The 461,373-nt window shown below is 60.3% G+C and carries 418 protein-coding genes, 2 tRNA genes, 2 other RNA genes, 2 CRISPR repeat arrays and 1 riboswitch (2 of these 425 cut by a window edge); of the genes, 209 read left to right on the forward strand and 213 right to left on the reverse strand.

Going from position 1 to position 461,373, the window contains the following annotated elements; translation table 11 throughout:
• The 3 genes from purB to H4I99_RS04215 all read left to right on the forward strand — a co-directional run.
• Positions 1-303, forward strand: partial view of an adenylosuccinate lyase gene (purB, locus tag H4I99_RS04205; RefSeq protein ID WP_163899423.1) — the end only. It extends 999 nt beyond the left edge of the window; only the last 303 of its 1,302 coding nucleotides appear in the window; its start codon lies off the left edge, out of view; the stop codon is at positions 301-303.
• A gap of 143 nt (positions 304-446) precedes the next feature.
• Complete coding sequence (locus H4I99_RS04210) at positions 447-1,001, forward strand: RBBP9/YdeN family alpha/beta hydrolase (protein WP_163899424.1); 555 nt, start codon at positions 447-449, stop codon at positions 999-1,001.
• A 218-nt stretch (positions 1,002-1,219) separates the two neighbouring features.
• Positions 1,220-3,691: a sensor domain-containing protein gene (locus H4I99_RS04215; protein WP_163899426.1), complete on the forward strand. Its 2,472-nt coding sequence runs from the start codon at positions 1,220-1,222 to the stop codon at positions 3,689-3,691.
• Positions 3,692-3,742: 51 nt separating this feature from the next.
• Here the strand turns inward: H4I99_RS04215 and H4I99_RS04220 are convergent, their stop codons facing one another.
• Positions 3,743-4,057, reverse strand: coding sequence for a DUF1476 domain-containing protein (locus tag H4I99_RS04220; protein WP_163899428.1), 315 nt, complete (start codon positions 4,055-4,057; stop codon positions 3,743-3,745).
• 247 nt (positions 4,058-4,304) lie between these two features.
• Here H4I99_RS04220 and purC point away from each other — a divergent pair, with 247 nt between their 5' ends.
• The 5 genes from purC to H4I99_RS04245 all read left to right on the forward strand — a co-directional run bounded on the left by purC (position 4,305) and on the right by H4I99_RS04245 (position 7,400).
• Positions 4,305-5,069: a phosphoribosylaminoimidazolesuccinocarboxamide synthase gene (purC, locus tag H4I99_RS04225; protein ID WP_163899430.1), complete on the forward strand. Its 765-nt coding sequence runs from the start codon at positions 4,305-4,307 to the stop codon at positions 5,067-5,069.
• A gap of 34 nt (positions 5,070-5,103) precedes the next feature.
• Positions 5,104-5,346 (forward strand): phosphoribosylformylglycinamidine synthase subunit PurS, encoded by a 243-nt coding sequence (gene purS, locus H4I99_RS04230; protein ID WP_099058044.1) that lies wholly within the window; start codon positions 5,104-5,106, stop codon positions 5,344-5,346.
• A gap of 268 nt (positions 5,347-5,614) precedes the next feature.
• Positions 5,615-6,286: a phosphoribosylformylglycinamidine synthase subunit PurQ gene (purQ, locus tag H4I99_RS04235; protein WP_163899432.1), complete on the forward strand. Its 672-nt coding sequence runs from the start codon at positions 5,615-5,617 to the stop codon at positions 6,284-6,286.
• Positions 6,287-6,336: 50 nt separating this feature from the next.
• Positions 6,337-6,720 carry a hypothetical protein gene (locus tag H4I99_RS04240; RefSeq protein ID WP_186663227.1) on the forward strand — a complete coding sequence of 128 codons (384 nt, stop codon included), beginning with the start codon at positions 6,337-6,339 and terminating at the stop codon, positions 6,718-6,720.
• Between the two features lie 173 nt (positions 6,721-6,893).
• Positions 6,894-7,400 (forward strand): acyloxyacyl hydrolase, encoded by a 507-nt coding sequence (locus H4I99_RS04245; RefSeq protein WP_244624909.1) that lies wholly within the window; start codon positions 6,894-6,896, stop codon positions 7,398-7,400.
• Positions 7,401-7,461: 61 nt separating this feature from the next.
• Here H4I99_RS04245 and H4I99_RS04250 read toward each other — a convergent pair whose 3' ends face one another.
• Positions 7,462-7,743 carry a DUF1127 domain-containing protein gene (locus tag H4I99_RS04250; protein WP_163899438.1) on the reverse strand — a complete coding sequence of 94 codons (282 nt, stop codon included), beginning with the start codon at positions 7,741-7,743 and terminating at the stop codon, positions 7,462-7,464.
• Positions 7,744-7,824: 81 nt separating this feature from the next.
• Between H4I99_RS04250 and H4I99_RS04255 the strand changes: the two genes are divergently transcribed.
• From H4I99_RS04255 to H4I99_RS04280, 6 genes are all read left to right on the forward strand, one after another.
• Complete coding sequence (locus H4I99_RS04255; protein WP_163905717.1) at positions 7,825-9,243, forward strand: aminotransferase-like domain-containing protein; 1,419 nt, start codon at positions 7,825-7,827, stop codon at positions 9,241-9,243.
• Between the two features lie 149 nt (positions 9,244-9,392).
• A complete protein-coding gene (gene purL, locus H4I99_RS04260) occupies positions 9,393-11,615 on the forward strand; it encodes a phosphoribosylformylglycinamidine synthase subunit PurL (RefSeq protein WP_163899440.1) in 2,223 nt (740 codons plus the stop codon).
• A gap of 32 nt (positions 11,616-11,647) precedes the next feature.
• Positions 11,648-11,881, forward strand: a complete 234-nt coding sequence (locus tag H4I99_RS04265; protein WP_163899442.1) for a BolA/IbaG family iron-sulfur metabolism protein — start codon at positions 11,648-11,650, stop codon at positions 11,879-11,881.
• 19 nt (positions 11,882-11,900) lie between these two features.
• Entirely contained in the window at positions 11,901-12,122 is a 222-nt protein-coding gene (locus H4I99_RS04270) for a hypothetical protein (protein WP_163899443.1), read from the forward strand.
• 108 nt (positions 12,123-12,230) lie between these two features.
• Entirely contained in the window at positions 12,231-12,563 is a 333-nt protein-coding gene (gene grxD, locus H4I99_RS04275) for a Grx4 family monothiol glutaredoxin (RefSeq protein ID WP_099058051.1), read from the forward strand.
• A 141-nt stretch (positions 12,564-12,704) separates the two neighbouring features.
• Complete coding sequence (locus tag H4I99_RS04280) at positions 12,705-13,910, forward strand: multidrug effflux MFS transporter (protein WP_163905719.1); 1,206 nt, start codon at positions 12,705-12,707, stop codon at positions 13,908-13,910.
• 78 nt (positions 13,911-13,988) lie between these two features.
• On the opposite strand, the gene H4I99_RS04285 is transcribed toward H4I99_RS04280, so the two are convergent.
• From H4I99_RS04285 to rpsD, 5 genes are all read right to left on the reverse strand, one after another.
• A complete protein-coding gene (locus H4I99_RS04285) occupies positions 13,989-14,810 on the reverse strand; it encodes an inositol monophosphatase family protein (protein WP_163899445.1) in 822 nt (273 codons plus the stop codon).
• Between the two features lie 28 nt (positions 14,811-14,838).
• Positions 14,839-15,666, reverse strand: coding sequence for an inositol monophosphatase family protein (locus tag H4I99_RS04290; RefSeq protein ID WP_163899447.1), 828 nt, complete (start codon positions 15,664-15,666; stop codon positions 14,839-14,841).
• Positions 15,667-15,714: 48 nt separating this feature from the next.
• A complete protein-coding gene (gene ttcA / locus H4I99_RS04295) occupies positions 15,715-16,602 on the reverse strand; it encodes a tRNA 2-thiocytidine(32) synthetase TtcA (RefSeq protein ID WP_163899449.1) in 888 nt (295 codons plus the stop codon).
• A gap of 61 nt (positions 16,603-16,663) precedes the next feature.
• Complete coding sequence (locus H4I99_RS04300) at positions 16,664-17,590, reverse strand: glutaminase (protein ID WP_163899451.1); 927 nt, start codon at positions 17,588-17,590, stop codon at positions 16,664-16,666.
• Between the two features lie 113 nt (positions 17,591-17,703).
• Positions 17,704-18,321, reverse strand: a complete 618-nt coding sequence (gene rpsD / locus H4I99_RS04305) for a 30S ribosomal protein S4 (protein WP_163899453.1) — start codon at positions 18,319-18,321, stop codon at positions 17,704-17,706.
• A 335-nt stretch (positions 18,322-18,656) separates the two neighbouring features.
• On the opposite strand from rpsD, the gene H4I99_RS04310 reads away from it, so the two are divergent.
• From H4I99_RS04310 to H4I99_RS04320, 3 genes are all read left to right on the forward strand, one after another.
• A complete protein-coding gene (locus H4I99_RS04310; protein ID WP_163899455.1) occupies positions 18,657-19,655 on the forward strand; it encodes a TerC family protein in 999 nt (332 codons plus the stop codon).
• A gap of 154 nt (positions 19,656-19,809) precedes the next feature.
• Entirely contained in the window at positions 19,810-21,048 is a 1,239-nt protein-coding gene (pepT, locus tag H4I99_RS04315; protein WP_163899457.1) for a peptidase T, read from the forward strand.
• A 119-nt stretch (positions 21,049-21,167) separates the two neighbouring features.
• Positions 21,168-21,590 carry a DUF1810 domain-containing protein gene (locus tag H4I99_RS04320; protein WP_163899459.1) on the forward strand — a complete coding sequence of 141 codons (423 nt, stop codon included), beginning with the start codon at positions 21,168-21,170 and terminating at the stop codon, positions 21,588-21,590.
• A 36-nt stretch (positions 21,591-21,626) separates the two neighbouring features.
• On the opposite strand, the gene H4I99_RS04325 is transcribed toward H4I99_RS04320, so the two are convergent.
• From H4I99_RS04325 to H4I99_RS04355, 7 genes are all read right to left on the reverse strand, one after another.
• Positions 21,627-23,150, reverse strand: coding sequence for a helicase HerA domain-containing protein (locus H4I99_RS04325; protein WP_163899461.1), 1,524 nt, complete (start codon positions 23,148-23,150; stop codon positions 21,627-21,629).
• A gap of 177 nt (positions 23,151-23,327) precedes the next feature.
• A complete protein-coding gene (locus tag H4I99_RS04330) occupies positions 23,328-24,620 on the reverse strand; it encodes a hemolysin family protein (protein WP_163905721.1) in 1,293 nt (430 codons plus the stop codon).
• Positions 24,621-24,830: 210 nt separating this feature from the next.
• Positions 24,831-25,067 (reverse strand): DUF1127 domain-containing protein, encoded by a 237-nt coding sequence (locus H4I99_RS04335; RefSeq protein WP_163899463.1) that lies wholly within the window; start codon positions 25,065-25,067, stop codon positions 24,831-24,833.
• A 382-nt stretch (positions 25,068-25,449) separates the two neighbouring features.
• Positions 25,450-26,253, reverse strand: a complete 804-nt coding sequence (gene murI, locus H4I99_RS04340) for a glutamate racemase (protein ID WP_163899465.1) — start codon at positions 26,251-26,253, stop codon at positions 25,450-25,452.
• On the reverse strand, positions 26,234-27,061 hold the full coding sequence (locus H4I99_RS04345) for an RNA methyltransferase (protein WP_163899467.1): 828 nt from the start codon (positions 27,059-27,061) through the stop codon (positions 26,234-26,236). The genes murI and H4I99_RS04345 overlap by 20 nt, the downstream gene beginning before the upstream one ends.
• Positions 27,062-27,136: 75 nt before the next feature.
• Positions 27,137-27,658, reverse strand: a complete 522-nt coding sequence (locus H4I99_RS04350; protein ID WP_163899469.1) for a hypothetical protein — start codon at positions 27,656-27,658, stop codon at positions 27,137-27,139.
• A gap of 75 nt (positions 27,659-27,733) precedes the next feature.
• Positions 27,734-28,255, reverse strand: a complete 522-nt coding sequence (locus tag H4I99_RS04355) for a hypothetical protein (protein WP_163899470.1) — start codon at positions 28,253-28,255, stop codon at positions 27,734-27,736.
• A gap of 223 nt (positions 28,256-28,478) precedes the next feature.
• Between H4I99_RS04355 and H4I99_RS04360 the strand changes: the two genes are divergently transcribed.
• The 3 genes from H4I99_RS04360 to H4I99_RS04370 all read left to right on the forward strand — a co-directional run bounded on the left by H4I99_RS04360 (position 28,479) and on the right by H4I99_RS04370 (position 32,560).
• Entirely contained in the window at positions 28,479-29,693 is a 1,215-nt protein-coding gene (locus H4I99_RS04360; RefSeq protein WP_099058066.1) for an NADP-dependent isocitrate dehydrogenase, read from the forward strand.
• Between the two features lie 209 nt (positions 29,694-29,902).
• A complete protein-coding gene (locus H4I99_RS04365; protein WP_163905723.1) occupies positions 29,903-30,532 on the forward strand; it encodes a glutathione S-transferase family protein in 630 nt (209 codons plus the stop codon).
• Positions 30,533-30,922: 390 nt separating this feature from the next.
• Complete coding sequence (locus H4I99_RS04370; RefSeq protein ID WP_163899472.1) at positions 30,923-32,560, forward strand: SulP family inorganic anion transporter; 1,638 nt, start codon at positions 30,923-30,925, stop codon at positions 32,558-32,560.
• 113 nt (positions 32,561-32,673) lie between these two features.
• Here the strand turns inward: H4I99_RS04370 and alaS are convergent, their stop codons facing one another.
• Both alaS and recA read right to left on the reverse strand, forming a co-directional pair.
• Positions 32,674-35,337 carry an alanine--tRNA ligase gene (gene alaS / locus H4I99_RS04375; RefSeq protein ID WP_163899474.1) on the reverse strand — a complete coding sequence of 888 codons (2,664 nt, stop codon included), beginning with the start codon at positions 35,335-35,337 and terminating at the stop codon, positions 32,674-32,676.
• A 155-nt stretch (positions 35,338-35,492) separates the two neighbouring features.
• Positions 35,493-36,575, reverse strand: coding sequence for a recombinase RecA (recA, locus tag H4I99_RS04380; protein ID WP_099058071.1), 1,083 nt, complete (start codon positions 36,573-36,575; stop codon positions 35,493-35,495).
• A 242-nt stretch (positions 36,576-36,817) separates the two neighbouring features.
• Between recA and H4I99_RS04385 the strand changes: the two genes are divergently transcribed.
• Both H4I99_RS04385 and H4I99_RS04390 read left to right on the forward strand, forming a co-directional pair.
• Positions 36,818-37,762: a carbohydrate kinase family protein gene (locus H4I99_RS04385; RefSeq protein ID WP_163899476.1), complete on the forward strand. Its 945-nt coding sequence runs from the start codon at positions 36,818-36,820 to the stop codon at positions 37,760-37,762.
• A 28-nt stretch (positions 37,763-37,790) separates the two neighbouring features.
• Complete coding sequence (locus tag H4I99_RS04390; protein ID WP_163899478.1) at positions 37,791-38,717, forward strand: pseudouridine-5'-phosphate glycosidase; 927 nt, start codon at positions 37,791-37,793, stop codon at positions 38,715-38,717.
• A gap of 72 nt (positions 38,718-38,789) precedes the next feature.
• Here H4I99_RS04390 and H4I99_RS04395 read toward each other — a convergent pair whose 3' ends face one another.
• Together H4I99_RS04395 and cckA are read right to left on the reverse strand one after the other, a co-directional pair.
• Positions 38,790-39,512, reverse strand: coding sequence for a helix-turn-helix transcriptional regulator (locus tag H4I99_RS04395; RefSeq protein WP_163899479.1), 723 nt, complete (start codon positions 39,510-39,512; stop codon positions 38,790-38,792).
• Positions 39,513-39,651: 139 nt separating this feature from the next.
• Complete coding sequence (gene cckA, locus H4I99_RS04400) at positions 39,652-42,273, reverse strand: cell cycle histidine kinase CckA (RefSeq protein ID WP_163899481.1); 2,622 nt, start codon at positions 42,271-42,273, stop codon at positions 39,652-39,654.
• Between the two features lie 244 nt (positions 42,274-42,517).
• Here cckA and H4I99_RS04405 point away from each other — a divergent pair, with 244 nt between their 5' ends.
• Positions 42,518-43,699 carry a flagellar biosynthetic protein FliO gene (locus H4I99_RS04405; RefSeq protein WP_163899483.1) on the forward strand — a complete coding sequence of 394 codons (1,182 nt, stop codon included), beginning with the start codon at positions 42,518-42,520 and terminating at the stop codon, positions 43,697-43,699.
• 274 nt (positions 43,700-43,973) lie between these two features.
• Here the strand turns inward: H4I99_RS04405 and dksA are convergent, their stop codons facing one another.
• The gene (gene dksA / locus H4I99_RS04410; protein ID WP_163899485.1) at positions 43,974-44,393 is read right to left on the reverse strand and encodes an RNA polymerase-binding protein DksA; all 420 of its coding nucleotides are present in this window, start codon (positions 44,391-44,393) and stop codon (positions 43,974-43,976) included.
• 282 nt (positions 44,394-44,675) lie between these two features.
• On the opposite strand from dksA, the gene H4I99_RS04415 reads away from it, so the two are divergent.
• The 4 genes from H4I99_RS04415 to H4I99_RS04430 all read left to right on the forward strand — a co-directional run bounded on the left by H4I99_RS04415 (position 44,676) and on the right by H4I99_RS04430 (position 48,547).
• Entirely contained in the window at positions 44,676-45,185 is a 510-nt protein-coding gene (locus H4I99_RS04415; protein ID WP_163899487.1) for a SixA phosphatase family protein, read from the forward strand.
• A 94-nt stretch (positions 45,186-45,279) separates the two neighbouring features.
• On the forward strand, positions 45,280-46,755 hold the full coding sequence (locus tag H4I99_RS04420) for a YcjX family GTP-binding protein (RefSeq protein WP_163899489.1): 1,476 nt from the start codon (positions 45,280-45,282) through the stop codon (positions 46,753-46,755).
• Positions 46,752-47,864 carry a YcjF family protein gene (locus H4I99_RS04425; protein ID WP_163899491.1) on the forward strand — a complete coding sequence of 371 codons (1,113 nt, stop codon included), beginning with the start codon at positions 46,752-46,754 and terminating at the stop codon, positions 47,862-47,864. The genes H4I99_RS04420 and H4I99_RS04425 overlap by 4 nt, the downstream gene beginning before the upstream one ends.
• A gap of 134 nt (positions 47,865-47,998) precedes the next feature.
• Complete coding sequence (locus tag H4I99_RS04430) at positions 47,999-48,547, forward strand: hypothetical protein (protein ID WP_163899493.1); 549 nt, start codon at positions 47,999-48,001, stop codon at positions 48,545-48,547.
• 32 nt (positions 48,548-48,579) lie between these two features.
• On the opposite strand, the gene folK is transcribed toward H4I99_RS04430, so the two are convergent.
• From folK to folP, 3 genes are read right to left on the reverse strand one after another with little or no spacing between them, the layout of a single operon-like run.
• Positions 48,580-49,104 carry a 2-amino-4-hydroxy-6-hydroxymethyldihydropteridine diphosphokinase gene (gene folK, locus H4I99_RS04435; protein ID WP_280513858.1) on the reverse strand — a complete coding sequence of 175 codons (525 nt, stop codon included), beginning with the start codon at positions 49,102-49,104 and terminating at the stop codon, positions 48,580-48,582.
• Entirely contained in the window at positions 49,085-49,456 is a 372-nt protein-coding gene (folB, locus tag H4I99_RS04440; RefSeq protein ID WP_163899495.1) for a dihydroneopterin aldolase, read from the reverse strand. Before folB ends, folK begins: the two co-directional genes overlap by 20 nt.
• Positions 49,453-50,322 (reverse strand): dihydropteroate synthase, encoded by an 870-nt coding sequence (folP, locus tag H4I99_RS04445; protein WP_163899497.1) that lies wholly within the window; start codon positions 50,320-50,322, stop codon positions 49,453-49,455. Before folP ends, folB begins: the two co-directional genes overlap by 4 nt.
• Positions 50,323-50,423: 101 nt before the next feature.
• On the opposite strand from folP, the gene H4I99_RS04450 reads away from it, so the two are divergent.
• Positions 50,424-51,050 carry a DUF922 domain-containing Zn-dependent protease gene (locus H4I99_RS04450; protein ID WP_163899499.1) on the forward strand — a complete coding sequence of 209 codons (627 nt, stop codon included), beginning with the start codon at positions 50,424-50,426 and terminating at the stop codon, positions 51,048-51,050.
• A gap of 309 nt (positions 51,051-51,359) precedes the next feature.
• Here the strand turns inward: H4I99_RS04450 and H4I99_RS04455 are convergent, their stop codons facing one another.
• Together H4I99_RS04455 and H4I99_RS04460 are read right to left on the reverse strand one after the other, a co-directional pair.
• Positions 51,360-51,680 (reverse strand): 2Fe-2S iron-sulfur cluster-binding protein, encoded by a 321-nt coding sequence (locus H4I99_RS04455; protein WP_099060042.1) that lies wholly within the window; start codon positions 51,678-51,680, stop codon positions 51,360-51,362.
• Between the two features lie 174 nt (positions 51,681-51,854).
• Positions 51,855-52,226, reverse strand: coding sequence for an Hpt domain-containing protein (locus H4I99_RS04460; protein ID WP_163899502.1), 372 nt, complete (start codon positions 52,224-52,226; stop codon positions 51,855-51,857).
• Positions 52,227-52,708: 482 nt separating this feature from the next.
• Here H4I99_RS04460 and H4I99_RS04465 point away from each other — a divergent pair, with 482 nt between their 5' ends.
• Positions 52,709-58,765 (forward strand): apolipoprotein A-IV repeat region-like domain-containing protein, encoded by a 6,057-nt coding sequence (locus tag H4I99_RS04465; RefSeq protein WP_163899504.1) that lies wholly within the window; start codon positions 52,709-52,711, stop codon positions 58,763-58,765.
• A 234-nt stretch (positions 58,766-58,999) separates the two neighbouring features.
• Positions 59,000-59,617, forward strand: a complete 618-nt coding sequence (locus H4I99_RS04470; protein ID WP_186663229.1) for a hypothetical protein — start codon at positions 59,000-59,002, stop codon at positions 59,615-59,617.
• A 106-nt stretch (positions 59,618-59,723) separates the two neighbouring features.
• Here H4I99_RS04470 and H4I99_RS04475 read toward each other — a convergent pair whose 3' ends face one another.
• The 6 genes from H4I99_RS04475 to H4I99_RS04500 all read right to left on the reverse strand — a co-directional run bounded on the left by H4I99_RS04475 (position 59,724) and on the right by H4I99_RS04500 (position 65,538).
• Positions 59,724-60,341 (reverse strand): ABC-type transport auxiliary lipoprotein family protein, encoded by a 618-nt coding sequence (locus tag H4I99_RS04475; protein WP_425314360.1) that lies wholly within the window; start codon positions 60,339-60,341, stop codon positions 59,724-59,726.
• 35 nt (positions 60,342-60,376) lie between these two features.
• Positions 60,377-61,747: an MlaD family protein gene (locus H4I99_RS04480; protein ID WP_163899508.1), complete on the reverse strand. Its 1,371-nt coding sequence runs from the start codon at positions 61,745-61,747 to the stop codon at positions 60,377-60,379.
• 3 nt (positions 61,748-61,750) lie between these two features.
• On the reverse strand, positions 61,751-62,569 hold the full coding sequence (locus tag H4I99_RS04485) for an ABC transporter ATP-binding protein (protein WP_244624911.1): 819 nt from the start codon (positions 62,567-62,569) through the stop codon (positions 61,751-61,753).
• Positions 62,570-62,579: 10 nt separating this feature from the next.
• Complete coding sequence (locus H4I99_RS04490) at positions 62,580-63,758, reverse strand: ABC transporter permease (RefSeq protein ID WP_163899512.1); 1,179 nt, start codon at positions 63,756-63,758, stop codon at positions 62,580-62,582.
• 154 nt (positions 63,759-63,912) lie between these two features.
• Complete coding sequence (locus tag H4I99_RS04495) at positions 63,913-64,773, reverse strand: UDP-2,3-diacylglucosamine diphosphatase (RefSeq protein ID WP_163899514.1); 861 nt, start codon at positions 64,771-64,773, stop codon at positions 63,913-63,915.
• 168 nt (positions 64,774-64,941) lie between these two features.
• Entirely contained in the window at positions 64,942-65,538 is a 597-nt protein-coding gene (locus H4I99_RS04500; protein WP_163899516.1) for a TetR/AcrR family transcriptional regulator, read from the reverse strand.
• A 374-nt stretch (positions 65,539-65,912) separates the two neighbouring features.
• On the opposite strand from H4I99_RS04500, the gene H4I99_RS04505 reads away from it, so the two are divergent.
• The 5 genes from H4I99_RS04505 (at position 65,913) to H4I99_RS04525 (ending at position 71,539) form a co-directional block, all read left to right on the forward strand.
• Positions 65,913-66,065, forward strand: a complete 153-nt coding sequence (locus tag H4I99_RS04505) for a lipoprotein (protein ID WP_163899517.1) — start codon at positions 65,913-65,915, stop codon at positions 66,063-66,065.
• Positions 66,066-66,340: 275 nt separating this feature from the next.
• Positions 66,341-68,650: an NADP-dependent malic enzyme gene (locus H4I99_RS04510; protein ID WP_163905727.1), complete on the forward strand. Its 2,310-nt coding sequence runs from the start codon at positions 66,341-66,343 to the stop codon at positions 68,648-68,650.
• A gap of 153 nt (positions 68,651-68,803) precedes the next feature.
• Entirely contained in the window at positions 68,804-69,550 is a 747-nt protein-coding gene (locus H4I99_RS24660) for a helix-turn-helix transcriptional regulator (protein WP_163899519.1), read from the forward strand.
• A 131-nt stretch (positions 69,551-69,681) separates the two neighbouring features.
• Entirely contained in the window at positions 69,682-70,323 is a 642-nt protein-coding gene (locus H4I99_RS04520) for an acyl-homoserine-lactone synthase (protein WP_163899521.1), read from the forward strand.
• Between the two features lie 145 nt (positions 70,324-70,468).
• Entirely contained in the window at positions 70,469-71,539 is a 1,071-nt protein-coding gene (locus H4I99_RS04525; protein WP_163899523.1) for a DUF2865 domain-containing protein, read from the forward strand.
• Between the two features lie 64 nt (positions 71,540-71,603).
• On the opposite strand, the gene H4I99_RS04530 is transcribed toward H4I99_RS04525, so the two are convergent.
• The 4 genes from H4I99_RS04530 to H4I99_RS04545 form a co-directional block, all read right to left on the reverse strand.
• Entirely contained in the window at positions 71,604-73,475 is a 1,872-nt protein-coding gene (locus tag H4I99_RS04530; protein ID WP_163899525.1) for a methyl-accepting chemotaxis protein, read from the reverse strand.
• Between the two features lie 165 nt (positions 73,476-73,640).
• Entirely contained in the window at positions 73,641-74,351 is a 711-nt protein-coding gene (bluB, locus tag H4I99_RS04535; RefSeq protein ID WP_163899527.1) for a 5,6-dimethylbenzimidazole synthase, read from the reverse strand.
• A gap of 46 nt (positions 74,352-74,397) precedes the next feature.
• Positions 74,398-74,597, reverse strand: a riboswitch (cobalamin riboswitch).
• Between the two features lie 42 nt (positions 74,598-74,639).
• On the reverse strand, positions 74,640-75,473 hold the full coding sequence (locus H4I99_RS04540; protein ID WP_163899529.1) for a TolB family protein: 834 nt from the start codon (positions 75,471-75,473) through the stop codon (positions 74,640-74,642).
• Between the two features lie 30 nt (positions 75,474-75,503).
• Positions 75,504-77,183, reverse strand: coding sequence for an NAD+ synthase (locus H4I99_RS04545; protein WP_163899531.1), 1,680 nt, complete (start codon positions 77,181-77,183; stop codon positions 75,504-75,506).
• Positions 77,184-77,379: 196 nt separating this feature from the next.
• Between H4I99_RS04545 and H4I99_RS04550 the strand changes: the two genes are divergently transcribed.
• Both H4I99_RS04550 and H4I99_RS04555 read left to right on the forward strand, forming a co-directional pair.
• On the forward strand, positions 77,380-79,311 hold the full coding sequence (locus H4I99_RS04550) for an LTA synthase family protein (RefSeq protein ID WP_425314356.1): 1,932 nt from the start codon (positions 77,380-77,382) through the stop codon (positions 79,309-79,311).
• Positions 79,312-79,667: 356 nt separating this feature from the next.
• On the forward strand, positions 79,668-80,483 hold the full coding sequence (locus H4I99_RS04555; protein ID WP_244624912.1) for a hypothetical protein: 816 nt from the start codon (positions 79,668-79,670) through the stop codon (positions 80,481-80,483).
• On the opposite strand, the gene H4I99_RS04560 is transcribed toward H4I99_RS04555, so the two are convergent.
• Positions 80,411-80,836, reverse strand: a complete 426-nt coding sequence (locus H4I99_RS04560) for a GFA family protein (protein WP_163899533.1) — start codon at positions 80,834-80,836, stop codon at positions 80,411-80,413. The two genes, H4I99_RS04555 and H4I99_RS04560, sit on opposite strands and share 73 nt — an antisense overlap.
• Positions 80,837-81,105: 269 nt before the next feature.
• Between H4I99_RS04560 and H4I99_RS04565 the strand changes: the two genes are divergently transcribed.
• Both H4I99_RS04565 and H4I99_RS04570 read left to right on the forward strand, forming a co-directional pair.
• Complete coding sequence (locus tag H4I99_RS04565; protein ID WP_163899535.1) at positions 81,106-81,528, forward strand: TadE/TadG family type IV pilus assembly protein; 423 nt, start codon at positions 81,106-81,108, stop codon at positions 81,526-81,528.
• Between the two features lies 1 nt (position 81,529).
• Positions 81,530-83,260 carry a pilus assembly protein TadG-related protein gene (locus tag H4I99_RS04570; protein ID WP_163899537.1) on the forward strand — a complete coding sequence of 577 codons (1,731 nt, stop codon included), beginning with the start codon at positions 81,530-81,532 and terminating at the stop codon, positions 83,258-83,260.
• A gap of 63 nt (positions 83,261-83,323) precedes the next feature.
• Here the strand turns inward: H4I99_RS04570 and H4I99_RS04575 are convergent, their stop codons facing one another.
• Complete coding sequence (locus tag H4I99_RS04575; RefSeq protein WP_163899539.1) at positions 83,324-84,700, reverse strand: class II 3-deoxy-7-phosphoheptulonate synthase; 1,377 nt, start codon at positions 84,698-84,700, stop codon at positions 83,324-83,326.
• Positions 84,701-85,009: 309 nt separating this feature from the next.
• On the opposite strand from H4I99_RS04575, the gene H4I99_RS04580 reads away from it, so the two are divergent.
• Positions 85,010-85,897: an alpha/beta hydrolase family protein gene (locus tag H4I99_RS04580; protein ID WP_164490786.1), complete on the forward strand. Its 888-nt coding sequence runs from the start codon at positions 85,010-85,012 to the stop codon at positions 85,895-85,897.
• Positions 85,898-85,945: 48 nt separating this feature from the next.
• Here the strand turns inward: H4I99_RS04580 and gor are convergent, their stop codons facing one another.
• From gor to rpiA, 3 genes are all read right to left on the reverse strand, one after another.
• A complete protein-coding gene (gor, locus tag H4I99_RS04585; protein ID WP_163899542.1) occupies positions 85,946-87,334 on the reverse strand; it encodes a glutathione-disulfide reductase in 1,389 nt (462 codons plus the stop codon).
• Between the two features lie 251 nt (positions 87,335-87,585).
• Complete coding sequence (locus H4I99_RS04590; protein ID WP_163899544.1) at positions 87,586-88,122, reverse strand: DUF2059 domain-containing protein; 537 nt, start codon at positions 88,120-88,122, stop codon at positions 87,586-87,588.
• An 18-nt stretch (positions 88,123-88,140) separates the two neighbouring features.
• Positions 88,141-88,839, reverse strand: a complete 699-nt coding sequence (gene rpiA / locus H4I99_RS04595; protein WP_163899546.1) for a ribose-5-phosphate isomerase RpiA — start codon at positions 88,837-88,839, stop codon at positions 88,141-88,143.
• 159 nt (positions 88,840-88,998) lie between these two features.
• Here rpiA and H4I99_RS04600 point away from each other — a divergent pair, with 159 nt between their 5' ends.
• A complete protein-coding gene (locus tag H4I99_RS04600; RefSeq protein WP_163899548.1) occupies positions 88,999-89,676 on the forward strand; it encodes an HAD family hydrolase in 678 nt (225 codons plus the stop codon).
• Positions 89,677-89,692: 16 nt separating this feature from the next.
• Here the strand turns inward: H4I99_RS04600 and H4I99_RS04605 are convergent, their stop codons facing one another.
• Positions 89,693-91,531: a L,D-transpeptidase family protein gene (locus H4I99_RS04605; RefSeq protein ID WP_163899550.1), complete on the reverse strand. Its 1,839-nt coding sequence runs from the start codon at positions 91,529-91,531 to the stop codon at positions 89,693-89,695.
• A gap of 358 nt (positions 91,532-91,889) precedes the next feature.
• Complete coding sequence (locus H4I99_RS04610) at positions 91,890-92,261, reverse strand: ArsR/SmtB family transcription factor (RefSeq protein WP_163899552.1); 372 nt, start codon at positions 92,259-92,261, stop codon at positions 91,890-91,892.
• Between the two features lie 146 nt (positions 92,262-92,407).
• Between H4I99_RS04610 and fumC the strand changes: the two genes are divergently transcribed.
• The 3 genes from fumC (at position 92,408) to H4I99_RS04625 (ending at position 96,870) form a co-directional block, all read left to right on the forward strand.
• Positions 92,408-93,796, forward strand: coding sequence for a class II fumarate hydratase (gene fumC / locus H4I99_RS04615; RefSeq protein WP_163899554.1), 1,389 nt, complete (start codon positions 92,408-92,410; stop codon positions 93,794-93,796).
• A gap of 170 nt (positions 93,797-93,966) precedes the next feature.
• Entirely contained in the window at positions 93,967-95,574 is a 1,608-nt protein-coding gene (locus H4I99_RS04620) for a fumarate hydratase (RefSeq protein ID WP_163899556.1), read from the forward strand.
• Between the two features lie 225 nt (positions 95,575-95,799).
• Complete coding sequence (locus H4I99_RS04625; RefSeq protein WP_163899558.1) at positions 95,800-96,870, forward strand: GGDEF domain-containing protein; 1,071 nt, start codon at positions 95,800-95,802, stop codon at positions 96,868-96,870.
• Between the two features lie 56 nt (positions 96,871-96,926).
• On the opposite strand, the gene H4I99_RS04630 is transcribed toward H4I99_RS04625, so the two are convergent.
• On the reverse strand, positions 96,927-97,535 hold the full coding sequence (locus H4I99_RS04630; RefSeq protein WP_163899560.1) for a pyridoxamine 5'-phosphate oxidase family protein: 609 nt from the start codon (positions 97,533-97,535) through the stop codon (positions 96,927-96,929).
• Positions 97,536-97,589: 54 nt separating this feature from the next.
• Positions 97,590-98,534: an alpha/beta hydrolase gene (locus H4I99_RS04635; RefSeq protein ID WP_163899562.1), complete on the reverse strand. Its 945-nt coding sequence runs from the start codon at positions 98,532-98,534 to the stop codon at positions 97,590-97,592.
• A gap of 49 nt (positions 98,535-98,583) precedes the next feature.
• On the opposite strand from H4I99_RS04635, the gene H4I99_RS04640 reads away from it, so the two are divergent.
• Positions 98,584-99,051: a MarR family winged helix-turn-helix transcriptional regulator gene (locus H4I99_RS04640; RefSeq protein ID WP_163899563.1), complete on the forward strand. Its 468-nt coding sequence runs from the start codon at positions 98,584-98,586 to the stop codon at positions 99,049-99,051.
• Positions 99,052-99,079: 28 nt separating this feature from the next.
• On the opposite strand, the gene H4I99_RS04645 is transcribed toward H4I99_RS04640, so the two are convergent.
• Positions 99,080-99,442: a gamma-butyrobetaine hydroxylase family protein gene (locus tag H4I99_RS04645; RefSeq protein ID WP_163899566.1), complete on the reverse strand. Its 363-nt coding sequence runs from the start codon at positions 99,440-99,442 to the stop codon at positions 99,080-99,082.
• 224 nt (positions 99,443-99,666) lie between these two features.
• Here H4I99_RS04645 and moaA point away from each other — a divergent pair, with 224 nt between their 5' ends.
• Positions 99,667-100,656 (forward strand): GTP 3',8-cyclase MoaA, encoded by a 990-nt coding sequence (gene moaA / locus H4I99_RS04650; RefSeq protein WP_163899567.1) that lies wholly within the window; start codon positions 99,667-99,669, stop codon positions 100,654-100,656.
• Positions 100,657-100,699: 43 nt separating this feature from the next.
• On the opposite strand, the gene H4I99_RS04655 is transcribed toward moaA, so the two are convergent.
• Positions 100,700-103,267 (reverse strand): methyl-accepting chemotaxis protein, encoded by a 2,568-nt coding sequence (locus tag H4I99_RS04655; protein WP_163899569.1) that lies wholly within the window; start codon positions 103,265-103,267, stop codon positions 100,700-100,702.
• Positions 103,268-103,522: 255 nt separating this feature from the next.
• On the opposite strand from H4I99_RS04655, the gene H4I99_RS04660 reads away from it, so the two are divergent.
• Genes H4I99_RS04660 through mobB form a run of 3 tightly spaced genes read left to right on the forward strand, consistent with a single transcriptional unit; the run spans position 103,523 to position 105,613 of the window.
• Positions 103,523-104,434 (forward strand): DMT family transporter, encoded by a 912-nt coding sequence (locus H4I99_RS04660; protein ID WP_163899571.1) that lies wholly within the window; start codon positions 103,523-103,525, stop codon positions 104,432-104,434.
• A gap of 13 nt (positions 104,435-104,447) precedes the next feature.
• Positions 104,448-105,080, forward strand: a complete 633-nt coding sequence (gene mobA, locus H4I99_RS04665) for a molybdenum cofactor guanylyltransferase MobA (protein ID WP_163899573.1) — start codon at positions 104,448-104,450, stop codon at positions 105,078-105,080.
• Entirely contained in the window at positions 105,077-105,613 is a 537-nt protein-coding gene (mobB, locus tag H4I99_RS04670; RefSeq protein WP_163899575.1) for a molybdopterin-guanine dinucleotide biosynthesis protein B, read from the forward strand. The genes mobA and mobB overlap by 4 nt, the downstream gene beginning before the upstream one ends.
• A 79-nt stretch (positions 105,614-105,692) precedes the next feature.
• Here mobB and H4I99_RS24735 read toward each other — a convergent pair whose 3' ends face one another.
• Positions 105,693-107,030, reverse strand: coding sequence for an OmpA family protein (locus tag H4I99_RS24735; RefSeq protein ID WP_342345155.1), 1,338 nt, complete (start codon positions 107,028-107,030; stop codon positions 105,693-105,695).
• Between the two features lie 93 nt (positions 107,031-107,123).
• On the opposite strand from H4I99_RS24735, the gene H4I99_RS24740 reads away from it, so the two are divergent.
• The 9 genes from H4I99_RS24740 to H4I99_RS04715 all read left to right on the forward strand — a co-directional run bounded on the left by H4I99_RS24740 (position 107,124) and on the right by H4I99_RS04715 (position 115,207).
• A complete protein-coding gene (locus tag H4I99_RS24740; protein WP_342345156.1) occupies positions 107,124-108,155 on the forward strand; it encodes a hypothetical protein in 1,032 nt (343 codons plus the stop codon).
• Positions 108,156-108,408: 253 nt separating this feature from the next.
• The gene (locus H4I99_RS04680) at positions 108,409-109,182 is read left to right on the forward strand and encodes an ABC transporter substrate-binding protein (RefSeq protein ID WP_163899579.1); all 774 of its coding nucleotides are present in this window, start codon (positions 108,409-108,411) and stop codon (positions 109,180-109,182) included.
• 113 nt (positions 109,183-109,295) lie between these two features.
• Positions 109,296-110,099 (forward strand): ABC transporter permease, encoded by an 804-nt coding sequence (locus tag H4I99_RS04685; protein WP_163899581.1) that lies wholly within the window; start codon positions 109,296-109,298, stop codon positions 110,097-110,099.
• Positions 110,096-110,926: an ABC transporter permease gene (locus H4I99_RS04690; protein ID WP_163899583.1), complete on the forward strand. Its 831-nt coding sequence runs from the start codon at positions 110,096-110,098 to the stop codon at positions 110,924-110,926. Before H4I99_RS04685 ends, H4I99_RS04690 begins: the two co-directional genes overlap by 4 nt.
• Positions 110,927-111,153: 227 nt before the next feature.
• A complete protein-coding gene (locus tag H4I99_RS04695) occupies positions 111,154-111,420 on the forward strand; it encodes an usg protein (protein WP_163899585.1) in 267 nt (88 codons plus the stop codon).
• A 106-nt stretch (positions 111,421-111,526) separates the two neighbouring features.
• Positions 111,527-112,342: a class I SAM-dependent methyltransferase gene (locus H4I99_RS04700; protein WP_163899587.1), complete on the forward strand. Its 816-nt coding sequence runs from the start codon at positions 111,527-111,529 to the stop codon at positions 112,340-112,342.
• 243 nt (positions 112,343-112,585) lie between these two features.
• Positions 112,586-113,482, forward strand: coding sequence for a LysR substrate-binding domain-containing protein (locus H4I99_RS04705; RefSeq protein ID WP_163899589.1), 897 nt, complete (start codon positions 112,586-112,588; stop codon positions 113,480-113,482).
• A 163-nt stretch (positions 113,483-113,645) separates the two neighbouring features.
• Positions 113,646-114,518 (forward strand): NAD(P)-dependent oxidoreductase, encoded by an 873-nt coding sequence (locus H4I99_RS04710; protein WP_163899591.1) that lies wholly within the window; start codon positions 113,646-113,648, stop codon positions 114,516-114,518.
• Positions 114,515-115,207 (forward strand): DNA alkylation repair protein, encoded by a 693-nt coding sequence (locus H4I99_RS04715; protein ID WP_163899593.1) that lies wholly within the window; start codon positions 114,515-114,517, stop codon positions 115,205-115,207. The genes H4I99_RS04710 and H4I99_RS04715 overlap by 4 nt, the downstream gene beginning before the upstream one ends.
• Before the next feature lie 21 nt (positions 115,208-115,228).
• On the opposite strand, the gene H4I99_RS04720 is transcribed toward H4I99_RS04715, so the two are convergent.
• The 3 genes from H4I99_RS04720 to H4I99_RS04730 all read right to left on the reverse strand — a co-directional run bounded on the left by H4I99_RS04720 (position 115,229) and on the right by H4I99_RS04730 (position 116,983).
• A complete protein-coding gene (locus H4I99_RS04720) occupies positions 115,229-115,717 on the reverse strand; it encodes an Lrp/AsnC family transcriptional regulator (RefSeq protein ID WP_163899594.1) in 489 nt (162 codons plus the stop codon).
• Between the two features lie 64 nt (positions 115,718-115,781).
• Positions 115,782-116,408 (reverse strand): uracil-DNA glycosylase family protein, encoded by a 627-nt coding sequence (locus H4I99_RS04725; protein WP_163899596.1) that lies wholly within the window; start codon positions 116,406-116,408, stop codon positions 115,782-115,784.
• A gap of 59 nt (positions 116,409-116,467) precedes the next feature.
• On the reverse strand, positions 116,468-116,983 hold the full coding sequence (locus H4I99_RS04730; RefSeq protein WP_163899598.1) for a thermonuclease family protein: 516 nt from the start codon (positions 116,981-116,983) through the stop codon (positions 116,468-116,470).
• Between the two features lie 170 nt (positions 116,984-117,153).
• Between H4I99_RS04730 and H4I99_RS04735 the strand changes: the two genes are divergently transcribed.
• Positions 117,154-118,686, forward strand: coding sequence for a sensor histidine kinase (locus tag H4I99_RS04735; RefSeq protein WP_163905731.1), 1,533 nt, complete (start codon positions 117,154-117,156; stop codon positions 118,684-118,686).
• A 23-nt stretch (positions 118,687-118,709) separates the two neighbouring features.
• Here the strand turns inward: H4I99_RS04735 and H4I99_RS04740 are convergent, their stop codons facing one another.
• Together H4I99_RS04740 and cobT are read right to left on the reverse strand one after the other, a co-directional pair.
• Positions 118,710-119,120, reverse strand: a complete 411-nt coding sequence (locus H4I99_RS04740; RefSeq protein ID WP_163899600.1) for a diacylglycerol kinase — start codon at positions 119,118-119,120, stop codon at positions 118,710-118,712.
• The gene (gene cobT / locus H4I99_RS04745; RefSeq protein ID WP_163899602.1) at positions 119,117-120,133 is read right to left on the reverse strand and encodes a nicotinate-nucleotide--dimethylbenzimidazole phosphoribosyltransferase; all 1,017 of its coding nucleotides are present in this window, start codon (positions 120,131-120,133) and stop codon (positions 119,117-119,119) included. The genes H4I99_RS04740 and cobT overlap by 4 nt, the downstream gene beginning before the upstream one ends.
• Positions 120,134-120,254: 121 nt before the next feature.
• Between cobT and H4I99_RS04750 the strand changes: the two genes are divergently transcribed.
• Genes H4I99_RS04750 through H4I99_RS04760 form a run of 3 tightly spaced genes read left to right on the forward strand, consistent with a single transcriptional unit; the run spans position 120,255 to position 121,991 of the window.
• Positions 120,255-121,037 carry an adenosylcobinamide-GDP ribazoletransferase gene (locus H4I99_RS04750; RefSeq protein ID WP_163899604.1) on the forward strand — a complete coding sequence of 261 codons (783 nt, stop codon included), beginning with the start codon at positions 120,255-120,257 and terminating at the stop codon, positions 121,035-121,037.
• 34 nt (positions 121,038-121,071) lie between these two features.
• Positions 121,072-121,293 carry a DUF1289 domain-containing protein gene (locus H4I99_RS04755; protein ID WP_163905733.1) on the forward strand — a complete coding sequence of 74 codons (222 nt, stop codon included), beginning with the start codon at positions 121,072-121,074 and terminating at the stop codon, positions 121,291-121,293.
• Entirely contained in the window at positions 121,290-121,991 is a 702-nt protein-coding gene (locus H4I99_RS04760) for a retropepsin-like aspartic protease family protein (protein ID WP_163899606.1), read from the forward strand. The genes H4I99_RS04755 and H4I99_RS04760 overlap by 4 nt, the downstream gene beginning before the upstream one ends.
• 18 nt (positions 121,992-122,009) lie before the next feature.
• Here H4I99_RS04760 and H4I99_RS04765 read toward each other — a convergent pair whose 3' ends face one another.
• From H4I99_RS04765 to hmuQ, 6 genes are all read right to left on the reverse strand, one after another.
• A complete protein-coding gene (locus tag H4I99_RS04765) occupies positions 122,010-123,350 on the reverse strand; it encodes a diguanylate cyclase domain-containing protein (protein WP_163899608.1) in 1,341 nt (446 codons plus the stop codon).
• A gap of 104 nt (positions 123,351-123,454) precedes the next feature.
• Positions 123,455-124,276 (reverse strand): response regulator, encoded by an 822-nt coding sequence (locus H4I99_RS04770; RefSeq protein WP_163905735.1) that lies wholly within the window; start codon positions 124,274-124,276, stop codon positions 123,455-123,457.
• A 246-nt stretch (positions 124,277-124,522) separates the two neighbouring features.
• Entirely contained in the window at positions 124,523-124,774 is a 252-nt protein-coding gene (locus H4I99_RS04775) for a hypothetical protein (RefSeq protein WP_244624914.1), read from the reverse strand.
• A gap of 135 nt (positions 124,775-124,909) precedes the next feature.
• Positions 124,910-127,390 (reverse strand): mechanosensitive ion channel family protein, encoded by a 2,481-nt coding sequence (locus H4I99_RS04780; RefSeq protein ID WP_244624916.1) that lies wholly within the window; start codon positions 127,388-127,390, stop codon positions 124,910-124,912.
• 151 nt (positions 127,391-127,541) lie between these two features.
• On the reverse strand, positions 127,542-128,057 hold the full coding sequence (gene hutX / locus H4I99_RS04785; RefSeq protein ID WP_244624938.1) for a heme utilization cystosolic carrier protein HutX: 516 nt from the start codon (positions 128,055-128,057) through the stop codon (positions 127,542-127,544).
• A 7-nt stretch (positions 128,058-128,064) separates the two neighbouring features.
• Positions 128,065-128,409, reverse strand: coding sequence for a heme-degrading protein HmuQ (gene hmuQ, locus H4I99_RS04790; protein WP_163899616.1), 345 nt, complete (start codon positions 128,407-128,409; stop codon positions 128,065-128,067).
• 235 nt (positions 128,410-128,644) lie between these two features.
• On the opposite strand from hmuQ, the gene H4I99_RS04795 reads away from it, so the two are divergent.
• The 3 genes from H4I99_RS04795 to H4I99_RS04805 are packed head-to-tail and all read left to right on the forward strand — an operon-like array spanning position 128,645 to position 131,441.
• Positions 128,645-129,556, forward strand: coding sequence for a heme/hemin ABC transporter substrate-binding protein (locus H4I99_RS04795; protein ID WP_244624917.1), 912 nt, complete (start codon positions 128,645-128,647; stop codon positions 129,554-129,556).
• Between the two features lie 5 nt (positions 129,557-129,561).
• Entirely contained in the window at positions 129,562-130,650 is a 1,089-nt protein-coding gene (locus tag H4I99_RS04800; protein WP_163905739.1) for a FecCD family ABC transporter permease, read from the forward strand.
• Between the two features lie 11 nt (positions 130,651-130,661).
• A complete protein-coding gene (locus H4I99_RS04805) occupies positions 130,662-131,441 on the forward strand; it encodes a heme ABC transporter ATP-binding protein (protein WP_425314361.1) in 780 nt (259 codons plus the stop codon).
• Between the two features lie 256 nt (positions 131,442-131,697).
• Here H4I99_RS04805 and H4I99_RS04810 read toward each other — a convergent pair whose 3' ends face one another.
• From H4I99_RS04810 to H4I99_RS04850, 9 genes are all read right to left on the reverse strand, one after another.
• Entirely contained in the window at positions 131,698-132,033 is a 336-nt protein-coding gene (locus H4I99_RS04810; protein WP_163899620.1) for a hypothetical protein, read from the reverse strand.
• 165 nt (positions 132,034-132,198) lie between these two features.
• Positions 132,199-132,274, reverse strand: a tRNA-Lys gene (locus H4I99_RS04815).
• A gap of 124 nt (positions 132,275-132,398) precedes the next feature.
• A complete protein-coding gene (locus H4I99_RS04820; RefSeq protein WP_163899622.1) occupies positions 132,399-133,316 on the reverse strand; it encodes a PhzF family protein in 918 nt (305 codons plus the stop codon).
• 80 nt (positions 133,317-133,396) lie between these two features.
• Positions 133,397-134,143: an NUDIX hydrolase gene (locus H4I99_RS04825; protein ID WP_163899623.1), complete on the reverse strand. Its 747-nt coding sequence runs from the start codon at positions 134,141-134,143 to the stop codon at positions 133,397-133,399.
• Positions 134,140-135,249, reverse strand: a complete 1,110-nt coding sequence (locus tag H4I99_RS04830; RefSeq protein ID WP_163899625.1) for an endonuclease/exonuclease/phosphatase family protein — start codon at positions 135,247-135,249, stop codon at positions 134,140-134,142. The genes H4I99_RS04825 and H4I99_RS04830 overlap by 4 nt, the downstream gene beginning before the upstream one ends.
• A gap of 147 nt (positions 135,250-135,396) precedes the next feature.
• Positions 135,397-136,386, reverse strand: a complete 990-nt coding sequence (locus H4I99_RS04835; protein WP_163899626.1) for an isopenicillin N synthase family dioxygenase — start codon at positions 136,384-136,386, stop codon at positions 135,397-135,399.
• Positions 136,387-136,452: 66 nt separating this feature from the next.
• Positions 136,453-137,481 (reverse strand): ABC transporter ATP-binding protein, encoded by a 1,029-nt coding sequence (locus H4I99_RS04840; protein ID WP_163899628.1) that lies wholly within the window; start codon positions 137,479-137,481, stop codon positions 136,453-136,455.
• Positions 137,469-139,163, reverse strand: coding sequence for an ABC transporter permease (locus H4I99_RS04845; RefSeq protein ID WP_163899630.1), 1,695 nt, complete (start codon positions 139,161-139,163; stop codon positions 137,469-137,471). The genes H4I99_RS04840 and H4I99_RS04845 overlap by 13 nt, the downstream gene beginning before the upstream one ends.
• Positions 139,164-139,174: 11 nt before the next feature.
• The gene (locus tag H4I99_RS04850; protein WP_163899632.1) at positions 139,175-140,155 is read right to left on the reverse strand and encodes an ABC transporter substrate-binding protein; all 981 of its coding nucleotides are present in this window, start codon (positions 140,153-140,155) and stop codon (positions 139,175-139,177) included.
• Between the two features lie 290 nt (positions 140,156-140,445).
• Here H4I99_RS04850 and H4I99_RS04855 point away from each other — a divergent pair, with 290 nt between their 5' ends.
• Complete coding sequence (locus H4I99_RS04855) at positions 140,446-142,347, forward strand: CASTOR/POLLUX-related putative ion channel (RefSeq protein ID WP_163899634.1); 1,902 nt, start codon at positions 140,446-140,448, stop codon at positions 142,345-142,347.
• A gap of 56 nt (positions 142,348-142,403) precedes the next feature.
• Here the strand turns inward: H4I99_RS04855 and H4I99_RS04860 are convergent, their stop codons facing one another.
• The gene (locus H4I99_RS04860) at positions 142,404-143,627 is read right to left on the reverse strand and encodes an aminotransferase-like domain-containing protein (RefSeq protein ID WP_163899635.1); all 1,224 of its coding nucleotides are present in this window, start codon (positions 143,625-143,627) and stop codon (positions 142,404-142,406) included.
• Between the two features lie 251 nt (positions 143,628-143,878).
• Between H4I99_RS04860 and H4I99_RS04865 the strand changes: the two genes are divergently transcribed.
• Entirely contained in the window at positions 143,879-144,628 is a 750-nt protein-coding gene (locus tag H4I99_RS04865; protein ID WP_163899637.1) for a hypothetical protein, read from the forward strand.
• A 99-nt stretch (positions 144,629-144,727) separates the two neighbouring features.
• Here H4I99_RS04865 and ilvC read toward each other — a convergent pair whose 3' ends face one another.
• Both ilvC and H4I99_RS04875 read right to left on the reverse strand, forming a co-directional pair.
• Positions 144,728-145,747 (reverse strand): ketol-acid reductoisomerase, encoded by a 1,020-nt coding sequence (ilvC, locus tag H4I99_RS04870; RefSeq protein ID WP_163899639.1) that lies wholly within the window; start codon positions 145,745-145,747, stop codon positions 144,728-144,730.
• Positions 145,748-145,819: 72 nt separating this feature from the next.
• Positions 145,820-146,458: a TetR/AcrR family transcriptional regulator gene (locus H4I99_RS04875; RefSeq protein WP_163899641.1), complete on the reverse strand. Its 639-nt coding sequence runs from the start codon at positions 146,456-146,458 to the stop codon at positions 145,820-145,822.
• Between the two features lie 247 nt (positions 146,459-146,705).
• Here H4I99_RS04875 and H4I99_RS04880 point away from each other — a divergent pair, with 247 nt between their 5' ends.
• On the forward strand, positions 146,706-147,098 hold the full coding sequence (locus H4I99_RS04880; RefSeq protein ID WP_163899643.1) for a DUF4087 domain-containing protein: 393 nt from the start codon (positions 146,706-146,708) through the stop codon (positions 147,096-147,098).
• A gap of 47 nt (positions 147,099-147,145) precedes the next feature.
• Here the strand turns inward: H4I99_RS04880 and H4I99_RS04885 are convergent, their stop codons facing one another.
• On the reverse strand, positions 147,146-147,610 hold the full coding sequence (locus H4I99_RS04885; protein WP_163899645.1) for an Lrp/AsnC family transcriptional regulator: 465 nt from the start codon (positions 147,608-147,610) through the stop codon (positions 147,146-147,148).
• Positions 147,611-147,770: 160 nt separating this feature from the next.
• Here H4I99_RS04885 and H4I99_RS04890 point away from each other — a divergent pair, with 160 nt between their 5' ends.
• Complete coding sequence (locus H4I99_RS04890) at positions 147,771-148,463, forward strand: aspartate/glutamate racemase family protein (protein WP_163899647.1); 693 nt, start codon at positions 147,771-147,773, stop codon at positions 148,461-148,463.
• Positions 148,464-148,544: 81 nt separating this feature from the next.
• On the forward strand, positions 148,545-149,474 hold the full coding sequence (locus H4I99_RS04895; protein ID WP_163899649.1) for a bifunctional helix-turn-helix transcriptional regulator/GNAT family N-acetyltransferase: 930 nt from the start codon (positions 148,545-148,547) through the stop codon (positions 149,472-149,474).
• A 9-nt stretch (positions 149,475-149,483) separates the two neighbouring features.
• On the opposite strand, the gene H4I99_RS04900 is transcribed toward H4I99_RS04895, so the two are convergent.
• On the reverse strand, positions 149,484-149,891 hold the full coding sequence (locus H4I99_RS04900) for a winged helix-turn-helix transcriptional regulator (RefSeq protein WP_163899650.1): 408 nt from the start codon (positions 149,889-149,891) through the stop codon (positions 149,484-149,486).
• Between the two features lie 139 nt (positions 149,892-150,030).
• Between H4I99_RS04900 and H4I99_RS04905 the strand changes: the two genes are divergently transcribed.
• Entirely contained in the window at positions 150,031-150,915 is an 885-nt protein-coding gene (locus H4I99_RS04905) for an SDR family oxidoreductase (protein WP_163899652.1), read from the forward strand.
• Between the two features lie 112 nt (positions 150,916-151,027).
• On the opposite strand, the gene H4I99_RS04910 is transcribed toward H4I99_RS04905, so the two are convergent.
• Positions 151,028-151,780: a pyridoxine 5'-phosphate synthase gene (locus tag H4I99_RS04910; protein ID WP_163899654.1), complete on the reverse strand. Its 753-nt coding sequence runs from the start codon at positions 151,778-151,780 to the stop codon at positions 151,028-151,030.
• A gap of 326 nt (positions 151,781-152,106) precedes the next feature.
• Here H4I99_RS04910 and H4I99_RS04915 point away from each other — a divergent pair, with 326 nt between their 5' ends.
• The 3 genes from H4I99_RS04915 (at position 152,107) to H4I99_RS04925 (ending at position 154,868) form a co-directional block, all read left to right on the forward strand.
• On the forward strand, positions 152,107-153,126 hold the full coding sequence (locus H4I99_RS04915; protein ID WP_163899656.1) for a hypothetical protein: 1,020 nt from the start codon (positions 152,107-152,109) through the stop codon (positions 153,124-153,126).
• Positions 153,127-153,445: 319 nt separating this feature from the next.
• Positions 153,446-154,135 carry a MerR family transcriptional regulator gene (locus tag H4I99_RS04920; protein ID WP_163899658.1) on the forward strand — a complete coding sequence of 230 codons (690 nt, stop codon included), beginning with the start codon at positions 153,446-153,448 and terminating at the stop codon, positions 154,133-154,135.
• A gap of 217 nt (positions 154,136-154,352) precedes the next feature.
• The gene (locus H4I99_RS04925) at positions 154,353-154,868 is read left to right on the forward strand and encodes a DUF4405 domain-containing protein (protein WP_163899660.1); all 516 of its coding nucleotides are present in this window, start codon (positions 154,353-154,355) and stop codon (positions 154,866-154,868) included.
• Positions 154,869-154,888: 20 nt separating this feature from the next.
• Here the strand turns inward: H4I99_RS04925 and H4I99_RS04930 are convergent, their stop codons facing one another.
• Positions 154,889-156,016, reverse strand: a complete 1,128-nt coding sequence (locus H4I99_RS04930; protein WP_099058211.1) for an ATP-dependent DNA helicase — start codon at positions 156,014-156,016, stop codon at positions 154,889-154,891.
• A gap of 186 nt (positions 156,017-156,202) precedes the next feature.
• Between H4I99_RS04930 and H4I99_RS04935 the strand changes: the two genes are divergently transcribed.
• The 4 genes from H4I99_RS04935 (at position 156,203) to H4I99_RS04950 (ending at position 158,618) form a co-directional block, all read left to right on the forward strand.
• The gene (locus H4I99_RS04935) at positions 156,203-156,574 is read left to right on the forward strand and encodes a COG4315 family predicted lipoprotein (protein ID WP_163899661.1); all 372 of its coding nucleotides are present in this window, start codon (positions 156,203-156,205) and stop codon (positions 156,572-156,574) included.
• A 73-nt stretch (positions 156,575-156,647) separates the two neighbouring features.
• Positions 156,648-157,127 (forward strand): RNA polymerase sigma factor, encoded by a 480-nt coding sequence (locus H4I99_RS04940; protein ID WP_244624918.1) that lies wholly within the window; start codon positions 156,648-156,650, stop codon positions 157,125-157,127.
• Positions 157,124-157,918, forward strand: a complete 795-nt coding sequence (locus tag H4I99_RS04945) for an anti-sigma factor family protein (protein WP_163899665.1) — start codon at positions 157,124-157,126, stop codon at positions 157,916-157,918. The genes H4I99_RS04940 and H4I99_RS04945 overlap by 4 nt, the downstream gene beginning before the upstream one ends.
• 34 nt (positions 157,919-157,952) lie before the next feature.
• Positions 157,953-158,618 (forward strand): glutathione S-transferase family protein, encoded by a 666-nt coding sequence (locus H4I99_RS04950; protein WP_163899667.1) that lies wholly within the window; start codon positions 157,953-157,955, stop codon positions 158,616-158,618.
• 110 nt (positions 158,619-158,728) lie between these two features.
• Here the strand turns inward: H4I99_RS04950 and H4I99_RS04955 are convergent, their stop codons facing one another.
• From H4I99_RS04955 to H4I99_RS04970, 4 genes are all read right to left on the reverse strand, one after another.
• Positions 158,729-159,103: a nitrile hydratase accessory protein gene (locus tag H4I99_RS04955; RefSeq protein ID WP_163899669.1), complete on the reverse strand. Its 375-nt coding sequence runs from the start codon at positions 159,101-159,103 to the stop codon at positions 158,729-158,731.
• A complete protein-coding gene (gene nthB, locus H4I99_RS04960; protein ID WP_163899671.1) occupies positions 159,090-159,749 on the reverse strand; it encodes a nitrile hydratase subunit beta in 660 nt (219 codons plus the stop codon). The genes H4I99_RS04955 and nthB overlap by 14 nt, the downstream gene beginning before the upstream one ends.
• A complete protein-coding gene (nthA, locus tag H4I99_RS04965; RefSeq protein ID WP_163899673.1) occupies positions 159,746-160,393 on the reverse strand; it encodes a nitrile hydratase subunit alpha in 648 nt (215 codons plus the stop codon). Before nthA ends, nthB begins: the two co-directional genes overlap by 4 nt.
• Before the next feature lie 84 nt (positions 160,394-160,477).
• On the reverse strand, positions 160,478-161,071 hold the full coding sequence (locus H4I99_RS04970; protein WP_186663231.1) for a LysE family translocator: 594 nt from the start codon (positions 161,069-161,071) through the stop codon (positions 160,478-160,480).
• A gap of 203 nt (positions 161,072-161,274) precedes the next feature.
• Here H4I99_RS04970 and H4I99_RS04975 point away from each other — a divergent pair, with 203 nt between their 5' ends.
• Positions 161,275-162,120 carry an aldo/keto reductase gene (locus tag H4I99_RS04975; protein ID WP_163899678.1) on the forward strand — a complete coding sequence of 282 codons (846 nt, stop codon included), beginning with the start codon at positions 161,275-161,277 and terminating at the stop codon, positions 162,118-162,120.
• Positions 162,121-162,396: 276 nt separating this feature from the next.
• Positions 162,397-162,858 (forward strand): metalloregulator ArsR/SmtB family transcription factor, encoded by a 462-nt coding sequence (locus tag H4I99_RS24805; protein WP_425314357.1) that lies wholly within the window; start codon positions 162,397-162,399, stop codon positions 162,856-162,858.
• A gap of 420 nt (positions 162,859-163,278) precedes the next feature.
• Here H4I99_RS24805 and ilvN read toward each other — a convergent pair whose 3' ends face one another.
• From ilvN to H4I99_RS24855, 3 genes are all read right to left on the reverse strand, one after another.
• Positions 163,279-163,851, reverse strand: coding sequence for an acetolactate synthase small subunit (gene ilvN, locus H4I99_RS04985; protein WP_163899682.1), 573 nt, complete (start codon positions 163,849-163,851; stop codon positions 163,279-163,281).
• Positions 163,852-163,875: 24 nt separating this feature from the next.
• Positions 163,876-165,654 (reverse strand): acetolactate synthase 3 large subunit, encoded by a 1,779-nt coding sequence (locus tag H4I99_RS04990; RefSeq protein WP_163899684.1) that lies wholly within the window; start codon positions 165,652-165,654, stop codon positions 163,876-163,878.
• Positions 165,655-165,858: 204 nt separating this feature from the next.
• Positions 165,859-165,960, reverse strand: a complete 102-nt coding sequence (locus H4I99_RS24855) for a 4Fe-4S binding protein (protein ID WP_483310636.1) — start codon at positions 165,958-165,960, stop codon at positions 165,859-165,861.
• 33 nt (positions 165,961-165,993) lie between these two features.
• On the opposite strand from H4I99_RS24855, the gene H4I99_RS04995 reads away from it, so the two are divergent.
• Positions 165,994-168,150: an ATP-binding protein gene (locus H4I99_RS04995; protein ID WP_163899686.1), complete on the forward strand. Its 2,157-nt coding sequence runs from the start codon at positions 165,994-165,996 to the stop codon at positions 168,148-168,150.
• Here the strand turns inward: H4I99_RS04995 and miaA are convergent.
• Entirely contained in the window at positions 168,135-169,058 is a 924-nt protein-coding gene (gene miaA / locus H4I99_RS05000; protein WP_163899688.1) for a tRNA (adenosine(37)-N6)-dimethylallyltransferase MiaA, read from the reverse strand. The genes H4I99_RS04995 and miaA overlap by 16 nt on opposite strands.
• Here miaA and serB point away from each other — a divergent pair.
• A complete protein-coding gene (serB, locus tag H4I99_RS05005; protein WP_163899690.1) occupies positions 169,057-169,947 on the forward strand; it encodes a phosphoserine phosphatase SerB in 891 nt (296 codons plus the stop codon). The genes miaA and serB overlap by 2 nt on opposite strands.
• A gap of 118 nt (positions 169,948-170,065) precedes the next feature.
• Here serB and H4I99_RS05010 read toward each other — a convergent pair whose 3' ends face one another.
• From H4I99_RS05010 to H4I99_RS05035, 6 genes are all read right to left on the reverse strand, one after another.
• Entirely contained in the window at positions 170,066-171,625 is a 1,560-nt protein-coding gene (locus H4I99_RS05010) for a Do family serine endopeptidase (protein WP_163899692.1), read from the reverse strand.
• A gap of 97 nt (positions 171,626-171,722) precedes the next feature.
• Positions 171,723-171,908 carry a DUF2065 domain-containing protein gene (locus H4I99_RS05015; RefSeq protein WP_163899694.1) on the reverse strand — a complete coding sequence of 62 codons (186 nt, stop codon included), beginning with the start codon at positions 171,906-171,908 and terminating at the stop codon, positions 171,723-171,725.
• A gap of 10 nt (positions 171,909-171,918) precedes the next feature.
• Positions 171,919-172,839, reverse strand: a complete 921-nt coding sequence (hflC, locus tag H4I99_RS05020) for a protease modulator HflC (RefSeq protein ID WP_163899696.1) — start codon at positions 172,837-172,839, stop codon at positions 171,919-171,921.
• Positions 172,840-172,841: 2 nt separating this feature from the next.
• On the reverse strand, positions 172,842-173,936 hold the full coding sequence (gene hflK, locus H4I99_RS05025) for an FtsH protease activity modulator HflK (protein WP_163899698.1): 1,095 nt from the start codon (positions 173,934-173,936) through the stop codon (positions 172,842-172,844).
• 149 nt (positions 173,937-174,085) lie between these two features.
• On the reverse strand, positions 174,086-174,610 hold the full coding sequence (locus tag H4I99_RS05030; RefSeq protein WP_163899700.1) for a dihydrofolate reductase: 525 nt from the start codon (positions 174,608-174,610) through the stop codon (positions 174,086-174,088).
• Positions 174,611-174,642: 32 nt separating this feature from the next.
• Positions 174,643-175,437 (reverse strand): thymidylate synthase, encoded by a 795-nt coding sequence (locus tag H4I99_RS05035; RefSeq protein ID WP_163899702.1) that lies wholly within the window; start codon positions 175,435-175,437, stop codon positions 174,643-174,645.
• 188 nt (positions 175,438-175,625) lie between these two features.
• On the opposite strand from H4I99_RS05035, the gene ssrA reads away from it, so the two are divergent.
• The 4 genes from ssrA to H4I99_RS05055 all read left to right on the forward strand — a co-directional run bounded on the left by ssrA (position 175,626) and on the right by H4I99_RS05055 (position 177,217).
• Positions 175,626-175,995: a transfer-messenger RNA gene (gene ssrA / locus H4I99_RS05040) on the forward strand.
• A 152-nt stretch (positions 175,996-176,147) separates the two neighbouring features.
• The gene (locus H4I99_RS05045) at positions 176,148-176,654 is read left to right on the forward strand and encodes an SspB family protein (protein ID WP_099058230.1); all 507 of its coding nucleotides are present in this window, start codon (positions 176,148-176,150) and stop codon (positions 176,652-176,654) included.
• A 58-nt stretch (positions 176,655-176,712) separates the two neighbouring features.
• Entirely contained in the window at positions 176,713-176,904 is a 192-nt protein-coding gene (locus H4I99_RS05050; RefSeq protein WP_163899705.1) for a DUF4169 family protein, read from the forward strand.
• Positions 176,905-176,995: 91 nt separating this feature from the next.
• Positions 176,996-177,217 carry a ribbon-helix-helix domain-containing protein gene (locus H4I99_RS05055; RefSeq protein ID WP_163905741.1) on the forward strand — a complete coding sequence of 74 codons (222 nt, stop codon included), beginning with the start codon at positions 176,996-176,998 and terminating at the stop codon, positions 177,215-177,217.
• A 76-nt stretch (positions 177,218-177,293) separates the two neighbouring features.
• Here H4I99_RS05055 and H4I99_RS05060 read toward each other — a convergent pair whose 3' ends face one another.
• The 5 genes from H4I99_RS05060 to H4I99_RS05080 all read right to left on the reverse strand — a co-directional run bounded on the left by H4I99_RS05060 (position 177,294) and on the right by H4I99_RS05080 (position 187,937).
• Positions 177,294-181,031: an AsmA family protein gene (locus tag H4I99_RS05060; protein ID WP_163899707.1), complete on the reverse strand. Its 3,738-nt coding sequence runs from the start codon at positions 181,029-181,031 to the stop codon at positions 177,294-177,296.
• Between the two features lie 193 nt (positions 181,032-181,224).
• Entirely contained in the window at positions 181,225-182,634 is a 1,410-nt protein-coding gene (locus H4I99_RS05065; protein WP_163899709.1) for an FAD-binding oxidoreductase, read from the reverse strand.
• Between the two features lie 123 nt (positions 182,635-182,757).
• Entirely contained in the window at positions 182,758-183,492 is a 735-nt protein-coding gene (locus tag H4I99_RS05070) for a dienelactone hydrolase family protein (protein WP_163899711.1), read from the reverse strand.
• A 69-nt stretch (positions 183,493-183,561) separates the two neighbouring features.
• Positions 183,562-186,741 carry an efflux RND transporter permease subunit gene (locus H4I99_RS05075; protein WP_163899713.1) on the reverse strand — a complete coding sequence of 1,060 codons (3,180 nt, stop codon included), beginning with the start codon at positions 186,739-186,741 and terminating at the stop codon, positions 183,562-183,564.
• On the reverse strand, positions 186,738-187,937 hold the full coding sequence (locus H4I99_RS05080) for an efflux RND transporter periplasmic adaptor subunit (protein ID WP_163899715.1): 1,200 nt from the start codon (positions 187,935-187,937) through the stop codon (positions 186,738-186,740). Before H4I99_RS05080 ends, H4I99_RS05075 begins: the two co-directional genes overlap by 4 nt.
• Before the next feature lie 294 nt (positions 187,938-188,231).
• Here H4I99_RS05080 and add point away from each other — a divergent pair, with 294 nt between their 5' ends.
• Positions 188,232-189,224, forward strand: coding sequence for an adenosine deaminase (add, locus tag H4I99_RS05085; RefSeq protein ID WP_163899717.1), 993 nt, complete (start codon positions 188,232-188,234; stop codon positions 189,222-189,224).
• A 101-nt stretch (positions 189,225-189,325) separates the two neighbouring features.
• Positions 189,326-191,815, forward strand: a complete 2,490-nt coding sequence (locus tag H4I99_RS05090) for an ATP-dependent helicase (RefSeq protein ID WP_163899718.1) — start codon at positions 189,326-189,328, stop codon at positions 191,813-191,815.
• A gap of 93 nt (positions 191,816-191,908) precedes the next feature.
• Here the strand turns inward: H4I99_RS05090 and H4I99_RS05095 are convergent, their stop codons facing one another.
• On the reverse strand, positions 191,909-192,187 hold the full coding sequence (locus H4I99_RS05095) for a DUF6074 family protein (RefSeq protein WP_163899720.1): 279 nt from the start codon (positions 192,185-192,187) through the stop codon (positions 191,909-191,911).
• A gap of 144 nt (positions 192,188-192,331) precedes the next feature.
• Positions 192,332-194,650 carry a glucose/quinate/shikimate family membrane-bound PQQ-dependent dehydrogenase gene (locus H4I99_RS05100; protein ID WP_163899722.1) on the reverse strand — a complete coding sequence of 773 codons (2,319 nt, stop codon included), beginning with the start codon at positions 194,648-194,650 and terminating at the stop codon, positions 192,332-192,334.
• Between the two features lie 384 nt (positions 194,651-195,034).
• Here H4I99_RS05100 and pncA point away from each other — a divergent pair, with 384 nt between their 5' ends.
• The 4 genes from pncA to H4I99_RS05120 all read left to right on the forward strand — a co-directional run bounded on the left by pncA (position 195,035) and on the right by H4I99_RS05120 (position 198,397).
• Positions 195,035-195,661: a bifunctional nicotinamidase/pyrazinamidase gene (gene pncA / locus H4I99_RS05105; RefSeq protein WP_163899724.1), complete on the forward strand. Its 627-nt coding sequence runs from the start codon at positions 195,035-195,037 to the stop codon at positions 195,659-195,661.
• Positions 195,662-195,746: 85 nt separating this feature from the next.
• Complete coding sequence (gene panC, locus H4I99_RS05110) at positions 195,747-196,619, forward strand: pantoate--beta-alanine ligase (RefSeq protein ID WP_163899727.1); 873 nt, start codon at positions 195,747-195,749, stop codon at positions 196,617-196,619.
• Position 196,620: 1 nt separating this feature from the next.
• Positions 196,621-197,448 (forward strand): 3-methyl-2-oxobutanoate hydroxymethyltransferase, encoded by an 828-nt coding sequence (gene panB / locus H4I99_RS05115; RefSeq protein ID WP_163899729.1) that lies wholly within the window; start codon positions 196,621-196,623, stop codon positions 197,446-197,448.
• 79 nt (positions 197,449-197,527) lie between these two features.
• Complete coding sequence (locus H4I99_RS05120) at positions 197,528-198,397, forward strand: aldose 1-epimerase family protein (RefSeq protein ID WP_163899731.1); 870 nt, start codon at positions 197,528-197,530, stop codon at positions 198,395-198,397.
• A gap of 9 nt (positions 198,398-198,406) precedes the next feature.
• Here H4I99_RS05120 and H4I99_RS05125 read toward each other — a convergent pair whose 3' ends face one another.
• Positions 198,407-198,655 carry a DUF2164 domain-containing protein gene (locus H4I99_RS05125; protein ID WP_163899732.1) on the reverse strand — a complete coding sequence of 83 codons (249 nt, stop codon included), beginning with the start codon at positions 198,653-198,655 and terminating at the stop codon, positions 198,407-198,409.
• Between the two features lie 146 nt (positions 198,656-198,801).
• On the opposite strand from H4I99_RS05125, the gene H4I99_RS05130 reads away from it, so the two are divergent.
• The gene (locus tag H4I99_RS05130; protein WP_163899734.1) at positions 198,802-199,515 is read left to right on the forward strand and encodes an AzlC family ABC transporter permease; all 714 of its coding nucleotides are present in this window, start codon (positions 198,802-198,804) and stop codon (positions 199,513-199,515) included.
• Entirely contained in the window at positions 199,512-199,823 is a 312-nt protein-coding gene (locus H4I99_RS05135) for a branched-chain amino acid transport AzlD family protein (RefSeq protein ID WP_163899736.1), read from the forward strand. The genes H4I99_RS05130 and H4I99_RS05135 overlap by 4 nt, the downstream gene beginning before the upstream one ends.
• Before the next feature lie 27 nt (positions 199,824-199,850).
• Here the strand turns inward: H4I99_RS05135 and H4I99_RS05140 are convergent, their stop codons facing one another.
• Complete coding sequence (locus H4I99_RS05140) at positions 199,851-201,692, reverse strand: aminopeptidase P family protein (protein WP_163899738.1); 1,842 nt, start codon at positions 201,690-201,692, stop codon at positions 199,851-199,853.
• Between the two features lie 287 nt (positions 201,693-201,979).
• Between H4I99_RS05140 and H4I99_RS05145 the strand changes: the two genes are divergently transcribed.
• Positions 201,980-202,153 (forward strand): hypothetical protein, encoded by a 174-nt coding sequence (locus H4I99_RS05145; RefSeq protein WP_163899740.1) that lies wholly within the window; start codon positions 201,980-201,982, stop codon positions 202,151-202,153.
• Positions 202,154-202,359: 206 nt separating this feature from the next.
• Here the strand turns inward: H4I99_RS05145 and H4I99_RS05150 are convergent, their stop codons facing one another.
• The 3 genes from H4I99_RS05150 to H4I99_RS05160 form a co-directional block, all read right to left on the reverse strand.
• Positions 202,360-203,250, reverse strand: coding sequence for a 50S ribosomal protein L11 methyltransferase (locus H4I99_RS05150; protein ID WP_163899742.1), 891 nt, complete (start codon positions 203,248-203,250; stop codon positions 202,360-202,362).
• Between the two features lie 121 nt (positions 203,251-203,371).
• Positions 203,372-203,971 (reverse strand): SCO family protein, encoded by a 600-nt coding sequence (locus H4I99_RS05155; protein ID WP_163899745.1) that lies wholly within the window; start codon positions 203,969-203,971, stop codon positions 203,372-203,374.
• 159 nt (positions 203,972-204,130) lie between these two features.
• Positions 204,131-204,289 (reverse strand): hypothetical protein, encoded by a 159-nt coding sequence (locus H4I99_RS05160; RefSeq protein WP_164490785.1) that lies wholly within the window; start codon positions 204,287-204,289, stop codon positions 204,131-204,133.
• A 197-nt stretch (positions 204,290-204,486) separates the two neighbouring features.
• Between H4I99_RS05160 and H4I99_RS05165 the strand changes: the two genes are divergently transcribed.
• Positions 204,487-205,221, forward strand: coding sequence for a DUF2189 domain-containing protein (locus H4I99_RS05165; protein WP_244624919.1), 735 nt, complete (start codon positions 204,487-204,489; stop codon positions 205,219-205,221).
• Positions 205,222-205,785: 564 nt separating this feature from the next.
• On the forward strand, positions 205,786-206,250 hold the full coding sequence (locus tag H4I99_RS05170) for a chemotaxis protein CheW (RefSeq protein WP_099058254.1): 465 nt from the start codon (positions 205,786-205,788) through the stop codon (positions 206,248-206,250).
• Between the two features lie 489 nt (positions 206,251-206,739).
• Here the strand turns inward: H4I99_RS05170 and H4I99_RS05175 are convergent, their stop codons facing one another.
• Both H4I99_RS05175 and H4I99_RS05180 read right to left on the reverse strand, forming a co-directional pair.
• Complete coding sequence (locus tag H4I99_RS05175) at positions 206,740-207,228, reverse strand: CreA family protein (protein WP_163899749.1); 489 nt, start codon at positions 207,226-207,228, stop codon at positions 206,740-206,742.
• A gap of 49 nt (positions 207,229-207,277) precedes the next feature.
• The gene (locus tag H4I99_RS05180) at positions 207,278-207,889 is read right to left on the reverse strand and encodes a 3'-5' exonuclease (RefSeq protein WP_186663233.1); all 612 of its coding nucleotides are present in this window, start codon (positions 207,887-207,889) and stop codon (positions 207,278-207,280) included.
• Positions 207,890-208,164: 275 nt separating this feature from the next.
• Between H4I99_RS05180 and H4I99_RS05185 the strand changes: the two genes are divergently transcribed.
• On the forward strand, positions 208,165-210,264 hold the full coding sequence (locus H4I99_RS05185; RefSeq protein WP_163899753.1) for a DEAD/DEAH box helicase: 2,100 nt from the start codon (positions 208,165-208,167) through the stop codon (positions 210,262-210,264).
• Between the two features lie 139 nt (positions 210,265-210,403).
• Here H4I99_RS05185 and H4I99_RS05190 read toward each other — a convergent pair whose 3' ends face one another.
• The 12 genes from H4I99_RS05190 to H4I99_RS05245 form a co-directional block, all read right to left on the reverse strand.
• Positions 210,404-211,384 carry an NAD-dependent epimerase/dehydratase family protein gene (locus tag H4I99_RS05190; RefSeq protein ID WP_163899755.1) on the reverse strand — a complete coding sequence of 327 codons (981 nt, stop codon included), beginning with the start codon at positions 211,382-211,384 and terminating at the stop codon, positions 210,404-210,406.
• Between the two features lie 76 nt (positions 211,385-211,460).
• Positions 211,461-212,717: a glycosyltransferase family 4 protein gene (locus H4I99_RS05195; RefSeq protein ID WP_163899757.1), complete on the reverse strand. Its 1,257-nt coding sequence runs from the start codon at positions 212,715-212,717 to the stop codon at positions 211,461-211,463.
• A gap of 192 nt (positions 212,718-212,909) precedes the next feature.
• The gene (gene ligA, locus H4I99_RS05200) at positions 212,910-215,069 is read right to left on the reverse strand and encodes an NAD-dependent DNA ligase LigA (protein WP_163899759.1); all 2,160 of its coding nucleotides are present in this window, start codon (positions 215,067-215,069) and stop codon (positions 212,910-212,912) included.
• 64 nt (positions 215,070-215,133) lie between these two features.
• Positions 215,134-215,952, reverse strand: a complete 819-nt coding sequence (locus tag H4I99_RS05205; RefSeq protein WP_163899761.1) for an endonuclease/exonuclease/phosphatase family protein — start codon at positions 215,950-215,952, stop codon at positions 215,134-215,136.
• A 118-nt stretch (positions 215,953-216,070) separates the two neighbouring features.
• Complete coding sequence (cls, locus tag H4I99_RS05210) at positions 216,071-217,519, reverse strand: cardiolipin synthase (RefSeq protein WP_163899762.1); 1,449 nt, start codon at positions 217,517-217,519, stop codon at positions 216,071-216,073.
• 69 nt (positions 217,520-217,588) lie between these two features.
• Entirely contained in the window at positions 217,589-219,262 is a 1,674-nt protein-coding gene (recN, locus tag H4I99_RS05215) for a DNA repair protein RecN (RefSeq protein WP_163899764.1), read from the reverse strand.
• Between the two features lie 32 nt (positions 219,263-219,294).
• The gene (locus H4I99_RS05220; RefSeq protein WP_425314362.1) at positions 219,295-220,104 is read right to left on the reverse strand and encodes an outer membrane protein assembly factor BamD; all 810 of its coding nucleotides are present in this window, start codon (positions 220,102-220,104) and stop codon (positions 219,295-219,297) included.
• A gap of 327 nt (positions 220,105-220,431) precedes the next feature.
• Positions 220,432-221,385, reverse strand: a complete 954-nt coding sequence (gene lpxC / locus H4I99_RS05225) for a UDP-3-O-acyl-N-acetylglucosamine deacetylase (RefSeq protein WP_163899768.1) — start codon at positions 221,383-221,385, stop codon at positions 220,432-220,434.
• A gap of 268 nt (positions 221,386-221,653) precedes the next feature.
• The gene (ftsZ, locus tag H4I99_RS05230; RefSeq protein WP_163899770.1) at positions 221,654-223,417 is read right to left on the reverse strand and encodes a cell division protein FtsZ; all 1,764 of its coding nucleotides are present in this window, start codon (positions 223,415-223,417) and stop codon (positions 221,654-221,656) included.
• 101 nt (positions 223,418-223,518) lie between these two features.
• A complete protein-coding gene (gene ftsA, locus H4I99_RS05235; RefSeq protein ID WP_163899772.1) occupies positions 223,519-224,850 on the reverse strand; it encodes a cell division protein FtsA in 1,332 nt (443 codons plus the stop codon).
• Positions 224,847-225,779, reverse strand: coding sequence for a cell division protein FtsQ/DivIB (locus tag H4I99_RS05240; protein WP_244624920.1), 933 nt, complete (start codon positions 225,777-225,779; stop codon positions 224,847-224,849). Before H4I99_RS05240 ends, ftsA begins: the two co-directional genes overlap by 4 nt.
• Positions 225,767-226,693 (reverse strand): D-alanine--D-alanine ligase, encoded by a 927-nt coding sequence (locus H4I99_RS05245; protein WP_163899776.1) that lies wholly within the window; start codon positions 226,691-226,693, stop codon positions 225,767-225,769. Before H4I99_RS05245 ends, H4I99_RS05240 begins: the two co-directional genes overlap by 13 nt.
• 427 nt (positions 226,694-227,120) lie before the next feature.
• Between H4I99_RS05245 and H4I99_RS05250 the strand changes: the two genes are divergently transcribed.
• Positions 227,121-228,428, forward strand: a complete 1,308-nt coding sequence (locus H4I99_RS05250; protein WP_163899778.1) for an MFS transporter — start codon at positions 227,121-227,123, stop codon at positions 228,426-228,428.
• Between the two features lie 137 nt (positions 228,429-228,565).
• The gene (locus H4I99_RS05255; protein ID WP_163899779.1) at positions 228,566-229,660 is read left to right on the forward strand and encodes a metallophosphoesterase; all 1,095 of its coding nucleotides are present in this window, start codon (positions 228,566-228,568) and stop codon (positions 229,658-229,660) included.
• A gap of 16 nt (positions 229,661-229,676) precedes the next feature.
• On the opposite strand, the gene murB is transcribed toward H4I99_RS05255, so the two are convergent.
• From murB to H4I99_RS05345, 18 genes are all read right to left on the reverse strand, one after another.
• On the reverse strand, positions 229,677-230,651 hold the full coding sequence (gene murB, locus H4I99_RS05260; protein ID WP_163899781.1) for a UDP-N-acetylmuramate dehydrogenase: 975 nt from the start codon (positions 230,649-230,651) through the stop codon (positions 229,677-229,679).
• Complete coding sequence (murC, locus tag H4I99_RS05265) at positions 230,648-232,069, reverse strand: UDP-N-acetylmuramate--L-alanine ligase (RefSeq protein WP_163899783.1); 1,422 nt, start codon at positions 232,067-232,069, stop codon at positions 230,648-230,650. Before murC ends, murB begins: the two co-directional genes overlap by 4 nt.
• A complete protein-coding gene (murG, locus tag H4I99_RS05270; RefSeq protein WP_163899786.1) occupies positions 232,069-233,187 on the reverse strand; it encodes an undecaprenyldiphospho-muramoylpentapeptide beta-N-acetylglucosaminyltransferase in 1,119 nt (372 codons plus the stop codon). Before murG ends, murC begins: the two co-directional genes overlap by 1 nt.
• Positions 233,188-233,193: 6 nt before the next feature.
• The gene (ftsW, locus tag H4I99_RS05275) at positions 233,194-234,348 is read right to left on the reverse strand and encodes a putative lipid II flippase FtsW (RefSeq protein WP_099058273.1); all 1,155 of its coding nucleotides are present in this window, start codon (positions 234,346-234,348) and stop codon (positions 233,194-233,196) included.
• A gap of 1 nt (position 234,349) precedes the next feature.
• Positions 234,350-235,759: a UDP-N-acetylmuramoyl-L-alanine--D-glutamate ligase gene (gene murD, locus H4I99_RS05280; RefSeq protein WP_163899787.1), complete on the reverse strand. Its 1,410-nt coding sequence runs from the start codon at positions 235,757-235,759 to the stop codon at positions 234,350-234,352.
• 7 nt (positions 235,760-235,766) lie between these two features.
• Positions 235,767-236,867: a phospho-N-acetylmuramoyl-pentapeptide-transferase gene (mraY, locus tag H4I99_RS05285; RefSeq protein WP_163899790.1), complete on the reverse strand. Its 1,101-nt coding sequence runs from the start codon at positions 236,865-236,867 to the stop codon at positions 235,767-235,769.
• A gap of 24 nt (positions 236,868-236,891) precedes the next feature.
• Entirely contained in the window at positions 236,892-238,325 is a 1,434-nt protein-coding gene (locus H4I99_RS05290) for a UDP-N-acetylmuramoylalanyl-D-glutamyl-2,6-diaminopimelate--D-alanyl-D-alanine ligase (protein ID WP_163899792.1), read from the reverse strand.
• Positions 238,322-239,782: a UDP-N-acetylmuramoyl-L-alanyl-D-glutamate--2,6-diaminopimelate ligase gene (locus tag H4I99_RS05295; protein WP_163899794.1), complete on the reverse strand. Its 1,461-nt coding sequence runs from the start codon at positions 239,780-239,782 to the stop codon at positions 238,322-238,324. The genes H4I99_RS05290 and H4I99_RS05295 overlap by 4 nt, the downstream gene beginning before the upstream one ends.
• Before the next feature lie 59 nt (positions 239,783-239,841).
• A complete protein-coding gene (locus H4I99_RS05300; RefSeq protein ID WP_163899796.1) occupies positions 239,842-241,590 on the reverse strand; it encodes a peptidoglycan D,D-transpeptidase FtsI family protein in 1,749 nt (582 codons plus the stop codon).
• Complete coding sequence (gene ftsL, locus H4I99_RS05305; protein WP_163899798.1) at positions 241,590-241,964, reverse strand: cell division protein FtsL; 375 nt, start codon at positions 241,962-241,964, stop codon at positions 241,590-241,592. The genes H4I99_RS05300 and ftsL overlap by 1 nt, the downstream gene beginning before the upstream one ends.
• A 3-nt stretch (positions 241,965-241,967) precedes the next feature.
• Complete coding sequence (rsmH, locus tag H4I99_RS05310) at positions 241,968-242,993, reverse strand: 16S rRNA (cytosine(1402)-N(4))-methyltransferase RsmH (RefSeq protein WP_163899799.1); 1,026 nt, start codon at positions 242,991-242,993, stop codon at positions 241,968-241,970.
• 14 nt (positions 242,994-243,007) lie between these two features.
• Positions 243,008-243,448 (reverse strand): division/cell wall cluster transcriptional repressor MraZ, encoded by a 441-nt coding sequence (gene mraZ, locus H4I99_RS05315; RefSeq protein ID WP_163899801.1) that lies wholly within the window; start codon positions 243,446-243,448, stop codon positions 243,008-243,010.
• 410 nt (positions 243,449-243,858) lie between these two features.
• Positions 243,859-244,253: RNase P RNA component class A (gene rnpB, locus H4I99_RS05320), an RNA gene on the reverse strand.
• Positions 244,254-244,335: 82 nt separating this feature from the next.
• A complete protein-coding gene (locus tag H4I99_RS05325) occupies positions 244,336-245,523 on the reverse strand; it encodes an NAD(P)/FAD-dependent oxidoreductase (RefSeq protein ID WP_163899803.1) in 1,188 nt (395 codons plus the stop codon).
• Between the two features lie 72 nt (positions 245,524-245,595).
• The gene (locus H4I99_RS05330; RefSeq protein ID WP_163899805.1) at positions 245,596-246,783 is read right to left on the reverse strand and encodes an NAD(P)/FAD-dependent oxidoreductase; all 1,188 of its coding nucleotides are present in this window, start codon (positions 246,781-246,783) and stop codon (positions 245,596-245,598) included.
• Between the two features lie 72 nt (positions 246,784-246,855).
• On the reverse strand, positions 246,856-247,389 hold the full coding sequence (locus tag H4I99_RS05335; protein ID WP_163899807.1) for a lytic transglycosylase domain-containing protein: 534 nt from the start codon (positions 247,387-247,389) through the stop codon (positions 246,856-246,858).
• Between the two features lie 268 nt (positions 247,390-247,657).
• Positions 247,658-248,419: an N-acetylmuramoyl-L-alanine amidase gene (locus tag H4I99_RS05340; protein WP_163899808.1), complete on the reverse strand. Its 762-nt coding sequence runs from the start codon at positions 248,417-248,419 to the stop codon at positions 247,658-247,660.
• On the reverse strand, positions 248,416-249,153 hold the full coding sequence (locus H4I99_RS05345; RefSeq protein WP_163899810.1) for a J domain-containing protein: 738 nt from the start codon (positions 249,151-249,153) through the stop codon (positions 248,416-248,418). Before H4I99_RS05345 ends, H4I99_RS05340 begins: the two co-directional genes overlap by 4 nt.
• Positions 249,154-249,515: 362 nt before the next feature.
• Here H4I99_RS05345 and H4I99_RS05350 point away from each other — a divergent pair, with 362 nt between their 5' ends.
• The 3 genes from H4I99_RS05350 (at position 249,516) to H4I99_RS05360 (ending at position 252,479) form a co-directional block, all read left to right on the forward strand.
• Entirely contained in the window at positions 249,516-250,730 is a 1,215-nt protein-coding gene (locus tag H4I99_RS05350; protein ID WP_163899812.1) for a pyrophosphate--fructose-6-phosphate 1-phosphotransferase, read from the forward strand.
• Between the two features lie 47 nt (positions 250,731-250,777).
• Positions 250,778-251,413 carry a LysE family translocator gene (locus tag H4I99_RS05355; RefSeq protein WP_163899814.1) on the forward strand — a complete coding sequence of 212 codons (636 nt, stop codon included), beginning with the start codon at positions 250,778-250,780 and terminating at the stop codon, positions 251,411-251,413.
• A 103-nt stretch (positions 251,414-251,516) separates the two neighbouring features.
• A complete protein-coding gene (locus tag H4I99_RS05360) occupies positions 251,517-252,479 on the forward strand; it encodes a lytic transglycosylase domain-containing protein (RefSeq protein ID WP_163899816.1) in 963 nt (320 codons plus the stop codon).
• A gap of 27 nt (positions 252,480-252,506) precedes the next feature.
• On the opposite strand, the gene H4I99_RS05365 is transcribed toward H4I99_RS05360, so the two are convergent.
• Positions 252,507-253,874 carry a serine hydrolase domain-containing protein gene (locus H4I99_RS05365; protein ID WP_163899818.1) on the reverse strand — a complete coding sequence of 456 codons (1,368 nt, stop codon included), beginning with the start codon at positions 253,872-253,874 and terminating at the stop codon, positions 252,507-252,509.
• A gap of 206 nt (positions 253,875-254,080) precedes the next feature.
• On the opposite strand from H4I99_RS05365, the gene H4I99_RS05370 reads away from it, so the two are divergent.
• The 5 genes from H4I99_RS05370 to H4I99_RS05390 all read left to right on the forward strand — a co-directional run bounded on the left by H4I99_RS05370 (position 254,081) and on the right by H4I99_RS05390 (position 259,270).
• Positions 254,081-255,328, forward strand: coding sequence for a BtaA family protein (locus H4I99_RS05370; RefSeq protein WP_163905743.1), 1,248 nt, complete (start codon positions 254,081-254,083; stop codon positions 255,326-255,328).
• Complete coding sequence (locus tag H4I99_RS05375; RefSeq protein ID WP_163899820.1) at positions 255,328-255,981, forward strand: class I SAM-dependent methyltransferase; 654 nt, start codon at positions 255,328-255,330, stop codon at positions 255,979-255,981. The genes H4I99_RS05370 and H4I99_RS05375 overlap by 1 nt, the downstream gene beginning before the upstream one ends.
• 135 nt (positions 255,982-256,116) lie before the next feature.
• Positions 256,117-256,899, forward strand: coding sequence for a glycoside hydrolase family 25 protein (locus H4I99_RS05380; protein WP_163899822.1), 783 nt, complete (start codon positions 256,117-256,119; stop codon positions 256,897-256,899).
• Positions 256,900-257,041: 142 nt separating this feature from the next.
• Entirely contained in the window at positions 257,042-258,226 is a 1,185-nt protein-coding gene (locus H4I99_RS05385) for a lytic murein transglycosylase (RefSeq protein ID WP_244624921.1), read from the forward strand.
• Positions 258,227-258,340: 114 nt separating this feature from the next.
• A complete protein-coding gene (locus tag H4I99_RS05390; protein ID WP_163899825.1) occupies positions 258,341-259,270 on the forward strand; it encodes a DMT family transporter in 930 nt (309 codons plus the stop codon).
• A gap of 453 nt (positions 259,271-259,723) precedes the next feature.
• Here H4I99_RS05390 and metF read toward each other — a convergent pair whose 3' ends face one another.
• The 4 genes from metF to ettA form a co-directional block, all read right to left on the reverse strand.
• Positions 259,724-260,632, reverse strand: coding sequence for a methylenetetrahydrofolate reductase [NAD(P)H] (gene metF / locus H4I99_RS05395; RefSeq protein ID WP_163899827.1), 909 nt, complete (start codon positions 260,630-260,632; stop codon positions 259,724-259,726).
• Complete coding sequence (locus tag H4I99_RS05400; protein WP_163899829.1) at positions 260,633-261,640, reverse strand: ArsR/SmtB family transcription factor; 1,008 nt, start codon at positions 261,638-261,640, stop codon at positions 260,633-260,635.
• Positions 261,641-261,817: 177 nt separating this feature from the next.
• A complete protein-coding gene (locus H4I99_RS05405; protein WP_163899831.1) occupies positions 261,818-264,097 on the reverse strand; it encodes a methyl-accepting chemotaxis protein in 2,280 nt (759 codons plus the stop codon).
• 422 nt (positions 264,098-264,519) lie between these two features.
• Positions 264,520-266,169, reverse strand: coding sequence for an energy-dependent translational throttle protein EttA (gene ettA, locus H4I99_RS05410; RefSeq protein WP_163899833.1), 1,650 nt, complete (start codon positions 266,167-266,169; stop codon positions 264,520-264,522).
• Positions 266,170-266,657: 488 nt separating this feature from the next.
• On the opposite strand from ettA, the gene H4I99_RS05415 reads away from it, so the two are divergent.
• The 4 genes from H4I99_RS05415 to H4I99_RS05430 all read left to right on the forward strand — a co-directional run bounded on the left by H4I99_RS05415 (position 266,658) and on the right by H4I99_RS05430 (position 271,680).
• Positions 266,658-267,614 carry an alpha/beta fold hydrolase gene (locus H4I99_RS05415; protein ID WP_163899835.1) on the forward strand — a complete coding sequence of 319 codons (957 nt, stop codon included), beginning with the start codon at positions 266,658-266,660 and terminating at the stop codon, positions 267,612-267,614.
• A gap of 246 nt (positions 267,615-267,860) precedes the next feature.
• Positions 267,861-268,817 carry a DMT family transporter gene (locus H4I99_RS05420; RefSeq protein ID WP_163899837.1) on the forward strand — a complete coding sequence of 319 codons (957 nt, stop codon included), beginning with the start codon at positions 267,861-267,863 and terminating at the stop codon, positions 268,815-268,817.
• 11 nt (positions 268,818-268,828) lie between these two features.
• Positions 268,829-270,031, forward strand: coding sequence for a succinate--glutarate CoA-transferase (caiB, locus tag H4I99_RS05425; RefSeq protein WP_163899838.1), 1,203 nt, complete (start codon positions 268,829-268,831; stop codon positions 270,029-270,031).
• Positions 270,028-271,680 (forward strand): thiamine pyrophosphate-binding protein, encoded by a 1,653-nt coding sequence (locus tag H4I99_RS05430; RefSeq protein WP_163899840.1) that lies wholly within the window; start codon positions 270,028-270,030, stop codon positions 271,678-271,680. Before caiB ends, H4I99_RS05430 begins: the two co-directional genes overlap by 4 nt.
• Positions 271,681-271,683: 3 nt before the next feature.
• Here the strand turns inward: H4I99_RS05430 and H4I99_RS05435 are convergent, their stop codons facing one another.
• The gene (locus tag H4I99_RS05435) at positions 271,684-272,583 is read right to left on the reverse strand and encodes a LysR family transcriptional regulator (protein ID WP_163899842.1); all 900 of its coding nucleotides are present in this window, start codon (positions 272,581-272,583) and stop codon (positions 271,684-271,686) included.
• Between the two features lie 103 nt (positions 272,584-272,686).
• Here H4I99_RS05435 and H4I99_RS05440 point away from each other — a divergent pair, with 103 nt between their 5' ends.
• Complete coding sequence (locus tag H4I99_RS05440) at positions 272,687-273,511, forward strand: SDR family oxidoreductase (protein ID WP_163899844.1); 825 nt, start codon at positions 272,687-272,689, stop codon at positions 273,509-273,511.
• 67 nt (positions 273,512-273,578) lie between these two features.
• Here H4I99_RS05440 and H4I99_RS05445 read toward each other — a convergent pair whose 3' ends face one another.
• The 4 genes from H4I99_RS05445 to H4I99_RS05460 form a co-directional block, all read right to left on the reverse strand.
• Positions 273,579-273,920, reverse strand: a complete 342-nt coding sequence (locus H4I99_RS05445) for a RidA family protein (protein WP_163899846.1) — start codon at positions 273,918-273,920, stop codon at positions 273,579-273,581.
• Positions 273,921-273,980: 60 nt separating this feature from the next.
• Complete coding sequence (locus tag H4I99_RS05450) at positions 273,981-274,319, reverse strand: protein tyrosine phosphatase family protein (RefSeq protein WP_163899848.1); 339 nt, start codon at positions 274,317-274,319, stop codon at positions 273,981-273,983.
• Positions 274,320-274,402: 83 nt separating this feature from the next.
• Entirely contained in the window at positions 274,403-275,233 is an 831-nt protein-coding gene (locus H4I99_RS05455; RefSeq protein ID WP_163899850.1) for an aldose 1-epimerase family protein, read from the reverse strand.
• On the reverse strand, positions 275,230-275,634 hold the full coding sequence (locus tag H4I99_RS05460; RefSeq protein WP_244624922.1) for a MarR family winged helix-turn-helix transcriptional regulator: 405 nt from the start codon (positions 275,632-275,634) through the stop codon (positions 275,230-275,232). Before H4I99_RS05460 ends, H4I99_RS05455 begins: the two co-directional genes overlap by 4 nt.
• 247 nt (positions 275,635-275,881) lie before the next feature.
• Between H4I99_RS05460 and H4I99_RS05465 the strand changes: the two genes are divergently transcribed.
• On the forward strand, positions 275,882-277,228 hold the full coding sequence (locus H4I99_RS05465) for a L,D-transpeptidase family protein (protein WP_246225610.1): 1,347 nt from the start codon (positions 275,882-275,884) through the stop codon (positions 277,226-277,228).
• 110 nt (positions 277,229-277,338) lie between these two features.
• On the opposite strand, the gene H4I99_RS05470 is transcribed toward H4I99_RS05465, so the two are convergent.
• From H4I99_RS05470 to H4I99_RS05495, 6 genes are all read right to left on the reverse strand, one after another.
• A complete protein-coding gene (locus H4I99_RS05470; protein ID WP_163899854.1) occupies positions 277,339-278,058 on the reverse strand; it encodes an AAA family ATPase in 720 nt (239 codons plus the stop codon).
• 375 nt (positions 278,059-278,433) lie between these two features.
• On the reverse strand, positions 278,434-279,579 hold the full coding sequence (locus tag H4I99_RS05475; protein ID WP_163899856.1) for an iron-containing alcohol dehydrogenase: 1,146 nt from the start codon (positions 279,577-279,579) through the stop codon (positions 278,434-278,436).
• The gene (locus H4I99_RS05480) at positions 279,576-280,961 is read right to left on the reverse strand and encodes an aldehyde dehydrogenase family protein (RefSeq protein WP_163899857.1); all 1,386 of its coding nucleotides are present in this window, start codon (positions 280,959-280,961) and stop codon (positions 279,576-279,578) included. Before H4I99_RS05480 ends, H4I99_RS05475 begins: the two co-directional genes overlap by 4 nt.
• 281 nt (positions 280,962-281,242) lie before the next feature.
• On the reverse strand, positions 281,243-282,607 hold the full coding sequence (locus H4I99_RS05485; RefSeq protein WP_186663245.1) for a glutamine synthetase family protein: 1,365 nt from the start codon (positions 282,605-282,607) through the stop codon (positions 281,243-281,245).
• A 101-nt stretch (positions 282,608-282,708) separates the two neighbouring features.
• Positions 282,709-284,292 (reverse strand): amino acid permease, encoded by a 1,584-nt coding sequence (locus H4I99_RS05490; RefSeq protein ID WP_163899861.1) that lies wholly within the window; start codon positions 284,290-284,292, stop codon positions 282,709-282,711.
• A 111-nt stretch (positions 284,293-284,403) separates the two neighbouring features.
• Positions 284,404-285,177, reverse strand: a complete 774-nt coding sequence (locus H4I99_RS05495; RefSeq protein WP_163899863.1) for an N-formylglutamate amidohydrolase — start codon at positions 285,175-285,177, stop codon at positions 284,404-284,406.
• Positions 285,178-285,358: 181 nt separating this feature from the next.
• Here H4I99_RS05495 and H4I99_RS05500 point away from each other — a divergent pair, with 181 nt between their 5' ends.
• The 6 genes from H4I99_RS05500 to H4I99_RS05525 all read left to right on the forward strand — a co-directional run bounded on the left by H4I99_RS05500 (position 285,359) and on the right by H4I99_RS05525 (position 291,115).
• Positions 285,359-286,231 carry a MurR/RpiR family transcriptional regulator gene (locus tag H4I99_RS05500; protein WP_163899865.1) on the forward strand — a complete coding sequence of 291 codons (873 nt, stop codon included), beginning with the start codon at positions 285,359-285,361 and terminating at the stop codon, positions 286,229-286,231.
• 165 nt (positions 286,232-286,396) lie between these two features.
• Positions 286,397-287,482, forward strand: a complete 1,086-nt coding sequence (locus H4I99_RS05505) for an ABC transporter substrate-binding protein (protein WP_194362053.1) — start codon at positions 286,397-286,399, stop codon at positions 287,480-287,482.
• 119 nt (positions 287,483-287,601) lie between these two features.
• Positions 287,602-288,492, forward strand: coding sequence for an ABC transporter permease (locus H4I99_RS05510; RefSeq protein WP_163899869.1), 891 nt, complete (start codon positions 287,602-287,604; stop codon positions 288,490-288,492).
• Complete coding sequence (locus H4I99_RS05515) at positions 288,489-289,271, forward strand: ABC transporter permease (protein ID WP_163899871.1); 783 nt, start codon at positions 288,489-288,491, stop codon at positions 289,269-289,271. Before H4I99_RS05510 ends, H4I99_RS05515 begins: the two co-directional genes overlap by 4 nt.
• A 10-nt stretch (positions 289,272-289,281) precedes the next feature.
• A complete protein-coding gene (locus tag H4I99_RS05520) occupies positions 289,282-290,340 on the forward strand; it encodes an ABC transporter ATP-binding protein (protein WP_163899873.1) in 1,059 nt (352 codons plus the stop codon).
• 145 nt (positions 290,341-290,485) lie between these two features.
• Positions 290,486-291,115, forward strand: a complete 630-nt coding sequence (locus tag H4I99_RS05525; protein WP_163899875.1) for a DAK2 domain-containing protein — start codon at positions 290,486-290,488, stop codon at positions 291,113-291,115.
• Positions 291,116-291,219: 104 nt separating this feature from the next.
• Here H4I99_RS05525 and H4I99_RS05530 read toward each other — a convergent pair whose 3' ends face one another.
• Positions 291,220-292,023, reverse strand: a complete 804-nt coding sequence (locus H4I99_RS05530; RefSeq protein WP_163899877.1) for a helix-turn-helix transcriptional regulator — start codon at positions 292,021-292,023, stop codon at positions 291,220-291,222.
• A 200-nt stretch (positions 292,024-292,223) separates the two neighbouring features.
• On the opposite strand from H4I99_RS05530, the gene H4I99_RS05535 reads away from it, so the two are divergent.
• The 5 genes from H4I99_RS05535 to H4I99_RS05555 all read left to right on the forward strand — a co-directional run bounded on the left by H4I99_RS05535 (position 292,224) and on the right by H4I99_RS05555 (position 297,089).
• A complete protein-coding gene (locus tag H4I99_RS05535) occupies positions 292,224-293,318 on the forward strand; it encodes an ABC transporter ATP-binding protein (RefSeq protein ID WP_163899879.1) in 1,095 nt (364 codons plus the stop codon).
• Between the two features lie 46 nt (positions 293,319-293,364).
• Entirely contained in the window at positions 293,365-294,525 is a 1,161-nt protein-coding gene (locus H4I99_RS05540; protein ID WP_163899880.1) for an ABC transporter substrate-binding protein, read from the forward strand.
• 109 nt (positions 294,526-294,634) lie between these two features.
• The gene (locus tag H4I99_RS05545) at positions 294,635-295,498 is read left to right on the forward strand and encodes an ABC transporter permease (protein ID WP_163899882.1); all 864 of its coding nucleotides are present in this window, start codon (positions 294,635-294,637) and stop codon (positions 295,496-295,498) included.
• On the forward strand, positions 295,498-296,322 hold the full coding sequence (locus H4I99_RS05550) for an ABC transporter permease (protein ID WP_163899884.1): 825 nt from the start codon (positions 295,498-295,500) through the stop codon (positions 296,320-296,322). Before H4I99_RS05545 ends, H4I99_RS05550 begins: the two co-directional genes overlap by 1 nt.
• A 5-nt stretch (positions 296,323-296,327) precedes the next feature.
• Complete coding sequence (locus tag H4I99_RS05555) at positions 296,328-297,089, forward strand: SDR family NAD(P)-dependent oxidoreductase (protein ID WP_163899886.1); 762 nt, start codon at positions 296,328-296,330, stop codon at positions 297,087-297,089.
• A 10-nt stretch (positions 297,090-297,099) separates the two neighbouring features.
• Here the strand turns inward: H4I99_RS05555 and H4I99_RS05560 are convergent, their stop codons facing one another.
• Complete coding sequence (locus H4I99_RS05560; RefSeq protein WP_163899888.1) at positions 297,100-298,083, reverse strand: GlxA family transcriptional regulator; 984 nt, start codon at positions 298,081-298,083, stop codon at positions 297,100-297,102.
• Positions 298,084-298,206: 123 nt separating this feature from the next.
• Here H4I99_RS05560 and bcoG point away from each other — a divergent pair, with 123 nt between their 5' ends.
• The 10 genes from bcoG to H4I99_RS05610 all read left to right on the forward strand — a co-directional run bounded on the left by bcoG (position 298,207) and on the right by H4I99_RS05610 (position 311,434).
• The gene (gene bcoG, locus H4I99_RS05565; protein ID WP_163899890.1) at positions 298,207-299,121 is read left to right on the forward strand and encodes a 3-dehydrocarnitine:acetyl-CoA trimethylamine transferase BcoG; all 915 of its coding nucleotides are present in this window, start codon (positions 298,207-298,209) and stop codon (positions 299,119-299,121) included.
• A 38-nt stretch (positions 299,122-299,159) separates the two neighbouring features.
• Positions 299,160-300,647, forward strand: coding sequence for a carnitine 3-dehydrogenase (locus H4I99_RS05570; protein ID WP_163899892.1), 1,488 nt, complete (start codon positions 299,160-299,162; stop codon positions 300,645-300,647).
• A 12-nt stretch (positions 300,648-300,659) separates the two neighbouring features.
• A complete protein-coding gene (locus tag H4I99_RS05575) occupies positions 300,660-301,820 on the forward strand; it encodes an acyl-CoA dehydrogenase family protein (protein WP_163899894.1) in 1,161 nt (386 codons plus the stop codon).
• A gap of 154 nt (positions 301,821-301,974) precedes the next feature.
• Complete coding sequence (locus H4I99_RS05580) at positions 301,975-304,029, forward strand: acetate--CoA ligase family protein (protein ID WP_163899896.1); 2,055 nt, start codon at positions 301,975-301,977, stop codon at positions 304,027-304,029.
• A 4-nt stretch (positions 304,030-304,033) separates the two neighbouring features.
• Positions 304,034-304,816: a carnitinyl-CoA dehydratase gene (locus H4I99_RS05585; RefSeq protein WP_163899898.1), complete on the forward strand. Its 783-nt coding sequence runs from the start codon at positions 304,034-304,036 to the stop codon at positions 304,814-304,816.
• A 120-nt stretch (positions 304,817-304,936) separates the two neighbouring features.
• Positions 304,937-306,526 (forward strand): ABC transporter substrate-binding protein, encoded by a 1,590-nt coding sequence (locus H4I99_RS05590; protein WP_163899900.1) that lies wholly within the window; start codon positions 304,937-304,939, stop codon positions 306,524-306,526.
• 108 nt (positions 306,527-306,634) lie between these two features.
• Complete coding sequence (locus H4I99_RS05595; RefSeq protein WP_163899902.1) at positions 306,635-307,639, forward strand: ABC transporter permease; 1,005 nt, start codon at positions 306,635-306,637, stop codon at positions 307,637-307,639.
• Positions 307,636-308,463 (forward strand): ABC transporter permease, encoded by an 828-nt coding sequence (locus H4I99_RS05600; protein ID WP_163899904.1) that lies wholly within the window; start codon positions 307,636-307,638, stop codon positions 308,461-308,463. The genes H4I99_RS05595 and H4I99_RS05600 overlap by 4 nt, the downstream gene beginning before the upstream one ends.
• Positions 308,456-310,087 (forward strand): ABC transporter ATP-binding protein, encoded by a 1,632-nt coding sequence (locus H4I99_RS05605; RefSeq protein ID WP_163899906.1) that lies wholly within the window; start codon positions 308,456-308,458, stop codon positions 310,085-310,087. Before H4I99_RS05600 ends, H4I99_RS05605 begins: the two co-directional genes overlap by 8 nt.
• A gap of 216 nt (positions 310,088-310,303) precedes the next feature.
• Positions 310,304-311,434: an acyltransferase family protein gene (locus H4I99_RS05610; protein ID WP_163899908.1), complete on the forward strand. Its 1,131-nt coding sequence runs from the start codon at positions 310,304-310,306 to the stop codon at positions 311,432-311,434.
• A gap of 41 nt (positions 311,435-311,475) precedes the next feature.
• On the opposite strand, the gene H4I99_RS05615 is transcribed toward H4I99_RS05610, so the two are convergent.
• Positions 311,476-312,264 carry a helix-turn-helix domain-containing protein gene (locus H4I99_RS05615; protein ID WP_163899910.1) on the reverse strand — a complete coding sequence of 263 codons (789 nt, stop codon included), beginning with the start codon at positions 312,262-312,264 and terminating at the stop codon, positions 311,476-311,478.
• A 136-nt stretch (positions 312,265-312,400) separates the two neighbouring features.
• Between H4I99_RS05615 and H4I99_RS05620 the strand changes: the two genes are divergently transcribed.
• The 4 genes from H4I99_RS05620 to H4I99_RS05635 all read left to right on the forward strand — a co-directional run bounded on the left by H4I99_RS05620 (position 312,401) and on the right by H4I99_RS05635 (position 318,950).
• The gene (locus H4I99_RS05620) at positions 312,401-313,990 is read left to right on the forward strand and encodes an ABC transporter substrate-binding protein (protein ID WP_163899912.1); all 1,590 of its coding nucleotides are present in this window, start codon (positions 312,401-312,403) and stop codon (positions 313,988-313,990) included.
• Between the two features lie 23 nt (positions 313,991-314,013).
• Positions 314,014-316,014 (forward strand): CocE/NonD family hydrolase, encoded by a 2,001-nt coding sequence (locus tag H4I99_RS05625; RefSeq protein WP_163899914.1) that lies wholly within the window; start codon positions 314,014-314,016, stop codon positions 316,012-316,014.
• 59 nt (positions 316,015-316,073) lie between these two features.
• Positions 316,074-317,117: a zinc-dependent alcohol dehydrogenase family protein gene (locus H4I99_RS05630; protein ID WP_163899916.1), complete on the forward strand. Its 1,044-nt coding sequence runs from the start codon at positions 316,074-316,076 to the stop codon at positions 317,115-317,117.
• A 129-nt stretch (positions 317,118-317,246) separates the two neighbouring features.
• Positions 317,247-318,950 carry a methyl-accepting chemotaxis protein gene (locus tag H4I99_RS05635; protein ID WP_163899917.1) on the forward strand — a complete coding sequence of 568 codons (1,704 nt, stop codon included), beginning with the start codon at positions 317,247-317,249 and terminating at the stop codon, positions 318,948-318,950.
• Between the two features lie 6 nt (positions 318,951-318,956).
• Here H4I99_RS05635 and H4I99_RS05640 read toward each other — a convergent pair whose 3' ends face one another.
• Positions 318,957-319,391: an ACT domain-containing protein gene (locus H4I99_RS05640; protein ID WP_163899919.1), complete on the reverse strand. Its 435-nt coding sequence runs from the start codon at positions 319,389-319,391 to the stop codon at positions 318,957-318,959.
• A gap of 125 nt (positions 319,392-319,516) precedes the next feature.
• Here H4I99_RS05640 and H4I99_RS05645 point away from each other — a divergent pair, with 125 nt between their 5' ends.
• On the forward strand, positions 319,517-320,854 hold the full coding sequence (locus H4I99_RS05645; protein WP_163899921.1) for an MFS transporter: 1,338 nt from the start codon (positions 319,517-319,519) through the stop codon (positions 320,852-320,854).
• Positions 320,855-320,856: 2 nt separating this feature from the next.
• On the opposite strand, the gene H4I99_RS05650 is transcribed toward H4I99_RS05645, so the two are convergent.
• A complete protein-coding gene (locus tag H4I99_RS05650; protein WP_163905747.1) occupies positions 320,857-321,756 on the reverse strand; it encodes an alpha/beta hydrolase in 900 nt (299 codons plus the stop codon).
• Positions 321,757-321,916: 160 nt separating this feature from the next.
• On the opposite strand from H4I99_RS05650, the gene H4I99_RS05655 reads away from it, so the two are divergent.
• Positions 321,917-322,786 carry a protein phosphatase 2C domain-containing protein gene (locus tag H4I99_RS05655; RefSeq protein ID WP_163899922.1) on the forward strand — a complete coding sequence of 290 codons (870 nt, stop codon included), beginning with the start codon at positions 321,917-321,919 and terminating at the stop codon, positions 322,784-322,786.
• A 193-nt stretch (positions 322,787-322,979) separates the two neighbouring features.
• Here the strand turns inward: H4I99_RS05655 and metH are convergent, their stop codons facing one another.
• The gene (metH, locus tag H4I99_RS05660; RefSeq protein WP_163899924.1) at positions 322,980-326,747 is read right to left on the reverse strand and encodes a methionine synthase; all 3,768 of its coding nucleotides are present in this window, start codon (positions 326,745-326,747) and stop codon (positions 322,980-322,982) included.
• Positions 326,748-326,939: 192 nt separating this feature from the next.
• Here metH and H4I99_RS05665 point away from each other — a divergent pair, with 192 nt between their 5' ends.
• Positions 326,940-328,196, forward strand: a complete 1,257-nt coding sequence (locus H4I99_RS05665; protein WP_163899926.1) for an AGE family epimerase/isomerase — start codon at positions 326,940-326,942, stop codon at positions 328,194-328,196.
• A gap of 8 nt (positions 328,197-328,204) precedes the next feature.
• Here the strand turns inward: H4I99_RS05665 and H4I99_RS05670 are convergent, their stop codons facing one another.
• The 5 genes from H4I99_RS05670 to H4I99_RS05690 all read right to left on the reverse strand — a co-directional run bounded on the left by H4I99_RS05670 (position 328,205) and on the right by H4I99_RS05690 (position 336,264).
• On the reverse strand, positions 328,205-329,407 hold the full coding sequence (locus tag H4I99_RS05670; protein ID WP_163899928.1) for an efflux RND transporter periplasmic adaptor subunit: 1,203 nt from the start codon (positions 329,405-329,407) through the stop codon (positions 328,205-328,207).
• Between the two features lie 6 nt (positions 329,408-329,413).
• Positions 329,414-331,777: an ABC transporter permease gene (locus tag H4I99_RS05675; RefSeq protein ID WP_186663235.1), complete on the reverse strand. Its 2,364-nt coding sequence runs from the start codon at positions 331,775-331,777 to the stop codon at positions 329,414-329,416.
• 2 nt (positions 331,778-331,779) lie between these two features.
• Entirely contained in the window at positions 331,780-332,487 is a 708-nt protein-coding gene (locus H4I99_RS05680) for an ABC transporter ATP-binding protein (protein WP_163899932.1), read from the reverse strand.
• A 99-nt stretch (positions 332,488-332,586) separates the two neighbouring features.
• Complete coding sequence (locus tag H4I99_RS05685; RefSeq protein WP_163899934.1) at positions 332,587-333,711, reverse strand: zinc-dependent alcohol dehydrogenase family protein; 1,125 nt, start codon at positions 333,709-333,711, stop codon at positions 332,587-332,589.
• Positions 333,712-334,004: 293 nt separating this feature from the next.
• Positions 334,005-334,521: direct repeats of the CRISPR family, unit length 29 nt; unit sequence CGGTTCATCCCCGCGTATGCGGGGAACAC.
• 120 nt (positions 334,522-334,641) lie between these two features.
• Complete coding sequence (locus tag H4I99_RS05690; RefSeq protein ID WP_163899936.1) at positions 334,642-336,264, reverse strand: ABC-F family ATP-binding cassette domain-containing protein; 1,623 nt, start codon at positions 336,262-336,264, stop codon at positions 334,642-334,644.
• 148 nt (positions 336,265-336,412) lie between these two features.
• Between H4I99_RS05690 and H4I99_RS05695 the strand changes: the two genes are divergently transcribed.
• Complete coding sequence (locus H4I99_RS05695) at positions 336,413-337,678, forward strand: metallophosphoesterase family protein (protein ID WP_163899938.1); 1,266 nt, start codon at positions 336,413-336,415, stop codon at positions 337,676-337,678.
• Entirely contained in the window at positions 337,675-341,169 is a 3,495-nt protein-coding gene (locus tag H4I99_RS05700) for an ATP-binding protein (protein ID WP_163899940.1), read from the forward strand. Before H4I99_RS05695 ends, H4I99_RS05700 begins: the two co-directional genes overlap by 4 nt.
• A 536-nt stretch (positions 341,170-341,705) precedes the next feature.
• Here H4I99_RS05700 and cas2e read toward each other — a convergent pair.
• From cas2e to H4I99_RS05760, 12 genes are all read right to left on the reverse strand, one after another.
• Positions 341,706-341,990 carry a type I-E CRISPR-associated endoribonuclease Cas2e gene (cas2e, locus tag H4I99_RS05705; RefSeq protein WP_163899942.1) on the reverse strand — a complete coding sequence of 95 codons (285 nt, stop codon included), beginning with the start codon at positions 341,988-341,990 and terminating at the stop codon, positions 341,706-341,708.
• A complete protein-coding gene (gene cas1e / locus H4I99_RS05710) occupies positions 341,987-342,949 on the reverse strand; it encodes a type I-E CRISPR-associated endonuclease Cas1e (protein WP_186663237.1) in 963 nt (320 codons plus the stop codon). The genes cas2e and cas1e overlap by 4 nt, the downstream gene beginning before the upstream one ends.
• 2 nt (positions 342,950-342,951) lie before the next feature.
• Positions 342,952-343,728: a type I-E CRISPR-associated protein Cas6/Cse3/CasE gene (gene cas6e / locus H4I99_RS05715; RefSeq protein ID WP_163899944.1), complete on the reverse strand. Its 777-nt coding sequence runs from the start codon at positions 343,726-343,728 to the stop codon at positions 342,952-342,954.
• Positions 343,725-344,465, reverse strand: coding sequence for a type I-E CRISPR-associated protein Cas5/CasD (cas5e, locus tag H4I99_RS05720; RefSeq protein ID WP_163899946.1), 741 nt, complete (start codon positions 344,463-344,465; stop codon positions 343,725-343,727). Before cas5e ends, cas6e begins: the two co-directional genes overlap by 4 nt.
• A gap of 5 nt (positions 344,466-344,470) precedes the next feature.
• Positions 344,471-345,535 (reverse strand): type I-E CRISPR-associated protein Cas7/Cse4/CasC, encoded by a 1,065-nt coding sequence (gene cas7e / locus H4I99_RS05725; RefSeq protein ID WP_163899966.1) that lies wholly within the window; start codon positions 345,533-345,535, stop codon positions 344,471-344,473.
• Positions 345,535-346,128, reverse strand: coding sequence for a type I-E CRISPR-associated protein Cse2/CasB (casB, locus tag H4I99_RS05730; protein ID WP_163899968.1), 594 nt, complete (start codon positions 346,126-346,128; stop codon positions 345,535-345,537). The genes cas7e and casB overlap by 1 nt, the downstream gene beginning before the upstream one ends.
• Positions 346,125-347,798 (reverse strand): type I-E CRISPR-associated protein Cse1/CasA, encoded by a 1,674-nt coding sequence (casA, locus tag H4I99_RS05735; RefSeq protein ID WP_163899970.1) that lies wholly within the window; start codon positions 347,796-347,798, stop codon positions 346,125-346,127. The genes casB and casA overlap by 4 nt, the downstream gene beginning before the upstream one ends.
• A 343-nt stretch (positions 347,799-348,141) precedes the next feature.
• Positions 348,142-348,564 carry an arsenate reductase (glutaredoxin) gene (gene arsC / locus H4I99_RS05740; protein WP_163899972.1) on the reverse strand — a complete coding sequence of 141 codons (423 nt, stop codon included), beginning with the start codon at positions 348,562-348,564 and terminating at the stop codon, positions 348,142-348,144.
• Between the two features lie 2 nt (positions 348,565-348,566).
• The gene (locus tag H4I99_RS05745; protein WP_163899974.1) at positions 348,567-349,265 is read right to left on the reverse strand and encodes an aquaporin; all 699 of its coding nucleotides are present in this window, start codon (positions 349,263-349,265) and stop codon (positions 348,567-348,569) included.
• Positions 349,262-349,615: an ArsR/SmtB family transcription factor gene (locus H4I99_RS05750; protein WP_163899976.1), complete on the reverse strand. Its 354-nt coding sequence runs from the start codon at positions 349,613-349,615 to the stop codon at positions 349,262-349,264. Before H4I99_RS05750 ends, H4I99_RS05745 begins: the two co-directional genes overlap by 4 nt.
• A 128-nt stretch (positions 349,616-349,743) precedes the next feature.
• Positions 349,744-350,139: a CRISPR direct-repeat array (repeat unit 29 nt; unit sequence CGGTTCATCCCCGCGTGTGCGGGGAACAC).
• 170 nt (positions 350,140-350,309) lie between these two features.
• Positions 350,310-353,030: a CRISPR-associated helicase Cas3' gene (cas3, locus tag H4I99_RS05755; RefSeq protein WP_163899978.1), complete on the reverse strand. Its 2,721-nt coding sequence runs from the start codon at positions 353,028-353,030 to the stop codon at positions 350,310-350,312.
• A gap of 395 nt (positions 353,031-353,425) precedes the next feature.
• Entirely contained in the window at positions 353,426-354,166 is a 741-nt protein-coding gene (locus H4I99_RS05760) for an SIMPL domain-containing protein (RefSeq protein WP_163899980.1), read from the reverse strand.
• Between the two features lie 157 nt (positions 354,167-354,323).
• Between H4I99_RS05760 and H4I99_RS05765 the strand changes: the two genes are divergently transcribed.
• The 4 genes from H4I99_RS05765 to H4I99_RS05780 all read left to right on the forward strand — a co-directional run bounded on the left by H4I99_RS05765 (position 354,324) and on the right by H4I99_RS05780 (position 357,166).
• A tRNA-Ile gene (locus tag H4I99_RS05765) sits at positions 354,324-354,399 on the forward strand.
• 225 nt (positions 354,400-354,624) lie between these two features.
• Entirely contained in the window at positions 354,625-355,227 is a 603-nt protein-coding gene (locus H4I99_RS05770; RefSeq protein WP_163899982.1) for a KwaA family protein, read from the forward strand.
• Entirely contained in the window at positions 355,227-356,153 is a 927-nt protein-coding gene (locus tag H4I99_RS05775; RefSeq protein ID WP_163899984.1) for a Kiwa anti-phage protein KwaB-like domain-containing protein, read from the forward strand. The genes H4I99_RS05770 and H4I99_RS05775 overlap by 1 nt, the downstream gene beginning before the upstream one ends.
• Positions 356,154-356,344: 191 nt before the next feature.
• Positions 356,345-357,166, forward strand: a complete 822-nt coding sequence (locus H4I99_RS05780) for a metallophosphoesterase (RefSeq protein ID WP_163899986.1) — start codon at positions 356,345-356,347, stop codon at positions 357,164-357,166.
• A 317-nt stretch (positions 357,167-357,483) separates the two neighbouring features.
• Here the strand turns inward: H4I99_RS05780 and H4I99_RS05785 are convergent, their stop codons facing one another.
• Positions 357,484-357,861, reverse strand: coding sequence for a hypothetical protein (locus tag H4I99_RS05785; protein WP_163899988.1), 378 nt, complete (start codon positions 357,859-357,861; stop codon positions 357,484-357,486).
• Between the two features lie 59 nt (positions 357,862-357,920).
• Here H4I99_RS05785 and H4I99_RS24870 point away from each other — a divergent pair, with 59 nt between their 5' ends.
• The 4 genes from H4I99_RS24870 (at position 357,921) to H4I99_RS05805 (ending at position 362,292) form a co-directional block, all read left to right on the forward strand.
• Positions 357,921-359,252, forward strand: a complete 1,332-nt coding sequence (locus H4I99_RS24870) for a DUF8534 domain-containing protein (protein ID WP_521705698.1) — start codon at positions 357,921-357,923, stop codon at positions 359,250-359,252.
• A gap of 258 nt (positions 359,253-359,510) precedes the next feature.
• Positions 359,511-360,107, forward strand: a complete 597-nt coding sequence (locus tag H4I99_RS05795; protein ID WP_163899992.1) for a hypothetical protein — start codon at positions 359,511-359,513, stop codon at positions 360,105-360,107.
• 44 nt (positions 360,108-360,151) lie between these two features.
• On the forward strand, positions 360,152-360,370 hold the full coding sequence (locus H4I99_RS05800; protein ID WP_163899994.1) for a hypothetical protein: 219 nt from the start codon (positions 360,152-360,154) through the stop codon (positions 360,368-360,370).
• A gap of 209 nt (positions 360,371-360,579) precedes the next feature.
• Positions 360,580-362,292 carry an SIR2 family protein gene (locus tag H4I99_RS05805; RefSeq protein ID WP_163899996.1) on the forward strand — a complete coding sequence of 571 codons (1,713 nt, stop codon included), beginning with the start codon at positions 360,580-360,582 and terminating at the stop codon, positions 362,290-362,292.
• A 502-nt stretch (positions 362,293-362,794) separates the two neighbouring features.
• Here H4I99_RS05805 and H4I99_RS05810 read toward each other — a convergent pair.
• Together H4I99_RS05810 and H4I99_RS05815 are read right to left on the reverse strand one after the other, a co-directional pair.
• Positions 362,795-363,145 (reverse strand): hypothetical protein, encoded by a 351-nt coding sequence (locus tag H4I99_RS05810; RefSeq protein WP_163899998.1) that lies wholly within the window; start codon positions 363,143-363,145, stop codon positions 362,795-362,797.
• A 255-nt stretch (positions 363,146-363,400) separates the two neighbouring features.
• Positions 363,401-363,817, reverse strand: coding sequence for a secondary thiamine-phosphate synthase enzyme YjbQ (locus H4I99_RS05815; RefSeq protein ID WP_163905751.1), 417 nt, complete (start codon positions 363,815-363,817; stop codon positions 363,401-363,403).
• Between the two features lie 284 nt (positions 363,818-364,101).
• Here H4I99_RS05815 and H4I99_RS05820 point away from each other — a divergent pair, with 284 nt between their 5' ends.
• Positions 364,102-364,572: a heme-degrading domain-containing protein gene (locus H4I99_RS05820; protein WP_163900000.1), complete on the forward strand. Its 471-nt coding sequence runs from the start codon at positions 364,102-364,104 to the stop codon at positions 364,570-364,572.
• A gap of 13 nt (positions 364,573-364,585) precedes the next feature.
• Here the strand turns inward: H4I99_RS05820 and H4I99_RS05825 are convergent, their stop codons facing one another.
• Positions 364,586-364,933 carry a nuclear transport factor 2 family protein gene (locus tag H4I99_RS05825; protein ID WP_163900002.1) on the reverse strand — a complete coding sequence of 116 codons (348 nt, stop codon included), beginning with the start codon at positions 364,931-364,933 and terminating at the stop codon, positions 364,586-364,588.
• A 69-nt stretch (positions 364,934-365,002) separates the two neighbouring features.
• A complete protein-coding gene (locus tag H4I99_RS05830; protein ID WP_206110881.1) occupies positions 365,003-365,893 on the reverse strand; it encodes a LysR family transcriptional regulator ArgP in 891 nt (296 codons plus the stop codon).
• A gap of 101 nt (positions 365,894-365,994) precedes the next feature.
• Here H4I99_RS05830 and H4I99_RS05835 point away from each other — a divergent pair, with 101 nt between their 5' ends.
• Together H4I99_RS05835 and H4I99_RS05840 are read left to right on the forward strand one after the other, a co-directional pair.
• Entirely contained in the window at positions 365,995-366,609 is a 615-nt protein-coding gene (locus tag H4I99_RS05835; RefSeq protein WP_163900006.1) for a LysE/ArgO family amino acid transporter, read from the forward strand.
• Positions 366,610-366,686: 77 nt separating this feature from the next.
• Positions 366,687-367,835 carry an amidohydrolase gene (locus H4I99_RS05840; protein WP_163900008.1) on the forward strand — a complete coding sequence of 383 codons (1,149 nt, stop codon included), beginning with the start codon at positions 366,687-366,689 and terminating at the stop codon, positions 367,833-367,835.
• A gap of 39 nt (positions 367,836-367,874) precedes the next feature.
• Here the strand turns inward: H4I99_RS05840 and H4I99_RS24745 are convergent, their stop codons facing one another.
• Positions 367,875-368,831, reverse strand: a complete 957-nt coding sequence (locus tag H4I99_RS24745; RefSeq protein ID WP_163900010.1) for a DUF930 domain-containing protein — start codon at positions 368,829-368,831, stop codon at positions 367,875-367,877.
• A gap of 374 nt (positions 368,832-369,205) precedes the next feature.
• Here H4I99_RS24745 and H4I99_RS05850 point away from each other — a divergent pair, with 374 nt between their 5' ends.
• Entirely contained in the window at positions 369,206-369,865 is a 660-nt protein-coding gene (locus H4I99_RS05850) for a peroxiredoxin (protein ID WP_163900012.1), read from the forward strand.
• A gap of 71 nt (positions 369,866-369,936) precedes the next feature.
• Here the strand turns inward: H4I99_RS05850 and rpoD are convergent, their stop codons facing one another.
• From rpoD to H4I99_RS05865, 3 genes are all read right to left on the reverse strand, one after another.
• Positions 369,937-372,003 carry an RNA polymerase sigma factor RpoD gene (gene rpoD / locus H4I99_RS05855; RefSeq protein ID WP_163900014.1) on the reverse strand — a complete coding sequence of 689 codons (2,067 nt, stop codon included), beginning with the start codon at positions 372,001-372,003 and terminating at the stop codon, positions 369,937-369,939.
• A 517-nt stretch (positions 372,004-372,520) separates the two neighbouring features.
• Entirely contained in the window at positions 372,521-374,521 is a 2,001-nt protein-coding gene (dnaG, locus tag H4I99_RS05860; protein ID WP_163905753.1) for a DNA primase, read from the reverse strand.
• Positions 374,522-374,687: 166 nt separating this feature from the next.
• Entirely contained in the window at positions 374,688-375,137 is a 450-nt protein-coding gene (locus H4I99_RS05865; protein ID WP_186663246.1) for a GatB/YqeY domain-containing protein, read from the reverse strand.
• Positions 375,138-375,452: 315 nt separating this feature from the next.
• Here H4I99_RS05865 and carA point away from each other — a divergent pair, with 315 nt between their 5' ends.
• Entirely contained in the window at positions 375,453-376,658 is a 1,206-nt protein-coding gene (gene carA, locus H4I99_RS05870; protein ID WP_163900018.1) for a glutamine-hydrolyzing carbamoyl-phosphate synthase small subunit, read from the forward strand.
• 36 nt (positions 376,659-376,694) lie between these two features.
• Here carA and H4I99_RS05875 read toward each other — a convergent pair whose 3' ends face one another.
• Entirely contained in the window at positions 376,695-378,095 is a 1,401-nt protein-coding gene (locus H4I99_RS05875) for an MATE family efflux transporter (protein ID WP_163900020.1), read from the reverse strand.
• Between the two features lie 117 nt (positions 378,096-378,212).
• On the reverse strand, positions 378,213-379,157 hold the full coding sequence (locus H4I99_RS05880) for a LysR family transcriptional regulator (protein WP_163900022.1): 945 nt from the start codon (positions 379,155-379,157) through the stop codon (positions 378,213-378,215).
• A 124-nt stretch (positions 379,158-379,281) separates the two neighbouring features.
• Between H4I99_RS05880 and H4I99_RS05885 the strand changes: the two genes are divergently transcribed.
• Positions 379,282-380,274, forward strand: a complete 993-nt coding sequence (locus H4I99_RS05885; protein ID WP_163900024.1) for an aldo/keto reductase — start codon at positions 379,282-379,284, stop codon at positions 380,272-380,274.
• 79 nt (positions 380,275-380,353) lie between these two features.
• Here H4I99_RS05885 and ypfJ read toward each other — a convergent pair whose 3' ends face one another.
• From ypfJ to H4I99_RS05900, 3 genes are all read right to left on the reverse strand, one after another.
• Complete coding sequence (gene ypfJ / locus H4I99_RS05890) at positions 380,354-381,283, reverse strand: KPN_02809 family neutral zinc metallopeptidase (RefSeq protein WP_163900026.1); 930 nt, start codon at positions 381,281-381,283, stop codon at positions 380,354-380,356.
• A gap of 131 nt (positions 381,284-381,414) precedes the next feature.
• Positions 381,415-382,470 (reverse strand): phosphatase PAP2 family protein, encoded by a 1,056-nt coding sequence (locus tag H4I99_RS05895; RefSeq protein WP_163900028.1) that lies wholly within the window; start codon positions 382,468-382,470, stop codon positions 381,415-381,417.
• Between the two features lie 187 nt (positions 382,471-382,657).
• On the reverse strand, positions 382,658-383,377 hold the full coding sequence (locus tag H4I99_RS05900) for a DUF1868 domain-containing protein (RefSeq protein WP_425314363.1): 720 nt from the start codon (positions 383,375-383,377) through the stop codon (positions 382,658-382,660).
• Between the two features lie 276 nt (positions 383,378-383,653).
• Between H4I99_RS05900 and carB the strand changes: the two genes are divergently transcribed.
• The 7 genes from carB to H4I99_RS05935 all read left to right on the forward strand — a co-directional run bounded on the left by carB (position 383,654) and on the right by H4I99_RS05935 (position 393,999).
• Entirely contained in the window at positions 383,654-387,136 is a 3,483-nt protein-coding gene (carB, locus tag H4I99_RS05905; protein ID WP_163900031.1) for a carbamoyl-phosphate synthase large subunit, read from the forward strand.
• Between the two features lie 108 nt (positions 387,137-387,244).
• Positions 387,245-388,780: an MFS transporter gene (locus H4I99_RS05910; protein WP_163900033.1), complete on the forward strand. Its 1,536-nt coding sequence runs from the start codon at positions 387,245-387,247 to the stop codon at positions 388,778-388,780.
• Between the two features lie 33 nt (positions 388,781-388,813).
• Entirely contained in the window at positions 388,814-390,112 is a 1,299-nt protein-coding gene (locus H4I99_RS05915; RefSeq protein ID WP_425314358.1) for a T6SS phospholipase effector Tle1-like catalytic domain-containing protein, read from the forward strand.
• A gap of 202 nt (positions 390,113-390,314) precedes the next feature.
• A complete protein-coding gene (greA, locus tag H4I99_RS05920) occupies positions 390,315-390,791 on the forward strand; it encodes a transcription elongation factor GreA (protein WP_163900037.1) in 477 nt (158 codons plus the stop codon).
• A gap of 21 nt (positions 390,792-390,812) precedes the next feature.
• The gene (locus H4I99_RS05925) at positions 390,813-391,877 is read left to right on the forward strand and encodes a glycosyltransferase family 4 protein (RefSeq protein WP_163900041.1); all 1,065 of its coding nucleotides are present in this window, start codon (positions 390,813-390,815) and stop codon (positions 391,875-391,877) included.
• The gene (locus H4I99_RS05930) at positions 391,874-393,103 is read left to right on the forward strand and encodes a capsular polysaccharide export protein, LipB/KpsS family (RefSeq protein WP_163900044.1); all 1,230 of its coding nucleotides are present in this window, start codon (positions 391,874-391,876) and stop codon (positions 393,101-393,103) included. The genes H4I99_RS05925 and H4I99_RS05930 overlap by 4 nt, the downstream gene beginning before the upstream one ends.
• Before the next feature lie 50 nt (positions 393,104-393,153).
• Positions 393,154-393,999 carry a hypothetical protein gene (locus H4I99_RS05935; protein WP_244624924.1) on the forward strand — a complete coding sequence of 282 codons (846 nt, stop codon included), beginning with the start codon at positions 393,154-393,156 and terminating at the stop codon, positions 393,997-393,999.
• On the opposite strand, the gene H4I99_RS05940 is transcribed toward H4I99_RS05935, so the two are convergent.
• A complete protein-coding gene (locus H4I99_RS05940; RefSeq protein WP_099058417.1) occupies positions 393,916-394,383 on the reverse strand; it encodes an Lrp/AsnC family transcriptional regulator in 468 nt (155 codons plus the stop codon). The two genes, H4I99_RS05935 and H4I99_RS05940, sit on opposite strands and share 84 nt — an antisense overlap.
• Positions 394,384-394,612: 229 nt before the next feature.
• On the opposite strand from H4I99_RS05940, the gene trxB reads away from it, so the two are divergent.
• The 4 genes from trxB (at position 394,613) to H4I99_RS05960 (ending at position 398,375) form a co-directional block, all read left to right on the forward strand.
• Positions 394,613-395,587: a thioredoxin-disulfide reductase gene (trxB, locus tag H4I99_RS05945; protein ID WP_163900046.1), complete on the forward strand. Its 975-nt coding sequence runs from the start codon at positions 394,613-394,615 to the stop codon at positions 395,585-395,587.
• A 20-nt stretch (positions 395,588-395,607) separates the two neighbouring features.
• Positions 395,608-396,504 (forward strand): LysR family transcriptional regulator VtlR, encoded by an 897-nt coding sequence (locus H4I99_RS05950; protein WP_163900048.1) that lies wholly within the window; start codon positions 395,608-395,610, stop codon positions 396,502-396,504.
• 394 nt (positions 396,505-396,898) lie between these two features.
• Positions 396,899-397,192 carry an ArsR/SmtB family transcription factor gene (locus H4I99_RS05955; RefSeq protein WP_163900049.1) on the forward strand — a complete coding sequence of 98 codons (294 nt, stop codon included), beginning with the start codon at positions 396,899-396,901 and terminating at the stop codon, positions 397,190-397,192.
• A 73-nt stretch (positions 397,193-397,265) separates the two neighbouring features.
• Positions 397,266-398,375, forward strand: a complete 1,110-nt coding sequence (locus H4I99_RS05960; RefSeq protein WP_163900051.1) for an alkene reductase — start codon at positions 397,266-397,268, stop codon at positions 398,373-398,375.
• Between the two features lie 61 nt (positions 398,376-398,436).
• Here H4I99_RS05960 and H4I99_RS05965 read toward each other — a convergent pair whose 3' ends face one another.
• A complete protein-coding gene (locus H4I99_RS05965; protein ID WP_163900053.1) occupies positions 398,437-398,823 on the reverse strand; it encodes a DUF6220 domain-containing protein in 387 nt (128 codons plus the stop codon).
• A complete protein-coding gene (locus H4I99_RS05970) occupies positions 398,820-399,869 on the reverse strand; it encodes an NAD-dependent epimerase/dehydratase family protein (RefSeq protein WP_163900055.1) in 1,050 nt (349 codons plus the stop codon). The genes H4I99_RS05965 and H4I99_RS05970 overlap by 4 nt, the downstream gene beginning before the upstream one ends.
• Before the next feature lie 93 nt (positions 399,870-399,962).
• Between H4I99_RS05970 and H4I99_RS05975 the strand changes: the two genes are divergently transcribed.
• Positions 399,963-400,853 (forward strand): LysR family transcriptional regulator, encoded by an 891-nt coding sequence (locus H4I99_RS05975; protein ID WP_163900057.1) that lies wholly within the window; start codon positions 399,963-399,965, stop codon positions 400,851-400,853.
• Positions 400,854-400,863: 10 nt separating this feature from the next.
• Positions 400,864-401,340: a bleomycin resistance protein gene (locus H4I99_RS05980; protein WP_163900059.1), complete on the forward strand. Its 477-nt coding sequence runs from the start codon at positions 400,864-400,866 to the stop codon at positions 401,338-401,340.
• 87 nt (positions 401,341-401,427) lie between these two features.
• Here the strand turns inward: H4I99_RS05980 and H4I99_RS05985 are convergent, their stop codons facing one another.
• Positions 401,428-401,691 carry a DUF2188 domain-containing protein gene (locus tag H4I99_RS05985; RefSeq protein ID WP_163900060.1) on the reverse strand — a complete coding sequence of 88 codons (264 nt, stop codon included), beginning with the start codon at positions 401,689-401,691 and terminating at the stop codon, positions 401,428-401,430.
• A gap of 157 nt (positions 401,692-401,848) precedes the next feature.
• Between H4I99_RS05985 and H4I99_RS05990 the strand changes: the two genes are divergently transcribed.
• Both H4I99_RS05990 and H4I99_RS05995 read left to right on the forward strand, forming a co-directional pair.
• Positions 401,849-402,949 (forward strand): calcium:cation antiporter, encoded by a 1,101-nt coding sequence (locus H4I99_RS05990; RefSeq protein WP_425314364.1) that lies wholly within the window; start codon positions 401,849-401,851, stop codon positions 402,947-402,949.
• Between the two features lie 172 nt (positions 402,950-403,121).
• Positions 403,122-404,312, forward strand: coding sequence for an OpgC family protein (locus tag H4I99_RS05995; RefSeq protein ID WP_163900064.1), 1,191 nt, complete (start codon positions 403,122-403,124; stop codon positions 404,310-404,312).
• Between the two features lie 77 nt (positions 404,313-404,389).
• Here H4I99_RS05995 and H4I99_RS06000 read toward each other — a convergent pair whose 3' ends face one another.
• Entirely contained in the window at positions 404,390-405,592 is a 1,203-nt protein-coding gene (locus tag H4I99_RS06000) for a pyridoxal phosphate-dependent aminotransferase (RefSeq protein ID WP_163900066.1), read from the reverse strand.
• A 217-nt stretch (positions 405,593-405,809) separates the two neighbouring features.
• On the opposite strand from H4I99_RS06000, the gene H4I99_RS06005 reads away from it, so the two are divergent.
• The 6 genes from H4I99_RS06005 to H4I99_RS06025 all read left to right on the forward strand — a co-directional run bounded on the left by H4I99_RS06005 (position 405,810) and on the right by H4I99_RS06025 (position 410,620).
• Positions 405,810-406,742, forward strand: a complete 933-nt coding sequence (locus H4I99_RS06005; RefSeq protein WP_163900068.1) for an EAL domain-containing protein — start codon at positions 405,810-405,812, stop codon at positions 406,740-406,742.
• A 150-nt stretch (positions 406,743-406,892) separates the two neighbouring features.
• The gene (locus tag H4I99_RS24665; RefSeq protein WP_280513859.1) at positions 406,893-407,021 is read left to right on the forward strand and encodes a hypothetical protein; all 129 of its coding nucleotides are present in this window, start codon (positions 406,893-406,895) and stop codon (positions 407,019-407,021) included.
• Between the two features lie 152 nt (positions 407,022-407,173).
• Entirely contained in the window at positions 407,174-408,331 is a 1,158-nt protein-coding gene (locus tag H4I99_RS06010) for a PQQ-dependent sugar dehydrogenase (protein WP_163900070.1), read from the forward strand.
• A gap of 103 nt (positions 408,332-408,434) precedes the next feature.
• Complete coding sequence (locus H4I99_RS06015; RefSeq protein WP_163900072.1) at positions 408,435-409,325, forward strand: DMT family transporter; 891 nt, start codon at positions 408,435-408,437, stop codon at positions 409,323-409,325.
• A 457-nt stretch (positions 409,326-409,782) separates the two neighbouring features.
• Positions 409,783-409,998, forward strand: a complete 216-nt coding sequence (locus H4I99_RS06020; protein ID WP_027488319.1) for a cold-shock protein — start codon at positions 409,783-409,785, stop codon at positions 409,996-409,998.
• A 151-nt stretch (positions 409,999-410,149) separates the two neighbouring features.
• On the forward strand, positions 410,150-410,620 hold the full coding sequence (locus H4I99_RS06025; protein WP_163900074.1) for a BA14K family protein: 471 nt from the start codon (positions 410,150-410,152) through the stop codon (positions 410,618-410,620).
• Between the two features lie 98 nt (positions 410,621-410,718).
• Here H4I99_RS06025 and H4I99_RS06030 read toward each other — a convergent pair whose 3' ends face one another.
• Positions 410,719-411,366 (reverse strand): MBL fold metallo-hydrolase, encoded by a 648-nt coding sequence (locus H4I99_RS06030; protein WP_163900076.1) that lies wholly within the window; start codon positions 411,364-411,366, stop codon positions 410,719-410,721.
• Positions 411,367-411,699: 333 nt separating this feature from the next.
• Between H4I99_RS06030 and H4I99_RS06035 the strand changes: the two genes are divergently transcribed.
• The 4 genes from H4I99_RS06035 (at position 411,700) to H4I99_RS06050 (ending at position 415,010) form a co-directional block, all read left to right on the forward strand.
• Positions 411,700-412,167 carry a MarR family winged helix-turn-helix transcriptional regulator gene (locus H4I99_RS06035; RefSeq protein WP_186663247.1) on the forward strand — a complete coding sequence of 156 codons (468 nt, stop codon included), beginning with the start codon at positions 411,700-411,702 and terminating at the stop codon, positions 412,165-412,167.
• Position 412,168: 1 nt separating this feature from the next.
• Complete coding sequence (locus H4I99_RS06040) at positions 412,169-412,870, forward strand: response regulator (RefSeq protein ID WP_163900080.1); 702 nt, start codon at positions 412,169-412,171, stop codon at positions 412,868-412,870.
• A 151-nt stretch (positions 412,871-413,021) separates the two neighbouring features.
• A complete protein-coding gene (locus H4I99_RS06045) occupies positions 413,022-414,401 on the forward strand; it encodes an ATP-binding protein (protein ID WP_163900082.1) in 1,380 nt (459 codons plus the stop codon).
• Between the two features lie 21 nt (positions 414,402-414,422).
• Positions 414,423-415,010, forward strand: coding sequence for a DUF1349 domain-containing protein (locus H4I99_RS06050; RefSeq protein WP_163900084.1), 588 nt, complete (start codon positions 414,423-414,425; stop codon positions 415,008-415,010).
• A gap of 74 nt (positions 415,011-415,084) precedes the next feature.
• On the opposite strand, the gene H4I99_RS06055 is transcribed toward H4I99_RS06050, so the two are convergent.
• The 4 genes from H4I99_RS06055 to H4I99_RS06070 form a co-directional block, all read right to left on the reverse strand.
• On the reverse strand, positions 415,085-415,450 hold the full coding sequence (locus H4I99_RS06055; RefSeq protein ID WP_163900086.1) for a tRNA-binding protein: 366 nt from the start codon (positions 415,448-415,450) through the stop codon (positions 415,085-415,087).
• Positions 415,447-416,250, reverse strand: a complete 804-nt coding sequence (gene proC / locus H4I99_RS06060; protein WP_163905757.1) for a pyrroline-5-carboxylate reductase — start codon at positions 416,248-416,250, stop codon at positions 415,447-415,449. Before proC ends, H4I99_RS06055 begins: the two co-directional genes overlap by 4 nt.
• Before the next feature lie 32 nt (positions 416,251-416,282).
• Complete coding sequence (locus tag H4I99_RS06065; RefSeq protein WP_163900088.1) at positions 416,283-416,783, reverse strand: type III secretion system chaperone family protein; 501 nt, start codon at positions 416,781-416,783, stop codon at positions 416,283-416,285.
• Between the two features lie 467 nt (positions 416,784-417,250).
• Positions 417,251-417,511, reverse strand: a complete 261-nt coding sequence (locus H4I99_RS06070; protein WP_163900090.1) for an accessory factor UbiK family protein — start codon at positions 417,509-417,511, stop codon at positions 417,251-417,253.
• 197 nt (positions 417,512-417,708) lie between these two features.
• Here H4I99_RS06070 and lgt point away from each other — a divergent pair, with 197 nt between their 5' ends.
• The 6 genes from lgt to H4I99_RS06100 all read left to right on the forward strand — a co-directional run bounded on the left by lgt (position 417,709) and on the right by H4I99_RS06100 (position 423,720).
• Positions 417,709-418,542, forward strand: a complete 834-nt coding sequence (gene lgt, locus H4I99_RS06075) for a prolipoprotein diacylglyceryl transferase (protein ID WP_163900092.1) — start codon at positions 417,709-417,711, stop codon at positions 418,540-418,542.
• 24 nt (positions 418,543-418,566) lie between these two features.
• On the forward strand, positions 418,567-419,667 hold the full coding sequence (locus H4I99_RS06080; RefSeq protein ID WP_163900094.1) for a class I SAM-dependent methyltransferase: 1,101 nt from the start codon (positions 418,567-418,569) through the stop codon (positions 419,665-419,667).
• A gap of 120 nt (positions 419,668-419,787) precedes the next feature.
• A complete protein-coding gene (gene pgeF / locus H4I99_RS06085) occupies positions 419,788-420,582 on the forward strand; it encodes a peptidoglycan editing factor PgeF (RefSeq protein ID WP_163900096.1) in 795 nt (264 codons plus the stop codon).
• Position 420,583: 1 nt separating this feature from the next.
• Positions 420,584-421,735 (forward strand): M24 family metallopeptidase, encoded by a 1,152-nt coding sequence (locus H4I99_RS06090; RefSeq protein ID WP_163900098.1) that lies wholly within the window; start codon positions 420,584-420,586, stop codon positions 421,733-421,735.
• Between the two features lie 113 nt (positions 421,736-421,848).
• Positions 421,849-422,670 carry a hypothetical protein gene (locus H4I99_RS06095; protein ID WP_163900100.1) on the forward strand — a complete coding sequence of 274 codons (822 nt, stop codon included), beginning with the start codon at positions 421,849-421,851 and terminating at the stop codon, positions 422,668-422,670.
• Positions 422,671-422,787: 117 nt separating this feature from the next.
• Positions 422,788-423,720 carry a ribose-phosphate pyrophosphokinase gene (locus tag H4I99_RS06100; RefSeq protein ID WP_163900102.1) on the forward strand — a complete coding sequence of 311 codons (933 nt, stop codon included), beginning with the start codon at positions 422,788-422,790 and terminating at the stop codon, positions 423,718-423,720.
• 84 nt (positions 423,721-423,804) lie between these two features.
• Here H4I99_RS06100 and H4I99_RS06105 read toward each other — a convergent pair whose 3' ends face one another.
• The 4 genes from H4I99_RS06105 to H4I99_RS06120 all read right to left on the reverse strand — a co-directional run bounded on the left by H4I99_RS06105 (position 423,805) and on the right by H4I99_RS06120 (position 429,207).
• Positions 423,805-424,191 carry a DUF779 domain-containing protein gene (locus H4I99_RS06105; protein WP_194362043.1) on the reverse strand — a complete coding sequence of 129 codons (387 nt, stop codon included), beginning with the start codon at positions 424,189-424,191 and terminating at the stop codon, positions 423,805-423,807.
• A gap of 208 nt (positions 424,192-424,399) precedes the next feature.
• Positions 424,400-425,914, reverse strand: a complete 1,515-nt coding sequence (gene adh / locus H4I99_RS06110; RefSeq protein WP_163900104.1) for an aldehyde dehydrogenase — start codon at positions 425,912-425,914, stop codon at positions 424,400-424,402.
• 158 nt (positions 425,915-426,072) lie between these two features.
• Complete coding sequence (locus H4I99_RS06115; RefSeq protein WP_163900106.1) at positions 426,073-427,032, reverse strand: helix-turn-helix domain-containing protein; 960 nt, start codon at positions 427,030-427,032, stop codon at positions 426,073-426,075.
• Positions 427,033-427,179: 147 nt separating this feature from the next.
• Positions 427,180-429,207: a putative bifunctional diguanylate cyclase/phosphodiesterase gene (locus H4I99_RS06120; RefSeq protein WP_163900108.1), complete on the reverse strand. Its 2,028-nt coding sequence runs from the start codon at positions 429,205-429,207 to the stop codon at positions 427,180-427,182.
• Between the two features lie 320 nt (positions 429,208-429,527).
• Between H4I99_RS06120 and H4I99_RS06125 the strand changes: the two genes are divergently transcribed.
• From H4I99_RS06125 to pth, 4 genes are all read left to right on the forward strand, one after another.
• Positions 429,528-430,127, forward strand: coding sequence for a 50S ribosomal protein L25/general stress protein Ctc (locus tag H4I99_RS06125; RefSeq protein WP_163900110.1), 600 nt, complete (start codon positions 429,528-429,530; stop codon positions 430,125-430,127).
• A 215-nt stretch (positions 430,128-430,342) separates the two neighbouring features.
• Positions 430,343-432,718: an EAL domain-containing protein gene (locus H4I99_RS06130; RefSeq protein ID WP_163900112.1), complete on the forward strand. Its 2,376-nt coding sequence runs from the start codon at positions 430,343-430,345 to the stop codon at positions 432,716-432,718.
• Between the two features lie 30 nt (positions 432,719-432,748).
• Complete coding sequence (locus tag H4I99_RS06135) at positions 432,749-433,492, forward strand: substrate-binding periplasmic protein (RefSeq protein WP_163900113.1); 744 nt, start codon at positions 432,749-432,751, stop codon at positions 433,490-433,492.
• A 68-nt stretch (positions 433,493-433,560) separates the two neighbouring features.
• Positions 433,561-434,289: an aminoacyl-tRNA hydrolase gene (gene pth / locus H4I99_RS06140; protein WP_163900115.1), complete on the forward strand. Its 729-nt coding sequence runs from the start codon at positions 433,561-433,563 to the stop codon at positions 434,287-434,289.
• A 116-nt stretch (positions 434,290-434,405) separates the two neighbouring features.
• Here the strand turns inward: pth and aqpZ are convergent, their stop codons facing one another.
• Both aqpZ and clpS read right to left on the reverse strand, forming a co-directional pair.
• Positions 434,406-435,092 (reverse strand): aquaporin Z, encoded by a 687-nt coding sequence (gene aqpZ / locus H4I99_RS06145; protein WP_163900117.1) that lies wholly within the window; start codon positions 435,090-435,092, stop codon positions 434,406-434,408.
• Positions 435,093-435,266: 174 nt separating this feature from the next.
• Complete coding sequence (gene clpS / locus H4I99_RS06150) at positions 435,267-435,572, reverse strand: ATP-dependent Clp protease adapter ClpS (RefSeq protein WP_163900119.1); 306 nt, start codon at positions 435,570-435,572, stop codon at positions 435,267-435,269.
• Positions 435,573-435,757: 185 nt separating this feature from the next.
• Between clpS and ychF the strand changes: the two genes are divergently transcribed.
• Entirely contained in the window at positions 435,758-436,861 is a 1,104-nt protein-coding gene (gene ychF, locus H4I99_RS06155) for a redox-regulated ATPase YchF (protein ID WP_163900121.1), read from the forward strand.
• A gap of 41 nt (positions 436,862-436,902) precedes the next feature.
• On the opposite strand, the gene H4I99_RS24670 is transcribed toward ychF, so the two are convergent.
• Positions 436,903-437,031 (reverse strand): hypothetical protein, encoded by a 129-nt coding sequence (locus H4I99_RS24670; protein WP_280513860.1) that lies wholly within the window; start codon positions 437,029-437,031, stop codon positions 436,903-436,905.
• Positions 437,032-437,157: 126 nt separating this feature from the next.
• Here H4I99_RS24670 and H4I99_RS06160 point away from each other — a divergent pair, with 126 nt between their 5' ends.
• The 6 genes from H4I99_RS06160 to H4I99_RS06185 all read left to right on the forward strand — a co-directional run bounded on the left by H4I99_RS06160 (position 437,158) and on the right by H4I99_RS06185 (position 441,154).
• Positions 437,158-438,009 (forward strand): glycosyltransferase family 32 protein, encoded by an 852-nt coding sequence (locus tag H4I99_RS06160; protein ID WP_163900123.1) that lies wholly within the window; start codon positions 437,158-437,160, stop codon positions 438,007-438,009.
• A 211-nt stretch (positions 438,010-438,220) separates the two neighbouring features.
• Complete coding sequence (locus H4I99_RS06165; RefSeq protein WP_163900124.1) at positions 438,221-438,691, forward strand: MaoC family dehydratase; 471 nt, start codon at positions 438,221-438,223, stop codon at positions 438,689-438,691.
• Complete coding sequence (locus H4I99_RS06170; RefSeq protein WP_163900126.1) at positions 438,688-439,155, forward strand: MaoC family dehydratase; 468 nt, start codon at positions 438,688-438,690, stop codon at positions 439,153-439,155. Before H4I99_RS06165 ends, H4I99_RS06170 begins: the two co-directional genes overlap by 4 nt.
• 9 nt (positions 439,156-439,164) lie before the next feature.
• Positions 439,165-439,650: a glutathione peroxidase gene (locus H4I99_RS06175; RefSeq protein ID WP_163900128.1), complete on the forward strand. Its 486-nt coding sequence runs from the start codon at positions 439,165-439,167 to the stop codon at positions 439,648-439,650.
• A gap of 1 nt (position 439,651) precedes the next feature.
• A complete protein-coding gene (locus H4I99_RS06180; RefSeq protein WP_244624926.1) occupies positions 439,652-440,488 on the forward strand; it encodes an AraC family transcriptional regulator in 837 nt (278 codons plus the stop codon).
• A 54-nt stretch (positions 440,489-440,542) separates the two neighbouring features.
• Positions 440,543-441,154 carry a LysE family translocator gene (locus H4I99_RS06185; RefSeq protein ID WP_163900130.1) on the forward strand — a complete coding sequence of 204 codons (612 nt, stop codon included), beginning with the start codon at positions 440,543-440,545 and terminating at the stop codon, positions 441,152-441,154.
• A gap of 27 nt (positions 441,155-441,181) precedes the next feature.
• Here H4I99_RS06185 and H4I99_RS06190 read toward each other — a convergent pair whose 3' ends face one another.
• The 4 genes from H4I99_RS06190 to petA form a co-directional block, all read right to left on the reverse strand.
• Complete coding sequence (locus tag H4I99_RS06190) at positions 441,182-441,724, reverse strand: adenine phosphoribosyltransferase (RefSeq protein ID WP_099058465.1); 543 nt, start codon at positions 441,722-441,724, stop codon at positions 441,182-441,184.
• Between the two features lie 115 nt (positions 441,725-441,839).
• Positions 441,840-442,718 carry a cytochrome c1 gene (locus H4I99_RS06195; RefSeq protein WP_163900132.1) on the reverse strand — a complete coding sequence of 293 codons (879 nt, stop codon included), beginning with the start codon at positions 442,716-442,718 and terminating at the stop codon, positions 441,840-441,842.
• 23 nt (positions 442,719-442,741) lie between these two features.
• Positions 442,742-444,010 carry a cytochrome b gene (locus H4I99_RS06200; protein WP_163900134.1) on the reverse strand — a complete coding sequence of 423 codons (1,269 nt, stop codon included), beginning with the start codon at positions 444,008-444,010 and terminating at the stop codon, positions 442,742-442,744.
• A gap of 15 nt (positions 444,011-444,025) precedes the next feature.
• Positions 444,026-444,604, reverse strand: a complete 579-nt coding sequence (gene petA / locus H4I99_RS06205) for a ubiquinol-cytochrome c reductase iron-sulfur subunit (RefSeq protein ID WP_163900136.1) — start codon at positions 444,602-444,604, stop codon at positions 444,026-444,028.
• A 290-nt stretch (positions 444,605-444,894) separates the two neighbouring features.
• On the opposite strand from petA, the gene H4I99_RS06210 reads away from it, so the two are divergent.
• The gene (locus H4I99_RS06210) at positions 444,895-445,842 is read left to right on the forward strand and encodes an endonuclease/exonuclease/phosphatase family protein (RefSeq protein WP_163900138.1); all 948 of its coding nucleotides are present in this window, start codon (positions 444,895-444,897) and stop codon (positions 445,840-445,842) included.
• A gap of 21 nt (positions 445,843-445,863) precedes the next feature.
• On the opposite strand, the gene H4I99_RS06215 is transcribed toward H4I99_RS06210, so the two are convergent.
• Complete coding sequence (locus H4I99_RS06215) at positions 445,864-447,747, reverse strand: ABC transporter ATP-binding protein (protein ID WP_163900140.1); 1,884 nt, start codon at positions 447,745-447,747, stop codon at positions 445,864-445,866.
• A gap of 318 nt (positions 447,748-448,065) precedes the next feature.
• Between H4I99_RS06215 and H4I99_RS06220 the strand changes: the two genes are divergently transcribed.
• Entirely contained in the window at positions 448,066-449,352 is a 1,287-nt protein-coding gene (locus tag H4I99_RS06220; RefSeq protein WP_246225648.1) for a sugar MFS transporter, read from the forward strand.
• Between the two features lie 71 nt (positions 449,353-449,423).
• Here H4I99_RS06220 and H4I99_RS06225 read toward each other — a convergent pair whose 3' ends face one another.
• The 3 genes from H4I99_RS06225 to H4I99_RS06235 all read right to left on the reverse strand — a co-directional run bounded on the left by H4I99_RS06225 (position 449,424) and on the right by H4I99_RS06235 (position 452,448).
• Complete coding sequence (locus H4I99_RS06225) at positions 449,424-449,846, reverse strand: DMT family transporter (RefSeq protein ID WP_163900142.1); 423 nt, start codon at positions 449,844-449,846, stop codon at positions 449,424-449,426.
• A complete protein-coding gene (locus tag H4I99_RS06230) occupies positions 449,846-450,325 on the reverse strand; it encodes a DMT family transporter (protein WP_163900144.1) in 480 nt (159 codons plus the stop codon). Before H4I99_RS06230 ends, H4I99_RS06225 begins: the two co-directional genes overlap by 1 nt.
• 266 nt (positions 450,326-450,591) lie before the next feature.
• On the reverse strand, positions 450,592-452,448 hold the full coding sequence (locus tag H4I99_RS06235) for an ABC transporter ATP-binding protein (protein WP_163900146.1): 1,857 nt from the start codon (positions 452,446-452,448) through the stop codon (positions 450,592-450,594).
• Between the two features lie 378 nt (positions 452,449-452,826).
• Between H4I99_RS06235 and H4I99_RS06240 the strand changes: the two genes are divergently transcribed.
• A complete protein-coding gene (locus H4I99_RS06240) occupies positions 452,827-453,282 on the forward strand; it encodes a tRNA (cytidine(34)-2'-O)-methyltransferase (protein ID WP_163900147.1) in 456 nt (151 codons plus the stop codon).
• Positions 453,283-453,490: 208 nt separating this feature from the next.
• Positions 453,491-454,912 carry a cell envelope biogenesis protein OmpA gene (locus H4I99_RS06245; protein ID WP_186663241.1) on the forward strand — a complete coding sequence of 474 codons (1,422 nt, stop codon included), beginning with the start codon at positions 453,491-453,493 and terminating at the stop codon, positions 454,910-454,912.
• A 108-nt stretch (positions 454,913-455,020) separates the two neighbouring features.
• On the opposite strand, the gene H4I99_RS06250 is transcribed toward H4I99_RS06245, so the two are convergent.
• Positions 455,021-455,278 (reverse strand): hypothetical protein, encoded by a 258-nt coding sequence (locus tag H4I99_RS06250; RefSeq protein WP_163900149.1) that lies wholly within the window; start codon positions 455,276-455,278, stop codon positions 455,021-455,023.
• A 167-nt stretch (positions 455,279-455,445) separates the two neighbouring features.
• Between H4I99_RS06250 and hemF the strand changes: the two genes are divergently transcribed.
• The 3 genes from hemF to H4I99_RS06265 all read left to right on the forward strand — a co-directional run bounded on the left by hemF (position 455,446) and on the right by H4I99_RS06265 (position 457,141).
• Positions 455,446-456,360, forward strand: a complete 915-nt coding sequence (gene hemF / locus H4I99_RS06255) for an oxygen-dependent coproporphyrinogen oxidase (RefSeq protein WP_163900151.1) — start codon at positions 455,446-455,448, stop codon at positions 456,358-456,360.
• A 178-nt stretch (positions 456,361-456,538) separates the two neighbouring features.
• Positions 456,539-456,811 carry a hypothetical protein gene (locus H4I99_RS06260; protein WP_163900153.1) on the forward strand — a complete coding sequence of 91 codons (273 nt, stop codon included), beginning with the start codon at positions 456,539-456,541 and terminating at the stop codon, positions 456,809-456,811.
• Between the two features lie 144 nt (positions 456,812-456,955).
• Complete coding sequence (locus tag H4I99_RS06265) at positions 456,956-457,141, forward strand: DUF1059 domain-containing protein (RefSeq protein WP_163900155.1); 186 nt, start codon at positions 456,956-456,958, stop codon at positions 457,139-457,141.
• 96 nt (positions 457,142-457,237) lie between these two features.
• On the opposite strand, the gene H4I99_RS06270 is transcribed toward H4I99_RS06265, so the two are convergent.
• From H4I99_RS06270 to H4I99_RS06280, 3 genes are read right to left on the reverse strand one after another with little or no spacing between them, the layout of a single operon-like run.
• Positions 457,238-458,494 (reverse strand): CCA tRNA nucleotidyltransferase, encoded by a 1,257-nt coding sequence (locus tag H4I99_RS06270; RefSeq protein WP_163900157.1) that lies wholly within the window; start codon positions 458,492-458,494, stop codon positions 457,238-457,240.
• Positions 458,491-459,141 (reverse strand): CoA pyrophosphatase, encoded by a 651-nt coding sequence (locus H4I99_RS06275; protein WP_163900159.1) that lies wholly within the window; start codon positions 459,139-459,141, stop codon positions 458,491-458,493. Before H4I99_RS06275 ends, H4I99_RS06270 begins: the two co-directional genes overlap by 4 nt.
• Entirely contained in the window at positions 459,138-459,761 is a 624-nt protein-coding gene (locus H4I99_RS06280; RefSeq protein ID WP_163900161.1) for a DUF1285 domain-containing protein, read from the reverse strand. The genes H4I99_RS06275 and H4I99_RS06280 overlap by 4 nt, the downstream gene beginning before the upstream one ends.
• Before the next feature lie 156 nt (positions 459,762-459,917).
• Here H4I99_RS06280 and H4I99_RS06285 point away from each other — a divergent pair, with 156 nt between their 5' ends.
• Positions 459,918-460,931: an AAA family ATPase gene (locus H4I99_RS06285; protein WP_163900162.1), complete on the forward strand. Its 1,014-nt coding sequence runs from the start codon at positions 459,918-459,920 to the stop codon at positions 460,929-460,931.
• 16 nt (positions 460,932-460,947) lie between these two features.
• A protein-coding gene (locus H4I99_RS06290; protein WP_163900164.1) for a DUF58 domain-containing protein crosses the window boundary here: on the forward strand, positions 460,948-461,373 show its beginning. The gene runs 495 nt beyond the window's last position; only the first 426 of its 921 coding nucleotides appear in the window; it begins with the start codon at positions 460,948-460,950; its stop codon lies beyond the right edge, outside the window.

A 461,373-nucleotide genomic window follows, 5' to 3' on the forward strand; every position in this document is an offset into this window, starting at 1 on the left:
ATCGAGAAGCTGGTGATCTACCCGGAAAACATGCTGAAGAACATGAACAAGTTCCGCGGCCTCGTGATGAGCCAGCGCGTTCTTCTGGCCCTCACCCAGGCTGGCGTCAGCCGCGAGGATGCCTATCGTCTCGTCCAGAGAAACGCGATGAAGGTATGGGAGCAAGGCAAGGATTTCCTTGAGGAATTGCTCGCCGACGAAGAAGTTCGCGCGGCCCTTTCCGAAGAGGAAATCCGCGAGAAGTTCGACCTCGGCTACCACACCAAGCACGTTGACACGATCTTCAAGCGTGTCTTCGGCTGAGACCAGCCCGTTCAACTGCGATCCGGCCCGTGGAGACGCGGGCCGGATTGTTCGTTTTTGGGGATGGACTTTATGACTGGTTTTGTCGCCCGTACCCGGCCAAGCTCCTTGACGAAACCTCGACCAATAAACAGATAAGGCGCATGAAAGCTTCAGACGCAGATATCCTCATCATCCCCGGCTATACCAATTCCGGTCCCGATCACTGGCAAAGCCGGTGGGAGACAAAGCTCTCCACCGCCCGCCGTGTCGAACAGGCAGAGTGGGCAAAGCCCGTGCGCGAGGATTGGGTCGCTCGCGTCGTCGAGGAAGTGAACAAGTCCACACGTCCCGTCGTGCTGGTCGCCCATTCGCTCGGCGTACCCACGGCAATCCATGCCATTCCCCACCTTGGAGACAAGGTGAAGGGTGCGTTTCTCGTCGCTCCTCCAGATGTCGCCAACCCTTCCATCAGGCCGAAACACCTGATGACGTTCGGTCCCTATCCACGCGATCCGCTGCCCTTTCCGGCGATCACCATCGCCAGCCGCAACGATCCATTCGGCACCTACGAACACGCGGACGATATAGCCGGCGCCTGGGGTTCGCTGCTGATCGACGCGGGAGAATCCGGGCACATCAATACGGATTCCGGCCACGGCCCCTGGCCCGAGGGAACTATGGTCTTTGCCCAGTTTCTCAGCCGCCTGCAGGGGTAATTCCGCAGGCGACCGGCCTCGAAGGCCATTAGCACGAAGGGACTGCCATACGCTTGATGCGAGCGGATCGGGTTTAAGCGCTTCTTAATGGAAGGCCGTTAGCCTTGAGCCAACCGAACGTTGTCGATAGGTCGTCCTTGCATCCGGGTTCAAACAAAGTCAGCCTTTCCGGTGCCAGCGGGGTTTCCAACATCCGTGAGCTCCTGGCGGGACTGCCTATGCCCAGCATTGTGCTCGACCCGATCGGCCGCATTCTGGCAACCAATTTTCATTTCGACCGATTGCCTGTCCAGAGAGAAGCGGGCTCGGCTGATTTCCTCATCGGCTATCTGCAGGACGACGATCGGAGCGTCTTTTCCGCCCTCCAGCTTACGTCGCTTTCGTCCAAGGCGGAGACACATCCACTCGAACTGCAGTTTGTCACGGATGATGGATCCCCTCTCTGGATGATGGCGCACGTCAAGGCAATGACCGCGAACACAGTGCCATCCGCCAATCTTCTGGTACAGTTTTGCGATATAACGCAAATCAAGAAGCGCGAACTGGATCTCTCTGACAGGGAAAGCCGCTGGAAGGACGCCCTGGTCAGTTCATCCACCGGCGTATGGGACTACCGGCAGGATCTCGGGACATGGTATTACTCCAATGAATGGCGTGCCATTCGCGGCCTTGCGCCGGACGACCCCTTGCCCCCCACGACCGAAGAGTGGCTGGAGTTCGTGCATCCCGATGATCGCGAGCGCGTAGTTCTTTGTGTGGAACGGCAGAAGGCAGGCGATCCTGACTATATGACTTTCGAATATCGCGAAAGGCATAAGGACGGACACTGGGTCTGGATCGAATGTCGCGGCGCCTGCGTCGATTGGGATGAAGAAGGCGCGCCGCGACGCATCATCGGAACCGACGTCGACATTACCAGCCGCAAGCTGGCTGAGGAAAAGATCGCGCACATGTCGCGGCGGCTGAAGCTTGCTTTGGAAGTCTCACATATCGGCGTGTTCGAAACGGACTTCGATGCCGGCACCTCGGACTGGGACGACGGCATGATGACCCTCTTCGGCATCAAGGGAAGCCAGAGGATGCAGATTGGCGGCATATGGGAGCAGATGCTGCATCCGGAGGACGCCGAACGAGTCTTCAGCAAGGTGGATCATCATGTAGCCAATCTGCTTCCTTTCTCCGATGAGTATCGTGTCACTCTGGAAGACGGCTCGATCCGATATATCCGCTCGCGCACCCTGCCCTTTGTCGACCAGGACGGGCATCGAAAGATGATCGGGGCAAACTGGGACGTGACTGCCGACCTCGCTCTCCACCGCGAACTGGAGCGTGCCAAGACGCTCGCAGAGGCCCGCAACGCTGAACTGGAGGCAGCAAAGGCCCGCATCGAGCACATTGCGATGCACGACTACCTGACCGATCTTCCGAACCGCCGCTATCTCGATGAGAAACTGAACAGCTTCACCGAGGCCGCCAGCACGACGACCGGCGGCCTTGCCGTACTTCACATCGATCTCGACCGCTTCAAGGAAATCAACGACACGCTCGGCCACAGCGCCGGAGACATGATGCTCAAGCATGCAGCGAAAGTGTTGAAGGCAAATACCCGTGTCGGCGATTTCGTCGCCCGCATCGGCGGCGACGAATTCGTCTTCCTCGCGCGTTTCGAGGGCTCCCAACGCGAACTCGCGCAACTAGCCGACCGCATCATATCGGAACTCAGGAAACCGGTATCCTATGATGGCCATGAGTGCCGCTTCGGCGCCAGCATCGGGATTGCCTGCGAACTGGGCCCTGAACTCGATGCGCGGCAGTTGCTGCTAAATGCCGATATCGCTCTTTATCACGCCAAGAACCGAGGCCGTAACCGCCACGAATTCTTCTCCCGCGACAGTCACCGGCACATGGTGGACACCCGAAGGCTTTCCGATGAGATCCTGAGGGCACTGGAGAACGACGAGTTCGTCCCCCACTATCAGTTTCAGTTCAATGCGCGCAGTCTTGCAATTGCCGGCGCCGAGGCTTTGGCACGCTGGAAGCATCCCCGACAAGGCCTGCTGACGCCCGACCGTTTCCTTTCAGTGGCGGAGGAACTCGGCGTAATGCCTCAGATCGATGCGCTCATCCTGGAAAAGGCTCTTGCCGACTTCGAAAAGTGGCGCGCACTCGGCCTGAGCGTGCCGAAAATATCGGTCAACGTTTCGACCCGTCGCCTGCATGACCCGCAGTTGCGGAAAAAACTCGGCACGTTGACCTTCGATCCCGGAACCTTGTCCTTTGAACTGCTGGAATCGATTTTCCTTGATGAATATGACCAACAGGCGATGGAGAACCTCGACCATCTGCGAAAGCTTGGTGTCGACCTCGAGATCGACGACTTCGGCACGGGCCACGCCTCCATCGTCAGCCTGCTCAGACTGAACCCGAAATCACTCAAGATCGACCGGCAACTGGTGCGCGACGTCACACAATCGACCGAACAGCGCAAACTGGTCAGGTCGATCATCGATATCGGGCGATCATTGAATATCGGCGTTACTGCGGAAGGTGTAGAAACGCCGGAACATGTCCGGATACTCGCGGCACTCGGCTGCGACGTGCTGCAGGGCTTCGGGTTGGCCCGCCCTATGGCATTTTCCAAGACCGCAGATTTCATCGCTGGCGAAACGTGGCGTCGCCCGTTCAGTTGAAAGGGCGACGAAATTCTCCGGCGGCCTGAGTGACCGCCCCAACACAGAGGCTTATTCGCCCTGAATTTGAGCGACAGCCTCGGCCAGGAATTCGATCATCTTCGTGCGCAGTTCCTCGTCGGAAACCGTAACCCCGCCGGCAGTCAGATCGCCCTTGAGTTTGCGGATGACGTCGCCATCGCCGGCTTCCTCGAAATCGGCAGCGACGACTTCCTTGGCATAAGCATCGGGATCCGCCTTGCCGAGCAGGCCTGCGGCCCAGAGCCCGATAAGCTTGTTGCGCCGTGCCTCCGCCTTGAAGCGAAGTTCCTCATCGTGTGCGAACTTGTTTTCAAAGGCTTTTTCGCGATCACCCATACCGCTCATGTGTATCTCCCAAAAAGTATCCGTCACCATACGGGGGCTTCGTTTCCCCCATTAATCAAAAGGCTGTAGAAAGTGCAATGCAAACTTGGGACGCATGCTGATTCTCCGAGCCGCGCCTTGGTTTGGACGAAATCCGGGGAGGTAACAACAGCCGCATTGTGAAAAGCGTGGTTTTCCTTTAAGGGACCGCTTCAATAATCGTTCCACAGCGTCCCCAGTGTGACGCCAACAGCAGAGAAAACCAGCCATGAACCGTCGCCGCCGTGTTTACGAAGGCAAGGCCAAGATCCTTTACGAGGGTCCGGAGCCCGGCACGCTGATCCAGTTCTTCAAGGACGATGCCACCGCATTCAACAAGAAGAAGCACGAAGTCATCGACGGAAAAGGCGTTCTCAACAACCGCATTTCCGAATATCTCTTCACCCACCTGAACAAGATCGGCATTCCGACCCACTTCATCCGCCGCATGAACATGCGCGAGCAGCTGATCAAGGAAGTGGAGATGATTCCGCTCGAGGTCGTCGTGCGCAATGTCGCCGCCGGCTCGCTCGCCAAGCGCCTCGGCATCGAGGAAGGCATCGTTCTGCCGCGCTCGATCATCGAATTCTACTATAAGTCCGACGCGCTCGCAGACCCGATGGTCTCGGAAGAGCACATCACCGCATTCGGCTGGGCCAACCCCGCCGAGCTTGACGACATCATGGCGCTCGCCATCCGCGTCAACGACTTCCTGAGCGGCCTCTTCCTCGGCATCGGCATCCAGCTCGTCGACTTCAAGATCGAGTGCGGTCGCCTCTACGAAGGCGACATGATGCGCATCATCCTCGCCGACGAGATCTCGCCCGACAGCTGCCGCCTGTGGGACATCGAGACCAATGAAAAGCTCGACAAGGACCGGTTCCGCCAGGATCTCGGCGGCCTGCTCGAAGCCTATCAGGAAGTGGCCAAGCGCCTCGGCATCATCAATGAAAACGAGCCGCTGCGTGGCACCGGTCCGGTGCTCGTCAAGTAAGCTGCTGATATAAAGTAATCTACGGAGATTGAGAGTGATCAAGGCACGCGTGACCGTAACCCTCAAGAACGGCGTCCTCGACCCGCAGGGCAAGGCGATCGAAGGCGCACTCGGCGCACTCGGTTTCGACGGTGTCGGCCATGTCCGCCAGGGCAAGGTCTTCGACCTCGAGCTTGAAGGTGCAGACAAGGCCAAGGCGGAAGCCGACCTCAAGGCCATGTGCGAGAAACTCCTCGCAAACACGGTCATCGAGAACTATACTATCGCCATTGCCTGAGGGTTGATGAGCGACGGGATGGCCGAGCAATCCCGGAGCCACTGTCCGAGAGCTTTCGCAATCGGACCTTTCGGTATCGAGGAGCGGCCAGTGCGAAATGCAGCAGGAAATAGACAGCCTGCGAAACCACATGCACCTGATGCAAGGCGATCTCAACAATCTGCGGGGAACGATGTCGCAGGTAATGGATCGCCTCGATCGATCGGATAGAGGGTCATCTCGATCAACGAGAACTGGCCGAAGCACAAACAAGGTTTGAGCCACACCCATGAAATCTGCCGTCCTGCAACTCCCCGGCCTCAACCGCGACCGCGACATGATTGCGGCGCTCACCAAGATTTCCGGCAATGCGCCGGTGACGATCTGGCAGACCGAAACCGAACTTCCGGATGTCGATCTCATCGTCATCCCCGGTGGCTTCTCCTATGGCGACTACCTGCGTTGCGGCGCAATCGCAGCCCGCATGCCGGTCATGCAGGCGGTGAAGGCGGCTGCAGAGCGGGGCGTCAAGGTTCTCGGCGTGTGCAACGGCTTCCAGATCCTGCTCGAGGCGGGCCTTCTGCCGGGCGCGCTGATGCGCAACGCCTCGCTGAAGTTCGTATGCCGTGAAATCAAACTCGAGGTCGTCAATGCCGACACCGACTTCACCCGCGCCTACGCCAAGGGTCAGATCATCCGCAGCCCCGTCGCTCATCACGACGGCAACTACTTTGCGGATGCGGAAACCCTGAAGGTCATCGAAGGCAACGGGCAGATCGTGTTCCGTTATGCGGAAGGCACCAATCCGAACGGTTCGATCAACGATATCGCCGGCGTGATGAACGAGAAGGGCAACGTTCTCGGCATGATGCCGCATCCGGAAAACCTGATCGAAGCAGCCCATGGCGGCAATGACGGACGCGGTATCTTCGCATCCGCCCTCGACGTAATCGCTGCTTAACCAGTCGAATGATAGAGAGCGGGCGCCCAATGAACGAAAAGCGATTCAGCATGCGCTCCGCCCTCCTTCTTGCCGTCTTTCCCCTCATTGCCCTCGCCTCCTGCCAGTCGAAGCCACAGCCGTCGGCGTCCCATGGACCGTCCCCGCTCGACATCATGGAAAAGGTGGCGGTCGGCGCCAATCGTTGCTGGATCAAGTCCGGCGATCCGGCCTTCAAGGCTTACGCAATGGCGCCGGAACTCAATTCCTTCTCCGGCAAGCCGCGTATCCTTCTCGTCCGCAAGGGCTCCGGCGACATTCGTCCGCTTCTCGTGGTGCAGGCGGAAGGTCGTCCGGCGCGTCTCGACGCCTTCGGTCCGATGATGGGTGAGCCCGTTTCTTCCCGCATTACCTCCGATGTCAACCGCTGGGCCCGCGGCGGCAAGGACTGCTGACCCGCATTTGCACGCGGCGTTTGACACACGATTCAGAAAACCGTTTCGGCGCGGGGTGCAACCTGTGCTAGCGTTTCGCATTCGCTGCGAAACGACACGGATTTTTTGTCATGATTGTTTGCAGATACCTCGAATGCATCCGCCTTCCGCTTTATTTGGCAGCAAGCATCTCATTGTTTTCCAACGCATCCTTGGCCACGGACTGGTCGGTCAAGGAAATCCGGTGGGGCGCGACCGCCTCCATCCAGGCAAAGAGTACTTTCGAATCAGGCTTCTATCCAACAGTCGTTCTCTATTTCGATCCGCTGGATTCTGCCAACGCAACCACATGGAAGGACAAACTTCTTCGACCGCAGATTCATGCCGGACTATCCGTGAGCACTGCCGGCAATGCCAGTCAAGTCTATGCAGGTTTCAACTGGAAGGTCGATGTTACCGACCGCCTGTTCATCGATCTCGGGTTCGGCGGTACCGTGCACAACGGTGATCTGGATGACGACGGCACCAAAGGCCCCAAGTTGGGCTGCAGCGTGCTTTTCCATGAATATGCCGCAGCCGGTTTCCGCGTGACTGAAAAGGTCGATATCCTTGCGACCATCGATCATTCGTCGAACGCGGACCTTTGCGACGTCAATGACGGCATCAGCCATGCAGGCGTGATGTTTGCCTACAAGTTCTAGGCACGAAGTCCGCCGCTGCTGCGATCAGGCGCCCCAGCAAGACGCGGCATCCCAACCCCGCTCACGGACGAAGCAGCATCCAGGACTTGCGTGCCTCACGCTCTGCCTCGATCCTCGTCACCCCGATATCCTTCAACTGGTCTTCACTCAGTTCGAGAAGCGCAAGTCGCCCGCTGCGCTTCATCCGCCAATGAGAAACGGACTGCAGCAGCTTGGCCCAGCCCCCCTTTGGCGGCGGTGCAGGGGCAAGCATGTCGCCACTGGAGCGAAACAGGGCCTCGCGAGCGTAGCCATCAGGCCACATTGTATCAATTGCATCAATATACCGCACAGAATCAGTCATTTCCTCACCCAACGTATTATTTCTCGATGCAAATTGGGTAACATTGACTCAATGATGGGGACAATATATTGAATTGTCATGATGACAAATTGGCTTCCCGATCTTTCCCAGGGCAAAGGCCCGATCTATGTCCGTCTCGCCGACCAGATCGAAATGTCGATCGCCGGCGGTACGCTTCCCGCGGGAGCCAAGCTTCCGCCGCAACGCAATCTAGCCTTCGATCTCGGCATCACCATCGGCACCGTCAGTCGCGCCTATTCGCTTGTCCATGAACGAGGGTTGGTAACCGGCGAAGTCGGACGCGGCACGTTCGTACGCGATACGCGCGACACGCCTCCCAATGGAGAAGTCGATCCTGTCGCCTCCGCGCTTGTCGGCACACGGTCGATGACAGCACCGCCCGGCAAGATCCGTTTCGACAGCACGGCCGCCCCCGACGTCGGTCAGGGCGCATATCTCCAGAGCCATATCGAGGGGATCCTGCGCGATCACCCGGTCGATATTGCGAGCTATACCCGTAGTTTCCCGGATCACTGGTTTGCCGCCGGCGCCCAGTGGCTCGGCAAGGGCGACTGGGCGCCCGATCCGCAGAACATCGTCCCCACCCTCGGCGCCCATGCCGGCATCATGGCGGTCATCAGCGCAGTGACAGCCCCCGGCGACCGCGTGATATTCGAGCACCTCACCTATTCGCAGGTGAGCCGCGGCGCCGGATTGGCCGGCCGCCGCACGGCGCTGGTCGAAAGCGACGAGAACGGTATCTTGCCGGACGACTTCGACAGGGTCTGCGCCCAGCAGCACCCGAAGGTCGCCTTCGTGATGTCCTCCGCCCAGAACCCTACCCTCGCAGTCATGCCGATCGAGAGACGCAGGGCGCTGGTCGATATCGCCCGCAAGCACAATGTCTGGCTCATTGAGGACGATCTCTACGGTTCCATGTCGTTGCAGCAGCTGCCGCCGCTCGCGGCACTCGCTCCCGACCGGACATTCATGGTCGGCGGCCTGTCGAAATCCGTTGCGGCCGGTGTGCGCGGTGGCTGGGTCGCCTGCCCTCCCCATTTCGCTCAGCGTGTACGCATCGCCCACAAGATGATGACCGGCGGCATTCCCTTCCTGCTGGCAGAACTTTGCGCCCGGCTGGTACTTTCAGGCGATGCGAGAACCATCCGCGCGCTCTGCGCCCAGGAAATAGCAGCGAGAGAGGCACTTGCCCGCGAGTATCTCGACGGCTTCGACTACCGCTCGAGCCCATCCATCCCCTTCCTCTGGCTTGCGCTCCCCGATCCCTGGCTGTCGGTCACCTTCAAGAATGCAGCACTCGCCGAAGGCGTGCTGATCGACGACGAGGACGAGTTCAAGGCCGGCCGTTCCGAAAAGGTCCTGCACCGGGCGCGGATCGGTTTTTCCTCTCCAACGGATCGCGACGAGATCCGCAGCGGTTTTGCCGTCGTGCGGCGGCTGCTTGAAAACGGCGGCGCGGGCTACGACAGTATCGCCTGACCCGTCTCCCCCAGCATCGAAGCGGCTGTTGCCAGCCGCATTTTCCTGTCGCACTGTCGGCTCACATGCGCTAAAGAGGCGCCGAAACGCCGATTTTCCGCAGCAGGCCAGCGCCAGACAGGCCCCCAGGACAAGCCCCAGGACAAGCGATGACGATCTCCAACACGATTGCAATCACTCCCGAACTCGTAGCCGCCCACGGCCTCAAGCCGGACGAATACGAACGGATCCTGCAGCTTATCGGCCGCGAGCCGACATTCACCGAACTCGGCATCTTCTCGGCGATGTGGAACGAGCACTGCTCCTACAAGTCCTCGAAGAAGTGGCTCCGCACGCTGCCCACCAAGGGCGAGCGCGTCATTCAGGGTCCCGGGGAAAACGCCGGTGTCGTCGATATCGATGATGGCGACGTCGTGGTCTTCAAGATGGAGAGCCACAACCACCCGTCGTATATCGAGCCTTACCAGGGTGCGGCGACCGGCGTCGGCGGCATTCTTCGCGACGTCTTCACCATGGGCGCCCGCCCGGTTGCCGCGATGAACGCACTGCGCTTCGGCGCGCCGGATCATCCGAAAACCAGGCACCTCGTGGCTGGCGTCGTTGCTGGCGTCGGTGGCTATGGCAACTCCTTCGGCGTTCCGACTGTTGGCGGCGAAGTCGAGTTCGACGCCCGCTATAACGGGAACATCCTCGTCAACGCCTTTGCGGCCGGCCTTGCCAAGTCCGACGGCATCTTCCTTTCCGAAGCCAAGGGCGTCGGGCTGCCGGTGGTATATCTCGGCGCCAAGACGGGCCGCGATGGCGTCGGCGGCGCGACCATGGCATCGGCGGAATTCGACGAGTCGATCGAGGAGAAGCGCCCGACCGTTCAGGTTGGCGACCCCTTCACCGAAAAGTGCCTTCTGGAAGCCTGCCTCGAGCTGATGGCGACCGGCGCCGTCATCGCCATTCAGGACATGGGCGCGGCAGGCCTCACCTGCTCGGCCGTCGAAATGGGCGCCAAGGGCGACCTAGGCATCGAACTTGAGCTCGACAAGGTACCGGTGCGCGAAGAGCGTATGACCGCCTATGAGATGATGCTGTCGGAGAGCCAGGAGCGCATGCTCATGGTTCTGGAACCCTCAAAGGAAGAGGTCGCCAAGGCGATTTTCGTCAAGTGGGGCCTCGACTTCGCCATCGTCGGCCACACGACCGACGACCTGCGCTTCCGCGTCATCCATCAGGGCGAGGAAGTCGCAAACCTGCCGATCAAGGAGCTCGGCGACCAGGCACCGGAATACGACCGTCCGTGGATCGAGCCGAAGGCCCCGGCCCCGCTCGCTGAAAACGACGTTCCACAGGCCGATGTCGCCGAAGCGCTGGTCAAGCTGGTCGGCTCCGCCAACAACTCCTCGCGCCGGTGGGTCTATGAACAGTACGACACGCTCATCCAGGGTAACTCGCTGCAGCTTCCGGGCGGCGACGCCGGCGTGATCCGCGTCGACACCCACCCGACCAAGGCGCTCGCCTTCTCATCCGACGTCACGCCGCGCTATGTCGAAGCCGATCCGTTCGAAGGCGGCAAGCAGGCTGTCGCCGAATGCTGGCGCAACATCACCGCAACCGGCGCACTGCCGCTTGCCGCCACCGACAACCTGAACTTCGGCAATCCGGAACGCCCTGAAATCATGGGCCAGCTCGTATTTGCCATCAAAGGCATCGGCGAGGCCTGTAAGGCGCTCGATTTCCCGATCGTCTCGGGCAACGTCTCGCTCTACAACGAGACCAACGGTCAGGCGATCCTTCCCACCCCGACCATCGCAGGCGTCGGCCTGATGAAGGACTGGTCGAAGATGGCCCGCATCCGCTTCGCCGCCCAAGGTCAGGCGATCCTGCTCGCCGGCGCTCCGTCGGGCTGGGGCACGCATCTGGGGCAGTCGGTCTATCTCCGCGATATCCACGGCCGCACCGATGGCCCGGCTCCGCATGTCGACCTCGCCCATGAGAAGAAGGTCGGTGAATTCGTTCGCGGCCTTATCGAAGCCGGTCTCGCGACCGCTGTTCACGATTGCTCCTCCGGCGGGCTCGCACTGGCCGTCGCTGAAATGGCGATTGCATCGGGCATCGGCGCGACGATCAACGCGCTCGAAAGTGCCGATCCGATCCCGGTCTTCTATGGTGAGGATCAGGGCCGCTATGTCGTGACCGTTGACGAAAAGAACGTCGATGCAGTTCTGGTCCGGGCCGAAGCAGCGGGTGTTTTCTGCCCTTGGATCGGCCGCACCGGCGGTAACAACGTCGTGCTGGGCAAGGCCCGCGGGGTCGCAATTGAGGAATTGCGCTCGGCCTATGAATCGTGGTTCCCTGACTTCATGAATGGCGAAGTGGCCTGAACGGCCGCTTCCAAAAAGCAGGGAGAACCACAATGGCTATGAAACCGGGCGATATCGAAGACATGATCAGGGCCGGCATTCCCGGTGCCAAGGTAGTGATCCGGGATCTGGCAGGCGATGGCGACCATTACGCTGCCGAAGTCGTTGCGGAAGCCTTCCGCGGCAAGACGCGCGTTCAGCAGCACCAGATGGTCTATGACGCCCTGAAGGGCAACATGGGCGGAGTGCTGCACGCGCTGGCGCTGCAGACCTCCATTCCGGACTGAACGCGGGCGGGGAAGCGATATGGCCGATCTGATCAAGGAAGTGGTGGAGAATGTCGTTCAGGGCGTTCTGAAGGAAATCCTGAAGAAAACCACAAAAAAAGGAGCGACACGCCGAACCAAGCGGCAGACGCGCTCCTCCACCACCGGACGCTTTACCAAGAAGACCACTAGCAAGCCTGCGAAGAAGCAGGTCAGCCGCCGCCGTAGTGCGACCAGCCGCAGCCGGCAGCGCAAGAGCTGATCCCGTTCGTTCGGCGCGCTGATTGCACTGGCAAATGCGGCATGCACTTGCTATCTAGAAGAAACGTTTAAACAGCGGCCCTTGAAACCGCGTGTGAAAGGAAATCCCATGAGCGTTCACGATTTCATCGACAATGAAGTAAAGACCAACGACGTGGTCGTCTTCATGAAGGGCACCCCGCAGTTCCCGCAGTGTGGTTTCTCTGGCCAGGTCGTCCAGATTCTCGACTACCTCGGCGTCGCCTACAAGGGCGTGAACGTGCTGGCAGACAGCGAAATTCGCCAGGGCATCAAGGACTATTCCAACTGGCCGACGATCCCGCAGCTTTACGTCAAGGGTGAGTTCCTCGGCGGCTGCGACATCGTCCGGGAGATGTTCCAGGCCGGCGAGCTGCAGAAACATTTCGAAGACCAGGGCATCGCCGTTCGCGGCGCAGCCTGATCATCACCTGACCCGCATAAAGCGGGAATTCATTTCCGTTTCGATTTGAAAAGGCGTTGCCATCAGCAACGCCTTATCGTTGTTTTTAGGGCACGCATCATGACTAAAACGTTACAGTCCGTCCCCGCCAATCTTAGAGGCATGGGACGAGCGGAATTCATCGCCATGATGGCCTTCCTGATGGCGCTCAATGCTCTTGCCATTGATATCATGCTGCCGGGCCTGCCACAGATAGGCGCTTCACTCAACGTCCAGAACGAAAACCACCACCAATATGTGGTATCCGCCTATCTGATCGGCTTCGGCATCGCCCAGCTCTTCTACGGCCCGATCGCCGACCGTTTCGGCCGTCGTAATCCGATGCTGTTCGGCCTCGGCATCTATGTGCTGTCATCCCTGATGGTGGTGCTGGTGCCGTCTTTCGGCACACTGCTCGCGCTGCGCTTCATCCAGGGCATCGGTTCGGCTGCGACCCGCGTCATTACAATCTCCATCGTGCGCGACGTGTACGGCGGCCGCCAGATGGCGGAAGTCATGTCGCTCATCATGATGGTGTTCATGATCATCCCGGTCGTTGCACCCGGTACCGGTCAGGTCATCATGGTGTTCGGTCACTGGCACTGGATTTTCGTGTTCATGGCCGCTGCGGCGCTCGTCGTCGGCCTGTGGATGTATCTGCGCCTTCCTGAAACACTGCACGCGGACGATGTTCGCCCCTTTACCGCGAAGTCCATCTTCCAGGGCTTCCGGATCGTGCTCACCAATCGTGTCTCGCTCTGTTACACGATCGCCAGTACATTCATCTTCGGCGCACTGTTCGGCTTCATCAACTCGGCACCGCAGATCTATCTAGGCATCTACGGACTGGGAGCGCTATTCCCCGTGGCATTCGCGGGAGTTGCGCTGTTCATGGCGCTTTCCTCCTTCGTCAACGCCCGTCTCGTCGGCCGATTCGGCATGCGGCGCCTTTCGCATGCTTCGCTGCTGGGCTTCATCACCATCAACACCGTCTGGCTGGTGGTGCAGGTGTTGGGACCCCAACCCATGCCCTTCCCGCTGTTCATCGTGTTCTTCGCGCTGGCGATGTTCCAGTTCGGCTGGATCGGCTCGAATTTCAACTCGCTCGCCATGGAGCCGCTCGGCCACGTCGCCGGCACGGCCTCGTCCGTCCTCGGGTTCATGGGCACCGTCGGTGGCTCCCTGATCGGCGCGATCATAGGGCAGTCGTTCAACGGCACAGCGCTGCCGCTGGTGGCCGGCTTCTTCAGCGTTTCGCTGATCGGCCTCGTCTTCGTGCTGATCGCCGAACGCGGCCAGCTGTTCCGGCCGCACAACAAGCCGGTGTAAGAGCCTCCGGGCAGAGAAAAGAAAGGCGCGGGAACCGAATGGCTCCCGCGCCTTTTTCAGTTACATACCCGAAGACTTTCAGACATTGAAGATCTTCTCGCGCAACTCGTTCCAGCTTGCCTCGTCAGAAGCGACGAGAATGCCGCCTTCGAAATCATAGGGACGGTACGCCGTTCGATCGAGCTTGCGTACATAGGCGCCGGCTTCAGCCGAAATCAGCGTGCCAGCCAGATGGTCCCAGGGCATCAGCTTGCGATACTGCAGAAAATGCAGGTGTCCCGCGGCAAAGGCACGATATTCATGCGCCGAGCAGCGATAACTGGTGAAGAGCCGGACATCGGCGAGATTGGCAAGCGTCTGCCGCTTCGCCTCGCGCTCCATATAGGTCACTGCCGCGATGCCGACCATCTGCGAAAGCGGCACGGACGGAGCGACCGCCATCTGCTCCTGCTGACCGTCCGGCCGGCAGAGCCATGCGCCGGAGCCCTTCTCGGCAAGCAGCCAGTCATTGCCCATCGGATCGTAGATCAGCCCGGCAACCGTCTCGCCCTTACGCACGACGGAAAGCATGACGCCGAATAGCGGCAGGCCCGCCGCATAGTTGAAGGTGCCGTCGATGGGATCGACGATCACCGCCAGCTCGGCATCCTCGATCTTGCCGAGCAGGCCGGGATCGGCAGCGACCGCCTCCTCGCCGATGAAGACGGCTTCGGGCATCAAGGCCTCGACACGCGCGCGGATCACCCGCTCCGCGGCCTCATCCGCCTCGGTGACCAGATCGATCGCCTCCGACTTCATCCGCACATCATCCGTGCCGAGATTTCTGAAGCGTGGCAGGATTTCGGTTTCCGCCGCCTCCTGCAGCAGATTGGCGAGTGCGGCGATATCGAGACTTTCCATGACGGTTCCTTCGGGCTTCAGATTCTTGTTATGAGGCGAATATCACTTCGCGCAGGATCATGTCGCGGCAATCCTTGTCGGGAGCGGAAATGATGCCGCCACTCGTGTCTCCCGGCAGATAGGGCGTGCCATCGAACCTGGAGGTCACGCCACCCGCTTCGGCGTGGATCAGCACACCCGCGAGATGGTCCCACGGCATGAGGCTGTGATGGCCGATGAAGTGCACCTTGCCGGTCGCCACCATCCAGTATTCGTAGGCCGAGCAGTTATAGCCGAAAGCCATCTTCGTCTTGGCGAGATTGCCGGCGATCCGGCGCTTTTCCTCATAGGCGAGGTCGTTAACCGAGATCGTTCCAACCATATCCGAAAGCGCAACCGGCCCTGCGACCCGGATCGGGTTACGCCTGCCATCGGCCCCGAGAAAGTGAGTCCCCGCCCCCTTAACCGCAAGGAGAGTATCGCCGAGAACCGATTCATGAATGAGGCCTGCGACGGTCTCGCCCTTACGGACCACGGCGAGGTTCGTGCCGTAGATCGGCAAACCGGCCTGAAAATTGAAAGTTCCGTCGACTGGATCGATGACGAAGGCAAGCTCCGCCTCGCGCAGACGCCCGACGACGCTCCTGTCGCTCTCATAGGCTTCCTCGCCAACGATCAGGGCGTCCGGCCAACGTTCGAGCAACTGTTCGGTGATGAATTTCTCGGCCAGCAGGTCGGCATCGGTAACCAGATCGATCGACGACTTCTTCTCGCTCACCTGACCGTCTTCCAGATGACGGAACCGGGGGCGTATTTCCGCTCCCGCCGCCTCCTTCACGATATCAAGCACAAGATCGAGGTGGGCGTCGTCAAACATGGATATTCTTTCCGGAAACTGTTGGCAGAGGAAAGATCTCCCGCTGCACTACTCGGATGACGACTGCGTGACAGCGAGACCGGAAAAATCGAAGAGCTTCGGGTCGAGAAGGTGCGAGGCGTCCACATGACCGAGTGCACGGAGCATCGCGTCCTTGCGTCCCGGCATCTTTGCCTCGATCCCCGCCAGCATCTCCTTCATCGCATTGCGCTGCAGCCCGTCCTGAGACCCGCAGAGATCGCAGGGAATGATTGGAAATGCCATGGCCTCGGCAAAGCGCGCCATGTCGTCTTCCGCCGCATAGGCAAGCGGCCGCAGCACCATCAGATCACCCTCGTCGTTCAGGAGCTTCGCCGGCATCGTCGAGAGACGACCGCCATGGAAGAAGTTCATGAAGAAGGTCTCGAGGATATCCTCGCGATGATGACCGAGCACCAGCGCGTCGCAGCCCTCCTCGCGGGCGATGCGATAGAGATTGCCGCGCCGGAGACGCGAACAGAGCGAACAATAGGTCCCGCCATGCGGAACCTTCTCCTTCACCACGGAATAGGTGTCCCGATATTCGATGCGATGCGGCACACCGATCGAGGACAGATAGTCCGGCAGGATGTGCTTCGGGAAATTCGGCTGGCCCTGATCGAGATTGCAGGCGATCAGCTCGACCGGCAGCAGACCGCGCCATTTGAGATCGAGCAGGATGGCGAGCAGGCCGTAGGAATCCTTGCCGCCCGAAAGACCGACCAGCCAGCGCTTCTGGCCGTTCAGCATGTCGAAATCCGAAAATGCCTGGCGCACCTGACGAATCAGGCGCTTACGCAGCTTGTTGAAGCTGACGGAACGCGGTGCGGCGGCGAAGACCGGATGGGCGCCCGCCGAAAGATCGTCGTCTTCGACGGCGTCGGCTGCAAAAGTTTCGGCGGATGGCAGGACGTTCATGGGCTGGCTCCGGTGCGCTCATGGCGCTCGTCACTGCAAATGCCTGTTTGGATCGACAAGATCAAGTCCCGAAGACCGACCAGCCGGTGCGCGTGGCAAGCATTTCCAGCGCCACCGAGCCGAGCGCGGAGTTGCCGACCTTGTTCAGCCCCGGCGACCAGACCGCAATTGACGCCTTGCCCGGCGCAATCGCCAGGATGCCGCCCCCGACGCCACTCTTGCCCGGCAGGCCGACATGATAGGCGAAGTCGCCGGAACCATCATAATGGCCGCAGGTTAGCATTAGCGCGTTGATGCGCCGCGCACGCTTCGGCGAGACGACCGAAAAGCCGGTGAGCGGATTGGTTCCACGATTGGCAAGGTAAAGACCGGCATGGGAAAGCTGCACGCAGCTCATCGCCAGCGCGCACTGGTGAAAATAGACGCCAAGCGTGTGCTCGACCGGGTGCTGCAAGTTGCCAAAGCCGCGCATGAAGTTAGCGAGCGCAAAGTTCCGGAAGCCCGTCTCCTGCTCCGAACGTGCCACCTTCTCGTCGATGGTGACGGAATCGTCATCGGCTATGAAACGCATGAACCGCAGGAACTCGCCGATGGCCTCCCGCGGCTTGTGGCCGGCCAGCACCATGTCTGTGATTACGATGGCGCCCGCATTGATGAAGGGATTGCGCGGAATGCCGTGCTCGTGTTCGAGCTGGACGATGGAATTGAACGAAGAGCCCGACGGCTCCCGGCCAACCCGCTTCCACACGGATTCCCCGGCCTTGCCGAGCGCCAGCGTCAGCATGAAGACCTTGGAGATGCTTTGGATCGAGAAGGACGTATCCGCGTCGCCCGCAGTATAGGTGGTGCCGTCCACGGTCGTGATCGCGAGGCCGAACTGCTTCGGATCGACACGCGCCAGTTCCGGAATGTAATCCGCCACCTTGCCCTCGCCGAGCCGGGGCTGAAGGTCGCGTACGATATCGTCAACGACTGCCTGAAGATCCATGGCTTCCTCTCGATGCAAAGCGCGGCGAACGACATATTCAACGGGGAATGCTGCGGCGCAAATAGAAAAAGCCGCCCCGAGGGGCGGCTTTCCACAATCCGCTCTCGCAGAAATTAGCGAGAATAGAATTCGACGACGAGCTGCGGCTCCATGACGACCGCGTACGGTACGTCGGACAGGCCCGGAACGCGAGCGAAGGTAGCAACCATCTTGTTGTGGTCGACTTCGATGTAGTCCGGAACGTCGCGCTCGGCGAGAGAAACCGATTCCAGAACGGAAACGAGCTGCTTGGACTTCTGACGAACTTCGATCACGTCGCCCGGCTTGCAACGGTAGGAACCGATGTTGACGCGAACACCGTTAACCGTGACGTGGCCATGGTTGACGAACTGACGGGCAGCAAAGACCGTCGGTACGAACTTGGCGCGGTACACGATTGCGTCCAGACGCGATTCGAGCAGGCCGATCAGGTTCTCGGAGGTATCGCCCTTGCGACGGTTTGCTTCGTCGTAGGTGGCGCGGAACTGCTTCTCGCGCAGGTCGCCGTAATAACCCTTCAGCTTCTGCTTGGCGCGGAGCTGAACACCGAAGTCGGACAGCTTGCCCTTGCGGCGCTGACCGTGCTGGCCCGGGCCGTATTCGCGACGGTTAACCGGGGACTTCGGACGGCCCCAGATATTTTCGCCCATACGGCGGTCAATTTTATACTTGGATGAAGAGCGCTTGCTCATCGTATTTCCTTCTCAACAAGTTAGGCCGGTTTGTTGCCAAACCGGTCGAGGAAACACGCCCTCCTCTGAACGTCGTTTTGGACGCTCTGACAGGTTTCTCACGTAAGCGTACGGACGAAACCACGGGACATGTCAAAACAAACACCGGGCGTTACGGCCCGGCGTTGGTGGGCTCAATAGCGACGGATCACGGGAAAGTCAACGGCTGGTGCTTGAACTAATTGTGCCGATGACCATTTCGAGGGAACGCAGCACCGGGCCCCTCTGACGCGAGTGCCGGATTCCCGTGATGTCGGAGCTGCTATCACCAACCGTTCCGGCAAAGGAAAGCCTCGATGGATTTTCTTTGGACAGACTTCTTGGGGACCGCCATATGGATGTGGCTCTCCTTCCTGGCCCTTGTCATACTTCTACTCGCCCTCGACCTGGGCGTCCTGCACAAAAAGAACGCCGAGATCGGCATCCGCGAAAGTTTCCTGCTTTCCGCCTTTTACATGTCGCTCGGACTTGCCTTCGGCGGATGGGTCTGGTGGCAATCCGGCCAGCAGGCCGGCCTTGAATATCTGACAGGTTTCGTCGTCGAGAAAAGCCTGGCGATGGACAATATCTTCGTCATCGCCATGATCTTCGGCTATTTCGCCATTCCCCGCGCCTACCAGCACCGGGTTCTGCTCTGGGGAATTCTGGGCGTCATCGTCTTGCGCGGCATCATGATTGCCGCCGGTGCCTCTATCGTCGAGAACTACCACTGGGTTCTGTACCTTTTTGCCGCCTTCCTGATCATCACCGGCATCAAGATGCTGCTTACCGCCGACAAGGAATATGATGTCTCGGGCAATCCGCTGCTGCGGTTCCTGCGCAAACATCTGCCGATCACGGAAAAACTCGAGGGGCACCGCTTTGTCGTCCGGCGGGAAGACGTCTTTTCCGGCAAAATGAAGATCTATTTCACCCCGCTCTTCCTGGCGTTGGTCATGGTCGAACTCGCAGACCTCGTCTTTGCGGTCGATTCCATTCCGGCGGTGTTTGCCATCACCACCGATCCCTTCATCGTCTACACCTCGAACATCTTCGCGATCCTCGGCCTGCGGGCGCTGTATTTCGCGCTGTCGGCGCTCATTCACCGCTTCGCTTATCTGAAGTATGCACTCTCCGTGGTGCTGATCTTCATCGGTTCGAAGATCTTCGTGGCCGACATGCTCGGGCTGGCAAAGATCCCCCCCATGGTCTCGCTCGGCGTGACCCTCGCCATCCTCGGTGCTGGTATCCTCGGATCGCTCTGGGCAACCCGCAACGAGGACAAGGCAGGCGCAAACACGCTGGCTCAGGAATAGCGACCCTCTCGAAACAGGAGGTGCGGCGCAGTCATGCGCCGCTTCCTCGTCTTGGTGCGCCCCCGGCGTTTCGGCCGATCACTTCCGAGCATTCACGACAGCCCTCCGAAGGGCTATAGCTAGACGGTTTCCATATTTTCAATCCGGATAGCTCATGATCGATACCGTCCTTGAACGCTTTCTTCGCTACGTCGTCATTGACACCCAATCTGATCCCGCCTCGTCGGCGCAGCCTTCCACCGAAAAGCAGAAAGATCTCGGCCGCCTGCTGGTCGATGAACTGCTGGCAATCGGCCTTTCGGACGCCCATCTCGACGAACACGGCAATGTCTACGCCACCATTCCGGCCAATGTCGAAAAGCCGGTGCCGGTCATCTGCTTCTGCTCGCATATGGATACGGCACCCGACTTCACCGGCGCCAATGTTCGCCCCCAGATCGTCAGCAACTATCAGGGCGGCGATATAAGGCTGACGGGAGACAAGAGCCAGGTCATCCGTGTTGCCGACCACCCCGAACTGAAACACCAGATCGGCCACGACATCGTCACCACGGACGGCACGACGCTTCTTGGCGCCGACGACAAGGCCGGTGTCGCCGAGATCATGACGGCTGCGCAATACCTCATGGATCATCCCGAGATCCGCCGGGGCAAGATCCGCATCCTCTTCACCACCGACGAGGAAATCGGCCGCGGCGCCGACAAGGTCGATCTTGAGAAACTGGGAGCAGCCTTTGGCTACACGCTGGACGGCAGCACCGTCGGAGAAATCGAAAACGAGACCTTTTCAGCCGATGGCGTCGACATCGTCATCTCCGGCGTCGCCATTCACCCGGGCACCGCCAAGGGCAAGATGGAAAACGCGATCAAGATCGCCAGCGAAATCGTCGCTCGTCTGCCGAAGGACATTGCGCCCGAAACCACCGAGGGCAAGCAGGGCTTCATCCATCCGGTCGATATCAGCGGCTCCATGGAGAAGGCCCACATTTCCCTCATCATCCGCGACTTCGTGGAAGAGGGGCTGAAGACCAAGGAAGCCCTGCTCGAAGACATCACCAGAGAGGTGATGAAGGCCTATCCCGGCTCGACCTTCACTTTCACCATCAAGGAACAGTATCGCAACATGAAGGTCGTCCTCGACCGACATCCGATGGTGGTCGACAATCTGGTGGAGGCGGTACGGCGCATCGGCCTGACGCCGGAACTGCACAGCATCCGCGGCGGTACCGACGGCTCGCGTCTGTCCTTCATAGGCCTGCCCTGCCCCAATATCTTTACCGGTGGCCACGCCTATCACTCGCCGTTGGAATGGGTGAGCCGGCAGGACATGGAGAAATCGGTCGAAACGATCGTCGAACTGGTCAAGGTCTGGGAGGAACGTACGCCGGGCTAGAGCAATTCCAGCGAAGGTGGGGACCGGCTTTGCGTCCGGAATTGCGGAAATGCTCTAATGTCTCCGACACGCTGGAATTCGGGCTGAAACGATCCGGCGCAAAACGGAAAGGAACATATATGAACGATCCTTTCGCTCTGGAGCGCTTCGTGCTGGCGCAAGGCCCGGTTTATGACCATGTGCTCGCCGAACTTCGTAACGGGCGCAAGACGAGCCACTGGATGTGGTTCGTCTTCCCGCAGGTGAACGGGCTTGGTACCAGTCCCATGGCCCAGAAATACGCGATCTCCTCGCTCGAAGAGGCAACGGCCTATCTCGACCACCCGGTTCTGGGGCCGAGACTCTGGGAATGCTGTAATATTCTCATGACGACCGAAGGGCTGAGCGCGGAGGATATCTTCGGTTATCCCGACGTGCTGAAGCTGCGCTCGTCGATGACACTGTTTTCGAAGGCAGCACCCGCACCCAACATCTTCGGTGGCATATTGGAAAAATATTACGGCGGTGAGCCGGACCCGGGAACCCTGCCCCTGATCAGGTGAACCGCATGCCAACCCGCCTGTCAGTCGACAGCATGCCTATTCGGCTGCCGAAGGAACGTCCGCTCCGTCATCGGTGGCATTCGGATCGCCAGGCTGGGTTTCTGCCTGGAGATCGGGGAAGGCAACGATGCGTTTGCCGGCAAAGTCGGTATGGACGACCACCAGCCCCTGCTCCTCGAAATAGCCGAGAAGCCTGCGGGCACGGCGGGCGGAATGCGTTCCATAAGCCTTGGCGATACGCAGATCGGAAGGACAGGCCTCGCCCCGGATCGCTGCCTTCGCCATCAACAGGAACACGCCCTGCAAATCGTCGGAAACGCCGGCGGAAAGCGAAAGCGCTGTCGCCCAGGCTTCGCTGGCTGCCGTTTCCTCGTCTACCCCTGCCCGCGCAATCGCCACCCGACGGCGAAACTCGCCCATCGCCATCGGCGGACCGGGCACGCGGCGCATGCGAGCGCGAACGAGGAACTCCTGATAAAGAACGGAATCAGTGCGATAGGCCGCCTGCGGATCTGCAAGGATTTCCGAGAGAACCGCAGCAAGGCGCTCTTCCCGCTCCTCTTCCGAGATTTCCGGCGTGCTGCCTGCCCTGCTTTCGGTCGCGACCGGCTGGGTCGCTGCCGGGGTCGAACGGGAAAGTTCGGCAAGGATATCGGTGGTCGGGCGCGGCGCGGGCGGCGCACGGCGCACGATCGGACGGGTGAACTCTTCCGGGTCCGGCGTGAAGATCAGATCCTCAACATCCTGCGGCGCATCCGGCAGCGGCATCAGCTTCGGGCTCGACGAACGCGCCGAAGTCTCAACATTGCCGATGACGATCGGCAGCGGACGACGGGACAGCGCCGGGCCGAGTGCTACGAAATTGCCCCGCTTCAGGTCGCGGAACATTTCCGCCTGCCGGCGATCCATGCCCAGCAGATCGGCTGCGCGCGCCATATCGATATCGAGGAAGGTTCGGCCCATCAGGAAGTTGGAGGCCTCCGCGGCCACATTCTTGGCAAGCTTGGCGAGACGCTGCGTGGCGATGACGCCGGCGAGCCCGCGCTTTCGGCCACGACACATCAGGTTGGTCATCGCGCCGAGCGACATCTTGCGAGCATCCTCGGAGACGTCTCCGCCGACGGAAGGCGCAAACATCTGCGCCTCGTCCACCACAACAAGCACCGGGAACCAGTATTCGCGCTCGGCGTCGAACATGCCGTTGAGGAAGGCAGCGGCAGCCCGCATCTGCTGCTCGATATCGAGTCCCTCGAGCGTCAGGACGCAGGAGACACGATGCTGTCGGATGCGGTTGGCGATCCCTGCAAGCTCTGCCTCGGTCCGCTCCCCGTCCACGACGACGTGGCCGTACTTGTCTGAAAGCGTCACGAAATCGCCTTCCGGATCGATGATGACCTGCTGCACCCAGGGGGCAGACTGCTCCAGCAGGCGACGCAGCAAGTGTGACTTGCCCGAGCCGGAATTGCCCTGCACCAAAAGGCGCGTGGCCAAAAGCTCCTCGATATCGAGCTTGGCCGGCTGACCGCCAGACACCGTTCCCATATCGATCCCGACCTGCAATTCCCCAACCTCGAAAAGTGCGAATCCTTAATGCCGCCGAAGCGGCGCATCGGATCATGCCATAACAAAAATGTTGCGGACGCGCGCGTCAGGAAAAAATTAACCCACAGGGGAAATGTGCGCGGACATCCGGCCCGGCGCGCCGCATTCAACGGAACACAGCGCGTTGGGATCGGATCAAATGTCTGGTTCGGATGCAGGCGAGACCAGAAGCTTATCGATGCGGCGACCGTCAAGGTCGATGACCTCGAACTTCCAGCCATCCTTGACGAAGCTCTCGCCCAGCTCAGGAATGCGTTTTAGTTCGGCGATCACAAATCCGGCAACGGTCGTGTAGTCAGGATCGGCTTCTGTCGTCACCCGGATCTTGTCGACGAATTCATCGATCGGCGTCCAGCCGGCCACCAGGAATGAGCCATCGTCGCGGCGAACCAGCGACGGCTCCTCTTCGTCCCCCTCCTGGAACGCGCCGGTAATCGCCTCAAGAATATCTCCGGATGTAACGATACCCTCGAAATGCCCATACTCGTCGTAGACCAGTGCCATGTGGAGCGGCGTCTTGCGCATCGCCTGGATGATATCCATCGCGCTCGCAAGGTCCGACACGATCGGCACTTCGCTGATGATGGTGCGGATATCCAGCGGCGTGTTGCCGGCCGTGATCGCATCGTAAACGTGCTTCACGAACAGGACGCCTATGATCTCGTCCGAATTGCCATTGCGAACCGGAAGACGGGAATGTTGCGTCTTGCGTAGCGTCTCCCGAATTTCCTCAGGCGTGTCCTCGATATCAACCACCTCGACATCGCGGCGCGGCGTCATAAGACCTCGAGCAGTCCGATCCGCCAGGCGCATGACGCCCGAGATCATCGCCTGTTCTTCGGTTTCGATGACGCCTGCGCTCTGCGCTTCCGCAAGCACCGTCTTGATCTCTTCGTCGGTCACCGTACCGGTAGACGCACCGCTCTGACCGAGCAGGCTAAGGACAAGCTTGCCCGAAGCATCAAGCAGCCAAACCAGCGGCGCCGCGACCCGGGAAAGCATCAACATCGTCCCGGCCACCTTCGAGGCAACGCTCTCAGGATTGCGCAACGCGATCTGCTTCGGCACCAATTCACCGACAATCAAAGAAAGATAAGTAATGATAACAACAACGGAGCCGACACCAAGAGCATTGGCGGCGCCATTGGATAATCCCTGTAATTCAAGCCATTCCGACAGACGGGCACCGAGCGTGGCGCCTGAAAAGGCGCCCGACAGAACGCCGACGAGAGTAATGCCAATCTGTACGGTGGACAAAAACCTGCCCGGGTTTTCGGCAAGCCTGATAGCCACTGCCGCGCCCGCATTACCCTGTTCGGAAAGAACCCTCAGGCGAGCAGCCCTTGAGGACACAACAGCCAATTCCGACATAGCAAGAACGCCGTTCAACAGAGTCAGAAAAACGACGATCAAAATTTCCGTTAACAAAACGAGAATCAAAGCTCCTCTACACCGGCTAAGCGTCCGGCAACGAGGAGGATCTCTAGCATAGAAGCTACCGCCTTCCAAACAGGAACCCTGTCGCACCCAAGAATTGACAGCCCTTGAATGGCAGGGGCAGGAGGAGCGGTTAAAGTCACTGGGACCCCTCGGGAAAGATGTGCCCGGCGACCACATTACCGGGCACTTCTTCGGGTTTCAAAACCTTGCACCCCAAGGATTGAGGCTGATCGGCTGCCGCGGGCGCTCAAGCTCCGGGAGGCCGATATCCCGACGCATGTGATTGTTGAGACCATCGACACGGTTCAATGCCCGCCGCTCCCGCCAGACAGTTGCGAGCAAAGCCCGAGCAACCCTCCAGAAGCCGAATTCGCGGCGCAGTTCCCCCACGACTTCCTTGAGGTTGAAATCAACTATGAATTGTATTTCGCGCATGTTTTTTCGTCCCGGCGCATTGCAGCGGCCAGGCCTTTCAAAGCTCGCGACAGATCGACGGGACACGCGAAGACGACAAGCGTCGTCGCGTCAGTCGATCACGTCAAAAAAATAGGATGTGAAAAAGTCCGCCAATCAGGCGCGATGCGCCTGATTCCAGGCGAGATTTTGGCCTGGCATTCGCGGCATGATGGCCCAGTCGGCCCGTCCGCCGTTGAGGCGCATATTCGAAGAACAAATACTCATGCTGCGCCTCCTGTATCTAGATGTGGCAGATAGAGAGACCATGTCACGACATCGTCGGCCAGACAAGAGCACAATTGCGAATTGTATTCACTGCCGTGACGGCGTTGCCAAAATGCAACAAACACCAGTCTCGGCTTCACGACATCGTGAGACCGAATCCCTGCATTAGCCGGCGTGTGGAAAAGTCCGGCTTACCAGAGGTGAAGACCGCAAAATCGAAGCCCTCAGGATGTTCGGCACCGTCGACAAGCGGTACCAGACGACGAGCCTGACGAGCAATCGCCTCGGCCGGATCCAGCCAGTCGACCGGCCATGGAGCAAGCCGGCGGAAAACATTGGCAAGAAACGGATAATGCGTGCAGGCAAGCACAACGATATCCGTCTTCTCACCTTCCTTCTCTACGAAACAGGGAGAGATTTCCGCAAGCACCGCTTCATCGGGTATCGCCTCGCCGCGAATATAGGCCTCGGCCATCCTTGCGAGGTTCTCCGAACCGACGAGTCGGACATGGCACTTTGAGGCGAAGGACTGGATGAGGTCTCGTGTATAGGCGCGCTTGACCGTGCCGGGCGTCGCAAGCACCGAAACGAGGCCGGAGCGTGTCCGTTCGGCGGCCGGCTTGATGGCCGGAACCGTGCCGATGAATCGCATGTCGGGGAAAGCGTGGCGCAGGTCGGTGCCGGCAAGGGTGAAGGCAGTATTGCAGGCGACGACGACTGCCTCCGGATCGTACCGTTCCAGAAGATCGCCAAAAAGCCGTACGATCCGCTCGCGAAGCGGCTGCTCTTCCCACCCGCCATAGGGAAAACCGGCATCGTCGGCGATATAGATGAAGCCGCGTTCCGGCATCAATACCCGCGCCTCGCGCAGCACGGTGAGGCCGCCAATTCCGGAATCAAAAACCAGAACCGGCTTCAGATCATGCCCCGCTGTCGTCATCCCCGTTATCGTCCCCATTGTCCGGCTTACCCGCACCCCGCGGGCTCTTGCGGCTGTAGCGGTCGAATGTGGCGAAAACGCCGCGAAGAACGTGGATTTCCTGCTCGGTGAAAGCGCGACGCGACAGGACCGCCCTCAGGTTTTCCACCATGCGCGGCTTCTTGCCGACCGGCCGGAAATAGCCACGGGCATCCAAGGCTTCCTCAAGCATTTCGAAGAGGCCGATCAGGTGTTCCTTGGTTGCCGGGTTTTGCACCACCGCCTGGAACCGGGTTTCGCCAAGATCCTCCATGCCGGATTTCATCCACTCATAAGACATGAGCAGCACGGCCTGGGCGATATTGAGCGAGGCAAAGGCGGGGTTGACGGGAAAGGTGACGATCTCGTCTGCCAGCGCCACTTCCTCGTTGGTCAACCCCCAGCGCTCGCGCCCGAACAGGATGCCCGTCCGTTCGCCGCCACGAAACTTGCCGCGCAGCGTTTCGGCAGCCGTCACCGGCGAGCGCACCGGCTTGAATCCGTCGCGCTCACGCGCAGTCGTCGCATAGACAAAATTGAGATCGGAAATCGCCTCCTCAAGCGTCTCGAAGACCAGCGTCGCATCGATGACGTGATCCGCCTTGGAAGCGGCGGAGCGGGCCTTTTCGCTCGGCCATCCGTCCCGCGGATTGACGAGACGCAATTCCCACAGCCCGAAATTCGCCATGGCCCGGGCGACCATCCCGATATTCTCGCCAAGCTGCGGCTCCACGAGGATGATTACCGGTCCTTCCGCCAGAAGCGCGCGCTCGCTGTTCGTACCTGCCATTTTTCTGTCCGAGGTTTATAGGTGGCGGCTTCACTGGCACAGGCTGCGGCAAAAATCAAAAACTCATTGCTGCGATCAGGGGCTGGAAAGCCTTTCCAGCGAGGCTTTCAGCGAAAACCAGCTGCCATCAGCCCTTTCCCGTAGGACATCATCGATAACGGAGCGGCGTCCCGCCGCATCGTCCGCAACCAGAATGAACATCAAGCGCCTCTCTGATCCGGAGCCGCCGTCGCAAGGCGGCAGATAAAGCTTCGCCTCGACCATGATCCGCGTGTCGGGCCGGGTCAGATCGGCGACATGGACGTTGCCGATAGGACATCGGTTCACATCACCCGTCATCGGATCTTCCTCGAAGAGGCTGACCTGCCGGCGCATCCGTGCCGCCTTCAAGGCTGTCGTATAGGCAGAAACGAAATCCGCACCAAAATCGTTGAGCAGCTGGATCTCGGTGAAATAGGCCTGATGACCATCCTGTTGATCGAGCGAGTTCGCGACGATCCGGTCGACGTAGGTCCGAACCAGCCCAACGCGGTCATTCGCATTCGCCGGCTGAGCCAGAGCCGGCAGAAAAAACAACAGCAACCACGTCCGTCGCATACGCCTCTCACCTCTCACCAATGCAATCAGTAGCGCAAGAATGATGACCAATGCCACCGGCCGAAACTTGAACCATCACTGGGCGGCAATGGCCTTGAGATCATTCTTGATCGAACTTGAGGAATTACCGTTCTCTACGGGAAAGATGTCGTCGATCACTTGCCGGCCGTTCTCTGTCTGCACATGGAAGATCAGCACCCTGTCTTCCTTGTAGGCAGGGTCGTCACCGAAGCATTGGCGGTTTTTGAAAAGCGCCGTCACCTGCCCGTCGCCATCATCTTCGATACGGATGTTTTCGAAGTTGCAACCATCCTGCCCTCCGGCGATGGGATCATAGTCGAAGGGGCTACCCGTGGTCTCTCCCTCGGGAAGGTCGTAGGCGGGATGCTTCGACGCTTCGTGATACGCCTTGGCGAAATCTGCACTGAACAGCCGCTTCAGACGATCATCGCTGAACACGTCGTCGTCGGAGGCAGTTTCCCCCGCCCAGTTCCCGGCGGCCACGTTGATGACCTCCTTGACCGGCGCCGTCGGGTCGGCGGCAAACGCGGAGCCGGCGGCAAAGACAAGGAGAGCGGCGAAAAGCTTGGATTTCATCGGTGATTTCCCGGCGACGGACAGACACGGCGCAAGATATCTCCGGCCGCGCAAAGCTCAAGCCCACCGGACCACCGGCTAAGGCCAAAGTTGGTATAACTTTGTGAACGAAAAGCCGTTATCCGGGCGGCGCAGCGCTTTGCGTTCCTGATCCGGAATGCTATAGCGCAGCAAGCCTAAACACTGGGACCCTCGTCCCTCCCCCCAATCAGCGAGGATATTCATGAGCAAGATCAAGGTAGCCAACCCGGTCGTCGATCTCGACGGCGATGAGATGACGCGCATCATCTGGCAGTTCATCAAGGACAAGCTGATCCTGCCTTATCTTGACCTGCAGATCGAATACTACGACCTCTCCGTCGAGAACCGCGATGCCACCAACGACCAGGTGACGGTCGACGCGGCCAACGCCATCAAGAAGCACGGCGTCGGCATCAAGTGCGCGACCATCACTCCGGACGAAGCGCGCGTGAAGGAATTCAACCTCAAGGAAATGTGGAAGAGCCCGAACGGCACCATCCGCAACATCCTCGGCGGCGTGATCTTCCGCGAACCGATCATCTGCAAGAACGTTCCGCGCCTGGTTCCCGGCTGGACCAAGCCGATCGTCGTCGGCCGTCACGCCTTCGGCGACCAGTACAAGGCAACCGACTTCAAGTTCCCCGGCAAGGGCACGCTGACCATCAAATTCGTCGGCGAGGACGGCCAGACGATCGAGAAGGAAGTCTACAAGGCTCCCGGCGCCGGCGTGGCTCTCGCCATGTACAACCTCGACGAATCGATCCGCGAATTCGCCCGCGCCTCTATGATGTACGGCCTGATGCGCAAGTGGCCGGTCTACCTGTCGACCAAGAACACCATCCTCAAGGCCTATGACGGCCGCTTCAAGGATATCTTCGAGGAAGTCTACCAGGCCGAATTCAAGGCCAAGTTCGACGAAATCGGCATCACCTACGAACACCGCCTGATCGACGACATGGTCGCCTCGGCGCTCAAGTGGTCCGGCGGTTACATCTGGGCCTGCAAGAACTACGACGGCGACGTCCAGTCCGACACCGTTGCCCAGGGCTTCGGCTCGCTCGGCCTGATGACCTCCGTTCTGCTCACCCCCGATGGCAAGACCGTCGAGGCCGAAGCTGCCCACGGTACGGTTACCCGCCACTACCGCCAGCACCAGAAGGGCCAGGAGACCTCGACCAACTCGATCGCCTCGATCTTCGCCTGGACCCGCGGCCTCGCTCACCGCGCCAAGCTGGACGACAATGCCGATCTCGCGAAGTTCGCCACCACCCTGGAAAAGGTCTGCATCGAGACCGTCGAATCCGGTTTCATGACCAAGGACCTGGCGCTCCTCATCGGTCCCGATCAGCCGTGGCTCTCCACCACCGCCTTCCTCGACAAGATCGACGAAAACCTCCAGAAGGCCATGGCCGCCTGAGGTTTAAGCCCTATCGCTTTTCAATAGGAAACCCGGCCTTGCGCCGGGTTTTTTCGTTGCGGAGCCCAAAATTTCTCTCGGCCGGAAGACTGATAGGTATCCGTCAAATACCGGCCAAATGACCGTGGCAACCTCCTCGACATGGCATCAGGCAAGGTTCGTTGACACGGCAGGAAAACGAACATATCATGAACAAAAAGAGGGGGAGTATCATGAGTGAAATCGTTTTCTATACCAATCCGATGTCGCGCGGACGCATCGTTCGCTGGATGCTGGAAGAGACGGGCGTCCCCTATCGTACTGAGATCCTCCCCTTCGGCCAACCGATGAAGAACGAGGAGTATTGCTCAATCAATCCGATGGGCAAGGTGCCGTCGATCATCCATCGCCAAAAGGTCGTGACGGAGTGCGCGGCCATCTGCGCCTATCTCGCCGACGCTTTTCCCCAGGCGGGTCTTGCCCCGCCCACGATGGATCGAGCCGATTATTACCGCTGGATGTTCTTTGCCGCCGGTCCGCTGGAGGCCGCCGTCTCCAACCGCGCGCTTGGTTTTGTCGTGCCGGAGGAACGCCGCCGCATGATCGGATACGGTTCGTATGAGGATGTGATGGCCACGCTCCAAAGGGCCGTCAGCGGCAACACTTACATCGCCGGCGAGCGCTTCACTGCGGCAGACGTATATGTCGGTTCCCACATCGGGTGGGGGCTACAATTCGGCTCGATCGAAAGACGACCCGCATTCGTCGACTATCTCGAACGTCTGAGCCAGCGCCATGCCTATCAGCGCGCTGCAGAGCTCGACGATGCCGCGATGGCAGCCCTGGAGCAGAGCGCATGATGCCATCACGGTGTGGCTGATCGAAAAGGTTTGCCTTCATATGGCCGCTGCCGTTTTCAGACGAAGGCAAATCTCGGTCAGGAATTCGCTTTGCGCAACTCAATCGCGATCACCTGCCGACCTATTCGCGCGCATGCTTCGTTGATATGGGGTTGAAAGCCTGACCAGCCATCCTTCGCCGGCTCCTTCTTCGTCTTTTCCATCTTTTGATCATGATGACTTCGTGGAATGAGGAAGCACCGACTGTATTTGTAGATCCCGCTTCATATTTGCTGACGTTCGTCAAATACGGAATGCCCACCGATTTGCGATTGAGCGGACTCGGGGTACCAATTGAAATCGCCGGAGACGGCGTGCGTCCTCAATCGTTCTTTGCATCGGCGGGCCATCGTGAACAATGAATTCCAGCCAAAGCTGATCAGCGTCCTTGCCGAAGGCTACAGCCTCGCCCGCCTGAAGGCGGACGCCATTGCGGGTCTGACAGTCGCAATCGTCGCCCTGCCCCTCTCCATGGCGATCGCCATAGCATCCGGCGTTACACCCGACCGGGGGCTGTTTACCGCTATCGTCGGCGGCTTTCTGGTATCCGCACTTGGCGGCAGCCGTCACCAGATCGGCGGACCAGCCGGAGCTTTCATCGTGCTGGTTGCCGCGACCGTAACGGCGCACGGTATCGAAGGCCTGCTGCTGGCAACGGCGATGGCCGGCGTCTTCCTCATGTTGGCCGGCCTGCTACGGCTCGGCGACTATGTGAAATTCATTCCCTACCCAGTAACGGTCGGCTTTACGGCCGGCATTGCGGTCATCATCTTTTCCAGCCAGATAACTGAGCTTCTTGGGCTGACCCTGCCCGCAAGGGAACCAGGGCCGCTCATTGAAAAACTGCCCGTGCTGGCTGAGGCCCTTCCGACTCTCAACCCCGCCGCGGCGGCAGTAGCATTCCTGACGATCGCCACCATTTTGATGCTTCGCCGGTTTCGTCCCTCCTGGCCGGGCCTTCTGATCGCCGTCGGCGTCGCATCCCTCGCAGCGACGCTGCTGCACCTGCCGGTGGAAACCATCGGAACGCGCTTCGGCGGCATACCCCGCAGCCTGCCGGTTCCCCATCTGCCATCGTTTTCACCCGAGCTTGCACAGGCAGTATTGCCTGACGCCATCGCCTTCGCGTTACTCGGTGCGATCGAGTCCCTGCTGTCGGCAGTCGTGGCAGACGGCATGACAGGCCGCAGGCATCGCTCGAACATCGAACTCATCGGCCAGGGTGTGGCCAATATCGGCTCGGCCCTTTTCGGCGGCATGTGCGTCACTGGCACCATCGCGCGCACAGCAACCAATGTCCGCGCCGGCGGCACCAGCCCATTCTCGGGCATGCTGCATGCCGTCTTCCTACTGGTCTTCATGGCTGTGGCAGCGCCGCTCGCCAGCTATATCCCGCTGGCATCGCTCGCCGGAGTATTGGCCATCGTTTCATGGAACATGGTCGAGAGGCCCGCCTTCGCCGCCCTGCTCAAGTCGTCGCGCGGCGACGCGGTCGTCCTCCTGGCAACCTTCCTGTTGGTGATCTTCCGCGACCTCACCGAAGGCATCATCGTCGGCTTCACCCTTGGCGCACTGCTCTTCATCAACCGCATGAGCAAGAGCGTCACGGTTATGCCTCATGAGGAGGAATCGGAGCACCCGCTGAAGAATACCGATTCCGACACCGTGGTCTACCGGATCGGAGGCGCCTTCTTCTTCGGGGCGGCTGCGACAGTCGGCTCGGTTCTCGACCGGATCGCGGACAGGTACAGCAATCTCGTTCTGGATTGTTCGGCGGTTTCCTTCATGGATTCGACAGCCGCCAACGTCATCGCCGGCACGATCCGCAAGGCGGAGAAAGCCGGCGTGCGCGTCTTCATCGCCGGCGCCAATCCGGATTTCAGGCACCTTCTGGAAACTCACGAGGTAAGGAGTCCCGAGGTCGAATATGTCGAGACCATCAAGGTCGCCCGAACGCTGATCCGTGAGGCTCGCCCACCGGAAGCCTGAAGCTCCCGAACCAGACGCGTTCCTCCTCAAGCAAAAAGGGCGCGGAAACTGTCCGCGCCCTTCCTGTATTTCGTTTCCGGAACAATCCTCCGGCAAGCGGCAAAGCCAGCCGCTCAGCCAGCCAATGCGGCCGCGACGGCCTCAATTGCGGCATCAGCCTTGTCGCCGTCTGGGCCGCCTGCCTGGGCCATGTCCGGCCGGCCGCCGCCACCCTTGCCGCCAACGACCGCGGCAGCAACGCGAACGAGATCCACAGCGCTGAAACGGCCCGCGAGATCGGCAGTCACGCCGACGACTACGCTGGCCTTGCCGTCTTCGGAAACGCTGATAAGGGTGACCACGCCCGAGCCGAGCCCGGCCTTGCTTTCGTCAACGAGGCCCTTCAGGTCCTTGGCATCGACGCCCTTCAGCACCTTGCCGAGGAAGCGGGTGCCGGCCACATCCCGCGCACCTTCGTCGGCCGCAGCCTGACCGCTGCCGCCCATGGCGAGCTTACGTTTGGCGTCGGCCAGTTCGCGCTCCAGCTTGCGCCGCTCATCGACCAGTGCCTCGACGCGAGAAACAACATCGCCCGGCTGAACCTTCAGTGCCGTGGCAAGCTGCTTCACCCGCTCGTCCTGCTCGGAGAGATAGGCGCGCGCAGCTTCACCGGTGAGCGCCTCGATGCGGCGTACGCCGGCGCCAACCGCGCTGTCCGACAGAATGCGGACGAGGCCGATGTCGCCGGTTGCGGTGACATGGGTACCGCCGCAAAGCTCGACGGAATAAGGCTTTCCGGCCTTCGGGCCATGAACAGCAGTGCCCATGGACACAACGCGGACTTCATCGCCGTACTTTTCACCAAAGAGAGCCATGGCACCTTCGGCAATGGCGTCATCGACGCTCATCAGACGGGTCGTCACCGGCGCGTTCTGGATGACGATCTCGTTGGCCATCTCTTCGACGACCTTCAATTCTTCCGCCGTGATCGGCTTCGGATGAGAAACGTCGAAACGCAGGCGCTCGGGCGCAACCAGCGAACCCTTCTGCGCCACATGGCTGCCGAGAATTTCGCGCAGTGCCTCGTGGATCAGGTGGGTCGCCGAATGGTTGGAACGCAGGCGCGAACGGCGGGCGTGATCCACCGTCAGGACGACGGCATCGCCAACACGGATCGTACCGTCAGAAACTTCGGCAATGTGCACGAACAAGCCTTCGCCCTTCTTCTGGACGTCGGAAACGGAAAGGCTTGCGGTGTCGCTGGCAATCTTGCCGGCATCGCCCATCTGGCCACCCGACTCGCCGTAGAACGGGGTCTGGTTGACGATCACCTGGACCGCGTCACCCGTGGAGGCGCTGTCGACGGCAACGCCGTCTTTGACAATCGCCAGCACCTGGCCTTCAGCCACCTCGGAGGAATAGCCGAGGAACTCCGTCGCGCCATGCTTTTCCTTCAGCTCGAACCAGATGGTTTCGGTAGCCTTGTCGCCCGAACCGGCCCAATGGGCGCGCGCTTCCGCCTTCTGGCGCTGCATGGCGTCGTTGAATCCGGTGATGTCGACACCGATGCCACGGGCGCGCAGGGCATCCTGCGTCAGGTCGAGCGGGAATCCATAGGTGTCGTAGAGCTTGAAGACGGTCTCGCCATCGAGGCTATCGCCCTTTTTCAGGTCGCTGGTCGCGTCCGAAAGCAGCGAAAGGCCGCGCTCCAACGTCTTGCGGAATCGGGTTTCTTCTAGCTTGAGCGTTTCGGAAATCAGCGCCTCGGCGCGCACCAGCTCGGGATAGGCACGGCCCATCTGCTGAACCAGCGTCGGCAGCAGCTTGTAGATAACCGGCTCACGCGCACCGAGAAGTTCGGCATGACGCATGGCGCGGCGCATGATGCGGCGAAGCACGTACCCACGGCCTTCGTTGGACGGCAGAACGCCATCGGCGATCAGGAATGCCGAGGAACGCAGGTGGTCGGCGATGACCCGGTGGCTTGCCCGGCGCTCGCCCTCGGCCTTGACGCCCGTCAGCTCGACCGAAGCCTCGATCAGCGCGCGGAACAGGTCGATGTCGTAATTGTCATGCTTTCCCTGCAGAACGGCGGCAACGCGCTCAAGGCCCATACCCGTGTCGATCGACGGACGCGGAAGATCGACGCGCTCTTCCTTCGTGATCTGCTCGTACTGCATGAAGACGAGGTTCCAGATCTCGATGAAGCGGTCGCCATCCTCTTCCGGCGAGCCCGGAGGGCCACCCCATATATGATCGCCGTGGTCATAGAAAATTTCAGAACAGGGACCGCAGGGGCCGGTATCGCCCATAGCCCAGAAATTATCGCTCGTCGGAATGCGGATGATTTTTTCGTCGGAAAGACCGGCGATCTTCTTCCACAACCCGAAAGCCTCGTCGTCGGTATGGTAGACGGTGACCAGCAGGCGATTGCGGTCGAGACCGAATTCCTTGGTGATCAGGTTCCAGGCAAGCTCGATCGCCCGCTCCTTGAAATAATCGCCAAAGGAAAAGTTGCCGAGCATCTCGAAGAAGGTGTGGTGGCGCGCAGTGTAACCCACATTATCGAGGTCGTTATGCTTGCCGCCGGCGCGCACACATTTCTGCGCCGTCGCAGCCGTGGAATACGGGCGCTGTTCAAGGCCGGTGAAGACGTTCTTGAACTGCACCATGCCGGCATTGGTGAACATCAGCGTCGGGTCGTTGCGCGGCACCAATGGGCTGGATGAAACGACTTCGTGGCCGTTGGTCTTGAAATATTCGAGGAAAGTCGACCGGATGTCGTTTACACCGCTCATGTCACGCCCTTCATTCACGCCGGAACCCGGCCATTCGCGAAAATCAATGGCTTTTATCGTCCGGAATCCCCACTGTCCAGCCGCCCAACGCAAAACCGGCCGCACCTCGCAAGAGATGCAGCCGGCAAACAAATCAAAACGCAAAAATGACGAGCTTAATCGTCTGCGCCATCACCGTCGTTTGCATCCGGGCCACCATTCTGCAGGCTTTCGGCAATGAGGCCGGCATTCTGTCGCAGCGCCATTTCGATTTCCTGGGCAAGCGCCGGATTGTCACGCAGGAACATCTTGGCGTTTTCACGCCCCTGCCCCAGACGCTGGCTGTTATAGGAGAACCACGCACCCGACTTCTCGACGATACCGCCCTTGACGCCAAGATCGACCAGTTCGCCGGTCTTGGAAACGCCTTCGCCATACATGATGTCGAACTCGACCTGCTTGAAGGGAGGCGCCATCTTGTTCTTGACGACCTTGACGCGGGTCTGGTTGCCGATGACCTCTTCGCGCTCCTTGACCGCACCGATACGGCGGATGTCGAGGCGCACGGAGGCATAGAACTTCAGCGCATTGCCGCCGGTGGTGGTTTCCGGCGAACCGAACATGACGCCGATCTTCATGCGGATCTGGTTGATGAAGATGACCATGCAGTTCGAGCGGGAGATCGAAGCGGTCAGCTTGCGCAGCGCCTGACTCATGAGACGAGCTTGAAGACCCGGCAGGTTATCGCCCATTTCGCCTTCGATTTCAGCGCGCGGGGTGAGAGCCGCGACCGAGTCGATGACGAGTACGTCGACGGCACCGGAACGTACGAGCGTATCGGTGATTTCAAGAGCCTGCTCGCCGGTATCGGGCTGGGAGATCAGAAGGTTCTGCAGGTCGACACCGAGCTTGCGGGCATAAACCGGATCGAGCGCATGTTCCGCGTCGACGAAGGCGCAGATGCCGCCCTTCTTCTGGGCTTCTGCAATCGTCTGCAACGCAAGCGTCGTCTTGCCGGAGCTTTCCGGACCATAAATTTCGATAATGCGTCCCTTCGGCAGACCGCCGATGCCAAGCGCGATGTCGAGACCGAGAGAGCCAGTCGAAACCGTTTCGATTTCAACCGCGCTCTCGTTCGAGCCGAGCTTCATGATAGAGCCCTTGCCGAACGACCGTTCGATCTGAGAGAGCGCTGCTTCCAATGCCTTGCTTTTGTCCACCGATTTGTCCTCTACGAGCCGCAAAGAATTCTGTGCCATTCTATCCACCTTTAGGTTATTGAAGCCGCATAGGCAATGAAGCAGCCGGTGGACTGTATGTACACGTTTTGTTCCGTTTTTGCAATCCCCTCTCAACCACATGAATCCATGGGGAATTTCTCGATGTGTACTTTTTATGTTCTACCTGTGAAGAACAACGGAACCCCGGGTTTCCAAGCACCTCTGAATATCCCCGGAGGCCTGCTCGATTCGTCGTTTTCCAACGCGCCGACGACGCTGCCATGACGGTCGATATCCTTGTCATCGGCGGTGCCCATATCGACCGTCGGGGCCACCTTTTCGGCCAGACGAAGATGGGGGCGAGCAACCCGGGCCGCTGGATGGAAGAGCCCGGCGGCGGCGGTTTCAACGCGGCCTGCAACCTCGCTCGTCTTGGTCACTCAGTGCGCCTGATCTCGCCTCGCGGCGGCGATGCGGCTGGCGAACAGGTCTCGGCGGCAGCGGAACGTCTGGGCATCGACGACTGCCCCGTTGTTTTCCTCGACAGGGCGACGCCGAGCTATACGGCCATACTCGAAGACGATGGCAATCTCGTGATCGCGCTGGCCGACATGGCGCTCTACGATCTCTTTTCGGCGCGCCGTCTGCGTGCGCGCACAACACGGGAAAGCCTCGCCAGCACCCGGACGATTCTCTGCGACGCCAACCTGCCGGCTGAAACCCTCACGGCATTGGGGAACTTCGCCGCATCGAATGGTGTGCCGCTCTCGGCAATCGCGATCTCCCCCGCCAAGGCAACGAAACTGATTCCCGGCCTGCATAACCTCGACCATGTCTTCATGAACGCCAACGAGGCCGAAGTGCTTGCGGGCCAGCGCGCCACGGACCCCGCCGAATGGCCCCTTCTCCTCAGGAAGGCAGGCCTGAAAGGGGGAGCGATTACCGCTGGCGGCAGCATGACCATTGCTTTCGATGGAGACGAAGTCATGGCTCTGTCACCTCCGCCAGTCTCCGACATCGCTGATGTCACCGGCGCCGGCGACGCCTTCGCCGCCGGCTTCCTGTCGGCGCAGCTTGAAGGCGCCGATCTCGGTCTTGCCCTGCGCATAGGCACTGCGGCTGCGGCGATCACACTGCTTTCACCGTATGCGACAGCCGAAAGCCTGTCCGTAGATTTTCTCGCCACACATCTGGCTCTTGTGCCGGAACCCGAAATCCTGTCATGACAAAGCCTGGACAATACGGATATCAGTGATGACCAAAGCCATCTCGCCTCTTCTTCCCATCGTCTATTCCGGCGAAGTGACCGCAGCCAAGGCGCGCAACGCGCCGATCGTGGCTCTGGAATCGACTATCATTACTCACGGCATGCCCTATCCCGGCAATCTGGAGATGGCGCGCAGCGTTGAAGCCATCATTCGCCAGCAGGGAGCCGTTCCGGCGACCATCGCCGTGCTTGACGGCGTGCTGCATATCGGGCTGGAAGCGGCTCAGATCGAGGCGCTGGCCAAATTCAAGGGTGCGATGAAGCTATCTCGAGCAGACATCGCCTTTGCAATCGCGGAACGACGCACTGGAGCGACTACGGTTGCCGCAACGATGATTGCCGCCGCGCGTGCAGGCATTTCGGTATTCGCCACCGGCGGCATCGGCGGTGTACATCGTGGCGCCGAGGAGACTTTCGACATTTCCGCAGACCTGGAGGAGCTTGCCCGCACCGCCGTCATCGTTGTCTCGGCCGGCCCAAAGGCCATTCTTGATATTCCGAAGACGCTTGAAGTGCTGGAAACCCGCGGCGTGCCGGTCGTTACCTATGATAGCGAGGACTTCCCGGCCTTCTGGTCGCGTACGTCTGGCCTTCCGAGCCCGCTGACACTGCCAAGCCCTGCAGCAATTGCGAACTTCCAGAAGATGCGTAAACAGCTGGGTCTCGACGGCGGCATGCTGATTGCCAACCCCGTGCCGCTTGCCGACGAAATCCCGCGCGAGGAAATGGAAATCTATATCGGCCGAGCGCTTGCCAACGCGGAACGCGAGGAGATAACAGGCAAGAACGTCACCCCATTCCTGCTCGATAACCTCTTCCACCTGACGAACGGTCGCAGCCTGAAAACAAATATCGCTCTGGTCGAAAACAATGCCCGTCTCGCCGCCGAAATCGCCGTCGCGATGAACGATTGAACCAGGAAAGCCGGACGAATTGCAAATGGCGGCACCTCCGGTTTCGCCATTTTTCATCCTGCGACAGGCATCTCAGACGAACCCGATCTTAATGGCCGTTTGCAGCGCCTGCTCCAGCCGTTCGCATCCTAACTTGCGACAAAGCGAGTTGACGAGATAGTTGACCGTGCGGGTCGAAAGAGACAGGCGTTGCGCCATCTCGGCCGTATCGAGACCGGCCGCAGCCATCTCCAGACACAGAATTTCGAGATTGGACATGCCCGTCGGGGGGCCATCCAGACGCTTCTCCAGCATTCCCGCGCGATCGAGTATATGAATGGCGAGGAAGCAGAAATCCTCGATTTCCGCCGCGGTAAGGGGCGGCCGACGGCCCAGAAGACTCAAGACCTGCCTGCGACCATCAAGAGTCGGCAGAGAGAAATAAATGCCCGTCAGCATATCTTGCCGGACAAGCAGCTGTATGAGTTCCAGAATCTGCGGCTTGAGATCGTCCCGGCAACGTAATTCATCGATCGACCACTGGAAAAGCTGCTGGCCGGAAGTTGCCAGAACCGTCTCCGGCGCAAGCGGGAGGCCACCGATGGCATCGAAACCGTCGAGAAATTCATCTCTGACACTATAGAGCAACAATCGCCCCCGCAACGTGTCATCACTTCTCGATAGCGTGGCGAAAAGCTGATAAAAGCGGAACTCGAAACGCTCCTGCAACAGCAGCATACAAGCATCGATATCGGCAAGACTGCCGCATAGTTGAATACGAGCCAGGATCTCGTTCCTGTCGGCAAACTCGCCCATGTCAATCAAATCCCGCACTCTGCTCAACTGAATCACACCCTCCCGATGGACAGCATATCGGTCCGGCCATGTTATGGTGAGTCAATTGTGATGAGGGGGCATCCGTCCGTCACAAAACAGGACAAATCCTGCAGACACATCAATTCGGACTATCGAGCATCTCCCGCACGGCAACAGCCAATTGCTTGAGCGAGAAGGGCTTGGGCAGGAAGCCGAACTTTGCATCAGCCGGCAGATTTCGCGCGAAAGCGTCCTCCGCGTAGCCCGAGACAAAGATGAACTTCAGTGAAGGATACTTCTTGCGCAACTCCCCAAGCAACGTCGGACCATCCATCTCCGGCATGACCACGTCGGAGACGACAATGTCGACGGCACCGTCGAGTTCGTCCATGATCTCCAGTGCTTCGACGCCTGAACCTGCCTCGTGCACGGTATAGCCGCGCGTCTCCAGCATCCGCTTGCCGCCCCGCCGCACGGCCTCCTCGTCCTCGACGAGAAGAACGACGGCAGACTTACCGGTCAGGTCATCCGGTTCGGTCGCCTGCGGCGCCTGCGCCTGCGCCGCAACTGCACCGCCTTGTGCGGCGTCCCCGGTGACGACGGAACCGTCGATCTGATGAACGACCTCGACCACATGATGCGGCAGGAAGATACGGAAGACTGTACCCTTGCCCACCTCTGATTCCGGGTAGATATAGCCACCAGACTGCTTGACGATGCCGTAAACCATCGCGAGACCGAGGCCTGTACCCTTTCCCACTTCCTTTGTAGTGAAGAACGGTTCGAAGATCTTGTCCATGATTTCGGGCGCGATACCCGTTCCGGTATCGGCAACTTCGACAAGCACCAGTTCTTCTTCCGGCAGACCACGATAATGGAACGCGGCAGCTTCGGAAGAGGAAACATTTCGGGTCGTGATGGTGATCGTACCACCTTCGGGCATGGCATCACGGGCATTGACGCAAAGATTGATCAGCACCTGCTCGAATTGCGAAAGGTCGGTCTTCACCGGCCATAGATCACGTCCGTACTCAACCTTCAGCTTGACGTTCGTACCCGATATCAGGCGATCCACCAGCATTCGCAAGTCGCCGATGACATCGGTCAGGTTGAGGACCGTCGGCCGCATCGTCTGCTTGCGCGAGAAGGCGAGCAGTTGCCTGACCAGGACGGCCGCACGGTTGGCGTTCCGCTTGATTTCCATAAGATCGGCAAAGCTTGCATCCGAAGGCCGGGCCTGAAGCAGCAGGTGGTCGGAGGAAAGCAGGATGGCTGTCAGAACGTTGTTGAAATCGTGCGCGATACCGCCTGCGAGCGTGCCGACGGCATTCATCTTCTGCGTCTGCGCCATCTGCGTTTCGAGCGCTTTCTGATCAGTCACATCGACAGCGTAGACGATCGCGGCCTCTTCCGGCGCCTCGTCGCTCTGGTCGATCACCGCGTTGACATAGAAGCGGAAATGCCGCGCATCACTTTCGGGATGGCGACTGTCGAGCGGTGCGATATCGACCTGCCGATCCTTTGCAGCCGCCAGCGCCTGACGGAAATGCTCCCGCTCGCTTTCGTGAATGACAACCTCGAGCTTGCCCCCGCGATCGACATAATCACGACCGACTACATCAGAGAAGAGCTTCATGAACGGCGCATTGGTGCGTAGAATGCGCCCCTCGCCATCGACGGAAGCGATCGCCATCGGCGTATTGTTGAAGAAGCGAGTAAAGCGCATCGAGGCGACCGAAGCCGACTGGTCGCTACCGTTGCCATCCTGCCGCGCAAGGACGATGGAACGGCTTTCTCCGGGGGCTCCGTCCCGCGCCGAGCGTACCCGGTGGACAAGATGCACCGGAAGGCTCTGGCCGTTGGCCTTCCTCAGATCGAGGTCCAGTGTCTCCGTCTTCGACAAACCGGGCTCGGCCTGCACGGAATTGACCAGCGCCATGCCCTCGCCCGCCACCAGATCGGCAATGGTCATGGAACCCGGCATGAACTGTGTGAGGTCGATGCCGAGCCATTCCGCAAGGGTGGCATTGAGATAATAGATTTCGCCCTTGCGGCCGGCGGAGAAGAAGCCGGCAGGCGCATGGTCGAGATAGTCGATGGCGTGTTGCAGCTCCTTGAAGAAGCGCTCCTGATCATCCCGCTCCGAGGTGATGTCGGTGATCTGCCAGACATGCAGCTTCTGCGCCCGCGCTTCATTCGCCAAAAGCCGGGCCTTGAGACGATACCAATGCGCGCCCGAACCGTTTCCTGTGTGGACGCCGAGCGGCTTCAGCAGGCGGAACTCTTCATAGCCTTCCCGGCCCTCGCGCAATCCATTGGTCAGCCGGTAGAGGGCCTCCGACGATTCCCGGTAGCGTGACAGAAGGGCTTCGAGCGCCTGAACCTCGGTCGCCTTGGTGGCGCCGGTCATACGACCATACGCACCATTGGCATAGATTACGCGTCCATCGGCGTCGGTAATCAGCGTGCCTTCCGGCAGGCTTGCGAGAAAATTGCGCGCAAGCGAATCCGACCGGGACTGCGGCATGACCTCGACGAAGCCGATCGCCGCCGAGACGAGGAAAAAGATACCGGTCATGGCAAGCACGCCAAGAATGCCCAGCACGATCTCGTTCTCGAGCTGGTCTTTGAACAAGACGAACGCGACAGCCGCGCAAACGAGCACGAGGGCGAGCAGGATAATGCGGAACGCCGTTCCGGAACGGGTGCCGCGGTCCACGAGGGGACCTTCGTACTCGCCGGCCTGCTGCAGTCTTGTCATGTATGCCTCTTGCGTGGGTCCACTCCGTGGGAATCGGACACTTCAAATCTTCTTTAGCAATTTGCACCTGCCGCAAAAAGCTCCGAAAGACCTGATTGGCAGGCTCAATGCACAGCAATCCCACAGGAGCGCCGCAATTTTATCGGATGATGCCTCAGCCAGCACCATCTCGGCGTGTCTATGCCGTGCTGCATTGCTAAAACAATCGTCTTCTGCCAGAAAGCGAAAAAAGGGAGAGCGCGACATGCTTGATGAACTGGTCACCGCTTATGGGAACCGTTTCCTGGTTGCGGCACTGGGGGTCAGCCTGGCGCTTTTGTGTCTTTTCATCGTCCTCAGGTTGCTACGCAATCGCGCGCCGTCGCCCTTCGTGCGCGGTGGACGCAACCGACAGCCCCGGCTTCAGGTCCTCGATGCGGCAGCCGTCGATGCCAGACGCCGGCTCGTCCTCGTTAGACGTGACAATGTCGAACATCTCGTCATGATCGGTGGTCCGACCGACATCGTCATCGAGAGCGGAATAGGCGACGACCGCGCCTATCTTTCGGCCGTTCCGGTCCCGGCCTCCGTGGAGAGCGCGGAAACGGCAGCGCGCATCGCTCCGCAAATGGAACCCCAGCACATACTGCCGCAGGAGCAGCCGGCTGCCGCCGCAGAACCGGCGCGGAGACCGACGCCTGTGGAACAGCCAACGGCTCAGCCAGCAAGATCAGAACCCCTCGCCGCAAGGCCTCAACCGCAGCAGCCCGTTCGCGCACCTGCCCCCCGGCCGGAACCCGTCGCACCGGCAACCGCAGCCACCTTGACGGAAGAATTCGTTGCACCAGCTGCGAAACCGCAAGCGAACACAGCTTCCGCCATGACGACGCCAATCGCGGAAGCCCCGCAGGTTCACCCTGCGCCAGCCGCAGCAGCAAGCTCCGCCCACGCCGATATTGCATCGGCCTATGTGCCGGTTGCAGCACCGGTGCCTGCTGCGCCCGCAGCGCAGGCCACGCCACCCGTCGTGCCCGCTGTCCAGCCAGAACAGACCGCAGCGCAGGCATCGAACCCGGTGGTTCACGCGGAAGACGTTCTGGAGGCGGCCCGACAGCGCGTTCTTCCCCCGAGCGTGGAAAGCCCGGTAACGGCGAGCGCCAAGCCTTCCCACGCGGACGAACAACAACCCAAAAAGGAACTGAGCGACTTCGAACGTGTTCTTGAAGAAGAGATGGCGCTTCATCTCTCGGCGAACGAAACAGCTGCCAGGACGCAATTCGACGTCGCCCCGATCGTGCCGGATACCCGCCCGAGCCGTCCGATCGCGCCTCCCGTCATCGTTACCCCGCCGCCGGGCGCTCCTGCGGCAGCCAATCGCGAAGAACCCAATCTTCAGACGGAAATCGCACGTATTTTTGGCGAGATGTCGGTCAACCGGAACAACTGACCCCATGGGCAGAAGCATGCGCAGCACCAAGTCGCCCATTAGGCGCAAAGCCGTTCATGCCGTCACAAACGCGCCTGCGTCCCGCCAAGTCCTCATTCTGACAGTTGGCTAGCATCAAAAAACCATCAGCATACTAAAGGCACCGCGGCCGAAGGTGGACGCGCCGCACAGCCCTCTGGATAGAACGGAAAATGCCGGCGCTAGGCCGGCATTTTCCCAAACGGCGAAACGCCGCTAAACTTTCTGCTTTTCCAAGTTCCTGCGCGTGGCAGCATCACTCGTCGCGGTAGACTTTTTCGCGGCGCTCATGGCGCTCCTGCGCTTCAATCGACAATGTCGCGATGGGACGGGCATCCAGGCGCCGCAGGCCGATCGGCTCGCCGGTTTCCTCGCAATAGCCGTAGGTGCCATCATCTATGCGTTGCAGGGCTGCGTCGATCTTCGATATCAGCTTGCGCTGGCGATCGCGGGCTCTGAGTTCGATGGCGCGGTCTGTTTCGGAGGAGGCCCGATCGGCGAGATCGGGATGATTGGCACTTTCCTCGGCAAGGTGCCCGAGTGTTTCCCGTGCTTCCCGGAGGATGTCGTTCTTCCATGCGATGAGTTTTGCCCGGAAGTATGCCCTCTGGTTTGCGTTCATGAACTCATCGGTTTCCGAGAGAACATAATTGCTAAGATCGATCTTCTCACTCAACGCGATTCTCCTGAAGAACATCTCAATGAGCGGGTGTATAACCTTTCGTTAAAACAGGTTCAAGCCTTCCGACCGTTTTCAAGGTATTTTTAAATCTGTCATATTTTTCAGCTAAGGGCATATTTTTTATGCACTATTTCATTTAGCGCCTCGAACGCCTCTGCAAGTCACGGTTGACGGAACTCAATGCTCGCCCGCCATCGGCCTTTAGCAGCAGTTGACGGGCATCCCTGTCAGCGGCTAGGTCAGTGCCTGAAGTCCAGTCGCGGAAAATCTCACCGGATGTCTCTCGTAACCCCGCCCCCTGATCGTATCTATCTGTTGCGGCATGCGAAATCCGGCTGGGCGCTACCCGGTCAACGTGATTTCGACCGTTCGCTCGATGATGCGGGCTATGCCGAGGCCGAGCTCGTCGCCGACGCGGCCGCCGAAAAGAACTACCGTCCGGACCTGCTGATTTCCTCGACCGCGGTTCGTTGCCGCCAGACAGCCGATGCCATGCAGCGGGCATTTCCCGGCGAAATGGAATGCCGTTTCGTCGATGATCTCTACAATGCCCCGGCGGACAACTACCTCGAAATCCTCTCGGCGCTGCAGGGATATGGCTCCGTGATGCTGGTTGGCCACAATCCCGCGATCGAGGAAGTGCTGATTTCGCTCGCCGGCATGGACGCGGCCAACCGTGTCATTCCCGAGGGTTACCCGACCGCCGGGCTTTCGGTTCTCGATCACACCACTCCGGCCGCAGATGGCGAAAAGCCGTGGCTCCTCACGGATTTTCTCGTCGGCTGACATACACTCCCGTCGGAAAGGATAGCGCGTCGTCTTCCGGGCGTCGATCCGGCAACCTATATTATGCGCTGCAGACCATTGCGGGAAAAGACAATTGCCTCCTTCGCTGACCAGCATTTCCGATGAAGCAGCCATCGTATTCGACAATATCGCGGACCGGGCCGCCAATCTCGTCAACCCGACGCTCCGGCTCGGCGTGACCGGCCTGTCGCGCGCAGGAAAAACTGTCTTCATCTCCTCGTTGGTTCACAACCTGCTGCATGGCGGACGCCTACCCCTGTTCGAGCCCCAGCGATCAGGCCGCATTTCGAATACACGCCTGGAAGAACAACCCGACGACGCAATTCCCCGATTTCAGTACGAAGACCATATCCGCGCATTGGTGAAGGATCGCGTCTGGCCTGATTCCACCCGCGCCATCTCCGAACTGCGGGTCACGATCGATTACAAGAGCGCCAGCGGCTGGAACCGGCTTTTTTCGCCGGGCCGGCTTTCGATCGATATCGTTGATTATCCCGGCGAATGGCTGCTCGACCTGCCGCTGCTCGGACAGGATTTTCGCGAGTTCAGCGAAAGGACCGCAACGCTGGCCAGAACCGGCATCCGGGCGGAACTCGCACGCGACTGGCTAGCCCACAGCGCGGCAACCGTCATGGACGCCCCAGCCGACGAGATGACTGCACGCCGGCTGGCCGAAAGCTTCACCGCCTATCTCAAGGCCTGCAAGTCGGACGAACGATCGCTTTCAACCCTGCCACCTGGCCGCTTCCTCATGCCCGGCGATCTCGAGGGGTCACCGGCTCTCACCTTCGCCCCACTTCCCGATATGCCCGACACCCCGGCGCCGAAAGGCTCGCTGCGGGCAATGATGGAGCGTCGCTACGAGGCCTACAAGACGGTCGTCGTCAAACCCTTCTTCCGGGAGCATTTCGCCCGCCTCGACAGGCAGATCGTGCTGATCGACGCGCTGCAGGCGATCAATCGCGGACCGGAAGCCGTGCTGGATCTGGAGCGGGCGCTGGCCGACGTTCTCGCCTGCTTCCGCCCCGGCTCCAACAACCTGCTGACATCGCTGATCCGCCGGAGGATCGACCGCGTTCTCGTCGCGGCCACCAAGGCCGACCACCTTCATCATGAAAGCCATGACCACCTGCAGGCTTTAACCCGCCGGCTGGTCGAGCGCGCCATTCACTCGATCGGCATGGCCGGTGCCGGTATAGACGTGATGGCTCTCGCTTCCGTCCGCGCGACACGGGAAGCCACTGTCCATCGCGACGGGCATGAACTGCCTGTCATCGTCGGCACCCCCATGGCAGGAGAGACCATCGGCAGCGAACATTTCGACGGCAACCGCAAGACCGCCGTCTTTCCGGGCGACCTGCCGGAAAACCCCGAAGCCTTTTTCCGCGCGCTAGACGATCCGGCGGCGTCCCATCACCTGCCGGAGCTGAACATCGTGCGTTTCCGCCCGCCCATGCTGGAAGAGACCGGCGGCGGCATAACCCTTTCGGTGCCCCATATAAGGCTCGACCGCGCGATGCAGTTCCTGTTCGGAGACCGTTTGGCATGAAGGACCCCAAATCCCCCGGCGCACCGTCGTCGACCACCTCCCCTTCCGGTCAGGCACCGAACCGCCGCCGTCCGGCTTCCTTCAGCGTCGAGCCGGACGAACCGGCTCATCCCGCGCCGCCATTGCGCCGCGCGCCGCAGAGCTTCGATCACGACGTGGACATCGTTCCGGATGAAGCGGATCCCTTCCTGAGCGTAGACCTCGCAAGCGAACAGATCCCCGTGGCCGAACCGCGCAAACGTACCTTCTCGTTCGCCCGCGTGGCCGCCGGCGCTTTCGGCATTCTGCTTTCGCTGGCGATCGGCCTTTGGGTCGACAGCCTCATCCGCGATCTCTTCACCCGCTCGGACTGGCTGGGATATACCGCCCTCGCGGTGCTTGCGGTCGGCCTTCTCGCACTTCTGATCGCCGTCGGCCGGGAGATCGCCGGGATCTACAGGCTGGACGCGGTACAAAAGCTCAAGGAAGACGCCGAACGCGCCGCGGCCGACAGAGCGAGGCCCGCGGCCCGCGCGGTCGTATCAAGGCTCGTGCGACTCGTTTCCTCCAAGCCGGAAACCGCCCGCGGCAGACGCACCCTTGCGGAAAGCGATGAAGACATCATCGATGCGCCGCTGCTTATCGAACTGGCGGAACGCGAACTGATGGCCCCGCTCGATATCCGCGCCCGCGCGCTAATCCTCGCCGCATCGAAGCGCGTATCAGTCGTCACCGCCGTCAGCCCGCGCGCCATCGTCGATCTGTCCTACGTGCTCTTTGAGGTCGTCCGGCTGGTTCGCGCCATGGCGGAACTCTACGGCGGCAGGCCGGGAGCCTTCGGCATGCTGCGCCTGCTGCGCGACGTCGTTGCCCATCTCGCCGTAACCGGCTCCATCGCCGTCGGCGACGGGATTGCCCAGCAAATTCTGGGTCATGGCCTCGCCGCCCGGCTTTCCGCACGACTCGGCGAAGGTGTCATTAACGGGCTTATGACGGCCCGAATCGGCATCGCCGCGATGGACCTCTGCCGCCCCCTTCCCTTCAAGGCGTTGCGGCGTCCGGGGATCGGAGATTTCATGTCGGATCTCGCTCCGAAGTTGACAGGCAATGCTTCGGATGCGAAGGAATGACGAGCCGTAGCCGCAGGAAAGTCGCATTGCAGCCGCGGACAGTTGAAGTCTTGACGCTCCGAGCAAGGAAGCGTTAACCACTTTTACCTTATATTTCATGCGGGTTTATTGGTTGCTCGTACCAAGGTAAGTCGATGTCGCCTCGTTTCTTTTCGCCAGTCGGTCGCGTTGTCGCCGCATCCGTCGTCGCCACGATCGCAGCTGCTCCGGCAGCAGACGCAGCTTCGCGCGACAAGCGTTTTTTCCAGCAGGTAGCCGGTGTTTGGAAAGGTCCGGGCGAAATCGTCGCGGGCAAGTACAAGGGCACCAAGTTTACCTGCAACCTGACAGGCCAGCCTGCGGAAGGCAAGGAAACCGGCATGACGCTCGACGGCACCTGCCGGGTGGGCGTGTTCTCGCAGCCGATGCGGGCCGTCATTGCCCAGGTCGACGGCAACTATAAGGGCGAGTTCCTCGACGGTGCCGATGGCAAGGGTCTCGACATCGTTTCGGGTCAGGTCACGGGCGATCGCGTCGTCATGGGCATCAACCGCGCCAAGCTGAACGGCGCCATGGTTGCCCGAATCGAGAAGGACGCGGCGATGAACATCACCATCTCGGTGAAGGTCGAGGATCGTATGATCCCGGTTATCGGCCTAAAGCTCAATCGTCAGGCATCAGCCATGGCGGTTGCGGAAGAATAAGCTTCCGCCTCACCTCCGCTACCTGAAGCATTTCAACCGCGCCACCAGGCGCGGTTTTCGTTTGCCACCACAATTCCACCGGCATCCGAATGACGAAGCCAGTCGGAAACCGGCCGCCCGTCCACCGGAAGGTCGGGAGCGATATCGGCAAGCGGCATCAGCACGAAGGCGCGCTCCGTCATGCGCGGATGCGGCACCCTGAGCGCCTCCTCGTCATGGCGCTCGTCGTCATAGGTCAGGATGTCGATATCGATGGTCCTCGGACCCCAGCGCTCGATCCTTTCCCGTTTCATGTCGCGCTCGATGTCGAGACAGACCGCAAGAAGAGCCTTCGCCGAAAGCGTAGTCTCGACCAAAGCGCAGGAATTGAAAAAATCAGCCTGATCCGTCTTGCCCCATGGCGGGGTACGGTAGAGACGCGACACCGCCGTGACACGGCAATCCGGGCGCGCATCCAGCCGGCGTAGCGCGAGCGCCATCGCGGCGACCGGATCCCCGATATTGCCACCAAGCCCCAGCGTCGCGGGACGCCAGGCGTTATTTGCTGAAGTGTTCAACACTCACCTGTACATAATCGAGAATGCCGGGAACCGGTGCGCTGGGCTTGCGGACCGTGATCCGCGCACGCTTGATCGGCGAAAACCTGACGCAGAGTTCCTTGGCGATCGTCAGCGCCAGCGCTTCGATCAGCAGTTTCCTGTTGGTCGTGACGATCTCCTCGATCACCTTGAAGACGATCCCGTAATCCACGGTGCCATCGAGATCGTCATTCTCGGCAGCCTCCGCGCCGGCCACGTCGAACTCTGCATCGACATAGAAACGCTGACCGAGAAACTCCTCCTCAGGATAGACGCCATGCCGGGCGAAGAAGGCGCAATTTTTCAGCGTGATCGTATAGATATCGGTCATTGGACGCATTCCCTTGCAGCCTTCCGGCCAGCAGCCATCATAGCATCGGCGACACGCAGGGCGTCCCTGTTGATCGCGACATTGTGCACCCGGAAAACCGAAGCGCCCTTCAGCCGAAGAAGCGCGGTCGTCGCAGCAGTAGCAGCATCCCGATCCATCGGTTCGCGGCCCGTCACCGTACCAAGGAACCTCTTGCGGGACGTCCCGACCAGCAGCGGATAGCCAAGCGCCGAGACTTCCTCAAGCCGAGCCATCAGCTCGAAATTCTCTTCAGCCGTTTCCTTGGCAAAACCAAAACCCGGATCGAGCGTGATCGCTTCACGAGAAACACCCCCTGCCGCCGCGATCTCCAACGAGCGTTCGAGGAAAGCAAGCTGGTCTGCGATCACGTCGGCGAGCTTCATCCGATCCCGCCCTGTATGCATGATGCAGAGACCGGCGCCGGTATTCGCAGCCACTTCGGCGATATCCGGCTCTCGTTGCAGGCCGAAAACATCGTTGACGATATGCGCACCCGCCGCGACAGCAACCCGCGCCGTTTCAGCGCGATAGGTATCGATGGAGATCAGAGCGTCGGTTTCCTTCGCCAACCGCTCGATCACCGGCACAACCCGATCCTGCTCCTCCGCCGCACTGACGGGATCGCCACCCGGACGGGTGGATTCGCCGCCGATATCAAGGATATCGGCACCTTCAACGATACAGGAAAGCGCGTGCTCGACGGCCTTATCGACACTGAAGTGCCGGCCGCCATCGGAAAAGGAATCGGGCGTAACGTTGACGATCGCCATCAGCCGGCCCTTTTCTCCGAGTAGAAGACTCCGTCCATGGGCAAGGTGCCAGTTCGTGACATTCTCTGAAACCATGACCGGCCCTTTCTACTCTCAAAAAATTGCGGGCACCGATATTGCGCTCGCTGTCGCTATGCCCCAAGGTCGCGGCGAATACAACATCGCGGATATGAAGAATGACGTTTGCAAACCGGCTGGGGATCATGGCCATAACCGCGACCATGCTGGCGCTTTTTCCACCCCAGTCGAAAGCAGAGACGATCGTCAGCAAGACCTTCAGCTACTTCTCGATTGGCGGAAGAACCGCTGAGGAACTCGATCGGGAGCTTGAGAAGCGCGGTCCTTTGACCAAGACGAGCGGCAGTCGTCACCCCGGCGCTACACAGATCAGATTCGGCGGCGAAATCACCTATCTTCCCTCTGACGGACGCTGCTCCGTCGGCGGGGTCAAGGTGACACTGAAGACAAAAATCATCCTGCCGCGCTGGAAGAACCGTAATCGCGCCGACCGCGAACTCGGCATGATATGGGATGCCCTGTCGAGCGATATCAAGCGCCACGAGGAACGCCACGCGGAAATCGCCAGGCAGCATGCCCGTCAGCTGGAACAATCCCTGAAGCGCCTGAGGCCGGCACGCGATTGCGAAACGCTTCAGGCCAAGGTCGCGGACCTGACGACAAAGACCGTCGAAGAGCATGACAAGGCCCAGATCGCCTTTGACCGCGTTGAAGCGGTCAATTTCGAGGACCGACTGATTCGCATCATTCAATACCGCTCCAAAGGCAAGAAGGTCGGAAACTGAGAAACAGGCCGCCTCAAACGGCAAAAAATGGCCGAACGACCTCTAAACTTGCGCAAAACTTGCACACTGCCCTGTGAATAACCGGCTATTTCTTCCGGTAGCACTTGATGAAAAGCTGAAATACAAGTGTCATGTCATTCACAGTTCATCACATTTGTAAGCGGGTCCCCGAGTTCTCCTGGCGCATCATGGTGCCGCAGGTGTTTCCTCCCTCGCCTGTCAAGGCGATGCGCCCACTTGCCTCGCTCTTCGCTGGCCGACGAGCGAGGCTTTTTTTGGCGTCTGTTTATTGGCGGCTCGCGCCGGGTATCAGCCCTGACGTTCAGGCACGTGCACGGTCAGCCCATCGAGGGCCGCCGTCATCTTGATCTGACAGGAAAGCCTCGAATTGGGGCGCACGTCGACGGCAAAGTCGAGCATGTCTTCTTCCATCGGGGAAGGCGAACCGGCTTTTTCGACCCATTCGTCATCAACATAGACATGACAGGTGGCACAGGCGCAGGCGCCGCCGCATTCGGCGTCGATACCGGGAACGGAATTACGCACCGCATTTTCCATGACCGTCGAGCCTTCGTCCACAGAAAGGTCGAAACGGGTTCCGTCGAATGCGATGATGGTGAGTTGTGCCATGATGAGATGTCCAGACGTCGCGTATTGAAAACCGGCGAAGTCATCTCCCAAATTGCCCTGGCAGTCAACATTTTGCAGGGCGAAAGCGCATCGCAGCACGAGGACAGAGGAAGCCCGGCGCGACGCGGCGGCATGGGCGGTCGAAACGTATCGTATCCGACCGCCGCAAAACGTTTAGCGGCAAAGTTTGCAGATGAAGTTTTCGGCTTCTACGACCGCAGCCGCAACGGCTGCGATGGCGGCCGGTTCGTTACCACGAGCCTCCACCTCGGTCGCAGCGACGACGACAGCATGGGCGCCAACAGCGTTCGCCGCATTCTTCAAGCGCACGGCGATGGCCTCGCGGGTCTCGATGCTCGCCGGATTGCCGAAGGCCTGCAGGCAGCCGCGGGCCTGGCGTGCGAACATCTGCAATACTTCCATTTCGAGTGCCTTGTCGCCCTTGGTCTGCTTGGCAAGGTGGACCAGGTCGATCGGACGGTTTTGAGAGGGGCAACGCCCGCCGGAATTCTCGGGGGCTTCGAATGCGATATTCAGCGCCGCCATGGCCAGTTTTCCTTTTCTTATCGTTATTGGGTGCCATGATGTTTTCCACGGCGGCGTGCCTATCCAGTTAAATTCAGGCCCATTTGCGGCGGAAACCTCCCGATATGGTTAACGAACATTAAACATTTGTCTCAAATGATGTTTCGGGCGCTAAATTAGTTTAAATGCTGTTAACAACCAACCCTGCCGATTGGGAATGGAGGGCCGTTTAATTGTAACGGATCGGCGAATGTGTCACTACGATACGCTCATATGGGTGAAGGGTGTAAACCTTTGCCCAATGGTCGGAAGATGATAAGGAATTGTCCTTATGTGTGCTGAAAACAGGCATGGTCCGGCCTTTGTAATCCAATGGGATTTCCCTCTGGCGTGGCGGCAGCGGGAAATTCAGGTGTAAGGCGGTCGATGCCGCGCCCCTGTTGCAGGCGGCTGAGGGAGCAAGGCAGGAACCGGCCCAGTAGGCGGTAGCGAGGCGTAACCCTATGGCGAACAACAAGACGGTCGAGTCGATTGACGACAGCGCGTTCCAGGCTCTCGAAGCGGCCCTGAGGATCGACTTCGACGAAGAAGAGAAGCCCGCGTCGAAAACCCGGCCGACGCCACACGCACCGGAGGCAAAAGTGTCCGAGTCCAATACCCCGCGCCCCGCTGCTGCACAGAAACAGGCGGAGCGACGGAGCGCGCGCGCCGGAGAGCTTGCTCCCGAGCCAGCGCCCAAGGCTCCCTCTTTCGAACCGGCCAACGATGCTTCGCGTCGCAGTCCCGCAGCGATCATGAAGTCGCTGGAAGGCGCCTCGATGCGCTCGGCCATCCGCAATGCCGCGATTGTCTCGGCGCTGTGGGTTATTGCCGCGATCGGTCTTTCCCAGCTTCTCTACGGCAGCCAGATCTGGCAGGCACCGACGGTGGCCGACGTCGTTGCCATGCCGGGCGTCGTCGCGATCGTGATCGGCACGATCATCCCCGTTCTTCTGTTCTTCGCATTCGCCATCATGATGGCCCGCGCCCACGACCTGCGAAACGCCGCCCGCTCCATGGCGGAAGTGGCGCTGCGTCTTGCCGAGCCGGAAACCATCGCCTCCGAACGCATCATGACAGTCGGACAGGCCGTTCGCCGCGAAGTTTCCGCCATGAACGAAGGCATCGAGCGCACGATCGCCCGGGCAACCGAACTCGAAACCCTCGTCCACTCGGAAGTAAGCGCGCTGGAGCGCAGCTACACGGACAACGAACTGCGTGTCCGTGGCCTCGTCCATGAACTCGGCTCCGAACGCGATGCGATCGTCAATCACGCCGAACGCATTCGCACCTCCATCGTCGGCGCCCATGAGCAACTGAAGGAAGAGCTTTCGCTCGCGACGGAAGAAATTTCCGTACGTCTGGCGACATCGGGCGAAGCCTTCGCATCCCTGATCGACACCCGTGCCGCCGCTCTGATGGAGAAATCCGACCAGGCTGCCAGCGCCATCGGCACCCTGCTCGCCGCCAAGACGGAAAACCTTGTCCAGACCCTGAGCGCTTCAGGCATTTCGCTCGCAAGCGAATTCGACACGCGCCTCAACCAGCTCACCGGTACGCTGGCCGAACGCGGACGCGAACTGCTCGGCGAGTTCGAGACCCGCGCGTCCTCGCTCGACGCCAATACTGAAAAGCTGAATGCAGCACTGAGCGAACGAGCACGCCAGCTCAACGAGACCCTGGTCGAAAGAACCCGCGAAATCGCCGAAAAGCTGACCACTGGCGAACAGGGCATCACCAATTCGCTCGGCGATGCACTCGCCAAGCTCAATGCCAGCCTCGACGAAAAGGGCCAGACCTTCCGCCAGAGCCTGCAGTCCAGCGTCGACGACGCGATCGTCGATCTCGACCTGCGTTCCGGCCTCTTCGAGGACCGTCTCGAGGCAACCATCGGTCAGGTCAACACGGCATTCGACGAGCGCGTAGCGGAATTCGCCAGCGCCTTCGACCAGCGCGCCGGTTCGCTCGACAGCAAGCTCATGGAGAGCCTCGCCCGCATCAACGAGACCGTCAGCGGCGGCTCTGAGGCAATCGACGGCATCCTCAGCTCCAGCATCGACCGGCTGGGCTCGACGATCACCGACCAATCCTTCGCACTGGCGACCGCCGTTGGAACCGGGCAGGAACTCATCGACTCGGCGCTCGCCAACCGCGCGCAGGAAATCGCGGATGCCATGTCGGCGCGCGCCCAGGCGCTCACGGAAAGCCTCGAGAACGCCCAGCGCCGCATTGACGCTGTCATGGAAGAACGCGGTGGCGCACTCTATAACGCGCTTGCCGACAACCAGTCCCGCTTCGACGAGACGCTTGCGAGCCGCGCAGAGACGATCATCAACGCGCTGTCCGGCAACCAAGACCGCTTCGCCGAAACGCTTGACACCAAGAGCCGTGAAATCGCGCAGACCCTGGCTGAAGGTCAGGCCCGTCTGGACGAAACCTTCGACGGTCGCGCGGAGGCGATCGGCCTTGCACTTTCGCTCAACCACGACCAGCTCTCGGAAACGCTCGAAGCCCGCAGCCGCGAAATCGCCCAGACGCTCGCCGACGGTCAGGCTCGTCTCGACGAGACCTTCGACGGCCGCGCGGAAGCCATCGGTCTTGCGCTCTCGCTCAATCACGACCAGATCGCAGAAACGCTCGAAACCCGTAGTCGCGAGATCGCCCAGACGCTCTCCGAAGGCCACGCACGTCTCGACGAAACTTTCGACGGTCGCGCGGAAGCCATCGGCCTTGCGCTTTCGCTCAACCACGACCAGATCGCAGAGACGCTCGAGACCCGTAGTCGCGAGATTGCGCAGACGCTGGCCGAAGGCCATGCCCGGCTCGACGAAACCTTCGACGGCCGCGCGGAAGCCATCGGCCTTGCGCTGTCGCTCAATCACGACCAGATCGCAGAGACGCTCGAGACCCGAAGCCGCGAGATCGTGCAGTCCATGTCCGAGGTTAAGGCAAGCCTTGACGAGAGCTTGGACGCCCGCAGCCGCGAGATTGCCCGTACCCTTTCCGAGGGACAGGCGCGTCTCGACGAAACGCTGGACGGTCGCGCGACCGCATTCGTGGAATCGATCAGCGGAACCGAGACCCGGCTCGCGGAAACGCTCGATCGTCGTACCAGTGCAATCGTCGAGACCGTTGCCGAAGCCGACCGGCGCCTCGAAGCCACCTTCGCCGACAAGGCGGAAACGATCCGCGCGGCCTATGGCGAGCAGCAGGAGCAGCTCGACATGGCATTGGCAAGCCATACGTCCTACCTCAGCTCCACGCTGGAGGAAGCGGGCAACCACATCGAAAAGGCACTGGGCGAAGGATCAGGCCGCATCGGTCAGGCCCTGAACACGGTGCTCACCGATATCGGTCAGACCCTCTCCTCGGGCATCTCCGACATCGACGGCAAGCTCTCCGACACCCATGAGCGAATCCGCTCGACGCTGGACGACCGTAGTAACGCCATCAACCTGGCGCTGAACGACGCCCGCAATCAGCTGGAAAGCACGCTCACCGAGCATGGCGCCTCCTTGGGCGCATCGCTTGCCGCCAGCGCCGGCATGCTCGAAATGACGCTTGAACAGCGCGAGGAAGCCCTGCGCCGCTCGATCGACGAAAGCGGCAAGGCTCTCGACGAACGCCTGCGTGGCACCGCCCAGTCGCTGGTCGGCCAGATCGGCAACGTCGCCGGCGAGATTACCCGCACAGCAGAGGACTTCTCCGGCCGCGTCGAACAGTCGGTCGGTGGCATGAGCACACGCCTCGACGAGACCAGCGCCCGCATCGAAACGAGCCTCGGCACGCTAGAAGACCGTATCCGCAACGGCCTGGACGGTGTCGACACCCGCGTCGCCGATGCCGGAGAGATCTTTGCCGCCAAGCTGGCCGAGAAGGTTTCCGATATCGAGAAGGTTGGGACCGAGGCCGCCGAACGCGTCTCGCGCATCCTCGAAGAAGGCACCAACCTTGTTGCCCAGACCTTCGAAGGCCGCACCGCCCAGATTGATGAGCGCCTGTCCACCATGGATCGGGCCCTGAACATCGGTCTCGACAACGTCAACCGCACCATCGAAGGCAAGGCTGCCGGCCTCGCCACCACGCTGCGCGGCGCCGTTTCCGACGCCGCCCGCGAACTCGACGCCGAGGCACAACGTTCCGTCGACCTGCTCAACCAGAGCGGTCAGCAGTTTGCCGAGCGGATCGGCGAGCGAAGCGCCGAACTCAGCCGCGCAGTGGAAGAACGGTCCGAGGATCTGGCAAACCGCATCGCCGAGACCCAGAGCCGCCTCGCCGGTCAGGCTGCTTCGGTCGCTCAGACCTTCTCCGAAGCCGGCGACATCATCGCCAACAAGGTTGCGGAAGCCGAGACCCTCGTAAGCAGCCAGATCCAGGCGCTTTCGGGCACCCTCTCGGAAGCCGGCAACACGCTGGAAACCCGCGCGGCGGCAATCCGCGAAGCGCTGGCCGGCAATACGGAGGAACTGGCGCAGACCATGAACACGGTCGACAAGGCGCTGGAAGCTCGCGGCAACTCGATCCGCGCAGTCCTCGACGAACGCACCCGCGAACTCAATTCGATGCTCGCCGGCCGTTCCGCCGAACTGTCGCGCCTGATCGATGAGAAGGCGACCCCGGTCATTGCGGAATACGCAGAAACCGGCCGCGCTGCAGCCGAGCGGATCACCGAGGCCGCCCGTATCAGCGCCGAGCGCCTGCGTTCCGAAAACGAGGCCGTTGTCGCTGCAATCAGCGAGCGCGCGGACAAGGCAGTCGAGGCTCTGGGTACCGCCGAGAGCAGCATTGCAGAAAGCGCGGGTCGCCTTATCCAGCGGCTTGGCGAAAGCAATACCGGCCTCGCCGGCATGATCGAACAGGTCGCCACAAACATCGTGGCGGCAGACAGCCAACTCGGTCAGACCACGGAACGGTTCGCCGAAGCATCGTCCAAGGCTGCCGACCTCATCTCGACCTCCAGCCGACTGCTGGATGGCAAGCTCGAGCGCCTGTCCTCGATTTCCGACGACACGCTGTCGCAGGTTACCGCCATCGTCGGCCGCTTCAGCGATCACTCCAAGGTCCTCGGCCAGGCATCCGACCTCCTGTCGGCCGCCCAGTCCAACCTTGTCGGCACGCTTGAGGATCGCCAGCAGGCGCTGCGTGATCTGGCCGTCGGTCTGGTCAAGCGTTCCGAGGAGATCGAAACGACGATGCAGGGTCTGACCAACATGGTCGAATCCGCCTTCGAGCGCGCCGAACAGCGCTCGGGCCAGGTCGCGGGTAACCTGCGCCAGAGCATCCAGATGTCCTTTGCCGATATCGGCAAGATCCTGTCGGAGACCGAAAAACAGGCCAACGCCACGGCCGGCAGCATGCGCAACGCGCTGCTTTCTGCTGGCGAAGAGGCCAACCAGTCGATCGAGAAAACCCTGTCGGAAGCCGAAAAGCGTTCTGCCGATCTCGCCGATCGTCTGCGTGGCGGCCTCACCGCTTCGCTCTCCGACGTGGACAAGCTGCTCGGCGAAGCCGGACGCAAGTCGGATGGTGCTGCAAACCACCTGCGCGAAGCCCTTCGCCAGTCGGTCGAGGAAGCCGTCAGCCGCTTTGCCGGCGCAACAGACGAAATCCGCCGCTCGGCCCAGGATATCCGCAAGGAACTCGACCTCACCCGCAGCGAGCTGAAGCGTGGTGCATTCGACCTGCCGGAAGAGGCCAAGGAAAGTGCCGCGGCCATGCGGCGTGCCGTTTCCGAACAGATCAAGGCGCTGCAGGATATCTCCCAGCTCGTAGGTCGCTCGACCCAGTCGCTGGAAATCTCCGAGCCGGTCGCACGTCGCCTCGCGGAAGCTCGCCCGGCCGAACAGCCGCGTCGGGCAGCCACACCGACCCCTGCCCCGCAGCCTGCACCTGTTCCGGCACCCGCGCCGGTCCAAGCGCCAGTCCAGGCACGTGCCACCGAGCCACTCGGCCTGCGTGGCAGCCTGAACGCCACCCAGGCGCCGGTGCCCGCACCGGCTCCGGCCCCGGCTGCCCGTCAGGAAACCGGCGGTTGGATCAGCGACCTGTTGCGTGGCGCATCGCGTGACGAGGAACACGGAATGGCGGCTCAGCAGCCGGCCCGTCCCGCAGCACCGGCTCGCCCGGTGGAACAGCCACCCATACAGCAACGGCAGGCGGATAACCGCAATCCGCGCCACATGGTCGAATCGCTGAACTCGCTCTCCGTCGATATCGCTCGCGCTATCGATCACGATGCCTCCGTCGAGCTCTGGCGGCGTTACCAGCGCGGCGAACGCGACGTCTTCACCCGTCGCCTCTACACGCTGAAGGGCCAGCAGACCTTCGACGAGATCAAGCGCAAGTACGACCGCGAGCCGGAATTCCGCACCGCTGTCGACCGCTACATCAACGACTTCGAAAAGCTGCTCGCCGATGTCGCCCGCACCGACCGCGACAAGAGCGTCACGCAGTCCTACCTGACCTCGGATACGGGCAAGGTCTACACCATGCTCGCCCACGCCGCCGGACGCTTCAGCTAAGCCGCTGACACCAGCAAAGGCAGAGATAGACAACAAAGCCCCCGGAGCCAGTCAGGTTCCGGGGCTTTTCTTTTGGTCGTCAGGTCGAGATGGAGCGCAAGCGGCTGACATGCTCGCTACGCGGCTGTAGCGAGAAGACCCAACCTCACCCGCGCCCAGCCGACTTGACTGGCTTCCGTCGATAAAGTCTCTCTTCCCGGGAAGTTCCAGCCATCACGGCACGGGAGGGGCGCATTGCCGACATCTCTGGAAATTTTCGAGAAGTATCGATCAGCCCTTGTATCAAGACCGTTGTCGGCGGTCTGGCGAGGTCATGGTTCGGCAATTTTCCTGGAGTTCGGCCGCTTGTCTCCCCGGGTGAGACGCGACGGTGCTGCCGGAAAATCGCAGGGTGAACTCACAGTCATGATCGAGTGGAGCTGGCGGATTGAAGGTGAAGACGAGATCCTGTGCGGAAGCTGGAGCGAAGAACAAGTTTGGGAAGAGGTGTTGAAGTCACTTTTCGGTCGCCGGATTGAGGATGTTTCCTTATTCGGGCGACTTCCGGAACTCTCGATCGCGTTGGCTGGTGGACTTTTCGTGGCGTCCTTTATGACCGCCGATGGTCAGCCCCAGTGGACCATATTTGATCATCGCTCCGAGCTGCAGATGTCCCGCTTGATCGAAGTTCGCGATGGCGGAGTTTGTGAAAACCTAGAAACGAAAAACACTCCAGCCGAACTGGCCCCGATTCCAAAGTCGCCTGAATCTTCATTCAATACCGTTATTTGGAAGGCACTTCGGCACGCGTCGAGTTTTCCTCAATGCTGCCAGTGCGTGACCTCGATGAGCGCGTCACCCCGCCTCACCTGACCTTGGAGGCGAGCAAGCTCTGGCGCAGTATTCAAAACCACGCCGGTCTAGACCGCCATCATTTCATGAAGTTGCCCCCCGAAGGTCAGCACGGGCGTTTCGCCAATCAGAGCTGCGTCAGCGTCCAGTCAATGATCTCCGTGGTCACCTGACCGAAGGCGCGATCCATCGCGCGGATGTAAACGTCATTGGTCGAGCCGCCGGTCGGCACCGATGCGCTGAACGCTCGTTGGGCCTTGACTGTGCCGTTGCGGTCGTTGAGCAGCTTGGCCGAAATCTCGACCACCGCGCGGTCACTGCCGCTGGCGTCGATCTCGAAGGCGCGAATGTCGGTGATCAGTTGATAGTCGATGGCAAGCCCCTGCCCGGGCGTTCCGACGCCACCGAGCTTGCCGGTGTTCTCGAAGGCTTCCACGAGCTTCGACTGCACCATGCGGCTCAGCTTGTCGCTCCACTGGGCATTGGAGAGATAACGGATTTCGGATCGCGAGACACGAACCAGCACTTGTTCGCTGTCGACCGCCTTGAGGGCAGAGGGGTCCGCGACCAGCAATTGCCTGTTGCGCGCCGAAGCAAATGTTTCGCTCTTCGGTGACGCCGACAGATCGAACGTGTCGTTCTTCGCCGCCGAACTGCAGGAGCTGAGCCCGCCCATGGCAACCGGCAGGACGATCGCCGCTGCAAGAAGCCCGATCCATCGACGCGCCACCGTACCGCATACCATCATGTCAGCCCTGTCCTTTTGGCCTTCGATCATCATTATCGCCGAGTCCGTCCGTCATATTGCTTGACGTTTTCACCGCCGAAAATCAACCGCTGCGGGTCGCGATCGAAGTTGGTGATCGCGTCGTTGAGGTCACGCATGGTCTGCCGCGTATCGGTGACGAGCGACTGGATATCCCTGAGGCCGCCATTGGAAAAACGAGCGAGATTGTCGGCGATCGGAGTGATCCGTGCATTTAGGTTTTCAGCCATGACGCGAATGGACTCCAGCGTCTTGCGTGCTTCGGCCGTCAGCGAACTCGTGTCGTCCGAACCGAGAATGCCGTCGACCTTCTTAAGGATACCGTCAACCCGCTCGGAAGCATTGTTCAGCTTGTTGGCGAGCTGGGTGAAATCGGTGATCGCCTGATCGATGTCCTGCCGACGGTTGGTGACGCTCTGGCTGAGATCCTTGAAGCCGGAAATGGCAGTGCGCGCGTCCGCAGCCGCCACGGAAACATCATCCACGACCCGTCCCACCTTCTGGGTGTCGATCGCATCGACCAGCGCGGTGACTTTCGTCAGCGTCTGGTCTGCATGCACCCCGAACTGCTGGAAGGTCGACGCGGTCTCCTTGAAGCCGTCGATCGCCGGCGCAATCTTCTTGGATGCCTCGGCAAAATTGGCGGTCGCTTCCTGCGTATTGGTCAGGATCTTGTCGATCTTTTCTGAATTGAGCGACCTGAACAGGTCCTCGGCTGCGGAAAGTGTCGAGTCGAGCCGTCCCGAGAGACCGGACACGGAGGTGGACAACGCGCTGACGCTCTCCAGGAACTTGTCGATGCCATCGGCATTGTCGGCAAGCGCCTTGGAGAAGGTCTCCGCATTCTTCACCGTATTGGTGAGCGGCACTCGCGAATCCTCGATGAAACCCTGCAATTCGCCGATAGCGCCATTTGCCCGCTGCAGGATCTTGTCCGCTGTCGCAAGCAGGTTGGTCACACTCGACTGGTCGGCGATGAGGACGGCCGGTTCACCGGTCGCGATCGCTTTCTCCAGAATATTCTCGCCGCCAGCATTGCCGCCGGAAAGCTCGATATAGGCGGCGCCGGTCAACCCCTGGATTTCAAGCACGGCCTTAGTGGAACTGGAAACTGGTGCATCGGCCCGCACCTCGGTGAAGGCGACGGAGAATTGTGGGTCATCCTTGTCGATGTAGAGATTGCGCACGGAGCCGACCGCGATACCGTTGAACCGGACGGGCGAGCCGATACTCAAACCATTTGCCGAGCCGGGAATCCGGATGGCAAGCGGCGCAACCGGACCGCCGCGACCATATTCCGCCATCCAGTAGACGAAACCGAACGCCGCCGCGATGACGAGCACTGTGAAAAAGCCGACGATGGCATAATTGGCTCTGGTTTCCATAGGTCAGTCACTCACCGGATTTTGAGCCGGGGCTGCCGGCCTCTCAATGGAACGGGCGCGCTTGCCCCTGAAATACGACCTCACCCATGCATCGTCGCAGGCAAGCATATCGTCTAAGCTTCCCTCGACCAAGACCCGCTTCTGGCCCAGCACGGCGATGCGGTCACAGACTGAAAACAGGCTGTCGAGGTCGTGGGTCACCATATAGACGGTGAGGCCAAGCGTATCGCGAAGCCGCGCGATCAGTTCGTCGAACTCGGCGGCACCGATCGGATCGAGACCAGATGTCGGTTCGTCGAGGAAAAGCAGGTCGGGATCGAGCGCAAGCGCACGCGCGAGTGCCGCTCGCTTGATCATGCCGCCGGAAAGCTCGGATGGATACTTGTCCGCCGCATCAGCATCGAGACCTACCAGTTCGATCTTCAGATAGGCGAGTTCATCCATCAGCCACTTCGGCAGATCAAGATATTCGCGCATCGGCAACTGGATGTTTTCCTTGACCGTCAAGGCGGAAAAGAGCGCGCCGTGCTGGAAAAGCACACCAAGACGCGTATCGAGCGTCACACGCTCGGCCTCTGACACCTTGTCATAATCCGCCCCGAGGATCTCGATCGTGCCGGAGCGCCGCGGCAGGAGCCGTAACACCGTACGCATCAGCACAGACTTTCCGGCGCCGGAGGCCCCGACGAAACCGAGAATCTCTCCACGGTAGATATCGAGATTGAGGTGATCGAGCACGACCTTCTCGCCGAAAGCTACCGTCAGGTTGCGCACGGAGAGTACCGCTTCGCGTTCCTGTGTGACGGGGGGACTATCTGCCATCATCCCCTCCTCAAAAATCGATCGCTGCGTAGAACATGGCGAAAAGCCCGTCCACGAGGATGACGACGAAGATTGATTTCACCACCGCGGCCGTGACGTGCTGGCCGAGCGATTCGGCGCTGCCACCGACCTTCATGCCTTCCACCGCCGAAACGATGCCGATGATAAGCGCCATGAACGGCGCCTTGATCATGCCCGACGCGATGGTCGAATAATCGACCGCATCATGCAAGCGCGTGGTGAAGACATCGAAGGTGATGCCGGAATAGGCCCAGGCAACAACGGCAGCACCATAAAGGGCCGCAAAATTGGCGACGATGGTCAGAAGCGGCAGCGCGATTGTCAGCGCAACGAGCCGCGGAAACACCAGCACACCGATCGGATTGAGACCGATGACCTTCAGCGCATCGATTTCCTCGCGCATCTTCATCGAGCCTATCTCGGCGGTGATAGCGCTGCCGGAACGGCCCGCGATCATGATGGCCGTCAAGAGTACGCCGATTTCGCGTAATTGCAGGATGCCGACAAGATCGACGACAAAGACTTCCGCACCAAAATAGCGGAGTTGGAATGCGCCCTGCTGGGCGATGATCGCGCCGATCAGGAAAGACATGAGCACGATGATAGGAACAGCCCGCACACCCATGTGATCCAGCTGGTTGACCACTGAGGCGGGAGAAACGCCGCTACCGCGACCAAGCTTGGTCTGCGCGCCGCGCACCGCCGAGCCCAGCACGAACATCATGGCCACGAAATCCTGCCATAGATCGACCACCGTCTCGCCAATAGGACTGAAGATACGCTGGAAGAGCGGACCTTTGACGTCGTTCTGGCTCGGCTCGTTCACTTTCTCCGGCATTGCGGCAATGAGTTCCCGCATGGCTTCGCTTCCGCCCGTCAAGGCGACGGAAACGCCTTCCGCGTGCTGCCTGGCGACAAACCGCCGGATGAGCCATGCACCCGCCGTATCCATGGCGGATACCTGTGAAATATCAATTTCAACGATGCTTTTCTCGCCATCGGCAAGCCGGCCGGCATTGTGCAACATCGCGCCGAGACTGTTGTTACGCCATATGCCGCGCAACTCAAGCCGCCGCCCTGCCCTGTCGGGCAGATCGTGGACCTCAAAAGACGCGTTTTCTGGATTAACCGGCTTCACTATCCCGACGACTTCTACGCTTTTGGCCATGCGCACTCGCCGGTGACGGCCGCCTGCGCGAAACTCGAATTCCGTGCAGTATAGCCAGACCGCTGGAGGATGAAATCCTTAACCGGCGTTAAAGATTGCAAAATTCGGCGAAGCCACAATAAAAACCGATAATGTCTGCCTTTGGGCCGTGGCCTCACGCCGCGCGAATGTCCTCGTCGGCTTCCTGCTTGATCGAAGCAAGCGTCAGCGGCACCGGAGCCATGACAAGCCGTCCTGCAGGCTTGGCCGCGCCCACAAGATGGCCCCAGTTGATCAGTTCGAATCGGCCATCGGGATGTTCGGCGATTGCCGTGCAGCTTTCCACCCAGTCACCGGTGTTGATGTAGTGGATGCCGTCAATATCCTCCATGACGGCATGATGGATGTGACCACAGATCACGCCATCGACCTCGTTACGCCTCGCTTCCTCGGCAACCACCCGCTGGAACTCACCGATAAAGTTGACCGCCTGCTTCACCTGTTGCTTGGCCCAGGAGGAGAACGACCAGTAGGGCATCCCCAGCCGGCGCCGAAATCCGGCAAGCAGGAAGTTGATCGCAATAGCTGTGTCATAGGCCCAGTCGCCAAGATAGGCGAGCAGCCGCGCATTGCGCACCACGACGTCGAATTCGTCCCCGTGCAGGACCAGATATTTCCTGCCGTCGGCGGTCTCGTGGATCATGCGCTCGGCGACTTCGATGCCGCCGAAATGGGTGCCCGGAAAACCCCTCAGGAATTCGTCATGATTACCAGGAATGTAGACGATACGCGTCCCCTTGCGCGCCTTGCGCAAGAGCTTCTGCACGACGTCGTTGCAATCCTGCGGCCAGTACCAGCTTCGCTTCAGCCGCCAGCCATCAACGATATCGCCGACGAGAAAAATCGTGTCGGCCTCGTGTGTCCGTAGAAAATCGAGAAGAAAGTCGGTCTTCGCCGCCTTTGAACCCAGATGTACATCGGAAATGAAAAGGGTTCTGAAATGCCGCGTATCCGTCTGCCCACTCACGGTCGCCATCCTCTTGATCTCGCCTCATGAAACCATGACTGGCTCAAACCAGACTCGTGTTTCAGGAAGATGACACGCAGGGGATATGCCGTTTTCAGCGGAAAGATCCGGGCAAGAATGGCCGGAAACGGCCTTTGGGCACACAACGGTCACCGATACCCGAGACCGTCGGGCGGTTTACGCCAGCTCGGGCAGTCGGTGCCGGGAGAGAAGCCCGGCCTCCTCCCGCTCCACCCCTAGCGACACAAGAACAAGCTCGGCAACCTCGCTGCCGGCATCCCGCCAGGTCTTGTAGCCCTCCTGCACCAGCATCATGCCGGAAAGCGTCGCGCCGCCGATGATCGCCAACGCCGAATTGGCCTGTTCATGCCGGATCGCATAGCGGCCATTCTCTATCCCGAGCCTGAGGTCCTCGCCGGATGTGCCGGCAAGCAGGCCCTGAAGCGTGCGGTTGCTGAAACCGAAATGCACCATGAACCGGCCCCATTGCGGCTCTTCATGCGATCTGCGGATGAAAAGCCGAATGCCGCAGGCCAGCCGCAATGGCGGATCGTTGATCGCCTCCAGATTGCCGCGCACCTTGAGCAGCATCTCGCTCGCCAGATCCCCCGCGATATCCTCGAACAGCCTGCCTGGGTCCGGTATGGCGTTATAGACGGTTCCACGCGCGACACCCGCCTCCTCTGCAAGCTCGCTGATCGTCACCCGATCAGAACCTTTGCTGGAAAAAAGCCGCATGGCGGCATCGTAGATACGGCATTTTACATTTGGCACGTGAAGATGATCTCCGTGGTCCATCCGTCGGCCCGAAATCGTCCGACATTCATTCCCGTTGCCAAACACATTTCAATCATCCTGATTCCGATTGTGAGAAACGACCGGTAAACACATGAATCCGGACGAAGTTCCCTATTCTTCGCGTGAACGCAACCCATCGGAAACGGCAATCCGAATATCAGATTCCCACCCTTGGACGCCAGATCATTCACCTCGAAACGGCCAGCTTCATCTACCTGCGGCAAACGGACAAAACTGTTGACTTTTGAACACATGTGTTCAATCTAGATCGAAATTGCCTTTCTCATCAACATCTCGTCCACGGGCCATGAGAAACCATCCTCCCGGAAGGCCCGACAAGGAGAAATTCCGTGAAGAAACTCATCGTCGCATTAGGCCTTGTCCTCACACTCGCCGCCTGCGCACAGACCACCAGCGAAACTACAGGCAACACCCCGGCCGCCAAGTCGAAATACGGCATCGGCCCCACTTCTCTGCCTCCTGTCATCACGCCTTCGGTCTGAGGTCCATCCTCGGACATTCGTTTTCGCCGGTGCCACCGCCCGCTCTCCCCATGCAGGGCTATATGCGACGGGACCTGCATCGTTCAAGCGCGTGCATTGGGCCGAAACAGGCACGGCAAGAAGCTGCAATGGCCAGATGGGAGCCACCATCCGGCCATTGCCTCATGAGCACCGGGTAAAGTGGTTGCGATCAGAACCGAATGGGACTTCCCCCCCGGGCCAATTGGTGTATTCAGGGATCTCGATAACCTGAAACGACGATGCCGATGGACAAGATGAACGCTCCCGAAAAAAACAAGCCGCAGCCGACGACCGCAGTCGCGGACCTCGATGAACAGGCCCTGTTTTATCACCGCTATCCCCGTCCCGGAAAGCTTGAGATCCAGGCCACCAAGCCGCTGGGCAACCAGCGCGACCTGGCGCTCGCCTATTCTCCGGGTGTTGCCGCGCCCTGCCTCGCGATCCGCGACGAGCCGGAAACCGCCGCCGATTACACGGCCCGCGGCAATCTCGTAGCCGTCATCTCCAACGGCACGGCGGTGCTCGGCCTTGGAAATATCGGGCCACTGGCCTCCAAGCCGGTGATGGAGGGCAAGGCGGTTCTGTTCAAGAAGTTCGCAGGCATCGACGTCTTCGACATCGAGATCGACGCTGCCGGCGTCGATGCGATGGTATCCACCGTCTCCGCGCTGGAACCCACCTTCGGCGGCATCAACCTTGAGGACATCAAGGCGCCGGAATGCTTCGAGGTGGAAGCCCAGCTTCGCGAGAAGATGAACATCCCCGTCTTCCATGACGACCAGCACGGCACGGCAATCATCGTCGCGGCCGCCATCCTCAACGGCCTGGAGCTCGCCGGCAAGAAGATCGAGGATGTGAAGATCGTCGCCTCGGGCGCCGGCGCCGCAGCACTCGCCTGCCTCAACCTGCTGGTGACGCTCGGCGCACGCCGCGAAAACATCTGGGTCCACGACGTCGAAGGCCTCGTCTATGTTGGCCGCGAAGTGCTGATGGACCGCTGGAAATCTGTGTATGCCCAGGAGACTGACAAGCGCGTTCTGGCGGAATCCATCGAGGGCGCAGACGTCTTCCTCGGCCTTTCGGCTGCTGGTGTCCTGAAACCTGACCTGCTGGCGAAAATGGCTGAAAAGCCGCTGATTATGGCGCTCGCCAATCCGACGCCTGAAATCATGCCGGATCTCGCCCGCGAAGCCCGGCCGGACGCAATGATCTGCACGGGTCGTTCCGACTTCCCGAACCAGGTCAACAACGTCCTCTGCTTCCCCTACATCTTCCGCGGTGCGCTCGATTGCGGCGCGACAACCATCAACGAAGAGATGAAGATGGCCGCCGTGCGCGCCATCGCGGCACTTGCCCGCGAGGAAGTCTCGGAAGTTGCCGCCCGCGCCTATACGGGCGAAACCCCGACCTTCGGACCGAACTACCTGATCCCCTCGCCGTTCGATCCGCGCCTGATCCTGCGCATTGCGCCGGCCGTCGCGCGCGCCGCCGCCGAAAGCGGCGTGGCCAAGCGCCCGATCACCGACTTCGACAGCTATCTCGACCTGTTGAACCGCTTCGTCTTCCGCTCGGGCTTCGTCATGAAGCCGATCTTCGCGGCAGCAAAAAAGGCGCAGAAGCGGGTCATCTTCGCGGAAGGCGAAGACGAGCGCGTGCTGCGCGCAGCCCAGGTCCTGCTCGAGGAAGGTACCGGACAGCCTATCCTGATCGGCCGTCCCCAGATCATTGAGGCCCGCCTCAACCGTTTCGGACTGCGCATCCGCCCGGGCGTCGATTTCAGCCTCGTCAATCCGGAAGACGATCCGCGCTACCGTGAATATGTCGATGACTATTTCGCTCTTGTCGGCCGCGAAGGCATCAACCCGGAAGCCGCGCGTACCATCGTGCGCACCAACAACACCGTGATCGGGGCGCTCGCCGTCAAGCGCGGCGAAGCCGATGCGCTGATCTGCGGTGTGGAAGGCCGCTACGATCGCCATCTGCGCGATGTCCACCAGATCATCGGCAAGAAGCCCGGCGTTTGCGCCTTTTCGGGCCTCAGCCTGCTGATCTCGCAGCGCGGCGCGATCTTCTTCACCGATACCTTCGTGACCTACAATCCTTCCGCAGCCGAGATCGCCGAAATGACGATCCTCGCAGCGCAGGAAATCCGTCGCTTCGGTATCACTCCGCGAGCGGCGCTGGTCGCGCATTCTAACTTCGGTTCGCGCGATTCCGAAAGCTCCCGCAAGATGCGCGCCGCGTTGAAGCTCATACGAGAACAGGCTCCCGAACTCGAAGTCGACGGCGAAATGCAGGGCGGCTCCGCCCTTTCGGAAAGCTTGCGCAAGCGGGCGATGCCGCACAGCACGTTGACCGGTGAAGCTAACCTGCTGGTATTCCCCAATCTCGACGCCGCCAACATTTCGCTCGGCATCGTTCGCACCATGATGGACGCCCTGCATGTCGGGCCCATCCTCCTAGGAGCGGCGCTTCCGGCCCATGTTCTGTCGACGTCGGTCACCTCCCGCGGCGTGGTCAACATGGCGGCCCTCGCCGTTGTCGAGGCTTCCCAGCCCGGTTGATGCAAGCCGTTAAATAGTTGAAAAAGAATATCCTCGCCACCGATTGGCGGGGATAATGCGCCGACTTCCCGAAGCCGGGACATGCCCAAAATTTGGCTGGACAACCGCCTGTCCGCCGCCCAATCTCGACCCGTGTAATTTCAGGGTTTCAGGATGACATACCAGGGCGGCTATTTCGACCTGCTGGACTGGCTTGAAAGCGAAAAGGGCGTTCGACCGCAACAGTTTTTCAGAAGGATACAAAAGGCCTTTGGCCTTGCCAATCTGCTCTACGCCGAAGCCACCATCACTCCCGCGGGCGTCAGATTACACCGGCTGCACCACACTTTCACGCCGGTCCTGGTGCGCGCCGTCAAGGCTCTTCCCGACCATGTCACCCGCCCCTCGATGCGGGAAGCCTTCAATGCGATCGGCATTCTCGACTGGTCGTGGTTCATTGGCCGCACCATCGAAGCGCAGACGTTGCATCAGCTTTCTGCGGCTCTCGCGATCACTCCCCATGGCGTCGTTTATCCACTGGCAGCGCGCGAGGGACGCTCGGCCCTGATGGCAGTGAATTCCAACCTTCCAGCCGCTGAATGGGCTCGCTACCGACGCCAGAACGACCCTTACCTGCATGACCTTGCCACACGATTTCACGCCCACCTCGTCACCGGCCGCACCCATAGCGCGATGTCCGGTCGGAGAAAATCAGAACTCACTACCCGTGAACGGGAAACTCTCACCTGGGCGGCAGCCGGCAAGAGTTACTGGGAGACATCCGTGATCCTCGGCATATCGGAACGCACAGTGCGTTTCTTCATGTCGAATGCCAGGCGCAAGCTGAACGTCGCCACCAACACGCAGGCAGTCGCTGAGGCTGTCTGGCGAGGCCTGATCACCACAGCCAGTGACGGGTAGTTCGTATACTCCGGATCAGGCGGTCCGGAATGATAATCAAAAATTGCAAAGTTATACACTGTCACTACCGACAGTTTAAATTCCTATGCAGTTCGGCATTTTTTCCTCTCCAACCACGGAAGGAAATTGCCATGATCAGGATCATTACCGCCGCGAACCGCGAAAGCCATTCAACCGAGATCGCCGAAATGCACGCCCTTCGCAAGAAGGTCTTCCACGATCTGTTGAAGTGGGACGTCTCCGTGAAGGGCGACTGGGAGATCGACCACTACGACGCCGCCAACCCGGTCTATGTCCTCTCCTATTCGCCGGAAGGCCGCCTGCGCGGCTCGCTGCGGCTGCTGCCGACGCTCGGACCCAACATGCTGGACGATACCTTTCCCATCCTGCTGGGCGACGAACCGGAAATCCGTAGCGCCTCCGTCTGGGAATCCAGCCGTTTCTGCATAGAACCGGAGATTTCCCAGGACCGCGCCTCCAACCAGGTAACGGTGGCCGCCGCAGAACTGATGTGCGGTGTGGGAGAACTCTGCCTCGCCTCCGATATCTCGCATATCGTCACGGTGACCGACGTCTTCCTCGAACGCATGTTCCGACGCATGGGATGCCCCGGCGAGCGCATCGGGGAGCCCCGCAAGATCGGCTCGGTCTTCGCGGTTGCCGTCGGCTGGGAAATCGACACGCAAATGCTTGCCGGCATGAAGGCCATTGCCTCCATCGACGGCCGCGTCCTCGAGGATGTTTCAGCGCTCGGCCGCGCTCGCGCCGCCTGACGCATTTCGGTCGCGCCGATACAAGGCCCGTTAACACAAATAAGTGTTCCCGGTTGGCACTTCGTCACTCGCTAATTATGGTTACATTACATATAGGCTCATCGAATATGAGCCAGAGTGGCACGAACTAGACCGGGGACACCATTTGCAGCGCGGCAAGAAACGATTTCTGCTGGCATTCGCCGCCGTGCTGGCGTGTCAGCCGATTGCCGCCCACGCCTCGGCTGTGTGCGAACAACTGCGCGACGGGCTGACGAACAGCAGCCAGATCATCGGCAACAGCAGCGAATTCCGCCGTTATTCCAGTGCCATAGCCCGGCAGAACATCGAGATCCGCAAGACCCGTCAGGATATGCGCCGCCTGCGTTGCGACACCTCCGCTATTGTGGTGATCCGCGCCGACGGCGGCAATGACTGTTCGGATCTTTCTTCCGCTCTGACCAGAATGGAAGAGAACAGACGCGACCTCACTTCCCGGCTGGAAGCGCTGCGCAAAAGCGGCCCGGACGAGACGACCAAGGCGCGCATTCTCGCCGCCCTCGACGTAAACGGCTGCAACAATGAACCTCCCGTCGATACCGAGGCTACATTGTCGGAAGGCCAGAACCTCGATGCCGAAGGACAGTCTTCCGCTCAAGAAGAATCCGACAATCGCATGACCTCTGCGCTCGATGAAGCGGCGGGCTACGGCAATCTACGCACGCTTTGCGTCCGTACCTGCGATGGCGGCTTTTTCCCGATATCGTCCAATACCTCGCCTATGAACTTCCGGCGGGATGCCGACACCTGCCAACAGATGTGCCCGGGCGTTGAGACGGAGCTCTATTATCACTCGATGATGTCAGGCGAGAGCGCCGATATGGTCTCGACCCAGACGGGCCGGCCCTATCGCGAGCTTCCAACCGCCTTTTCCTATCTGAACCGGCCGGCCGGCGAAAAATCCGCCTGCGAATGCAATCTCGGCGCCTATTACTCGAAGATGCGGGAAAGCAACACGGCCATGAGCGTCCCGGATTACAAGTCTGCCGTCATCGAGGTGAAGCCGAAGGTTCCAGCGAGCATACCGGCCCAGCAGGTATCATCGACACCCGCCGAGCGTCCCTATGATGCTGAGGACAGCAAGATCCGGCGCGTTGGGCCATCGTTCCTCGCCCCTGATCAGGGGAATCTCGACCTTCGACATCCGGCAGCGCCCGGACCGCAGCCTCTCCAGTAACGAAACGAAGACGACCGGTCACACGGTGACCGGTCGTCTTATCTTCCATTACGTTGACCCGCACTCAGGCAGCGCGGGATACCACGCCTCGAGCGGTCTGATCCAACAGTCGGAACTGATTGACCTGACCGGCCAGTTCTTCTGCCTCCTGCGCCAGCTTATGGGCAGCAGCGCTCGTTTCCTCGACCATGGCGGCATTCTGCTGGGTCACCTGATCCATCTGGGTGATGGCCGCATTGATCTCTGACAGACCCGTCGACTGTTCATGCGCTCCGGTAACGATGGCCCTTATATCGCCATTGATTTCCATGACATTCGCCTGGATCAGGCTCAAAATGTCGCCGGACTGATGCACCAGTGAAACGCCACTGCTGACCGCTTCGTTCGATTTTTGGATAAGGGCAGCGATTTCCTTTGCCGCGTTGGCCGAACGCTGGGCAAGTTCACGGACCTCCTGCGCGACGACGGCAAAGCCCTTGCCCGCCTCGCCGGCCCGAGCAGCCTCGACGCCGGCATTCAACGCGAGCAGGTTGGTCTGGAAAGCGATTTCGTCGATCACGCCGATGATCTTGCCGATCTGGGAAGAGCTCTGCTCTATATTGCCCATCGCCTCGATCGCGCTGTGTACGATCTGGTCGGATTGTTCTGCACGACGATTCGCCTCGCCGACCTTACGGCTAGCCCCGTCAGCGATAGCAGCGGCATTTTTCACGGTAATGGTGATCTGGTTCAGAGCGGCAGCGGTCTGCTCGAGAGCGGCGGCCTGCTGCTCGGTGCGCCGGGCGAGATCGTCGGAAGCGGAACGCATTTCAGACGAACTGGAGCGGATCTCGTGCGAAATACCGGTAATGCCGGCCATCGCGGCCTGCAGCTTGCGGGCGGACTGGTTGAAGTTGTCGCGCAGCCGATCATATTCACCATCAAGATGCGTATCGATACGCGCCGTCAGGTCACCATGGGCGAGACTGTCCAGCGCTCCGGCGAGCGCATCCACGGCCGCTTTCGTGCGTTCGAGTTCAGCCATGCGTTCGGCCTCATTCTTCGACTGCAACTGCTGCACTCGATCACGATTACGCTGCTCCTCTTGCTGAGCATTCCGGCGCGCGATCAGGTTCTCACGGAAATTCTGGAAGGAGCGGGCGAGATCGCCGATTTCATCGACCCGCTCGGCGCCAGCCAATTCGACATCGCTGTTTCCTTCCGCGAGCGCATTCATTGCCGCAGTCACGCGATTGAGCGGAGCGAGCAGCCGACGGGAAACGAAGAAGGCCAGCAAGGCGCCGCACCCGATCATCACGACTCCGAGTGCGGCAAGCGTCAGCGCCATGGCTTCCGCCTTCGCGTGCGTTTCCGCGATGTCTGCGTCGGCCTTTGCATCCTCACGTGCAACGATCGCACCGACAATCGAACTCGTGGCTTCTATCTCCTTCTGAAGGGCATCAGAAAAGCCGTCAAAATTGCCCATGAGCTTGTTGCCCTCGGCAGGACCAGCGGCGATGTAAGCCTTGGCCATGGCAATTCCGCCCTGGTGGAACTCCTCATAACGTTTGGTCAGCTGAACGATGGCCGGAACCAGTTCAGGAGCCGACAGACTGCCCGCCAGCACCTCAATCCGTTGCGCCTTCTGGTGAAGTCGAACGGATTCATCCTCCGCGATCTTGAACCCGTCATCGAGACCATCGAGAGCCTGTGTGGCGGAAATATCGGTCAAGGCTTCCTGCGTGCCCACGATTGCGAGCTCCACCTCCTTCTGCAGCGAAATAAGTTCGCGTAGCTGAAGATCGACCTTTCGTTCGTTGTCGTAGAGGCTGATGAGGGAATTCAACTGCCGTTGTCCCGCAATATCGGAGATGGCGAGGACCGCCGAACTCACCAACACGAGTCCGGCAATAGCGGCGGGTACCGCCCTGCCTAGGCGAATGCGCAAAAGATACATGAGGTCTCCAGAAGAGATATGACACCCGTGGGAAGCGGAAGGCCTGTTCATCCGGCGAGCAACTACTGCATCATGCAATCGCAACCACCCTTACGTAACGAGAGGATTAGGTCGCAGCGCTTAATGTTTATTAAACATAAAGGCTCCCCGACGAACCATTTTTGGTCAGGAGCACTCCTGGGCGCGAGATTCCGACGGCGCCCCCCAGGTCTCCTCGTAGACCAACTCTTCCAGCGGGATCCTCTGTCGCCAGCCCTTCACTGCAAGTTCCGGCTGATCGAAAAGACGGTCGACATAGCCAAGGCAGAACCAGCCGATGATCTCGACATGCTCTGGTATCGAAAGCACCGACCGCAGGTCGTCCTGATGGAAGATGCTGACCCATCCGACCCCTACCCCCTCGGCTCGGGCAGCAAGCCACAGGTTCTGAACCGCACAGACCGTCGAATAACTGTCCATGCGAGGATTGTGGGTTCGTCCGAGAATGACAGGACCGCCCCGTGTCGAATCGCATGTCACGCAGATGCCGACAGGCGCCTTGCGAATGCCTTCGAGCTTCAACCGCTGATAATTCTGGCGCTGTTCGCCCGAGAACATCGCGGCGGCCTCTTCGTTGGCCCGGGAAAACGCCTGCCATACGGCCTCGCGCTTAGCGGCATCGCGCACCACCAGAAAATTCCACGGCTGCATGAAGCCAACTGACGGCGCGTCATGCGCCGCCTGCAACAGACGCCATATGAGTTCGTCCGGTAAAGGATCAGGCAGGAACTGATCGCGTACGTCGCGACGGCTGCGAATGGCTCGGTACACGGCCTTCCGCTCCTCGGCTGAAAAGGCACCTGCCCGCACGAGATGATCGTTCGGTTCGTTGCGCATCGTCATATCCCCAACAATGCCAGCAACCGCCTGCCGTCCGCGCAGTGCAAGTCTATCTCGTCAGGCCGGTCTTCTGACTGGGCTTCCTCTGCTCCGCTCAACCTTCCCGACCTCACGGTCAGTGGTCCGGATCCGAAGATCCGATGACGGGGCATCCACCTCACAGCGTTGGGCACGTGCCGGAATTCCACCGGCTTCCCGATTCTCCCGCAACAGCGCGCGGGCACCTGACGTGAATGTTTCTACAACAAGCACGCTGCCGCGCAAACCGCCGTTTGCGACAGATCGTCAATCCTGTTCGGGAAAGTACCTGACATAGGCGAACTCGTCTCCATCCGGCGACCAGCTCGGCACGTTGATCGTCCCCTGACCGCCGAACAGCTCGAAAAGCGTTTCGATGTTGCCGCCATCCATGTCCATCAGGCGCATCCTGACGTTGAGGTCGCGCGGATGATCGAAGACCTCGGGATCGTAGGAAATCAGGACGACCTTGTCGTTCCTAGGCGAAGGATGCGCAAACCAGTTGCCGAAATCGTCGTCGGTCAGCTGCTGCAAATCCCGACCGTCGGGACGGATGCGCCAGATCTGCATCAAGCCCGTGCGGCTCGAATTGAAATAGATCCACTCGCCATCGGCCGACCAGTCGGGACCATCATTGCGCCCCTCTCCGAAGGTCAGACGCGTCTCGAAGCCACCCTCTACCGATATGGTGTAGATATCGAAGATCTGATCCCGGATACCGCAATAGCTCACGAAGCGGCCGTCGGGCGACCATCCGTGCCAATAGGACGGCAGGTTTTCCGTCATCTGGCGTGGAGTTCCACCCTCGGCCGGCAGGATGTACATGCAGGTCCTGCCGTGTTCCACCTTGTCGCACAACATGATGAACCGGCCGTCCGGTGAAATGCCGTGATCGTTGTTGCAACGGGTGGCGAAGCCCGTGTCGATCTGCCGGGGTTCGCCGTCACCATCCGGCGGCAGGCGATAAAGCAGGCCGTCGCTGTTAACCAGCAGGTAACGGCCATCGGGCGACCAGTTTGGCGCCTCGACCAGTCGCTCCGTTTGCCAGACGATGCGGTGCTCGCGCGTGCGGATATTGAAGATCTCGAGCGAGCTTCGCATGTCCCCTCCAGTGCGTGCGCCGGAGCGCCGTCAGCGGTCCCGGAATCGGTTGGTGATCGGATAGCGCCGGTCGCGCCCGAAGTTCTTCTTGGTGATCTTCACGCCGGGCGCGGACTGACGCCGCTTGTATTCGGCAAGATAGAGCAGATGCTCTACCCGGTGCACCGTCGCCACGTCATGCCCACGGGCCACGATGTCCTCGACCGCCATTTCCTTTTCGACGAGGCATTCGAGAATGTCGTCGAGCACCGGATAGGGCGGTAGCGAATCCTGGTCGGTCTGGTTCGGCCGAAGCTCGGCGGAAGGAGCTTTGGAGAGGATATTGGCAGGGATGACTTCTCCCGACGGCCCGAGTGCACCCGGCGGCACATGCGCATTGCGCCAACCGGAAAGCGCGTAGACCTGCATCTTGTAGAGGTCCTTGATCGGATTGAAGCCACCGTTCATGTCGCCGTACAGCGTCGCATAACCGACTGACATTTCCGACTTGTTGCCGGTAGTCACCACCATTGAGCCAAACTTGTTGGAGATCGCCATCAGGATTGTGCCACGAGCGCGGCTCTGAAGGTTCTCTTCCGTGATGCCGCTGTCCGTTCCCTCGAACATGTCCGAAAGCGCAGAAAGAAAACCTTCGACCGGTTCGGCGATCGGCACGATGTCATAATGGCAGCCCAGCGCCTTCGCGCAGGCCTCGGCATCGGCAAAGGATTCCTGCGAGGTGTAACGATAGGGCAGCATCACCGTGCGCACCCTCTCCTCGCCTAGCGCATCGACGGCAATCGCCGCGCACAGGGCGGAATCGATGCCGCCGGAAAGGCCGAGAACAACACTCTTGAAGCCGTTCTTGTTGACATAGTCGCGGAAACCAAGAACGCAGGCGCGATAATCCGCCTCTTCCTTTTCCGGAATGTGCGACATCGGTCCGTCCGTGCATCGCCAGCCGTCCTCGGCGCGCTTCCACGTCGTCACAGCCATCGTCGGTTCGAACTGGCTCATCTGGAAAGCCAGCGACTTGTCGGCATTGAAAGCGAAGCTCGCACCGTCGAAGACCAGTTCGTCTTGCCCACCGACCTGATTGGCGAAGATCAGCGGCAGGCCACTCTCGATCACCTGACGCAGTGCCACCTGATAGCGCACATCGACCTTGCCGCGATAGTAGGGCGAACCGTTGGGAACGAGCAGGATTTCCGCACCTGTCTCGGCCAGCGTCTCGCAAATGCCGAGATCGTTCCAGATTTCCTCGCAGATCGGAATACCAAGCCGAACGCCGCGGAAGTTTACAGGCCCCGGCATATCACCCTCGACGAAAACACGCTTTTCGTCGAATTCGCCGTAATTGGGCAGATCGATTTTGTCGCGAAGGCCGATGACCTTGCCGCCATCGAGAACGGCGGCGGAATTGTGCCGACCCTTCTGCCCCTGCCGCGGGAACCCGACTATGACACCCGGCCCACCGTCAGCCGTATCGGCGGCAAGCTGCTCGACGGCATGCAGGCACGCCTTGAGGAAGGCCGGCTTAAGCACGAGATCCTCTGGCGGATAGCCGGAGATGAACAGTTCGGTCAAAAGCAGCAGGTCGGCCCCCTGCGCGGCCGCCTCGGCGCGTGCTTCCCGCGCCTTCGCAAGATTGCCGGCAACGTCGCCGACCGTCGGGTCGAATTGCGCAATGGCGATGCGCAGTATGTCGGGTCGAATGGGTGTGTCGCTCATGGGGCAGGTTTAGCGCGTGACGATGACAATCGCAACGTGGGCGTAGGCCTTGGGAAGCGCGAGGAGCAAAAGATCGCCAGGATAACAGATTCCATTTGAAAAAACGGTGTAGACAGTCAGTTCATCTGGCATTCATGACGGTTATGTGACAGCTATGCAAAGTTTGAATGACATCACTTGATAGCTGGAGAGCAAGGTGCTTGAGATTGGCTCAGAGCAGGCGGTTTCGTCGAACTCCGCCCCACAGGCCACCGTGGTACAGGCAGGTCGTCAGCAGGCGAAAGCAACGCTTGTCACGATTGCCACATCCCTCGGCATCGCGATCCTTACCGTCATCTGCAGCGAATGGCTGGCACGCGGCAGCCTCATAGACATTTCCGACTACATGCTCTCGCCGGACCGACCCGGCCTCGTGGCAGCTGGCATCATATTCCTCTTGCTGCTGGCAGGAGACGCGCTATTCGGCCGTGCCTACCAGTCGGCGCTGGTCATCGTTCCGCTGACGCTGCTGCCTGCCTTCTTTTCCGGACAAAAGCAGCTTTTCCTGTCCGATCCGCTCTATCCCAGCGACCTCCTCTTCGGGCGCCAGATCATGGAGCTGTTGCCTGTCATGGTGGCGGCAAAGCCTTTCACGGCCGTCGCTATCTCCGCCGCCACTCTGGCAACGATCGGCATTCTCGCCTATCTGTTTGTCGTCAGCTGGAAACGCTTTCCGCGCCTCAACGGCATTTCCAAGCTTGGTCGCCTGCTCGTGGCGCTGCCGGTCATCGGCGCCTTCCTGTCCCTGATGGATGCAACGTCCTATTCCTACCTGCGCGACCGGCTGAACATCATTCCCATGATGTGGGACCAGCAGGAAAACTATCGTCATAACGGCTTTCTGCTTGCATTCGCTTTCAACGCACCAATGGCCAACGTGTCGGCCCCGGAAGGCTATGGCAGCGACGCGATCGCCGATATTCCGGCCGACCGAGTGCCCGCCAGTTTCTTCTCCGGCCGCCATGCCGACGTCATCATGGTGATGAGCGAGTCCCTTTGGGATCCGACCCGCCTTTCCAATGTCGGCTTTTCCCCAGACCCGATGCCGACCATCCGCGCCAGCCAATCCGGTAATGTCTTTTCGCCGGAATTCGGCGGCATGACCGCCAATGTAGAATTCGAAGCACTCACCGGCTTCTCCAATGCCTTCCTCCCCTATGGAAGCATTCCCTACCAGCAGTATGTTCGCCGTCCGCTGCCCTCGCTTGCCACCTTCTTCGAATCCAAGGGCTACACCAGCAAGGCCTTCCACCCCTTCCAGAGCTGGTTCTGGAACCGCGCAAACGTCTACAAGTCCCTAGGCTTCGATAGTTTTTCTTCAGAAGAGAACATGCCGGCCATGGAAAAGCGCGGCATCTTCGCCTCCGACGAGTCGTTGACCCGCGAAATCATGCGTGTAGGTGACGATACCGCAGAACCGTTTTTCTTCTTTGCCGTCACCCTGCAGGGACACGGGCCCTACGAGGCGAACCGCTACGCCAGCAACACTGTCGAACTGGATGAAGCCGTGCTTTCTCCGCAAAGCCGCAACACGCTGGCAACCTATGCCCAAGGCGTACGTGAAGCGGACAAGAGCCTCAAGACGTTGATGGAGTGGGCGAAGAAGCGTCGCCGCGAAACCATCATTGTGTTGTTCGGCGATCATCTGCCGCCCCTTGGCACAGTCTATCCTGAAAGCGGGTATATGCCGGATCAGGTCGCAACCCGCAGGGCGCCGCTCGATGTCATGAAGCGCGAACACGAGACCCCACTCGTCGTCTGGTCCTCCAAGCGCGGGGTACAGAAAGACATCGGCTCGGTCAGCCCCGCCCAGCTTCCCTCGCTGGTGGTGAAGCTAGCCGGTTATCGCCACCCCTATTACACGGGCGTCCTAGGCCGGGCACAGGAACGCTTCACCGTCTTCGACCGCCATCTGTTGGTGGAACGCAATGGCAAGACGCAGACCGACTGGGCCGTCAATGGTACGACGCTCGATCCCACGATCCGCGACCTGCGGCTCCTGCAGCACGACATGATGTTTGGAAACCAGTTCGGCGTCGAGCGCTTCTTCCCCGAGATGACCGACCGCCTCCCCGACCCGTCGTCCTGATACCCCGACGAAAGGACGAACTGCCGCAGCAGCATCGTGCGCATTATCATTGCCTTGGATCTTGCGCGGACGAAAGAAAAGCGTCATTGACGTTGGAAGCGCCTCCGAAAGGAGGGCTAAGGGACGGTCTCTTGCGAGGTCACTTATGCCGACCGATCACGGCATCGTCCTGCTGGAATGATTTGTTCAAGTATTTCATCAGAGCGTAACGAGCCATGCGGTCATTGACCCGAGCCGAGATTGCTGCCCATCCATCGTTTCCGTCGATCGAAAAGCAGATTGCGAAACATCTTATAGAAATTCACGTCCGCACGCCGAGGCTGTCACGCCTGAAGGCGTCTCACCGAAAATGGTTGATGACGCAGTCGCTCTATGCGCTGAGCCTGCAGCGCACTGAAGACGACCCCCTCTCAGGCCTGACGGCAACCCGCTTCGTCGAGATCGTCATGAAGCTCGGCGCAGCAAGCCGAAACACGGCAACCGGCTTCCTGGCGGAACTGGTCGCCTACAAGTTTCTCCGCGACGTGCCAGATGTGCCCGACCGCCGTGTACGCGTTCTGGAAACCACAGAGGCTAGCAATACTGCAATGATGAGCTGGTTCACAGGTCACATGGCCTGTCTTGACCGGCTTGACGGCGGCAATCGTGAAGCGACGACCGCAGCCGATCCGCGCATCTTCCGTATTGCCCAACCCTTTGCCGCCGCCAAGCTGGTGGAGGATCCGATCTGGCGGGATCCACCCGACTCCATCGGCCATTTCCTTTGGTCCGATCTCGGCGGTATGGTGCTGCACGACCTGATCGCCCGCATCGAAACCTTCGAGCCTGAGGCGGAGCGCACGAACATCGGGCCCCTCACGCTGGCCGAACTGAGCGACATCTACATGATTTCGGCGACCAACCTGAAACGCATGTTCAAGAAGGCCGAACTGGAAAACCTTCTCGCATGGGATCAGCCTCGGCGACGGGGCGACCTGTGGCTTTCGAAGGCTTTCCTCAGCGACTACTTCACGTGGCAGTCCGCCAAGTTTGCTGCTCTGGACGAGGCCTACAACCACGCCGTTGAAGAGATTGCGGAAACCAATCCCGCAGCGATGGCTCAGGCTGTTGTGGTGGGAGCGGCCGGCGGTCCGTCGGCGGGAAACTTCGGCAGCGTATCGTCAAGATCGTAGTAGTCACCCTTGTCGGCGCAATAGATATGGTAGCCCGGTTCCAGGCCGGTGGGCATTTGGAAAGCACCGGCAAGAACGGACATGTAATCGAGCCCGTCGCCACGCCAGAAGAGCACCGAACCACAGGTGCAACAAAAGCCTCGCGCCGCCGTATCGCTCGCCCGATACCACGTAATGTTGTCCTCGCCCCTGAGTTCGATGTGTTCCAGCGCGACATTGGTGGCCGCATAGTAGTGCCCCGTCTGCTTGCGGCACTGGGAGCAATGACAGAATGTGATCGGCCGCAGCGCTCCCTTCACCTCGAAGGAAACGGCTCCGCACAGGCACGCACCGGTTCGTCGCTCGCCGCTCATGTTTACCTCTATCCACTGTTTCTCGTTGTTTGACAGGCGCAGGTTCGCCTTCCCACCCCTTTGAGGTCAATGGCAAAGCATTGAAGCTTTTATTGCGATTTCCTGAACACCGGGCTTTGGCAGTCTCGGCATCCTTTTTTGCAATGCATCAATATGAAAAATATCTAATGCAAGCAATAATTGCCAATTCAGAAATAACTAAACCTTAATAAGCAAGGAGTTTCATTACAATCTAAATTACGCATACACGGTAGAGGGGGTATTCCAGGATGCGTAGAAGGCAAAGCTTACTGACAGACAGGCGCGGTGCCGCAGCAATAGAGTTCGCCATTCTGGCCCCAGTCTTCTTCATGGTCGTCTTTTCGATGATCGGTTACGGCATCTACTTGAGCGTGAGCCATGCAGTACAGCAACTCACCGCCGATGCGGCGCGGACAGCCATTGCCGGATTATCATCGGTCGAGCGCAAGCAGCTCGCAGAGAAATACGTGAAGGTGACGACTCCCGAATATGCCTTCCTCGATGGCAAGGCCATGACGGTTGCAGTGCAGGATGACCCGAAAAATCCCGAACAGTTCACAGTCAGCATTTCCTACGATGCATCGGGCCTGCCAATCTGGCAGCTTTATAGTTTCGCCATGCCGGACAAGGTGATCCGACGTTTTGCAACAATCCGTGTGGGAGGAATATGATATGAAACATCGTTTAGCCTCCCTCCGCGCACAACTCCTGAGGGAGGATACTGGCAACATCGCGGTTTCGGCCGCGCTTGTCGCCCCACTGATCATCGGAACTCTGGCGCTTGGTGTGGATTACGGCCACCTGACCATGCAACGGCGAGCGCTGCAGCAAGCAGCAGATCTTTCCGCCATCGCTGCTGCTTCGAGCCTGTCAAATCCGGGACAGGCCGTTTTCGACTATTTCAAGATGAACGGGCTGGATATGCCCGTAGCCACGGCTTCCGGCCTTATCACCGATACCGGCGTAGTGCCACTCGACAAGGTGAGCCAGTACTCCGCAGTAGCCACGGTCGCCACCGGTCGCTACACCGCCGATCCCGCACTGTCGGTGGATGCACGCTTCGTCCAGACGAACAGCTATCCCGATGCGGTCAGGGTTGAAGTCCGCAGGAAGGAACCACTCTTTTTCGCCAGTGCCTTCGCTGATCCGCCGACCCTTGGTGCAGTGGGTACGGCCGCAGCAAACAAGGTGGCGAGTTTCTCCATCGGTTCGCGGCTGGCAAGTCTGCAAGGCGGTGTGCTGAATGCGGTGCTTTCCGGATTGCTCGGAACCAGCGTCAGTCTGGATGTCATGGACTATCGCGCGCTCATCGATGCCGACATTGCAGTTCTGAAGGCGCTCGACGCGCTTGCAATCGACCTCGGCCTCACGGCGATAACCTACGAGGAACTCCTCAAAACCGATGTCAGCTTTGGCAAGGTCATCGACGCCGTTCTTCGCCTGACCACCCTCGACGCCAGGACGAGGTCAGCGCTCGAAGCACTTAAGCGCCAGGTTGCCAAGACTAAGCTCACGGTCAAGCTTGAGAATGTCCTCAACCCCGGCCCCTATTCCGAACGCCTGATCGGCAGCGCCGACCACCTGACGGTTGACGTCGGAGTCTTCGAATTCCTGACGGCGGCGGCATCCGCGGCCAATGGCAAAAACCAGATCGCCGTAGATCTGGGCGCAACCATTCCAGGCCTCGCCTCCGCAAAACTGTCGCTCGCCATCGGTGCGCCGCCGGTCTCGACGCCGCCAGCGGCGGTCGGAGGCGTCGGGACCATCGTTCGCACGGCGCAAACGCGTCTCGCCGTAAATGTCTCCACCGACGGACTCCTGGCGCTAGCAGGGATCAAGGTCAAGGTGCCGCTCTATATCGAGGTCGCCCATGCCGAAGCAAAGCTTGCTGCGATCAACTGCCGCGACCGCACCGGCTCCGCGGACGTGAGGATCGAGGCCGTGCCGGGCCTTGTCGAAATTGCCCTCGGCAATATCGATACCACCGCCTTTGCCAACTTTGGCACGAAGCCCCGGGTGACCAAGGCTACTCTGGTTCAGGCCCCGCTCCTGGGTATCGATGCGTTGGCCTATATAAACGCCTCAAACATGGACAAAAAGACACTGACCTTCACGCCGAACGAGATTGCCAGCGGCGCCATCAAGACTGTCTCGACCAGCCAGACGTTAACAACGCTGCAATTCTCCCTGCTCAAGAATCTCGACATCGATATCCGGCTTGCAGGGCTGACGCTTGGAACACCACAAGCAGTACAGAACGCTCTAGCCCAGACGCTCGCCAACCTCACGGTTCCGCTCGACAGCCTGCTCTACAACACGCTGCTGGCGCTCGGCATCCGCATCGGCGAAGCCGATGTGCGGGCGACATACGCCAGCTGCCAGCAACCCGTTCTCGTCCAGTAGGCGAATACAAAAAAGCCGGCGTCCTCAGGGCGCCGGCTTTCAGGATGTTAGGAAGAAGCCAGATCAACCGTTGGCGACCAGCATCCGCTTTTCGTCGCGACCGCCCTTCATGCGCTCGGCCAGCAGGAAAGCCAGTTCGAGCGCCTGATCGGCGTTGAGGCGCGGATCGCAATGGGTGTGATAGCGGTCCTGCAGATCTTCTGCCGAAACAGCACGCGCACCGCCAGTGCATTCCGTCACGTCCTTGCCGGTCATCTCGATATGGATGCCGCCCGGATGCGAACCTTCTGCCCGATGGATCTGGAAGAAGCTCTCGACTTCCGAAAGAACCCGTTCGAACGGTCGGGTCTTGTAGTTGTTTAGCGTGATCGTGTTACCGTGCATCGGATCGCAGGACCAGACGACCTTGCGACCTTCGCGCTCGACGGCACGGATCAGCTTCGGCAGGTGGTCGGCAACCTTGTCATGGCCAAACCGGCAGATCAGGGTCAGACGCCCAGCCTCGTTCGCCGGATTCAGGATATCGATCAGGTTCAGAAGATCGTCCGGCTGCAGCGACGGACCGCACTTCAGACCGATCGGGTTCTTGATGCCGCGGCAGTATTCGAGGTGGGCATGGTCAGCCTGGCGGGTACGGTCGCCAATCCAGATCATGTGGCCCGAGGTCGCGTACCAGTCACCGGACGTGGAATCGACGCGGGTCAACGCTTCCTCATAGCCGAGAAGCAGCGCCTCGTGGCTGGTGAAGAAATCCGTCTCGCGTAGGCTCGGATTGTTGTCAGAGGTGATGCCGATGGCCTTCATGAAGTTCATCGTCTCGGAGATCCGGTCGGCGAGCTTACGGTAGCGCTCGGCCTGCGGACTGTCCTTCACGAAGCCAAGCATCCACTGGTGCACGTTCTCAAGGTTGGCATAGCCACCCATCGCGAAGGCGCGCAGCAGGTTCAACGTCGCAGCCGACTGCCGGTAGGCCATGATCTGGCGTTCCGGATTGGGGACGCGGGCCTCCGGCGTGAACTCGATACCGTTGACAATGTCGCCACGGTAGCTCGGAAGCTCGACATCGCCCTGCTTTTCAAAATCCGAGGAGCGCGGCTTGGCAAACTGTCCAGCTATACGGCCAACCTTGACGACCGGAAGCTGCGCACCATAGGTCAGGACGACAGCCATCTGAAGGAAAGCGCGGAAAAAGTCGCGGATCGTATCCGCGCCATGCTCGGCAAAGCTTTCCGCGCAATCCCCGCCCTGCAGCAGGAAGGCGTTACCTTCCGCGACATTGGCAAGCGACTTGGTCAGGCGACGTGCTTCTCCGGCAAAGACGAGCGGCGGATACTTGGCAAGCTGCGCTTCCGCATCCGCGAGCGCTACTGCGTCCGGATAGGCGGGAACCTGCTTGATCGGCTTCTGTCGCCAACTACCTGGGGTCCAATTCTGTGCCATGGTCTTCACCTGCTGTTAAAGGGCGGCCTCCTCCCGGCCGCTTGGAATTCGGGGCTTATAAACGGATATATCGGCGTTGCAAAGCCGAAGTTGAAGGGCTTTGATGTACACAGGGTCCACATTTCCGCCACGCCCCGCCCCTTGCATTGGCGCAACCAGATCCCAGTCTATCAGGTTTTACTGAAAAGCGGACCGCCCGCAGCACACCTTAGCTTCAACCTCCTGCATTCGCATCTTGAATTCACATGAACGTAAACGTAAGAATTCAGTCGGGGGATTTGACGCTCGGCGAGATGAGGAGATCGGTCGATGCAGCGGGATACGGATATCGAACGTAGTGATATCGTCTTTGAGGCAGCCGACGGGTTTCCGCTCGCCGGTACGCTCTTCGAAGGCGCGGGCGATGGCCCCCTCGCCCTGATCTCATCGGCCGCCGCGGTACCGCGCACCATTTATGCACGCTTCGCCCAGCATCTCGTCGCTTCCCACGGCTACCGCGCAGTGCTGACCTACGACTATCGCGGCGTATCCGCTTCCCAGGTGCCGCCGAACTGGACCGCCCTGCCACGCATGGCGGATTGGGCGGAAAAGGACATGCCGGCAGCAGTTGACCGGTTGGAACGTCAGGCACCCGGCAATCCGATGGTCGGCATAGGCCAATCCTTCGGCGGCCAGGCTCTCGGTCTCTGTGGCCGATCGGAAAGGTTCGAACGCTATATGATGGTCGCCGTCATGTCGGGCCACTGGCGCTTTACGGATGAGCCCTTGAAGGTCTTTGCAGCCATGAACCTGATCGGCGTGCCGCTTGCCATGCTGACCGGCAGCGTCCCGGGCTGGGTAGGCCTTGGAGAAACCCTGCCCGGAACGGTCTTCCGCCAATGGGCGAGATGGGGCCGATCTGCGGATTATTTCTTCGCCGATCCCGCCATGGATGCGGCAAAACGCTTCGCCGAAGTCCACACACCGATCCTATCGATCAGCGTCGAGGACGATCCTTGGGCAACGCCGCGCGCGCAGGAAGCGATACTGAAGGGCTATGTCAACGCGCCGGTCGAACGTCGCCGTGTCGCCCCGCCACCCGGCCAGACAATCGGCCATCTTGGCTTTTTCCGGCCGACATTCCGGGAAAACCTCTGGGAACCGGCCATCCACTGGCTCAACGGCGCAACGGAGAGAAACGCGGCGCTGGCGTCATGAGGTCCGCCAGCGAGAGCGGACCTCGGGAGCATTCCGGAAACCGCGCGCTCAGACGCGCTCGCCGTTCCTGACCCGATAGCTCGGATTATACATCGTCACCAGTTCCTCGGCGGCCGTCGGATGCACGGCCATGGTCCGGTCGAAATCATCCTTGGTGCAGCCGGCCTTCAGCGTGATGCCGAGAAGCTGTGCCATTTCGCCGGCGTCGTGACCGAGGATATGGGCACCGACCACCTTGCGGTCCGCGGCATTGACGATCAGCTTCATCACCGTCTTCTCCGCGCGACCTGAAAGCGTCGCCTTCATCGGCCGGAACTGGGCGCGGTAAACTTCGATTTCCTCGAACTTCTTCGCAGCCGCCTCTTCCGAAAGGCCGACCGTACCGATCTCCGGCTGGGAGAAGACCGCAGTCGCGATCAGGTCGTGATCCGGCGAGGTCGGGTTGTTCTTGTACTCGGTCTCGATGAAGCACATGGCCTCATGGATCGCCACCGGCGTCAGCTGCACCCTGTCGGTGACATCGCCAAGTGCGAAGATGCTCGGCACGTTGGTGCGAGAATACTGGTCGACGATGATGGCGCCCCGCTCGTTGGTGGTGACACCTGCGGCTTCGAGTCCCAGACCCTTGGTATAGGGATCGCGACCGAGCGCCAGCATGACCTGATCCGCAACAAGCGTGCCGTTGCTCTTCGTTTCCGCAGCAAGGCGTCCGTCAGCCGTCTTCGCGACGGAAACGAAATGGTCATGGAGAATGATGCGGATGCCCTTCTGCTCCATGGCTTCATGCAGACCGCGGCGCAGATCGTGATCGAAGCGACTGAGGATCTCGGCACCGCGATAGATCAGCGTCGTCTCCACACCGAGACCGTGGAAGATGTTGGCGAATTCGACGGCGATATAACCGCCGCCGGCAATCACGATGGATCCCGGCAATTCCGGCAAATGAAACGCTTCGTTGGACGAAATGCACAGCTCGTGCCCCGGCAAGGCGTCATGCGGATTGGGCGCTCCGCCGACAGCGACGATGATCTTCTCAGCGGTCACGACCTTGCCGCTCTTCGTAAGGCGCACGCTGTTCGGACCGACAAGTTCGGCGCGGGTTTCGAGGATTTCCGCTCCGGCGTTTTCGAGGCCCTTGCGATAGAGCCCTTCTAGCCGATCGATCTCCTTATCCTTAGCGGCGATCAGGGTCTTCCAGTCAAAGCGGCTTTCGCCCACCGTCCACCCAAAACCGGCGGCATCTTCGAAATGCTCATGATACTGCGAGGCATAGACGAAGAGCTTCTTGGGTACGCAACCTCGAATGACGCAGGTACCGCCGAAACGATATTCCTCGGCGATCCCCACTTTCTTGCCCAGCGAAGCGGCGAGCCTCCCGCTGCGGACACCGCCCGAACCACCGCCGATCACGAACAGGTCATAATCGAAATTCGACATAGAAAAGCTCTCCTTGCAATCTCGTTCCAGAGCACGCCATGCGTCCGTTCGGACGGGTGAAGGACGTCCCACTTCTTGAAGCTGCGCATCCTGCTTTCGGAAAACGATTTCAGTTGTCCGGCCGATGCGCCAGCGGATCGCCCCGATATAGAGTGCTGCGGCAGCATTTGAAACGGGTACGAAGCAACGCAACCGCAAAAAGAAAGGCCCGAATGCAATCCGGGCCTTTCCTTGAAAATTGATTTCGCAATTTACTGCTTTGGCGCGTCTGCCGGAGCCTCTGCGCCGCCGACCTCTTTCAGAAGCGCTTCGTTGGTCTGCTTCTCCAGATCGCGGGCAACGCCGGAGGTCCAGATATCGGCAGCCTTCAGCAGTTCACGAGTAGCAATCGGCCCATCCTTCAGCAACTTCTTACCGGCATCGCTCGAATAGAAAGCAGTGATCGCCTTGAGCTCATCGACGGTGAAGGCCTTCGCATAGACGAGAGCAGCTTCATTCTCCAGATCGGCGCGGCGCGGCGCGATCTTCAGCGCTTCTTCCTCGACCTTTTTGGAAATCTCATCCTGAAGGTTAGGATAGGCCTGAATAAGCTGCGCTACCAGACGATCCATGATGTTCGGCAGGATGTTGTCGAAACGGTTGGTGACGCCGAGTGAAGAGATGGCTGCGCGTGCGGCCTGCAAGTGTTCTGCCGGCACTTCCTGTGCCTTGGCGGAAGCGGCCAGCATCATGCTGCCGGCAATGAGCGCGACCGAGGTGACACGGCTCAGACCCGAAAACTTGATCATGAAATTCACAGCTCCTGTTTAGTTCTTTGCGCCCATCACCCGCGCACCCGCCGGACCGGCGATGATGGCAAGCGAGGCCAAGTTGATGAATAGTCCGTGTTCGACCACACCGGGGATTGTGTTCAGCGCACTTGCCAAGGCCTCTGCATCAGGAATGCGGCCAAAAGATGCGTCGAGAATAAGATGTCCACCGTCCGTGGCGAATACCCCGTCGTCCGACATTCGCATGCGCAACTCCCCAGAAAGACCAAGGCGGGAAGCGAGCTTTTCGATGGCAATCCGGGTCGCGACCTGACCGAAGGAATTGATCTCGATCGGCAACGGAAAGCGACCGAGCACGTCGACCACCTTACTTTCGTCGGCGATCACGATCATCCGCGACGAAGCAGCCGCGACGATCTTTTCGCGCAGCAAAGCACCGCCACCGCCCTTGACCAGCCGGAGGCCTGCGTCGACCTCGTCTGCTCCGTCGATGGTAAGATCGAGCTCGGGAAGTTCATCAAGCGATTTCAGCGGCACGCCGAGCTCGACACAGAGCCGCGCGGTGCGCTCGGACGTCGGAACGCCTTCGACCTTGAGGCCGCCGGCAACCTTTTCAGCGAGCAGACGGACGAATTCCTCCGCGGTAGAACCGGTGCCGATACCGAGGCGCATACCGTCCTCGACGTGCTCCAGAGCCGCAGCTGCGGCCTTGATCTTCATCTCGCGGGCGTCCATGCGCCAAAAACTCCTACATGTTGCGTCGAGTGCTGTTTACACGGCTCATAGCCCGAACGAAAGCCCCTTTCCGATACCGGTGTAGCGGTTGCCTTTTGTCAGGCTTTCGCCTAACCGCAGGGAGGAAAATAGCCAGTCACGCAGGATGGAGCCCAGCCTTTGACAGCCCCCACCATCGTCTTCGATCTCGACGGCACCCTTATCGACACCGCCCCGGATCTAGTCCAGAGTCTGAACCACACGATCGAAGTCGCGGATCTCGAGCCGGTGACTTATGCGGACCTCACCCATCTCGTGGGACAGGGTGCCCGCGTCATGATCGCAAGGGCATTTGCACTACGTGGCGCACCGCTCTCCGATGACGAACTGCCCGCTCTGCTCGACCGCTTCATCGAGCACTACAAGAGCAACATGCCGGGTGAAAGCCGTCCCTTCCCTGGACTGCTGGCAGCGCTGGACCGATTGACCGACGCGGGCTTCAATCTCGCTGTCTGCACCAACAAGATGGAAGCGCTTGCCCTGCCGCTCATCGAGAAGCTGGACATGACCAGGTATTTCAAGGCGATTGCCGGCGGAGATACGTTTGCTGTCAGGAAACCGGATCCAGGTCACCTGACCAGCACGATCGAACGGGCTGGCGGCGATCCGCGGCTGGCCGTCATGGTCGGCGACAGCGACAACGATATTCTGGCGGCGCGTAATGCGTCCATCCCCTCGATCGCCGTTCCATTCGGCTATTCGCACGAACCGATCGAAAATCTTGGCGCCGACCGGCTCATCAGACATTTCGATGAGCTGGATGCCGCATTGATCGGTGAACTGCTCAGCAATCGCTGAGCAGTTCACCCTACTTTCAAGAGCGGCTACGCGCGTCGCTCGTTATCGCAAAGGCCTTCTGTGTGGCCGAATCGCGGCCATAGACGTCATCGAAATATTCAACCACGCCGTTCTTGTTCGGCCATGCCGTAAAGTAGGCCACGTAGACCGGGATTTTCTGCGGCACCTGAACGGCGCGATTCTGGCCGGAGGCGATCTGCTTGCCGATTTCACCGACGGTCGTCCCCATAACGGCAGCCGCCATCTCCCTAGGCTCGGCAAGACGCACGCAACCATGGCTGAGTGCCCGCATGTCCCGTTTGAAGAAGCTCTTCGACGGTGTGTCGTGCATGTAGATCGCATGCGCGTTCGGGAAGAGGATCTTGAGTTCGCCCAGCGCATTGTCGCCACCCGGCGGCTGTCGAACATCAACGGAATGGGTCGTGTTCCAGTTCACCGCAGTCGAAGAAACCGTGCGACCATTATAGCTCACCTGATAGCCAAGACGATCGAGGTATGCCGGATCCTGCCGAAGCTTGGGCAACATCTCGTTGACGATGATCGACTTCGGCACGCCCCAGTAGGGGTTGAACTCGACGGTCTGGATCATGTCCTGGAAGAAATAGGTCTGGTTGGACTTGGAGCCGACCACGACCCGCATCGACAGCTGCTCACGGCCTTCATTGTAATAATAGGCCATATACGCGGGCTGATTGATGAAGACGTAGCGCTGGCCGAAATCGGCCGGCAGCCAACGGATCTCTTCCATCGCCACAAGCAGTTTTTCGATCTTCTCCGCGTTGCTATGGCCGGTCAGCGCCCGAATGGTCGCACGACCGATCACACCGTCAGGCTTCAGGCCCTTTTCCTGCTGGAAGGCTTCGACCAGAGCAACCAACTCCGGCGTATATTCCGGCGTGCCGGCATAGCCTTCAAGCACAGCGCCATGCTGCGCCTTGAGCGCGTCGGACGCCTGCGTCTTGATGACGGCGAGGATATTGGCGAGTTCGGGATTGCTCTGGCCGGGCTTCAACAGTGTGTCCGGTGCAATCCTAACAGTCACGCCTCCCGCCTGACCGTCTTCCGCCTTCAGGCGGGCCAGTTCGGCCTTCATTGCGGTGAACTGGGCGTTATCCGGATCGCGGCTGCGAATATAAGCGCCGACGTCGGGGCTGAGACGGGCCATGTTGAGGACCGGTGCCAGGTTGACCGACTTGCGTTTGAAGTCGTGGTAACCCGAAAGCTTGTTCGGATCGATACGGCCGCGCACCGTGTCGTTCACATACGCCAGAACCTTGGCCGAAAGCGCCAGTTCAAACCGGGCAAGTTCCTTTGTGACTTTGTCCGGGTCGGCCGCATCGCTCGCATCCGACGGCAAAGCGACGGCGTAGTCTGCGGGGTCGAGGCCCGCTACATCGGCGGCAGCCAGTGCGGTCATGGCAGCGCGGGCCTGATCCGTGACGCCCGTCTCGGAGATCCAGATCAAGGGCTTGCCGGACTTATAGTAGTCTTCGACGACCGCAGCCACATCCGCCGTTGCATTCACCTTGACCGAAGACAGGAAGTCGCGGGGACCGCGGGTTGCTGCGGTATCCGCGCCGCCGGCAGACGCGGGAATGGCGATCGCACGCGTCGCTTCGGCCTTGTAGGTGTAGTAGCGCGGACCGGTGATCTTCGGCAGAGGTTCCGGATCGCCCATCTCCAGGCCGCCGTTGGCCTGTGGCTCGATGACGGAATTCGCCGCCGGCTTGTTCTTGGCCGGACCGCCGCGCAGAAGATCCAGAAGCGTCGCTGCATTGGCGGAATGTGGAAAGGCGGTGAAGCCCGTCACCGCGGCCAGCACTGCCGTTGCCGCGATCATGTTGTATCTCGTCATTTCGCTCTCGTTCCCGATATGGGTTCGTGACAAGCCGGCTCGGGGGTACAGCCGACCCACTAGGCGCGGATCACTAGCTGATCAGCACCATATTGAAAAGTTGTGACTGCTTAAGAACGCGACCGACTCGCTTATCGGATTGGGTTTCATCTGACCGGAAATGTCTGTCGCATTCGACACAAAGTAAGTGAAAATATTCGTTAATTTTCCATTTACTGATCACATGAAGTTGACCACACGCGCGATCTTCCCAATTTCGCAAATGCGAATTCACCGTCGTCAGTGCCAAATATGCCACGCAGCGCATGATGCGTTCTCCCCGGCCAAACGCCGGGAGCCATTGCTGAGGTCTTTCTTTTCAGGAGACAGCCGGACCGCCAGCCTGAATACGGTTCGCAGTGTCCTCGAAGACAGGGCATCTCATCTCCGGTGAGGCCCTGCAACAATCCTTCATCAGGGATACGGCAACCTGGCGCAGCAGCGGCGCCTCCACCCTGTAACGGATGTGTCTCCCCGCTCTCTGTCCGGAAATCAGTCCGGCATTTGTGAGCACGGTCAGATTTGTCGACAGCGTGTTGGCGCGAATTCCGAGGCGTTCACCGATATCGCCAGCGTTGAGTCCGGCGGGCGCGTGTCGCGCCAGCAAGCGAATGATCGAAAGACGCCCCTCGTGGCCGAGGGCGGATAGCGCCGCGAGAACGGGTTTGAAATCCGGGTTTCCAGAAGGCATGGACTTTCACATTTCTAAAACGGGCTCATCTCACATGAACGAGCCGATAACTTGACAATTATAATCATGTAAATGCTATTCGATTGCGTCCCGACCACATCCTCCTAATGTGGCGGAACCTTTTGAATCAATCCGGAGCAGGAAAAATGAATACCCGCACAGAAAGCGATACTTTCGGACCGATCGAAGTTGCAAGCGACCGTTACTGGGGCGCCCAAGCGGAACGTTCCCGCGGCAACTTCAAGATCGGCTGGGAAAAGCAGCCGCTTTCGGTAGTCCGCGCGCTCGGCATCGTCAAGCAGGCAGCAGCTCGCGCCAACATGGCACTCGGCCATCTTGACCCCACTCTCGGCGACCCGATCGTAAAAGCCGCGCAGGAGGTTATCGACGGCAAGCTCAATGATCATTTCCCTCTGGTAGTCTGGCAGACAGGTTCCGGCACACAGTCGAACATGAATGCCAATGAGGTGATCTCCAACCGCGCTATCGAAATGCTGGGCGGCGTGATGGGCTCTAAGAAGCCGATCCATCCGAACGACCATGTCAACATGAGCCAGTCGTCGAACGACACCTATCCGACTGCCATGCACATCGCCTGCGCGGAGCAGATCGTTCACCACCTGATCCCCGGCCTCAAGCACCTGCACGAAGCGCTCGATGCAAAATCGAAGGCATTCGCGCATATCATCAAGATCGGCCGCACCCACACCCAGGACGCCACGCCGCTTACCCTCGGCCAAGAATTCTCTGGTTATGCCGCTCAGGTCGCATCTGCCATCAAGCGCATCGAATTGACCCTGCCGGGCCTTTACGAACTCGCCCAAGGCGGCACCGCCGTCGGTACCGGCCTCAATGCGCCGGTAGGCTTTGCGGAAAAGGTGGCGGATGAGATCGCGAAGATCACCGACCTGCCCTTCGTCACGGCGCCGAACAAGTTCGAAGCGCTGGCGGCTCATGACGCGATGGTCTTCGCCCATGGCGCGATCAATGCCGCCGCCGCCGCCCTCTTCAAGATCGCGAACGATATCCGTTTCCTCGGCTCTGGCCCACGCGCCGGCCTCGGCGAACTCTCCCTGCCGGAAAACGAGCCGGGCTCCTCGATCATGCCGGGCAAGGTCAACCCGACCCAGTCGGAGGCGCTCACACAGGTCTGCGCCCACATCTTCGGCAACAATGCGGCTATTACCTTCGCCGGCAGCCAAGGCCATTTCGAACTCAATGTCTACAACCCGATGATGGCCTACAATTTCCTGCAATCAACCCAGTTGCTGGGTGATGCCGCACGTTCCTTCACCGACAATTGCGTCGTTGGCATCGAGGCGCGCGAGGACAACATCAAGCGCGGCGTGGAAAACTCGCTGATGCTGGTGACGGCGCTGAACACCCGCCTCGGCTACGACACCTGCGCCAAGATCGCCAAGACGGCCCACAAGAACGGCACGACGCTTCGACAGGAAGCCGTCGGCGGCGGTTACCTCACCAACGAGGAATTCGACGAACTGGTGCGGCCGGAACTGATGATCGGCCCGAAATGATGAAGAGGTCCTGAGCGACCCGCAGAACGCGTTACCCGGCGAAAACCGTGACTAAAAAGTCAGGTTTTCGCCGGTCATCGAACGACTTTAGAACCATTGCAAAACAGGCCTTCCGGGACTAGACCGGCGTGCGAAATACGCTTCCGCACATCGTCCAGAAAGGCTCCGCAATGGCTGACGATCTTTTCCCGCTCGGCGAAGATACCACTCCCTACCGCAAGATCACGTCCGACTATGTTTCCACGACCACCTTCAATGGCAAGGAAATCCTGATCGTTGAGCCGGAGGGCCTGCGCCTCCTCGCGGAGACCGCGCTTGCCGACATCAACCATCTTCTTCGCCCGGGCCACCTGAAGCAGCTCGCCTCGATCCTCGAAGATCCCGAGGCAACCGACAACGACCGTTTCGTTGCTTATGACCTCCTGAAGAATGCCAACATCGCAGCCGGCGGGATCCTGCCGATGTGCCAGGATACAGGCACCGCGATCGTGATGGCCAAGAAGGGCCGTCGAGTGTGGACAGAAGGCGGCGACTACGAAGCGCTGGCCGCCGGCGTGCGCGACGCCTACGAGAAGAAGAACCTGCGTTACTCGCAGCTCGCCCCCATCAAGATGTTCGAGGAAAAGAACACCAAGACCAACCTGCCGGCGCAGATCGATATCTACGAGGAAGGCGATGATGCCTACAAGTTCCTGTTCATGGCCAAGGGCGGTGGCTCAGCCAACAAGACCTTCCTTTATCAGGGCACGCCTTCCCTGCTGACCCATGACCGCATGATCGACTTCCTCAAGGAAAAGATCCTCACCCTCGGCACGGCAGCCTGTCCCCCCTACCATCTGGCCATCGTTATCGGCGGCCTGTCGGCGGAGATGAACCTGAAAACGGTCAAGCTCGCCTCCGCCCGCTATCTCGACAGCCTGCCGACCGAAGGCTCGGAAAGCGCCCATGCCTTCCGCGATCTGGAGATGGAGAAGGAAATCCACAAGCTTACCCAGCAAATGGGGGTTGGAGCACAGTTCGGCGGTAAATATTTCTGTCATGACGTCCGCGTCATTCGCCTGCCGCGTCACGGCGCGTCCCTGCCCATCGGCCTCGGCGTATCCTGTTCCGCCGACCGCCAAGCGGTCGGAAAGATCACCAAAGACGGTATCTACATCGAACAGCTCGAGACCGATCCGTCGAAGTACATGCCGGAAATCGACGAAACGGCCCTTTCCTCTTCTGTGGTAAGGATCGATCTCAACAAGCCGATGAGCGACATCCTGGCCGAACTGACCAAGCATCCGGTCAAGACGCGCCTTTCGTTGACCGGCACCATCATCGTCGCCCGCGACCTCGCCCACTCCAAGATTCGCGAACGGCTGGAAAAGGGCGAAGGCATGCCGGACTACATGAAGAACCATCCGGTCTACTATGCCGGCCCGGCCAAGACCCCGACCGGTTATGCCTCCGGCTCTTTCGGTCCGACGACGGCCGGTCGCATGGACAGCTATGTCGACCAGTTCCAGTCCTTCGGCGGCTCCATGGTCATGCTCGCCAAGGGCAACCGGTCGCGTGCCGTTCGCGAAGCATGCAAGAAGCATGGCGGCTTCTATCTTGGCTCGATCGGCGGTCCGGCCGCCCGTCTTGCCCAGGACTGTATCAAGAAGGTGGAAGTGCTCGAATACCCGGAGCTCGGTATGGAAGCAGTCTGGAAGATCGAGGTCGAGGATTTCCCCGCCTTCATCGTCACCGACGACAAGGGCAACGACTTCTTCCAGGAGTTCAACCTCGGCTGACGTTCAACGTTACCATTAAGCAAAAGGATGCGGCACTGCAGTGCCGCATCCTCCAGCTGTCCCTAGTAACCCTTTGAAAACCAAAGGATGAAAACGGATTTCGCAGCGCAGCACGAAATCTGACCAACAAGTATTGGGGTAGCGGATGTTAAAACTTTTCAAACAATTTTAGTTCAACAATGTATTGGGGATGACAAATCCAAAGACATCAACTGGAGTTCGCCGATGAGCACGGCAACGACGCCCAAGGGACAGGTTCCCGACGTTGCGGCGCAAATCACATATGCCATGCGGACGATGGGTGTAGCGCCCATCCCCCGTAATTATGAGCTTTTCTACGAAGCTTATATCGGCTCGAACCCTTCTCTGACCCGCGAACTGGCAGCCCTTGGCAATCGCGCCACCCAGGACGAATTGGATGCGCTGGGTCAGCAGTATTTCGGCAATCACCATCAAAGCCGGGTCATCGAGACGGCACATTCGAGGATCGTTACCGAACTCGATGGCCTGCTGCGCCTTCTGAAGCAGGAGCAGAACTCCCTCGAAAGCTATAACAAACTGCTGGGCGAGACCTATACCCGCATAAACTCCAAGAGCAGCACCAGCGCGGACATCCTTAGAAGCGCAATCTCGATCCTGACCGAGGCCACTGGCGACACGATGGCGCACGGGGAACAGACGGTCGAGAAATTCAGCCAGAAATCTCAGGAGATGGATCAGGTCCGCAAGGAACTGGATGAATACAAGCGCATCGCCAATACCGACTCCCTTACGCGGATTGCCAACCGCCGCGCCTTCGATGAGCGCCTGGCTTCGATCTACGATACCTCATCCAACAGCCCGCTGACGGCCCTGGTGCTGGCTGATATCGACAACTTCAAGAAGATCAACGACACCTACGGCCACCCCGTGGGCGACAAGATCCTCGCAACGGTTGCGACCGTGATCCGCTCGAACGTCCGCAAGGACTGTTTCGTAGCCCGCACCGGTGGCGAGGAATTCGCGATCATTATCGATGGCAACACCGCGGAAGAGGTCAACCAGATGTGCGAGCGCGTGCGCAACGCACTCGAAACCACGCCCTTCAAGAATTCAAAGACCGGGATCAACTACGGCCCGATCACCATGTCGCTCGGATTTTGCATGTCGGGCGAAGCCGAAGACCCGGGCGAACTATACGCGAAATCCGATATCGCACTCTATTGCGCCAAGAATGCCGGTCGTAACCGCACCAAATATTACGAGGACGGCATGAAGAAGGATTTCACCAAAAGCTGGTTGATCTACAAACGGTAGGCAGCGTCCGTTAGTCCCGCGCGGCGCGACGGCGCGCGCCTGCCTTACCAATGCGGCTACCACATGGTCTTTGCTGCGCGCGCCGGCCATTCCCGATCATAGGTTTCCTTGTCGAAATCGGCCTTCGCCGCCTTCAGCAAGTCACCGGGTGTCGGCAGGCTCTTCGGATCGACAAAGCTCTCGGGGTTCCAGAGATCGGCACGCATGATTGCCCGCGCGCACTGGAAATAGACCTCATCAATAGTCACCAGCACCACCGTGCGCGGATGTTTTCCGTCCATCTGGAAGCTTTGCAGCAAAGCCTCGTCGACGGAGATCACCGCCTGCCCGTTGACCCGGATTGCCGTGTTCGAGCCGGGAATGAGGAACATCAGCGCAACGCGCGGATCCCGGACGATATTGAGCAGCGAATCGATGCGGTTATTGCCGCGCCAATCAGGCAGAGCGAGCGTCTTGTCATCCTCAACTCGCACCACCGAACCACGGTCGCCCCGTGGAGAGCAATCGAGGCCCTCCGGCCCGGACGTCGCAAACGCCACGAAAGGAGCGATCTCGATCATCCGGCGATATTCCGCGGTGAGGCTCGCCGTAACCTTGGCAACCGACGCCTCGGACACGCCGTCATAGATCTTTTTCAGCTCGTCAGGACTGCGAATGATGCACATGGAACCTCCCGGGACAGCCTGTCATATGGCTTCTCGCACTAGGTCCGTTTCGTATCAGATTGATGACACCTCGCGAAGTGGTCCGGGCGACGTCTCGACCATTGAAAGGGAAGCTTCGGAGCCGCAGAGAAACTGGCTGGTCGCGGCGATCACCTCCGGGGCGCTGACGATACGCCGATGGCCGTAACCGTTCGCCCAGAGATGCTGCACCTTATCCGAAATGCCGAGATAGCGCTTGGCATGGTCCGCCCGCACTTCCTTGTCGTCCTCCGCATGAATGACGAGGAGCGGTCGATCGATACGTCGCGCAATCGGAACGGCGTCATAAGCATCGACCGGAGCTCCGGTCATGGTTTCCGAATATGTAGCGACACGTTCGCGCACCGCGCTCCCAAGCCCGACGAGATCCGCGAAATCACGCATGACGTCAGTTATTCGCGACGGAGAACCGATCAGCACCATCCGCCCGGCTCGAAAGGCCGGAACGCAGCCAAAGATTCCGCCCGACGCCGTCATCAGGCTCGCTCCGCCGAAGGAATGTCCGACGGCTCCGTCGAACGGCCCGAACTGCGCCTGCGCCGCAACAATCGCCTCCGCCGCGCGCCGCATATCGAGAAGCCGGCCCGACGAACGCCCGTGACCGGGCAGATCCAGCAGAACCACTTCCGCACCGCTCGCCTGAAGTCCGGAAGCGATGTCCATCAGGTATTCCACCCGCGCGCCCCATCCATGTACCACGAGCACCCGCCGCGGCGCCGATTCTCGTGAAGACAACCGGTAGGCACAGACGAAACCGCTGCTGGTCGGAAGCGTGATCCTCTCCGCCAGGGAAAGCCGTTGCTCCCCAGCGGCAAACACCGCCTTTGCCTTGTCGCCCTTCGGCTTCCTCGAAGGCGTCACGCAGAAGAGCCGGAAAGCCAGCTTCGCGGCGATATCCGGGGAGACACGTCCAAGCACAGAGAAGCCGGCACGGGTGACCTTGATGGCAAAGGATGGCATAGTCTGAATATCCGCTATAACGTTCAATCATGAACAATAAAGTACAACGATGAACAAAAATCAAGTCTTGCCCTGGGATCATCCTCGTTTCAAGAGCTGGATCGCAGTGGGTCGGGCCTGCCAGTTGATGCAGCAGGCCCTGACGCGGGCGCTGGTCGATCTCGATATCAAGCCGCCGCACCTCGACATACTGGTCAATCTCTTTCGCTTCGAAGGCATTTCGCAGCAGGAACTGGCCCGCAAGCTGCTAGTCGGACGCTCCAACATGAGCATGCTGCTGCCGCAAATGGAAAAGCGCGGCCTTCTGGAGCGCAGGCCCGACCCGAAAGACAAGAGAGTGCTACGGCTCTACCTGACCGAAGCGGGGCGCGAACTGACCAGCCGGGCCATGGTCATCCAGACGGATATCATTGAGAAAACTCTATCGGCGACGCCGATCGAGGACTGCCTCGCCATGGCCGATAACATGGAAAAACTAATCGCCCGGCTTCAGCAGCAAGGCGTCGTCGACGCATAGCCGGCCGTTTCACTGGATCCGCCAGCCCTCAGCGGGGATCGCGGCTTAAGCCCTTGGCGGCAAGTTCACCTTCATATTCGGCAAACTTCTCTCCACCGATCAGCCCGAGTTCGTGCAGATAGCTCCAGGTGAAGATGCCGGTGTCATGACCATCGTCGAAGCGGATCCGGACGGCGTAATTGCCGGTCTGGACCATATCGGAAATGGCGACGTTTCGCTTGCCCGGCACCGTGACCTTCTGGTCGGGGGCGTGCCCCTGAACCTCTGCGGAAGGCGAAAGCACACGCAACATTTCCGCCGGCAGGACGGCTTTTGTCCCGTCATTGAAGGTCACTGTCAACTGCCTGCGATCCCTCGAGACCTTGAGTTCGCTTGGCCAGACTTCGCTCATCGTCATGCTCCACCACCGGATTCCGGACAGACAGTTAGGCGTCGCGGTCGTGCAGTGCAAGATATTTTGATCACCACCAACCCTCAGTATAGCTTGACGCAAATCCCTGAAATCCCCATCCTATTAGGGAAAACCGGTAATATCCAAGAAACCGGGAGGTTCCTTTGAATTTCAAAGCAGGTCCATGGCCAGGCGCATCGGCTTTGGTTGGCAGCAGCGCCCCCATGATCGACCCGTTCGGCCGGGCCGTGACGTATATGCGTGTGTCGGTGACAGACCGCTGCGACTTCCGCTGCACCTATTGCATGGCGGAAAACATGACCTTCCTGCCGAAAAAGGACCTGCTTACGCTCGAGGAACTCGACCGGCTCTGTTCCGCCTTCATCGCCAAGGGCGTACGTAAGCTCCGTCTGACGGGCGGGGAGCCGCTTGTGCGAAAGAACATCATGTTCCTCGTCAGAAGCCTTTCTCGCCATCTTCAATCGGGCGCGCTCGACGAACTGACGCTGACAACGAATGGATCGCAGCTTGCCCGCTTTGCCGACGAGCTAGCTGAATGTGGCGTTCGCCGCATCAACGTGTCGCTCGACACCCTTGATCCCGACAAGTTCCATGCGATCACCCGCTGGGGCGATATAGGAAAGGTCATGGAAGGCATCGCCGCCGCGCAGCGCGCCGGCATCCGGGTCAAGCTCAACGCTGTCGCGCTCAAGGATTTCAACGAGCACGAGATCCCGGACCTCCTGCGTTACGCCCATGAGAATGACATGGAGCTCACCCTGATCGAGACCATGCCGATGGGTGAAACGGACGAAGATCGTACCGACCAGTACTTGCCGCTTTCCACCGTGCGCGAGCGTCTGTCACAGAATTTCACTATGACCGACATTCCGCTTTCGACCGGTGGCCCGGCACGCTACGTCGATGTGGCGGAAACCGGCGGGCGTCTGGGCTTCATAACGCCGCTGACCCATAATTTCTGCGAGAGCTGCAACCGGGTGCGAGTGACCTGCACCGGCACACTCTACATGTGCCTCGGCCAGAACGATGCTGCCGACCTCAGGACCGCCTTGCGGGCCTCGCCTGACGACGCCCTGCTTTCCGCGGCTATCGATGAGGCCATCGGCCGGAAGCCCAAGGGTCATGACTTCATCATCGACCGAGACCACCGCCGTCCGGCCGTGGCCCGCCATATGAGCGTCACCGGCGGCTGAACATTTTGGAATTCAGCATCTGGCGCCGGTTTTGCCCCTGCCCTCAGGCGCTCCGCCGCATCGCTACGTCCTCATGGCGTCGCTCGTTTGCACCGAGCTTATGCTGGCTGGCGAGGTCGCGGGTCTTGAACTGGTCGATCTTCGCCATCAGCACTTCCACGCGGTGGCGAAGGCCCTGGATTTCGGCATTGTTCTCTTCCACCATCGCGGCGTTGCGCTGGGTGATGAGTTCCACATCCTTGACGGCCTTGGTCACTTCGCTGATACCGGTCGACTGTTCGCGCGTAGCCGACGAAATGCTCTCGACAAGTGTCTGCACTTCCTCGACCTGATCGATGATAGCCTGCAGAGCCTCGCCCGTCTGCTCGACGAGAGCAACACCCGACTTCACCTGACCGGAACTGACCGAAATCAGCCCCTTGATTTCCTTGGCGGCGCTTGCGCAACGCTGGGCAAGTTCGCGAACCTCCTGGGCAACCACGGCAAAGCCACGCCCCGCCTCGCCTGCCCTTGCTGCCTCGACACCGGCATTGAGTGCAAGGAGGTTGGTCTGGAAGGCGATTTCGTCGATGACGCCGATGATCGTCGAGATCTTTTCCGACGAACGGCTGATTTCGGCCATGGCTTCCACGGCATGCGTGACGACCACACCCGACTGACGAGCATGGTCGCGCGCCAGATGGACCGACTGCGCGGTACGGCCTGCACCGTCCGCCGTTGAGCGCACCACATCGCTGAGATGCGCCAGAGCCCGCGCGCTCTCCTCGAGCGCCGCCGCCTGCTGTTCGGTGCGGCGGGCAAGATCGTCGGCGGAAACCGCTAGATTGCCAGTGCCGGCATCGATATCAACACTGGTGGAGCGGACATCGGCAAGGGTTGCCCTGAGCGCCTCGACTGCGTGGTTGTAGGTCTCAGCCATGGCGACGAAATCGCCGGGGAGATTGTCGCGCATCGTGGCTTCGAGATTGCCAGCCGCCAGCGCCTCCAGCACTTCCGAGAGGGCGTCGAGCGCGGAACGCTGCTCGGCCTCGACCTGTTCGCGCTCGCGGGCACGCTGCTCGGCTTCCTTCGCGGACATCGTTCTGGCGCTCGCCGCCTCATCCTCGAGCCTGCGGTTTTCGACCGCCGCATCGCGGAAGACCGTGACGGAACGCACCATGTCGCCGATTTCGTCGCCGCGATTGCGGCCCTCGATCGGCACAGCGAGATCGCCGCCGGCAAGGCGCGTCATGACTTCGGTGATACGCTTCAGCGGCGCCCGCAACGTCTCGATCAGCATAAGACCGCCGACGATCGCAAGCAGCGTACCGACCACCATGGCGATGACGGAAATCGAGGCAGACCGTTCGCTGTCTTCCTTGCCGATCTCCTGCGCATGGCTGACGAAATCGCGCAGTGAGGACATAGCCTTCGAGACATATTCGGATGCGGTCGCCCGCTCCTTCCGCCAGGTTTCGTCGAGAGCAAGAAGCGATGCCGACTGGCTTTCGATCGCCGCCACATGCGGTTCGATCTTCTTGGCGAAATCACGCAATGCGCTGTTCTTCGAGCCAAGCGCGGAAATCTGCTTGGCCGCGCCGGAGAGCGCCTTCAGGTCGGAAAGAACCTGCTGCCGGGAAGCATCGTCGACCACGCCACGCATGCGCTCCGAATGCAGGCGCAGGGCATCGATGCCGATCGCGGCGGTATCGACCAGTTCCATCAGTTCCTTCTGGTCGGCAACCAGCTTGTCGAGACCGACGAAGCGGTCGGAGGCAACATCGGTATTCTTGGCGGCCTGCAAGGTAAGCTTCTGCTCGATGCTGACCAGTTCCGAAAGCTGGCGTCCAAGTGCCTGGGCCTTGGCATCATCGCTCTCATTTCCGGCAAGGATGGAATCGAGCTTCGTAACGGCACCGGCCACCTCGGCAATCGTCGCCTTGCTCTTCGGCGAAGAGATGGATTCGGCACGTGCCAGTTCCTTGGCGATGGCGCCCATGTATAGCCGCGCCTCATCCAGCTGCTCGGTCGGCGTAAACGCCATCTGCACGCCTGCGCGCATCTTGCCAAGCTTGTCGACCAGCCCCTTGAAAGCCGAGCTGTCGAACAGCAGTTCCTTGGCGAACTGCTCTTTTTCGGTGAATTCCTTGCGGACGAATTCGACCTGCTTCTTGATCTGCCCGCCTTCGGTCTCGATGGCGGCGAGGCTCGCCTCGATCGAAGCGTCCAGATTGTCACGCTCGGTCTTGTTCGCCCACATCGCGTCGAGTTGTATGCGCATCTTGTCGGCAAGCGCCCTGAGATCGCCGAGTTCCGCCTTGGCTGCCTGCTCGGCCAATACGCCGTCGAGAACACTAAGACCATTCTCCTCCGCCGAAATCGCAGCGACCAATGCCGAGCGACTGTCTTCAGAGGGATCAATCGTAAATTCCTGCAGCGCTGCCTGCACCTTTTCGAGATCGCTGATATTGCCGATCGTCGCGCGGGTCACCGTCATGTGGCCGTTGAGCATGGTTGCCGTGTGGTAACCGAGCAATCCTACCCCGGCCATCAGGATGACAAGCGGCACGACGAAGAGAAGCACCTTCGTGACGATGCGGCGACTTTGCAGCAGGCGGTCAATGAAACTCATGCGATCCTCGAAAACGAATTCTGGCAAATCTTCTGGCGTATCATCATCGAAGCCCGTTGGGGCGGGCCGATTCCGCAACAAGCGGAGATTGCGAAACTGTCCGGCTACAAACTTGAACAATCGTTAAGCTCATCCCTGTTTTCTTAGATATCGCGGCGTTTTTAGCGCTTCGGAGAGTTTTCCTGTGCGGAAAACCGGGTATCCGTCACAAACGACTTCGGATAGAAGGAGCCTCCAGCTTCTCGGGATTCTTCAATGGCTCTGTCCAGCAATACCAAAGGCGCCCTGCTGATGGCGGCCTCGATGGCCGGCTTCACCATCAACGACGCACTGACCAAGGCGGTAACGCCCTATATGAATGTCGGGCAGATCATGCTCCTGCGCGGTGTCATGACAACGATGCTGGTCTACTTGATTGCCCGCCAGATGGGGGCGCTTGTCCATATCCGCTCGCTCATCCAGCCGCTGGTGCTGTTGCGCATCCTCTGCGAGACGCTGTCGACCATCGCCTATCTCAGCGCCTTGAGGCAGATGCCCCTCGCCAATGCATCCTCCATCCTGCAATCGCTGCCCCTCGCAGTGACACTCGGGGCCGCGCTGTTTCTCCGTGAACCGGTCGGCTGGCGGCGATGGACGGCGATCATCGTGGGCTTCATCGGTGTACTGATCATCATTCGTCCCGGTCCGGAAGGCTTCACGCATGCCTCGCTTTATGTGGTGTTGAGCGTGTTCTTCGCGGCCTCCCGCGATCTGGTAACTAAGAAGATCGACACCGCCATCCCGTCGCTCAGCGTGACGCTTTCCACAGCTGCGGGCATCACCCTAACTGGCGCGGCTCTCGTCATGCCGCTTGGCGGCTGGCAACCGGTGAGCGGTGTCCATTTCGCAACGCTGGCGCTCGCCTCCGTCCTGCTCTTTGTCGGCTACCAGTCCATCATTATGGCCATGCGCACTGGCGAGATCTCCTTCATCGCCCCATTCCGCTACATGAGCCTGCTGTGGGCGGTGCTGCTCGGAATGATCCTTTTCGGCGAGGTTCCCGACGCCTGGATGATGACCGGCGCAGCTATCGTCATCGGCTCCGGCCTCTACACTTTCTATCGCGAGAACAAGCGCAAGATCAAAAACCCGGTCGGACAGCAGTCCCAGCCGGGATCCCCCCTGTAAAGGCAGAGAGGCCATGAGCGAACCGCAGACAGCACGGTCTTTCCCGGCACTGATTCTTGCTGGCGGCCTTTCGCGGCGAATGGGCCGGGACAAGACGGTAGTCGGCCTCGCCGACAAGCCTATGATCGCCCATGTCATCGACCGCTTGAGGCCGCAGGTATCGAACCTTGCCGTCAACGCCCCACCGGGTGTCCTTCCGGAGATTGGCTTCCCTGTGCTGCCGGACACCGTTCCCGGCCACGCCGGCCCCCTCGCCGGCGTTCTGGCCGGGTTGATCCATGCGCGGGAAAGCATGCCAGAGGCATCCCATCTGCTGACTGTCCCCGCCGACACACCTTTCCTGCCATTGGACCTGACCGCGAAAATGACGGCCAACATCGAGCCGAGGCGGATCGTCGTCGCGACCTCGCTCGGCCGCATCCATCCGGTCGTCGCTCTCTGGCCCATTTCGCTGGCGGAAGATCTCGAAGAATGGCTGGGCGACCCTGATAACCGCAAGCTTCAGTCCTTCATTGCCCACTATCCCTCCGAGACCGTCGATTTCCTGCCGGTCGAAACCGCATCAGGCCCTCTCGACCCGTTCTTCAACGTCAACACGCCTGATGACCTCGCCCGCGCCGAACAAATCCTGAAGGAGCGCCCATGACAGAGGAAAAGCCGACAGGCGGACCACGCATCTTCGGAATTTCCGGTTGGAAGAACTCGGGCAAGACGGGACTGGCTGTGCGGCTGGTCGAGGAATTCACCCGGCGCGGCTACCACATCTCGACCATCAAGCATGCCCATCATGATTTCGACATCGACAAGGTCGGCGCCGACAGCTATCGGCATCGTCAGGCAGGAGCCCACGAGGTGGCGATCGTGTCGGGTACCCGCTACGCCATCATGCACGAACTGCGCGGCGCACCCGAACCATCTTTCGACGAGATCGTCGCCCGCATCGCCCCATGCGACCTGATCCTGATCGAAGGCTACAAGCGGGAAACGGTTCCCAAGATCGAGGCCCGACGGCTGGAGGCGGCAAAGCGCGAGCCGCTTGCTCCCTCCGATCCGCACATCGTCGCCATTGCCGCTGACCATGCCGTCGAAGACACGTCACTCCCCGTCTTCGATCTCAACGACACAAATGCGATTGCCGATTTTATCACCGGCATTACGGGACTGCCGCCGCGGCAATAACGCCAGCACCATAAAATACCCCAAATGAAAAGGCCGCCGGATCGTCTCCAGCGGCCTTTATGTTCAGTCGATCCACCGCTTAGCGGTTGGCGACGTTTGCTGGGCGAACCAGCGGCGTCACGCGGCGGATGGTCACGCGGCGGTTCTGCTGTTCGGCAGCCTGCGTGCGGATCTTCAGGTAGCGTTCACCGTAGCCCTGGGTCGACATGTTTTCCGGCGGGATACCGTAAACCTCGGTCAGGAGGTTAGCGACGGTCTCGGCGCGCTGGTCAGAAAGCACGAGGTTCGAACGGTCGGAGCCCACGGCGTCGGTATGCCCCTCGATGAGGAAGACTTCGCCCGGATCCTTTTGGAGAACCTTTTGGATCGCATCGGCCACCTTGCGCAGCGTCTTCGCCTGGGCGAGCGGCACTTCCGCCGAACCCGAGGGGAAGGTGATCGTGTCGAGGTCGATACGGCGCACCTTGTCCCGCAGACGGGCAGACGACTTCACTTCGTCCAGCGAGTAGACACGCTCGACACGCTCGACCGGAGGACGGGCGAGGAAGTCATAATAATCGCGATCGGGGGCGTTCGACATCGTAACGATATAGTCGTTGACGGGAACCGTCAGGCGCATCGGCGGCAGATCATAACCGACGTCCACATAAACACGCGGATGTTCGCTATCGGCCTCGGGCGAATAGACCAGCACATATTCCTCACCATCCGGCGTGAAGCGAGAACGCAGGATGATGTCGCCGTAACGGTTGTAGATCGTGACCAGACGCGAGCCGTCGCCACGTTCGATCGTTTCGCGGGAACGACCGCGCGACAGCTGCTCGTAATAGGTCTCCTGTGCGTCGTAACGCAGGCGCGGACGGTCGTCGCCGCGAACGACGACCTGATTGCCGACATTGATGACGGTGCGGTTGTCGATCTGCTCGATGACCTTGACCTGATTGACCACATTGTTCTGAACGTTGTTCGTCACGTGGTTGTTGTTGGTCGTGTTATTGGTCGTATTGTTCGTGACGTTGGTCACATTGGTGACGTTCGTGATGTTGTTGACCACGGTCGTCGGAACCTGGAAGGCCGGGGCAGCATTGAGCTGCTTGCCCTTTTCCTCGACGGCAGCCTCGATCACCTTCGGCTCGAACTTCGGAGCGTCAGCCTGTGCGGCAGCATCGCTTTCCGGCGGAGGAGCAACGGGGGTTTCCTCGCGGGCCTGCGTGCGGACGTCGCGAACGTCGGCCTGACCGCTGTTGTCGGCATCCTTGTCGCTGTCGAGCACGGCAGCACCGTTATCGACCGGGAGAACCACCGTTTCGGCAGTCTTGGCCGGATCCTCTGCAATCTGCTGCTTCTGCTCTTCGGTACGGGTATCCACGACTTCCGGAACGACGACTTCGGCGGGCGGTTCGACGGCAGGAACCACGACCTGTTCACCACCGGCCTGTCCATCCTGAACCGGTTCGCCGGCAGGCTGACCAGCGGACTGATCGGTCAGCGGCTGCGCGGGCGTTTCGCCTTGGGTCGTATCCTGCGTGGGCTGCTCGGCCGGCTGCTGTTCGGCCGGAGCAGCCGTCTGTGCCGGCGGGCATGCGTCAGCCGAAGCAGCCTGAGAACCATCGGCGCAGGTTACGGCCTCGGCAGCGGCCGGCTGCTGAGCCTGCTGTTCGGCGGCTTTCTGAGTATCTTCTGCTGCCTTCTGCTCGGCCGCCCTTTGGGCCTCTTCGGCGGCTTGCTGTTCAGCAGCCTTCTGAGCTTCTTGAGCGGCTTGCTGCTCAGCGGCTTTCTGGGCTTCTTCAGCGGCTTGCTGTTCGGCAGCCTTCTTGGCTTCCTCAGCGGCCTGCTGTTCAGCAGCCTTCTGAGCCTCTTCAGCAGCCTGCTGCTCGGCGGCCTTCTGAGCTTCTTCGGCGGCCTGCTGTTCGGCAGCCTTCTTGGCTTCCTCAGCAGCCTGTTGTTCGGCAGCCTTCTGAGCCTCTTCAGCGGCTTGCTGTTCGGCGGCGCGTTGTGCTTCTTCGGCGGCCTGCTGCTCGGCAGCCCTCTTGGCTTCCTCGGCAGCCTGTTGTTCAGCGGCCTTCTGAGCCTCTTCAGCGGCTTGCTGCTCGGCAGCGCGTTGCGCTTCTTCGGCGGCTTGCTGCTCGGCGGCGCGCTGTGCCTCCTGCGCAGCCTGCTGTTCAGCGGCGCGCTGGGCTTCCTCGGCAGCCTGCTGCTCGGCCGCACGCTGAGCGTCGATTGCATCGCAGGCGGACTGATCGGCGGCCTGGCTGCCATCGCTGCAGGTCACGGCCGCCTGGGCAACGAGAACGCCGGATTGTTCGATTGCGGAACGGGCGGAATGATCCGCAGCGCGGGAAACGGCCGAAGCCGATACCGGCTCCACCATGACCGCGGCCGACAGGACCGGCAACGCAACCGTCGCGAACAGTTTAGATCTCAACTTCATATCACCTTCCTTGCGAAGCGTGTCTCCACGCGGGTCTGGGAGAAGCATTGTCGAAACGGCAATTTTGTGTCGGTGCCGTTTTCCTCCCGCTCCCGATCGGACAGAACCTAATTTTCGGCAAATTAACCTCGGCTGAACGAAAAAGTTCATGCGTTACACTTCAGGTTTCTCGTTCAGCCGCTGATTCCCTGAGACTGCAACAAAAGGGCTTGCTCATGCAATTTTTGCGACAGTTGCGTGTTTACTGTTGATTTTCGGGAGAAAAGGGTAGGAATATCGCCTCAGGTTCGGCATTCGGAATGCCGTACTTTCCGGTTCAGCGCGGGCATCACAACCGCGCGGACAACCAACAGAGAGGATCTTCATGCGTATCGCCACCCGTTTTCTTGCCGCTGCCTCGATCGCCGCGCTGTCGCTTTTTGCAGGCTCCGCAATGGCTGAAGACAAGCTGATCATTGGAACCGAAGGCGCCTACCCGCCCTTCAACAACCTCGAATCGGACGGCTCGCTCGTCGGCTTCGACATCGACATTGCCAAAGCGCTTTGCGATGAGATGAAAGTCACCTGCGAATTCGTGACCCAGGACTGGGACGGCATCATTCCGGCACTTCAGGCCAAGAAGTTCGACGCCATCATCGCCTCGATGTCGATCACGCCGGAGCGCCTCGAGAAGGTCGACTTCTCCAAGAAGTACTACAACACCCCGCCGGCAATCGCCGTGCCGAAGGATTCTCCGATCACCAAGGTCGAAGAACTGAAGGGCAAGGTGCTCGGTGCGCAGTCTTCGACCACCCATGCCAACTACGCTGAAAAGCACATGGCAGACTCCGAGCTGAAGCTTTACCCGACCGCTGACGAATACAAGCTCGACCTGTCGGGCGGTCGTGTCGACGCCGTCATCGACGATATCGTCGTTCTCTCGGAATGGGTGAAGTCGGACGCCGGCACCTGCTGCAAGATCCTGACCCCGCTGCCGATCGACCCGGAAATCAATGGCCTCGGCGCCGGCATTGCTGTCCGCAAGGGTGAAACCGCGCTTGCCGACAAGTTTACGGCAGCGATTGCAGCCATCCGCGCGAACGGCAAGTACAAGGAAATCAACGCCAAGTACTTCGACTTCGACGTTTACGGCGATTGATCCCCTGAAAAACTGAAGTCATGGATGGCGGAAAACACGTTCTTCCGCCATTCTCATATCCGGATAAACCGGAAAAATAAGACGCGGTATAAACCGCCAAGGGGAATTTTGGCATGAGCGGAGTGTTTTCCGCCCTCGGATCATCGTGGTCCTGGATTCAATATGCGTTCGATCCGTTTTGCGGGCCGGTTGGGATCTTCTCCCTCTTCGGCGGATCATCGCTGGTTTCCTGCGGCGTCGCGGGTTGGGGCGACGAGATCGCCTTCGGCGTCAAGGTAACGGTCACGCTGGCGCTGGCCACCCTGCCCTTCGGTCTGCTGATCGGCTTTATGGTGGCTCTTTCCATGCAGTCGCAGGACAAGGCGCTGCGGCTGGCAGGCGGCATTTACACCACAATCTTTCGCGGCCTGCCCGAACTTCTGACGCTCTTCATCATCTATTACGGCGTCCAGATGGTGATCCAGGGCCTGCTGTCCTGGATCGGTTACGACGAACGCGTCGAGATCAACGCCTTCGTCGCCGGCATGATCGCGCTTTCCGTCGTGTTTTCGTCCTACTGCTCCGAGGTCCTGCTCTCGGCATTCCGCGCCATTCCCAATGGGCAGTATGAGGCGGGCGATGCCGTTGGCCTGCGGCGCGTCACCACCATGCGCCTCGTGATCCTGCCTCAGCTCATCCGCATTGCGCTGCCCGGCCTTGGCAATCTGTGGATGAACCTTCTCAAGGACACGGCCCTCGTCTCCGTTATCGGCCTGACCGACATCCTTCGCCAGACGGGCGTCGCCGCCAAGGTGACCAAGGAACCCTTCGTGTTCTACGTACTCGCTTGCGCGCTCTATCTCGTTCTCGCCATGCTGTCGTCGATCGTCATCAGCGCAATCGACCGCTCGACCAGACGCTCGGAGGCCGCCCGATGAGCCATGTGAGTGAACTCATCCCGCCGCGTCCCGCGCCTCCGCAGGTATCGCGCCGCGTTACGAAGAGCCATATCATCGGCGTCATCGGCCTGGCCGTATGGCTTCTGCTGGCAGCCGGGCTCGTCTATATGATGGTGTCTAACTGGGACATGGACAAGTTCGTCAAATACGAGCAGCGCTATCGCTCAGGCCTTCTGACGACAGTTACCCTGGTCTTTGTCTCCGTTCTGCTCGGCGCGCTTCTCTCGGCACCTATCGCCTATGCGCGCATGTCGAAGAACCGGGTGCTGAACGCTGTTTCCTACGCCTATGTCTACCTTTTCCGCGGCACGCCGCTGCTCGCCCAGATCTATCTGATCTACTACGGCGTGGGATCGTTCCGGACCGGAATCGAGTCCGTCGGCCTCTGGTGGTTCTTCCGTGAAGCGTGGAACTGCGCGCTTCTGTCCATGACGCTCAACACCGCCGCCTATCAGGCCGAAATCCTGCGTGGCGCGATCCAGAGCGTGCCGCGCGGACAGACGGAAGGCGCGAAATCGCTCGGCCTTCCGCCCTCGGTGACCTTCTGGAAGATCATCCTGCCCCAGGCGCTGATCGTGGCTCTCCGTCCCTATGGCAACGAGATCATCCTGATGATCAAGGGTTCGGCCGTCGTCGCGGTGGTGACCGTTCTCGACCTGATGGGACAGACCCGCTACACCTTCTCGCGTACTTTCGATTATCAGGCCTATCTCTGGGCGGCGGTGTTCTACCTGTCGATCGTCGAAGCCATGCGTCACGCATGGGGATGGATGGAAGCCCGCCTGACGCGGCACCTGAAACGCTGAACCGCCTTTTCCGCTCGGAGACACCGTTGGCAGCACTCTTCCATCGAGGCTGCCAACGCTCTGTTTTAAATAACAAAAATCCATTTATGACAGCTTTGTTAAGCCTCGATTAAGGCTGATAGTCTTATTGTTTTGTTAACCGTGTTTCACGGCACGGCCACCGGCCTCGCCGAAGCGGAAAACCGCCGGCCCCGGTTCCTTCAAAGTGGGAACAAAACGAGGTTGCGATGAACCAGGACATGGAACTGATGCTCAAGGGCTACGGCCTGACGACTGCCCAGATACTCTATCGCCTTCCCGACCACCCGACACTCCTCCAGACCTATATCTGGCAGCATTACGATCTGGCGCCGGATTTCCCGGAAATGCGGACATTCCTGCAATTCTGGCAGGAGAAACTGGATGGCCCGCTGCATTCGGTTCGCTATGTGCACAAAAAGATGATCGCGGCAAACGAATGGCGCGCCCTCAAAGGCGAGTTCATCCTGCACTGACAGCAGCAGAGATGCCGCGCTGATTGCAAATGACGGCCCGAACGGCTAGAGGCAGTCGCAAATGGCTGCCGGCTGGCGGCGGCCGGATGCAGCGGAGCGGTATGCAATGGCCAAGATCGACGAAGAAGCCCTAGCGGAAGCGTACAACCGTGCGCTCGCGCTCGAAAAGGCCGGCGATATCGACGCGGCCGTGAAGGCCTATGAGGAAGTCTTGGCGATCGACCCGGAAGACCACGGCGGCGCCTCGGTCCGTATTGCATCGCTCGGACGCGGCGACGCACCGCCCAAGGCACCGGATGCCTATGTCGAAACCCTGTTCGACCAGCATGCGGAAGCCTTTGAGGACATCCTCGTCGAGCAGCTCGGCTATGCCGTGCCGGTACTCGTCCGCCAGCGGCTGCAGTCGCTCGGTCTCGGCCCCTTCAAGCGCATGCTGGATCTCGGTTGCGGCACCGGCCTGACAGGCGGAACCCTGCGGGACATGGCAGAAGACATCACCGGCCTCGACATCTCCGAGAACATGGTCGAAATCGCTCATGAGAAGGACCTCTACGAGACCCTCTACGTCGCCGAAGTCGAGGATTTCCTTGAAGACAACGACGACGACCCCTTCGACCTTGTCACCGCGACCGACGTCCTGCCCTATCTCGGCGCTCTGGAGCCGCTGTTCTTCGGCACGGCTGAAAACATGGTCGAGGGCGGTATCTTCACCTTCTCCTCAGAGACCCTGCCCGAGGACGTCATGGCAGGCCGGACCTATATGGTCGGCCCGCACCAGCGCTTCGCCCATGCGGAATCCTATGTCCGCGAACGGCTCGCTGCCACCGGTTTCGAACTGGTGGAAATCTCCGAGATCAACGTGCGCATGCAAGATGGCCATCCGACACCCGGACATCTGGTGATCGCACGTCTGCGCGGCTGACGCTCTTCGTACCATTTTCCTCCGCCTCTGCGACGGGAGCGTGATCGAGCCAGTATTCATCCGGATACTCACGGCAGTGCGAGTGGCTGATACCGGACGACTGAAATGTCATGATGCGGATGAGTTCGAGATAAATTTCGACGATGGTGGGCATGGCATTTCTCCTTTGCCCGCCATCTCAACCCACTTGCGCGCCCTTCTCAAACGAGCTTATCATGCACTTCAATTGACTTGAGGTTATGGATGAAGCGCGGTCGCCTGCCCCTGACGGCATTGAGAAGTTTCGAGGCGGCGGGTCGCCTCGGAAGCTTCACCGCGGCCTCTCAGGAGCTTTATGTCTCACAGGCCGCCATCAGCCGTCAGGTTCGTGAACTGGAGACGATCCTCGGAAAACCGCTCTTCGAACGCGGTCATCGGCGGGTAACGCTCACGCTGTCAGGCCGTCAGCTGCTGGAGAGTCTGACGACAGCTTTCGACAGGATTGCCCTCACGCTGGACGAGATCACCGGTGAGCAGCAACGGCATGCACTGGTGATCAGCAGCGAGCCGGGCTTTGCCGCAAGCTGGCTCGCGCCGAACCTTCGCCGCTTCAATGCCGCCTATCCCGACATCGATCTGACCGTGGACTCCGATCAGCGCCTGATCGATTTCAGGAACAGCGGAGCCGAAATCGCCATCAGGCACAGCATCGACCGTGACGCATGGCCGCGCGCTGAAGCGCGCAAATTGATCGACGTTATGCTGATCGCCGTTGCGGCCCCTAGCCTTCTCGCGTCCGGCCCACCTGTCTCGACGGCCAGGGACATCCTTGATCGCCCGATACTACACGAAGAAAACCGCGATAACTGGCAGAACTGGCTTTCAGGGGTGGGCGTCCGCGCCAAGGTGCCGGCTGGCCCCGTTTACACCGACAGTGCGCTGGTGCTTCAGGGCGCATTGCGCGGCGATGGCATCGCGCTGGTCGACCGTCTTCACGCCGAAGAAGCATTAGAGAACGGAACGCTGGTGCAACTGTTCGACCATGCCCTGCCCTTCGGTGCCTTCTGGATCGTCGCCCGCGATTTCGATCACCTTTCCAAACCCGCCAATGCCTTCATCGACTGGCTGGAAACATCGATTCGCCCGCAGGTCGCCGATTAGTTGCATGTGGGGAACGGCCGGCTCGCAGCCGCTGGTTCATATCCGCTCGCCACACCGCAGCAGACATGCATTGCGGTCGTGATTTCCGGGCTGCCCGAGCCCAAAAGCCTTCCCCGCGTGGCGTTCTTCCGTTAATCGAAAGGCACAAGCTTAGGAGAACAGCATGGCAAAAGTGGCATTTATCGGTTTGGGCGTCATGGGATACCCGATGGCGGGATATCTGAAGACCAAGGGCGGCCACGAGGTAACGGTCTATAACCGCACCGCCGCAAAGGCCGAGAAATGGGCCGCCGAATTCGGCGGCCGCGCCGCACCGACGCCGGCCGCAGCAGCAGCCGATGCCGATTTCGTCTTCACCTGCGTCGGCAATGACGATGACCTGCGCTCGGTAACGATCGGCGAGAACGGCGCGCTTTCCGGCATGAAGGCCGGCGCAATCCTGATTGACAACACCACGGCCTCGGCTGAAGTGGCTCGCGAACTTCACGCTGCCGCCAGCGCCAAGGGCTGCGGCTTCATCGACGCCCCGGTTTCGGGCGGACAGGCAGGCGCGGAAAACGGCGTACTCACGGTCATGTGCGGCGGCGACGAGGCCACCTTCGAAAAGGCCAAGCCGGTCATCGACGCCTATGCCCGCATGGTCGGCCTGATGGGCCCGGTCGGAGCCGGCCAACTCACCAAGATGATCAACCAGATATGCATTGCAGGTGTCGTTCAGGGCCTCGCCGAGGGGATTCATTTTGGCAAGAAAGCCGGCCTGGACATTGAAAAGGTTGTGGAAGTCATCTCCAAGGGCGCTGCCGGCTCCTGGCAGATGGAGAACCGCCACAAGACCATGAACGAGGGCAAGTACGAGTTCGGCTTCGCCGTCGACTGGATGCGCAAGGACCTCGACATCGTCCTCACCGAAGCCCGCCGCAATGGCGCAACCCTCCCCGTTACAGCGCTGGTCGATCAGTTCTACGGTGAGGTTCAGCAGAAGCTGGGCGGCAATCGCTGGGATACCTCCTCGCTTCTCGCCCGGCTTGAAAAATGACTCTGACGCGCGCTGCCACGACATCGGAAATCGTTGCGCATCTTCGAACGCTGGGCAACGATAGCAATGTCGAAGGCATGTCGCGCTTCGGGATCGCAACGGAGACCGCGCTCGGCATCTCCAATCCCGACTTGCAGAAACTGGCGAAATCGATCGGGCGCGACCACGGCCGTGCCCTTGAACTCTGGAAGACCGGCGTGCGCGAGGCGCGCATGCTGGCAATCTACACCGCCGATCCCAAGGTCATGACAAGGGACGAGATGGAGGCCTGGGCGTCGGACTTCGCCTCCTGGGAAATCGTCGACGCCGCAGCCGACCTTCTGACGGAAACCCCTTACTGGCGCGAACTCATCGAGCAATTTGCCGGAGACGACCGGGAATTCGTGCGCCGCACCGCCTTTTCCATGATCGCTGGCGCAACCGTGCACAACAAAAGCGAACCGGATAAGACGCTGATCGCCTACCTGCCGCTGATCGAACGCCACGCCGGCGATGAACGCAATTTCGTGAAGAAAGCCGTGAACTGGGCGCTGCGCAATATCGGCAAGCGCAATCGGACCTGCCACGGTCCGGCACTGGTGCTGGCGGAAAAGCTGGCCACCAGCGATGACAGGACTGCCCGATGGATCGGCAAGGATGCGCTTCGCGAACTGTCTAGCGACAAGATCCTCGCGAAGCTCAAGCCCTGAAGAGCGCCTAAACGCGACCTCTCAGTCGTCCGAGGACTTCTGGTTGTCGAGCAACATGTAGTCGAGCGGCAGTTCGGTCGTGTACTTGATCTGCTCCATGGCGAAGGCAGAGGAGACGTCACGGATCTCGATCTTGGCGATGAGCCGCTTGTAGAAGGCATCATAGGCGGCAATATCCGGCACGACGACACGCAAGAGATAATCGACATCACCGCTCATGCGATAGAACTCGACCACTTCGGGGAATTCCGCAACGACTTCCGAGAAACGCTTGAGCCACTCAATCGAATGGCTAGAAGTGCGCACCGAAACGAAAACCGTAACCTTCGTGTTCACCTTAGCCGGATCAAGCAGGGCGACGCGACGACGGATAATTCCGTCCTCTTCCATCTTCTGGATACGGCGCCAGCAAGGCGTCGTCGACAGGCCGACCTTCTTGGCGAGATCGGCGACAGCCAGTGTGGAGTCTTCCTGAAGGATGCGGAGAATTTTTCTATCGAGTCGATCCATATTCTCACCTTTCGAATATTATTCTCCATATAAAGGAAAAATCCTTAAAGCAAAGAAAATCGTTTCAAACTGCAAGCCTATCCACCTCCCGACGCAGCACGGGCAAAACGTCCGCTTCGAACCAGGGATTACGCTTCAGCCAAGCGGTGTTGCGCCAACTCGGATGCGGCAGGGGCAGGATTTTCGGCCCCTCGGTGTTGGCAAGCAGAAAATCGCGCCAGTGCTCCACCGTTTCCGTCATCGTCTTGCGCCGCCTGCTGCCGAGATGCCATTTCTGGGCATACTGGCCGATCGCCAGAACCAGTTCGACCTGAGGCATTGCCGCAATCACGGCGGACCGCCATTGTGGGGCACATTCACGCCTCGGCGGTAGATCATGCCCCCCGGCGTCATAACCCGGAAAACAGAACCCCATGGGAACGATGGCAAAACGGGACTGGTCGTAAAACACGTCACGGTCGACATTCAGCCATTGTCGCAATCGATCGCCGGAAGCATCGTTGAACGGAATCCCGCTTTGATGAACCTTCATTCCCGGTGCCTGACCGGCGATGAGTATCCGTGCCGTTTCGGAAATATAAGCAACCGGTCGCGGTTCATGGGGTAGGCGATTTGCCTCGCCGCCAGCCGGACAATCGCGACAGATCCTGCACCCCGCAATGGCTCTCTGCAATTCCTCAAGCGTGCCCATTAAAAGACCTCGCCGTCAAAAGAGTGCTTGAGGATGATTTGTTCAGACTCAATCATGCCTTAGTTGACACCGAGCCAATCAAGTAGAAAAGCAAAAAAGCCGACCTCCGGCTCCGGCTGGTCGTCCTGATGGATACGCCGCCACTCATGAGGCCGGGTGAACGATCCACCCCAGACCCCCAGTCTCTCCCGCTGCGCCTTAGCCTCTTCCGCCTCGTAATCTCCATAGGCAACCGCCAACCCCTCGCCGACCAGTACAGCCCCTACATCGCCGTCGCCCGAGGTTCGGCAACGCACGAGTTGCCGCCGATATCGATCCGCTTGGCTGCCGCGACAGGTGAGAGCCTTCATCGTCGCAATTTCAGAAAGCCTGGCTCGCGCAGTCGCGCCACAAGCCCAGGCCGCGTTCGCCTCCCCGCAGGACTGACCGGCCTCAGGAGCATCGATACCCTCAAGCCGCAACCTCTGACTGCCGAGCGCGAGAGTATCTCCATCGACCACGAAAAAACGCCCGGAAAACTCGGTCTCCTGTTGCCGCTCAAGCTTCGCCACAATCAGCAGGCTCAGCATCAGCATGCAGAAACCGACGAAAAAATCCCGGAAAATGCGCCTTGGACGTTTCACATTTCGGCCCATTTCGAAAACGAAACCTTTTCGATCATGGCAAACAAAACCTTTTTCGACAGCATCTTCTTAAGAAATGACTATTAAGATCGCGTCATCAAGGAGACGTGAACTTCCGCAATATGAGTACGGGCGTATCGACATCGACGGACAAGAATATCGTCGACCTCTCACGCAGCCATCGCAACAAGGCTGTCGCGAAAGCCGTTCGCACGACCCGTGAACGCCTGCAATCGAACGGCGGCATCCCGCAGTTCGAAAGCGAAATGCTGGGAATGCATGTCAGCGCCACCCTGCAAGCCGCAGCGGTTATGCCGATCATCGTCTTGATGGTCACCGGCATCGGAACCTACATCACACATCAGGCAAACCTGGTGATGTGGAGCCTGCTGACGCTGGTCGTCCATGCATTCAACATCCTTCTTACCCGCCGGGCGGCAGCGCACAGCTTCTCCTCCGAAAACGTCGTCAAATGGCGACGACGTCTTCTGGCGGGCCAGGCTGCCATGGGCGTCTGCTGGGCGATCTTCTCGCTTCAGTCCTGTTCGGTCTGCGAAGGGGATGCCTTCATCTTCTACAAGGGCGCCGTGCTGCTGGTCGTTCTGTCGATCACGGCCATGTCGAGCATGCTTCTCAGACAGGCCGTGCTTTTCGGCTTCCTTCCGACCGTTGTAGCCCTTGCCTACAGCGCCGTGGGCAGCCGCGAGATGCTGGACATCGGCATGACGGCGATGTTCACTACGGCCCACATTTTCTTTATTTACATCACCGGCCGACTTTACCAGACAAACGTCAAGCTGCTTTCATTCCAGACGGAAAAGGATGACTTGATCGCCGAACTGGAGGTGGCTAAGTCGCTGTCCGACGAAGCCCGCCGCCGCGCAGAGGAAGCCAACCTCGCGAAGTCCCGGTTCCTCGCCTCGATGTCCCATGAGCTACGCACGCCGCTGAACGCCATTCTCGGCTTCTCTGAGGTCATGGCGACAGAGGTACTGGGCCCCCTGAACAACCCGCTCTACAAGGAATATTCCGGCGATATCCATCGTTCTGGCCAGCATCTTCTCGACCTTATCAACGAGATTCTTGATCTCTCGCGTATCGAGGCCGGAAAATATGACCTGAACGAGGAGACGGTTTCACTGCTGGAATTGGCAGAAGACTGCGTAGGCATGGTCCAGCTTCGCGCCAAGGCGAAGAACATCAGCATCGACGAACAGTTCGAGCCGAAGCTACCGAGTGTGTGGGCCGATGAAAAGGCAATCCGGCAGGTCATCCTCAACCTGCTGTCGAACGCCATTAAATTCACGCCCCAGAACGGCGAGATCCGCGTCAAGGTCGGTTGGACGGCCGGCGGCGGTCAATACGTTTCCATCCGCGATAACGGCCCAGGCATTCCGGAAGAGGAAATCCCGGTCGTGCTCTCCGCTTTCGGTCAGGGCTCCATCGCCATCAAGAGCGCCGAACAGGGCACAGGCCTTGGCCTCCCCATCGTGCAGGCGATACTCGCCAAGCACGGCGGGGAATTCAAGCTGAAGTCAAAGCTGCGAGAGGGCACGGAAGTAATCGCGATCCTGCCGGCGCGGCGCGTGCTCGAAAGCCTGCCCGCTGTCACCGGGACCCAGGCAGTCGAACCGCGTAGACGCCATTTCGCCTGAACATTCAGGCAATGCCAAATCGTTCAGGCGATAAAAATCCGGAAGATGACGACATAGGCCGCGTAAAGCCCATTTGCCACCAAAAGACAGAAGACCGCGAACGAACCGAGATCCTTGGCGTTGCGGCCGACGGTCGAAATCTCCGGTGAGATCCGGTCGACCAACTCCTCGATCGCCGTATTGAGCGCCTCGACGGAAAACAGGATTGCCATCAGCACGATGAAGCCCAGGAATTCGCCAAGGCTCGCCCCAATGACGGCAAACAGCACCAGGCCGACACCAAGCGCCAGCAGCTCATGCCGGAAGGCGGATTCCTGCATAAGCCTTCGAAAGCCCTGCATGGAATACTGGCCGGCAGCGAAGAGATGGGCGACGCCCGTCTTTTTCTCGAAGGTCTCGCTGGCCGGCTTCTGGTTCTTGTCGTTAAGCGTCATTCTTTGTTGGACACCCCTGCCGCCGCGAAGGTCGCCATACCCGAATGGCAAGCCGCAGCTGCCTTGACGATCCCGGCGGCAAGCGCTGCCCCAGTACCTTCACCAAGCCGCATGCCGAGCGCCAGAAGCGGGGTCTTGCCGAGCTTCTCGATCGACTTCAGGTGCCCGGGCTCGCCGGAAACATGGCCGATCAGGCAATGGTCGAGCGCGGAAGGATTGGCAGCCTTCAGAAGTGCTGCAGCCGAAGTCGCAACGTAACCATCGATCAAAACCGGAATCTTCTGCATACGTGCAGCGAGGATTGCGCCGGCCATGGCGGCGATCTCCCGGCCACCGAGGCGGCGCATGATTTCCAGCGGATCATCAAGGTGATCCTTATGGAATTCGACCGCAGCCTTTACGGCCTCGATCTTGCGGCGAAGTACCTCGCCCTCGGAACCTGTACCGGGGCCGACCCACTCCTCGGCGGAGCCGCCATAGAGCGCCAGATGAATGGCGGCAGCGATGGTGGTGTTGCCGATACCCATTTCGCCAATGCACAGGAGGTCGGTGCCGCCGGCGATCGCCTCCATGCCGAAAGCCATGGTCGCAGCGCAATCACGCTCGGAGAGCGCGGGCTCGCACGTGATGTCGCCGGTCGGATAATCGAGCGCCAGATCGAAAATCTTCAGCCCCAGGTCATAGGTGGCGCAAATCTGGTTGATCGCCGCACCACCGGCAGCGAAGTTCTCCACCATCTGCTGGGTTACGGAAGACGGATAGGGCGTGATCCCATGTTTCGTCACACCGTGGTTGCCGGCGAAGATCGCAACAAGCGGACGATTGACCGCCGGCGAGCGACCGGTCCAGGCAGCCAGCCACATGGCGATCTCTTCGAGGCGGCCAAGCGCGCCCGGCGGCTTGGTCAGCTGACGGTCATGGTCGCGCGCGGCAGCCAGCGCCGCCGTATCGGGCCCAGGCAGTTCGCGCAGCAGAACGCGGAAATCATCGAAAGGCAGGCCGGTCACGGTCATCGGCAGGAGTCCTTGTGGTCTTCTCGGAAAACGGTTTTGCCTCTAATACTGACCCCGTCGACCCGCAACAACCGAAAAAGCGCTGTTTGCCGTCGTCTTTGACATGGAGCAAGCAGAGCCGATGATCTTCAGCGACTACCTGACCGACACAGCCCGGTCGATCGCCTTCCTCAGCAGGCTGCCGGTTCCCTCCCGTTTCTTCGAAGGCCATGACGGAGCATTGTCGCGCACGGTGCGCGCCTTTCCGCTCGCGGGCGTGCTGATCGCCATGCCCCCGGCGGCGACGCTTGCCGCAGCGCTTGCCCTGCATGCAACGCCACTGCTCGCCGCCTTCCTATCTATTGCAGTCCTTCTGCTCGTCACCGGCGCCCTGCATGAGGACGGTCTCTCTGATGCAGCAGATGGCCTAGGCGGCGGACGTGAGCGGGAACACGCCCTCGCCATCATGAAGGACAGTCGCATCGGCTCCTATGGCGCCGTCACCATCGTGGTGGCCATCGGCATGCGCGCTGCCGCCCTCGCCCAGATAGCCAGCGCCGTTGCACCCGTCGCCGCAGCGGCCTGCCTCATCGGGGCGGCCGCTGCCAGCCGGGCACTGATGGTCTGGCACTGGTCAACGCTGCCATCGGCCCGCGCCGGAGGCGTCGCGGCATCCGCCGGAAAACCGGAACCGGCAGCGCGACAGGTTGCGCTTATGTCCGGGCTGCTCATATCGCTCGCGCTCCTCCTGCCCGTATCCTCGCCATTTGCTACGATAATCGCGCTGCTGGCCGGTATCCTGTTAACTGCCGGTTTCACTGCTCACGTACGCCGAAAGCTCGGAGGACACACCGGCGACACCATCGGTGCCAGCCAGCAGGTCGCGGAAATCGCAACCCTCGTTGCCCTTGCCATGGCCGCCTAGAGAACCGATATAAATGCGGGAACAAGGTATGCTCATGGAATCACCCTGCATTCTCGTCTGCTCTATCGACATGAAAACCGGCTACTGCTTCGGTTGCGGTCGCACGCGCGAAGAAATCGCGGGTTGGATTGGCTATACCGATCAGCAACGTCGCTCCATCATGGAAGGCTTGCCGGCTAGGCTCGAAACTGTCGAACGAAAGCCCCGGCGCGAGACCCGTCGTGCGCGGATGGCACGCGAACGCGAGACCGGTTGATGCGTCTCGTCGTCGTCCTCGCCATACTGGGTTTCGGCCTGGTTGTGCTGCTGCTGAACCAGAACAGCGGGCGCAGTTTCGGAATGGCGAATGGCGATTTCGCCAGTTTCATCAGCCTGCTACCCTTCGCGGTCATGCTCTCCGCCGGCATTCTCGCCAGCCGGCGCTCTCTCGGTGAAAGCGCCCGACAACTGATGCTATGGGCGCTCATCATCCTCGCCCTCGTCACAGGCTATCTTTATCGCGACGATCTCAGTGCAGCGGGGTCGCGGCTGACTGCAGGTCTGATCCCCGGTCGGGCAGTGATCGCCACCGGCATCGATGGCCAGCCGGAGGTCGTTCTTCACAAGACCCGCAGCGGCCATTTCGAAACGACCGTCGATATCGATTCAGTACCCGTGGACGTGATGATCGATACGGGAGCAAGCACCGTCGCCTTGCGCTACGAAGATGCACAGCGGATCGGTGTCGACATGTCGAGCCTTGTGTTCAATCGGGCGATCATGACGGCCAATGGCCGCGCGCAGGCCGCCCAGGTTCGTCTTCGTCAGGTTGCTCTTGGCCCTATCGTCCGCAGGGACGTCGAGGCGTCGGTCATGGAAAAAGGCCAGCTCGAGCAGAGCCTGCTCGGCATGAGCTTCCTCTCCACGCTTGCATCCCTGCAGATGCGAACCGACGAATTGCGGCTGCGCGATTAACGACGCGTCATGAGAGCGTCAGTTCGTCACCGTCGATTCCAGCAGCATGCTGTCGGAATAGACACGGTTTCGTCCGTATCGCTTTGCGAAATAAAGGAACTGGTCGGCAGCGTTCAAGTAGTTGGAAAAATTCTCCATTCCTCCAACCTCCGCGATACCGATCGATGCGGTCACGGAGATATCGTTGTCATCCAGCGCCACCCGGAGATCTGCGATGCTCGTGCGGATCATTTCACAGAATTCGCTGGCAGCCACAGAATCAAGACCAGTTAGTAACAGCCCAAACTCCTCGCCGCCTAACCGCGCCAGAAGATAGTCTGTATCCTCGATCAGCGTCTGCAGTTTGGTAGCCACCGCCTTAAGCACCCGGTCACCGATTTCGTGACCGTAAGTGTCGTTAAGCTTCTTGAAATGGTCGATATCAAGCATGGCCATGCTGCAGGATTGCCCCCGCTCCAGGCAACTCGCCACCTTGGCGGGCCCCTCATCGAAAAAATGCCGCCGGTTTCTGAGGCCCGTCAGGTAATCGCTAAATGCCGCCAGCCTGAGTTGCCGAAGCTGGGACAGCGTCTCGACATTATGACCGATGCGACATTGCAATTCTTCAACCACAAAAGGCCGATATACAAAGTCATTGGCACCGGCCTTAAGGAAGCTCGCCGACAACAGGCGGTCAGCGGAGGACGAGATACCGATGATCCTGAGGCGGTCGGAGCCATGGGCGCGACGAATCCGCCGCGTCAGTTCATAGCCGTCCATATCCGGCATGTTATAATCAGTTATGACCAGTTCGATGCCGGGATGGGCCTCCAACATGTCCATCGCCTCGCTGCCGGTCGAGGCCTCGAAAACCTGAAACTGCTGCAGGCGCAGAAGCTCAGTCAGCATCTGACGAGCTGACGCAAGATCATCGACAACCAGCACGCGCACGTGCCGGTTCGCCAGAATCCTGTCGACGGCCGTGATCACCATGTCAACAGCGCGTTCGTTGTTCTTGATGACGTAGTCGGCGACACCGCGCTCAACCAGCTTCTCACGCATATCGCGATTAAAGTCGGCGGTGAACACGATGGCGGGAATCCCCAGTGCCACGACCTCGTCAAGAACCTGTCCGTCCGGCGAATCCGGCAAGGTCAGATCGACAACCGCTACGTCGAAATGGTTTCCACAACGAGAGGCCTCCTGAAATGCCCGGGTCGTGGCACAATGGGTAACGTTATAGCCGTGCTCCTTCTCGAAACGATGGCATAGCAGTGACGAAAAAGTCCGTGAATCCTCGATGACCAGCACATGCGCCTTCTTCCGGTACGCGGACTGGTCGACCGGACCCGTAAGGTTGGTACTGGTGGACAAGGACATCGTAGGCACTCTCAAAGAAACAAGGAAATTCAAAAAGGTATGCGTAAGGTTCTGATCAAGGGCACCTGCAACAGCGCTCGACCGGCTTTGCATTAATAGCGCTTCTATTTCCGCTTCTGCGCCGCACGAATCTGCACGAGTGTATCGAGATTTTGATTAACGCGGCAGTAGAATTCCTCGTCGATAAAGGGCCTCAGCATAAAGTCGTTGCCGCCAACCTTGAGGAAGCGCGCAGAAAGCAAACGGTTGTTGGACGACGAAACGCCGATGATGCGCAATTCGTGAGAACCACGTGCGGCACGGATGCGCCGGGTTAGCTCAAAGCCGTCGATGTCGGGCATGTTATAGTCAGTGACGACGAGACCGATATCCGGATTAGCCTTGAGGATCTCCAGCGCCTTCGCACCGCTGTCGGCAAGGCTGACCCGGAAATTATACCGCTTCAGGCGGCTGGAAAGCAGGGCGCGCGCGGTGGCGCTATCATCCACGATCAACACGTGGTGCTGATGGTTGGTGAGGAAGCGATAGACCGACTCGGCCAGCATTTCCACTGCGAAGATGTTATCCTTCAGAATGTAGTCGACGATATCCTTGGCGAGGAGCTTCTCGCGCATCTCCCCCTGGAAAGTGCCAGTGAAGACCACAGTCGGGATATTGAGATCGATCAGATATTCCAGCGCCTCGCCATTCTCCGCCCCCGGCAGATTGATATTCGAAATGGCAAGCGTAACGGGATCCCCGGACAGCTCGTTGGCCGCCTGCAGATCCTCGAAGGTGCGGCATATCTCGGCATCGATACCGAACAGCTCCTTCAGGCGCGTCCCGATCATGGAAGTGAACACGTTCGAATCTTCTGCAACAATGATCCGAGCATCAGGAAATGTTTCTCCAGAATATTGCATTCCGGAAATACCGAGAAGAGCCATGCGCCTTTGACCTTGAGAAACTGTTTTTTGAATTGCACTTGGAAGACTTGCAGAACGTTCATGTTCTGGGCAGCGCCATAAAAACATGCAGAGATTAATCCCCAATAAAAAAGGCGTAACAACTAGGGCACCATTTCTGCGTCTTGTCAGGTCTGCGACATTTTATCTGGCCCACAACACGATACTAACGAAAAACGCCCGGCAAGGCGGGCGCTCTACATATTCTGAAAGGGCGAGGATAAAACCTCAACGGATGGTGGCCGCACCGTCCTTGATCTCGACGGTCTCTCCGCCCTCCAGACCGACACGATCGCCGTTCGGCAGCGTCACGAAACAACCGGAGGGGCAAATCTGCTCCGACGAGCCCGCATCGATCGAGACTTCCATACGATTGCCATTTTCCACGACCACAAGGACGACAGCGCCGGAGCCGGCATTGGTAACCGTCGCCGCGATGGCACCGCTGCTCAGACTGAGCACAAGAAATGTCGCCGCCATGATGTTTTTCATGCGAATGCGGTGCGCCTGCACCGTCCTCTCTTTGCGCCGCACCGCTTCCGGGATGCCCTCGGGCTGTGCGAGCTATGCCCCTCTTCTATGGTGTCGCCGCTGAATAGAGCCTGAACGCAACGTTCATGGCAAGATCTTGTCTTCATCCTCCTGGTCGGGAGTGTTGCGAGGTTCGGTTTTGTTCCGTCCGCGGCCCAGTCCCGCCTTGGCTTCTTCCCGGCCGATATGCAGGCGCACATCCTGATGAGGATAGGGAATCTGGATGCCCTCGACCTTGAAGCGCTCGAATATCGTGACGCGCAGGTCGTTTTTGACCGGAAGGCCTCCAAGGACATCAGCGACGAAGCCCCGAAGTTCGAAATCGAGCGACGACGCGCCGAAGCCGTTGAACATCACCACCGGCTCGGGGTTGCGCAGCACACCGGGATGGGCGTTGGCGATTTCCAGCAACAACTCCATCACCCGGCGCGGATCGTTGTCATAGCTCACCCCTACCGGGATCTCGATGCGGCCGAGCTTGTTGCGGTGCGTCCAGTTACCGACCGGAGAGTTGATGAGTTCGGAATTCGGAACGATGATCGACTGCCGCTGGAAGGTCTCGATCTCCGTGGCGCGCACCGAAATGCGGCGAACGAACCCTTCCGTCGTGCCCGTCGCCACCCAGTCGCCAACCTTGAAAGGCCGCTCGACCAACAGGATGAGACCCGAGACGAAGTTCGAGACGATGTTCTGCAGACCGAAACCGATACCCAGGGAAAGAGCACCGGCGACGAGCGCAAGGCTGGAAAGATCGATCCCGGCCGCAGAAATGCCAATCAGGCCGGCAATCCCTGTTCCGAGGTAGCCGATACCGGTCTTGACCGAATTCCGTACGCCCGCATCAACTTGCGAACGCGCCATGACGCTGCCATCGAGCCATTTCTGGAACCAGCGTGTGACGACTAGACCAATGCTGAAAAGCAGGATGCCGCCAAGAATACCGACCAGCGAAATGCGGATGGTTCCGACATGGATCTCGGTGAAGATATTGTAGAACCAGAGCTGAAGGTCCTTGGGCTGAAAGCCCCAGGAGATCAGGATCAGCGGAATGCCGATGGTCAGCGCAAAGGCATAGATCAGTAGGCCGGCGACCATGCCCGCCTGATCGAGCGCAATTGCCGAAAGCGAGAAGCGCTTTTCGAGATATTTGCCGACCAGCGTTTCGCCGAATCGGTTGGGCGCGGAAATCGCCTTGCCGGAGAGAATGCCGATGTACATCGTGGCGATGACGGCACCCGTCAGGATGATCTGGGTGGCGAGGAAGCGGGCTAGACCGACATAGCCAATAACACTGGCGAAAACGAGGCCGAAGCCGATCAGCCTCAGCAGCACCGCAAACGCTTTCGGCCAGGGCTTGCCCCGCTCGGCCGGATCATGGCTATCGCTAAGAACGGGTCTCAGGAATGAAACGACGAAGATGATAATGCCGACGATCACCGAAGACACGAGGCTCTTCATGACGGTGAGGACAACGGGCGAGCTCAGCGTCTCGCTGATCGCACCGAGCACGTAGTCGAAGCCATTGACCACCGCCATGACCACCACAGCGATATTGATGTCGCGCGCTCCCTTGTTGGAGAGCCTGACGAGACGCCAACTCGGCGCTTTCGGGGCAAGAACCGCCCGCGCCAGCATCGAAACGAAGAATACCAGACCGGCCAGCCCGAACAGGGCGGAAGCGATCGGCGAGATGTCAGACCTCAATACGTTGAACGTATCCAGGAAGAAGAAGCTCGCACCAAGGAAAGCCCCGAGCGCCATGGCCGGCAGGATGGTTGACCAGAAAGCGACGGAGAACCGGCTCATATAGGCCGGGTCCTTGTTGCCAGGGTCGCGCTTGATCAGCGAGCCGAACAGCCGGTATTCGACATAGACCATCACCAGCGCCAGAGACAGCGACAGCATCACAGCCATTCCGAACGGCACACGCTTGAACTTCCAGATAAAGGAATACCAGCTCGATATGGTCCGTCCAAAACGGCTGACTTCATTGGAGAACGAGTTCAACGCATCATCGAAGACCTCGCCGGAAATCTCCGTATGCTCGAAAAGCTGGTCAGCGAACAGCCGCCGGCGGATATCGGTGATCGCATTCGAAAGGTTGGTGCCTCGGATCGACAGGTCCTCCGCCTGCCCCGTCAGCGTATTGATCTGCAGACGCTCGCCATTCAGCTTGTTGCGCTCTTCCGTGATCTCCGGCGCTTCGGCGGGCTGACCCTCTTTGGGTGCATCACCAAGCTGCGTCAACCGCGTTGTCACGTCGTTCAGGCGCGGCCGAAGCTGGACAGAAATCTGCAGGAGATCGTGGGAAAGATTGTCCACCTGCGCCTTGATGTCGACCAGAGCCGAATCGTCAGTCTTCTTTGCCTCGACCTGCGCCTCCAGATTATCGAGCCGCGCCTGCGTCTCCTCTATCTTCGTTGCGGCATTTCCCATGACGTCGTCGCGCTGCAACAGGTTGTCCTGCGCCAGAACCTGTCCGCCAGAACCCGACAGGAGAACCGGAGCGAGGACAAGCAGGGCGGCGATCGCCCAAGGAGAGAGGTGGCGGCGAATATGGAACAAGGTCAAATTCCTGGATGGTCCTAAGCGATTTGCGCGGACCATAGTTTCAGTTTCGGTCAAAAGAAAGAACGGTTAACCGCTGCCGAAAACGAAATGCCGGCCCCGCATTGCTACGGGACCGGCATGGATCTCATCCAGATTTTCGGAAGAATCAGGCAGAGGTGATCTTCGCCCTCAGCTCTTCGAAACGCTGCAACTGTTCGCCGATCAGCGCCCTCTCGGCATCGCGCCGAACGAAGACCTTGAACATCGCCCTGCCCTCGCCGTTCATGAACCAGACCGAACAGGACCTACGCCCATGGAAACCACGATCGACAAAGGCGATCGAAGTACAGCGCTCCTTGCGGATATGGCCACCGATAGGGCTATCACCATGGATGTTAAACCAGCCGTGACCTTCGCTGCCGGCCGGAAGGCTGCCCTCGACTTCAAGCACGATGTCCTCGGTGTGTACGATCAGCAGGACATCGCCCCAGCCGCTCAGATCCGTCCAGATGCTATCCCAGCGATCAGCCGGTGCGAACACCGCTGCACCCTCCGGAAGCACTGCCAAAACATCTACAGGCGTTACTCCGGCAGATGCGGCGATAGCTTCCACCACGCCATCAGGTTTTTCGGCAAGGGCGGCACGCGCCCGTTCAGCGATGGAATTCAGCGACCCGTCCATGTCAGCCTCAGGCAGCCGCAGCGTCGGCGCGCTTGCCTTCGCGATCTTCATGAATGATCACTTCAAACCCTTCGAAATGCGGTCCGGAAAGATACTGCACCTTGCTTTCGCCCGCGCGCGCATGGGCGGAGCGGAACTGTTCGGACTTGGTCCAGGCGATGAACGCTTCCTGGCTTTCCCATACTGTGTGAGAAGCGTAGAGCGTATGATCTTCCGCCTTCGGTCCCTTTAGCATGTGGAATTCGATATAGCCGGGCAGTTCGGCAAGACGACCCTGGCGGGAGCGCCATTGCGCTTCAAACGCCTCTTCGAAACCCGGAAGAACCCGAAAGCGGTTCATGGCAATATACATAGGCAAATCCCTTGTTCGTCCGGCAGACCAGCCGCGAAGGCTTCGCTGCCAGCTCATCAATTGAAAATCGGTTCGCAACATTGGCACCCGATCTGTTGCCTTCCTAATAAAACTTTCATATAAAAGTCAAGTTAAATGTCGCTACGCAGGTGACTGCTTTTGCACGCAATTCGGCCTGGCGCACCGGCCGGTTCGTCCCGAAACGAAACCGGAAGTAGACCTACAGGATTTTGAAATGACTGACTTTTCCATGTCGCTTGCCACTGTTTCGCGTAGCCTCGCGACCATCGTTTTTCTGCTTGCCGCCGGCGCTGGCGCAGCTCTTGCCCAGTCTCCTGCCAGCGACGCCAGACGTATTGTTTCGGTCGGCGGAACCGCGACGGAAATCATCTATGCACTCGGCCAGGGTGACCGCCTCGTCGCCGTCGATACGACAAGTACCTACCCCGCCGATACCGCAAACAAGGCAAGCGTCGGCTACATGCGTCAGCTCTCGGCTGAAGGCGTGCTTTCCCAGAAGGCCGATCTTGTCGTCATGGAGGCAGGCTCCGGTCCGGCAGATGCCATCGCCATCCTGAAGGCGAGCGGCGTTCCGATCGCCACCATCCCCACGCCGCCGGAGGCCTCGGAAATCGGCAACAAGATACGCGCTGTCGGCGCAGCAATCGGCAAGGAGAGCGAAGCCGAAGAGCTTGCGACCAACGTCGAAATCAAACTGAAGGCGCTCAACGCCGAGATTTCCGCACTGCCTGAGCCCCGCAAGCGCGTATTGTTCGCCCTGTCGCTCGCCAATGGTCGCGTGATGGCTGCAGGCAGCCACACCACCGCCGATGCTATCATCGGCCTCGCCGGAGGCATCAATGCGGTCGCCGACGTGCAGGGCTATAAGCCACTTAGCGATGAGGCAGTCATCGCGTCCAAGCCGGACATCATTCTCGTCATGAATGGCGGCGCCATGCATATGACCGCAGAACAGGCTTTCGCCCTTCCGGCATTGCAGGCGACGCCCGCCGGCGCAAACAAGGCGTTCATCGCCATGGATGGCCTTTATCTGCTCGGTCTCGGCCCGAGATCGGCTGAAGCCGCGCACGACCTTGCAGCCCAACTCTATCCCGACGCCGTCAAGCCTGCAGAGAGCAAGCAATGAACGCCATGGCGACCTTCGTCGCGAAGACTGCCAGGCCAACCGTTCCCGGTGACCGTTCCGCCTCCGGCGTCATTGTCGTCGCCTTACTCTTGATCCTGCTGGCCGCGGGCGCGTTCGCCTCGCTCATCACTGGTCCGACGGGCGTCGGCCTACCGGATCTCATCGCCTATTTTTCCGGTCGAAGTGCCGAGATGTCCCCGCAGGACCTTGCGATCATGGAAGCCGTGCGCCTGCCCCGTACCGCGCTGGGCATTCTCGTGGGCGCGGGTCTCGGCGTTTCCGGGGCTATGATGCAGGGGCTATTCCGCAACCCCCTTGCCGACCCGGGCATCGTGGGCGTGACATCGGGTGCGGCCTTCGCCGCCGTCTGTGCCATCGTGCTGGGAGGCACCGTGCTCGCACCGGTGCAGGCGCTTCTTGGCAATCAATTCCTGCCGATCATGGCTTTTGCCGGCGGTCTCGCCAACACCTTCCTCCTCTACGCTATCGCCACACGCAACGGCCAGACCTCGACCACCGCCCTCATCCTTTCTGGGATCGCCATCGGCGCGATGAGTGCAGCCGCAACCGGCCTGCTGATCTTCATCGCGGATGATCGAGCGCTGCGTGACATCACCTTCTGGTCGCTCGGCTCGTTGGGTGGCGCCACCTACGCTAAGATCCTCGCAACCCTGCCCTTCATTCTCTTCGTGCTTGCCATCATTCCCTTCGTCGCCCGCGGCCTTGATGCCCTGGTACTCGGCGATGCGGCCGCCTTCCACATGGGCATTCCGGTGCAGCGTCTGAAGCGTTGGTCCATCGTCGCCGTCGCAGCAGCCTGCGGCGCAACCGTTGCCGTCGCCGGTTCCATCTCCTTCGTCGGTATCGTCGTGCCGCATCTGCTGCGTCTCGCCATCGGCCCGTCGCACCGTTTCCTGCTGCCTGCATCGGCCATTGGAGGATCTGCCCTCCTCCTCTTCGCCGACAGCATCGCCAGAACCGTGGCCGCACCCGCCGAACTGCCGATCGGCATCATCACGGCAATCCTCGGAGCCCCGGTCTTCCTCTTCCTGCTGCTCGGCCGCAGCGGGCGCGCAGCCATGGATGGCCTCTGATGATCGAAGCCATCAATGTCTCCATCCGTCGCTCGGGTCGCCTCCTGATCCACGGGATCAGCCTTGCCGTGACCCCCGGCAGCGTCACCGCTGTCATCGGCCCGAACGGCGCCGGCAAGTCCACGCTGATGAAAGTCCTGTCAGGGGAAATGCCCCCGGACGAAGGCTCGGTCAGCTACAACGGACGTAACCTCAAACAACTCTCGCCGATCGAGCTTGCAGCCGAACGCGCCGTGCTGCCGCAATCCACGGTGCTGTCCTTCCCGTTCACCGCGCTGGAAGTGGCTCGCATGGGTGCCGTCGCCTATGGCGATCCGGATCCCGCCAATTCGGCGCGGCGCGCACTTGCCCGTGTCGGCCTGGATGGCTTCGAGGCACGCGCCTACAACGCCCTGTCAGGCGGCGAACAGCAGCGCGTGCAGTTTGCCCGCGTGCTAGCGCAGGTGCCGGCTGCGGTGGAGAATGGCAAGGCGCGTGCGCTCTTCCTCGACGAGCCGACATCGAGCCTGGACATCGGGCACCAGATCGCCGTTCTGGAAATCGCCCGCGACTTCGCGAGAGACGGCGGCGCGGTGCTGGCAATCCTGCACGACCTCAACCTCGCCGCGGAATTCGCTGACGATCTCGTGGTTCTCAGCCATGGCCGAGTGGTGGCTAGGGGACGTCCATCGGAGACGCTTCGTGACGATGTGGTCAGCGAGGTCTATGGCATCAGGGGTACGGTCGGACGGATACCAAACGACCGAATACCCTTCGTCCTGCCGCAGTCCCGAATCAGCCAAATTGAGTAAAGCCGGCTAACGAAGTTATCCACAGCTTTCCACAGGCTCCACATGAGAAAACGAGCCTAATTTCCGCAACATTCCCGGAACATTTGAATCGAGGTGCGGAACAAAACGGGATTATTGCTGTCACTGGAAAGTCGCAGGTGTTGTGAGCCGCCTTTTAGAGAAATTCTGCATCCCTTCGCCGGCAAAGAACAATGCCGCCGAAGGGATTAGCTCGGGCATAACCCTACTCACATAGGGAAATTCAGCCGGCGAAGGCTTATTCGTGAATGGTGTAGGAACCCAGTTCGCAGAGGTTCTGCGAATCTTCGGTCGTGTCCAGATTGGAATCCTCATCGAATTCGAAACGCATGTCGTATTCGCAAACCGTACGACCGTCGGCAATCGTGAGCTGTATGCTTTCGCCAGGCCCGAGAACGTCCTTGCCGAACACATCTTCCTCCCAGTCATTCACGCCGACCGGAGACGTGTAGAAGCGAGTCAGAACGGAATTCGTGCCGTTGGTCAGGGTGAAGACCAGATCCTCGGCCTGCGCCGCGGTGGTGGTCAGGATTGCAGCCGCCAGAAAACCTGCGGCGGAAAGCATCGATCTCATGCGAAACAAATCTCCAAGCCCGAAATTGGGCAAGGTCTGCATATCGCAAAATAGTAAAGTAACGATCCCGTGATTATCGATTGCGTTGACCAATTTTGGGCGGCACACAAAAATAGACGGTATGGTTCCACGTCCGCTTTCAAACCAACTATATTTAAGAGATAATGGTGGGTGATGTAGGGCTCGAACCTACGACCCGCTGATTAAGAGTCAGCTGCTCTACCAACTGAGCTAATCACCCGATAGCACCGTCTGGCGGTGTGAGAGGCCGTATAAACAGGATCTGCGTTATTGTCTAGCGCGTAAACTGGAATTCTTGGTTCTTTTGTCAAAAAAAATAAAAAATGAGAAATTATCTTATTTTTTCAAACATCTAGAACACCGCTCGCAAAACGCACGGCTTGTCCACCGATGCGAGCCCTGGAAATCTCGCCATCCTTGGCGTCGATATGCAGGTGAATATAGGACGGACGCCCCATCTCCACACCCTGCTCCACCATCATCGGATGATGGCCGTCCGGCAGCGCATCGAAATGACGTATGGCTCCCGAAAGCGCCGCAACTGCGGAACCGGTTGCGGGATCCTCGGAAATGCCCAGGTCGGGCGAAAACATCCGCGCATGGAACTTCGCGCCGTGATTCACGCCACTGCGACAATAGACATAGGCCGAGGTCAGCCCCCCCTCACAAAGAGGTGCCGTCCGCTCCCAAAGCTGCGGATCGAAATCGACCCGCTCAACGGCGCTGAGATTGTGCACGGGCACCAGGAGGAATGGAACGCCAGCGCTCCAGACAGAGGGAACGTGATTCTCGAAACCGAGTTCGGTAATTTTCAGAGATAACGCATCAGCAATCCCCTGTCGGTCCAGCGCCAACTCATAGCGCATGGAAATCTTGGGCAGATCGAACTCCGCAAAGCTCGCTTCTGCCTCCCTCAACCGCACAGCACAGCGCACCGGTCCGACATTCTCTTCCAGCACCGACACGAGATCCAGATTGCCGCCTTCGTTCCCATAGGCGCGTTCAGCGAGCGCGATCGCGGTACCAACGGTCGGATGGCCTGCGAAAGGCAACTCACGCACAGGCGTGAAGATGCGCACCTTTGCGGCGTGCGACCCGTTCGACGCCTTCGTGACGAATACCGTCTCCGACAGGTTCATCTCCGCCGCGATTGACTGCATCGTCTCATTGCTCAGATCATCGGCATCGAAGACGACGGCCAGAGGATTTCCGGCCAGCTTCCGGTTGGTGAAAACGTCGTAGATCGAATAGGGTCGTGCCAAGGGAAATCTCCCGCCTCTGCCTGCATTTGGAACCCGGGAGACTGCCCGACCTTGCCGCCGGGTGCAAGCAAGCAGAACGACTAACCCTTACCGGTGAAGAACCACTCCAAAACCGGCGGCATAGCCGCATTATAGGGATGGACGTTCGGATCGGGCGAGCGGATGGCGACTGCTCCGGCAATCTCCTTTTCCTCATCCACCAGCATATGCGCCGCGATGCGTTCGAGCAGTTCGTCCGCCGGCCTGTCGAATCGGTAGCGTTGCAGGATGGTAAGACGCCGATTGCGATAGCTGCCGAAGAGACCGCCCTCGAGTACGGCCTCATTGAGATCAAGGCCCGTCTCCTCCAGCACTTCACGCCGCATATTGCCGGTGAGATCGCATTGCCCGTCGACGATATCGCTCCGGTCGAGCGAGCCGGCAGCGAAATAGACCTGTCCGGCATTGGCCGTATGCGCCCCCATCTTCACCGCGATCAGCGCATCGTCGGAGGAAATGATGACCGGAAAGCAGAAGGCGTGATATCCGCCCCGCACATGATCCTGCGGCTGGCGACGCCACCACATGAAGGTGGAATAAGGAACCACGAAGGCTTCGCCCTCCACGACGTTATCGCGAAAGGTCAGCCGGTTCTGAAAGACGAGGTCACCATTGAACAGCGCCGGGTTGGCGGCGATCTCCCGCTCCCAATTTTCTTCCGCTGCCTCCTTCTCGGCCCGGTGGAACGGATGCTCGCCTTCGAGAACCCGAAGACTGATGTCCTTCACCGGGAAGACGCGACCGTTATCCGGCAATCCTGTCTGGTCGCGCAAGGGAAGATCGTTCATGGAATATCCAGTGAAATGACAATTGGGCAATGATCGGAAGCCTTCGGCCGGTCCCAGCCGACGCGCGGATAACGCTCGACATCCTGCCCCGGTGGAAACACCGTTCGGAACGGCTGGCCGGCACGGATGATATCGGGGCTTTTGCCCGGATTGGCGGCAGCCATTGCCGGCGACAGCCAGATATAGTCGAGCTGGCAAAGGTGCTGCTCAGCCGGCCCACGCGCATGATAAAGCGTCCAGCGGTCAAGCGGTTCGCGCCGCAGCATCACATTTTCGGCAAACCCATCGGCAGAAAAAACGTCGAGCGCGCTCGGCCTCGTTTCGCGGTATTCGAAGCGATAGCCGGTCCGCCGGTCGCCGATCACGTCCACCCGCTCCTGATAGTCGTTCATGTCGCCGCATATGGCGAAATTCTTGTCGGCCGTCTGCCCCTTGCCGAAACGCTGCTCGATGATGTGGCGCACCGCCTTCGTTTCCGCCTCGCGGACCGGCATCGTCGACGTGCGCCCATCCATACCGTCGCGACCGTTGGTCATCGACTTGAAGTGGACGACATAGAGCGTGAAGGGCTTACCCCCGACCATGAGATCGAGTTCAAGGCAGTCACGCTTGAAGATCCGGTCGTCGGGCTTTGCATAATTTGCGACCGCGGGTGTGAAGAGTCCGAGATCGTCATAGGTCAGCGCCGCATGGCTCTTGATGTCGGCAACGGAAATGGTCTCGCCGTCGCGGGTCTGCTCGCGCATCATCACGCCGACATCGATGCCGCGGCTGTCATTGCCCTCAACGAGATATTTGTGCCGGTAGCCGGCGCCCATCATCCGGAAGAGATAGCCGTATTCGAAGTTCTGCAGGGCGGCCATGTTGTCGACCTCCTGCAGGCAGAGAATGTCGGCATCCGCATCGGCAATCGCCAGCGCCGAGAGCTGGCGGGTATCGTCGGTCGATGCCACCACGCGCGCCGCCTCGAGCCGCTGATAGTCCTGCTCGTTGCGCATTTCGAACAGCTTCAGCACGCGATCCTGTCGCAACTGGTTGCGGAAACCGCTGAAATCGAACCGGGTAATCAGGTTCTCGATGTTGAAGGTCGAAAGTCTAAGCGCCATGAAACGTTCCGTCGGTATCGACTGCCAGGATCGGACGGCGACGAAATCCGCCACCGCCATCCGGGCTCCAGAAACGTTTAAACCAGAATCGGGTCACCTTCACGCCCAAACCACCCCCTGTGGGAAAAGGGCGAAGAAACCGGGGCCTCAGCTTGCCTTGGCGGTCACTGTCGCCTTGAACTTGCCCATCAGGTAAGGTCCTGAAAGCACTGGCTGGTAACGCGGCTCGTCTCCCGGCGAAAGACAGGTATCGAGGCAGCGGATCTCGGCAAACCAGTTCGGCTGATGGAAGAATGCGAGCGACTGCCGTCGGTCCATGCCACCCTCCTCCGGCGGCGGATTGACCACCCGGTGCAGCGTCGAGACCCAGCGGTCGTTGGTCCACAGTGACATCAGGTCGCCGATGTTGATGACGAAGGCGCCAGGCACCGGCGGCACCGAGACCCAGTCTCCCTCCGGCGAAAGAATCTCCAGCCCGCGGGAACCGGGTTCGGGAAGCAGGATCGTCAGCGATCCGTAATCCGTATGCGCACCGGCCCTGAGCTGTCCCGGCTGGGGAGCGACCGTCTGGGCGGGATAGTTCAGCGCCCGCAAGGCGCTGATCGGCTGATCTATGAAGCCCTCGAAGAAATCCTCCGGGAGTTTCAGGGCAACCGCGAAAACCCGCATGATGCGCCGCGCCAGATCCTCCATAGCCCGGTAATAGGCCTTCCACGCATCCGCGAACCCTTCCGGTCCCGCAGGCCAGATGGTTTGAGCATAGCAGAAGGACAGCGCTTCGCCGTCGGTCATGCCTGCCGGAACGGCAAGCGGACCACCGTTGAAGCTTTCCTTCAGGTCCGGCGGCGTATCGACGTTTTTTGACTTCGCCAGCGCCTCTGTACCAGGCCCGAGATAGCCATAGGGATAACCCGGAAAGGGTGCGCGCGCCGCGTTCTTTTCTTCTGGCGACAGGTCGAAGAAGGCTCTTGCCGACTGCCAGACAGCTTCGATCACGTCCGTCGGAACGCTGTGCTCCGCGATCGCCAGAAATCCGGTCTTGCGGCAGATCTCGTCCACCGTTTCGCCAAGGCGCGTCTTCTCCTCCGGCGTTGCGCGCTCGAATGCGCCAAGATCGAATATCGGGAAATCCGCCATGCCTGTTCTCCTTATCTGCCTTTGTGGGCGGCAAGAGAACACCAGCACATGGCGTTGCGCAATGGTTCAAAGACGCCACCCCGCCTGTAGCATCACGCGCAACACCTCGCCGACCCGGGCCGGCTGGCGGCTGTAGGCCCGCAGGCACTGGCCGTCTGTGAGGGTCAGCCGCAGTGCATAACGTTCGCCCTCGTAGAGGACACCTGCAACCGTCGCGGCAACGCCTTCCCCGCCGACGATGACGTCCTGCGGACGCACCAGCACCTCGGCAGCCGGGCGCGAATCGGCCTCTCGCTCGAAGGCGCCCGCCATCATGGACCAGTCGAGCGCACGCTCGCCTTCGCCGGCAAGCGGCAGGCTGACAATTGCGCCCTGCCCAATCAGCGAACCCACCAGCCGTCCTTCGGGGCGCGCATAGATTTCGGCCGGTGGCGCCACCTGCAACAGCCTGCCTTCGGACATGACCGCGACATCGGTGGCCAGCGCCATCGCCTCGGCCTGGTCGTGCGTGACATAAACCATGGTCGCGCCGGAGCGCGCATGAAACTCGCGGAAGGTCTCTTCCATCTCCTGACGCAGATGGCGGTCGAGATTGGCGAGTGGCTCGTCGAGCAGCACCACATCCGGATCCGTCACCAGACTGCGCGCCAGCGCCACCCGCTGGCGTTGGCCGCCGGAAAGATCCGCAGGACGCCGCTCGGCATATTGCTCCAGGCGAACCGCCTTCAGCGCCTCGCCGACCTTCTCACGGTAGCGCTCGCCGGATATGCCGCGCACCTTCAGCGGATAACCGACATTGGCCGCAACCGTCATGTGCGGCCAGAGTGCGTAAGACTGGAACACCATCGCCATGTTGCGCCGCTCCGGCGGCACCGCCCCGGACGCATCTGAGAGCACCCGGTCTCCGAGAAGAATTGAACCGTCGCTCGGCGTTTCGAAGCCGGCAATCATCCTCAGCACGGTCGTCTTGCCGCAACCGGATGGCCCGAGCAGCGCCAGGAAACCACCGTCGCGGATCTCCAGCGATACGTCGTTCACGACGGGCCTGCCGGTGCCATAATCCTTGCAGAGCTTGTGCAGTGTCAGTTTCGCCAAGGAACGACTCCCTTCGGCAGCCGGGCCGCCATCAGTTCGAGCAGCAGCATAAGAACCACGACCATCGCCACGACCAGCACAGAGAGCGCCGAGGCGAGGTCATAGGAACCGCTGTCATCGAGATTGTAGATCGCCACGCCGAGCGTCTGTGTGCCCGCCGACCAGAGAAGCGCCGAGACCGTGAGTTCGTTGCAGGCGATCAGGAAAACGAGGATGACGGAAGCGCCCGCCGCCGGCGCGATCAGCGGCACGATGATATCAGTGAGCCGCCGCCAAAATCCCGCTCCCGACAGCCGCGCCGCCTCTTCGAGCGCGGGATCGAGCTGGCGCAGCGCACTCACCACGGGCTTCAGCCCCACGGCAAAAAAGCTGGAGAAATAGGCCGCGAGAATGATCCAGATCGTGCCGTAGATGGTGACGCCGAGAAGCGGCAGGGGCGCGGCAAAGACGAGAATGAAGGCGACCGAGATAACGATGCCCGGCAGTGCATAGGGGATTTCGATCATCGCCGAAAGCGCAGCCGAAAGCCGCTTACCGCCTCGCGTCAGCGCATAACCCGTCAGCACCCCGATCACCAGAAGTCCGAAGGCGGTCGCCGAGGCCAGGAAAATGGAGTTGGCGAAGGCCGTGCGCGTCACCTTCTGGCGGAACAGTATTTCCTCATAGGCCGCGAAGGACGCCGTCTTGAACGACAGCGCCACGCCATAGGCCGGCACCAGCGAAGCGGAGACGAGCGCGATGAACGGTGCGATCAGGATCGCGAAAAGCAGGAGCCACAAGAGGAATTCGACCGGCAGACGCAGGGCACCCAGCCGGAAGGTGGCGGATGCGCCCGAAAGCCCGATGACGCGATAGTCCCTGCCCTTCAGCGCCCATTCCTGCACCTGCAACCCGACCACCGCCATCACCGCAATCATGCCGGAGAGAATGGCGATGTCACCGAAGGTGCTGGTGCCGAAACTGGCGAACCGGGCATAGACCAGTGTCGGAAGCGTATAGATCGAGGCGGGAATGCCGAGAATGGCCGGAATGCCGAAATTGCCGACACCGGAAACAAACGCCATGGCCGCGCCGGCAATCAGCCCCGGCAGCGACAAGGGCAGGATGATGTCCTTCAACACCTGCCACGGCGAAGCGCCGGAGAGCTTCGCCGCCTCGATGCCGTCACGCGGCAAAGCGAGCAGCCCGGCGCGCAGCGACAGGAAGACGAGCGGCGAATGCTGCACCCCGTAAAGCAGGGCAATACCGGCAATCGAATAGAGCGGCTGGGAACTGCCGAGCGGCGGCGCAAGACCGAGCGCCTTCAGGAGCGGACTGGAAGGTCCCGTCATGCCCACCCAGGAAAGCGCCGTCACCTGCGGCGGGATCATCGTCGGCAACATGAAAAGGAAGCTCAGGAGCCATTTGCCGCGAATATCGGCAAGCGTCAGCGCCAGCGCAAAAAGGCCACCGATGGCGACCGCCACGATCATGCCGAGGACGGACGTCGTCAGCGTATTCCGCGCCGCGGTCCAGATCGCCGGATCGGCAAGAAGCTCCAGCGCCTTGCCGTTGAGGATAGAGGAAATGCCAGCCATCACCAGCCTTGCGAGCGGCAGCACGCAAAGGCCGGCGACTACGGCCGTGACAAACGGAAACAGCCAGCGGGGCTGGCTGTTCGCATTGGCGGGAAGACGCGGCATGAGCCCTTCGATCAGTTGGTGCCGAAGATACCGGAGAAGGTCTTCAGGTCTTCCTCGGTTGCCTTGAGCGCGGCAGCGGCGTCGATCGGGAGAACCTTGATGGTATCGCGGGCCGGGAAACCGGCGGGAACGGCCATGCCGTTGCGAGCCGGGATGTAACCGAGCTTCAGGAAGCCTTCCTGCCCCTTTTCGGAAAGCACATAGTCGACGAACTTCTTCGCGGCTTCGGCATTCTTGGTGGACGCGAGAATGCCGACCGGCTCGGTGACGGCGGAAACGCCTTCTTCCGGGAAAACGAACTCGACCGGAGCGCCCTTGGCCTTTTCGCGGATCGGCATGTAGTCGACCACGACGCCGTAAGCCTTCTCACCCGATGCGACGGACTTCAGCACGGCGCCGTTACCGCCGGAAGCGATGGCGCCGTTTGCCTGAAGTTCCTTGTAGTAATCCCAACCGAGCGACGAAACGCCGGCCAGCGTCTGGGCGTGGATGAGGGCTGCACCGGAGGTCAGCGGGCTCGGCATGGTCACGAGGCCCCTGGCTTCCGGCTTGGCAAGATCCTTCCAGCTCGTCGGCTTCATCGTAGCGGCAGTGTTGTACATGATGCCGGTGGTGATGAGCTTGGTGGAATAGTAGAAGCCGTCGGCGTCATAAAGGGTAGCGTCGTAGTTGACTGCTTCCGGCGACTTGTAGGCCAGAAGCTGGCCGTTCTGCTTCATGCGCTCGAGCGTGACGGTGTCGGCGATCAGAAGCACGTCCGCAACCGGGTTGCCCGCTTCGATTTCGGCCATAAGCTTCGCCATGATCTTCGGCGTGCCGTCGCGGACCCAGTCGACCTTCACATCGGGATTGGCGGCCATGAATCCATCGACCGTCGCCTGCGCATCTTCGTTCGGCTGGCTGGTGTAGAGCACCAGATTGGCGGCATCGACCGAAACAGTCATGAAACCGAAAGCGGCAAGCGTAGTGAAAGCGGAAAGCAGAGTTTTCATCGGAACGTCCTCGCAGGTATGAGACGCCGCTCATTAGTGCCGCCGTATAACACCGGCATGACACCGACCTTTCTTTCCCGACAAAAACGAGGGCGGTCTTCCAGCCACCCTCAAACACCTTCGTCCAATCGCCCTAGCACCCGGCATTAAAACCGTATCAACAACCAGCGAATATACCAATTTTTTGAGACTTTTATGGGTTCAATGGCGTTCGACCGGAGTTGGGCGTTGCAGGCCCACCCAAATCCTGCGATGGCGAAAAAATCATCCGACGGAGAATGGTAAGAGACATGAAGACCCGCAGTCACTGGCGCGCGCGGTTGCGCTACGAATTCGACAAGAGCATGGCTGGCGGAGCGATCGCGCTGATCGGCTGGCTGACCCTCATTTCGCTGGTCGTCATCATTCTCGCCGGCATATTCCTGGCGATCTCGGGCATCGCGCCGGAAGGCGGCGAACCCGTCGGCTTCCTCGAAGGCGTATGGGAATCCCTGATGCGCACCATGGACGCCGGCACCATGGGCGGCGACATGGGATGGGGCTTTCGCATGGTGTCGCTCGTCGTCACCGTCATCGGCATCTTCGTCTTCTCAGCCTTGATCGGCGTCATCTCTTCCGGCCTTGAGGACAAGCTAAGCGAGCTGCGCAAGGGGCGCTCCCGCGTGCTGGAGACCGATCACACCATCATTCTCAACTGGTCCCCTTCCATCTTCGACGTCATCAACGAGCTGGTGATCGCCAACCAGAGCCGCAGGAAACCACGCATCGTCATCATGGCCGACAAGGACAAGGTGGAGATGGAAGACGAAATCGCCACCAAGGTCGAAGACCTGAAGAACACAAGGATCATCTGCCGCAGCGGCGATCCGACCGACCTCTACGATCTCGACATTGTCAACGCCCAGACCTCCCGCTCGATTATCGTCCTGTCGCCGGAAGGCGAGGATGCCGATTCCCGTGTGGTCAAGTCGGTGCTTGCCCTGGTCAACGATCCCAAACGTCGGATCGAACCCTACAAGATCGCCGCCGAGATCCGCGACGGCCGCAATGCCGAAGTCGCCCGCATCGTCGGCGGCCACGAACTGCAGCTCGTTCTCGCCGACGACCTCATCTCCCGCATCGTCGTCCACACGAGTCGCCAGTCCGGTCTCTCCGCCGTATATTCCGAACTGCTCGATTTCGACGGTTGCGAGATCTATACGCTCGAGCAGCCGGAACTGACCGGCAAGCCCTTTGGCGCTGCCGTGATGAGCTACGAAAACTGCTCGCTGATCGGCATATGCGATGCATCCGGTACCGTCATTCTCAATCCGCCGCCAGCAAGGGTTTTCGAACAGGGCGACCGCGCGATCATCATTGCCGAGGACGACGCCTCGATCCGTATATGGAACGGCAACCTGGAGATCGCCAAGGAAACGATCCGCCCAGCGGCCAAGCGCGAACGTCAGCCGGAACGCACGCTGGTCCTCGGCTGGAACCGTCGCGGTCCGATCATCGCCTCGGAACTCGCCCGCTATGTCGCTCCCGGCTCTCATCTCACGATCGCCGCCAACTCCGCGGCCTTCGACAGGGATGTCGGCAATCTCGACATCGATCCTACCGTAATGACGGTCGAATGCCGTGTAGTCGACACCAGCGACCGGACCTCCCTCGACGCCCTGGCTATCCCCTCCTTCGACCACGTACTGGTTCTCGGCTACAGCGACGACCTTTCGGCACAGGGCGCCGATACTCGTACCCTCATTACACTTCTCCAGCTGCGCCGCATTGCCGAGCGTTCCGGCAAACGCGTCAGCGTCGTCAGCGAGATGATCGACATCCGCAACCGCCAGCTTGCCGAAGTCACCCGCGCCGACGATTTCGTCGTCAGTAACAAGCTCGTCAGCCTGATGCTGGCGCAGGCCTCGGAAAACGAGTTCATGGCGGCGATCTTCAACGAGCTGCTGGATGAGAAGGGCTCGGAAATCTACATGCGCCCGGTCACCGATTACGTGTCGATCAACCAGCCGGCCAACTTCTTCACCATCAGCCTGGCAGCCCTGCGGCGTGGCGAGATCGCCATCGGCTATCGCCGACAGCGCGAGGATGATGCCGACGCCCGCAAGCTCGGCGGCGTCACCGTCAATCCCTTGAGATCCGAGAGGATCACCTACTCGGCCCGAGACATGGTGATCGTGCTCGCCGCGGATTGACGCAACGAAAAAGCCCGGCTTCCGCCGGGCTTTTTCTTTCAGCGATTTGAACGAGTTCAGGCCGCCATCGCCAGCGCGCCGCTGACCAGACGACCAAGGCGCTTGATGCCTTCGTCGATCATCTCCTCGTTGGCGCAGGAGAAGGAAAGCCGCAGCGTGTTGGCTCCGGAACGGTCGGCAAAGAAGGCTTGGCCCGGTACGAAGGCCACCTTTTCCGTTTCGACGGAACGGGCGAGAAGTTCTCCGCCATCCAGCCCTTCCGGCAGCGTCACCCAGACGAACATGCCGCCTTCCGGCCGCGTCCAGACCGTGCCGGCCGGCATATACTTCTCCAAAGCCGCCAGCATGGCATTGCGCCGCTCGCTGTAGGCGGCCCTGATCTTGGTAACCTGCTGGTCGAAATGCCGTGTCGCGACATGGGCGATGGCCATCTGGTTGATGGTGGACGAATGCAGGTCGGCTGCCTGCTTCATCAGCACGAGCTTGCGGATAACCGGCATGGCCGCGACAACGAAGCCGACCCGAAGACCCGGCGCCAGCGTCTTGGAGAAGGAGCCGCTGTAGATCGTGCGGGTGTTCTCAATTGAGCCCTTCTCCGCGATCTCCAGCGCCATAATCGGCGGGATCGCCTCGCCGTCATAGCGCAGCGATTGATAGGCCGCGTCTTCGATGATGGCAATGTCCAGTTCATCCGCCAGCTTGAGCAGGCGGCGGCGTCCGTCAAGGTCGACGGTCTCGCCGGTGGGATTGGCGAAATCGGCGGAGAGATAGGCGAACTTCACCTCGCCGCCGAGGTTTTCCGCAGCCGCCCTGTAGCTCTCCGGCGTCCGGTTGCCGAAGGTCAGTTGATCGTAATTCGGCTCATAGGCATTGAAGGCCTGCAGCGCGCCAAGATAGGTCGGCCAGTTCACCAGCGCGGTATCCTTCGGCGACAGAAACAGCTTGCCGAGATAATCGAGAGCCTGCTGCGAACCGGAGGTGATGAAGATGTTGTCGACCGTACAGGCGACCCCGAGCTTTTCCATCTCGCCCTTCAGCCACTCGCGCAACGGCTTGTAGCCCTCGCTCACCGAATACTGAAGCGCTACCGCTGCTTCTGGGCCTGAGAAGATATCGGCATAGGCCGCCTTGAAGGCTTCGTCGGGGAAAAGTGCAGGATCGGGAATTCCGCCGGCGAACGAGATGATGTCCGGGCGCTCAAGAAGCTTCAGCAATTCTCGGATTTCGGATGCACGCATGCGCGACGAACGCGTCGCGAAGATATGGTCCCAATTCAGCACGGGAGTTTCCTCGAAGTGTTTTTAGAATGCGCTCAGATGACCATGGATGGCTCGATATGTCAATAATGCTGACCTATCGTATTTTGAAACTTTTCCGGAAAAATGGGTACGTACAGAGCAACAATCATTCGCTCGACGTATCCCTGAGGCAAGATTACGTCGATTTCAGTCGTGTACTACGTCTTTTGGCAGCGGATGCGATCTCGCTGCAAAGATGCTAGAAAAGCGACGGTGCAACACGGGGGAAAGAGATGCGGAAAAGGCTTTCGATTTTCATCCTGATGGCCGCACCATTGTTGCCCGCATCTGCCTTTGCCGGCTGTTTCGACATCGCCAAGGGACAGCCGTCTAGCCTCAGCGGCGTGCTGACCCACCACATCTTTCCGGGACCGCCGAACTTCGAGGATGTGCAGAAGGGCGATACGCCCGAACCCGGCTATATCCTGAAGCTGGATGACAACATCTGCCTCATGGGAGACGTCGACTTCGCCGATCCCAAGCTCCGTTTTGACGAAGTACAGCTTGTCCCGACCGACGAGACCAGCGCGGATATGAGGACATTACGCGACAGCCGCGTGCACGTCATCCTCAAGGACCCAATGCCCGCCATGACCGGCCATCACCACCGCCCGCTCGTCGCCTGGGTAACAGCCATCGAACCGCAGGGTGACCCCACCAAGAACTACGGTACCGCAGCAACCACGGTCGAGGCCTTTTACAAGGCGCTGGAAACGGGCGACGGCATGCTGGCCGCGCGCTTCATCATTCCCGAAAAGACGGAGAAAGGCCTGCTGTCTCCCGGTTCGCTTTCGCGGTTCTACGGCAATCTCGATGAGCCGCTGGAATTGCATGACGTCCACGCCCTTGCCGACGACAGGTTCCTCGTCCGCTACCGGTTTCGCGATGGCGAGAGGGTCTGCGACGGCCGCGCCACCGTCACCACCACACGCCGCGATGGCCGCGCCTTCATCAAGTCGATCCGCGCCGAAAGCGGCTGCTGAGCAGCCAAAGAAAAAGGCCGGGGAAGTCACCTCCCCGGCCCGGATATGCTGGCTTTTCCGATCCGATGACGCACAAGACGCGCGCCAGGATGACGGAGATTAGTTGCGGTCCTTGTCGACCAGCTTGTTCTTGCCGATCCAGGGCATCATGGCGCGGAGCTTCGTGCCGACTTCCTCGATCTGGTGGCTGTCGTTCAGGCGGCGGATACCCTTGAAGCGAGCGGCGCCTGCGCGGTATTCCTGCATCCAGTCCGAGGTGAACTTGCCGGTCTGGATGTCGTGCAGAACGCGCTTCATTTCAGCCTTGGTTTCGGCAGTGATGATGCGCGGACCGGTGACGTATTCGCCCCACTCGGCCGTGTTGGAGATCGAGTAGTTCATGTTGGCGATGCCGCCTTCATAGATCAGGTCGACGATCAGCTTCACTTCGTGCAGGCACTCGAAATAGGCCATTTCCGGAGCGTAACCGCCTTCGACCAGCGTTTCGAAGCCAGCGCGGATGAGCTCGACGAGACCGCCGCAGAGAACGACCTGTTCGCCGAAGAGGTCGGTTTCGCACTCTTCCTTGAACGAGGTTTCGATGATGCCCGAACGGCCGCCGCCAACGCCGCAGGCGTAGGAGAGAGCGAGTTCAAGCGCGTTGCCGGAAGCGTTCTGGTGGATGGCAACGAGGCAGGGAACGCCGCCGCCCTTCTGGTATTCGCCGCGAACGGTGTGGCCCGGGCCCTTCGGCGCGATCATGACGACGTCGACCGAAGCCTTCGGCTCGATCAGGCCGAAATGAACGTTGAGGCCGTGGGCGAAAGCGATGGCAGCGCCATCACGGATGTTCGGAGCGATGTCGGCCTTGTAGATATCGGCCTGAAGTTCGTCCGGGGTCGCCATCATCATCAAGTCGGCCCAGGCTGCAGCTTCGGCAACGGTCATAACCTTGAAGCCGTCAGCTTCGGCCTTTTTGGCGGTTGCGGAGCCGGCCTTCAGAGCGATGGCGACGTTCTGCGCACCGCTGTCCTTCAGGTTGAGGGCGTGTGCACGGCCCTGGGAGCCGTAGCCGATGATGGCGACCTTCTTGGCCTTGATGAGGTTCAAGTCGGCATCACGATCGTAATAAACGCGCATCGTATTTTCCTTCCCTATGCTTGTCGGTTGTGATGGGTATCAGTTGTCGGCGAACCGTGGTGGGCAGAGCCCCTACGACCCCGCCAATGCTTTTTCAGTGCCGTAGAGCGTCAGAAAGGCATGAACAGCCTTTTCCGCCCGGGCAGCGAAATTTTTCGTATTGGGCGCTTCTCCCAGCAGCATACGCACATGCAGGTCCGAGACGATCAGCCCGTAAAACGTGCGATAAGCTTCCTCGCCATCGGAAAAGCGCAGAAGACCGTCGCGCTGGCCGGCGTCGAGCAATGCCCGTGCACGCCGGTCGATCTGCCGGCGGCCGCGCTCAAGAAGCAGCGTGCCGAGCTTCGATCCGTCGCGGCTGCTCTGGCCAATCGCCAGACGGTTGAGCGCCAGCGAAACATCGCCCGCGAGAACCTCGAGCAGATCGTGAGAGAAAACGTCGAGATGTTCCTTGAGGCTCGCTGCACTCAGGCGTTCACCCGGCCGCTCGACTGTCCTGACCTTGCTCGCCTGATAGGAGATCATGGCCGACAATAGCCCGTCTCGATCGCCGAACCACTTGTACAGGCTTTCCTTGGAGCAGTTCGCGGCGCGCGCGAGCCCGGCGGTGGTCAGCGCCTTGTCCCCGCCTTCGACGAGCAGACGCAACGCTTCCGCCAGAACAGCGCTCTGGCGCGGCGTAAATTCGGCGGTGGCGGTTTCGGTCTGCAAGATAGTGATCCTCAAGTACCGTACGGTACGGTTCTCCCTACCGGCAAAAAAATCCGCGGTCAAGTGCCATGTGCAGAATGACGAGAAGAAGAAGGCCCTTCTGCCCTCCGCATCATCGGACCCAACGGCTTTCAACGCATTGCTCGAACATCGAAATATTCATTGATGCCAGTTTTGGCGTTTGGTCGGATCAATGCGGCGGGATAAGGCTCGTAACCAAATCACCCGATCAAGAGGATAGCCTTCGATGTCGCTGCGCGTTGCCGCCCTGCTCCTTGCCTCCGCCTCCCTGCTTGCCGCATCCCCCTCGGCTGCAGCGCCAGAAAACCGTTGCGGCTGGATCCAGAACCCGACGCCCGGCAACAACTGGCTGGACGACCGCGACGGCACCTGGATCATCACCACGCAGGGCATGGATGACGAGCCGCTTGGCATGGAGAACTTCCCGGACATCTCGACCGGTGACTATGTGGCCGTCAACGGCAACTACGGCTACACCTGCGGATGCGTGAAGGCCGAGACGGAAAAGAATACCGATCCCAGCTTCTCGGCAAAGGGCAAGATTACCGCCGTCTACGGCGTCAAGCTCCTCCCGCTCAAGACATGCCTCGCAGACCGCAACCTGCCGAAGCCCGAATAAGCAAACAGGATTGAAGCTGACGACCGCATCGTCAGCTTCACATTGCATCAAACGGCGTAGCTGACAGGTACCGCCTGCCCGCTCTTGAGCGTCTCCATGGAGATGAAGGCGGAAACGTCGAACAATTCTATACGTTTGACCAGACGGCGATACACCAGGTCGTAATGCTCGACCTGCGGCAGAACGATCTTCAGTAGATAATCGTAGCTGCCCGTCAGCCTGTGGGCCTCGACGATTTCGGCAATATCCGCGATCGATCCCCGAAACGTTTCGATCCAGTCATCGGAATGATGCGCCGTCTTCACCAGCGCGAAGACGGTCGTTGGCACGCCGATCTTTTCCCGGTCGAGGATCGCGATCCGCTTCTGGATATATCCGGCATCCTCGAGACGCTGGATGCGACGGGAGCAAGCCGAAGCGGAAAGCGAGACCAGTTCGGCGAGATCGGCCAGCGGAACGGAGGAATCACGCTGCAGGGCGTCGAGGATCTTTCGGTCGCGGTCATCAAGCATATACAACTCCAAACTGCCGGATCAACGCCGGAAAACTGCAAAAAACAACCATAATCTGCATTCAGAATGCGCGAACTATGGGCGCCGCCTTAACAATTGCAAGCCGTTCTCTCCGGCTGCATGTCACAATCCCAAGAACAATTTCTTCCGGAGAAGCAAGATGAAGCGTGTAGGGTTGATCGGCGGCATGAGTTTCGAAAGTTCAGCTGTCTATTATCGACTAATCAACGAGATGGTCCGTGATCGTGTCGGCGGACTCGCGTCGGCCGATCTGCTGATGCACTCTGTCAACTTCTCCGAGATCGTCGCTTATCAGAAGGCAGGACGCTGGGACCTCGCTGAAAAGCATCTCTCCGACGTGGCCGGCGGTCTGCAGGCGGCGGGTGCGGAGTGCGTGTTGATCTGCACCAACACAATGCATCTCGTCGCCAATGGCGTATCTGAATCAGTGAACATTCCACTCATCAATATCATCGACGTGACCGCAAAGGCGATTGCGGAAAAGGGGTATCGCCGCCCTCTGCTCCTCGCTACCCGCTACACCATGGAGCACGGCTTCTACACCGACCGGATGCGGACTCACGGTCTTGATCCGCTGATCCCCGATGAAGATGACCGCATCCGCGCGCACTCGATCATTTTCGACGAACTCTGCGCGGGACAAATCAGGGATACATCCCGCGATGCCATGAACGCCATGATCGAAAAGGCTAAAAAGGCCGGCGCCGATAGCGTCATTCTGGGCTGCACCGAGATCTGCCTCCTCCTCGACCCGACCAATCTTCCCCTGCCGGGCTTCGATTCGACCGAACTCCATGCCTCTGCCGCCGCGGATTTCGCGCTCGCGGCCTGAATACGATAAAGTTGACCAAGTCCAACAACTGATTGCTACAGTCATATTATTGGTCTATCCAGCATCGAAAGGGAGAAATCGATGCTGGATAGAGGAAACCTTGCGACCATAGAGGCGATGCGCGCCTTCAACCGATTCTATACCGACCGAATCGGCATTCTGGATCGGGCATATCTCAAGGCCGACTACACGCTTGCCGAAGCCCGCGTCGTCTACGAACTCGGCGCCCGCGGCCAAGCCTCGGCCAAAGAACTCGTTCGCGACCTGCATATCGATCCAGCCTATCTCAGCCGTATCATCAAGGCTTTCCGTTCCGCCGAACTTATCGAGCAGACGCGTGATCCCGAAGACGGCCGCAGCCAGATCATCAGCCTCACTCCGAAAGGTGTGGCCGAGTACGAGTCACTCGGGGAACTATCGAGAAACCAGCTTGCGCAGATACTGGAACCGCTAGGCCCGTCCGAACGTGAAACGCTGGTCGCTGGCATGGCAGCGATTACCCGCCTCCTCGATGAAGAGAAGCGCAACTCGGCGCCGCCGATCCTCAGGCCTCACCGTCCCGGCGATCTCGGCTGGATCATCCAGTCCCAGTCCGAATTCTATGTGCGTGAATTCGGCTGGAATGACAAATTCGAGGCGTTGGTCTCGGAGGTTTCTGCAAGATTTCTGTCCGGTTTCAATCCGGCCCGCGACTATTGCTGGATCGCCGAGCGTCACGGCGTTCGCATCGGTTCGGCGCTGGTCATGGATGGCGGCAATGATATCGCCAAACTGAGGTTGCTCTATGTCGACGAAGCCGCGCGCGGCCTTGGCCTCGGGCGCCTGCTGGTCGATCAGTGCATCGATTTCGCCCGCCACGCCGGCTACCGGCAGATCTCGCTCTGGACCAATGACATCCTGCATGCCGCCCGCCACATCTACGTGACGGCCGGTTTCAAGCTGGTTTCGGAGGAACGGCATACACTTTTCGGCCCGGAACTGAATGGACAGACCTGGACCCTCGATTTCTGATCGATGTTCTCAGACACCCTCAGCATCAAAACGCTGGCGTGCCTCGCGCACGGCAAGGAAATTCGTTTCCGCCCACTCCAGAAGACCGGCGAGCGCCTTGAAAAGCGATTGCCCGAGCTCTGTCAGCCTGTATTCGACGCTTGGCGGTTTGGTCGGAAAAACCGTGCGCTGGACATAACCGTCCCGCTGCAGCTCGCGAAGGGTCTGCGTCAGCATTCGCTGTGAGATATCAGGAACCAGCCGCCGCAATTCACCAAAGCGGTAAGGCCGCTCCCAGAGAAGGATGAGCACCAAGCTCGACCATTTTCCGCCGATATGATCGATAACAGAACGAACGGGACAATCGGCAAGCGACGGCCCATCAACGCCCTTATAGGCGGCGATCTTGGCCTCGAATCCCGAAATCGCGATGGTCATATGTTTCCTCTTGATCAGGTGGGCACCAAAAAGTGCCTTCTTTACAAGCCATCGTCAATTCCCATTTTAGCGTTACTCTCATTTTGAGAGCGCCATTTTCGCCGCGGAGATTCTTGCGGCAATGCAAAGGGAAAAGACCATGAGCAAGATCCTCGTCACTGGCGCCTCCGGCAAGCTCGGCGGCCTCGTCATTGAAAACCTGATCGCCAAGCAGGGCGTTGCACCGGCCGACATCGTCGCCGGCACCCGCGATCCGTCGAAGCTCTCCGCTCTCGTCGCCAAGGGCGTGGAAGCCCGCAAGGTCGATTTCGACGATCCGGCATCGCTGGAAGCCGCCTTCAAGGGCATCGACCGCCTGCTGATCGTCTCCACCGACGAACTGGCCACCCCTGGCAAGCGCCTCGTACAGCACAAGGCAGCCGTCGAGGCTGCAAAGAAGGCTGGCGTTGGTCGCCTCTTTTACACCTCCCTACCCAATCCCGACATCTCCAAGGTTACCTTCGCTCCCGACCATTTCGGCACCGAAGAGGCCATCAAGGCGACGGGCCTTCCCTACACCTTCTTCCGCAACAGCTGGTACATGGAAAACCTGTTCATGGCCCTCCCGGCCGCTCTCGGCTCGGGCAGCTGGTACACCTCTTCCGGCCAGGGCAAGATTGGTCACATCAGCCGCGCTGACATCGCCAAGGCCATTGCCGGTGCGCTTGCCAAGCCGGTTTCCGAAAACGCCATCTACACGCTGACGGGCGAAAAGACGTACACGACCGAAGAAATTGCGGCCCTTGTCCGCGAAGTCACCGGTCGCCCGCTCGCCGTGGTACATGTAACCGACGAGCAGCTCGCTGCCGGCATGGCGGGCGCCGGCGTCCCCGCCCCGTTCATCCCGACCTTCGTTTCCTTCGACACGAACACCCGCGAAGGTCTGTTCGACATCAACAATGATGAAGCCACAAAGCTGTCCGGCGAGAAGCTCGTCTCGCTCAAGGACTTCCTGATTGCGAACAAGGCAGCCCTCGGCGCCTGATACGCATGGCGAATAACAACAAAGGCCCGGCGCTCGACGCCGGGCCTTTTTGTTTTTCATCACAGTCAGGAATGACCTGACCCATGCGACGAAAGAAAAGCTCTCCGCCCCATCAAAACGTCTGGCCACAGGCGCGACGGAAACGGCGTACCGTTTCGGCCATGCCGTATTCAAGAGCATCGGCGGTCAATCCGTGACCGATCGAAACTTCCGCCAGCATCGGGATACGTTTCATCAGCGCCGGCAGGTTGGCAACGGTCAGGTCATGACCGCCATTGACGGCCAGACCGCAAGCGAGAGCGGCATCGGCCGTCCGCCCGAGCAAGTCTATCTCCTGCGTCGCCTTCTCCGGATTATCGAAACAGCCGCCATAGGGGCCGGTGTAGAGTTCGATGCGATCGGCTCCCGTCTCCCTCGCAACAGCAACCGCCTCGGCGTCGCCGTCACCGTCGGCAAAAAGCGAGACGCGCATGCCCTTCGACTTCAGCCGCGCGACCGTTTCGGTCAGGAATGCCTTGTGCTTCCGGAAATCCCAACCGTGATCCGATGTCGCCTGGCTCGGATCGTCGGGCACCAGCGTTACCTGCTCCGGCTCGGTCTTTTCGCACAGGACAAGGAAATCCTCGGTCGGATAGCCCTCGATGTTGAATTCGGCACGGGGAAAGTCGTCATCGATCAGCGCCCGCAGCACCGGCAGGTCCGAAAAGCGGATATGCCGTTGGTCCGGCCTCGGATGAACCGTCAATCCGCTGGCTCCGGCCTCCAGCGCAAGCCGCCCGAAGCGAGCCACATCCGGCCATGGCAGATCCCGGCGGTTGCGCAGCATGGCAATGGCATTGAGATTGACGGAGAGCTTGGCCGGCATTGCGATCTTTCCAGGCTATGATTTTCGAGAGCCAGGTATTTAGGCGATCAGACGATGGAACGCCAACGAGAATCGCACATGTTTCCATTGACGGCGTTGATGCGTATTGCGAAGCTGGGAAACTTGGGTTGATTTCCGTTTTTTCGGGGGAAATGACCCAATCGAGGTATTTTCGTGGGCCTTCTATTTTGGCATTGCTGAAGTGACTTTAGTATGAGGAAAATATCTAACGGAATGCAGTGACCGCCCTCCACTACTGTTCCGCGCAAGGCACGACAGGCACAACGCGAGGAGCTCTTGCAAAAGACCAATGCCACGGAGAGACAATGAGCGAGGTTCGGCGCATAGATAGCGACAGAGTGAAGCTTTCGCTCCAGGCGATCCTCGATAGCCAGACCTTTGCCCGCTCTGAGCGTCTGCGCGCTTTCCTCAGGTTCGTGGTCGAGATGGAACAGCTTGGGCGGGCTCATCAACTCAAGGGATATACGATCGGGATCGACGTATTCTCTCGCGACGAGTCCTTCGATCCCGGTGCCGATCCGCTCGTGCGCGTGCAGGCGGGCAAGCTGCGAAGACTACTGAACCAGTATTACGCTGATGAGGGGCGCCACGAGCCGCTGCGCATCCGCATACCACTTGGCTGCTACGTGCCGATCTACGAATGGGCTTCGACGGAGAACCGGCGTTTCGTCGCCGAAAAGCCCGCGGCGAGCTGGCCGGAGATGATCTCCCTGCCCCTCATGCCAGACACGGGTAACGGACTGGCGGATGTGAATGCGAAAGGCGCCTTTCACCTGCCGCATATCACAATCTCACTGCCAGAAAATCCAGACTGGCGAACGAGAATGTTCACCAACGCCGTGCGCATAGGTGTTCGACATCTCTGGGGCATAAAGCTGGACTGCAACGTTGCCGTTGAGGCGGAGGATAGCAATCCGCTCGATTTCTCCCTGGACGTCAATGCCGACAGCGATACATCACCGTTGACGGCGAAACTACGCCACCGGCAGACAGGCAAGCTGGTGGTGGGACACTCGCGCAACAAGGCAGAGACTGAATCGAGCCGTCAGGTCGCCGCCTTCGCCAACCAGTTCTGCGTGGAAACCTTGTCGCTTACGGGACAGCTCTACCATTTCTGCCAGGCCCACTCGCTGTCCTCCGTTCTGATGGATTGCCTTGAGGCCACCTATCTCTACAACCTCGACAACTCTCCGGACAGCTTTATCGAGGCCGCTCGTCATCAACGGCGGCTTGTCCATCCCTATCCGCTGACCCATTTCATCAGCGATCTATCCGGCCTCATGGCACTGACGGCAGACACCGACCAGACATTTCGACAGGGCTGAAAGCATTAGAGGACGTTACCCCCTCAGGCAGTTTGCAAAAGACTGCGACGAGGATTAGTCTGAAGTTTTAAATGATCGGGAAAGCAGCCTTTCCGGAGTAATACCGCCGGAAGTGTCATATGGATCTGCTTCCGAAATTGCATGAAATCAAAAGACATGAAGCATTACTGACGATTACCTTTTCGCCAGTCATGATGTGGAATGGCAATGAAGGCGCATTTCATCGCGTCTGCGGAAATTGCAAAGTCCGGGACGACGGAAAGCATCGATAAAGAACTGCATTGAGAGGAACGACAGGAACGCTGGACGGGGGGAGGTCATGGCGGAAGGGTTGCACCATCGAAAAAGTGCCCGCGATACGAGGGCCGGAGCCACATCAGAGACCATCTATTTGCCGGCCGTGGAGTTGCCGGCCCAACTGCCGGAGGGACCGGTGGCCATAGCGGAGATGGCCAGCCTCTTCGGCGTCACCCATCGGACCCTGCATTTCTACGAGGAAAAAGGACTGATAAAGGCCGGGCGCGTCGGCCTGATGCGCGTCTACGGCCGACAGGATATCTACCGCATGGCAGTGATTACGGCCTGCCGTGATGTCGGAATGCCAGTCGCGGCAATCCAGGACCTGATGGAAGCACTTAAGAAGGCGCGCTCCCAGGCCAAGGCTGATGCCTTGTTTGCCGAAGCGCTGCTTGCCCGTCAGGGGGAACTGACCGCCAACCTGTCGACCATTCATCATCAGATGCAGCAAATCGCAAGGATCATGGCTTCGGACAAGGTCGAGGGGCAGAGCGCACGCCTACAACAGGCTCAACACATCGGACTGACGGATGTCGAACGCCGCTGCCTTGAACTGATGGCGGAGGGCTATGCGTCGATGAGGCTCGCCCGGGCGTTGAACGTGAGTACGGGAGAGATCAGCAGGATCGAAGGCGAGATCATTCGGAAGTTCGATGCGAGCAACAGGTTCCAGGCCGTCGCCAAGGCTGTCCTACTGGGCCTGGTCAACTAGGCTATGCCCAACGAAAGCCGTGATACACCCTTCTGAAAGGGTGAACCTAAAGAGCGAAACGCAACACTTGGGGACAGAGGAAGGCCCCCGTCGCAAACACCAATGTGGGCGGAAATTCCCGGCTTGCCGTTGATCAAATCTTACCTAGATTTAACAGGACTTTCCTTGGAGAAGTGAATACCCAGAGCTTGTTCAACAATGAGTGAGCTTATCAAAAATGCCTGCCTTCCTTTCACGCTACGCAACGCCCTTCATTACGGGACTTTTCCTCGTTTCATTGATCTCCGGCATCGCCCTCTTCTTCCATGTCGGGTCGGCCGCGTTCCGAGGCATGCACGAGTGGTTGAGCATGGTGCTCATCCTGCCGTTCTTTCTCCACACATGGAAGAATTGGCGGCCCTTCGTGATGTATTTCAAGCGGCTTCCCATGGCGATCGCGCTTGGTCTCTGTCTTGTCGCCGGCTTGGTCTTCGCGTGGCCGGCCATCACCGGCACTGCCAGTAACACCGGCGGCAACCCGGCGATTGTCATGGCCCGCATCGTCACGGACGGCACACCGGCGCAAGTGGCTCCTCTCCTCGGTCACACCGAGGAAAGCCTCGTCGCATCGCTCAAAGAAAAAGGCTTCAACGCAGCGGAAACGGGCCGGAAACTCTCCGAGATCGCATCGGCTTCCGGCAAGGAACCCATGGCGATGATGGCCACGCTCGCTTCACTGCGGACGGATCAGTAACGGCGGATCACGAGCGACGCTCACCGCACGATTGTGAGCGTCTCCGCTGCGCGCGTAACAGCAGTGTAAAGCCAGCGTTCGCGGGTATCGCGGAATGCCCAGCTCTCGTCGAACAGGACGACATTGTTCCATTGGGAACCCTGTGCCTTGTGCACCGTCAATGCATAGCCATAGTCGAACTCGTCATAACGCTTGCGCGTCGACCATGGAATTTCGCCTTCGACATCCTCGAACGCCGCCTTCAACAGCTTGATCTTGGCCGCCCCGCGATCCATGTCGTCATCTTCCGGCCGGATCAGCAGGTTGATGCCGGGCTTCACAGTTTCCCGCGATGAGGTCATCACCTGCCAGAGCGAACCGTTCAGCAGGCCTTTCACCTGATCGTTGCGGAGGCAGACCAGCTTGTCGCCCGCCTGCGGATAATCGACGGAGAAACCCTTCAGCTCCCGCAGGCGCTTATTGTAGCGCCGCCGCGTCTTGTTGGTACCGACCAATACCTGATCCGCACCAAGCACCAGATCCTGCGTCACCTCGTTGCGGGAAATCACATGAGCGGTACCATAATCGCCATGCATGATCTCCTTGCCCTCGCGCACCTGCATGGCAAGCTGGATGATCGGATTGTCGCGCGCCTGACGATGAATATCCGTCAGCAGGTAATCAGGCTCCTGTTCCGTAAAGAAACCGCCACCTGTGACCGGGGGCAACTGCCCCGGATCGCCGAGAACCAGAATGGGTGTGCCGAAGCTCATCAGGTCCTTGCCGAGTTGCTCGTCCACCATCGAGCATTCGTCGATCACGATCAGCGCCGCTTTTGCGACTGGGCTCTGCCGGTTGATGGAAAACATCGGAGCGATGGAGGTCTTCCCGGTTTCCTCATCCTCGACAGCCTCCTCGCCGCGCGGGCGATAGATCAGCGAATGAATGGTCTTGGCGTGCGTGGCTCCGCGCGAGCGCAGAACCTGCGCCGCCTTACCGGTGAAAGCCGCGAACAGCACATCGCCATCCACATGCTCGGCGAAATATCGGGCAAGCGTCGTCTTGCCCGTACCGGCATAGCCGAACAGACGGAAAACCGGCTGTTTGCCCTCCTTCAGCCATTTGGAAACGGCCTTCAGGGCTTCGTCCTGTTGAGGTGCGAACTGCATGGGGCGACTTGTCAGGATTCGCGCCGAAAACGCAAGCAAAGCATGACCCGGCCCCGGGCAACGGCATAGAAACCTGAGGAGCGAGAGAAAATCTTTGTCCTTTGAGGGAATAAACCGACCCTCCCCGGTGTCACATCTCCAGGCGGGGCCAAAACGGCACCTGCCCGCAACATCGGAGGAAGTGCAATGAAAACCCGTTTGCTCCTGACCGTCGCCCTGATCGCCCTTGCAGGCCCGGCATTGGCCGAACCCTTCAAGACCGTTGAAACCTCAGGCGGCAAGGTGCTTGCCGACGAAAACGGCATGACGCTCTACACCTTCGACAAAGACAAGAAGGGCATGTCGAACTGCTACGACGCCTGCGCCAGCAACTGGCCGCCCTATCTTGCCGCTTCAAGCGCCAAAGCAGAAGGCGCATACTCGCTGGTGAGCCGCAAGGACGGCAAGATGCAGTGGGCCCTGCACGGCATGCCCCTCTATCTCTACGCAGAGGACATGAAGCAAGGCGACATGGCCGGCGACGGCGTGAAAGGTGTCTGGCATGCAGCAAGGCCCTGACGGTCGAGGCCCTGACAATCGAGACGGCGGACCGGGGGAACATGCCCCCGGTCCCGGCCGATTCGAGAGAGACATGCTGTCCCTGTTGCCTGCCCTGCGCCGCTATTCCCGCAGCCTCACCCGTTCAGATACCGAAGGCGAAGACCTGTTTCAGGATTGCGTCGAGACCGCACTTGCCAAACGCGGAAACTGGCGCGGCATAAACTTGAAGGGCTGGATCTACGCCATCATGACCAACCTGCACCGCAATCAGGACCGGCAGACACGGCGGCATCCGGTGGTCGAACTGGAGGAGGCGTCAGACCTGCCCTTTCCCGCGGCGACCGAAGATCCCCTCGAGAGCCGGCGGCTGCATGCGGCGTTGAACGGGCTGCCGGACGAACAGCGGACCGTGTTGATGCTGATCGTGGTCGAAGGCCATGCCTATCACGAAGTCGCGGAGATCCTTGAAATTCCCATCGGCACCGTGATGTCTCGTCTTTCCCGCGCCCGCCAGCGCCTGCGAGATGTGCTTGCCGAACAGAATATCGTTACCCTGCGGAGACCGAAATGACGCAAACCCTTGATCCCGTGGATGACAGCGACCTGCACGCCTATGTCGACGGCCTTCTGGACGAGAAGCGCCGCGCCGAGGTCGAGCGTTGGCTTGCCGCTCACCCGGAAGAGGCCGCAAGGGTTGCCGACTGGCAGAAACAGAATGCCGACATTCGCGATCTCTTCCGGAACTACGAACGGCATTACGAAACAGACCGCGCCATGCTCGCCCGCCACCGCTCCCACGCGAGCCGGAAAATTTCCATTCGAACGATTGCAATGCGTACCGCCGCGGCGATCATGCTTTTCACCGCGGGCATCGCATTTGGCCGCCTCTTTCCTCCAACGGCGGAAAACGAACCGGTTGAGGTCGCCATCAATACCGCCAGTCTTCAGGATCAGGCGCGCTCAGCCTTCCTGATCTATGCCAACGATGTCCGTCATCCGGTCGAGGTCGGAGCGGACCAGCAGGAACATCTGGCGACATGGCTCGGCAAGCGGCTGGATTATCCGATGCGCATTCCCGACCTCTCTGCCGTCGGCTTGAAACTCGTCGGTGGACGACTGGTGCCCGTCAGCGGCAAGGCCGGCGCCCTGCTGATGTATGAAGACACGTCCGGCGAACGGATCACGGTGCTGGTCGGCCGCAACGAGGACAACCGGGAAACCAGCTTCCGCTATGCCAGTGACGAAGGTCTGGAAACCTTCTACTGGATCGACGGGCCGGTGGGATATGCGGTGACGGGAGAAATCTCCCGTGAGAGGATGCAGCAGATAGCCGATGAGTGCTATCGTCAGTTCGATACCTGACGTGTGGGAGACACGCGTCGCGGAGGAGAAAACGATGACGCTGAAGCTCTATTTCCACCCGCTCGCATCCTTCTGCCACAAGGTACTGATCGCTCTCTACGAGAACGCCCTGCCCTTCGAACCCGTCATCGTCGATCTCGGAGACGAAGCCTCGCGCGAGGCGTTCAGGCAGGTCTGGCCACCCTTGAAGTTTCCGGTGCTTGTTGATGAAACGCGACAGGCAATCGTCGCTGAATCCGCCACCGTCATCGATTATCTCGACAGCTTCGCCAACCCGGCAATACCCCTTGTCCCACGCGATCCTGGTCTCGCCTGGCAGGCCCGCATGTGGGACCGCCTGTTTGACGACATGCTGCAACTGCCGATGCAGAAGGTTGTGCTTGATGCCCTGCGCCCCGTCGACAGCCGGGATCCCTTCGGGGTGAAGCAGGCGAAGGACGAAATCCGCACCGCCTACGCCTTCATGGAGGAACGCTGGCCACAGAACGGCTGGGCCGTCGGCCCGAACTTCACACTCGCCGATTGCTCCGCCGTGCCGGCCCTGTTTTACGCCGACACGATCTCTCCGCTCGGCGCGGAATTTCCCCGCCTCAAGGCCTATTTCCAGCGCCTGAAGCAAAGGCCATCGGTCGCGCGCGTGCTGCGGGAAGCGGAACCCTATTTCGCGATGTTCCCGCTCGATCCGAAACCATCGATTTAACGCAATTCCAGCAAAAGTAGGAACCGGTTTTACGTCCGGAATTGCGGGAAAACAAAGAGATAGAGCATTGGAGGCGATTCTGTTCTCGCCGGAAATGCTCTAGCGCAGACTTAAACCCGCATCGGATCGTTTTCGAGCAGGATCGGACTGCCATGCGGCGTTGCTTCCGCTGCCCGCTTCCAGCTCTCCTGCAGGGTCAGCACCGTATCGGCGTCGGCAAGTCCCTTGGAGACCAGCAGCCCGGTCAGCGCAGCGACCCAGCCGTCGAAATAGTCCGAGCCGTCCTCGGCGCGTTCGGGTCTGTGCAGCTCGGCAGAAAGCGCCTCTGCCCACTCTCCCCAGGAAAACAGGCCCCTCTCATGCAGATGCACGGTCATGGCAAAGGCCTGAGCGTTCCATGGCTCGACGAAGACCGGATCGCCCTCGGCCGATTTCGGCAGCCCCGGCGACTGGCGGAGCGGAGATGGCGCGTCACAGGCGGACAAGATAGCTCTCCCAGGCATCGATCGAAACCGTCAGTGACGGATCGGCCCCATCTCCCCATATCTCCCCGGCATCGAACACGACCGTATAGATCCATTCCGGGTTCTCGCCCTTACCGTGGGCATTGTCATCGGCAAAGACGTAGCTGCCCTGCACGGCCTCGATCACCCCGATCTTGGCGCGGGCATAGCGTGGCAGCCGTGTATGGGTTTCCGGGTTGAAATTTCGGGTCCGAACGCGGTCTCCTACCGAAAACAGCGGTTCATTGTGCACCGGCCGGTCACAAGGGCCGCCCCGCGCCAGAACGCCAGGCACCATATCCGCCGTCAGAACACGCTTCGGCGTAGCACCCTGGCCAAGGTTCCGGCCGGAAAAAAGCTCCTCGCGCGTTGCAAAACCATGTCGCTCCAGAAGCGTGTCCAGCGCGCGGATCCAGATCTCGTAGTAGCTTGCGGAAAGATAATTCGCCGGCGGAATATTCTCCCGGGCGTGACGGCTTTCGTCGATGGTCCATGCTCCGAAAGCGCCGCAGCCAAGCGTCAGCCCGAGCGCCCGTTTCTCCCACTCCGCATGAAAGAGCGGTTCGTTCTTTTCCGGCGCCACCGGGCCGAAGCCCATCTGACCGCCGAGGTCATGAGGACCGTTCATCGCCGGCCCTCCGGCGATGCCGCAAGACCGGTGCCGATCATGGAATCCCGGGTAACGAGGGCAGCCAGCGCCTCGTGATCCAGCCCGTCAGTGCCTACAGGACGCTCCGGCACGACGATATAACGAAGCTCGGCCGTTGAATCCCAGACGCGGATCTTCTTGTCGGAAGGAAGCGTCACACCGAACTCCTCCAGCACCGCACGCGGATTGATGACGGCGCGCGAACGATAGGCCGGTGCCTTGTACCAGACTGGCGGAAGGCCAAGGACCGCCCATGGATAACAGGAGCAGAGCGTGCAGACGACCATGTTGTGGGTTTCAGGCGTGTTGAACACCGCCCGCATATGCTCGCCCTGCCGCCCGGTGTAGCCAAGGCTCGCAATCGCCGCAGTCGCGTCTTCCTTCAGCCACTCGGCAAAGGCCGGCTCACTCCAAGCCTTGGCCACCACATGGGCGCCGTTTCGTGGGCCGACCTTGGTCTCATAGGTCTCGACGATCGCATCGATTGCCGCCGGATCGATTAGACCCTTTTCCGTCAGCAGCGTTTCCAGCGCGCGAACCCGCGCCTGCATGTCGGAATAGTGGTTGTCGTGGTGGTGATGACCATGATCGTGGTCATGCGAATGGTGGTCGTGCTCGTGCAAGGCGGCGCCCCCTGGTGTCGAAGAACGTCAATTCTTAGCAGGCTGCCGGAGGATGCCAAGCCCTGTCCATTCCGAAATAACCGGTCATTTCAGCATCGGCCAGAGGCTCGCCACCAGCAGGAGGGCCATGGTGATGTTGAACCATTTCAGCCGCACCGGCACCGACAGCCATTCACGTAGAACGGAGCCGAAGCCCGCCCACGTGGAGACGCTTGGCAGATTGACCGCGGCAAAGACCAGCCCGACGATCACGACGCTCCAGAGATACTGGTCGGCATCGATATATACCGACATCGCCGTGATGGCCATGACCCAGGCCTTCGGGTTGACCCACTGAAAGGCGGCCGCGGCGAGAAAGGTCATCGGCCGCGCCGCTGCCTCCCCGTCACCAAGCGTCCGCGAGGTGCCGATCTTCCAGGCGATGTAGAGAAGATAAATGCCGCCAGCGATCTTGAGGCCGGTATAGAGCAGCGGCACCGTTGCAAGCAGGGCGCCAAGCCCGAGCCCGACCCCGATCAGCAGCGACAGGAAGCCGACCCCGATGCCAAGCATATGCGGAACCGTGCGCCGGAAACCGAAATTCACGCCCGAAGCAAACAGCATCATGTTGTTCGGGCCCGGTGTGATGGACGTCGCGAAAGCGAAGCCGACCAAGGCCGAAAGTGTAGCAGTATCCAAGATGAGCCCCCTGAAATCGGAGGCAAAATAGCCATGCGTCCGCCATCCGGCCATCGGAGATTTGTCACGGTGGCAATCATTTCAACCGGAGGTCCGCACCGCATCAACAGCAGGCTGGATGAGATCCCGCAAGTTCGTTTCGAGGATTGAAACCGGCGGCCGCTCCTCTAATCTGCAAAACCTATTCGACACGAGGACCTCCGATGCACGACCCGATTCCCACGGTAACTCTTCCCTCCGGCCTGGATATTCCGGCCCTTGGCCTCGGCACATGGAAGATGGGAGAGACAAGAGGTCGTGCGCTCGAGGAGATCGACAGCCTGCGGCTCGGGCTCGACCTCGGCATGACGCTGATCGACACGGCCGAGATGTATGGCGAGGGCGGGGCGGAGAAGATCGTTGGCAAGGCGCTGGAGGATCGTCGCGACGAAGTGTTCCTCGTCAGCAAGGTCTATCCCTGGAATGCGAGCTACGAAAAGACCATAGCCGCCTGCCGGGCAAGCCTTGCGCGCCTCGGCACCGACCGGCTCGATCTCTACCTGCTTCACTGGCGCGGCGAGTATCCGCTCGACGAAACCGTGGCCGCTTTCGAACATCTGAAGAAAGAAGGCATAATCGGCGCCTGGGGCGTATCGAACTTCGACGTCGACGACATGGAGGAATTGTTCTCCGTACCCAATGGGGAAAACTGCGCCGCCAATCAGGTGCTCTACAATCTCGGCCGCCGTGGCATCGAGTATGATCTCCTGCCCTGGTGCCAGCAGCGAGGCATACCCATCATGGCCTACTCGCCGATCGAGCAGGGCCGTCTCGTGCACCATCCCGACCTCATCCGTATCGCCAAGACCTATCAGGCAACGCCGGCGCAGGTGGCCCTCGCCTTCGTGCTGGAACGCGACGGCGTGATCGCCATCCCGAAATCCGCCAACCTGAGGCGTGTGCGGGAAAACCGAGATGCGGTAGACCTCGATATCAGCGACGAGGACTGGGCAGAACTCGACGCCGCCTTTCCGCCGCCGGACGAGAAACTTCCGTTGGAAATGCTCTGAAATCGCCTTCGGTTTCGTGAATGGAAACCTCATCCTTCACTTCGAGCGCGGAAAGAAACCTACGCGGTCAGAGAGGTATTCTCCTCTCCCCACCATCGAATGATGCCGCCCAATAACGCTCGCCCTCTCCACCCACACAATACGCAAATAAAATAATTAGCTATTCAACTAATCATAAAAATTAAATCTGACATACGGACTGGACATTTAAGAATTTTCCTAATTATGGAATTTGCAAAAAACACGCACATTCAGTCCAATGACCAAGGCGCTCAGGTGAAGAAACAGACGAAAAAGGCATCCACCCCACACAAGTCCGAAAGGCGGGCTCAGCAGGCCTTTCATGCTCTCGCCGCCGCTCCTCGTCGGGCAATCCTCAAATACCTTGCCGTCTCAGGACTCACCGCGGGCGAGATATCCTCACGCTTCGACATGGCCAAGCCATCGGTATCGCAGCACCTCGCAATTCTGGAAAATGCCGGCCTTATCACGCGCGAAAAGCGCGGGCAGTTCGTTCACTACGCCCTGGCGCCGAACATCCTGAAGGAGGTCCTGACCGGCTTCCTTCAGGATCTTGAGCCACCGGAAGTATCGACGACCGACGACCCGGCTAAACCGCAGGAACAGACAGAGCAGAAGAGCAAGGGAAAATCGGCAAAGGTAGCCAAGCCTATCAAAGCAGAGACAGCCGATGAGCCAGCGGCAAAGCCTCTGCCCAGCCAGATGTCGATGTTCTGAAGCATATCGCGCAAAAGTGTGCAGCGGTTTTGCGACGATGGCATACGACAAAACTGCGACGTGAAGCGCAAGGAGTTGAATCTGGAAGATCGCCGACGCGCTTTGGAACGGCCTTTGCAAGGACGGCTCGAGCGTGAACGCTCGATATGCGATGCACTCTGTACTGATGCCTCCCGGCAATACGGCACGACAGATACAGCCGGCATTCAACGCAAGACCGAAACCCTCCGCACTGGCAGGTGCGGCACATAGCAAAAGGCATCCTGCGGTGACTAGACCGGCAGAATGCCTTTTGGATCAGACGGGACGAATGGGCATCCGCCCCATCAGGCAGCGGATGCGATCGGCTTCTGATCGATCAGTATACAGGATGTCCCGGCGTTGAATGTGAGAACCAGCCTCACTTTCCGCCGAGAGCGATCACATGCCCTGCGAACCGCGGTTCATCGCCGCAATGCCCGTGCGGCAGATTTCATTGAGACCGAGCGGCTTCATGATCGCCACGAACTGGTCGATCTTGGAGGACTTGCCGGTGATCTCAAAGATGAAATGCTCGACGGTCGCATCGACCACCTTCGCCTGGAAGGCATCGGCAAGGCGCAGCGTTTCGGCACGCATCTCGCCTTCGGAAACCACTTTCACCAGCGCCACTTCGCGCTCGATAGGACGCTCCTGACCAAGCTCCTTCGCGCGCACTGTAAGGTCGAGAACCCGGTGCACCGGAACGATACGCTCGAGCTGGGCCTTGATCTGCTCCAGCACGCTCGGCGTACCGCGCGTTACAATGGTGATGCGCGACAGATGCGCTTCATGCTCGGTCTCGGAAACCGTCAAGCTTTCGATGTTGTAGCCACGGCCTGAGAAAAGGCCGATGACCCGGGCAAGAACGCCCGGTTCGTTATCGACGAGAACCGATAGCGTATGGCTTTCGGTGGCTGCGGTTTCCTTGGCGATGAAGTAAGCCGAGCCGGTAGGTTGAAGCTGTGCGTTCATGTGTCTCTGTTCCTGTCTATCGCGTCAAACCAGCTGACGGCCCTTGGCGTCGATCGCCGTCGCAACGGCCTCGTCGGTCGCCTCGTCCGGCAGCAGCATCTCGTTATGTGCCTTGCCCGACGGGATCATCGGGAAGCAGTTGGCGAGATTGGCGACACGGCAATCGAAGATCACCGGCTTCTTGACGTTGATCATCTCCATGATGGCGTCGTCGAGTTCATCGGGCTTTTCGCAACGCAAGCCGACAGCGCCATAGGCCTCGGCAAGCTTGACGAAGTCAGGCATGGCCTCGGTGTAGGAGTTCGACAGGCGGTTGCCGTGCAGGAGCTGCTGCCACTGGCGAACCATGCCCATGTACTGGTTGTTCAGGATGAAGATCTTGACCGGCGCTTCATACTGGACCGCGCAGGACATTTCCTGAATGCACATCTGGATCGAGGCATCGCCGGCGATGTCGATGACGAGGCTTTCCGGATGGGCGATCTGCACCCCGATTGCCGCCGGGAAGCCGTAGCCCATGGTGCCGAGACCGCCCGAGGTCATCCACCGGTTCGGCTTCTCGAAGCCAAAGAACTGCGCGGCCCACATCTGGTGCTGACCGACTTCGGTGGTGATGTAGGTGTCGCGATCCTTCGTCAGGTGGTAGAGCCGCTCGATGGCGTATTGCGGCATGATGACGTCCTTCGACGGCGTATAGGCGAAGGAGCGGCGCGCCTTCCAGCGAGCAATGCTGTCCTTCCACTCCGCCGTCTGCGCAGCCTCGGGCTTCTTCGGAAGCGCCCGCCAGAGGCGGACCATGTCTTCGAGTACATTGCCGACATCACCGGTGATCGGAACATCGACGCGAACGTTCTTGTTGATCGAGGACGGATCGATATCGATATGGATCTTCTTCGAATTCGGCGAGAAGGCATTGAGCCTGCCGGTAATGCGGTCATCGAAGCGCGCGCCGACACAGACCATGACGTCACAATCGTGCATGGCCATATTGGCTTCGTAGGAACCGTGCATGCCGAGCATGCCCAGCCAGTTCTTGCCCGAGGCCGGATAGGCGCCAAGGCCCATCAGGGTGGACGTGATCGGAAAATCGGTGAGTTCGACCAGTTCGCGCAACAGCTTGGACGCTTCCGGCCCCGAATTGACGACGCCACCGCCAGTATAGAAGACCGGGCGGCGGGCATGCGCCATCAGTTCGATGGCTGCGCGAATGGCGTTCTCGTCGCCCTGAACCTTGGGCTGATAGCTCTTCTGCGCGACATGCGCGGAAGGCGGCGTGTAGGTACCGGTCGCAAACTGGACATCCTTCGGGACATCGACGAGAACCGGGCCAGGACGACCGCTCTGGGCGATGCGGAACGCCTCATGGATAACGCCGGCGAGCTCGTTGACGTCCTTGACCAGCCAGTTGTGCTTGGTGCAGGGGCGCGTAATACCGACGGTATCACATTCCTGGAAGGCATCGGAACCGATCAGGCTCGTCGGGACCTGACCGGAAATGCAGACCAGCGGGATCGAGTCCATCAAGGCATCCTGCAGCGGCGTAACGGCGTTGGTCGCGCCGGGACCGGAGGTTACGAGCAGAACGCCGACCTTGCCTGTTGAACGGGCATAACCTTCTGCGGCATGCCCTGCCCCCTGTTCGTGACGAACGAGGATGTGCTGGATCTCTTCCTGTTGGAAGATTTCGTCATAGATCGGCAGCACGGCTCCGCCGGGATAACCGAAGATATGCTCAACCCCGTTGTCCTTCAGCGCTCGCAGAACGATTTCCGCGCCGGTCATCTGATTGTCTTTACCCGTCATGCCTGTTTCCATCTGCCTAGGGATTTTTTTGAAGAGCCGTAGCCCGGTTTTGGCCATAAAAAAAGGCCCCTTTGAGGAGCCTGTTATCTAGCGCATGGGTGGCTAATGCCGGATGGTTACACCATCCTGCCCATGCGCTTTCCCACCACAATAAGAGCCTGCGAATTTTTCATGACACGTTTGATAACACAAATCGAAAAAGCGTCAACGCATCAAATGACAAAAAACGCGACCAAATAAGACAGAAAAGACCACGCTTCCGAAAAACACGATCGGTGCAATATACCCATCGTTAAGTCGCGGCAGGGTATATTACCTCCCCGAGCAGGGAGTTCATCATTGCGTAACGACGATCTGAAGACATCCGGCAGCGCCGGCGAACAAGATCGCCGCGACCGTATGCATCCGGGCTATCGTATGCTCGGACGCGTCGTCGCCTGCAACGGCTCCCGCGCAACCATTGCCGCAGTGGCGGAAGAAGGGTCCACCGACCTCACAGAACTTTGGTCCGTCGGGCGCCTGATTTCTATCAGCGTCGGGGCAAATCGCGTCGTCGCGCTGGCCTATTCGATGCAGACGGGCTCGCGCGACTGGGGCGAAGAGGCGGATAACTATTTCCTGATCGAGGTCGAGCTGTTGGGCGAGGTCCACAAGGGACTGAGTGGCCAGGACGAGTTCTCGACCGGCATTTCGCGTTATCCCTATCTCGGTGCCATTGCCCACCGCATACGCGCCGCCGATCTCCTGCGCATCTACGACAGCCACAAGGGCTCCTCTTGCGCTATCGGCAAGCTCACGCAGGACGAAAGCATCGACGCGACGATTCATATTCCCTCGATGCTTTCCAAGCATTTCGCCGTGGTCGGCTCCACGGGCGTCGGCAAGTCAACGGCGGTCTCGCTTCTCCTGCGCAAGGCGATCGAGGCCGATCCGAAATTGCGCGTCCTCATCCTCGACCCGCACAACGAGTTCGCCGCCGCGTTCCCGGAGCACGCGGTTGTCGTCGATACCGACACGCTGGACCTGCCCTTCTGGCTGATGAAGCTTGAAGAATTCGCCGAGGTGCTGTTTCGCGGCCGCCCATCGGTGCCGGAGGAACTCGACATTCTCCGCGACCTACTACCTGAAGCCAAACGCGCCTTCCGCGGCAATGAATCCGCTCTTATGCGCCGTACGTCGGACAAGAGCTCGATCACAGCCGATACGCCGGTGCCCTATCGCATGGCCGATCTTCTGGCGCTGATCGATGACCGTATCGGCCGGCTGGAAGGTCGCGGCGACAAACCGTTCATGCGTGCGCTGAAGATGCGCATCATGTCGGCGATCAACGATCCGCGCTATCACTTCATGTTCTCCAACAACACGATCAGCGACACGATCATGGAGACGATTGCGGAGATCTTCCGCATTCCGGGAGACGACAGGCCAATCTGCACCTTTCAGCTCGCCGGAATCCCGTCGGAAGTAGTGAATTCCGTCGCCTCGGTCCTCTGCCGCATGGCCTTCGAACTGGCGCTCTGGTCGAACGGCGCGATCCACATGCTCGTCGTCTGCGAAGAAGCCCATCGCTACATTCCATCCGACCCGAGCCTGGGTTTCTTCCCGACACGGCAGGCCATCGCCCGCATCGCCAAGGAAGGCCGTAAATACGGTGTATCGCTGGGCATCATCACCCAGCGCCCCGGCGAACTCGACCAGACGATCCTCTCGCAGTGCTCGACCCTGTTCGCCATGCGCCTGACGAACGACCGGGATCAGGAGATCATTCGCTCCGCCATTCCTGATTCGTCGGTCTCCACCACCAGCTTCATTTCCTCGATCGGCAATGGCGAAGCGATTGCATTCGGCGAGGCAATTGCCGTGCCCATGCGCATGCGTTTTTCGCGTGTCGACAGCAGCCACCTGCCGAAGGCAAATGGCACGGGCGTCAAGCATAGCGAAGACAATCCCGATACGGTCGACCTACGGTCAATCGTTGCCCGCATGCGGTCCGTAGCGGCACCTGATATTGCGGCATTCCAGCAGAGCTTCGAAACTTCCTTCCCCGCCAGCCGGCCGGAGAAAAATCCGCGAAGCTTCAACGAAGTCGCACCTCCCTCCCCGGAGCAGGATGAAGACGATTTCGAGATCCCGGCCCATCTCGGCCCGAACGCCACGTTCGATGAGATCCGGCAGGCTCTCCTGACACCTGAGCATCCCGCCCCGGCAGCACATCCCGGCACCGCACCCGAACCGCCGCCGGTAGTCGAGCCCTACCGTCCCGACATGCTGCCCGGCAGCAGGTTTGCGGAAGAGCGCACAGCCCTGCAGCGCGAAGGCATATTCCCCCAGCAGCCACGCGAACGAGGCGAACCGGCGCCTTACGCTGAGATCCACACGCAGGAGCCTTCGCCGCCCGCCAACCCTTCCTTCGGAGGCACGCTTCGTCGTGAAGGCAGCACGCTTCGCGAAAGCATCCTGAAGAAACCGCTCTCCAGCCTCTACCGCAAGGACTGAGCGGAGAAGGTCGCGGGATCGATCCGCCCCCAGCTTTCATCCATCTGGTTGCGAAACCACGTCATCTGCCGCTTGGCATATTGCCGGGTCGCAGCCGATGCCAACTCGATGACCTCTTCCCGTGAAAGCTGCCCCTTCAGCATCGCCGCGATCTGGGAAACCCCGATCGCCTTCATCGCCGGCATCTCGGGAGAAAGCCCAAGCGCCAGCAACGCTTCGACCTCTTCTACAGCACCCTGCTGGAACATACCGGCAAAGCGCCGGTTGATCCTCTCATGCAGAAGCGCACGGTCCGGCAGCACCACGAATTTGCCAGCGCGGGCAGGATCGACCAGCATCGGACCGGCCTTGCCCTGAAACTCGGAGATCGACCGCCCCGTCGCCTCCAACACTTCTAGCGCCCGCACGATCCGCTGACCATCCTGCGGATTGAGGCGTTCGGCCATCGCTGGATCGCGTGCGGCCAGTTCTCGGTGAAGCACCTCCGCACCTTCCGCAGAAAGCCGCCCCCTCAAGCTCCTCCGGATATCATCGGGTACGGCCGGCATGTCGGAAAGACCGCCGGTCAGCGCCTTGAAGTAGAGGCCTGTCCCCCCAATGATCACAGGAAGTACATTGCGATCCTTCAACCGGGAGAGAAGATCACCGGCTTCGCGCAACCAGTCGCCGGTCGAATAGGTATTGCCGGGAGGCACGTGTCCGTAGAGATGATGGGGAATTCCATCCATTTCCTCTTCCGATGGGCGCGCAGTCAGCACCCGCAGGACGTCATAGACCTGCATGCTGTCGGCATTGATCACCTGTCCACCGAAACGCTTTGCGAAATCGAGCGCCAGCGCGGACTTGCCGCTGGCAGTCGGCCCGGTTATCAGGATCGCGTCGATGTCATTTCCAAGGTTATTCATCATGGCTCTCGTTGCCACGCTTATTGCCAATCCGTCAAATCCCGTTCTCGCACCCGCCGTCGCGGAAAAGGCTGCCGAGGCGGTGAAGGCCGCCGGTCTTTACTGGCTCGCGGACGGCATCGCCTGCGACATCGCCCTGAGGGATGATGCCGACCTCGCGGAGGCGGAAACCGTGCTGCGTGCTGCAATTGAGGGTCTTCCGGTCGACCTCGCCATTCAGGATGCCGATACACGGCGTAAGAAATTCCTGATCGCGGACATGGATTCGACCATGATCGGCCAGGAATGCATCGACGAACTGGCGGCGGAAGTCGGGCTGAAAGAGAAGGTTTCGGCGATTACCGCACGTGCCATGAACGGCGAGATAGCCTTTGAACCCGCCCTCAGGGAGCGTGTCGCCCTGCTCAAGGGTCTGCCGGTCACAGTCGTCGACGAAGTAATCGCCAAGCGCATCACGCTGACACCGGGCGGACAGGAACTAATCGCCACCATGAAGGCCAAGGGGCATTACACCGCCCTGGTCTCCGGCGGCTTCACGGTCTTCACATCACGCATCGCCGAAACCCTCGGCTTCCACGAAAACCGCGCTAACATCCTGATCGAGGAAAACGGTGCACTCGCCGGTGTAGTGGAGGAGCCAATCCTCGGCAAACAGGCCAAGGTCGACGCCCTTGTCGATATCTCCCGCAAGCTTGGCATCGATCCTGCCGAGGTGATCGCCGTTGGCGACGGCGCCAACGACCTCGGCATGCTTGAACTGGCAGGATCGGGTGTCGCACTCCACGCCAAGCCGGCAGTGGCTGCTCAGGCTAAGATCCGCATCGACCACGGCGACCTCACCGCGCTCCTTTACCTACAGGGCTATCGCAAGAGCGATTTCGTCACCCCCTGAAGCCAGCCACAGCAATCCTCATGAAAACGACCTCCGTGTTCTCTACACGGAGGTCGTTTTCGTTGATCAGGATTTCTCAGGTGTAAAGCCCATCATTCCTTGAACTGCGAGATCAGCGCTACTCCAGTGGCACCGCGACGAGCCGGAGATTGCCCTCGCCGTCGGCCACCATCAGATGCGCGCTGCGGCGTCCCTCACCCTTGAGCGCGGCCAGCATGTCGATGACATCCTTCGGCACCTGCATGAACTCCTGCGCCACCTCGACGATCACTTGCCCGACCTTCAACCCCTTGGCCTCCGCTTGCGAGCCCGGCAGAACCTTGGTGATGATGACACCCTCAACACTCTCGGCAATGGAATAAGTCTTGCGGCCCGCATCATCGAGCGTGGCAAGTTCGACGCCGATGAGATTGTCCACGACCGGAGCTGAACTGTTACCCTGATCCTCGGGCGCCTGCTGATCTTCCTCGATGGTACCGTCATCTTCCGGCGCGACTTCACCGCCATCTTCAGGAGCAGTATCTTCCCCACTCGCAGCCGGCTCTTCCGATTTCGCCTGCTGTTCGTCCTCCAGCCGACCGAGTTTCACCTTGACGGTCTCCTCTTTGCCGTCACGCAAGATGACCACATCGACATCCGACCCCACATTGCTCTCGGCGACTATGCGTACCAGATCGCGTGTGTCGCCAACCTTCTTCCCATTGAATCCAACGATCACATCGCCGACCTTGATCGGACCGTTCTCGACCGGCCCCCCCTTGACGATGCCGCTGACCAGAGCGCCACGCGCCTTGCCGACAATGCCGACACTCTCGGCCACGTCGTCGGTGACCGGCTGAATGCGAACGCCGAGCCAGCCGCGCCGTGTCTCGCCAAATTCCATGAGCTGCTTGATGACATTTTCAGCAAGCTCCGTCGGAACCGCAAAGCCGATACCGATGGAACCGCCGCTCGGCGAGATGATCGCCGTATTGATGCCGATGACCTCGCCATTCATGTTGAACAGCGGACCACCGGAGTTGCCCTTGTTGATCGCGGCGTCCGTCTGGATGAAGTTGTCATACGGGCCGGCATTGATATTGCGGCCGCTGGCCGAGATGATGCCGACGGTGACCGATCCACCAAGGCCGAAGGGATTGCCGATCGCCATCACCCAGTCGCCGATGCGCATCTTGCGGGAATCGCCGAACTTGACCGACTTGAGCGGCGCAGGAGGCTCGACCTTCAACACCGAAAGGTCGGTCTTTGTATCCGTGCCGATCAGCTTAGCCTTGAGCTTGGAGCCATCCGGGAAGATGGCCTCGATGTCATCGGCGTTCTCGATCACATGGTTGTTGGTAACGATGAAACCGCTCGGGTCGATGACGAAGCCGGAACCGAGCGAATTGACCTTGTTATTGCCGTCCTGGCTGCCGCGATTCTTGAAGAAGTCCTCGAAAAGCTCCTGGAAGGGAGAACCTTCCGGGAGCTTTGGCATCGGCGCATCGCGCTCTTCCTTGACGCTCTGCGAGGTGGAGATGTTGACCACCGCGTCCAGCAGGCCCGAGGCGAGATCCGCAACCGATTCTGGTCCCTGGGCGCGCACGGGATATGGCGCGACGACACTGCCGACGGCAAGGGCTGCCCCGACCAGGAATGCTGGAAGGAGGGAGTGGCGCTTGCGGGCGTCGATGGTCATGAGGCTTCCTCTGCGGTTCAGAAATCGCTTTTTGGCGACAGCATAAGGCGGAATGATGAAAGGTTAAATCAATTTCAGGCGAGACCTCACCGCTCCGTCATCCGCGAAGCAGCCATACGAGAGCGACGCCAAAGGCAATCGCGACAAGACCGGAAAGACGCAGTTGCCCTTCAGGAATGTCAGGCAGCAGTTTCGCCATCCTGACAAGCAAACGAGGGGCCAGTGCATAGACCAGCCCCTCGATGATGAGAAAGAACGCCACGCCTGTCAGAAAATCCGACATGGCGCCCCTATCAGTTGTTGGCAGCTGCCGGCGCAGCAGGCGCGGCTGCAGCAGGACCCGAGGTTCCGTTGAAATAACGGAAGAATTCCGAATCCGGCGAAAGAACCATCGTTGTGCCGTTGCCACCCAACGCCCCGTTATAAGCGCGCATCGAACGGTAGAACTCGAAGAAGTCCGGATCGCGCGAGAAGGCTTCCGCGAATACGCGGTTGCGCTCGGCATCGCCCTCGCCTCGCAGCACTTCCGAATCACGCTGTGCTTCCGCCTGCAGTTCGACGACCTGACGGTCGGCGATTGCGCGGCGACGCTGGCCTTCTTCGTTACCACGGGCACGGATGAGTTCGGCTTCCGCCAGACGTTCGGCCTTCATGCGGTCGAAGGTCTGCTGGGAGACTTCCTGTGTCAGGTCGGTACGACGGATGCGAACGTCCTCGATGGTGATACCGAGCGATTCGGCGTCTGCCCGAAGGTCGTCGCGAACCTCCTGCATCATCGAAGCACGGGCATCGGACAGAGCGGATTCGAAACCCCTCAGACCATAAACCCGGCGCAGCGATGCATCGAGACGGGTTGTGAGACGGGTTTCGGCAGCGTCACGGTCGCCCGAAACGGTTTCGCGGAAGCGGCGTGCATCGGTGATCTTGTAGACCACGAAGGCATCCACCTCGTAGAATTTACCGCCCGAAACCTGAACGCGGATATTGTCGAGATCGAAGCGAAGCGCCTGATCTTCCACATATTGGACGCGGTCTGCATCGGCAAACGCGAAGGGCAGCTTGAAGTACAGCCCCGGGTCCTTGTAGACGGCCTTGATCTGACCGAAGCGGACAACGATTGCCTGCTGACGTTCGTTGACGACGAAAACCGACGAGTAGATCAGCAGCAGAACGGCGGCAAGGCCGATCAGGATAGCGACAAGGCGATTGGACATGATCAATTGCCTCCCTGCTGCGTCTGGCCCTGGCCCATGCGATTGAGCTCGTTGAGCGGCAGATAGGGCACGACGCCCTGCTTCTCGTCGATGATGACCTTGTTGGAGTTCTTCAGAACCTGCTCCATGGTTTCAAGATAGAGGCGTTTGCGGGTGACGTCGGGCGCCTTGCTGTATTCCTCGTAGATGTCGACGAAGCGCTGGGCTTCACCCTCGGCTTCCTTGACGACGCGGTCCTTGTAGGCGGCAGCTTCTTCACGGATCTGCGCAGCCTGACCGCGAGCCTGACCAAGTTGCTGGTTGGCATACTTGTTGGCTTCCTCGACGAAACGGTCTTCGTCCTGTTCGGCACGCTGCACTTCGTCGAAGGCATCGGCCACTTCGCGCGGCGGGGCCGCATCCTCGATCGCCACCGCATTGATCGAAATGCCGGCGCCGTAGCTATCCATGGTGCCCTGGATGATCGCCTTCACGTCCGCTGCAATCTGCTGACGCGCATCCCGGAAGATGTCCTGCGCCGGACGACGGCCGACGATTTCGCGCATGGCGCTTTCGGCAACCTGCTGCAGCGTCTGCGGGGGGCTTTCGATATTGAAGAGATAAGCCTTCGGATCGCTCACTGTGAAGAGAACCGAGAACTGCACGTTCACGATGTTCTGATCGCCCGAGAGCATCAGACCTGCGCTCGAAGACGAAGAGGCCTTCGCGCCGATGTTCTGCTGCTGCTCGGTGACCTTAACAATTTCGACGGTCTCCAGCGGCCACAGATGGAAATGCAGGCCAGGCATGGAAATCTCTTCCTGCGGCTTACCGAAGCGCAGTTCGACACCGCGCTCGTCGGGCTGAACCGTATAAATGGCCTGCATGGCCCAGAATGCGCCGAGCACGAGAAGCAGAACGACCACCACGCCGCCGTTGAAACCTCCCGGCACGATGTTCTTCAACCTGTCCTGGCCGCGACGTATAAGATCCTCAAGGTCGGGCGGCGTGTTTCCACCGCCGCCGCGCGGCCGGTTTGGTCCCTGCCCCCAGGGTCCCTGATTGTTACCACCGCCGCCGCCCCATGGGCCGCCGCCGTTCTGATTGCTCCAGGGCATCAATACCTCTTTGTTTACAAGTGCTCCCATCATCCCAGCCGCCGGCACTCGCGGGCCGCGGGCGGAACGCTCGTCCCGTTATAGGTATCGGGCCGAGGCCTTTCAACGGAAAGTACCTAACTTCTTCGGCCGTTAGGGAAAATAATGCGTTATGCCGCAGGACGACGCCGGTAGGTGGTGTATCGCGTCGGATAATTATCCTTCTCGCCGGCGGGAATCTGCGTTTCCTGCACTTTTTCGAACACCGCCGGATCTATCTCCGGGAATACGGTATCGCCCTCGATCTCAGCTTCGACATGGGTGACATGCAGCACACCGGCGAGCGGCAGGGACTGCCGGTAGATCTCACCACCGCCGGCGATGCAGACCTCGTCAACACCCGTCTCGACCGCTATTTTCTTAGCCCGCTCAATGGCTTCGTCCAGACTACGAACAGTCTCGACGCCAGCGACATCTATCGCTGCCCCGCGGCTTACGATGACATGCGGGCGCCCCGGCAGCGGTTTGCCGCCCACGGATTCGAAGGTCTTGCGCCCCATCACCAGCGGCTTGCCGAGAGTGAGCGCCTTGAACCGCTTGAGGTCAGTCGACAGCTTCCACGGCATGTCGCCGTTGCGGCCGATCACGTTGTTGGACGCCATCGCGACCACGATCACAATTTCGGGATTGGACATTTTCTGTCTTTCGTGAATGCCCGTCCGGGGTGTCAGACGGCAATCGGCGCCTTGATGCTTGCATCGGCCTCGTAGCCTTCGAGGCTGAAATCCTCGAAACGGAACGAGAGGATGTCGCGCACTTCCGGATTGATCTTCATTCTCGGCAAAGCCTTCGGCGTACGGGCAAGCTGCTGTTTCGCCTGCTCGAAATGGTTAGCGTAAAGATGCGCGTCACCCAGAGTATGCACGAAATCGCCGGGTTCGAGATCCGTCACCTGCGCCACCATCATCGTCAGCAGCGCATAGGAAGCGATGTTGAAGGGCACGCCGAGGAAGATATCGGCCGAACGCTGGTAAAGCTGGCAGGAGAGCCTGCCATCCGCCACATAGAACTGGAACAGGCAGTGGCAGGGCGGCAGCGCCATGTCGTCCACTTCGGCCGGGTTCCAGGCGGAAACGATATGCCGGCGCGAATTGGGGTTCTTGCGGATGCCTTCCACCAGATTGGCGATCTGGTCGATATGGCCGCCGTCGCCGGTCGGCCAGGAACGCCATTGCGCGCCGTAGACCGGACCGAGATTGCCGTTCTCGTCGGCCCATTCGTCCCAGATGGAAACACCGTGCTCATGCAGATAGGCGATATTGGTCTCGCCCTTCAGGAACCACAGCAGTTCGTGAATGATCGAACGAAGATGCAGTTTCTTGGTCGTGAGAACCGGAAAGCCCTCACCTAGGTCGTAGCGCATCTGATAGCCGAAAACCGAACGCGTGCCGGTACCGGTCCGATCACCGCGGTCCGTACCGTTGTCCATCACATGCTGCAGGAGATCCAGATACTGCTTCATTGTTCCATCTTCGACTCGAGAGGAGGACGCTTCAATCTAATGCCCCCGCACATGGGAACCAAGGCAGAGTTGCGATAAATTGCACCGGACAGTGCATGTAGCGCCCCCGGCCTCGCGGACCAAGGTGCTGGCGGCAGTTTCCCACGGTTATCGCGCCAGCCGGCAACAACCGCTGAAAGCACCGATGCCCCCTTTTCAACGGAACCGGAAACACCTATATCACTCCTGCCGGCCTTCGGGCCGGCTATGGCGATAAACGGTCGGTGTAATAAACCTATTGGACCCGGGGGCGGTACCCGGCGCCTCCACCAAAAACCGGTCGGTCCTTGATGACCGGCTTTTGATGGGGGCGAAATAGGATCGACAAGGGTGTAAAGATCGAACTTTTGCTCGGCATGATACCGCCGTTATCGGGTCACAAGTGTAGTTGCAAACGACAACAACGCTAAGGGTTATGCTCTCGCTGCCTAATGGCGGTGCGGGAAACCCACTCTAAAGCCCTCTAGGTTAGCCCCTTGAGGCGGGGTCCGAAGGCACCTGGCAACAGAAGCCTTCACCTAACTCTTTTCCCTCGTTCTTCCTCGCCTACCCCCTTCCGCCAAAATCATGTACTATCGCCTGATATGACTCGTCACCGGGGGCTTTCGCGCTGTCCGGCACCATGGCATATAGCCGTGGAAAGACGTCACAGGAAAGAAAGACAGGACCATATGGCGCAGGACCATATTCGCTACGACATTCTGGCTCAGGACGCGCTGCGCGGTGTCATCCGCAAGGTTTTGACGGAGGTCGCAGCCACCGGCCGTCTGCCGGGTGACCACCACTTCTTCATCACCTTCCTGACCGGCGCGCCGGGCGTGCGCATTTCCCAGCACCTGAAGGCCAAGTATGCCGAGCAGATGACCATCGTCATCCAGCACCAGTTCTGGGACCTGAAGGTGACCGACAGCCTTTTCGAGATCGGCCTGTCCTTCTCCGACACGCCGGAAAAGCTGGTCATCCCCTTCAACGCGATTCGCGGCTTCTATGACCCCTCGGTGAACTTCGAACTCGAATTCGATGTGCCGCTCGCAGAAGAAGACGAGGAAGGTGCAGAGATCACCGCTTATCCAGTCTCCGCCGCCGCCGAACACACGGAAGAAACGGCTGAGAAGCCGGCCGAAGAGAAGAAGGAAGGTTCCGTCGTTTCTCTCGACGCATTCCGCAAGAAACAGTGACTTGTGATCAGGGGCGCCTCAAGAGAGGTGCCCTCTTGCCCTCGCCGGAACATCAAAGATGAGCGCAGACGTCGTCAATCTCCGCCAGTTCAGGAAGACCAAGGTCCGCTCCGAAAAGGAAGCAAAGGCCGAACAGAACCGTATCACCTTCGGTCGCACCAAGGTCGAGAAGCAGTTGACCGACGCGCTCAACAAGAAGGCCGAGAAAGCCCACGATCAGGGACGGCTGGAACGCCCGAAGCCCAAGTGACACGCTTGGCCAAAAACGATTTCGTCTCAGGCACTTTTCATCATTCCCGGAATCGTTTTGTGAGAAAGCTTGACCTCCGAGTGAGGCAATGGTGATCCACAAGCATTCGATCACCTTGCGAGGCCATCGCACCAGCTTCTCGCTCGAAAACCCGTTCATGGACGAACTGAGAATGATCGCCGATGAGCGCGATCTGGCGCTGGCGGCCCTGATCACGGAGATCGACGAAGTCCGTGATCCGACAGCCAATCTCTCATCGGCGCTGAGACTTTATGTTCTGAATTGGTTGAAGGCAAAGGCTCGACAAGCCTGAGCTGCCCGCCTCCATAACGCTCATTCGTTTCGGGACGGCCCGAAATAGAGCGATATGGCAAGCGCCTCACCCGGCCTCAATTGACGCCCGGCAACCCCTCGAACTGCAGCGGCTGCGCAGGAGGAAGGTTATCGCGGGTAACCTTGTCATCCGGCGAAACCGGCATTTTTGGGGTAGTAACGATCCCATCGCCAGGCGGTTGCGTCTCCGGGGCCGAAACCCCTTCGGAAGCCGCTTGTGCTGCTGCTCGCCGTGCTGCTTCTTCCGCAGCCAGCCTTTCAGCTTCCGCCTTCTGACGTGCCTCCTCGGCAGCTCTCGCCCGCTCGGCCTCCGCCTTCTGGCGCTCATCTTCCCGATAGCGGTGAAGGACGACCTCACGCCTTAGCCGCTGCTTCTCCAGCACATTCGACTGCAGTGCCTCCACCCGACGTCGTTCCCGCTCGAAGGCGCGAAGCGACAGGAAATTCGTCAGATCGCCAACATCGAGTTGCCGCGTGGGTGAGCCAATTTTGCCGGCATAGGCAAGCCGAATACCCGGTTCGGCGCCAGCCAGCGCATCGTCGCCGGCATTGAATGCAACATGGACGGTACCGTCCATGGTTCCGTCGATAACATTGAGGCGGGCTTCACCATCCAGCTTTGCCGATTGGCTCTCCAGCGTCACGTTCTGGATGCGCATGACGCCGCCGGTCATGTTGAACGGCACCACGACGTTCTGGAATAGACCCGGCCCGGCACCGATCAGCCCCGCCGCGATAGCCTTCACCTTGTCTTCCGTGATGTCGCCCTTGATGCCAGCAGCCGCCTCCAGAACCTGCGGCAGGAGCCCAAGGTTGAGCTTCGACACGGTCAGCGCGCCGACCTTCAGGGAACCGGAACCGTTGGTCGAACCGAGCAATTCTGACACCGTCTTGCCGCTACCTTCCGCGACGAGGTCGAAATCGAACCGGCCGGTTGCTGCGGCCTGACCACCCTCTTGCTGGGCCGGCAGGGCATCAGCGAGATCGCCGCCCGCAAGCGTGATGCGGCTCTGGTAAAGCCCCGTCCCGTCGGCGTTGGCGACCATCAGCCGGCCCGTAAGCGTTCCGCCAAGCCAGCCTCCCGTAGCATCGTCGAGGATGAGTTCGCCACCCGAGCGGCGCAGCTTTGCAGACAGGCCGATTACAGGGTCGATGATGCCGGATGAGAAGCTGCCAACCTCCAGCGCAATGTCGAGATCGGGTTCACTGACTCGCGCCGGCAGCGCCTTTTGCGAAAGCTTGCCCGTTGCGGGATCGCTGACGGGTCCGAGGACCGCCTCGGCAAACCACGCAAGATCAGCCCGACCGGCCTTGAGCTGTCCCACGATCTTCGGCTGGCCCGACAGGTCGAGTGACAGATCTCCGCTCAATGCATTTCCGTCCAGCATCGCTTCGATCCGGTCGAACAAGGCTTTCCGGTCGGCCAGCTTGACGTCTGCAGAAAACTGCGCGGGCAATCCGCCACCGACCGCCGGCATCGCAACGCCTGCAGACATCAGGAATGGCTCCAGATCGTCGCTCGTGACCGAAACCTTTCCGGCTCCCGCCAGAAAATCCGCAATATCGAGAGAAACCTGCCCGCTCGCCGTCGCTTCCGTGCCGGCGGAGGTGAACCTCAGCGCGACGTCCGCGGCTTCTCCACCTTGATCGCTGACATCCAGTGCGAGACGACCCGCAACACCTGTCCCTATCGGCAATGGATCAAGCCCCGCCTGACCGAGCAAAATCTGCGTTTCCGGGTTTTCGAGCGTTGCATTCACTTTCAGCGCCGCGGTGCCCGTAAAGTCGGCGATATCATCGACGGCATAATCGGCGCTGATGGTGCTGCCGTTGGCCGTGCCGCTCAACTTTGCCGTCAGACCGCTGCCGCCGGCATCCCCGAGCGATACAGTTGCCTGCATATTGGCATCGGCGTACCAGGGCGCGCTCTTCACCAGCCAGGCAAGTGCCGGATGCGGCGGAAGCTGGCCTGCGATCATCGTCAGGAAGGGTGTCGGATCGGCGGCCTGAAACGCGATTTGCGCTTTGCCGGTGTAATCAAGCAACGAGCCGCTCGCGGATCCGCTGGCACGGATCGAAGCGCCGGCCACGTCGCCTATATTCAGCCGCTCGACCGAAACGCTGCCGCTGTCAAGCGTGAAGATCGTGTCGACCTCACGGCTCTCGACACCGTAAGCGACAAGTTTGCCGACCTTCATGCGCGTGGCAATCCGCTGGGCGAACACCCCGTTGTCGAGATCGTCGCCAACGATGAGCGCTCCGAGCGCCCGCGCCGCATCGAGATCGATTTCATTACCGGAGAGATCGACGGACAGCGTGGCCGGTTGTCCCCTCAGAGATCCCCGTTCCAGACGACCGTTGAGATGCGCATCGCCGATGGCGAGTTCTAGCTTCTCGAAACGTTGCATATCGGGCGTCAGGTTGACGGCGGCGGAAAAGCCAGCCGACTTCAATTGCCGGATTGCAGGATCGACCGCGCCGGAGACCCATGAAGCCAATCCCGACGGCTGGTTTGATGCCACGAGCAGATCACCATTGAATGAAGGCGATCCGATCAGCGTGAGCTTGCCCTTCGCTTCCACCTGCGTGCGACCGGGCAGGACCGCCGCCGCGCGCTCAACCGTCCAGCCGGTGCCGGCAGGGCGAATATCGATCTGGATATCGCGGAGCACGGTATCGCCGGCCACAATTGCCGGTAGTTTCAGGTTGGCGCGTCCCGGCACGGTCGGTACCGGGATATCCGCCGCCATGGCGATCAGGAGGTTGAGACGCTGGCGCACGGACCCGGCGGCATTGCGTCCGGTCTTGCCCTGCCCGCCGTCATTCGCCAACCTGTTGACGTCGACCTGCTGACCTTCTGCCGTTAGCAGGAATTCCGGCTTTGCTCCGGTGTCGAGTTTCGCCTCGCCGGTGATGACGTAGGGATTGTCTGCCTCCGCCAGCTCAAGCCGGTACTCGGGAACGACGATGCGCTCGTTGGTAAGTTCGAACTCGCCCTTGGCGCGCGGCGCAGGCGCCGGCTTGCGGTCGTTGGGTACCTTCTCCACATAGGCATCCCGCCACTGACCCTGGAAACGCCCATTGTAGATCGGCTTGCCATCAACGAGTGCAAGGTCGCCCTCAAGGTCCAGACTGAAAGGTCGGCTGCCGGGATCGAGCCTCAACTTGAGTGGAATTGCCCCGGTCGCCGGATTGGGCTGCTGGCTGGCAAGATGAAAAACGCCGGCCTCGCCATCGACGACGGCATTGCCGTCTGCAGTCCACGGACCGGCAAGGGACGCCGCCGTCATCTCGGCGTCGAGCCCGCTCACCTTCCGCGTCCGGCCGGATTGCTGGTCAATGAATTCGATCTCGCCGCCGGTTATGTGCACCTTTTCGAGCACGACCGTGCGGGCCGGAATTTCCGCGCTCGAGCCGCGCAGCCAGTCGAGCGTGCCATCGGCCAGAAGCCGGATGCGCGCCTTCGGCTCCTCAATGCGCATGTCGAAGATACGCGCCTCGCCGGAAAGGAAGGGTGCAAGCTCCGCATCGAGCGAGAAGCGGGAAACGGTGACGAGCGGCGCGCCTTCGCTGTCGGGACCGACGGTCACGTCATGCAGGGTGACCGAAGGGAAAGGCAGAAGACGGGCATTGACCTCGCCATGCACGGTCACCTTCTTGCCAAGAATACGACTGGCCTGATCCTCGAAATCCTTGCGAAAATCGGTCCAGTCGACGAACATCGGCCCGAGCAGCGCCGCAAACAACGCCACGACCAATAGTCCGCCGAGGAAAACCAGTAAGCGTCCGATCACGACCTGCCCACTCCACTTACATTCGCGGCTACTTTAAAGCGTGCCGCGATCCTTTGAATTCGCGCCTACGCTTCACGTCTTCATTCAACCCATGTCGTTGCCGCAAAACCGCTCAAAACTTTTGCGCGACATGCTTTGGTTTCGCGGCAAGACTACCCGTATTTTACCCTGCGGCAACTGTAAGGATTGGCTTTTACAGCCGGAAGATCTTGCCTGGATTGAAGATATTATCCGGATCAAGGCTCTTCTTGATCGATCGCATGACCGGCAGCGCTGAAGGCAGTTCCTGTTCCAGATAGCTCATCTTGCCCTGCCCCACACCATGCTCGCCAGTGCAGGTGCCACCCATGGCGAGCGCACGCGCATTGAGCCGCGCCATGAAGGCCTCGCTGCGCGCCAGATCTTCCGGATCCTTGTCGTTGAACAGCATCAGCACATGGAAATTGCCGTCACCGGCATGCCCGACGATCGGTGCAAGAAGGCCCGTTTCGCGAATATCGGCCTGGGTCTCGGCCACGCATTCGGCAAGGCGGGAGATCGGCACGCAGACATCGGTGGAAAGGCCGTTCAGCTCCGGAGCGAGCGCCCGGCCAGCCCAGTAGGCGTTGTGCCTTGCCTTCCAGAGCTGTGCCCGCTCCTCGGCATTCGTGGTGTACTGGAATTCATCCGAACCGAATTCGGCAGCAATTTCCCGGAGCTGCCCGGCCTGCATTTCGACCGTCTCTTCCGTGCCGTGGAATTCGAGGAAGAGCGTCGGCTTCTCGGGATAGCTAAGCTTCGAATAGGCGTTGACCGCCTTCATCTGCATTTCGTCCAGCAATTCGATGCGGGCGACCGGAATACCCATCTGGATCGTCATGACGACGGCATCGCAGGCGGCCTTAAGGCTTGGAAAGGCACAGACGCCACCGCTGATCTTGGCGGGAATACCCTGCAGCTTCAGCGTGATGGAGGTGATGATGCCGAGCGTACCTTCCGCTCCGACGAAAAGCCGGGTCAGATCGTAACCGGCAGAAGATTTCCGCGCCCGCTGCGCCGTCCTGATCTCCTCGCCATCCGCGGTGACGACGGTCAGCGCCAACACATTTTCCTTCATCGTACCGTAGCGCACCGCATTGGTGCCGGAGGCACGCGTCGAGGCCATGCCTCCGAGAGAGGCGTTCGCGCCCGGATCGATCGGAAAGAAAAGCCCGGTATCGCGCAGATAGGTATTGAGGTCCTCGCGGGTGACGCCCGGTTCGACCGTGCAGTCGAGGTCTTCCGGGTTCACCTCGATCACCCGGTTCATCCGGCTGAAATCCACCGAAATACCGCCGCTCGGCGCATTCACATGGCCTTCAAGCGAGGAACCGGTGCCGAATGGGATCATCGGAACCTTGTGGGCGGCGCAGGTTCGAACCACCGTCTTCACGTCTTCGGAATTTTCCACGAAAACGACCCCATCGGGCAGTTGCGACGGCAGATAGGTGGTTGTGTGGCTATGCTGTTCGCGGAAGGATTGGCCGGTATGAAAGCGCTCGCCGAACTCCTGCTTCAGGATGCCGAGGACCTTGGCGATCCCCTCCTCGTTGCGCACGCCGGGCACCACGTCCTTCATCACCATGACAGCATCTCCTGCACATTCCACGGCCGGTTCGAAGCCGGTCTTTCGGCCGCAGCTATGGGACAGCAGCAGGGCTTTGTCCAGCGAAAGACGCAGCCCGGCGTGGTCCGGCAAGACCCGTCATCAGTCCGCCTTGAGAGTTTCCGCAAGAAGCGCGGTCAGCCGCCGCCAATGTCGCTCCGCACCGCGCACCTGATAAACGCTGTGGTCCGGAACACACCAGCCGTGAGCCATGCCGACATAGTTTTCCAGAGTGAAATCGACCTCCGCGCGGCGGAAGGTATCGACGAACCGGTTCGACTGTTCCGGCGGAAAGGAACCATCCACGCCAGCCGTGCCTACATAGACCCGCGCCCGGATCTTGCCAGCCAGAAGGTGTGGGCTGTCGGCCGCCTCACTTGCGAGATTGCCCCCATGGAAACTAGCCGCAGCAACGATGTCATCGGGATAGGTTCCGGCCGCGGTCAGCGCGCGACTGCCGCCCATGCAATAGCCCACGGCCGCAATCGGCCCGGTCGCTCCGGCCTGCCTCAGTGCGGCGAGGAAGAAGCCGGTGTCTTCGGCAGTCATCGCCTGCGTAGTGCCGCCGATCATCGACCGCAGCTGCGTTGCGGTTTCCGGAGTACTGAACGCGGTCGCAGCATCGAACGGCCCATAGGTTCCGAAGCGATAGAATAAGTCAGGCACCAGCACGGCATACCCCTCATCCGCAAGGCGCTCCGCCATGCCGAAAAGCGCCGCCCGCGGACCGAAGGCGTCCATGTAGAGAATGACGCCAGCAGCCGCTCCGGCATCGCCAAACAGATGGGCAGAAGCAATGCCGTCGGATGTCGCTACCTCGATTTGCCGTTGCGTCATTCTGTTCTCCTCAGCGATTTAAAAACTCTTCAGATCCTGCGAGGCACTTGCCGCACCCTGACGGCGATATCACTCGCCCGCCTCGACCGAAGCGGCAAAGGCCATTTCCCGCTGCAACCGCTCCTCTTCATGCGCATGCGGCTTGGCGAAGCGGGCAAGCGCCAGATAGGCAACTGGCGTCACGAACAACGTCACCACCGTTGCAAGACCCAGACCACCGACAATGACCCAGCCGAGCGCAATACGAGCTTCCGCGCCCGCGCCATGGGCCAAGACCAGCGGCACGCCGCCGAGAATGGTGGCGATCATCGTCATCATCACCGGCCGCAGGCGCATGTTGGCGGCATTCTCGATCGCCTCGCGCACATCCTGCCCTCGGTCACGCAACTGGTTTGCGAATTCCACGATCAGGATGCCGTTTTTCGCCATGATGCCGACCAGCATCACGAGACCGATCTGACTATAAACGTTGAGGCTGGTGCCGGTGAACAGCAGGGCGAAAACGGCGCAGGCAAGCCCCAGCGGCACCGTCGACATGATGATCACCGATGACAGCACGCTTTCGAACTGCGCGGCCAGTACCAGGAAGATGATGACGATGGCAAAGCCGAAGGTGATGCCCATGCCGCCAGTGTTCTCGCTGAGGGTCGCAGCCTCCGCCAACGGCAGGATGCGCGCGCCGGGCGGCAGCAGAGGTCCCGCAATGGTCTGCGCCTTTTCAAGCGCCGATCCCAGCGAAAGCCCCGGTCCGAGACCTGCCGTGATCTGCACTGCGGCAAGCTGCTGTTCCCGCTGGAGGCTCGGCGCAACGGCCTTTTCCTGCAGCTTCGCGATGACGGACATCGGCACGATCTTGCCGTCGCCAGTCTTGAGGAAGATGTTTTCGAGGTCGGTCGGATCGTCGATCGGCCGCGTGGTCGAGGCGAGTTTTACCGGATAGGATTCGCCGTCGATATAGACATCCCCGATCGAACGGCCGTCGAGCATCGATTGCAGCGCCTGGGCGAGCCCGGTGATGTTGATACCGAGGTCTGCGGCGCGCTCGCGGTCGATGCTCACGCCGAGCTGGGCCTGGCTGATGTCGTTGGTCAGGCGCGGATTGTCGAAGCTGCCGTCGGCCTCCAGCGCGGCAACCACCTTGATCGCCGCCGCCGTCAGCTGCTCGTGGTTCGAACCGACAAGCGCGAATTGCAGACCGCTGCCGCCGCCGCGAATTCTCAGGCTGTTCGGCTGCTGGGCAAAGGCGTTGACACCGGGAATGCCCGCGGTCGCCTTGTTGATGTCGCGCACGATGGTGTCCTGGCTGCGCTCCCGCTCGCCCCATGGCGCAAGCGTCAGCACCATGAAGCCGCTGTTAGTATTGCTGCCGAAGCCCGAAATCGAGAACAGGTTGGCGATCTCGCCATCGTCGCGGAGCGGCTTCAGCGCCTCCTCGATCCGGCGCATCTGGTCCTGCATGTAATCGAGGCTGACACCCTGCGGGGCAGTCACGCGCAACGTCACCGTCGAACGGTCTTCGCGGGGCGTAAGCTCGTTGGTAATCAGGGAAAAAGCACTAAATGCCGCACCGGAAAAGATCACCGCCACCACGAACACCACCATCGGCGCATTGAGGCAAGCTCGCAGCGCACCCCGGTAAAAAGCCGAAAACGCATCGCCGAAGCGCCCAAGCAATCCCTTGCCGTGATCGATGGCATGCGAGGTCAGCATGCGCGAGGCAAGCATGGGACAAAGCGTAAGCGCCACGATGGCCGATAACGTCACCGAGAAGGCGAGCACGAAACCGAATTCGCGGAACAGGCCACCCACCTGCCCCGGCAGGAAGGAGAGCGGCACGAAGACCGCGGCAAGCGTCGCAGTCGTGGCGATGACGGCAAAGAACACCTCCCGCGTGCCGAGCACCGCGGCCGCCCTCGGCCCCATGCCCTGCGCCCGCCGTCGCACGATGTTTTCCAGAACCACGATGGCGTCGTCGACCACGAGACCCGTCGCCAGGACGATCGCCAGTAGCGTCAGGATATTGATCGAGAACCCGACGAGATACACGGCCGCCAGCGTCCCGATCAGCGACACCGGCATGGTGATCGCCGGAATGAGGGTCGCCCTCCAGTCGCGCAGGAAGAGATAGATGATACCGATGACGATCACGGCGGCGAGCACCAGCGCATTCACCACCTCATCGATGGATCCGCGGATGAACACCGCATCATCGCTGGTAACGCGGATCTGGGTGCCCTCCGGCAGATCCTTCTGCATCACCTCGACGGCCTTCTTGATCCCGTTCGAAATGCTGAGTGTGTTCGATTTCGCCTGCCGGATCACCCCGAGGCCGATGCCGGCCTTGCCGTTCGAACGAAGCGCGGTGCTGCGCAGGTCCGGGCCGAAGGTGATGGTCGCGACGTCGCCGAGCCGTACCTTGTCCTGAACAATCAGATTGGCGAAATCCTGTGGCGTTCGAAGGTCCGCGGTCGCGCGCACGACGATATCCTGCGTCGAACTGGTGATCGAACCGGCCGGAACGTCGAAGGCGATATCGGACAGCGCGCTTGCCAGCGAAGCAATGGTCAGCCCGCGGCTCGCAAGCGCCGACTGGTCGACATCCACGCGGAAGATCTTCTCCTGCTCGCCGTAAAGCTCGATATCGGCAACGCCCTCGACCGAAGCCAGCCGGTCGGAAATCTCGTTGTCGACCAGAAGGGTCAGATCCTCGATGTTCATCCGGTCGGAGGTGACGGCAAGCCGCATGATCGGATCGGAATCCGAGTCCGCCTTGACGATGCGCGGCTCGTCGGCGTCATCAGGCAGGCTGTAGGTCACGCGCGCGATGGCGTCCCGCACGTCGCTGGCGGCAACATTCAGGTCGGTGGTATCGGTGAATTCCAGCGTCACGCGGCTGTTGCCGAACGAGGATGCGGACGAAAGCGCCTTCAAGCCAGCGACACGCGCCACGGCTCCTTCGATCACGGTCGTCACCTGCTGATCGACGGTCTGCGGAGAAGCACCGTCAAACGTGGTTCTGACCGTAATGACGGGCCGATCCACATCCGGCAGTTCACGCACTTCGATACCGTAAAAGGCAGCAAGACCGGCGACGACCATCAGGGCATTGAGAACGGCGGCGAAGATCGGCCTGCGGATGAAGAGCGCGGTGAATCCGGCCTGTACGTCCGGCGCGACCTTGGGTTCACGCTCGCCCGCCAGCTTCCCAGCCTCAGGCACGCCCGTCGTCTCGTTCGTCGTTTCGCTCATCGGCTCGCCACCGGTTTTTCGCCGTTCTCGGGTTTCGAGGCACCGGCTTCGTCACCTACGATCTGCACCATACGCCCGACCCTGACGCGCTGGACGCCTTCTGTAACCACCCGATCGCCATCGGCAAGCGCGGCTTCCACCAATACGGCATCGGGATTCCGTTGCACGATCCGCACGGGAACCCGCTCGGCTTTACTGTCCGTAACTCGCCAGACGAAGGAACCTTGGCTATCCCACTGAACGGACAACGGATCGACGGCGGGATAACGCTCGCCCGCAAAGGTCATGGAAACCGTGAACGCCATGCCGGCCCTGAGATCGTCATTATCGTTGCCAATACGCGCTCTCACGCGCAATGTGCGGCTGGCCTCGTCGATACGATTGTCCACCGCCTCGACGCTGCCGTCATATACGTTGCCCGGTCGCGCCACCGCCGTTGCATTCACCGGCTGCCCGACCTTGACGATTGGGGCGAAACGCTCGGGCACCCAGTAATCGACCAGCAGTTCGGAGCGGTCGTCCACTGTTGCAATCGCTGTTGACGTCGTGACGTTATCGCCGGGATTGACGGTCACGATCCCGGCAATGCCATCGATCGGCGCCACGATATCGCGGCGCTTCAGTTCAAGCTCGGCTGCAGCGAGCGCGAGCTTCGCCGTTTCCAGCGCAATGTCCGCGTCGAATGCATCGATCCGCGACACCGCGGATTTGAGGTTGGTGTAGAGCTGCGATTTTTCCGTCGCGCTCTTGAGCGCCACCTGCGCCTGATCGCGGGCGATACGCTGTTCCTCGTTCTCCAGGCGCGCGATGACCTGCCCCTTGGTGACCTTGTCACCAGACTTCACATGGATCTCAAGAAGGGTTCCAGCCACTTGTGGCATGACGGTTACCGATTGGATAGCATCGCCCGTGCCGATCGCAGAAAGCCTGTCGTTGACGAGCCCTACCTTCACGTTCTGCACAACGACGGATGGCGCGGCGTTGCCATTGCGATTACCGCCCTGCCCGCCGCCGTTACCGCCGCCCTTACCCTCGGTGGCTTTCGATGCCTCGCCGGGGCCAATCATCGCGATGACAGACTGGGGCACGCCCGCCCGCGCCAATATCGCGCCGGCACCGGGCACCAGCCATATCCACCCCAGGACACAGACTGCGATCGCTACAACACTGAGCAGCAACTGCTTCCAAAACGCCATCCGGGACTCCAGTCTTGATGCCGACAGCCAGTTTCGTCAGCGCTGTCGTGAAATTACCGTGCCCTACGGGGCCAGCTTGCGCCGCAATATTTCGCCGCCGGCCCGCTTCGGCAAGTCAAGAAACGGTACATTACCAAAATGTCATCCGCAGGGCGTACCTCACGTCCTTGACAATTGCTGCACTGCGGCAAAACTTCACGAATACGCCGACATTATCGGCGGCAGCCATCGCCATTGTGTAACCGGGTCGTCAAAATGCTTTCATTGGATGATTTTCTTGCCCGCATACCGAAAATGGAACTGCATCTTCACCTTGAGGGATCCATTCGCCCCCAGACAGCGGTCGATCTCGCCGCCCGAAATGGCGTGATGTTGCCGCCGTTCAAAAAGGTCGAGGAACTCTATCACTACGATAACCTCAAGGATTTCCTGGCGATCTATACTGCCGTTTCCGACAGCGTAGTTTCAGCGGATGATTACCGGCGTATCACCTACGAGATGCTGGAAAACTGCGCCGCCCATAACGCCCGCTACGTGGAGTTCTTCTTCTCCCCGCAGGTCCACTTCCCCCATGGCGTCGGTTTCGATACCCAGATGGATGGCATCACGGCCGGCATGACGGAGGCGGAAGCGGATTTCGGCATCGTCAGCGTGTGTGCACCGGGGATCAACCGCGAACTCGGCCCCGAGGCGGGCGAAGAGTTCCTCGACATGATCCTCGCTCGGGGCGATGACAAGCTGGTTGGCATCGGTCTGGACTTCAATGAGGCGCCCTTTCCGCCGGAACCCTATGCCGCTCTTTTCGAACGGGCTCGTTCGGCCGGCCTGAAAGTGACCGCACATGCCGGTGAGACGGGACCTGCAGATTTCATCCGCGGCTCGCTCGATGCGCTCAAGGTTCGCCGCATCGATCACGGCTATCACGTGGTCAACGACCCCGAACTGATGACCCGTTGCCGCGACGAAGACATCCTTTTCACCGTCTGCCCCTCGACCAGCGCCATCACCTCGCCCTGGCACGATCTGACGAGCCCCGACCACGCCATCCGCCGGATGAAGGAGTTCGGCCTCAAGGTCATGCTCAACAGCGACGATCCGCCGATGTTCTTCACCGATCTCGGCGCGGAATACCGAAAGGCCGCACATTTTCTGGGTTTTTCCCCCGGAGACATCCGCGCGACCATCATGCACGCCATCGAGGGAAGTTGGCTGGATGAACGGACGAAGAAGCTCTGGAAAAGCGAGTGGAGCCTGGAGATCGATGCCCTGATGGCGGATCTAGAATAGGCCGGATCACGAACGCCTTGGGCGGCCGGCCATAGTGATGTCGGAATGAAAGGGGAACATCTTGACTCGCCTTTCCATCCCGAATCACTACATTGAGCCGCATGAGTAACGGTTTCGACGACATTCCCTTCTTCGATGAGGAGCCCGCGCCGCGCAAGCCGGCAGGCGGCGCGCCCTCCGGTTCGGCCCCCGCAGCCGGCGGCCTCGGCATCGCTGCGCGCGCCATGGCCGCCCGTGATCAGGCTCGCAACCCGGATTATCTCGCCGGCCTCAATCCGGAGCAGCGCGAGGCGGTAGAAACCACGGACGGTCCCGTTCTGGTGCTTGCCGGCGCCGGCACCGGCAAGACCCGCGTGCTCACCACCCGTATCGCCCATATCCTCGCGACCGGCCGCGCCTTTCCCTCCCAGATCCTTGCCGTAACCTTCACCAACAAGGCCGCGCGCGAGATGAAGGAGCGCATCGGCCTGCTGGTCGGCGGCGCCGTGGAAGGCATGCCCTGGCTCGGCACCTTCCACTCGATCGGCGTCAAGCTGCTTCGCCGCCATGCCGAGCTTGTCGGCCTCAATTCCGATTTCACCATCCTCGACACTGACGACGTGGTGCGCCTGATCAAGCAGTTGATCCAGGCGGAAGGCATCGACGACAAGCGCTGGCCGGCCAAGCAGTTTGCCGCCACGATTGACGGCTGGAAGAACAAGGCGCTGGACCCCTCGCAGATACCGGAAGGCGATGCTCGCGCCTTCGCCAACGGCAAGGGCCGCGAACTTTACGCGGCCTACCAGAACCGCCTGAAATCGCTGAACGCCTGTGATTTCGGCGACCTGCTGCTGCACCCGATCCGCATGTTCCGCATGAACCCGGATGTACTGAAGGACTATCATCAGAAATTCCGCTACATCCTCGTCGATGAGTATCAGGACACCAACACGGCGCAGTACATGTGGCTGCGCCTGCTCGCGCAGCGCCCGCAGGGCATTCCGCAGAACGTCTGCTGCGTCGGCGACGATGACCAGTCGATCTACGGCTGGCGCGGTGCCGAGGTGGATAACATCCTGCGCTTCGAGAAGGATTTCCCCGGCGCCAAGGTCATCAAGCTGGAACGCAACTACCGCTCGACCGAGCACATTCTCGGCGCAGCCGGTCACCTGATCGCCCACAACGAAGGCCGTCTCGGCAAGACGCTGTTCACCGACCGGCGGGAACCGGACGATGAAAAGGTCGTAGTCCATGCCGCGTGGGATAGCGAAGAGGAAGCCCGAGCCGTCGGCGAGGTTATCGAACAGCTTCAGCGCGGCGATGGTGACGGCAAGAAGCACAATCTCAACGACATGGCGATCCTCGTCCGTGCTTCCTTCCAGATGCGCGAGTTCGAAGATCGCTTCGTGACACTGGGTCTGAACTACCGGGTTGTCGGTGGTCCGCGCTTTTACGAACGCCTCGAAATCCGCGACGCCATGGCCTATTTCCGGCTCGTCTGCCAGCCTGCCGACGACCTCGCCTTCGAGCGCATCGTCAACACGCCGAAGCGCGGCCTTGGCGACACAACGATCCGAACCCTGCACGACTACGCTCGCGCCCGCGACATTCCGATGCTCACCGCAGCCGGCAATCTCATCGAGACGGACGAACTCAAGCCGAAGGCCCGAAAGGCGCTTTTCGACGTGATTCAGATGTTCAGGAGATGGCAGGAACTGCTTGAAACGACTCCACATACCGAGCTTGCCGAACAGATCCTCGAAGAGTCCGGCTATACCGACATGTGGAAAAACGACAAGTCGGCGGAAGCGCCCGGTCGCCTCGAAAACCTGAAGGAACTCATCCGCTCGATGGAAGCCTTCGAATCGATGCGCGGCTTCCTCGAACACGTTTCGCTGGTCATGGATGCCGAGCAGAACGAGGACATGGATGCCGTGTCGATCATGACGCTGCATTCGGCCAAGGGTCTCGAATTCGACACCGTCTTCCTGCCTGGCTGGGAGGAAGGCCTATTCCCCCACCAGCGGGCTCTGGATGAAGGTGGCCGTTCCGGCCTTGAGGAAGAACGCCGCCTCGCCTATGTCGGCATCACGCGCGCCAAGCGCCGCTGCCACATTTGGTTCGTATCGAACCGGCGCATCCACGGCCTCTGGCAGTCGACCATGCCATCGCGCTTCCTCGACGAGCTGCCGGTCACCCATGTGGAAGTCGCCCAGACTGAACAGTCCTATGGCGGCTACGGTCGCGGCGGCTATGGTCAGTCGCGCTTCGACAAGGCCGAGCCCTTCCAGAACAGCTATTCCACTCCGGGCTGGAAGCGGGCACAGCAGAACAAGACCGACGCCACCCGCGATAACTGGGGCAGTCGCTCCGGCCATGCCGTTGAGCGCATCGGTTACGGTGAAAGCGGTCCCCGCGCCCGCACCATCGACGGCGAACTGGTGGCAAAATCGGTGGCCGACACGCCGTCGAAATTCGTGGTCGGCGACCGCGTGTTCCATATCAAGTTCGGCAACGGCAACGTGGCGGCAATCGAGGGCAATAAGCTGACGATCAATTTCGATCGCGCCGGCGAAAAACGCGTACTCGACGGCTTCGTCGAGAAGGTTTGAGAGGTCAGTTTTTCAGATTACGAATACGAAAATAGCCGCGAGATGCGGCTATTTTTCTTTGAAGACATCGTTCGGGGAAATGTCGTCGGCGTATCAGCCGCGAGCTTCTTCGCCACGGTGAAGCCACATCAATTCGGCCTGAACGGCCGCCTGGAAATCCATGATTTCGGCGCGCATTTCTTCTTCGGGGCATCCCAGGGCGAGCAGTTCGTCACCAAGCGAGCGGCAGACGGAGCGCCAGTATTTGACCGCATGGTGGCCGTTCAACCGGTCGAGTTCCACGGCAGACCGGCGAATCAGATCGCGGCGACCAGTCAGCGGAAAGAAGGCGATGGATGGGGCAGTCTGGCCGTTGGCGGCGAAATCACTCATACGAAGCATCCTTACGTTACGATATGTATGTAAGGTCCACATGGTTAACGTTCGGTTTCGCCCTCAGATTTGATGGGTTAAACAGCGCTCGCCGGGCATTCGCGCCCGGAGAGAACGGCTCCTCGAATTTTCCGCAATGGTGGATCAAGGCAAGGTGAAGGCCATGACATAGTCGCCCGGCTTGGTGCCGACCGATCCATGGCCACCGGCGACCATCACGACATACTGCTTGCCGTCGTCGAGAGCATAGGTCATCGGCGTCGCCTGCCCGCCCGCCGGCAGCCTTGCCTTCCAGAGTTCGCGGCCCGTGGTCAGGTCATAGGCCCTGAGGTAGTTGTCGACCGCCGCACCAAGGAACGCGACGCCGCCCTTGGTGATCATCGGCCCACCGATGCCGGGCACACCGACCTTGAAGGGCAGCGGCAGCGGCGTCATGTCCATGACGGTACCGTTCCGGTGCTTGTAGGCGATCTGGCCGGTCCGGAGATCGACACCCGCGACATAACCCCATGGCGGCGCCTGGCAGGGAATGCCAAGCGGCGAGAGGAACGGCCCCATATAGACGCCATAGGGTGCGCCGTCATTGCGGTTCAGGCCCTGCTCCGACCCCTTCTCGTCCTGCCCGCGCGGCGGAACGTCGGCGCGCGGCACCAGTCGCGAAGTAAAGGCGAGATAGGTCGGCATGCCGAACATCACCTGCCGTTCCGGATCGACAGCGACCGACCCCCAGTTGAAGGTGCCGAAATTGCCGGGATAAACCAGCGTTCCCTGTAGGGACGGGGGTGTGTACTGCCCTTCGTATTTCAACTTGTGGAATGCGATGCGGCACGCCATCTGGTCGATCAGCGTGACACCCCACATGTTCTTTTCTTCCAGCCTGGGCGGCCGGAAGCTCAAGGCGGAAAGCGGCTGCGTCGGCGAGGAGAAGTCGCCTTCCACCGCACCGCCCGGCGCCGGCTGTTCGCTGACCGGAATGATCGGCTCGCCTGTTCGCCGGTCGAGAACGTAGAGATCGCCCTGCTTGGTCGGCCCCACGAGCGCCGGCACCGGTGTACCGTCCGGCCGCGTGATGTCGAGCAGCACCGGCTGGGCAGGAACGTCCATGTCCCAGAGGTCGTGGTGGACGGTCTGGCGCACCCAGCGCTCCGCTCCAGTCTTGATGTCCAGTGCCACGATGGACGAAGAGTACTTTTCCACATTCTCGCTGCGGCCGATACCGATCTGGTCCGGCACCTGATTGCCGAGCGGAATGTAGATGAGGCCAAGCTGTTCATCGACCGAGAAGACCGACCAGCTGTTCGGAGAATTGGCGGTATAAGTCTCCCCCGGACCGATTGGCTGGGTCTGTCCCGGATTTCCGCTGTCCCAGTTCCAGATCAAGGCGCCGGTATTCACGTCATAGGCGCGGATGACGCCGGATTGCTCCTGCGTCGAATAATTGTCGTTCACCGCTCCGCCAATGATGATCTTTCCATCCGCTATCGCCGGCGGCGACGTGGAGTAGTAATAACCGGCGGGGTTGTAGGGCATGCCGGTCTCGAGGTGCAGGATACCGCCTTCGGCGAAGCTCGTGCATATCTTGCCGCTTTCGGCATCGAGCGCGATCAGCCGCGCGTCGGAGGTCGGCAGGTAGACGCGGGTGGCGCATTCGGTTCCGGCAGTCGCAGCCGGATCGGCATAATAGGTGACACCACGGCAAGTCTGGTGCTGCCGGTCGGGGTTCAGCCCGACATTCGGATCGTATTTCCAGACCTCCTTGCCCGTAGCGGCATCGAGCGCGATTGCCCAGTTGTGCGGCGTGCAGAGATAGAGCCGGTTTCCAACCTTGAGCGGCGTCACCTGATAGGTGGTTTCTCCGACATCCCCCGGCTGCTTGACGTCGCCGGTCTGGTAGGTCCATGCGACCTTCAGGTCCTTCACGTTTTCCGTGGTGATCTGCGTCAGCGGCGAGTAGCGCTGACCGAAGGGCGTACGCCCGTACTGATGCCATTCGGCATCCGCCACCTCACCGCCATAGGCCGGGGTCTGGACCACCGCCTCGGTTGGCAAGGTTCCCTCCTTGTCCAGCGGATCAATGGTGATCGAGTAACCTGCGACGACCAACGCAATCAGCACCGGAATCCCGACCGGCCAGAGCGGCGCATCGCCACCGCTCAGCCGTCGGCGAACGGCAGGCAGGAGCAGCAGGAAAGCGAGCAGGATGACCAGCCCTCCCCGTGTCCCGAGCTGCCACCAGTCGAAGCCGACCTCCAGAATGGCCCAGCCAAGCGTGGCGAGGATGAAGAGCCCGTAGAGCCAAAGTGCCGCCTTGCGGCGCATGAGCAGCAGGATTGCGGTAAGGATGAAGACGATGCCGGCTGCAAGATAGAAGGGGCTGCCGGACAAGGCGACCAGCTCGACGCCGCCGATGGCCAGCACGAGCCCGATTGCGCCGAAAAGTACGGCGGTGAGGACAATGATCATGTCGCTTCCAATTCGTTATGAAAATAAACCTGACGCTGCGAGGCATACGCTCGCCATCGCGAAAACGCGCCAGTCGAGCTTTTGTTCCATCGGGAGCGATGTGTGATTGGCAGAAATGGCACTAAGCCGAGCGGAAATGAAAGAGTTATCTGTGGCTCTCTGTGGGCTGAGCATGCGGGCTAAAATCGGCTGCTCCATGGATACAAAGCCTCGTGACAGCACGTCTCTCGATCCAACTATCCATAAGTGAAGTAGAAAGTCGCGATATGTGCCAGAGAGCGGTATCGGCGCATCGTGAAAGACGGAGGACAACTCACCCGCGCCCTTGATCCCACCGTCACTGCTTGCCATCTTGCGGCGCATATAGAAAAGAAGGGAACGACAATGACCAAGGCACTGCTGCTGATCGACATCCAGAATGGTTTCTGCCCCGGCGGGAATCTGCCAGTGACGGATGGTGACGCGGTTGTGCCCGTAGCCAATGCCTTGATGGCGAGCGGCCGCTACACGTTGATTGTTGCCTCGCAGGACTGGCACCCAGCAAATCACGGCAGCTTTGCCTCGCAGCATCCCGGCAAGGCGCCCTTCGAAATGGGCGAGCTTTCCGGCCAACCGCAGATGATGTGGCCCGATCACTGCGTACAGGGCACCAGCGACGCCGAGTTCCATCCCGCTCTCGACACATCCGCCATCGATTACGTGCAGCGCAAGGGTCAGGACCCGGCCGTCGACAGCTATTCCGCCTTTCGCGACAACGACCACTCGGCACTGACGGGTCTCGCCGACTACCTTCGGGAGAATGGCGTCAGCGAACTGGACATCATGGGTCTCGCCACGGACTACTGCGTCAAATTTTCAGTTCTGGACGCCCTGGACATGCTACCTGGTGTCACGGTGCGCTTTATCGAGGATGGCTCTCGCGGCATCGACCCCGATGGCGTGAAGGCAGCCATCGCCGAGATGAAGGCCAGCGGCGCCGAGATCGTAAGCAGCGCTGATATAATCGTTTGAGAAAACCCTCCAACCGATTCCGCACATTGCCTTTTCACAGGAACGGCGCTAGTGCAGCGCGTCGTGTCAATCGGGAGGAGCCGATATGGAGACCGTCACCACTATTTCCGCTCTCCGGCAGCGTCTCGGCCCCCATCGACGCGCCTCGCGCGACATCGGCTTCGTGCCGACCATGGGGTATCTACATCAGGGCCATATGAGCCTTGTCGAGCGCTCCCGCGCAGAGAACGACGTCACTGTAGTCTCGATTTTCGTCAACCCCCTACAGTTCGGCAAAAACGAGGATCTCGACCGATATCCTCGTGATCTTCCCCGCGACAGCATGATGCTGGAACTAGCAGGCGTCGATTTCCTATTCGCCCCACGGGTCGAGGACATGTATCCGCGGCCGATGGAAACCATGGTCGACGTCCCGAAACTCGGCTCGGAACTAGAGGGCGAGGCTCGCCCCGGCCATTTCGCTGGCGTTGCGACCGTCGTCACCAAGCTCCTCAACATCGTCCAGCCCCATGCGGCCTATTTCGGCGAGAAGGACTATCAGCAGGTGGCCGTTATCCGCCGCATGGTGGAGGATCTCGCCCTGCCGGTCCGGGTTGTGCCAGTGCCGACGGTGCGCGAGGCGGACGGCCTCGCCTGCTCGTCGCGCAATGTCTACCTTTCGGAAAAGGAACGGGAAGCGGCCGTCATTGTGCCGAAGGCGCTTGAGGAAGCGGCGCGACTTCGAGCGCTCGGCCTCAGTGATCCCCCCGAAATGGAGCGCGCGCTCTCCGCCTTCATCGCCGCCGAGCCTCTGGCGACGCCGGAGGTCGTGGCAGTGCGCCACCCCGATACGCTAATGCCGCTTTCGACCCTCGACGGCCCTTTCCTTGTCCTTCTCTACGTCCGCATCGGCAAGACGAAACTGCTCGACAACCGCGTCATCGGCAACGGCTCGGCAAAAGGCAGGGAGGCCGCCTGAGATGAGCACGCCACCGCGCCAGAAGCGCCTCACGCCCGCCGACATCCTCGCCCTCAAGGGCAATTGTCCCGTCGTATCGCTGACCGCCTATACGACGCCCATGGCGCGCCTGCTTGATCCGCATTGCGACTTCCTGTTGGTCGGCGACAGTCTCGGCATGGTGCTCTATGGCATGGACACCACCGTTGGCGTGACCATGGAAATGATGATCGCCCACGGCCAGGCCGTCATGCGTGGCGTCTCCCGCGCCTGCGTCATCATCGACATGCCTTTTGGATCCTATCAGGAATCGAAGGAACAGGCCTTCCGCTCGGCAGCCCGTATCATGAAGGAAACCGGCTGCGACGGCGTGAAGCTGGAAGGCGGCGCGGAAATGGCCGAGACGGTGGCCTTTCTCGTCGAACGCGGCATACCGGTGCTCGGCCATGTCGGATTGATGCCGCAGCAGGTCAACACATCGGGCGGCTACCGCTCCAAGGGCCATAGCGAAAAGGAAGCGGACAAGATCCGCCGCGACGCCCGCGCCATCGACGAGGCCGGCGCCTTTGCTATCGTCATCGAAGGCACGGTCGAACCGCTTGCCCGCGACATCAGCGGCTCGGTATCGGCTGCCACCATCGGCATCGGCGCGTCTCCGGCCTGTGACGGCCAGATCCTCGTCTCCGACGACATGCTCGGCCTTTTTAACGACTTCAAGCCGCGTTTCGTCAAACACTATGCTGAACTTGCGCAGGTGATATCGAAGGCTGCCGAAGACTATGCCGGTGAAGTCCGCACCCGCGCCTTCCCCGGTCCCGAGCACACATTCCAACCGCGTCCGAAAAGCTGACGGCCTCGCACTGTTCCGCGATTGAAAACTGTCATCCCCCGCTCCTATTGTACGCCCACGGGAATCGAAGGGACCAGCCATGCCGGAAATCGTCAGCATCACCAATGATCGCCTCACCGTCGAGGTTTCCTCGTCTGGCGCGGAAATGCAGTCGCTTGTCTCGTCGGATGGCCGCTCATGGCTGTGGAACGGCGACGCCGCCTGGTGGTCTGGCCGTTCTCCCATTCTCTTTCCGATCGTCGGCAAGGCGCCGGGCAACAAACTGACCATCGACGGCCGGCATGTCGATATGGCCCAGCATGGCTTTGCCCGCCGCAACGAATTCGCGCTCATGGGCCAGACGCAAACGAGTTGTGCGCACCGGTTGACGGCAACGGATGCGACGCGCGCCGTTTATCCCTTCGAATTCGCCCTCACACTGACCCATTCGCTCGACGGCAACACGCTCACTGTTGCCGCTAAGGTCGAAAATCTGGACGAGAAACCAATGCCCTTCGGGATAGGTTTCCACTCCGCCTTCTCGTGGCCTCTACCCGGTGCAGAAGGCAAGCAGCATATGGTGCTGCTCGCAAACCGGGCGGAACCGCCTTTGGCACGTCTTGAGGATGGACTTCTACGTGTCGACCGCCTTCCTTCACCCTTCGTCGAGGGAAAGCTGGATGTATCGCCTGAGATGTTCGTCGAAGACGCGATGATCTTCCCGGAAGGAACGGGAACAGGCCTCACCTATGGCGTCGCTGGCGGTGAAGCTCTGCACTTCAGCTTCGAGAACCTGCCGAACCTTGCGCTCTGGACCAAGCCGGGGGCGCCCTTCCTTTGCGTCGAGCCCTGGCATGGCACGGCTGCTGCCATCGGCGCATCCGACGATATCACGGAACGGCCCTTCACGAAGATATTGCCGCCGGGCGAAAAGGCCCGCTTCGCCTTTGCCGTCGAAATCCCCGCCTGACGCGGGCCTTCAGGAGCCGACCGGGCGCTCGAGCTGGTAGATCGCATCGCCGAGGCTTTCGACCTGCCGGGCGAACAGCGCCTGGGCATCGTGCAGACCGCGATTGTAATGGAGCGCGCCGAGCGTGCCCGCCATGAACTCGATCAGGCTTTCCGCCTCGAAGCGGCCGAGCTTCACGTCGTATTCCGTATCGACGTGCTTTTGTACGGCCGCCACCAGCGCGGCCAACTGCTCGGGTGAAAAATCGGGTTTCGCCATGGCCCGCGTTCCTTTCGTTCAAGAAATCCCCGCCGACTTGCGCGAGTTAGTGATCGCGATCAATTCCGCACGATAAACCATCACGCGAATTGGTTTGTATATCAGTATCTTTTGCGACAGTGAAAAGCCGGCCACAACAGAGACGAATGATGCGAAGCGACTTCACCGAGGGCATGCGCGGCAGCATGCCGATCCTTTTCTCCACGATGCCATTTGCGGCGCTCTTTGGGGCGCTTGCCGTCGCCAATGGCCAGACGGTTGCCGAGGCGACGCTGATGAGCGCCAGCGTCTTTGCCGGTGCAAGCCAGCTCGTAGGCATCGAGCTATTCGGTCATTCGGTGCCGATATGGGTGATCGTGTTATCGATCCTCGCCGTCAATTTCCGCCACGTCCTCTATTCGGCGGCCATCGCCCCATTCGTCGGCCACTTCACCCTGTCACAGAAGGCCATGAGCTTCTTCCTGCTCACGGACCCGCAATTCGCCGAAACGCTCACCCGAGGCGAAACCGGCCGTCCCGTGACCTTCACCTGGTACATGGGGTTTGCCATCACGATCTACGTTCCCTGGGTGGCGATGACCGCGGTTGGCGGCCTGCTCGGCAGCGTGATGGGCAATCCCTCGAACTGGGGCATCGACGTACTGCTGCCGATCTACTTCATGGGCCTCGTTCTGGGCTTCCGCAAACGCAACAACTTCCTGCCGATCGTGATCGTCAGCGCGCTGGTTTCCGTGGTCGCCCAGAAGCTCATCGGCTCGCCCTGGCATGTCAGCATCGGCGCCCTTGCCGGCGTGGCGCTGGCCGCCCTGCTGCCGCCGAAGAAGAGCGAAGATGCTGCGAAACAGGAGACTGCCCGATGAGCACTTTCCTCACGCCCTATATGACGCTGCTGATCGCGGCAGCCGCAGTCGCCACCTTCATCACCCGCATCGCCGGCTACATTCTGGTGAAGCGGCTGAAGACCATGCCACCGCGGCTGGAGGCGGCGCTGAACGCAGTTCCCGCAGCAGTGCTGACCACGCTCGTCGCGCCGGCGTTTTTCTCCGGCGGGATCGACGTCAAGGTCGCGATGGCGGCTTCGTTGCTGATCGGATTGCGCTTTTCGGCAATCCCGATGCTCATAGGCGGCTGGGTCGTCGTGATGGCGGCGCGCCAGTTCATGATGTAACGCGCCGCCGATATCGAGGGGAGCGGATCAGATCTCGCGCCGGAACGGTTCTGTCATACGCTCCAGCCATTCGCGGATCTTGGGGTCGTGGATGAGCGGCATCAGCTCGGCGCGGGTCTTCTCATGGTAGGCGTCGAGCCAGCGCAATTCTTCGTCGGCCAGGAGATCCGTGTCGACAAGATATTTGTCGATCGGCACATAGGTCAGCGTCTCGAAGGAAAGCATCGGCTGATCGCCCCCCTCGACGGCTTCAGCCTCGCGCACATAGAGCAGGTTCTCGATACGGATACCGAAATGACCCGGGCGGTAATAGCCGGGCTCGTTTGAGAGGATCATGCCGGGCAGCAATTCCTGCGTCGAAAGACGCGAAATGCGCTGCGGCCCCTCATGTACCGAGAGGTAGGAGCCGACGCCATGCCCTGTTCCATGGGCGAAGTCCGCACCCGCCTTCCAGAGAGCGATGCGGGCCAGCGGATCGAGGTCACAACCGCGCGTCCCTTTCGGAAAGCGCGCCGTACTGATGGCAATCATGCCCTTCAGCACAAGGGTAAAGAACCGCCGCTGCTCATCCGGCACCGGGCCGATGGCGATCGTACGGGTGATATCCGTCGTGCCGTTCACGTATTGCGCGCCTGAATCGATCAGGAACATTTCGCCCGACTTCAACGGACGGTCCGTCTCAGTCGTGACCCGGTAATGAATGATCGCGGCATGTTCGCCGGCACCGGAAATCGTGTCGAAGGAGATGTCCTTGAGCGGGTTCTGCATCCGCTCTCCGACCCGCGCCCGCGCCTCCTCCAGCGCCTTCGTTGCGGCAATCTCGCTGACCGTACCCGGATGCTGTCCGTCCAGCCAATGCAGGAACTCGGTAACCGCCACGCCGTCCTGCAGATGGGCGGCCGCAGAACCATTCAGTTCCACGCTGTTCTTGGTCGCCCGCGGTATCCTGACGGGATCGGCTCCCTCGATGACATTGCCACCATGGACGCGAATGAGTTCGACCAGCGCGAACGGCGCGAGATCGGGGTCGATGAGAATGCTCACGCCCTTGGACGCCAGATGCGCCAGCCTGCCGGTCAGAAGTTCCGGATCGATCTGTTCGCAGAGCTGTCCCAGATAGGCCTCGACCTCAATGCCGGTCTTGCGCTTGTCGAGGAATAGTTCCGCCTTGCCATCGGCATGGATGATGGCGCGCGCCAGCGGATGCGGCGTGTGCGGAACGTCAGCGCCGCGAATGTTGAAAATCCAGGCGACGGAGGAAGGATCGGTGATCAGCACCGCCGCGATCCCCTTCTCCTTCAGGTCCATGGCAATCTTCGCGATCTTGTCCCGCGCCAGCAGGCCGGCATAAGCGATGGTCTGGATCGTCACGGCGCCGAGCGGTTCCTCCGGCCGGTCGGTCCAGATGCCATCGACGGGGTTGCGCGTCAGAAAGACGAGCGCTCCGTCCTTCTCTGCCAGCGCCTTTTCCAGCCGGCGCACTTCGGCAGTCGTGTGCAGCCACGGATCGATGCCGAGCTGGAAGCCCGTATGGGTATGGGTCCGCACCCACCGGTGCGGCGGCTCCCCTACCAGATCGCCACCGGTGAAGACCGACTGGTCCACCTGTTGGACAAGCTGTGTGGTGTAGCGACCATCGACGAACACCACAGCCTGCCCCGCCGTCACCAGCACCTGACCGGCCGAACCGGTGAACCCCGTGAGCCAGGAAAGCCTCTCCGCCGAAGTCGGTACATATTCGCCCTGATATTCATCTGCCCGAGGCACGAGCAGCCCGTCGATGCCGAGGTCGGGGAACTGTGCCCTTAGCGCCTCGATGCGCTCGCGGCCATATTGCGGAGTGGAGGTGACGTCGAAGGACTGAAACATGGGAGACTACCTGCATTGAGGATTCGTGGCATCGCTTATAGCAAGAGCCGCTGCCCCTGCCCATTTCCAACCGCAAAAGACGGCAGCCATCCAAAATGACGCGTCGCAGAATCGAAAAACAGGTGCAATGCACAAATGCATAAAATCGCGTCAAAAACATCCAAGATACACTTAAGATTTGCACCTAATGCATAGCACCCTTGAGACAAAGCACCTGTCTCTATCGCATTGCACAATCTATATGGCGCTCATCGAACGACTTAAACGAGTGGACAAGGAATACGGCAATGGCAGGATCGCTCTTGCAGAACGGATACCGCCAGATCATCGCTAACCGCGAGTGCCAGGCTCAACGCCACCTGACTGGCGCTCTGCGCGACAGGAACAACAGCATTTTCCTGCGCCTGGACGCCCCGCGCGAGCAGATTCGCCGCAAGGAACGGCAGCACGCATTCTTCTGAGATCCGGAGAGCGCGGCCTGACCGCGTTCCCGACGGAAAGCACTCCCGCTTGAGCGATCCTCCCAAGGCTCGCGGGACTTGGACCGGCAAGATCGGTCCTGCAAGGCGGCATCACAGATGCCGCCTTTTGCTTTGCCTTTTTCTGAACTCAACCCACTATGCCATGACCACAATGTTGCGTCGCAGCATTGTGGGGCGTCACCTGCTTACCGGCGATGGCTTTCGTGCCGCAGATGGATGGTCACCCAGCCATTGCGCCAGATGGTGCGCACATGGGCAAGACCCGCGCCGTTATAGGCCGCCAGCACCTTCCAGCGCTGCGCCGCGAGAATGCCTGATAGAATGACCGAACCGCCGGGCGCCAGATTGGCCACGAGCTGCGGCGCCATCTTCATCAGGGGTCGGGCAAGGATATTCGCGATAATGAGATCGAACGGACCGCGCTGACGGAATGCAGTCGAATGGAAACCGGGAGCCACGCGGAAATCGATCCCCTCGACGACGCCGTTGCGCCGCGCATTCTCGCGCGCGACACGGACCGCGATCGGGTCGATATCGGTCGCCAGTACCGGCACCGGCAAGAGCTTGCGCACGGCGATGGCGAGCACGCCACTGCCGGTGCCGAGATCGAGCGCATTGGCAACAGGCCTTGAACGCACGACTTCCTCGATGACCTCCAGGCAGCCGGCCGTCGTTCCGTGATGGCCGGTGCCAAAGGCCTGCCCTGCATCGATCTCGATTGCCACATCGTTCGGCTGCACCTTGTCCCGGTCATGGGAACCGTGAACGAGGAAACGCCCTGCCCTGACCGGCGTCAGCCCTTCTAGCGACTTGGCGATCCAGTCGATGTCGGGGATCACCTCACGCTCGACCGGCAGGTCGGGATATTCTTCGGAAAGCAAGGCGACGACACGCTCGCGCACCTCTTCTTCCTCATCGAACATCATGTAGACGGAAGCCTGCCAGACGTCGTTCTTCTCATCCACCTCGGTCGTGGCGATGGCGAAGTCCTCCTCGCCGAAAGCAAAGCTCATGAGATCGAGGATACGGTTCGCATGCTGCTCCGTGGTGGTGACGAAAAGACGGATTTCGCTCACGATCGATGGTCCTGTGACGTTGGAAAAGGTTTCAAGCGCAAACGCCGCGCTGCTTGCGTCTGCGCTACACCGTCGCCTTGCTGATGGCAACCTTCCAGAGTGTCGTGTCCGGGATGCAGGGTCAGCCCTTGGCGAGATTTTCAAGCTTCTTTATGGCCACATCGGGATTCTCGCCATAGGCAATGGTGCCGACGAAGCGCCCTTCCGCATCCAGCAGGAAGACAGAGGCCGTGTGATCCATGGTGTAATCCCCGTTCGGATCCTTCTCATCCAGGGGAACCTTTCGGGCATAGACCCGGAAGCCCTTGACGACCTCGGCCACCTTGTCCGGAGCGCCGGAAATGCCGACCACCCGGTCTGTCACATTGGAGATGTAGGTGCCGAGAATCTCCGGCGTGTCACGCTCGGGATCCACCGAGACGAAATAGGCCTGCAGCTTGCTCTTGTCGGGATCGACCTTGGCGAGCCAGCCGTCGAGTTCGAACAGCGTCGTCGGGCAGACTTCCGGGCAATGGGTAAAGCCGAAGAACAGCGCCGTCGGCTTGCCGCGGAAGGCCTGTTCGGTGATGGGCTTGCCGCTCTGATCGGTCAACTGAAACGGCACGCCGAACGGCCCCTCGGCCATCTTCGTCTTTGATTGTGTCACGGCAAGCGTCAGCCAGCCGAGAACACCCGCCATGATCAATACGCCGACCCAGAGGAAAATCCGAAACGTCTTCATCTATTCCATCCTCGCGCCCCGCCACCCAGGCGGTCGCCCACATTCTTAACATGCCGATACGCCTCCGGCGCAGGAAGTGCAAATCAACAGCCTGTCAAAAAGAGAGACCGCGCGGTTTTGCCTCGCCCCGAGGCAACGACCGCGTTCCCGGCAGGACCATCAGAAGCAGAGTGAAAAGCCGTTCTCGGACAGCGCAAGAAAGATCGCAGCGCCATGCTGAAGCCAGCCGGCAAAAGCGAGCGCAACGGCCATCGAAAGCCCCGCCGCGACAACGGCAACCACTGCAATGCGCGGAAATACGGAAGCGATCTGGTTCATGACCGCTTTATAATATCTCCCGCTTATAGCTGAAAGTGCAAACTTTCCGAAACACATTCAAGAAAGTTGATGAAATGGACATCGCTTTCTGAGACGCTTTGAGAATGATCGCTGGTGGCGACCTGGAGTCTTGGGAGGGACGAATGGGAGAGCAGGCCTTACAGGCATTTCCGCAACCGAAATTGCGGATCAATCACATGAAACTCGACGACGTATGGACGGCACTGCGTGAAGGTCTGAATGACTTCCGCCGCCATCCACAGTTCGGACTTTTCTTCGGCGGGATCTACGCACTCGGCGGCCTGTTCATCGTGACGGTGCTGATCCGCTATCATCTACCCTGGATGATCATACCCGTCGCCATCGGCTTTCCGTTGATCGGCCCTTTCGTAGCAGTCGGCCTTTACGAGGTCAGCCGACGCCATGAAAAGGGAGAGCCTATCACTTGGAAAGGCGTGCTGACTGAAGTCTTCCGCCAACGGGAGCGCCAGCTTTCCTGGATGGCATTCGCCGTGCTGTTCGTCTTCTGGATCTGGATTTATCAGGTGCGCCTGCTGCTCGCCCTTTTCCTCGGCTTCAAGATCCCGGCAACCCTTGCCGCATTCCTCACGCTTCTTACCACGACACCGGAAGGGATTGCCTTCCTGATGGTCGGCACTGTCGTCGGAGCGCTTCTTGCTACCATTCTGTTTTCCCTGACCGTCATCTCGATGCCGCTGCTGCTCGATCACGATATCGATTTCGTCACGGCAATGATTACCAGCATCCGGGTCGTATTCGAAAACCCCGTACCCATGTTCGCATTCGGCCTGATCGTAGCGGCCGCGGCGATTCTTGCCCTCGTGCCGGCATTCCTCGGACTTTTTGTCGTGCTGCCCATTTTGGGGCACGCGACATGGCATCTTTATTCCCGGGCGATCGCCCAGGCCTGACGAATATGGGCGGCAACCCTTGAGAATCATGGGTCGCCGTCCCATAAATTTGCTGTCCGAACGGCAATATTAGCCGTTGTTTAACGCATATTCGCAATTCTTGAGTTTGCGAGATGATCGTTACAGATCATTCGGACATCACGTCCGCCGGGACGCGTTTCTTTTTCCTCGGCTCTCCGCATGCATGTGAACGACATCGCTGATGCTCAGCGTCGGTGTCCGGCGGGCTTCGGGGAGGCATATGCTCAATTTCGTATCGGCAGACATGCCCGCCAGTCGGTCAGCATTCGCTGACGCATGGCTCTGCGGCAGCATTCAGCCGGCCGTCCGGAATGTCGAAACTGCATTCGATATCTCTCGCAAACAATTCGCCGGTTTGACCGGCCGATACGAGATGGGCGGCGCGACCGTCGTCTCCCGCCACTTCGCGCCGGCAGGAACCGACGCATCACCGCAACCGTCGCCCGCGTATAACCTGACCGACAGGATCGCGCAGACACCCCATTACATGGCCACCGTTTCCATCAGGAACGGGACAGCAGACAACCGGGAAGGATTCCAACCATGAGCAATGCCATCAAACAGTCCGGGGCCTACCTCGAAATCGTCTCCTTTCATCTCGGCGATCAGGAATTCTGCATCGACATCATGGCAATCCGCGAAATCCGCGGCTGGGCGCCAGTGACCCCGATGCCGCACACGCCGCCATATGTGCTCGGTCTCATCAACCTGCGTGGCGCCGTGATCCCGGTTATCGACATGGCCTGCCGGCTCGGCATGAAGATGACGGAGCCTTCCGAACGCGCCGCCATCATCGTCACTGACATCGCCGGAAAGCTGGTCGGACTGCTGGTCGAGCAGGTTTCCGACATGATGACCATCAAGGCGGAAGACCTGCAGCCGGCGCCCGAGATTATTCCGGAAGAACAGCGCGCTTTCTGCCGCGGCATCGTGGCTTTGGAAAAGTCGATGGTCTGCTTCCTCAACCTCGACACCGTCATCGCCGACGAGCTCGCTCAGGCTGCCTGATCCACTCGCACGGCAATTTTCCCAACCGGAACCCGGCTCTGCCGGGTTTTGGCGTTCCTGTATTCGGAAGAATAGGTTAACATTTTCTACTACAGATCTATCAGCGGTTTTTTCTGCATAATCGCCCGAAACCACGCAGAAAATCCGGACGATATTGCAGGAGTTCCGTGGCCGGGGCTCACGAACCGTGCACAATCGTATTTTGCCGTCAAAGCGCTAAAAACAAAAAAGCTGCGCTCCGGAACGGCTACTGTCCGAAACACAGCTTTTTCAACTGGAGTCCAGGAGACCCAGGCCCCCTGGTCTGGCAAGCACGAACAGTTGGCGATCGAAAATGGGGTGACACGACCGCCCGCCAGTGCCATGAGAACTTTCGCAAACTCTTGAAGTAAACGGAAGTGACCGCGCTCACAAAAAACCGGTACAATCGGCCTTTGGATCGATCATTTTTGGCACAATTATTCCGATCCCACAAAAATTTAAGGGTTATCAGGGTTTACCCTCGGTCCAAGTGACCGGCTCATTGAACAGCGGCACCGTCGATATTGCCATTTTGGCGGAACCGTCGACGACCTGACGGGAGTGAATGAGATAGATCAGCGTGTCATTCGTCTTGTCGTAGATCCGGTTGACCACCAGTTGCTTCCAGATGAACGACATGCCCTCGCGGAACACCTCTTCGCCCTCCTTCGACAGGTCAATGTCACCGACCTCGATCGGCCCGGTCTGGCGGCACGCAATCGAGTTGTTCGAGGGGTCCTCGAACCAGTTGCCCTTGGACAGGCGGTCGATGATCGAACGGTCGAAATAGGTGACGTGGCAGGTCACGCCCTTGATCTTGGGATCCGTGACCGCCTCGACAACGATATCGTTGCCCACCCAGTCGACGCCGACCTTGCCGACCACCTCGGCAGATGCGGGCGCGGCAATCGACAACAACAGTATTCCTGCAGCGAGGGTATTGGATCTGAGCGACATGAAGACCTCCGGTAGTGTCACGCTATTGAGATAAGCGTGGCACACGGCCTTACAAGACGGAAGCGCCTTTCGCCTTGGGCCGAACGGAACAGGCTTCGTAACCTGCCCGATAAAGCCGTCCCGGCGAGATACCGAGACTTGCCGCCAGTTCCGGAATTCCATCCGCCCGTTGCTGCCGGGCCATCGCGATGGAGGCCAGCGCACAGACAAGGGCGTCTTCCGCCGCGTTGTGGTGGGAAAAAGACAGACCGAGGTGAGCCGCCAGCACGTTCAGCTTATGCGACCCGAGTTGCGGCCATGCCCGCTGAGAAAGCTTGACGCTGCAGACATAGGAAAGCTCTGGATAGGGCTGCCGATAGGCGTCGAGCGCGGCGCGCCAGACGGAAAAGTCGAAGGCGGCATTGTGCGCGATCATCATGGCGTCAGCGAAATCGTCGGCGAACTCGTCCATGACCTCGGGAAACTCCCCGGCGTCTTCGACATCCTCGGGCCGAATGCCATGAATAGCGATATTGAACGAGGAAAACCGCATGGTCTTCGGCCGGATCAGCCGCTCCTCGACCCGCACCACCTTGCCATCCTCGATGAAGGCCAGGCCGACCGAACAGGCGCTGCCGCGCTCCTCATTGGCGGTCTCGAAATCGATGGCGATGGCTTTCAAGAGATTTATTTCCCGGAATCGTTGAACCCGGATGGTCATAGAACCTGCAGACGCCCCGCGCAAACTGGACATTCGTCCACCATTGTCACCGTTGGCTCCGCGCATAGCCTCCCGCCGCCATCTTTATCGCCTTTTCGCCTCTCTCCCCCTGTACATCTGCCTGTTTGCCGGATAGGAACGCGCTTAACGACGGACCGCTTCTGGCGGCCGATGGCGCATGGGCGCCCGACAAGCATCCGGCGAGATGCGCAACACCTGGTTCGAAAGACGGTTCAATGACAGAATTTGACGGCATCGCGCCGCCGATCGTAGAGGCATTGTCGAAGCGCGGCTATGCCACCCTGACACCGGTGCAGCAGGCCATGCTCGACCCCGAGCTTGCTGGCGCCGATGCCCTGGTTTCGGCGCAGACAGGTTCCGGCAAGACGGTCGCCTTCGGACTGGCTCTCGCCCCCACCCTGCTCGACGGCGAGATCCGCTTCGGTCGCGCCTCCGCACCGCTGGCACTCGCCATTGCCCCAACGCGCGAACTGGCGCTGCAGGTCAAGCGCGAGCTCGAATGGCTCTATGAAATGACCGGTGCGACGATTGCTTCCTGCGTCGGCGGCATGGACATCCGCACGGAGCGGCGCGCACTCGAACGCGGTGCCCACATTGTCGTCGGCACGCCCGGTCGCCTGCGCGACCACATCACCCGCAACGCGCTTGATCTCTCCGAAATCCGCGCCGTCGTGCTCGACGAAGCCGACGAGATGCTCGATCTCGGCTTCCGCGAGGATCTGGAGTTCATTCTCGAATCGGCGCCGGATGACCGCCGTACGCTGATGTTCTCGGCAACCGTGCCGAAGTCGATCGCCGATCTCGCCCGCAACTACCAGCGCGACGCAAAACGCATTGCCACCGCCGGCGAAAGAAAGCAGCATGTCGATATCGACTATCGTGCGCTCATGGTCGTGCCTTCCGACAAGGAAAATGCGATCATCAACGTCCTGCGTTACTACGAAGCGCGCAACGCCATCGTGTTCTGCTCGACCCGCGCCGCCGTCAATCACCTGACGTCCCGCCTGCATAATCGCGGCTTCTCGGTCGTGGCGCTTTCCGGCGAACTCAGCCAGAATGAACGCACCCACGCGCTCCAGGCCATGCGCGACGGCCGCGCCCGCGTCTGCATCGCGACGGACGTCGCCGCGCGCGGTATCGACCTGCCCGGCCTCGAGCTGGTCATCCATGCCGACCTCCCGAGCAACCCGGAAACCCTTCTCCACCGCAGCGGCCGTACCGGCCGTGCCGGCAACAAGGGCGTGTCCGCCCTGATCGTTCCGATGAGCAATCGCCGCAAGGCAGAACGCCTGCTGGAAAACGCCAAGATTGCCGCAAACTGGGCGAAGCCCCCGTCGGTCGATGAAGTTACCCGCCGCGACGACGAACGCCTTCTCGGCGATCCGCTGTTCCTCGACAAGGTGACCGAAGACGAAAGCGGTGCGGTCGCTGAGCTGCTCGAAAAGCACGGTGCCGAACAGGTTGCCGCCGCTTTTGTCCGCCTCTATCGCAGCGGCCGCTCGGCACCGGAAGACCTGATCGATGTCACCGTCTCCCCGGAACGCAAGCGCCGCGAACGGGATGGCGACGACGCCCGCCCTGCTCATAGCGAACTGCGCCCGCGCGAAAACTTCGGTCCGAGCGTCTGGTTCTCCTTGTCTGTCGGTCGCCGTCAGAACGCCGAGCCGCGCTGGTTGATCCCCATGCTCTGCCGTCACGGCCAGATTTCCAAGGTCGATATCGGCGCCATCAAGATGCAGCCGGAAGAGACCTTCGTCGAACTCGCGGCAGGCAGCGCCGAACACTTCCTCGCGGCTCTCGGCCCCAACAAGACCATCGACCGCGGCATCACCGTGCAGCCGCTCGACGGCGTCCCGGATTTCAACGCCCCTCCGAAGGAGCGTCCCTTCCGCGAGAAGCGCGAATTCGGCGACAACAAACCCTATGGCGAAAAGCGCGGCTTCGGTGACAAGAAGCCGTATGGCGACAAGAAACCCTATGGTGACAAAAAGCCCTACGGTGACAAGCCCGCCGGCAAGCGCCGCTTCGACGACGACATGGTGAAGGCAGACGCGGAAGTCTGGGGCGATGCACCTGCCCGCAAGCCTGAAGGCGACCGCGACTTTGGCAAAAAGCCGTTCTCGAAGAAGCCGAAGGCAGCGGGTGCAGGCGACAACCGGACCTGGGACAAGCCCGCAAAGGGCGACTGGGCAGGCAAGGAACGCGCAGGCAAGCCGGGCAAGCCCGGTGGCAAGTTCAACGATCGTGGTTTTGATAACCGCGGAGGCAGCGGCCCGGATGGCAAACCGAAGAGGAAGGGCCGTCCCAACGGCTGAGGACAGAAACCGGGGCATCTCAGGTGAAACAGATCATCGCCGATGCCCCGGCTGGTCGACTCCGTCAGTATGTGGATACTTTGAGTTCCTCAGCCGGCCTTGCCCCAAGGCACGCTAAGCCCGGCCCTTTGTACTCGGCTTATGCCGCCCTTCCGGCGGCAAAATTCAGATGGTCCAGCATGCGCGTTATGCCTTGGCGCAGGTCGATGGACGGGGAGAGCCCGTAGTCGGACTGCAGTTCCGTATCGCCGCAGCGGAAGAAAACCCCTTCCGGCTTATCGGAAAGGCCTGAAACTTTCGGCTCCCATCCAATTTGCCGAGCCACTTCCTCCGCCAGTGCAATGAACGAAGTTGCGACACCCGTCGACAGGTTGAGACTTGCCCCCGACGGCAGCCGATCGACCGTTCGCCAGATAAAATCCACGCAATCCGAGATATGGATGAAGTCGCGGCATTGCCGGCCTGAGCCCCAGACGAACACCTCGTCCTGCCCTCTTTCGCCCATCAGCCGCCTGCAGATCGCCGGAAAGGGATAGGCAAGGTCCTGATCCTCGCCATAGCCGCTGAAGGGCCGGTAAGCGATAGCCCGCCCGCCATATCGCTCGACATAGAGCTTCATCAGGAATTCCCCGGTAAGTTTCGCCCAGCCATAGCTGAGATCGGGAACGCCGATATCCTCGTCGAAAGAGATCATCCCCTCGCTTAGGAGCTTATGCCCGGTAGGCCCTTGCAAGCCGATGGGATAGGCAGCACTTGAGCTGAAGAACACCACGCAGCCCGGTCTGGTCTCCGCCGCCCATTTCCACATCTGCGCATCGATGGAGAGATCTTCCGCCACGCAGAGTGTCTGTGTCTCCAGCATGACCCTTCCGCCCACCATGGCGGCGAGATGATAGATATAGTCGAAACGCTCGGTCGAGCGGGCGAAATATTCGCGGCAATCCTGCTGCACGAAGGTGAAGTTGCCCTTCGGCTGAAGCGGCCAACGTTCAGGGCGGAGCGCTCCCGTGTCGGCAACGAGCGCATCGACACAGACGACATCGAACCCTTCCTCCAGAAGCCTGGAGCAGATGTGCCGCCCAACGAAGCCAGCGCCGCCGGTCACCAAAGCCCTTGCCATACTGTTGCCCCTCTCCGCAAACCCGTTCCCATCTTCAACCTCGGCCTGTCCCATGGACCGGCTGCGAAGCCATGGGCTAGTGAATCAGCCGTACCTTTTCAGGCACGGAGCCGACCTCGGCTTCCTCCACGACTGATGGCTTTGACCTTTGATAGATATCGGTAAGACGCCGGCTCCACTCGTAGCCGTCCGGCGCGATGCGCTTGCCATATTCATAAGCGCCTTCGCTGAGGCGTCGGACAGTTACAACGCTATCCATCATCGCCATCTTTTCGGCCAGCGATGCGGCGTTGCCGCTCTCGAAGACGAGGCCGGCGCCATTGCTTGCGACCTCTTCGGCAATCAACGCATTGCTGCTGACGATCACCGGAATGCCGCTCATCATTGCCTCCGCGGCCACCAGTCCATACGGTTCCGGCATGCGCGAGGGCATGAGGAAGAAGCGCGCTTCGGCAGCAATCCGCTGGACTTCGCTATCCTCCAGCCAGCCGGGCACGTAACAGTTTGGCAGGGCGTCCTGCATTTCCTTGAGCAACGGTCCTTGACCGATCAGCGTGGCGGTGCGGCCGGTCCTATTGAGAGCTTCGGCAAGCGTCCGTACGCCCTTCTCCCAGGTCATGCGACCGAGGAAAAGCGTCCGGTCGTTCTGCCAGGCCCTCACAGGTTCAGCGGTCAGTGGCTTGCAAGGCGTGCGCAACGTGCGGAAATGCTTGAGGCCAGCGCTGCGAAGATAGGGCTCCATGTTTTCATGGGCGAGAATGACCTCCACCCGGTTCCAGAATGTCTGCCCGGCAGAACGCTGCGTCAGCATCCGCCCGACACGCCACAGCTTGTGCATGTAGTTGCGCTTGTCGCAGTTGCTGCAAACACACGCTGTCGACATCGGTTGATAATTGCAGACATCGCCTGTCCTGAAATTCAGGTAACCGCCATTCGGACAGTTGAGGAAGAAATCATGGGCAGTGACGATCACGCGGGCTCGGTGGCGGGCAAGAGCGTGAAAGATGGAGGGCGAGAGGATCTGCGACCAGCCGTGCACGTGAACTACGGTCTCCTCGTCGCCCTCGGCAAGCATATTGTCCAACGCTTCGTAAGCACGGCGATTGTAGTTTCGGTCGATAACATCCCGAAGGCGAACACCATCACGCAAGGGTCGCTCTCCGAGAGAAGTCACCTTCGCTCCGGGAAAACGGGCACGCACGCCCTCTCCATCGTCACCGACAAGGACCGAACAGTCCATCCCCGCGGCTATCCCCGCCTCGATACACTGCATCGCGACCTTTGTCGCACCACCCAGAACTACCGATACATCGTTTACAATAACAAGTCGCATGGCGCCGTGGTCCACCAATAAAGAACCAAACGACGGAGGGTGTGAAATACCCTCAGACTCCCCAGCCGGCCCATCGTTCTCGACGACAATTGACCTACATTTCGGGGTGGTAGTTCAATTTATCCTTTTGAGTTATTGCACTGAATTTTACGACTATATGCCTCGCTGAAAAGAGCCAGTGGAATCAGGATTTCAACCACTGATGAGGGCCAGCCACTCGTCCTCGTCCATGACGGTTACGCCCAGTTCGCGGGCCTTGTCGAGCTTCGACCCGGCACCGGGTCCGGCAACGACATAATCCGTTTTCTTCGATACCGAACCGGCGACCTTGGCCCCCAGACTTTCGGCTCTCGCCTTGGCTTCATCACGGGTAAATTTTTCCAGAGACCCCGTGAAGACCACGGTCTTTCCGGCAACCGGGCTGCCGCTCGTCGTGGGCGCCTCTGCGTCGAGCGGCGTCACTTCCTGAAGAAGGCGCTCGACCACGGTCATGTTGCGCGGTTCCTTGAAGAACTCGATGATAGAAGCAGCAACGACTTCGCCTATACCGTCGATGGCATTGAGCTCGTTCCACGCATCGCCGTGCATAGGTGCGGCCGCTTTCATCCCCTCGGCAAAAGCCGAATAAGACCCGTAGGAGCGGGCGAGAAGCTTGGCGGTGGTCTCGCCGACATGGCGAATACCAAGCGCAAAGATCAGCCGGTGCAGCGCGATCTGCCGGCGCGCGTCGATTGCGTCGAACAACTTGCGCACACTGACTCGACCGAAGCCCTCGATATTCTCGAGCTTCGTCAGGGATGACGACTCCTGCCGACGCTGCAATGTGAAAATGTCGGGCGCGGTCCGGATCTGGATCGCAGGATCCTCGTTCTCGAAGAAGAAATCGACCTGCTTCGTTCCCAGCCCTTCGATGTCGAAGGCATTGCGCGAGACGAAATGCTTGATGTGCTCCTTGGCCTGCGCCGAACAGACGAAACCGCCGGTACAGCGGGTGACCGAATCGAGCTTGCCCGTCTTCTCGTTCAGTTCACGCACTGCGTGACTGCCGCAAACCGGGCATGTCTTCGGGAACACGTAAGGCAGTGCCCCGTTCGGTCTTTTCTCCGGCACGATGTCCAGGACCTGAGGGATAACGTCACCGGCACGCTGGACGATGACCGTGTCGCCGATGCGAATATCGTGATCGTCAGGACGGATGCGCTCACCGGAATTGCCGATGCCCCTGATATAGTCTGCATTGTGTAATGTGGCATTGGTGACGACCACACCGCCGACCGTGATCGGTTCGAGGCGGGCGACCGGCGTCAGCGCGCCGGTGCGTCCGACCTGGATCTCGATATTCTCCACGGTGGTGAAGGCCTGCTCGGCGGGGAATTTGTGGGCCGTCGCCCAACGGGGCGAGCGTGAACGGAAGCCCAGCCGTTCCTGCAGATCGAGCCGGTCGACCTTGTAGACGACCCCGTCGATATCGTAATCAAGATCGGCGCGCATCAAACCGATTTCCCGGTAGTGCGCCAGTATCTCCTCGGTCGAATGCAGGCACTTCATCAGCGGGTTGACCGGAAAGCCCCATTCGCGAAACACCTTTACCATCCCGAACTGCGTGTCCGCCGGTATCGTCGACATTTCGCCCCAGGCATAGGCAAAGAACTTCAGGTTACGGCTCGCAGTTACCTTCGGATCGAGCTGGCGAAGGGAGCCCGAGGCGGTGTTACGTGGATTGACATAGGTCTGCTTTCCCTCGGCCTCCATCTGCGCGTTGAGCGCAAGGAAATCGCTCTTTGCCATGTAGACCTCTCCGCGCACCTCTACGACATCGGGCGCTCCCGCTGGCAACTGGCGTGGAATGTCCTTGATGGTGAGGATGTTGGCTGTGACGTTCTCGCCGGTCGTACCGTCCCCACGTGTCGCAGCGGTCGTCAGCCGGCCGGCCTCGTAACGGATCGACATGGAGAGACCGTCGATCTTCGGTTCGGCCGTGAACGCAATGGAATTGTCCGGCAGCCGACCAAGGAAGCGATAGACGGAAGCCACGAAGTCCGCGACATCCTCGTCGGAAAAGGTATTGTCGAGCGACAGCATCGGCCGTGCATGGACGATCGGCGCGAATGTGGCGAGCGGTGCGGCACCAACCCGCCGGGAAGGACTATCGGCACGCACGAGCGCCGGAAAGCGCGCCTCGATTGCATCGTTGCGCCTCTTCAGCGCATCGTAATCGGCGTCGGAGATCTCCGGCCTATCCTTGCCATGATAAAGAGCATCATGCCTCGAAATCTCGGCGGCGAGCCGCGCCAGTTCGGCGGCGGCCTGCTCCCCGGTCAGATCAGCGACTGCGATGATATCCTCTGCCATGGCCATGCTCCGAATTTAAGAGCTTCCGGTATTAACCGAAATTGACAGAATGGAAAGCGGGCACTCACCCTGCTGAGCGAAGCCCCTCTCCAAACTCCAGCCTCGCCGTCAAAGGCAGGTGGTCGGAGGCAATACGCGCAAGCGGCGTATCGTGAACCGCAAGCTCCGCGATGAGCCCGACACGGTTCGCCATGATCCTGTCGAGGGAGAGCATCGGCAGGCGGGCTGGAAAACTCGGGATAGGCGGAGGCAACGGGCCGAACACCGATTCGAGCCGTGTGAGCGCGGAACCCGGCCCGAGGCGCCATTCGTTGAAATCCCCCATCAACAGGGTCGGGCGCTCTTCCCTTGCCCCCATGATATCGAGAATCACATCCGCTTGCTGCCTGCGCGCCCAGCGCAACAGCCCAAGATGGGCTGCAATGACTCGAAGCCCCTCACCCCGGGCAAGATCGATTTCCGCGACCAATGCACCACGCGGTTCAAGTCCTGGCAGCGCCACCTGATGCACATCGCGCACCATGCCTTCCTTGAACAGCAGTACATTGCCGCGCCAGCCATGCGATTTCGGCTTGGCGAGTACTGGAACCGGCGTCAATCCAGTCTCCAGCCTGAGGCGGGGCAGATCGAGAAGTCCGGATTTCTCCCCGAAACGCTGGTCCGCCTCCTGTAGAGCGATCACATCCGGATCGATCTCGGAGATCACTTCGATGATTCTCTCCGGATCAAAACGGCCGTCCGTGCCGACGCATTTGTGAACATTGTAGGAAGCGACCACCAGCGATCCGTCGCGCTGATCGAAAGGCCGGATTATGGAGCGATTGGCACGGTTCCGGATCGAGGCAAGCATTGTCCTGGCGAGGTTGCCGTTGGTCTTCGTCATCTCGTTTCCATGCCAGTTTCATAAGCACCATTGCGAGTCGCAGCATACTGCGCCGCAAAAGAGATTTCATGGCAGATGCCGAGTAAACCGACGATTTGCCCAATCTCACTGTCGCCTGTCATAGATAGGGCGACCCCAGCCAGAAAACACGGTTGAGGAGGCGAACGGCGAAAGGCCGCGCCTGCAAGGCATCGAAGGACAACATCTCAGCATGATAGAGTGCCGCATCGATCCGCTTATCGATCGCCGCCGCAAAGTCCCTGTCGAACACTTCCATGTCGATCTCAAAATTCAACCGCAGCGAACGGGAGTCGAGATTGGATGAGCCTACGAACGCCCATTGCCCGTCGACCGTCAGAAGCTTTGAATGATCGAACGGCCCCTGTGCATTGTAGATGCGGCAGCCTTCTTTCAGGATCTGCGCGAACTGCGAGGTCATCGCGTGGCTGACGATCGCGAGATTGTTCTGCGACGGCACAACGATTTCGACCACGACACCGCGCCGCGCAGCCGTGAACAGAGCCGCAAGCAGGATGTTGTCCGGCAGGAAATAGGGAGACATGATCCTGATCGACTTTTCCGCGGTCGAAAACGCGCCCATCAGGATCTTGTGATTCGTTTCGATATTGCTGTCGGGGCCGGATACGATGGCGCGAGCGAAGGCCGGACCGCCCTGCACCCCGTCATCCACCGCCACCTGCCAGGCTCTTCCAGTCAGCACCTCGCCGGTCTCGAAATTCAGATCCTCCGCCGCAACAGCGAAAATATCGGCAACGACGGGTCCCGTGACGCGGAAATGAGTATCGCGCGCAGCGTGTTCGCCTTCGAAAGCTGCGCGGATATTCATACCACCCATGAACGCAACCTTGCCGTCGATCACCACGATCTTGCGGTGGGTGCGCAGGTTTGCATAGGGCAGCCGCATACCAACGATGACCTTGCCGTTGAAGGAAGCCACGGGTACGCCGCGATCCTTCAGATAACCTATGATGCTCGGCACACTGTATCGGGCGCCAACGGCATCGACCAGAACCCTAACTTCGACTCCCCGCCGGGCAGCAGCTGCAAGACAATCTGCAACGCGTTTTCCGGCCGGATCCCGGTCGAAAATATAGGTTTCAAGGATCACGCTACGCTCGGCCGCATCGATAGCGGCGCAAATCGCGGCATAGGTCTCGCTGCCCGTATGCAGAATATCGATGCGATTGCCGGACAGGAGTGCGTGATGGCCGACAGTATCTCCGAGCGATTTCAGGGCCGCCATGCGACTGCCGAACTTGTCAGCCACCACCTCGCGCGGAACTCCATATTCCGAGAGCCTTTTCCAAAGCTCCTCGAAACGCCTGCTACGCCGGGAAATCAGGGATTTGCGGCGAACGCGATTGATGCCGGCAACGGCATAGATCAGGGCGCCGATCAACGGCGAAAGAACGATGATGCCGACCCAACCGATAGCCGAGCGGACATCTCGCTTGGTCATGGTCGCATGGACAGCCGCCAGCGTTCCCATCACCAGAGAGAGAATGGCAAGGATTTCAGCCCAGTAGGTTGCGAAGATGCCTGTCATTATATCCCGAAGGAAACAGGTTTCGCCGCTAAAAGCAATCTGCGCCCGCGAGGACCGATCTAGAATAGGTCAACCCTCGCCAGCCAGGAGCTTGGCGGCAGCAGCCCGCGCCTCGTCGGTAATCGAGGCCCCGGCCAGCATACGGGCAATCTCTTCCCGCCGTCGTTCCGGCTCCATCGTTGCAACCCTGGTTGCGATCTTGTCGCCGGCCTCGCCGGAAGGTCCCTTGGAAATCAGCAGATGGGTCGCCGCGCGGGCAGCAACCTGTGGCGCATGCGTGACCGACAGCACCTGCACCTTGACCGAAAGTCGCTTCAGTCGCTGGCCGATGGCATCGGCAACTGCGCCGCCGACCCCCGTATCGATTTCGTCGAAGACCAGCGTGGGAGCCGACCCGCGATCGGCCAACGCAACCTTCAGCGCCAGCAGGAAGCGAGAGAGTTCCCCACCGGAGGCAACCTTCATGATCGGTCCCGGCCGTGTTCCCGGGTTGGTCTGGACATGGAACTCGACGGTATCGATCCCCTCGGCCGCGGCCGCCTGGGGATCGGTTTTCACTTCCACCATGAACCGGGCGCGCTCGAGCTTCAATGCCGGCAGTTCCGCCATCACCGCATCAGAGAGCGCCGAGGCGGCACTGTTACGCTTTCTAGACAGGGACGAGGCAAGCTGGTCGTAATGCTCCCTCGCCACCTCCACGGCCTTCTCCAGCTCGCCCAGCCGCTCCTCGCCTGCATCGAGTTCGGCAAGATCAGCGATCATCTTTTCGGCCAAAGCCGGCAGATCGGCGACAGACACCGAAAACTTGCGGCCGGCCGCCCTAAGGGCAAACAGCCGCTCCTCGACTCGTTCCAGCTCGTTGGGGTCGAATTCGGTACGCCGGAGCGCTGCCTCGACCTCCATCTGCGCGTTGGAAAGGTGATCCAGCGCAGTATCGAGCAGTTGGACAGTCTCCTCCAAGAGGCCGGGAGCCTCATGGCTCTTGCGCTCCAGCCGCCGAACCATCGACGCAATCAGTGGAACGGGCGAAGCATGACCGTTCAGGAATTCGGAGGCTTCCGCTATATCGCTGGCGATGCGCTCGGATTTCTGCATCGCCGTGCGGCGTTCAGCAAGCGCATCTTCCTCACCATCCGTGGGAGCAAGCTTCTCAAGTTCCTCGACGGAGGCTCGCAAATAATCGGCCTCTCGTGCCGCAGCCTCGACACGTGCCCTGTGGGCCTTCAGCCCACGGTCGGCCTCCCGCCAGCGTCGATAGGCGTCGCCCACTGTAACGACTTCATCTGTGAGGCCGGCAAATGCGTCGAGCAGCATCCGATGCGCATCGGTATCGACCAGCGCCCGGTCGTCATGCTGACCGTGGATTTCGACTAGCAATTGCCCTGCCTGCCGCATGAGCTGTACGGAGACCGGCTGATCGTTGATATAGGCTCGAGTTCGCCCGTCGGACGACTGGATTCGCCGGAAGATGAGGTCGCCGTCGTCATCGACGCCGTTTCCGCGCAAGAGCGTCCGAGCCGGATGATCCCCGCCAACGTCGAAGACCGCAGTAACCTGCCCCTTTTCCTCGCCGTGGCGCACGAGCGAGCCATCACCGCGTCCACCGAGGGCGAGCGAGAGGCTGTCGAGCAGGATGGACTTGCCCGCCCCGGTCTCACCGGTCAACACCGAGAGCCCGGCCTCGAAGGCAAGATCCAGCCGCTCGATCAAAACGATATCGCGGATCGACAACTGGACGAGCATGGCTGCCTCATCTCACCTGAATGGCGGGTATATCAGCTCCCGAGCAGGAGCTTCTTGCCGGCGCGGGAAATCCACGAACCTGCGTTTTCACGCGGCTCCAGCCCGTTGCCCTGCAAGAGCTTGTAGGAATCGGCATACCACTGGCTGTCCGGGTAGTTGTGGCCGAGAACAGCCGCAGCAGTCTGCGCTTCCTGCACGACGCCCATCGCATAATAGGCTTCTACGAGGCGCGCGAGCGCTTCCTCGATCTGGTTCGTGTTGGGATACTTCTCGACGACTGTGCGGAAACGGGAAATCGAAGCAAGGTATTCCTTGCGCTCCAGATAGTAACGACCGACCTGCATCTCCTTGCCGGCGAGTTGGTCGCGCGCAAATCGGATCTTGGCCTGGGCATCGTCGACATATTCCGAGTCGGGATATTGATCCACGACCTTCTGCATCGCCTCGATGGTCTTAAACGAGTTTTTCTGGTCCTGCGTGACGCTGGAAATTTGCTTCCAATAGGAAAGACCAACAAGATACTGTGCGTATGCCGCGTCGTCGGACTTCGGATAAAGGTTCAGATAACGGGTACCGCTGGTAATCGCATCGGGATAACGACCCATGCGATATTTCACGAAGGTCCCCATCACCAGCGACTTGCGCGCCGGCTCTGAGAAGGGATGCTGCGCATCGACGGCGTCGAACTTGCGTGACGCCTCCGACATATTGCCTGCCTTCATGTTGGCAAGGCCCTGATTGTAGAGGGTTTCCGGTGGATCCGTGTCAACGCCGAGCTTGGTAATATCGATATCGGGATCGGACTGGCAGGCCGCGAGCATCGCACCGGATACCGTCATCATCACAAAAACGCTGGCAATACGTACGGCTTTCTTCACAACGACCGACCTTACTTGATTCATTCGACAGATCCCGATTGCAGCGCCGTTTGAAAAGCCGTCGCTTTCAAATGGCGTTTCTAGCCACAAAAGCGGCAGGAGAGCAACGCAATGATATCGCTTTAACGCATTTTTGTGGCGATCCGTAAGGAAAACCCGGAATTGGACCGTAACCTTCTGCCCGTTTTGTTAGGACCCGCCGGTTGCGACTTGTCCCGCTCCAGGGAAGAAGCGGGACAATGGAGGCAGGCAATATGCAAATGGAAGGAAAAACGCCCGGAATGCCAGTCCTCAGGCAGACCAGGGAGCAAATTCCGGAACATTGACCGCGACGAATTCACGCGCCCTCGCCTGCTGGCTGCGGGCCGGAGCCTCAACCACCTCGTAAGCGTCGCGATTCTCCAGAAGAGCCTTCAGCGCATTGGCGTTGAGCTTGTGGCCACCACGATAGGACCGATAGCAACCGATGAACTGGGCACCAGCGAGTGCAAGGTCGCCAACGGCATCCAGCGTCTTATGGCGAACGAATTCGTCCGCATAGCGAAGCCCCTCGACGTTGATGACGGTGTTGTCGTCGGAGATGACAACCGAATTCTCCAGCGACGACCCCAGAGCGAAGCCTGCAGCCCAGAGACGCTCGACATCACGCATGAAGCCGAAGGTACGGGCACGCGACAATTCAGTCTTGAATGTTGCCGCCGTCAGGTCGCCCTGCCAGCTCTGCCGACCGATCAGAGGCGAGTCGAAATCGATCTCAACCTCGAACCGCGTTCCGTCATAAGGTCGAAACTCGGCCCAGGAAGCGCCTGCTTCGATCCGGACCGGCTTGATCACTCGAATATAACGGCGCTTGACGCCAAGATTGACCATACCGACTTGCTCGATCGCCTCGATGAAGACTTCGGAGCTGCCGTCCATGATCGGCATTTCAGCGCCGTCGACCTCGATAAGAAGATTGTCCAGACCGAGCGCATAGATGGCCGCCATGACATGTTCGATGGTCGCAACGGAGCGAGCCGGCGACGTCCCCAGCACTGTGCAGAGATCGGTGTTACCCACCTGCGAGGAAACGGCCTTGTATTCGACCTGCGTGCCGTCATCGAACGACCGTACGAAGACGATCCCGGTACCGGCCTCTGCGGGCTGAAGATTGATCGTCACGGACCGCCCGGAATGCACACCGATGCCGGTCAGGCTGAGCGGTGCCGCAATGGTTGTCTGAAATCCGAGCAATGCGATTGCCATGAATACTGCCTCTGTCTGTCAGCCGGTCGCATAGTTGTCGGGATCCGGCCTGTCATTTCCCGGGCCGGCGGCCTTTCGGCGCTCCAGCCGCTGTATTGATCCTCTTCATACGGCGGCCCAATCCACATTCCAAATCACTGTTCGTTTCGGATTGTTACGATCCAACGACTTTGAAAACAAAAGACAATTCGAACGTCCCTGCATGCACCCGTAACAAAGAAAGCCCGGACATTCATCCGGGCTTTCAAAACACTCTGTAAGGCTCGCCTTAATTCGACTGGCGACGCAGGAAGGCAGGGATTTCCAACTCGTCGTCACCGCCATGGGCGGAACGAGCGGCCGGGACCTGACGTCCCTGATCATCAAGCTGCCCGCGACGCGGAGCATAGAGGCTGGCCTCGGCCGAAAGCGGACGACGCTGGGCAGCGGGTGCAGTCGGAGCATGTACGGGAGCTTCGGCAGCGGCTTGTTCGCCTTCCTGGTGGCCGACCAGCGAATTGGTGATTCGCTTCAGCAGGCCCATCGGACCGCGCTCGTCATGGGCTGCAGGAGCCGCGCGCTGGTCCATCTCGGCCCGGACAACAGGTGAGAAGTCCTCGACCTTGGGCATGCGGACCTGCTCAACCGGCTGGCGGGCGACCGGAGCAATCGGCTCATGACGAACCGGAGCGGCTGCCATCGTCTGCGGAGCCGGTGTAGCCATCGGGGCCGACGGGCGGCTCATGACCGGAGCGGCCATCGGTTCTGCCATGCGGGGAGCCGGCGCCGGTGCCGGTGCCGCCTCTGCAACCGGCGTTGCGAACAGACGGCTTGCCGGACGGAATTCCGGTTCGGCAACCGGCTGCTGCACCGGAGCGGCGACAGCCTGGCGGGCAACTGCGATTTCGAGTTCACGCTCCATTTCGGCTTCAGCCGAGCGGATGGTTTCGGCGACCGGGTCAATAACGGTCTTGGGTGCCTGCGCCATTGCAGGCTGATATGCGGCCGGAGCCGAAGCAACGGCCGCGGAAGGACGCATAATGGGCTTCGACAGCGGAGCAGCTTCAAAACCCTTGGAGGCGAGAGCCGCGCGGTCGATTCCGGTGGCAACCACGGACACGCGGATGATGCCTTCAAGCGATTCGTCGAAGGTAGCGCCGAGGATGATGTTGGCATCCGGATCGACTTCTTCGCGGATACGGGTCGCAGCTTCGTCGACTTCGAACAGCGTCAGGTCGCGACCACCGGTGATGGAGATCAGAAGACCCTGAGCACCCTTCATCGAGGTTTCGTCGAGCAGCGGGTTGGCAATGGCGGCTTCAGCAGCCTGCATTGCGCGGCCCTGGCCGGAAGCCTCGCCGGTACCCATCATTGCACGACCCATCTCGCGCATGACCGAGCGGACGTCGGCAAAGTCGAGGTTGATGAGACCTTCCTTCACCATCAGGTCGGTGATGCAGGCAACGCCGGAATAGAGTACCTGGTCGGCCATCGCGAAAGCGTCGGCAAAGGTTGTCTTGTCGTTGGCGATGCGGAAGAGGTTCTGGTTCGGAATGACGATCAGCGTGTCGACCGACTTCTGAAGTTCCTCGATACCGGATTCGGCGAGTCGCATGCGACGGGCGCCTTCGAAGTGGAACGGCTTGGTAACCACGCCGACCGTCAGTATGCCCTTGTTGCGGGCGGCCTGTGCGACGACCGGAGCTGCACCGGTGCCTGTGCCACCGCCCATGCCAGCGGTGACGAAGCACATGTGCGTGCCGTTGAGGTGATCTATGATCTCATCGATGCACTCTTCGGCAGCAGCTCGACCGACTTCCGGCTGAGAGCCGGCGCCGAGGCCTTCCGTGACGTTGACGCCGAGCTGGATGATACGCTCTGCCTTCGTCATGGTCAGCGCCTGGGCATCGGTGTTGGCGACGACGAAATCGACGCCCTCGAGGCCTGCGGTGATCATGTTGTTGACGGCATTGCCGCCGCCGCCTCCAACGCCGAACACTGTGATCCGGGGTTTCAGCTCGGTAATGTCAGGCTTCTGCAGCTTGATGGTCATGGTACCAGTTCCTTCTCTTTCCGGCCGCATCGCCACGCCGGCCATGTCATTTCAACCATTTCGCCCTTCGCCTCGCCCCTGCGCGAACCGACGGACTGAACTCAAAAACTTTCCTTCAACCATTGGCCCATACGGGCGATGCGGCTGTTGCCGTTACCGAACGGCGAGAACAGTCCTGCCTGCCCGGCATGGGTTTCCTGGTCAGCAACTTGCGGATAAATCATCAATCCGACAGCAGTCGAGAAAGCGGGACCCTTGGCCGCGGCGGGAAGGCCGGCGACACCCATCGGGCGCCCGATTCGCACATTGCGGGCAAGGATACGGCGCGCAGCTTCGGGAAGACCCGTCAGCTGGCTTGCGCCACCTGTCAAAACGACTCGCTTGCCAACAACCGGCGAGAAACCCGACTTCTGAATCCGATCGCGAAGGAGTTCAAGTGTCTCTTCGATTCGAGCGAGAATAATCCGCGTCAGCAGCGCCTTCGGCACCTGGGTTGGCTGGTCGCGATCGTCCTCGCCGATCGGCGGAATGGAGATCACGTCACGATCGTCGGCACCGTTCGCAAGCGCAGAACCATGCACCACCTTGAGACGTTCGGCATCCTCGATCCGAGTCGAAAGGCCGCGAGCGACATCGGTCGTCACATGGTGGCCACCGAGCGCGATGGCATCGGTATGGATCAGCTTGCCTTCTGCGAAGACCGAGATTGTCGTCATGCCACCACCCATGTCGATGGCGGCACAACCGAGTTCGACTTCATCATCGACCAGTGCGGCAAGGCCGCTCGCATAGGGCGTCGCAACGACACCTTCGACCGTCAGGTGAGCGCGATTGATACAGAGTTCGAGGTTCCTGAGCGCTGCGCGTTCGGCGGTGACCACGTGCATTTCGGCACCGAGGATATCGCCATACATGCCCAACGGATCGCGAATGCCGCGCTCGCCATCCAGCGAAAAGCCGGTCGGCAACGAATGCAGGACGGCTCGATCGGAGCCCTGGGACTGCTGCCCGGCGGCGACGAGAATCTTGCGCAGATCGCCAGATTCGACCTCCTGTCCGCCAAGGTCGATAGTCGCCGTATAGACGTCCGAACCGATACGTCCGGCAGAAACATTGACTATCAGGCTCTCTACGGTAAGTCCGGCCATACGCTCGGCGGCATCGACCGCGAGACGGACAACGTTTTCGACCGCATCCAGATCAGCGATTACGCCCGATTTAACCCCGCGCGAACGCTGGTGACCGATGCCGATGACCTCGACATTATGAGTACGTCCCGGCAGCACGGAACTTTCCTTGCGCGGCGTCAGCCGACCAATCATGCAGACGACCTTGCTGGAGCCAATATCCAGCACTGACACCACATGACTACGCTTCGAGGAAAGCGGCTTGATGCGCGGGAGACCAAAATGGGAGCTTCCGAACAAACTCATATGCTCTGCCCCGCCTTCTTGAGTGCCTTACGACGTTCTTCGACAGCAACCAGACGACGCTCCTGCGCCTCCGGCGTCAGCTGGACGGTGGTGCGATCGGACAAGCGAAGATCCACAGCAGCGATATCACGGGAAAGGAGTTGCTGATCGGCATCGAGACGCGAGAGCCGCTCGAGCGCGCCAGCCACACCATCCTCCGGAAGCTTAACAACGACGCCATTATCGAGATGGATATCCCAGCGACGACCGGCAACCCGCACATACGCCTTAACGCGCGAAGCGATCTCCGGAAATTTCGCGAATTCCGTTTCGACATCCGAGGCCGCAGTTTCGGCATCCCGCCCTACAAAGAGCGGCAGGCTCGCAAATTTGTTGTCACGCAACGGCGCGATGACGCTACCGGATTTCTCGATCAGAGACAGCTCCGTTCCGTGCTGCCAGATACCATAGGCCTTACGCTCCCGCAGGACCACCTCGACCGTCGAGGGATAAATCTTGCGAACCTCTGCCGATTCGACCCAGGGAAGATCGCTCAACGACTGGCGCGCAGCCGTAATATCGAGACCAAGAAGACTGGTAGAGCCATCGAGACCGAGAAGCTGAAGAATATCGATTTCCGAAGTCTGCTCGTTACCGGTAACCTTGACATCTTCGATCGCGAAACCCGCGAACGAAGTCAGAGCGTGACTGACCGCCGGCCCATGACCACCAATTACAACCCCGTAAACTGCGATCGCGGAGTAGAATCCGACGAACGAAACCTTGCCCGCATGCGCCGGGATCGCGATGCGCCCAGAGCAGAGACTAACGATAAAGCGCACGACACGCCGCAGCGGACGCGGCAAAACCACACCCTCCGCGGAAGCCGCAGAGGCGGGGGCGCCATACGCCGCAAAGTCCTCCGATCTATCGCCCCTCACCGCAAACAAGACGCGTCCTCCACCATCCAACTGACAAATTCACCAAAGCCCATACCAACATGAGCAGCCATTTCAGGCACCAGCGAGGTTGGCGTCATTCCGGGCTGAGTATTAATCTCCAGCCAGACGAGCTCACCATCTTCGGACAAACGATCATCGAAGCGAAAATCCGAACGACTAACCCCTCGGCACCCGATTGCCTGATGCGCCTTAACTGCCAATGATTGTATTTTTTGGTAAATTTTCGGTGAAATTTCTGCAGGAAGTACGTGCCGGGAACCGCCGGCGACATATTTTGAATCATAGTCGTAGAAGCTGTGGCCTTGCGGCACGATTTCCGTGACACCGAGCGCCTTGCCGCCCATGACGCCGCAGGTAAGTTCGCGACCAGCAACATAATGCTCGACCATGACCCGATCGCCATAACGCCATTCACTCGAAAGGAGCGACTGCGGCGGATGAGCCATATCCTCGCGAACGATGACAACACCGAAGCTGGACCCCTCACGAACCGGCTTCACCACATAGGGTGGAGCAATGGGGTGTTCCGTTCCGATATCGAAGCGCATCATCACCTTCGCTTCGGCAACCGGGATACCGGCGTTGGCCGCGACGATCTTGGCCTGAGCCTTGTCCATGGCCAGAGCAGACGCCAGCACACCCGAATGCGTGTAGGGAATCTGCAGGTATTCAAGGACGCCCTGAATGGTACCATCCTCACCGAAGGGACCATGCAGCGCATTGAAGGCGACGTCAGGACGAAGATCGGCGAGCACCTGTCCGATATCACGGTCGACATCGACGCGCGTCACACGATAGCCGACGGCTTCGAGAGCCTCCGCACAGGCAGCCCCGGAAGAAAGGCTAACCGGTCGCTCCGAAGAGAGACCACCCATCAGGACGGCTACATGCTTGCCACTCATCAACGCCCCCGCAGGAAAAATGAAACATACTGACCGACTTGGAGCCGGAAGCGGACTCAGTTGATGACCGCCTCGACCGTTGTCTTAGTAAAACGACATTAAGGTTAATGAAGCGTTTACTTTCGTTAACCAACCGGCCCCGAGCAGCCTCATTTTAACGAAATCCGCCAACGGCTTTCCGCCTGCAACACAGATTTCCCGCAGGCGGCGCTTGCAGCGCCCTGGGAAAACCAAATGCGGCAACCGAATCGGTAACCCGCCGTTTCACAACGGAAATCTATCTCTAATGGCAACTTTATGGCCGCGTCGGACACGCTAGCATTCCATTTCTTGCGAACTTGACGCTTTACAAGAAGGAAAATTGTATTAATGAGCATGCAACCTTTCTGTAGGTTTTGTTAAGAAACTCCCGAACTGGAAACTGTAAATGTCAGACGCGATATCTCCCATATCGCCGACTGCGACCACGTCTTCCGGCAACGCCGCATTGAATTCTCCCGCGCGTGTGCTGATGGCCAGTCTGGTCGGCACGACAATCGAGTTCTTCGATTTTTATGTCTACGCAACGGCGGCCGTGCTGGTCTTCCCAACGCTGTTCTTCCCGAACAACGATCCGACCACCGCGCTGCTCGCATCCTTCGCCACCTTCTCCATCGCTTTCTTTGCCCGCCCGCTCGGCGCCGTGGTCTTCGGCCATTTCGGCGACCGCATCGGCCGCAAGACGACACTGGTCGCAGCTCTTCTGACGATGGGCATCTCTACCGTGGTCATCGGCCTTTTGCCGAGCTACGAGCAGATCGGTGTTGTCGCCCCGCTGCTGCTGGCGTTGTGCCGTTTTGGTCAGGGCTTCGGTCTCGGCGGTGAATGGGGCGGCGCCGTGCTGCTAGCCACCGAAAACGCTCCCGAAGGCAAGCGCAACTGGTACGCCATGTTCCCGCAACTCGGCGCTCCGGTCGGCCTGTTCCTGTCATCCGGCACGTTCTGGCTGCTGCTGCATTTCATCTCCAATGACGCCCTTCTGGCTTGGGGCTGGCGCGTTCCCTTCCTTGCCTCCACCATATTGATCGGGCTTGGCCTTTGGGTCCGCTTCTCAATCAGCGAAACCCCGGCCTTCCAGAAGGCGATCGACACGCAGGAACGCGTGGCGGTTCCCGCTGCGGAGGTGTTCACCAAATACAAGCGCAGCCTCTTCCTCGGCACGTTCGTCGCTCTGGTCACCTTCGTGCTGTTCTACATCGGCACCGCCTGGCTGCTCTCCTACAACGTCAAGGTCCTGCAGATCCCGTTCCTCGATGCCCTGGAGATCCAGATTCTCGGCTCGGTCGTCTTCGGTATCTTCATTCCGATCACCGGCAAGATCGGTGACAAGATCGGCCGCCGCCTGTCGCTGATCCTCATTACCATCCTGATCGGCCTCTTCTCCTTCCTGCTGCCTTCGCTGCTGCAAGGTGGTGAAGGAGGCGTTGCCCTCTTCGCAGTGGTCGCCATGGCGCTGATGGGCATGACCTACGCCCTGATCGGCGCAGCACTGGCCGCGCCGTTCCCGACGAACGTCCGCTACACCGGCGCATCGCTGACCTTCAACTTCGCCGGCATCGTAGGCGCATCGCTCGCGCCTTACATCGCCACCTGGCTGCAGGCCAATTATGGCATGACCGCCGTTGGCTTCTATCTCGGTCTCTCGGCCGTGATTACCCTGATCTGCATCCTGGCGTCGGGCCGCGAAGAAGTCTGACGCGCCGAATCAAAAACGCAAGAAAGGCCGCGAAGCATATGCTTTAGCGGCCTTTTTCTTGTTCACTATCCAGAGCATTTCGCCTTTTCGCATTGATTTCTGCCCGCTAAGATCGCCTTGAACGATGAGGGTTCCTGATGATTTCAAGACGAGCAATGCTGAACGGACTGATGGCGTTTGGCTCCATGCAAACCTTTCCGCCGGCAGCCCGTGCCGCATCCTCCGCGACGGACGTTACCTTCCTCGTTACCAATGACGTACATGCCTGCCGGGTCGGTGACGGACTGAGCCCCGGCTGCGCCGAAGAAGGAAAGACGGACGAAAACCTGTTGCGCCAGATCAGGGCGCTGAATGCTATCCACGGTCAGCGCTGGCCGGACGAAATCGGCGACAGGCCTTCCTCGCTGGCCGGAGCAGGTAGCCGGATCGCCACCCCGCGCGGACTCGTCGTCTGCGGCGACGTTACAGACGATGGCGGCGGGCAAACCGCCTTACCCCGAGAAGGCGGTCAACTCCGACAATTTTCCGAACGATACCGCCAAGGCTCAGGTCCTGACCGCATACATTATCCGGTTTATGTGGGTCTCGGTAATCACGACCTCGATCAGGACGGCAGACCGCCGGATATCGATTGGTATCGAGACGAATTGCGCGACTATGTCCGGCTGAACCACAAGCCAAGCGTATTTTTCAAGCCGCCTTATCCAGCTGACAATTACGATGAGGCATCCGACAGCTATTCATGGAACTGGGACCGACTGCACCTCGTCCAGATGCAGCGCTTCGCCGGCGACACCGGCAAAGGCGCAGCCAGCGGCTTGCCCTGGTTGAAACAGGACCTTGCCACCTTCGCCGCCGATGGCCGGCCGGTGGTGCTGTTCCAACATTACGGCTGGGATTCATTTTCTCTGGAGAAATGGGATCCGGAGAAGAAGACCTTCGACGATGATGGCAGCGGCCCGCCCCATTGGTGGTCTGATACAGAGCGGCAGGCCTTCCTCAATACGATCCAGGGATACAACGTGGCCGCCGTCTTTCACGGCCATGAGCACGATACGCCGATGATCTATCGCAATGCCGGGCTGGATATCGTCAAGCCTACGGCAGCCTACAAGGGGGGCTTCGGTATTGTCAGGATCACCGACCGCTTCATGGACGTCGCGCTAGCGGAAACTGCAGACGAAAAAGGCGGCGTCACTTTCGTCGCCGCCTCCAGCAAGGTTCTGGGCTGATATGCGCCGAGCCTGATTACTCGGTCGTAACGCCCATGAACGGCTTGATCTCGCGGCCCGGCATGAAGGTGCCTAGGCGCTTGATTTCCCATTCCAGCTTGATGCCGGAATGTTCGAATACGCGCTGGCGCACGGTCTCGCCGAGATATTCGAGATCGTAGCCGGTGGCGTGGCCAATGTTGATCATGAAATTGCAGTGCAGCGACGACATCTGCGCGCCGCCGATCATCAGGCCACGACAACCGGCCTCGTCGATCAATTCCCAAGCGGAATGCCCTTCCGGGTTCTTGAAGGTCGAGCCACCCGTCTTTTCCTTAATAGGCTGCACCGTCTCGCGGTGATGGCGCACGGCATCCATCTCAGCGCGGATCTTGGACTTCTCGTCGGGATAGCCCTCGAACACGGCACTTGTGAAGATCAGTCCTTCCGGCGCGGAAGAATGGCGGTAGCTATAGCCCATATCGGCTTTGGACAGTACATGGATGTTACCCTGCCTGTCGACAGCCTCGACCTCGACCAGCCGGCCAGCCGTATCGCCACCGTTAGCACCCGCATTCATCCTGACAGCACCGCCGATCGAACCCGGAATGCCGTAGAAGAAAGCGAAACCGCCAATGTTGTGGTCCATCGCCATCGCAGCGATATGCTTATCGGGGCAGATGGTGCCGGCGCGAATACGGTTCTCGCCCGCCAGTTCGACCTGACCGAAACCCTTGGCAGACAGGCGGATAACGACACCCGGAATCCCTCCATCGCGGACGAGGAGATTGGAACCGACACCAACGACTGTCAGCGGAACCGATTCAGGAAGCAGTTTGAGGAAGGCGACGAGATCCTCCGTATCATGCGGCTGGAACATGAGTTCGGCCAGGCCGCCGGCCTGGAACCACGTCACACGATCCATCGGCGCATCCGGGGTCAACCTACCGCGCAAACCATCAACGCCCTTGCCGAGCGAAGCCAGAAGTTTTTCTCCGTCTACCTGTTTCATTCCGACTTTCCCGAACCCGAATAAGCTTCCAATTCCTTCGGCAGCGCCGCCGCCCAATACGTGATGCTGCCTGCACCCAACAGGACCACGAAATCGCCGGGTTGCGCAATAGCTGCGACGAGCGGCGCGAGCTGCTCCGGCGACGACAGGTAACGGGCATCACGATGTCCGCCCGATTTGATGCGGGAAACCAGCGCTTCTGCGTCGATACCTTCGATCGGATCCTCGCCCGCCGCATAGACGGGTGCCAGGAACAGCGTGTCGGCATCGTTGAAGCAGTTGGCGAAATCCTCAAACAGGCTGGCAAGACGCGAATAACGATGCGGCTGATGCACAGCGATGATTCGGCCCTTGCAGGCTTCGCGTGCAGCCCGCAGCACGGCCTTGATCTCGACGGGGTGATGCCCGTAGTCGTCGAAGACCTGCACCCCGTTCCAGGTGCCAGTGAGTGTGAAGCGACGCTTGACGCCGCCGAAACTCGAAAGGCCTTTACGGATCGCCTCTTCAGGAATGTCGAGACGGTTGGCGACCGCGATAGCAGCGCAAGCGTTGGAAATATTGTGACGACCCGGCATCGGCAGCTTCAGGTCCTTAAAGCTGAACACGCGGCCCGTGCGACGGCGGCGGATATCGACGTCGAAGGTCGAATGGGTACCTTCCAGGCGTACATTCGAGAAGCGGACGTCAGCCTGCGGGTTTTCACCATAGGTGATCACCTTTCGGTCCTCGATCTTGCCGACCAGAGCCTGCACTTCCGGATGATCGAGGCACATGACACCAAAGCCGTAGAACGGCACGTTCTCCACGAATTGGCGGAAAGCGGCGCGCGCATTTTCAAATGTACCATAATAATCGAGATGCTCGGGATCTATGTTGGTGACAATCGCCACCTCGGCCGGCAACTTCAGGAAGGTGCCGTCGGACTCGTCCGCCTCAACCACCATCCACTCGCCCTCGCCCATGCGGGCGTTGGTGCCATAAGCATTGATGATGCCGCCGTTGATGACGGTCGGATCAAGCCCGCCCGCTTCGAGCAGCGCAGCGACCATCGAGGTCGTGGTCGTCTTGCCATGCGTGCCGCCGATTGCGATCGCATTGCGGAAGCGCATCAGCTCGGCCAGCATTTCAGCCCGTCGCACGATCGGCAGCAGTTTCTCTCGCGCGGCAACCAGCTCTGGATTGGTCTTCTTGATCGCGGTCGAGACCACGACCACCTCGGCATCGCCGAGATTGGCCGCGTCGTGACCCACGAACACTTCGATACCCTTGGCGCGAAGACGCTGTACGTTCGCGCTGTCGGCCTGGTCCGACCCCTGCACCTTGTGCCCGAGATTGTGCAGCACTTCTGCAATCCCGCTCATTCCGATGCCGCCGATCCCGATAAAATGGACCAGCCCGATGGACTTCGGCATTTTCATCAATTGGCTCCCTTCAAGTCGGCCACGCCCTTGCCTGCGGCAATAGCCTCAACCAGATCGGCGAGCAAGCGCGCAGCATCCGGCTTACCAGCAGTTTTCGCAGCTTCCGCCATTTTGCCAAGCTTTTCCGGGTTCTGCATGGCCTCGCTCAACAGATGCGCAAGACGCTCGGGACTGAGTTCGGACTGGGCAATCACCTTCGCACCTCCGGTCGCGGCCAACGCGGCGGCATTCGCCGCCTGATCATGGTCCAATGCATACGGATAGGGCACAAGGATGGACGGACGTCCGATCACCGCGAGCTCGGATACGGTGGACGCGCCAGAACGGCAGATCACCAGATGGGCCGCTGCGATCCTTGCGGCCATGTCGGTGAAGAAAGGCTGGATCTCTGCGGAGATGCCGAGCTTGCCGGAGCATGCCGTGACCCGGTCGTGATCCTCGGGCCGCGCCTGCTGCGTGACGCTCAGTCGCTTGCGCAGGTCATCGTCGAGCAGGCTGATAGCATTCGGCACGGCGGCTGAAAAATATTGCGCGCCCTGGCTTCCGCCGAAAACCACAAGACGGAACGGTTGCCCTTCCAGCGATGGCTGGTAAGTCACCGATGACGCGGCAATGACGGCAGGCCGCACGGGATTACCGGTGACCACCGTCTTGGACGCAAATACACCACCCTCAGGCAGGAAGCCGCCGGCAATCGCCTTCACTCGCGAAGCGAGCGCCTTGTTGGCACGCCCCATGACGGCATTCTGCTCATGAATGACGGTCGGGATGCCGAGACCGGCCGCGGCGAGCAAGGGCGGCACGGTGGGATAACCGCCGAAACCGACAACGGCTACGGGCTTCAGGCGCCGAATGAGCGCCTTGGCCTGCCGGAAGCCCTTCCACAGCGACAACAGAGCCTTGCCGAAAGCCACGGGGTTCTTCGATCCAATCGTCGCCGAGGCAACCGTGTGGATTGCCTCCGCCGGAAACTTGCCGGCATAACGCTCGGCGCGGCTGTCCGTCACCAGATGAACCGAGTAGCCGCGCTCGGTCAGCGTGTGCGCCAGCGCCTCGGCCGGAAACAGATGACCGCCGGTACCACCGGCGGCGAGAAGGATAATGCCCTTGGACATGTCGTCTTACTCCGCGGGGACGCCGTGAGCGACCCGGAAAAGGCTGCGCTCCTGCGCCCGCTTTTCGGGTCGCCGACGCGTCAGCGCCAAAATGAACCCGGCCGTCACGCAAATCGCGATCATGGAGGAGCCGCCGTAGGAGATCAGCGGCAGGGTCATGCCCTTCGCCGGCAGCAGTTCGAGATTGACGCCGATGTTGATCATCGACTGGACGCCGATCTGCAGCACGAGGCCGGCAACCGCGAAACGGTTGAAGTCGTTGCGTTCCTTGAAGGCATGGCTGAGCCCGCGGATCACCAGGAAGGCGAAGATCGACACGAGCACCATGCAGAAGATGATACCGAACTCTTCCGCCGCGACGGAAAAGATGAAGTCGGTGTGGCTGTCCGGGATGATCCGCTTGACGATGCCTTCGCCCGGCCCCTGTCCGAACCAGTCGCCGCGAATGATCGCCTCGCGAGCGGTATCCACCTGGAACGTATCGCCCTCGCCGGTGAGGAACCGGTCGATACGACCCGCGACGTGCGGCAGCGTAAGGTATGCGCCGAAAATGCCGGCCGCGCCGAGGCCGCCGAGCAGCGAGATCCAGAACCATGGCACGCCCGCCATGAAGAACATGCCGCCCCACACCACCGAGGTCAGAATGGTCTGTCCAAGGTCAGGCTGGGCAATCAGCAGTGCCGCAACGATGCCGAACAGGATGATGGCAAAGAGATTGCCGGGAATTTCAGGCTGGCGGGCATGTTCGGAGAACAGCCAGGCGCAGATGATGACGAAGGCCGGCTTCATGAATTCCGAAGGCTGGATGGAGATGCCCGCAATCGTGATCCAGCGCCGCGCGCCCTTGACCTCGATACCGAAGAACAGCGCGAGGATCATCATTGCCAGCGACACCGCCAGCAGCACCATGGCCGTTCGCCGGACCTGACGGGGACTGAGGAAAGACAGGCCGATCATCACCCCGATCGCCGGCAGCATGAAGGCCGCGTGACGCTTTACGAAGTGGAAACTGTCGAGCCCCAGCCTCTCCGCAACCGCGGGCGACGCCGCGAAGGAGAGCATGAAACCGATCCCCATCAACAGAATGAAGGTGATCATGAACAACCGGTCGATCGTCCAGAACCAGTCTGCGACGGGTCCCCTCTCCGCGCGGCTTACCATCTCATTTGCCTCCTGTTGGCACGTCGACCAGCATCGTCACACCGTCCAGGGCAGCGACATGGCCGACAAAGGCATCGCCGCGCACTTCGAAGTTCTTATACTGGTCGAAGCTTGCGCAAGCCGGGGATAACATCACGGCAACCGGACCGCCATCGGCAGCCGAATCAGCCGCAGCATGGGCGACAGCGAGATCGAGCGTGCCGGAAATTTCATAAGGAACCGTTTCACCGAGCGTGACCGCGAAGGCGGAAGCCGCCTCGCCGATCAGATAGGCCTTGGCGATACGCGGAAAGAGAGGCGCAAGGCTGGTGATACCGCCTTCCTTGGGCAATCCGCCGGCGATCCAGTAGATCCGGTCATAGCTCGACAGCGCGGGCGCTGCCGCTTCGGCGTTAGTCGCCTTCGAATCATTAACGTAAACGACATCGCCACGACGACCCACCGGCTGCATGCGATGCTTCAGGCCGGAAAAGGACTGAAGCCCCGCCCGGACCTCGTCCGCGGACACACCAACAGCAAGGCAGGCGGCAATCGCGGCCGCTGCATTCTGGGCATTGTGAGCACCCCGCAATGTCTGGATACCGTTGAGATCGGCGAGAACCGACGTCGCACCACCATGCGCCTCGATGATGTGATGAGCATCATTATAGAGACCGCTCGCAAGCGGTTGACGTTTGGAAATGCGAACCACCTTCCCGCCGGCCCGCTCGAGGCGGTCGGCAATCAGTTCGCTGTAGCTGTCATCCATGCCGACGATGGCCGTATCGCTGCCCGCGACCAGCCGCTCCTTGACGTCGGCATAATGCTGGATCGTGCCATGACGGTCGAGGTGATCGGGCGTGACGTTAAGCAGGATGCCTGCGGTCGGGTTGAGCGTCGGTGAAAGATCGATCTGGTAGGACGAGCACTCGACCACGAAGAACCGACCGTCCTGCGGCGGATCGAGTGTCAGCACCGCACGGCCGATATTGCCGCCGAGCTGTGCATCGCGTCCGCTTGCGGAAAGGATATGGGCGATCAACGCCGTGGTCGTTGACTTGCCGTTCGTGCCTGTGATCGCGATGAACGGGCAATGGGGAGCATGCGCGCGACGCTCCCGCACGAAGATCTCGACATCGCCGATGATCTCTACGCCTTCGGCTCTCGCAAGCGCCACGGACCAATGCGGCTTCGGATGGGTGAGCGGCACGCCCGGCGACAGCACGAAACTCGCGACCGATTTCCAGTCTATGTCGTGCAGGTCCCGGGTAACGATGCCCTCGCCGGCGGCCTTGGCAACGCTGTCGGGATTGTCGTCCCAGGCGATGACAGCAGCCCCGCCGGCGACAAGGGACTTGGCGGTGGCAAGACCGGAGCCGCCAAGACCGAAGAGTGCGACCTTCTTGCCCTTGAAGGTGGTGGCCGGGATCATCTCGGCCTCACCGCAGCTTCAGGGTGGAAAGGCCGAGCATGGCAAGACCGACAGCAATGATCCAGAAGCGAACCACGACCTGACTTTCCGTCCAGCCGAGCTTTTCGAAATGGTGATGGATCGGCGCCATCAGAAACACGCGCTTGCCGGTCATCTTGAAATAGCCGACCTGGATGATGACCGAGAGCGTTTCGGCAACGAACAGGCCACCGATGATCGCCATGACAATCTCATGTTTGGTGGCGACAGCAACGGAGCCGATCAGGCCGCCGAGCGCAAGCGAACCGGTGTCGCCCATGAAGATGGCAGCAGGCGGCGCATTGAACCAGAGGAAACCGAGCCCCGCCCCGATCACCGCGCCGAGCACCACGGCCAGTTCGCCGGTGCCGACCACGAAATTGATCTGCAGATAGTTGGCGAAGACCGCATTGCCTGCGACATAGGCGATCACGCCGAACGACGCCGCGGCAATCATCACCGGCACGATGGCAAGCCCGTCCAGACCGTCGGTCAGGTTGACGGCATTGCCTGCCGCGACGATCACGAACCCGCCGAACAGCACGAAGAAGATGCCGAGGTCGATCAGAAAGTCCTTGAAGAAAGGAAAGGCAATTGAGGAACCGAAGGTGGAGCCCTGCGGCGCGGACATCAGCGACGTGCTCATCATGAAATAAACAGCAATGCCGGCAATCACAAATTCGATGCCGAGGCGCGCCTTGCCAGAGAATCCCTTCTCCGTCTGCTTCGTCACCTTCAGATAGTCGTCATAGAAACCAATCGCTCCGAAGCCGAGCGTCACCAGCAGCGTGCAGACCACGTAGACGTTGGAAAGGTCGGCCCACAACAGCGACGAGACCACGATGCCGGCGAGAATCATCAGGCCACCCATGGTCGGCGTCCCGGCTTTCTTGAAGTGGGTTTGCGGACCATCGGCGCGGATGGGCTGCCCCTTGCCCTGACGGACGCGCAGCGATGCTATCATGGCCGGCCCGAACAGGAAGACGACAAGAGCGGAAGTGAAGAGAGCAGCGCCCGTGCGGAACGTGATGTACCGGAACAGGTTGAAGAATTGAAAGTGGTTCGCGAGTTCCACAAGCCAGATCAGCATTGGAGCCCTTTCCGAAAGCTCTTATTAATTTTGGCGCCCCGTGTCGGGCACGGCCGGATACTTGTCAAGAAGAGCCGCAACGATCTTGCCGAAACCAAGACCGAGCGACGATTTCACCATCAGAACGTCGCCGGGGGCGACCGACGCCGTGACGAAAGCTGCAAGCTCGGCCGTCGTTTCCAGATAAACGACACCAATGCTCTCAGGCAGAGCGTCACGAAGTGCTTTCATCTCGGAACCGGCCAGCCACACATGTTCGATACCGGCGGCAAGCAGCGGGCTTGCCAGCTCGGCATGGACCGTCTGCGAAAACTCGCCCATTTCCAACATGTCGCCAAGAACAGCGATCCGCCGCCCCTCGCCTTCGGGCTGTGAGGCCGCAAGCACCGCGATGGCCGCACGCATGGAAGCGGGATTGGCGTTGTAGCTCTCGTCGATCAGCGTGAAGGTCAAGCCCTCGATCAACAGCCGGTGGCGAGCGCCGCGGCCCTTCACGGCAGAAAGCCCCTGCAGGGCTTCAATGGCCGCGTCCATATCGGCTCCGACCAGCGATACCGCCGCAAGCACGGCAACCGCGTTCTCCGCGATATGACGCCCAGGCGCGCCAAGCGCCACCTCACGCGTCTCACCGCCGAAACAGACCCACACCGTCGAGCTTTCGGCAGCGCCGTCGAACTCGGCGAGCCTGAACTCGGCCTTGGCATGCTGACCAAAAGAATGAATATTCTCGATGCCGGCCGCCTGCGCCGCGTGTTCGAGGAAATCGAACTGGCTGTTGTCACGATTGAGGATCACGTCGCCACCCGGCTCAAGGCCTTCGAAAATCTCGGCCTTTGCGGCAGCAATCTCCTCGAGGCTTGTAAAATTGCCGAGATGCGCGGGCGCAATCGTCGTGATGATGGCAACATCGGGCCGCACCATGCGGGAAAGCGGCGCAATCTCGCCGGCATGGTTCATGCCGATCTCGAAGACGCCGAAACGCGTATCGACCGGCATGCGGGCAAGCGTCAGCGGCACGCCCCAGTGATTGTTGAAAGAAGCAACAGCGGCGTGCACCTTGCCCGAAGGCGAAAGCGCCAGCCGCAGCATTTCCTTGGTCGTGGTTTTACCGACGGAGCCAGTAACCGCGATCACGGTGGCGGAACTTCGATCGCGCGCGGCGATCCCGAGTTTCTGCAGCGCGCCGAGCACGTCCTCCACGACGATCATCGGCACGACCAGCCGCCCGAGCGCCGGAAGCTTCGCCTCGCTGACGACCAGCAGCGAGGCGCCGTTGGCAACGGCAAGACTCGCAAAATCATGGCCATCGACGCGGTCACCCTTGATCGCGAAGAAGGCCTCCCCCGGAGTAATCGTCCGGCTGTCGATCGAAATTCCGGTGATGCCATCGGGCAAAGTGCCGAATGGACGGCCATCCATGGCGTCGATGAGGTCGCGGGTCGTCCAAAGAAACGTCAATGTTCGAATTCCTCCAGTGCCTTGCGCAGTTCGGTGTGGTCAGAGAACGGCAGCGTCACATCGCCCACCGTCTGCCCCTCCTCATGCCCCTTGCCGGCCACGACAAGCGTGTCCCCCGCCGACAGCATGGCGACGCCGGCGCGGATGGCCTGCGACCGGTCGCCGATCTCAATTCCCTTCGGCGCGGCTGCCATGATTTCCGAGCGGATGACCGCCGGAACCTCGGAACGCGGATTGTCATCGGTCACGATGACGATATCCGCCAGCCGGCAGGCGATCTCGCCCATGATCGGACGCTTGCCCTTGTCGCGATCGCCACCGCAGCCGAAGACCACGATCACGCGGCCCGTGGTGAACGGGCGCACCGAATTCAGCACGTTCTCCAGCGCATCCGGCTTGTGGGCATAATCGACATAGGCCAGCGCGCCGTTCTTGCTGTTGCCGACGAGTTCCAGACGACCCGAAGCTCCGACGAGCTTTTCCAGCGCCTTCAGTGCGACCGGAACCGCGACACCGGTCGAAATGGCAAGGCCGGCGGCAACCAGCGCGTTGGCAATCTGGAAGTCGCCAGCAAGCGGAATATGAACCTCGTGGATCTCGTCGCCGGCATGGACCTCGGCAACCTGTTTGTGGCGGAAGTGCTCGACCCGCTTGAGCGACAGGAAGGTTCCGTTGCGACCGACGGTGCGCACGTCATGACCGGCCTTGGTCGCAACGCGGATCGCTTCTGCCGACCACGGATCGTCGGCGAAGATCACCGCCGGAGATCCCTTTGGAAGCAACGTATCGAACAGCCGCATCTTGGCGGCCATGTAGTCCTCGATCGTCGGATGGTAATCCATGTGATCGCGACCGAGATTGGTAAAGGCGGCCGCCGCGAGCTTCACGCCGTCGAGACGGCTCTGGTCGAGACCGTGGCTAGATGCCTCCATCGCGGCATGGGTAACGCCCTCGTCGGCGAGTTCGGCAAGAAGCTTGTGAAGGCCGACCGGATCGGGCGTGGTGAGCGAACCATATTCGTTGCGCGTGAGAGACACGACGCCCGTCGTTCCGATCTGTGCCGCCGGATAGCCGGCCTCGACCCAGATTTGGCGTGTAAAGGAAGCAACGGAAGTCTTGCCGGCGGTTCCGGTCACTGCAACCATGGTTTCCGGCTGCCGTCCGAAAAACCGTGCGGCCGCAAGAGCCAGAAACCGGCGCGGGTTGTCGACCACGAAGACAGGAACGGAGGCTTCCACGGCATGGCCGGCTACAACAGCAGCTGCGCCACGAGAAACCGCATCGGTCACGTAGGCCGCACCGTCTGCCTTCGTGCCGGAAAGCGCGACGAACAGCATCCCCGGCTCGACCTTGCGACTGTCTGCGGTGATACCGGAAATTGCAATTTCACCGACGGCATTTCCCGCCTTGCCGACCTGATCCTGATATTCGCCGCTCACCAGATCCCGCAAAAACATCGATACTTGTCCATTCTCAGAGGCGGTTCCCCCGAATCGCCGCATAAATTTAAGCCTGCTTAATAAGAAACGAGCAAGGCAGAACCGTCTTCCCCGAATTTCGGTTCTACACCGAGAATTGCGGCGCTTCTGCGGATGATTTCCGCAACCATGGGCGCAGCCGACGTTCCGGCAAGCGCCGCACCGTTGCCCTTGTCCGTCTTGGGCTCGTCGATGACGGTCAGGACGACATAGCGGGGATTGTCGATCGGGAAGGCGGAAAGGAAAGCGTTGAAGTTCTTGTCACCGACATAGCGACCGTTGACCACCTTGTCCGCGGTGCCGGTCTTGCCGCCCACGTTGAAGCCGTCGACGCGCGCATTTCGGCCGGAACCCTTGACGCCGTTCCATTCGAACAGGAAGCGCATGTCCTTGCTGGTCGAAGGCTGGATAACCTGCTCGGCAACCTGATCCGCCTCTTCCTGCGTGCGCGGCAGGAAGGTCGGCGGGAGGAGCTTGCCGCCGTTGACCAGCGCAACACCCGCAACCGCCGTTTGCAGCGGCGTCGTCGAAACACCGTGGCCGAAGGAAATGGTAATAGAGTTGATCTTCTTCCATTCGCGCGGCTGGCTGGGCATCGCGACTTCAGGCAGTTCCGTCTTCATTCGCGTCGTCAAGCCGAGCCTCTTCAGAAACTCCTTGTGGGCATCCGTTCCCACCATGTCGGCAATCTTCGCGGTGCCGATGTTGGAGGAGTACTGGAAGATTTCCGGCACGCTCAGCACGCGGTTCTTGCCGTGGAAATCCTTGATGGTGAACCCACCGATGCGGATGGGATAGCGCGCATCGACCGTGGAGTTGAGGCTCACCTTACCCTCGTCCAGCCCCATGGCCAGCGTAAAGGACTTGAAGGTCGAGCCCATTTCGAACGTGCCGTTCGACATGCGGTTGAGCCAGCCTTCCTGAGCGCTGGCGGCCGGATTGTTCGGATCGAAATCGGGCATAGAGACCATGGCGAGCACTTCGCCGGTATGAACGTCCAGAACCACGCCACCAGCGCCCAGCGCCTCGAACTTCGTGATTGCCTCTGAAACCACGTCGTGCAGGATGTTCTGCACCCTGAGGTCGATCGACAGCTTCACCGGCTCGAGAGGCGTGTCGCTGGTCATGCCGAGCGCACGCAGATCAGCCATGCCCTGGTTGTCGATGTATTTTTCCATACCCGACATGCCGCGGTTGTCGATGTTGACGTAGCCGACGATGTGGGACGCGGTCGTGCCGCCGGGATAGAAGCGGCGCTTCTCGGGCCGGAAACCAATGCCGGGAATGCCGAGCGCAAGGATCTGGCTCTGCTGCTTCGGCGTGAGCTGGCGGCGCAGCCATTGGAAATGAGACTGCGGATTGGAAAGCTTCTTGTAGGTACCCTTGATGTCGAGGTCGGTCAGCACGGTCGCGAGCTTTTCGACCGCTTCGTCCGCATCCACGATCTTGTTGGGTTCGGCAAACAGCGACACGGTGCGGATGTCGGTCGCCAAGACCTCGCCGTTGCGGTCGACGATATCGGGGCGCGACGCCATCAGGCGGTCGGCCGGCAGGATGCTGGAAACGGTTTCCGGATGGGCGTAGCCGTACTGCACCAGCCGACCGCCGATGATCGCATAGGCGACAGCGAAACCGGCAATCATCAGGCCGACGCGCTTGCGCGCCATTTCGGTCTTGCGCTTGCCTGTTCCCTTGAACGTCCCGTTCATCGATGCGCCGGCGCGATGAACATCGGCCGAGAAGTGGGCCTGGCTCTTCAACAGCATGATTCGCGAAAGAAAAGTCATCAGCGCTGCACCGATCCGGTTGTAATGAGATCCGAAACAGGATCCGAGCTCTTATCGCCTTCTGCCACTTCCGGCTTCGGCACCTCGGCCTTCATCATCGGCAGTTCCACCGGCCTGGCAAGTTGCTCCGGCGCCGTCGGCTGCAGCTGCAGTTCGGCGCCATAGACCTTGATGAGACGGTCCAGACGGTTGGGCTGCGTCAACAGCGCCCAGTCGGCTTTCAAAAGCTCGATCGTATCCTTTTCAAGCTTGATCTCGGCCTCGATACTCCGGACCTCCTCGAGCTTGTTATCGGTGTGATGCTTGATCTGGTAGGTCACCGCGGCCGCGGCAGCCATGGCACCGATCATCACAAGGTCGAAAGTCCTGAGCATTGCTTATCCTCCGATCCTGTCGAGACTGGCGAGGTCGGGCAAATCGAAAATGGAGAAATCCGGTTTCTCGGCCGGAGCGGTGGTGCGAATGCCGGCGCGAAGCTTGGCCGACCGAGCCCGCGGATTGATTTCGGCTTCTGCTTCGCTGGCGGAAACCATGCCCTTGCCGACAGGCTCGAAGATCGCCGCCTTCGCCGTCACCATAGGCATGTGGCGCGAACCGGAAGCCTTACCCGAACGCTCGGAGAAGAACTTTTTGACGATCCGGTCTTCCAGCGAATGGAAGGTGACAACCACCAGTCGCCCGCCCGGCTTCAAAGCCCTTTCGGCAGCAAACAGCGCCTGGGCAAGTTCGCCGAGTTCATCATTGACGAAGACGCGCAGCGCCTGAAAGACGCGCGTCGCCGGATGGATCTTGTCCTTGGCTTTGCGCGGCGTCACGATCTCGATCAGCCCGGCGAGATCCCGCGTAGTGCGGAACGGCTCGTTCGTCCGACGCTTTTCGATAGCGCGCGCAATGCGGCCCGCCTGTTTCTCTTCCCCGAGAAAACCGAAAATGCGAATGAGATCGCCGACCTTCGCGCGGTTGACGACATCGGCAGCCGACACCCCCGCCCCCGACATGCGCATGTCGAGCGGTCCGTTTTTCTGGAAGGAGAAGCCGCGCTCGGCTTCATCGATCTGCATCGAGGAAACGCCGATATCGAGAACGACGCCATCGAGCCCAGCAGCCGGCGCGAAATCGGCCAGTCGGGAAAACGGCGTATGATGCAGCACAAGATGGCCGCCCCGTGCATCGACAAGGGCCTGACCAGCGGCGATCGCCGTCGGATCGCGGTCGAGCGCGATCACGTCGGCACCAGCATCGAGAATGGCCGACGTATAGCCGCCGGCACCGAAGGTACCATCGAGAATGACTTTGCCGGAACGGGGCTCGAGCGCATCGAGCACTTCGCTGAGAAGAACCGGAATGTGGCGAACCGGTCCGCCTTCGGCTTCAGTTGAACCTCCGCCTGAATTCGCCACCATTCCGTTTCCCCGTTCTATGGAGTCCGCAGCCCTCGCAGTCTGCGCTCCTCTCTTGCCGCCGCCTGCATTTCCTGAAACGCCTGCGGCTGCCAAAGCTGAAAGTGATCCGAGCGCCCGACGAAACACACTTCCGTCGTGATGCCCGTAAAGTCCCGAATGAAATCCGTGACCATCAGACGCCCTTCGGCGTCGAGTTTCATGAAGACACCACCACCGTGAACCAGCAGCGACATCTCGTTCCCCTCCCGGGAAAACGGATCCTCGTTCGCGATCTGTCGCTCGTACCGCTCCAGGACATCCAGCCCACCGACACTGATCGCCGGAAACACGAAATCCTGAAAGCAGTAAAGCTCCTGAATATCGCGTTGCGCGAGCACGGAACGAAACACCGCCGGAACAGACACCCGCCCCTTCGCATCGATCCTGTTTGTCGCATTGGACAGGAAGCGGTTCATGACAATCGACCGCCACTCCCTTGAAGCGAGAGCCGACAGACAGCCCTCCAGAACTCGAAAACCCGACCGCCACAGATGCCTCAGGTCCGCAAGCCGAACCCCACCCCGCTTGCGCGGCCAGCTCGCCTCCGACCTTGAAATTCCGGACCTTCATCGGCCCCTCAACGGTATGCGAATGGGATAACATGGGACAACATGGGCGTCAATGGGACGAGGCTTTTCCGATCCCCTTCGGGATTCAAATATTGATAAGCGGTTAAGCTTAACGAATAGTTAGGAGAAGCCGCCGGCGGAGGCCTTTTTGATCCCGAAGCTTGATCGAGGCTGGAGACGAAAGCCTGCCAAATGCGACATTTTTTCAGCAGGTTAAATTGCCCTCGCCAATCATGGCGGAATGGGGCGGCGGGAAAATTGCCAGTTGGCCTGTAAGCCGGGTTCTGTATGGCTCCGGTCGCCCGGAACGTGGCAGCCATTCATCTGGGACAGCGTTTGCACGCTGCCTCACGCAACCCACCCGGATGACTGGCCCGGAAACAGGCTGTAGACGCTTGCGCGCCCCGCGTCATCCCTATTCGGTCTTGCTCCCGGTGGGGTTTACCGTGCCGTCCCTGTCACCAGCGACGCGGTGGGCTCTTACCCCACCCTTTCACCCTTACCCTGCATGCAGGGCGGTTTGCTTTCTGTGGCACTTTCCCTGAGGTCGCCCTCGCCGGACGTTATCCGGCACCGTATTTCCGTGGAGCCCGGACTTTCCTCACCTTACCGCCTTTCGGCATTGGTAAAGCGCGGCTGCCCGGCCAACTGGCACCGCGTCCTTAGACGAGCAGGCTCGCGATTGCCACCAAAAATGCGGGCACCAACAACAGAAAGAGGCCTTCTCCGGACGATCAGAGGAAAACCGGCGTAAAAACCGGATCATAGGCTTCATCCACGATCCGCCCGTGAAGCATCAACTCGGCACCCAGTCGCCCGATCTCGTCGGAACTCTTGGCAGCAGCGCCACACCCACCGGTGAGCACCGCGATCCTGTCGCGCGCAAAACCGATCGCGGGGTAATTGCCGGGCGTGAAGGACGTGACGCAGACGCCCATTGTCACCGGTGCTTCGGCAAGCCCCGGCACAAGCCCGTCAAGGATACGCTTGAGATGCCGACGCGTCGCCTCCCGACCGCCGCCACGGAACCAGGCGCGAATATCGGGCTCGGTCGCAAGACGCAGGTCATCAGGATCCCCGCCGATTTTCAGATAGGTCTTGCCATCGGGGTAACGCACCGGCGGCAACAGATAGATGTGATCCAGGGGTTCCTCGGGCTGATGGATCAGCGACGGCATGCCTGCATAGGCGCCGAGATCGGCCTCCGCGATCTCGAAAAAGGCGACGGTTCGCCCATAAACCTTCAGATCAAGCGGCCGCGGCAAGAGATTCTTGGCAATGGAAAATCCACCTGCCGCCACCAGCACCCGCTCGCCCCGGACCTCATGGCCTCCGGCCGTCGTCACGACGACCCCTCCGTCCGCTTCCCGCACTGTAACTGCCGTATCAGCAATCAGCTCGGCTCCGGCTTTCCGGGCGAGCTTCGATTGCGCTTCGACCAGCCGGCGCGGATTGACGTAACCCGCATTCGCCGCCTCGTAGACCCCTTCGCATCCCACGCCGAAACTGAAATAGCCGAAACGTTCGGACAGAGTTGTATCGGACAGGATCTCGACAGGCACGCCAAGTGCTTCAGCAGCACCACAGACATTGCCGACATAGGGATCGACCCCGCCCCGCTTCGGCCCGACGATCAGGCAGCCCGTCTCATGATAGAATTCGACGCCGCTCTCCCGGGTGATCTCCGCGTAACGGGCGATCGAGCGGTTAGCGAGCCTCGCCCAGACCGGATCGGGGTCGATGGTTCGGGTGATCCGTGCCTCGTCGTAATGGCTCGCGAAAACACCGTCATGGCTTGAGACATCGGCCGGTTCGTCCGGTCCGATCAGGACGACGCCGTCCGTCTGCGAGGCAAGATGGCGGGCCGCTGCGGCACCCATCATGCCGCGACCGATGACGATATGCCTGTAGCTTCCAACCATGTCGCGCCCCTGCCTTAAATTGCGCAATTATCGATAGTTTTCAAAATCCTGCGGATGCAGGCGGAATCATTTTCACAAAAATACCGGCCGAAGTTCCTCGGCAAAATCGCTCTCCGACAAAGCGCCATCGATAATCAACCGTGCGCCCAGTCGTCCCAGTTCATCCGAACATTTCGCGGCAACGAAATTGCCGCCGGTCAGCACCGCGACATCCGGCGAGGAGGTAAATCCAATATAGGGATAGGTGGTGCGAGTGAACGACGCAATGCAGGCCCCGCTCGTCGTCGGCGCACCCTCAAGCCCCGGCATGAGCGACACAGCGATACGTTCGAGCTTGCGGGCTTCCTCGACATCGCCATCCGAACGGAACCAGCCGCCGATGGATGGAAGATCCTCGAACGCCGTCTTCTCGCTGTCGCCGCCGATCTTCAGGTAAATCTTGCCGTCGGGATAGCGCACCGGGGGAAGAATGTAGACAAGATCCTCATCCCGCTCGGCGAAGACCACCGTCGACGGCATGGCCGAAAATTCCGCCTGCCGTCTCTCGTCCAGTTCGAAGAAGACGATGGTGCGCGCCGTCGCGCGCATGTCGACCGGCTGCGGCAACAGCCCGCAGAGATTGGTGAAACCACCAGCCGCGACCAGCACCTTGCCCGCCGTATAGGCTCTGCCCCCGGCCGTCCGCACCTCGACACCTGCAGCACCCGGCAGAACGGCAACCGCCGTTTCAGCAACGAGCCGCGCGCCCTGGCGCTCAGCCATCAAAGCCTGCGCACGCACGAGCGCCCGCGGATTGACGTATCCGGCATTGCGCCGCTCGTAATAACCGGAATGCCCCTCGGGGAAACGCATGTGTGGAAAACGTGCCGCCAGTTTTTCAGAAGCGATCACCTCGACATCGAGGTTCAAATGCTTCGACACGGCGACCGCCCGGGCCATATAGCCCTGCTCGCCCGGCAGCGGCGTGGAAAACAGGCAACCCGCCTCGGTATAGAAACGGATCCCGCTCCGGCTCTCCAGTTCGTCGTAACGTTCGATGGAACGTGAAGCGAGCTGGCTCCACACCGGATTATCGTCGAAAGTGCGGGTAATCCGGGCCTCGTCGTAGTGGCTGGCGAAAACACCTTGATGCGCCAGCCGGTCGGCAGGCTCTTCCGGGCCGATCAGCGCGACCCGTTTGCCTTCCAGCGTGAGGTGGCGAGCCGCCGCGGCCCCCATCATGCCCCGTCCAATGACGATAAACTCGAAATCCGTTGCCATGCACTTACCCTCGTTTCCAGGGTTCTCGATAGCATGGCAAACATTCGCTTGCACGTCGTTGTCGCATCGTGATTACAGGGAGCCGATCAGCGCCTGAACCTTGCCGCAGTAGCGCTTGGAAACCGGATTCATGCGTTTAGCGCCGTGACCGGCATTATACTTCAGAATGGTGGAACAGGTCCGGCCATCGCCGAGTTCATGGGCCATCGACAGATATTTCATTCCATAGCGAATGTTGGTCTCTGGATCGTAGAGGCCCTTGCTCGACCCGGAATATCCCATCATGCGGGCGGTCGTCGGCTTGATCTGCATGAGGCCGATCTCACCGGCGCCGCCGCGTGCCTTCGGATTGAAGTTGCTCTCGATGCGCACCACAGCATGGGCAAGCGCGACCGGAACCCCGTAGGTCTTGGCATATTTGGAAATAAGGCTGGTATAGGGACTGTTGGAAAAGGAAGGCGCTGCATATCCGGCTTCGGTCGTCGTCTTCTTGAAGGGAAGCTTGAATGTTTGCTGCCCTTGTTCCTTGTCGCGAGCGGATGCCGCCATGGAAGAGGACAAAAGAATAGCAAGGCATGCCGCAGCAGCAACAACTCGTCTTATCATGTGGAAGTTCAGTCTCCGAACCAGAATGGCAAGGCGGACCGTCCTTTTGGGACGCAAATCTACCCTGTTCACCTGTCCTGTCGGATCAGGCGCCGCACTTGCCCTCATCGTTGATATTTGCGATCGCAATCCGCTTTTGCGGGATACAGCGCCGCTGTTCAATGCGATCTTTAGAACGTCGAAATTGGGAATTCGTGTGGCGACGCAACAAATTGGCGTTTCGCGCGTTAAAAGGCGTCCGCAAAACGGAGCGCCCGTACCGCCCGTTTCAGGCGTATCGCGGCAGCGTGGAAAGCAGCCTGTGCAGCGTCTCGATAGTGGACATATCGGCGACGCCGTCCACCAGCGCGGGGCGGAAATGCCGCTGGAAAGCAGCGACCGCGCCTTCGGTCTTTTCCGAATATTCGCCGGTGATATCAATGTCATAGCCGTAGAGCGACAGCATCGACTGCAACGCCTCTATCGGCTGCCCGCTTTCTCCCTTCTGGAAGAAGCGTCCGCCGGAGACTGGCACCGGCTCGACGAAATGGCCGACGCCCGCGACGTGGAGCTTGCCCCAGGGGAAATTTTCACCTGGATCGACCTTGCGAACCGGGGCCACATCGGAGTGCCCTAGCACCCGTTCAGGCCGGATATCGAGCCTCTGGCCGCAATCGCGACACAATTCGATGACGGCTTCGATCTGCGCATCCCCAAACGCCGGAAGGCCGGCAGGATGACCGGCATTGGCGATCTCGATACCGATGGAACGCGAATTGATGTCGGTTTCGCCAGCCCAGAAGCTCTTGCCGGCATGCCACGCGCGGCGCTCCTCCGGCACGAGTTGCACCACTCGGCCGTCCTCGTGCACGAAGTAGTGGCTCGACACCTGACTTTCAGGACTACAGAGCCAGGCGAGAGCCCCCTCTTCCGAGGGCATGCCCGTGTAGTGCAGCAGGATGATATCAGGACGAACACCATCGGGACGCTCGCCATGGTTGGGCGAAGGCAGCACACAGGCTGCCCGGTAATCGGCATTAAAGAGGCTCATGCGGCGCGACGTGCTTTCTCGATCGCGGAATAGGCGGCGTTGAACTTCGCCATGCGGTGATTGGCAACCGCGTGAAACTCGGTCGGAATCCCCCGCGCATGCAGACGGTCGGGATGATGTTCGGCCGCCAACGCCCGGTAACGTTTGCGGATCGTTGCGAAATCATCGGACGGATCAACGCCGAGAACGCCGTAGGGATCGCCATCGAGATAAACGTGACGCTCGGTGATCATCTCGAAGCGCTCTTCCGACACGCCGAAGATCTCGGCGATGCGCGACAGGAAGGCGAGCTCCTTCTCGTGCAGCATGCCGTCAGCCTTGGCGATGTGGAACAGTGCATCGACGATGTCCTCAAGCACCGGGCACTGCTGGTCGCAAGTCCGGCAAAGGCCCGCCAGCTTCTGAGCATAGGCCTCGTAGCCGGCCACATCCTGACGGGCGAGGTTATAAAGTCGAGCAACGTTGCGCGCTTCTTCCGGCGGAAACTCGAAAATCTTGCGGAACGCGGCAACCTCGGCTTCGGATACGATACCATCAGCCTTGGCCATCTTGGCCGAAAGCGCGATGATTGCGACTGAGAAAGAAACCTTGCGTCGTGTTTCAGGATCGCCTTCGAAAGCAGTGCGTACCGCCTCGATCACCCCGGACAGCACACTGCCTGCCGCGTCGCTAACGGCGCCCAGCAAACGGTCCCACAACGATGCTATCTGTTCACAGGCGAAATCGAAGATCATGCAGTAGCATGACCAAATCCCTGCCGAAAAAGCAAGATGCGCACCCCTCCCCTTGCATTAAACTTTATTCACGTTCGGTTCCGAATAACTGAAGCAACAGACCGGCCCCTGACCTGAAAAGACGATCGAGAATATTCCCGAGACCAGCGCGCCAAATGCCCCTCGCCTTTTCCACAACACGCTTTACGCGCATGCCCGGTTTGAAACGATTATATTCGCACTTGCGGTAGCATTCCTTTTCCGAGGCATCGAAATGCCCGTATTTCTTGATTTTTTTGCTTTACAGCTTGCCCTGACTATCGCATCCATTCGCCCGGAAAAACGTTTTATTGACGGCTCCAGGGGATGCCGAAGGAGGACTGATGGCCAAACAGAAAGTTGCAATGTTGACCGCAGGCGGCTTGGCACCCTGTCTCTCGTCCGCAGTAGGCGGCCTGATGGAGCGCTACACCGATATCGCTCCGGACATCGACATGATCGCCTACAAGTCCGGCTTTCGCGGTCTCCTCATGGATTACAAGATCGAGATCACCCGCGAAATGCGCGAGAAGGCCCATGTCCTTCATCGCTACGGCGGCTCGCCGATCGGCAACAGCCGAGTCAAACTGACCAACACTGCCGACTGCGTGAAGCGCGGCCTCGTCAAGGAAGGCGAAAACCCGCTGCGCGTCGCCGCCGAGCGTCTTGCTGCCGATGGCGTCACCATCCTTCACACCATTGGTGGCGATGACACCAATACCACGGCAGCTGACCTTGCCGCTTATCTCGGCGCCAACGGCTATGACCTGACCGTCGTCGGCCTGCCGAAGACGGTCGACAACGACGTCGTGCCGATCAAGCAATCGCTCGGTGCCTGGACGGCAGCCGATGTCGGTGCCCGCTTTTTCGACCACGTCTCAAACGAGCAGAGCGCAGCGCCGCGTACGCTCGTCATCCATGAAGTCATGGGCCGCCACTGCGGCTGGCTGACCGCTGCGACCGCCCGCGCCTATATCCAGCGCACCAAGGGCAACGAATACATCGAAGGCTTCATGATGAATCAGGAGCTGAAGAACATTGATGGTCTCTACCTGCCGGAAACCCACTTCGACCTAGAAGCGGAAGCAGCCCGACTGAAGGAGATCATGGACCGCACCGGCTTTGTGACGCTCTTCGTCTCTGAGGGCGCCTGCCTCGAGGAAATCGTCGCTGACCGCGAAGCCGCCGGCGAGGAAGTCAAGCGCGACGCCTTCGGTCATGTGAAGATCGACACCATCAACGTCGGTTCCTGGTTCCAGAAGCACTTCGCCAAATTGCTCGATGCCGAACGCTCAATGGTTCAGAAGTCCGGTTACTACGCCCGCTCTGCCCCGGCGAACTATGACGACCTGCGTCTCATCCAGAGCATGGTAGACCTCGCCGTCGAAAGCGGCCTTAACAAGGTGTCCGGCGTGACCGGTCATGATGAGGATCAGGGCGGCAAGCTTCGGACCATCGAATTCCCCCGCATCAAGGGCGGCAAGGCCTTCGACCTGTCCACTCCTTGGTTCAAGGAAGTGATGGATCACCTGGGGCAGAAATACCGCCCGGCGCATTGACGGAGCCGGCGAAAGCTGGCTTGCTCTTTCCTCGGGAGGAAAGACTCATGTCGTTCGAACACTGGCTTGCTTTCGCCGCCGCCTCGGCCTTTTTCTTGGCAATTCCGGGGCCAACAACACTGCTCGTCGTGTCCTACGCGTTGGGACACGGCAGGAAGACGGCGCTTGCAACGGTGACTGGCGTGGCCCTGGGCGATTTTGTCGCAATGACGGGATCTCTTCTCGGGCTAGGAGCATTGCTCGCCGGTTCGGCGACCGCCTTCATGATCCTCAAATGGATCGGCGGCGCCTATCTGGTCTATCTCGGCATTCGTCTTTGGAGAGCGCCCGTCGGGGACAGCCCGATGGCGGACAACGACAATCTTCCGGAAGAGAAACCTTTTCGAATCATGGCGCACGCCTTCACGGTCACGGCGCTAAACCCGAAGAGCATCGTCTTTTTTGTCGCATTCCTGCCGCAATTCATGACACCGGCAGCGCCGTTTCTCGATCAGGTCATCATATTCGAGGGGACCTTCCTCGCTCTCTCGATGGTCGTCTGTCTAACCTATGTCGTGCTGGCAGACCGTGCGCGGCGCTTCATTCGGAAGCATTCTGTCAGAAAAGCCGTCAATCGGACGGGCGGAACTTTGCTGATCGCCGCCGGTGCAGTGACGGCAGGCTACCGCAAGATCGCCGCCTGAAGGCGGCAAGCTTGCCGCAATTCCGCCCATGCATTATGACACCAGAACGTTAACGGCGGCGCATGCGCGTTAACCGGTGTTTACTTTTACTTGGGATGTCGGGATGATCGCAAAAAGAGACCTGAGAGCAAACCTGGGTTTCGCCTCCATTCTGCTTGTCGGCCTTGCGGGTTGTACCAGCAGCATGGAAGACGCAGCCAAGCAGGAGCTCAAGGCCAATCCGGTCGCAGGTACAGCTGCTCCCGGCACACAGACTGCGGCAGCCACCACCACGATTGCCGACCTTACCCCGGTAGTTGATCCCAACGCCGCAAACGAACCGCCGCCGATCATTCCCGGTACACAGACGCCTGCCCCGATCCCGATCATGAAGGCCACAGCGCTGGCAACTGCTGCACAGACCATGCCGGCAGCACAGGCCATGGAACTGGTGGCGAACCAGCAGCGCGGTACGATCCAGACCGCCTCGATGCCGGAATCGCCCAACTTGGTGACTAGCCTGCCGGACACCGCGCCAGTGGCTGTGCCGACGATTCTGCCGGCTGAGGTAACGGAAGTCCAATCCATCGTACCGGCACAGAAGCCGGGCGGCGCGCTTGCTTATGCCGCCCCTTCCGGCAGCATGTCGCTTGCGGCGCTCGACAAACAGTTCGACGTTTCCCCGCCTGGACCGCCCCCAGTCATCGAAGAGCCGACGATGAAGCCCGCGACCACCGGTCCGACCGTGATCAACGCGCTGATCAAGAAATACTCGAAATTCTACGAGATGCCGGAAGCGCTGATCCACCGGGTCGTCAATCGCGAAAGCACCTATAATCCCGCTGCCTACAACAACGGTCATTACGGTCTCATGCAGATCAAGTATTCGACCGCCAAGTCCATGGGCTATGACGGCCCGGCCTCTGGTCTGTTCGATGCGGAAACCAATCTCAAATACGCAATCAAATACTTGAAGGGCGCATGGCTCGTTGCAGATAACAGCCATGACGGAGCGGTGCGCCTCTACTCGCGCGGCTATTATTACGACGCAAAGCGCAAGGGCATGCTCGACGTCCTCGATCCCTGAGCATCGGCAAACCGATAGCGGCAAATCCTACCGAAGGCCGTCCATGACCGCCTTCACCAGTTTCTGGGGCTGATAGCCAAGTTTCGACGGCGTCAATCCGAGCCGAACCACGATGAGGCGCTCGGAGGGAATTATGGTGGCGGATTGTCCGTCATGACCAAGCATCCAGTAAGCATCGGCGGGCAAGCCGAACGCTTCGTCGTCAACCACTCCCGGCCCCTCCTGCCACGCTTGTCCCTCGGTGAATCGTCCCTTCGAGGCCAATGTCGGCTGCTGCATCATCGCGACGTAGCCTTCCGGAAGAAGCCGGTCGCCGTTCCACACCCCATCCTGCAGCAGAAAGAGCCCGAAGCGCGCCCAGTCGCGCGCGGTCGCATAAACATAGGAACTGCCGACGAAGGTGCCGGCGGCATCGGCTTCCATCACGGCGCTTGTCATACCAAGTGGCGCAAATAATGCGGTCTTCGGATAATCAAGCGCCTCGACCGCATCGCCGATGCGGTCCATCCATATCCGCGAAAGAAGAACGCTGGAGCCGGAAGCATAATTGAATACCTCTCCCCGCCTCGCCACCAGCGACTTGTCGGCGACAAAGGCAGCCATATCAGGCTCAAGATAGAGCATGCGCGTGACATCGGCGACATCGCCATAGTCCTCGTTGAATTCCAGGCCGCTCTCCATACCCATCAGGTCACGCACGCGGATATCGGCCCTCTGGTCCTCCTTCCAGCCAGGGAACAACTCGCGGTCATCGAGCCCGATCTTTCCCTCGCCGACCAGCCGGCCAATGATCGCCGCATTGACGGTCTTTGCCATCGACCAGCCGAGCAACGGCGTTTCGACTGAAAAGCCCCTGCCATAAGTTTCTCCGGCAATACGGCCATCCTTGATAACGACGATGGCGCGCATGCCGGGACCGGCAAGAGAAGTATCCGCAAGCAGGGCGGCAATGGCGGGATTGGGGATATCGGCCCCCTCACCGGCAGGCCAGGCGGCATCCGAAACGGTCGGCCTTGCGCCCCGCGCAGTCGGCGGATCACTCTCCGCAAGTGTGGCGCCATCGGGTACGTTGGCGCAGCCGAGTCCATCCCTCCTCATGGCAGTGCTGGGAGCTATTGCACCGAGAAGGCGCGCGGTAACGGCTCCCGCATCCCGGTCCACATCGACATTGACCAGCTTGAGCAGAGGATGGCCGGGCGCCTGCACATCGACGGCGAGAACCTCTTCCGGTTCCCGACCGGCAAGAAAGACATTCGAGCAGACGACCTTCGCCGCATAGCCAGTACCGACAAGCAGCAGCGCCGGAGGCGAAAACGACAGCCAGAAGACAATTGCCGTAATGAACATGACGAAGGCAAGCACCAGCCCTCGGATGATCCTGCCAAACAATCGCATGCGCCTCCTCCCGATTGCCCGTCCATGCAATCAGGAAACATCCGATGGCGAAACCCCAAAAAGGGAGGGAGCAAACGGATCGTGCACGTTTTTCCGGCGTCACGAGCGAGCTTCGCGCAAGCGGACCGCGCACCCACAGCCCACGTCATCATACTGTTGCATCAGCGGGCTACACGCGCTCAACGTTCAATGGATGGCTAATGAACATGACCGACGTTGCACCGGATGCCCGCCTTCACAAAAACCGGAAACTCAAGAACGCTCTCCTCCAGCACAAGGCACTGACCAAGGACGGCCTGTCCGAACGGTTGTTCGGCATGCTCTTTTCCGGCCTCGTCTATCCGCAGATCTGGGAAGATCCCGAGGTCGATATGGAGGCAATGCAACTTGCCGAGGGTCATTCCATCGTCACCATCGGCTCCGGCGGCTGCAACATGCTGGCCTATCTCTCGCGCAGCCCTTCCAGCATCGATGTCGTGGATCTCAACCCCAACCATGTGGCGTTGAACCGCCTGAAACTTGCGGCCTTCCGCCACCTGCCCGACCACGCAGCCGTGGTGCATCATTTCGCCCAGGAGAACACCCGCTCAAACTCCCGCAGCTATGATCGCTTCATCGCGCCGAACCTCGATGCGCAGACGCGGGACTACTGGAACAAGCGCGGCGTCACCGGCCGTCGCCGCATCGCGGCCTTCAACCGCAACTTCTATCGCACCGGTCTGCTCGGCCGCTTCATCGGCGCAGGCCATATCGTTGCACGCCTGCATGGCGTCAAGCTGAACGATATCACCGAGACACGTTCGCTGCGCGAACAGCGCCAGTTCTTCGACGATCGCATCGCACCCTTGTTCGAAAAGCCACTGATCCGCTGGCTCACCGCCCGCAAGAGCTCCCTCTTCGGTCTCGGCATTCCGCCGCAGCAGTATGACGAGCTTGCCAGCATGTCCGAGGGCGGCACCATCGCCCCCGTGCTTCGCCACCGCCTCGAAAAGCTCGCCTGTCATTTCCCGCTGAAGGACAACTACTTCGCATGGCAGGCCTTCGCGCGTCGCTATCCGCAGCCCCATGAAGGCACCCTGCCGACCTATTTGAAACCGGAGCTTTATCCGGCGATCCGCGCCAATGCGAACCGGGTCACCGTTCATCACGCCAGCTTCACCGAACTGCTGGCGCAGAAGGCAGCTGCAAGCGTCGACCGCTATGTCCTGCTCGATGCGCAGGACTGGATGAACGACCGTCAGCTCAACGACCTCTGGGGCGAAATCACCCGCACGGCCGCTCCCGGCGCTCGCGTGATCTTCCGCACGGCGGCCGAAAAGAGCGTGCTGGACGGACGGCTTTCCGATACCCTGCTGGAACAGTGGACCTACCATGCCGAAAGGTCTTCGGAACTCAACAAACAGGACCGGTCGGCCATCTATGGCGGCTTCCACATCTACGAGAGAAAAGCCTGATGGTCGCCGAAGCCGGGCTCGATGCCGAACACGCTGAACGCATGGACAGCATGTATCGCTACCAGCGGCACATCTATGACCTGACGCGCAAATACTACCTGTTCGGCCGTGATCGCATGATCGCCCGGCTCGACGTCCCGCGCGAGGGCAGCCTGCTTGAAGTGGGCTGCGGCACGGGCCGCAACCTGCTTCTCGCCCATCGGCTCTATCCGACCGCCCGGCTCTACGGGCTTGATATCTCGGCGGAAATGCTCGTCTCCGCTCGTGCCAACTTCCGCGGAAAGCCGGCCGTACCGGTCCTTGCCGTGGCCGATGCCACGACCTTCACCGCAGGCGAATTCGGCGTTTCCGGCTTCGACCGGGTGATGATTTCCTACGCCCTGTCGATGATCCCGGACTGGGAAAAGGCAATCGATGCGAGCCTTGCGGCGCTGAAACCCGGCGGCTCCCTGCATGTGGTCGATTTCGGCCAGCAGGAAGGTCTTCCCGGCTGGTTCAAGCGCTTCCTCCAGTCTTGGCTCGACCGCTTCCACGTCACTCCGAGGGCTGACCTCAGACAGGCTCTGGAAGCACGACTTGAACGGCTCGGCGGGCGGCTGGAGTTCGAAACCATAGGACGCGGTTACGCCTGGCATGCGATAATTCGCATTTGACACAGCGTCTGACGGTTGAAAATAACGCATATTTAAGGATGATGGAGGCAAAAGGAGGTTAGCGCCTCTTTTGTATTTGCGTGTGCGCGCGCCGCATCAGGGGCATGACCTCGAATTCTATTTCACGGAATAACCATGCGGTGGCTTCTTCACGCCCTTCTGCCGGTCACGATCGCCCTCAGCGGTTGCACCTCGACCAGCTATGACTTCATGGAAACGGCCTCCATCAAGCAGCCCCGTTTCGAAGACAAGGACCCGCAGGACTTCGGCCCCAACAATCCCCAGCGACACAAGGTGCACGGTATCGACGTTTCGAAGTGGAACGGTGACGTGGACTGGCCGAAGGTGCGACAGTCGGGCGTTTCCTTCGTGTTTATCAAGGCGACCGAAGGCAAGGACATAGTCGATCCGAAGTTTGACGAATACTGGCGCAAGGCCCGCGCCGCCGGCCTGCCGCATGCGCCCTACCACTTCTACTATTTCTGCTCCACCGCCGATGAGCAGGCCGACTGGTTCATCCGCAACGTACCGAAGGAATCGATGCACCTTCCGCCGGTACTCGATGTGGAATGGAACCACACGTCGAAGACGTGCCAGTATCGTCCAAACTCGGAAACGGTGCGCAGCGAAATGAAGCGCTTCATGGACCGTATCGAGGCCTATTACGGCAAGCGCCCGATCATCTACACCTCGGTCGATTTTCATCGGGACAATCTCGCCGGCGCCTTCCAGGATTATCATTTCTGGGTTCGCGCGGTGGCGCAGCATCCGGAGGAAATCTATCCGGAGCGTCGCTGGGCCTTCTGGCAATATACGTCGACCGGCGTCATCCCCGGCATCAAAGGCGAGACCGATATCAACGTCTTCGCCGGCACCGAGAAAAACTGGAGAAAGTGGGTCGCGGCCGTGTCCAAATAGGATCGCGGCCTTCGATCTTCATCGCTGCGCCAATAAACTCAGCTAATCCTCTGCAATGCTGTAATTTTCCGGATGACGATCTCGTTTTCGTCAAAATGACGGGCATGATCGCAGCCGACCCGAAAAATTCAAGGATATGGATATGAAAGCCGCTCCCCGCCTCGCCCTTGCTCTTGCAGGCCTTCTCGCCACCACCGCTCCTTCGCTTGCCGCGGAATGCGGCGGCGACCTGCAGGCTTTCCTCGACGGCGTGAAGGCCGAGGCGATCGCGGCCGGAAGCTCGCCGGATGCCGCAACGCAGGCGCTGGCAGGTGCCGTGATCGACCAGAAGGTTCTCTCCCGCGACCGCGCACAGGGCGTGTTCAAGCAGACCTTCCTCGAGTTCTCCCAGCGCACCGTCAGCCAGGGCCGCCTCGATATCGGCCGCCAGAAGATGAAGCAGTATGCCGACGTCTTCGCCCGCGCCGAACAGGAATTCGGCATCCCCTCCGGCGTCATCACCGCCTTCTGGGCGATGGAAACCGACTTTGGCGCAGTACAGGGCGATTTCAACACCCGCAATGCGCTGGTGACACTCTCGCACGATTGCCGCCGCCCCGAACTCTTCCGTCCACAGTTGTTGGCTCTCATCAAGATGGTCGAGCACGGCGACCTCGACCCCTCCACAAACACGGGCGCATGGGCAGGCGAAATCGGTCAGGTGCAGATGCTGCCGAAAGACATCATCGCCTATGGTGTCGACGGGGATGGTGATGGTCATATCAACGTCAAGAAGAGCTCGCCTGATGCAGTCCTGACGGCCGCCAAGTTCATTCAGAGCCTCGGCTTCCAGCGCGGCCAGCCCTGGTTGCAGGAAGTCACCGTTCCGGAAAACCTGCCCTGGGAAAAAACCGGCTTCGACAGCGGCATGAAGGCCGGCGACTGGTTCGCCCTCGGCGTAAAGCCCCGCAACGGCGACACCAGCAACGCAGGTCTCGAAGGCGAACTGCTGCTACCGCAGGGTCGCAAAGGCCCGGCCTTCATGGCCTATCCGAACTTCAACATCTATCTCGAATGGAACCAGTCCTTCATCTACACCACGTCGGCTGCCTATTTCGCTACGCGGCTCATGGGCGCCGAACCGTACCTGAAAGGCAATCCGGAGCCGGGTATCAGCGATACGGAAATGAAGGCGCTTCAGACCAAGCTACAGCAGAAGGGCTATGACGTCGGCAAGATCGATGGCATTCTCGGCGGCGGTACCCGCATGGCCATCCAGAAGGAACAGCTTCGTCTCGGCCTTCCCGCGGACGGCTGGCCGACCCCGGCCTTCGTCGCCGCGTTCTGATCACAGCGGAACGAACGGTCCCGCGACTCAAGAAAGCCGGGTCGCAACAAACGGGTGGCGTGACGAACGCGCCATCCGTAGCTATGAAGCTCTGTCCAGAACCGGAGCTTCCGCATGAACGCCGTCTCACAGCAGAAAATGACGACCGCCACCTGGCTGATGCTTCTATTGCTCGGCCTGATCTGGGGCGGCTCATTCTTCTTCGCCCGCGTCGCAATCCCTCATGTGCCGCCGTTCACGCTGGTCTTCCTGCGCCTGTCGATCGCAGCGCTGGCGTTGCATATCTATCTGCACGGCAATCTGGACATCTACCGGCACCTGGCGGCGAACTGGCGTTCCTTCCTCGCGCTCGGCCTGATCAACAACGCCGTGCCCCATACGCTGATCTTTCTCGGCCAGACTCATATCGGCGCGGGGCTCGCCTCGATCCTCAACGCCACCACCCCCGTCTGGACCGTTATCATCGCCAACCGCCTGACTGATGACGAGAAACTGACCGGCACCAAGCTCGCCGGTTGCCTGACGGGCCTTCTCGGCACGATTGTCCTGATCGGCCCGAGCGCGCTTTCCACGAGTTCGATCCCGCTCTGGGCCGTCTGCCTGCCCATCCTCGCCGCCGTCTCCTACGGCTTTGCCGGCATCTACGGCAAACGCTTCAAGGGAATTCCCGCACCGGTCACGGCTACCGGCCAGTTGACGGCATCGTCGATCATCATGCTGCCGGCCTCGCTCCTCATCGACCACCCGTGGAACCTCGACATGCCGCCGGTCGGCGCACTCGCGGCAATCGGAGCGCTCGCCCTCATCTCCACTGCCTTCGCCTACATCCTGTTCTTCCGGATCATGGCGCGTGCCGGCGCCACCAATACGTCACTCGTCACCCTGCTCGTCCCGCCAAGCGCAATCCTGCTCGGCGCCCTCTTCCTCGACGAGCGCATGCATGCTACCGATATGGCAGGCATGGCTCTGATCGGTCTCGGATTGATCATTCTGGATGGCAGATTGGCCGCGCGATGGTCTAATGCGAGCGTCACGGCCAAATGACAGACACTGTCACGCATCAAAACGATCCCGTTTTTGCAAATCACGTTTGTTAAGCAATATTAACAGACGCTCACATTTCTCAAGACATTGATTTTATTCATTTTCGTGACCGGTGCGACAACTTATCCACTGGCCTGCACTGCGCTGCAGCACACAAAACGCTTTTCAACCGACACAAAACGGACATATTATCTAACGGTCAACACAAGGAGGCAGACATGGGACTGACCAATTCTCTCAATGTCCTGATCGTCGGTGCGGCGTTTGTGTTCATAGCGACGATGCTGTTCATCTGAGTTTTCATGGGTGAACCAACGGCCATCTTAAAGAGATCCCGAGAGGTCCGGCCAAGCCAGTGATGCTTTCCAAATTCAATAAGAAAGGCGCATGAACCGTTACCGGCATGCGCCTTTTTTAATGCCAGAGAACTCCGGCAACGCCTCTATGACAAGGTCATGCGGCGGCACCCGCTACAGCCTGAACGGAAGGCTTCAGGCCGACATTGGCAAGCGTTGCATTCACCAGCGGTGTACGGTTCATCGTATAGAGGTGAAAATCTCCGATACCCCGGCGCACGAGATCCTCGATCTGTTCGGCAGCAACCTCGGCCGCCACTTCCGCCCTCGCCTGCGGCTGGTCCTCGAGACCCGAGAAACGGTCATCCAGAAAAGACGGAACGCTGGAGCCGCACATAGAGGCAAAACGCTTCAACTGGGTGAGGTTCTGGATCGGCATGATACCCGGCACGATCGGAATGGTTATACCCGCTGCGCGCACCCGCTCCAGATAACGCTCGAAGATATCGTTATCGAAGAAGAACTGGGTGAGCGCCCTGTGAGCACCCGCATCGACCTTGCGCTTGAGCATGTCGATATCGGCCGCATCGTCACGGCTCTCCGGATGCTTTTCCGGATAGGCAGATACGGAAATCTCGAAATCGCCCATCTCCCTCAAGCCAGCAACCAGCTCCGCCGCGTTGGCAAAGCCGCCCGGGTGAGGCTGGTAAGCCGTTCCCATGCCTCCTTGCGGATCGCCGCGTAGGGCCACGAAATGGCGTACACCGACCGCACGAAACTCGTCCACCACATGACGCACCTCATCCTTCGTCGCACCGACACAGGTCAGGTGGGAGGCCGTGGGCAGAGTGGTTTCAGAGATCAAACGGCGCACCGTGGAAAGGGTCGGTGCGCGCGTCGTGCCGCCAGCTCCATAGGTCACCGAAACGAAATCCGGGTTCCAGCGCGATAGTTCATCGACCGTCGCCCAGAGCTGGCCTTCCATCTCTTCCGACTTCGGCGGAAAGAATTCAAAGGAAATGCGCAACTGCGAGCCAGCCTGTTCGTTGTGATCGTTTCTCGCCATTCATATGCTCCCGGTCTGAAGGGTGGATCCGATGGAAGTTTCGCTATGGGCAGGTACACGCCGGCGGGCAAGCCAGAGAGTGACCGTCAGACCGCCGCCTTTCGGCTGTTCCGGTTTGAGGTCGACGGCACGCTCCACATCGAGATCGTATTTGGCCAGCCATTCGGCCATCGTCTGGTGCGAGAAGCCGAGGCGCACATGGGCGTGCTCGTCCCGCAGGTATTCATGATCGTGAGGCGCGAGATCCACAATGGCAAGCCGTCCACCGGGCTTCAGCATGCGGCTCGCCTCGGCCAGCGCCAACTCCGGCTGCGGCAGGAAGTGCAGCACCTGATGGATCGTCACGAGATCGTATTCGTTGCCGTCGAGCGGCAGGTTCAGGATATCGCCATGGCGAACGGCAGCCTTGAGGATGCCGGCCTTGTCGAGATTGGCGCGGGCAACCGCCAGCATATCCCGGCTGGCATCGATGCCGACCGCGCGACGGTAGCCATTGGCCAGAAGCTGCAGGATGCGCCCCGTACCGGTGCCGAGATCCAGCAACGCATCGACCGGCTCGGATCCGATCAGTTGCACCAGCGCCGTCTCGACCGCATCGTCATTCACATGCAATCGACGCAGTTCGTCCCATCCGGAGGCATTACGGCTGAAATAGTCCTGCGCGCGCTCCGCCCTCGTCCGCTTGACAGCGGCAAGGCGCTCTCCGTCACGCAACAGCACCGGATCGCTGTCCAGCGTCGTGGCAAGCAGCTGACGTGCCAGCGATGCCGCGTCACCATCCTGCTTCAGACGGAAATAGGCCCAGGCGCCCTCCTGATAGCGGTCCACAAGGCCTGCTTCGGTCAGCAGTTTCAGGTGGCGAGAAATTCGAGGCTGCGACTGGCCGAGAATATCGGTAAGATCGGTGACCGTCAGGTCGCCGGCAGCAAGCAGAGCAAGCAGACGAAGTCGCGTAGGTTCGCCCGCAGCTTTCAGCAGCTCGACTAGAACGTCTACACCGAACTTCATGCGCCCTCCGCTCAAAAACCAATCAAGATATAAAGATGTCTTTATGTCATTCCCCATACCTACGCAAGAGCTAATTGCGCGACAAGCCCGATTGCCGAGCGTCGGGAGGTATTGTGGTCGGATCAAACAAAAACGGCCGCACAAGGCGGCCGTCTGTCTTAGATTGCCGGAAGCGGCTCAGAACTCTTCCCACTCGTCCGACTTCATGGCCACGGCGGCATTGCCATAAGAGATCGGCGCGGGCCGCGTCCTCACTGGCTCCCGTGCCGGAGCCGGTCGCGCCGAAGCAGGACGGCTGACTGGCTCGGCGACGGCGGAGCGTTGAGCGGCCTTCCCGGTCCGGAAGCGGGACAGCAGTTCGGCGAGACGTGCACTCTCCTGCGCGAGGCTTGCACCGGCTGCATTCATCTCTTCCACCATGGCGGCATTCTGCTGCGTCGCCTGGTCCATGTGGTTGACGGCCGTATTGACCTCGCCAAGCCCCACGGACTGCTCCTGCGCAGCGGTAGCGATGGCGTCCATGTGAGCATTGATCGACTGCACGAGTTCCGCAATCGAGGAAAGCCCCTCGCCCGTATCGCTTACGAGCTTGACGCCTTCGCTGACGGCGATTTCGGAATTGGCGATCAGCCCCTTGATTTCCTTTGCCGCATTGGCGGAACGCTGGGCCAGTTCGCGAACTTCCTGTGCGACGACGGCAAACCCCTTTCCTGCTTCGCCAGCGCGGGCGGCCTCGACGCCGGCGTTAAGCGCCAGCAGGTTGGTCTGGAACGCGATCTCATCGATGACGCCGATGATCTGGCCGATCTGCCGCGAGGACTGCTCGATCCGTTCCATTGCGGAAACCGCGTTCGCAACGACGTGACCGGAGCGGTCGGCGCGTTCGCGGGTATTGCGAACCAGATCGCGAGCCTCGCCTGTCCGCTTCGACGTGGCAGTGACGTTGGCGGTGATTTCCTCCAGCGCTGCAGCGGTTTCCTCGAGTGAAGCAGCCTGCTGCTCCGTGCGCTTGGCAAGGTTATCGGATGCTTGGGAAATTTCGCCCGAGCCGTTGGTAACGGAACCGGCGACCTGACCAACGCTTTGCAACGCTTCGCGCAGCTGGCGGACGGACGTGTTGAAGTCGTGGCGCAGAGCCTCGAACTGCGGCGCCAACTGTTCGTTGATTTCGCATAGCATGTCGCCTGCTGCCATCCGCTGCAGACCGGATGCCAACGCGCCCGTAGCCTTGTTCAGCCGCTCATCAGCTTCGGCCTCGGCGCGCGCCTGCATCTCAACACGCTCGCGCTCCGCTGCAAGGCGGCCCGCTTCAGCACTCGCCTCCAGCTCCGCGTTACGAAGCGCCGCCTGCCGGAACACCTCCACGGAACGCGCCATACCGCCGATCTCGTCGCGACGATCCGCATAGGGGATCGGCTTCGCGGTATCGCCCTCCGCGAGCGACTTCATCCGGTCGGCGATGCCATTGATCGAGCGTGAAAGCAACCGGGCGATGACAATTGCCAATCCAATCACCAGCAAAACCGCTACAGCAAGCCCGGACAGAAGAACGACCAACCGCATTCGAGCGGCAGCGGCCATGTTGTCGATCATCTGCAGCATCTGATCGCCGGTCGCGCGGATTAGATCGGAAACATAGATCCGCCGTTCGTTGTGGGAAGCAATCCAGGCTTCCAGCTCCCCTTCGGCCGCCTGATAAGGCTTGTTCTCCAGCATAAGCAGCCGGATGCGCTCCATGAGCTGGCCATCCGGACGATCCCAGAACGCCTTATAGCGAGCAAGTATATCCGCCGGAACGGCTTCCGTGACGGCCTTCAGGTGAGTCTTGATCAATGTATCACTACGCTGCACCGCGCCGAAGCTCGGGGCCTCCAGCGCGCCCGTCTTGATATAGACTTGCCCCAAACGATTGATTGCCTGATAGGCATCGCTAAGCTGCATGAAAGCGTAATAGCCGGCAGCGGCCGTGGCCAGTTGCTGCTCGTTGGCCAGAAGTCCAGCCCGGCGCGTCATGTCAGAGCCGACAGCAACAATCGGCTGCATGATTTCCAGCGCCAACAACGGCGGCGCCGTGCCATCATCCGTCTTGGCTCGGAATTCCCCGATGCGCGAAACCCGCTTGTCAAAACTCTCTTTGATCGCCTTCAGCGCCGCGTCTTCATAACCGGCGGCCAGTACATCGTTATAGGCTCGATCCAGCGTCTCGATCGCCGCATCCGTCTGGAGCCTCATTGCCGGGATCCTATCTTTCTGCGCGGTGCTCTCGGTCGGAATGGCAATGGCCACCGCCACTCCACTCCGCGCGAGTTGCGCAAGGCGTGTGGCGCGCTGCAGTTCGTAGCTCTGCAGGTAAGAGAGCCAGCTGAGCCAACCGCCTAGAACCAGAACCGCAAGTAGTGGCACAGCCGCCAGGCTGGTCAGAAGTATGCGAAACGGCAATTTCCCAAGAAAAGACATCGTCGAAAATCCCTTTGAATATGCTCGCCATGACGGCGACAAGTGACGAACGAAGAGGTCACGCCACCATAAAACGAAGTATGCTGCGCAATTAGTTGCCAGACGGTTAGTGCGAGCGCCAATTTGCCGCACGCAAGCGGGCATCAAAAGAAAAGAGCCGATATAGAAATCGGAAAATTAAAGAAACATCAGAGGCTTGGGCCATTCGAAAGGCAACAAACCGCGATAGAGGGCCGTCATCCATGAGCATGATCGGGCCGTAAAGCTTTGACGATCAGCAAATTCTCCGGGACATCTCCAGCCAGCGGCTAGCGCAAGAAACGCGTCTGTAGCCCTTTTTGCGCATTGGAAATGCACCAAAAAGAGAAAACCCCGCGAACCTACGGTTCGCGGGGTCGACCTGTTGATTGTGGTGGCAGTTGTCAGCGCGTCAGGCGCTTGTAGGTCACCCGCTTGGGATTGACAGAATCCGCGCCGAGACGGCGGATCTTGTCCTGCTCGTAATCTTCGAAGTTACCCTCGAACCATTCGACATGGCTGTCGCCCTCGAAGGCAAGGATATGGGTCGCAAGACGGTCGAGGAACATGCGATCGTGGCTGATAATGACGGCGCAACCGGCAAAGTTTTCCAGCGCGTCTTCCAGGGCACCCAGCGTTTCGGTGTCGAGGTCGTTGGTCGGTTCGTCGAGCAGGAGAACGTTGTAGCCGCCCTTCAGCATCTTAGCGAGGTGAACGCGGTTGCGCTGACCACCGGAGAGATTGCCGACCTTCTGCTGCTGATCGCCACCCTTGAAGTTGAAGGCACCGCAATAGGCGCGGCTGTTCATTTCATACTTGCCGAGCTTCAGCACGTCGTTGCCGCCGGAGATTTCCTCCCACACGGTCTTGTTGCCGTCGAGCGTATCGCGGCTCTGGTCGACATAACCGAGTTCTACGGTTTCACCGATGGTGATCGATCCGGAATCCGGCTTTTCCTGACCGGTAATCATGCGGAACAGTGTCGTCTTACCGGCACCGTTCGGGCCGATGACACCAACGATACCGCCGGGTGGCAGCTTGAAGGTCAGGTTTTCGATCAGGACACGGTCGCCATACGACTTGGTGAGACCTTCGGCCTCAATGACCGTGTTGCCGAGGCGCTCGCCGACCGGAATAACGATCTGCGCATCGCCCGGACGACGTTCTGCCGCCGATTTGACCAGTTCATCATAGGCCTTGATGCGAGCCTTCGACTTGGCCTGACGAGCCTTGGGGCTGGCGGAAATCCACTCCTGTTCGCGCGAAAGCGCCTTCTGGCGGGTCGCTTCTTCACGAGCTTCCTGCTGCATACGCTTCGCCTTGGCCTGAAGGTAGGCCGAGTAGTTGCCTTCATACGGGATGCCACGACCACGGTCGAGTTCGAGGATCCAGCCGGTAACGTTGTCGAGGAAGTAGCGGTCGTGGGTGACCATCAGGATGGCGCCCGGATATTCGCGCAGGTGCTTTTCGAGCCACGCGATGGTCTCGGCGTCGAGGTGGTTGGTCGGTTCGTCGAGCAGCAGAAGGTCCGGCTGGCGCAGCAGGAGCTGGCAGAGCGCGACACGGCGCTTCTCACCGCCGGAGAGATTGTCGATCGTCGCGTCGCCGGGCGGGCAGCGCAGCGCCTCCATGGCCATCTCGACCTGGCTTTCGAGGTCCCAGAGGTTCTGGCTGTCGATGATGTCCTGAAGCTTGGCGCCCTCTTCCGCCGTCTCGTCGGAATAGTTCATCATCAGTTCGTTGTAGCGGTCGAGGATAGCCTTCTTGTCGGCCACCCCTTCCATGACGTTGCCGAACACGTTGAGGCTCTCGTCGAGCTGTGGCTCCTGAGCGAGGTAGCCGAGGGTAGCGCCGTCGGCGAGCCATGCTTCGCCGGTCCAGTCCTTGTCGAGACCGGCCATGATCTTCAGAACGGTCGACTTACCGGCGCCGTTCGGGCCGAGGATACCGATCTTGGCGTCCGGGTAGAACGAGAGATGAATGTTCTCGAGGATCTTCTTGTTGCCATAGGCCTTGTTCAGGCCGGACATGTGATAGATGAACTGGCGTGCCATCGTTCGGTTGCTCCGCGGATCGAATTGGGAAGTTGCCGCTATGTAGGCGAAAGCGGCAATGGGAGCAATGCGGGCGCGCCCGTTTTTGTGATTTGCCGCGGTCACCAAAGCCCTTCGGGGTAAAGATGAACTGTTCGCTGGAGCCGTTCGGGCTCGGTGCCCCCCGTCGCTGCAGGTCCTGCAGTGCTCCGCCGCGAACGCGGCCTGGCGATCAGTCTATCCAACTCACCAAATTGAAGGGGCTGGCATCGCCGACATCAAGAAAAATCCGCAGAAACCCAATGGAAATCAGGCTTAGGAAAAACAATCCGCGAGTAAGCCCCGTACGGCCACCATCGCCGACTTGCAAAACCATCAAAGCCCCCGTTCAATAGTCCATGGGAGAGGACCACCGCGAAACTAGCCCTGCAGGATTTAACGCCGGATAAACCGGGACCACCATGCAGGCCGCGTGCCGTCGACTTTTCGGCAGAAAAAGGGGGAGGAACATGTTTACGGAAGCCAGGCGTTTTTCCAGTCCGACGGGAGCATTGATCGCCTATCATCACGAGGCGGCACGCGGCGAGCCGCGCGGCATACTGCTGATCTGCCACGGCCTAATCGAGCATTCGCGTCGCTATCACGCCTTCGCCCGTGCGATGGCAGAGGCCGGGTTCCATGTCTATGCGCACGATCATCGCGGGCATGGGGAGACCACCTGCATCGACGCGCCGCTCGGCCGATTTGCCGGGCGCGGCGGCGTCCACAAGGTGGTCGCCGATGTTCGCGCCATGCGCGACATGGCGGTCGCCGAATACCCGAACCTTCCCGTCGTGCTCTTCGGGCACTCCATGGGTGGGCTGATCGCACTGAACACCGCAACAATGCATCCCTATGCCTTCCGGGCTGTGGCGATCTGGAACTCCAATTTCAATCCCGGCCTCACCGGCCGGTTCGCCCAGGGCGTACTCGCCGCCGAACGCATCCTGAAAGGCTCGGACGTCCCAAGCAGTATCCTACCCAAAGCGACCTTTGATGCCTGGGGCCGCTCCATCAAGAACCGCCGGACGCAGTTCGACTGGCTGTCGCGCGACAGAGCGGAAGTCGACAAATACGCAGGCGATCCGCTTTGCCGGTTTGACGCCAGCGTCTCGATGTGGAGCGACGTTCTGGCACTCACCTTTCGCGGACGCTCTTCCACAATGCTGAACCGCCTTCCCCGCGATCTGCCCTTCCATCTCGTTGGCGGCAGCCATGACCCCGCCACTCGTGGCGGCCGCGATATCCTCTGGCTGGAAGAGCACCTGCGCGACAGCGGCCTCACCAACATCAGCACCCGAATCTATGAAGACATGCGGCACGAAACACTGAATGAAATCGGTAGGGAACGCGCGGTCAGCGATTTCAGGATCTGGTGCGACCAGGCGGTCAGCAAAGCAGACCGCCTTCTCGAGACCCTGAACTAGCAAGCGAACCGCATTTCGGCGGTCAGCGACAGCGCCATCACCCACAGGCTCCGACCTCCCACGCAGGCTAGTTCGACGGCAGTCATCAAGCCATCAGAAGAAGGTGAGAGTGTCGCCCGCGCCGCCACACAAAAGGCGGCTTCGCACCATTCCTGCGGCAAACCGACGCCCGGCATTGTCGAAAGGGAATAACCCCATGAGAGAAATTCAAGTGTTTGCCGGAACACTCCCCGCTATAGAAAGACCATGATGTCGTCGTCCGCTACATTGGCAGGTACCACCCCCGAAAACAGGATCATGCAGGGCCTCGGGCTGATGATTCTCGCCATGTTGGTCGCTCCCTGCATCGACATCTTTTCAAAGCTTGCAACAGCCAACACCTCGCCGACCATGATTACCACCGGCCGCTTCCTGTTCCAGGGGCTGTTCATGCTGCCCATCGTGCTTGCCAACGGCACGTGGCGTGATTTTTCCTGGCGGCTGAGCGGTTATCACGCCATTCGCGCCGCCGTCATCACTCTGTCGATGATCTGTTTCGTCGCGACGCTTGCCGTCATGCAGGTCGCCGATGCCGTCGCCATCTTCTTCGTCGAACCGATCATCCTGACCGTTCTCGCCAGCATCTTCCTGAAGGAAACCATCGGCTGGCGCCGCTATACCGCCTGTGCCGTCGGCTTCCTCGGCGCTGTGATCGTCATCCGTCCAAGCTTCGAGGAAGTCGGATTCGTCGCCGTCCTGCCCATCGTCACCGCCTTCGGTATCGCCATCTTCGCGCTGATGACGCGAGCCTTGTCGCAGCGGGAGAACCCGTGGTCGATGCAGTTCCAGATGTCACTCTGGGGTCTGCCGATCGGCGGAGCCCTTCTTGCCTTCGGCGGAGTGACCGGTATCGAGTTTATGGCGCCTTCCATGCCCGACGGGCAGACGCTGCTCTGGTTTGTCGGCATCGGCTTTTCGGCAGCGCTTTCCGGTATTCTCGCGGTCTATGCCTATCGCGTCGCGCCGGCCTCTGTCCTTGCTCCGATGCAATATCTGGAAATCGTGTCCGCGACCCTGCTCGGCTGGCTCGTATTCGATGCCTTTCCCGATGCGATCAAATGGCTCGGCATCGCCATCATCATCGGTTCCGGCCTTTTCATCGTCTGGCGCGAGCGCCGCTTTTCCTCGAAGCCAGTATCAGACAGAAAACCCATTTCCCCATGACAGGATCGACCATGACTGACGCGCCTTCGAGGAAACCACCGCTTTCCGGCATCCGGGTGATCGAACTGGCCCGCGTGCTCGCCGGTCCCTGGGCTGGGCAGATGCTGGCGGACATGGGCGCAGATGTCATCAAGGTCGAAAACCCCGAAGGCGGCGACGACACCCGCGCCTGGGGACCGCCCTTCGTCGAGGGTGCCGGCGGCGAAAACCTGTCAGCCGCCTACTACCACTCGACCAATCGCAACAAGCGCTCCATCGGCGTCGATTTCCGCTCGCCCGAGGGCCAGGAAATCGTCCGGCGGCTGGTCGCCACGGCCGATGTGGTGATCGAGAATTTCAAGGTCGGCGGCCTGAAGAAATACGGCCTCGACTATGAGAGCCTCAAGGCGATCAATCCGAAACTCGTCTACTGCTCGATTACAGGTTTCGGCCAGAACGGCCCCTATGCCGAATTTGCCGGCTACGATTACATCGTACAGGGCATGTCCGGCTTCATGTCGATCACCGGCGAACCGGACGGCCAGCCGATGAAGGCCGGCGTCGCCATCGCCGACATCTTCACCGGCATCTACGCCGTCACTGCGATCCAGTCGGCGCTGATCCACGCCATGAAAACAGGCGAAGGCCAGATGGTCGACATGGCACTGCTCGACGTCATGTCCGCGGTGCTTGCCAACCAGAACATGAACTACCTGATCTCCGGAAAATCTCCGGTGCGCCTCGGCAACGCCCATCCGAACATCAGCCCCTACGAGGTCGTTCCGACAGCGGATGGCCACCTGATCCTTGCGGTCGGCAATGACGGCCAGTTTAAGCGCCTATGCACGATCCTCGGCATCGGAGAGGTCGCCGACGATGAGCGCTTCGCCACCAACAAGGCACGCGTTGCCCACAAGGCGGACGTGCGGCGCATCGTTTCGACCGAAACGGCAAAATGGGCAAAGCGCGACCTGCTGACGGCCTGCGAAAGCAACGCCGTGCCCGCCGGCCCGATCAACTCCATTGCCGAGATGTTCGACGACCCGCAGGTCAAGGCGCGCGGCCTGAAGATCGACCTGACCGATGCCGATGGCAACACCATCCCAGGCGTTCGAACCCCGATCGTGCTTTCCGAAACGCCCCTGCGTTACGAACGGCCCAGCCCGCAGGTTGGCGAGCATCGGGATGAAATCCTTGCCGAACTGGAAGAGATCGAGAGAAAGGCAGCCCAATGAAAAAGACCGGTGGTCAACTGATCGTCGATGCGCTCAAGGCAAACGGCGTGAAGCGCGTTTCCTGCGTGCCGGGCGAAAGCTATCTCGCAGTGCTCGACGCGCTCTATGAAAGCGGCATCGAAACCATCGTCTGCCGGCAGGAAGGCGGCGCCGCGATGATGGCCGACACCTGGGGCCGGCTGACCGGCGAGCCCGGCATCTGCATGGTGACGCGCGGACCGGGCGCGACCAACGCCTCCGCTGGCCTGCATGTCGCGAAGCAGGACTCGATCCCGATGATCCTGTTCATCGGCCAGGTGCAGCGTGACGCCCGCGAGCGAGAGGCCTTCCAGGAGGTCGAATATCGACGTGCCTTTACCGAATTCGCCAAATGGGTCGGCGAGATCGACGACGCCCGCCGCATTCCGGAATTCGTCACCCGCGCCTTTGCCATCGCCACCTCTGGCCGCCCAGGCCCGGTCGTGTTGACGCTGCCGGAGGACATGCTGGTCGATGAGGTCGATGCACCCGAGGCAAAGCCCTACATGCCGGTCGAAGCCCATCCCGGCCCTGCCCAGATCGAGGCTTTCAGCGCGCTGCTGGCAAAGGCAAAACGCCCGATGCTGATCCTTGGCGGCACTCGCTGGGACGACGAATCCGTCGCCGGCATCCGCGCCTTCGCCGAACGCTTCAGCCTGCCGGTCGGCTGCTCCTTCCGTCGCCAGATGCTGTTCGATCACCTGCATGAAAGCTATGCCGGCGATGTCGGCATCGGCATCAACCCGACGCTCGCGAAGGAGATCAAGGAGTCAGACCTCGTCATCCTGCTCGGCGGACGCTTCTCCGAAATGCCATCGTCGAGCTACACCCTCATCGGCATTCCCTACCCCTCCCAGACGCTGGTGCATGTCCATCCCGACCCGTCCGAACTCGGCCGCGTCTACCGCGCCGATCTCGCAATCTGCGCAACGCCGAGGGATTTCGTCGGAGCGCTCGGCAAGCTCTCCCCCGCCGTCGAACCGGAATGGGCCACCCGCACCGCCGCCATGCATGCCGGATACCTGGCATGGTCCACCCCGCCGAAGACGGGTCCGGGCAAGCTGCACATGGGTCCGATCATGGAATGGATCGAGGCCAACACGCCGAAAGACGCGATCTTCACCAACGGCGCCGGCAACTACGCCACATGGCTGCATCGCTTCCACCGGTTCCAGGCCTTCAATACACAGGCCGCCCCCGCCTCGGGATCGATGGGCTACGGCCTGCCCGCCGCCGTTGCCGCCAAGCAACTCTTTCCGAAGCGCGAAGTCATCTGCTTTGCCGGCGACGGCTGCTTCATGATGCATGGACAGGAATTCGCGACCGCCATCCGCTATAATCTGCCGATCATCGTGCTTCTGGTGAACAACGGTATCTACGGCACCATTCGCATGCATCAGGAACGGGAGTATCCCGGCCGCGTCAGCGCCACCGATCTGACCAATCCTGATTTTGCCGCCCTTGCCCGCGCCTATGGCGGCTACGGCGAGACGGTCGAGGACACGGAACAGTTCGCAGCCGCCTTCGAACGCGCCCGCGCCTCCGGCAAGCCTGCAATCCTCGACATCAAGCTCGATCCGGAAGCGATCACCCCGACGAGAACGTTGACCCAGATCCGCGAGAAGGCCTGATTTTCAGACCTTCCGCGTCATCTCTCTGGCGACATCGATGAAGGCGCGCACGGGCGGAGGCAGATGCCTGCGCCCGGAGAAATACATGCAAAGCCCCGGAAACGGTGGCGTACAGTCATCCAGCACGGCCTCCAGCAACCCGGCCGATAGCGCAGCGGCGGCCTGCCTCTGGGTCATATAAGCGAGGCCGACACCGGCGATGGCCGCCTCGAGCATGAGATCCATGTCCTGCAGCGTCATCGGTCCCTCGACCTCGATCCGGCTCTCCTGCCCGTGACGCTCGAATTCCCACCGATAGATGGCCCCGCTTGGCAGACGTAATCTCAGACAGGGATATCTGGCTAGATCGGTAGGCACCGAAGGTCGGCCGTAGCGCTCGAAATAGCCAGGCGCACCGAGAACGAGAAAACGCTCCTGCCCGGTCAGCGCAATGGCAATCATGTCCTGCGGCACGTCCTCATGCAGACGCACGCCGATATCGAAGCCCTTCTCGACAATGTCCACGAGACGGCCCTCACTCGCGACATCGACGTGAACCTCGGGATAGCGACGCTGGAATTCCACAAGAATGGGCATCAACAACCCCGTCATTCCGCCCGGTGAAGTGTTGATTTTCAATCGCCCGCGCGGACTGGCCGCCGCCGCGGTGGCTCCCTCCATCGCACCAGCGATATCCTTTAGCGCCGGAGAGATCTTTTCCAGAAACCGCTCTCCGGCCTCGGTCAACGACACACTGCGCGTCGTGCGGTTGAACAATCGCACCCCGAGGCGGTTTTCCAGCGCCGAAATAGCGTGACTGACGGCAGAGGCGGACATGCCGAGGTCGCGGGCCGCCGCCCGGAAATTACGGGTCTCGGCGACGACGGCCACGGCATTCAGTTCGATCAGCCCCGCCTTCTTCATTGTTCGACTTCACTCATCATGCTGTCCGTAATTATCGCTATTATCGAAGCATATCCGGAAATCTATCTCTTGCGCATCCCCAAACGCCAAAGGAGTTGGAACCATGACAAAGACCGTCCTCATCACCGGAGCATCGTCCGGGATCGGCAAGGCGAGCGCAAAACTCTTCAGTTCTCAGGGATTCAATGTCGTCGCCACGATGCGGGACATATCCGCCGGCGGGGATTTCAGAGAACTGTCAAACGTGCTGGTGACACGCCTCGACCTTGAAGATCCGGCCAGTATACAGGCAGCAATTGAGGAAGGGATCGAACGCTTCGGCAAGATTGACATTCTGGTGAACAACGCCGGCTACGGTCTCTACGGTGTCTTCGAGGCCATCCCGCGGGAGAAACTGCAGCATCAGTTCGACGTGAATGTCTTCGGCGTGATGGACACCATCCGCGCCATCCTTCCACATTTTCGCGAGAACCGCAGCGGCACCATCGTCAATCTCAGTTCCGGCGCAGGACACTTCACCCTGCCGATGATCTCGGCCTATTGCGCAAGCAAGTTCGCGCTGGAAGGTTTCACAGAGGCCTTGTCCTATGAACTGCTGGCGCTCAGCATCGGCGTCAAGCTGGTCATTCCGCATGGCGGGGTGGCGGAAACCTCGTTCCAGCAAAGATCGGCCGCCGATTTCGCTCGGGACGGCACGCCGGCCGAATATGAGGCCTTTCTCGAAAGAAGCGTCGCCACCTTCGCTCGTCTCGGCGGGGCCGTGGGCATGACCTCCTCCGATGTCGCAAAGGTCGTATTCGAGGCGGCAACCGACGGAAAACCGCAGCTGCGCTACTTTGTCGGCGATGCTCAAAGCGGTTGGCTGAAAGCCCGTAAGGACCTCGAAGAAAACGACTACATCGCCTTCATGCGCCAAAAATTTGCCTGACCGGCAGAACGAGAAAGGCCGACGCATCAAAAGGATGCGCCGGCCTTTCGAATCAAACCCTCAAGGATCAGAGAGCCGCGACGACGACGAACTCGACCTTGTAGTCCGGGGTCGCGAGAGCGGCCTGGCTGGTGGCGCGAGCCGGCGGGTTCTTCGGGTCGATCCATGCTTCCCATACGGCGTTCATTTCGCCGAAGGTCGACATGTCCGAGAGGTAGATGATCGTCTGCAGGATCTTGGACTTGTCGGAACCGGCAGCGGCAAGCAGGCGATCGACTTCAGCGAGAGCCGACTTCGACTGATCGGTCACCGACACGCCGTCGCCAACCTGGCCAGCCAGATAAACGGTGTTGCCGTGAACGACTGCGCCGCTCATGCGGGCGCCCGGCTCGATACGCTTGATGGTCATGGGAAATACTCCTGTTGCTGTAAAGGGAAATCGACCGGCCTGAACGGCCGGAAGGTCAGCTCAGCCGCGAAGCTGCAGCGTCTTCTGATAGGTGTTGGTGGAACGCGCACCGGAACGGCAATAGCCGAGCATCGGACGGTCGAAATCGTCGAGCGCGTCCATCATGCCGCTGATGGCTTCCTCGGTCACGCCCATCGGGCCGACCGGCACATGCTTGATCTTGATACCGAGTTCCTCGGCCCGGGCAGCGATGTCGGCGAAAGCCGGCTGGCCCGGCTCCTCGCCATCGGGCCGATGGCAAACGATCGACTTGAAACCCTGCGCCTTGATCTCGTCGAGATCGTCGACCGTGATCTGGCCGGAGACGGAATACTCTTCGTTGATCTGCCTGATATCCATCGTCATCATGCTCCTCGAATGAATGTGGCAAACACTTAAGGTGCCATGTCGGAGGCGTCAATCAAAGTTGTGCCTAAGCCGGTTCAAACAAACGAGAAAGTCAGGGCGTATTTGCGGCTCTCGCCCGGAGCAAGTTCGACGAGTTCCCCGCGTTTCGCAAGTTCGGCACGCGGCTCCCAGCGATGGGAAACCGGTTCGATGCCCAGCACATGGGCAGGAGCGGCCTGATTGCGCCAGATCTGCAGGAAAGGCAGGCCATCGGTGCGGAAACGGACCCGAAGCGTCTTGCCGCCGATTGCCGCGATGGGGCCGAGCCGAACTTCCGCCCAGTCTTCATCGCCGGCAGGCACGCAGAACACGCCGCCGTCGCCCTCGCCGAATGCCCAGGGAAAACCACCGTTTTCCATCATGGCGCCTTCCAGACGCACACCATCATCGAAAAGCCGGGCGCCGATATTCATGTGATACATCAGCATGGCCGGAAACGGCTGCGTGCCTGTATTGGTGACCCGGTCGGAAAGCTGTACCTCGCCGGTTGCCGCATCGATCCGCCAATGGCGCTCCAGCCGGGCGCTTCCGCCATCGGCCAGCCTTGCATCGATAACCGCGTGGGCCTCGGCATCCCCTCCTTCAAGGGAGAGCGAAACGACCTCGGCCGGATGAGACGAAAACGAGCCATGCAGCGGAAAGCGAACGCCGTCCTGACCGGAAATCGGCTCCGGATGGCGGATGTGGTCGGGACCGCAGGTGAAGAGAAAGCCTTCGAGCGAGTGATCGATGCGCGGATCACCGTCATCGGGAATAGCCCGGCCGGGGGCCAGATTGACCCCATCGACCACGCAAGCGCCGATATCGAACACCGATCCCTCGTCCAGAGAAAGCTTCGGTCCCTTGCCGTTACTAAATTCGATCACTGCCCGCCATCCTCGTCAGCCGGCGATGGCATGCGCAAATGTCCTGTCGCCATCGCATCCTCGATACCGGACAAGCCGTCATCGAGCGCTTTGAGGTACGGCAAATCCACTGCCCCTTCAAGCCAGTGCTGATAGTCGGCGGCACAGCGCTTCAGCTCGGTGTAGGCCGCCTGCCCGCTGTCCGTCAGGGACAGGATCTCGAAACGTCGGTCCACCGTATCCCGCTGCCGGCCAAGCCAGCGGCGGTCCTCCAGCGCCTTCACGGCGCGGCTGACCTTGGTCTTCGTCAGGCCGGCATGCCCAGAAATCGCCTTAGCAGTTCCGTGCAACCCTTCGCCCAGCGACCACAGCACCTGCCACTCCGTCCAGGAAACCTCCCCGCCGACATCGCACTGCCGCATGAAATGGCCGCTAAGCCTTTCCGCCGCACGATTTAACCGATAAGGCAAAAAGCTCTCGATATTGAAATGATTTCGCATCGTCCCCCCGCGACGAGATAAAAAACAGCCGGCTGTCCGATCCTCACTCCCGACAAAACCGACTCTCCTCAAAAATGGATTTTAAGCCATTCTTCACCATGAATTCACCTTTTCCACATTAGTGTCAAATTTATCGCGTTTTTCCCATTGGAAACAAGGAAATCGAATCGTGAGCGATATGAAGAAAGCCGGCCTGTTACTTGCGTCTGTGGCGTTGATACCGGTCCTCCTGTCCGCGCCCGCCTACGCGCGCGACCCTTACGGCTATCGCCCGAGCTCGACCATCCTCGTCACGCCGGAAGGCGACATCCTCGGCTACACGCCAGAACAGAACGAAGTCGTGATCAGCCGCGACCGCATGGGCCGTCGCGTTCTCTTCGATCACTATGGCAACCTGATCGCCACGGAAGTTCCGGCGGAAAGCTATTTTCCGCGCGGCGCGCAACAGCGCGATTACCCCGAGACCGCTTACGACAATTACCCGCCGCAGCCGCGCGGATGGAACGACGATCAGGTGGTCACCGGCACCATCCCCGACGCCAACGCCATCGATCGTCAACCGCTCGATGAGCCGGCCCAGGACATGCCCTATGGCGGCCCGGACATGGCGCCGCCGACCGAGCAGGCAACGCCCCGCACAGTCACCCCAGAGATCCCGGTAAAGAGCAACCTCTCGCAGCTTGAGATAACCGCTCTTCAGACTTTCCTCGACCGCGAGGGCATTTCGCCCGGCGTCATCGACGGCAAGATGGGCCAGAACGTCAACAAGGCGCTTGTGGCTTACCAGCAGATGACCGGCGAGACGCTCGACCCGAACAATGCCGAGGATATTCTGGAGCGACTGCGACTGTCAGGCGGACTGGCGATCACCTCCTACACGATCACGCCAGGCGACGCCGCCGGCCCCTATGTCGCCTCGATTCCCGAAGACTACAGCCACAAGGCCCAGTTACCGGCGCTGTCCTTCACCTCCACCACCGAAATGCTGGCGGAGAAGTTCCACATGGACGAGGCCTACCTCAAGGCACTCAATCCGGGCGTCGACTTCACCATTCCGGGCACGATCATCAAGGTCGTCGAACCTGGCAAATTGAAGCAGGGAGAGGTGGCAAAGATCGTCGCAGACAAGGGCCTGAAGCAGGTATTCGCCTACGCCGCCGACGGCTCGCTGATTGCCGCCTATCCGGCAAGCATCGGATCGGCCGACACGCCCTCGCCCTCCGGCACCGTGACGGTGGAACGTATCGCCTTCAACCCGGGCTACACCTACAACCCGAAGATCAATTTTCAGCAGGGTGCGAATGACAAGGTTCTCGCAATTCCACCCGGTCCGAACGGCCCCGTTGGCACAGTATGGATGGCGCTGTCGCGCCCGACTTACGGTATTCATGGCACCCCAGAACCGTCCAAAATAGGCCGCACCCAGAGTCACGGCTGCATCCGCCTCACCAACTGGGACGCAACCGAACTCGCCAAAATGACCAAGCCGGGCGTCACGGTCGAATTCATCGACTGAAATGGTCTGACCAAACCACCCGGATAGAAAAACTCGACATGAAGAAAGAGCCGCGGGATATCAATCCGGCGGCTCTTTTCATTGTCGCTGCTTGGGAGGAGCGAGGTATTTTAAGCCGCGCTGCGCACAACCTTGAACAGCCGGCGCGGCTGCTGTGTGCGGACGATGCGGACCGGCAGCAACTGCATCACTTCACAGGCCAATGCGCGTGCATTTTCACGGGCCTTGTCGAGATTGCTGATCCTTGCCGGGTCCATGGTGTAGAGGGTGCCACCACAGTCGAAGATCTCGCGATAGGCGGTGCGCTCGGCGATCGGCGTATTGATGACATTAACGCCGCGGGCAGCCAGAAGCCCCTTGATGGTCAGAAGAGCGCGCGTGGTCACCATTGAGGTGACGCGGGTCAGAACGACGGAATGGTCGATCTTCAGCTTGCCGGTTTCTTCCATCAACTTGATGAGGTCAAGGATCTGCGCGCCACCGCGTGCATCCATCGCACAGCCCTGCACCGGGATCATCACATGGTCGGAAAGCCCGATTGCGGTCGTCACTATGGCATCGCGCGCACCGGCGAGATCGATGATCGTATAATCCGCCGTGCGAGCCAGTTCACGGATATGCCCCTGCAGAGAGGCGACCGTTACTTCGGAAATCACTTCAATATTGTGCTGCGGACCCGAAAGCTCGTGCCATTGCGTGATCCAGCGCTGCGGATCTGCGTCCAGGATGCCGACACGATATCCCTGCTGGGCAAGCTCGGTGGCGAGAAGAAGGGCTGCGGTGGTCTTGCCGGCTCCACCCTTGGCATTGGCAAACGAGATGACTGGCATGCTGGATCCCTGAAGCTGTGAACCGAGCCAATCATCAGCTCCTGCAGTCGCCTCCTGTTCATGGAGGCAGTATGCAAATTATTCGTCATCATGGTTAAGAAAGGGCAAATGAAGCCGCAAAACCCCTCCCCAAAAATGGGAGTGCATTTAGGAAACACAATGAAAAACAAAAGGTATTGTAAGGTCGCATCTGTCCGCGCAGGTCGTAGACGCGCACCCGATGACTTTCGTTAGGACGCGGCCAGCCGTCAGATCGGCAAGCCCGGGAATGACCCGCAATCGGCCCGTTCATCGCCAAACTCTGCGACCCAAGACGACGATGGCCCGGCTTTCTTCAAAGTCGGGCCATTGTTGAAGTCATATATGCTGCAACGATCAGAAGCAGTCTTCGTAGAGCGCCTTGGTGTTTTCGAGCGTCATCTTCACCGGGTTGCCGCCGGCGCTAGGATCCTCGATCGCCATGGCCGACATCTCGTCGATACGGCCCTTGTCGAGGCCGAGTGCGCCCAGGGTTTCCGGGACGCCGAGTTCGGTGCGCAGCTTGAGTACCCAGTTGTAGAAGCCGTCGAAACCACCTTCGATGCCAAGATAGGCGGCGGCGCTGGCGATCTTGCCTTCGATGGCGGCTCGGTTGAAGCGCAGCACCGCTGGCATCACCACGGCGTTGGTCATACCGTGATGGGTGTTGTAGAGCGCACCGATCGGGTGCGAGATCGCATGGATCGCGCCGAGACCCTTCTGGAAGGAAACGGCACCCATGGCAGCCGCCGACATCATGTGGGTGCGCGCCTCGATATCCGAACCGTCATTGAACGCGCGCGGGAGATATTCCTTGACGAGACGCATGCCCTCGAGCGCGATACCCTGGCTCATCGGATGGTAGAACGGTGAGGAATAGGCTTCCAGGCAATGAGCGAGCGCATCCATGCCCGTGCCTGCGGTAATCGACTTCGGCATGCCGACGGTCAGCTCGGGATCGCAGATGACGACGCCCGGCAGGAACTTCGGATGGTAGATGATCTTCTTCACATGGGTCTTCGAATTGGTGATGACCGATGCGCGGCCGACTTCGGAGCCGGTGCCTGCAGTCGTCGGCACGGCGACGATCGGCGCAATGCCTTCGATACTGGCGCGAGTCCACCAGTCGCCAATGTCCTCGAAGTCCCAGACGGGTCGCGTCTGGCCGACCATGAAGGCGACGCACTTGGCAAGATCAAGGCCGGAACCGCCACCGAAGGCGACGACACCGTCATGACCGCCATCGCGAAATGCCTTGATGCCGGCTTCGAGGTTGATGTCGTTCGGGTTTGGATCGACATCGGCAAAGATCGCCCGGCCGAGACCACCTTCAGCCAGGATGTCGAGCGCACCCTGCGTAATCGCCATCGATGCAAGTCCCCGGTCGGTGATCAGAAGCGGCTTCTTCATGCCGAGCGACTTGCAGGCGTCGGCGAGCTCCTTGATCCGGCCACTCCCCATCTTGATGGCTGTGGGGTAGCTCCAATTTGCGACAATGCTCATTTCGTGACTTTCTTGAGGTGGTAGGATTTCGGACGGGTAAGGTTGTGGAAACCGATGACAGATAGCGAACCGCCGCGACCGGTTTCCTTGACGCCCGTCCAGCACAGGGCCGGATCGAGATAGTCGGCACGGTTCATGAATACGGTACCGGTTTCGATTTCGCGGCCAAGACGCCCTGCCCGTTCGGGGTCCTGCGTCCAGAGCGAGGCGGTAAGGCCGTACTGGCTGTCGTTCATCAGCGCCAGCGCTTCTTCGTCATTTTTGACCTTCATGATGCCGACGGCAGGGCCGAAGGTTTCATCGCGCATGAACGACATGGAATGATCGACGTCGACCAGAACCTGCGGCATCAGATAGGCGTGGCCGTCATCCTGGGGGAAGAGCTTCGGATCAACGAGCGCCTTGGCGCCCTTGGCAACCGCTGCAGCGATCTGTTCGCGCACATGGGCGGCGAAGCGGCGATGTGCCATCGGGCCGAGTGTCGTTTCCGGATCCAGCGGGTTGCCGAGCTTGTAGTTCGAAACCCAGGCGACCGACTTTTCGACGAACGCGTCGTACAGGCTCTCATGCACGTAGATGCGCTCGATGCCGCAGCAGCACTGTCCGGAATTATAGGTAGCGCCATCCATCAGCGTATCGACGGCGGCGTCGAGATCGGCGTCCTCCATCACATAGCCCGGATCCTTGCCGCCGAGTTCGAGACCCAGGCCTGCAAAGGTAGAGGCTGCGGCGCGCTCGATGGAGCGCCCGCCTTCGACCGACCCCGTGAAATTGATGAAGTTGAAGCTGCCGGCCGCAATCAGCGCCGAGGTCGTAGCGTGATCAAGGAACACGTTGACGAAAACGTCATCAGGAATACCGGCCTCGACGAAAGCGCGAACAAGCCGTTCGCCGACCAGAAGCGTCTGCGTCGCATGCTTGATGACGACAGTGTTGCCGGCCATCAACGCCGGGGCAACGGTGTTGATCGCCGTCATGTAGGGGTAATTCCACGGCGCAATGACGAAGACGACACCGTGCGGCTCGCGCTCGATACGGCGCTCGAAGCTGCCGCTGTTCTCGATCACGAGCGGAGCCAGCGCATCGGCCGCGATCGAGGCCACATAATTCGAACGTTCGTTAAAGCCCTTGTATTCACCGCCGTAGCGGACCGGACGACCCATCATCCAGGCCAATTCCGGCACGACTTCATCGGACATCTCGTTGAGGCGGGCAACGCCCTTCAGGACGAGTTGCACACGCTCTTCCAGCGGGCGACGAGCCCAGGCCTTCTGGGCTTTGCGAGCCCGGGCCACAGCAGCGTTTGCCGCCTCCAGCGACATGGCCTCGCGCTCGGCGAACACCGAGCCGTCGACCGGCGAAATGCATTGAATCATTGTCATTCCATTGCTCCTTGAAAGCCCTTCATGCCAGTAGCCCGACACTTGACGTCGTGCCATTGGCCAAGATGGCGCAGCCGCTCGACGCTGATCGATCCCGCCCGCCGTAAAGCGGTGCGGGATCGCGTGTCAGGCTACACCTGCTCCCCTGTTTCATGTCGATTCACAGGGGCATGTATTGCAGTCTATTGCGGTTTGGCCGGCACCGAAATCTTCCCAAAGTAATAGTCGGCCGATTGTCGGTGGCATCCGGCAAAGGTCCCTCGCCGGATGAGGAACGGGCGTCAGGCCCGTTCGAAACCGCGCGCGACCTCCCAGTCGGTGACCCGACGATCGTATTCCTCCTGCTCCCACTCCGCAGCACGGACATAGTGATCGATTACATCGCTGCCGAACGCATCCCGCAGCATGGCTGAACCGGCAAGTGCCTCAGTCGCGGACCTGAGTGTGCGCGGGATCTCGCGAACACCCTGAGCGCCATAGGCATCACCGGTAAATGCCGGCTCCAGCTCCATCTTCTTCTCGATCCCGTCGATACCGGCGGCAAGCAGGGCCGCCATGGCGAGATATGGATTGAGGTCGGAGCCGCCGACACGGCATTCAACGCGGATAGCCTTAGTATCCTCGCCGCACATGCGATAGCCGGCAGTGCGATTATCCTTGGACCAGATCGCCTTGGTAGGCGCAAAGGTACCGGCCATGAAGCGCTTGTAGGAATTGATGTAGGGCGCGAGGAAATAGGTAATCTCACTGGCATGCGAGAGAAGACCCGCCATGTAGTGCTTCATCGTCGATGACATGCCGTGCTCGCCGTTCTCATCGAAAAACAGAGGCGTCTTGCCATCGGAGGTCCAAAGAGACTGATGAATATGCGATGAAGAACCCGCTGCATTATAATGCCACTTGGCGAGGAAGGTGATCGCCTTGCCGCGCGACCAGGCGATTTCCTTACAGGCGTTCTTGATGATGGCGTGGCGGTCGGCCATGGTGAGCGCGTCGGCATAGCGGACGTTGATTTCCTCCTGACCGGCCGACGCCTCGCCCTTGGAGTTCTCGACCGGAATGCCCGCGGCCTGCAGGCCTTTGCGTATCGCCCGCATCACATCCTCTTCCTTGGTCGTCTGGAAGATGTGGTAATCTTCGTTGTAACCGGAGACGAGCTGCAGGTCGCGGTAACCCGACATGCGCGCATCGTCATAGGTCTGATCGAACAGGAAGAACTCGAGTTCGCTGGCCATGTAGGCCTTCATGCCCATCGCCTCCAGGCGCGCAACCTGCTTCTTCAGGATGGCGCGAGGCGAATGGGGCACTTCGTCATGGGTGTGATGGTCCAGCATGTCGCACAGAACGAGTGCAGTGCCTTCGAGCCAAGGAACACGACGAAGCGTCGAAAGATCGGGCTTCATGGTGTAGTCGCCGTAGCCCTTTTCCCAGCTCGTGGACTTGTAGCCGGATACGGTTTCCATCTCCATGTCGGTCGCGAGGAGATAATTGCAGCTGTGGGTTTCCTTGTAGGCGCTTTCGATAAAATATTCCGCCTGGAAGCGCTTGCCCATCAGGCGGCCCTGCATGTCGACCTGACATGCCAGTACCGTGTCAATGCGGCCGTCGGCGACGTCCTTCTTCAAATCGTCGAATGTGTAAGTCATGCTCATGAGTGAAACCCGCTTTTATCTTTGTTTCAGGCTCGCCGGCCCGTTCTCCTCTTGGGTGGTCTTCCCCGGCCCTTGCGAGCCGGGGAAATTGTCTGTCAGGCCTCGCCTACGGCCTTTTCGGCAGCGGCGATCTCGGCCTGACGCCTGGCGACTTCGTCACCGATCGGCGGCCCCTTGAAGCGGCGCTGCTCGAAAGCGAACCAGACAATACCGGTCACGACCAGGAAGCCGACAGTAATATACAGAGCCCAGTCGTTCGGCGGCTGGATACCGAGGACGAAGATCAGGATCATCGCCAGCACGGACAGGATCGCGAACAGCTTGAACACGGCCTCTCCCAAATTCCAAGGACCCATCTTGTCCCACTTCGACGTTCCCCAGGCAAAGAGGCCGAGAGCGATTGGAATCGTGAAGGAGAAGAACAGGAAGATGACCGTGCAAGATACGACGATAGTGTAAACCGGCGTCTCACCGATCGAAACCAGCGACGAACCCCATACGAACAGCACCGAAAGGATCGATCCGGTCCAGATCGCGGCAACCGGCGTGCGGTAGGTCGGGCTGACCTTGGAAAGCGGCCTTGAAGCCGGCAGGCCGCCGTCACGCGAGAAGGCGAAGATCATGCGCGAGACGGAGGTGACAGTCGCAAGGCCGCACAACCACTGGCAAATGAAGATCGCTATATAGAGGATGTCGCGGATAACCGGATTGACCTGCTCGTTCAGCGCCCAGAAGAAAACGTTCCAGCCCTGACCGGCTGCAGCCGTCATGCCGTCGACCGTGGTTCCGTCAGTATTCGTCACGCTTGCCGGGATCATGAGCACGAACGAGCACAGCATGATGTAACCGAACAGTGCCGACCAAAGGACCGAGCTGATCATACCCTTCGGAACGGAATGCGCCGCCTTGACTGTTTCCTCCGAAGTATGTGCGGAAGCATCATAACCGGTGATGGTGTAGATCGGCAGCAGCAGACCAAGCAGGAAGACCCAAGTACCCGAGGTCTCCGGCCAGACATTGCCGCCCGCCTCGCCGGAATAGTTGGCGAAGGTGAAGAGACGGCCGATGTCGAAGCTGTCAGCCGTGGCAAGGCACACGACGGAAAGAGCGATCGCAGTTACGAAGATCAGGTAGCCGGAAAAGTCGGTGAGCTTGGCCGTCAGGCCGATGCCCATGTGATTCACCAGCGCCTGCAGGCCGGTGATGACCGAAAGGAATACGATACGGGTCAGCGTGGTGTCTTCGAGACCGAAGTAAGGTGTCCCGAGGGAGCCCATGAAGAAATAATAGGTGCCCACGTTGATAGCACCAAGAACCGTCACAAGGCCCAGCAGGTTGAACCATGCCGTCAGCCAGCCGGTGAACCGGTTGCCGAGAATGGAACCCCAGTGATAAAGGCCGCCAGCCGTCGGATAGGCCGAACTGATCTGCGCCATGGCTACGGCGAAGACGAAGGATACGAAGCAGCCGAGCGGCCAGCCGATGCCAATAGCCGCCCCACCGGCGCCGGCAGTTGCCTGGGCGAGCGAGTTGATACCGCCCGACAGGATGCAGATGATCGAAAAGGAGATTGCGAAGTTCGAGAACGAACTCATGCGACGCTCTAGCTCCTGGGCATAACCCATGGAGTGCAATATATGCATGTCATGCTTTTTGTCCTGGTCGGTATAATTCGACATGACGTCCCCCAATGAACCGATCGCCCGCGGGATTGCGGACAATTCCGTTGGTCTTGCCACCGATTTCCGCGATGGCTGGTTTGCAGATCACCTGCTCCCCGGGGTCATTTCTTATTGCTGGCAAACGCCGATTGCCGCGCGTATCAGTCCTGCCAGATAGTCGGCCACAACCCCTTGGCCGACTGCGTCTGCGATAAGGTCGTTTCGAACTTCAATCATCACGTTGAGATGCCCTTGCGGCAGCCCATGCAGCCTGAGGGTATGGGTCACGCCATCCTCGGGGCCGTAGGGTACGTTTCTTTCGACGCGAAAAGGACCGCCTTCGGCAGCGTCGAGCATGGCGTCTGCCAGCCGGCGGTCGGTGTCGTGGAGAATGCCGATCTCGACCGCGCGCGGCTTGCCGAGATAGACCGGTGTGAAACTGTGCACCGTTACCAGTACCGTTTGCTGTCCTCGCTCCGTCCTCTCGGCAATCGTCGCAGCAACCTTGTCGTGAAAGGGCACGTAAAGGGCGGCGGTGCGTGCATAGCGCTCGGCGGGGGATAGGTCCCGGTTACCGGGAATTTCGTAGATTTCACTTACCTCCGGCATTGCACCGGGAGCTTCCGGAGGCCGGTTGCAATCATAGACCAGCCGGGAAAACCGCTGATGAATGAGCGTCGCATCGAGTTTGACCGAAAGCGCTTCCGCAACGGCAAGCGCGCCGGGGTCCCAGGCGATGTGGCTCGAAAGCGCCTCTGCATCCAGTCCGAGATCGCCGACGCTCGCGGGCAGCGTTTTGGAAGCATGTTCACATATGAGAAGTACCGCCCCGACACCCTGTGGGTTGTCGACGCCCGCAGCTTCGCCTTCTGCCGCCGTCAGAATGTCCGACCTCAAAAGCATGCGTGTCCCCCCGGACCTTCATGGTCCTCTTTATTGAGAAGAGAATTCTTCACGATCACGAGACTGTCAATCCACTCCTGAAAATTTCTCTTCACAACCCCGATTGACACACAGGTTCGAGGCAGGGATAAATTTGTCATGAGGCTGACAGAAGATTGGCCCAGGGGAAAAAGGACGATCATTGCCGAACGCTTCGAAAAGAGTCGCGGACGTTATACAGGCGCGTTTGGAAAACCTGACGCGTGCGGAACGGCAGCTGGCTGACAGCTTGCTGGACAACTATCCCGTTTCAGGTCTGGGCAGCATCACGACGGTTGCGGAAAATGCCGGAGTTTCGACGCCGACTGTTGCGCGCATGGTGCAGAAACTCGGCTACAGGGGATATGCGGAATTCCAGGCGCACCTGCATCAGGAACTCGAAGCGACACTTTCCAACCCGATCGCCAAGCATGACCGCTGGGCCTCCAACGCTCCCGGAACGCATGTCCTCAACCGCTTTGCCGAGGCGGTGATGAACAATATGCGCCAGAGCCTTGGCGAGCTCGACACCGCGTCGTTCGACGAAGTTGCCGGTCTTCTGGCCGACCAGCGGCGAAGCCTTTATTTCGTCGGCGGACGTATCACCGGCGCGCTGGCCGAGTATTTCTTCACCCACATGCAGGTCATCAGGCCGAAGACGACGCTGATGTCCTCGAACACCAGCGCCTGGCCGCAGCATGTACTCAACATGAATCCCGGCGACGTTCTGGTGATCTTCGATATCCGGCGCTACGAGGCGGACATGGCCACGCTGGCGCAGGTCGCCAAGGCGGGCGGCGTGGAGATCGTGCTGTTCACAGACGAATGGAGTTCGCCTGTTTCGAAACATGCTCGGCACTGTTTCAAGCTGGCGGTGGAAGCCCCCTCCGCCTGGGACTCGTCAGTCGTCACATTATTCGTCGTGGAAGCTTTGGTAGAGGCAGTCCAGAATTCGTCATGGGCCGAGACCCGTGAACGCATGAATACCCTGGAAGGGCTGTTCGAACAGGCTCGCCTGTTTCGGAAACCACGTTAATTAGACCCGTAATGAAAGGGAGGAGGTCAAACGGAACAAGAATTCCGGGAGCCGGCTAACGGCTCCACTGGAAATGTCACATTATTATCATGCAAGCCGAATATCTGTCCCGCATCGCTGTATAACCAACCAAGGAGAACTTCAGTGATTACGAATTTCCGTCGCATGCTGTCGCTGACGACCGCCGTTGTCGTCGCGTCGTCCACCGTCGCCTACGCTGAACCGAGCGCAGAACTGATCGAAGCTGCCAAGAAGGAAGGCATGCTCACCACGATCGCCCTGCCCCACGACTGGTGCGGTTACGGCGCCGTAATCGACGGCTTCAAGAAGAAGTATCCGGAAATTTCGGTCAACGAACTGAACCCGGACGCTGGCTCGGCTGACGAAGTCGAAGCCATCAAGGCCAACAAGGACAACAAGGGCCCGCAGGCTCCTGACGTCATCGACGTCGGTCTCGCTTTCGGCCCGCAGGCAAAGGCTGAAGGCCTGCTGCAGCCTTACAAGGTTTCCACCTGGGACGAAATCCCTGATACCATCAAGGACGCTGAAGGCTACTGGTACGGCGACTACTACGGCGTCATGTCCTTCATCGTGAACAAGGACATCGTCAAGGAAACCCCGAAGGACTGGGCTGACCTGCTGAAGGCAGACTATGCTGGCCAGTTCGCTCTCGCCGGTGACCCGCGCGCTTCCAACCAGGCCATTCTCGGTGTTCTCGCCGCTGGTCTCGCTTCCGGCGCCAAGGCTGGCAAGGAAGCTGGCGAAGCCGGTCTGAAGTACTTCGCCGAAGTCAACAAGGCCGGCAACTTCGTTCCGGTCATCGGCAAGTCCGGCACGCTCGCACAGGGCTCGACCCCGATCGTCGTGGCCTGGGACTACAACGCCCTGTCCTGGAAGGACACGCTCGCTGGCAACCCGCCGGTAGAAGTCGTCGTTCCGGAAAGCGGCGTTCTCGCCGGCGTCTACGTTCAGGGTATCTCGGCCTACGCTCCGCATCCGAACGCTGCCAAGCTGTGGATGGAATACCTGTACTCCGACGAAGGCCAGACCGCATGGCTCGCCGGTTACTGCCACCCGGCCCGCTTCAACGCCATGTCGAAGGCTGGCAAGATCCCGCAGGCCCTGCTCGACAAGCTGCCGCCGGCTGCCTCCTATGAAAAGGCCTACTTCCCGACCCTCGAGGAAGTCGATGCCAACAAGGCTGCAGTCACCGCTGGCTGGGACAGCGTTGTCGGCGCCAACGTACAGTAATTTTACACACTGAAATGCCCGCCCCGGTCTTGAGGCCGGGGCGGATTTTGCCTTTTATGGAAATACTTGAACGCATTAAAACAAAAGCCGGGCATGACGCGCGGCAGGGGACACAATCGATGGCAAACGAAAGTCCGATCGTCGGCAAGCAAGCCGGCATCGCAGATCGGCTCCCGCTGCAATGGCTGGGTGTTGCACCTTTTCTCATATTCGCGACGCTATTCCTGCTCCTGCCGACGATGAAGATCGTTATCGGTGCATTCCAGACACCGGATGGCGGGTTCACACTCCAGAATATCGCAGACCTCTTTACGCCGTCGATCCTTTCGGCCTACTGGATTTCCATCAAGATAAGCTTTGCCTCGGCTTTCCTCGGCTGCCTGATCGGCTTTGCAATGGCTGCAGCCGTCGTCCTCGGCGGATTGCCGTCCGGCATCCGTGCGCCACTCCTCACCTTCTCGGGCGTGGCCTCCAACTTCGCCGGCGTTCCGCTTGCCTTCGCCTTTCTGGCAACGCTCGGTCCGGTCGGCTTCGTCACTGTCTTCCTGCGTACGCAAATCGGCATCGACCTGCGCTCGCTCGGCTTCAACATCCTGTCCTTCTGGGGCCTGACCATCACCTACCTGTTCTTCCAGATCCCGCTGATGATCCTCATCATCACGCCGGCGATCGACGGATTGAAGCGGGAGTGGAAGGAAGCCGCCTCGATCCTGGGCGCAACCAACGGCCAATATTGGCGCTTGGTCGCCTTCCCGATTCTCCTGCCCTCGCTGCTTGGCACGATGGCGCTGTTATTCGCCAACGCCTTCGGCGCCGTGGCAACCGCCATCGCGCTGACGGGCTCATCGCTGAACATCGTGCCGATCCTGCTCTTCGCCCAGATTCGCGGCGATGTTCTCGGCAACCCCAATCTGGGCTATGCTCTGGCATTCGGAATGATCTTTGTTACCGGCATTGCTAACGCCCTCTACATCTGGCTGCGCGCCCGCAGCGAAAGGTGGCTGAAATGAAGAAGATCTGGGCCTGGGGGGCCTTGCTGTTCGGCCTCCTCTATTTCGCTCTGCCGCTGATCGGCATGACGAACTTCTCGCTGAAGATGCGCCGGGGCGAATATTCGTTCGACGCCTACGCCAAGGTGCTGGGCGATCCACGTTTCCAGGAAACCTTCACCTATTCGGTGACCATGGCGCTTGTGACGATCGTCTTCGGCATCCTGCTGGTCGTACCGACCGCATACTGGGTGCGCCTGCGCATGCCGACGCTGCGTCCCTTCATCGAATTCATCACGCTGCTGCCGCTGGTCATTCCGGCCATCGTCATCGTGTTCGGCTATATCCGGCTCTACAACACATCCAGCTGGCTGCCACTCACCGGCTCGATCATGGGAACCAACATTCTCCTGATGTTCGGTTATGCAACCCTGTCGCTACCCTATATGTATCGAGCCGTCGATACCGGCCTGCAGTCGATCGACGTCCGCACCCTGACGGAGGCAGCACAGAGCCTCGGGGCAAGCTGGGGGCGCATCCTGTTCCGCATCATCCTGCCGAACGTGCTGATCTCGGTTCTATCAGGCGCCTTCCTGACATTCGCCATCGTCATCGGCGAATTCACCATGGCCGCCCTGCTCAACCGTCCGGCCTTTGGTCCCTACATGCAGCTGCTCGGCGCCAATCGCGCCTATGAGCCGGCGGCCCTCGCCGTGATCGCCTTCGGCATCACCTGGGGATGCCTCGGCCTCATCCAGCTCGTGTCCCGCTTCCAAAAAACAACCCAACGTCCAGCCTGAGAACACCGCCATGTCATTTCTGACTCTGACCAACATCCAGAAATCCTTCGGGCCGGTGCAAGTCGTTCACGACTTCAACATGGCTATCGAGAAGGGCGAATTCATCTCCTTCCTTGGCCCATCGGGCTGTGGCAAGACCACCATCCTACGCATGGTCGCGGGCTTCGAGACGCCGACCGGCGGCTCGATCGTCATCAACGGCCGGGACCAGTCGAGCCTGAAGCCGAACCAGCGCAATATCGGAATGGTGTTCCAGGCCTACGCGCTTTTCCCCAACATGAACGTTTTCGATAACGTCGCGTTTGGCCTGAAGGTCGCCGGTACACCGAAGGCCGAGATCGAAAAGCGCGTGAAGGAGATGCTCGACCTCATCCATCTCGGCCATCTCGGTGAACGCTACCCTTACCAGATGTCCGGTGGTCAGCAGCAGCGCGTGGCGCTGGCCCGCGCACTGGCACCGAAGCCGCAGGTTCTGCTGCTGGACGAGCCGCTCTCGGCGCTCGACGCCAAGATCCGCGTTTCGCTGCGCGAGGAAATCCGCCAGATCCAGCAGAAGCTCGGCATCACCACCATCTTCGTCACCCACGACCAGGAAGAGGCCCTCTCTATCTCTGACCGCGTGGTGGTCATGAATGCAGGCCGGGCCGACCAGATTGGCACGCCCTTCGAGATCTACAATAAGCCGGCTACCCGCTTCGTCGCTTCTTTCGTCGGTACCCTCAACCTCATCGAAGCGACAGTGGTCGATCCGGCGACGGGTAGCGTCCGTATCGGCGACACCGAGCTGAAGCTCAGGGATACCGTTGCCGCGGCCGCGGGCGGCAAGGTGCAGCTCGCCATGCGTCCGGAGGCCGGATCGCTGGCCGAAGGCCGCAAGAGCGATACCACGCTTCACGGTCAGGTCGTGTCGAGCCATTTCCTCGGTTCGGTCATCCGCACCCGCATGAACGTCGGCGGCAATACCATCTCCTTCGACATGTTCAACGATCCGGGCGTCAGCCCGCCGGTTGTCGGTGACACGGTTGCGCTGAAGATCGATTCCGGCGACCTGCTGGTCCTGCAGGACTGAAGGCCGCAGCTGATGCACTGCAATAACGGCTTGAACCGGGCCTGAAAATTTTCTCTACTTGTTCTGACCGTCACAGGGGTACGGAAGGGGCAAGCATGAGAAACCGGTGTAAACAGCAGCAGATCATCATGTGGGAGGCGTTGGCATGACGGCTCCCACGATCACCACCGTCTCCCTGCTAGAGGCCTTTTCCGAGATTGCCGCGGCGATGACGGAAAACCGCAGCATTCTTTCCCGCGTCGACCGCATCAATGGCGACGGTGACCATGGCGAGACCATGGCCCGCGTCTTCTGCGGTGTGGAAACCCATCTCGCCACGCTGGAACCGTCGGATTCAACGCCTTCCGAACTCTTCGATATCGTTGCCGAAAGCCTGATGACCTTTGACGCGGCGTCTGCCCGACTGTACGCCAGCGCCTTTCGCCGCGCAGGCACCGCCACGATGCGCAAGAAGGCATTGACGGCAACCGATTTTGCCAAGGCGTTCAAGGAAATGGCAGCAGGCATTGCTGCCCACGGCAAGGCCGGGACTGAAACGAAGAATATCGCCGATATCTGGCAGGTCGCTGCCGCCGCCTACGCCGAGGCAGCAGCCAACAACAATGATCCCGCCGTCTGTCTGGCAGCAGCCCTTGAGGCTGCCGAGGACGGCGTGGAAACGGATGCCGTCATGCACGGCGCGGATGCCACGTTCATCAACGGCCGGCGCCCGCCCGATGCCGGCGCACTCTCCGCCCTGCTGATGATCCGGGCGCTACGCGACAGTTTTCGCTAGCGCATCGGCCCGAAAATCGGAACCGATTCCAGGAAAGCTCGATGCGTGGATTCAGGAAGCTGGAGCGCATGCGTCCGACTGCGCGCATGGCGCTCTGATGCCGCTCAGGCCGTCGTCGGCAGCGTCTCGAGATAGAGCGACAGAAGCTGGATCTGCGAGGATATGCCGAGCTTGCGATAGACATTGCGCCGATGCACCTTCACCGTGCCGGTCGCTATGTTGAGCCGGAGCCCGATGGACTCGGACGAATGGCCCTGCAGCACGAGCTCGATGATCGCTGCCTCCCGTGCAGTCAGGTTGAGATCCCGCCAGATGCGCTTTGGGCCGGAATCGTCCACATGCCCACGCTTGCGGCTTGCTCGCGCCGCGTCGAAACGCTTGCCGGTCTCCGCCCAGAAATGCCGCACGATTGCCGCGACGAGTGGTTCGGCCTGTTTGAGTAGCGCGAATTCGCTTGCCGAGAAGACCCCGGAGGCCTCCTTGCGCATCAGTGAGAGCACGATCGTCACATCGCCCGGAAGCGTGACGAAGAAACCGATCTCTTCGGCAAGGCCCGTCTGCCCGTAATAGGTCCGGTAGTATTCGCTGGAAAAAAACCTGTCGGGCGCCAGCTCCCGCATGCGAAAAACACCGGCACCGGCCGCAGTCGCATTCCAGTAGAACGGATCGAGCAGATAGGCGCCATCCTGATAAAGGCTGACGAAGAGTTCGTGTTCCTTCTCGTTGAAGGTGGCATAGAGTTCGATTGGCCGCTGCTCGCCGCGATAGGCAAAGACCACGACATGGTCGAAGCGCGTGAGGCTCGCCATCAGCTGGCGGAAGCGCTCCCCCACCTCGACATCGGCCAGCGCCTCCACGCCGACCAGCGAGGCGACGGCCAGAAACAGGTTTCCATGGTCGATCGGCATGGCGTCGAGATCCTTTTCATAACCGCTATCTCTCCTTCGGAGTGCGGCAGAGGTATATCTTCCACGACACAATTTACCGCAAAATACCTCTCTCGGGGTATATACCGCGAAATGAACGCAGGACTACTCTTCTGCCCAGCGACGGTGGCAAGGCAACGAAGAGTGCCGACATAAAAAACCTCTAGCCGCGGGGAACAGACGTGACGCAAACGTCAGTCAACGACATCGAATTCCGGTCTGTCACCAAGAACTATGGTGGCGTGACCGCAGTGAAGAACATTGAGCTCGCAGTGCCGAAGGGTGCGTTTCTAGCGCTCCTCGGGCCATCAGGCTGCGGCAAGACCACCTGCCTCAGGATGATCGGCGGCTTCGAGCAGCCGAGCGAGGGCGAAGTCATGATCGCCGGCACTCCGATGCACGGTGTTCCGGCTTATCGCCGCCCGGTGAACATGGTGTTCCAGCACTATGCGCTCTTTCCGCATTTCGACGTCGAGAACAACGTCGCCTATGGCCTGAAGCAGCTCCGCCCTCGCCTGCCTTCCGGCGAGATCACCAAGAGGGTCGCTTCCGCACTCGAAATGGTCCGGCTCGGCGGCTTTGGTAAACGACGTATCCATGAACTCTCCGGCGGCCAGCAGCAGCGCGTGGCGCTTGCCCGGGCGCTGGTGAACCGTCCCTCGGTCCTCCTGCTCGACGAACCCCTGGCCGCGCTCGACAAGAACCTGCGCACCGCCATGCAGATCGAACTGCAGACGATCCAGCGCGAACTCGGCATCACCTTCGTGCTCGTAACCCATGACCAGGAGGAGGCACTTTCGATGAGCGACCTCGTCTGCGTCATGAATGCCGGCCGGATCGTCCAGCTCGCTCCGCCGCAGGAGGTCTACGACAACCCCGCCGACCTCTTCGTCGCCGGCTTTGTCGGCAAGACCAACAAGCTGGAAGGCGAAATCGAGGCCCGAGGCACCGATCGCTGCATGGTCCGCCTCGGTAATGGCGTGGCGATCACCGCACCGGTCAAGCGGGAGCTTTCGGCAGGCAAGGCGATCCTGTCCGTGCGCCCCGAGGCAATCACGCTTTCGACCGCAGCAATCGGGGTAACCGACGCCCTGCGCGGCCAGGTGACAAACCGGATCTTCCTGGGCTCCAGCGTCGAATATTGCGTGGCCGTGCCCGGCATCGGCGATGTCCTCGTCACCACGGAACGCCAGCCTGCCGAAACCGGCCTGCACGATCCCGGCACCGAGGTCGCGCTCGGCTTCGACCCACAGGCCGTTCACATTTTTTCAGCATGACGCGCATTACAAGAAAACATCACGAAAAAACAAAGGGAACAGCAACATGAGCAGGAAAGAAAAGGATAATTCGCTGATCACGCCCCAACGTTTCATGGACGAGTTCATGCGTCTGAAGCGTGGTTCCGTGAGCCGCCGTCACTTCCTCGGCGTAACCGGTCTCGGCCTTGCGGCCACCGTCATGGGCGGCGCGATGCGCCCCTTCGGTTCCATGGCGATGGCCGAGGATCTCGGCAAGCAGATGTCGATCGCCACATGGCCGAACTACCACGATCCGGCAACCTTCGAGGCGTTCACAGCCGCAACCGGCGTTGCCGTCGAGGTCAACGTCTTCGGTTCCAACGAGGAGATGCTCGCCAAGCTCCAGGCCGGCGCTTCCGGCTGGGACCTGTTCGTGCCGACCAACTATACGATCTCGACATATGTCCAGCTCGGCCTGATCGACGAACTCGACCTGACCAAGGTGCCGAACTTCAGCGCTGAGACCGAGAACCCGCGCTTCACTTCGGAAGGCAAGATCGACGGCAAGACCTTTGCCCTGCCGAAGAACTGGGGCACCACCGGTTTTGCGGTCAACACCGACAAGATCAAGAAGCCGATGGCAAGCTGGAAGGACTTCTTCGAAGCCGCCATGACCGAGGCCGACGGCCGTGCAATGGTTCACGACTACCAGCTCACCACCATCGGCAGCGCGCTGGTGTCGCTCGGTTACTCCTTCAACTCGATCAAGCCGGAAGAACTCGCCAAGGCAGAGGAACTGTTGCTCAAGGTAAAGCCGCACCTCTTCGCCATCAACAGCGACTACCAGCCGGCCATGCGCGCCGGCGATGCATGGCTGACCATGTGCTGGACCAATGACGGCGCGCAGCTCAACCGCGACATTCCCGATATCACCTATATCCTCGGCAAGGACGGCGGCGAGATCTGGACCGACTATTACGCGATCCCGAAGGATGCTCCGAACAAGGCCGCCGGCTATGCGCTCCTGAACTTCCTGATGGACCCGGCCGTCGCGGTGAAGGAACACATCGCCAACGGCGCTCCGGCGACCGACAGCCGCGTCATCGACCTGCTGCCGAAGGAAATCACTTCGAACAAGATCGTCTATCCGGACGAAGCCGCGCTGACGCCGCTCGAATTCGGTGCAGCCGTGACGCTGACCGATCCTGGCCGCGCCGAGCTGATGGCACGGTTCAAGTCAGCCTGAGCATGACCCCGGGCGGTTCATCGCCGCCCGCTTCCCATCCCCCGTCGGCACAAGGCGGACCACGGCGGGGGATCTTTCGTTCAAACCCCTTCAGGATCGATTTCGACCCATGGCCAGTCTCGACACAAGGAAAAAGCTTGTGACCGCGGCGCTGATCGCGCCGGCGGCCCTGTGGCTGTTCTTCTTCCTGGTGCTGCCCTTCATCGCCATGGTGGTTTTCTCCTTCGGCGAACGCGGCGCGGCCGGCGGCTACCAGCCCGGCTTCACGCTGGAGCACTACGCCAATCTCGGCGCCCGATCGATGGCCTATGTCAACACGCTGACGCTGGCGCCGATCGGCTCCCTGCTCTGCCTGCTGATCGCCTATCCGGCAGCCTATTACCTCGCGGTCAAGTCGAACCCCAACCACCGGCTCCTGCTGGTCTCGCTCGTCATCATTCCCTTCTGGACGAGCCTGCTCGTGCGCACCTATGCATGGATGTACATTCTCGGCTCGCGCGGCATTCCGAACCTGCTTGATATGATCGGCATCGAAAATGTCCGCCTGCTCAACACGCCCGGCGCAGTCCTGCTCGGCATCGTCTATGGCTATCTGCCGCTGATGATCATGCCGATCTATGTCAGCCTCGAAAAGCTCGACAGGCGCCTGCTGGAGGCCTCCGCCGATCTTGGCGCCAAGCCGATCTCGACATTCTTCAGCGTCACCCTGCCCCTCTCCCTGCCCGGCGTCATGACCGGCGTGGCGCTCGTCACCATCCTGCTGCTCGGCGAATATCTGATCCCGCAGCTTCTCGGCGGCGGCAAGGTCTTCTTCCTCGGAAACGCACTCGTCGACCTCTTCCTGCAATCGCGCAACTGGCCCTTCGGCTCGGCGATTGCCGTCACCCTCGTGCTCATCGTCGTCATCGTCCTGATGATCGCCATGCGGATCGCCTGGCGGGTCTCCGGCACTAGGCAAGTGGATCTCGTCTGATGCGCGCCTTCATCACCAGCGTCTACCTGTTCCTTTACGCGCCGATCGCCCTCGTCGTCCTGTTCTCGTTCAATGCCGGTCGCAATGCGTCCGAGTTCATCGGCTTCTCGACCCAGTGGTACGGCAAGGCGCTCGGCAACAGCTTCCTGATGAATGCGCTGTGGAACAGCCTCGTCATCGGCCTGACCAGCGCGCTGCTCGCCGCCCTCTTCGGCACCATGGCAGCCCTTGCGATGGAGCGCATGTCGCCGCGCATGCGAGCGATCTTCGATGGCCTGTTTTCCGCGGCCATTGTCGTTCCGGGCGTCGTCATCGGCATTGCGACGCTGGTTGCGCTGGTCGAAGTGTTCAATTTCGTCAATCCGGTACTGACCGCGATCTGGCCGGGCGAAGTCGCTCCGAAACTGGGGCTCGGCTACGGCTCCGTGATAGCCGCACACGGCCTGTTCAGCATGGCGCTCGTAACCATGATCGTGAAGGCGCGCATCGCCAGCCTCGGCCGGGATATCGTGGAAGCCTCGAGCGACCTCTACGCCACGCCGTTCACCACCTTCCGCTCCATCGTCCTGCCGCAGATCCTGCCATCCATCGTGGCCGGCTTCCTGCTCGCTTTCACCTTCTCCTTCGACGATTTCATCATCGCCTTCTTCGTCGCCGGCTCGAAGACCACGCTGCCGATGTATGTCTTCGCCTCGATCCGCCGCGGCATCACGCCGGAGATCAACGCCGTCGCATCCATGGTGCTCGCCGCCTCCCTGCTGATGATCGTCGGCGCACGCAGCCTGATGCGCGAGCGCAAGCCTGCGTCTTCGGAAACGGAGTAAATCCCATGATCCTCAAGGACCGCGTCGCCATCGTCACCGGCGCCGGCTCGGGCATCGGCCGCGCTTCCGCCGCGATCATCGCCCGCGAGGGCGCTCATGTCGTCGTCGCCGACCGCAACGCCGACGCGGCGCAATCCACCGTCGCGGACATCGAGGCAGCGGGAGGCTCGGCCGAGGCGCTCATTCTCGACGTCACCGACGATGCCGCCCTTAGCGATGGTTTATCCAGCGTGCTCGCCCGTCATGGCAGGATCGACATCCTGCACAACCATGCAGGGGCTCAGGTCGAGGGCGATCTGGAAACCGTCTCCCTCGAAGGCTTCGACCGTTCCTGGGACCTGAACGTGCGGGCCCATTTCATGGCGGCTCGCCTCGTCATGCCGGCGATGAAGGCTGCCGGTCGTGGAGCCATCGTCAACACCTCGTCATCCTCGGGCATTCTCTACGACCGCGAGATGATCGCCTATACGACCTCGAAACACGCAGTCATCGCCATGACCAGACAGATGGCCGGTGACTATGCGAAGTTCGGCGTCCGGGTAAACGCCCTTTGCCCGGGCTGGGTCGATACCCCCTTCAACGATCCCTTCATCCGCCAGATGGGCGGCAGGGAAGAGCTTGAAGCCTATATCCGGCGAAAGGTGCCGCTCGGCCGCTTCGGCAGCACCGACGAGATCGCGGAAGCCGTTCTCTTCCTCGTCTCAGACCGCTCGTCATACATGACCGGCCAGGTCCTCGTGATCGACGGCGGCGAAACCGTATCCTGAACGCCAAAGCCTACGCGACCAACCCGCTGCCCGGCCGCAACCGCCGGCGGGTGTCGGAAGCGCTTTCCCTAAAATGCGCCCGATAGCTGCGGGCAAAGGCCGAGGCCGAATTGAAACCGGTCAGCGCCGCGATGTCGGCAAAGGCAAGCCGCGTCTCGATCACCTTGCGCCGCGCCGCGTTGAGTCTGAGAGCCAGATAATGCACATGCGGCGGCGCGCCGATCGTCTCCCGAAACAGGGATTGCAGGTGACGGTCGCTGACGCCGACGCGCCGGGCGAGCCGCGCCAGCGTCAGCGGCTGCTCGATATGTTCCTCCATCAATCGCATGGCATGGCTGACCCTCGGATCGGCCAACCGCACGCTGCCGGTCGAGGGCATGGCCGCCGCATCGCCCGGCGTTCCGCCCTGCTCGTAGATGAACTGCCGCGATACCTCTAGCGCCATGGAATAGCCGTGGCGACGACGGATCAGCTCGAGCATCAGGTCGAGTGTGGGCAGGGAGCCGCCGGTCGTGATGCGCTTTCCGTCGATCACGTAGCGCTCCCGAACGGTGCGCACCTGCGGATAGGAGGAGGAAAACTCCTCGTAATCCTCCCAGTGCGAGGTTGCCGAGAAGCCATCGAGTAGCGCCGTCTCGGCCAGAAGCCATGTGCCCGATTCGATACCGGCAACGACGCTCCTGTGGCGGGCGGTCTTGGCCAGCAGGGTTTTCAGCGCGGATGTCGCATAACGCCGCCAGTTGTGGCTCGACAGCACGAAGAGCGGGGTCGTCTCGTTCTCCGGCCGGAAGACCTCGTCGACCGGCACGGGAATGCGGCTCTTCGTCTCGATGGCCAGCCCGTCCGGGCTCATGATGCGCCAGCGGTAAAGGTCAAGACCGCTGACCCGATTGGCGACGCGCAGCGGTTCGATCACCGAAGCGACGAGGATAAGATTAGTTTCCGGAACGACAAGAATGTCGAGCTCCGTCGTCTGGATCGGGTCTTCCGCCATGCAAGGGTCTTTTGAAAGAGCATCGGATCAGTTCCGATACTGTATAGAATCGATCCGTTCATGCAAAGCACGTTCATCAAAACTGGCCCGTAATAGCTCTAACAAAAGAGGGAGAACCTGACCGTGCCACTAGCCATGAATCGCGACGTCTTCATTACCTGCGCCGTCACCGGCGCCGGCGACACCACTTCCAGGTCGAAGCACGTACCGATTACCCCCCAGCAGATCGCCGAAAGCGCTATTGATGCGGCAAAGGCGGGTGCTGCCGTCGTCCACTGCCATGTCCGCGAGCCGGAAACGGGTGCAGCAAGCCGCCGGAACGAACTCTACAGGGAAGTCACCGACCGCATCCGCGCAGCCGATGTCGACGTGGTGCTCAACCTCACCGCCGGCATGGGCGGCGACCTGATCTTCGGTGATGTCGAAAGCCCCCTTCCCCTGAACCCGAAGGGCACCGACATGGCCGGTGCAACCGAGCGCGTCTCCCATGTCGCCGAGTGCCTGCCGGAAATCTGCACGCTCGACTGCGGCACGATGAACTTCAACCTCGGCGACTACGTGATGACCAACACGCCGTCCATGCTGCGCGCCATGGCGAAGCAGATGACGGACCTCGGCGTTCGCCCCGAGATCGAGGCCTTCGACACCGGCCACCTCTGGTTTGCCAAGCAGCTCGCCGAGGAAGGCCTGATCGAGGATCCGGTCCTGATCCAGCTTTGCATGGGCATTCCGTGGGGCGCGCCCGATGACCTCAACACCTTCATGGCGATGGTCAACAACGTGCCGTCGCACTGGACCTTCTCCGCCTTCTCCATTGGCCGCAATGCCATGGCCTATCCGGCAGCCGCCGTGCTCGCCGGCGGCAATGTTCGCGTCGGCCTCGAGGACAACCTCTATGTCGGCAAGGGCCAGCTCGCCACCAACGCCCAGCTCGTCGAGAAGGCCGTACAGGTCATCGAAGGCATGGGCGCCCGCGTCATCGGCCCGGCCGAAGTGCGCGAAAAGCTGAAGCTGGTGAAGCGCGCTCCGCGCGGCTGATCCGGAACAGGTAATCGAGAAATACAGGGAATTTTCGCATGACCAAGATCAACAAGGCGGCCTGTGTCGGCGGCGGCGTCATCGGCGGGGCATGGGCAGCCCGCTTCCTGCTCTCCGGCATAGACGTCAACATGTTCGACCCGCACCCGGAGGCCGAACGCATCGTCGGCGAGGTCATCGCCAATGCCGAGCGAGCCTATGCCATGCTGACCATGGCGCCGCTGCCGCCGCGCGGCAAGCTCTCCTTCGTCAAAAGCATCGAAGAAGCCGTGCAAGGCGCTGACTGGATTCAGGAAAGCGTACCGGAGCGCGTAGACCTCAAGCGCGGTGTCCTAACCCAGATCGACGCGGCCGCCGATCCGAAGGCGCTGATAGGTTCATCGACGTCAGGCATCCTGCCAACCGATCTGCAGCGCGACATGAAGCATCCCGAGCGGCTCTTCGTCGCCCATCCCTACAATCCGGTCTACCTGCTTCCGCTCGCCGAACTGGTCGGCGGCGAGAAGACCTCGCCCGCGGTCCTTGAGGACGCCAAGGCGAAGCTCGCCACCATCGGCATGAAGGGCGTCATCCTCAAGAAGGAAATCGAGGCCTTCGTCGGCGACCGGCTGCTCGAAGCCGTCTGGCGCGAGGGCCTGTGGCTGATCAAGGATGACATCTGCGACACCGAGACGCTCGACGATGTGATCCGCTATTCGTTCGGCATGCGCTGGGCGCAGATGGGCATGTTCGAAACCTATCGCATCGCCGGCGGCGAAGCGGGCATGCGCCACTTCATCGCCCAGTTCGGTCCCTGCCTCTCCTGGCCTTGGACCAAGCTCACCGACGTCGTCGACCTCGATGACGAACTGACCGACAAGATCGCAAACCAGTCGGACTCACAGTCTGGCGCATACGGTATCCGCGAACTGGAACGCATCCGGGACGAAAACCTTGTCGGCATCATGCACGCGCTGAAGGGCGCCAACGGCGGCAAGGGCTGGGGCTCGGGCAAGCTGCTGGCCGAGTTCGAGGCGCATCTTTGGGCCAACGCGCAGAAGCCGGAAGCCAAGATCGGCGCAGAGCCGATCCGCCTGCTGGACACCAAGGTCAATCCGTCCTGGGTCGACTATAACGGCCACATGACCGAGTTCCGCTACAACCAGTGCTTCGCCGACAGCGCCGACGCGCTTCTGCGCCTGATCGGTGTCGACATGGACTATGTCGCCGCCGGCCACAGCTACTACACTGTCGAGGCCCACAACCAGTGGCTCGATGAGGCCAAGCTCGGCGACGCGCTCTACGTGAAGGCGCAGGTCCTACCCTGCGACGGCAAGAAGCTCCACACCTTCATGTGGCTGTATCGTGCTTCCGACGACGCGCTGCTGGCGACCTGCGAGCATCTGATGCTGCATGTCGCCTCCAAGGAAGGCAAGGTTTTGCCGCCGCTGCCAGCGGTCAAGGACAAGCTGCAGCAGCTGATCGACGCCCATGCCTGTTTGCCGCTGCCGGCCAATGCCGGTCGCGTGGTTGGACAGCGGAAATAAGGACATAACACTATGAATTTCGGGCTGACCGAAGAACAGGAAATGATCGTCAAGACCGTGCGCGATTTCGTCGAGACGGAAATCTATCCGCATGAGGACGAGGTGGAAAGGACCGGCAGCGTACCGCCCGAACTCGGACAGGAAATTGCCCGAAAATGCAAGGAAATCGGCTTCTTCGGCTGCAATTTGCCGGAAGAAGTCGGTGGCGCCGGTCTCGACCACACGACGTTCACACTGGTCGAGCGCGAACTCGGCCGCGGATCGATGGCGCTGACGGTGTTCTTCGGCAGGCCCTCCGGCATCCTGATGGCCTGCAACGACGAGCAGAAGGAAAGATATCTGCTTCCGGCCGCGCGCGGCGACAAGTTCGATGCGCTCGCCATGACGGAGCCGGATGCCGGCTCCGACGTCCGCGGCATGAAGTGTTTTGCACGACCGGACGGCGACGACTGGATCGTCAACGGCACCAAACACTTCATCAGTCACGCCAACATCGCCGACTTCGTCATCGTCTTCATCGCCACCGGCGAGGAGCAGACCCCGCGCGGCCCGAAGAAGCTCATTACCTGCTTCCTCGTCGACCGGGGAACACCCGGATTCGAGATCCGCGACGGATACTCCTCGGTCTCCCATCGCGGCTACAAGAACTGCATCCTGACCTTTGACGAATGCCGCTTGCCGAAGAGCCAGATCCTCGGTGAGTTACACAAGGGCTTCGACATCGCCAACGATTGGCTCTACGCGACCCGCCTGACCGTTGCGGCGACCTCCGTCGGCCGGGCGCGGCGGGCATTCGACTATGCGCTTTCCTACGCCGCCGACCGCAAGCAGTTCGGCAAGCCGATCGGAGCCAATCAGGGCGTATCGTTCAAGCTCGCCGACATGATTACCGAGATCGACGCAGCAGACCTCCTCACCCTCTCCGCCGCATGGCGGCTGGATCAGGGCCTGCCGTCAAACCGGGAAATTGCCTCGGCCAAGGTCTTCGCCACGGAAATGCTCGCCCGCGTCACTGATGAGGCAATCCAGATCTATGGCGGCATGGGTCTGATGGACGACCTGCCGCTCGCGCGCTTCTGGCGCGACGCCCGCGTCGAACGCATCTGGGATGGCACCTCGGAAATCCAGCGGCACATCATCAGCCGCGAACTGCTTCGGCCGCTGGGGGCGTGAGCATGGTGAAACGCGTGATTGCCCCTCACCCCAGCCCTCTCCCCGCTAGCGGGGCGAGGGAGTCCCAACCTTACCCCGCGCCTCCTTCTCTCTGTTTACGTCGAGAAGGTGCCGGCAGGCGGATGAGGGGCCAAACGAAGGGGAGTAACACCCCATGACCCGTCCCCTCGACCGCCTGATCCGTCCGAAATCGATCGCCGTCTACGGCGGCAAGGAGGCGCGCCGGGTCATCGAGCAGTGCGACAGGGTGGGTTTCGCAGGCGAAATCTGGCCGGTTCATCCGAAACTCGACGAGATCTTCGGCCGCAAATGCTATCGCAGCACGGCCGACCTCCCCGCACCGCCCGACGCATCCTTCGTCGGCGTCAACCGGGCGCTGACCATTGACATCATCCGCGAACTGTCCGCCATCGGCGCAGGTGGCGCGATCTGTTATGCCTCCGGTTTTCGTGAGGCAATGAGCGAACTGTCTGATGGTGGCGACTTGCAGGAAGCGCTCGTGACCGCCGCCGGCGACATGCCGATCATCGGCCCCAACTGCTATGGTCTTATCAACATGCTGGACGGCGCGCTTCTCTGGCCTGACCAGCACGGCATGGTCCGGGCAACGAACGGCGTCGCCATCCTCACACAGTCGTCCAACATCGCCTGCAACATCTCCATGCAGACCCGCGGACTGCCACTAGCCTACCTGATGACGGCCGGAAACCAGGCCCAGACAGGCCTTTCCGGCCTCGCCTGCGCCGTGCTTGAAGACCCGCGTGTCACCGCCGTCGGCCTCCATATCGAGGGCTTCGACGACATCCGCACTCTGGAGCGGCTGGCGCTCCGCGCTCGCGAACTGAAAAAGCCCGTGATCGCGCTGAAAGTCGGCAAGTCGGAAGCGGCGCAGAAGGCCACCGTCTCGCATACCGCATCGCTTGCTGGCAACGACGCTGTATCGAGCGCGGTTCTGGAGCGTCTCGGCATCGGCCGGGTTCATAGCCTGCCTGCCATGCTGGAAACGCTGAAACTGCTGCATCTTTACGGGCCGCTCGCAGATACAGACATTTCCTCCATGAGCTGTTCCGGCGGCGAGGCCTCGCTGATGTCGGATGCCGCTGTCGGCCGGAACATCCACTACCGCGACCTGAAGCCACAACAGCTAGGCCCCCTGCGGGAAAGCCTGGGGGAGATGGTGACACTCGCCAATCCGCTCGATTATCACACCTTCGTTTGGGGCAATCTGGAGCGTCAGACGACGGCCTTCACGGCAATGATGTCCGGCGGTTTTTCGATGAACCTCGTCGTACTCGATTTTCCGCGTGGCGATCGTTGCGATTCCAGCGACTGGATGACGACGGTGGATGCCGTCGTTGCTGCCGCTAGCGCGACGGGCGCGCGCGCCGGCGTTGTTGCAAGCCTCGGTGAGAATATGCCGGAAGACATCGCGCTCGGTCTGATGGAAGAAGACGTGGTACCCTTCTCCGGTATCGACGAGGCGCTGACCGCTGTGGAGATTGCCGCAGCAATCGGCGCAGCCTGGGCAAAGCCGACACCCGCTCCGTTGATCGACGCAACCGTTACAGAAGGCGAAACCACTCTGCTCTTCGAGGACAGCGCCAAGGCGGAACTTGCAGCTTTCGGCGTTCCGGTCCCGAAAGGCAAGGTCGTCGCCACCCCCGACGAGGCAGCAACGGCAGCCGATGAGATCGGCTTCCCGGTCGTCCTCAAGGGCCTCGGCATCGCTCACAAGACCGAGGCCGGCGCAGTTCGCCTCAACTTGTCCGATGCTGAATCGGTACGTGAAGCAGCGGCGCTAATGGTCTCTGTCGCCAAAGGTTTTCTAGTCGAGAAAATGGCGCCGAAACCGGTCGCTGAAATCATCATCGGCGCCATGCGCGACCCCGTGGCAGGCCCGGTGCTAACGATTGGAGCCGGCGGAATTCTCGTTGAACTGCTGGAGGATAGTGCCATCCTGACCCTGCCGACGACGCAGGACACCATCCGCGAAATGATCGGGCGCCTTAAAGTCTCGAAACTGCTGGACGGCTATCGTGGTGGACCGGCAGGCGATAAGGATGCGTTGGTACGAACGGTCGCAGCCGTGGCACATTATGTCGCAGCCAATGCGTCCAAAGTGGAAGAAGTCGACATTAATCCGGTATTGGTGTTGCCTGCCGGTGCAGGCGTCGTTGCCGTGGACGCCCTGATCCGGAAGAGGAGTTGATTGCATGACCGACCCCATCCGCACCAGACGCGAAGGCGGCATTCTCGAAGTCACCATCGACCGCCCCAAGGCCAATGCCATAGACCTGAAAACCAGTCGCATCATGGGCGAGGTTTTCCGTGATTTTCGCGATGCCCCTGAACTGCGGGTCGCCATCGTGACCGCCGCCGGCGAAAAGTTCTTCTGTGCCGGCTGGGATCTGAAGGCCGCCGCCGACGGCGATGCGGTCGATGGCGATTATGGCATCGGCGGCTTCGGGGGCATGCAGGAACTGCGGGATCTTAACAAGCCTATCATTGCCGCCGTCAACGGTATCTGTTGCGGCGGCGGTTTCGAGATCGCGCTATCGACCGATCTCATTCTTGCGGCGGAACACGCGACCTTCGCCCTACCCGAAATACGCTCCGGCACCGTGGCAGATGCGGCCTCGATCAAGCTGCCGAAGCGCATCCCCTATCACATCGCCATGGACATGCTGCTGACGGGCCGCTGGCTCGACGTGCAGGAAGGCCATCGCTGGGGCTTCGTCAACGAAATCCTTCCCGCCGACAGGCTGATGGAGCGCGCCTGGGAACTCGCCCGTCTGCTCGAAAGCGGTCCGCCGCTGGTCTATGCGGCCATCAAGGAAATCGTCCGCGATGCCGAGGGCAAGGATTTTCCGACCGCGATGAACAAGATCACCAAGCGGCAGTATCGCACGGTCGACATTCTCTATTCGAGCGAGGATCAGCTTGAAGGCGCCCGCGCCTTCGCGGAAAAACGCGATCCCGTGTGGAAAGGAAAATAGGCAGAACGAGGGAGGCCTTCGGAGACCCGGCCTGATGCCACGGCGTCGAAATGGTCCCCGCATCACGGAACAAAAACAACATGCCGGATGCGCCCAACCAACCAGAGAAGGAACAGGCTAATGAACGATTATACGAAATACCTCGCAGGTCGTGTCACATCCGCCGGCATGAACCGTCGTGAATTCATGGGGCGGGCCATGGCCGCGGGCTTGACGCTCACAGCCGCAAGCAGCCTTTTCGCAGCCAGCGCCGAAGCCCAGGAGCCCAAGAAGGGCGGCCACCTGAAGCTCGGCCTTGAAGGCGGTTCCGCCACCGACAGCAAGGACCCGGCAAAATTCCTGTCACAGTTCATGTTCTGCGTCGGTCGCTGCTGGGGCGACATGCTGGTCGAAAGCCATCCGCTGACCGGCGCCGCCGTTCCGGCCCTTGCCGAAAGCTGGGAGCCTTCCGCCGACGCCGCCACCTGGACCTTCAAGATCCGCAAGGGCGTGCAGTTCCACAATGGAAAGGAACTGACGGTGGACGACGTCATCGCCACCCTAAAGCGCCACACCGACGAAAAGTCGGAATCGGGCGCACTCGGCGTGATGAAGTCCATCAAGGAAATCAAGAAGGACGGCGACAACCTCGTCCTCGTGCTCACCGAGGGCAATGCGGACATGCCGCTGCTCCTCACCGACTACCACCTGGTCATCCAGCCAAACGGCGGCACTGACGATCCGCTGGCCTCGATCGGCACCGGTCCATACAAGCTAACGAGCTTCGAAGCCGGCGTTCGCGCGACCCTCGAAAAGAACCCGAACGACTGGCGCTCGGACCGCGGCTACGTCGATTCGATCGAGATCATCGGCATGAACGACGCCACCGCCCGCATCGCGGCGCTGTCGTCAGGTCAGGTTCACTACATCAACCGCGTCGATCCGAAGACGGTGGCGCTCCTGAAGCGCGCTCCGAATGTCGAGATCCTCAACACCTCCGGCCGCGGCCACTACGTCTTCATCATGCACTGCAACACCGCGCCGTTCGACAACAACGACCTGCGGCTTGCGCTGAAATACGCCATGGACCGCGAAACCATGGTGGAAAAGATCCTCGGCGGCTATGGCAAGGTTGGCAACGACTTCCCGATCAACAACACCTATGCCCTCTTCCCCGAAGGCATCGAGCAGCGCGCCTACGATCCCGACAAGGCAGCCTTCCACTTCAAGAAGTCGGGCCATTCCGGCTCTGTACTGTTGCGCACCTCGGAAGTCGCGTTCCCCGGCGCCGTCGACGCCGCCGTTCTCTATCAGGAAAGCGCCAAGAAAGCCGGCATTAATATCGAAGTGAAGCGCGAACCTGGCGACGGCTACTGGTCGAACGTCTGGAACGTCCAGCCGTTCTCCACATCCTACTGGGGCGGCCGACCGACCCAGGACCAGATGTATTCCACCGCCTATCTTTCGACGGCGGACTGGAACGACACCCGCTTCCTGCGTCCGGACTTCGACAAACTCCTGCTGCAGGCCCGCTCGGAACTCGACGAGACCAAGCGCAAGGAAATGTATCGCGAGATGGCGATGATGGTCCGCGACGAAGGCGGCCTGATCCTGCCGATGTTCAACGACTTCGTGAACGCTTCCAGCACCAAGCTGAAGGGCTACGTCCACGACATCGGCAACGACATGTCGAACGGCTATGTCGCCACCCGCGTCTGGCTCGAAAGTTGACGAAAATGAGGCAGGGCCGCATGATGCGTCCCTGACATTTCACGGGGATCCGCGTCCGGGCACGGTCGCGGGTCCCGCTCGATTTTCAATAAAGCCTTACCGGAGCCCATGACCCAGTTGCCTGACGCCGGTTCGCCGTCACTCAAATTCCGCGAACGATATCCGCTGGTTGCGCTGATCTTGCAGCGCCTCCTCCTCAGTCTCGGCCTGCTGATCGCCGTATCCATGTTGATCTATGGCGGCGTGGAAGCCCTGCCGGGTGATTTCGCGACGACCTATCTCGGCCAGTCCGCTACGCCACAGGCCGTTGCCAACATCCGTTCGGAACTCGGCCTCGACCGGCCCATAGTCACCCGCTATTTCGAGTGGCTCGGCAATACTTTGCATGGCGATTTCGGCACCTCTTGGGCAAGCCGCAATTCGGTGACGGAGCAGATCGGCAAGCGACTCGGCAACTCGCTTGCCCTTGCTGGGCTGGCGGCGATCATATCCGTGCCGCTGGCCGTCGGGCTCGGCATGCTGGCGGTGCATTTCCGCAACCGGCTGCCGGATCGCATCATCAACATCGTCTCGCTGGCGGCCATCTCGCTTCCCGAATTCTTCATCGGCTACCTGCTGATCCTGTTCTTCGCCATCAACTTCGGCATCGCGACCTTTCCCGCGACCGTGCATGACGGCATGACCATATCCGAACGCCTGCAGGCCATGGCGCTGCCCACGGCAACGCTGGTCCTCGTCGTTCTCGCCCACATGATGCGCATGACCCGCGCCGCGATCCTGTCGGTCATGTCGTCGGCCTATATGGAAACGGCGGAACTGAAGGGCCTCTCCGCCTTCCGTGCCATCGTCAAGCACGCCGCACCCAACGCGCTCGCCCCCATCGTCAACGTCGTAGCCCTCAACCTCGCCTATCTCGTGGTCGGCGTCGTCGTGGTCGAGGTGGTCTTCGTCTATCCCGGCATGGGCCAGTACATGGTCGACGCCGTGACCGTTCGTGACATGCCCGTCGTACAGGCCTGTGGCCTGATCTTCGCCGCCGTCTACATCTTCCTGAACATGCTGGCCGATATCATCGCGATCATCGCCAATCCGAGACTGAGGCATCCGCGATGAGGCTGAGAGATATCCCTGTTAGCGCCTGGATCGGCATTCTCGGCATCCTCCTTGCCTTTATCTGTGCGGTCTTCGCCCCCTTCATCGCTCCCTTCGGCGAACGCGAGATCGTCGGTGGCGTATGGGAGCCCATGGGCGGTGCTTATCCGCTCGGCACCGACAACCTCGGCCGTGACCTCCTTTCACGCATGATCTACGGCGCCCGCACGACACTGTTCGTGGCGCTTGCCGCAACCGTACTGTCCTTCTCGCTCGGCATTTTCCTGAGCTTCACGGCAGCAGTGTCGCGCGGCCTGATCGACCAGACACTGTCGCGCTTCAACGACCTGATGATGTCGATCCCGACGCTGATCTTCGCGCTGGTCGTTCTTGCCGTGCTACCGCAGAACCTGTTCGTCCTGATCCTCGTGATGGCGGTCCTCGACTCGACCCGCGTCTATCGCCTCGGCCGCGCCGTGGCGCTCGATGTCGCGGTCATGGAATTCGTGGAGGCGGCAAGGCTTCGCGGCGAAGGCACGCTGTGGATCATCTTCCGGGAAATCCTGCCCAACACGCTTTCGCCGCTTCTGGCCGAATTCGGCCTGCGCTTCGCCTTCTCGATCCTGTTCCTTTCCACCCTCTCCTTCCTCGGTCTCGGCATCCAGCCCCCGGCCGCCGACTGGGGCGGCATGGTAAAGGACAACAAGGACGGCATCATCTTCGGCATTTCCGCGGCCCTCGTTCCGGGCTCGGCCATCGCCGCCCTTGCCGTCTGTGTCAACCTGGTGGTCGACTGGCTGCTGAAACGAACCTCCAGCCTGAAGGGAGGCCGCGGCGATGCCTGAACTTCTTTCCGTCCGCAATCTCAAGATCGAAGCCACCAGCTATCCGCCGGGCGAGCCGCCGAAGAATGTCACCATCGTCGAAGGCGTCTCCTTCGATCTGCAGAAGGGCAAGGTTCTCGGTCTGATCGGCGAATCCGGCGCCGGCAAGTCCACCATCGGCCTGTCAGCACTGGCCTATGGCCGAGGCGGCGTGCGCATCACCGGCGGCGAAGTGCTGCTGGACGGCGATAATATTCTGGCGCTCGACAAGAGTGGCATCCGCAGGGTGCGCGGCGCCCGCGTCTGTTATGTGGCGCAATCCGCCGCAGCTGCCTTCAACCCCGCCCACAAGCTGGGCGATCAGGTGATCGAGGCGACGCTCACCCACAGGCTGATGACCATTGAGGAAGCCCGCGCCCGCGCGGTATACCTCTTCGGCGTGCTCGGGCTGCCCGACCCGGCGCACTTCGGCGACCGTTATCCGCATCAGGTATCCGGCGGCCAGTTGCAGCGCGCCATGACGGCCATGGCGCTCTGCCCGAACCCCGAACTGATCGTCTTCGACGAGCCGACGACGGCCCTCGACGTCACCACCCAGATCGACGTGCTGGCGGCGATCAAGCACGCCATCGAGGAAACCCACACCGCAGCGCTCTACATCACCCATGACCTCGCGGTCGTCGCTCAGATCTCCGACGACATCATGGTGCTGCGCCACGGCAAGACCATCGAATACGGCACCGCGCAGCAGATTATCGAGGAGCCACGGCAGGACTACACCCGCGCTTTGGTGAATGTCCGTCAGGCGAAAAAGGACGAAGCCGCGGAACAGTCGAGCGCGTTGCTCAAGGTCGAGAACATCACGGCCGGTTATCCGAACGGCTTCCGGGTTCTGCACGATGTCTCGCTGCATTTGCCGAAGGGCCAGACGCTGGCCGTCGTCGGCGAAAGTGGCTCGGGCAAGTCGACGCTCGCCCGCGTCATTACCGGCCTCCTGCCTCCGCTTCAGGGCAGCATCAGCTTCGACGGACGCCAATTACCGCCGGCGCTTGCCGGCCGCTCGCGCGATGACCTGCGCCGCATTCAGCTCATCTACCAGATGGCCGATACGGCGATGAACCCGCGTCAGACCGTGCGCGACATCATCGGACGGCCACTGACCTTCTACTACGGCCTACACGGCGCGGCAAAGACCGCCCGGGTGAAGGAGCTGCTGGAACAGATCGAAATGGGCTCCGGCTTCGTCGATCGCTTCCCGGCGGAGCTTTCAGGCGGCCAGAAGCAGCGCGTAGCGATTGCTAGAGCTCTCGCGGCAAAGCCCGAACTGCTGCTCTGCGACGAACCGACATCGGCGCTCGATCCGCTGGTGGCAGAGGGCATCCTGAAGCTCCTCATGCGCCTGCAGGAGGAAACCCAGCTCTCCTACGTCTTCATCACCCATGACATCGCCATCGTCCGAGCCATCGCCGACAGCGTGGCAGTGATGCACAAGGGCCGTCTCGTGCGCTTCGGACCGAAGTCCAAGGTGCTGGAGCCTCCCTTCGACGATTACACCGACCTTCTCCTCAAATCCGTACCTGAAATGGAGATCGGCTGGCTGGAGAAAGCATTGGCAACACGAAAGATGGCAAGCGCCGGAAATTGAATCATTTGCTTCATCCGGTATTTTTCTTCGGCAAGAGTTGAAGAACACCAGAGGTGGCCCAATTAGCCCTTGCAGCAAATACCTGTTGCAATGCGGCATTACATTGGAATAACCTGCAACCGCAAGTATCAGTCGCATACACTCTCAGCCATTTCTTTGTTTGTTCAAAGCAATGTTTTTTTGGAGCGTCGATCGATAATGACACGGTTTATCTCATTGGATTCCCTTAGAGGTATCGCGGCTCTGACCGTAGTGCTTCACCATATCTTTCTGACGTTCCCGCAAGCCATCATGCCGCTGGATCTCTCCAGTCTCCCCGTCTGGCTGGACCCGGTTACGTATCTGCGTTACTCGCCGTTGCGCACCATTGTCGGCGGAAGACCCGCGGTCATTCTATTCTTCGTATTGAGCGGCTTCGTGCTGGCGCTGCCCTTTGCTGCCGGCCGATCGGTTCCCTATACTGGCTATCTGGTGAAGCGATTTTGCCGCATCTACATTCCCTTCGCGGTTTCCATCGCCTTCGCGGCACTGCTCGCTTCGCTCGCACCAACGGGACCGGTTCAGGGTTTGAGCGAATGGTTCAACCTGAAGTCATGGACGGAACCGGTCAGCTTCCGCTTCATTCTCGCCCATCTCCTGATGCTCGGCACGCCATCCACCATGGACCTCAACAACGTCATGTGGAGCCTCGTGCACGAGATGCGGATTTCGCTGATCTTTCCCCTGATCGCGCTCTTTCTGATCCGCTCCAGACGGGTAGCGCTGCCGTCGTTCTTCATGATCTGGCTGGTTGCGACCGCGATTATCATTCTGCTTCGACCGGACCCGCTGACGCGGTCGCTCCTCGATACCGCCGTCTATACCCTGTTCTTTGCCATCGGAGCACAGATGGCGATCGACAAGGATCGCATCATGGAGGTCGTGTCCTATCTCAGCCGCCCGGCACTGTGGAGCGGAGTGGCGCTTGCCTTCACCCTGTTCGCCGTGCCGCCCGGTCTGCCGGGAGCGGAACTTCTCTATGGTCTTGCGTCGATCCTGGTGATTGCCGCCGCCCTCGGCAACAACGCTTTTCGTACGGCTCTGGAACATGACGGATGCCAGTGGCTGGGCAGGATTTCCTACAGCCTCTACCTGTTTCACCTTCCGATCCTGCTGTTCCTGTTTCGCTGGTTCTACGGCGAGGTTCATCCCGCGCTCATCATCGTCGCGGCGCTTGCGATCATCATGCCGGTCGCCGCCCTGGCCTACAAATGCGTGGAGGTTCCCTCCATGACCCTCGGCCGGCGGCTTAGCGCAATGCTTTCACCCGAGACCGGAAAGGTCAGACACACAGGCGGCATTACCTGAAGCCGCTCAGACAGCATGAACAAAGGACATGCCTGCCTGATTTAATATTCCGTAGGCACCGTGAGAACATCTGCCGACGGCCCCTCGAGAAAGGTCCTTACCGTCGGCGGCAGATGCCGCGATGAAAGCGGCTGGACACCGCAACGCGACAGCATCTGGCGAATATCCGGTTCCCGCCCGATATAGCGCCAGATCATCCGCGATGCATAAGGCAGGTTCTCCTTTCGCCACGATACGCCCATTGTCGTGCCGCGCAGATAGACCCGCTGATGGGCTTCGAAAGGCATCAGGATCGTCTGCGACAGCATCGTGTTGCGGCCAATGTTGCGCTCGGTGATGAAGATGCGGTTGCGCCAGAAGGCCGCCAGTCCGACATATTTCGAAAACTGCAGGATCTCCCGTTCGGCGTCGCGGATACGCTCCACCGAGCGAACCCGGATCAACCCCTCCTCCTCGTAAAGCCTGCTGTAGGAACAGACCACCAGCCCCGGCCACGACAGCGAAAGATGATACGTCTGGTAATATCCGACATGACGCCGCAACGCCGCGATATCACCTGGAAATCCCTGGAAGACATCAACGACGCCCTCCGCTCCCCCAAGTGAAGGCCTGCGAAGCTTCTGCCCAAAGGAACGCTCCGGCAGCTGGAAATCGGCCGGCGTCAGGCCGAAGAATGCAGCGATCCGCGCCAGATTGTGGGCAGACGGCTTTGCCTCGCCATTGATGTAGCGATTGAACTGCTGACGGTTGATGCCGATCTCCCGGCACACCTGGGAGATCGAGCGCTGCGTTGCGCAGGCCGTCCGAAGGTTTTCGACAAGGGCATCCATTTTCGATTCCATGCGCGATTTGAGCACAGGATACATAGCGTAAACTAGCTTAAAAGAGCGTCAGATAGCGAAATTGCGCGCCGCATTTGCCGCGATACGGTCAGCCCCGGATTTGAAACAAAAAGGGGAACCGACCATGTCCGACTTCACCAGAAACACCAACGGCCTCATCTTGCCTGCGAGCGTCAGCCGCCGCGGTTTCCTCGGCGGCACGGCAGCCCTTGGCGGCCTCGCTGCCTTCGGCGGCAGCCTTCTTCCCCAGTCCGCGCGGGCGCAGGAAGCCAAACGCGGCGGCCATCTCAAGCTTGGCCTCAAGGGCGGCGCGACGAGTGACGTGCTCGACCCCGCAAGCTACAGCGCCTCGGTCCTCTTCGTCGTCGGCCGCCTCTGGGGCGACACCCTCGTCGAGTCGGACCCGAAGACCGGCGCTCCGCTGCCGGCACTCGCCACCTCGTGGGAGCCTTCCGCCGACGCCTCCGTCTGGACCTTCAAGATCCGCAGCGACGTTGCCTTCCATGACGGTAGCAAGATGACCGTCTCCGACATCGTCGCCACCCTGAAGCGCCACTCCGATGCAAACTCCAAGTCCGGTGCGCTCGGCCTGCTCTCCTCCATCACCGCCATCGAGGAAAAGGCCGGCGATCTTGTCCTGACGCTCAAGGAAGGCAATGCCGACCTGCCGCTGATGCTGACCGACTACCATCTGATCATTCAGCCCAAGGGCGGCGTCGAGAACCCGGCGGCCGCCATCGGCACCGGCCCTTATGTCCTGAAGAGCTTCGAGGCAGGTGTCCGCGCAACCTTCGAGAAGAACGCAAGCGACTGGCGCTCCGATCGCGGTTACGTCGACAGTGTCGAGATCATCGTCATGAACGATGCGACCGCCCGCATCGCCGCCCTCTCCTCCGGTCAGGTTCACTTCATCAACACGGTAGACCCGAAGACCGTGCCGCTCCTCAAGCGCGCCCCGAAGGTCGAGATCGTGCGCAGTTCGGGCAAGGGCTTCTACAGCTTCCTGATGCATTGCGACACGGCGCCTTTCGACAACAACGACCTGCGTCTTGCCCTGAAATACGCCATCGACCGTCAGGCGATCCTCGATCAGGTTCTCGGCGGCTTCGGCACGCTCGGCAACGACTATCCGGTGAACGGCAACTACGCTCTGGCGCCTGAAAACATCGAGCAGCGCATGTATGACCCGGACAAGGCGGCCTTCCACTTCAAGAAGTCCGGCCTCGACCGCCCGGTCCTGCTGCGCACGTCCGACGCGGCCTTCCCTGGTGCTGTCGATGCCGCCATCCTCTTCCAGGAAAGCGCCAAGAAGGCCGGCATCGAGATCGAGGTGAAGCGCGAGCCGGAAGACGGCTACTGGACCAACGTGTGGAACGCCCAGCCCTTCTGCGCATCCTACTGGGGCGGCCGTCCGACACAGGATTCCCGCTACTCCACCTCCTATCTCTCGACGGCGGAATGGAACGATACCCGTTTCAAGCGCGAGGATTTCGACAAGATGCTACTCGAGGCGCGCTCCGAACTCGACGACACCAAGCGCAAGGCGCTCTACCACAGCATGGCGCTGATGGTTCGCGATGAAGGCGGCCTGATCCTGCCGGTGTTCAACGACTACATCATGGCGGCTTCGAACACGCTCAAGGGCTTTGTCGATGATATCGGTAATGACATGTCGAACGGCTATATCGGTAGCCGCGTCTGGTTCGACGCCTGAGAACGCAGGATAGGAAGTCCATCATGTCTGGCATACGCCCATTCCAAGTCATCGAGAACCAGTGGATCATCCTGAAGGACGGCACACGCCTTGCCGCCCGCATCTGGATGCCGGACGGGGCGGAAGCCGATCCCGTGCCGGCGGTTTTCGAGTTCCTGCCTTATCGCAAGCGCGACGGAACCTGCCTGCGCGACGAGTCGACCTATCCTTCCTTCGCGGAGGCCGGCATTGCCGGCGTCCGCGTCGACATCAGGGGTTCCGGTGAATCGGATGGCGTGATCGATGGCGAGTACACCCCGCTGGAACTCGCCAACGCCTGCGAACTCATCGCCTGGATCGCCGAACAGCCGTGGTCGAACGGCTCGGTCGGCATGATGGGCATTTCCTGGGGCGGCTTCAACTGCCTGCAGGTGGCTACAATGCGGCCGCCTGCGCTCAAAGCGGTCATCTCTATCGCTTCGACCACCGACCGCTACAATGACGATATCCACTACAAGGACGGCTGCCATCTCTCGGCCCAGCTTTCCTGGGCGGCAACCATGCAGGGCTATCAGGCCCGGTCTCCCGACCCGGCGCTCGTCGGCGATCGCTGGAAGGAAATGTGGCTCGAACGACTGGAGAACGAACCCTTCTTCATGGAGGAATGGCTCTCGCACCAGCGCCGTGACGACTTCTGGAAACACGGCTCGATCTGCGAAGACTTCTCCGCTTTCCAGGTGCCCGCGCTGGTGATTGCCGGCTGGGCCGACGGCTATCGCAATACGCCGCTCAAGGCCGTGGAAGGTCTTGGCCCGAAGGCCAAGGCGCTGATCGGTCCGTGGGTTCACAAATATCCGCATTTCGCCTGGCCGAAGCCCCGCGCCGATTTCCTCGGCGAAGCGATCCGCTGGTGGAACCGCTGGCTGCGTGACGAAACGAACGGCATTGAGGATACGCCGCAGGTTCGCGCCTATATCATGGACGGCATCCGCCCCGCCCCACGCCGCGACTTCGACCCCGGTCGCTGGATCGCCAAGGCGACATGGAGCGAGCCGGAATATCAGTCCTTCGTAATCGACGCCCATGGAGCACTCGTCACCGGAAAACCGGCTGGAGCGGGTGCGGGAGACATCTTCCTGAAATCGCCGCTCGATACCGGCACGGCCTCAGGCGAATGGTTTACCCTGAAGCCCGATGCGGAAATGGCGATCGACCAGCGCAGCGACGATGCTGGCTCTCTCTGCTTCGAAAGCGCGCCGCTCACGCAGGATGTCGACTACCTAGGCCGTCCCGTGCTGACGCTGGAAGTCGCCTGCGATGCGGACTGGGCCAACCTGATTGCCCGTGTCGTCGACGTGCATCCAGATGGCACCGCCTATCGCGTTTCGTTCGGAGTCCTCAATCTGGCGCATCGCGAAAGCAATGAAAATCCCAAGGCCATGCCGCATGGCAAGAAGGTCAAGGTGACCGTGACGCTCGACGCCTGCGGTTATCGTTTCCGGGCCGGTCACAGGATCCGCGTCGCACTTTCGACCGCCTATTGGCCGATGGTGCTGCCGGCGCCCTTCGATCCGGGTCTGACAGTCGATACGGCCAGCCTGTCGCTCGCCTTGCCCCTTCTCAGCGCCCATGATGAAATCACGGTAAAGGAGCCGGACAATCCGGATCCGCTGCCGAAATACATCAACCATGAACCGGGCGAGACCCAGCGACAGGTGCTGCGCGATCTCTCCGGCAACAGCACCACCTATTATCTGCTGGAGGACACGGGCCTTTCCGAACACCCCGATACCGGTCTCTCCACCCGCCAGATCCGCGAGGAGGCCTGGTCGATCACGCCCGGTGATCCGCTGTCCATGTCGGGAACCTCGACCTGGACCTGTGATATGGTTCGTCCCGGCTGGACGGTTCGCTCGGTCGCAACCTCGACCATGACCTGCACCGACACCGAATGGCTCATAGAGGCGCATGTGACGGCCCACGAAGGCGATGCACTTGTCTTTGAACGACATTTCGAGCGCCGTATCGCACGTGATTTCATGTGATCGACGTGCTTTGATATCTCGCCGCCGAAATGTCGGCGGCGAGTCTGAAGGAGAGTTTCATGAAGGCGATGCTTTACGAGCGTTTTGGCGAATCCCCCGAGGTGATCGACGTTCCCGATCCGTCGCCGCCTAAAGCCGGTGTCGTCCTCAGCATCACCGCGACAGGCCTCTGCCGCAGTGATTGGCACGGCTGGAAAGGACACGACTCCGATATCAACCTGCCGCACGTCCCTGGCCACGAATTCGCAGGCGTGGTCGAGGCCGTGGGGCCGGAAGTGAAACGCTTCAAGGTCGGCGATCGCGTAACCGTGCCCTTCGTCTCCGGTTGCGGTCATTGCTACGAATGCAAATCGGGCAACAGCCAGGTTTGCGAGGGACAGTTCCAGCCCGGTTTCACCCATTGGGGCAGCTATGCCGAGCTCATGGCGCTCGATTACGCCGACCACAACCTCGTGAAACTCCCGGAAGCAATCGATGACGCGACAGCGGCAAGCCTCGGCTGCCGTTTCGCAACCTCGTTCCGTGCTGTCGTTGATCAGGGACGGCTCAAGGGCGGCGAGTGGCTGGCCGTGCACGGGTGCGGCGGCGTCGGCCTTTCCGCCATCATGATTGGCAAGGCGCTCGGCGCCAGTGTCGTGGCCATCGACATTTCCGAGGAAAAGCTCGCTCTGGCCCGCTCGCTCGGCGCTTCGGTCACGATCAACTCTACAAGGGAGACAGATGTACCCGTTGCCGTGCGCGACGCGACCGGCGGCGGTGTTCACGTCTCCATCGATGCGCTCGGACATCCCACCACCTGCTGCAATTCGATCGTCAACCTGCGCCGGCGCGGCCGCCACGTACAGGTCGGCCTGATGCTCGCCGATAACGCGACACCGCAATTGCCGATGGATCGCGTCATCGCCCACGAATTGGAGATCTACGGCAGCCATGGCATGCAAGCCTGGCGCTATGACGCGATGCTCACGATGATCGAAGCCGGCACATTGCAACCCCAGAAACTGATCGGCAGGCACATATCGCTGACGGAAGCCGTCCCCGCCTTGATGGCCATGGACAGCTTTGCCGAAAACGGCATTACGATCATCGACCGGTTCGAATAAAAACACTGCTGCAGCGCAGCAAGGCGCGCGCTGCAGCACGCCAAATCCCATAAAATTTAACGGATTATTTTTAGTTGTTTCGCATAAACATGGGTGTTCGCAACTCGCGTCTTTCGGAGAGTTCCCCTCATGTCCATGCTTTCGCTCGGCCTCGGTTCTGATGCCTCCCGCATCATCGAGGCATTGAATCGCTCGCTAGCCATCATCGAGTTCGATCTGGAAGGTAACATCCTCGGAGCCAACGACAATTTTTGTCGTGTGATGGGCTATCAGAAGAGCGAGATCGTCGGCCGGCACCACCGCATCTTTGTCGATCCTGTGGAAGCAAACTCACCGGCCTATCGCGAATTTTGGCGCAAGCTTGCAGCCGGCAAATACGACCAGCAACAATATAAGCGTATCGGTAAGGGCGGCAAAACTGTCTGGATCGAGGCGACCTATAACCCGGTCTTCCGCGGCGGCAAGCCTTACAAGGTAGTGAAGACCGCAACCGACATTACCGCCACGAAGATTCAATCCCTCGACAGCTCCGGAAAAATCTCGGCGCTCTCCCGATCGCAGGCGATCATCGAATTCACGCCGAGGGGCGAAATCATCTCGGCCAACGAGAACTTTCTCGGCCTGATGGGATACAGCCTGGAGGAGATCAAGGGCAAGCATCACTCGATGTTCTGCGAACAGGAATACGCCAGGTCCGCCGCTTACAACGCTTTCTGGAGCAGCCTTGCCTCCGGCGAGTACCATTCCGACCAGTTCACCCGCGTGACCAAGAGCGGCGAAAAGGTTCATATTCAGGCGACCTACAATCCGATCCTAGATGAGACCGGCAAGGTTTGGAAGGTCGTCAAATTTGCCAATGACGTTACCGGCCGCGTCCGGGCCATGGACGAACTTGCGGCAGGCCTCCATCGACTGGCCGACTGCAACATCCGCATGACGATGGACCACCCGTTCTCATCAGAATTCGAACCCCTGCGCCACGACTTCAACATCTCCATCGCCAAGTTCCAGGAGACGCTGGTCGAGGTTCTCGCCGAAACGGCAGAGCTCAAGTCCAACAGCGCCGAAATGCGCGAGGGATCGGAGCATCTGGCCAGTCGATCCGAGCAGCAGGCATCATCGCTTGAGGAGACTTCGGCAGCACTCGAGCAGATCACCGCCACCATCCGCGAATCCACCAACCGCACGAACGACACGCGGTCTCTGGTCCGCGACGCCCACAAGGCAGCAACGGCTTCTGTAGAAGTGGTAAAATCGACAGTCGCCGCCATGGGACGCATCGAAGTTGCCTCCAAGGAGATCGCAAACATCATCGACGTCATCGACGAGATTGCTTTCCAGACGAACCTCCTGGCCCTCAACGCCGGCGTCGAGGCGGCACGCGCCGGCGAAAGCGGCAAGGGCTTTGCCGTCGTGGCACAGGAAGTGCGCGAGCTTGCACAGCGCTCCGCCAAGGCCGCCCAGGAGATCGCGCAACTCATCACACATTCCTCTGAGGAAGTGAAGGAAGGCGTAAGACTCGTGGCAGATACGGGCGACGCGCTGAACCGAATCGAGACCTTTGTCCACTCGATCGACCTCAACGTTGAGGCGATCGCGACCGCCGCCGTCGAACAGTCGCGCCGGCTTTCAGAGATCAGCACGGCCGTAAACGCACTCGACCAGGTAACTCAGCAGAACACCTCTATGGTCGGCAGCATGAAAGGTATCAGCATGGCTCTGGCAGAAGGCGCGGAAAAGCTCGTCATTCTGGCCAACCGTTTCAAGCTGAATCGGCGCAAGGTCATTCGCGAGACCGGTGAGTCCATACCTACGTCACGCCGGGCGGCCTGATCGGGATCAGGAGAACATCCGTGCCTCGTTGTGCCTGCTTCCGGCACTGAGTACCCGAAGCAGGCGCAACGCCCTCTCGGCGTCGGCCGCCGGCACGAAGATGTGATCATGATAATAGGCCGCGACCACGTTCGCGGCTATTCCGTTTCGTGCGAGTTCCGCTGAAACGGCAGCCGTAAGCCCCACCGCCTCCAGTGACGAATGCACATCGAGCGTGATTTGCCGCAATGGTGTCCCGCGGGCTAATCCGAGCGCCCGTGCCTTTTCCAAAAGCAGGATCAGCGTCAGTCCTTCCGCCTCCCTAAAGCTTCCGAGCGGATCGAGTAAGGCGAGATCAGGGACCTGGCCCGGCAACGCGTGAACGAACACGAAGACATCGGGAGTCAGCCGGGGCTCCATCTCTGCCAGAAGCTGCACCGGGTCGATGATGCTGCTATTCATCGTCAGTTCTCCACGTTTTCAGGGTATTTTGCCCCCAAACGGCCATGTAATGTCTTGCAATACCGGACACTTTGCCGCATGCCCGGCCCAGCGCGCCAAATGCGCTGTATTTCAGGACTCCTCGCATGACCTCCCTCCCATTGACGCAGACCAAATCCCGCCCCCTCGACGGCCGCGATTACAAAACGCTTGGCCTCTCCGCACTCGGTGGCGCTCTCGAATTTTATGATTTCATCATATTCGTTTTCTTTGCAACGGTGATCGGCAAGCTGTTCTTCCCCGAGGGCATGCCGGACTGGCTGGTTCTGATCCAGACCTTCGGCATCTTCGCCGCAGGTTATCTGGTACGTCCGATCGGCGGCATCGTTCTCGCGCATTTCGGCGACCGTTTCGGCCGCAAGAAGGTTTTCGCCTTTTCCATCCTGCTGATGGCGCTCTCGACGCTCGGCATGGCGATGATGCCGACCTATCACAGTATCGGTGTCGCAGCTCCCGTCCTGCTGATCATTCTGCGCATGCTGCAAGGTGCAGCGATCGGAGGCGAGGTTCCCGGAGCCTGGACCTTCGTGGCCGAGCATGTGCCCGCCCGTCGCACCGGCCTTGCCTGCGGCATCCTCACCTCCGGGCTTTCCCTCGGCATCCTTTTCGGATCGCTTATCGCCACGCTGGTCAACACCATCTTCGTGCCCGAGGAAGTCGCCTCCTACGCCTGGCGCATCCCCTTCCTGCTCGGTGGCATCTTCGGCCTCATCGCCGTTTATCTCCGCCGCTGGCTGGAAGAGACACCGGTCTTCGCTGAGATGAAGCGCAGCAACGCGCTTTCCGCCAGCCTGCCGCTCAAGGCTGTGCTGCGCGACCATCCGCGCGCGGTCATTATCTCCGTGCTGCTGACCTGGGTTCTTTCCGCGGCCATCGTCGTCACCACGCTGATGACAGCGACCTTCCTGCAGAAACTCTACGGCTACACCGCCCGCGAGTCGCTGGCCGCAACCTCCTTCGGCACGCTGTTCCTGATGATCGGCGTGGTTGCCGCAGGCGCCCTGATCGACCGCGTCGGCAGCGGCCGTTTCTTCACCTTCGGCAGCATCCTCTTCGCCGCCGCGACCTTTGCCTTCTACACCTATGCGGCAACGTCGCTCGAAGTCCTCTTCGCGCTCTATGCCGTGATGGGCCTCTCTGTCGGAATGGTCGGAGCGGTTCCCTACGTGATGGTGCGCGCCTTCCCGGCTCCGGTCCGTTTTTCCGGCCTATCGTTCTCCTACAACATTTCATATGCCGTCTTCGGCGGGCTGACACCGATCGCGGTCACCACCATGCTCGCCGTCAACCCCATGGCGCACGCATGGTATCTGCTGTTCGTGGCGGCGCTGGCCTTCGCCATCGGCATCTACCTGCTGATCCACGGCGACAAGGTCGAGGCCCACGGCGCAGAGCAGGAAACTCCGGCCCGCGCCGCGGCCTGAACTCAGACCGTTCCCGCCAGCCGGGATACAGCAAGACAAAGGGCGCCGAAGCCATCTTCGGCGCCCTTGCTCATATGACGGGCACGCAGCCATGCATGCACCATCTGCGGTTCCTCGCGAAACCACACATTGACCCCGTCCTCGACCAGACGCGCCGCGTAAAGACGGGCATCATCCCTGAGCGGGTCGAAATGCGCCGCCGTCACATAGGTTCGTGGTAGCCCCGCAAAATTTTCGGAGAAGAGCGGAAAGGCCACCACGTCATCCGCCGGCGCCTTGAGAACCTCGCGATAATAGCGAACATCGGCCGTCGAAAGCCCCGGAGCCTCGCTCATTTCGACATAGGAGCCGGTAATCAGGTCACCGCCAAGCCCCGGATAGATCAACGCCTGTCCAAGGATCGGCTCCGTCCGCCCCTCGTCCCTCGCTCGGATCGTCAACCCTGCAACGAGATTGCCGCCGGCGCTGTCGCCAATCAGCACCACCCTGTCGCCATCGGCGATCAATGCGTCGAGAACCGCCTGACAATCCTCATGTTGTGCGGGCCAGACGTGTTCCGGTGCCAGCCGATAGTCAATTGCGGTGAGTTCCGCCCCGACACGATCCGCAATCTCTGCGCAGATGGCGTCATGGCTTTCGAGCGAGCCAACGACGAAACCGCCGCCATGGATATAGACCAGCCGCACCGCGGTCCTCACCTTTGCCGGACGATAGAGACGCACCGGCACGCCGGCCACCTCTCCGTCGAGCTTCACAAGCCCCTCCGGCAGCGCGGGAGAAAACTGGGCGCACAAGGCGTTGTACCAGATGCGCTGCTGCGAGATCGGGGCATCGACCGCATCGGGCGGATAGAAGCTGTCGCATTTTTCGAGAAAGGCGAGAATGCCCGGTTCCGTAGGCATGGGTTTCATCGGTCCGTCTCCCTTGGGAAGATGCGGTGGATCGCATGACATTTCACATGGTCATGCACATCCTACCGGATCATCATCCGCACCATCCGAGTCGTTGTGACTCCGATTGATCCGAAATGCTCTTCCATTTGCGTCCTTGAGAGTTCCAGACATGGCTTTTTCCATCGACATCCTCGACACCATCACCGATCCCGGCAAGGCCGGCCGCCCGAACGAGGACAGGTTCGGTTTCAACCCCGATGCCGCCTTCGTTCTGGATGGCGCGACCGGGCTCGGCGACCGGCAGTTCATGGAGGGGCATGGCAGCGATGCGGCATGGATGGCGGAATTCGCGGCAAGCCGGCTCGGCGCAAGACTTGACGGTGTCGTTGACGTTGCGGAAACCGTCCGGGCGGTATCCTCCGAAGCGCGCGATACCTTTCATGCCATTGCCGGCGAGCAGCCGCGTTATGCATGGCCGAGCAGCAGCCTGACAGGCCTGCACCGTACACCCTCGGGTTTCGAATATTTCGGACTGGGCGATAGCTGCCTCTACCTCCTCCATGACGACGGCCACGGCGATTTCGTGATCCCCATCCCCGGCGCCTATGAATGGGAACAACTTGCCGCGCAGAAGCATATCGAGCGCACCGGCGGCATCGGCGCGTCCGGCAGCGCCGTCGGTGACCCTACGACGCTGGAGGACCTGCGCAAGGGCCGCTCGCGACACAATACAACGGAAAGCAATGTCTGGACCTTCGGCATGGTGCCGGAAGCGGCCGACCATCTTTACCGGCGACCAATCGAAATCACCGGAGGAGCAACGGCAATCCTCTGCTCGGACGGCCTCGCCGATCTCGTTGCCCTCTACAAGATCTACGATCCCGCCGGGCTGGTACGGCGCGCCGAAACCGAGGGGCTGTTGCCGCTGGTGGAGGAACTGCGCCGCTTCGAAAGGGACATCGACCCCGATGGCCTCAGATTTCCCCGCTTCAAGCAAAGCGACGACACCACAGCCATTCTCTTGCGCCTAAAGGCCTGACGCCCGCACAGGAAAACGATTCACACTCAAGGCGATAGCGCAAGAAGCGGAATCGTTTTCGCAAGACTTTCAAGCGGCACTGAAGTAGCCGCCCCCAGCCGCCTGCCTCCTGCGGAGCCTTCTTCCCTCGAACGGGGAGAAGGACAATCACGGTAGTTCGAGCGCCCCCGCTGCCTGCGAGGCGCATCACCCATCAGGCAGCTTCCGTTTCCACCGCCTTTGGCACATAGTTCAGGACTGGCCCGAGCCAACGCTCAACCTCCCTGACGTCCATGTCCTTGCGAGCAGCATAGTCCTCGACCTGATCGCGCTCGACCTTGGCGACGCCGAAATAATAGCTCTCGGGATGGCCGATATAGATGCCGGATACGGAGGAACCGGGCCACATGGCATAGCTCTCGGTAAGCTCGACGCCCGTCGCCTTTTCCGCATCCAGAAGCCGGAACAGCGTCGTTTTCTCGGTGTGGTCTGGCTGGGCCGGATAACCCGGCGCCGGACGAATACCGCCATAGGCCTCGCCGACGAGTTCGTCGCTGCTGAAGCTCTCATCCGGCGCATAGCCCCAGAACTCCCGGCGAACCCGCTCGTGCATCCGCTCGGCAAAAGCTTCGGCGAAACGGTCCGCCAGCGCCTTGACCAGAATGGACGAATAGTCGTCATTCGCCCGCTCGAAACGCTCGGCTATGGCGATTTCCTCGAAACCGGCCGTCACCACGAAGCCGCCGACATAATCGGCAACGCCGCTTCCCTCAGGCGCAACGAAATCCGAAAGCGCCACGTTCGGCCGCCCGTCGCGCTTCGACAACTGCTGGCGCAGGGTAAAGAAGGTCGCAAGCTCCTCGGTGCGCGTCTCGTCCGTGAACAGGCGGATATCGTCTCCCACCACATTCGCAGGCCAGAAGCCGATGACGGCCCTCGGCCGGAACCATTTCTCGTCGATGATCTTCTTCAGCATCGACTGGGCGTCGGAGAAGAGCTGGCGCGCGGCCTCACCCTGCTTCTCGTCTTCGAGAATAGCCGGATAGCGCCCCTTCAGTTCCCATGTCTGGAAGAAGGGCGTCCAGTCGATATAGCCGGCGAGTTCCGCGAGGTCGTAGTCCTCGAAAACCTTCGTACCGAGGAAGGAAGGCTTCTTCGGCTTGTAGGCGGACCAGTCGAGCTTCACCGCATTTTCGCGGGCACGCGCCAGCGGCAGGCGCTGCTTCTCGGCTTCGGCCCGCGCATGGGCGTCGGCAACCTTGGCATATTCGGCGCGCAGGCCCTCGATGGTGGCCGAACGATTGTCCGGCGAGAGGAGCGACGACACGACACCAACCGCGCGGCTGGCATCCGTCACATAGACCGCCTGCCCCGCCTGATACTGCGGATGGATCTTCACTGCGGTATGGACCCGGCTGGTGGTCGCTCCGCCGATCAAAAGCGGAATGTCGAAGCCCTGCCGCTGCATCTCGCCGGCAACATGCACCATCTCGTCGAGCGACGGGGTGATAAGGCCGGAAAGCCCGATGATATCGACCTTCTCCTTGACCGCAGTCTCGAGGATCTTCGTCGCCGGCACCATCACGCCAAGGTCGATGATATCGTAATTGTTGCAGGCGAGAACGACGCCGACGATGTTCTTGCCAATGTCGTGCACGTCGCCCTTGACCGTCGCCATCAGCACCTTGCCGGCCGATTGCCTTTCGTTGCCGGCGCCATTGGCCGCCTTTTCCGCTTCCATGTAGGGGAGCAACACGGCGACCGCCTGCTTCATCACACGGGCGGATTTGACCACCTGCGGCAGGAACATCTTGCCGGCGCCGAAGAGATCGCCGACCACGTTCATGCCGGCCATCAGCGGTCCCTCGATGACGTGCAGCGGCCGCTCAGCCTTCTGCCGGGCTTCTTCCGTGTCGGCGTCGATGAACTCGGTGATGCCGTTGACCAGAGCATGCGAAAGCCGCTTCTCGACCGACCATTCGCGCCAGGCGAGATCCTGTCCCTTTGCCTGCTTCTCGCCGGTGCCGCGGTAGCGGTCGGCGATCTCCAGCAGCCGCTCGGTGGCGTCCGCGCGGCGGTTCAGCACCACGTCCTCGCATGCCTCGCGCAATTCGGGATCGATGCTCTCGTAGACGGCAAGCTGGCCGGCATTGACGATACCCATGTCCATGCCGACCTGAATGGCATGGTAGAGGAACACGGCATGCATCGCCTCGCGCACCGGCTCGTTTCCACGGAACGAGAAGGAAAGGTTCGAGACACCGCCGGAAATATGCACCAGCGGCATCTTTTCGCGGATCGTCCGCGTCGCCTCGATGAAGTCGACGCCGTAATTGTTGTGCTCCTCGATGCCGGTCGCAACAGCAAAGATGTTCGGGTCGAATATGATGTCTTCCGGTGCGAAACCGACCTCTTCGGTCAGGATACGGTAGGCCCGCTGGCAAATCTCCACCTTACGGGCATAGGTGTCGGCCTGCCCCTGCTCGTCGAAGGCCATGACGACGACGGCTGCGCCATAATTGCGGATCAGCCGGGCATGCTCGACGAAGGACTGTTCGCCCTCCTTGAGGGAGATGGAATTCACCACCGCCTTGCCCTGCACGCATTTGAGGCCGGCCTCGATGATCGGGAACTTCGACGAGTCGATCATCACCGGCACGCGCGCGATGTCGGGTTCAGCGGCGATCAGGTTCAGGAACTCGACCATCGCCTTCTCGGAATCGATCAGGCCCTCGTCCATATTGATGTCGATGATCTGGGCGCCATTCTCCACCTGATCGCGAGCGACGACCAGCGCAGACGTGTAATCGCCAGCCGTAATCAGTTTGCGGAACTTGGCCGAGCCGGTTACGTTGGTGCGTTCGCCAACGTTGACGAAGGGTATCTCCTTGGTCAGCACGAAGGGCTCGAGGCCGGAAAGCGACATGAACGGCCGATGCTCGGCCGGCTTGCGCGGCGCCTTGCCGGCAACGGACTCGGCGATCGCGCGGATATGCTCAGGCGTCGAACCGCAGCAGCCGCCGACGACATTGACAAGGCCTTCTTCCGCAAAGCCGGTAATCTGCCGCGCCATATCGTCAGGCGTCTCGTCATAACGGCCGAACTCGTTCGGCAGGCCGGCATTCGGATAGGCGCAGATGAAGGTGTCGGCGATGCCCGAAAGTTCCTGCAGATGCGGACGCATGGCGTCAGCACCCAGCGCACAGTTGAGGCCGATGGTGAAAGGATTGGCGTGGCGCACCGAATACCAGAAGGCCGACGGCGTCTGGCCCGAAAGGGTGCGACCGGAAAGGTCGGTGATCGTGCCGGAGATCATCACCGGCAGGCGGATGCCCTTGGCAGCGAAACGCTCCTCGCAGGCGAAGATCGCGGCCTTGGCGTTCAGCGTATCGAAGATCGTCTCGATCAGGATGACATCGGCATTGCCGTCGATCAGACCGTCGATCTGCTCTCCATAGGCGAGGCGCAGGTCGTCGAAGGAAACAGCGCGATAACCGGGATTGTTGACATCGGGCGAAATGGAGGCCGTGCGGTTGGTGGGGCCGATGGCGCCGGCCACAAAGCGGCGACGTCCATCCTCGCGCTCAGCGCGGCTTGCAGCCCGGCGAGCAACCAGCGCCCCTTCGCGGTTCAGGTCGTAGACCGCCTGCTCCATCTGGTAGTCGGCCTGCGCGATGCGGGTCGAGGAAAACGTATTGGTCTCGAGAATGTCCGCACCCGCCATCGCATAGCGGAAGTGGATTTCCTCGATCGCGTCCGGCTGGCTGAGAGTCAGAAGGTCGTTATTGCCCTGCTGGTGACAAGCGCAGCCGATGAAACGCGAACCGCGGAAGGCGTCCTCGTCAAAGCCCAGCCCCTGGATCTGCGTGCCCATGGCGCCGTCGAGGACAAGTATCCGCTCGCGCGCGGCAGCAGCCAGCGCCTGCATGATCTCCGTGCCGTTCCGTTCCCGAGCATCCCCGTCAAACAGCTTGTCGAACATCTGGCCAGCCTTCCTTACAAATGACAATGAATCGAAATCACATAAAGACATCTTTATGTCAACATGCGTTTATCCATTTCAATTGCGACATGCAAAACAGGAGAATGCCGCAACCGCGACCCCGGTTGCGCGGTGACAATCCACCGGTTTCGCTATAAGAGGTTTCAAACGATTAGAATTCGGGAGGATCGTATGCTGGAAACAACCGCCCACACAGCCATTGCCGCGAACTGGAGCGACCGCCCCTATCATCGCAAATGGCTGCTCGATCAGGCTGACGGCCTCTTTTCCTTCTTCCAGCGGGCAGCCATCAACCCGAAGGGCGGCTTCTTCGACCTCACTCGTGACGGCAAACCGCTCAACACCGACAATACCGTCCGCAGCATCCACATGGCCGCGCGCATGGTTCACTGTTATGCAATCGGTGACCTGCTCGGCCGGCCGGGTGCCGCCGACGTGGTCGATCACGGCATGAAATTCCTCTGGGAGCGCCATCGCGACGCCGAGCATGGCGGCTATTTCTGGCAGGTGGATGACAATGGCGTCGCCGATGCTGGCAAGCAGGGTTATGGCCACGCCTTCGTGCTGCTCGCCGCCGCCTCCGCAAAAACGGCAGGCCATCCGCTGGCCGACGCCATGCTTGCCGACATCACCGAGGTTCTCGAAACCCGCTTCTGGGAGGAGCGCTTTGGCGCAATCGCCGAGGAGTTTTCCCGCGATTGGCAACCGGTTCCCGGCTACCGCGGCCAGAACTCCAACATGCACCTCACGGAAGCCCTGATGGCGGCCTTCGAAGCGACCGGCGACAACAGCTACCTCGCCAAGGCAGAGAGCATCGCCGATCTCATCATCCGCCGTCGCGCCGCCGAACAGGGTTACCGCGTGCCGGAACATTTCGACGAGGTCTGGACGCTCGACCGGATCTATTACCACGAAAACGAGATGTTCCGCCCGTCCGGCACCACGCCGGGCCATTGGCTGGAATGGGCGCGCCTGATCCTCCAGCTCTGGATACTCGGCGGCAAGCGCCACGACTGGATGCCGGATGCCGCGCGCGGCCTGTTCTTCCAGGCCATGTCGCTCGGTTGGGACAAGGAGAAGGGCGGCTTCTTCTATACGCTCGACTGGGAAAACGTGCCCGATAAGCGCTTCAAGCTGTGGTGGCCTCTATGCGAAGGTGCGGGTGCCGCCCACTTCCTTAATCAGCACAGCCCGAGCGAGTTCCACGAGGAAAGCTACCGCAAGATCTGGAGCTTCATCGCCAATCACAGCCTCGACCCCGCCTTCGGCGGCTGGCACGAGGAACTGACGGAAGACCTCCGCCCGGCGAATACCCTCTTTCCCGGAAAAGGCGACATCTACCATGCCCTGCAGGCCTGCCTCATCCCGCTCTTCCCGGCAACGGGCAGCCTGACCAAGGTCATCAGTGAAACCGGCGGCGCGATCTGACGCCGCCCTTACTCCACGCGCGCTTCGACCAGCGCGCCCTCGCTGATCGTATCGCTGGGATGCAGGATGACGGTGTCGCCCTGCTCCAGACCAGCCGCGAGTTCGGCGGTCTCATCGTTCATGTGGCCGATCTCGACCTTGATCTGGCGCGCGCGCCCGTCGCGAATGGCAAAGACCGCCCACTCCCTCCCATTGCGGAACAGAGCGCTGATCGGCACCTGCAACACGTCTTCGCCCTGCCACAGCGTCAGGCGGGCGTAGATGCGAAATCCATGCCCGAGGCGCGGGTCCTTGTCCTCCAGGTCCAGGATCAGATTGACCCTCTGCTCCTCAATACCGAGCGCGGAAACCTTGGTGAAGCCTGCCGGCTCGATCCGCCGCACCCTGGCGGCAAGCGCATGTTCGCCGCCCCAGTCGATGATCTCCGCTTGGGCGCCGGGAGCGACCCGCACCGCATCCGACGATAGGAGATCGACGACGATCTCAAGATTGCCGGGATCGCCGATCTCGGCGATCTTGGTGCCTGCCGCAACCGGCTGCTCGCTCTTGGCCATGACGCCAAGCACCACCCCGTTGACCGGCGCCGTGACGTAGACACAGCAATTACGCTCGCGCGGCGCATCGGATGACTGTGGTTGGATGAGGCGCGCCTCGGCGCTGGCAAGCTCCGCCTTGCGCAGCTCGATAGCCGCCTTGGCCGAGCCAAGCTGCGCCTCCAGCACTTCGACCTCGGTCGTCGCTTTCTGCAATGCGCTCTCCGCAAGAAATTCGGTCTTGGCGAGCCGAAGCGCCCGGGCAAGATTGTCGCGCGCGAATTGCAGATCGGATTGGAACCGCTTGTATTCGATCTCCGCCATGGAAACGGCAGCGCGGGCAGCTTCCCGCGCGGCCAGAAGCTCGGCCTGGCTGCGGAGATCGATCAGCGGCGGATCGAGCGGGTGGATGGCCGCCACCACCGTGACATCGGCCGTCACCTTGTCGCCCTCCTCGAGCACCGTGCGCGCCAGATGCCCGGCGATCGGCGCCGAAACGGTGTAGACATCGCGGACCCGCGTGACACCCTCCTGCGACACGCTGACCTTCATAGCGCCGCGCGTAACCGCGCCCGCGTCGACGGCCTGCGGTTTTTCCCGCAAAGCATAGACGAAACCGGCGATGATCGCGGCAACCACCAGCGTCCAGATGAACCGCTTGATCCATTTCCCCTGCATGGAGCCTTACTCCCTGGCTTTCAGTACGCCCACGAGATCAAGCGCATCGATACGCCGGCGCACGATCAGCGCCGACACCAGCGATGCGCCGAGCACCACGAGGCTCGCGATTGCAAATGTCGATGAATTGATGACGAAGGGAATGCGGAAGAGATCGCTGGAGATCCCCTCCACCACGAGCTTGGAGAAGAGATAGCCGAGCAGCCAGCCGAGCGGCTGGGCGGCAAGAACGACCACCGCAAGCTCGGTCAGAAGCACGCCGGATACCTCCGCCGGTGTAAAGCCGAGCACCCGCAGGCTTGCAAGCTCGCGCGCTCGCTCGGAAAGCTGGATCCGCGCCGAATTATAGACCAGCCCGAAAGCGACGATGACGGCGAGCGTCGTATAGACGACCTGCATCGTCGATATGTTCTGCTCGACCGTCGCCCGGAAGCGGTCGCGCGACAGTCCGATCAGCATGGCAAAGGCAATGGCCGGCGCCTGCTTGAGTTCCGCATAGAGCGCCTCCTGCTGCGCCATGTCGAGCGACACCCGCACGCCGGTGATCCGCCGCCCGTCGCCGATCAGCCGGTCGAGCGCGTCGATGCGCATGTAGGCGTCCGTGCCGACAAGGCTCTGTGTGATGCCGGTCACAGGGACCGGGATGCGCCGGTGGTCCTTCTCGACCAGTTCCACTTCCACTAGATCGCCAACCCGCGCGCCCAGCATGTCGGCCACCCGCCCAATCAAAAGAAGGCCATGGGCCGGGGGCGAAATCGGCTGCATGTTCGCATCCATGATCCGACCGAGGTCGGCATCCTCTCCGATGCCGAAAATCGTCAGGTCCTTCTCCCGCGAGCCATTGCGCAGCTTGACGGCAAGCGCCCGGAAAGGCTCGGCCCGCATCACGCCGGGCAGATGCCGAACCGCGTCGAGCGCAGCCACTGACCGGTCGTGATCGAAGAACAGGCTGGCGTCCTGCCGTTCCATGCGGAAAAATATCTCGTTGACCATGTACTCAACGGAATCGGAAGAAAACATCGAGACCACCAGCAGGGCCACGGAAAAAGCGCTGCCGAGCGAGGTGAGAAACGCCCTGAAAGGCGTGCGGACGATCTGTCTAAAGGCCATGATCGTCAGCTGAGAGACGAGCGGCACACCGCGCGGACGCCTTGAAAACAGAGAACGAAACCGAAGCGGCGCAGGCGGCTGCATGGCAACGGCGGCCGGCAGCGTGATCACCGACCAGATCGCCCGGATGGCGCCGGCAAAAGCCGCTACAATGCAAACACCGCCCGAGATGAGATAGAGGTCGGGGCTCTCCCGGAAAATCAGGAAGGGAAAGGAAAAGAAGCGGGCATAGAGCTGGGTCAATCCGCGTCCCGTCCAGTTGCCGGCGGCAAAGCCGATCGTCACGCCGATCAGCGCAATCACGATGGTAAGCTTTAGATAGTGCCAGGCGACCTCGGTCTCGCGGTAGCCGAGCGCTTTCAAGAGCCCGATCTGTTCCCGCTCCAGAGCGATCAGCCGCGTCAGGATCATGTTGACGAGGAAGGCCGAGACGAACAGAAAGATCGGCGGGATGATCGCCGCCATCGCCCGAAGCTGGTCGAGTTCGTTCTCGATGAAGGTATGGGAGATCTGATCCTTGCGCGGAAAGGCTCCACGCCCGCCGTATCGGTCTAGCAAGTCGTCTAGCTTTGCCCGCACGTCTTCGAGGTTAGCGCCGCGCAGCGTCGTCAGCGCCGCATTGTTGAAGGCATCGTCCATGTCGAAGATGCCCTCGAGCGCATCGCGCGACATGTAAAACACGCCGAAGCGGCGCGGATCGGGCACCATGTCGCCCGGCCCGATCGTATAGATGTATTCCGGCGACAGCACGATGCCCGTTACCGTCAGTTCCTGCTTGCGGCCGTTCATGATTGCGGAAAAGCGGCTTCCTTCCGTCAGGCGATGCGCCTTGGCGAAGCTTTCCAGCACCGCCACCTCCTGCGGCCGTCCGGGTTCCGGCAACCGGCCGCTGCGGATATAAAGCCGGTTAACCGCCGGCTGGCCGTGTTCCGGCAGGGATACCGCGACCCCGGTCGCTGGCTCCGCCATACCCTCCATGTCAAGGAGCACGTATTCGACGATCCTGAGTTCGGCGCTGCCGACGCCGTTAATTGCAAGGATCTGGTCCCGCAGGTGCAAGGGCGCGCGGTTCGCTTCCACGAAAAGGTTGGCGAAGCGATAACGGTCATAAAAGACGCGCCGTGTCTCTTCTAGCGAGCGATAGGAACCCACTGCGATGATGATGGTTGTCACCCCGCAGGCCATCACCAACGCGACCGCCATCACCTGCGCCCACAGCCGGATGACATCGCGATAGAGCTTCCGGTTGAGCATGGACATGGCTACCAACTCACCGAGGATGGTTGCAGCCGGACTGCGTTCGTCACCGCCTCCTCGATCCGCCCGTCGCGGAAGGAGAAGACGCGGTGCGCGATCTGGCGAATGGCGGCATTGTGGGTGATGATCGCCATCGTCGTGTCGAATTCCGCGTTGACACGGCAGAGAACCTCCAGCACCAGAATGCCGGTCTTGGAATCGAGCGCACCTGTCGGCTCGTCGCAGAACAGCACCTCCGGTCGCTTGACGATGGCGCGGGCGATCGCCACGCGCTGCTGCTCGCCACCCGAAAGCTGCGCCGGGAAATGATCCATGCGCTCCTTGAGACCGACCATCGCAAGGGCCTCTCCCGCATCCATGGGATTGCGGGCGATCTCCGTCACCAGCGCCACGTTTTCATAGGCCGTGAGACTGGGAATGAGATTGTAGAACTGGAAGACAAAGCCGACATGATCGCGCCGGTATCGCGTCAGCTGCCTTTCCGTGTGCTCGGTGAGTTCGTGGTCGGCGAAGCGCACCCGCCCGGAGGTCGCCCGGTCGAGCCCTCCCATGATATTGAGCAGCGTCGACTTGCCGCTGCCGGAAGGCCCGAGCATCACCGCCATCTCGCCGCGCTCCAGCGTCAGGTCGACGCCGCGCAAAGCCTGCACCTCGACATCGCCGGTGCGATAGGACTTGGTAACGTCCTTGACCTCGAAAAGCGCTTCGCTCATTTCCCACCATGATTGAACAGGGAAAGGCTATCCGAACAGCAAGGCACAGGCTTTGACCATTGTCAAAGCCGGCGAAAGCTCCAACTCGGCCGCTCCCGCCTAGAAGGTGATGACGTGCCGGATCACCTTGGCCTCGTGCAGCAGGTCGAAGGCCTCGTTGATGCCCTCAAGCGGACCGGTCGATGACAGGAGCCGGTTCACCGGAAGTTTCCCGGCCTGATAGAGCGCAATGAAGCGGGGAATATCCCGCACCGGCACGCAGCTTCCCATGTAACTGCCGCGCACCACCCGCTCATCCGCAACCAGACCGACCGCGGGAATGGAAAACTGGGCGGAAGGCGGCGCAAGCCCGGCGCTGGCCGTCGTCCCTCCCCGCCGCGTGATCTTGTAAGCGGTATCGAATGCCCGAGCCGAGCCGGCCATCTCCACCGCGTGATCGACACCACCGCGGGTCGCCTCGCGGATCTTCTCCACGATGTCGGGATCGCCGGCAAGGAAGGTATCGGTCGCCCCGAGCTCGCGCGCCTTGTCGAGCTTTTCCTGCGCCAGATCGATGGCGACGATGCGTGCTGCGCCCGAGGCCACCGCCCCGAGAACGGCGGCAAGCCCGACACCGCCCAGACCGACGACGGCCACGCTCTGGCCCGGCTGAACCCTGCATGTATTGACGATCGCCCCGACGCCGGTGAGCACCGCGCAGCCGAACAGCGCCATTTCCGCCATCGGTAGCTCCGCCTCGACCTTGACCGCCGAATAACGAGAAACGACCGCATATTCCGCAAAGCCGGAAACCCCGAGATGATGGTAAAGCGGCACCTCCTCGCAGGAAAGCCGCGAGCCGCCGCCGAGCAATTCCCCCTTGCCATTCGCCTCGGCGCCGGGAATGCAGAGCGCCGAACGCCCTTCCGCGCAAGGCAGACAATGCCCGCAGGATGGCAGGAAGGTCGTCACCACCCGGTCGCCCGGCCGGATGTCGTGCACCCCACTTCCGACCGCCTCCACCGTTCCCGCCGCCTCATGCCCGAGCACCATCGGCGTCGGCCGCGGCCGGTCGCCGTTGATGACCGAAAGATCGGAGTGGCAGAGCCCTGCCGCCCCGATCCGCACCAGCAGTTCCTCCGGCCCCGGTCCCGCAAGCTCCACCGTCTCGATGGAAAGCGGCCGCGACACCGAAAACGGCGGCTTGACCGGCGATTGCCTTAAAATGGCGGCCCTGACCCTCATGAATGCAGTCCTCCTGTTATCTCCCGTCGCAAGACATAACAGGAAAGGCAGGCTTTGCGTCTACCCCGGTTGAAAGGGGGCCTTCCCGCATGTGCGGGGAACATACCTCGACGTCTCTTCCTTAAATGGATATTCCACCGTTGCCGGTCCTTCGGCTAGTTTGTCACCCCAAGGTTTTACAGGAGCGGTGTCTGTCCTGGCGCTCCTGCCGGTATCATCCTCCATTTTGCATACGACACTTCCCGTGCATGCGGGAAACACATGGGCAGCCCTTGGTTCTTTGGCCGCTGCGGCGGTTCATCCCCGCGTATGCGGGGAACACGAGCCGTATAGCGGTCAGGTCTACGAGGTGCGCGGTTCATCCCCGCGTATGCGGGGAACACTTTAAGGGCGGACCATGGCAGGCCGTTGCCATCGGTTCATCCCCGCGTATGCGGGGAACACGTTGGGGCGAGCGCGGCCGCCATCGCTGCGCACGGTTCATCCCCGCGTATGCGGGGAACACGATCGCACCTCTTTCACTCGGCGCTCCCAGCCCGGTTCATCCCCGCGTATGCGGGGAACACGGTTGCGAACGGATCTTCCGGCTTCTCCGGCGCGGTTCATCCCCGCGTATGCGGGGAACACTTCGCAATTCGGTCGTAGAAGACGAAATCAGCCGGTTCATCCCCGCGTATGCGGGGAACACATCCCCATGGCCCGCATCTGTCGACTCCACGCCGGTTCATCCCCGCGTATGCGGGGAACACTCGTCGTCGCTGTGAAGCACGCGAAGATGCGCCGGTTCATCCCCGCGTATGCGGGGAACACCCTTCCTGGAAGCCAGTGAAATCATTCACGAATTCCTTCGCGCCAAAGTCTACCGATTTTTTGAGCCCGGAAAAGCGGTATTTTCAGGCCATGACGACACCCGGTCACGGCCCGGAAAACTCAGCCTCCGACGCCCGGTGCCTCGTGGCCGGTGCGGGCGACATATTCGGTATAACCGCCGTCATAGCGGTGAACGCCCTCGTTGGAGAGTTCCAGAACGCGGTTCGACAGCGCGCCGAGAAAATGCCGGTCGTGGCTGACGAAGAGCATGGTGCCCTCGTAGTCGGCAAGCGCCTTGATCAGCATTTCCTTGGTGTCGAGATCGAGGTGGTTGGTCGGCTCGTCGAGAACCAGCAGGTTCGGCGGATCGAACAGCATGATCGCCATCACCAGCCGCGCCTTCTCGCCGCCCGAGAGCACGCGGCAGCGCTTTTCGATATCGTCGCCGGAAAAGCCGAAGCAGCCGGCAAGCGCGCGCAGCGAACCCTGCCCCGCCTTGGGGAAATTGTGCTCCAGCGTTTCGAAGATTGTCATGTCGCCATCGAGGATATCCATCGCGTGCTGGGCGAAGTATCCCATCTTGACGCTGGCGCCGAGCGTCACCGTGCCCTCATCCGGCGAGGAATCGCCAGCGACCAGCTTCAGGAGCGTCGACTTGCCGGCGCCGTTGATGCCCATGATGCACCAGCGCTCCTTGCGGCGGATCATGAAATCCAACCCCTCATAGATGACCCGGTCGCCATAGCGCTTGTGGACATTCTTGAGGTTGACGACATCCTCACCGGAACGCGGGGCCGGCTGGAATTCGAACGCCACCGTCTGGCGGCGGCGCGGAGGCTCGACGCGCTCGATCTTGTCGAGCTTCTTTACCCGGCTCTGCACCTGCGCGGCATGGCTGGCGCGCGCCTTGAAGCGTTCGATGAACTTGATTTCCTTGGCGAGCATCGCCTGCTGACGCTCGAACTGCGCCTGCTGCTGCTTTTCGTTCTGGGCGCGCTGGCCCTCGTAGAATTCGTAGTCGCCGGAATAGCTGTTGAGCGAACCGCCATCGATCTCGATGATCTTGGTGACGATGCGGTTCATGAACTCGCGGTCGTGCGAGGTCATCAGCAAGGCGCCGTCATACGTTTTCAGGAACTCCTCGAGCCAGATCAGGCTTTCGATATCAAGGTGGTTCGACGGTTCGTCGAGCAGCATCACGTCGGGCCGCATCAAGAGAATGCGCGCCAGCGCCACGCGCATCTTCCAGCCGCCGGAGAGCGCGCCGACATCGCCGTCCATCATCGACTGGCTGAAGGAAAGCCCGGAGAGAACCTCGCGGGCGCGGCCTTCCAGCGCGTAACCATCCAGTTCTTCGTAACGCGCCTGCACCTCGCCGTAGCGCTCGATGATGCTGTCCATCTCGTCCATCCGGTCGGGATCGACCATGGCAGCCTCGAGTTCGCGAAGCTCCGCCGCTACTTCGCTGACCGGCCCCGCGCCATTCATCACCTCGGCGACGGCGCTGTGGCCGGACATTTCGCCGACATCCTGGTTGAAGTAGCCGATGGAGACTCCCTTATCGACGGATACCTGACCCTCGTCCGGGATCTCCGATCCGGTAATCATGCGGAAAAGCGTAGTCTTGCCAGCGCCGTTCGGCCCAACCAGACCGATCTTCTCGCCCTTGTTGAGCGCGGCGCTCGCCTCGATGAAAAGAAGGCGGTGGCTGTTCTGCTTGCTGATATTCTCGATGCGGATCATGGAAGGGCGGACCTGCTGGCTGGATCGTCTGGCGTCTGGGCATTTCGGGCGTCCTTATGCCACGGCTTTTTCCCGCTGTCGCAGTTTTTCCGCAGTGCCGCACAAGCCGGCGATTGCTGGCGCGTTCCATCGCGGCTAGAACAGCGCCATGCCCTTCAGGTTCGTCCACACCGCCGACATACATCTCGACTCCCCGCTCAAGTCGCTGTCCCTGCGAAACCGCGATCTCGCCGACCTGATCGGCGACGCCACCCGCAAGGCGTTGGTGCGGATCGTCGATCTCTGCCTTGAGGAAAAGGTCGATGCCCTGCTGATTGCCGGCGACCTCTATGACGGCGACCAGACCTCGATGAAGACGGCCCGCTTCCTCGCCTCGCAGATGGAACGGCTGCACGAGGCGGGCATCCGCGTCTTCAAGATCCGCGGCAATCACGATGCACTCTCAAAGATCACCCAGCAGCTCGTCCTGCCGCCTTCGCTCAAGGTTTTTGGCGCGTTCGCTGAAATGGTCGAGATCGAGGCCGGCGGCCTGTCGGTCGCGATCCACGGCATGAGCTTCGCCAAACCCCATGCGCCAGATAGCTTATTACCTAAATATCGACCCCCACTCGTCGGCGCTGCCAATATCGGGTTGATGCATACCAGCCTTGCCGGCGCCATCGGCCACGATCCGTATGCCCCCTGCACTGTGGCCGACCTGCAGGCCTCCGGTTTCGACTACTGGGCGCTCGGCCATATTCACCAGCGCGCCGTGTATCAGGGGCCGCGCACCATCGTCATGCCGGGCATACCGCAAGGGCGCGACATTAACGAAGGCGGTGAAAAATCCGTCTCGCTGGTCACCATCGCGGATGACCGTAGCGTCACCGTCGAGGAGCGCCTGACGGGCATCGCCCAATTCGAAAGGATCGGCGTCGATGTGACCGGCGTCACCGACTGGCGCGAACTCGTCAACCGGCTGGGCGACGCGCTGGAAATCAAACGCGGCGACACTCGCTCGGAACACCTCATTGCCCGCCTCAATTTCACCGGCGCGACCGAACTCTCCTGGGCGATCCGCCGCGACCTCGACCTCCTGCTAGCGGAAGCCGAACAGCGTGCCGACCGCATCGGCAAGACCTGGATCGACAAGATCGAGCTTGGCGTCGCCCCGCCAACAATCAGAACATCTGCCGCCGCCGATCCCGTGGTCGAACTGGGAGACCTGATGCGCAGTGACGTGATGGCCGGCCACGGCTTCCGCGAGGAGGTCCGCGAAATTGTCAAGGAACTGCTCGACGACCTGCCGGCGGAAAGCCGCGGCTTTTCCGGCCACAGCGAGGAAGCGCTGGAAGGCTTTATCGACACCCTGATCCGCGAGGGTGGCGAAGACGTGATCGCCCGCCTGAAAAACAGCGGCGAAGGAGACGAATGATGCGGCTCCGGCGTCTCGACCTCACCCGCTACGGCAAGTTCACCGACTTTTCGCTCGATTTCGGCGCGGCTCCCGAAAACGGACCGGACTTCCACATCGTCTACGGCCTCAACGAGGCCGGAAAATCGACGGCCTTCAGCGCCTATCTCGACCTGCTGTTCGGCATTCCCGAACGCAGCCCCTACAACTTCCTTCACGCCTACAATCTCATGCAGGTCGGCGCGGAGCTTGAGATCGACGGCAAGCCGCATGATCTCGTGCGGCTGAAGCAACGCAACAATGCGCTGATCGACAGCCGTGGCCAGGGCATCAACGAAGCCCTGCTCTCGTCAGCGCTCGGCGGCCTCAGCCGCGAATCCTACCGCACCATGTTTTCGCTCGACGACCGGTCGCTGCGCGATGGCGGTGCTGCCATCGTCGAGAGCAAGGGCGACCTTGGTGAACTGCTGTTTTCGGCCAGCGCCGGCCTTGCCGATGCCAGCCGCACGCTTGCAACAATTGCCGAGGAAGCCCAGCAGATCCACAAGAAGCGGGCCCGCAACACCCGCATTGCCGAATTGAAGCGCAGGCTTGCCGAACTCAAGGAGAAGCGCGAGGAAATCGACACCTTCGCCTCCGCCTTCGCAAGTCTCGTCGCAAGCCGCACCCAGGCGGAAAAGGCCTATGACGAAGCGTTGGCCGAGCTCTCCGCCGCCCGCACACGCCACGACGAACTGGCGGCGCTGAAACGGGCGCTGCCGCTTGCCGCCGATCTCGCCCGCCTCAACGCAGGGCTCGAACGCTTTGCCGGCCTGCCCCGCCCGCCGCAGGAATGGATGGCGATGCTCGCCGACCTGATGCGCGACGAAACCCGATTGCAGACCCAGATCGCCGGAAGCCGCACCGCCCTGTTGAAGCTCGAGGACGAGGTGAATGAGATTGTCGTCGACGAGACCCTGCTGCCCCTCGCAGGTCGCATCGCCGGCCTCGATGACCTCAAGGCACGCTTCCGCGGCGCGGAAAACGACCTGCCCAGGCGGCGGCTTGCGCTTGGCGAACAGAATGCGCTGGTCGCCACCATCCTGAAGACGCTGGGTCAGGCCGGTCACGACGAGCCCTCCGCCCTGCTCCTTCCCGCCGCCCTCACCGGCACATTGCGTGACCTGATCGAGACGCGTTCCGGCATCGAGGCCACGCGCAAGACGGCCGAACGGGAACACGAAAATGCGGTACGCGCGGTCGAGGAAGTCGAAGGACGATTGGGCGACGAACGACAGGCCGGCCTCGGCCCGAGCGCTCTTCGCCGCCTCGAAACCCTGCTCGACCGGCTGGAAAAGGGCGACCGGCATCTTCGCCTCGCCGCCGAGGAGAAGGAGGCCCGGCGGCTGGACGGAGAGTTCCGCGAACAGTCCGCAGCACTCGCGCCATGGTCGGGCGCCATCGACGAACTTCGCCGCCTCGTGGTTCCGGACCGCCGCCGCCTCGAGGCGTGGCGCGCTGCTTCCGGCGAGATCGAAAAACGCATCACCCGCCATGCCGACCAGCGTCGCGATCTCGAAACCGAACGACGTGAAGTGGCCGCGAGGATCGCCGCCCTGACCGAGACGGGCCAGCCCATCGATGACGAAAGCTCGCTTGCGGCGCGTCAGGCGCGAGAAAAGGCATGGCAGGCCCACCTCTCGGCCCTGAACGCCGAGACCGCCGATCATTTCGAGACCACGCTCCGGCGCGACGATGCGCTGACGGAAGCCCGCCTTGAACGCTCCCGCGATCTGGCGGAACTGCGCCAGTTGCAGAAACAGGACCGGCTCATCCGCTCCTCGCTGGAACGCGAAGACGAGCTTTTCCGCACCGCTATCGACGAGCGCGAAGCGCTACTGAAAGACCTCAAGGCGTCGCTTCCCGCAGAACTGACACGCTCGGAAGACGGGTCGATCGACCGCCTTCTTTCAATTGCCGAAACATGGCTCGAACGCCGCCGGGAATGCCTGTTCACCGCGGAGGCTCTGCAGGAAGTGACAGTACGCCGCGACGCCCTGCGGGACGAGCAGGCCGCCGACACACAGGCGCTCACCGCGGTCCTGGCGGAAGCTCTGGCTGATACCGAACGGAAACTGGACCCGAACGCCGACCTGCGACGTCTCATCGACATCGCCGGCGATCTCGTCGCGGAAGCGCGCACCGGCACCGTCGAACGCGGCGGCATGGAACGACGGCTCACCGAACTGCAGGCCGTGCTGAAACAGCGCCGGCAGGACATGGACGACGCCATCAAGGCCTCCGAAACCTGGACAGCAAGGTGGCGGGAGAGCCTCGCTCGCACATGGTTCGCCGAAGAAACGGAAATCGCTCCCGTCCGGGCGATCCTTGATGCCCTCACCGAGCTTCCCGCAGCCCTTCGCGAACGCGACCAGCTTGCGCATCGTATCGCCCAGATGGACAACGACCGGCAGGCCTTCGTCAGCGAAATCGCCGAACTTCACGACAGCCTAGGACTTTCCTTCGAAGCCAGCCGCGTGCTCGAAATGGCCGAAGATCTCGGTCACCGGCTTTCGGAAACCCGCAATGCCCGCGATCTCAGGGCGAGCCGCGAGCGGGAATTGCAGGAACTGCGTCACGAGGCCGAGCGCCTTGCCGACGCGCTTGCCCTGCACGAAGCCCGCAGAACCGAACTCACCGGCTTTTTCGACGTCGAGACGCTGGCCGATGTCAGCCACCGGATGGAGGACGCCGCAGAACGGCTCCGGCTGGAACGCCGCGCCGACGAAATCCGCGAACAGATCGCGAGGGACTTGCGGGCTCCCGATTTTCAGACCGCCGAGGAAGAACTCGCCAGCATCGATGAAACCGGGATCGAACGGGAATTCTCCGAACTCACCGAACGCATCGAAAATCTTGGCGAACGGTCCCGTGTGCTGTTTGCCGAACTCACCCGCGCCCGCGACCGGCTGGACGCCGTCGGCGGCGACGATGCCGTGGCGGCCATCGAAGCGGAACGCGCGACCGTGCTGCTGGAAATCGAAGACCTCGCGCTTCGCCACCTGAAGCTCAGGACCGGCGCGCTCGCCGCCGAAAAGGCCCTGATCCTCTACCGTGAAAAGCATCGCTCTTCGATGATGGCGCGCGCATCGGAAGCCTTCCGGCTGGTGACGAAGGGCGAGTATTCCGGCCTTGCCACACGGCCCGAAAAGGATCGCGAAATCCTGATCGGCGTGGCCAAGGATGGTGCTTCGAAACTCTCCGACGCCATGTCGACCGGCACCCGCTACCAGCTCTATCTGGCGCTACGTTTCGCCGGTTACGAGGAATTCGCAGCCGTCCGCCCCACCGCAACCATCCCCTTCGTCGCCGACGATATCATGGAAACCTTCGACGAGCCCCGCTCCGAGGAAGTCTTCCGACTGTTCGGCCAGATGGCCGGGCTTGGTCAGGTGATCTACCTCACCCACCACCGCCATCTCTGCGACATCGCCCGCGACGTCGTGCCCGGAGTGCGTATTCACGAGCTTTGAATGGGAAACTGGCAGCAAGAGCCGCTATCGGCACGATAACAAGCTGGGAAGAACCGCAAGGTTGCTGAATGGGTTGTAACGCACCGGGGGGGCCGGAATCGCCTGATCCCGATCGCCTTGAAGGGCGTGCTTCCTGCTCCGCGCGTCACCACCGTCAGAATAGGCCAAGAGGGACGGGAAGACAAACGCTCCTCCCCACGCGTGTGGGGAACACCCACGCTCGGCTCCAGAACGGTCTGCGAAAAGCGGTTCATCCCCACGCGTGTGGGGAACACGATGTGATCCTCGATGAACTCGGCGAACGTCGCGGTTCATCCCCACGCGTGTGGGGAACACTTGGAGACGGAGAACGAGGCAGCGATTGCCGACGGTTCATCCCCACGCGTGTGGGGAACACTCTTCCCAGAAGCCGATGAAATATAAGGAAAATTCCACCTCCGCAAATCCTACCGATTTTTTCAACGAAAACCAGCTGATTTTTCCGGCCTTCGGAACGACTGAAAAATGCGCCGGACAATGAATGAAACGTCGCTCGATCAATTTTCCAGAGGCTTGAAGGCGACGAGTTTCAGGCCGTCGAAATCGACCGGTTCGCGGCGGTTGCGGCCGAAGGTCTCGAAGTCGAACCCGGCATCGGTCGGAGCCGCCCAGGCGATCACGACGTCGCCGTCTTCGATCAGGCTCTCCACCTGCCCGCGGATCATTTCCCTTGTCCGGGCAGAATAGACCCCGATATAGACGCCGGCCCTGACCTCCAGCAGCCAGACGGCGAGCCGGCCGCGCAGGCGCGGTGGAGCATTGTTGGTGACGACGACCATCATCCGCGCTGCCCCTCGTCTCCGGAGGGAGCAGGGTCCTCGAAGGCGGGGCCAACGGCATCCTCCGGCGCCTCCGGCCGCTCCAGTTCTCCGGCAAGGAGCACCTCTTCGATCGACGGAATCAGCCGGGAGAGGATATTGGTGCGCCTGAAGGCATCGCGGCAGGCATGCCGTACCGCCATATCGACGGGCTTGTCGAGCTTGCCCTTGGCATGAAGCCCGGCAATGCGGAAAGCCTCAGGCACCACCGTTTCGAATTTGAAGAGATCGGCGATATCGTAAACGAAGGAAAGCGGCTTGCCCGCATGCAGGAAACCGACTGCAGGCGCATATCCCGCGGCCAGAACCGCAGCCTCTGTGATCCCGTAAAGGCATGAGGTTGCCGCCGAAAGGCAGCGGTTCGGCACGTCGGAAATGTCGAAATTGCCGGGATCGTAGTCGCGCCGCTTCCACGTCACGCCGAACTGCCGCGCCAGTCCCTGGTAAATGGTGCGGACCCGCACACCCTCGATGCCACGCAACTGATCGACCGAGCGCCTCTCGGGCGCTGTCTCCCCGAAGCGCATCTGGAACATCCGGCGCACGATCTTCAACCGCGCATCGGGATCGAGCGCCAGCCGGCATTGCCAGAGCAACCGGTCGGACTGCGCGCCTCCCGGTTGGCCGGTGGCGTAAAGCCGCACACCCGCTTCTCCGGTCCAGATCAGCAAAGTGCCCGCCCTTGCCGCAAGCGAGACGGCGGAATGGCTGGCGCGCGTGCCCGGCTCCAGCATGATCGCCGCCAGCCCGCCAACGGGAATGACGGTCCGCACGCCATTCGCATCGACCAGCACAAAGGCCCCGTCGATGACGTCGAGCTGCCCCTTCTCCACGAAAACGATGGTGGAACGATCCTTGAGCGGAATGGGTCGCGGCGGGGGCGCTCCCGGCATGAAGGATGCTGGAGGCGTCTGCCCGGCCATGACTACTCCACCCGTCTGAGTAGCATCAGCCCGCAGCCGAACGCCTTGGCCCGACCGAAGCCCCGTTCCACACCCGTAACGAAGGCGGCCGGATCGGTCACAGTCAGCAGCCCCCTCAAATGGGAAATACCGAAAGTCGATACACCTGCGTGCCCCTTGCGACCACGTCCAGCGCCTTGCCGCTCCAGCGCAACCGTCCGGTAGGACACGACATCGGTGGCGATAGGTGAAAAACCATTGCGCTCGCCCTGTGCCTTCAACCATCCCGACAGGGCAGGTTTCGCGACCAGCATCCGCTGTTCCGCCCTGTCTCGTGTGTGGCCAACTACGCGTTCATGCGCCTTCAGCGCATCCATCACGACATCGCATCGCTGCCGGCCATTCCGTCCCTTTGAAGGGTCCACCATCCGGTTAACCGTCGCGTTGACGGTCAGATCGAACGCCAGCATATCGCCAACCTCGGGCGAAAGCTCGTAAGGCTTGGTCTCAACCGAAAGGAACGAGGAATCCTCACGGGGGCCGGGTCCCAGCATGTACCAGCTGTTGTCACGATCGGCCTTGCGCCAGAGGAAGGCTGTCTTGTCCTTCTCCGCCTTGTCGGGCCTTTCGGGCTTGCCTTCCTTCTGCATGCTCTCCGGCATCAGCGTCCAGAGCAGCTGATGGGTGGCATTCAGTAGCTCGCTTTCGTCGTCGGGAAAGAGCCGGCCGATCAACGGCGCGATATCCGGGGCGTCACGCCTAAGGGTGACCCGCGTAAACCAGAGTGCGGCTTCGCTCATTCGTCACCTCCCCTGCCAGCATCCGGGCCAATCGCGAATCGCCATTCCTGCCGCTGCCCGAATGTCCAACGCTTCGAGCGGTCCCGCGGATCGTCCTGTCTAAGATGCGCCCGGGGCCGGTTCGAAGCTGGACCATCTCTTCGAACCTCGACACTGACGGCCTTAAGCGAAAGAGCCTCTCCGAAGGTTGCCGAAACAATATCGAAATGGGCGCGAAACGCGTCCACCACCGTCTCGCCTTCGATCAACCGGGGCGCAAGCGGATGCGATGGCGGGCAGGACTTGCGACCGAGATAGAGCACGAAACGCGGCGCGTCGAACGCCGAGGCGAGACCGGCGAGCGAGAAATCATCCGCCGCATTCGACAGCCTGTAGGCCGCCTGCCAGACACCGCCCGCGCGGTAATGCCTGCGGGAGATCGACGTTTCGAGATAATCCGTCCGCTCAAGAGCCGCAGCCCGCGTCGCCGCGCCCTTGGCGCTCTGGTGAAGCGATTGATAGGTGTGGAAGTCCGCAAGCGGGTGGCCGCGCTGATAGAGCGCCGCCGCTGTGACCAGCGAATGCGCAAGACGCGCCTGTCCGGCCGCGTCCGTCCTCTCGATGCCGAGTGCCGCGCCCGCAAGACCGATCAGCGCCGAGCGCGTCGGCATGTCGGAGGTGCCGCGCTCGGCATTGCCGGCGTTCTCGCCAAAGCTCGCAAGCGGCGCCCTGAGGCAGATGACGAGCCATTGCCCCATGGCGATCACACCCCCTCGGCGGCAAAGGTCGCGACTTCATCGAGCGTCGATGCATCGTTCCTGCCGACATGCAGGATACGCTCGCCCGACGAACTCTTCCCGTAAGCCTTCTCGAACGCGCTCCTTTCAGCCGTCAGTTTATCGACGGCTTCCCCGATCAGATCCGGCCCCTTGACCGGCACCGTGAAGGCCCCGAACAGGTTGATCGGCTGGCCGTCGCCCTTTTCGGCAAGGATGTATTTGGCGCGGGCATGATGGGCATAGGAATTGATCTTGCCGCCCGGCACCGCCATGGAAACGGCCCTGACCAGTGCATCAAGGCCGCGCGCCGCAAGCTCCCGGTCGCCACCGAGATTTTCCACCAGCAGCGGACGGTTAACGCAGACATAGAGATAATAGACGCCCGAACCGAAACCCGCCTCGCCGACGAAGCCCGCGCCGGCATCCTCGTTCGATTTCTTGAGATCGTCGACGGCGGTGTAGAAATCATCCTCAATCAGCACCCGGTTCACTGTGACCGCATGGGCGACCTGAACAGCGGCATCGCGGTTGAGATCCGGATTGTCGGCCAGCATACGGCCGAACATGGCGATATCGATGGCGCCATCGGCCGTTCGCATCACCTGCTTGGCCAGTTCCTTCTTGTCCTTGGCGATGTCCCCACCGGAAAGCACCTTTTCGGCAAGGTCGAAGGCGGCCTGCCTTTCCTCCGGCGAGATGAAGGCGAGTTGGCGTGTGCGCACCTTGTCCACCTCCTTCTTGTCTTCAACCGCCCCGAACACCGGCACGATCTCCCTGGCGATCGTAACCGCCTTGTCCGCTTCAGCACCCAGCCCTGTCAGGTGCCGGATGATCTGCTCGCCCATGCGCTGCGTACGGGAGCCGAGATGCCCCTCGAGCGCCTCGGTGAAGGCGGGATGAATGCGGATCGCCCGCTTGAGCGCCTGGCTGGAGATCCGCTGACGCGGCACGCCGCCGATGAGCGCCGATTTCGGCCGCCCGAGATCGTCCCGGTTGGGGTTCGAAACCGGGTACTCTGTCAGAACGTGCAATTGCAGAAAACGGCTCATCAAACGGTCTCCTCGGTCTCTGAATGGGCATCGTCACCGGCGCTCTCCGCCGGTTCACGCGTTGTTCCGTAATAATCGAAGGTCCAGCGGATGCGCCTCGCCTCGGTAAAATCGATAAGGTCGCGGACCAGCCCGGCCACGTTGAAATCGACGTCCTTCACCACTGCCAGCGCGCGACGAAGGGCGGACAGTTCCTCGTCGCCGTCACCTCCGCGGGAAAGCGCAGCCATCAACGACTGGAACCGTAACGGCGAAAGCGCCGGGCGTTCGCCCTCGGCGGCGCTGCCCAGCACTCGGGCGAAGGATTTCGGTCCCGCATCGCCGTCACGCCTTTCGCAGATCACCGCCACGGCGAGTGCAAGCCGACGAATGCGCGCATCCCCCAGCCTTCCGACCGCCACGCCCTTTCTCTTCGCCGAATGCAGTAGATCGTGAAAAGCTGGAAGCATGACCACTTCCATGATTGTGCCGGCGCGGCGAAGCTCGGCCCGCGCTCCGGCATCGCCGCGATACCCAGTCGCCGCCGGATAAAGCGCTCGCCACCACGAGAGCGTCGCCTTGATGAGGATGTCGGAAGGGGTTTCCTCGCTCATGCAGCAGTCCCTTTCTTGGTTCGCCCCTTGGGTTTGGGCGCATCCACTGGCGGCTCGATCAAAAGCCCCGTCGCAATCTTGCCCGCTTCGGACAAGGCGCCCCGCAGGCGGCGATAGGCAATGGTGATCCGCTCGGCCAGCTTGGCGTCGGCAGTTTCAGCCAGAAGCTCCGTCGCATGCCGGTCGAAAATAGCGAGCGCCGTGCGCCGCAAGGTGGAAAGCCATCGTTTGCGAAACGCCAGATCGACGGGAAAATCATGTTCGAGAAAATCATCGAGAGCGTCGTGAAAGGCGTCCTCGGTCTCCTCGAAAAAGGCGTCCGTCGCCTCTTCGAACACACCGCTATCGGTCGAGGTCTTGGCCCCGTCGCCGAACAGCGCAAGCTTGAGGTTGGAGCGCAGCAGGCTCGCGGTCGCATCGCCTGCATCGGCGAACATCCGCGCCAGCGTGCCGACTACCTGTGTTCGCTCCTCCGTTTCCGCCAGATGAAGCGGCTGCACCGACAGGAGATAGGCACCCGCCTCCATATTATTCATCGCCCAGCCGGCGGCCAGAAGGCGCGAGGCATCGAAACCCGCCTGCCGATAATAACGCCCGCGATCGCCAAGCAATTCGACCGGCAGGGCCGGCATCGAGGTGAAACCTTTCTCCTTATAGCGGATGGCCGCGCCCACCCAGTCCCGATAACTGAACCGGGTGGATTTCGGCTTCACCGAAAAGGGAGGATCGGCCTCCTTCGTCTGCCGATAAGGCGTCAGCGGGTGCCGCCACACGCCATAATTCGTGCCCCACGGTTTCTGGATGAAACCGGTCACAAGCGGTCCCTCCTCGCCGGTGACAGGGCAGCGCCCCTCCCCGTCCATAACCAACCGGATACGCCGGGGCATGCCGAAGAACGCCTGGAGCGGATGTACACGCGGGTCCGCTTCGGAAAGCTCGACCGGCGTCTTGCCGTCGGAGGTGAAGGTCGGCGCAAGCCAGGGCAAGGCGCGGGCAAGTTCCGCATCTGGCAGAAAGGGCGCGCGACCGGATGTCGGCAGATTGGCCAGAAGCACCCGCCAGAGCGGCGCCGGCGCGCCGCCATCCCCACGCTCGGGCCAGACCAGCGTCGTCATCGGCCCGCCGCCGCGCAGCGACGTTCGGTTGCCGGCCCCGCCGGAAGGCGCAAACTGCTGGAGCGCATGCAGCGCAATCGCCGCCGCCTTCAGCCCGAGCGCCGGAAAACGCCGGCGCTGGGTGAGCAAATCGGCGTTCTTCTTCTGGCCGTTGACGCCCGGCGTATCGATGAACAGCGCCTCGACAGGATTGGCGTCCCCGTCGATGGGCACGTATTCCTGCAAAAAGCGCGGACCCGCACCCTTTTCATCGCCGACAAGATTGAAGGCGAAGGAAAGCGCCTCAAGCCGGCGGTCGAGATCGATGTCGGACTTGCCCTTCCAGATATCCGCCCACTCCGTTCCGTCCTCCGGTTGGAAAACCAGCGCCAGAACGCCGATCGCAAATTCGAGAGCAGCGACGTTGAGATCGGGACGCGGCCAGTCGAAGGCGACGGGATAATCGCCCTCCTCCTGCCGGAGGCCGGCAAGCGTCGCCCAACGCCTCCCGCCCCCGAGCGTCACCACCGGAAAGAACGGATCCGCTACAAGATTGAATGCCGAAATGCCGGACATCAGGCCTCCCCCGCACCCGAAAGGTTGCGCGACTCGGAGCTTAACAACCGCAGACGGAAAAATGAATGACACCTCAACCAAGGGATAAGGGAGCTGCACGACTAAATTGTCGCATCCGGGGCGTCGGCGGCAGGGAGCCAGCGCGCGAACGCGCTGGACTTATCCTGATAATCCCCACGTTTGCAGGGAACACACGTCCGCGCCGCGCAACCGTTAGATCGCCTGCGGGTCATTCCCGCGTTGGCAGGAAGTGTGGTTTCAAGACGCAGACCGCCACCTTGTCAATGGATCAGCCGGGCCCCGTCGCGCGGAACGGGGAAGGCTGCCGGCACCACGGCCATCGTCAGGCGATGCGATTGCCCTTGTCGTCGAGCACCTTCTCTCCGTCCTCCTTGGCGAAGGCGCCCTTGTGGGTCTCCGGCAGGATATCGAGTACCCGTTCGGAGGGACGGGCAAGCCGCACGCCCAGCGGCGAGACCACGAAGGGCCGATTGATCAGGATCGGATGTTCAAGCATCGCATCGACAAGCTGGTCGTCGGTCAGGTCGGGATTGGCAAGGCCGAGTTCGGCATAGGGCGTGCCCTTTTCGCGGAGCGCCTCACGCACGGTCAAACCCGCATCGGCAATCATCTTCACCAATTCCTCCCGTGAAGGCGGGGTCTTCAGATATTCGACCACCTTCGGCTCGATCCCGGCATTGCGGATCATCGCCAGCGCATTGCGGGACGTGCCGCAGGCGGGGTTGTGATAGATGGTGACGTCCATGTTTATTCGGCTCCTTCGGCCGCGGCTGATGAAATTCCATTGTCTCGACCGGACAGAAGCCATCCGGCGAATACGGCCGCCAGAAGCGCGCCGGCAATCTCCGCGGCAATGAAACCCGGCAGGTCCACCGCCCGGATACCAGAGAAGGTATCGGTCAGGCTTCTTGCTATCGCCACTGCCGGATTTGCAAAGGATGTCGAAGCGGTGAACCAGTATGCGGCCGTTATATAGAGACCGACCAGCCATGGAATGGTATCTCTTCGAAAGCGCAAACCGCACAGAATGGTCAAAACCAGACCGAAGGTCGCCACCATCTCGGCGATCCACTGTCCGGCACCCGTTCGCGCCGTACCCGAAACCTGCAGGATCGGCAGGTCGAACATCGCATGCGCGATCGCCGTCCCTGCCAAACCACCGGCGATCTGGGCAAGAATGTAACCGAAGGAGGTGGCCACCTGCATTTCACGCCGAGCGGCAAACACCAGTGTAACCACAGGATTGAAATGCGCCCCAGAAATCGGCCCGAATATCGAGATCAGAACCATCAGAATGGCTCCGGTAGGAATGGTATTGCCTAGCAGCGAGACGGCGGCATCCCCGGACAATCGATCCGCCATGATGCCCGAGCCCACAACCGTGGCGACGAGGATTGCAGAACCGAGGATTTCCGCGACAAGGCGGCGTGGAAGATCGAAGGTCATTTCACGCCGCCCTTTACCGGCCCACAGCATTGCGCCATGGCAAACGCCGGGGCGCATATCTCTGCCCTGCCGCCGCAGCAATCCTCCATCAGGAAACGAAGGAGATCGCCGAGTCTCTCGCCACTTGCGCGATAAATGATCGAGCGCGAATCGCGTTGCTGCGTAACGAGACCCGCCCGCTCCAGTTCCTTCAGATGGAAGGACATGTTGGATGGTGAAACCTCAACCTGTTCCGCCAGCGCCCCTGCAGCCATCCCTACGGGTCCGGCAACGACGAGCGTGCGCACGATCCTCAGCCGCGTCTCCTGGGAAAGAGCTGCAAAAACGGCAAGGGCCTCGCTCTGGTTCATGTTTTGATATTCCTATTATTATTGAAGTATAAATAAGACAATTTCGGGAATGACACAATCCCCATGCCGCGGGCACTCCGCACGTGTGGGGAACACTAGACGCGCCGCCCTGCAAGGCGGCGCTGTTGCGGTTCATCCCCGCGTGTGCGGGGAACACGCAGCTCGTTGAACCGGTTCGCCGCAGCAATTTCGGTTCATCCCCGCGTGTGCGGGGAACACTTCGTCGTCATGTTCGCGGGGAGGGCATCAATCGGTTCATCCCCGCGTGTGCGGGGAACACACACGCACGACTTCGAAACCGCCGACGTGCCACGGTTCATCCCCGCGTGTGCGGGGAACACTTCGTCAGTCTCGGACCCTTTGCGATAAACGCCGGTTCATCCCCGCGTGTGCGGGGAACACGCGGGCATCTGAGGTAGCCACATACTCCCGCACGGTTCATCCCCGCGTGTGCGGGGAACACGGCCAGATAGGTATCAAAGACAGCCTCAGCCTCGGTTCATCCCCGCGTGTGCGGGGAACACTCTTCCTGAAAGCCGCTGAAATTATTAGGAAATCCAGACGATTTGACAAGTACCGATTTTGGGATCGTTTTTCGGGCCCTTTAGACGGGCATGGGCAGGCGGAAAAAAGTGGAGGTTTTGGCCTACGAAGGCTGCTGAAATGAGCCCTGAACGGCGCCCCCTCGTCGAGTTCACGCCCCGGACACAGACTGCCTTCGCAAACCGCCGACGCCATCGTAGAAAAGGCCCATGTCCTGTGCGGTCGCAAGAGATCCGTCCGAATCGACTTCATAAAGAGCGATCGTCCGTTCCCATTCAGGCCAGAGGCCGCGCGCCGCGTCTCGTGCCGCCGGATCGCGCGGAGCCGGCAGGCCGCCACCATCGAGTATCGCGGCCCCGGCAAGCAGCCAGCGCTTCCGGACGGAAAGCTCGCTCAGCGCCCAGTCGAGCCCCACACCCGCTCCATCACGCCTGACCGCCGGCACCAGCAAGCCGCCGGAGCGCCGAGCGAGACGAACGGTCACGGTCTCCTCTCCCAGTCGGGTGCCAATCTCCTCATCCAGGGATACCCGACGAACATCGCCATAGCCACGCCCCGGGTCGATCGTGTTGTTGCGTGCAATGGTAACGGCTGCATAATCATTGCCGAGCGATGCATCGTGTGCGGCCGCGAGCGCCTGTGGCAGGTCGTCCGGCTCGAGCCGGTAGGCGGCCTCGATCAGCGGCCTGAGATCGCCAGGCGTTTCCAACCTGCCGTTCTGAAAAAGATCGCGTGCGCTGCGCCAGACAACGCCGGGCAATCGATAGGTATAGGCGGCCGGCCCGAGCACCTCTCCCAGCCAGTCGATCTCGGTCGCATCGGCGGGGTCAGGCGAGATCACGCCCATGACAGGCTCGGCGAGCGGCCGCCCTTCCCGCCTGTGACGCCATAGCCTGCCTGCGCGCTGGATCAGCAGATCGACGGGGGCGAGATCCGAAATCATCAGGTCGAAATCCAGGTCGAGGCTCTGCTCGACCACCTGGGTCGCGACGAGGATCTGGCCAATGCGGTCGCCGCTTCCGCTATCCGGCCCGAACAGCCGCAGCACCTTCTCCTCTGTCGCCATCCGGTCGCCCATGGCGAAGCGAGCGTGAAACAATGTCAGGCGGTGCGGAGGATGCCCTGCATCAATCAGCGCCCTGTGCATCGCGATGGCGCTGTCGACCGCATTACACACCATCGCCACGGCGGCCCCCCTACCGGCTGCGGCAAGCGCTTCGGCGAGCGCCTCCTTCCGGTCGCCGAGACGGCGGATAACGACCGAGCGGGCAAGTCCGGGCGCGGTATCCGACGCATGCTCCTCGATCTCGCCACCGGCATAACGTGTCAGGAGGGGATAAGCCTCGGAAAGCGGCGCGGCAAACAGCGCCTGCATCCGTCTCTGCCGCACACCGCGGCCGCTGGCAAAGGCAGTGATCAGCTCCCGCCGTTGACGCCGGCCAAGCGTCGCGGACAGAATGATGACCGAACCGCCAAGCCGCGCTTGTTGTCGGACGAGCGTGTTCAACTCCTCTCCCATATAGGCATCGCAGGCATGCGCCTCATCGATGACGAGGATGCGTCCGGCCAGCGCATACTGGCGCAACGTCAGATGCTTCTTCGGGAGGATGGAAAGAAAGGCCTGATCGATGGTTCCCGCTCCGGCATCGGCGAAGAAGGCCGTCTTGCGGCTGTCGCCTATCCAGGCGTTGAAACGGGAAGCAACGCTCTCCTCCCGCCCCTGCCCGCCATCGTGACGCGCAGAGAGAGCATCGAGTTCCCGCGCCAGCCTCGATCGCCCATGGGCCAGCACCAGCGATGCCATACGCTCGCCACTCTCGTCGAACAGGCCCCGAATTGCATTTTCCAGACGCCCATGCATGGCATTCGCGGTCGCCATCGTCGGCAATGCCACATAAACTCCCTCGCCAAGTCCTGCGGCCATCATCCGCGCCGCAATCAACAGCGCGGCCTCTGTCTTGCCCGATCCCGTGCCATCCTCGATCACCACCATTTGCGGCGTGGCATCGAAATGAAGCCCATCGGCGAGGCGCTGCATCGGACGTGGCGATCCCCCTGCACGCGGCGAAAGATCTGAAAGCCGCACCGACAACGGATGCTTCATGGGGACCAGCCCCTTGGCTGAAAGCGCCCTGTCAGCCCTTTCGAGCGCCAGCGGATGATAAGCCTCAAGCGACATCTCCGGCTCCTCGAAGGGAAACGCATCGACGTCGGAACCTACCCAGTCCGCAAGCGTGATCAGGCCGTTCAGGCTGAAGGAGAAGGCTTCGGCATGGCATGTATCGCCGTCTTCGAGTGCATTCGGCGCCAGCAGTGGCAAGAGCTCGGCGACAAGCGAACGGGCAATACCGATGCAATCCTCGCCAATGACCGGTCGAAGAAGGGTAATCTCGCCTGTGGCGCCGAGAAGATTTCCATCTGGCGCCACGCCGTGATGTCCCGCGACCGCGGCGACAATCTGGTTGTCGATGACGAAGGTCGGAAGCGAGGCTTTAAGCAGACGCTCAATTTCCCGGTCCTGCAGCAGAACAGCCGTCGCCTCCCAGTGACTGAGCCGGCGATCCTGCGAAGGGCAGGAACCGGAAAGAGCGGCCGGCCAGAAGGCCGGTGCCTGCGACTGAAACGGTCGCGAAATCTTGCCGAGGTCATGAAGTCCGGCAAGCGCTGCGCAAAGCCTGACATGCTCCGGACCGCTCAGTCCGCTCAGTCTCCTCTCACGCTCCAGCCGCGCCGGATTTTTCGCCAGATAACGCCCCGCGACAGCTGCCACGTCAAGGAGGTGATGTCCGACCGGCTTGTAGCCGCGGCACTCCTTATCAGCCGTCTTGGCCCAAAACTGGGAATACAGGGTTCTTCCAGCCGCTCCCGTCATGGGTTCCTGCAATACCTCTTTCGATCAGATGTATTGTGCACGTGAGGCGAGAAAAACCAATGCCCCTGCTGGAACGACACTCGTTTGCTGAATGCCGATTGCGATGGCCCTCAGAAGAAATCTCAGGCCGGAGATATGACATCGGACACGATCGCGAACTCCGTTCATCCGGCACCCGCAGATGCTCCCCAGCCGGGTGTAGCCCTCGACGTGGTATCAAGAAATTTGCGCTACGCGTTCCCATCCGGCAATTGCGCAAGCGACCGCGCAAATCGCGATGCTGTCGGGTGGTAGTCCATCATTGACGGACGAACAAAAGGGCCGGCGTCGGTGGAAACCCCGGCCCTTCGGTCATCGATTATACTGGCCAGGCAAACAGGTTGAGGCCAAGCCGCTTACTGTTCGATGGCGTAGGTAATGTTGACGGTAACGGTGTAGCTGTTCTCGCCACCTGCGACCGGCACGGCATCAGCCGCCATTTCCTTGGCCATGGCCACCCGGTACATCGGCTGAGCCATGGGGCGGGCGAAGTTCTCGCTGATCTCAATAACACGTCCCAGCTGCACGCCGGCCGCTTCAGTGAGAATTTTTGCCTTTTCCGCAGCCTCAGCAACCGCTTTCTTGCGGGCTTCCGTAACGGCGCCCTTCGGATCATCATTGCCGAAGACGATATTGCCGCCCTGGTTGACGCCGAGCTTGACGCTCGCATCGATCAAGCCGCCGAGCTTTGAGAGATCACGCACTTTCACAGCCAGAGAGTTGGTGGCGAGGTAGCCGTCGATTTCCGGCGCCTGATAGCTGCCGTCAGTGGCCTTGTCCTGACTATATTGCGGCTGAACGGAGAAATCCGAAGTCTGCAGGTCACGTTCCGCGATGCCCTGGTCCTTGAGGGCTGCGAGAACCTTCGCCATGGCCTCGTTGTTTGCCTTCATCGCTTCCTCGGCCGTCTTGGCCTGACGTACGACGCTCAGCATCACCGTCGCCATGTCGGGCGCAAGCGTGGTCTCACCTTCACCGGAAACCATAATTGTGGCTTCGCGCTTTTCCTGCTCGGCACTCCATGCCGAGGAAGGCGCAATCAGAGTGGTGGTGATCATTGCTGCGAGGGCCAGGCCCCCGATCTTGCTGTTGGTCATCGTGATTCCCTTTGATGAAAGCGTCCCTATTCCCTGCCTTGTTGACTTGTGATTGTGAAGCCATTGCGGCAGAGGCTTGTGGGTATGTAAGAATTGCGTTAGAGCGAACCGACCGTTGCGGGTGCCATTGCCCGCACGACCGCCCCTCACCCGGGCAGGGCCTGTAGCTCAATGGTTAGAGCCGGCGGCTCATAACCGCTTGGTTGGGGGTTCGAGTCCCTCCGGGCCCACCACCTCACTGCTGTTCGCCACATACATTTGAACTTTCGCCTCGAAATTTGAGCAAAATCGCCCGAATTCTCTTTTGGGTTGTGCCTTTTAGGCGGACCCAGTCACTCTCAATGACCGTTGCTCGGCCCATGACCCCCGCTTCTGCACGGAAAAGCTGTGCATTTCAGATTCTGCTCTCGCATCTGCTGCCTAACTGACGCATCTTCGGGCAACTGGAGCAAGTCACCTTGAAACTTCGAATCATCGCCAGTTTGGTCGTGTTTATTGGCTCATACTTTCCTTTGAGTTTGATCCTGCTTGCCCAGGATTTTCGTTACGAACTCCTGTCGGCTGATTTTTGTTGGCCCATCGGGATTGGCCCTTGCGTGATGCCATTCCGAAACTGGACGCTGTCTATTCCGGCGTTTGCGATTTGCCTGGTTTGCGTATTTTTCTCCTTCGGAGTTCTGAAAACCGTCAAACCGAAAATTCCCGTGGACGTCAAAGAGGCGAAATACATTCCAGCGGAGCTGATGGCGTACACACTGCCGTATGTCGTCTCGTTCATGAGCCTGGAATACAAGGACACTGGGAAGTTCGTTGGGCTTTTAGTTTTCTTGGGATGGATGTTCGTGATCACATACAGATCAGGGCAACTGATCCTGAATCCGCTCCTAATCGCGTTTGGCTGGCGGCTCTATGAGGTCACGGTTTCCTATCCTGGCGACACTGAAGCCCGCACGTCTTGGGCGTTGTCGCAAAGCGATCTTCAGCCCAATACGCGCTGCAGTGTGGCGACGATCCAGGACGTAATGATCATCAAATCACAGAGAACGGAGGCCAGTGACTGATGCCAGCTTTACAGGATTTGAAAGCCCTCGATTTGGCAAATGCACAGGTAACCTTATGGTCCGTTAAAGGCCCAAGCGGTCCTGCTGCTGCGGCACCAGGATATTCTGGAAGATGGGTGGACACCACGGACGGCGTCGACGCTGCTCTAAAAGAAACGTTCGCGGGCGAACTAGCGAAGATTGAGGAAGTCATCGAGTACGGTTTGCTTGCGCAGAACAATGAGGCCAGTGCACTCCAAATCCCTGCAGATGAAACCCACGCAAATTTGCTGATAGACGAAGTCGCGGCCGAGATACCTGTGAAGAAGGCATCTCAGGTAAACCACCTGTTCAACGCGAAATTCTATGTCGCAAAATTCGTCGTCGGTGATCAGATCGTCTTTGCTGTCAAGAAAACCGAAAGCGGCTGGAAAACAAAGAAGGCCGCGTCAGTCAGAAATCTATATTTTGCTGATCAGCAATTGGCGATTGATGACCGGCCGCATTTCGAACTGAGCAAGACCTTCGACTTCTTTATCTTTGACGACAATGTCCTGGTGAGAAACAAGGGGGCCTTCGAGTCCGTTTTGCGATACAAAAGCACCCAAAGAGAGGATTTTGTAGAGCTTCAGGCCGAAGCGGAATTCCTTGCCGCATTTGTGGATGTTGCACCCTTGGTCGCTTATGTAGGTGATAACAAGATTCAACTGAGGCGTGCGTGTGCCATTCGGCAGAAGGGGCATTACCGAGATGTCGACTTCATGGGTCGGCTTCGAGCCGATCAGGCAGAGTATGGTTTCACCATAGAATTCGACGGCGATGGCAAGATCGTCGCGACACCCGAGACGTGCGCTCAGATCATGAAGGCGTTGCTTGACCATCGATTGAAGTCGGGTTTCTCGCGGCTGGTGTATGACGTCCAAGATACGACGCCAGTTGCTCTTTGACACTCAAGGAACAACGACCGTCATCGCAATCGCCGACCATCGCGACATCTCCCCTTAGACTGACAACCTAGCAAAATCGGTTTTGCGACCAAACTCCTCCTATTACGCCTTTCATTGCGGCCCTTCGTGGCCCAAATACTGCAATGACGTCACGACATAATGCGTTGTCAGGGCAAGGCGTCGGAAACCTTTTGAACGTAGAGGTCAACCAGATCACGGAACGGACACCATTCAGCATGAACCTGGCGTATGCAATCGGGGATATCCACGGCAGAGACGATCTCCTTCTTCCGCTCCTTGCAGCGATAAAAGAAGATGCGGACAACCATGCTCGACGCTTCATATTCCTCGGCGACATCGTTGATCGAGGTCCAGACAGCAAGGAGTGCATGGAAATCGTCAACCAGACGATGTTGCTGCATCCGGGCTCAAAGTTCGTGCTGGGCAATCATGATGAACGCTTCTGGCACGCGGTCAGCGGTATTCTCAGGCCAGACGAGCAGGCTGCTTGGCTCGAAGATTTTGGTGGCTGGCAAACCGTCGAGTCCTATTGTGGCGGTCACCGGCCGTCATTCCCTGAGTTTACCGCCCATTTTCAAGAATTTTACGATCATCACCTCGAAATGCTGCAGTCGGCAGTCGACAAGGTGGAAACCACAAATTTCTGTTTCGTGCATGCAGGTGTTCGGCCTGGCGTCAAGTTGGAGGATCAGAATCCTCATGATCTCCGATGGATCAGGGAGGGTTTCATCGACTTCAGCGGCGACTTTGAGAAGACTGTCGTCCACGGACACACCATCACCGATAGCGAATTTCCCGAGGTGCACGGGAACCGGATAGCCATAGATACCGGCTCCTACCGCACTGGTCGTATTTCTTCAGTTGTGTTCGTTGACGACGAACTCACAGGCTTCATCTGTGCCGAGAAGATAAACGGCACCCCGGTCATTCGCTGCTTTGACGCTAGAATGGAAACGCAAAACCAGAACGTTGCCAAGGTGACTGCCGTCTAAGGCTATGTTGCCGCGCTCGCTGACGCAGCCTTCGCGTCATCTGTCCAAAACTTCAAACTGAAATTGTTCAAGTGTCCGTCCCGATCAGGAACCGCTGTGAACGTTTCCGAAATTTGGTGTCCATCGCCACCTCCCTCGAAGTAGTCCCTAACCTTGTAAATGGCGTTCGTCATCATATCCTCCCAGATCGATGCCAGCTCGCTCTGACAAATTTCCGACTGTTTAGCCTTGCTCGGCTTACAATTAAGCGACCAGCATTGATCAACAGGAGCCCTACACGGTCCAAGAATTTGGCGATTTCTCGGTGTAGATCGTAATTATTGGACTTCTTCTCTGACCCGTGCAAAGGCGGCTTCACATGTATCGTATCCGCTCGCTACGAACATATTCTCCAATTTTTTATAGAAGTGAGGAGCGACAACGCCAACGCTATCAGAATAGGGCAGAGCTATACTAGACAGCTGCTTAAGTGCATCCAGCGGCGTCGCGCACCTCTGGCTGCAAGACTGAACTGGCAGACCATCCTTATACAAGACAGTGTAGAGTTCGACGCAAAGCTTCAGGCTTCGCTTGGATATCGGCCTAATGAAAGCGAATACCTCGATATGTTCAGGCTTTGTAAGGAATTCAACCTTAACGCCTGAATGGGCCGAGGCTGCGAGGGCCAAAATTTCTTCCGCTTCATCTAGTTCCATTGCGCCTCTCCGTTTGTTTTAGCCTGGACCGGTGTTGTGAAAGAGACAAAGGATAGTTTATGTGGAGTGCTAGGCACGATGGCTCAGATCGGGAGCCTGTCACTGAGAGCGATAAAATCGTTTCGGCGTTCGGCAGAAACGGAGGCTCTGCCGCCAGTCGTGAAGCCGCCAAGGCAATCGTTGAAACAGCCCAAAACAAGAACCATTGGTTTTTCTGTGGGTGTAGAAAGGGTGCTATCCTTGCGCCCGTGAATGGAACTCACGTTCGAAGGAAGACGCCGAATTCAGCGCCTCATCAAGACGACTGCCCGTTCGCGGTAGAGCCGACAGAGCAGATATTTATTGTAAAAAATCTTCGACCCCACCCAGCGGCTACCCCATTTTCACTTCTTAGAGAACACACCGCATCTCATGCTGGGGACGTTTCTCGGATTGTGAAAGAAAGCCATTCGACCCGGCGGCCGGGGCTTGCCAAGCTGCTTGTATCCTTGGCGGAAGCATCGACAATCCAACGTCAAGGCGTAGGAATACCGACGTTGGGCGAACAGTTCGAGTCACTAAGAGTACAAGCGCGAAATTTCTGGCTCGCTCGAAATGTGCCTGTCAGCACGATGTTATGTTCCGATACGCGCCGATACGACGATTTTATTCGGGATTTTGATCAAAAATCACGTCGGGCACAGTTTCCAGATAACATACGTCCGCACGGAATTTTGCTCGACACGATCAAAGGCGTTTCAGAGGGAAGCCTCATATGCAATGATAACTCGCGTAGGCCCGTGCGCGGCACCATATCGATATTCGGCCGGGGCGATGCACCTGTAAAACCCTGGAGCACTTACCTTGTCGCGGGGCTGATCGGCCGACTGAGTTCGAGTCCTGAAACTTGTCTGCTGCGGGCGTATGTACATCCTTGCGTGTCTTCGCGAAACCTCATGCTGGTAGACAGTAACTATGAGCGTGGGACTTTGAAGATTATTCATAATCTTCAAGTTGAGTACAGTGGATTAATAGATGTCAATGTTCGTAAACCTCTGACAGATATCGGAAATCAACAAATTTGCGATAACATTTCTGACGAGGACGCGGCTGTCGAAGCAGAGAGGCACGGTGCTCCTAAAGTTCTGGTTCCGGATTTCATCTTGGAGTTCCCGCAGTTCGCAAAGGGTAAAGCAGACATTATCGTGGAGACGCTAGGTTTTTCATGGCCCTCGTATCGTGACGATAAGGATGTCACGATACCGGCGATGCAAGCGGCCCTCGGTGGCATTGCCGCCATTGAGCATGACTTCCACTTCCCCCAAAAAGAACATCAGGCTCAGCGTAATGACCGGTTTGAAAACAGGCTGAGAACGATGATCGAAGAACGAGTCAGAAAGCTGCGCAGCTAAATGAAGCCGATGAAAGCCGTTACTGTGGAAGGGCTTTCACGGGCCCGTAGATCAAACCGCTACCTTTGCACACCGGATTGGTGCGCGTTCTGAACTCTGCCTTAACTGCTCAAGGAGCATTCATTGGGGGTTGACGTATCAGTTTTTGTTCTCTATTTGTTCGAATTATGAAGAACATCGCTCTGCACACCCTACGACTATCGCTCTGATCCGCCGCCTCTGCGGAGGCTGAGATTATTTGCATTTAGGGTTTTGCGTATGAGCAGTCATTTGTCGGCTCCACCGGAGCAGCCGGTGTCATCGGTGACACCTTTATTCCCCCTTCATACAGTTCGTTGCGACGGCCCTGCCGTTTTCCGCAACCAGTTGGCCCGAGACATCGGATGCCTGCTGGATGTGGATGACGATGTCATCTCCTGGACCTGTGGGACCGTCGAATTGGTCATGGACGGTGTTACTCATGTTCCAGACCTGGTTGCCGAAAGCCAAAGCGGGATCGTTCTAATCGATGCAGTCACAAAGGTCGGACCTTCAGCCATAATCACTGAAATGGCGACGGCAGCCGGATACCAATATCGCCCGTTATCCAGACCGGAACTGCCCGCCATACGATTGCGGAACGCGAAGGATTTGCTGCGGTACGCGCGATACAGTGTGACCCTTGATGACCGTATTCGTGTCCTCGCGGCCCTGGATGAGTGCGGCACAATGACTTTGGCTGAATGCCTATCCGGCTTTCGCACGACGCAGCCGCTACCGGCTTTTGCGTCAATGGTCCTCCAGCGCTTCATCGCCATCGATCTTGATGATGCGCTTATCGGACCCGAATCCACCGTTCGCCGCTTTCGTGGCTGACCACTGGAAATTCGTATTGCGACAGCGTCGCCGGAAACAATCCAATGTCGTTTATCAAAAAGAACATCAGCGTCACAAAATCAGTTCGGGACTACGCCCTGTTCTGCACATTCAAGCATGCACTGCGTCGTCATCCTGTCTTCGCGTCGGGTCGTGCGGGGCTGGTGCTGCTGAATGTGCCCGAGGGATACGCTCAGAGGCGGCGGACGAGCAACACGCATCAATTTTCGTTTTCGACACCAAAGCCGCCGCTGAGTATGTGATCAATGCAATGAGGATGCGCCCCTTCAGATGGGTTGAATAAAGGGGACATCGCATCCTTGCAGGTGTTCGGTGGATTCACAAAAATCCCTGAGCAAAAAGACCGGCGATCCGTTGAGGATTCCGCTCAACTGTGAACCAGCTGAACCAAGCAAGTCATTGTCGCCGTTAAGCACTGCTTCCATATGCATCGGTCACCAACTGAAAGATCATGATGGACCCGATCCTCTCCCTAGCTCATTCAATTCAAACGTCTCCTGGCGTGTACGCAGTCCTACTTGGTTCCGGTATCTCTCGAAGTGCGGGAATTCCGACTGGGTGGGAGGTCACCCTTGACCTGGTCGAACGCATTGCTGCTCTGTCAGCTGAAGACACCAAGGGTGATCCGGCACGTTGGTATCAGGATAAATTTGGGAAAGAGCCTGGCTACTCCGAACTGCTCGACATCCTCGCGAAGACGCCAGCAGAACGCCGCGCAATTTTGCACGAGTTCTTCGAGCCTACAGAAGAAGAGCGGGAAGATGGCATCAAGATGCCAACCGCAGCACATCGCGCCATCGCTGAGCTGGTGCGCGATGGCTTCATCAAGGTGATAGTCACTACGAATTTCGACCGCCTAATGGAAGTTGCGCTTACGGATGTCGGTATCGTTCCAACCGTCATATCCACGGCTGATGCGACTAAAGGCGCTGCCCCTCTGGTGCATCAGAGGTGCGTGGTTGTGAAAATTCACGGTGACTACCTGGATGACCGCATCAAAAACACGGAAGACGAACTCGCATCGTACGATCCGGCGATGGATGCTTATCTGGACCGAATTCTAGATGAGTTTGGATTGATTGTGTGCGGCTGGTCCGGGGAATGGGATCAGGCTCTCAGGAAAGCATTTGAGCGGTGTTCATCTCGACGATACGCCACTTTTTGGGCAGCTCGCGGGAAACTCGGCGTACGAGCTGAGAAGCTGCTTACCCTGCGAGGCGGTCATCTCATCGAGATCGATGGAGCCGACAAGTTTTTCGTGCAGCTACAGGAAATGGTCGAGGGCCTGAAGGAATCCAAAGCTGCTCACCCTCTATCAGTCAGTGCGCAAGTTTCGGCGGTCAAGAAGTTTGTTGCGACCCCAGCGTATCGCGTGAGATTTCACGACCTCTTAGTCGACGAGGCAAGTCGTGTAAGAGCGTTTTTGGAATCTGCATATACAATGGAAGCGAGGCCGGTCGACACGGCGACTATTAAGGCACGTTTTGAAGCATATGATGCCTCTACAGGCGGGCTACAACATATGCTGTTTGCGGCGGCTCACTGGGCTGACGCCTACAATTTTGAATCTATACGGCAATCCATCACCAAACTGGTTCCCTCCAGTCGACGCGGCGGCATGACTGTATGGTTGGAAATGAACAAATACCCGGGTGCAGTTTGCTTCTACGCGGCAGCATTCGGAGCGATGTCGGGCGGCAACTGGCCTCTATACAAGTACCTCCTTGAAGGACGCCTGATGCATGGAGGTGAGGAGGAAAACGTACTTGAGCACCTTGGGGCAATCAACATCGTAAACCACGATGCCGAGAACACTCTGCATCAGCAAGCACGACACACGCCGATGAGCGATCACCTGATGGCGGTTCTCGGTAAGCTCGATGGCTCCGGGGAAATTGAACGGGATTTCGAGCGTTTTGAAGTCCTGCTCGCATTACACTACCTCATGACGTCGAAAAGTGATGGACGGTACACGCTCATAGGGCGCTTCGTCTGGCACCATTCAAACCAGATCACACAGCGTTTGAAAGCCGAGATTGAACGCGACGGAGACAATTGGCCGCCGCTCAACGCTGGGCTATTTGGCGGAACAAGTTCTAACGCGATCCAGCTCGTCGACAAGCTCTTCGAAAACATCAAAAAGATGTCGAACCGATACTATTGAGATGCCCTAAGCAGCTTCCTCACGCCGCCTTGATACGATGGAGTAGCACAGGTTTTGGTTGCGCTGTTCCATCGCTTTTTATCCTGCTCAAACGTATGTGGCGACGGACCCGTGTTTGCTCAGAGGTATGAGGCGACGTGCTCAAATGAATGTGGCGACGGGGACAGAAAATACAGTGTTTTCAACGCGGGTCTGTTCAGACGTATGTGGCGAGCGTCACTCACTTACAAGAATTTGAAATCAGAGCGTTAAATGCGCAGAACCGAGCGGCCACCCGACGTAGGGTATAGGACCGTATTGGCTCCGCAGACACCAACTCCGCTGATCTGCAACGAGCTAGTCTGATAGAGTATCCTAAACTCCATGGCGAAAGGAGGAGGCGGTGCCTGCGATATCCGCATTGTGACGGCGAATCGGGAGAGCATCCCGCTCTCGACATCGTTCACAAGAGTCGGGATGGACAGTTGATAACAGCCGCCCATCCCGCCGGCTACTCTTTCGATTAGTAGCGGATAATCGGGCAACCACGCACATTGGCGAAGACCATGCGGTCAAAACCACCGCGCCGGACACCGCCAACGACCACGCGACGCGGGGTCACGTCTTGCACACGGGCACGGTGCAGACCGTTCCAGCGGGCCTTCTCGACAGCTTCGCCGGGGAAGCAGCCGCCGCGCGGGCGCTGATGGCGACGCTCGTAGCCATTATGACCGCCACGACCATAATCCATGTCATAGGCGGGGCCATCATGACGGAAGCGCCAGCCGTCGGCGGCAGCCGGGGAAAGCGTCGCAACTGTCGCGCCCAGCGCGATCAAGGCTGCAAGGCCGGTCTTTGCAAAAACACCCATCATTGTCTGTCTCCTCATCTGGGAATTTCGTTGGTCATTCCCGCCTGCTTCAGCGATTGAAGAGAGACTATGCGGCACCGCCTGAATGCGGCCCGAACTGATCGTTCAGTCTTCATTCATGCCCGAAGAGGCACCGATCCCGCGGAAATACCCAAACCCGATCCCAGCGCGACCCGAAAAGGAAGACGCGGATCGCCTCACTCAGAACGCCTTTAAAACAAAGGGATGGCATGTTGCTCGGCCATACTGCCCGATGTCTCAAGGCGCGCTATGCAGCACAACTTCGCGGCGATACGGCCGGTCGCGATGCTCGAAGAGATAGATCCCCTGCCAGGTGCCGAAAAGTAACCGACCGTTGCTGAAGGGAATACCGATGGAAACCTGCGTCAGGGCCGCCTTGATATGAGCTGGCATGTCATCCCGCCCTTCGTCCCGGTGGGTGATCCAACGCATGGTCGCATCGTCGGAAGGCGGCACAAGCCGCGCAAAAAACGCCTTGAGGTCACGCTGCACAGAGGGGTCAGCATTTTCCTGAACGAGCAGCGAACACGAGGTATGCCGGACGAACGCGGTCATGAGCCCCTCACGCACTCCCGAACCACTGACAAAATCCTCCACCATGTCGGTAAATTCGTAGAGCCCCTGTCCGTTCGTCGCTATAGTGATCGTTCTCATCGCCAAAGCTTCATCTCTCCTCATCGGTCAAGTCAAAATCGGACATGTCCTGACGAATTCAAAATATCCGGCTGAGCTTCATACATTCTGCATGAGACAATCCTCAGGTAGGAACGACGTTGAGATTGTAACTCATAGCAACCACGGCATGCCTTTCCAAAGCAGGTATAACCACATCAGACGCCTTGCCGCAAAACTGTTAGAGGTGCCAGTCGCCCTGATTGACGTCTGGCCATTGGAATATAGTCGCTATAGTCTCCGCTCCATCTGAGAGAGGAGCCACCATGACCGCCGACAAGACCGACCTGCTCGCCATCATCGATGCCCAGGAGGCAAAGCTGGTATTCCCCGCATTCGATGAGGAGACAGCAATCGAAATCGGAAAGCGGCTCCTGAAACGCGCGCGGCACGACAAAGCCCCGGTGGTCATCAACATTCGCACGCCCGACCGGGTGCTCTTCCATGCCGCCCTGCCCGGCTCCTCGCCGGATAACGACCACTGGGCGCGCCGCAAGAGCAACGTCACACTGCGCTTTCACAAGGCCTCCATGCGGGTTGGCGAAAGTTATCGCCAGAAGGGCCGCACGGTCGGCCCGGACTACGGACTCGATCCGCTCGATTATGCGGTCCATGGCGGAAGTTTTCCGGTGCGCGTCACCGGCACCGGCGTCGTCGCCGCCATCACAGTTTCGGGTCTGGCCTCCGAAGAGGACCACGCGATGATCGTCGATGTGCTGGAAGATTATCTCAAGTGAAGTGCATCGGCGCTCAAGGCCTCGTCGAGAGATAAAGGCTGAGGCGGGAGAAACGCTCGTCTTCCCTTTCAAATACCATGACGCAGGGAAGCGACGTCGCCTCGGCGCCCGAGACTTCCATCGTGCCATCGACCGCACCACGAAAACCGCTTTCATCGACCATCACCACACTGTTGGCGAAGCGGGCATCGTGACGCAGCAGATAGGCGGCAAGCGTGTCGCGCAGCGATTCGATGCCGATGACGCGCGTGCCGTCCGGCATGTCCAGCGCCGCATCGCCATCGAAGAAGCCCCCAAGCGAGGCCAGATCGCGCCGGTTAAGGGCATCCAGAACCCCGGAAATCTGTTGCCTCAAAGACATTGGCTTCTCCTTCCTTATTCCTCGGACAAGAGCAATTAGGGCCGGATGTCTCCCCGGCAAGGGACAGGATCACGGATGATCCTGCACCAACAGACGGCGGGCGGTGGCGAGCACCGCTTCCGTCAAGACCTTCAGCGCCGGCCCCGCCGACCGACTCCAGTGCCAGTAGAGAGGAATATCGAGAGGGCGATCCGGCAGGAGCATTAAGAGCCTGCTGCCGGTAATCTCATTGCTGACGAGTATTTCCGGGTTCATTCCCCAGCCGACACCTGCAAGCGTCGCATCGACGAAGCCGTGCGACGATGGAAGCCAATGGGTCGGCGGCGAAATATCCATCGCGAAAGCCAAAGCCAGCCAGCGGGATTGCAGTGTATCCTTGGTATTGAAGGTCATGGTCGGCGCAACGGCCAGCCGTTCCGCCGTCACGCCATCCGGAAACCAGCGGGCCATGAAATCGGGACTGGCCGTTGCGAAATAGCGCAGGCGACCAAGATAAAGGCAATCGCAGCCCTGCACCGCCTGTGAAGAACCGGTAACGGCTGCCCGCACCTCACCTCTACGCAGCCATTCGGCGCTGTGGTCCTGATCATCCAGCACCAGATCGTAAAGGAAGGCATCGACCGCGGCCATGGCCGGCACGAACCATGTGGCAAGGCTGTCGGCATTGACCGCAAGCCGCAGGCTCGGCGTTTTCGCCATTCCCGCGAATTCGCCCAGATCGCGCCCAAGCCCCGCCTCGAGCAGGGCGACCTCTTCCGCATGGCGGAAAAGCCTCTGCCCTGCCAGTGTCGGCCGACATGGCTGTCCGCGCACCACCAGCACCGCACCCACCCGTTCCTCCAGTGCCTTGATCCGCTGGGAAATCGCAGACGGCGTCAGCCCCAACTGTCGCGCCGCCTTCTCGAACGAGCCTGTCCGAAGAATGGCTGAAAGAGCGGAAAGGTGATCGTAATCCAGCACGAGATTAATTTTCCTAATCATATGTAAGGATATTTAATTTTTCTAATTTTGAGCGACGGGCTAGTCAATCCCGACCCATCTTAACCCAAACCGGGATCTTCATGACCGCCTCAACCTCTGCCGCCCTCGCGGGCTTTCTGCTTGGCCTCAGCCTCATCGTTGCCATCGGTGCCCAGAACGCCTTCGTTCTGCGTCAGGGGCTGCAGGGCCGCCACGTCCTCGCCGTGTGCCTTACCTGCGCTGGCTCCGACGCGCTGCTGATCGGTGCCGGCGTCGGCGGGTTCTCCACAATGATTGCCAGCATCGACTGGCTCGATCCCCTGCTGCGTTATGGCGGCGCGGCCTTTCTGGCCTTCTATGGCTTGCGCAGCCTTCGCTCTGCAGCCAGCGGCAACAGCGCGCTGGCGGTCCGGGGCGATGCAGAGCAGAGCCTTGTGGCAGCCCTTCTCACCTGCCTGGCGCTGACATGGCTAAACCCGCATGTCTATCTCGACACCGTCGTCCTGATCGGCTCGATCTCCAGGCATTATCCCGGCGAGGAAACGGCCTTTGCAGCCGGTGCGGCAGGAGCCTCATTCCTCTTCTTCTTCTCGCTCGGTTATGGTGCACGCGTGCTTCGTCCCATCTTCGCCCGCCGTACCGCCTGGCGGATCCTCGACGGCTTGATAGCGCTGGTCATGGGAAGCATCGCCTTCAACCTCGTATCGAACGGTTGATGCGCGAAACCTACCCGATAGGCACCCGAGGCAAAGCGGTGTAGACCTGTCGCCAGCATATTCTGTCAGGGCAAACCATGTTCCTCACCAATCACGATCTGGTCGACCTGATCGACCTTCGCCGCGACCTTCATCGTCACCCCGAAATCTCCGGCGAAGAGCAATGGACGGCCGCGCGCATCGTCTCCTTTCTCTCCCCCCTGAAGCCTGCAGAAATCCTGACAGGCCTCGGTGGCCACGGCGTTGCCGCCGTCTTCGAGGGAGCGGCATCAGGCCCCACGCTTCTCTTCCGCTGCGAGCTGGATGCCCTCCCGATCGAGGAGAAATCCTCCGCCGCATACCGCTCGACCATTCCGGGCAAGGGGCATCTCTGCGGCCATGACGGTCATTCGACCATCATGACGGCGCTCGCCCTCGGCCTTTCACGCCAGTTGCCGAAACGCGGCCGCGTCGTGTTGCTGTTCCAGCCGGCGGAGGAAACCGGAGCGGGCGCTGCGGCTGTCATCGCCGACCCCGGGTTCCGGGAGATCACGCCGGACTTCGCCTTTTCCCTGCACAATCTGCCGGGCCTGCCGCTTGGCCATGTATCGATCAAATCCGGGCCGGTGAACTGCGCATCGCGCGGCATGCGCATCGCCCTTTCCGGCAAGACGGCCCATGCCTCACAGCCGGAAACCGGCATTTCCCCCATGTCCGCCATCGCAGCCCTGATGCCGGCCCTGACAGGACTGTCGCGTAGCGCTCCACCGGCCCTCGACTTCCGGCTGGCGACCGTCACCCATGCTTCGCTCGGCGAAAAAGCCTTCGGCATCGCGCCCGGCAATGGCGAGATCTGGGTGACGCTGCGCACCCTGACCGACGACGGCATGGACGAGCTCTGCAACGAGGCGGAGGCGCTGGCCCGTTCAGCCGCCGAAGACGGCAATCTCGACCTCGACATCACCTATGACGACATCTTCCTGCATTGCGAAAACGCGCCGGAAGCCGTCGATCACCTGATCCGCGCACTCGATGCCGAAGGCGTCCCTCATGACGAGCGCAATCTGCCGATGCGGGGCTCGGAAGATTTCGGCCGCTTCCGCGCCATCGCCCCTTCAGCCATGTTCTTCCTCGGCTCCGGCGAAACCCACCCAGCGCTTCACAATCCCGACTACGACTTCCCCGAAGACCTGATCGCCATCGGCGCAAGGATCTTCATGCGGGTCGTACGCGATATTCTGGAATAGCGGCAACTCGGCTGGCGGCCAGATCAGGCGCGTCATGCCTCAGTAAGCGGGGAATCTGCGCCTCTTCCACTCGCTACGCGGCACCGGCGCCCCGACGGTAAAACTGAAATCCACGACCCGGGTCGCATCCTCATCGACCGCGCAGCGCATGGCTAGATCATACCAGACGCCTTTGACATCGCCGAAGGCCGAGCGAGGGGCATCAACTACATTGCCGGATCTCAGCGTGAACACGGGCAAGGCATATGGCACGTAAGGCGGCGAACTACGAAAAAGCTGGGCTTGCAACTCCGTTCCGCAAAGTCTGCTGATCCGCTCGCCGCGGCTCTCGCCGGCCATGTTAGACATGGAAACGGCATCGTCGGCCGACGAGGCGGTGTAAAGCTGCTTTACCGGCTTGGGCACCAGTGGGGCATCGGACTCGTTCGCATCCGTTGTTTCCGTCGGCTTGGCCGGTTTCGGCGGCGGCGGCGCGGCGAGTGCCAGCGCCTGATCGGTCGGAAACTCCGTCTCGCCTTCCTCGGTCGCGCCCCCATCAGCAGGCTGTTCTACACTTTCCGCTGTTTCTTCAGGCTCGGCCTCGTCCGGCGCCTCGTCGGTCTTCGCCGCCTCAGGCTCCTGCTTTTCCTCTACTGGCGGTGCCTCCACCGGCTTGTCGGCTTCCTTCTCCTCGGCATCGCCGCGAAGATCTCCGCGCGTGCCACTGTCCTTCTCGCCGAACAAGGTCGCGGGATTGAGCACGGGCATGGTCGGAGGAGGCTCCTCAGCCTTCGTCTCTTCGACCGGCGGCGGTGGTGGTGGCGGAGGGGGAGGTGGAGGCGGCGGTTCAGCCGCCTGTTCCTCTTCCTGCTTGGGCTCCTCGGCCGGCTTCTCTTCCTCCGGCGGCGGCACCAGTTCTACTGCGACGCTCTCTTCCTCCTGCGGCAATTCTGGCAAGGCGGGGAGCTTCATCAGGAACACGACAAGGACAATGAGATGCAGGGCAACGGAAAGCACGAGCCCTCTGCCCCATCTGTCCAGGAATCTTGTCGGTTTCTCTTGCATGAGACGAAGGAAGTCCACTCACTTTACCGGAGATGTGGTCCCAAACCGGTGCGTCATCAAGTGACAAATTCGCAAGCCCCCGTGAAATGCGATACCTTCGCGGAACGGGAAGCATCCTGAAACGCGTCAATTTCCCCTTCGAAACACCTTGCGGCCGGAAGAATCCGGCAAGGGAAGGACCTGTCGCCTGGATTTCAATTGCCGATAATAGTCGAAGTAGAGAATTTTCGACCGCCATGTTCACCTTGATGAGCATGGCCTTTGCCGACGTGACACGGAAAACCTGTAATGATCCCACCCACCATCCGATCAACAGGAGAACGATCATGAGCCTGCGCATCAACCAGACCGCCCCCGATTTCACGGCTGAAACCACCCAGGGCACCATCCAGTTTCACGACTGGATCGGCGACAACTGGGCCGTTCTCTTTTCCCATCCGAAGAACTTCACGCCGGTTTGCACCACGGAACTCGGCACCATGGCGGGCCTCGAAGGCGAATTCCGCAAGCGCGGCGTCAAGATCATAGGCATCTCGGTCGATCCAGTCGAAAGCCACGGCAAGTGGAAGCAGGACATCCGGGTCGCGACCGGCTTCGACGTGGAATATCCGCTGATCGGCGACAAGGATCTCAAGGTCGCCAAGCTCTATGACATGCTGCCCGAGGAAGCCGGCAACAGCTCGGAAGGCCGCACACCCGCGGACAATGCCACCGTCCGCTCGGTCTACGTCATTGGCCCGGACAAGAAGATCAAACTGATCCTCACCTATCCGATGACCACTGGCCGTAACTTCGACGAGATCCTGCGCGCGATCGACTCGATCCAGCTGACCGCAAAGCACCAGGTCGCAACGCCCGCGAACTGGAAGCAGGGCGACGACGTCATCATCACCGCCGCCGTTTCCAACGAAGACGCCATAACCCGTTTCGGCTCCTTCGACACCGTCCTGCCCTACCTGCGCAAGACCAAGCAGCCAGCGGCCTGAACATCGGCAATCGAAAATAAAAAGAAAACCCGGCATCGCTGCCGGGTTTTTATTATTGAATTCAGGCCATATCAGCTGTCGAGGAACGAGCGCAGCTTGCGCGAGCGGCTCGGGTGCTTGAGCTTGCGCAGAGCCTTCGCCTCGATCTGCCGGATACGTTCGCGGGTAACCGAGAACTGCTGACCGACTTCTTCGAGTGTGTGGTCCGTGTTCATGCCGATGCCGAAGCGCATGCGCAGGACGCGTTCTTCGCGCGGCGTCAGCGAGGCGAGAACGCGGGTCGTGGTCTCGCGCAGGTTCGCCTGAATGGCGGCGTCGATCGGAAGAAGTGCGTTCTTGTCCTCGATGAAATCTCCGAGGTGTGAATCTTCTTCGTCGCCCACCGGGGTTTCGAGAGAGATCGGCTCCTTGGCGATCTTCAGGACCTTGCGGACCTTTTCGAGCGGCATGGCGAGCTTTTCGGCCAGCTCTTCCGGCGTCGGCTCGCGGCCAATCTCGTGCAGCATCTGGCGCGAGGTACGAACGATCTTGTTAATCGTCTCGATCATGTGCACCGGAATACGGATCGTGCGGGCCTGGTCGGCGATCGAGCGGGTGATCGCTTGCCTGATCCACCATGTCGCATAGGTCGAGAACTTGTAACCGCGGCGGTATTCGAACTTGTCGACCGCCTTCATCAGGCCGATATTGCCTTCCTGAATGAGGTCGAGGAACTGCAGGCCGCGGTTCGTGTACTTCTTGGCGATCGAGATAACCAGACGGAGGTTGGCTTCCACCATCTCCTTCTTGGCGATCCGGGCTTCGCGTTCGCCCTTCTGAACCATGGAAACGATACGGCGGAATTCGGTGATAGAAATGCCGGTTTCGGTGGCCAGATTCTGGATCTCGCCGCGAATGTCGCGGATCGTCTGGTTTTCTTCCTTGGCGAATTCTTTCCAGCCGCGGCCGGCAAGGTTGCCGATGGACTTCATCCAGTTCGGATCGAGTTCCGCACCCTGATACTGCTCGAGGAAGGCTTCGCGCTTGACGCCATAGCTTTCAGCGAGGCGCAGCAGACGGCCCTCGTTCTGCATCAGACGCTTGGAGATGTCGTAGAGCTGCTCAACGAGGCTGTCGACACGGTTCTGGTTGAGGGACAGCGACTTCACCGCGGTGATCAGCTGGTCCTTCAGTTCCTTGTAACGCCGTTCCTGACCGGAAGACAGCGTGCCGGCACAGGCCAGACGGGCTTCCACCTGCTGGTCCTGCAGCTTACGCAGCTTCTTGTAGGTATCAGCGATGGTGTCGAGGGTCTCCATGACCTGCGGACGCAGTTCCGCTTCCATGGCGGCGAGCGACAGGCTGGATTCGTCCTCGTCTTCTTCCTCTTCTTCCGGCGGCATTCCGTCACCGCCGATAGCAGTGATGTCGTCATCATCGGAACCGGCAGACTGCGGACGGCGCTTGGCGCGTTCCTTTTCCTTCTCCTCGGCCGCCTTACGGTCAGCCTCGATCTTTTCCGGGCTCTGGAACTGCGGAGCAGCCTTAGCCTCCGGACCGGAATAGGTCGTTTCGAGATCGATGATCTCGCGCAGAAGCGTGGTGCCTTCGTTGAGTTCGTCGCGCCAGATAATCAGTGCCTGGAACGTCAGCGGGCTCTCACAGAGACCGGAGATCATCGTCTCGCGACCGGCCTCGATACGCTTGGCGATAGCGATTTCGCCCTCACGCGACAGAAGCTCCACAGAGCCCATTTCGCGCAGGTACATGCGCACCGGATCGTCGGTACGATCGGTGGGTTCTTTCTTCTTCGCGGTCGCAAGCGCCGTGCCGGCGGTCGGGGCGAGTTCGCCGCCTTCGCTCTCACCGTCATCGCTGTCGTCGCCGTCTTCGGAGGCCGTAGCCTCCTCGGCTTCCTCGTCCTCGATGACGTTGATGCCCATATCCGACAGCATGGCCATGGTGTCCTCGATCTGCTCGGAGGTGACTTCCTCCGACGGCAGAACAGAGTTCAGCTCATCCATGGTGACGTAGCCGCGCTTTTTGGCGGCTTTGATCATCTTTTTGACCGCGTCATCCGAAAGGTCGAGAAGCGGACCATCCGTTGCGCCATCGCGTTCGTTGTCTGCTTCTTCGTTTTCTTTGACTTTGGATGCCATCTAATTCGTCGCTTTCCCTGACGTCTGATCTTGCCGCGCGCTGCAAGGCGGATAGGCTGCCCCCGCGGCCCCTGCCCGCTGCAATACAGTCAATGACCTAACGGAATGTTGCTTAATTCCCGATTAACTATGGGCGTCGAGACCATTGGGCCGAGCCCCGTTTTTTCTGCATGACCGGTCATGGTACGAGAGTTCCGCATGAACCTACTTCACCCTTGTATGCCTGAAATGGTGATTCCCACAATTTTCTCTGGCGTCAAGCTCTTCCGACATCAAAACCCAAAGAAAAGCGGGGAAATCCAGCCGTTCCGCATAATAGTGGCCGATTGGCCCTGATGTAGGTCAGTTGCCGCGCGAAACAAGGGGCAAGCGCCGTTTGCACAAGCCCCTGTCGAGAACGATGCCCCGGCTCCTGCAACGCGCTGCGAACCCTTGACGCACGGCACTTCCCCCAACTTCCGTATCAAACCGGCACCGGCGGACGAATCGCTCGTTCGCCTATGCGCCGAACGAGCCCTTAGACACCGTGCCCGGTAGCCGCTCCCTTGACCCGTCCCGACATGACACCGAAACCATCGATGATCGCTTCCTGGTTTTCCATCCGGGTCACCTCCTGCTGCACCTGGTGCAGCGCACCGATAAGCTGGCCGATACGGTCGCCGTCCTCGGCTTCGGTCGCTTCCGCCACTTCCCGCTCCAGTTCCATCCGCTGACGCCTCAGCGCCTTGGCCCGCTTGTGCAGGGAATGCGCCTGACGATAGGCCTCGCGCGCATCCTCCGGCGCGGCGATCTCGGTTGCGACCCAGAGGCGGGCATTGCGGATCTGCTGGTCGAGGCTTTTGATCACGGCCCCATGCCCCTGCTCTTCCAGCCGAGCGATCAGCCTTTCCCGCGTCAGCTCCGATGCCGCGCCGGCGGCAGCCGTGAGCAGCGAAGACCAGAGCTTCTGCAAGTCGCGATTTTCGTAATCGATCGAGGCGATCTCGTCATACTCGTCCTGCAGAAGCTGCGGATGATTGACAATGGTAAGCGCCAGCACGCTCTCCCTGAGCGCCGGCTGCTCCTGATGTCCCTTGACGAGACCGGAGCGCGCCAGACGGTCCGAAATCCCGCCGCCGATAGCAGAGTAACCGCCCGGAGGCCGGCCGCCCCGGCCATTGTCACGCCCGCGCCCGCCGCGATTGCCGTCGAACCCGCCACGCCTTTCGCCGCGATTGTTCGACGTTCCCTGAAAGAAGGCGTTCAGCCGGTCGCGAACGTCCTGCTGGTAATGCCGCCTGACGTTTTCGTCGGCGATCACGGAAATCACCTGCTTCATGCGTGCCTCGAGTTCGGCGCGCTTTTCCGGCGTGTCGTATTGCCCGACGCCCGACTCGCGCAGCCACACCATCTCAGCGAGCGGTCGCGCTTCCGAAAGCACCTTGTCGAAGGGCGTGCGGCCGTCCCGCTTCACGAGATCGTCAGGGTCCTTGCCGTCCGGCAGCATGGCGAAACGCACGGACTTTCCGGGCTTCAGATGGGGAAGCGCAAGATCCACGGCCCGGAACGCCGCCCGCTGGCCGGCCCCATCGCCGTCGAAGCAGAGCATCGGCACCGGCGTCAGCTTCCACATCAGATCGAGCTGGTTCTCGGTCAGCGCCGTCCCCAGCGGAGCGACAGCGTTCTCTACACCCGCCTGATGCAGCGCGATCACGTCCATATAGCCTTCCACGGCAATGATCGTGTCGGCCCCGCCTGCCCCTTGAAGGGAACGGCGCGCGCGAGAAAAATTGAAGAGGACGTTGCCCTTGTGGAAGAGTTCGGTCTCCGGCGAGTTCATGTATTTCGCCATAGCGTCCTGCGCCATGGCGCGGCCACCGAAGGCGATTACCCTGTCCCGCGAGGACAGGATCGGAAACATGATACGATCGCGGAAATAATCGTAGGAGACGGGGATGTCGGGTCCGTGGCGAACCAGTCCGCAAGCCTCGATCTGTTCCTTCGGCACGCCTTTGGAAGCGAGGTATTCCTTGAGCGCGTTGCGGCTCTCCGGTGCATATCCCAGCCGGAAGGTCTCGATCGTGCGCCCGGACAGTCCGCGCTCGCGCAAATAGGCACGCGCCCTCGCACCGTTTGCGGTCTGGAGCTGATCCTGAAAGAACTGCGTCGCAAGCTCCATCACGTCGAGCAGCGTCGTGCGCTCACGTTCGCGCTGTTGGGCCTGTATGTCGGGCTTGGGCATGGGAACGCCCGCCATCTCCGCCACCTGCTCCACGGCCTCGGGAAAGCTCAGTCCTTCGAGATCGGTCAGAAAGCGGAAATGGTCGCCGGTCACGCCGCAACCGAAGCAGTGATAACGGCCCTTGCGGTCCTCGCAGTGGAAGCTCGGGCTCTTCTCACCATGGAACGGGCAGCAGGCCCAATAGTCGCCACGCGGGACATTGGTCTTCTTGCGATCCCAGGTCACGCGACGACCGATCACGGCCGAAATCGGCACGCGGTCGCGGATCTCGTCAAGAAACTCGTTGGAAAAGCGCATCATGTCCTCAGGCTAGCCTTTTTCATATAGGCCGGCATTTCGCGGAACGCCACCAGCGTCTGCGGCCATACCCGCTATTCACAGGCTGGATTGCGATCCGGACGTCCAAAACAAAAGGCTCCGCCCGAAGGCGGAGCCCATGTTTTCCCGGTCGGTAAAGGGCCGTTTACTTCAGAAGGTCCTTCACCACGCCGGAAGCCTTGGCGAAATCCATCTGCCCCGGATAGCGATCCTTGAGCAGTGCGATGCACTTGCCCATATCCCGAAGGCCCTGGGCGCCGACTTCCTGAATGGCGGCGGCGGCGGCATCCTTCACCTTCTCGTCGGAAAGCTGTTCCGGCATGAAGGTCTTGATGATGGCGATTTCCTCACGCTCCTGCTCGGCAAGTTCGGGCCGCGCATTGTCGGCATAGATCTTGGCCGACTCCTCGCGCTGCTTGATCATCTTGGTCAGGATCTGCATGATATCGTCGTCGCTGACGGGATCCTTGCCCGCGCCGCGATTGGCGATATCGCGATCCTTGATTGCAGCCTGAATCAGCCGCACGGTGGACGTACGGCGCGTATCCTTGGCCTTGAGGGATTCCTTCAGGGAATCGGCGAGTCTGTCGCGCATCATCTTCCTTCTCCACGGAAAAGCCGGCTTGCAGGCTTCACCAATTGTGGCTTTTCCTTGTCATTTTCGCCGAAGCAATAGCCAGTCCCGGGGGCTCGCGCAAATCAATTACACAACCCATTGAAATACATGGGAGTTAATCCAGCGCAGAGAATTGACCGTCGGGATCGATCCGTCTATTTTCCGGCACCTGCACGAAAATTGTCATCAGGGCCGAACGCGCGCGTATTCGCGCGTCCTCGATCTGCGACATAAATGGCCATCGGCTCCCGTTCCTTCAAGGACCGGCGGCTTCTGGCCGGACAAGGAACGAACATGACCTCGACAGCCCCATGGAGCACCCGCAAGCCGACCGCCCTCCTCGTCCTCGCCGACGGCACAGTCATCGAAGGACAGGGTATAGGCGCAACCGGCAAGGTCCAGGCAGAAGTCTGCTTCAACACCGCGCTCACCGGATATGAGGAAATCCTCACCGACCCCTCCTATCTCGGCCAGATCGTCACCTTCACCTTCCCGCATATCGGCAATGTCGGCACCAACGAGGAAGACATCGAGGATCTGACGCCCGCCGCCCGGCGCGGCGCGGTCGGCGTCATCTTCAAGGCCGATATCACCGACCCGTCCAACTACCGCGCCGCCAAGCATCTCGATGCCTGGCTCAAGGCCCGCGGCATCATCGGGCTGAGCGGCATCGACACCCGCGCGCTGACCGCCTGGATCCGCGAGCACGGCGCACCGAACGCTGTGATCGCCCATGACCCGAACGGCGTTTTCGACGTCGATGCGCTGAAGGCGGAAGCCAAGGCCTGGAGCGGCCTCGTCGGTCTCGACCTCGCCATCGAGGCAACCTCCGGACAGTCCTCGGAATGGAAGGAAAAGCCCTGGGTCTGGAACGAAGGCTACAGCGAGCTTCCCGCCGCGGACGTGAAGTATCACGTCGTCTGCCTCGACTACGGCGTGAAACGCAACATCCTGCGTCTCTTCACCGGCCTCAACTGCCGCGTGACTGTCGTCCCGGCCAAGACTTCGGCTGAAGACATTCTCGCCCTAAATCCCGATGGCATCTTCCTGTCGAACGGCCCGGGCGACCCGGCCGCCACCGGCGAATATGCCGTGCCGGTTATTCGCAAACTGGTGGAAAGCGGCCTGCCGGTCTTCGGCATCTGCCTCGGTCACCAGATGCTGGCGCTCGCGCTCGGCGGCACCACCGTCAAGATGCACCAGGGTCACCACGGCGCGAACCATCCGGTCAAGGACTACACCACCGACAAGGTGGAAATCGTCTCGATGAACCACGGCTTCGCAGTCGACAAGAACAGCCTGCCGGAAGGCGTTGAGGAGACTCACGTTTCCCTGTTCGACGGCTCCAACTGCGGCCTGCGCCTTGCCGGCAAGCCGGTCTTCTCTGTGCAACACCACCCCGAGGCCTCGCCCGGCCCTCAGGACAGCCACTACCTCTTCCGCCGCTTCATCAACATGGTGCGCGAGAAAAAGGGCGAGCCGGCTCTGGCAGAGCGTTGATCGGACTCACAGATTAGAGACAGCGATGCGGCCCGGTTAACCCCGGGCCGTTTTCATTTCGAAGCGTACCTTCTGGAAAAACCGCAGGCACAGCATCACCGAAGCGGTGAAGAGGCCGATCAGGAAGCCGATCCAGATGCCAATGCCGCCATAGCCCATCGGGAAGGCGATGAACCAGGCCAGGAAGAAGCCGACGGGCCAGTAGGCGATCAGCGCCAGCAGCATCGGCACACGCGCATCCTTGAGCCCGCGCAACAGGCCCGACGCAATTGCCTGCAGACCATCGACCAACTGGAAAATGCCGGCGATAACCACGAGCGGCACGGCAAAATCGAGCACAGCTGCAGCATCCGGGGTATGGGCATTGATAAAGGCGCCGCTCAATTCGCGGGGCATCATGTAAAAGAGCACCCCGCCCGCAATCGATATCAGGCTGGCAATCCCGAGCACCGTGATGGCCGCCCGCATCAGGTCGGGATAGTTGCCGCGTCCGTGCGCAAGGCCGATCCGGACGGTTGCCGCCTGTGAAAGGCCAAGCGGAAGCATGAAGGCGATCGAGGTGAGCTGGAGAGCGATACCGTGGGCAGCCAACTCGACCGTGCCAATCTTGCCCATCAGCAGCGACGCCGCCGCAAACAGGCTGACTTCCGCCAGAACAGTCACGCTGATCGGCAGGCCGAGATGCACGACATCCCAGAGCGCATGCCAATCCGGTCGCCAGAAACGAACGAAAAGTTCGTAGCGGCGCGTCTCCTCGCGTGTCTCGATGTAGGCGACCATGAACAGGAAGCTCGCCCACTGCACAGTGACGGCAACGATGGCAGCACCCGTCATGCCGAGAGCCGGCAGGCCGAAATGGCCAAGCACCAGCGCATAGGCCAGCACCGCATTCATCACCAGAACAGCCAGCGTCACATAGAGGATGATGCCCGCCCTGCCCGTTGCGCTCACAAGTGCGCGCAACACCGCGAAAAGCAACGCCGGCAAGAGGCCGAACTGCACGATCATCACATAATGCGCGGCAAGTGCCGCCACCTCGGGTTTCTGTCCGAGCGCCAGCAGGATCGTCTCCGCATGGAAGAACAGCGGCGCCGTCATCAATGTGTAGGCAATCGACACCCACATGCCCATTCGGATCGAGCGGCAGACGGATACGACGTCTCCGCGTCCATAGGCCTGCGCCACCATCGGAACGACGGCGATGGAGAAGCCGGAACCAAAAATGAAGATGGTGAAGAAAAACTGCCCGGCCAAAACCATGGCGGCAAGTGACTGTGCTCCCAGCTGGCCGACGATCACCACATCCGTCGTATGAATGCCAAGCTGCGCAAGTTGGGCGCCGATCAAGGGAATTCCGAGCTGCAGGGTCGCGAGTATATGCGACCACCAGCTTGCTGCACCGGGCCTTGCGGACGAGATAGAGGCATGCGTATTCATGATGGCACCCAAGACGAAAAAAGCCGCTTCCAGAGATGACTGGCGAGCGGCGCGCGACCTTTGCATAGGGGAAACGTCAGGGGGTAGCAAGGAAAGCCTGTTATCGAGAAATAAATTTCACGGAAGCTTCACATTAACTGATCGGTTGCAGATAAACCTATTTTCCGACGTCCGGTCGTGCCGCAAGAAATCCACGAAGGCCTTCAGCGGGGCTGGCATGTAGCGACGACTGGGGTAATAAAGGAAAGGTCCTGAAAACGCCTGCTCCCAATCCGGCAGCACCGGCAGCAAGGCTCCGGACGCGAGGTCGTCGCGAAGAAACTCCTCGAAAGTGAAGATGATGCCGAGCCCGGCCCGCACGGCCGCGAGCTCCAGATCAATGGACTCGGCGATCATCCGCGGCTGGGGATGAACCGTGATGGTCTCACCATCGCGTTCGAAGGTCCATGAAATCGTGCGACCGCTGGCAAAGCGATGCAGGACGGCCTCATGGTGGACCAGTTCGCGCGGATGAGAGGGCATTCCCCGCCGCTCGATATAGGCCGGAGCCGCAGCCCCGACATAGCTCTGGTGCCGAGGCCCGAGCGGTATGGCGATCATGTCCTGATGCAACGCTTCCTCGTAGCGGACACCAGCGTCATGCCCCTCCGCCAGCACGTCGACGAAGGCGTCGTTAACCGATATCTCCATGGTAATCTCGGGATAGGCTTGGAGAAACCGCGTGGCGATATCAGGCAGGATGTTGCGGGCGACGATGCCCGGCACATTGAGCCGCAACCGCCCGGCGGGCCGATCGCGAAAGCTGTTGATCGCATCGAGCGCCGTCTCGATTTCCGCAAGTCCCGGCGTCAACCTTTCGAGCAACCGCTCGCCCGCATCGGTCAGCGTCACGCTGCGGGTTGTGCGATTGAACAGCCGCACTCCGAGCTGCGTTTCCAGCCGCCGCATGGCCTCGCTCATCGATGAGGCCGAGACACCACGCACCTTGCCCGCCGCACGGAAGCTGCGCAGGCGCGCAATGGTCGCGAAGGCATCGAGGTCTGCGAGCGGCAGATTGCTCATTGTACAAAATTCCAAACAGGCTGTTTCGTTTGCATCGGATTATCGCACAAAACGTCGAGGAGTAGAAAGGACCTCGGCAACATCCTCAACATCCTCTCCGGGGATTTTCGAAAGGAACCAGACAATGCAGACTGTGAAACTCGGCCGGACCGGCCCCTCCGTCTCCCGCTTCGGCCTCGGCTGCATGGGAATGTCCGGCATGTATGGCGAGAGCGACAGAGCCGAGAGCATCGCCACCATTCACGCGGCCCTCGACGCCGGCATGAACCTGCTCGACACTGGCGATTTCTATGGCATGGGCCACAATGAAATACTGATCGCCGAAGCGTTGAAGGGGCGCTCCCGCGACGATGTCCTGCTCAGTGTCAAGTTCGGTGCGCAGCGTGATCCCGCCGCCGGCTGGATCGGCTTCGACGCCCGCCCGGTCGCCGTCAAGACAGCACTTGCCTATACGCTGCAACGGCTCGGCGTCGATTACATCGACATCTACCGCCCTGCCCGCCTCGACCCAAGCGTACCTGTTGAAGATACGATCGGCGCCATTGCCGACATGGTGAAGGCAGGCTTCGTCCGACATATCGGTCTCTCGGAAGTCGGCGCCGACACCATCCGTCGTGCCGCAGCCGTCCACCCCATCGTTGACTTGCAGATCGAATATTCGGTGATTTCCCGCGGCATCGAGGACAGCATCCTGCCGACCTGCCGCGAACTCGGCATCGGCATCACCGCCTATGGCGTGCTCTCTCGCGGTCTCATCAGCGGCCACTGGCAGCCGTCCAGCATCGGCCGGAATGATTTTCGCGCCCATTCCCCGCGCTTTCAGGGAGAGAACGCCACCCACAACCTCGCGCTCGCGGAAGCACTCGGCAAGGTCGCCGCATCCAAAGGCATGACGACCGCCCAGGCCGCCATCGCCTGGGTCGCGGCACAGGGCGAAGACATCGTGCCGATCATCGGCGCCCGCCGTCGCGACCGCCTGCAGGAATCTCTTGGTGCGGCGGATCTTTCGCTCACGCCGGAGGATCTGGCCGAAATCGAACAAGCCGTACCGAGGAACGCCGCCGCCGGAACCCGCTATGCCGAGGCGCAGATGGCGCATCTCGACAGCGAGAAGTGATCTCCAGATATGGAAACGGCCCGGTTTTCGACCGGGCCGTCTCTCATTTCATCCATACGGAAGCCGACCTGCGGGCGGATCAGACCGGCCCGGAGAAGGTGTCGCAGGAGTCCACTTTGCCGCTGTCAAAGCCGCGCTTGAACCACTTCATCCGCTGGGCGGACGTGCCGTGGTTGAAGCTGTCGGGCACGACGTAGCCCTGGCTGCGCTTCTGCAACGTATCGTCGCCGATCTGCTTGGCCGCATTCAGCGCCTCTTCGAGATCGCCGGCCTCAAGCAAGCCCTTCTGCTGCGTGTACTTGCCCCAGATCCCGGCAAAGCAATCCGCCTGAAGCTCGACGCGCACCGACATCTGGTTCGATTCGACTTCGCTCATCGACTGCCGCATCTGGTTGAACTTCGGCAGGATGCCGGTGAGGTTCTGAACGTGATGACCGACCTCATGTGCGACCACATAGGCCTCGGCAAAATCGCCGGAAGCGCCGAAGCGGTCATTGAGTTCCCGGAAGAAGTCCGTATCGAGATAGACCTTGCGGTCGCCTGGGCAATAGAACGGCCCAGTGGCGGAGGAAGCGGTTCCGCAGGCGGAAGCCGTCCGGCCGGCGAACAATACCAGTGTCGGTTCTTCATAGGTCTTCCCGGCCGCCTTGAATATACCGTTCCAGGTGTCCTCGGTCTCGGCAAGAACGGTACGGACGAAAGCCGTCATCTCGTCGCTGGCAGGCTGAGACGGGCGCTCGCCGATTGACTGTTCATAGCCTGATCCCTGCTGTTGCATAGAACCGTCGCCCAAAAGCTGCAGCATGTCGATGCCCATCATCTTCAGCACGAAATAGATGACGATCAAAAAAATGATCGTGCCGATGCTCATGCCGCCGCCGCGCCGACCTCCCGTGGGGAGCTGCATTCCAGACCGTCCGAACGGATCGCGCCCCATGCCGCCACGACCGGTCGAGGTGCCCCGCCGGTCTTCAATATTGTCCGATTGACGTCGGCCCTTCCATTCCATGGTGCTTGTCCTCTCCAGCAGGCACTGTGCGCCCTTGGAAACAATCTATAGTGCAAACTGTTCCCTGCGGCCATTCCAAACGAAGCGGCAGGAGAGCTTTCGGGCGAGGTAGAAAGTAAGCTTGCCCCGTCTCAGCCGGAAGAGTGAAGCACAGGCGAAGCCAGCCCGACGCTTCCAACTCGACCCCGTCTTTTTGCCGAGAAGGCTTTGAGAATGCAGTGAGCGACAATGGTCAAGACTGCAGAAACATAGCCGTCAATCGCATAGTGCCAACCGAGATACACCGAACTTGCCATAATCAGAAGAACATAGGCGGCACCCGCGGCTGCCCACCAGCGCCCCCGCTCCGCGAGGAAAAGGGCATTCATGGTGATCAGGCCGACATGTACACTCGGGAAAGCAGAGATACCCGAACCGAAGCCGGCCACTCCCTTTTCATAAAGGGTCCAGAGATATTGCTGGAAATCGTAAGCCTGACCACCAGACAGGAACGCCGCCAGTGCGCTGAAGCGCGCCTCGTCACCGGTCACCGTTCCGTAATAGATCGGTCCGGCGGACAGGAACAAGCCAGCCAGTACATTGCCGCAAACCACCCATACGAACATGAACATGAACATATAGCGCCCACGAATGGCATCCGCCCGCGGCGAGGTTGCAACGAAGAAGAGGCCGGCAAAGCAGAGCGAGAACCAAAATACACTGTAGTTCCACTCAGCGACAGAAAGGATCCATTGATTATCGGCAATTCGGTAAAGCAATAGCCAAGGATCATTTCCGAGGTGGATGATCCGGTCGATATCGGCATGCAGCCGATCGTATTGAAAACCGCCCGCGAGAATGGGCAACATGTTTTTCAGCGAGGTGAAGCTGCCCTGAAATATCATCAGTGCCATCAGCAGGCTCATGCCGGACAGCATCCGCGAGAGCCGCCGCCGGCCGAAAAAATGCCGATAGGCTCGGGTTCTTCCGTGCCCGAATCTCATGATGGCGTAAGCAAGATCCACGGCAATCGCCATCATCGGAAAGAAGTACAGGAACAGGAGAGGCCATTGCACGAGATAATTGGCGTGCGAAGACTGCTCCCAATGCCCGGTCATCAGCAGGATTGCAACGCACACAAGGCTGTAGCCGGCGATGCAGATATAAATCCACGTATCCCGGCGCAGATGTTCTACGACCTCGGACAATAGAGACGCCACGAAAGCCCGGACAAGGGAGAGATCGTATGATGACCGCATGAGGCGACCATAGCTCGCCCTTTACTCAAGAACACTTAATGGAACCCGGCGTTCTTGAGTTTTGGCGAAACCGGCGACTGTGACATCTGTCATCGTCACACATGCAGCCAAAACCTGTCGAAACGCCTTCCGACACTCAGGACGGCTCGAAAACGAGTAGTTCCTCGAAGTGGTTCATGTCCTCGAAGGCGCAGAAAGCCGGCGGCCTGAGCGCGATCGCCGGAGAACGGTCGCGGATCTCCTCAACCACCTCGTCGAGAAACGGAACCCAGGCTGCAATCGTTTCGTCGTCAAAGCGTTCCTTCGGATAAGCGAAGGTGATGTGGAAGGAATAGTGGTCGTGATCGGGGTGCCGGTAGCCGAGAAGATCGGAGAAACGGTTGCGCCAGGATTTCAGACGGGCCCTGTCATCCGCCGTTACCCCGTCCAGTGTCAGCCCCGCCGGTGTTGCCTCGACCACTTCCATCTCGAACGGACCGTCGGGTGCAAAAGCCGCCAGCCGGTCCATGAAAATCGCAGTCATGTCGTCTATCGGCGTATCCAGCGGTACATCGGCCGGCCAGAACGGCAGCTTGCGGCGATATTCGATGATTCCCTGAAAAAGCGTCATGTGCAGGCTGAAAACCGGCGTAAAGGCAAGTTGGTTCGCCCCCGGCATGTCGAGGTAGCGCATCCGCGCTTCGACAATCGCCTGTTCGCTTTCCGATGCTGGCAACAGATGGCAGACGATGGTGTTTCCCGGCTCGGGCAGGAACTGCCCGGAAGAATCGTATCGCGTTCCGAAATGCGGAAGAGGTTGCTGCGTCAACGTTCGGGAAAAGAGGTGCAAATGGGAAGGAATGACATCAGGCGTGATTGGTTCGTCTGCCATGGTACAACCTTTGAGTAAGGGAAACGCCGGTCTATCCGCCCGACGACAAACCAGTGTGACAACCGAATGAATTTCCGCTGCAAAAAGCCGTTGTTTGCCGCTCCCCAACTTTCATGCATTCGACTTCATTTAAGGGGTTGGTTTGCGCGAGAGTTTTCCCTATAAGCCCCTTCTAGCCTGAAAAGACCCTCGTTTGTGCCCCGGCCGGTGAAAATTCACCCTGGCCGGTTTTTCGCGCAACCTGAAAATGGAAATGAGCCCATGCCGAAGCGCCAAGATATCAAGTCCATCCTCATCATCGGCGCTGGACCGATTGTCATCGGCCAGGCATGCGAATTCGACTATTCCGGCACGCAGGCCTGCAAGGCGCTGAAGGAAGAAGGCTACCGGGTCATTCTGGTAAACTCCAACCCGGCGACGATCATGACCGATCCGAACCTCGCCGACGCCACCTATGTCGAACCGATCACCCCGGAAGTCGTCGCCAAGATCATCGCCAAGGAACGCCCGGATGCCCTGCTGCCGACCATGGGCGGCCAGACGGCGCTCAACACCGCGCTGTCCCTCAAGCGAATGGGCGTTCTCGACCGCTACAATGTCGAAATGATCGGCGCAAAGCCGGAAGCCATCGACAAGGCAGAGGACCGCGCCCTCTTCCGCGAGGCCATGGCGAAGATCGGCCTTGAGACCCCGCGCTCTATGCTGGCCAACGCCACCGAGATCAAGGACGCCGACCGCAAGAAACACGAAGCCGCCCGCAACGAGGTAAAGGCCCGCCTGTCCGGCGCAGAACTCGACAAGGCGCTCGACGAGCTGGAAAACCAGTGGAACCTCGGCGAGACCGACCGCAAGCAACGCTATATTAGCCACGCCATGGCGATCGCCGCCCAGGCCATCGACACCGTTGGCCTTCCGGCCATCATCCGCCCCTCCTTCACCATGGGCGGCACCGGCGGCGGCATCGCCTATAACCGTTCGGAATTCTTCGAGATCGTCGGCTACGGCCTCGACGCTTCGCCGACCACGGAAGTCCTCGTCGAGGAAAGCGTTCTCGGCTGGAAGGAATATGAAATGGAAGTGGTCCGCGACAGGGCGGACAACTGCATCATCATCTGCTCCATCGAGAACATCGATCCGATGGGCGTCCACACCGGCGATTCGATCACTGTCGCGCCAGCCCTGACGCTGACGGACAAGGAATACCAGATCATGCGCAACGCCTCGATCGCGGTTCTGCGCGAGATCGGCGTCGAGACCGGCGGCTCGAACGTACAGTTCGCTGTCAACCCGAAAGACGGCCGCCTGGTCGTCATCGAAATGAACCCGCGCGTGTCGCGTTCGTCGGCGCTGGCCTCCAAGGCGACCGGCTTCCCAATCGCCAAGATCGCCGCCAAGCTCGCCATCGGCTACACACTCGATGAGCTGGAGAACGACATCACCGGCGGCGCCACCCCGGCATCGTTCGAACCGTCTATCGACTACGTCGTCACCAAGATCCCGCGTTTCGCCTTCGAAAAGTTCCCCGGTGCCTCGCCGGTCCTGACCACCGCCATGAAGTCGGTCGGTGAAGTCATGGCTATCGGCCGCACTTTCGCGGAATCGCTGCAGAAAGCCCTTCGCGGCCTCGAAACCGGGCTGACCGGCCTCGACGAAATCGAGATCCCCGGCCTTGGCGAAGGTGACGACCACAATGCCATCCGCGCCGCCATCGGCACGCCGACGCCGGATCGCCTGCGTCAGGTAGCCCAGGCCCTGCGCCTTGGCATGTCCGAGACGGAAGTGCACGAGAGCTGCAAGATCGATCCGTGGTTCATCGCCCAATTCAAGGCCATCGTCGACACCGAAGCCCGCATCCGCGAGCACGGCCTGCCTGAAGACGCCGAGAACCTGCGCATGCTGAAGGCCATGGGCTTCTCCGACGCGCGCCTCGCCAGCCTGACGCACAAGCGCCCGAAGGAAGTGGCGGAACTGCGCAACGCGCTCAACGTGCGTCCAGTCTACAAGCGCATCGACACTTGCGCCGCCGAGTTCGCCTCGCCGACCGCCTACATGTATTCGACCTATGAGACACCCTTCGTCGGCGTCGCACGCTCTGAAGCCCAGATTTCCGACCGCAAGAAGGTCGTCATTCTTGGCGGCGGACCGAACCGTATCGGCCAGGGCATCGAGTTCGACTACTGCTGCTGCCATGCTGCCTTCGCGCTGAAGGATGCAGGCTATGAAGCGATCATGGTCAACTGCAACCCGGAGACGGTTTCCACCGACTACGACACCTCCGACCGCCTCTATTTCGAGCCGCTGACGGCCGAAGACGTGATCGAGATCATGCGCGCCGAACAGGAAAAGGGCGAACTGGTGGGCGTGATCGTCCAGTTCGGCGGCCAGACGCCGCTGAAGCTCGCCGAAGCGCTGGAAAAGAACGGCATCCCGATCCTCGGCACCGCACCCGATATGATCGACCTCGCCGAAGACCGCGACCGCTTCCAGAAGCTTCTGATGAAGCTCGACCTCAACCAGCCGAACAACGGCATCGCCTACTCGGTCGAGCAGGCACGCCTCGTTGCCTCGGAAATCGGCTTCCCGCTGGTCGTTCGCCCGTCCTACGTTCTCGGCGGCCGTGCCATGCAGATCATTCACAATGAGAGCATGTTGCAGGCCTACTTGCTCGACACGGTTCCGGAACTCGTGCCGGAAGACATCAAGCAGCGCTATCCGAACGACAAGACCGGCCAGATCAACACCCTGCTCGGCAAGAATCCACTCCTGTTCGACAGCTACCTGACCAACGCTATCGAAGTGGACGTCGATGCGCTCTGCGACGGGAAGGACGTCTTCGTCAGCGGCATCATGGAGCATATCGAAGAGGCCGGTATTCATTCCGGCGACTCGGCCTGCTCGCTGCCGGTCCACTCGCTTTCCAACGAGATCGTCGACGCGCTTGAACGCCAGACCGTGGCGCTGGCAAAGGCGCTTAACGTCGGCGGCCTGATGAACGTGCAGTATGCCATCAAGGACGGCGTGATCTACATCCTCGAAGTCAACCCGCGCGCCTCGCGCACGGTGCCTTTCGTCGCCAAGACTATCGGCGCACCGATCGCCAAGATTGCCGCCCGCGTCATGGCCGGCGAGAAGCTCGATGCTGCCATCTCCGCCTATGGGGAAAAGCCCGATCCGCGCAAGCTGAAGCACATCGCCGTCAAGGAAGCCGTATTTCCCTTCGCCCGTTTCCCGGGCGTGGACACGCTGCTCGGCCCGGAAATGCGCTCGACCGGTGAAGTCATCGGCCTCGACACCGATTACGCCCTGGCCTTCGCCAAGGCGCAGCTCGGCGCAGGCGTCGAACTTCCACGCGATGGAACGGTCTTCGTTTCAGTGCGTGATGAGGACAAGGAGCGCGTGCTTCCGGCCATCAGCCTGCTTTCAAGCATCGGCTTCAAGGTTCTCGCCACCGGCGGAACTGCTCGCTTCCTCGCGGAGAAGGGCATCACGGCGGAAAAGATCAACAAGGTTCTGGAAGGACGCCCGCATATCGAGGACGCCATCCGCAACCGTCAAGTCCAGCTTGTCTTCAACACCACTGACGGCAACAAGGCGGTCTCCGACAGCAAGTCGCTGCGCCGCGCCGCCCTGATGCAGAAGGTGCCGTACTACACGACAATGGCCGGCGCGCTTGCCGCCGCACAGGCCATCGAGGCCCTGAAAAAGGGCCAGCTGGAAGTTCGCCCGCTGCAGAGCTACTTCTGAAAATCCGACGGGTCGGGTGAAAAAATCACCCGACCCATCATCATTTGACATTTGTCTATCAGCCCGGAGAAGGCGATCATCCGCGACTCAGGTCGAGGAGGACTTCTCATGCAAGACAGGACAGCAATAGGCGCCATCGCGGGACGGCGCGAATGGATCGGGCTCTATATCCTTTCCATTGCCTGCCTGATCTATTCCATGGACCTGTCCGTGCTGTTCCTGGCAATGCCGGCGATCACCACCGATCTCGATCCCTCGGCTGCCGAACTTCTCTGGATCAACGATATCTACGGCTTCATGGTCGCGGGTTTCCTCGTAACCATGGGCACGCTCGGCGACCGCATCGGCCGGCGCAAGGTCCTCTTGATCGGTGCAGCCGCCTTCGGCGTTGCCTCCGTCTTCGCGGCCTCCTCGACATCGGCCCAGATGCTGATTATCGCCCGGGCCTGTCTTGGCATCGCCGGCGCGACCATCGCTCCGTCGACATTATCGCTGGTGGTCAATCTTTTCTCTGACGAGAAGGAGCGCAACCGAGCGATTGGCGTATGGGGCACGGCCTTCGCCCTTGGCGGTCTGATCGGCCCACTGATCGGCGGCGTCCTGCTCCAGTATTTCCACTGGGGCTCCGTCTTCCTCATCAATGTCCCCGTCATGCTGGCGCTCATCATCGCCGCCCCTTTCCTTCTGCCGGAATATCGCGGCGACGGTGCCGGGCGTCTGGACCTGCCGAGCGTCGGGCTTTCGCTCGCAACCGTCCTGCCGATCATCTACGGCTTCAAGAAAATCGCGACAGATGGGATGGATCCCATCTATCTCGTTCCCGTCGCTGCGGGGCTGGCTTTCGGAGTTCTGTTCGTTCGGCGTCAGCGCCGTCTGGCCGACCCGCTGATCGATCTTTCCCTCTTCAGGATACCCGCCTTCCTGGCGTCGCTGCTGGTCAACCTCTCAGGCGTCTTCTTCGTCTTCGGCATTTTCCTGTTCCAGAACCAGTATCTGCAACTGGTGATCGGCCTGACGCCGCTCCATGCCGCACTCTGGTCCGGTCTGCCCGGCCTCGTCTTCACCGTCATGTCCCTGCAAGCCTATCACATCACCAACCGCCTGGGATCGGTGAAGACGGTTTTGATCGGCCTTCTGGTCAACGCCTTTGGTGCCGCCGTCATGGCCGTTGCCGCCTATCACGAAAGCCTGTTCGGCGTACTCGGTGCCAGCGCGCTGATTGCACTGGGCTTCGTCCCGGTCATTCTGACCACAACGGGGCTGATCGTCGGCTCCGCGCCGCCGGAACGCGCCGGTGCCGCCTCGGCCATCTCGGAAACCAGCGCCGAGTTCGGCGGAGCGCTTGGCGTAGCCCTGCTCGGCAGTCTCGGCAGCGTCATTTATCGCATCGCCATGAGTGGCGCCGACTTCGACGGTCTGCCGGCCGACATGGTGGAGGCGAGCCGTTCTACACTCGCCGCAGCGGTCGATGCCGCCCGCACTCTCGGCGGGCCGCCTCCATGGCTGGATCTCGCCCGCAGCAGCTTCTCCCTCGGCTTTGCCGCCTCATGTGCGGCCGCGACAGTGGCGCTCGTCCTGCTCGCCATCGTCGCCCGCCGGGTCTACAGCCTCAACCCCGTGACGGAGAGCGCACCGGCGCACTGAAAGCGAAGAGAAACGCTCGACGGCAACCGAAAATTGCAGCACCAGACCAAGTCTGCTATCGTCGCGCCAAAGCAGTCGGGAACGCGCGGCATGGGCAAGAACATCGTTCTTCTCTTCGACGGCACATCGAACGAAATCGCGGCGGACCGCACCAATATCCTGCGTCTGTTCGGCACCTTGAGGCGAACCGACCGGCAACTCGTCTACTACGATCCCGGTGTCGGGACGTTCGGTGCAGATGATTCCTGGTCACGCGCATGGCGCAAGGCGGTGGAGGTCTGGGGGCTTGCCACTGGCTGGGGCATGGATTCCAACATCAAGCAGGCCTATCGCTTCATCGTCGAGAACTACGAGGCAGCACCGCGTGACAGTGACGGCAAGAAGATCGGCGAGGACGACCGCATCTTCATTTTCGGCTTCAGCCGGGGCGCCTATACCGCCCGGGTGCTGGCGGGCTTCATCCACGCGCTTGGCCTGATCCGCCGTGAACACCTCAATCTCGTCGACTATGCCTATCGCGCCTACAAGGGCATACCCGATCACCAGACGCATACCCCCGCAACGCCCGCGCCGGAGGGCAGTCCAGCGCCATCGGCCTTCGCTACCATGCGCCTCTACGAACGGACGCTGAAAGGCATTCGTCCCACGATAGAACTGCTGGGGCTTTTCGACACCGTCGCCTCCGTGATCGAGCCCGGCAAGGTCGGCATCCAGTTCAAGACGCACCCCTTCACCGACCGCAATCCTAGCGTACGCTATGTCCGCCACGCAGTCGCCATCGATGAACGGCGCACAATGTTCCGGCCGGAACTGTGGCCTGCCAACCAACCATTTTGGGGCGGTCCCTTCCGGCCGCCGGCAGATCGCCCCATGCAACCGCAGGACGTCAAGGAGGTCTGGTTCACCGGAGTTCATGGCGATATCGGTGGCGGCTATCCGGAAAAGCAGAGTGCACTCATCAAGCTGCCGCTTGCCTGGATGATCCGGGAAACGAAGGCGATGGGCCTCGACTATTCTACCCGCACGGTCAACGAGGTGGTACTCGGCAAGAATCCCGAGAAGGATTACGTCGCTCCGAACGCGATGGCGGAACCGCACGATTCGATGAATCTCGCCTGGCGTCTTGTCGAATTCATTCCCCGCAAGGTCCCGCCGTCGTCCTGGCGGCATAATGGCAAGGCCGGCGGCATCTATCTCCCGAAATCCGACCCGCGCCTCATCTCTGAAGATGCTCTTGTCCACATATCGGTGGAGGAGCGACTCAACAGCTCCCCGGACGGCAGTCGCTACAAGCCCCGGAACCTGCCGCTCCGCTATCGCATCGAGCGCTGAGGGCTTCCGTTGCACGCTATGCGAAACATGGACATGGCGCCGTCAAGCCCTGCCCTCAAACATAAAGCTCTGGAACTTTCCGTCTTTTATCTGTTATAGTTTTGTTCAACGTTGATTTGAGACATGGTTCCGCAGCTTTGCTACGGAGCCTGTTTTTCTTTTGTGTCCGCCCTTGCGGACATGGAAAGCTGAGGAAGACGAAATGGTTGAAAAGGTCCCGATGACGCAGAACGGTTACGCCAAGCTGCAGGAGGAGCTGCGCTGGCGTCAACAGGAGGAGCGCCCGCGCATCATCGACGCGATTGCAGAAGCGCGCGCCCATGGCGACCTTTCCGAGAACGCCGAATATCATGCCGCCAAGGAAGCCCAGAGCCATAACGAGGGCCGCGTCAGCGAGCTTGAAGATCTCATTGCCCGCGCCGAGGTCATCGACCTTTCCAAGATGTCCGGCTCCAAGATCAAGTTCGGTGCGACCGTCAAGCTGGTAGATGAAGATACCGAGGAAGAAAAGACCTACCAGATCGTCGGCGATCAGGAAGCCGACGTGAAGGCTGGCCGCATCTCGATTTCCTCGCCGATCGCCCGTGCGCTCATCGGTAAGGAGGCTGGCGACAACATCGAAGTCGTCGCTCCCGGCGGTTCCAAAGCCTACGAGATCCTCTCTGTCGCCTGGGGCTGACGCAGAACCGGAAGGCCTCCCTTGCTTTCACTTGCCGACATCACGGTGATCGCGCCGCATTTCAAGCGGCGCCTCTCCGGTGTAACCTCGACCGTGATCCAGCTCGTGCCGGCGCAACGCCGCCACGGACGCGGCATCGTTACCCTCGGGCCCGGCCTTCCCGATCATCTTCCCAAGATGCACTGGCGGCAATTGCCTGCCCTCTGGCGCGCGCCGAAAGGCGCGCCCGTTCGCATCTGGCATGCCCGGCGCAACAACGAGATGCTGTTCGGCATCTTCCTGCGCGATGTCCTGCGCATGCCTCTGAAGCTGCTCTTTACCTCCGCTGCGCAACGCCGTCATACCGGGTACACCCGCTGGCTGATCTCGAAGATGGATGCCGTCGTCGCGACCAGCGCCCGCTCCGGCTCCTTCCTCAAGGTACCGCATACTGTCATCCGCCATGGCGTCGATACCGAGCTTTTCCATCCCGGTGAGGAAACATCTGATACCATCGCCGCAACCGGACTGCCGGGACGCCATCTCGTCGGCTGCTTTGGTCGCGTCCGCCACCAGAAAGGCACGGATCTCTTCGTCCACGCAATGATCGAACTCCTGCCGGAATTTCCCGATTGGACCGCCGTCATCAGTGGCCGCGTCACCCCCGAGCATCAGGGTTTCGCCGACAAGCTGAAGGCGGATATCGCCGCTGCCGGCCTTTCGTCGCGCATCATCTTTCTTGGCGAAGTCGATGACATCAAGCCCTGGTATCGCCGACTTTCGCTTTACGTGGCTCCCTCCCGCAACGAGGGCTTCGGCCTGACGCCTCTCGAATCAATGGCATCGGGCACCGCAGCCGTGACCAGCGACGCTGGCGCGTATGCGGAAATGATTGTCGAGAACGTCACGGGCAAGGTCGTGCCCGCCGGAAACTACGAGGCGCTACGCGACGCGATCCGCGTTTATCTCTCCTCGCCCGCGGCAACCGAGGAAGCGAACCGCGTCAGCCGCCAGCACGTACTCGACAATTTCGCCCTCGAAAACGAGGTGGGTGGACTGGAGAAGGTTTATGACCACCTCCTCAGACATGACAAGACGGTCCCATGACCAAGGTGGAGTTCATCGGTCACAGCAAGCATCTCAACGGCATCCGCAAGGCCTCCGACGGTAGCCTTGAACTGGTTCCGCTGAAGCTTGTCGACACGATCCGCGAACTCGTTCGCCGCAAGGGGTTCGGAGGCCTTCTGGCAACCATTGCCGGTCGTGACGAATTTGTCGATCTCAGGCCCGTCGTCGAGCGCAACCTGATCCGCCGGCGCATCCGTTTCGGCTGGTTTTATTCCAATCCCCTGGTCGCCGCCATTTACAGGGCCGCGGTCCTGCCCCGCGCCCGTATCCCCGCCGCACTGCTTAAGCTCTGTTTCGACGATCACCCGGAAGCCAGGGCTCTGGTCTTCAACGGCTTCCTGATGCCGGATGCGTTGACGCTCGAGGTCAGCAAGGCGCTTGGCCGCGAACGGCTGGTCATGGAACTCGGCTTCTTCCCGAAGATGCTGCAGTATGACCGCAAGGGCATCAACTACGACAGCACCCTTCCTCGCGATCCCGCCTTCTACCGCATGGTGGACGACCGGGTCGGCAAGGAAATGCCGGCAGACCTCGTGCGCCGCCAGAGCAAGCAAAAGGGTTCAGAGACCGCCGCCCTGCCCTCATCCTACGTCTTCGTGCCGTTCCAGGTACCGAGCGACATGCAGGTGCTCGCCCATTCTCCCTGGATCAGGGACATGGTGCATTTTTACGAGGTGATTACCCGCCTCGCCGACCGCCAGCCGGATGTGCACTTCGTCATCAAGGAGCATCCCAGTTTTCCGCTGTCGATCCGTGGCCACGTAAAGCCGCACAGCCGCATCCATTTCGCCAATCACAACGAGACACGCGGCCTGATCGAAGGCGCCGACGCCGTCATCGTGATGAATTCGACCGTCGGCCTCGAGAGCCTGTTCCTCGGCAAGAAGGTCATAACCATCGGCAATGCGCCCTACAACATCGACGGCCTCGTGCTGCACGCCGGTAATGACGAGGAACTGGCAGTCGCTTTTCAGGCTCTGAAAAACTGGGAACCGGACGCCGACCTTCGCACGACCGTCATAAGGTACATCTACAATGTCTTCCTGCTCAGGGGCGATCGCAACAATGCGGACGCGGCCATGATGGAGGCTCTTCGCCAGCGCGCCGAGGGAACCGACCAGCACAGCCTTTTCCTGAAAGAGTTTGCCGAACGTTCGGGTCACGAAGACCGAGCGGAGAGACAACCGGTCAGGGAAGGCCCGTAGCGACGATGAATATGCAAACCACGCTCACCCCTCCGGTCAATGTGGTTTGCATGAAATGGGGAACCCTCTACGGCCCCGAATACGTTAACAACCTGAAACGCGGCGTCTCCCGCCATCTTCGCCGCCCGCACCGTTTCGTCTGTTTCACCGACGATGTCACAGGACTGGAAGCAGGCATCGAGACATTCCCCCTGCCGGAACTGGACCTGCCTGCAGGCCACGGCGACCGGCGCTGGCGCAAGCTTGCCCTCTTCCGCCGCGATCTCGCAGACCTTCAGGGCACCACGCTATTTCTCGACCTGGATCTGGTCATCGTGACCGATCTCGAGCCGTTCTTCACGCATCCCGGGACATTCCTCATCATCCGGGACGACGATCTCTTCCGTGCCAAGCCGCTTCGCCGCATCAACCCAGCCCGAGACCGCTTCCTGCATTCGGTCGGCAACAGCTCTGTCTTCCGCTACGAGATCGGCGCCCATAGCTATATCCTCGACGCCTATCTGGCGGACCCTGCCAAGGCCATGGCGAATTACGAGATTTCCCAGCAGTTCCAGAGCGCCCAGCTCGCCGCCCACGGCCATCTGCAATATTGGCCGCGCGAATGGTGTGTGAGCTTCAAGAACGCCTGCGTTCCGCGCAATCTGGCCAGCTACATCTGGGACCCGGCTCCACCGGAAAGCGCTAAAATGGTGGTTTTCGCCGGCCAACCGAAAATGGGCGAAGTCCTCGCCGGTGGCGGACACAAATGGTATCGCCGGATCGGCAAGGTCGATTGGCTCCACGATGCCTGGTACGGCAACGGCCAGATGGCTTCAGATCTCCAGAAGGGGAACCTTCTTGACCTGACGGATCGTCAGCATGGTCCGCACGGTATGGACGTGCTCGTTGGCGGTTAGCACCTCGATCACGAAGTCCTGAAAGCGGGTCAGGTTTTCCGCAACACAGTGCAGCAGGAAATCGCTGTCGCCATTGACCATCCATGCCTGGCGTACCATCGACCATCCCTCGGTGGCAGCGGCAAATGCCTTGAGATTGGCCTCCGACTGGTGTTTCAGGCCAATCATGCAGAAGGCGACGAGGTCGAACCCGAGCTTCGGCGCGCTCAACATCGCGTGATAGCCCTCGATGATGCCGCTCTCCTCGAGCTTGCGCACGCGCCGGAGACAGGGCGGCGCAGAAATGCCGACCCTCTCGGAAAGCTCCACATTGGTCATCCTCCCGTCCCGTTGCAGTTCGCGCAGGATTCGAAGATCGATTGCGTCCAACTCGGCTCTCAGCACGGGGGATGGCCTTTCATGATTTGCAGATGGGCATTTTCTAGCCGAACCCGTGGAATACGCAAGAATCTGGCTGCATTGAGAACAAAAATTACCATGCGGCGCATTGCCTTGTTGGTATTGCAAGGCTGACCTTGAATAAATGCATGGATCAATCATAAATGAAGCTACAAAGAAGTGGCGCGCGAGCTTATATCGCCCCCTCCCCTGGCCGCTTTGAAAGGAACTACCCATGACTGCCCGCCATACAAAGGTGTTGATCATCGGCTCAGGCCCAGCCGGATACACGGCCGCGATCTATGCCGCCCGCGCCATGCTGAAGCCCGTTCTCATCGCCGGCATGGAACAGGGCGGTCAGCTGATGATCACGACCGACGTGGAGAACTATCCCGGTTTCGGCGATCCTATCCAGGGTCCGTGGCTGATGGAGCAGATGCTGAAGCAGGCAACCCATGTCGGCGCCGAGATCGTCAACGATCTGGTGACCGAGGTCGACGTTTCCCGCCGCCCCTTCACCGCTCGCACTGATTCCGGCGCGGTATGGACCGCCGATACACTCATCATCGCCACCGGCGCCAAGGCCAAGTGGCTCGGTATCGAGAGCGAGCAGCATTTCCAGGGCTTCGGCGTTTCGGCTTGCGCCACCTGTGACGGCTTCTTCTATCGCAACAAGGACGTCATCGTGGTCGGCGGTGGCAATTCGGCCGTGGAAGAGGCGCTTTACCTCTCCCACATCGCCAAGTCCGTGACCGTGGTGCACCGCCGCGACAGCTTCCGTTCCGAAAAGATCCTGCAGGAGCGTCTGTTCGCCAAGGATAATATCCGCGTTCTCTGGAACACCGAGGTTGCCGAAATCACCGGCGCGCCCGCCAAGCCGCCGATGCCGCCGTCTGTCAGCGGCGTGAAGCTGCGCGACACGCTGACGGGAGCCATCACCGAAACGCCGATCGACGGCGTCTTCGTCGCCATCGGCCATGCGCCTGCGGTCGAATTGTTCAAGGGCAAACTGAAGCTCAAGTCGAACGGCTATCTCTGGACCGCACCCGACAGCACGGCCACGGACGTATCGGGCGTTTTCGCTGCCGGCGACGTGACCGACGACATCTACCGGCAGGCGATCACCGCCGCCGGCATGGGCTGCATGGCAGCGCTTGAAGCCGAGCGCTTCCTGGGCGCCCAGCCGGTACAGGCCGAAGCTGCGGAGTAATGGTCATGAGAGGGGGTGGCATGCCGTTGGATTGGGACAAGTTGCGCATTTTTCATTCGGCCGCAGAAGCTGGGTCATTCACCCATGCGGCCGACAAGTTGCACCTTTCCCAGTCGGCGATCAGCCGCCAGGTCAGCGCGCTGGAACAGGATATCGGCGTCAAGCTGTTCCACCGTCACGCGCGCGGCCTTATCCTCACAGAACAGGGCGAATTGCTCTATCGCACCGCCCATGACGTGCTACTGAAGCTCGAAACGGTGAAGATGCAACTCACCGAGACGACGGAAAAGCCGAGCGGCAAGCTCCGCGTCACGACGACTGTCGGTCTCGGCCAGGGTTGGCTTACGGACAAGGTGCAGGAATTCCTGCAGCTTTACCCGGACATGTCCATCCAGCTCATCCTCGACAACGAGGAACTGGACGTGAACATGCGTCACGCCGACTGCGCCATCCGACTGCGCCAGCCGCAGCAATCCGACCTGATCCAGCGCAAGCTCTTTACCGTGCACATGCACGTTTATGCAGCACCGTCCTACATCAACCGTTATGGCGAGCCGCAGTCGATCGAGGATCTCGACAACCACCGCATCATAACATTCGGCGAACCGGCTCCCGGATACCTTCTGGACGTGAACTGGCTGGAAATTGCCGGACGCTCGTCCGACAACCCGCGAATGCCCCACCTCCAGATCAACAGCCAGACCTCGATCAAGCGGGCCTGCCTCTTGGGAATCGGTCTCGCCTGCCTTCCGGACTACATCGTCGGTCGCGATCCGGGACTGATTCAACTGTCCCTAAGCGCTGACGTGCCCTCGTTCGACACTTATTTCTGCTATCCGGACGAAATGAAAAATGCTGCAAAGCTGAAAGTCTTCAGAGACTTTATCGTCGCAAAGGCCAGAAATTGGAACTTTTAGGCTGTTTTTGCAGCAAAAAGAGTAGGCCTGCACATCACGCATGCCTGACATGCATAAAAAAGCATTGTTCACTGCACAAAAAACCACCATATCGCACACAGCTGATGCACATGGTGGCTTTCCTCCCAGTTCCACCGCAGCAGCTGTTCCCCTCTGGAGGTTTTTGACCTTCACACTTCAAAGGGCCCTGGAGCGATCCGGTGGCCCTCTTTTTTTTCTCACACATTCCCACGTATCCAAGCAATGATGAATGGAAGCTCGCCGATTCTGAAAATTTCAAGAACTGTCCCTAAAATGAGCCAACCTGCGGAATGGGTTTACGGTTACCTAGTTTGACACCTTATTTCGTCGCCATATTTGAACTGCTTCCACTCCGATACGGAAACACAACCATATGAATCTTGACGAGACCCTCAAAGCGCTTGCACATCCCGCAAGGATCGAAATGCTCGTGTGGCTCAAGCAACCCGAGATCCATTTCCCAGATCGCCCTCATCCGATGGAGATGGGCGTGAGCGCAGGTCAGTTCGAGCGTTGTGGACTATCGCAGTCCACGGTATCTGCCCACCTCACCACGCTACAACGCGCCGGGCTCGTACTGTCTACCCGCGTCGGCCAGTGGGTGCTGTATCGTCGTAACGAGGAAGCGATCGGCAAATTCCTCGCCGCCTTGAACACGGCCCTCTGAGACACCAGATTCGGATCTCCAAAATATCAGCCACATCCCGCCATTGGATAACTTGGATATTTATAGAGGTCTTATGTCCAGCCTTTTCGACCCCATCACCCTTGGCCGCACTACGCTTGCTAATCGCATTGCCATGGCTCCGCTTACGCGAAACCGCTCACCGGGGGCCATACCCAACAATCTGAACGTCACCTATTACGAACAGCGCGCATCCGCTGGCCTGATCATCACCGAGGGTACGCCGATCACCCAGCAGGGCCAAGGCTATGCTCAGGTCCCCGGCCTTTATCTTCCCGAAGCGATCGAAGGCTGGAAGCGCGTCACCTCCGCGGTGCACTCGGCCGGCGGCAAGATCGCCGTCCAGCTTTGGCACGTCGGACGCATTTCCCATACCTCCCTGCAGCCCAACGGCGCGGCTCCCGTCGCCCCTTCCGCCATCCGTGCCAAGTCGAAGACCTACATCATCAACGATGATGGCACCGGAGCATTTGCCGACACGTCGGAACCCCGCGCCCTCGACATCTCCGAGATCCCCGGCATTCTTGAGGATTACCGCCGCGCTGCACGTGCAGCTGTCGACGCCGGTTTCGATGCCGTAGAGATCCACGCCGCCAACGGCTACCTGATCGACCAGTTTCTCCGCGCCGATACCAATCACCGCACGGACGCCTATGGCGGTTCGATCGAAAACCGCATCCGCTTCGCAATCGAAGTGGTTGAGGCCATCGTCAACGAGATCGGCGCAGACCGCACCGGCATCCGTATTTCGCCGGTCACCCCGGCAAACGATGCATCCGACCCGGATCCGCAGCCGGTTTTCAATGCACTCGTGGAAAAGCTAGCCGCCTATGACCTCGCCTTCATCCATGTGATCGAGGGTGCGACCGGCGGCCCGCGCGACAATCTGCCCTTCGATTGGGCTGGCCTGAAGGCTGCTTACCGCGCCAAGGGCGGCAAGGCCGTTTGGATGGTCAACAACGGCTACGATCGCGACATGGCAATCGAGGCTGTCGAATCCGGCCGCGCCGACATGGTGTCCTTCGGCAAGCTCTTCATCTCCAACCCGGACCTCGTCCAGCGCTTTAAGGAAAATGCTCCCCTCAACGAGGCGGACCGCAACACCTTCTACGGCGGTGGCGCGGAGGGTTACACCAACTACCCGACGCTGGCGCTTTCCGCCTGAGCATCACGGCAAAAGTACGAATGCCCCGCTTCCGCGGGGCATTATCTTTTGAGCGTTCCGCCTATCGCAGGCTGCGGAACGCTAAGCGAACCGATATCGCGCACATCAGCGCTCCATTCGCCGGGTGCAGAGCCGCCACCAGCGGCATGTCGACCTCCTGCCCCACCACGACCACGGCGATCTGCAGGAGATAGCTGGTCGCCAGCAGCGCCGTCAGTTCACGGACGGCGCTCAGCCGAGGCGACATGAAGGCCTGCGCCAGCATCCCGAGGATCGGCAGGACGATGATGCTGCCGACGATGCGATGCACGACCCAATCAACCCCGCCCCCGAAGATCGCCATGCCTGCGAGGTAGAACTGGATGCCGATGCCCGCGCCGGTCAGGATCGCCATCCCCATGAAGACGAGGCTTGCGGGAGCCGGTTTTACCTCTATCCGCACACTCATGCCGCTCTCCCGGCCAAGGGAGCCGATGTCGAACCCGCCTGACTATCTGTCCGGGATGCCTCGCCTGCCCGTTCAGGAAGGCAGCCAAGGCTTGCCAGGGTAGTCGCGACAGCCTCGTCGATGGGCGTCCGCGGCTCCTCTCCGAGAAATTCGACGAGATTCCGATCGTCCATCATAACCTCTCTGGTCCAGAGGTAACGCATTTCGAGGAGTTCCCGAAAGAGCGGCACGAAGGGCGATGCAAGCATAACCAGCAGCCACGGGAAGCGCTGCAACTTGAGATCCGGTCGTCCCGTGACCCGGCGGATGGAAGCCGCCAGTTCGGTACCGTCCCGATCCCGGAAACCTGCCATGTGGAAGCGCGCGAAGGTCGGCAACCGGTCGGCATGCTCCAGCAGGCGCACCATGGTCTCAGCGACATCCGGCAGATAGGCCCATTGATGACCAACTCCGGGCGACGACGGGTTGGTGATCGCGACAACGGGCGCGCCGGGCTTGATGACACCCTGCGCAAACCAGTTATTACCGGCGCCGGGACCAAAGAAATCGCCCGCCCGGACGATCAGCACCGGCACGCCATCGGCGGCCGCAGCTTCCAGCCGGCGCTCAAGCTCGACCCTTATCTGCCCCTTGCGGGTCACAGGATGCTGCGGGCTATCCTCGCGAACCAACGGAAAACTGTCCGGCCCAAAATTATAGACCGTCCCCGGCATCAGAACGCGCGCGCCGTGACGCTTTGCGGCGGCAATCGTGCTGTCGATCATCGGCAGCACCAGCTTGCCCCAGTTGCGATAGCCGGGCGGGTTGACGCCATGGACGATGAGGCTCGCGCCCTGGGCCGCCCCAACCACGTCGGCAGGGTTCATGGCATCTCCTTGCACCCACTCATATTGCGGCATCCTTGACTGCATCTCGGCCGCGCGCCGATGCATGGCGCGAACACGATACCCCCGCTCCACGAGCGTGGCGGCGACCGCGCCGCCGACACCGCCGGTAGCCCCGAGAACAAGGGCTACGGACGGATGAATGGCTGTTGTCTCTGTCATGGCCTGAACTCCTTAGTTTCGATGCAAGGAGTATCCGGCAAGGTCGTGATATACGGAATTGTCAGAATTTCTTTAGCTGCTATACATTTAAATATGAGGAGCGAACTGACTTGGGACTATTATCGCACCTTCTTGACGGTGCTGCGCGAGGGATCGCTATCCGCCGCCGCGCGCGAACTTGGCCTGACGCAGCCGACCGTCGGCCGTCATATCGATGCGCTGGAACGAGCAGGTGGCGGGCCTCTCTTCCTGCGGACGCCGAAAGGACTGCTGCCGACGGAGACCGCCAGACAGATGCGTCCTCACGCAGAAACCATGGCGGCAACGGCAGCCGCACTGGAGCGAACCGCCTCGGGGCGTTCCGATTCGACAACCGGAACTGTGCGCATCAGCGCCAGCGAGGTGATCGGGGTAGAGATTCTTCCACCGATCCTTGCGGACCTTCAAGAGGCCCATCCCGGCCTGAATATCGAACTGTCTGCATCAGACGAGGTAGAAGACCTGCTGAATCAAGCGGCCGACATCGCCATACGCATGGTCGAGCCGGAGCAGGATGCATTGCTCTTCAGACGCATCGGACGCATTCCACTCGGCTTTTATGCTCATCGGCGTTATCTCTCCCGCCATGGCACGCCGCAATCTCTGGCCGAGCTTGCCGAACATCGCCTCATCGGCTTCGACCGGCACCTCGCCTATATCCGCAGCATTCTTGCCGGAAGGCCCGATCTCGCGGACACCCATTTCTCCTTCCGCACGGACAGCAATCTCGCACAATTTGCCGCGATCAGGGCCGGTGTAGGCATCGGCATGTGTCAGGACGGACTCGCTCAGCACTATCCGGATCTCGTACCAATATTGCCCGGCGCACTGGGAATATCGCTCGATACCTATGTCGTAATGCATGAGAGCCTGAAGACGGCCCCGCGCTGCCGCGTGGCTTTTGATGCGCTGGTCAAGGGGTTACTGGACTATATCGACCACTAGGAATTCGGAAATGAGCGAACTCACACGTGCCCAACGGGACGCATCGACGGGAACCGGTACCCGACCAACCGGGGGCTTTGCGCCTCTCGTCCCCGAACTCGATGTCACCAGTATCGAGACAAGCCTGAACTTCTGGTGCAATGGCCTGGGCTTTCGCATCGCCTATGACCGCCCGGCCGCGAAATTCGCCTATCTCGAGCGGCAAGGTGCCCAGTTGATGCTCTGCCAGATAAACGGCAACTGGAAGACGGGCGCCCTGGAGAGACCCTTCGGGCGCGGCATCAATTTCCAGATCGCCACAGACGATCTCGAACCGATACTTGAATCCTTGCGCGAACTGGACTGGCCGCTCTTCGAAACGGTGAGCGAAAGCTGGTATCGCATTGGGGAGAATCAGGAAAACGGTTCGCGGGAATTCCTCGTGCAGGACCCTGACGGCTATCTGATCCGCTTTTCCCAATCGATTGGAACGCGCTCCGTCGACTGACGGCTGGTGCGCTAGATCGCTGAACGGCTGACTCTGACGGCAGGCGATCAAGCGCGCCGGGCGGATCCGAAAAGATCTCGGCGCACGCTAGAGGGAAGAATTCGCCTGATGAGGATCGTCGATCTCGACCTCAGGGCGATCGCCGCCGTCTGAATATTCATCCCGCCACCTGCCCTGCTCATCCTGGTAGCTGATCTCGACGGGTTCGTCGCCGACTTGCTGTTCCTGCATGACTATGCGAGCCGCTTCCAGCGCCTCCGCGTGACTGCCGAACGTCTCGGAGAACACGTTTCCAAGCTTGTAGGCCCAACCACCATCATGAGGAACAATCTCGTAAACGATCTTTGTCATTCTTTCCTCCTTCCAAGCCGTGGCATTATCACACCAAGTAGCACAAACATCAAACGGGATGGAAAAATGAGCTCCCGTGAAAGATTTCCGGTCCGAAAGGACTGGACACGGCACGCTTTTAAGCTGTTCTGGAAGACAGCTCTTCCTCAGCCAAGGCATCTCATCCGTGCATAGTCTCCGTCAGGAAAAGACACTTGTTCTCCCGCTTATCGTCGCGGTCGCCGGTCTCGCGCTGGAACACGAAATTCTGGCCTTGGGGCCGGCCATCTCTGTGGTGGCAGCGGTCGTCCTGATCGGCGCCATCGTCGTCGCCTCACTGCGCATCGCCCACCACGCGGAAGTTCTCGCCGTGAAGGTCGGAGACCCCTACGGCACGATGATCCTGACGCTTTCCGCCGTCATGGTGGAAGTCCTGATCCTCGCGATCATGATGAGTGGCGAAAGCTCGCCGACGCTGGTGCGCGACACGATCTATTCGGCGGTCATGCTGGATATCAACGGCATTCTCGGCCTTGCCGCGCTGCTGGGGGGCCTGAAGCACGGCGAACAGCCCTACAACGACGATTCCGGCAAGACCTATGGCGTAATGATCCTGACCGCCATGGGCATTTCCATGGTCGTCCCGGAATTCATTCCGGTGGAGAAATGGCAGTATTATTCGTTCTTCACCATCTTCGCGATGATCGCCCTTTACGGCCTCTTTCTGCGCATGCAGGTCGGCACGCACAGCTACTTCTTCAGCTACAGCTATCCGCGAACCCAACAGCGCAGGCAGGAGGAGCGCGAACCGGAAGGAGAAAATGAACCGGCCACGCTCTCGATTGCCGTCATCGTCGCCGGCGTCGTGCTGATCGGCGTTCTTGCGGAGTTGATGTCCGTGTTCCTCAACGTCGGCCTTAAGGATGTCGGCGCGCCCGTCGCCCTCACGGCAATCCTCGTTGCCGCCATTTCCGCAGGCCCGGAAATCCTGACTGCATTGCGTGCCGCCCTCGCCGACCGCATGCAAGCCACAGTGAACATCGCCATGGGCGCATCACTGTCGACCGTGATTCTCACAGTACCCGTCATGGAGGCAATCGCCCTCTCCACCGGTCAACCTTTTGTGATGGCGATGTCGCCGGTGCAGACGGTCATGATTGCGATCACGCTGATTGCGGCCGCAATCAACCTGAATGACGGCGAAACCAATGCGATAGAAGGCATGACCCACTTCATCCTGTTCGCCACCTTCATCATGCTCTCCTTCCTCGGCCTTTAAACCCGGGACGCGAAAGGTAGCACTTACGGCACTTTTGTCGGGAACCTTTGGCGGCACCTCCCGTTCCGGCCAGAGGCGATCCACATCAACTTTCCCGGTTCGCCCCATTGTCAACAAGATGCGAGGCAAAAACGCCCCCGGTCACCGGGGGGCTAGCTCGGGAGCCGAACCTTTGAAAAGATTGGACGTCATCGATGGCATGCGAGGCTATTTCCTCGTCTTCATGCTGATCAACCATCTGGTCTTCGCCGGCGGGCTATGGCTCGTTCAAATCAATCACCGCAATCTTGCATTCGTGGAAGATGCACAGGGATTCGTCTTTCTCTCCGGCTTGCTGACCGGCATGGTCTATGCGCGCAAGATGATGAAGGACGGATATGCCGTCGGCCGCGACCGCATCTGGGGCCGTGCGCTTGAGCTTTATCGCTATGCCATGTGCATCGTGGTTGCCGTACTCGTTCTGCAGCTCGTGCTGCCTGGCGCCGCCGGCATCTGGCAGAACTGGCTTGGCGGATCGCGCCTTCATGATGGCGAACGGCTCGCAGCCATCGGAACCTTCCTGTTCCAGCCGACCTTCATGGACATCCTTCCGCAATACATCATCTACATGGCCTTTGCGCCCATGGTGATCTGGCTCTGCATCACCGAACGCTGGGCAGCCGTTGCCATCGCCTCGCTGCTTCTGTGGCTTGCCGGTCAGCTTGGCCTGCAGCGCCTCATCACCTATCCGCTTAACGAATGGCTGGCCGGAGCACCGGACAAGGAAGGCTTGCGCGCAAGCTTCAACCTGCTCGGCTGGCAGGTTGTCTTCTTCGCAGGCGTGATCGCCGGCAGTCTCACCTCGATGAAGCGTATCGAATGGAAGCGGGTCTTCAATCCGGAGGACACTTTCCTCGCAAGAATGGCGCTGGCAATCTGCCTGTTCTTCCTACCTCTTCGCATCATGACCGCCCACGGACTGATGCCGGGCATGGTGCTGGAAAAATTCGGCATGATGGAAGTGCGCGCCGATTTCGGCCTCGTCTATCTCGTGAACTTCGCAGCGGTTGCCTACGGTCTCGCCTGGCTACTGATCGCCGGCCCGCGCCATCAGAGCCCGGTCATTCGCAAGATCGCCGCCGGACTGACGAGCCTTTTCTCGCTGAGCTTCCTGCAACTCCTCGGCCGCCATTCGCTGCAGATCTACGTCTGGCACGTCCTGATCGTCTATGTCGTCTTCTATATCGACGGCCGCGTCGGGGAACTCTCCCAGTTGACCAAGACCATCGTCGCCATCGGCTCGCTGGCGATCCTCAGCCTGCCCGCCATCTATCGCGAACGCGAAAAACTGTTCGGACAGCCGGCAACCCAGCCAGCCCGTTAAGACCACTCGAAAGCACAAAGAGAAAGGGCGGGACCTGATGGCCCCGCCCTTTCTGCACGATGTGACTGTCGAACCGCTTACTTGCAGGCCCCGCAGAAGCGCTGGATGCGCTTGCAGGCTTCCTCAAGCAGTTCTTCCGAGGTCGCATAGGAAATGCGGAAGTTCGGGCCGAGACCGAAAGCCGAACCATGCACGACGGCGACACCTTCGGACTCAAGGAGTTCGGACACGAAGTCTTCGTCCGTCTCGATGACCTTGCCCGAGGGCGCGGTCTTGCCGATCAGACCGGCGCAGGACGGGTAGACGTAGAAGGCGCCTTCGGGCTTCGGGCATACGATACCGTTCGCCTGGTTAAGCATCGACACGACGAGATCGCGGCGGGCTTCAAAGATGGCCTTGTTCTGCGCAACGAAATCCTGCGGGCCGTTCAGAGCCTCGACGGCTGCCCACTGAGCAATTGAGGACGCACCCGAGGTCTGCTGCCCCTGGATCATGTCCATCGCCTTGATGAGCTGCAGCGGGCCGGCAGCATAACCGATACGCCAGCCGGTCATCGCATAGGCCTTGGAGACACCGTTCATCGTCAACGTGCGGTCATAAAGCTTCGGCTCGACCTCGACCGGGGTCGCGAACTTGAAGTCGCCGAAAGTCAGATGCTCATACATATCGTCGGTTAGGATCCACACATGCGGATGCTTGAGCAGGACATCGGTCAGCGCCTTGAGTTCGTCCGCGCTATAGGCGGCACCCGTCGGGTTGGACGGGGAGTTGAAGACGAACCACTTGGTCTTCGGCGTGATGGCGCTTTCGAGTTCTTCGGCCGTCAGCTTGAAGTTGTTTTGCTGCTTCGTCGAAACGAAGACCGGCGTACCGCCGCAAAGCGCCACCATTTCCGGATAGGATACCCAGTACGGTGCCGGGATAACGACTTCATCGCCCGGGTTAAGCGTTGCCATGAAGGCATTGAAAAGAATCTGCTTGCCGCCGGTGCCGACGATCGTCTGCTGCCAGTCGTAGTCCAGTCCGTTCTCGCGCTTGAACTTTGCAGCAATCGCCTTGCGCAGTTCCGGAATGCCCGAAACCGGCGTGTACTTCGTTTCGCCGCGGTTGATCGCGTCGATAGCGGCCTTCTTGACATTGTCGGGCGTATCGAAGTCCGGCTCACCTGCACCGAGGCCGATGACGTCACGTCCCTTTGCCTTCAGGTCGCGTGCTTTCTGCGACACTGCGATGGTTGCGGAAGGCTTTACACGGGAAAGAGCGTCGGCGAGAAATGCCATTGTGATTGTCCTGAAGCTGTTGAACGAAGGAACCTCGATCGGCCAAGGCCCCAGGTTCAAGTTCTATGGCGAAAGAGCCGACAGGTTTCAAGCGGAAAGCGGCTTCGACCGCTCAAACCTCGACGTTTTCGCTTTTTAAGATTTATTTAATATTCAGGTAAGTCTTGCACTTTATAACTTGCTCCACCGGAAGCTGTGAAGGAGGACGAACCGCAGGATGAGCCAGCACAGCATCTATAGCCGTCTGGTGCACATGGCGGGCGCATGGTCGACCGCCTACGGCCCTTTCGTGCTGCGCTCCGCGCTGCAGCCGATCTTCCGGCGTATTTCCGATGACGTGCTAGATGTCTACGCCTTCCAGGGCCTCGTGCGCGCCGAACGCAACGAAGAGCCCTATCCGCCATCGCAGTTCTTCCCGATGGTCGAGCCACAGGATCTTCCATCGGTCGACAGCCTGCTCAGAAGCATCCACATCCTCAATGTCGGCAGCCTCAATCGCGCCCGCGCTGGCGTTTTCGTCAGTTTCCAGCCACAACTCTACATCGATCCGTCAGCGATGCGTCTCGAACTCGATCGTATCCGCCTTGCCGGTCACGAGGTGGCCGTACAACCTGACAGGATCGTCTGCGATATCAATTCCAATACGGGCGATGGCAGACTGATCGCCAGTGCTATCCGGCAATTGCGACAGGCCGGCTTTCGTATATCCATCTCCAATTACGAGGCGAGCGAAACCAGCATCGAAGTCGTACGCATGCACAAGCCCGATTTTGTACGTTTCGACGGCGACTGGGTCCGTGACTACATGCACAACTCCGCGGGCTTCGCCCTGCTGCGGGTCATCGTTCACCAACTCAGGGATGACGGTATCGAGCCGATCTTCGAACGGCTGGAAGAGAACTGGCAGGTCGAGCTTTGCGCCGATCTAGGGGTAACGCTGCTTCAGGGGTATGCATTGGCCCGCCCCCAGCTCGCCCCGACAGATTTCAACGAGATGTTTCCGGAAACGTCGTTTCCTCCGGCCGGCGAGGAAGAGGCCTCCCCGGCAAGCCGAACCCAGCCCAGGCGCACGTTCACCGAAACGCCGATAACCATGCCGCAACCGACCCGTCCGTCACGCGTCTTCGGAAAGCGCGGCAGCAGTTCCTAGTTCGCCAAGTCAGACAGCTCCTCTCGCCCGACGAAAAAATCATGATATCGCCACGATAAAGAAGTGGCCTGCCCCAATTCGGTCTCGGGAAGGTCCACAACCGCGTCTTTCATTCCCTTCATTGAACAACGTCATATCAGAGGGATTGTCATGTTTGTGGACGAAGACAAGATCGTCGCACCCACCTTCTTCCAGCGTATCCTTGACCGCACGCTGATGAAGTTTGCCGCCCCTCTCGCCTGCGCAGCACTTCTGATCGGTCTTGCCGTCACCGCCTGAAGCAGGCCGCCGGCTTTTCTCGCTCTCGTCTCTTCACATTTGCGCTAGCAAGCGCCGTTTCTGCGCTTTGACAGACAGAGATCCGGCAGACGGGGTTGTTTCGGTATAAGCCGGTTACAAATTAGCGGGAAGAGTTCAGCGGAGACCTACATATGCGATTTGCCAGCCACCCCGGATCGTCGACCTTCGCAAGCGCAGCGTTGCTTCTGACCACTCTTCTTGCGACAGCACCTTCTTCGGCGTCGGCAGCGGACCGTTATCCCACACGTAACTTCGAGGTCGAGGTCACCGAAATTGCCGCCGGTCTTGAGCACCCGTGGGCTGTCGAAGTGCTGCCGGATGGCGCCTATATCGTCACTGAGCGCCCCGGCCGTCTCAGGATCATCCGTGCCGGAGAAGTGGATAAACCGATCGAGGGGCTGCCGAAACTCTTCGTCGGCGGCCAGGGCGGCCTTCTCGACGTCGCGCTGTCCCCGGATTTCGCGACCAGCCGCAAGCTCTATTTAACCGCCTCCATTCCGGGCACCGGCGGCCAGGGCACGGCGCTGTTTTCAGCAAGCCTCGACAAGGATGAACGGAAACTCGAAAATCTGACGCAGCTCTTCGCTATGAACCGCTTCACCCGCACCGGCCAGCATTTCGGTTCGCGCATCGCAATCGCCAGTGACGGCAATCTCTTCTTCGGCATCGGCGAGCGTGGCAAGATGGACCGCGCGCAGGATCCGAACGACCACGCCGGCTCTATCTTACATATTACGCCGGACGGTCACCCCGCCCCCGGCAACCCCTTTGCCAAAAATGGCAAGGGCCTCCCCGAGATCTGGTCGAAAGGGCATCGTAACCCACAGGGTATCGTCATCGACAGGAAGGACGACACGCTCTACACCGTCGAACACGGCGCTCGCGGCGGCGACGAGATCAACGCGCCGAAAGCCGGACATAACTACGGTTGGCCGGTCATCTCTTACGGCAAGCACTATTCCGGAGCCGAAATCGGCGTAGGCCAGGCCGCGGAAGGATATGACCAGCCTCTTTATTATTGGGATCCATCCATCGCCCCCGGCGCAATCGAAATCTATCACGGCGCGATGTTTCCGGAATGGGAGGGCAGCTTCCTCATCGCGGCGCTGAAATACAAACTACTCGCCCGCATCGAACATACCGACGACGGTGCTGTCGAAAATGAGGAACGGCTCTTCCAGGGCGAATATGGTCGCCTGCGGGATGTGAAGGTAGCGCCCGACGGCTCGATCCTTCTCTTGACCGACGAGGACGACGGTAAACTCCTGCGCGTCACGCGCGCGCACTGATCCCCGCCTCATCTCCTGATATTCAATCCCGGCTTGCTGAACGCGGGAACACCTGTTAACCGGGCCATCCCTCGCCCGTCGAACTGCAATCTGGAAGTCTCGCATGTCCCGCATCCAGGCCAACCTTGTCTTGCTGCTCGCTGCCGCCATCTGGGGCGGAGGTTTCATCGCCCAGTCGCAGGCCATGGAGTGGCTGGGGCCGAACTGGTTCAACGCGTTGCGCTTCGGGCTCGCCACGCTCGCCGTCCTGCCTTTTGCAATCAGGGAAGCAGCAAGGTCCCGGCACTCTCTCTCCCGCCGCGACTGGATGTGGTTCGCCTTTGTGGGCCTCTCGCTTCTCGCTGCCCAGACCACCCAGCAGATGGGCATCCAGAACACGACCGTCACCAATGCCAGCTTCCTCACCGGCCTCTATGTCGTTCTCGTCCCGCTGATCGCCGTTTTCGTACTTGCTCGCCGCCCGCACTGGATTGTGTGGCCGGCCGCCGGCCTGACGTTGCTCGGCATTCTTCTCCTGAGTGGCGGCTCCCTTTCCGCTCTCAATTCCGGGGATATGCTAGTGGTGCTCTGCGCGGTCTTCATCGCGATCCAGATCACCCTGACGCCGATCGCCGTCGGCGAAAACGACCGGCCACTGGCGCTCGCAGTCATCCAGTTTGCCGTTTGCGCTGTCGGTGCGGGTATGGGAGCCCTCGCGTTCGAGCCGATCGACGTCCAGTCGATCACCTCCGCGCTTCCGGAAATCCTCTATGGAGGGCTTCTGTCTTCCGGTCTGGCGTTTTCGCTTCAGATCATCGGCCAGCGCTACACGACAGCGTCCCAGGCGGCGATATTCCTCTCCGCCGAAGCACTGTTTGGGGCTCTTCTCGGTGCAATCATCTTGTCCGAGACCCTGCCGACGGTAGGTTATCTCGGCTGCGCGCTGATCTTCGCAGCCATATTGATGGTCGAACTTGTACCGGAACTGACACGTCGACGCCTCGCGGTAAACTGATTTCACCCCCCATGTGAAAAAAATTCAATGCCGCCTCTTTGGGCATTTTGGGGAAGCTTTTTCGCGAAATTGCATCGCACACGATGCAATTTGTGCCTGTAATGGGCAGAAAGCTCACCGCGCAGCTCAAACTGCCTAAAGATTCCCTTTACAAAATCTTTATCGGCGGCGGAGAGTTAGAAAACTTTCGCTTGCCAATTTTTAATAAACCAAGCAATCTTCGCGCGTTCGGGCATTTTTGCGAGCATGGGAAGAGCAAAATAATAAACGCGTGCGGGGCGCCAAAAACCCCGGCAGTGAGATCCGAAGGCGAAGGGACAATAGCCGGGGGATCGAATGCTGCGGCAACATATCGCCGCTTTCCCCACATCTGAAGAAATGCCGGGCCAACACCCTGATGGGGTAATATTGTAATGCTGCCCCGCCGATACCGGGCAGACAGAAAAGGACCTGACGCATGGCCGAGACTGGCATTGTAAAATTCTTCAATACCGACAAGGGCTTTGGTTTCATCAAGCCCGACAATGGCGGCGCTGACATTTTCGTACACATTTCCGCTGTTCAGGCTTCCGGGCTTTCGGGTCTTTCCGAAAACCAGAAGGTAAGCTTTGATACGGAACCGGACCGCCGCGGCAAGGGTCCGAAGGCCGTGAACCTGCAGATCGCAGGCTAACGCTTCGGAATTGCTTTGGCACTCGCGTTGCGGCCCGGCATGATTGCCGGGTTTTTTCGTTCAGGTCCGGTTCAGCCATCGGCCTCTATCCTGCCCTCATCGTTCGTTAGAAAGTAACGATCAGTGAATTCAGGCCACGGAAGGCAACGCCATGATGAAGTTTGCTAAATACACCCTGCTTTCGGCAGCGATCGCAGTTGCACCATTTGTTGCTTCGACATCGGCCAACGCAGGCGATTACTACCGCCGCCATCACCACAACAACGGCGATGCTCTGGCGCTTGGCGCACTCGGGCTTGCGACCGGCGTGATCGTTGGTTCCGCCATAGCTAGCCAGCCTCGCGACGTTTATGTGGAGCCGGATCCGGTCTATGTCGAGCCTGAGCCGGTCTATGTTCGCCCTGCACCGGCCTACGTCCGTCCAGCCCCCGCCTATGTCCGCCCGGCGCCGGTCTATGTCGATGACTATCCGCTGGCACCGCAACGCGTCTATGGCGCTGGCGTCGAGCCTTGGACGCCGGAGTGGTACGACTATTGCTCGGCTCGTTACCGCAGCTTTAACTCCCGCAACGGCACCTATGTAGGTTACGACGGCCGCTCACACTTCTGCACTTCCGGCTGAGCCTTAGTAAGTCGATTTATATGATGCGCCGGCGGTTGTCGGCGCATTTTTCTTTCGAGAGCACCTTGCATCCATTTTGTTCTGGCGAGGCGAGGATATCAGATACCGCGCAAAAAGGGATTATTGCGCCGCTCTTCACCGATCCGCCCGCCAGGACCGTGTCCACAGATGAAGCCGATATCATCTCCAAGCGGCAGGACCTTGTCCCGGATAGAGTTCAGCAATGTCTGGTGATCGCCACCCGGCAGATCGGTTCGGCCGATCGAACCGTTGAAGAGCACGTCGCCTACATGGGCGAAGTTCTGGGCTCGGTTAAAATAGATCACATGACCCGGCGCGTGGCCAGGGCAATGAAAGACTTCGAATTCGTGCTCGCCAAAGGATACGCGATCCCCCTCTTCCAGCCAGCGATCTGGAGTGACGTTGCGCACCGCCATCTGCACATTGAACATCTTCGCCTGTTGTTCAATGTTCTGCAGCAAAGGCAGATCGTCCCGATGCGGCCCCACGATCGACAGATCCAGCAACTCCTTCAGTTCTTCCGCACCCCCAGCGTGATCGATATGACCGTGAGTCAGCCAAATCTCTTTGAGAGTGATATCGTTTTCCCGAAGCGTCTGCAGGATAACATCGACGTCCCCGCCGGGATCGACGATCACACCCTCCCGGGTCTCCGTGTCGAAAAGGATCGTGCAGTTCTGCTGGAAGGGCGTTACCGGAATGATACCGGCCTGCAATTGTCCCATGGTCTCTCGATCTCCATATCCGCCAAACGTGCAGGCGGCGCAATACCATGTCTTACGCTCGAACGGAAACCCGCATGAGGCACCGGGAAACGCGGCCCACCCGAAGAGACCTGCGGAAACTGTGCGATCCCGGTAATTTCGTTGGAGTTTTTACGCGTCTGCGCATAGTTTTGCCGCAAAACCGGTGCCCGGCTTGTACGGGCGTCGCCGAAACAAGAAAAATGAATAGCCCGACGCTGAAGCAGAAGCCTGCCGACGCCGGGGTGCATGAAAGGAAACACACGCGTGGCACGACAGTCTGTGGGTAGGGCTGCCAGGAAGGAACTTCCCGAAATGCCGGTCGTCGATGACAAGACGATCGATTTCGAAACCATTGAGCTTCTGTTTTTCGCCTATCGCGATTTCGTCTCCGACCCGGACGCGATCCTCGCCAAGATCGGTTATGGCCGCGCCCATCATCGTGTCGTCTATTTCGTGAGCCGCCGTCCCGGCATGACCGTCGCCGATCTCCTCGCCATATTGCAGATCACCAAGCAGAGCCTCGCCCGCGTTCTCAAGGAACTCATTGATTCCGGCTATATCCGACAGATGGCCGGCCCCGCCGACCGCCGCCAGCGGCGACTTTATCCAACGCTTGCCGGCCGTGAACTGGCGCTTGCGCTTTCGGAACCGCAATCCCAGCGGATCGCCAGGGCGCTGGAGGGCTTCACTCCTGAGATGAAGGAAGGCGTCTGCAAGTTCCTCGAAGGCATGAGCCGCTCCAATAAGGATGGGCAGGCGGCAACCGAGGGAGCCGGGTGAAATGGCCAGAAAGATCTTCATCCCCGATGATGCGCCCCATCTCCTCGTTGTCGACGACGATACCCGTATCCGCGACCTGCTCCACCGGTACCTGAGCGAACAGGGTTTCCGCATCACGGTTGCCGCCGACGCGGGCGAAGCAAGGCGCAAGCTCGAGGGACTGCATTTCGATCTTCTTGTGCTCGATGTCATGATGCCTGGAGAATCCGGCCTGTCGCTGACGCGCAGCCTTGCCGAGCAAAAGCATGTGCCCATTATCCTGCTGACAGCGCGCTCCGAGGCTGAATCGCGCATTGCCGGTCTTGAAGCCGGCGCCGACGACTATCTCGCCAAGCCCTTCGACCCACGCGAACTGGTGCTGCGCATCAACAACATCCTGAAACGCAACCTTTCAGCGGATACACCGAAGATCGAACAGGTCATGTTCGGCCCCTACACCTTCTCGATCCTTCGCAAGGAATTGAAGAAGGGTGCAGACGTCATAAGGTTGACCGATCGCGAGCAGGAAATCATGCTGCTGTTCTCCACGCGTGCCGGGGAAACCATCCCCCGCCACGAGTTAATCGGCAACGATACCGAGGTCGGCGAACGCACGATCGACGTGCAGATCAACCGGTTGCGCCGCAAGATCGAGGACGATCCGGCGAACCCGGTTTGGCTTCAGACCGTACGTGGCATCGGCTATCGACTGAGCATGGACTGACCGGCAACCGATACCGCCGAACCAAAGCATGCTGCGCAAAAGTGCACTGCGGTTTTGCGGAAACGACATGCGAAGAACCAAGGACTAAAGCGTACGGAGCAAATCTGAAAGATGGCGACGCGCTTTAGGATCCGACGGAAGCGAAGGACAAATGACGCTCTTTGAAAGCATCCGCGGAGAGGATCGTGCCCCGGGCGGTGGGGTAAGGAGCGTGATCCGCTGGCTGCGCCGCAGGGTACCGACGGGCCTTTACGCCCGCGCACTGCTGATCATTATCCTGCCGATGCTGATCCTGCAGACGGTTCTCGCTTTCGTCTTCATGGAACGCCACTGGCAGATGGTCACACAGCGCCTATCCGGTGCAGTGACCCGCGACATTGCGGCCATCATCTCGCTGATCGATGCCTATCCGGGGCCAGAGAATTTCCAGAACATCGTCAGGATAGCGCGCGACAATCTGGATATGACAATATCGCTCGACCAGGGCAGCGAACTGCCGGCTCCCCGGCCCAAGCCATTCTTCTCGATCCTAGACCAGACCTTGAGCGACCAGATCGAGAACCAGATAAATCGTCCCTTCTGGATAGACACCATTGGCGATTCACGGCTGGTGGAGATTCGCATCGCGCTCGACGAGGGCGTACTGCGCATCTTTGCCCGGCGCAATTCGGCCTACGCCTCGAACACCCACATCTTCCTCTTGTGGATGGTGGGAACATCGTTGGTATTGATCGTCATCTCCACCCTCTTCCTGCGAGGCCAGATACGCCCGATCCTGACGCTCGCCAAGGCCGCCGAGAGCTTTGGCAAGGGCCAGCGCGCACCGGAGGAATTCAGCCCGCGCGGCGCCGACGAAGTACGCCGCGCCGGCCTCGCCTTTATCCTGATGCGCGAGCGCATCGAACGACAGATGGAGCAGCGCACGGCCATGCTGACCGGCGTCAGCCACGACCTGCGCACCATTCTCACCCGCTTCAAGCTTCAACTCGCCCTCGCCGGAGACAATCCCGAACTCGACAGCCTCAACCAGGATGTTGAGGACATGCAGACCATGCTGGAGGGATACATGGCCTTTGCTCGCGGAGAAGCAGAGGAAGACGTCGGCCAGCTCAAACTTAGCGAACTCTTCGAGAAGATCGAAGGCGACTTCACCCTTCACGGCAAGCAGTTCTCCTGCAAGATCGAGGGTGAGGACGAGATCGCAGTCCGCCCGGCAGCATTTACGAGGCTGGTCACCAATCTAGCCTCCAATGCCCGCCGCTATGCCGACCGGCTGGAGATCGAGGCCCGCCACAGCGCCAAGTGGCTGACCATCACCTTCGATGACAACGGTCCTGGCATCCCCCGAGACATGCGCGACGAGGTATTCAAACCCTTCTTCCGGCTCGATGAAGCCCGGAACCTCGACGCCTCCGGCACCGGTCTCGGTCTGGCGATTGCCCGAGACATCGCCAGAAGCCATGGCGGCAATGTGACGCTGAGCGACAGTCCGCTCGGGGGCTTGCGTGCCACCATTCGTGTTCCAGCATAATCGGTAGAAAGGACGGCTCCCATGACCGCAGGAAACTGGGACGGCATGAACTGGCTCAATCCCCCTCCCGTGCTGGAGATCACCTCCGGCGCGCTTCATATCCAGACCGGCGAAAAAACTGACTTCTGGCAGCGGACCTATTACGGCTTCCGGCACGACAACGGTCATTTCCTGCACCGCCGCCGCGATGGTGAATTCACCATCGAAACGGCCTTCACAGGTCTCTACCAGACCCTCTACGATCAGGCCGGCCTGATGCTTCGCCATGACGAGAACAACTGGATGAAATGCGGGATCGAATACACCGACGGTCATCGCCATTTGAGTACCGTCGTGACGGTTGCCGGGCGTTCGGACTGGTCGGCCTTCGCACTACCGGATACGGATGGCCCGGTCGAAGCCCGTGTGACCCGGCTGGCGGATGCCCTCTTCGTGCAATACCGGATCACTGAACTGGATGACTGGAAGATGGCGCGGCTCGGCTATTTTCCACCTGAACTCGCTTCCCTGAACGTCGGGATTACAGCCTGCTCGCCCCAGAGGGCAGGTTTCGCGGTGACATTCCACCGTTTCACCCTCACTGATCCGCTCAGCCGCGAAATCCACTGATTGCAGGCCTATTCGAAATCTCAAGGATTTGGAGCGTTCTTTACGCGCCAAAGGACACACGGTGCCCCGGCACGTCACATCATCTTCATACCGTTGGGCACAGCCTGTTCGACAGCCGCCAGCACGATGGCGCCGTCCTTGTCGGCAAAACCAAGGGTCAGTACTTCCGAGCGGACAGGCCCAATCTGGCGAGGCGGGAAATTGACCACGGCGAGCACCTGACGTCCGAGGAGGCTCTCGGGGGAGTAATGAATAGTGATCTGAGCGGATGACTTCTTGACGCCGATCTCCGGCCCGAAATCGATCTTCAGCTTGAATGCCGGCTTGCGAGCCTCGGGAAAGGTCTCGGCCTCCACAATCGTACCGACGCGGATATCGACCTTCTCGAAATCGGCATAGGTGATCTCGGGTGATGCGGCGGATGAAACGGGACTACTCATCCGGCCAGTTCCTCGGCGCGGCTGCGGGCAGCCTCGATTGCCTTGTCGAACAGCGGTTGCATCCCCTCTTCCGCCATAAGCACGGCGAGAGCGGCAGCGGTGGTGCCGCCGGGAGAGGTAACATTCTGGCGCAGGCGCGCAGCGTCGTCGGGGGACTGGTGAAGCAGTTCGCCAGCCCCCGCGACAGTCTCCCGTGCGAGACGCATAGCAAGGTCCGCCTGCAGACCGGCCTTACGGCCAGCCTCAGCCATGCACTCCACGAGATAGAACACATAAGCCGGTCCGCTACCCGAAAGCGCGGTGACAGCATTGATCGCCTCTTCGCTGTCCAGCCACTCGACGGGTCCGGAGACCTTCAGGAGACGATTGACCGTTTCACGCTGCTGCGTCGTGACCGCAGCATTGGCGTAGGCGCCGGTCACGCCGCGTCCGATCATTGCCGGCGTGTTCGGCATGGCGCGAACCATGGCGGCTGCGCCGAGATGGCTTTCCATGAAGGCAAGCGTCTTGCCCGCGGCAACGGAGACCACCACTGTGTCAGGCCCGACAAGCGCTTTCAGCGGCGGCAGAACCTTGTCCATCACCTGCGGCTTGACCGCGAGGAAGAGGATATCGGCCTTGAGATCAGCAGGCGCTTCCTTGCAGTAACTCGCTCCGGCCTCGGAAATCTGCGCCAGCATCGTCTGCGAGGGACCTGGATCGATGACGGTAACGGAAGAGCCCGGAACGCCGCTCTTCAACCAGCCAGTCAACATGGCGCCGCCCATATTACCGGCGCCGACGAGTACCAATTGTCCCATAGCAGAATAACTCACTTTTACGCCTTCCCGGCTCAGGCTTCCCCGGCCGTCTCGAACAGCACGGCCTCCATGGCCGTCTTCGCATCCACTCCGGACCAGACCACAAACTGGAAGGCTTGGAAATAGGCTTCGCACGCCTCAACTGCGCTGGACAGCAGCACTTCAACCTGACGATTGGTCGGCTCGGCGCCGCCGGCAAGCAACAGCGACTGGCGAAAGATCACGACGTCTTCCTGGCGCCACAGGTCGAAATGCCCCATCAGCACCTGGCCGTTGATATGTGACAGAAGGCGGATCACCTCGTTAACGCGGTTTTCGGGAATTTTGAGGTCGAAGGCGGAGGCGACATGCAACGCCTCGAACTCTTCCATCCAGGAAAAGGAAACATGGTAGTCGGCCCAACGGCCTTGAACAGTCATGGCGATCTCGTCCTCGCCGGACCGTTCGAACGACCAGTCATTAGTCGCAGCGACGAACTCGATCGTATCGACCGGGTTGGACTGGCGTTCGAATTCCATTTCCATAAGGCTCATGCATCACCTTCTTGCCGGAATGAATGCGGATATCGAGCGAAAAGCAGCGAATACACACACGACTTTACCGGAAACAACACTAGGAATGATTCCCTATGGACCCCAGGATACTACACTCACCCTGTCCGAAACTTGTGAAGGTCCGCTTCGAATCATCATTTAAAATCAGTGTATAATGGCCCCCACCAAGAACCAGCCCCCGTGGGGCAATTTGGTCGCCGGGCCTGTGGAAAGCGATTGTGGCAGGTGGTGCGAAAGGTGTCATAAACGACTCTGGCCATTGGCTTTTTTCCACCTTCCCACATGTGGATAAAAAACTGTTAACGGCGCAATCCGGCATGCCTTAAGGCCGGGCATAACAGCAGAAACTGAAATAGAAAACGGCCCGCCGCGATATTTCGCGACAGGCCGTCCAACCTTGGAAAGTCAGCCGAAGTCCGGGAGGACCGGACAGACGGCGACTTATATCACTTCGTCTTCTCGGCAAGCTGAGCTTCGAGCGCCTCGATTCTCTTCAGCAGCGCATCGTTCTCATCGCGCGCCTTGATCGCCATCTCACGGACGACCTCGAATTCCTCGCGCTTGACCAGATCCATGCTGTTCATCCAGCGTTCTGCCTGAGCATGGAAGGCGGTTTCCATTTCCTTGCGCACGCCCTGGGCCGCACCTGCGGCATCCGTCATAAGCTTGGCGAATTCGTCCATAATACGGTTTGGCCCGGTCGACATGGCTTTGGCTCCTCTAGCGCCTGATCCCTTGGCCGGTATCGTTTTCCGGCCAGAAGTGAGGTAGGCATTTGCCGCTGCCGTTGCAAGAAGATTCACGTGCGCCCAGAGAAGCGGCAGCCACGCCCCCGCCAAGATTCCATCTTGACCGTGCCACGATCGAACGCCATTTTCCGGCGACATCACCATAAGGGGCAACCTTGTCGCCAGCCGCAGAACTCCTCTCCATCCTGACCTTTCCGGCCATTGATCCGATTGCCTTTTCCGTCGGCCCGCTGGCGATCCACTGGTACGGCCTCGCCTATGTCTGCGGCATCATGCTCGGCTGGGCGGTCGCCCGCAGCCTGGTGCGCAACGAAAAGCTATGGCCCGGCAATACCTCTCCCTGCACAGTCGCCCACCTCGACGATTTCCTCGTCTGGGTAGCGATCGGCATCGTTCTCGGCGGCCGGCTCGGCTACATCTTTTTCTACGATCTGTCATCCGTCATCGCGGATCCCATCCGGGCAATCGAGGTCTGGAATGGCGGCATGTCATTCCACGGGGGCTTTACGGGCGCCACCCTTGCGATGATTCTGTTTGCCCGCCGTCACGGGATATCGATTTGGAGCCTGTTCGACGTTGTCGCAAGCGTCGCGCCCCTTGGCATCTTCTTCGGCCGCGTGGCGAACTTCGTGAATGGCGAACTTTGGGGGCGGCCCTCAGATGTACCCTGGGCCATGGTTTTCCCGACAGGCGGACCATTCCCGCGTCATCCAAGCCAGCTCTACGAGGCTCTGCTCGAAGGGTTGCTGATGTTCGTCCTCTTGCAGATCGTCGGTCGGGCCGGTGGCTTCCGCCAGCCTGGGATGGTGACCGGTTGCTTCGTGAGCCTCTATGCCTTGGCGCGCATCACTGTCGAATTCTTCCGTGAACCCGATCCACAACTCGGCTATCTTGCCGGCGGCTGGCTGACCATGGGAATGGTTCTCTCGCTGCCGATGCTTGCCGTCGGCCTTTGGGCTCTGTGGCGCGCGCGCCGCGCAGCCCGCTGACGCGTGAATGGAGGAGGAACACCAATGACGACCGCGCTCGCGGACAAGATCAAGTCGCTGATCCTTGCAGGCGGCCCGATCAGTGTCACTGACTATTTCGCCCTCTGCCTTGCCGATCCCGAGCATGGCTACTACCGCACGCGCAATCCCTTCGGACGCGCCGGCGATTTCATCACGGCACCGGAGATCAGCCAGCTTTTCGGCGAGATGATCGGCGTCTTCATGGTGCTCGCCTGGCAGCATCATGGCGAACCCGCCGACGTCCGTCTCGTCGAGATCGGCCCGGGCCGAGGCACCATGATGTCCGACATGCTGCGGGTCGTGTCGCGCCTCGCCCCGCGCCTGTACGAACAGTCGACGGTTCACCTCGTAGAAACCAGTCCCCGCCTGCAGGACGTGCAGCGCCAGACGCTTGTCGGCCACGGCGACAAGGTTCACTGGCACGAGAGCTTCGACGAACTGCCCGATGGCTTCACGCTGCTTGCCGCCAACGAACTCTTCGACGCCATCCCGATCCGCCAGTTCGTAAAGACATCCTCGGGTTTCCGCGAGCGCATGGTCGGCCTCGATGCCGACGACAATCTTGCCTTCACGCTCGGCGTCGCCACCCTCGACCCCACCATGCTGCCACCGCGCGATGGACCGCCGGCGGATGGAACCGTGTTCGAGATCTCGCCGGCGCGCGAAGCCGTGGCGATGACCATCTGCGAGCGGCTGAAAAGAAATCACGGCACGGCGCTCATCATCGACTACGGACACATGGTCACCGGTTTCGGAGACACGCTGCAGGCGGTTCGCGACCACAAGTTCGATCCGCCGCTCGCCCGCCCCGGCCTTGCCGACCTGACCAGCCATGTCGATTTTGAACATCTGGCGCGTTGCGCGCTCGCAGCCGGCGTGCACGTCAACGGCTGCCTGCATCAGGGCGACTTCCTCGTGGCGCTCGGCATCGAGGAGCGCGCCTCCTCGCTGGGTCGCGACAAGAACGCCAGGACCCAGCGTGACATCGTCGAGGCCGTCCAGCGGCTCGCCGGCTCCGGCGAGGGAATGATGGGAGAGCTGTTCAAGGTGCTCGCCCTGTCCAGCCCCGCGATTTCGGTCCTGCCCTTCAAATCCGGCAATTGACATCGCCCGCGGCGATGGCCAACATCACACTGATCGCCGCGCCAAAAAACAGAAATTCCGCTTTTATTTCAATGCGGGAACGGGCGTCCCGAATCGGGGACTGCCGCGACGGAGACCCACATGCCGATGAATGCCGCACCAGAGCCGATTGAAAGCCCACTACTCGCTGACAGTGCCGGCAGCGGTATCAGGCATGGCTATTTCACTCGGAAGGGCGGCGTTTCAGACGGCATCTATGCCGGTCTCAATGTCGGGCTCGGCTCTCGTGACGATCCGGAAAAGGTGCGGGAAAATCGTCGCCGCGTGGCTGAATGGTTCGCACAGCCGGCCCGTAAGCTCGCAACCGTTCATCAGGTGCATTCGCCCGATGTCATGGTGGTAGACGCGACCTATAATGGGGAACGGCCGGAAGCAGACGCGCTGGTGACAGCCACGCCGGGCATCGTCCTCGGCGTCCTGACGGCGGATTGCGGGCCGGTACTGTTCATGGACCCGGATAACGGCGTGATCGGCGCAGCCCACGCCGGATGGAAGGGCGCGCTGGGCGGCATTCTTGAAAACACTATCGAGGCCATGGAAAGCCTCGGTGCTCGCCGCGAAACCATTCGCGCCTGCCTCGGTCCCTCGATCAGCGTCCGCAATTATGAGGTTGGCCCCGAGTTCATCGAACGCTTTCTCGCTCAGGACCCCACATTCGACGCCTTCTTCTCCCCGTCGGAGCGTGCCGGCCACGCCATGTTCGACCTACCCGGACTGACGGTCCGCCGCCTCGCCAATGCCGGCGTGAAGGCGCAGAGCCTCGATCTCTGTACCTATGCCAACCCGCAGGCCTTCTATTCCTATCGCCGTACCACCCATGCCGGCGAGCCGGATTATGGAAGACAGATATCTGCAATCGCCATCATGGAGAAATGATATGGCCCTGCAGTTCGAACCGACCGAGTATTCAGATCGCCTTTCGCGCCTGACGGCCGGCATGGCCGAACAGAAGCTGGATGCGGTCCTCCTGTTCGCCCAGGAAAGCATGTATTGGCTGACCGGTTACGACACATTCGGCTACTGCTTTTTCCAGACCCTTGTCGTCAAGGCCGACGGCTCCATGACGCTTTTGACGCGTTCCGCCGACCTGCGCCAGGCCAAGCATACCTCGACCATCGAAAACATCGTGGTCTGGGTCGATCGTATGAACGCCGATCCAAGCGTCGATCTGCGCAATCTCCTGAGCGAGATGGACTTGCTCGGCGCCCGCATCGGCATCGAATACGACACCCACGGCATGACCGGACGTGTGGCCCGCCTGCTCGATCACCAACTCACCAACTTCTGTGAGATCGTAGACGCCTCTTATCTGGTCAGCGAACTGCGCCTTGTGAAAAGCCCGGCGGAAATTGCCCGCATTGAACGTGCAGCCGCCCTTGCCGACGACGCGCTTGATGCGGCATTGCCTTTGATCAAGGCCGGTGGCGACGAAGCCCTGATCCTTGCCGACATGCAGGGCGCCATCCTTGCCGGCGGCGGAGATTATCCTGCCAATGAATTCATCATCGGTTCGGGCGCCGACGCCCTGCTTTGCCGCTACAAGGCAGGCCGCAGAACTCTTTCCGAAAACGACCAGCTGACACTGGAATGGGCCGGCACGGCGGCGCACTACCATGCGGCGATGATGCGCACCATTATCATCGGCGAACCGAGCCCGCGCCATCGAGAACTCTATTCCGCCTGCCATGAGGCCATGAAGGCGATCGAGCAGGTGCTGAAGCCAGGTTACACCTTCGGCGACGTGTTCGACACCCACGCTCGCATCATGGACGAAAGGGGCCTTGCGCGTCACCGGCTGAATGCCTGCGGCTATTCTCTCGGCGCCCGCTTCTCACCCTCGTGGATGGAGCATCAGATGTTCCACACCGGCAACACCCAGCAGATCGTTCCGGACATGTCGCTCTTCGTCCACATGATCATCATGGACAGCGAACGCGAGACGGCGATGACGCTCGGCCACACCTACGTCACCACGACCACCGCACCCCGGCCGCTTTCCCGCCACTCGCTGGAACTCATCAATAACTGACCTCCGCAAATCCGGACTATCATCGGCCCGCGCTCGCCGCCATAAGGATTTGCTAGGATTTGATCCGTATTCTCCTCAATTGCACGGAGGTGACTTGAGGACGGTAGCGTAAGATGAAGCTTCCACGGAAGGCGATGACGGGAATGATGGCGGCCGCCATGCTGACGGCGTGCAGCACGTCGGAAGTCCTGACACCGCCGATGGAAGTGGGCGACGGCGGCCAGCCAGTTACCGACAGCAATCTCTCCCTCGCAAGCCAGTCCGGAGGCTCATACAGCTCATCGACGGCGTCCTATCCCGTCGAGAACAGCTCCATTTCGGCGAACAGCTATACGCCTGGCCCGCAGAATACGCTGGAAGCACAGGCAGCAGCCTTACAGTACGGCCACAACCCTGTTGCCTCCGCCCCGCTCTCGGGCGATGCCGGCAGCTACCCTCAGGCTCCATCCGCATCGTACCAACAGCCGCAACAGCCCCTGCAGCAGCAACCGATGCAGCAGCAATCCGTGGCCGCCCAGCAGCCCCAGTCTGCCGCCCCGGCCAATGTCGCGGCTCTTCCACCGGCAGCAGCCGGAACCATCCGTTTCCTGCCGATCATCGGCGCTCCCGTTCAGGCCGTCACTCCGCTGTCACGCCAGCTCGGCGCTGAGGCCCGCGCCCGAGGCCTCACCATCAAGCCATCCTCCGACCCAGCCAGCGAACATATCCTGAAAGGCTATTTCTCGGCCTTCGGCGATGGCGGCAACGTCACTATTGTCTATGTATGGGACGTTCTCGACGCGAGCGGCGGCCGACTTCACCGTATCCAGGGACAGGAGACCCTGAAGTCCGCCTCGAAGGATCCATGGGAAGCCGTCCCCGCTTCTTTGATGCAGCAGATCGCCACGAAAACCATCGCCGAATACGTGAATTGGCGCGACAGCCAGCGTAGTTGATGCAACGCGGTCACATAGTTTTCACGAAAAAGGTTCTCATTATCGTCAAGCCTCTTGCATTCGAGCTTGAGGGCGCTAAAAAGCGCCCATTCTCAGCAGGGCAATAGGCGGGCCAAAATGAAGGTATTCGCAGGTAACTCCAACCGGCAACTTGCCGAGGCAATCTGCAATTATCTCAACGTACCACTCGGGAAGGCCAGCGTAAGACGCTTTGCGGACCAGGAAATTTTCGTAGAGATTCAGGAGAACGTACGCGGCGAGGACGTTTTCGTCGTCCAGTCGACAGCTTTTCCGGCCAATGACCACCTGATGGAACTGCTGATCATGATCGATGCCTTCCGGCGTTCGTCGGCACGGCGCATCACGGCCGTCCTTCCCTACTTCGGCTACGCCCGTCAGGATCGCAAACCCGGCCCGCGCACACCGATTTCCGCAAAGCTCGTCGCCAACCTGATCACAGAAGCCGGTGCCGACCGCGTTCTGACGCTCGACCTTCATGCCGGCCAGATCCAGGGCTTCTTCGATATCCCGACCGACAATCTCTATGCCATTCCGATCCTCGCCCGCGACGTCAAGGAACACTACGACCTGAAGAACGTCATGGTCGTCTCCCCCGACGTCGGCGGTGTGGTACGCGCCCGTTCGCTGGCAAAGCGTCTCGACTGTCTGCTTGCTATCGTTGACAAGCGCCGCGACCGCCCCGGTGAATCCGAAGTCATGAACGTCATCGGCGACGTGACCGGCAAGGACTGTATCCTGATCGACGACATCGTCGACTCCGGGGGCACGCTCTGCAACGCCGCCGAAGCGCTCCTGAAGCACGGCGCAACCAGCGTTACGGCCTACATCACCCACGGCGTTCTATCCGGCGGCGCCGTTACGCGCGTCGCATCTTCGAAGCTGCGCGAGCTCGTCATCACAGACTCGATCCAGCCAACGACCGCGGTCCAATCGGCACACAACATCCGCGTCCTGACCACGGCAAACCTGCTCGGCGAAGCCATCAACCGCACGGCCGCAGAAGAGTCTGTTTCCAGCCTCTTCGACTGATCGTTTCGATACTTGTATTCAACGGAAAGCCCGCGCCTCGAATGAGACCGCGGGCTTTCTGCTTTTCGAAGATATTGCCGGCACTCAGGTCCTGATCGCAGGCACCGCACAGGCCTCCCCGCCGGAGAACAGTCGGGAGCGCGTCAGGAAACGCCGCTCGCGGCCATTGTCCAGCGAGAACATACCGCCTCGCCCGTCGACCACATCGATGATGAGCTGTGTGTGCTTCCACACTTCGAACTGGCTACCGCTGATATAGAACGGCACGCCGCCGATCTCTCCAAGCTTCACGTCGGTTTCACCGACACGATATTCACCCGCCGGATAACACATCGGCGAAGAACCATCGCAACACCCTCCCGACTGGTGGAAAAGAATGTCGGGATGGTCCGCCCTGATTTCATCGAGAAAGGCAAGCGCCGCCTCGGTAGCGAGAACCCGTGGCTCTGAATTGTCTGACTGATCGATCATCCGTTTTCTCCGCCATGGCACGGCGCGCAAGGTGGTGGAACGGCTTGCAACGACACGCGGCCAAACACTCTTTCGAAGCAGGGACGTAAGTCTTGGCGACCGCGCCGCGCTTCAAACAAGGAACCCTCCCCCCGGTTCGGGCGGGGAGAGGGTGAAAGAAGAACGAAGGTGGGAAGAGACCCGTTCTTCTTCGGGTAGGACGCCGATATCAGAAGAAACCAAGAGCCTTCGGGCTGTAGCTGACGAGCATGTTCTTGGTCTGCTGATAGTGATCGAGCATCATCTTGTGGGTCTCGCGGCCGATACCGGACTGCTTGTAGCCGCCGAAGGCCGCATGGGCCGGATAGGCGTGGTAGCAATTGGTCCAGACGCGGCCGGCCTGGATGTTGCGACCGAAGTGGTAGCAGGTGTTCGCATTGCGGCTCCACACGCCGGCACCGAGGCCGTATAGCGTGTCGTTGGCAATTTCGAGTGCTTCCGCCTCATCCTTGAAGGTGGTGACGGAAACAACCGGTCCGAAAATCTCCTCCTGGAAGATCCGCATCTTGTTGTTGCCTTCGAACACCGTCGGCTTGACGTAGTAACCACCTGCCAGATCGCCGGAAAGCTCGTTGCGGTAACCGCCGGTCAGCACCTTCGCGCCTTCCTGCTTGCCGATATCGATGTAGGACAGGATCTTCTGCAACTGTTCGCTGGAAGCCTGTGCGCCGATCATCGTCGACATGTCGAGCGGATTGCCCTGACGAACAGCCTCCACACGCCTGACGGCCTTTTCCATGAAGCGGTCGTAGATCTTCTCATGCACCAGCGCTCGGCTCGGGCATGTGCACACCTCGCCCTGATTGAGGGCGAACATGGCAAAGCCTTCCAGCGCCTTGTCGAGGAAGTCGTCGTCTTCCGCCATGACGTCGGCAAAGAAGATGTTCGGCGACTTGCCACCGAGTTCCAGCGTGACCGGGATCAGGTTCTGGCTGGCATACTGCATGATCAGGCGACCGGTCGAGGTTTCCCCGGTAAACGCGATCTTGGCAATCCGCGAGCTGGTCGCGAGCGGCTTGCCGGCTTCGAGACCGAAGCCGTTGACGATGTTGAGAACGCCCGGCGGCAGAAGGTCGCCGATCAGATCGGCCAGCACGAGGATCGAGGCAGGCGTCTGTTCCGCTGGTTTCAGCACCACGCAATTGCCGGCGGCGAGTGCCGGAGCGACCTTCCACGCAGCCATCAGGATCGGGAAGTTCCACGGAATGATCTGGCCGACGACTCCGAGCGGTTCATGGAAGTGATAAGCGACGGTGTCGTGGTCGATTTCGCCGATCGAGCCTTCCTGAGAGCGAACGCATGCAGCGAAATATCGGAAGTGGTCGATGGCGAGCGGAATGTCGGCTGCCATGGTTTCGCGAAGCGGCTTGCCGTTATCCCAGGTTTCGGCGCGCGCCAGCAGCTCGAGATTGGCTTCCATGCGGTCGGCGATGCGGTTGAGAATGTTGGAGCGTTCGGCGACCGAAGTGCGGCCCCACTTGTCCTTGGCGGCATGCGCAGCATCAAGCGCAAGGTTGATGTCGTGTTCGTCGGAGCGAGCGACTTCGCAAAGCTTGCCGCCGGTCACAGGCGTCGTGTTGTCGAAGTAGCGACCGTTCACCGGCTCGCACCACTCACCACCGATGAAGTTGCCGTATTTGAGCTTGAACGGCGTTTCCGCAATGGTCTGAACCTGAATGTTCATCTGTATTCCTCCCTGGTCAAAGGTCCCTCCTGGACCCGATGGGAGGATGATCGCGATGAAAGAGGACTTGCGAAAGTGGCGCCAGCCGATACCGCAGCGCACACTGTTTCACTTATGATACAGCGGTCGCTAACATGCGTACCGCTGTATCGGCCGCCTCACTGCAGGGAGAAGCGCTTCATCTTCCTGTGAAGGGTCGCGCGACTAATGCCCAACACCTGGGCCGCCTGTGAAACATTGCCGTTGGTGCGCGAAAGCGCGCGTCTCAGCGCCGCCCGTTCGGCATCGTCAAGATCGGAACTGGCCTCGCCCCTATCCTCGCTCAGTGCATCCGCCGCCGGAATGCCCTGCGCAATCATCTGGTCGTCCAGCCGGAGCGCGACGCGCGCGGCTTTCGTCGCGCCGAGAATGAGGTCGTCCTGGTCGACAGCAAGCAAGGCCGATACGGAAACGCCGGCGTTCGGCACCATCACGATCCGGGCGGCGGGAAACGCCATGCGAAAAAGACTCATTTCCACCCGCGTTGCAACATCGCGAACCGCCTGCGAAAGAATAGCCAGCGTCATGTCCGTCACATCCTGACGGCAGGTGGAGATGTCTAGAGCCGCCGTCACGCGTCCGAGATGATCGCGGATCGGCGCGGTCGCGCAGCTCAAAGCGGTATTCGAGCTCAGGAAATGCTGGTCGCCATGAATGACGACAGCCCGCTCGTCGGCTAGAGCGGTGCCGATACCGTTGGTGCCCACGCTCGCCTCGCTCCAGACATTCTGCTGCCAGAGGCCCAGACCGTGAAAATCCGCGTCGTCGCCCGCCGAACCGCGTCTGTCGAGCACGATGCCGTTCTTGTCGGACAATACAAGGCAGCACCCTGAGCGACCGACGGTCTGGTAGAGACGGTCAAACTCGTCGGCACAGACGTGAATAAGATGCTCCATCTTTTCGCGAGCCTCGCGAAAGACGATGTCGTCAACCTGAACAGGCTTGCGCCCTTCTTCGGGCTGCAACTGATGAAGGTTCAGGCAGCGTCTCCAAGATGCCGCGATAGGTGAACTCGCAGCCGCCGAATTTTGTGAGGCAGTTGCATAGACCAAGTCCGAATGACTCGTTTCCCTGCGCATGTGCTCCTCCCAAAGCGTTCCTTTATTGTGCCAGCGCGGAAGGAATCTTTCAATCAGCGAGTCATGAAACAAGGCACTACAGGATTTCACATTTCGAGATGTCGCAATATTGCGTCAGAATGGAGACGGATTGCACAAACCTGTCATTTACGCAGCCAAGTTGACAAGAGCTTCGATCGCCGCCTTTGGTTCGGGCTTGCCATAATAATAGCCCTGAACCTGATTGCAGCCTTCCGCTTTCAGGAAACGAAGATGCTCCTCACTCTCCACCCCTTCCGCAAGAACAGGAATGTCGAGGCTTTCTGCAAGAATGAGGGTCGAGCGGACGATCGCCGCGGACTGGCGGTTAGTAGCCACGCGATCGATGAAAGCCTTGTCGATTTTGATCTTGTCGAAAGGAAAGAGCTGCAGGGTGGAGAGCGACGAATATCCCGTGCCGTAGTCGTCCATGGCGATCTTCACACCAAGCGCCTTGAGCTGGCGGATGATATTAAGGGCATGCTTCTGGTCAGCGATAATGCCGGACTCGGTAATTTCGAGTTCGAGCCGGTCAGGCGACAGGCCGGTCTCGTCCAGCACCTTGAGAACCCGCGCCGGCAGGTTGCTGTTTGCAAGCTGTTGCGGCGCCACGTTGACGGCGATCGCGAATGGCTTGCGCCAGCGCACCGCCTCCCGGCAGGCTTCGCGCATTGCCCATTCACCAAGCTCTACGACAAAGCCGGTCTTCTCCGCGATTGGAATGAATTCGTTTGGCGAGATCCGTCCGCGAACAGGATGATTCCAGCGCATGAGAGCCTCGAAGCCGATGATCTCTCCGGAATGGGTGTCATTTTGCTGCTGATAGAAAAGCTCGAACTCTCCACGCTGCAGGCCGACGCGCATGTCCATCGCCAGTGCGTTTCGCTCCCGCGCAGCCTGGTCCATCGAGGTATCGTAGAAACAGACATTGTTGGAACCGGCCGCTTTTGCGCGATACATGGCGACATCCGCTTGGGCCATGACGTCGTCGACCGTCTCCCCGTTGTCGGGGAAGCTCGATATGCCGATACTGGTCCCGATCCCGAACACCTGGCCCTTCCACGCAATCGGCTGATTAACCTCACGAATGACCCGCTGCGCAAGCTGGGAGGCATCGTTGCGATTGAAATGACGGGAGGAGACGACCACGAACTCATCGCCCCCCATGCGAGCCAGAAACTCTCCATCCTTGAGCATCGCCGACATTCTCGCCGATATGGCTCGCAGCACATGGTCGCCTGCGGCATGGCCATGCACGTCGTTGATCTCCTTAAACCGGTCTAGATCGAACGACAGGACCGCGATGCGGGAGGAACGCTCGTCGGGGCGTTCGATCAGGCGGCCGATATGCTCCATGAACGCGGCTCGATTGGGCAGGCCCGTCAAGGCGTCATGCAGGGAAAGATGCCTGTAGCGTTCGACGGTCGCAAGCGTCGCTTGCTGGTCAATCGCATAGGTCGCTGCCCCCAGCGACAGGATGGCCAGTGTGATCGCAACCACGACGACCGAAAGCATGCCGTCGTGCAGCACGCCGGTCGGCATGCCCGCATCGGCATTTGGAACAACCGTCAGGCCGGTCATGCCGGTGAAATGCGTGGTCAGGATCGTCAGGATCAGAAAGGCTCCGCCACCATAGGTGCAGAAGCGGCTGAACGGCCTTGCCACACGATTGGCGGTCATTGCGCCAAAAACGGCGGCAAGTACCAAGGATGCGTAGACATAGCGAGGATCCCAGACCAGATCCGCCTGCATTTGATAGGCCGACATGCCAAGATAGTGCATTAGCGCGATGCCCAGGCCGACAACGGCGCCACCCGCCTCTACCAGCAGGCTGCGCTGCGAAATGGAGGCGATGGCAAAGCCGGCACCGGTGGTGGCTATAGCGCTAACCAAGGAAAGCAGCGTATAGACTGGCTCATAGCCGCTGATGACATCGGTGCGGTATCCCATCATCGCAACGAAATGGGTCGTCCAGATCGATGATCCGCCAATGATCGCACTCAGTGAAAGCCAGCTCAAACGCGCGACACCGCGATTGTTGCGGGCCCTAGCAAAAAGCCTGACAGTCAGGAGTGAGCCAAGTATACAGACGAACAGCGCCGCGACGAGCGACAGAAAGTCGTGCCCGACGCCGATGCAGGTGATGACATTGAGCATGAATTTCGGTCCGGAGAATCCGTTATTAAGGTCAGGCTCAATTATCATCCATCAATTTCCAAATGCTTGCCGGAAATGGTTAGCAAGCTGCTCATCTTTCGGACCCCGGGTGAGCCCGGGCTGAAATGTCGCAGAAATGATACAAAAGACCCCGAAACCCTTGCCTTGCCGGGCTGCCTGTATTATAGCGCCCCCGTCCGCGTAGACACCCTTGGAGGCAACGCGGATGAGGCGTTTTATCGACACCTCAGGTTTACCGCAGGCGACTTCTAAGGAAGCACCCGCGCGAACCTCTCCAAATAACCTCGAAAGGAATAGCCATGAGCCACGCAACTTACGAGCTCAAGGCCGAGGCGCGCGAACGGGTTGGTAAGGGGTCCTCCCGTGAACTTCGCCGCAACGGTTTGATTCCCGCTGTCATCTATGGTGACAAGCAGGCCCCCATCTCCATCGCGATCAACACCAACGAGGTGACGAAGCGCATCCACGCCGGCGGTTTCATGACCACCGTTGCTGTGATCGACGTCAACGGCGAGAAGATAAAGGTCCTCCCGAAGGACTATCAGCTTGATCCGGTTCGTGACTTCACGATGCACATCGACTTCCTGCGCGTTTCGGCAAACAGCCGCGTTACCGTTGAAGTTCCGGTTCACTTCGTCAACGAGGAACAGTCGGCCGTCAAGATCGGCGGCGTTCTGAACATCGTTCGTCACGAAGTCGAACTGCACTGCCCGGCCGACAACATCCCGGAATTCATCACGGTTGACCTCGCTGGCCACAAGATCGGCGACAGCCTGCACATTTCGCATGTCAAGCTCCCGGCTGGCGTTACCCCGGTCATCACCGACCGTGACTTCACCATCGCAACGATCGTTGCTCCGGCTGGTGGCGTCGACGAAGCTGCAGCTGAAGAAGCCTGATATTCGTCAGCAAGACCATCAATTCGATCCCGCCTCATCGAGGCGGGATTTTTTTGTCCGCAGTCCACCGCGACTTCGCTAAAGCACGATATTTCGATAGGCCGTTTTAGCGCTATTTAACAAATTCGTGAAACCGTTGCGAGAATAGGGGTAACAGGGGGCACAATCTTGACGTTCAGAATGTGCTGTCCGGCAACGGGCGGGGGTGGCGCCTTATGAACCGCTCGGTCGAAAGCCGATTCCTCGCGATTGTCGCGATCACAGTCTTTGTCCTCATCGTTCCACTCTTCGCCTTGTTCCTGACGCTCTCTTCTGAACAGGCCGGCAAGGAGTTGAAGGACCACGTCGAGGTGCTTCTGGCTACCAACGCTCAGGCGCTCGCCAAACCCATGTGGGATTTCGATCGCGAAAGCGTCGAGCAGATCACCGTTACCATCGTCTCTGCCAATGCCGTCAGCAAGGTGCAGGTCCGTGATGTCTCCGGCGGCATCAGCGTCTCCATGCCTCCTCTCCCTGTGTGGCCGAAAAACGGCGTGCGTTCGATGTCGCGCGATATCTTTTACCAAACGCTGGACGGGCCGAAACAGGTCGGTACGATCACAATCTACTTCGACCGGCTCGATGCCCTTTCTTCTCTCAGACGCGCGGATGGCATGCTGATCGGCATCTTCGTCATCGCTGTCGCCGGCATCATCGGCGCCGCCATTCTCGGCAACCGCGTCATGATTATCCAGCCGCTCCTGAAACTCACTGCAGCTATAGAGGCAACCCGCCAGCTGGGATCCCGCCATCACGTCGACTGGCAGTCGAACGACGAGATCGGCAGGCTCGCCAAGAGCTTCAACGTGATGCAGAGCCAGCTCGAGCAGGAAGAGAGCGAGCTGAAGCTGGCGCATCACCGCATCACCGACATCTATAACCTGACGCCTGCCATGCTTCTCTCGCTCGACGAGGACGACCGCATCACCGGCGTCAGTGATTACTGGCTTCTGGCAACCGGCTATCAGCGCGCCGGCGTCATCGGGCGTCGCTTCGCCGACTTCGTGCCCGATGACGTTCGCAGCCTCTATCTCGAACGCAAAGACAGCAAGGGCAAGGGCAACTACGTCGTGGAAATCACGACCAGGTTCATTCGCGCCGACGGCAATGTAATGGACGTCCTCATTGCCGAAGCGAACAAGGAAGGCCATGCCGACGAACTGGCGCTATCGCTCAGCGTCATGACGGACGTCACTGCGCTCAAGCAATCCGAGGCCCGCAACCTTCGCCAGGCCATCACCGATCATCTGACCGGACTGATGAACCGCCAGGGTTTCGAAAGCGCACTCGACATGGAAATCATGAAGACCGACGAACTCGGCGGCGAACTCGCCTGCATCTTCGTCGATCTCGATCGCTTCAAGTGGATCAACGACAATCTCGGCCATCACGCCGGCGATACCGTCCTGCGTCTTTTGGTAGAGCTGATGGGACCAATACTGCCCACCGGCGCCATCGCTGCCCGTCTCGGTGGTGACGAATTTGCGATATTGATCCACTCCGAAGTAGCCGAACGTGAGGCCTTGGACCTCAGCCGCACGCTATGTTCCATATTTGATGAACCACTTCTCATCCATGGAGCGACGGTGCGGCTCAGCGCCAGCATCGGCATCGCGCTTTATCCCCGCCACGCCCACAATGCTGCAGAACTGCTGCAGAAATCCGACATGGCGATGTACAGCAAGAAGCGCGACGGCAAGAACGGCGCCCTGCTCTACGATCCCCTCCTCCAGGACAACACGCGCCAGCGGGCGGAAATCGAGCGCGATATCGAGGCGGGCCTTGAAAACGACTGGCTGGACGCATTCTTCCAGCCGATCGTGGACCTCTCGACGGGCATCGTGAAAGGCTACGAGGCGCTCTTGCGCCTCGACCATCCCGAAAAGGGCATCATGGCGCCCGCGGAGATCATCCGCGTTGCGGAAGAGACCGGTGCGATCATCCGCGTCGGCAACCGCATGCTGGAAAAGGCGCTCTCCAATCTCGTCCAACTGACGAATGCAACCGGTAACGACAAGACCTATCTCGCCATCAACTTCTCGCCCCTGCAGTTCGAGCAGACCCTGCCGATCCGGTTTGCAGCGCTGACGTCCCGCCACGGCATTGCGGCGAACCGTATCGTCATCGAGATCACCGAAGCGACACTGCTGCACGACAACCCACAGATCCGCACCATACTTGATGAATTCGCCCGCTATGGCTGCCGTATCGCACTCGACGATTTCGGCACTGGCTATTCCTCGCTGAGCTACCTCAACAGCTTCCCCGTCGACATCGTGAAGATCGACCAGTCCTTCATCCGCTCGCTCGTCGCCGACGCGCCGGACCTGCGCCACAAAAGCCGTATGCTTGTCGAAGGCATCACCGCGATCTCCCACAAGATGGAATGCACCGTCGTCGCCGAAGGCATCGAAACGGAAGCCCAGCGCGATGTTCTGACCCAATTCGGCGTGGATTGCGGCCAGGGCTATTTCTTCGCCCGGCCGCAGCCCGTCCAGCATCTGGTCGATCTCGAAGACATTCACGAAACGGCGCGGAGTTCCGTCGCCTGAACCACGACCGTCAAGCAAGGGAATGCGCATATGAAAGTAACGGCATTTTTCCTGGCGATGGGCCTCGCGACGGCGGCCAGCGCCGAAACGATCCACTTCACCACCGAGGACTATCCACCCTACAATTACCGGCAGGGCAACGGATACAGCGGCGCGGGCTACAAACAGGTCGTCGAGCTGATGAAATATGTCGATGCCGATTACACCATGGAGCTTATGCCATGGGCGCGGGCTTTCGCTCTTGCCGAAACGGAAGGCAACACCTGCGTCTTTACGACGGCCCATATTCCGGAACGGAACGACCGTTTCAAATGGGTGGAACCGCTCGCCATCGATCGCAATTTCATGATTGCGCGCAAGGGATCAGGCGTACGAGTGACGAATGACGAGGAGGCAAAGCGCTACGTCGTCGGCACCCAACGCGACGACTACACGGAGGATCTTCTGGAACGGAACGGCTTTCCGAAAATCGATCTTGCGACCGACCTCAATCTCACCCTGAAAAAGCTCGTCGCAGGTCGCATCGACCTCATGCCGATTTCCGAGAAGTTCTATATGAAGCTCAAAAAAGAAGGGCACCCGGTCGAAGCCCAGTACATTTTCTCCAAACAGACGTTCTCAATCGCATGCAACATCAATTTCCCCGAACGACTTCACCTCAGCATGCAGGAAGGACTGAACAGGATCATGGCGGACGGGACGCAGGCCCGCCTTCTTCAGGAAGAAGGACTTGGCGGATTGGGAGAGACGACCGACGAGTTTCCAAAGCAATAAATCCGGGTTGACAAGTTTCGCGTTTGGCGGTGGTGAAGGCCCCTGAGACAGAAGAGGAAGCGCCGCTTATGATGATCATCGCGGGGCTCGGCAATCCCGGGTCAAAATATCAGGACAATCGCCATAACATCGGCTTCATGGCCGTCGATGCGCTTTATCGCCGCTACAGCTTCTCGCCGTGGTCGAAGAAGTTCAAGGCGGAGATTTCCGAAGGTGAGATCGCCGGCGAGAAGGTCCTGCTGATGAAGCCACAGACTTTCATGAACCTCTCGGGCGAAGCGGTCGGCGAAGCCATGCGCTTCTACAAGCTATCCCCTGCGAACATCGTCGCCATCCATGACGAGCTCGATCTGCCGCCCGGCAAGGTGCGGCTGAAGGCAGGCGGCGGCCATGGCGGTCACAACGGCCTCAAGTCGCTCGACGCTCATTGCGGCAAGGAATACCGCCGCCTTCGCCTCGGCATCGGCCATCCGGGAGACAAGGATCGCGTGCATGGCCATGTGCTCGGCGACTTCGCCAAGGCGGATCAGGCATGGCTCGATCCCCTGCTCGACGCCATCGCCGATAACGCCGATCTGCTAGTCAAGGGTGAAGACGGCAAGCTGCTCAACAAGCTCGCGCTCGCAACCGGCGGCAAGGCCGAGGAAGAAAAGCCCAAGGCTGCTCTCAAGGCCGCCCCGAAGCCAGCCGGCAAGTCACATATCCATCAGGCTCGCAACACCGCACAGCCGAAGCTGCCGGAAACGGGACCGATGGCGGAAATGCTGAAGCGGATGTTCGCCAAGAAGGGCGATTGAGGCACGTCGCGCAGGAGCGACCAAACTCGATATCGGCGACGATCACTTACACAAACGGTGCTTCGCGATTATCCGGATTGCTCCCGGCGAGCCAGTTACCCGTCGGGAGCATGTTCTCACTTCTCTTCGCCAAGCGCCCGCCACAGCAGGGCCCCGACCACAGCACCGACGATCGGCGCCAGCCAGAACAGCCAAAGCTGCTGCAAAGCCCAGCCGCCTGCAAAGAGCGCCTGCCCCGTCGAACGGGCCGGATTGACCGACGTATTGGTCACCGGGATGGAAATCAGGTGGATGAGCGTCAGAGCGAGACCGATCGCGATCGGCGCAAAACCTGCCGGCGCTTTGCCATGCGTGGAACCTAGGATGATGATAAGGAAGAAAGCCGTGAGCACGATCTCGATCAGCAGGGCCGATACCAGAGAATAGCCGCCCGGCGAATGCTCCCCATATCCATTGGAGGCAAAGCCGCCGAGATCGACGCCAGCCTTGCCCGTTGCAATGACGTACAGCACAGCCGCCGCCACGATGGCTCCAAGAACCTGGGACACGATATAGTGGGGAAGCTTGCCCGCTTCGAAACGGCCAGCGACGGCAAGCCCGACCGATACGGCGGGATTGAAATGTCCGCCGGAAATACCACCGACCGCATAAGCCATCGTCAACACGGTCAGGCCGAAGGCCAGCGCAACGCCGACAAAGCCGATACCGAGTTCGGGAAAGGCCGCAGCCAGTACGGCACTGCCGCACCCGCCGAACACCAACCAGAACGTTCCGAGAAATTCCGCTAAGAGTCTTGCTTTCATGTGTATCCCCCGCCTTGTGTCGTTCCTGTCGATCCGGAAAATCCCTTCGCGCGACTCGCTGAACGCAGATCGCCCTCAATAAACCTTAGATTAGAAAAACAATGAAATACAAGGCTAAGGTGTCCTCATGCGCCGGGACCGGAACCGTGGGTGATGACCACCTGCAAGCGACCGTCACTCCTCCGGCTCGGTCGTAAACATCAGCGGAAACCCCGCTTCCTTGGCGAGGTCGGTTGCCTCCTTCGCCTTGGTCTCGGCGATATCACGGGTACAGACGACCACCACCGCCGTCCCCATCTTGTGCGCCGTCAGCATCACCCGGTAGCCGGTCTCCTCGCTCATCCGGAAGACCGCTTTCAGCACCATGGTCACGAATTCCCGCGGCGTGTAGTCGTCATTGACGAGAATGACCTTATAGAGCCGCGGCCTCTCCAGCTTCGGCTTCGTCACCGTCTTCAGACCGGTATCGTTTTGCGGCATGGGGGATCTCCTGTCGCGGCTCGGCATCTCATGCGCATGATACCCAAGCTTATCACGGATAGGCAACGACGCTCGGTGTTCCGCACGCCGGAAAGGCATACGGGCACCTCAAGACCTTGACCACATCACTCCTTTATCCCATAGGCGTGGGCAACGAAATTTCCAAGCGAAACAGGTATCCGGCCATGGGCTTCAAATGCGGTATCGTCGGCCTGCCGAATGTCGGCAAGTCTACCCTCTTCAACGCGCTCACCAAGACGGCTGCTGCTCAGGCTGCCAACTACCCCTTCTGCACCATCGAACCGAACACCGGTGAAGTCGCCGTTCCGGATCCGCGCATGCAGCAGCTCGCAGCCGTCGCCGGCTCGAAGGAAATCATCCCGACGCGCATCTCCTTCGTCGATATCGCAGGCCTCGTGCGCGGCGCATCCAAGGGCGAAGGCCTCGGCAACAAGTTCCTTGCCAACATTCGCGAAGTCGATGCCGTGGTCCACGTACTGCGCTGCTTCGAGGATGACGACATCACCCACGTCGAGGGCAAGATCAATCCGGTCGGCGACGCCGACACCATCGAGACCGAGTTGATGCTCGCCGACCTCGAAAGCCTCGAACGCCGCGTCGAGCAGACCCGCAAACGGGCGGCCTCCAAGGACAAGGATTCTTTGGCGCAGCTTCCCGTCATGGAAGCCGTCATCAAGCTCCTGAACGAAGGCAAGCCGGCGCGCCTGCTGCTGAAGACTCTTGCTGCCGACGAGATCGAGGTGCTGAAGGGCCTGAACCTCCTGACCTCGCACCCGGTTCTCTACGTCTGCAATGTCGCTGAAGGCGATGCCGTGGACGGCAATGCCCATACGAAGGCAGTCGCCGAGATGGCCAGGGCGCAGGGCGCGGAATGCGTCATCATCTCTGCTGCCATCGAGGCGGAAGTCGCCCAGTTGCCGGAAGAGGAAGCCAGGGAATTCCTGTCAGCCCTCGGCCTTGAGGAAGCAGGCCTCGACCGCCTGATCCGCGCCGGCTACCACCTGCTCGACCTCATTACCTATTTCACAGTCGGCCCTAAGGAATGCCGCGCCTGGACCATCGTCCGCGGCACCAAGGCTCCGCAGGCCGCCGGCGTCATCCACACGGATTTCGAGCGCGGTTTCATCCGTGCCTTCACCATCTCCTATGACGACTACATCGCCTACAAGGGCGAAGTCGGCGCCAAGGAAGCCGGCAAGGGCCGCGACGAAGGCAAGGAATACGTCGTCCATGACGGCGACGTGATCCACTTCCGCTTCAACACCTGATCGGGGGAATTCCCCATCCAGACGATATGGCTGCCGCCCTCCTAACGGAGTGGCGGCAGTTTCGTTTTCAGCGGTTCCGGCAGCAGGATGAAGATCGCCTTGTTTGAGGCGAGATTGGCGATCGAGAAGATGTTGCAGATCGCATATTCGAAAAGCAATTTCTCACCCAACTCAAGAGAGCATTCCTGAACATAAAGAGGGGACAATCGATCCTGAATCGGCAAGTAAATCCAAACCTTGATTGCAAGAGAAACTCAGTTGTGAGATTGGATCATGCAATCAAAAGAGGAATATTCGTGCTTCATAAAATAAAGGGAAGCTGCTTCCGCGCCATTGCAGGAAAAGATTCCATACCGCTAGCTAAATTTTGTGACCTGCCGATCGCGCCGATTGGAATTCAAGGCGAGATAACAACTCATATGCTTTGGGTCGACGGAGAACTAACCAAGCTCGAACGACTTTCGTGCTCCAGTTTTGTCAAAAACGGCTATCGCGTTCGGCTTTGGACTTACGGAGATATGCGCGACGTGCCCCCAGGCGTCGAACTCTGCGATGCTCGGGAAATCCTGCCCGACAACCGCATCTTTCGATATTATAATGGTAGTTATGCCGGCTTCTCGAATCTCTTTCGCTACAAGGTTCTCTGCATGAAGGGCGGCTTGTGGGCGGATCTCGATGTTGTCTGCATGCTGCCCGCAAGCGAATTACAAGCCAAAGCGATTGATGGGCTGATAGTGACCGAACACAAAATGGATGGTCTTCAACATCGAGTGAATAACAACTTGATCTATCTCCCAAAGCCCAAATCCGGAGACATGATCGATCTCGCCTTGGCGATTTCTGAACGATACGAAACGCAGAAACTTCGGTGGGGCGATTGCGGTCCGCGGTTACTGACCATGCTGGCGCGAAACTACCCAGCGGTCATACCAACGCTGATGGAGCCAAATTTTGCTAACCCTCTCTCACCGGCAGCATGCCCACGAAAGCTTTTCAAGACAGCAACACAGCTGCCTAAAAGTGCAGGCTTTCTGCATTGTTATAACGAACGATGGCGCAAGAAGGGCATCGACAAGAACAGCCCTTGGCCGGAGAGCTCTCTTCTGGGGCGACTGGCAAAACGTTACTTACCAGAACGGATCTACTAGCGTTTCAATAAAGACGAACTTGATAGCGCCCTCGCTAATCCCTCCCACTCGGCCCTTGCTCTCTCACGTTTCTCTCGCGTCACCGGCAGGCGGCGCGAGCCGCAACCGAACCGTATATATCAATCGGGCGAGATCAGGTGCCTCGTTCCACCCCTTGAATTCTCTCCTGCGGCCAGACATTGTACATCGATGAACAACAGGAAAATGCCGCATGAACAGCCCACAACTCTATTTCGAGGACTTTGAGCCCGGCCGCTTCTTCCAACTCGGGCCAAAGACTGTCGAAGCTGCCGAGATCATTGAATTCGCAACCGAATTCGATCCGCAGCCGATGCATCTGTCGGAAGAGGCCGGAAGGGCCAGCATTCTCGGCGGCCTCTCGGCATCCGGCTGGCACACCAGCAGCATGTTCATGCGCATGATGATCGATTCCTATCTGCTGGCCTCGGCATCCGAAGGCGCTCCGGGCATCGATTCCATGGAGTGGAAGAAGCCGGTGCTTGCCGGTGATACGCTGAAGGGAGGCTCGACCGTAGAGGCGGCCCGCCCGATGCGTTCCCGGCCACATATCGGCATCGTCGCCTTCCGACACGAACTGCAAAACCAGCGCGGCGAGACGGTGCTGCTTTCACGCAACTCCATCATGTTCCGGCTGCGCACCGCGAAGGAAGACGTCGCATGAAGATGATCGAGCTTTACCCACCGGGCGAAAGGATCGCGACCGGCTCGAAGACCTTTACCGCCGCATCCATCATCCGCTTTGCCGAAAAATTCGACCCGCAACCCTTTCACACGGATGCGGAAGCGGCAAAGGATTATGTCTTTGGCGCGCTTTGCGCTTCCGGCTGGCACACCTGCGCGGAATGGATGCGCTGCTTTGTCGACTTCCGGAAAGACGAATTCGACCGGCTGCGCGCAGCAGGCGAAACACCGCCGAAGCTCGGCCCATCCCCCGGCTTCGAGGCCCTACAATGGCTGAAACCGGTCTATGCCGGTGACACGATCAGCTACAGCCTAACAAGCGTCGAGAGCCGCCCGCTCGTCTCCCGTCCCGGCCTCATTCTCAACATGGGAACGGGCGAAGGTTTCAACCAGAACGGCGAACCTGTGCTACGCTTCAGGTCCAAGATCCTCGAGTTCGAATAGGAGGCAGACATGCCCACCAATTTCCATGATTTCCATGCGATTGACATCAAGGGCAAGGAACGCTCCATGGGCGAGTTCGCCGGCAAGGTCGTGCTGGTGGTCAACACCGCAAGCGCCTGCGGCCTCACGCCCCAATATGCCGGTCTTCAGAAGCTGCAGGAGACTTTCCCCGACGACCTCGTCGTCCTCGGCTTCCCCTGCAACCAGTTCGGCGCGCAGGAACCCGACAGCGAGGAACAGATCGCAACCTTCTGCGACCTCAACTTCCACGTCACCTTCCCGATGTTTTCCAAGATCGATGTCAACGGCGACGATACCCATCCGATCTTCCAGTATCTCAAGACGGCGGAGCCCGGCATCCTCGGTTCCGAGCCGATCAAGTGGAACTTCACCAAGTTTCTCATCGGCCGCGACGGCGACCCGTTGAAGCGCTTTGCGCCGACAACCACGCCGGAAGAAATCGAAGGTGACATCCGTAAGGCGATCGCGGCGTGACATGACCGCGGTGGCCAGCGATTTCCGGATGTTCCCGACCGGTCGGCCCGGCCTCCTGGCCGTGGCCGCCTCCAGCGATCACGCCTTCCCGCGCCATACCCATGACGAATACGGCATCGGACTGTTCATCTCCGGCGGGCAGATGTCCGCCTCCGGTCGCGGACAAATCACCGCCAGCGCCGGCGACATCATCACGGTCAATCCCGGCGAGGTTCACGATGGGGTGCCGACGCGCGGCGAAAGCCGGTCATGGCTGATGCTTTACCTGGACCCCGCACTGCTCGCCGATATCAACTCCGACCTGGAGGGCACTCAAGACGCCGACTTCGAGTTCGAGCGGCCGGCATTCAGTGACCCGAGAGCCGCCCTCTCCTTCACGTCGGCATTCGCCGCAGCAAGCGGTGAAAGAGACAACAAGGGGCTGGCTCTCGATCAGGCCCTTGCGGCGCTCTTTGTACCTCTATCTTCGGTGAAACCTTTCGCGAAAAAGGCTCAGACCGGACGCGACCTGCTCCGGGCAAGGACCATGATCGATGACGATCCCGCGCGTAATCTCTCGCTGCAGGATCTGGCGACAGAGGCTGGCCTCAGCCGGTTCCAGACGCTTCGTGCTTTTCAGGCCCTCACCGGCCTTACCCCGCACGCCTACCTCATGCAGCGTCGAATGAGCCTTGCCAGACGCCGGATTTCTCAAGGGATGAGCCTTGCCGATGTCGCCGCGGAAGCAGGCTATGCCGACCAGAGCCACATGACCCGTGAATTCAGGCGGCGCTACGGCTTGACGCCGGCCGCCTACCGACAGGCGGTCACGGCCTGCAATTCCATTCAAGACGCCTGACGACCGCGACAGCTAGCCTCCGACCCGATTTCTTCTCTCCGGATCGGACACCGCATGTATCTCGAATTCATCCTCACATCGCTGATCGTCATCGCAACGCCCGGCACTGGCGCGCTCTATACCGTCGTCATGGGGCTCTCGCACGGCAAGGCTACATCGCTGGTGGCAGCCGGGGGCTGCACGCTCGGCATCGTCCCCCATATGATCGCCGCGATCCTCGGCCTTGCCGCCGTTCTCGTCACCAACGATACGGCGTTCCAGATCGTCAAGCTCGCCGGCGCAGGCTACCTGCTCTACATGGCGATCAGCATCTGGCGAGATGCCTCGCTCTTTTCCCCCGAACGCGACCGGCAGCAACGCTCGGCGGTCGGTATCATCCGCCACGCAGTGCTGATCAATCTCTTCAATCCGAAGCTGTCGATCTTCTTTTTTGCACTACTGCCGCAATTCGTCACCGCGCAAGACGAACACGCCGTCCTACGCATGACCGAATACAGCCTTGCCTTCATGGTGATGACGTTTGTCGTTTTCGCGCTTTACGGCCTGTTCGCCGCCACTGCCCGCGACAAGGTTCTGTCCCGGCCCAAGCTGATGCTGTGGATCAGGAAGAGTTTTGCAGCCGCCTTCGTGACTCTAGGGCTGAAACTGGCTCTGGCGGAGCGCTGACACGCGCTCCGCATCGTAGTCACGACTTCAGTGGCCGGAGAATTCCACCAACGTACGGACCTCGACGCCGAGGTCTTCGAGCTTCTTGCGACCGCCGAGATCCGGCAGATCGATGACGAAGCAGGCGGAAATGACATCTGCCCCGATCTTGCGCAGAAGCTGTACTGCACCGACAGCCGTGCCGCCGGTGGCGATGAGGTCATCGACCAGAATGACCTTCTGTCCCGGCTCGACCGCGTCGATGTGCATTTCCATTTCATCGACGCCGTATTCGAGGCTGTAGGCAACGCTGACGGTCTCGTGCGGCAGCTTGCCCTTCTTACGGATCGGCACGAAGCCGGCAGAAAGCTGGTGTGCGACGGCACCGCCCAGAATGAAGCCACGAGCTTCCATACCGGCGATCTTGTCGATCTTGAGCCCGGCATAGGGCTGCACCAGCTCATCGACTGCACGGCGGAAGGCACGCGGATTGCCGAGAAGCGTGGTGATGTCACGGAAGATGATGCCGGGCTTGGGATAGTCCGGAATGGAGCGGATCGAAGACGCCAGCTCCAACGCAAAATTGCTCATTGTCAGTCTCTGGAAGGGTTGGGAAGATTACGCCGGAGATTAACAAGTCCGGCAGCGGTAACCAACAAAAAAGGCGGCCGGAGCCGCCTTTTCCATTTGTCATATGAGGAAAGGCTTAATGCGCTTCCTTGTTTGCGTAGACAGACTTCTTCGTCAGATAGATCAGAGCCGAGAAAATCACCAGGAACACCATGACCATGAAGCCGGTCCGCTTGCGCTCCTCAAGGTGGGGCTCGGCAGCCCACATCAGGAAAGCGGAAACGTCATGAGCATACTGGTCGAGCGTCTCTGGAGAGCCGTCGTCATAGGTCACCTGACCGTCGGAGATCGGGGGAGCCATTGCAAGTGCGGCAGCGCCGGAGAAGTAGGGGTTGAAGTGCGTGCCTTCGGCAACCGTCACACCTTCCGGCGGCTCCTGATAACCTGTCAGGAGCGAGTAGATATAGTCCGGGCCACCTTCCTGATACTGCGTGAAGATATCGAAGATGAAGGTCGGGAAGCCGCGTTCGACGCCGCGCGCCTTGGCGAGCAGCGACATGTCCGGCGGAGCCGCACCGTTGTTGGCAGCAGCGGCGGCCTCGTCGTTCGGGAATGGTGACGGGAAGTGGTCGGAAGGCACAGCCTTGCGGGTGTACATTTCGCCGTCGGCATTCGGGCCGTCCTGCACTTCGTATTCCGAAGCGAAGGCCTTTACCTGCTCTTCCGAGTAACCGAGGTCTTCCAGTGTGCGGAAGGACACCAGCTTCATCGAGTGACAGGCCGAGCAGACTTCCTTGTAGACCTTGAGGCCGCGCTGAAGCTGGCCCTTGTCATACTTGCCGAACGGGCCGGCGAAAGACCATTCCTGGTTCCGCGGTTTCAGGATCGGGTAGTGGCCGGCTTCGGCAGCGTGGTGAGCAGCCTCGGCAAGGCCACCCTCTTCGGCAGCGGCGGCGGAACCGGCGCTGAAGCCGAGAGCGGCGATCAGCGCGATGCTTGTAACAAGCTTCTTCATGTTGATGATCCTCTCTCGCGCGCTCAGGCCTGGGTTGCGGCAGACTTGCCGCTCTTCTCGAGAACCGCCTCGGTAATCGAGTTCGGAACACGTCGAGGCGTTTCGAACAGGCCGAGCAACGGCATGATCACGAGGAAGAAGCCGAAGTAGTAGAGGGTGCCAAACTGGGCCATCAGCGTGTAGAGGTCGGTCGGCGTACGCGAACCGAGCCAGCCGAGCAGGATGCAGTCGGCAACGAAGAGCCAGAAGAACAGCTTGTACCACGGGCGGTAGACGGCCGAACGGACCTTCGAGGTATCGAGCCAGGGCAGGAAGAACAGCACGATGATCGCGCCGAACATGACGAGAACGCCGCCCAGCTTGGAGTCGATGAACCAGATGTTGAAGGTGATGGCGCGCAGCATTGCGTAGAACGGCAGGAAGTACCATTCCGGAACGATGTGAGCCGGGGTCTTCAGCGGGTTGCCCATGATGTAGTTGTCAGGATGACCCAGGAAGTTCGGCATATAGAAGATGAACCAGGCATAGGCGATCAGGAAGATCGAAACGCCAAAGGCATCCTTGAGCGTCGCATAAGGCGTGAACGGAACGGTATCCGTCTTCGACTTGACCTCGACGCCGGTCGGGTTGGTCTGGCCGGTAACGTGCAGCGCCCAGACGTGCAAGACGACGACGCCCGCGATCATGAAGGGCAGCAGGTAGTGCAGCGAGAAGAAGCGGTTCAGCGTGGGCTGATCGACGGCGAAACCGCCAAGCAGGAACTGCTGGATCCATTCGCCGACCCACGGGAAAGCCGTGAAGAAGCCGGTGATAACCGTCGCGCCCCAGAAGGACATCTGACCCCATGGCAGAACGTAGCCCATGAAGCCGGTCGCCATCATCAGCAGGAAGATGACCACGCCGAGGATCCAGAGGATTTCGCGCGGAGCCTTGTAGGAGCCGTAGTAGAGACCACGTGCAATATGCAGGTAGACGGCGACGAAGAAGAACGAGGCACCGTTGGCGTGCATGTAGCGCAAGAGCCAGCCATGGTTCACGTCGCGCATGATCTTTTCGACGGAAACGAAGGCGACGGTCGTGTCGGCGGCATAGTGCATGGCGAGCACGACGCCGCTCAGGATCTGGACGATCAGCATGACCGACAGCATGGCGCCGAAGGTGTAGGCATAGTTCAGGTTTCGGGGAACGGGGTAAGCGACAAAGCTGTCATAGATCATACGCGGCAGCGGCAGCCGCGCGTCAATCCACTTCTCGAGGCCGGTAGCCGGCTGGTAGCTAGAGTGACCACTCATATTTCATTATCCCCCTCAGCCGATCTTGATCACAGTATCGGAAACGAATGCGAAATTCGGAATATGCAGGTTTTCCGGCGCCGGACCTTTACGGATTCGGCCAGCCGTATCGTAGACCGAACCATGGCAGGGACAGAACCAACCGTTGTATTCGCCGGACTGGCCGAGCGGAACGCAGCCGAGATGCGTGCAGGAACCGATCATGACGATCCAGTTTTCCTTGCCTTCGCCAGCGGAACGGGCCAGGTCGGTCGCCTGTTCGGCGGCATCGACATTGGCGTTGCGTGCGACCGGGTCCTTGAGCTCCGCAAGCGGAACGGCCTTGGCGTCTTCAACTTCCTTGTCCGTGCGATTACGGATGAACACGGGCTTGCCACGCCACTTGACCGTGAGCGACATGCCCGGTTCGAGTGCCGAAACATCGACTTCGATCGAAGCGAGAGCGAGCGTCGATGCATCCGGCCGCATCTGGTCGATGAAGGGCCATACGGCAGCAACGGCACCAACGGCACCCGCCATGCCTGTGGTCAGATAAAGGAAGTCACGGCGAGTGGGCTCGCCCAAGGTCTCGGTATTAATTTCGTTTTCGCTCACGGTTAAACCATCCTCTCGCAAAATCCTGCGACAAACCGCATTTCCCCCAAGGCGCAGCCTCTGTGTCATCGACACGAATATGCCACAGATTCCCCGCCAATTTGGCGGGTTCTAAGCTTCATACCGAATTATGTCCATACTTCACAGGGGAGGAGGGCACAATGTCGCGGTTAAAATCGCAGCGTATTTCCCTGATGTAACGAACCGGCCTACTCATGTTGCAATGCACCTTGAATTGGGGCATCTTCCGCGCAATCGGGCATCGGGCCCATAACGGGAAAAAGGGCCTGATGCGAGACAGACTTTCCTGCATTGCGTGCGTTCTTCTGTTCATCGCTCTGATGCTCGTCAGCCTCCGTTATATTACGGACTTCTGGCTGCTCGCCTTCTTCTACAGTCTCCAGCCACATATCGGCGCGGCAGCCATTATCGGCTCCCTGATATGCCTTGCGATCAGGCGCAGTACAGTTGCATGGGCGTTGCTGGCATGGTCGATCTTCATCACCGGGCATGCCTTCTGGATGAAGCTCGAATTCCTGCCGCCCTCTGACACTGTCATCTCAGAGAAAGCGACGCGGTTCCGCCTGCTTTCCTTCAATGTGCTCGGCGATAATTTTACGAATGCCGACCGCATCGTGGACACAATCAGGATGTCAGGTGCGGATGTTGCCTATGCGATGGAAGCGGGACCTCTGGGTGACCGGCTCGACCAGCTCAAGGACATCTATCCCTATCACATTGGCTGCGGCGTGATGGTCGAGTTCTGCGACCTGCTGATTCTGTCGAAATACCCGATCGAGCAACCGCGCTTCTTCAGCCTGAGCGAGCTGCGCGCCAACAGGTTTGCAATCGCCGGAATCAGGATCGGCGGACAGTTGGTCAACTTCTCGGCCATTCACGTGACCAAGCCCTACTTCGACGACTATCACACGCTGGAGCTTATCCGCGCCGGAGCCTACATGCGCCAGCGCCCCGGCCCTAAGATCCTCGCCGGCGACTTTAATTCCGACAGCATCGCGCCGGACATGCAGCGCTTCCTGCGGCACTACAAAATGCATACGGCGGGCTTCGAGCCCGCCACATGGCCGATCGAGGCCGGCCTCTTCGGGGTGCCGATCGACCACATCTTCATGACCGGAGAGATCAAGGCAGTCGGTCTGCACAGGCTTCCCGACAGCGAGGGTTCGAATCATTTCGGCCTGATCGCCGACCTCGCAATCGAACCAGCGTCGAACTGATCCGGGTCCGCGGCGAACGACTTACTCCGCCGCCTTGTCTTCTTCGTGCTCGTGCACCGCGAGAAACCCACCGGACTGTCGCGCCCAGAGTTCGGCATAGAGCCCTCCCCTCCCGACGAGTTCCGCATGGCTACCCTCTTCGATGATACGTCCCTTGTCGAGCACGATGAGGCGATCAAGGGCGGCAATGGTCGAGAGCCGGTGTGCGATCGCCAACACCGTCTTGTCCTGCATCAGCCGGTCGAGATTGGATTGGATCGCCGCCTCCACCTCGGAATCGAGTGCTGACGTCGCCTCGTCCAGAACAAGGATCGGCGCATCCTTCAGCATGGCGCGGGCAATGGCGATGCGCTGGCGCTGCCCGCCGGAAAGCTTGACGCCGCGCTCGCCCACATGGGCGTCGAAACCCCTGCGGCCCCGCTGGTCTTCCAGCCGCTCGATGAAATCCAGCGCTTCCGCCCGCTCGGCAGCGTGGAGCAGCTGCTCCTCGCTTGCATCCTCCCGGCCGAACAGGATGTTGTCCCGGATCGACCGGTGCAGCAGCGCCGTATCCTGCGTCACCATGCCGATATGACCGCGAAGGCTCTCCTGCGTCACCGCCCGCACATCCTGCCCGTCGATCAGGATGCGGCCGCCTTCCACGTCGTAGAAGCGCAGCAACAGGTTGACGAGCGTCGACTTCCCCGCCCCCGAACGCCCGACGATACCGACCTTCTCGCCCGGTTTTATGGTGATCGTCAGATGATCGATCGCCCCCTTCTGCCGGCCATAGTGAAACGATACATCCTCGAAACGGATCTCCGGTCCCGTCACCTGCAGATCGCTCGCACCGGGCTGGTCGACAAGGCCGATCGGCCTGGAAATAAGCTCAGCCGAATTCTGGATCGTGCCGATGTTGCGCATGATGCTGTTGAGCTGCGTCATCATCCGCCCGAGAAGCATGTTGAGACGCAACACGAGGCCAAGGGTGAAAGCGACGCCGCCTGCGGTGATCGCACCGGCAAACCAGAGATCGACGGAGACTGCGGCCACCATGGCGATCATGATGCCAGACAGGATCGCCTGCGACGCCCGCACGCCGGTAATCAGCCGGGCGAAGGGCCGCAGTGTATCCTGAAAACGGTCGAAGCCCTCGCGGATGAAGTGATCGTTCTGATCCTCCCGACCGAACAGCTTCAGCGTCTGAATATTGCTGAAACTGTCGACCAGCCGACCGCTCACCATCGATGCGGCCTCGGCGGATTCCTTGGCGTGATAGCGGATGCGCGGCACGAAGTAGCGCGCCAGCAGGCTGAAGATCGCCACCCAGGCGCCGATGATGCCGGCCAGCCGCCAGTCGAGCTGGCCGACCAGCGCCATGGTCGAGCCGGTGTAGATCACCATGAACCAGACGACCTGCAGCAGCGAGGTCAGGAGATCGCCCGTCGCCTGCCCTGCCGACCAGACCTTGGTGACGATGCGCCCGGAGAAATCGTTCTGGAAGAAGGAAAGCGACTGCCGCGCCACATGCACATAGGACTGCCAGCGCACCAGATTGAAGAAATTGAGAACAATCGCCTGCTCTTCCACCAACGCTCCGATGGTGATGACCAGAAAGCGCCCGAAAAGCACGACCAGCGCCATTCCGAGCAACTCGAGCCCGTGTGCGTCAAGGAGACCGCTCCAGCCCGCCTCCCGCGGCACGGTGTCAAGCAGATCGACCAAACGGCCGACGAACCAGAAAAGCCCCGCCTCCAGGATGGCGACAGCACCACCAAAGGCTGCCATGACTGCAAAGGCACCCTTCGCCTGAGATACGTAGAACCAGACAAAGGACCATGTCCCCACCGGCGGCTGCAGATCGCCCCGTCGTCCAAAGGGATCGATCCAGGTCTCGAAAAGGCGGATGATGGTGCGGACTATCATGGCGAACCATATAGGTGCTTTCCGCAGAGCGGCAAAGACGCCGCAACACAAATGCCCGTGAGAACCGGCGCGATTGGCGAAAACCCGACCGATCCCGTAACTCCCCGATCAAAAGACCGCATATCAAAGCGCTTGCGTTGCGATACTATTATATTGCATAGCAACCACGATATCGCGAACGATCGATGGCATCCTCCCCGAAAGGCCTCGACCGATCCTCGCGACGACAGTCCATTGAAGACGACGACCATCGGTTCGACAAGGCCGCATCTGCACGTCGCGCTTCCTTCACTACCCAAAGGTAATAACTTGGCCGGTATATCCCAATCCTCCACGCGCGTGGCATCCGCATCCGCGGAAACCCAGAGCGGCAGCTACCGCTTTGCGCTTACCGCGCTCACTTCTCTCTTCTTCATGTGGGGCTTCATCACCTGCCTGAACGATATCCTCGTTCCGCATCTGAAGAGCGTCTTCTCGCTCAATTACACCCAGTCGATGTTGATCCAGTTCTGCTTCTTCGGTGCCTACTTTCTGGTGTCGCTGCCGGCAGGCGCGATCGTGCGACGCATCAGCTACAAGGGCGGCATCGTCCTCGGACTGGTGATTGCAGCAGCCGGCTGCGCCCTTTTCGTGCCAGCAGCGTCCTACCGCGTCTACGGGCTGTTCCTTGCGGCGCTCTTCGTCTTGGCAAGCGGCATCACCCTGCTACAGGTCGCCGCCAACCCTTACGTCACCGTTCTTGGCGCACCCGATACCGCGGCCAGCCGACTGACCATGACTCAGGCCTTCAATTCACTCGGCACGACGCTCGCACCGATGTTCGGCGCCTTCCTGATCCTCTCGGCGGTAGCAGGCGCAACGGCAGGCATGACGCCGGAACAGGCGGACGCGCTGCGCGTGGCAGAAGCCTCCGCCGTCAAGATGCCCTATATGGCCCTTGCCGCGGCCTTCCTGCTGCTGGCCGCCCTTTTCGCTGCGTTGAAACTGCCGGCCTTCGAGGCCGATGAGGATTTCGATCCGATCACCGAGGGACGCTCCGCCTGGAGCTACCGCCATCTCGTGCTCGGAGCTGTCGGCATCTTCCTCTATGTCGGCGCGGAAGTGAGCATCGGCAGCTTCCTCGTCAACTTCCTCGGCCAGTCGCATATCGCCGGCATGCCGGAGGCGGAAGCAGCCCACTACGTCGCCTATTTCTGGGGTGGCGCGATGATCGGCCGTTTCGTCGGTTCGATCGCCATGCGCAGCATCGAAGGCGGCAAGGCGCTGGCGTTCAATGCCGTGATCGCGGCGATCCTGCTGCTGGTCACCGTCTTCACGTCGGGTTCGGTCGCCATGTGGGCGGTGCTCGCGATCGGCCTCTTCAACTCGATCATGTTCCCGACGATCTTCTCGCTCGCCCTCTATGGGCTCGGCAAATACACGAGCCAGGGTTCCGGCATCCTCTGCCTCGCCATCGTCGGCGGCGCGCTGCTCCCGGTCGCCCAGGGCGCACTTGCCGATACGATCGGCATCCAGCACGCCTTCCTCATGCCGGTGCTCTGCTATGCCTACATTGCCTATTACGGCCTGAAGGGGCATCGCGTGAGCTCAGGCCTACAGCACTGAAGTCGTGGAAAGGGCGCGTATCGCAGGATACGCGCCCTCTTCGTTTATGCCGGCAACCGCCGAAGCGGAAGTTAGCGCGAATAGCGCGTCAGATAGATGCCGAGCAGGATCAGTGCGACGCCAGCTGGCTGTCCGATGCTGATTTCGGCTGTTCCACGCAGAATGTCGATCATCAACCCGGTAATCATCTGCCCGCCGATAATCAGCAGCGACGAACGGGCCGCACCGATCCTTGGAAAGACATAGGAACTCAAGGCAACGAACATCGCCCCGACGATGCCGCCGGTAAACGCCCAGGCCGGCACGCCACCCAGCAAGCCGAATGCCTGCCGGTGGAACGCCACCACGAACAGGCTGAGCAGCACGAAGCCGATGAAGTGGTTCCAGAACGAGGCGCGAAAGGCCCCGCGATCCATGGCGAGCCTTCCGTTGATCGAACGGCTCATGCCGACGGCGGCACCGCCCGCCAGCGCAACGAGAACGGAAACCAGCATCACGCGCCTCGCGAATAGATGATGAGGGCGCTGCCACCGATGACGCAGAGCGCAGCCAGGAAATCGAACCGGTTGAGGACACGCAGCGGCGTGCCGAACAGACCCCAGCGGTCGGAGATAAGGCCGAACAGGATCTGCCCGACCAGCAGCAGCGACAGACCGCCGGCAAGCGCCAGCTCGGAGTTGACCGCGATAGAACTGAGAGCGACGGCAAAAGCCCCCGGCGCACCGCCGAGATAGGACCACAGCGGCGGCTTGGCAGCCACCTGCCCGGCCCCCTGTCCTGTATCGCCTCGTCCGCCGCCAAGAAGCAGATTGGCGCGCAACAGGATGAGGGCTGCGACCGCTCCAATGCCGTGCACCACCCATGATGCCGTTATCGGCGTGGTAAAGGCCGCCAGTCCGCTGTTAAGGGTCAGCATTACTGCCAGCATGGCCCCGGCAAGCGCCGCCCACAGCCAATCGAGATAGTGCCGCATATCGAGATTTCCCCGCCGCTTGAAGATTCGAGCCTGTCTCGTCCCGCTCAGAGCAATTCCAGCAAAAGTGGGAACAGGTGTTGCGTCCGAAATTGCGAGAAACAGGAAAGACAAAGCATTGGAGGCGATTCTGTTTTCGCCAAAAATGCTCTAAGCGCGAGTAGAGCCACGGCACAATCGATTTCTTGATCGGACGACTTTAGAAAATCTGCAGATGCGGCAGCAGTAAAAAGCCCTCCCCGCATTTCTGCGGGAAGGGCCTGATCTCATTCCGCCGCTTCGCTTTCGCTGTCCGACTGATCGGCAAGGAAGCCGCCCGATTGACGGTTCCAGAGATCCGCGTAGATACCACCCTCCGCCACCAGTCCGGCATGGGAGCCGGTCTCGACGATGTGCCCCTTGTCGAGCACCACCAGCCGGTCCATCTCCGTGAGCGTCGAGAGACGGTGGGCGATCGCGATCACGGTCTTGCCGTCCATCAGCGAGAACAGGCTCTCCTGAATAGCCGCCTCGACTTCCGAGTCGAGTGCGGAGGTAGCCTCGTCAAGGATCAGGATCGGCGCGTTCTTGAGGAACACACGAGCAATCGCGATACGCTGGCGCTGGCCGCCGGAAAGCTTCACGCCACGCTCGCCGACCTGGGCGTCAAGCGCCTTGCGACCCTGCATGTCGACGAGGCCTTCGATGAAGTCCCAGGCATTCGCCCGCTTCGCCGCCTCGATCACTTCCGCATCGGTCGCGTCTGGCCGGCCATAGGCGATGTTGTCGCGGATCGAGCGATGCAGCAGCGAAGTGTCCTGGGTGACGACCCCGATCAGCGAACGCAGGCTTTCCTGCGACACGGCGGAGATGTCCTGCCCGTCGATGGTGATCTTGCCCTTCTCCAGATCGTAGAAGCGCAGAAGCAGGTTCATCAGCGTCGTCTTGCCCGCACCCGAGCGGCCGACCAGCCCCACCTTCTCGCCTGCCTTGATGGTCAGCGAGAAGTCGTTGATCACGCCCTTGTCCTTGCCATAGTGGAAGCGGACATGGTCGTAAACGATCTCACCCTTCGGCACGGCCAGCGCCTTGGCTGCGGGAGCATCGACGATATCGTGCGCCTTGGTCATCATGCCCATGCCGTCATAGACGGTGCCGATGTTTTCGAAGAGCGCCGCCACTTCCCACATGATCCACTGCGACATGCCGTTGATGCGCATCGCAAGGCCGATTGCAACCGCGATCGCGCCGATCGAGACGCTGCCGCCGAGCCAGAACCATATGCTGAGCGCCGAAATCGAGAACAGCACGATGGCATTGTTGATGTCGACGAGGATGTTCAGCAGCGTAATCTGCCGCATCTGGCGATGCACGGTGCCGAGGAAGGCATCCATGCCCTCCTTGGCGTAGGTCTCCTCACGCCCGGCATGGGAGAACAGCTTCACCGTCGCGATGTTGGTGTAGCTGTCGACGATCCGCCCCGTCATCATCGAACGCGCATCCGCCTGTTCGCTGGAAAGCTTGCGCAGCCGAGGAATGAAGTATCCGAGAATCAGCGAATAGACCACGATCCAGAAGACCAGCGGCCCGACAAGCCGCCAGTCAGCGGCAAAGACCAGCGCCAGCATCGAGACGAAGAAGCTGATCGCGTAGACGAACACGTCGATGATCTTCATCACCGATTCACGAACGGCGAGCGAGGTCTGCATGACCTTGGTAGAGACCCGGCCCGCGAATTCATTGGCGAAAAAGGTCATCGAGTGGCGCAACAGGAAACGATGCATCTGCCAGCGGGCGATCATCGGGAAATTGCCGGCCAGCACCTGATGCATGGTCAGCGAGTGGATCGCTCCTACCAAGGGAAGGCCGACGAGCAGCAACGCGCCCATCCAGACAAGTCTGGTCCACTCTGTCTGGAGGAAGGTGGCGCGATCGGCGACCGTCAGCCAGTCGACGATATTACCGAGGAACTGGTAGAGGACCACTTCGGCGACAGCAATCAGCATCGAGCATAGCCCGAGCAGCAGCAGCCAGGGGGCCGCGGGTTTCGTATAATACCAGCAGAAAGCGACAAGCCCCTTGGGCGGCAGCGCGGGCGCTTCCGACGGATAGGGATTGAGGCGGCTTTCGAACCACGCAAACATGAATATGCTCCAGCAATCTGGCGCCCTACGCCTGACGACCGCAATCGATCGCGCATGGGCGGAAATCGGGACAAAGAGGCCGCAGTTACGGCCGCATGGCAATTTAAATGGGTAGTTTAGAGAGAAAGGGCGAGCGTTTCGCCGTCACGCAGCCTGCAAAAAATGCGGCACCGGGAAACGCATCGTGTCAGTTGTCATCATCGAGGCCTCCCTTGTTGCGTGTTGAAGATGCAGCCTGTCTAGCCATGAAGGCGCAGATTGAAAAGGGGGAAAATGTTGCTATGTCGCGTTTTGACGCTTGGATGTTGCCCGAAGACAACAAGTCATGGATCGCTCACCGGACTTGAGGGCGATGGCGGCCTTGGCTTATGAGAAGGTATGACAGACCTTCGCATTGCCCTCTATCAGCCAGACATTCCCGGCAACACTGGCACCATCCTCAGGCTCGTCGCCTGTCTGGGGCTCGGCGTCGATATCATCGAACCGGCGGGCTTCGACATCTCCGACCGCAACCTGAAACGCGCGGGCATGGACTATCTGGCGAGCGTCACGCTCACCCGTCACGTCAACTGGAACCAGTTCGAGACATGGCGGCAGTCAGCTGGCCGCCGGCTGGTGCTCGCCTCCACCAGGGCGGCCGAGCGCTACACTGACTTTACCTACCGTCCCGATGACATCCTGCTCTTCGGCCGCGAGAGCGCCGGCGTTCCGGACAACGTGCACGACGCGGCGGATGCCCGCGTCATCATTCCGATGGTTGCCGGGCAGCGCTCCATCAATGTCGCCATGTCGGCCGCCATGATCGCAGGGGAAGCGCTGCGCCAGGTCTCCTGAAGACGGGCAACCTGATTGCCCGAAAACGCTCCGAACCGACATCCGTCAAGGACATGTCTTCAAAATCCGTTAGGCTCTGCATGTCCGTAAGGAGATACGGAGACGGTTACGCTTGCAACCTTCGGAAGGTACAAAACCGTATTCGCGCATTTGCTAATTCTACCGAAAGACGCTATGTTGCATCGCAGCAAAAACCGGGAGATGATCGATGTTCGAGACCGCATTCGCCCTGAGTTTGACCCACTTCGCCAGATCACTGAGCTTTCCGGAGCGCCTTCAGCGTCGGCCGGGTCGCAATGCCGCTCTTGAACCCTGGCGTCTGCGCAACGCCAATCTCGATGCCTTTTTCTACGACGTGAAAGCGCTGACGGCGGAAGAGACCTTCTATGTCAGCGATGTGATCGCGGCCGAGGGGCTGATCATGATCGTTCCGCCGACAGGCGCCGGCATGCTGACGCTTTGCGACACGGTCGATGAATACTTGCTTCGCGGCGGCCGAAACGTACATGCCCTCACCGTTGCCGGCGTGGGTGGTTCCGCCATCGGTGCGGCCGCCTTTGCCCGCAACGTCGCCGACGCCATCGGCGAACCCGTCGCCGCCGTCGTTTCCGGTTACGGCCTGGGCGACATCGTCAACGAGGCCGTCGGCGGTGCATTCTTCTTCGGCTGGCTCGGTCATATGCGCAACGACCTCGAAGTTCTGGACGACATGGTCGGCCGCCCTCAGCTTGGAGCCTATCAGGACCGCCACCTCCTCGAACTCAAGCCGAACGGCAGTTGCCTCGATGCGGATACGGTGAAGAGCCTGCTCGCCAATCCCGAGCTTTCCTTCCATCTGCTCGCCGGTCATTCCCGCGGCAACCGCGTCCTGTCCGAAGCCCTCTATGCCCTGAAGCTTTCTGAGCCGAAGCACCTGAGAAAGCTGGCGAGCGGCCTGCGCGTCGTCACCTTCGGCGGGCGCATTACCATGCCTCCGGAATGCAGGAACGTCATCGACGTCATCGGCGAATTCGACTGGTTCGGGGAAATCAATTCGCGGCCTCTCATCGAGAGCGATGTCCGCGTACCCTATGCCGGCCACTCCACCAACACTGGTTTCCCCGGTGCCCTTTCCGTCACGAAAATCCTCAAGGAGATCATCGCCCGTAGCCTGCCGGCAGTGATCGAGGAGGAAACCGCCGCCCCGGAGAAGTCGGAACCTCCTGTCGAGATAGCAAAAGCAAGGGTCGCCAAGGTGGCCAAGGCGAAACCGGAGAAGGTTGTCTCAACCGAGCCGCCAGCGGTGGCATCCGCCGAACCACTGGCTGCCGAACCGCCACCGGAAGAACCTTCGCCGCCAGCCGCAGCCATCGCTGAAGCACCGCCTTCTGAAATCACGGAGGATGTGCCGGCTCTTCCAGCCGCACCGGAAGAACCCGCACCGCTTGAAGTCATCCCAGAGATTGTAGCAACAGAGCCCAATCCAACCGAAGAAGCCGTGATCGAGCCTGTGATCGCGGAACCGCCCGTGGCTGCAAAACCGGTAGTGCAAGCAAAGCCGGAAGTTAATGCGGAAGCCGCTCCCGCTCCGAAGCCGAAAGCCTCGCGCCCGGCAGGCAAGCGTGGCAGCCCCAAGGGTGGCCGCCGTTGACGCCGCACGATCACTAACCACCGCTCGATTGTTTGGCAAATGAGCGCTCCGCAGCGCCCCTTCGAAGCGTAGCGCTGCACGCCAACCCAATATGTCGGGGTAATCGCCTTAATCGGCGGAAGGCAGGCGCCGCATGGTGAATTCGATGCGGTCGCCTTCCAGCTGACGCCAGCTCTCGACCTCGGTCCAGTAGGCAGCTTTCGGAAAGGCGTCGAACCATTCTCGCGCTTTCTCCCGCGCATCGTCACGCGGCAGGCAGAATGTCTCGCGCACGAAATCCGACCCGCGCCGTGCCTTGGCCTTGCGGTGGTCGGCAATGCGCTTTTTCAGGCCATCAAGTGGCGGGGGACCGGGTATTCTCGTCATGAAAAACCTCGCTACCCCGGAAGATAATGGCCCGATCGTTCTTTTGCGAGTCGATTTTCAGGGTTTGGATCGACTGCCTTTCTGGTCGCGCAGGAATTGACCTGCTAATCGAAATCCGGATTTTGTGACGAGTCGCCGCGCGAATGATTGCCGCGACGGGGGAACTGATGGAAAGACCTGACCTGCCGAAAGGCCTGCCGAGTGATATCGGCGAGAAGATGCAGACGGCCCGCGCCTGGTTCGAGAACCTGCGCGACACGATATGCGCGTCCTTCGAACTTCTGGAACAGGAACTGACCGGACCGCTTTCCGACAGAGAGCCCGGCCGTTTCGTCGGCAAGGACTGGCTTCGCGATGAAGGCGCCGGCGGCGGCGGGCGCATGTCGATGATGGAAGGCCGGGTCTTTGAGAAGGTTGGGGTACACACCTCGACCGTCTACGGCGAATTTTCCCCCGAGTTCCGCAAGACCATGCCGGGCGCCGAGGAAGACCCGCGTTTCTGGGCTTCGGGCATTTCGCTGATTGCGCATCCGGTCAATCCGAATGTGCCGGCCGTGCATATGAACACCCGCATGGTGGTCACCACCAGCCAGTGGTTTGGTGGCGGAGCCGACCTGACACCCGTTCTTGACATGCGCCGCACGCAGGAAGATCCCGACAGCCGCCTCTTCCACCGCGCCATGGAAATCACCTGCGGACGCCACAGCGCCGTCGCCGATTATGCAGCCTACAAGAACTGGTGCGACGAATATTTCTTCCTGAAGCATCGCAACGAGCCGCGCGGCATCGGCGGCATCTTCTTCGACTGGCTGCATTCGCCGGAAGAGCGTGGCGGCTGGGCGGCCGACTTCGCCTTCGTTCAGGACGTTGGCAAGGCCTTCAACCTCGTCTATCCGAAGATCGTGCGCAGCAACTTCAACCAGCCCTGGACCGAGGAAGAACGCGACGAGCAACTGGTGCGCCGCGGGCGCTATGTGGAGTTCAACCTGCTCTACGACCGCGGCACCATCTTTGGCCTAAAGACGGGCGGCAACGTCGATTCGATCCTCTCCTCCATGCCGCCTGTCGTGCGCTGGCCTTAAAGCGCCGGCCATTTTTGCCTGAAAGCCGCACAATTGGTACCGTTTTGAGCCATCGGCAAAACCTCGGTTTGCCAATCATCAAGACGATCGCGGAATTGTGACCCACGACATCAAATTACATTTGGAATTGTAACATCAGGTGTTATCGTCTTCTCGGTTCTTAAGGAGGAGAATTGCTATGCCTGATGCAAAAAGCGTTTCAGTCCCCCCGCATGCAGCAACCGACCGCGCACTGGAAGCGCGGGAATTGATTGATCGACTGGCCGAAGAGCTCCGCGCTTCGAGCGATGTCGATCTGCCTCACGCCTACTTCGTGGAACAGGTCAAACTCGGCCTGGCGAGCCGCGAACTGACAGATGTCAAAGCAGCCAACGATATCGAAGGTTACACGCGCCCGCCCCACAACCGGGTGGCCGCATCCGTCTTCAATTGCTGGGCAATGCCGGAATAGGCTCCCGTATCACTTCTCAAAAAAAGGGGCGAAGCCCCCGTTATCCTGCACCGCTTCGGCGGTGCGGGGGAGGGTAGAATTGGGAATTTCCGAATAACGTGATATGCTCCCTGAGGTTGAACCCAGTCGAAGAGGAGATGTGTTATGAAACAGTTTGAATGCGGTTCACTGGTTCCGGGTTGCGCTTGGCACACTCGCGCCAAGGAGGAGGCGGAGGTGGTTCATCGTGCTGTAGAGCACATGCGCACCGCGCATGGCGAAACGGTCATCCGCGAAAACATGGTCGACAATATCAAGGCCCGCATTACTGACGAAGCCGACGCGGCTTGATCTGAAGAAACCACAAAAACAAGTCTTTTCGGCAGCTTGGCGTCCAAAACTGAATCAGAAAACGATACACCTGAATCGGTTTGTCAACGACTTGCGTCAGGACTTGAGGATCTCTGGAAGCCGGGCGAGAAGCTTCGCCCGGTCCATGGAGAAACTGGACGATATCCATTCATCCTCGAGCTTGCGCAACGCCTCGCCGACTTTCGGGCCGGCATCTGCACCCGCAGCAATTACATCACTGCCGCCGAGCGGAAAGCGTGGACGCTCGTATTTCTGTGCCCTGTCAAGCAAGACAGAAAGCCGCCCTGCCCGCGCCATGGCTTTTGGATTGCCTTCGGCGCCGGCCCTAGCGCCAGCCAGCTCCAGCTTTATGACGGCGATAATCCCCTCCGTGCCGAAGCGGTAGAGATCGCGGGTGAAGACTGCGTCCGTCACGGCTTCAGCAGGCTTCGGCGCAAGCGCGAAACGTTCCAGATAGACCGCCTCCGCCCTAGACAGACGCAGCCGCTCGGAAAGCCCCGCGAGGCGCTGGACGTCCTTGGGCACTATCGAGGCAAGCCGCAGCAGCGGCTCCGGCGTCCACCCGAACGCACGCTCCGCCGCAATCAGACCCGGGATCGCATCGATGCCCCACTTCTCTGTCTCGGGAAGAATTTCCGTGAGCACACCGGACTGACGCATCCAGAGAAGCGCCCGGCCGGGATCGGCTGCGGTCAACAGTTTCTTCATCTCGGACCATACCCGCTCGGCAGAGAGGGTCTTCAGTTGGTCCTTCGCCCGAGCGCAGGCTTTCAGCCCCGCCGCATCCGGCCGTCCACCGCCATAATGGGCGAAGAACCGGAAGAACCGCAGAACCCGGAGATAGTCCTCGGCAATCCGCGTATCCGCATCGCCGATGAAGCGCACGGTCTTTGTCTCGATGTCCGCAAGACCGCCGATAAGGTCAATCACCTCACCCCGTACATCGACATAAAGCGCATTGATCGTCAGGTCGCGACGTTCGGCATCCACCTGCCAGTCGGTCCCGAAAGCGACCTGCGCACGCCGCCCGTCGGTCTCCACATCGCGCCGGAGCGTCGTCACCTCGAAACCCACGCCATCGATCACCAGCGTCACCGTGCCGTGCTCGATGCCGGTCGGAACCGCCTTGATACCGGCCGCGTTCGCACGCTCGACGACGACCTCGGGCAGCAGCGTCGTGGCAAGATCGACATCGCCGACCGGTACGCCCATCAGACTGTTGCGCACCGCGCCACCGACCACCCGGACCTCGCCGCCATCGGCATTGAGCAGCGCGAAAAGCCTTGTCAGCGCAGGATCGCGGAACCAGGCTTCCGACGAGAGATTGGTCATGCATAAAGCCTTTCATAAAGCGTCCGGATAATGCCGGCAGTAATGCCCCAGATGTAGCGCTCGCCATAGGGCATCACATAGAAATGCCTGACGATCCCCTGCCAGGCCTTACTGTCGCGCAGGTGGTTGGCGGGATCCATAAGGAACGAAAGAGGCACCTCGAAGACCTCTTCCACCTCGGCCGGATTGGGCGTGATGGTGAAGCCGCGCTGGACAACGGAAAGAACGGGAATGATGCGAAAACCGGTTCCCGAGAGATATTGCGGCAGCCGCCCGACCGTTTCGACGAAGGAAGGCTCAAGCCCGATCTCCTCCTCCGCCTCGCGAAGCGCCGCGATCTCGGGCGATTTGTCATCCTCGTCGATCCCGCCACCCGGAAAGGCGATCTGTCCGGCATGCTTGCGCAGCCTGGTCGTCCGCTGGGTCAGGATGATCTTGGCGCCGTCCGGATCGTCCACAACGGGCACGAGCACGGCGGCATCCTTGAGCTTGAGCCCCTCGTTTTCCAGAACGGTCTGCGGATTGAGGAGATGGTCGCCATGGTCGCGCCATGCATGTTCGATCGGCGCGCCGATCTGGTTCAGGGCACGTTGCCTGAAATCCTGCGCGCTAAAGAGCGCCGAAGTCTCCGAAGTGCCAACGATCATTGCGAAAGCCGCTCCAGCTCTTCGGCCGGCATGACCGGAAAAACCGCACCATCGGAGCGAAGGCAGAACATATCCCGACCCTCGACCGACAAGACCTCGCCAAGCTCGACGAGATCGTACATCACGGCCCGCGAAACCAACGCCTCAAGCCGGCCCCGCACATGCAGATAGGGCTTCAATTCCTGATTTTCACCAGCGATGATGAAACGCAGCGGATGCGCCGCACCCGCCTCGACCACATCTCCGACATTGGTGCGAAAAACCAGCACCGGTTCGTCGTCACGTATATCCACGCTCATCTCGACGGCGACGAAAGGTGCGTCCTCGACCCGGATCCCCACCTTTTCCACCGGTGTGACGAGATAGGTTTTCCCATCCTCATCCTTGCGAAGGACGGTCGAGAAAAGCCGCACCAGCGGCGCGCGTCCGATCGGCGTCCCCATGTAGAACCATGTTCCGTCGGCCCGGATCTCCATGTCGATATCGCCACAAAACGGCGGTTCCCAGCGCTCGACGGGCGGGAGCCCGTTCTTGCCCCCGGCGGTCTGCTCGCCGGCACGGGCGATCAACGCGGCGAGCCCTGCCGCATCCGTCGTCGCTTTCAGCGTGTCGCCTGCCATCTTTGCGTCCCGGTTTACCTCTAATCCATTACAGTCACGAGATAGTCATTTGAATCGCGCTTGTCAGCCGCCCGTTCGGGAATAAGTTAGTTCTAAAAATGGCGGTTGCGTATGAGGCGCGATTCGTCTCAATGGCCGCATGAGATGGAGAAGACCATGGGAATGATGCCTGTGCCCGAAGCCCCCCTCGATGAAAAGGCCATCATTGCAGCCGCTGAAAAGGCGCTGGCTGATATTGCCACCATTCGCGGCGAAGTCTCCAAGGTCATCTTCGGCCAGGAAAAGGTGGTCGAGAACACGCTTCTGGCCATCCTGTCGGGTGGCCATGCGCTGCTGGTCGGGGTTCCGGGCCTCGCCAAGACCAAGCTCGTCACCACCCTCGGCACCGTTCTGGGGCTCGACGCCAACCGCATCCAGTTCACGCCGGACCTGATGCCATCCGATATCCTCGGCACCGAGGTGATGGACCAGGGCGAAAACGGCCGGCGCTCCTTCCGCTTCGTCAAGGGACCGGTCTTCGCCCAGCTTCTGATGGCCGACGAAATCAACCGAGCCAGCCCGCGCACCCAGTCGGCGCTTCTGCAGTCCATGCAGGAGTACCACGTCACCATCGCCGGGCAGGCCTATAACCTTCCCTCCCCGTTCCATGTGCTCGCCACGCAGAACCCGCTGGAACAGGAGGGCACCTATCCGCTACCGGAAGCCCAGCTCGACCGCTTCCTGCTGCAGGTCGATGTCGGTTATCCGGGGCTTGCCGCCGAACGCCAGATCCTGCTCGAAACCACCGGCCTTTCCGAAGCGCGGGCAACCAGCGTCGTAACGGCCGAACGGCTGATCGAGATCCAGAAGCTCATCCGCCAGATGCCGGTTTCCGAAGGCGTTGTGGATGCGATCCTGTCGCTTGTCCGCTCCGCCCGCCCCGGTCAGGGAAATGCGGAAACCGACAAGAACGTCGCCTGGGGTCCCGGCCCGCGCGCCGGTCAGGCGCTGATGCTCTGCGCCCGTGCCCGCGCGCTCTACGAGGGTCGCCTCGCGCCGTCGCTCGATGACGTTTACGCGCTAGCCGAACCGGTCCTCGAACACCGCATGGCGCTCGCATTCTCGGCCCGCGCGGAAGGCATGTCGGTGCGCGATGTCATCGCTGGCCTCGTCAGCCGTGCTCGCGGCTGAGAAAGGCTAGGGGCTCGTGGCAAGCATTGGCCAGATCGTCGAGCAGACCCCGAGCAGCGATGCGTTGAGCCGCGCCCGTCAGCGCGCAGCCCTCGTGCCCGATTGCATGGTCGAGGCCCGCCGCATCGCCAACACCGTGATCGCCGGCTGGCATGGTCGCCGGAAGCGCGGCATCGGGGAAAACTTCTGGCAGTTTCGCCCCTATTCGGAAGGCGAGAGCTTCACCCGAATCGACTGGCGGCGCTCCGCTCGCGACGACCACACCTATATCCGCGACCACGAATGGCAGGCAGCTCATACGATCTGGCTGTGGGCCGACATGTCGCCCTCGATGATGTACAAGTCGACGCTTGCTTCCGTTTCGAAGGAAAGCCGCGCGCTGGTGCTGATGCTGGCGCTTGCCGAAATCCTTGCCCGGTCAGGCGAGCGCATCGGTTGCCCT

The organism is Paenirhizobium daejeonense (genome assembly GCF_014280875.1).
GTDB classification, from domain to species: domain Bacteria; phylum Pseudomonadota; class Alphaproteobacteria; order Rhizobiales; family Rhizobiaceae; genus Allorhizobium; species Allorhizobium daejeonense.

What these genes read in the sequence shown, in the direction of transcription:
- H4I99_RS05495 (WP_163899863.1), bottom strand. Translation starts at nt 285,177, where the DNA reads ATGCTTTTGAGGTCGGACATTCTGACGGCGGCAGAAGGCGAAGCTGCG.
- H4I99_RS04450 (WP_163899499.1), top strand. Translation starts at nt 50,424, where the DNA reads ATGACGTTTGCAAACCGGCTGGGGATCATGGCCATAACCGCGACCATG.
- ligA (WP_163899759.1), bottom strand. Translation starts at nt 215,069, where the DNA reads ATGGCAGAGGATATCATCGCAGTCGCTGATCTGACCGGGGAGCAGGCC.
- cas3 (WP_163899978.1), bottom strand. Translation starts at nt 353,030, where the DNA reads ATGACGGGAGCGGCTGGAAGAACCCTGTATTCCCAGTTTTGGGCCAAG.
- H4I99_RS06180 (WP_244624926.1), top strand. Translation starts at nt 439,652, where the DNA reads ATGACCGCGGTGGCCAGCGATTTCCGGATGTTCCCGACCGGTCGGCCC.
- H4I99_RS06245 (WP_186663241.1), top strand. Translation starts at nt 453,491, where the DNA reads ATGTTCGAGACCGCATTCGCCCTGAGTTTGACCCACTTCGCCAGATCA.
- H4I99_RS05390 (WP_163899825.1), top strand. Translation starts at nt 258,341, where the DNA reads ATGAACGCCGTCTCACAGCAGAAAATGACGACCGCCACCTGGCTGATG.
- H4I99_RS04580 (WP_164490786.1), top strand. Translation starts at nt 85,010, where the DNA reads ATGCAGCGGGATACGGATATCGAACGTAGTGATATCGTCTTTGAGGCA.
- cckA (WP_163899481.1), bottom strand. Translation starts at nt 42,273, where the DNA reads ATGACAAGACTGCAGCAGGCCGGCGAGTACGAAGGTCCCCTCGTGGAC.
- ypfJ (WP_163900026.1), bottom strand. Translation starts at nt 381,283, where the DNA reads ATGGAATGGAAGGGCCGACGTCAATCGGACAATATTGAAGACCGGCGG.
- H4I99_RS05475 (WP_163899856.1), bottom strand. Translation starts at nt 279,579, where the DNA reads ATGAGCATTGTCGCAAATTGGAGCTACCCCACAGCCATCAAGATGGGG.
- purL (WP_163899440.1), top strand. Translation starts at nt 9,393, where the DNA reads ATGACGATCTCCAACACGATTGCAATCACTCCCGAACTCGTAGCCGCC.
- H4I99_RS06130 (WP_163900112.1), top strand. Translation starts at nt 430,343, where the DNA reads ATGAACCGCTCGGTCGAAAGCCGATTCCTCGCGATTGTCGCGATCACA.
- H4I99_RS04240 (WP_186663227.1), top strand. Translation starts at nt 6,337, where the DNA reads ATGCGCTCCGCCCTCCTTCTTGCCGTCTTTCCCCTCATTGCCCTCGCC.
- H4I99_RS04385 (WP_163899476.1), top strand. Translation starts at nt 36,818, where the DNA reads ATGACGGTCGATATCCTTGTCATCGGCGGTGCCCATATCGACCGTCGG.
- H4I99_RS05050 (WP_163899705.1), top strand. Translation starts at nt 176,713, where the DNA reads ATGAGCGCAGACGTCGTCAATCTCCGCCAGTTCAGGAAGACCAAGGTC.
- H4I99_RS04455 (WP_099060042.1), bottom strand. Translation starts at nt 51,680, where the DNA reads ATGGCACAACTCACCATCATCGCATTCGACGGAACCCGTTTCGACCTT.
- murI (WP_163899465.1), bottom strand. Translation starts at nt 26,253, where the DNA reads ATGACGACAGCGGGGCATGATCTGAAGCCGGTTCTGGTTTTTGATTCC.
- ftsL (WP_163899798.1), bottom strand. Translation starts at nt 241,964, where the DNA reads ATGCTCAGGACTTTCGACCTTGTGATGATCGGTGCCATGGCTGCCGCG.
- H4I99_RS04610 (WP_163899552.1), bottom strand. Translation starts at nt 92,261, where the DNA reads ATGCCTTCTGGAAACCCGGATTTCAAACCCGTTCTCGCGGCGCTATCC.
- H4I99_RS05445 (WP_163899846.1), bottom strand. Translation starts at nt 273,920, where the DNA reads ATGACCATCAAGCGTATCGAGCCGGGCGCCCGCATGAGCGGCGCAGTC.
- H4I99_RS05655 (WP_163899922.1), top strand. Translation starts at nt 321,917, where the DNA reads ATGGCTTTTTCCATCGACATCCTCGACACCATCACCGATCCCGGCAAG.
- H4I99_RS04590 (WP_163899544.1), bottom strand. Translation starts at nt 88,122, where the DNA reads ATGATCAAGTTTTCGGGTCTGAGCCGTGTCACCTCGGTCGCGCTCATT.
- lpxC (WP_163899768.1), bottom strand. Translation starts at nt 221,385, where the DNA reads ATGGCAATCGCATTGCTCGGATTTCAGACAACCATTGCGGCACCGCTC.
- H4I99_RS05485 (WP_186663245.1), bottom strand. Translation starts at nt 282,607, where the DNA reads ATGACTTACACATTCGACGATTTGAAGAAGGACGTCGCCGACGGCCGC.
- H4I99_RS06215 (WP_163900140.1), bottom strand. Translation starts at nt 447,747, where the DNA reads ATGATAGTCCGCACCATCATCCGCCTTTTCGAGACCTGGATCGATCCC.
- H4I99_RS04850 (WP_163899632.1), bottom strand. Translation starts at nt 140,155, where the DNA reads ATGAAAACTCTGCTTTCCGCTTTCACTACGCTTGCCGCTTTCGGTTTC.
- H4I99_RS05665 (WP_163899926.1), top strand. Translation starts at nt 326,940, where the DNA reads ATGCTGGAAACAACCGCCCACACAGCCATTGCCGCGAACTGGAGCGAC.
- H4I99_RS06035 (WP_186663247.1), top strand. Translation starts at nt 411,700, where the DNA reads ATGCCGGTCGTCGATGACAAGACGATCGATTTCGAAACCATTGAGCTT.
- H4I99_RS05970 (WP_163900055.1), bottom strand. Translation starts at nt 399,869, where the DNA reads ATGACAGAGACAACAGCCATTCATCCGTCCGTAGCCCTTGTTCTCGGG.
- H4I99_RS05935 (WP_244624924.1), top strand. Translation starts at nt 393,154, where the DNA reads ATGAAATGGGGAACCCTCTACGGCCCCGAATACGTTAACAACCTGAAA.
- add (WP_163899717.1), top strand. Translation starts at nt 188,232, where the DNA reads ATGGAACTGCATCTTCACCTTGAGGGATCCATTCGCCCCCAGACAGCG.
- H4I99_RS04560 (WP_163899533.1), bottom strand. Translation starts at nt 80,836, where the DNA reads ATGAGCGGCGAGCGACGAACCGGTGCGTGCCTGTGCGGAGCCGTTTCC.
- H4I99_RS06195 (WP_163900132.1), bottom strand. Translation starts at nt 442,718, where the DNA reads ATGAAGAAGCTTGTTACAAGCATCGCGCTGATCGCCGCTCTCGGCTTC.
- H4I99_RS05205 (WP_163899761.1), bottom strand. Translation starts at nt 215,952, where the DNA reads ATGACGAAGACCAACGGCAACCTCGCCAGGACAATGCTTGCCTCGATC.
- H4I99_RS04530 (WP_163899525.1), bottom strand. Translation starts at nt 73,475, where the DNA reads ATGTATCTTTTGCGCATTCGCCTAGGCAGGGCGGTACCCGCCGCTATT.
- H4I99_RS05335 (WP_163899807.1), bottom strand. Translation starts at nt 247,389, where the DNA reads ATGATAAGACGAGTTGTTGCTGCTGCGGCATGCCTTGCTATTCTTTTG.
- H4I99_RS04555 (WP_244624912.1), top strand. Translation starts at nt 79,668, where the DNA reads ATGACGCAGTCGCTCTATGCGCTGAGCCTGCAGCGCACTGAAGACGAC.
- metH (WP_163899924.1), bottom strand. Translation starts at nt 326,747, where the DNA reads ATGTTCGACAAGCTGTTTGACGGGGATGCTCGGGAACGGAACGGCACG.
- H4I99_RS04490 (WP_163899512.1), bottom strand. Translation starts at nt 63,758, where the DNA reads ATGGCCAAAAGCGTAGAAGTCGTCGGGATAGTGAAGCCGGTTAATCCA.
- cas5e (WP_163899946.1), bottom strand. Translation starts at nt 344,465, where the DNA reads ATGGGGCAATGGCTCGTCATCTGCCTCAGGGCGCCGCTTGCGAGCTTT.
- nthB (WP_163899671.1), bottom strand. Translation starts at nt 159,749, where the DNA reads ATGAACGGTCCTCATGACCTCGGCGGTCAGATGGGCTTCGGCCCGGTG.
- bluB (WP_163899527.1), bottom strand. Translation starts at nt 74,351, where the DNA reads ATGCGCAACGAACCGAACGATCATCTCGTGCGGGCAGGTGCCTTTTCA.
- H4I99_RS05125 (WP_163899732.1), bottom strand. Translation starts at nt 198,655, where the DNA reads ATGGCGAAACCCGATTTTTCACCCGAGCAGTTGGCCGCGCTGGTGGCG.
- H4I99_RS06030 (WP_163900076.1), bottom strand. Translation starts at nt 411,366, where the DNA reads ATGGGACAATTGCAGGCCGGTATCATTCCGGTAACGCCCTTCCAGCAG.
- H4I99_RS06170 (WP_163900126.1), top strand. Translation starts at nt 438,688, where the DNA reads ATGAAGATGATCGAGCTTTACCCACCGGGCGAAAGGATCGCGACCGGC.
- gor (WP_163899542.1), bottom strand. Translation starts at nt 87,334, where the DNA reads ATGTCGAATTTCGATTATGACCTGTTCGTGATCGGCGGTGGTTCGGGC.
- H4I99_RS05435 (WP_163899842.1), bottom strand. Translation starts at nt 272,583, where the DNA reads ATGAAGAAGGCGGGGCTGATCGAACTGAATGCCGTGGCCGTCGTCGCC.
- H4I99_RS05135 (WP_163899736.1), top strand. Translation starts at nt 199,512, where the DNA reads ATGAGCACTTTCCTCACGCCCTATATGACGCTGCTGATCGCGGCAGCC.
- H4I99_RS05460 (WP_244624922.1), bottom strand. Translation starts at nt 275,634, where the DNA reads ATGCGGCAGTGCGATGTCGGCGGGGAGGTTTCCTGGACGGAGTGGCAG.
- H4I99_RS05420 (WP_163899837.1), top strand. Translation starts at nt 267,861, where the DNA reads ATGATGTCGTCGTCCGCTACATTGGCAGGTACCACCCCCGAAAACAGG.
- H4I99_RS04320 (WP_163899459.1), top strand. Translation starts at nt 21,168, where the DNA reads ATGAACGATCCTTTCGCTCTGGAGCGCTTCGTGCTGGCGCAAGGCCCG.
- H4I99_RS05675 (WP_186663235.1), bottom strand. Translation starts at nt 331,777, where the DNA reads ATGTCCATGCTCAACCGGAAGCTCTATCGCGATGTCATCCGGCTGTGG.
- H4I99_RS05620 (WP_163899912.1), top strand. Translation starts at nt 312,401, where the DNA reads ATGTCCGACTTCACCAGAAACACCAACGGCCTCATCTTGCCTGCGAGC.
- H4I99_RS06080 (WP_163900094.1), top strand. Translation starts at nt 418,567, where the DNA reads ATGACGACCGCGCTCGCGGACAAGATCAAGTCGCTGATCCTTGCAGGC.
- miaA (WP_163899688.1), bottom strand. Translation starts at nt 169,058, where the DNA reads ATGATGAATAACCTTGGAAATGACATCGACGCGATCCTGATAACCGGG.
- H4I99_RS05245 (WP_163899776.1), bottom strand. Translation starts at nt 226,693, where the DNA reads ATGAGTGGCAAGCATGTAGCCGTCCTGATGGGTGGTCTCTCTTCGGAG.
- H4I99_RS06240 (WP_163900147.1), top strand. Translation starts at nt 452,827, where the DNA reads ATGACAGACCTTCGCATTGCCCTCTATCAGCCAGACATTCCCGGCAAC.
- H4I99_RS04480 (WP_163899508.1), bottom strand. Translation starts at nt 61,747, where the DNA reads ATGGAAACCAGAGCCAATTATGCCATCGTCGGCTTTTTCACAGTGCTC.
- H4I99_RS04865 (WP_163899637.1), top strand. Translation starts at nt 143,879, where the DNA reads ATGCGGAAAAGGCTTTCGATTTTCATCCTGATGGCCGCACCATTGTTG.
- H4I99_RS04265 (WP_163899442.1), top strand. Translation starts at nt 11,648, where the DNA reads ATGGCTATGAAACCGGGCGATATCGAAGACATGATCAGGGCCGGCATT.
- H4I99_RS04795 (WP_244624917.1), top strand. Translation starts at nt 128,645, where the DNA reads ATGACTGACTTTTCCATGTCGCTTGCCACTGTTTCGCGTAGCCTCGCG.
- H4I99_RS04735 (WP_163905731.1), top strand. Translation starts at nt 117,154, where the DNA reads ATGAGTACGGGCGTATCGACATCGACGGACAAGAATATCGTCGACCTC.
- H4I99_RS05875 (WP_163900020.1), bottom strand. Translation starts at nt 378,095, where the DNA reads ATGAATACGCATGCCTCTATCTCGTCCGCAAGGCCCGGTGCAGCAAGC.
- H4I99_RS05300 (WP_163899796.1), bottom strand. Translation starts at nt 241,590, where the DNA reads ATGACTTTTCTTTCGCGAATCATGCTGTTGAAGAGCCAGGCCCACTTC.
- H4I99_RS05015 (WP_163899694.1), bottom strand. Translation starts at nt 171,908, where the DNA reads ATGTCGGATTTTCTGACAGGCGTGGCGTTCTTTCTCATCATCGAGGGG.
- H4I99_RS06280 (WP_163900161.1), bottom strand. Translation starts at nt 459,761, where the DNA reads ATGGCAGGCGACACGCTGAAAGCGACGACGGATGCGGCAGGGCTCGCC.
- H4I99_RS05555 (WP_163899886.1), top strand. Translation starts at nt 296,328, where the DNA reads ATGATCCTCAAGGACCGCGTCGCCATCGTCACCGGCGCCGGCTCGGGC.
- H4I99_RS05575 (WP_163899894.1), top strand. Translation starts at nt 300,660, where the DNA reads ATGAATTTCGGGCTGACCGAAGAACAGGAAATGATCGTCAAGACCGTG.
- H4I99_RS04800 (WP_163905739.1), top strand. Translation starts at nt 129,562, where the DNA reads ATGGCGACCTTCGTCGCGAAGACTGCCAGGCCAACCGTTCCCGGTGAC.
- H4I99_RS04775 (WP_244624914.1), bottom strand. Translation starts at nt 124,774, where the DNA reads ATGGCGGCGACATTTCTTGTGCTCAGTCTGAGCAGCGGTGCCATCGCG.
- cobT (WP_163899602.1), bottom strand. Translation starts at nt 120,133, where the DNA reads ATGACCGTGACCGGCCTGCCTTTCGATGATTTCCGCGTTCTGCTGCGC.
- H4I99_RS05330 (WP_163899805.1), bottom strand. Translation starts at nt 246,783, where the DNA reads ATGGCAACGGATTTCGAGTTTATCGTCATTGGACGGGGCATGATGGGG.
- H4I99_RS05545 (WP_163899882.1), top strand. Translation starts at nt 294,635, where the DNA reads ATGGCCAGTCTCGACACAAGGAAAAAGCTTGTGACCGCGGCGCTGATC.
- proC (WP_163905757.1), bottom strand. Translation starts at nt 416,250, where the DNA reads ATGGGACAATTGGTACTCGTCGGCGCCGGTAATATGGGCGGCGCCATG.
- H4I99_RS05120 (WP_163899731.1), top strand. Translation starts at nt 197,528, where the DNA reads ATGCCGGAAATCGTCAGCATCACCAATGATCGCCTCACCGTCGAGGTT.
- H4I99_RS06265 (WP_163900155.1), top strand. Translation starts at nt 456,956, where the DNA reads ATGAAACAGTTTGAATGCGGTTCACTGGTTCCGGGTTGCGCTTGGCAC.
- hflC (WP_163899696.1), bottom strand. Translation starts at nt 172,839, where the DNA reads ATGTCCAATCGCCTTGTCGCTATCCTGATCGGCCTTGCCGCCGTTCTG.
- H4I99_RS05490 (WP_163899861.1), bottom strand. Translation starts at nt 284,292, where the DNA reads ATGTCGAATTATACCGACCAGGACAAAAAGCATGACATGCATATATTG.
- H4I99_RS05810 (WP_163899998.1), bottom strand. Translation starts at nt 363,145, where the DNA reads ATGATGGGTGTTTTTGCAAAGACCGGCCTTGCAGCCTTGATCGCGCTG.
- mraY (WP_163899790.1), bottom strand. Translation starts at nt 236,867, where the DNA reads ATGCTGATCTGGCTTGTGGAACTCGCGAACCACTTTCAATTCTTCAAC.
- H4I99_RS06270 (WP_163900157.1), bottom strand. Translation starts at nt 458,494, where the DNA reads ATGACCAATCTCTCGTCGGAAGCCTGGTTCCGCGATCCTGCGCTGACA.
- H4I99_RS04920 (WP_163899658.1), top strand. Translation starts at nt 153,446, where the DNA reads ATGGCGGAAGGGTTGCACCATCGAAAAAGTGCCCGCGATACGAGGGCC.
- grxD (WP_099058051.1), top strand. Translation starts at nt 12,231, where the DNA reads ATGAGCGTTCACGATTTCATCGACAATGAAGTAAAGACCAACGACGTG.
- H4I99_RS05355 (WP_163899814.1), top strand. Translation starts at nt 250,778, where the DNA reads ATGTCGTTCGAACACTGGCTTGCTTTCGCCGCCGCCTCGGCCTTTTTC.
- H4I99_RS04695 (WP_163899585.1), top strand. Translation starts at nt 111,154, where the DNA reads ATGAACCAGGACATGGAACTGATGCTCAAGGGCTACGGCCTGACGACT.
- H4I99_RS04740 (WP_163899600.1), bottom strand. Translation starts at nt 119,120, where the DNA reads ATGACGCTTAACGACAAGAACCAGAAGCCGGCCAGCGAGACCTTCGAG.
- H4I99_RS04360 (WP_099058066.1), top strand. Translation starts at nt 28,479, where the DNA reads ATGAGCAAGATCAAGGTAGCCAACCCGGTCGTCGATCTCGACGGCGAT.
- H4I99_RS05400 (WP_163899829.1), bottom strand. Translation starts at nt 261,640, where the DNA reads ATGAAGTTCGGTGTAGACGTTCTAGTCGAGCTGCTGAAAGCTGCGGGC.
- ilvC (WP_163899639.1), bottom strand. Translation starts at nt 145,747, where the DNA reads ATGCGCGTTTATTACGATCGTGATGCCGACTTGAACCTCATCAAGGCC.
- folB (WP_163899495.1), bottom strand. Translation starts at nt 49,456, where the DNA reads ATGACCGATATCTATACGATCACGCTGAAAAATTGCGCCTTCTTCGCC.
- moaA (WP_163899567.1), top strand. Translation starts at nt 99,667, where the DNA reads ATGATCGACCCGTTCGGCCGGGCCGTGACGTATATGCGTGTGTCGGTG.
- H4I99_RS04660 (WP_163899571.1), top strand. Translation starts at nt 103,523, where the DNA reads ATGGCTCTGTCCAGCAATACCAAAGGCGCCCTGCTGATGGCGGCCTCG.
- ychF (WP_163900121.1), top strand. Translation starts at nt 435,758, where the DNA reads ATGGGCTTCAAATGCGGTATCGTCGGCCTGCCGAATGTCGGCAAGTCT.
- H4I99_RS04730 (WP_163899598.1), bottom strand. Translation starts at nt 116,983, where the DNA reads ATGCTGATGCTGAGCCTGCTGATTGTGGCGAAGCTTGAGCGGCAACAG.
- serB (WP_163899690.1), top strand. Translation starts at nt 169,057, where the DNA reads ATGGCTCTCGTTGCCACGCTTATTGCCAATCCGTCAAATCCCGTTCTC.
- carA (WP_163900018.1), top strand. Translation starts at nt 375,453, where the DNA reads ATGACCTCGACAGCCCCATGGAGCACCCGCAAGCCGACCGCCCTCCTC.
- H4I99_RS04465 (WP_163899504.1), top strand. Translation starts at nt 52,709, where the DNA reads ATGGCGAACAACAAGACGGTCGAGTCGATTGACGACAGCGCGTTCCAG.
- folP (WP_163899497.1), bottom strand. Translation starts at nt 50,322, where the DNA reads ATGGTTTCAGAGAATGTCACGAACTGGCACCTTGCCCATGGACGGAGT.
- H4I99_RS05955 (WP_163900049.1), top strand. Translation starts at nt 396,899, where the DNA reads ATGAATCTTGACGAGACCCTCAAAGCGCTTGCACATCCCGCAAGGATC.
- H4I99_RS05965 (WP_163900053.1), bottom strand. Translation starts at nt 398,823, where the DNA reads ATGAGTGTGCGGATAGAGGTAAAACCGGCTCCCGCAAGCCTCGTCTTC.
- H4I99_RS04645 (WP_163899566.1), bottom strand. Translation starts at nt 99,442, where the DNA reads ATGAGCGAAGTCTGGCCAAGCGAACTCAAGGTCTCGAGGGATCGCAGG.
- H4I99_RS05635 (WP_163899917.1), top strand. Translation starts at nt 317,247, where the DNA reads ATGTCCATGCTTTCGCTCGGCCTCGGTTCTGATGCCTCCCGCATCATC.
- H4I99_RS05480 (WP_163899857.1), bottom strand. Translation starts at nt 280,961, where the DNA reads ATGACAATGATTCAATGCATTTCGCCGGTCGACGGCTCGGTGTTCGCC.
- H4I99_RS04685 (WP_163899581.1), top strand. Translation starts at nt 109,296, where the DNA reads ATGAGCGGAGTGTTTTCCGCCCTCGGATCATCGTGGTCCTGGATTCAA.
- H4I99_RS05680 (WP_163899932.1), bottom strand. Translation starts at nt 332,487, where the DNA reads ATGAGCGAAGCGCTTTTCGAGGTCAAGGACGTTACCAAGTCCTATCGC.
- H4I99_RS04520 (WP_163899521.1), top strand. Translation starts at nt 69,682, where the DNA reads ATGATCAGGATCATTACCGCCGCGAACCGCGAAAGCCATTCAACCGAG.
- H4I99_RS04565 (WP_163899535.1), top strand. Translation starts at nt 81,106, where the DNA reads ATGCGTAGAAGGCAAAGCTTACTGACAGACAGGCGCGGTGCCGCAGCA.
- H4I99_RS06175 (WP_163900128.1), top strand. Translation starts at nt 439,165, where the DNA reads ATGCCCACCAATTTCCATGATTTCCATGCGATTGACATCAAGGGCAAG.
- H4I99_RS04770 (WP_163905735.1), bottom strand. Translation starts at nt 124,276, where the DNA reads ATGGCTCTTCTCGGTATTTCCGGAATGCAATATTCTGGAGAAACATTT.
- H4I99_RS06095 (WP_163900100.1), top strand. Translation starts at nt 421,849, where the DNA reads ATGAAGCTTCCACGGAAGGCGATGACGGGAATGATGGCGGCCGCCATG.
- H4I99_RS05080 (WP_163899715.1), bottom strand. Translation starts at nt 187,937, where the DNA reads ATGGCGTTTTGGAAGCAGTTGCTGCTCAGTGTTGTAGCGATCGCAGTC.
- H4I99_RS05760 (WP_163899980.1), bottom strand. Translation starts at nt 354,166, where the DNA reads ATGACCAACAGCAAGATCGGGGGCCTGGCCCTCGCAGCAATGATCACC.
- H4I99_RS05035 (WP_163899702.1), bottom strand. Translation starts at nt 175,437, where the DNA reads ATGAAGCAGTATCTGGATCTCCTGCAGCATGTGATGGACAACGGTACG.
- H4I99_RS05130 (WP_163899734.1), top strand. Translation starts at nt 198,802, where the DNA reads ATGATGCGAAGCGACTTCACCGAGGGCATGCGCGGCAGCATGCCGATC.
- H4I99_RS06065 (WP_163900088.1), bottom strand. Translation starts at nt 416,783, where the DNA reads ATGAGCCTTATGGAAATGGAATTCGAACGCCAGTCCAACCCGGTCGAT.
- H4I99_RS05525 (WP_163899875.1), top strand. Translation starts at nt 290,486, where the DNA reads ATGACGGCTCCCACGATCACCACCGTCTCCCTGCTAGAGGCCTTTTCC.
- H4I99_RS05075 (WP_163899713.1), bottom strand. Translation starts at nt 186,741, where the DNA reads ATGAGCGAAACGACGAACGAGACGACGGGCGTGCCTGAGGCTGGGAAG.
- dnaG (WP_163905753.1), bottom strand. Translation starts at nt 374,521, where the DNA reads ATGCGCTTTTCCAACGAGTTTCTTGACGAGATCCGCGACCGCGTGCCG.
- H4I99_RS05165 (WP_244624919.1), top strand. Translation starts at nt 204,487, where the DNA reads ATGAAACTCGACGACGTATGGACGGCACTGCGTGAAGGTCTGAATGAC.
- panB (WP_163899729.1), top strand. Translation starts at nt 196,621, where the DNA reads ATGAGCACGCCACCGCGCCAGAAGCGCCTCACGCCCGCCGACATCCTC.
- H4I99_RS05980 (WP_163900059.1), top strand. Translation starts at nt 400,864, where the DNA reads ATGAGCGAACTCACACGTGCCCAACGGGACGCATCGACGGGAACCGGT.
- H4I99_RS06045 (WP_163900082.1), top strand. Translation starts at nt 413,022, where the DNA reads ATGACGCTCTTTGAAAGCATCCGCGGAGAGGATCGTGCCCCGGGCGGT.
- H4I99_RS05415 (WP_163899835.1), top strand. Translation starts at nt 266,658, where the DNA reads ATGTTTACGGAAGCCAGGCGTTTTTCCAGTCCGACGGGAGCATTGATC.
- H4I99_RS05325 (WP_163899803.1), bottom strand. Translation starts at nt 245,523, where the DNA reads ATGGTTGGAAGCTACAGGCATATCGTCATCGGTCGCGGCATGATGGGT.
- H4I99_RS05505 (WP_194362053.1), top strand. Translation starts at nt 286,397, where the DNA reads ATGCTGTCGCTGACGACCGCCGTTGTCGTCGCGTCGTCCACCGTCGCC.
- H4I99_RS04905 (WP_163899652.1), top strand. Translation starts at nt 150,031, where the DNA reads ATGAGCAAGATCCTCGTCACTGGCGCCTCCGGCAAGCTCGGCGGCCTC.
- recA (WP_099058071.1), bottom strand. Translation starts at nt 36,575, where the DNA reads ATGGCACAGAATTCTTTGCGGCTCGTAGAGGACAAATCGGTGGACAAA.
- H4I99_RS06120 (WP_163900108.1), bottom strand. Translation starts at nt 429,207, where the DNA reads ATGCTCAATGTCATCACCTGCATCGGCGTCGGGCACGACTTTCTGTCG.
- H4I99_RS05090 (WP_163899718.1), top strand. Translation starts at nt 189,326, where the DNA reads ATGAGTAACGGTTTCGACGACATTCCCTTCTTCGATGAGGAGCCCGCG.
- H4I99_RS05065 (WP_163899709.1), bottom strand. Translation starts at nt 182,634, where the DNA reads ATGGTGATGAAGGACGTGGTGCCCGGCGTGCGCAACGAGGAGGGGATC.
- H4I99_RS04945 (WP_163899665.1), top strand. Translation starts at nt 157,124, where the DNA reads ATGACGCAAACCCTTGATCCCGTGGATGACAGCGACCTGCACGCCTAT.
- aqpZ (WP_163900117.1), bottom strand. Translation starts at nt 435,092, where the DNA reads ATGAAAGCAAGACTCTTAGCGGAATTTCTCGGAACGTTCTGGTTGGTG.
- H4I99_RS05430 (WP_163899840.1), top strand. Translation starts at nt 270,028, where the DNA reads ATGAAAAAGACCGGTGGTCAACTGATCGTCGATGCGCTCAAGGCAAAC.
- H4I99_RS04460 (WP_163899502.1), bottom strand. Translation starts at nt 52,226, where the DNA reads ATGGCGGCGCTGAATATCGCATTCGAAGCCCCCGAGAATTCCGGCGGG.
- H4I99_RS04605 (WP_163899550.1), bottom strand. Translation starts at nt 91,531, where the DNA reads ATGACGAGATACAACATGATCGCGGCAACGGCAGTGCTGGCCGCGGTG.
- murB (WP_163899781.1), bottom strand. Translation starts at nt 230,651, where the DNA reads ATGAAACAGGTAGACGGAGAAAAACTTCTGGCTTCGCTCGGCAAGGGC.
- casA (WP_163899970.1), bottom strand. Translation starts at nt 347,798, where the DNA reads ATGTCCGGCATTTCGGCATTCAATCTTGTAGCGGATCCGTTCTTTCCG.
- H4I99_RS04915 (WP_163899656.1), top strand. Translation starts at nt 152,107, where the DNA reads ATGAGCGAGGTTCGGCGCATAGATAGCGACAGAGTGAAGCTTTCGCTC.
- H4I99_RS06100 (WP_163900102.1), top strand. Translation starts at nt 422,788, where the DNA reads ATGAAGGTATTCGCAGGTAACTCCAACCGGCAACTTGCCGAGGCAATC.
- H4I99_RS05910 (WP_163900033.1), top strand. Translation starts at nt 387,245, where the DNA reads ATGCAAGACAGGACAGCAATAGGCGCCATCGCGGGACGGCGCGAATGG.
- purQ (WP_163899432.1), top strand. Translation starts at nt 5,615, where the DNA reads ATGAAATCTGCCGTCCTGCAACTCCCCGGCCTCAACCGCGACCGCGAC.
- hmuQ (WP_163899616.1), bottom strand. Translation starts at nt 128,409, where the DNA reads ATGTATATTGCCATGAACCGCTTTCGGGTTCTTCCGGGTTTCGAAGAG.
- H4I99_RS04655 (WP_163899569.1), bottom strand. Translation starts at nt 103,267, where the DNA reads ATGAGTTTCATTGACCGCCTGCTGCAAAGTCGCCGCATCGTCACGAAG.
- H4I99_RS04930 (WP_099058211.1), bottom strand. Translation starts at nt 156,016, where the DNA reads ATGCAGTTCGCACCTCAACAGGACGAAGCCCTGAAGGCCGTTTCCAAA.
- rsmH (WP_163899799.1), bottom strand. Translation starts at nt 242,993, where the DNA reads ATGGTGGCGAATTCAGGCGGAGGTTCAACTGAAGCCGAAGGCGGACCG.
- purC (WP_163899430.1), top strand. Translation starts at nt 4,305, where the DNA reads ATGAACCGTCGCCGCCGTGTTTACGAAGGCAAGGCCAAGATCCTTTAC.
- H4I99_RS04250 (WP_163899438.1), bottom strand. Translation starts at nt 7,743, where the DNA reads ATGACTGATTCTGTGCGGTATATTGATGCAATTGATACAATGTGGCCT.
- H4I99_RS04910 (WP_163899654.1), bottom strand. Translation starts at nt 151,780, where the DNA reads ATGCCGGCCAAGCTCTCCGTCAATCTCAATGCCATTGCCATGCTGCGC.
- H4I99_RS06250 (WP_163900149.1), bottom strand. Translation starts at nt 455,278, where the DNA reads ATGACGAGAATACCCGGTCCCCCGCCACTTGATGGCCTGAAAAAGCGC.
- H4I99_RS04765 (WP_163899608.1), bottom strand. Translation starts at nt 123,350, where the DNA reads ATGTCCTTGTCCACCAGTACCAACCTTACGGGTCCGGTCGACCAGTCC.
- H4I99_RS05175 (WP_163899749.1), bottom strand. Translation starts at nt 207,228, where the DNA reads ATGTCGCTCAGATCCAATACCCTCGCTGCAGGAATACTGTTGTTGTCG.
- murG (WP_163899786.1), bottom strand. Translation starts at nt 233,187, where the DNA reads ATGTCCAAGGGCATTATCCTTCTCGCCGCCGGTGGTACCGGCGGTCAT.
- H4I99_RS04635 (WP_163899562.1), bottom strand. Translation starts at nt 98,534, where the DNA reads ATGCCATCCTTTGCCATCAAGGTCACCCGTGCCGGCTTCTCTGTGCTT.
- H4I99_RS04355 (WP_163899470.1), bottom strand. Translation starts at nt 28,255, where the DNA reads ATGAAATCCAAGCTTTTCGCCGCTCTCCTTGTCTTTGCCGCCGGCTCC.
- mraZ (WP_163899801.1), bottom strand. Translation starts at nt 243,448, where the DNA reads ATGAACCGCTTCCTGTCCAATGCGACAAACAGGATCGATGCGAAGGGG.
- H4I99_RS05615 (WP_163899910.1), bottom strand. Translation starts at nt 312,264, where the DNA reads ATGGATGCCCTTGTCGAAAACCTTCGGACGGCCTGCGCAACGCAGCGC.
- H4I99_RS24660 (WP_163899519.1), top strand. Translation starts at nt 68,804, where the DNA reads ATGACATACCAGGGCGGCTATTTCGACCTGCTGGACTGGCTTGAAAGC.
- H4I99_RS05865 (WP_186663246.1), bottom strand. Translation starts at nt 375,137, where the DNA reads ATGCGCGACAGACTCGCCGATTCCCTGAAGGAATCCCTCAAGGCCAAG.
- rpoD (WP_163900014.1), bottom strand. Translation starts at nt 372,003, where the DNA reads ATGGCATCCAAAGTCAAAGAAAACGAAGAAGCAGACAACGAACGCGAT.
- pncA (WP_163899724.1), top strand. Translation starts at nt 195,035, where the DNA reads ATGACCAAGGCACTGCTGCTGATCGACATCCAGAATGGTTTCTGCCCC.
- H4I99_RS05380 (WP_163899822.1), top strand. Translation starts at nt 256,117, where the DNA reads ATGCGGTGGCTTCTTCACGCCCTTCTGCCGGTCACGATCGCCCTCAGC.
- H4I99_RS06115 (WP_163900106.1), bottom strand. Translation starts at nt 427,032, where the DNA reads ATGCGCAGGGAAACGAGTCATTCGGACTTGGTCTATGCAACTGCCTCA.
- H4I99_RS06105 (WP_194362043.1), bottom strand. Translation starts at nt 424,191, where the DNA reads ATGATCGATCAGTCAGACAATTCAGAGCCACGGGTTCTCGCTACCGAG.
- carB (WP_163900031.1), top strand. Translation starts at nt 383,654, where the DNA reads ATGCCGAAGCGCCAAGATATCAAGTCCATCCTCATCATCGGCGCTGGA.
- H4I99_RS04830 (WP_163899625.1), bottom strand. Translation starts at nt 135,249, where the DNA reads ATGGCGCTTAGACTTTCGACCTTCAACATCGAGAACCTGATTACCCGG.
- H4I99_RS05385 (WP_244624921.1), top strand. Translation starts at nt 257,042, where the DNA reads ATGAAAGCCGCTCCCCGCCTCGCCCTTGCTCTTGCAGGCCTTCTCGCC.
- H4I99_RS05530 (WP_163899877.1), bottom strand. Translation starts at nt 292,023, where the DNA reads ATGCCGATCGACCATGGAAACCTGTTTCTGGCCGTCGCCTCGCTGGTC.
- H4I99_RS04755 (WP_163905733.1), top strand. Translation starts at nt 121,072, where the DNA reads ATGGAATCACCCTGCATTCTCGTCTGCTCTATCGACATGAAAACCGGC.
- H4I99_RS04285 (WP_163899445.1), bottom strand. Translation starts at nt 14,810, where the DNA reads ATGGAAAGTCTCGATATCGCCGCACTCGCCAATCTGCTGCAGGAGGCG.
- H4I99_RS04575 (WP_163899539.1), bottom strand. Translation starts at nt 84,700, where the DNA reads ATGGCACAGAATTGGACCCCAGGTAGTTGGCGACAGAAGCCGATCAAG.
- clpS (WP_163900119.1), bottom strand. Translation starts at nt 435,572, where the DNA reads ATGCCGCAAAACGATACCGGTCTGAAGACGGTGACGAAGCCGAAGCTG.
- H4I99_RS04280 (WP_163905719.1), top strand. Translation starts at nt 12,705, where the DNA reads ATGGGACGAGCGGAATTCATCGCCATGATGGCCTTCCTGATGGCGCTC.
- H4I99_RS04495 (WP_163899514.1), bottom strand. Translation starts at nt 64,773, where the DNA reads ATGGCGACCGTGAGTGGGCAGACGGATACGCGGCATTTCAGAACCCTT.
- H4I99_RS05255 (WP_163899779.1), top strand. Translation starts at nt 228,566, where the DNA reads ATGATTTCAAGACGAGCAATGCTGAACGGACTGATGGCGTTTGGCTCC.
- H4I99_RS05650 (WP_163905747.1), bottom strand. Translation starts at nt 321,756, where the DNA reads ATGCCTACGGAACCGGGCATTCTCGCCTTTCTCGAAAAATGCGACAGC.
- H4I99_RS05570 (WP_163899892.1), top strand. Translation starts at nt 299,160, where the DNA reads ATGACCAAGATCAACAAGGCGGCCTGTGTCGGCGGCGGCGTCATCGGC.
- H4I99_RS06285 (WP_163900162.1), top strand. Translation starts at nt 459,918, where the DNA reads ATGGGAATGATGCCTGTGCCCGAAGCCCCCCTCGATGAAAAGGCCATC.
- adh (WP_163900104.1), bottom strand. Translation starts at nt 425,914, where the DNA reads ATGAACATTCAGGTTCAGACCATTGCGGAAACGCCGTTCAAGCTCAAA.
- H4I99_RS04950 (WP_163899667.1), top strand. Translation starts at nt 157,953, where the DNA reads ATGACGCTGAAGCTCTATTTCCACCCGCTCGCATCCTTCTGCCACAAG.
- H4I99_RS05625 (WP_163899914.1), top strand. Translation starts at nt 314,014, where the DNA reads ATGTCTGGCATACGCCCATTCCAAGTCATCGAGAACCAGTGGATCATC.
- cas2e (WP_163899942.1), bottom strand. Translation starts at nt 341,990, where the DNA reads ATGATGGTCGTCGTCACCAACAATGCTCCACCGCGCCTGCGCGGCCGG.
- H4I99_RS05470 (WP_163899854.1), bottom strand. Translation starts at nt 278,058, where the DNA reads ATGCCAGTCATCTCGTTTGCCAATGCCAAGGGTGGAGCCGGCAAGACC.
- H4I99_RS04510 (WP_163905727.1), top strand. Translation starts at nt 66,341, where the DNA reads ATGAACGCTCCCGAAAAAAACAAGCCGCAGCCGACGACCGCAGTCGCG.
- H4I99_RS04220 (WP_163899428.1), bottom strand. Translation starts at nt 4,057, where the DNA reads ATGAGCGGTATGGGTGATCGCGAAAAAGCCTTTGAAAACAAGTTCGCA.
- H4I99_RS05560 (WP_163899888.1), bottom strand. Translation starts at nt 298,083, where the DNA reads ATGGCGGAAGACCCGATCCAGACGACGGAGCTCGACATTCTTGTCGTT.
- H4I99_RS04810 (WP_163899620.1), bottom strand. Translation starts at nt 132,033, where the DNA reads ATGAGATCGATGCTTTCCGCCGCAGGTTTTCTGGCGGCTGCAATCCTG.
- H4I99_RS05630 (WP_163899916.1), top strand. Translation starts at nt 316,074, where the DNA reads ATGAAGGCGATGCTTTACGAGCGTTTTGGCGAATCCCCCGAGGTGATC.
- H4I99_RS05825 (WP_163900002.1), bottom strand. Translation starts at nt 364,933, where the DNA reads ATGTCTTTGAGGCAACAGATTTCCGGGGTTCTGGATGCCCTTAACCGG.
- H4I99_RS04270 (WP_163899443.1), top strand. Translation starts at nt 11,901, where the DNA reads ATGGCCGATCTGATCAAGGAAGTGGTGGAGAATGTCGTTCAGGGCGTT.
- H4I99_RS24665 (WP_280513859.1), top strand. Translation starts at nt 406,893, where the DNA reads ATGTTTGTGGACGAAGACAAGATCGTCGCACCCACCTTCTTCCAGCGT.
- hemF (WP_163900151.1), top strand. Translation starts at nt 455,446, where the DNA reads ATGGAAAGACCTGACCTGCCGAAAGGCCTGCCGAGTGATATCGGCGAG.
- H4I99_RS06235 (WP_163900146.1), bottom strand. Translation starts at nt 452,448, where the DNA reads ATGTTTGCGTGGTTCGAAAGCCGCCTCAATCCCTATCCGTCGGAAGCG.
- cas1e (WP_186663237.1), bottom strand. Translation starts at nt 342,949, where the DNA reads ATGGCCGGGCAGACGCCTCCAGCATCCTTCATGCCGGGAGCGCCCCCG.
- H4I99_RS05540 (WP_163899880.1), top strand. Translation starts at nt 293,365, where the DNA reads ATGAGCAGGAAAGAAAAGGATAATTCGCTGATCACGCCCCAACGTTTC.
- H4I99_RS04750 (WP_163899604.1), top strand. Translation starts at nt 120,255, where the DNA reads ATGATCTTCAGCGACTACCTGACCGACACAGCCCGGTCGATCGCCTTC.
- ettA (WP_163899833.1), bottom strand. Translation starts at nt 266,169, where the DNA reads ATGGCACGCCAGTTCATCTATCACATGTCCGGCCTGAACAAGGCCTAT.
- H4I99_RS05220 (WP_425314362.1), bottom strand. Translation starts at nt 220,104, where the DNA reads ATGATGACGGTATCCGGTGCGATGCTCGCGGCCTGCCAGTCCGATCCC.
- H4I99_RS05350 (WP_163899812.1), top strand. Translation starts at nt 249,516, where the DNA reads ATGGCCAAACAGAAAGTTGCAATGTTGACCGCAGGCGGCTTGGCACCC.
- H4I99_RS05190 (WP_163899755.1), bottom strand. Translation starts at nt 211,384, where the DNA reads ATGGCAAGGGCTTTGGTGACCGGCGGCGCTGGCTTCGTTGGGCGGCAC.
- H4I99_RS06010 (WP_163900070.1), top strand. Translation starts at nt 407,174, where the DNA reads ATGCGATTTGCCAGCCACCCCGGATCGTCGACCTTCGCAAGCGCAGCG.
- H4I99_RS05590 (WP_163899900.1), top strand. Translation starts at nt 304,937, where the DNA reads ATGAACGATTATACGAAATACCTCGCAGGTCGTGTCACATCCGCCGGC.
- H4I99_RS05750 (WP_163899976.1), bottom strand. Translation starts at nt 349,615, where the DNA reads ATGAACCAGAGCGAGGCCCTTGCCGTTTTTGCAGCTCTTTCCCAGGAG.
- H4I99_RS04715 (WP_163899593.1), top strand. Translation starts at nt 114,515, where the DNA reads ATGACTCTGACGCGCGCTGCCACGACATCGGAAATCGTTGCGCATCTT.
- cls (WP_163899762.1), bottom strand. Translation starts at nt 217,519, where the DNA reads ATGACAGGCATCTTCGCAACCTACTGGGCTGAAATCCTTGCCATTCTC.
- H4I99_RS05960 (WP_163900051.1), top strand. Translation starts at nt 397,266, where the DNA reads ATGTCCAGCCTTTTCGACCCCATCACCCTTGGCCGCACTACGCTTGCT.
- metF (WP_163899827.1), bottom strand. Translation starts at nt 260,632, where the DNA reads ATGGCGAGAAACGATCACAACGAACAGGCTGGCTCGCAGTTGCGCATT.
- H4I99_RS05775 (WP_163899984.1), top strand. Translation starts at nt 355,227, where the DNA reads ATGCCAGCTTTACAGGATTTGAAAGCCCTCGATTTGGCAAATGCACAG.
- mobB (WP_163899575.1), top strand. Translation starts at nt 105,077, where the DNA reads ATGACAGAGGAAAAGCCGACAGGCGGACCACGCATCTTCGGAATTTCC.
- H4I99_RS04290 (WP_163899447.1), bottom strand. Translation starts at nt 15,666, where the DNA reads ATGTTTGACGACGCCCACCTCGATCTTGTGCTTGATATCGTGAAGGAG.
- H4I99_RS05645 (WP_163899921.1), top strand. Translation starts at nt 319,517, where the DNA reads ATGACCTCCCTCCCATTGACGCAGACCAAATCCCGCCCCCTCGACGGC.
- H4I99_RS04310 (WP_163899455.1), top strand. Translation starts at nt 18,657, where the DNA reads ATGGATTTTCTTTGGACAGACTTCTTGGGGACCGCCATATGGATGTGG.
- ttcA (WP_163899449.1), bottom strand. Translation starts at nt 16,602, where the DNA reads ATGAACGTCCTGCCATCCGCCGAAACTTTTGCAGCCGACGCCGTCGAA.
- H4I99_RS04485 (WP_244624911.1), bottom strand. Translation starts at nt 62,569, where the DNA reads ATGGCAGATAGTCCCCCCGTCACACAGGAACGCGAAGCGGTACTCTCC.
- H4I99_RS05795 (WP_163899992.1), top strand. Translation starts at nt 359,511, where the DNA reads ATGAGCAGTCATTTGTCGGCTCCACCGGAGCAGCCGGTGTCATCGGTG.
- H4I99_RS06070 (WP_163900090.1), bottom strand. Translation starts at nt 417,511, where the DNA reads ATGTCGACCGGGCCAAACCGTATTATGGACGAATTCGCCAAGCTTATG.
- casB (WP_163899968.1), bottom strand. Translation starts at nt 346,128, where the DNA reads ATGAGCGAGGAAACCCCTTCCGACATCCTCATCAAGGCGACGCTCTCG.
- H4I99_RS06055 (WP_163900086.1), bottom strand. Translation starts at nt 415,450, where the DNA reads ATGAGTAGTCCCGTTTCATCCGCCGCATCACCCGAGATCACCTATGCC.
- H4I99_RS05440 (WP_163899844.1), top strand. Translation starts at nt 272,687, where the DNA reads ATGACAAAGACCGTCCTCATCACCGGAGCATCGTCCGGGATCGGCAAG.
- H4I99_RS04880 (WP_163899643.1), top strand. Translation starts at nt 146,706, where the DNA reads ATGTCGCTGCGCGTTGCCGCCCTGCTCCTTGCCTCCGCCTCCCTGCTT.
- H4I99_RS04825 (WP_163899623.1), bottom strand. Translation starts at nt 134,143, where the DNA reads ATGAACGATCTTCCCTTGCGCGACCAGACAGGATTGCCGGATAACGGT.
- H4I99_RS05100 (WP_163899722.1), bottom strand. Translation starts at nt 194,650, where the DNA reads ATGATCATTGTCCTCACCGCCGTACTTTTCGGCGCAATCGGGCTCGTG.
- H4I99_RS04570 (WP_163899537.1), top strand. Translation starts at nt 81,530, where the DNA reads ATGAAACATCGTTTAGCCTCCCTCCGCGCACAACTCCTGAGGGAGGAT.
- trxB (WP_163900046.1), top strand. Translation starts at nt 394,613, where the DNA reads ATGACTGCCCGCCATACAAAGGTGTTGATCATCGGCTCAGGCCCAGCC.
- H4I99_RS06225 (WP_163900142.1), bottom strand. Translation starts at nt 449,846, where the DNA reads ATGCTGGTTTCCGTTCTCGTTGCGCTGGCGGGCGGTGCCGCCGTCGGC.
- H4I99_RS05605 (WP_163899906.1), top strand. Translation starts at nt 308,456, where the DNA reads ATGCCTGAACTTCTTTCCGTCCGCAATCTCAAGATCGAAGCCACCAGC.
- H4I99_RS05155 (WP_163899745.1), bottom strand. Translation starts at nt 203,971, where the DNA reads ATGAAGACGTTTCGGATTTTCCTCTGGGTCGGCGTATTGATCATGGCG.
- H4I99_RS05550 (WP_163899884.1), top strand. Translation starts at nt 295,498, where the DNA reads ATGCGCGCCTTCATCACCAGCGTCTACCTGTTCCTTTACGCGCCGATC.
- H4I99_RS05815 (WP_163905751.1), bottom strand. Translation starts at nt 363,817, where the DNA reads ATGAGAACGATCACTATAGCGACGAACGGACAGGGGCTCTACGAATTT.
- H4I99_RS04335 (WP_163899463.1), bottom strand. Translation starts at nt 25,067, where the DNA reads ATGCGCGAAATACAATTCATAGTTGATTTCAACCTCAAGGAAGTCGTG.
- H4I99_RS05640 (WP_163899919.1), bottom strand. Translation starts at nt 319,391, where the DNA reads ATGAATAGCAGCATCATCGACCCGGTGCAGCTTCTGGCAGAGATGGAG.
- H4I99_RS04855 (WP_163899634.1), top strand. Translation starts at nt 140,446, where the DNA reads ATGAAGACCCGCAGTCACTGGCGCGCGCGGTTGCGCTACGAATTCGAC.
- H4I99_RS05345 (WP_163899810.1), bottom strand. Translation starts at nt 249,153, where the DNA reads ATGATCTTCGATTTCGCCTGTGAACAGATAGCATCGTTGTGGGACCGT.
- H4I99_RS06000 (WP_163900066.1), bottom strand. Translation starts at nt 405,592, where the DNA reads ATGGCATTTCTCGCCGACGCTCTTTCCCGTGTAAAGCCTTCCGCAACC.
- H4I99_RS05685 (WP_163899934.1), bottom strand. Translation starts at nt 333,711, where the DNA reads ATGAGGGTCAGGGCCGCCATTTTAAGGCAATCGCCGGTCAAGCCGCCG.
- H4I99_RS06040 (WP_163900080.1), top strand. Translation starts at nt 412,169, where the DNA reads ATGGCCAGAAAGATCTTCATCCCCGATGATGCGCCCCATCTCCTCGTT.
- H4I99_RS06165 (WP_163900124.1), top strand. Translation starts at nt 438,221, where the DNA reads ATGAACAGCCCACAACTCTATTTCGAGGACTTTGAGCCCGGCCGCTTC.
- ftsZ (WP_163899770.1), bottom strand. Translation starts at nt 223,417, where the DNA reads ATGACCATCAAGCTGCAGAAGCCTGACATTACCGAGCTGAAACCCCGG.
- pth (WP_163900115.1), top strand. Translation starts at nt 433,561, where the DNA reads ATGATGATCATCGCGGGGCTCGGCAATCCCGGGTCAAAATATCAGGAC.
- cas7e (WP_163899966.1), bottom strand. Translation starts at nt 345,535, where the DNA reads ATGAGCCGTTTTCTGCAATTGCACGTTCTGACAGAGTACCCGGTTTCG.
- H4I99_RS05840 (WP_163900008.1), top strand. Translation starts at nt 366,687, where the DNA reads ATGTTCCTCACCAATCACGATCTGGTCGACCTGATCGACCTTCGCCGC.
- H4I99_RS06190 (WP_099058465.1), bottom strand. Translation starts at nt 441,724, where the DNA reads ATGAGCAATTTTGCGTTGGAGCTGGCGTCTTCGATCCGCTCCATTCCG.
- H4I99_RS05690 (WP_163899936.1), bottom strand. Translation starts at nt 336,264, where the DNA reads ATGATCCGCATCGAGAATATCAGCAAGCAGAACAGCCACCGCCTTCTT.
- H4I99_RS04990 (WP_163899684.1), bottom strand. Translation starts at nt 165,654, where the DNA reads ATGACGGGTAAAGACAATCAGATGACCGGCGCGGAAATCGTTCTGCGA.
- H4I99_RS05850 (WP_163900012.1), top strand. Translation starts at nt 369,206, where the DNA reads ATGAGCCTGCGCATCAACCAGACCGCCCCCGATTTCACGGCTGAAACC.
- H4I99_RS05580 (WP_163899896.1), top strand. Translation starts at nt 301,975, where the DNA reads ATGACCCGTCCCCTCGACCGCCTGATCCGTCCGAAATCGATCGCCGTC.
- H4I99_RS06025 (WP_163900074.1), top strand. Translation starts at nt 410,150, where the DNA reads ATGATGAAGTTTGCTAAATACACCCTGCTTTCGGCAGCGATCGCAGTT.
- H4I99_RS06230 (WP_163900144.1), bottom strand. Translation starts at nt 450,325, where the DNA reads ATGCGGCACTATCTCGATTGGCTGTGGGCGGCGCTTGCCGGGGCCATG.
- H4I99_RS04395 (WP_163899479.1), bottom strand. Translation starts at nt 39,512, where the DNA reads ATGGGCGAGTTTGCCGACAGGAACGAGATCCTGGCTCGTATTCAACTA.
- rpiA (WP_163899546.1), bottom strand. Translation starts at nt 88,839, where the DNA reads ATGGACGCCCGCGAGATGAAGATCAAGGCCGCAGCTGCGGCTCTGGAG.
- H4I99_RS05365 (WP_163899818.1), bottom strand. Translation starts at nt 253,874, where the DNA reads ATGCGATTGTTTGGCAGGATCATCCGAGGGCTGGTGCTTGCCTTCGTC.
- H4I99_RS05785 (WP_163899988.1), bottom strand. Translation starts at nt 357,861, where the DNA reads ATGGAACTAGATGAAGCGGAAGAAATTTTGGCCCTCGCAGCCTCGGCC.
- H4I99_RS04430 (WP_163899493.1), top strand. Translation starts at nt 47,999, where the DNA reads ATGTCGCCTCGTTTCTTTTCGCCAGTCGGTCGCGTTGTCGCCGCATCC.
- H4I99_RS05985 (WP_163900060.1), bottom strand. Translation starts at nt 401,691, where the DNA reads ATGACAAAGATCGTTTACGAGATTGTTCCTCATGATGGTGGTTGGGCC.
- H4I99_RS05835 (WP_163900006.1), top strand. Translation starts at nt 365,995, where the DNA reads ATGACCGCCTCAACCTCTGCCGCCCTCGCGGGCTTTCTGCTTGGCCTC.
- H4I99_RS04350 (WP_163899469.1), bottom strand. Translation starts at nt 27,658, where the DNA reads ATGCGACGGACGTGGTTGCTGTTGTTTTTTCTGCCGGCTCTGGCTCAG.
- H4I99_RS04680 (WP_163899579.1), top strand. Translation starts at nt 108,409, where the DNA reads ATGCGTATCGCCACCCGTTTTCTTGCCGCTGCCTCGATCGCCGCGCTG.
- H4I99_RS04425 (WP_163899491.1), top strand. Translation starts at nt 46,752, where the DNA reads ATGAAGGACCCCAAATCCCCCGGCGCACCGTCGTCGACCACCTCCCCT.
- H4I99_RS05095 (WP_163899720.1), bottom strand. Translation starts at nt 192,187, where the DNA reads ATGAGTGATTTCGCCGCCAACGGCCAGACTGCCCCATCCATCGCCTTC.
- H4I99_RS05595 (WP_163899902.1), top strand. Translation starts at nt 306,635, where the DNA reads ATGACCCAGTTGCCTGACGCCGGTTCGCCGTCACTCAAATTCCGCGAA.
- H4I99_RS05800 (WP_163899994.1), top strand. Translation starts at nt 360,152, where the DNA reads ATGTCGTTTATCAAAAAGAACATCAGCGTCACAAAATCAGTTCGGGAC.
- H4I99_RS04255 (WP_163905717.1), top strand. Translation starts at nt 7,825, where the DNA reads ATGACAAATTGGCTTCCCGATCTTTCCCAGGGCAAAGGCCCGATCTAT.
- H4I99_RS05700 (WP_163899940.1), top strand. Translation starts at nt 337,675, where the DNA reads ATGATGCGGCTCCGGCGTCTCGACCTCACCCGCTACGGCAAGTTCACC.
- H4I99_RS05375 (WP_163899820.1), top strand. Translation starts at nt 255,328, where the DNA reads ATGGTCGCCGAAGCCGGGCTCGATGCCGAACACGCTGAACGCATGGAC.
- H4I99_RS04475 (WP_425314360.1), bottom strand. Translation starts at nt 60,341, where the DNA reads ATGGTATGCGGTACGGTGGCGCGTCGATGGATCGGGCTTCTTGCAGCG.
- H4I99_RS06020 (WP_027488319.1), top strand. Translation starts at nt 409,783, where the DNA reads ATGGCCGAGACTGGCATTGTAAAATTCTTCAATACCGACAAGGGCTTT.
- H4I99_RS06135 (WP_163900113.1), top strand. Translation starts at nt 432,749, where the DNA reads ATGAAAGTAACGGCATTTTTCCTGGCGATGGGCCTCGCGACGGCGGCC.
- pgeF (WP_163900096.1), top strand. Translation starts at nt 419,788, where the DNA reads ATGCCGATGAATGCCGCACCAGAGCCGATTGAAAGCCCACTACTCGCT.
- H4I99_RS05585 (WP_163899898.1), top strand. Translation starts at nt 304,034, where the DNA reads ATGACCGACCCCATCCGCACCAGACGCGAAGGCGGCATTCTCGAAGTC.
- H4I99_RS04705 (WP_163899589.1), top strand. Translation starts at nt 112,586, where the DNA reads ATGAAGCGCGGTCGCCTGCCCCTGACGGCATTGAGAAGTTTCGAGGCG.
- H4I99_RS04390 (WP_163899478.1), top strand. Translation starts at nt 37,791, where the DNA reads ATGACCAAAGCCATCTCGCCTCTTCTTCCCATCGTCTATTCCGGCGAA.
- H4I99_RS04545 (WP_163899531.1), bottom strand. Translation starts at nt 77,183, where the DNA reads ATGAGCGACACACCCATTCGACCCGACATACTGCGCATCGCCATTGCG.
- rpsD (WP_163899453.1), bottom strand. Translation starts at nt 18,321, where the DNA reads ATGAGCAAGCGCTCTTCATCCAAGTATAAAATTGACCGCCGTATGGGC.
- H4I99_RS05885 (WP_163900024.1), top strand. Translation starts at nt 379,282, where the DNA reads ATGCAGACTGTGAAACTCGGCCGGACCGGCCCCTCCGTCTCCCGCTTC.
- H4I99_RS05930 (WP_163900044.1), top strand. Translation starts at nt 391,874, where the DNA reads ATGACCAAGGTGGAGTTCATCGGTCACAGCAAGCATCTCAACGGCATC.
- H4I99_RS24870 (WP_521705698.1), top strand. Translation starts at nt 357,921, where the DNA reads ATGTGGAGTGCTAGGCACGATGGCTCAGATCGGGAGCCTGTCACTGAG.
- caiB (WP_163899838.1), top strand. Translation starts at nt 268,829, where the DNA reads ATGACTGACGCGCCTTCGAGGAAACCACCGCTTTCCGGCATCCGGGTG.
- H4I99_RS04890 (WP_163899647.1), top strand. Translation starts at nt 147,771, where the DNA reads ATGAAGCGTGTAGGGTTGATCGGCGGCATGAGTTTCGAAAGTTCAGCT.
- H4I99_RS04540 (WP_163899529.1), bottom strand. Translation starts at nt 75,473, where the DNA reads ATGCGAAGCTCGCTCGAGATCTTCAATATCCGCACGCGCGAGCACCGC.
- H4I99_RS05160 (WP_164490785.1), bottom strand. Translation starts at nt 204,289, where the DNA reads ATGAACCAGATCGCTTCCGTATTTCCGCGCATTGCAGTGGTTGCCGTT.
- H4I99_RS04620 (WP_163899556.1), top strand. Translation starts at nt 93,967, where the DNA reads ATGGCTGACGATCTTTTCCCGCTCGGCGAAGATACCACTCCCTACCGC.
- H4I99_RS05045 (WP_099058230.1), top strand. Translation starts at nt 176,148, where the DNA reads ATGGCGCAGGACCATATTCGCTACGACATTCTGGCTCAGGACGCGCTG.
- H4I99_RS04640 (WP_163899563.1), top strand. Translation starts at nt 98,584, where the DNA reads ATGAACAAAAATCAAGTCTTGCCCTGGGATCATCCTCGTTTCAAGAGC.
- H4I99_RS06210 (WP_163900138.1), top strand. Translation starts at nt 444,895, where the DNA reads ATGCGAGACAGACTTTCCTGCATTGCGTGCGTTCTTCTGTTCATCGCT.
- hutX (WP_244624938.1), bottom strand. Translation starts at nt 128,057, where the DNA reads ATGGACGGGTCGCTGAATTCCATCGCTGAACGGGCGCGTGCCGCCCTT.
- H4I99_RS04900 (WP_163899650.1), bottom strand. Translation starts at nt 149,891, where the DNA reads ATGACCATCGCGATTTCGGGATTCGAGGCCAAGATCGCCGCCTATAAG.
- H4I99_RS05600 (WP_163899904.1), top strand. Translation starts at nt 307,636, where the DNA reads ATGAGGCTGAGAGATATCCCTGTTAGCGCCTGGATCGGCATTCTCGGC.
- panC (WP_163899727.1), top strand. Translation starts at nt 195,747, where the DNA reads ATGGAGACCGTCACCACTATTTCCGCTCTCCGGCAGCGTCTCGGCCCC.
- mobA (WP_163899573.1), top strand. Translation starts at nt 104,448, where the DNA reads ATGAGCGAACCGCAGACAGCACGGTCTTTCCCGGCACTGATTCTTGCT.
- H4I99_RS05520 (WP_163899873.1), top strand. Translation starts at nt 289,282, where the DNA reads ATGTCATTTCTGACTCTGACCAACATCCAGAAATCCTTCGGGCCGGTG.
- recN (WP_163899764.1), bottom strand. Translation starts at nt 219,262, where the DNA reads ATGCTCGTCCAGTTGTCGATCCGCGATATCGTTTTGATCGAGCGGCTG.
- H4I99_RS04725 (WP_163899596.1), bottom strand. Translation starts at nt 116,408, where the DNA reads ATGGGCACGCTTGAGGAATTGCAGAGAGCCATTGCGGGGTGCAGGATC.
- murD (WP_163899787.1), bottom strand. Translation starts at nt 235,759, where the DNA reads ATGATCCCGGCCACCACCTTCAAGGGCAAGAAGGTCGCACTCTTCGGT.
- H4I99_RS05450 (WP_163899848.1), bottom strand. Translation starts at nt 274,319, where the DNA reads ATGGATATCAGGCAGATCAACGAAGAGTATTCCGTCTCCGGCCAGATC.
- H4I99_RS04885 (WP_163899645.1), bottom strand. Translation starts at nt 147,610, where the DNA reads ATGCTTGATGACCGCGACCGAAAGATCCTCGACGCCCTGCAGCGTGAT.
- H4I99_RS04210 (WP_163899424.1), top strand. Translation starts at nt 447, where the DNA reads ATGAAAGCTTCAGACGCAGATATCCTCATCATCCCCGGCTATACCAAT.
- H4I99_RS04895 (WP_163899649.1), top strand. Translation starts at nt 148,545, where the DNA reads ATGCTGGATAGAGGAAACCTTGCGACCATAGAGGCGATGCGCGCCTTC.
- H4I99_RS05670 (WP_163899928.1), bottom strand. Translation starts at nt 329,407, where the DNA reads ATGCAGGGGAAATGGATCAAGCGGTTCATCTGGACGCTGGTGGTTGCC.
- H4I99_RS05950 (WP_163900048.1), top strand. Translation starts at nt 395,608, where the DNA reads ATGCCGTTGGATTGGGACAAGTTGCGCATTTTTCATTCGGCCGCAGAA.
- H4I99_RS04845 (WP_163899630.1), bottom strand. Translation starts at nt 139,163, where the DNA reads ATGCCGCGTCTTCCCGCCAATGCGAACAGCCAGCCCCGCTGGCTGTTT.
- H4I99_RS06260 (WP_163900153.1), top strand. Translation starts at nt 456,539, where the DNA reads ATGCCTGATGCAAAAAGCGTTTCAGTCCCCCCGCATGCAGCAACCGAC.
- H4I99_RS04720 (WP_163899594.1), bottom strand. Translation starts at nt 115,717, where the DNA reads ATGGATCGACTCGATAGAAAAATTCTCCGCATCCTTCAGGAAGACTCC.
- H4I99_RS05010 (WP_163899692.1), bottom strand. Translation starts at nt 171,625, where the DNA reads ATGACCATCGACGCCCGCAAGCGCCACTCCCTCCTTCCAGCATTCCTG.
- H4I99_RS05185 (WP_163899753.1), top strand. Translation starts at nt 208,165, where the DNA reads ATGACAGAATTTGACGGCATCGCGCCGCCGATCGTAGAGGCATTGTCG.
- H4I99_RS06005 (WP_163900068.1), top strand. Translation starts at nt 405,810, where the DNA reads ATGAGCCAGCACAGCATCTATAGCCGTCTGGTGCACATGGCGGGCGCA.
- H4I99_RS05745 (WP_163899974.1), bottom strand. Translation starts at nt 349,265, where the DNA reads ATGACCTTCGATCTTCCACGCCGCCTTGTCGCGGAAATCCTCGGTTCT.
- H4I99_RS04935 (WP_163899661.1), top strand. Translation starts at nt 156,203, where the DNA reads ATGAAAACCCGTTTGCTCCTGACCGTCGCCCTGATCGCCCTTGCAGGC.
- H4I99_RS05340 (WP_163899808.1), bottom strand. Translation starts at nt 248,419, where the DNA reads ATGAGCCTCTTTAATGCCGATTACCGGGCAGCCTGTGTGCTGCCTTCG.
- H4I99_RS05140 (WP_163899738.1), bottom strand. Translation starts at nt 201,692, where the DNA reads ATGTTTCAGTCCTTCGACGTCACCTCCACTCCGCAATATGGCCGCGAG.
- H4I99_RS05170 (WP_099058254.1), top strand. Translation starts at nt 205,786, where the DNA reads ATGAGCAATGCCATCAAACAGTCCGGGGCCTACCTCGAAATCGTCTCC.
- H4I99_RS06275 (WP_163900159.1), bottom strand. Translation starts at nt 459,141, where the DNA reads ATGATCGTTGGCACTTCGGAGACTTCGGCGCTCTTTAGCGCGCAGGAT.
- H4I99_RS04975 (WP_163899678.1), top strand. Translation starts at nt 161,275, where the DNA reads ATGCACGACCCGATTCCCACGGTAACTCTTCCCTCCGGCCTGGATATT.
- H4I99_RS04345 (WP_163899467.1), bottom strand. Translation starts at nt 27,061, where the DNA reads ATGGCAGGTACGAACAGCGAGCGCGCGCTTCTGGCGGAAGGACCGGTA.
- H4I99_RS04835 (WP_163899626.1), bottom strand. Translation starts at nt 136,386, where the DNA reads ATGGCGGATTTCCCGATATTCGATCTTGGCGCATTCGAGCGCGCAACG.
- H4I99_RS05360 (WP_163899816.1), top strand. Translation starts at nt 251,517, where the DNA reads ATGATCGCAAAAAGAGACCTGAGAGCAAACCTGGGTTTCGCCTCCATT.
- cas6e (WP_163899944.1), bottom strand. Translation starts at nt 343,728, where the DNA reads ATGAGCGAAGCCGCACTCTGGTTTACGCGGGTCACCCTTAGGCGTGAC.
- H4I99_RS05880 (WP_163900022.1), bottom strand. Translation starts at nt 379,157, where the DNA reads ATGAGCAATCTGCCGCTCGCAGACCTCGATGCCTTCGCGACCATTGCG.
- pepT (WP_163899457.1), top strand. Translation starts at nt 19,810, where the DNA reads ATGATCGATACCGTCCTTGAACGCTTTCTTCGCTACGTCGTCATTGAC.
- H4I99_RS06125 (WP_163900110.1), top strand. Translation starts at nt 429,528, where the DNA reads ATGAGCCACGCAACTTACGAGCTCAAGGCCGAGGCGCGCGAACGGGTT.
- H4I99_RS05805 (WP_163899996.1), top strand. Translation starts at nt 360,580, where the DNA reads ATGATGGACCCGATCCTCTCCCTAGCTCATTCAATTCAAACGTCTCCT.
- H4I99_RS05820 (WP_163900000.1), top strand. Translation starts at nt 364,102, where the DNA reads ATGACCGCCGACAAGACCGACCTGCTCGCCATCATCGATGCCCAGGAG.
- H4I99_RS06090 (WP_163900098.1), top strand. Translation starts at nt 420,584, where the DNA reads ATGGCCCTGCAGTTCGAACCGACCGAGTATTCAGATCGCCTTTCGCGC.
- H4I99_RS05195 (WP_163899757.1), bottom strand. Translation starts at nt 212,717, where the DNA reads ATGCGACTTGTTATTGTAAACGATGTATCGGTAGTTCTGGGTGGTGCG.
- H4I99_RS05295 (WP_163899794.1), bottom strand. Translation starts at nt 239,782, where the DNA reads ATGTTTTTGCGGGATCTGGTGAGCGGCGAATATCAGGATCAGGTCGGC.
- alaS (WP_163899474.1), bottom strand. Translation starts at nt 35,337, where the DNA reads ATGAGCGGTGTAAACGACATCCGGTCGACTTTCCTCGAATATTTCAAG.
- H4I99_RS05405 (WP_163899831.1), bottom strand. Translation starts at nt 264,097, where the DNA reads ATGTCTTTTCTTGGGAAATTGCCGTTTCGCATACTTCTGACCAGCCTG.
- H4I99_RS05070 (WP_163899711.1), bottom strand. Translation starts at nt 183,492, where the DNA reads ATGACGCAACGGCAAATCGAGGTAGCGACATCCGACGGCATTGCTTCT.
- murC (WP_163899783.1), bottom strand. Translation starts at nt 232,069, where the DNA reads ATGAAAATGCCGAAGTCCATCGGGCTGGTCCATTTTATCGGGATCGGC.
- H4I99_RS04415 (WP_163899487.1), top strand. Translation starts at nt 44,676, where the DNA reads ATGTCTCTCGTAACCCCGCCCCCTGATCGTATCTATCTGTTGCGGCAT.
- H4I99_RS04710 (WP_163899591.1), top strand. Translation starts at nt 113,646, where the DNA reads ATGGCAAAAGTGGCATTTATCGGTTTGGGCGTCATGGGATACCCGATG.
- H4I99_RS06050 (WP_163900084.1), top strand. Translation starts at nt 414,423, where the DNA reads ATGACCGCAGGAAACTGGGACGGCATGAACTGGCTCAATCCCCCTCCC.
- H4I99_RS05030 (WP_163899700.1), bottom strand. Translation starts at nt 174,610, where the DNA reads ATGTCCAATCCCGAAATTGTGATCGTGGTCGCGATGGCGTCCAACAAC.
- H4I99_RS04405 (WP_163899483.1), top strand. Translation starts at nt 42,518, where the DNA reads ATGCTTGATGAACTGGTCACCGCTTATGGGAACCGTTTCCTGGTTGCG.
- H4I99_RS05975 (WP_163900057.1), top strand. Translation starts at nt 399,963, where the DNA reads ATGAGGAGCGAACTGACTTGGGACTATTATCGCACCTTCTTGACGGTG.
- ftsA (WP_163899772.1), bottom strand. Translation starts at nt 224,850, where the DNA reads ATGAGTTTGTTCGGAAGCTCCCATTTTGGTCTCCCGCGCATCAAGCCG.
- greA (WP_163900037.1), top strand. Translation starts at nt 390,315, where the DNA reads ATGGTTGAAAAGGTCCCGATGACGCAGAACGGTTACGCCAAGCTGCAG.
- fumC (WP_163899554.1), top strand. Translation starts at nt 92,408, where the DNA reads ATGAATACCCGCACAGAAAGCGATACTTTCGGACCGATCGAAGTTGCA.
- H4I99_RS06015 (WP_163900072.1), top strand. Translation starts at nt 408,435, where the DNA reads ATGTCCCGCATCCAGGCCAACCTTGTCTTGCTGCTCGCTGCCGCCATC.
- H4I99_RS05145 (WP_163899740.1), top strand. Translation starts at nt 201,980, where the DNA reads ATGGCAGGATCGCTCTTGCAGAACGGATACCGCCAGATCATCGCTAAC.
- H4I99_RS05510 (WP_163899869.1), top strand. Translation starts at nt 287,602, where the DNA reads ATGGCAAACGAAAGTCCGATCGTCGGCAAGCAAGCCGGCATCGCAGAT.
- H4I99_RS04925 (WP_163899660.1), top strand. Translation starts at nt 154,353, where the DNA reads ATGCCTGCCTTCCTTTCACGCTACGCAACGCCCTTCATTACGGGACTT.
- H4I99_RS05250 (WP_163899778.1), top strand. Translation starts at nt 227,121, where the DNA reads ATGTCAGACGCGATATCTCCCATATCGCCGACTGCGACCACGTCTTCC.
- H4I99_RS04300 (WP_163899451.1), bottom strand. Translation starts at nt 17,590, where the DNA reads ATGGATCTTCAGGCAGTCGTTGACGATATCGTACGCGACCTTCAGCCC.
- H4I99_RS05370 (WP_163905743.1), top strand. Translation starts at nt 254,081, where the DNA reads ATGACCGACGTTGCACCGGATGCCCGCCTTCACAAAAACCGGAAACTC.
- H4I99_RS04700 (WP_163899587.1), top strand. Translation starts at nt 111,527, where the DNA reads ATGGCCAAGATCGACGAAGAAGCCCTAGCGGAAGCGTACAACCGTGCG.
- H4I99_RS04215 (WP_163899426.1), top strand. Translation starts at nt 1,220, where the DNA reads ATGCCCAGCATTGTGCTCGACCCGATCGGCCGCATTCTGGCAACCAAT.
- H4I99_RS04690 (WP_163899583.1), top strand. Translation starts at nt 110,096, where the DNA reads ATGAGCCATGTGAGTGAACTCATCCCGCCGCGTCCCGCGCCTCCGCAG.
- hflK (WP_163899698.1), bottom strand. Translation starts at nt 173,936, where the DNA reads ATGCCCTGGAGCAATCAGAACGGCGGCGGCCCATGGGGCGGCGGCGGT.
- H4I99_RS04940 (WP_244624918.1), top strand. Translation starts at nt 156,648, where the DNA reads ATGCTGTCCCTGTTGCCTGCCCTGCGCCGCTATTCCCGCAGCCTCACC.
- H4I99_RS04625 (WP_163899558.1), top strand. Translation starts at nt 95,800, where the DNA reads ATGAGCACGGCAACGACGCCCAAGGGACAGGTTCCCGACGTTGCGGCG.
- H4I99_RS05515 (WP_163899871.1), top strand. Translation starts at nt 288,489, where the DNA reads ATGAAGAAGATCTGGGCCTGGGGGGCCTTGCTGTTCGGCCTCCTCTAT.
- H4I99_RS04630 (WP_163899560.1), bottom strand. Translation starts at nt 97,535, where the DNA reads ATGTGCATCATTCGCAGTCCTGACGAGCTGAAAAAGATCTATGACGGC.
- ftsW (WP_099058273.1), bottom strand. Translation starts at nt 234,348, where the DNA reads ATGGTAAGCCGCGCGGAGAGGGGACCCGTCGCAGACTGGTTCTGGACG.
- ilvN (WP_163899682.1), bottom strand. Translation starts at nt 163,851, where the DNA reads ATGAACGCACAGCTTCAACCTACCGGCTCGGCTTACTTCATCGCCAAG.
- H4I99_RS06200 (WP_163900134.1), bottom strand. Translation starts at nt 444,010, where the DNA reads ATGAGTGGTCACTCTAGCTACCAGCCGGCTACCGGCCTCGAGAAGTGG.
- H4I99_RS06185 (WP_163900130.1), top strand. Translation starts at nt 440,543, where the DNA reads ATGTATCTCGAATTCATCCTCACATCGCTGATCGTCATCGCAACGCCC.
- H4I99_RS05695 (WP_163899938.1), top strand. Translation starts at nt 336,413, where the DNA reads ATGCCCTTCAGGTTCGTCCACACCGCCGACATACATCTCGACTCCCCG.
- arsC (WP_163899972.1), bottom strand. Translation starts at nt 348,564, where the DNA reads ATGGACGTCACCATCTATCACAACCCCGCCTGCGGCACGTCCCGCAAT.